This is a genomic window from Marinobacter salarius (assembly GCF_032922745.1).
In the GTDB taxonomy this organism is placed as follows: domain Bacteria; phylum Pseudomonadota; class Gammaproteobacteria; order Pseudomonadales; family Oleiphilaceae; genus Marinobacter.
Window position 1 is genome coordinate 864,129 of sequence record NZ_CP136693.1, and the last position, 461,373, is coordinate 1,325,501.

Below are 461,373 nucleotides of genomic sequence, written 5' to 3' on the forward strand. Positions count from 1 at the left end.
CACCGACCCACAAGCCAAGGCCCTGGGTTGATCTACTCGTGAGTATCATCATTCCCTCCGTCATTCTGATGAAGTTGAGCGGGGATGAATATTTGGGCAGTGTCATGGCCCTGGTCATCGGTCTCGCGTTCCCCCTTGGGTGGGGGCTGTTCGAGTTGGTGCGCTATCGCAAATACAACTTTATCGCGGTGCTCGGCATTGTCAGCGTCGGTTTGACCGGTGGTATCGGCCTGATGGAGCTGGATGCCGGCTGGCTGGCGATCAAGGAAGCGGCTGTTCCCGCCGTCATCGGTATTGCCGTGCTCGTTTCAACCCGTACACGATATCCGCTGGTTAGAACCCTGCTGTACAACCCGTCCGTGCTGAACGTGGACAAGATTCAGGCGGTGCTGAAAGAGAACGACAGTGAGGACGAGTTCGAGGCGCGCCTACTCAAGGCCAGCTATTTCTTCAGCCTGACCTTCCTGTTCTCCTCCATCATGAATTACGTGTTGGCCAAGTGGATTGTTACCAGCCCGTCTGGAACCCAGGCGTTCAATGAGGAATTGGGCAGAATGACCCTGGTGAGTTATCCCATGATCGCCATCCCCTCGATGATCATGATGATCGCCATTTTCTACTACCTTTGGCGCTCCATCCGACGACTGACCGGTTACACCCTCGAGGATGTTATGGCGCCACACCTTGCGTCCCAGCACGACAGCAAGTCCTCTGATACATCGACGGGTAATGGGGGTTGATTCCAGTCAGTCACGATTCAGTTAAGTTGCTGAATTAGAAATAAAAAAGGCGACCATCGGGTCGCCTTTTTCATGTGCCCGGATAAACCGGGTCCGATCACAAACCCGCCGCGATCACACGTCCAGGTTAGTCACCTCAAGCGCATTACTCTGGATGAACAAGCGCCGTGGCTCGACGTCATCGCCCATCAGGGTGGTGAAGATCTGGTCTGCCGCAATAGCATCCTCGATGGTGACCTTCATCATGCGACGAGTCTCCGGATCCATGGTGGTCTCCCACAACTGCTCCGGGTTCATCTCGCCCAGCCCCTTGTAGCGCTGGATGTTCAGGCCGCGCTGGGCTTCCTTCATCAGCCATTCCAGAGCGCCCTCGAATGACAGCACCGCTTGCTTGCGCTCGCCACGCTGGATATAGGCGCCGTCTTCGATCAAACCGTCCAGCGTTTCCCCCATTCTCGCGATGGCCGCGTAGGAAGACGACTCAAAGAACTCATGGCTGAACACGTGGTTGTGGGGAATCCCGTGCACATAAATCACCACCTTCGGCAGGTAGAGATTGCGTTCGGTGTCCTTTTCCACCGAGAAGGTGTACTTGGTACCGGTGCGGGTATCCAACTGAAGACCGTCACCCAGGCGAGCCACCCAACGAGCCACTTCCGCCTCTTCCTTCAGGTGTTCCGGCTTCAGCGTCACGTTGTCCAGCATTTGCTGGAGCACCTTGGCCGGATAGGCACGGGACAGACGATCAATCATCGCCATCACCGCCTGGTAATCCTTCACCATGGTTTCCAGAGCGGAATCCTTGATAGCCGGTGCGTCCGGATTGACATAGAGCTGGGCGCCTTCCAGGGCGGTCTGTGTCAGGTACGCTTCCTTGGCTTTCTCGTCTTTCAGGTACTGCTCCTGCTTGCCACGCTTGACCTTGTACAGCGGTGGCATGGCAATGAACACATGGCCACGCTCAATAATTTCACGCATCTGACGGAACAGGAAGGTGAGTAGCAGCGTACGGATGTGGGAACCGTCCACGTCCGCATCGGTCATGATAATCAGGGAGTGGTAGCGGAGTTTTTCCGGATTGAATTCCTCTCGCCCGATGCCGCAGCCCAGCGCAGTAATGAGCGTACCTACTTCCGCCGAGGACAACATCTTGTCGAAGCGGGCCTTCTCCACGTTCAGGATCTTACCCTTGAGTGGCAGGATGGCCTGTGTTTTACGGTCACGCCCCTGTTTGGCACTGCCGCCGGCTGAATCACCCTCCACAATGAACAGTTCGGAAAGAGCGGGGTCTTTTTCCTGACAGTCCGCCAACTTACCCGGCAGACCGGCAATATCCAGCGCCCCCTTGCGGCGCGTCATGTCACGGGCCTTGCGGGCCGCTTCACGGGCGCGAGCCGCTTCAATCATCTTGTTGACGATCAGTTTGGCCTCGTTGGGCTGCTCCTGCAGGAAGTCCGCAAAGGATTGATACAGCTCCTGCTCAACCGCCGTTTTGACCTCGGAAGAAACCAACTTGTCCTTGGTCTGGGACGAGAACTTGGGGTCAGGAACCTTCACGCTGATAATAGCCGTCAGACCTTCCCGAGCGTCATCACCGGACGTGCTGACCTTGGCCTTTTTGCCCAGGCCTTCGTGCTCAATATAGTTGTTGAGCGAACGGGTCAGGGCCGCACGGAACCCAGCGAGGTGGGTACCACCGTCGCGCTGCGGGATGTTGTTGGTAAACGTGTAGATATTTTCCTGGAAGGCATCGTTCCACTGCATGGCCACTTCCACCGCAATACCGTCTTCACGTTCCTTGATGAAATGAAACACGCGGTTGATCGGTGTCTTGTTGGAGTTCAGGTGCTCAACAAAGGCACGCAGGCCACCCTCGTATTCGAATACCTCTTCCTTGCCACTACGCTCATCCTGCAGGCGGATACGCACACCGCTGTTCAGGAACGCCAGCTCCCGCAGGCGCTTGGCCAAAATATCCCAGTGGAACTCAATGCTGGTAAACGTCTCCGGGGACGGAATGAAGTGAACCTTCGTACCACTGGCGTCGGTGTCGCCAACCACATCGAGCGGCGCCTTTGGTACGCCGTTGTTGTAGGTTTGCTCATAAACCTTGCCATCACGTCGGATAGTCAACGTAAGGGAAGAGGAGAGGGCATTCACCACCGACACCCCAACACCGTGAAGCCCGCCCGAGACCTTGTAGCTGTTGTCATCAAACTTACCACCGGCATGGAGAACCGTCATGATGACTTCAGCAGCGGAGACACCTTCTTCCTTGTGAAGGTCTACCGGAATACCACGGCCGTTATCCCTGACCGTAACCGATTCGTCCGGATGGATGATCACCCCGATTTCAGAACAGTGCCCAGCCAACGCCTCGTCAATGGAGTTGTCCACCAACTCAAAGACCATGTGATGCAGGCCGGTGCCATCGTCAGTGTCACCGATATACATACCGGGCCGCTTCCGAACGGCATCCAGTCCTTTCAATACCTTGATGCTTGAGGAGTTGTAGTTCGATTCACTCATTAGGGTACTCCTGAAGGGTGATTTCCCGGCGTGAGGCCATTGCCGCTGTTGTTTCAGAGCGATGAAAGTGGATCATCCGGGTTCCTGTTCTTCCGTCAATTTGCCATGTTCCACGTGGAACAATCTGTATTCCGGCATGGTGTGCCGCCATAATTCATCCGGCCTGGGTGCCTCTATCGATGTCACAAACACCTGACATCGTAATTCGTAGAGCTTTTGGGCAAGCATGGCCCTGTGGACGACATCCAGTTCTGCATTGATATCATCCAGCAGAAAGGTAACCTGCTTTCCCAGATCGCTTAGCACCATGCCCTGTGCGATCTTCATTAAAATAACCAGCGTCTTTTGCTGGCCCCGGGAGAAGGTTTCCGCGACCGGTCTCCCCTGGTATCGCAAGCGGATGTCAGCCCGATTGGGACCGTACAGGGTATGGCCCATTTTCTGTTCCTGCTCCCGGTGCGAACGCAGTACCTCGACCAGGGGTTGGCTGGCGTCCCAGCCCACGTAATAGTCCAGCTTGAGCCCCTCAACCCAGGGGGTGTCTATCTCACCGAGTAAACTGTAAAAAGCCTTGGTAAAGAGCCGAAAGGTTTCGTTCCGGGCTTGCGTCAGGCGCTCTGCCAACTCCGTGTACTGTGAATCCCAGACCTTCATCAGAGCGTCATCTATTCTACCATTTCTCAGGATCTGATTCCGCTGTGACGTCACTCTTTGACACTGCTGCCACAACGAAGCAAACGAAGGTTCCACGTGGAACACTGCCCAATCGAGAAACTGCCGGCGTTTTCCGGGCCCGCCGGCAACAATATCAAACACGCCTGGATCGATGACCGAAACGGGCAAATGCCGGGCAAGCGAAGACAGGTTACGAACCGCCTCGCCATCCACTCGAAGCATGGTTTCTTTAGCGGTCACATCCCTGGAGATACCTACACGATGGTTAAGCTCACCAACTGATGATTGTTCTCCTCCCGACATTCCCTGATCCAGACCACCAAACACCGTCAGTTTGTGTTCGCCGTGGCTGACCACCGCCTGATGTCGACCTACCCGGAATGAGCGGCCAAGCCCCAGGTAACCAATGGCTTCCAGAACGCTGGTTTTTCCACTACCGTTAGCGCCATACAACAAATTTATGGAAGGTGAGAAACTGACCGGCACAGGCGAGAGATTGCGGAAATGTTCCGATTGAAGTTTAACGAGCGCCATAGGTCACGATAGGTTATTAACCACCAGGAGACGGGGACAAAAAAGGCAGCGTGCCTTACCGACAACGCTGCCCCAGTGTACAAAACCTTGCGGGTGAACGCGATTAATGCAGCATATTCAACCGCTCGTCCATGAAGACATCCATTTCCGGCGCCAGTATGTGAACGTAACGGTCGAAATACAGGAACTGTTTCAACAGGAGCGCAAACTCCCTTGGAAAATGCAGCCCGTGGCCCTCGCCAATTCGTACCATATCCATCAGGATATTGTTCACGTCATCCTCGGCCTGCTCAGCCTGATAGGGAACTTCATCCGGCACCATAGTATCCATTTGCTGGTAAAGGCGCCGCAGATCGGCTGCCAGTTCAGCCACCTGAACCTTTTGATCGGTGATACCGATGCGAATCATCGCGTCTGCCATGCCTTCAAAATTGCCGACCATGACCGTTGAAATAAAATCACTGACGGCCTGCCAGGTATCCGGACGGATGCGTCCAACAATACCGAAATCAATAAAGCCAACCCGGCCGTCTTTCAGCACCATCAGATTACCCGCATGAACATCAGCATGAAAAAACTCACACTGGGTGAGACTGGAAAACCAGGTGTTCATTGCCGTAATCAGCGTGCGCTCCGGATCCCGCGCGTAACCCCGGATGCTTTCAAGATCCGTCAGAGGCACGCCGTAGAAGCGCTCCATGGTAAGAATGCGACGACTACTGCAGCTTTCGTAAACCCGTGGCACGGTGGCGTCTTCATTGTGGGAGTTATGGAGAAATTCCCGGAACACCTTAAGGTTGTTCGCTTCCTTGATGAAGTCGCATTCCTCCATCATGGTACGCTGGATTTCCTCCACGATCCCCGACAACGATGTCCAGGATAGTTTGGGCGCCAGGGTCTCCAGGATTTTCGCGGACAGGTACAGGAAATTGAGGTCCGTCAGCAGGATGGTTTCCACACCCGGCTTTTGCACCTTGATCACCACATCCTCACCGGTAACCAACTTCGCGGCATGAACCTGTGCAATCGATGCCGACGCCAAAGCCACTGGGTCAATGTCAGAGTAAACGTCTTCGATTGGTCGGCCCAGTTCATCCCGGATAATCTTCCGGATCACACTGAATGGCAGGCTTGGGGTACGGTCCAGACAGTATTGGAATTCCTCTACGTATTCCTTGGGGAAAAACGTGGGGGAGCTGGCAATAAACTGTCCGAGCTTGATGTAGGTGGCACCCAGGGATTCAAACGTCTGCCTGAGCAACCGCGGCGCGGGCGGTCGATCGCCCCGCACCCAATTTACTCCAGCGCGTCCCAACACTGATACGGTCTGACCGATTCGAAAGGCACCCTTGAGGCTGTTCGTCACCGTTCCCATGACTCTCTTCCTTACTGATCCGGTAAATATCTGGCGGCCACGACCAATCCGGCGGACCTACTACAGCCGCATCGGCATGACGACATAGAGGCAGCGACTGTCGTTTTCGGCCTCAATCAACGCACTGCTATTGGGATTGGCCAGGGTTATCTTGACCTGATCCTCATCCAGCGCATTCATCACATCCACCAGGTAGCCTACATTAAAGCCGATCTGAAGTGATTCGCCCTGATACTCGACTGGCAGCGCGTCTTCGGCCTGTTCCTGATCCGGGTTGTTGGCAAATACCTGCAACTCGTTGGGCGCTAGGTTCAGGCGTACGCCACGGATGTTTTCATGGGAAAGAATGCCGGCACGCTGAAGTGTGTTCTTGAGGGTAGCGCGATCCGCCAGGACAACTTTATCCCCACCCCGGGGAATCACCCGGTTATAGTCGGGGAACTTGCCTTCGATCAATTTCGAGGTAAAGGTATAGGACCCAACCGTTGCCCGCAGATGATTATCGCCAATCACCAGGGTCACCGGGGTTTCCACATCATCCAGCAAACGCGCCAGTTCCAGCACACCCTTACGCGGCACGATCACCTGGCGGGGTTCCGGGCAGCCGGTGGGCAAATCAAAATGCGCCATGGCCAATCGATGGCCATCGGTGGCCACGGTGCGAACGTGATCCTTGTCGACTTCCAGCAACAGCCCGTTCAGGTAATAGCGAACATCCTGTTGAGCCATTGCAAAGGCGGTGGCATCGAACATTCGGCTGAGTTCTTTCTGGGGCAGTTCCAGGCCGAAACTTTCCGCATCATCCTCAACGTTGGGAAAATGCTCCGCCGGCAAGGTCGACAGCGTAAAGTGGCTGGCGCCACAACGCAGGTGCAGGCGATCGCCCTCCAACGCCAACTCGATAGGCGCCTCATCACCCAACGCTCGGCAAATATCAGACAGTTTCCGCGCCGGAACTGTAATGCGGCCTGGCTGGTCAACGTGCACCGGTGACACCCGGCCCACCAGTTCCACTTCCATATTGGTACCAGTCAGCGTGAGGGTATTATCCTCAGCCACCAGCAACACGTTGGAGAGAACGGGCATGGTCTGTTTTCGCTCCACCACACCGGCAATGGACTGAAGGGGGGTGAGCAGAGATTCTCGGCTGATCGTCAGTTTCATGGCACTCAGCATTCTTTTATTGGAAGGTGAATGTGTATTGGCTGCCGCTAACCCGGTCAGGTTGTCAGTAGCCGCATAAAGTTCTGATAATCCTCTCGGATGCCAGGATCCGTTTCCTGCAGCTCTACAATCTTTTTGCAGGCATGCAATACCGTGGTGTGATCACGGCCACCAAACGCATCTCCAATTTCCGGCAGGCTGTGATTGGTCAATTCCTTGGCCAGGGACATGGCAACCTGTCTTGGCCGGGTCACAGTGCGGGTACGCCGTTTTGACAACAAATCGGCCACCTTGATCTTGTAGTACTCCGCCACCGTACGCTGGATATTATCGATGCTGACCTGCTTTTCATGCAGCGCCAACAGATCCTTGAGGCTTTCCCGGATAAACGGCGGGGTGATCTCCGAACCAGTGAAGTGAGCATTCGCTATCACCAGACGAAGCGCCCCTTCTAACTCTCGAACGTTTGAACGAATTTTCTGGGCAATGAAAAACGCCGCTTCGCTGCTGAGTTTAACATTCACCTGTTCGGCTTTTTTCATCAGGATAGCGACCCTGGTTTCCAACTCCGGCGGCTCTACCATCACGGTCAGGCCCCAGCCGAAACGGGATTTAAGGCGCTCTTCCATATCCACAATTTCTTTCGGAAAACGGTCACAGGTCACAATAACCTGTTGCCCACCTTCCAGTAACGCATTGAAAGTATGGAAGAATTCCTCCTGTGAGCGTTCCTTTCGGGCGAAAAACTGAATGTCGTCAATCAGTAGCGCGTCCACAGAGCGGTAATAGCGCTTGAACTCATTAATGGCGTTTAATTGGAGCGCCTTCACCATATCCGCCACAAAACGCTCGGAGCGAAGATAGGCCACCTTGGCTCTCGGGTTGCGCCGTACAATGTCATTACCAATGGCATGCATCAGGTGGGTCTTACCCAGACCCACACCACCGTACAAAAACAATGGGTTATAAGCTCCACCAGGGTTCTCCGCCACCTGCATCGAGGCCGCCCGGGCCAACTGGTTCGATTTACCCTCCACAAACGTGTCAAAGGTAAAGCCTTCGTTCAGGAAACTCTGGTGCTTGATGTCACCCTCAACCTGAACCGAACGTCGTTCGCTGGTACTCTTGGCCTTCACCGAAGGCGTGGTCACTGTGGCCGCAACGCCTTTCTCTTCTTCCGTTACCCGGCTACCCGCTTCCTCCTGTTCGGCGGCCACACCACTGACCGCGTTCTCGGAACGGACCACCAGGTCAGATGACCGTGGCGCGGAACCCACCTTCATATCAATCCGAGGTGCCTGGCCACCGTGCAGATCCTTCAGGACTTCTTCAATTCTTCTGAGGTATTTTTCGTTCACCCAGTCCATGACGAACCGATTGGGTGCGAACAGCATCAACTGACCCTCGCGGTGATCCGACTGCAAGGGTCTAAGCCAGGTGTTGAATTGCTGGGCGGGAAACTCGTCCCGGAGTACTTCCAGACACTGATGCCATATGTTGTTCGGCACGACAGTCTTGCCTCCGATGCCTCAGAAATTTCTCGTCACGGATCTCCATGACCCGACGAAAGAGATGACCAAGGATTCTAACCTGAGGGCCTCCCGAGTGAAAGAGCCAAACGCATTTAATAAACAGCCTGTGGAAATTTATTTTCTTTTATTTCAAATTTTTACAGACTTACCTACAGGCTTGTGTACAGAAATATCGTGCAGGAAAAGTTACCCACAGACCTGTGTGTACAGAGCACGCTAAACCCTGTGGACGACACCCCGATGTTCGGTGGATAAATCGCGATCTGAGCAAGCCTGCAACTTACCCACATTTCCTGCCTTGGATATACACAGGCCTCATCCCCACTTCTCAACTACTTTATGAACCATTCAATCCACTGTTTCTAAGCCAATTCCATCGGTTTTCCACAGAAAAAGGCCTGCCTAATAACAGTAATAATAATCCTTAAAGAGAATACAAAAAGACCTAATGAATTTATTACCTGGACTGTGAATCAGCAAAAATGGAAATAACCCAAGGCTGGTCTCGAATAACCATTGAATTCCACCGGCACATTGCATAGAATGCCGCTCCTGTTTTGGCTGTTCATTTTCCAGCCAACGATTGAATTTCCAACATCTGTAATGTGAGACCGACACCATGAAAAGAACGTTTCAACCAAGCGTACTGAAGCGTAAGCGCGTTCACGGTTTCCGTGCCCGCATGGCGACTGCCAACGGCCGTAAGGTCATTTCCCGTCGTCGCGCCAAGGGCCGTGCCCGTCTGTCTGCATAAGACATTGATCGCCTGATGAAGGCTTTGACCTTTCCAAAATCGTCCCGGCTGCTCAAGCCCTCCGATTACGGCAAAGTCTTCGACGATGTACAGCTCAGGGTTCCGCACCGAAATTTCCTGATCCTGGCCACACCCAATTCACTGGGGCACGCCAGGATCGGTTTGGTGTTTTCAAAGAAGAATCTCAAACTGGCGGTACAGCGCAACCGCGTTAAACGCCGGGTTCGGGAAACCTTCAGGCACGAAGAGGGTTACCCTGCCCTGGACATCGTGGTTCTTGGACGGCGAGGATTGACGGAGCTTGATAATGCCGCGCTCAATGCTACCCTGACAGAGCTTTGGGCACGCCTCAGGAAGAAAAACCGCCAGCTCCAGAAACCAACCACATCGGAACTTTCCGGTACCGGCAAAGGAACGGGTTAATGCGCAAACTGCTGCTCCTGCCCATCCGAGTCTACCAGTACGCGATCAGCCCGATGATGGCCAGTCATTGCCGTCACTACCCCACTTGTTCCCAATACGCTGTCGAAGCCATCACCGCCCACGGCGCCATTAGAGGCCTTTTTCTTTCGGTCAAACGTCTAATGAGGTGTCATCCATGGGCAAAAGGCGGGTATGATCCCGTTCCGGGCACTGACGTTCGCACTGAGATAGTACCTTCCATCTGCTGCGGGCCGGCCAGCCAAACCCATAACACTAACCAGACCAAACAGTAAGTTTATGGATATTCAACGCATTGTATTATTTGCCGGCCTTGCCATTGTCAGTTACATGATGGTGCTCGCCTGGAACGAAGACTATAACCAGCCGCAGACCCAACCCGCTACGGAACAGGCCAGTACCGGTACCCAGCCTGCATCGACAGATGACATGACTCTCCCTAGCGAGAGCACCAGTGGCCCGGATACCTCAAGCGAAGAATTCACCACTCCGGAAGGCGATGGCCAGACAATGTCCGCCTCGGAAACATCCTCGGTTTCTGCCAGTGATCAACTCATCACCGTGCGCACCGATGTCTACGAGCTCAAGATCGACCGCGTAGGCGGTAACATGATTGAGAGTTCTCTGTTACAGCACGACCGGTCCCTGGACAGCGAAGAATCACTGAGGGTGTTGACCAATACCAGCAAGCGCACCTACATCATGGAAAGCGGGCTGATTGGCCGCGATGGCATCGACAGCAAACGCAATGGCAGTGCTCCGGTTTACAACGCGTCGGCGTCAGAATACGAACTGCAGGAAGGCGAGAATACACTGACAGTCGATCTCACCTTCACCACCGACAACAATGTCGAAGTCACCAAACAGTATCTCTTTAGCCGAAACAGCTATGAGATCGATGTTCGTTATCAGATCAACAACCAGTCCGATAGCGTCTGGCAGGCAAACATGACCGGCAAGATTGTCCGTGATCAGGCGCCAGACCCAACCGCCCAGAATAGCCTGGGCATACGTGCCTTCCTGGGCATGGTGGTCAGTTCGCCAGAAGATCCTTACGAGAAATTCGATTTTGACGACCTCTCCGAGAACCCGATCAATCAGTCGGTGACCAATGGCTGGCTGGCCTTCCTTCAGCATTACTTCCTGGCCGCCTGGGTGCCCGAACGTGATCAACCGGCCCAGTTCCAGTCCACTCGTCGTGGTCCGCTCTATGTTATGGGATTTGTGTATCCCGCGACCGTCGTGGAGCCAGGTCAAACCAGTGAAGTAACCGCCAAGGCCTATGTGGGTCCCAAGATCATCGAGCGCCTTGAAAACGTTGCCCCGAACCTCGACCGGACGGTTGATTTCGGCTTCCTGTTCTTCATTGCCCTGCCGTTGTTCATTATTCTCGATTGGTTCCACGGGCTGGTTGGCAACTGGGGTGTGGCTATCATCCTGCTGACAGTCCTGGTCAAGGCGGTGTTCTTCAAACTGTCGGCGACCAGTTACCGGTCGATGGCAAGAATGCGAGCGGTGGCTCCCCAACTGACACGGTTGAAAGAACTGTATGGCGATGATCGCCAGCGCATGTCCCAGGAAATGATGGCGTTGTACAAACGGGAGAAGATAAACCCGTTGGGTGGCTGTCTGCCGATACTGGTACAGATGCCGGTCTTTATATCCCTGTACTGGGTGCTGTTTGAAAGTGTGCAGTTGAGACATGCCCCCTTCATGCTGTGGATCCAGGATCTGTCAGTCATGGACCCCTACTTCATTCTGCCGATCCTGATGGGTGCCAGCATGATGTTGCAGATGAGTCTGAACCCGACACCACCGGACCCGATGCAGGCGAAGATCATGAAGTTGATGCCGCTGATCTTTACCGTGTTCTTCCTCTGGTTCCCGGCAGGTCTGGTTCTGTACTGGTTGGTCAACAACATCCTGTCCATCAGCCAGCAGTGGTACATTACCCGCAAGATTGAAGCAGAAGTTGCGGCCAAGAAGAGCTGACCGGTCATCCAACGGTTCCAGTGATTGCGGAGGCTCCTTTTGGGAGCCTCTGTTGTTTCAGGGGGTTTAGGGGGCTCAGGGAGATAGTAACGATGTTTTATGCCACCGATACCATTGCAGCGATTGCCACGGCGCCGGGCCAGTCCGGGGTGGGTATTGTTCGGGTATCTGGCCCGCAGGCGACGGCCATTGCACGACAGATGCTGGGGTTCGAGCCCAGGCCGCGTTACGCCCATTATGGGTCGTTCCTCGACACTCGGGGGGAACTGATCGATGAAGGTATCGGGCTGTATTTTCCCAATCCCCATTCGTTTACCGGCGAAGATGTGTTTGAGCTCCAGGGCCACGGCGGCACCGTTATTCTGGACCTGCTGTTGAGAACGGTGTGCGAACTTGGCGCTCGCCTGGCCCGGCCCGGTGAATTTTCAGAACGGGCTTTCCTGAACGACAAACTGGACCTGACCCAGGCCGAAGCCATTGCTGACCTGATTGAAAGCAGTTCGGAGCAGGCAGCGCGCTGCGCGGTGCGTTCCCTGCAGGGTGTATTTTCCCGCAGAATCGACGCCCTGGTTGAAGCTGTTACCCACCTACGGATTTATGTCGAGGCTGCGATCGATTTCCCGGAAGAGGAAATCGATTTCCTGGCAGACGGCAAAGTGGCGAATGACCTGCAGGCCATTATTGAGGACCTGGATATTATCCTTGCGGAAGCCCAGCAGGGCACCATTCTAAGAGATGGTATGAAGGTGGTGATTGCCGGGCGTCCGAACGCTGGCAAGTCCAGCCTGCTCAATGCCCTGGCGGGACGGGAGGCTGCCATCGTGACCGCGGTTGAAGGCACCACCCGGGATGTATTGCGTGAACACATCCATATTGATGGCATGCCCCTGCACATCATCGATACCGCCGGCCTGCGGGACAGCCCTGACGAAGTGGAACAGATCGGGATTGCCAGGGCCTGGGACGAGATTCGTCAGGCCGACCGTATACTGTTGATGGTGGATGCGACGACCACACCGGAAACCGAACCTCATCAACTGTGGCCGGACTTCATCGACCAGTTACCGCCCGGCGCCCCTCTGACTGTCATCCGTAACAAGGTGGACCTGACTGGCGAACCCGCGGGCATCGAGCAACTGGACGCCAATGCCGCGCCGGTAGTGCGTATTGCGGCCAAATCAGCAGACGGTCTGGAAGAGCTGCGCGATCACCTGAAACAGTGCATGGGATTTGCCAGTACCACCGAGGGCGGCTTTATCGCCCGGCGTCGCCATCTGGATGCCCTTGAACGGTCCCGGGTTTCCCTGCTGCAAGGTGAGGACCAGTTACAGGGCTACGGAGCTGGTGAGCTGTTAGCAGAGGACCTTCGTGCCGCCCAGGATTCGCTTGGAGAGATCACTGGCGCAATGACGCCCGATGACTTGCTGGGAAAAATCTTCAGCAGTTTCTGCATCGGCAAATAAGCCTCGAAAGAAACGGTTTGAACGGGCCTTCTTCCATGTAAAACTAGGCGCTCAATCGACTGTTGAAAACGGCTGGTGAGTGTAGATGTATCGTCCGTATTCCTGTCTTCTGATTTTCGTCCTTCTCAGCGGGTGCGCAAGCGTTGACGGTGATCGTTTGTCCAAGGCGTCGTCGGATTTGCTGGAACGAACCGGGCAGGTGATGAAGAAAATTGTTAACCCGGGATCGTCGAATCCGTACCAAAGGGAGCAGCAGGCGCTGTTTGACCAGCCGTACATCGACCCACTGACGGAATACCTTGCTGAGCACCGCGACGATCCGTCCCGGGCTTCCATGCTGCAACAGGTAGAGCGCGAAAGGGATGCGCGTTGTGAGGCCGTGGCTGAAAAATACGCCAATGAGCCTGCGACCAACGCAATGCTTCAGCGCTATCAAGCCGGCTACAACTACTCATGCCCGGACCATGTTGCTGCCTTTTCGGAACGGGTTGAGCGGCAACCGCCGATACCGGAACCCAAGCCTCCTGCTGAGCCGGAGCCAGCCACGGTGGTGGTTGCCGATGACAACGGAGTTTCAGACCGGGCCCTGAGTGACTGCTACCTATTGACGGCCATTCGTAATTACAGCGAGGCCAGAAAAGCCTGCCAAGGCCCGGCAGACAACGGCGACGTGCGCTCGCAGGCGAATATGGCCACGATTTTCTATGCCTTCGAGGATTACGCCAGTGCACTGGTGTGGGCAGAAAAGGCCGCGCCGGCCTCTGGTGAGGCCGCATTCCTGCTGGGCCAGATGTACGCCACCGGCCATGGTATCGGGCAGGATATGGATCAAGCCGTTTATTGGTACACTGAGGCCGCAAAGCGGGGCCACAAGCAAGCCCAGGCAGCGCTGGACCGGCACCTTGAGGACCTCCCTGCCGGCGACACCTGACCCATTGTCCGAGGATAGCCTTAATGCCAGGGACTCTTCCCAGCCGCCTGAATAACCGGAAAAATCCGTCTTCACGCCAATCCATCATGTGGATGTTGGGTTTGTTGTTGCTGGTGTTTGTTGCTGGAATGTTTCTGTTGTCCAGCCTGAATCTCAGCTACTCACGGGATGCCCTCTCCGAGCTTCGCCGGCAGCAGATCAATGAGGTGGTAGGTGCGGGACTGTCGCGCATCAACGCCCGCCAATCTGCATTGGCGAGCTACACCATGACCCTGGCTAACATCGGCGAGAGTTTTCATGAAATGGTTGCGAGCGGGATGTCCGATAGCGCTTCCCAAGTGCTTCGGGAGAGCCTGGAACACGCCTTGAGGGCGCACTTACAGGATTTTGACGGAGCGGCGGGCGCCGGTCTCTGGTTTGAACCGGGCGTTTTTTCAGAAACAGGCTCCAGCTATATGCCCTACTTTCTACAGGGTAACGACAACACCCTGACGAGGCTGGATACCGAATCCCGCTTTGACCACTATCGCAACGCCCCCTGGTTCAATCGCACACTGGAGCAGGAGTGGACGGCCGACCCCGACAATTCCGGACACGTGTACTGGTCGCCGGTGTATTTCGACCTCAATACCGAAAGAGCGGTGCTGACGCTCGCTACTCCTATGTACGATCGCGAAGGCAACCTGCTGGGCTTGGCCACAACAGCCTGGGGTGCGGACCAGATCATTGATGTCGTCAGTCGCATCACTGTCACCCAACACAGTTTCGCCTTCCTGAATGACCGCAACAATCGCAACCTCTCGAGCCTCAGTCAGGGGGAAGACACTCGTGAGGATCAGGCCCTGATTGATGCCATCCTGGCGCTTGACCTTGGTGCCGATGTTGACGCAGCCCGTCTACCGGGCGAGGTCGGGAAATTGACCACCCGAGGCCTCTCAGTGGGCAACGAAGACTACGAACTCTACTTTGCGGCCACCGCTGGTGGCATGGTCTACGGCGCGGGTGTGCCGCGAAATGAGATCAATGCAGTACTGCTGCCGATGGAGCGCACCAACTACCGGATTCTCGTCGGTACCGTGTCGGCGATGCTGATCCTCAGCCTGTACCTGTTGTACCGAATTATCCAGCTGATTCGCGAATTGCAGGCGTCCTATACTGACGAGCTCACCGGTCTCCCCAACCGTGTTCGTCTGTTGCGGGATCTCCAGAACCGTCAAGCCGCCGCCTTGCTGATTATCAATCTGGACCGTTTCAACCAGATCAACAGCTTGTTCGGCACTGTCTGTGGCGACCATGTGCTCTTGGCGGTTGCCACACGATTGACCGCGTTCAGCCGCGATCACAACGGAGAGATTTTTCGGGTGTACCGTCTTCCCGGCGATGAGTTCGCTATCATGGCACCAGCAATGGAGCCGGAAGTGGCTCACCAACTTGCTGTTCAGGTCCGGCATCTGGTTACGGGCGACCGAGTGTATTGGCAGGAACAGCGCCTGACGGTGGATGTCAGTATTGGCATCGCGCTTTGCAAGAAACGGGAGCCGGAAGATGCCGCCGATCAGTTGGTCAGCCAGGCAAAAGTGGCGGTGCTTCAGGCACGTGAACAGGGCCGCCACCACCTGTTGTATGACCCGGCCGTGGGGGTTGAGGAAAACTACGAAAACAATCTGTACTGGGCCAATCGCCTGAAAGAAGCCATTGACCATGATCGCCTGGTGCCGTGGTTTCAGCCGATCCACGATAACCAGAGTGGCCGTATCTCCAAGTACGAGTGCCTGGTGAGAATGGTAGAACCGGATGGTAGCGTGATCAGTGCTGGCCGTTTTATGGACATCGCCAATAAACTGCGGCTGAACCGGCGTATTACCGAACTGATGATCGAGAAGTGTTTCGCCTGTTTTACCGGGCGCGACGAGGAATTTTCGATCAACCTCTCCTACGGCGACATCACCGAGCCGGAGACCGTCGCTCGAATTCTCTCCGCCATCGAAACTTCAGGCATTGGTGATCGCGTTATCTTCGAGATCCTGGAATCCGATGGTATTACCAATTACGACGATATCCGTGTGTTCATTGAACAGGTCAAACCCTATGGATGCCGTATTGCCATCGACGATTTCGGTACCGGCTACTCCAATTTTTCCCACCTGCTGAGCCTGAACGTGGACTTCATCAAGATTGATGGCAGCCTGATCCGTAATCTCCATCAGGATCACACCGCGTTTCTGGTGACCAGTGGCATTGTCCAGTTCGCCCGCAGTCTGAACATTCAAACGGTGGCGGAGTTTGTCCACAATGAGCCGGTTCAGGAAAGGGTACGGGAATTAGGGATAAACTTTTCCCAGGGCGAACACTTCAGCATGCCGATTCCGGCTCCCGGGTCTGCAGACTAGGCAGACACGCGTTCATTTCCTTACGAAAACACACACTTTTATTGTCAAACACCGCTAAAGCCTGGGTTAGGCTCTAATGGGCAAGTAATAACGCCACGTTGTGGCGATCATGAATGTTAAGGAGGTAAACCGTGCGGAATCTGCTATCCCTGCTGCTGGCTGCTCTGGTCGCAATGGTGAGTGTTTCTACAGCTCAGGCTTATGACAAGCTCTACCTGTATACGGAGAATTTTCCCCCTTACAACATGAGTGCCACTGGCCGCGCTTTTGAACACAAAGGCAACGCCATTGACGGTATCTGCACGGAAATGGTCAAGGCCATTCTGAACAACACCGATCTTGAATATGTGATCAAGCTTAGAAACTGGGACTATGGTTACAATCGGGCGCTGAACAAGAGCAACCACGGCATCTTCTGTACAACCTATACCGAAGAGCGTGCACCCCGATTCAAGTGGATTGGCCCGTTGTCCCGTAATCTGTGGACCGTTTTCGCGCCCCCGGGCACCGATCTGCAGATTGACCGGCTGGAAGACACCAAAGGCATGCTTTTCGGCGGCTACCGCAACGACGTAAAGACCGAGTATCTGATTGAGCATGGATATGAGGTGTCAGCACTGGACAGTGATGACCTCAATCCCAAGCGCCTGGAACTCGGCCAGATTGACCTCTGGCTCGCCGACCGCCTGGGCGGGCCTTATGTGGCGTCGCAGCAGAATGTGGATGGAATCGAGCCCGTTTTCTCTTTCAATGACACCGAGCTGTTTCTCGCCATCAACCCCGAAACCCCCGAAGCCACCATTGAAGCACTTAACGCCGGGCTCAAAAAGGTGCACGAATCCGGCATGTTTGAGGCCATTGAAACCAAATACGGGCTGTAAGCCAGCGTTGGTGGTGTATGAGCGAGGTCTGTGTTTCCAACCTCGCCATACCATCAGCCGCAATCAGTCAGTGAAGGCCATGTGCTCAGGGGCCAGTTGCATCAGATTCCGGCTCGGGCTCAGCATTCCGGTGGCGTGAGCCTGTGCCCGTGGCAACAGGCGTTCGTAGTAGAATTCCGCCGTCGCCAGTTTGGCGCGATAGAAGTCCTCGGAGTCGGCGCCTCCCTTGTCCAGTTTATCAGAGGCAACAGTAGCCATTCGTGCCCACATATAGGCCATGGTGACGTAACCGCTGTACATCAGGAAATCATGGGCTGCTGAACTCACGACGTCACGGTCCTTGCGGGCGGCCAGCATCAGGCGAACCGTCAGCACATTCCATTGCGCGGTCAGTTTGAGCAGCTCCACCGAGAAAGGTCGAACCCGCTTATCGGCCAGGCTCTTGCGGGCAAAGTTCGCCACTTTCAGAGTGAATTCCCTGACCGCGCCACCCCGGGTCATCAGCAACACCTTGCGGCCCAGCAGATCCAGCGCCTGGATACCCGTGGTGCCTTCATAGAGCGTGGCAATCCGGGTATCGCGCACGATCTGTTCCATACCGTGCTCGCGGATGTACCCATGCCCCCCGAATACCTGAACTCCATGGTTCGCGGCTTCGTTACCCAGTTCCGTCAGGAAACCTTTGAGGATGGGCGTCAGGAACCCCAGCTTGTCGTCGTAGGCATCGGCTTTTTTCTGATCGCCGGTGGTGTGGCCTTCCACCATATGGTCAGCGAGCCGCGCGGCGTAATACAGCATCGCCCGCCCGCCTTCGGCGATGGCTTTCTGGGTCAGCAGCATGCGGCGGACATCGGCATGGTGAATCAGGCTGTCGGCCTCCTGTTCCGGTTCCTTCTTTCCTGACAGGGCGCGCATGGAGCGGCGTTCTTTGGCGTACTCCAGCGCCCACTGATAGGACAGTTCCGCCGGGCCGACACCCTGGATGGCGGTGCCGATCCGCGCGGTGTTCATGAAGGTGAACATACAGTTCAATCCCTCGTTCTCCGGGCCGATCAGGAAACCGATGGCATCATCGAAGTTCATCACGCAGGTGGCTGAGGCCTTGATCCCCATTTTCTTTTCCAGGCTGCCACAGGTCACACCATTGGCTTCGCCGACACCACCATTCCCGTCGGGCAGGAACTTGGGCACGATGAACAGGCTGATGCCCCGAGTGCCTTTAGGCGCACCCGGCAAACGGGCCAGCACGATGTGGACGATGTTCTCGGTCAGGTCGTGGTCACCTGAGGAAATGAAGATCTTGGTACCGGAGAGCTTGAAGCTGCCGTTTTCCTGAGGGGCCGCCTTGGTTTTCACCTGTCCCAGATCGGTCCCGCACTGGGGTTCGGTCAGGCACATGGTGCCGCCCCAGCGGCCTTCGGTCAGCGGTACCAGATAGGTTTGTTTCTGGTCTTCGCTACCGTGCAGAAAGATGGTGTTCATGGCGCCCATCGACAGGCCCGGGTACATGGAGAAAGACCAGTTGGCGGTACCCATCATCTCCTGTTTGAACAGGCCCATGGAGGCCGGAAGCCCCTGCCCGCCATACTCCTCCGGTGCCGACAGACCCTGCCAGCCGCCCTGCGCGTACTGTTGATAGGCTTCACGGTAGCCCGCGGGGGTGATGACTTCGCCGTTATCCAGTTTGCAGCCTTCCTCGTCGCCGCTCTGGTAGAGCGGGCTCAATACTTCTTCGCAGAATTTGCCGCATTCGTTGAGTATCGCATCGACGATATCAGGAGTGGCATTCTCCCCGGTCTTCAAGCGAGTGTAGTGCCCTGGGTAGTCGAAAACCTCGTTGAGCAGGAACTTCATGTCGCGTAAGGGTGCCTTGTACACCGGCATAGCAAATACCTCTGTGGTTCTGTTTCCATTGCCCGATGTTTTACGGCATTGCCGGCGACCTGCCATTGACGGAAACCGCCATGCCCCCTGTCAAAAAGGACAATTGGCTGAAATGACGCGAGCATGCACGCCGACGTCCTCTAATGATCGATAACAACGTGATGGGCGTATTTGAAGGGCCGATCATCCATTCTGAATAGCCAGGGGAGTGTAAATATCATGCAAATATCGATTGGGACCAACAGGATCACTGGTTTGCCCCGCTGTCTCTGGTTATTGTTGGCGACAGTGTTGCTTGCCGGCTGTGCGGGGCCGGCGCTTGAGGACTACAGTGATCGCGGGCCGGTGTTGACGCCCCAGGAATTCTTTACCGGCGAACTTTCCGCCCGGGGTGTGGTCAAGGATTTCTCGGGCGAAGTGATTCGCACCTTCGATGCGGATATCTCCGCCAGTTGGGACAGCAACGGCGTCGGCACCCTGGATGAGGAGTTCCGCTTCGACGATGGCGAAGTCCAGACCCGGGTATGGACGCTGACACCCGACAACGGCGAATTGCACGCCGATGCCGGTGATGTGGTGGAGCCCGGCACCATGCGTTGGCAAGGCAATGCCATTAATATGAATTATGTCCTGCGGGTGTCCTATGGCGACGGCACCATTGACGTCCGCATGGATGACTGGATGTACCTGATTACACCGGACACCCTGATTAACCAGACCACCATGACGAAATGGGGGATTGAAGTCGGGGAGATCGTGCTGGTGATCAGCAAACGATAGCCCATGTCGAACCTTCAGCCGGTTGTAGGGGCACAATCAAGCAGACGGATAATGCAATTATGGTTAAGCAATGGTTGATCGCTCTGGTGCTCGTGGTTTTGGCCGCCGGGGGGGCATTCTCCTGGCAGCATCTGACCGGCGAGCAGGCGGCGGACGCCCAGCGGGAACGCCCTGCAAGCAAGGTAAATACGGTCACCCCCGAAATGGAGCTGGTCAGTGACACCGTCAGGGCGGTGGGTAGCCTTAAGGCCCGGGATCAGGTGGAACTGACCACCGAAGTTAGCGGTCGTGTCGTTGAAATGAACCTTGATGCTGGAAAACGGGTCCAGTCCGGTGACCTGTTGCTGCGGCTGGATGATCGTCAGGCCAGCGCCGATCTGCAGGTGGCGGAAGCCACCCTCTCCGACGCCCGTCGCCAGTTTGATCGCGCCCGGAAACTCCAGGCCAACAACAGCATATCCCAGTCCCAGGTGGATGAACTGCGCACCGCTGTTGATGTGGCGGAAGCCCAGCGCGAGGCGGCACGTACCCGCCTCGACAACCACCGTATTGAAGCGCCGTTTGCCGGGGTTATTGGCCTTTCCGATATCAGCCTGGGAACCTATCTCGGTGCAGGCACGTCGGTGGCCACCCTGGATTCCACCACCAAGATGGAACTGGGGTTCGCCATCCCCGAGCGTTTCCTGGGTCAGATTAACATTGGCCAGACCGTGCGGGGTACGTCTCCGGCCTATTCCGGGGAAACCTTTGGCGGTGAACTGGTGGAGCTGGGCACGCGAATTGATGAGCTGAGCCGAACACTGCCGGTCCGGGCGCTGATCGACAATCCCGATGGCAAACTCCGGCCTGGCCAGTTCATGTCGGCCACGCTGACACTCCGCGAACGAGAATCCCTGGTCATTCCCGAGCAGGCAGTAATGATTCGCGGTGACGAGAAGTATGTGTTCGTGGCCGAAGACGGTATCGCCCGACGGGTTTCGGTGACCCTGGGGTCCCGGATGCCTGGCCTGGTGGAAATCGTTGACGGACTGTCGCTGGATGAGCAGGTGATTGTAACGGGCCAGGACAGATTGAGCAGTGGCGACAGGATCAGTGTGGTGGAAGGGGAAAACGTGATTCCCGACAACCGCTTTGCCAACTCCCTGGAGTCCTGAACCGTGATCCTGTCTGATGTCTCCATCAAACGCCCTGTCTTTGCGACGGTTCTCAGTCTTCTTATTGTGGTTTTCGGGTTGGCGGCGCTGCTGGGGCTTCCGGTGCGGGAGTATCCGGACATTGACCCACCCGTGGTGTCCATTTCCACGGATTACATCGGCGCCGCCGCCGAAGTGGTGGACACCCAGATCACTCAGGTGGTTGAAGGGGCTATCAGTGGGATCGAAGGTATTCGCTCCATTGAGTCCTCCACCGAACAGGGCGAATCCCGAACCAGTATCGAATTTACCATTTCCCGCAATGTCGACATCGCCGCCAACGATGTGCGCGATGCCGTGTCCCGCATTGCCGATCAGCTGCCCGAAGAGGCTGAGGCGCCGGTCGTCCAGAAGGCCGACTCGGACGCTCGCCCGATGATGTGGGTGACCCTGCGCAGTGACATCTGGGACAGTGCGGAATTGAGCGATTTTGCCGAACGGGTGCTTGCCGACCGACTGTCGGTACTGGATGGCGTTGCCGACGTACGCATTGGTGGTGAGCGGCGCTACGCCATCCGGGTCTGGCTGGACCGTGAACGCCTGGCGGCACGGGATATCACCGTGGCCGAAGTCGAGCGTTCACTGCGAGCCAATAACGTTGAACTCCCCGCGGGTTCGGTGGACTCTTCCACCCGTAACTTCACGGTGCGTGCGGAAGGCCGGCTCACCAATGTGGAGCAGTTCCGTGATCTGGTGATTCGTCGCGACGGCAATGATCTTCTGCGCCTCGGCGAGGTGGCGAATGTCCAGATGGGGGTTGAGTCCGATGTCAGCCGACTGCGGGCCAACGGCAAGACTGCAATCGGCATGGGCATCATTCGTCAATCCAAGGCCAACACGGTGGCGGTGTCCGATGCCGTGCGTGCGGAGCTGGAGAAGATACGCGAGACCCTGCCCCCGGAAGTGACCATTGCCGAAAGCTACGACGAGTCGATATTCATCCGCGCGTCGATCAAGGAAGTGGTGTTTACGCTCGCCATTGCGGTGTCCCTGGTCATTCTGGTGATCTTCCTGTTCCTGCGGTCCTGGCGGGCCACCTTGATACCGGCGGTGACCATCCCGGTGGCGGTTATCGGCGCCTTTATCGGGCTGGGCTTCCTCGGTTTCTCCATCAACGTACTGACCTTGCTTGCAGTCATTCTGGCCATTGGTCTGGTGGTGGACGACGCCATCGTCATGCTGGAAAACATCCAGCGCCGGATCGATGAGGGCGAACCGCCACTGCTGGCGTCGTATCGCGGCGCCAAGCAGGTGGCCTTTGCCGTTATTGCCACCACGCTCACCCTGGTGGCGGTGTTCGTGCCGATTTCGTTTATGGGCGGCAACATCGGGCGACTGTTTGCCGAGTTTGGCTTCACTCTGGCGGCGGCGGTGGTGGTGTCCAGCCTGGTGGCACTTACCCTGGCGCCCATGCTGTGCTCGAAATGGTTGCGGCATAGCCCGGAATCGGCGGAAGGGCACCGTTTGTGGGCGGCCAGTGAGAAAGTGCTCAACGGTCTGACCCAAGGCTACGAGCGTATGCTCCGATTCGCCCTAAACCAGCCGGGGTTGTTGCTGGGCCTTGGGCTCGTCGGGCTTATCGTTGCCATCGTGATTTTTCCAAGATTGCCGCAGGAGTTGGCACCCACAGAAGACCGGGGCGTCATCATCATGCCGACCAGCGCCCCACGGGGTTCGACGGTCGAGTTCACCGATCATTATGTGCGTCAGGCGGAGCAGGAACTGTTGCCTTACCTGGAAGAGGGTGTCTCCAATCGGTTGCTGTCAATCGTTGGCTTCCGCGACGAAGAGGACAACGCGTTCATGATCATGGGCCTGGTGCCCTGGGAAGACCGTGAGATCAAACAACAACAGATCACCAGCGAGCTGCGAGGCAAGCTTAGCCAGGTCACAGGTATTCGCGCGATTGCGGTGAACCCACCGGGGCTTGGGCAGCGCGGCTTTGATCAACCAGTGGAATTCGTGGTGGCCGGGCCGGATTACGAAAGTGTGCAGGCCTGGAGCGAGGAAATCGTCGAGCGAGCGAAGGACAACCCGAACCTGCTGAACCTGGACACTGATTTCGAACTGACCCGCCCCGAACTGCGTGTGTCCATCGACCGGGAGCGCGCCGCGGACCTGGATGTCACCATCGAAGATGTGGGTCTGACGCTGCAGACCATGCTGGCATCACGGCAAGTCACCACCTACCTGGACCGCGGACGCGAATACGACGTCATCCTCCAGGCCGCGGACGCTGATCGGGCGACGCCGTCGGACCTGGGGCAGATCTTCCTGCGCCCCCGTGAGGGAGGCACTCTGATCCCTCTCCAGGCGCTGGTGTCGGTGGAGGAAATCGGTGCCAATCCCGACCTGAGACGCATCGACCGCTTGCCGGCGGTTGTCATCAGTGCCTCGCTGGCCGATGGCTATGATCTGGGGTCGGCACTGACGTATCTGAACAACCTGGCTGTGGATAACCTTCCGCCGGAGGCGAGGGTGAGCTACAAGGGACTATCGAGGGAATTTCAGGAATCGTCGTCGGCGATCTATGTCACCTTTGGCCTGGCATTCGTAATTGTCTTCCTGGTGTTGGCTGCCCAGTTCGAAAGCTGGATTCACCCGTTGATCATCATGCTGTCGGTACCATTGGCGGTTACCGGAGCCCTGCTGGGCCTGTGGTGGGCCGGCATCAGCCTGAATATCTACAGCCAGATTGGCATAATCATGTTGCTGGGGTTGATGGCGAAGAACGGCATATTGATTGTCGAGTTTGCCAACCAGCTCCGGGATAAGGGCTATGACGTGAAGGACGCGATTCTGGAAGGTGCCAGCCTGCGCTTCCGGCCGGTGTTGATGACCACCATATCCACGGTCTTCGGTGCCGTGCCTTTGGTGCTCGCAACGGGCGCGGGGGCGGAAAGCCGGGCGTCGATCGGTATCGTCATCCTCGGCGGGCTGGTGTTCGCCACCACCCTGACTCTGTTTATCATTCCGGTGCTCTACAACCTGTTGGCGCGGTTTGCCAAGTCCACCAACGCGATTGCACTGGAGCTTGAAAAACAGGCCAGCCGGTCCCCTGGTGGTCGCGGCATGGCGGCCGCCCCGCAATCGAAAGAGATGGATCAGTTCTGACGACCGCAGGTAGCACCAAACTGTGGATAATTTATTGGATAACCTTCGGATAAGCTTTGGTTAAAACAAAAATAATTATTATAAAACAAGAAATTAAGCAACATTATGGGGCGTTTTAGAGCACTTCTGAGATGTGGATAACTTTCTTGAAAAGTTTTCTGAGAAGGTGTCTACAAGCCGCTGATATCTGTCAGATTTCGGTTATCCACTATTCGTGAAACCCGGCGTGGAACCCTGTATATCGGGTAGGTAATGCTCGAGGTCTTTCGATTACCCCGCCTGTCTGGTTAAAATTTGCACATTCTGACTGCAATTTACCGGGTGAGGCGTTATACTCCCCGCCCTGATTTTCAGGCTGTTTCCTGAGACCGAGAAATTTTCTGAGTCCCCGTTTGCCGAGGTGATGTTGTGGATTATCCGACCCGTTTCGATGTCATAGTCATTGGTGGTGGCCATGCCGGCACTGAAGCCGCGCTGGCGGCTGCACGCATGGGTTCGCAGACCCTGCTGCTGACCCACAACATTGAGACCTTGGGCCAGATGTCCTGCAATCCCGCCATTGGCGGCATCGGCAAGAGCCATCTGGTCAAGGAAATCGATGCTCTCGGCGGTGCCATGGCCATGGCGACCGATAAGGCGGGCATCCAGTTCCGCGTGCTCAACTTGCGCAAGGGACCGGCGGTACGAGCCACCCGCGCCCAGGCGGACCGGGTGCTGTACAAGGCGGCGATCCGCGAAATCCTCGAGAACCAGCCCAACCTGACCCTGTTCCAGCAGGCTGCTGACGACCTGATTGTGGATGGTGAGCGCATTACCGGCGTGGTGACCCAGTCCGGCATTCGTTTTCGCGCGCCCACGGTGGTGCTGACCACCGGAACCTTCCTTGGCGGTGTTATCCACATCGGCATGCAGCAGCATTCCGGTGGCCGTGCCGGTGACGCACCGGCAAACGCGCTGGCACAGCGTTTACGAGAACTGCCGTTCAACGTCGGGCGCCTGAAAACCGGCACCCCACCCCGTATCGATGCCCGCAGCGTGAATTTCTCCGTGATGCAGGAGCAATGGGGTGATGACCCGGCGCCCGTGATGTCCTTCGTGGGTTCCCGTAACCAGCATCCTGAACAGGTATGTTGTTACGTTACCCGCACCACCGAACAAACCCACGACATCATTCGCAGTGGCTTTGACCGGTCGCCCATGTTTGCCGGTAACATCGAAGGCATCGGGCCTCGCTATTGCCCGTCCATCGAGGACAAGGTAAGCCGGTTTGCCGACAAGGACTCGCACCAGATTTTCGTGGAGCCGGAAGGGCTGACGACGAATGAGCTATACCCCAACGGCATCTCCACCAGTCTTCCGTTCGATATCCAGCTTGCCGCTGTGCGCACCATTCCAGGCTTCGAGAATGCCCACATTACGCGGCCCGGCTACGCCATCGAGTACGACTTCCTGAACCCACAGGATCTGCGCCACACCCTGGAAACCAAATTCATTCAGGGCCTGTACTTTGCGGGCCAGATCAATGGCACTACTGGTTATGAAGAAGCCGGTGCCCAGGGCCTTCTCGCGGGTATCAACGCGGCATTGCGTGCCCAGGACAAGGACGAATGGTACCCCCGCCGTGACGAAGCCTACCTCGGCGTTCTGGTGGACGACCTGATCACCATGGGTACCTCCGAGCCGTACCGCATGTTTACCAGCCGTGCTGAATACCGGCTGATCCTGCGGGAGGACAACGCCGACCTTCGCCTGACGGAAACCGGTCACAAGCTCGGGTTGGTGGATGACCAACGCTGGCAGGCCTTCAACAGCAAGCGTGAAGCCATCGCGACTGAACGTCAGCGCCTGGAAACCACGCGCATTCATCCGGGTACATCTGGCGGTGACGCCGCCAACAGCCACCTGCGCCAGCCCATGAACCGCGACCAGACACTCGCAGAGCTGCTGCGGCGCCCGGAAATCAACTATCGCCACATTGCTGACATGGCCGAAGGCCAAGCAGACGACCCTGCGGTGGCGGATCAGGTGGAAATCGAGATCAAGTACGAGGGTTATATCTCCCGCCAGGCGGACGAAATCGAGCGCCTGCGCCGGAATGAAAATACCCGTTTACCGGATGATATTGATTTTGATGCCATCGGCGGGCTGTCCAACGAGATCAAGCAGAAGCTCAAGGAAGTACGGCCGGAAACCGTGGCCCAGGCCTCACGCATCCAGGGCGTGACCCCGGCCGCCATTTCCCAGGTGCTGGTACATCTCAAGAAGCGCGACCTGCTGCGCAAGCAATCCGCCTGAGTGCGCCCATGAGCGACGCACTCTGGCAACGCCAGCTCACCCAGGGCCTGGGTGACCTCAACCTGGAACTGGACAGCGCCAGCCAGCAACAGCTGCTGGCGTTTCTGGCCCTGCTGAATAAGTGGAACCGGGCCTATAACCTGACGGCTGTGCGGGAGCCACGACAGATGGTGTCTCGCCAGTTGTTGGACAGCCTCAGTATCCTGCCGTTTGTAACCGCGGACCATCTGCTGGATGTTGGCGCAGGTGGTGGGTTGCCCGGCATCCCCCTGGCGATCACGTTGCCCGAAAGGCGTTTTACCCTGCTGGACAGCAACAGCAAGAAAACCCGCTTCCTGACCCAGTGTGTGCTGGAACTTGGCCTTGAGAATGTGGAGATCATTCACGGCCGGGCTGAAAGCTGTGATCCCGCACTCCGATACCGACAGATCAGCAGTCGTGCGTTTACGGCACTGGATAACCTCGTCAACTGGTGCGGGCATTTGCTTGCGGATGAGGGTGAGTTCCTTGCCATGAAAGGCCAGTTTCCGGATGATGAGGTGGCTGCCCTGCCAGCAGGTTGGCAGGTAACATCCCGACAGTCATTATCGGTACCTGGCTCGGACGGCGACCGGCACCTGCTGGTGATCGGTCGGGATTCCAGCCATCAGAATTTCACGACAGGAGGCGAGTCATGGCGCGTGTGATTGCAGTGACCAATCAAAAAGGCGGTGTGGGTAAAACCACCACCTGCGTCAACCTGGCTGCGTCGTTGGCCGCAACCAAGCGCCGCGTGTTGCTGGTGGATATGGACCCCCAGGGCAACGCCACCATGGGAAGTGGTGTGGATAAGAATGCCCTGGAGCGCTCCGGCTACGACATGCTCACCAAGCGGGCAACGGCAGCCGAGGTGATTTTCCGGGCCGAAGTCTCGGGGTTCGACATACTACCGGCCAACGGCGACCTGACCGCCGCCGAAGTGGAACTGATGAACGAAATCGGCCGCGAGCATCGCCTGCGTCTCGCGCTGAACAAGGTGCGGGAGAACTACGACTACATCCTCATCGATTGCCCGCCGTCCCTCAGCCTGCTGACCGTCAATGCGCTGTCAGCGGCGGATACGGTGCTGATTCCCATGCAGTGTGAATACTATGCCCTGGAGGGCCTGGCGGCCTTGATGAACACGGTTGAGCAGATCCAGGAAACCGTCAACCCGGATCTGCAGGTGGAAGGCATCCTGCGCACCATGTACGACCCCCGCAACAGCCTGACCCTGGATGTTTCCAGCCAGCTCAACGAGTTTTTCGGCGACAAGGTTTACCGTGCGGTGATCCCCCGAAACGTGAGGCTGGCGGAAGCCCCGAGCTATGGTATGCCGGCACTGAAATACGATCGCGCGTCCAAGGGCGCGGTGGCCTACCTGGCCCTGGCCGGTGAAATGGTACGCCGGCATGGATCGCAAAAGACATCTGCGGCCGTTGCCGTGTAAACTACCTCTCCTTTGCACACAGATATTTCATCGGGAAGAATGACAAATACCATGGCGGCGAAGAAACGAGGACTGGGTGAGCGCGGACTGGGCGCTCTGTTGCAGGGCTCCAGAGTCAACCTGGACCAGGAACTGAAGGATCACGATGGTGAGCTCCGGGAAGTTCCGATCGACCTGATCCAGCGTGGCCGGTTCCAGCCTCGCCGTGACATGGATCCGGCGGCCTTGCAGGAACTGGCTGACTCCATTCGTCAGCAGGGTGTGATGCAGCCCGTGGTAGTGCGTCCGATTGCCGAAGGCCGCTTTGAGCTGATCGCAGGCGAGCGCCGCTGGCGAGCCACCCAGATGGCCGAGCTGGACCGCATTCCTGCCATTATCCGTGACGTGCCGGATGACGCCGCCATCGCCATGGCGCTGATTGAGAATATCCAGCGCGAGAACCTCAATCCCATCGAAGAAGCCTTTGCGTTACAGCGTCTGCAGGACGAATTTGGCCTGACCCAGGCTCAGGTCGCTGAAGCGGTGGGTAAGTCCCGTACCACCATCACCAACCTGCTGCGACTGATCAGCCTGTCGGAAGACGTTCGTGTCATGCTGGAGCACGGTGATCTGGAAATGGGTCATGGCCGAGCCATGCTTACGCTTCAACCCGAGCAGCAGATGCAGGTTGCACGACAGGTGGTCGCGAAGTCCCTGTCGGTTCGGCAGACGGAAGCCCTGGTTCGCCGGGTGCAACAGGAATCGCCGAACCGCAAGAAAACCAAGGGTGAAGTGGATCCGAATATCCGCGCCCTGCAGGACGACCTGGCCGAACGACTCGGTGCTCGGGTGTCGATTGACCATGGCCAACGTGGCAAGGGCAAACTGGTGATTGAATACACCTCCCTCGACGAGTTGGATGGCATTCTGGGCCATATCAAGTAACGCCCTCGGCAAGATTCCCACAGTGCCACTGTTAACAATTTAGTGTTGGCAATCTGCGACCAACGACGGGGTACCAAAGGTCAGTTTTGACTAGGTACCACTACATATAGTGCTGCCCCTTCGTTTTGGTGTCTATTTGTGTCCCCATTTCCCCCAACGCCAGTTTTTCTGCGTGTTTCGGGGCGGAGCGACCGTTCCGGTTTTGTTGATTCGTGTAGATTGAACACATATAATCTGCGGCGCTTGTATCGGTGCGATTGTCTAATTAATAAACGGCACCGAACCAAAGCGGTGTGGCAACCGGGAAATACCATGACGAAGGCTGAACAGGGTGGGATACAGCGTCCGCCCATCGCACGATGGTTTGTAATAGAAAGTGTGGTATTGGTCGTCGTCAGTCTGGCATTCCTCTTTCAAAGCCAGGTGGCCGGTTATTCAGCACTGTGTGGGGGGCTTATTTTTCTTCTGCCCCACGGCTATTTTGCCTTCAAGGCTTTCCGCTACTCCGGCGCGCGGTCTGCCAGGCAGATCATGAGTTCTTTTTACCAGGGTGAGGCCGGCAAGCTCATCCTGTGCGCCATCCTGTTTACGATGGTGTTCAAATGGATTCCGTCGCTTGATATAGCGGCACTTTTTTTATCATTTGCGATCATGTTGGTCACCAATTGGTTGACTCCGCTCCTTGCGGGCCGCAGAACGCAGCGAAGCTAACAGGACCTGAGAGAACGTTATGGCAGGCAGCGCATCAGAGTATATCCAGCACCACCTCCAGAACCTTACCTACGGAAACCTTCCGGCCGGGTATGAGCGTGCGGACGGGTCGGTCACGTCAGAAGCGGGCTGGACGATGGCCCAGACAGCTCAGGAAGCCTCCGACATGGGGTTTTGGGCTGTTCACGTGGATTCCCTCGGATGGGCGGTTGGCCTCGGTGCCCTGTTTCTGATTCTGTTCCGCATCGCTGCCAAGCGCGCAACGTCTGATCAGCCGGGCGGCTTGCAGAACTTCGTCGAAATCATGGTTGAATTCGTCGACACCAGTGTGAAAGAGACCTTTCACGGGCGTAACAAAGTAATTGCACCGCTGGCACTGACCATTTTTTGCTGGGTGTTCCTGATGAACCTGATGGACCTGGTGCCGGTGGACTTCCTGCCGCAGCTCTTCCATCTCATGGGGCTGGAATACATGAAAGTGGTGCCGACCACCGACGTGAACGTCACACTGGGCATGTCACTTTCGGTCTTCTTCCTGATTTTCTATTACAGCATCAAGGTGAAAGGCATTGGTGGTTTTGTGGGAGAGCTGACGTTGCATCCGTTCTCCTCGGACAACCTCTTCCTCAAGGTACTGTTGATTCCGGTCAACCTGTTGCTGGAAGGTGTGAGCCTGCTGGCCAAGCCCATTTCACTGGCACTGCGTCTGTTCGGTAACCTCTACGCCGGCGAGCTGATCTTTATCCTGATTGCCCTGCTACCATTCTGGGCACAGTGGGCGCTGTCGGTACCCTGGGCTATTTTCCACATTCTGATCATTACGCTGCAGGCGTTCATCTTCATGATGTTGACGATCGTCTACCTGAGCATGGCTCACGAAGACAGTCATTGATCGGAACCATTAAACCGTAGTTTAAATACCAAAACCCTTAAACTGAAAACCTAACTGAAAACTGGGAGTTATCATGGAAACTGTAGTTGGAATGACCGCGATTGCCGTTGCACTGCTGATCGGCCTGGGTGCCCTGGGTACTGCTATCGGCTTTGGTATCCTCGGTGGCAAGTTCCTGGAAGGCGCTGCGCGTCAGCCGGAAATGACCCCGATGCTGCAGGTTAAAATGTTCATCGTTGCAGGCCTGCTGGACGCCGTAACCATGATCGGTGTTGGTATCGCTCTGTTCTTCACTTTCGCCAACCCGTTTGTCGGCCAGATCGCCGGTTAATCGAGTCGCCGCCGGGGACACTCCCGGTCTGATGATTCTTTACACAACAGGCGAGAGGTGAAGACGTGAACATTAATTTGACGATGATTGGTCAAGCCATCGCGTTCTTTATCTTTGTCGTGTTCTGCATGAAATATGTGTGGCCGCCGATTATGGCCGCACTGCAGGAGCGTCAAAAGAAGATCGCTGACGGACTGGCTGCCTCAGACCGCGCTGCGCGCGATCTGGAACTGGCTCAGGAAAAGTCAGCTCAGGAACTGCGTGAAGCCAAGCAGCAAGCGGCTGGCCTGATCGAACAGGCCAACAAGCGTGCGGCCCAGATTGTGGAAGCATCGAAAGACGATGCCCGCAAGGAAGGCCAGAAGCTGATTGAGCAGGCCAAGGCCGAAATTGAGCAGGAGCGCAATCAGGCTCGTGACGCGTTGCGTGCAGAAATTGCCGCCATCGCGGTTGCCGGTGCTGAGAAGATCCTGGAAACCTCTGTCGATGCCAACAAGCACAGTGAGATGCTGGACAAGCTGGCAGCAGAACTCTAAACGACGAGGTTTATCATGGCACAACTGAGAACGCTGGCCCGCCCTTACGCAAAGGCAGCATTTTCGGCCGCTCAGGACCAGAAGCAACTGGCTGAATGGTCTGAAGTGCTAACCGTTGCCGGGCAGATTACAGCCAACGAAGACATTCGACAGCTTCTCTCCAGTCCAGGCACCGAAGAGCAGAAGAAGGCAGAGATGATTCTGGAGTGCGTTGGAGACAACGTTACAGAGTCGGTTAGCAACTTCCTGATGATTCTGGCGGCCAATCGCCGGTTGAGTCTTCTGCCCGAGATTGCAGCGCTCTTCAATACGTACCGGGCTGACTTTGAGCGCACTGTTGATATAGACGTCACCTCTGCATATGAGTTGACGGACGAACAACAGCAGAAGCTCGCCCAGGCACTGTCGACCAAACTCGAGCGCCAAGTGTCACTCGCAGCGTCAATGGACAAGTCTTTGATCGGTGGTGTGATTGTACGCACCGGCGACATGGTGATTGACGCCTCTGTACGCGGAAAGCTGACCAAATTGGCCGACGCTCTGGGCTCCTGATTTCAGCACAAGGTTTGAGGATAAAGGCATGCAGCAACTGAATCCATCCGAGATCAGTGACATCATCAAGAAGAGAATCGAAAAGCTCGATATTTCTTCTGATGCAAAGAACGAAGGTACGATCCTCTCCGTTTCTGACGGTATCGTACTGATCCACGGTCTTGCCGACGTTATGTACGGCGAGATGATTGAATTTGCCAACGGTATATTCGGTATGGCCCTGAACCTGGAGCGTGACTCCGTGGGCGCGGTTGTACTGGGTGACTACGAAGGCCTGGCGGAAGGCCAGAAGGTTCGTTGTACCGGTCGCATCCTGGAAGTACCGGTTGGCCCCGAACTGATGGGTCGTGTCGTTGACGGTCTGGGTAATGCCATCGACGGTAAAGGCGAACTGGGTACATCCCAGACCTCACCGGTCGAGAAAGTGGCTCCCGGCGTTATCGCTCGTCAATCCGTTGACGAGCCGGTCCAGACCGGCCTGAAAGCTATCGATACCATGGTGCCAATCGGCCGGGGCCAGCGTGAGCTGATCATCGGTGACCGTCAGATTGGTAAGACCGCTGTCGCCATCGACGCGATCATTAACCAGAAAGACACTGGCATCAAGTGTATCTACGTGGCTATCGCCCAGAAGCAGTCTTCCATTGCCGCGGTTGTGCGCAAACTGGAAGAGCACGGTGCGATGGATCACACCATCGTGGTCGCCGCCGGTGCTGCCGACCCTGCAGCGATGCAGTTCCTGGCGCCCTACTCCGGCACGTCCATGGGTGAGTACTTCCGTGACCGCGGTGAAGACGCCCTGATCATCTATGATGATCTGTCCAAGCAGGCTGTGGCCTATCGCCAGATTTCCCTGCTGCTGCGTCGTCCGCCGGGCCGTGAAGCATACCCGGGTGACGTTTTCTACCTGCACTCCCGTCTGCTGGAGCGCGCGTCCCGGATCAACGCCGACGAAGTTGAAAAACTGACCAACGGCGAAGTGAAGGGCCAGACCGGTTCCCTGACGGCTCTGCCGATCATCGAGACCCAGGCCGGCGACGTTTCCGCGTTCGTACCGACCAACGTGATCTCGATCACCGACGGCCAGATCTTCCTGGAGACCAACCTGTTCAACTCCGGTATTCGCCCGGCGATGAACGCAGGCGTCTCGGTATCGCGGGTGGGTGGTTCCGCCCAGACCAAGATCATGAAGAAGCTTGGCGGCAACATCCGTCTGGCGCTGGCCCAGTATCGTGAACTGGCCGCTTTCGCACAGTTTGCTTCCGACCTTGACGAAGCGACCCGTAAGCAGCTTGAGCACGGTCAGCGGGTGACCGAACTGATGAAACAGAATCAGTACAGCCCGATGTCCGTGGCTGAAATGGGTACGGTTCTGTTCGCAGCCAACGAAGGCTTCCTGGACGACGTTGATGTCGACAATGTAGTGAAGTTCGAAGCACTGATGCTGGACTGGATGCGGTCCGAGCAGAAAGAACTTCTCGACAAGATCAACGAAAAAGGCGATTACAACGATGAAATCGCCGCGAGCCTGAAAGCTGCACTTGAGAAATTCAAGACCACTCAGAGCTGGTAACGAATGGGCCTGCAATGCGTTGCGGGCCGATTTTCGAGCAATGAGTGTCTAACTTGAGAGGGCAGTGAGTTATGGCCGCCGGAAAAGAAATACGTAACCAGATATCCAGCATCAAGAGCACGCAGAAGATCACCAGCGCCATGGAAATGGTCGCGGCGAGCAAGATGCGCAAGGCTCAGGAACGCATGAAGGCAACGCGCCCTTATGCGGAAAAGATGCGCCAGGTTATTGGGCATATTGCCAAGGCGAACGTTCAGTACAAGCACCCGTTCATGGTCGAGCGTGAAGTCAAGCGCGTGGGCTATGTGGTGGTGTCTACGGATCGTGGCCTGTGTGGTGGTCTGAACATCAACCTGTTCAAAGCGCTTGTCCGTGACATGCGAGCGTGGAAGGAGAAAGGAGTAGAGGCTGATCTGTGCGCCATCGGGCAGAAAGGTGCTTCTTTCTTCAAGAGCTACGGCGGCAACGTCGTTGCGGCTCTGACCCATCTGGGGGACAGCCCGAGCTCCGAAAAACTCATCGGCAACGTCAAAGTCATGCTGGACGCGTTCTCGGAAGGCAAGATCGACCGTCTTTACCTGGTCAGCAACGAGTTCGAAAACACCATGACCCAGACCCCGCAGGTGGAGCAGATTCTGCCGCTGCCTCCGGGGGAAGACGAGGAAGAGATCAAGAACCAGTGGGATTATCTCTACGAGCCCGATGCCAGGCAGATCCTCGATGGCCTTCTGCCACGTTACATTGAATCCCAGGTGTACCAGGGTGTGGTAGAAAATCTGGCATGTGAACAGGCCGCCCGAATGATCGCCATGAAGAGTGCAACTGACAACGCCGGTGGCATCATCGACGAGCTTCAGCTGGCTTACAACAAGGCGCGTCAGGCAGCCATCACCCAAGAGATTTCGGAGATTGTCAGCGGTGCGGCTTCGGTCTGATCCGCCAACAATCCAACTGGTTTTATTGACTATCTAGATAACGAGGAACCGAGCATGAGTAGCGGACACATCGTTCAGATCATTGGCGCGGTTATCGACGTGGAATTTCCACGTGACTCCGTACCCAACGTATATGACGCACTGCTGCTTGAAGGTGGCGATACAACTCTGGAAGTCCAGCAGCAGCTGGGTGACGGCATTGTTCGTACCATCGCCATGGGCAGCACTGAAGGCCTGAAGCGAGGCCTGAAAGCAGATAACACCGGTAAGGCCATTTCCGTACCGGTTGGCACCCAGACCCTGGGCCGTATCATGGATGTTCTGGGTCGTCCCATCGACGAAGCCGGCGAAATCGGCGAAGAAGAGCGTTGGGCGATTCACCGTAAGGCACCGGGATACGCAGATCAGTCTGCCTCTGCCGACCTGCTGGAAACCGGCATCAAGGTTATCGACCTGATCTGCCCGTTCGCCAAGGGTGGTAAGGTTGGCCTTTTCGGTGGTGCCGGTGTTGGTAAGACCGTCAACATGATGGAGCTGATCAACAACATCGCGAAAGAGCACTCCGGTCTCTCCGTATTCGCCGGTGTTGGTGAGCGGACTCGTGAAGGTAACGACTTCTACTACGAAATGAAGGACTCCAACGTCCTTGATAAGGTAGCGATGGTCTACGGCCAGATGAACGAGCCTCCCGGAAACCGTCTGCGTGTGGCCCTGACCGGTCTCACCATGGCTGAGAAGTTCCGTGACGAAGGTCGTGACGTACTGCTGTTCGTCGACAACATCTACCGTTACACGCTGGCCGGTACCGAAGTATCCGCACTGCTGGGCCGTATGCCGTCCGCGGTGGGTTACCAGCCGACACTGGCTCAGGAGATGGGTGAACTGCAGGAGCGAATTACCTCCACCAAGACAGGTTCCATCACGTCCATCCAGGCCGTATACGTGCCAGCGGATGACTTGACGGACCCGTCGCCAGCGACCACCTTCTCCCACCTTGACGCGACTGTGGTACTGAGCCGTGACATCGCTTCCAAGGGTATTTACCCGGCGATCGACCCGCTCGACTCCACTTCACGTCAGCTGGACCCGCTGGTGATTGGTAACGAGCACTACGAAGTGGCTCGTGGCGTGCAGACTAACCTGCAGCGCTACAAGGAACTGAAAGACATCATCGCGATTCTGGGTATGGACGAGCTGTCGGAAGAAGACAAGCTCACCGTTGCCCGGGCCCGTAAGATCGAACGTTTTCTGTCCCAGCCGTTCCACGTTGCTGAAGTCTTCACCGGCTCGCCCGGTAAGTATGTTTCCTTGAAGGAAACCATCAGCAGCTTTAAAGGCATTCTCAACGGCGACTATGATGATATGCCCGAGCAAGCATTCTACATGGTTGGTACCATCGAGGAAGCGGTCGAGAAAGCGAAGGAAATGAAGAGCAAGGCGAAGAAGTAATCTAAGCCTTATGCGCTTGTTTCCGGATCGATCAAAGAGGCAACAACATGGGTATGACCGTGCATTGTGACGTGGTAAGTGCCGAAACAAAGATCTATTCCGGATTGGTTGAAATGCTGATCGCAGCGGGCTCAGAAGGTGACCTGGGTATTGCCCCGGGTCATACGCCTCTGCTGACTCAGCTGAAACCGGGCCCCATCCGGATAATCAAGCAGGGCGGAGAGGAAGAAATCCTCTACGTGTCTGGTGGTTATCTGGAAATTCAGCCGAATCTGGTGACGCTGCTCGCGGACACTGCCGTCCGTGCCAAGGATGTGGACGAAGCAGCGGCGATCGAGGCTCAGCGTGAAGCTGAGAAGGCACTCGCCAACCAAAGTGGTGAATTTGAGTATTCCCGTGCCGCCGCCGAATTGGCCGAAGCTGTTGCCCAGCTTCGAACCATTCAGCAGCTGCGCAACAAGATGCGTTAAGCATTTCTGTTCGGGACTGCCGATCACCGAAACCGCATCCTGAGTGGCCCGGGAACAACGAAACGTTGTCGGGCAACCAAGGGTGCGGTTTTTTTGTATCCAGGCACTGAAACTGACCACCGACCCGGAGCGTGGTAATCGTATGACTCCCCTTCACGTTGTAATTCTGGCTGCCGGCCAGGGTTCGAGAATGAAATCGTCGCTACCGAAGGTTCTCCATCGAGTGGCTGGCAAGCCCATGCTCCATCACGTTATTGATACTGCCCGCCAGTTGGGCGCATCTGGTATCCACGGCGTTATTGGTCATGGTGCGGAACAGGTCCGGCAGATTACCCCGGCCGAGGATCTCATCTGGGCATTGCAGGAAGAGCAACTGGGTACAGGCCATGCGGTTGCCCAGGCTCTGCCGGCTTTGCCGGATGAGGCTCGGGTATTGATCCTTTATGGCGACGTGCCATTAACCAGAGTCGAAACACTTCAGGCACTGGTCTCTCAAGTAAGTGACCATTCACTCGCGTTACTAACCGTGAACCTGGAAACGCCGGACGGTTACGGGCGCATCCTGAGGGATGACAATGGCAAGGTGTGTGCCATTGTCGAACAGAAGGACGCCACCGAGGTCCAGCGGCAGATCCGCGAGGTGAATACCGGGATTCTGGCGGTCTCGGCGCGCCACCTGAAGGGCTGGTTGCCGCAGCTCTCCAACCGTAACGCCCAAGGCGAGTATTATCTTACGGACATCATTGCCATGGCCGCTGAGCGCGGTGTGGATATCGCCGTTGCCCAACCCGGCACGAAGTACGAAGTACAGGGTGTTAACAACCGCCTTCAACTTGCCGAGCTTGAGCGTTGGGTGCAGCGTCAGGAAGCGGACCGGTTAATGACCGAGGGCGCAACCCTGGCCGATCCCGCCCGACTTGATGTACGCGGTGAATTATCCGTGGGCCAGGATGTCCTGATCGATGTTAATGTGGTGTTTGAAGGCAAGGTCTCCCTGGCCGACGGCGTCAGCGTGGGGCCGGGTTGCGTGATTCGGGACAGCCGTATCGCGGCCGGCGCAAACATCGAAGCGCACTCCGTGATTGACGGTGCGGAGATCGGTGCAGGAGCCAATATCGGGCCCTTTGCCCGTATCAGGCCGGGTACGCGGCTGGCGGCCAACACCAAGGTGGGTAACTTTGTTGAAACCAAAAAAACCGATGTGGGCGAGGGCAGCAAGATCAATCACCTCAGTTATGTTGGCGATGCCTCACTTGGCCGTAACGTAAATGTGGGTGCAGGAACCATCACCTGTAATTATGATGGTGTGAATAAGTCGAGAACTGTTATTGGTGACAATGTTTTTGTGGGTTCCAACACTTCGCTAGTGGCACCAGTCAGCGTTGCCGCAGAGTCCACCATTGGCGCCGGCTCCACTATCACCCGGGATGTGGCGGAAAGCGAACTGGCGGTTGCCCGGGCCCGGCAACGCAATATCTCTGGCTGGGAACGGCCGACGAAAAAGTGATTTAAACGATTTATAACGGACAGGTGACAGCGACATGTGTGGCATTGTAGGTGCGGTATCAGAAAGGGATGTTCAGGGAATTCTTCTCGAAGGCCTGCGCCGACTGGAGTATCGGGGCTACGACTCCGCCGGCATGGCCGTGATTGACGGCAAGCAAGCCATTAATCGGGCCCGCGAAGTGGGCAAGGTAGCTGCCCTGGCTGATGCCATCACTGGTAATGGGCTTGAAGGGGCCGCCGGTATTGCCCATACCCGCTGGGCCACCCATGGTGAGCCCTCCCAGATTAATGCGCACCCGCACATGTCCGGTGAGCGACTGGCCATTGTTCACAACGGCATCATCGAGAATTATCAGGAGCTGCGGGAAGAGCTGAGAGCCGATGGGTTCGAGTTCACCTCCCAGACCGATACCGAAGTCGTTGCGCACCTCATCGAAAAGCAATTCCGCCTCAGCAACAGCCTCTATGAAGCGGTAAGCAGTGCAATTCAGCGCTTGCGCGGTGCCTTTGCCCTGGCGGTGATCCATGCTGACGAGCCTGACCACATGGTCGTTTGCCGCGAGGGCAGTCCGTTGGTAGTCGGTGTCGGGATTGGCGAGAATTTTATTGCCTCCGACCAGCTCGCATTGCTGCCAGTCACGGATCGTTTCATGTTCCTCGAGGAAGGGGACATTGCCGACATCCGCCGCGACCGCATCGAGATCCATGATCGCAACAAGCAGCCGGTTGAACGCGCAGTCACCCGTTTTGAACACAGCCAGGATGCCGCTGAAAAAGGCGAGTACCGCCACTTCATGCTCAAGGAAATCCATGAGCAGCCGAGGGTTATCCGTGCAACGACAGAAGGCCGGGTGACCAACACCCGTGTGCTGGAACAGGCTCTTGGAACCCAGGCCGGCAACCTGCTGGAAAACGTCCGCCATGTTCAGATCATTGCTTGTGGCACCAGTTATCATGCCGGTATGGTGGCGCGCTACTGGATCGAGGACCTGGCAGGCGTGCCCTGCTCCGTGGAAGTAGCTTCCGAGTTCCGCTACCGCAAACATGTGATTCAACCGGATACCCTGTTCCTGTGTATCTCCCAGTCCGGCGAAACCGCCGATACCCTGGCCGCCCTGCGCCAGGCAAAAAAGGCCGGCTTCCGCGCCGCCATGGCAATCTGCAACGTGCCCGGCAGTTCCCTGGTCCGTGAATCCGACCTGGTCATCATGACCCAGGCCGGCCCGGAAATCGGCGTCGCCTCCACCAAGGCTTTCACCACCCAGCTAACCGCGTTACTGATCTTCACCCTGGCACTGGCACGCCACAATGGCCTGGAAGAGTCGCGGGAAGCTGAGATTGTTGAAGCAATCCGCCTGCTTCCCGGACAGGTGGATCAGGTGCTGGCCCTGGATGGCGAGATCGCCGAATTGTCGAAATCCTTCATGGACAAGAATCACAGCCTGTTCCTGGGCCGTGGCGCCATGTTCCCGGTGGCCCTCGAAGGTGCGCTGAAACTCAAGGAAATTTCCTACATCCACGCCGAAGCCTATCCGGCTGGTGAACTCAAGCACGGTCCGCTAGCCCTGGTGGACAGCGAAATGCCGGTCGTCACCGTTGCGCCTAACAACGAGCTCCTGGAAAAGCTGAAATCCAACCTGGAAGAAGTCCGGGCTCGAGGTGGTGAACTGTTTGTGTTTGCTGACCAGGCTGCGGACGTGCGGCCCCAGGAAGGCATCCATGTGATGCCATTGCCGTCGGTGCATCCAATCACCTCTCCGATCGTTTACACCGTGCCGTTGCAGTTGCTGTCCTATCACGTGGCTGTGTTGAAAGGCACTGACGTGGATCAGCCCCGTAATCTGGCGAAAAGTGTGACGGTTGAGTAGCGGGCATATACGTAGGCCTGGAGATGTCAGAGGACATTAAAGTTTGACAAATTACATTAATGTTTGATTATTTACATTAAAGTTTGATCAAAGTAGGCCCCCTGCTATTCTCAATTCAGCAGGGGGCCTTTTTCATGACAGATACCAATAAACCGCTTGATCCGAAGCACGAAAAGCTACTCAAAACCCGGGGACGGGGAACGGGTAAAGACTACGAGCCGTTCATCAAGGTTCATGAACTCAGCAGCTCAGGTGAGAGTGTTCGAATCCGCAGTGCTTCGGTTGGTAGAGTTCATCACCTACTGTCTGGTATAGAGCTTTTCGCCTTCCTGGTCTTTGATCAGTTCGAACAAACGACTGATATACGAGAGCAATATCCCCTCCCGATAAACGATACTCTCGATATCTGTACACGTTTAGGAATTCGGCACCCCCAGATTCGTGGCTCGCTGACTGTGGTTTCCACCGACCTGTTGATTGACCTCTCGTCGAAGCAGCAGCTTGCGATTGCAGTGAAATCTTCTGCAGAGCTTTCCAAGTCGCGAGTTATAGAAAAACTGCAAATCGAAAAAACCTACTGGGAAACCCGTGGGGTGGAGTGGAAGATTTTCACTGAGAGGGAGGTGTCCGACGGAATGCGGGAGAATCTCCCGTGGATCCAGCCCTATCTAAGCCCCGATATAACTGACCACCAGCAACTGGGAGCCACAGAAGTCCAGGATCTGTTACACCGATTGAAAAGGCATCCAAAGACCAAGGTCACAAGGCTTTGCGCAAAGCTTGATGACCAATACGGATTGGACCCGGGGTTTCACCTCGGCGCGCTTCGACATGCGGTTGCACACCGGTTTATAAGGGCTCCATTAAATAAAGCGTTTCACAGCTGGACCTTCAGTGATCTGACACTCAGGGATACAGCGTTCGCCGGCGAGGTGAACCATGCTTCTTAACCGGGTGGTCAAAGACCCTGAGACTGGCAAACGCTACCGCGTGGTCCTGGAGCAACTCAGTGATTTGATGATGATTGATGTCGATAGCGAGAAGGCTTGGCCCTTTCCCGTGTCGGAACAAGAGTTTCAGGAACTTGGATACGCCTCCATTCCGGATCCCTACCCGTTGCCAAGTGTGAAGGAAGGAAGCGTTGGCGCCAAAAGGCGTGATGAAGCCTGGGACACGCTCAGTCCATTGCTGGCCCACCATCTGTCACTATTCGTCAAAAACGAACGAAATCGCCTGATCAAAGAGGCCCTGGCATCCACCGATACAACACGGCAATACATCATTCGACAGCTTCGCCGCTACTGGCAGAGGGGAATGGCACCGAATGCATTGGTGCCCGACTACCACAAATGCGGCAACCCAGACGGGAAGTGGAAAACAAGGTTGGTCCAAAACGAACAGTTTCACCAGGAGTTGGCGTTCCTGTAACGGAGGAAGTTGCAGAGCTGTTTCGGATGGCGCTTGATGGCTTTTACCTGACCAACGAAAAGGTGCCACTTACCGCGGCCAGGGACAAAGCAGTGGGGCTCTTCAAAGCTCGATACCCCTCTGCAACTGAAAAAAGCCTGCCCACCATGAGGCAGTTCAGATACTTCTATGAAACCAATTATCGCAAGAACGAGGTGGTAAGGAGGCGGACTCCAAGCCGTATCTATCAGAAAGATAAAAGGGCGCTGACCAGCACCTCGGCCAATCTGAACTTCGGCCCAGGGGCACGGTATGAAATAGACGCAACCATTGCAGACCTTTATCTGGTAGCAGAGAAAGACCCAAACGTAATCATTGGTCGCCCTGTGTTGTACTTCGTCAAAGACGTGTTTAGCCGAATGGTGGTAGGCATGTATGTAGGCCTGGAAAGCCCGTCGTGGGTGGCTGCGATGATGGCCCTAGGTAACGCCTTCAGTGACAAAGTAGCCTATTGTCGCGAATACGAAATCAATATTGGGGGAGAAGACTGGCCCAGTATGGGGGTTCCCGCTGGAATCATGGCTGACCGGGGCGAACTCTTGTACAAACAAGCCGATGTTCTGGTTAACAGGTTTGGTATCCAGCTAAGTAACTCACGAGCCTACCGGGGTGATGACAAAGCCATCTGCGAGCGATTTTTCGGCACCATTCAGAGTAAGTTCCGACCTTATGTCGGCGGAGTGGTCGAGCCGGTAAATGGAAAAAAACGTGCTGGCAAGCGCTATGAGCTGGATGCAGACCTGAATCTTTTGGAATTCACACAAATGTTGATCAATCTGGTCCTTTTCTACAACACCCAGCACGTCGTTGAAGGTTATGATTTTGCGCCTGACATGCCCACAGATTTGCCAGCGGTGCCTCGGGAACTATGGAACTGGGGAATTCAAAACCGTACCGGGAAGCTTCGCTCCTGTGACGAAGATCTGACTCGCATCAATCTCCTTCCCTATGAGAGTGGAACAGTGTCACAGGTAGGCATCACCTTCAAAGGGCTTGTTTACACGTGTCAGGAGGCGCTAGCCCAAGGCTGGTTCGATCGCATCCGCCAAAGCCGCCCTTCAAAAGTGGAAATCGCGTTTGACCCGCGACGCACCGATACTGTTTACCTTAGGCCTGACTCCTCATTCGAAAACTACTGGGTATGTGAGCTTTCGGACCGAAGCCGTCGATACAAAGGTATGAGTTTCGTTGAGGCCGCAGGAATACTGAAAGAGATGAATCGAACCAAAGCCACCGCCAAGCAAGACGAGGATTATCAGAAACCGGATTCCCTAGCCGCCATTGAGAACATTGTTGCCACTGCGAAGAAGCGGCAAGAAGCCAGCAAACCATCTGTTACGGATACTGAGCGACTTCGAGGGATAGGACAGAACCGCGTCAAAGAAAAAGAGTTGGAGCGAAACCGCAGCGGAATCAAATCCAACAAAAAACCGCAGCAGGCCCGTCCAGCTGATGTAGTGCCGTTCCGTTCTGACAAAACCGAATCAAGCGACAATATCGATTATCCGGATATGGATGCCTTCCTGGAGGACGATGATGATTAAACTGCCAATGGCACAGTATCGGGAAGCAGAAATCCGGGAATACGAATGGCAGCCTCTGATTAATGCCCTGCCACCCATTAACTCGCCGCAGGCTACAGCAAGGATGCTGGCTCGTTTTCCAATAGTAGATGACGCCGAAAAGGCATTGCCCGCCCATATCCGACGCCATGCAATGATGAGGATTCTGGACCAGTTCCTGTACCCAACGAGCTCTCATTGGCAAGCCCCCGATACAGTAGACGCCTGATAGCGTTACACTAAACGCAAATCTACAGGTGTTGGCAATGAGCGGAAAGCGTTACTCCGAGGAATTCAAGATTGAGGCGGTCAAACAGGTCACGGAGCGTGGCTACAAAGTGACCGATGTGTGTCGGAGGCTGGGGATTACCTCGGCCAGTCTGCACAAATGGATCAAGCTGTACGGTGATGCTGGCAGTCAACATCAACAGATCAGTGAGCAGCAGGATGAGCTGCGCAAACTGAGAGCGGAGTTGCGGCGGGTCAGTGAGGAGCGCGACATACTAAAAAAGGCCGCGGTGAGTTCAACCGGTCAATGCAAATATGCTTTGCAGCTTTTCAGCAGGTGTCAGGTAGTCGAGTGTTTTCCTCGGCCGCTCATTCAGTTTCCTCGCAAACGCATCTAACTGCTCCTGAGAATAACCCGAGATATCAGTCTTTTTGGGGAAATACTGGCGCAATAGCCGATTTGTGTTTTCGTTGCTACCTCGTTGCCATGGGCTCTGTGGGTCACAGAAATATACCTGCATGTCGGTTGCCAACGTAAATGCCTTGTGGTTACCCAGCTCACCCCCTCGGTCCCAGGTCAGGCTTTTCTTAAGTTCCTCTGGGAGGCGGCCAACCTCTCGACAAAGTGCCGAAACAACGCTCGCCGTGTCTTTGCCTGCAACGTGTACCAGCATGGTAAAACGAGACTGCCGTTCGACAAGCGTTGCAATGTGCGAGTTCTTGGAACCGGATATCAGGTCGCCTTCCCAATGGCCTGGTATGGCCCTGTCTTCAACGTCTTTTGGTCGGGCACGGATAGATACTGCATCCGAGATGCTGGTGCGAGATTCCTCCTCTTCAGAGCTTCTGTGCCGTGACCTGCGCATACCGCGTCTTGAGCGAAGATGCTTAACAAGCTCTTTCTTCAGAACACCTCTGGCCTGAATAAAAAGACTCCGGTAAATCGTTTCGTGGGACACATGCATCGACCTATCATCCGGGAACTGACGCTTTAACCAGCCTGCTACTTGTTCCGGAGACCAGTCAAGACGGAGCTTTGTGGCGACGGCAATCCGAAGTGCCTCATTCAGTGCAAGCGAGCATTTCTTAGGTCTCTTTGACTGAGCCCAGGCACGCTGATCTGCCAGGTTCGCTCGGTACTCGCTTCTCCCACCGTTACGATGCACCTCGCGACTGACGGTTGATGTGGACCGTTCGATCAGCTCAGCAATTTGGCTCAAACTCAGGCCAGCTGAGAGGCCTCGTGAGATCTCCTCTCGCTCGGCAGTGCTGAGCACCCTGGCGGATCTCGACCGTCCAGATGGTGCAATACCTCCGTGGATCGCAAGCATTCCAGTGATCGACCCTGCATGTTTTCCCAGGGCCCTCCCAATCTCACTGAGCGACTGGCCTTTTTTCCACCTATCCCATAGCTCCTGCTTCTGCTGTGGAGTTAGCCCTCTGACTTTTGAAACATACTGCTGCATCCTGAAAGCTCCGGTGAACACCAACGTGCATTATGTTGCACTGACCGGTTGAATCTACCGCAGCGTTCTTTGCCAAAGAGTCCAAGTAAAGTATCGCTTCATCAGGGCTCACCAGAGTGAATTTCAAGTCCGTGTGATGTGCCGAGTGCTGGGAGTCCACTTCAGTGGTTTTTATGCCTGGCTGCATGAACCGGAAAGCCCTCGCGCCAAGGCCAACCGTCGCTTGGTGGGATTGATTAAGCAGGCCTGGCTCGAAAGTGGTGGCGTTTACGGTTACCGAAATATCACCCTGGATCTCAAAGACCTCGGCGAGAGATGCAGCAAAAATCGGGTGTACCGATTGATGAAGACGGAAGGTATTCGTGCTCAGCGCGGCTACAAACGTCACAAAGGCTATTACGGCGGAGAGCCCGCTCATGTCGCGCCCAATCATCTGGATCGCGATTTTGAGGCTCAGAAGCCAAACGAGCGATGGGTGACTGATATTACCTACATTCGGACTCACGAGGGCTTCTTGTATCTCGCCACAGTTCTGGACCTGTTCTCCCGGCAAATTGTGGGCTGGTCTATGAAGCCACGGATGTCGACGGACCTGATTATGGACGCCTTGCTGATGGCTTCCTGGAGGCGCAGACCGAAACAGGAGGTCCTGATTCACTCAGACCAAGGCTCGCAGTACACCAGCCGTGAATGGAGAGACTTCCTGAAAGACCACCAATTGAAACCCAGCATGAGCCGTCGCGGAAACTGTCACGACAATGCGGTTGCCGAAAGCTTCTTCTCGTTGCTCAAGAGTGAACGAGTGAAACGGAAAATATACAAGGATCGGGAAACAGCCCGGCAGGATATCTTCGATTACATTGAGATGTTCTATAACCCGGTTCGCCGGCACGGAAATAACGGTGGGCTGTCCCCCGTGGACTTCGAAAAGCAGTATTTCACAAAGCTGTCAGGTGTCTAGGATATCGGGGGCTTGCCACTACTGAGGGCGATAGGAATCTCGATGTTTCTTCCTTTAACCTTCTACCTTGAACCTTCTCAGCGTAGTGATAAACGAGTTAAGAAGCCTCGAATTATCATCCTTTCGGTATACACAGGACAGGTCGATGGTGGCCTCCTTAGGGAGATCTGAAATCTCTCGATAGACGACGCCGGGAAGCGAAAGAGTCGAACCCGATTGGGACACTAAGCACACTCCGAAGCCACTTGCGACCAAAGCGACGCCTGTTACTACATCACCAACCTCCTGCGTTATTTCTGGGGTAAAGCCAGCCGCATAACAAAGGGACATGACTTTATCTACCAGGTTAGGGCGGCCGCTGGATGAGAAAAGCACCATCGGATGATCTGCCAAATCTCGGAATCTGATAACTGGTTGAGTAGCCAAGGGACTATTGGCATTTACAGCTAGCAGAAGTCGCTCCTGATTTACCAATTCTGTTGTTATATCGGGCAGCGGTTTAAGCATCCGGTTGAATCCGAGAGTAATTCGGTGCTGCCTCAGGGCCTGGATTTGCTCTTCCTTTTCCATCGTGTGCAGAACCACTTTTACCTCGGGATAGTCCTGTTTGAATTGCAGGAGAATCCGGGGAATAGTATCTAGAACGCCGGAACCGAAAACCGCTACGTCAAGCCGACCGAGACGCCCTTGGCTTGCTCGTTGGGTTTTCTCTGAGGCCTGCTGCACCAGTGAAAAGATATTGCGGGCCTCTTGGGCGAGTAGTTCACCAGCTTCGGTTAGCTCCATGCCTTTTGGAGTGCGGTTGAACAGTTGAACGTCAAGCTCTTCTTCCAGTTGATGGATCTGCCTGGTCAGTGGCGGTTGGGAGATATGTAACTGAGCCGCGGCGCGTCCGAGATTCCGTTCTTCAGCAACCGCTAAGAAATATCGCAGTTTTCTCAGGTCCATACTGATACACCCTCCCCTAGATTATATTTAAAAGGTATCACAAAGCCTTCTAAATGGTATTAGACGGTATGTTGTGGCGTTTCTAGACTCAAGTCAATTGGGAACAAATTGTTCCAGAGTAGTTTTCTATTCCCTGACAAAAAGAAAACGGGAGCTATATGCCGCGGCAAACCTCGACAGGACCCACCATTATCATCGTCGGCGCGACGGGCGCATTTGGGCAAATCATCGCTGGGAGTCTTCTGGCCAAAGGATTAGATGTGTTGGCGGTCGCCCGCGACGCGTATGCTCTTGCTTCGTTGGCAGAGAAGTTTCCTGGACTGCGTACATGTGCCGCAGATGTCAGTTCTGATAGCTCAATTAAGGAGATTCGTGGAGCCCTTGTAGGTCCTGTTAAGGCTGTTGTTCACGGCCCTGGGGTCGGTGTCGCTGGAGGTATTACGCAAGCGGACATAGGGATTTTGATCGAGGCGGTAAACATCAAGGTTGGGGGGCTTTTGCGCGTGGTTCGGGCGTCGGAGGACCGAATGTTGGAAGGGAGTCGCATCATTGCCATCGCCGGACATTACGGCCTGGAACCTACAGCCTATGCCGCATCTGCAGGTGTCGCCAATGCCGCGCTTTTCAATGTGGTTCGTCAGTTGAGCTTGGGTTACGGAGAACGGGGCATTACCGCCCATACAATCGCTCCGGGGCCTGCTGAAACGGAACGACTGCGGAACGTTGCTGCGGCCCGTGCAGAGCGAGATGGAATCACCACGGATGAGGTCCTGGAGCGCATGCGCTCAGAATCTTCCATCGCTGCATTCACCACTCCTGAGCAGGTCGCTTGGGGGGTCTCGATGTTGCTTCAAGATGAAGCCAGTGCCATGACCGGGTCGACCTTGATGCTGGACGCCGGTCGCCGCCACGGTCTTCCATAGGGGGATATCATGCCAGTTGCCAAGTTTTATTCATCGGGTTGTGCTTTGGAAACGGAGGTAGTCAAAACGTTTCTTGATAGGGCTTCGGACCTTTACGCCCACATCCTTGAATGCCCGAAAGATCGTGTTCGTGTGTATTTCTTCCCGATTGATTCTGAATCCGTTGCCATTGAAGGAACGGTGCCCGGGCCTGCGTCCTTTTTCTTCGAGTTCATTGTGCTAGAGGGGCGCTCGTTGGAGCAGCGGCAGCAGATTGCACGGAGTTTCTGTGACCTAGTCGCATCGGTTTTTAATGTCGATGCCCAAAAAGTAAGGGGGCATTGTATTCGCGTCCAACCAGAGGATTGGTGTATTGGCGGGCAGTTCGCCAGCGATCTCCGCAAGAAAGAAATTGAGGCGAGAAAGAATCAACCTAAACGTTGATGTCCCCCACAACAGGCCCGGGAGGTCCTGTTTTGCCAAGGATGGCGTTTTTTGTTGTGCCCAGAGGTACTGCCATGAACCAAACAATCCAAAACTCTTTTGTTCAGCCGCACCTGAAACTTACTGAAACCGCAGTGATCGACCTACTTAATGCGGCTATTGCACAAGCCGATCAATTGGGCTTTCAAGCTGCCGTATCGGTGTATGACTCGTCGGGGCTTTTGCTGGGATTTCTCCGTATGCCTGGAGCCTTTCTGGTGTCCTCCGAGCTTTCCCAGCGCAAGGCCCGATGTGCCGCAGGTCTGGGTATTGATCCTGAGACTGTCGAAATGGTTTTGTCTGAGGAGGCTGCCCGTGTGCGGGATGGCCTACGGCGCAGTGCTGATTTCACACTGATTAGGGGCGGATTGCCGTTGTACTGGGAGGGATCCCTGGTCGGTGGCATCGGTGTTTCCGGCGGTACGGAAAGCCAGGACTTGGATTGCGTGACCGGTGCAATCGAGAGCGTTAAGGGTTTCCATTCTAGTCTGCAATCGGAATAGAGAATTGGGTATGTCAACGTTGGTGCTGTCCGCTGTGACAATCGCGGTCTCTTTGCTAGCTTTTCGGGCCTACCGTCGGGAACGAGAGTCCCGGGCTCTGGTGAATGATTTGTTGGCGCATTTCGCTGCCGGAGATTCGGGGAAAGGTCAGGCATTGCCAGACATGGTCAGCCAGTTGGCGGAAATCCTTCAGGATAAAATCCGTTCGGCCGGGGCCATTCACACGCTGTCCCGGGAATTGACTGTGTCCACTGGAACCCTCGTATCGGGATTCACTACTGTGGTAGGTCACAGTCATCGTCAGTCCTGGCGGGCTCAGAAAGACATTGCCGCGTTTGAAGTAATTGCTGAACAGATCCAGCGGATCGCCGAATTGGCGGAAGGCAGTGTCGGGGCGATGTCCCGGGTGTGTGCCAACGCCGAAAGCGGCGAGCAAAAAGTCCTTCAGGTTCGGGACCGGGTCACCCACCTCAAGGCATCGGCTGAAAGATCAGAACGGCAGTTTCAGGAGGTTCAGGAGCAACTCAGTCACATTGGTGGTATCGTGACCCTTATTGAGACGATTTCAACTCAGACCAACCTTTTGGCCATGAACGCAACGATTGAAGCCGCCCGAGCTGGTGAGGCTGGGCGTGGTTTTGCCGTGGTTGCTATCGAGGCTCTGCGTGCTGCCTTGTTCGATTACCGACGCATTCGAAACGAGGTTTTCGCCGGTGTGGAGGCGGGCGAGTTTGCCCGCGTGCGCGAGGTGGGGCCCTTCGTGTTCGGCCTGCCTATCAAACCGTAGAAGAGGCTTGCGAAGCCCTGTTGTCCAGTACCTGACTCTTCCTGTAACGATCTGCCATACCGGTTTTCAGGGTAAGCGAATGGCTCGGCTAGCTCATACTATAAAGGTATGGAAAAGGCTATTTGATAGTATTGGAAGGTAATTTAATGGGCGATTAACTTTGGAGATAGAGGCAGCTTTTTCAGGACTGTCACACCACAAAAACAAAACCTCTTTATACGAGGAGAATGAAATGGTCGATAAAAACAACCTTCAGCCAACTGGCACAACACACCGAGCCCCGCGCAGCCTAGGGCCATCGTTTGCCATTGCACTAATCGCGCTATGTGGGCCCGTAGAAGCGATGACAATCGACAGTGGTAATCGCGACATACGTATGAGCTGGAATAATACGCTCAAATACAGTGCCGCCTGGCGAGTGGAAGATCAGGATCCAAACGTCGCTGACAACAGCATTGGCGTTCAGGCGAACACCAACGATGGCGATCTGAATTTCGATAAAGGTTTGATATCAAACCGACTGGACCTGCTGTCAGAGTTCAACTTTAACTACAAGCGTCGTTATGGTTTCCGACTGAGTGGCGCGGCTTGGTATGACTCCGTTTACAACACCGAACACGATAATCCAGGAGCTTTAGGCGGCGCCCTCTATAACCCACGATCCGTGGATACCGATGAGTTCACCGATGAGACAGAAGAACTTCACGGGCGGGACGCAGAGCTTCTCGATGCATTTGCTTTTGGTAACTTCTATCTCGGTCGGAAAAGTCTGAACGTTAAGGCTGGCCGGTTTACTCAGCTCTACGGAGAAAGCCTGTTCTTTGGATCTAACGGCGTGGCTGCCGGGCAGACCTCGTTGGATCTGGTTAAAGCATTGTCTGTACCTAACTCCCGGTTCCAGGAAATTCTGCGACCAATAAACCAGTTCTCCGCCCAGCTACAGCTAAGCCCTGAAGTCTCTGTAGGCGCTTATTACCAGTTTGAGTGGCGAAAAACCCGGTTGCCGGCTTCCGGGAGCTACTTCAGTTTCGCCGACTTTGCGGGTGAAGGTGGCGAGACAATCATTCTAGGCCCCGGACAATCAGTATTTCGAGGGAGTGATCAGGAGGCCAGCGACAGTGGCCAGTTTGGTGCCCAGATCAAAGTAAAAGTGGGCGACTACGACCTCGGCTTCTACGCGGCTCAATATCACGACAAGATGCCTCAGTTCTATGTTCGACCTGGCGTGAACGTCCAACCGGGTAGTATTGGCGATTACCTCCTCACCTATGCGGAGGATATTAAAATGGTAGGCGCCAGCGTGAGCACGCTTATTGGCGAGGCAAACGTCGCGGCAGAAGTTTCATTTCGTGACGATATGCCATTGGTTGCATCGGGAAACACCGTAATTTTGCCGGGCAATACGACTGCGGATAATAGTGACAATCCTGCCTATCCGGTTGGTAAAACCTTCCATGCCAATCTCTCGATGATCAATGTTTTTAACGAGAGTGCGCTCTGGGATGGTGCTTCTTTGTTGGCCGAAATGGCGTTCAACCGTCGGCTGAGTATTTCAGAAAACCCTGATCAGCTGGATCCCAGCGCCACCCGTGATGCGACCGCTATCCAGTTCCTTTTTACCCCAGAGTACTTCCAAGTTGCCCCTGGGCTAGATCTGAAAACGCCCATTGGTGCCAGCTATGGAGTTGATGGCCGTTCATCAGTCAACGGTGCGCTCTTTCCGTCTGAGCGCGGTGGAAACCTGAGCTTTGGTATTACGGCCGATTACCAGAGAACCTGGCAGGCCGGGCTGAGCTACACCCATTACTACGGAGCAGCTGGCTCGATTATCAAATACGACACAGCTGTGCCGGAGCTTTCCTACGAGAACTTTAACGGTGATCGAGATTTCATCTCTCTCTCTGTTCAACGCACATTCTGATGATCAGTTACGCGCAGGTGTAACGAGGAGCTTGTCATGAAAAAAAACAACATTGTAAAAGTCATTGCAGCAACCCTGGCGTTAGGTGCTACAAGCGCATATTCGGCAGTCTCTGCGGAAAAGGCGGAGAGTCTCAAGAATGAGCTAACTCCAGTCGGAGCAGAGCGTGCGGGCAATGAAGATGGAAGTATTCCCGAATGGACAGGGGGTATCACAGAACCGCTTACCGGGCGTCACATGGGCGATATTCCTGCAGAAATTTTTGAGGATGAGAAGCCGCTTTATAAAGTCACCAGATCAAACTTGGCCGAGTACGAACATTTGCTTTCCGAAGGCGTTAAAGCACTGCTGGACAAGTATCCGGATACCTTTTATCTGAATGTTTATCCGACTCATCGTACTGGAGCCCATCCACAGTCGGTTTATGAAAACGCCTACGCCAATGCAACACGTTGTGAAACGGTTGATGAAGGCTATTCCCTGGAAGGTTGTGCTGGCGGAACCCCCTTTCCAATCCCGCAACGCGGCGTTGAAGTCATGTGGAACTTCTTGTTGAGGACAGAGGCGCCATCGATCGAGTACACCTTCAGGAACATCGTCGGCAACTCCGATGGCTCTCACACCTTGGCAACCCGGAATGAGATCTCCTTTCAGTATCCGCAGTTCTATGAGGGCGTTACACCGGAAAGCTGGAGTGGTGAATACGCCATGTTCCGTTTCAACACACTGGCGCCCCCTTTTAAAGCGGGCGAATCTTTGGTGATCCGGGACAGCATTGATCAGGACCAGTCCAGGCAGGCCTGGCAATACTTGGTTGGACAGCGGCGGGTTCGGCAGGCACCAACCGTTTCCTACGATACGCCAGACTTCGTTTCTTCAGGGGCTAACTATTTCGATGAAGTCCAGGGTCTCTTTGGCGCGCTTGATCGCTTTGATTGGAAGCTTGTAGGTAAGCAAGAAATGCTTATCCCATACAACAACAATGGTTTCATTGGCGCGAGTCTTGAGGAGGCGTATCTGGATTATCACGCCAATCCGGAGGAGGTCCGCTGGGAGCGTCATCGTGTCTGGGAAGTCGAGGCCACTGTTCGTGAAGGTATGCGCCATGCCGTTCCCAAGAGAACTTACTTTCTTGATGAGGACACTTGGCTGATTTCATTGGTTGATGGTTACGACTCTGAGGGCAACCTCTGGCGAGCGTCGATGACAACACCTTTCGTCGTTCCAACGGTGCCGGCCACGATGCTTAAAACAACACTGGTATTTAACCTCCAAGCAAACACTCTGAGCATTATTCAGGCATTGCAGGAAGAGTACCTGGATGTTGTGCCAACCAAACCCGAAACCCACTTTACGGGCGACGCCGTTGCCGCTGAAGCCATGCGCTGAGTCAACGATGCAGGCGCCCGCATTTGGGCGCCTGAATCAATGCTGCGTATTGTCTGTAGTTGATATCAGGTGAAATAACAATGAAGACAATAAGTTCACTGATTGCGCGTGCCCGGTTATCGGTGTTGGCAGCACTGTTGCTGGCGGGCGCTCCTCTTCATCTCTCAGCACAGGATATCAAAGAGGTATTACCTGATCTGACAGAAATGCCTGCGATTCACGTCAAAAATGCTGAGCACTCTGTTCAGCTGGCTGTTGCCAGAGCAGGAGACAGATTGGTCTCTGTCGGAGAGCAGGGCATCGTCCTGCTGTCTGATGACAACGGGCAAAGCTGGAATCAGGCCCAACGTGTTCCGGTAAGCGTGACACTAACGGATGTAGAGTTCGTTTCTGATACAGAAGGCTGGGCCGTGGGTCACTCGGGCGTGGTGTTGCGCACGGACACTGCTGGACAGCAATGGGAAAAAACAATGACTGGCCAGGAGGTTGCGGCGACCATCCAGAAGGCGCTTCAGACGTTGCCAGAGACGGAGCCCGGAATCACTGCTTTGAAGCGAAACGCCAGCTATTTGACTGGAGACGAGCCGATTCTGGATGTCCATTTTTCGGAAACGGGGCGAGAGGGTTGGCTGCTGGGAGCTTATGGCATTGCTCTCCACAGCAGAGATGCCGGCCAAACCTGGGAATCTGCGTTTTCGGAAACAGCTAACCCGAACTCCTATCACCTCTATCAATACGTAACTGCTCCGGGAAACAAATCCTTCATCGTTGGGGAGCGAGGGCTGACTTCCGGTTCCGTTAGTGGATCTGACGGATTTGAGGCATTGCCCATTGATTATCAGGGCACTTTCTTTGGCGGTATCAGCTCTGCGAATGGACAGGTCATTCTCTTTGGGTTGCGGGGGACTGTGTGGATTGGTGACAGGGGAGTTTGGTCGAGGATTCCTTCAGGCTCCCAGGCATCATTCAGTGCCGGAGTTGTAACCCCCAAAGGAATCGTTCTTGGGGATGTGACAGGTCGTTTGTTTCTCAAATCTCCTGAGAGCGAACAGTTTCGAGAGATGGCTCAAGCCTCGGATGCTGCTATTACCGATCTGATATTAAGTTCTGGCGGTGATTTGGTGATGTCTACTGCCAGAGGACTCAAGCGTCTGGAACTTGATAACACGGAGCTCAAATAGACTCATGAATATGCCCGCCGACAAGGCTAGTACCGACATCATTTGTCGGCTTGAAGATTTTGACACTCGCTCTGGCACTGTTGTTGAGAGACTGCTTTTCAATAACCGGATGCTGGTTGTTTTAATGTGTCTGGCAATTACCGTGTTTCTGGCCTTTCAAGCCCGCGACCTCACTATGAATGCAGCTTTCCAGAAAATGATTCCAACGAATCATCCCTTCATAGTGAACTATCTGGAAAACCGCAGTGAGTTGGCCGGTAGTGAAAACTCTTTGCGAATCGCAGTTGAGGCGCCAGAGGGAACGATCTTTGAAAAGGACTACCTCGAAACTCTACGGAAACTGAGTGAGGAAGTCTTTCTCCTCCCCGGCGTCGATCGGCCGTATATGAAGCATCTGTGGGCGCCCGCCGTACGCTGGTCTGGTGTAACGGAAGTGGGGCTTGATGGGGGGCCTGTAATACCTTCTGCTTATAATGGAACGGCCGAAAGTATTGATCAGGTCCGCCAGAATGTTGAGCGCTCGGGCGAGATTGGACAGCTGGTCGCAGAGGACTACCGATCCTCAGTTATTTTCGTGCCCCTTCAGGAAACCAATGTGGTCACCGGGGAGACAATCGATTATCACGAGCTTGGCCAACAGTTAGAGGAGTTTAGAGATAGGTACGAGGCACAAGGAGTAAACATACATATCACCGGCTTCGCCAAGGTGACTGGCGACCTTATCAGCGGCATGAAACAGGTCCTGATCTTTCTCGCCCTGACGATCGCCATATGCACTTTGGTACTGTTTTTCTATACCCGATGCTTGCGCAGTACGTTTCTGGTCGTTGGCTGCTCTATGGTGGCAGTCGTGTGGCTGTTGGGCTTGCTCAGTGTCTTGGGCTTTGGTCTGGATCCCTACTCCATTCTGGTCCCCTTCCTCGTGTTCGCGATTGGCATGAGTCATGGCGCCCAAAAAATGAATGGCATCATGCAAGACATCGGTCGTGGCACGCACCGTCTGGTGGCAGCCAGGCATACCTTCAGGCGCCTGTTTATTGCGGGACTTACGGCGCTGGTATCTGATGCTGTTGGCTTCGCGGTTCTGATGGTTATTGATATCCCGGTTATCCAGGACCTGGCGGTTACCGCGAGTATTGGCGTAGCTGCACTTATATTTACGAACCTTATTCTTTTGCCGATCCTACTCTCCTATACCGGTGTGAATACGAATGCCGCGGCACGGAGCGTTCAGGCGGATCTTGCAAACCTGAACGACAAGGACCACTCCAAGCACCCAGTCTGGGCGTTCTTGGACAGGTTTACTGAGCGGAGAGTGGCCGGGGTGACCATATTGGTGTTCGTGTTGCTTGGAGGTATGGGGCTGTTCGTTGGATCCAAGGTGAAGATAGGCGACACCGGCGTGGGAGCGCCGGAATTTCGGGCCAATTCACAATACAACCTTGATAACAAGTTCATGGTTACCAACTATGCGGCCAGCAGTGATGTGTATGTTGTTATGGTCAAGACAGAACAGTATGCATGTGCTCATTACGACACTCTCAGGGTCGTCGATGCGCTTGAGCGTCAGCTGAAGCAGCTTCCAGGCGTTGAATCCACCCAGTCGCTGGCCGGGCTCGCCAAGGTCGCTAATGTTGGGATGAACGAGGGCAGCATGAAATGGTGGGGTATTCCGAAGTCTCAGGGCATGCTGAACGCCATCGTTACCCGGGCCCCGAGGGAGATGTTCAACCAGGAATGCGATTTGCTGACTGTGTTCGCATACCTCAAGGATCATAAGGCCGATACCCTGAATGGCGTGGTGGAGGTAACCGAAGCGTTCTCGAAGAATTACAGCACGGACAAAATCCAGTTTCTCAATGCAGCGGGTAATGCGGGAATAGAAGCGGCCACCAACATTGTGGTTGAAAAAGCCAATCTACAGATGCTGGTATTGGTCTACGCTGCGGTTATTCTGTTGGCACTTGTTACTTTCCGTTCCTGGCGCGCGGTGGTCTGCGCCGTCGTTCCCCTGATGATTACTTCGGCACTGTGTCAGGCGCTGATGGTATGGATGGATATCGGGATCAAAGTCGCTACGTTGCCGGTAATAGCCCTAGGTGTGGGCATTGGTGTCGATTATGCTTTGTATATCCTTTCGGTTACATTGGCAAGGCTCAAAGCAGGTGAGTCATTGTCTGAAGCCTACTTCGGCGCCCTACTGTTTACCGGCAAGGTGGTAATTCTCACGGGTGTAACCCTCGGTGTGGCGGTGCTTACCTGGGCGTTCTCTCCTATCAAGTTCCAGGCAGACATGGGATTCCTACTGGCCTTTATGTTTATCTGGAATATGTTGGGTGCATTGATACTGCTGCCCGCTCTTGCCCGCTTTTTGTTGGTGCCGAGAGTGAAAGCGATGACAAGCTGAAATTGCCAGTATACATTGGCTTTGTTTCGAAAGGCTGAAGGGAGGTCGGTCGACTATTAGAATAAAACAAGCCCCGCCGGGTCCGTGAGGAGACAGGGAAGGTGGCGAGGATGAATGCTTGAGTTCCCAGGGGATACCATGCCAGCGCAAAAACTCATGGAGCAGTTCAACCTCCGGTCCCACCTTCGGTTCAATATTGAAGAAGGCAACATCTGGCTGGATGAGAATCGCATGTTACTGCTACATGCGTCGGCATTGGGTGCCCTGCGAAAAGAACTGATTCAGTCGCTGGGCATACAGCGTGCGAAGGCGCTGCTATTAAGAATGGGGTTTGAATCTGGACAGCGAGACGCTGAATTAGCTAGGAAGCTTACCGGCTCTGGCGAACCGTACGATGTGTTCCAGATTGGACCACAGCTACATGCCTTTGAGGGGCTGGTCAAGGCTACCATCACCGAGGCGGAAATCGACTGGGAGCGCGGATCCTTTTTGGGAGCAGTCGATTGGCAGGGTTCATGGGAGGCGGAGTCTCACATCCAAGCGTTTGGCGTAGGCGATGAAGCCGCATGCTGGACGCTTGCCGGTTACGCATCAGGTTACGTAACACGGTTCTTTAACCGGTTTGTTGTTTTTCGGGAAGAACAGTGCTTGTGTTGCGGTGATGATAAATGTTCGATTGTCGGCAAGCCTGCTGAAGAGTGGGAAGATCAGGAATACGTCAAGCTGTTCAAGCCCGACAATATCGATCGCGAAATCCGAGAGCTCCAGGACGAAGTGTCGTCGCTACGAGAGACTTTATGCCACCAGCGCGGTAGAGGTGATCTTGTTGGCGAGTCCCAGGCGTTCAGGAACGCCTTCAACCTTCTGGAACGTGCTGCGGACAGCCCGATTAATGTGCTTCTGCTGGGTGAAACCGGTGTCGGGAAAGAAGTTTTTGCGCACTGGCTGCACAAGCACAGTAGCCGGGCTGAAAATCCTTTTGTTGCTGTTAATTGTTCCGCCATTCCCCATGATTTGATCGAATCAGAATTATTCGGGGTCCGAAAAGGGGCGTTTACTGGAGCGGAGGAATCACGCCGAGGCCGGTTCGAACGCGCTGACGGCGGAACCTTATTTCTAGACGAAGTTGGCGATCTGTCGCCATCCGCTCAAGTGAAGTTGCTACGGGCCATCCAGACTGGAGAAGTCGAACGGTTAGGCGACGACAAAACAATCAAAGTCGATGTACGACTTGTCGCCGCAACTAACGTTAACCTTCAGGAGGCCATCGCTTCGGGCAAGTTCCGATCTGATCTTTATTATCGCTTGTCGACTTACCCGGTAAAGATACCCCCGTTAAGAGATCGAAAATCCGACATTCCTTTGTTGGCCGACGCGATGATCGCGAAATACGCTCCGGTATACTCCAAGACGGTCAAAGGCCTTTCTGACAAGGCGGCTCATGGTCTTATGGAATATGACTGGCCAGGAAATGTTCGTGAGCTTGAAAACCTGATTGAGCGAGGTGTTCTCCTGGTTCCTAACGGCGGGTTTATAGAGTTTGAACATGTCTTCGGTTCCGGACTTGAGTCCCATGATGAGGTGGCCGTAGGTCAAGAAGGGATCGTCAGTAGTCAGGCCTCGGAACAGGAGGTGCGTCTCGCTGAGAATCTTCTGGAAAACGGATTTGATCTTGGGCGGCACGAACTGATGTTGATGGAAATGGCAGTTCATAAAGCAGGTGGCAATCTTACCCACGCAGCGAAGCTGCTTGGCGTATCCCGACGGCAGCTGGCCTACCGATTAAAAAAACAGCCCTGAGAAAGCCCCGGAGAGCTAGAGGCCCCGGGTGTTGGCTCGAAAGTCAGACAGGAGCTTTCTGGGCACATCTTGCGTTTAAATATTCCGTTCCTCCTGATCCTCCGCATTCTGCTTTTTTCTTTGGATTCACTCCAATCTGTAACAGGTGCTATTGCGTTGAGGCACCGAAATATTCCTATGTCTGAAAATGCCGGGTTTGGCAGACCTGTTGCCGCTTTTTGGGTTGATTCGACCGTAGAGTATTGGCCTAACCGCTCCGCACGGATCCGGCTGTTCAAATTTGTAAGGCAGACTTGCAAGTTGTTCGAGAACGTAAGGCAAGACAAACGCTCACCTTCCTGGAGTACGTAATAAATCCATAAAAAACAGTGCCTTGAATACTTGGCACGAGCGGTGCATTTGCAAGGTGGAAGGCACACTTTGTGTGATGGCCTGAGTCGGGGCCATTCAAGGCCCGACAGCAATAAACAAAAACAAGATGACATCAAAATTCCCCGCCCTGTACGTCAGGGCCCGTGATGTCACCAAACGAACTGGCCCAGTGCCAGAGGTTGAGGTGCAGCAAATGACAGAAGACAGTTATCCGGCAGATATCACGCCAGCCCAGTTGGATACCGAGCGCCGTTATGTCCGGATCACCGGCGAGCGCTCGGGTGGTTTCGTCGAGTTCGATTTTGCCATGGGCGAGCCAGAGCTATTTGTCGAAATGATCCTTTCACGACCCGCGTTTGAGGAATTCTGTGAAATGAACCAGGTGCAGACCATGGGTCCTGCTGAGGATTCAGGACCAGAAGACCGAATGGCGGACTTTGCCTGGAACCTTCGGGATGCCACCGGCAAGCGCTTCAAGTAGTGCCTGATCACTCTCATGACATCAAAACAGCGGAGGATAACAAAAAATGCAGATTGACCTGAGAACCGTCAATATTGAACCGGTCAGAAAGACCTTTGACCACCTGGCCCGCAGGTTCGGGGATAAACCAGCGTCGCGTTACCAGGAGGGTAGTTACGATATTCAGGCGGCGGAGAATCTCCACTATCGCCCGACCTGGGATCCTGAACAAGAGCTCTATGACCCCAATCTTTCCCGTATTCGGATGAAAGACTGGTATGACCTCAAAGACCCTAGGCAGTTCTACTACAGCACTTACACGCTTGCCCGCTCCCGTCAGCAGGAAAACATGGAGGCCAATTTTGCTTTCGTGGAAGCGCGGGGCCTTCAGGACATGCTTCCTGAGGATATCAAAGACAAGGCGCTGAACCTTCTGGTGCCGCTTCGTCACGCTGCCTGGGGGGCAAATCAGAACAACACCCTAGTTTGTGGCTATGGCTTTGGTGTCGTGTTCACTCAGCCTTGCATGTACCACGCGATGGATAATCTAGGTATTTCGCAGTACCTCTCACGCATTGGTTTGCTGCTGGGCGGTACAGATGCCCTGGAGCAGGGCAAGGACACCTGGATGAACGACAGCAACTGGCAATCGCTGCGTCGCTACGTCGAGGACACCATGGCAATCCGCGATCCGTTCGAGGTGTTTGTCGCGCAGAACGTGGTTCTGGATGGGTTGCTGTACCCGATCGTTTATGAGCGCCTAGTGGATAACTACCTCGCTTCACAGGGTGGTCAGGCCGTGGCCATGCTGACCCAGTTCATGACCAACTGGTTCACCGAATCGAAAAAGTGGACCACTGGGGTGCTGAAAGTTGCCGCCGCGGAATCCCCGGAGAATGCACAGGTTTTAACCGAGTGGGTCAACCATTGGAGCGACAGAGCTGTGTCCGCATTGCTTCCGATTGTTAATTCGGTTCTGGATGAGCGCGTGGATGAGATGGTGTCCGAAGAATTGGACGCCTTCCGAGTCCGCATCACCAAAACCGGTATCGCTTTGTAAGGAGAGGTCATGTCCACCGTTTTTATTGCGTTTCAAACCAACGAAGAGACACGCCCCATTATCGAGGCGATCGAACTGGATAACCCGAATGCAACAGTCCACCAGGAGCCCGCGATGGTGAAGATTGATGCACCGGATGAGCTGATCATCCGCCGGGAAACCATCGAAGATCAAATAGGGCGGGAGTACGACTTGCAGGAGTTGCAAGTAAACCTGATCACCATGTCTGGTCATCTTAATGAAGATGAAGACACGTTTACCCTGAGCTGGAAATAACGCCGAGGATAGAGTTATGGATACCCCAGTAAACAAGAAAAAATTGAGCCTCAAAGAGAAGTACAGCTACCTGACCCGGGATTTGGCCTGGGAACCGTCTTACCAAAGTAAAGAGGACCTGTTTCCCTATGCCACTTATGAAGGGATAAAAGTCCACGATTGGAGTAAATGGGAAGACCCGTTTCGTCTGACCATGGACGCCTACTGGAAGTACCAAGCCGAGAAAGAGCGTAAGTTTTACGCCATCATTGATGCCTTTGCTCAGAACAATGGTCACCTAAAGATTACCGATGCCCGGTATCTTTCGGCACTGAAAATTTTCCTACAGGCAATCAGCCCGGCTGAATATGCCTCTCATAAGGGCTTTGCGCGTGCTGGCCGCGAATTTCCGGGCGTTGGCCCTCAGGTTGCTTGCCAGATGCAGGCTATCGACGAGATCCGCCATGCGCAGACACAGGTCCATGCCATGTCGAACTACAACAAGTTCTACAGTGGCTTCCACGCATTTGCGGATCAGCGCGATCGCATCTGGTACACCTCGGTAGCACGGTCATTCTTCGACGATGCCATGTCTGCCGGGCCGTTTGAGTTCATGATCGCCATCGGCTTCTCGTTCGAGTACGTGCTCACCAACCTGTTGTTTGTCCCCTTCATGTCCGGTGCGGCCTACAACGGAGACATGTCGACTGTGACCTTCGGCTTTTCCGCCCAGTCGGATGAGGCCCGTCACATGACTCTCGGCCTGGAGTGTATCAAGTTCATGCTTGAGCAGGATCCGGACAACGTCGCCATTATTCAGAAGTGGATCGACAAGTGGTTCTGGCGGGGCTTCCGGGTTCTTGGTCTGGTAAGCACCATGATGGACTATATGCTGCCGAAGCGGGTCATGTCCTGGCGGGAAGCCTGGGACATCTATGGTGAAGAAAATGGCGGAGCCCTGTTCAACGATCTTGCCCGCTACGGCATCCGCCCGCCCAAAGGCTGGAAGGACGCCGGTGAGGCGGTTGATCACATGTCCCACCAGTTCATGCTGGCACTCTACCAGTGGAACTTTGGTACCGCTTTCCATACCTGGATTCCCAGTAATGAGGATATGGACTGGCTCTCCAAAAAGTACCCGGACACTTTTGACAAGTACTACCGTCCCCGTTGGGAACACATTAAGAAAATGGACGAGGCCGGGACCCCGTTCAACAACTTTGGTTTGGCGAAGTTGTGTCAAATCTGCCAGTTGCCAACGGTATTCACAGAGCCCGGAGACCCCACCACTTTGTGTCACCGGGAGACAGAATACAGAGGGGAAACCTACCAGTTCTGCTCCGATCACTGCTGTGACATTTTCAAAGAAGAGCCGGAGAAGTACATCCAGGCTTGGCTGCCAATGCCGGCCCTGTTCCAGGACCCGATCAATGGCGATCTGGAGGCCTGGATGAAGTGGGTCAGTCTGGAAAACGGTTCGGATAATGGCGATTACAAAGGATCGCATGACCAAACAAGTTTCCAGAAGTGGCGTGAGATGACGACTTCTAACTGAAACTGAGTGCTGGCCGGTCCGGGTATCTGGGGTGGCCAGCGGTGAGAACAAAAACAAGGAGCTGCAAAATGTCAGTTGTTTCCAGAAAAGAATATATCGGTGTTGCGCGTGATCGCGTCGAGAACTTTAACGGCAATCAGCTGGTTTATGTCGGCTGGGATAATCATCTGCTGTTTGCCTCTGCCTTCCTTTTATGTCCAACGCCAGAAACCGTGTTCCGTGACTTGGTTCAGAACAACCTGGCTCCGTTGCTGAGCGCTGATCCGGATGCCGAAAAAATTGACTGGGACTCGGTCACATGGCTCAAGGGCAATGAACCCTGGACACCGGACTGGGATGCCAGTCTTGCGGCCAATGGCGTTGGTCATAAGTCGCTGCTGCGTTTCAAAACGCCTTCGCTGAACACAGTCTGTGGTTAATATCCGGAGGGTGCCATGAGTTACGAGCTGACCATTGAACCATTAGGCCAAACCGTCGAGATCGAGGATGGCCAGACCATACTCGACGCCGCTCTACGAGCAGGCATCTACCTGCCCCATGCCTGCTGCCACGGACTGTGTGCGACCTGCAAAGTACAGGTGGTTGACGGTGAAGTGGAGCACGGAGAGGTCTCCGACTTTGCTCTGATGGACTTCGAGCGCGAAGAGCAGAAGTGTCTGGCCTGCTGTGCCACTGCCGAGAGTGATCTTGTGATTGAGGCAGAGATTGAAGAAGATCCGGATGCGCAGAATTTGCCGGTTAGAGATTACCAATGTGTGGTTTCTCGGATAGAGGACCTTACTCCTACCATTAAGGGCGTTTGGCTGAGGCCTGAGTCCGGTGAGGAGGTGGCATTCCAAGCGGGCCAGTATATCAACCTGGAATTGCCCGATGGAATCGGACATCGAGCGTTTTCAATTGCCAACGCCCCGTCTGAGTCTGGCGAGATTGAACTTAATGTAAGGATTGTTCAGGGCGGCAAGGGTACAACTTACATCCATGAAGAGCTCCAAGAAGGTGACGTGCTGACCTTGAGCGGGCCTTACGGAAGGTTCTTTGTGAAGAAATCTGCGCAGGTTCCAGTGATCTTCATGGCCGGTGGCTCTGGCCTTTCCAGCCCAAGGTCGATGATTCTTGATCTCCTGGATGAAGGGTTTGATCTACCCATCACCCTCGTTTACGGCCAGCGCTCGCAAGAGGAGCTCTATTACCACGATGAGTTTCTCGAATTGGCAAGGCAGCATGAGAATTTTACCTATGTGCCGGCCCTGTCCGACGAGCCTGAGGCCTCATCTTGGGAAGGGTTCCGCGGTTACGTGCACGACGCGGCCAGAGAGCACTTTGGCAACGATTTCAGCGGTAACAAAGCATATCTTTGTGGTCCGCCAAGAATGATCGATTCCTGTATCTCCGCATTAATGCAGGGGCGTCTGTTTGAGCGCGACATTTACACCGAGAAATTCATCTCCGCGGCGGATGCCCAGCAGGTTCGGAGCCCTTTATTCAAATCTATCTGAACACAAACATAATAATGAAGTTGGGAGCGGGTACTGCGAGCCGGAGACATAATGTCGATGAACTCAGTGCCCGTGGACATCGGGCCGACTCGTCATGGGGTCACGCGAGGCTGCACAATCTACGCTTGGGATCCGTCGGGAAGCCGATTTGAAACCTTTATGGGTGGATATCAGCCTTATCCCGATTACGAACCTCTGACGTGGACCTTCGATAATTTCGGCCAGGGGCTCGATTATCCTCAGCGGAAACTACACGAAACTTTCTTGACCGTGGTCAGCTGACGCCGAGGGCATCTTCCATACCGGAGAGGGTGTCGTACAATGCATACCTAAAAGGTAATAGCTGACTGTTTAAATGGTATTAGACGGTATAGATTCGGAATCCTACACTCAAAATAGGTTGGAATAACCCGCTATCAAGGACGCTGAAGACCAGCTCCTCTGAAACAGAACAAGCAGGAATCAATATGCGCCAGATAGATAACTTCATAAACGGCGAATTTGTCGCTTCTAGCGTTGGCAGGCGGTTTGAAAAGCGGTCCCCTGTCGACAACCGAGTCATAGCATCGATTGCGGAGGCCGGGCAGCCAGAGGTGGATCAGGCTGTAACTGCGGCAAAGCATGCACTGACAGGAGAGTGGGGCAAGTTGGCCACAAATGAACGGGTGGATCTGCTTTACCAGGTGGCCGATGAAATCACTCGTCGCTTCGACGATTTTGTCGACGCCGAGATGGCAGACACAGGGCAGCCCGAACATGTTATGAGCCACGTATTTATCCCGCGCGGCGCCGCAAACTTCAAGGTTTTCGCGGACATTATAAAGAATGTCCCGACTGAGAGTTTTCACATGGACACTCCGGACGGTCGTGGTGCCCTGAACTATGGTGTTCGCGTTCCCAAGGGGGTGATTGGCGTAGTGGCGCCCTGGAACGCCCCATTCCTGCTGATGACCTGGAAAGTGGGTCCCGCCCTGGCATGTGGAAATACCGTGGTGGTTAAGCCTTCGGAAGAATCTCCTCTGACTGCAACCCTGCTGGGTGAGGTAATGAACAAGGTAGGCATCCCCAAAGGCGTCTACAACGTCATTAACGGATTTGGTCCAGACTCCGCCGGGGAGTTTCTGACCCGCCACAAGGATGTTGATGCCATCACCTTCACCGGCGAAACACGAACCGGTTCGGCGATCATGAAGGCCGCATCGGATGGCATTCGGGACGTGTCGTTTGAGATGGGTGGTAAAAATGCCGGAATCGTGTTCGCCGACTGTGATTTTGATAAGGCAATTGACGGCATTTTCCGGTCGGCATTCCTCAATACCGGTCAGGTATGTCTTGGGACTGAGCGGGTCTATGTCGAGCGTCCAATTTTTGACCGTTTCGTAGCCGCCCTCAAAGATAAGGTTGAAAACGTCAAGTTTGGCCGACCCACCGACAATGGTGTGAATTACGGGCCGCTGATCAGTCAGGAGCATCGGCAGAAGGTTTTATCCTATTACGCCAAGGCCAAAGAAGATGGAGCCACGATTGTAACTGGTGGTGGTGTTCCGGAAATGCCAGGTGAGCTTGCCGAAGGTGCCTGGGTTCAACCGACGATCTGGACGGATCTTCAGGAGTCGTCCGCTGTAATTCAGGAAGAGATCTTCGGCCCTTGCTGTCATATCCGACCCTTTGACACCGAAGAGGAAGTCATCGAGTTAGCTAATGCTTCCGATTACGGACTATCCACCACGATCTGGACTGACAACCTCACACGCGCGCACCGCGTTGCGGCCAAAGTCGATGTTGGGATTACTTGGGTTAATAGCTGGTTCCTCCGGGATCTGAGAACCGCCTTTGGAGGTGCCAAAACTTCGGGCATCGGTCGTGAAGGTGGTGTGCACTCCCTGGAGTTCTACACCGAGATGCGCAACGTTTGCATCAAAATGTGAGGCTGACATGGACCAGAAAATAATTGATCAATACGGCGACGAGCTCTATCAGGCGTTTGTCGAACGCAGGACCATCGCGCCTTTCACTGAGCGAGATCCGGACATCAGTCTTGACGATGCCTACAAAATCCAGCTGCGATTCATCCAGCGACGTTTGGATGCAGGTGAAACGGTGGTTGGTAAGAAAATCGGTGTGACCAGCAAAGCCGTGCAGGATTTTTTGGGTGTGTTTCAACCGGATTTTGGGCAGTTGACCTCAAAAATGGTCTACCAGGAAGGTGATGTCATTGCTCTTGACGACTTGATTCAGCCAAAGGCCGAAGCAGAGCTGGCATTTGTGCTGAAAGAGGACTTGAAGGGGCCTGGGATCACAGCCATGGACGTGATCCGTGCGACCGATTATGTGGCTCCCTGCTTTGAAATCGTGGATTCACGTATTCGCGACTGGAAGATCAAGATCCAGGACACGGTAGCTGACAACGCCTCTTGTGGGGTCTACGTGATTAGTTCATGCAAAGTTGATCCCCGTGAAGTGGACATCACTCTCGCCGGTATGGTGCTGGAGAAAAATGGTGAGCTTTATTCGACCGGTGTAGGGGCCGCAGTTCAGGGTTCCCCTGCCAACGCTGTGGCATGGCTCGCCAACACTTTGGGCGAACTGGGGATTCCCTTCAAGGCCGGTGAAGTCATTTTATCAGGCTCTCAATCCAACCTGGTGCAGGTTACTGATGGGGATGAGTTGGTGTGCACGATTGGTGGTGTAGGAAGTTGCAAGGTCCGCTTTGAAGGGAGGAGCGCAGTATGAGCGTCACACTGACTCGGGAAGATATTGTGCGCCTTTGCGAGCGGGTAGAAGGGGCTCAGACCCGCGCTTACGCCATACCCAAACTGACCAACGAATATCCCGGTATGACTATTGAGGACGGATATGCCGTCCAATCAGAGTTGCGGCGGCGCTTTATTGAGAGCGGGCACACGCTGGTTGGCTGGAAAGCGGGTCTGACGTCCAAGGCAAAAATGGAACAGATGGGCGTGAACGTTCCATCCATTGGCTTCCTGACGGACCGGATGGCCCGACCCGAAAATTCGGTGGTATCTACCTCTGATCTGGTGCATCCGCGGGTGGAATGTGAAGTGGCCTTCGTGACCGGTAAGGACCTCGCTGGTCCTGGAATCACCGCACAGGATGTTCTTGATGCGACAGATTATGTGTTACCTGCGATTGAAATCATCGACTCGCGATTTTCCGGCTTCAAGTTCGACCTCGAAAGTGTGATTGCTGATAACGGATCGTCCGCCCGGTTTGTTGGCGGGGGCCGCCCGCGGTACCCGAAGGATCTCGACCTTCGCGCGCTGGGAGTGGTGATGGAAAAGAATGGTGAGATTGTCGGGATGGGTGCGTCAGCCGCTGTGCTCGGTCACCCGGCGGAAGCTGTCGCCATGCTGGTGAATATCCTCCACGACTTGGGGGAGACTCTCCCGGCAGGCAGCTTTGTCATGAGCGGCGGTATTACCGAAGCCATTGCCGTAGCACCGGGCGACCATGTCATTGCCCGTTACCAGGACCTCGGCAGTGTTTCCGTGCGGTTCGGCGAATAACAACAGGAGCAAGAAATGCCCATTATCGAGATGCATTTGATGGAAGGTCGCACAACTGAGCAGAAGTCCAGTGCCGCGAAAGCAATTACTGATGCCGTGACATCCAGCCTGGGTGTAAGGGCCGAATCCGTCCGAATTCTTATCACTGAACATGCTGGTGCCGAGTTTTATGTAGCAGGTGTCTCGCCAGCCCTTAAAGCTCAGCAGGCTGACCTGGCGGACATAACAAAAGCAGAGGATTAAACCATGCAAAAGATCAAATGTGCGCTGATCGGGTCCGGAAACATTGGTACCGACCTGATCTATAAAATCCAGCGCAGTGAGTACCTGGAACCGGTCTGGATGGTCGGTATTGATCCGGAATCCGAGGGCCTGGTGCGCGCCCGGGAAATGGGTCTGAAGACCACAGCTGAAGGCGTTGATGGGCTTTTACCCTATATCGAGGCGGATGGAATCCAGATTGCCTTTGATGCAACCAGTGCCTACGTGCACGCGGAGAATAGCCGTAAACTGAATGCACTTGGAGTGCTGATGATTGACCTTACGCCCGCGGCGATTGGCCCGCTATGCGTACCTCCTGTCAATCTCAAAGAACATACCGACAAGTATGAAATGAACGTGAACATGATCTCCTGTGCTGGTCAGGCGACGATACCCATTGTACGCGCAGTATCTAATGTCCAATCGGTGGATTATGCAGAGATTGTGGCCACCCTCTCCTCTCGTTCGATCGGTCCTGGCACTCGGGCCAATCTCGATGAATTTACTTACACCACGTCAGGTGCGCTGACCAAGGTGGGTGGTGCCAGACGGGGCAAGGCACTAGCAATTATCAATCCAGCTGACCCGCCCATGATCATGCGGAATACCATTTCCTGTCTCACCGATAACGAGCCGGATCAGGAAACGATTACTGCATCGGTGTTAGCGATGATCAAGGAAGTGCAGAAATACGTTCCAGGTTACCGGCTGGTAAACGGCCCAGTATTCGACGGTAAGCGCGTTACGGTCTTCATGGAGGTGGAAGGGCTGGGGGATTACCTGCCCAAATACGCCGGCAACCTCGACATCATGACCGCCGCTGCAACCCGGACGGCGGAAATGTTTGCCCAGGAAATTCTCGAAGGTACGTTCAATCCCCAGCCTGTGGAGGTAGCGTAATGACTGACTCAATGATCGCCGGCGAACTCGAAGGCCGGAAGGTAATTCTTCACGACATGTGTCTGCGCGACGGTATGCACGCCAAGCGCGAACAGATTTCCGTAGATCAAATGGTGACGGTTGCGACGTCTCTGGACGATGCGGGTGTTCCGTACGTTCAGGTGACCCACGGGGCTGGGCTTGGTGGCAATTCGCTGCAGCATGGGTTTGCCATGGCCAGCAATGAGGAATATATCAGCGCAGTGGCGTCCAGGATGAAGCAGGCCAAAGTGTCGGTCTTGCTTATTCCAGGACTGGGCACCATGGATGAACTCAAGTCGGCTCATAAGTCAGGCGCCCGCAGCGTTCATGTGGCGACCCACTGCACGGAGGCGGATACCTCACCCCAGCACATTGCTTGCGCCCGTGAGCTAGGAATGGACACCACCGGCTTTCTTATGATGGCGCATCTCAACGATGCTAAAGGACTCGCTGAGCAGGCCAAGCTGATGGAGTCCTACGGTGCCCACACCGTTTATATCACTGATTCGGCGGGCTACATGTTGCCCGCAGACGTAAAGGATCGCGTTCAAGCGCTTCGAGAGGTACTCAAACCGGAAACGGAAATTGGTTTCCATGGGCACCATAACCTGGGTATGGGTATAGCCAACTCCATCGCGGCGATTGACGCAGGTGCGTCCCGTATTGACGGATCAGTCGCTGGCCTTGGAGCCGGTGCGGGAAACACGCCGCTGGAAGTGTTCGCCGCCGTATGTGAGCGCATGGGCATTGAGACTGGAATCGATGTGTTCAAGCTGATGGATGTTGCGGAGGACGTCATCGTACCGATGATGGACCACATCGTACGTGTCGACCGGGAATCCCTAACTCTAGGTTACGCAGGGGTGTATTCCACTTTCCTGTTACCCGCAAAGCGGGCGGCTAAGCGTTACGGTGTGCCAGCGCGGGATATTCTGGTGGAACTGGGCCGACAGAAGATGATTGGTGGTCAGGAAGACATGATTGATGACACCGCCATGACGATGGCGAAAGAACGTGGCTTGTTGAAGGCCGAGGCCAGTTGAGACTGACCTGTTATTGGACGAAATTTAATCACGACAACAAAAAGAGGTGAACCATGGCTATCAGAGGTGTTTTAAGGCTTGGTGAGATCGGGATTCGAGTTCTCGATCTGGATGACGCACGAACTCATTATGTAGACCGCATGGGCCTGCATGAAGTGATGACCGATGAGACGAACCGACAGATCTACCTCAAGGCCTGGGACGAGCACGACCATCATTCAGTGGTGCTGCGTGAAGCAGACGAGGCTGGCCTGGATTACGTCGCATACAAGGTTTTTGACGATGCCACTCTGGACGACCTTGAACCAAAAATTGAAAAGTTTGGAATATCGGTTTCCCCTATCGAGGCGGGTGTTTATCCAAAAAGTGGCCGACGCCTTGAGTTTACTCTGCCGTCCGGCCACCGGATGCAGCTGTTTGCCGAGAAAGAACAGATTGGCAACACCTTGGGCACCCGAAATCCTGGTGTAATGCCTGATGAGGGCGTGATACGGGGATTCCGGATCAACCGCCTGGACCACTGTTTGCTCGGTGGACCCAATATTGACGAATGTGCGCGTCTGTTTCAGGAGGTCTTTGATTTTGATCTCGCCGAACGTATTGAGGACCAGGAAAGCGAGGCTTCCCTGGCGTTGTTCCTGAGTTGCTCTACAAAACCCCACGATGTGGCGTTTGTGATACAGCCGGAGCCTGGGCGATTCCACCATGTCTCGTTCCTGCTTGAATCGGCGACAGACGTCATTTACGCGGCAGACATGATCGGAAAATATCGGATACCTGTAGACGTCGGCCCCAACCGCCATGGTGTAACCCGCGGAAACACTATTTATTTCTTTGATCCATCGGGCAATCGCAACGAGGTCTTCTCAGGGGGGTATGTCCACTACCCTGACACTCCAACGTTAACCTGGGACACGTCAGAAATGGGTCCCGCCCAGTTCTCGCAGGACAATACGCCCCGGGAGAGTTTTCTGACGGTGATGACCTGATAACCCTCACCACCACAAAGCGGTAAGCCAACAATGACAAAAACAGGTGGAGGAATTTGGTATGTCCTATCGGATACATCTCGATGATCTGGATCTGGACTTCCCCTGTGACGCCCGGCAGAACGTGCTTGAGTGCATGATGGGGTCAGGAAAAAACGGTATCCCGGTTGGGTGTCGTGGTGGTGGCTGTGGAGTCTGCCAAGTTCAAGTGGTAGAGGGTGAATACGATGCTCGGCCGATGAGTAGAGCGCATATTGATGACGAAGCGCTTGCCCAGCGGCGGGTGCTCGCCTGTTGCATCCGGCCCCGGAGTGATCTGTCCTTAAAAGTGATTGGCAAGTTGGCACGGCCAATTCACCGCAGGTGCCAGAAGAGCCCAAAGCCAGACCAGTGACGTTGTCTCCAATCAAAGGTTGTGTCTGCATAAGTTGACGGGATTGGTCGACGAACTCTAACCATGGACGGTTCTCTTTTCTGCTAGCATTTCGTGTCTCCTATAATTGGGCTTCTGAAGAGGTGCCAGTGTCTTCGTTCTCTATTCTTATGATCGGTGCCGGGGGCATCGGTGGGTATTATGCAGCTAGGCTCGCCGAAGGTGGGCACAAGTTGGTGCTGACCGCTCGCGGTCGTCATCTTGAGGCCATAAGGGATTCTGGGTTGACGGTGGAGTATGAGGGAAGACAAATTCACTGTCCGGTGCCAGCATTAGATAATGCAACCTTGGTGCACCGCTACCACCCTGACGAATTTGATCTGGTCATTATTGCTTTGAAGTCGACGGTGACGGAGTCGGTCCTATCGGAACTGGGGGCGTGGCTGACTCAGGGTACTGTACCTGTTCTGTCTATGCAGAATGGTGTGGACAATGAACAGATGATTTCAGATGTGGTCGGTGAAAAGCGGGTCCTGGGTGGTTTGGCGGTCCGTATCGGTGGACACATAAGAGAGCCGGGAACGGTGTTCGCTGAGGGGGTTGCCCAGATTGTAATGGGGGCTTGGCCCAGGACGCCCGATCAGCCGGATTCGCGAACCGCGTTGCTGGCAAGGTGTGCGGATGCGTTCAATGAGGCTGATATCCCAACCACTGTGTCCGAAAACATTCGCTACGAGCTATGGCGAAAACTTGTTATCAACAACGGGGTAAATCCATTATCTGCATTGACAGGACTGGATACCCGCAGCCTCACCCACCATCCTGAGTTCGGAAAAATTGTATACGGAATGATGGCGGAAACCGTTGAGGCTTCAAGGGCGGATGGCGTGAACCTGACCCGCCAGGATCTCGAAGAAATGTTTGAACTCATAAGTAGTTTTAACGCCATCAAAACTTCCATGTTGGTGGATATGGAAAAAGGCCGGCCATTGGAGTTGGACAGTATTGCCGGTGCTGTTTTAAAGCGATGCAAGAGTTTGGGTGTTGAAGCGCCTTACACGTTTCTTGTGAAGGCTTTGCTTGCTAGGTTAGCTCAGGGTGAATAAAAAGCATCAAACTTTAATGTCTTTACTCAGGGCTGCCTAGATCCGCTGTAGGTTAAGAATTATCAAACTTTACAGCGACCGACCTCTGAAAGTGCGCGAAAATGAGGCCGGTTTTTATCAAACATTATTGTTCACTGACAGGAGAACCCACCGCCGAGGTATGGTTTTTCAGGCGCCCGTGGCCACGATTCTCCGCTGAGCCCAGGGATATTCCTTGACCGGCAAATGAATCACCGCCGACAGGGCTCCCACCCCAACGCCAACCCACCAGACCAGAGTGTAGTTGTTGTAGATATCGTATAGGGCCCCACCCAGCCACACTCCCAGGAAACCACCCAGTTGGTGGGAGAAGAACACCAGCCCATACAGCGTGCCCATGTATTTCAGGCCGTAAATATGCGCCACCAGGCCGGAGGTCAGTGGCACCGTGGCCAGCCAGAGTGAGCCCATTGAAACGGAAAACAGCACCACCGTCTCTGGCGTTATCGGCGTCATGATAAACGCCGCCGACACCAGAGTCCTCAGCAGATAGATGATGGCCAACAGGTATTTTCGGGAGTATCTGTTGCCCAGCCAGCCGGCGAACAAGGTTCCGCCAATGTTAAAAAAACCGATGAGTGCGATGGAAATGGCGCCCAGCCCGGATGCCGATGTCACCCCGAGGGTATAGAGCAGGCTGTCCGGCGCGATGGGGCCGCACATTTCGGTTATAAAAGCGGGGAAATGGGCCGTGATGAAGGCCAACTGGTAACCGCAGGAGAAAAAGCCGATAAAAATAAGCACGAAGGAAGGATCTTTAACCGCCCGTTTGATCACCACACCCATCGGCTCTTCACTGCCGGTCGGCTGCTGCGGTTTCGTCCCCCGCATCAGCAGCAAGGCCATCATGGACAGCAGGATAAAACCTGCGAAGACAATAAAAACCGACTGCCAGGGCATCTGGCTCAGCAAGGCATTGGCCACCGGCGGCCCGACGATCTGACCGGCAGAACCCGCCGCCGTCGCTATCCCAAGTGCCATGGATCGGTGCTTGTCAGGCGCTGCCCGCCCGACCACGGCCAGAATCACCCCAAAGCCGGTACCGGCAATGCCGAAACCAACCAGCATTTCCAGCAACTGGTGTTGGCCAGGGGTGATGGCAAACGCGGACAACACCAGTCCGGTCACATAAAACGCACCACCACCAAGAATTGCTTTGCGGTCCCCAAAGCGTTCAGCGAGAGCTCCGAAAATTGGCTGCCCTATACCCCAGAACAGATTCTGGATTGCAATTGCCAGGGAAAACGATTCACGCGGCCAGGCGAATTCCAGGGCAATCGGCAACTGGAACAGCCCGAAGGATGCGCGAACCGCGAAACTGACGAGAATGATAATGCAGCCCGCGACCAGGACCGGATTGATCATCCGGTCATAGGTACCGGTAAAGGCTTTATCCACAATATGAGCTCACTGTGCTTACTGGCTTGAACGGGGTGGCAGGTGGGGAAATAGTTCACGATAGCGTGGCAACATGCAACAGATAATCCGGCCGCCCCTGCCATTGCAGGAGCAAAATGACGCTTGCCGCCGTCCTGGTCTCCCAGATGCTGCGTTACTGTGGTGATCGCTTTTCGCCGGCTACCTGAACTGGCCATTGCTACCCGTTGGTCTGGCTAACAGAGCCAGCTCCTTCACTAGTCTGACCATGATCAGTGTCGCGAAAACGAGATATTTGCTATTGTGCGAAGCTGATTGGTTTAGACAAGAAGCCAGACATGTCAGCGGGAGAGACCGAGTCGCACAATCGTGGGCCCGGCGCCGAAGGAGCAACTGCCCCGGAAACTCTCAGGCAAAAGGACCGCTGACGTGAAGACTTTCCGAAGAGTTGCCGGCGACTGCGTCCGTCGGCACACCGAAGGAGCAAGCGGCCGGTTCCGATGGAACGGCGCGTGAATCTCTCAGGTCCAGAGACGGAAGGGGTGCTTTCTACCAGATGGTTTATTTATGCCGTGGAGAAAGGGAACCCTGGGCGCCCCTGGAGAGTATTATGAAGCGAATTGCAGTTATTGGCGGTGGTATTACCGGTATCACCACTGCTTACACCCTGGCCAAACGCGGCCTGGATGTTACGGTTTACGAAAAGCACCGTTATGCGGCGATGGAAACCTCTTTCGCCAATGGTGGCCAACTGTCCGCCTCCAACGCTGAGGTCTGGAACAACTGGCAGACCATCATCAAGGGCCTTAAGTGGATGTCCCGGAGGGATGCGCCGCTGCTGGTTAACCCCAAGCCTTCCTGGCACAAACTGAGCTGGTTCGCCGAGTTCATCGCCGCGATTCCCCAGTACGAACAGAACACCACGGAAACCGCACGCCTTGCGATTGCCGCCCGGGATCACCTGTTTGCCTGGGCGCAGAACGAAGGGATCGACTTTGATCTGAAGAAACAGGGCATCCTCCATATCTACCGTGACAAGGCCGGGTTCGACCATGCGGCGAATGTTTCCAGGTTGCTGGCTGCCGGCGGCCTGGAACGTCGGGCGGTCACTCCCGAGGAAATGCGGGCTATTGAACCCACGCTGGCGGGGACCTATTACGGCGGTTTCTACACCGAAAGCGATTCAACCGGTGATATCCATAAGTTCACCAATGGCTTGGCGGAGGCCATTCTTCGCCTCGGCGTCAAAACCTGTTATGAGCACTCGGTGACGGAACTGAGTGCGGATCAGTCCCACGCCTGGGTCACCTCGTTTGATGGTGAAGAGCAAACTCGTGACACCTTTGATGGTGTGGTGATCTGTGCGGGCGTGGGTAGCCGGGAACTGGCCGCCAAGCTGGGGGACCGAGTCAACATTTACCCGGTGAAGGGGTATTCCATCACCGTTGAGCTGGACGACCAAGCCTCCCAGGAAGCGGCACCGACGGTCAGTTTGCTGGACGATGCCACCAAGATAGTCACCAGCCGGCTGGGAGATGATCGGTTCCGGGTTGCGGGTACGGCGGAATTCAGCGGCTATAACCGTGATATCCGGGATGACCGAATCCGGCCGCTCACCCGATGGGTCGAGCAGTGTTTCCCTGGGGTTTGCACCCGCCGCGTCGTACCCTGGGCAGGGCTGCGCCCCATGCTGCCCAATATGATGCCGCGAGTCGGTCCGGGCCGGTTGCCCACCGTGTTCTATAACACGGGTCACGGTCATCTGGGCTGGACCCTGTCTGCAATCACTGCCGAGATGGTGGCGGATGCTGTTGCGTCCGCGGTGTCAGGCACAACAGCGAGTACAGCCGGCTAGTGTTGGGAGATCGTGCCGAACTAACGTCGTTCGGCAGGCAGGAGTTCCTGGCTTTTGGCCGCGAGTACGGAATCAGCTACCGCTTCCCCGGCGTCGACGGCCATGACGCCCCCGATGACGATTCAACCATCGCCCGGGGGTGGATTGATGAAACCCCGCTACCGTCGGGGTTTCGCTTCACTCATTCCGACCTGACGATCTCCCACAGCTACGAATCGGTGTCGCTGGGCCATGCGCCCCTGTTGATGGTGATCGTGCTCGAAGGACGCATCCGCCTGTCGGTTGGTGCGGTCGAGCGGGAGCTTGGGAGTGGCATGGCTGCCAGCCTGCAATTACGACCGGAATATGCACTGGCAGCCTATCAGCCTGCTGGTCAACGTTTGAAAACCATTGTGTTGGCTTTTGATCCCGGTGGCCCGTTGCCGGCGCAGACCGAACAGGGGTCACTGCGAGCCCTGCTCAGGGGGGTGCAGGACCCAGTGGTGCTGTGGGACGTTCCACCGGTTCTCATGACGGCTCTTGAGCAACCCCTTGGCGTCGGGCTGCCTGAGCTTCAGAAAACACTGGTGCTGGAAGGTCTGGCTCTGCAGTTGGTGGGTTATGGTCTTCCGGAGCCGGTGCCAGCGATTGAACGGAAAAGTCGCGCGTCCACCCAGGAACACCAGCGCCTGGAGGCCATTCGTCAGCTGATGGCATTTGCCCCGACGGACAATTACTCCCTGACGGATCTCGCCAGCCGTGCCGCAATGAGTCCCAGCAGTTTGCGTAGTAAATTCCGTGCGACCTACGGATTGTCGGTGTTCGGTTATCTGCGGAAGTGCCGGTTGAACCTGGCCTGGCATTACCTGGAGCAGGGATACTCCGTTCAGCAGGCTGCCCACCGGTCCGGCTATCGACATGCCACTAACTTTGCGACCGCGTTCCGGCGCCAGTTCGGTGTTTCTCCCAAAACCGTCGTTTGAATCACGGTATTTATCATTCCGCATATAAATTCTGGCACTTGGCATATCTAATGCTGGATCTAAAAGCGAATAATTCGCATTAAATTATCGTTAGACCCAAGTGAGGTTTTCATGTTCCGACATTCCCGTTTGTCATTTGCGGTTGCCATGGCCCTTGTCGGTGTCACCGGCGCGCCATTAGCCGTTGCCCAGGAACAGGGCGAACCGAAAATGCTGGATGCGCTAAACGTAACAGCGACCCGCAGCGCCACGAAAACCGATACCCCGGTGATTGAAACCCCGCAATCAGTATCTGTTGTCAGCCGCGAAGACTGGGAAGAAAAAGGCGCCCGTACGGTGCAGCGCGCCGCCAGCTATACCCCGGGTGTGGGTACGAACCAGGTGGGGTCTTCCAACCGCTACGATTATCTGATTCTCCGCGGTTTTTCCGATGGCAGTATCAATAACACCTATCTGGATGGCCTGCGGGTAATGAACGACGGTGGCTCCTACAGCTCCTTTGCCATTGATCCCTGGTTTCTTGAGCGTATTGAGATTGTTAAAGGCCCGACCTCCGTTCTCTACGGCCAGGGCTCCCCTGGTGGGATTGTTGCCCTGACCAGCAAGCGTCCGGAGTTCCGGGATGGGGGTGAAATCCGTGTCTCGCTCGGCAACAACGCCCAGCGCAGCTTTGCCTTTGATGTCACCGGTCCGGTGGATGATGAGCAACGGGTTGCCTATCGTGTGACCGGCATTGCTTCCGCTGCTGACGCGCAACAGGACCACGTGGAACTGGACCGTCGCGCCATTGCCCCGTCGCTGACCTGGGACATGACCGACGAGACCAGCGTGACTCTGCTGGCCTACCTTCAACGTGATCCGGAAGGTGGCTACCACAGCGGTTTGCCGTACGAGGGCACGGTGGAGTCCCGCGACGGCCAGAAAATCGACAACACCTTTTTTGAGGGCGAACCGGACTACGACCTTTTCCGGCGCGACATGACCATGGTGGGATACGATCTGGAGCATCGAATCAATCGTAACTGGTCCGCCTTGCAGAAAGCCCGTTACCTGGATTCGGACGTTGAGTTGAAACAGGTTTATGCCTACGGCTGGGCCTCGGCCACTGAGCTTAACCGCTACTACTCCGGTGGCGATGAGGATCTGCAGGCACTCACCGTTGATAACCAGATTCAGGGGGAATTGACGACTGGCGCGGTGGATCACACCGTATTGGTGGGGGTGGACTATCAGCAGCGTGAGAACGACGTGGTCTGGCCGTCGGGCGCCTTTCCGGCCATCGATGCCTTCAATCCTGAGTACGGGGCCGATCCCTCTGCCCTATACCCCCCGCAACGCAATCTCCGTAAGCAGAAACAGACCGGGGTCTATCTGCAGGACCAGCTGGCCACCGGTGGCTGGCGGTTGACGTTGGGTGGCCGTTACGACTGGGTGGAGATCGAGAACACCAATCGTGACACCGGTGTAGTGACAGAGCTGGACGAAACCCAGTTCAGTGGCCGTGCCGGGCTGCTCTACCTGTTCGACAACGGCATTGCACCCTACGTGTCCCACTCCACGTCGTTTTCGCCCAGCGCCTATACCGACGAGAACGGCGACCTGCTGGCCCCGAGTGAAGGCAAGCAGATAGAAACCGGGCTTAGGTACCAGCCGGTGGGAACCACGGACCTGTATACGCTCTCTCTGTTCCGCATCAACCAGGAGAATCTGGCCACCAAGCAGCCACAGGAGTCCTTCTACCGCAGCATCGGTGAAATTGAGTCCCAGGGTGTGGAGCTGGAAGCCAAGGCGCAGCTGACGGAGAACCTGAATGTCCAGGCCGGATATGCGTTCACGGACGTCACCTTTGAGAAGTCCGAGGCCTATCGCGAGGGCAATGCCGCCAGCCAGGTGCCGGAACACCAGCTGACCCTGTGGGCCGGTTACCGGTTCACGCAGGGAGTCCTTAACGGGGCAAACGCGGGATTGGGTGTCCGTCACAACGCGGACATCTACGCCGATGATGCCAACACCAAAAAGGTGCCGGACTACACCCTGGTGGATCTGGCCTTGGGCTACGATTTCAGCAAGCTCGGCCTGGAAGGCGTTTCTACCCGGCTGAACGTGAACAATCTGCTGGACAAGGAATACGTGGCGTCCTGCTACAACAGTCTGGACTTCTGTTACTTCGGGGCAGAACGTAACGTTACGGCGTCGGTTTCCTATCGGTTCTGATCGGCGGGTTTGGCCGACTCGGTAGCGTCGGGCAGATCCTCGGGGGATAACGATATGGTGGTCATGCCCTGCTGCAGTTTATTCAGCAGATGCAGCAGGCTGACCCCGTCGTCAAAACTGGTTCCATCCAGGGCTTGCTGGTAAAACTCCTGAATTGTGTCCTGCAGGTTGTTCCAGAATACCCGCCCTGTATCCGTCAGTATGACCAGTCGGGCACGACGATCCTGGGGGTCAGGAACACGCACCACATGCCCATCGCGCTCCATGCGTTTGAGTACGCCATCCAGGTTCTGGCGACTGACATAGAGGTACTCCTTGAGCTGATTGAACGATGTACCGTCTTCAAACCCGTCCCGTGACAGGGCTCCAAGCACCGCCCACTGAACGGCGCTGATGCCCATTTCATTCTGAACCTGTCGCTGGAGGATGTTTCCCGTCTGAAACAGACGGAAAAACAGCCGATTCGGAATGCCTTCGGATTCGTTAACGATCATCAGTGCTCCTGTATCTGCACCCCGAACCGTAGAGGAAAGAGGGCGCATCACTCCGGTAGGTACTCGCGTGTGATGATATTCTTCATGATCTGTGCAGTGCCGTCACCTATTTGCAGGCCCAGAACGTCGCGCAACCGCTGGGCGAAGGGTAAGTCCTCGCCGTAGCCGGTGTGACCATGAGCGAGCAGACACTGTTTCACCACATCAAACGCCAGTTTTGGCCCCCACCATTTATTCATCGCCGCTTCGGCATTGTGGGGCAGGTTGTTATCCTTTAGCCAGAGGGCATGGTAGCACTGAAGGCGGGCGGCATGAACGTAAGTCTGGTATTCCGACAATGGGTGAGTCAGGCCCTGAAAGGCCGACAGGTTCTGGCCAAAAGCGGTACGTTCTGTCAGCCACTGCCAGGTTTCATTCAGTGACTGCTGGGCAACCGCCAGACATTGCAGGCCGATCAGTGCGCGGCTGTAATCAAACCCCTGCATGACCTGTTTAAAGCCCTTGCCTTCGTCGCCCATCATGTTATGGGCAGGAACTTCCACGTTGTCGAAGAAGATGGAACCGCGGCCGATGGCGCGCTGGCCGTTGTCTTCAAAGCGCGTTGTGGAAATGCCCGGACTGTCCATCGGCACCAGAAACGCGCTGATGCCGGAGGCCCGTTGCTCAACACTACCGGTGCGGGCGAACACCACCGCGACGTCGGATTGGTCTGCCATGGAAATCGACGTCTTTTCGCCGTTGAGTACGTAGACATCGCCCTTCTTCTCCGCCTTCAGTCGCAGATTGGCGGCATCGGAACCGCCATGGGGTTCGGTCAGGGCGATACAGGCTACTTTCTGGCCGGAGGTCATACCGGCAAGCCACTCTGTTGCCAGGTCCGGCGCGGCGTGGCTGGCGATGATCTGGCCATTCAGTGAGGTGAGCAACGGGATATAGCCCACGTTGAAATCGCCTTTGGCAATTTCTTCGATGATCAGGCCACTGGTCACGCAGTCCAGGCCGCTGCCACCGAACGCTTCCGGTAACTCGCCGCCGAGCAGGCCCATGTCACCCATCTGCTGGATCACCGAGCGCTCGATTACGCCCTCCTGATCGCGTTTGCGGTAGCCCGGAGCCAAAACATCAGCACTGAACCGGGCAACGTTCTCACGGATGGCGTTTTGTTCTTCGTTGAATGCGAAATTCATGGTGTTCTCCGAGCGTTGTTTGCTGCCCGGTGGTTTCTCGCCACCGGGCGAGTCGGTTATTTCTGGTATTTACGGAAGTCCGGTTTGCGCTTTTCCTTGAAGGCGTTAACCCCTTCCTGGGATTCCTCGGTGTTGTAGTAGAGGCTCAGGGCCTGCATGCCGAGGGCGCCGATACCGGCAATATTGTCGCTGTCGGCGTTGAATGAACGCTTGGCAATCGTCAGCGCGGTCGGGCTCTTTCCGAGAATTTCGTCACACCAGCTGCGCACTTCGTCATCCAGTTGCTCGGGCGGGACCACAGCATTTACCAGCCCCCACTCCTGAGCCTGTTGCGCACTGTATTTACGGCACAGGTACCAAATTTCACGGGCGCGTTTCTCACCCACCACCCGTGAGAGGTAGGCGGTGCCGAACCCGGGGTCTACGGAGCCCACTTTCGGGCCCACCTGTCCGAAAATCGCCGTTTCCGAGGCAATGCTCAGGTCGCAGACCACATGAAGCACATGGCCGCCGCCAATGGCAAAGCCGTTGACCCGGGCGATAACTGGCTTGGGTACTTCCCGGATCAGGCGTTGCAGCTCTTCCACCGGCAGGCCGATCAGGCCGCGGCCGTCGTACTGTCCTTCATGGGCGCCTTGATCACCGCCGGTACAAAAGGCCTTGTCGCCGGCGCCGGTGAGCACGATAACGCCGATGTCTTTGTTCCAGCCGGCGGTATGGAAAGCGTCCAGCAGTTCCATACAGGTCTGGCCGCGGAAGGCGTTGTACCGGTCAGGACGGTTGATGGTAATGGTGGCAACGCCGTCGGTTTCGTCGTAGAGGATGTCTTCGTAAGTCATGATGCGTTCTCCAATGTTGTGCGATCAGTCGCTTAGCCGGCCATGGTCAGGCCGCCGGATACGCTGATCACCTGTCCGGTAATAAAGTTGGCGTCATCGCTGGCAAGCAGGGCGACGATGCCTGGGTAGTCGTCCGGCTGGGCCAGACGCTTCATGGGCACGGCGTTACGGAAGGCTTCCAGCAGCTTTTCCGGGTTGCTGGAGGTTTCCGCCACGCCCTTGAGAAGTGCGGTATCCGTCGGTCCCGGGCAAACCACATTCAGGCACACGTTCTTGGTTGCCAGTTCACGGGCAACGGTCTTGCTGAAACCCACCAGGCCAGCCTTGCAGGCGGCGTAGACAGATTCTCCGGAGGAGCCGACGCGGGCAGCATCCGAGGCGACGTTGATGACCTTACCGCCACCGGCGGCGACCATCTTGGGCAGCACCACATGGTGCATATTCAGTGCACCGGTGAGGTTGACCGCGATTAACTGGTCCCAGAGCTTGGGTTCGGTTTTCAGAAATGGCATGAAGCGGTCGAAGCCGGCGTTGTTCACCAGCACCGTTGGCACCCCCAAATCGCCTTCGATGGCCTCGACGGTGCTGATAATGGCGGCGTAATCGGTAATATCCGCTGCGTAGGCCTTGGCCTTGCCACCGGCTTCGTTGATCAGATCCACAGTGGCCTGGGCGGCGGCTTCATCGCGGTCGAGCACAGCCACCAGGCTGCCTTCCTCGGCAAAGCGCAGTGAGACCGCGCGACCGATACCGCCCCCACCACCGGTGATAATGACGGTTTTTCCGTTGAGACCTTTCATCGTTGTACTCCTGTTGCTGAGATAGATTGCCCGGGTCAGGCGCGCTTGGCCGGAGCGAGCCGGAGATCTTTCGCCTGCTCCCGGAGTTTGAACTTCTGGATCTTGCCGGACGCCGTGCGGGGCATGGCCTCGATCACTTCCAGGTATTCCGGCAGGTAATTCTTGGAGAGCTGGTGCCTGAGCAGATGGTCTTTGACGTCGTCCAGGGTCAGGCCATTGGTAGTCTCGTCCAGTGTGATATAGGCGCACAGACGTTCACCAAGTCGGTCGTCCGGGCAGCCCACCAGTGCAACGTCAGCGATACCGGGGATCTTGTAGAGCAGGTTCTCCACTTCCACCACCGGGATGTTTTCGCCGCCACGAATGACAACGTCTTTGGTCCGGCCAGTAATGCGGATATAGCCGTTTTCATCCATGCGAGCGAGATCGCCGGTGCCGAACCAGCCGCCTTCGTCCACGCCGTACAGCTCGGGGCGCTTGAGATAGCCGACAAACAGGCTGGCGCCTCGAACCATCAGATTGCCTTCCTCTCCGGTGGCCAGACTGTTGCCCTTAAAGTCGGTCACCTTGACGTCCATGTAGGGCAGTGTCTTGCCGTCTGACTGACTGGCACGCTCGGCGGGGTCTTCGGGGCAAGTCATGGTTACAGCGCCGTTTTCGGTCATGCCCCAGGCGGACACGATCCTGGCCTTCAGGTTCTGGCCGGCCTGTTCCACCAGCGCGCTGGGAATCGGGGCGCCTGCAGAGACAAAAATACGCAGCGAATCCAGCTCGCCTTCGTGTTTTGGCGCGGTTTTCACCAGATCGGCCAGAAACGGGGTTGCTGCCATGGTGAACGCCGGCTTCTCCGCCGCAATCACCTTGCAGACAAACTCGGCGTCCCAGATGTCCTGCAGGATCGCAGTAGTGCCCAGGTATACCGGCATCATGATGCCGTAGAGGAAACCGGTCTGGTGCGCCAGCGGTGACGCCATCAGCACCGTGTCGTCAGACGTCAGGTGCAAACGATCGGCGTACGGGCGGACGTTGGCGAACAGGGTGTTGGAGGTGTGCATAACCCCCTTGGGTTCGCCGGTGGTGCCTGAGGTGTACAGCACCTGAATGACATCATCGGCGGACGGCTTACGCTCCTCGAACACTGCTGCCGTGTCCACCTCCTGCTCCCAGGGCTTTTCGAGCAGCTGTTTTTCGAAACTGCGCTCGCCATCGCCGCCGATCACCAGCACGGTTTTCAGCTCAGGCAGATCACCGAGCAAGCCGTCGACCATGGCCTGGTAGTCGAAATTGCGGAACACCTTGGGGATGACCAGCAGCTTGGCTTCACCGTGCGCGAGCATGAAGCGGAGTTCGCGCTCACGGAAGATCGGCATCAGCGGGTTCAGCACAGCGCCTACACGCATGCAGGCCAGGTGCAGAGCGATGGTTTGCCACCAGTTGGGCAACTGGCACGCCACAACATCTCCTGGCTTGATGTCCATACCAACCAATCCAGCGGCAATGCGGGTGACGTTGTTGTTCAGTTCCCGGTAGGTCAGCGCCGTGCGGGTGTCTTCGCTGACACGGTAGCCAACAATGGCTTCGCGGTCCGGCGTGGCGGCGACGGCGTGGTCGAGATAGTCGGTAATGAGTGTGTCGTTCCAGGCACCGCTCTGAATCATGGCTGAGCGGCGTTCCGGTTGGGGAGTAATGCCTGTTTCCATTTGATTCACCTGTTGCATTGGTTTGTTGTTGTTGGCGGCCTGGTCAAAACGCAGGCCGTATCGTCTATTTCAAAATACGCCTGATCAAAATAATGTGTCAATATGTTGCCTTAAAAAAATAACAGGTCTAGACTCGTGTGTAGTTTTTGTCAGCCTATGAGTGCATAAAAGCTAGATTTTTAGTGGAGATCGTTATGATATACGGAAACATATTGCTGGAAAGGCGCGATCCCGTCGCATTGATTCGGCTCAACCGGCCGGAGGTGCACAACGCCCTGAATAACGCGCTGATGTCTGAGCTTTCAGATGCCCTCAAGGCACTGGAAGCCGACAGTGAGGTGCGTGCGATTGTGGTTACCGGTAATGACAACGCGTTTGCCGCAGGCGCGGATATCTCCGAGGCGCAAGCGCTGGATTTTTCCCGCGCGTACCGGAATGAATTTATTACCGCCAACTGGGAGCAGGTGACCCGCTGCCGCAAACCGGTTATTGCCGCAGTTGCCGGTGTTGCCGTAGGCGGTGGTTGTGAGCTGGCAATGATGTGCGACTTGCTGATCGCCGCTGATACGGCACGCTTTGGTCAACCTGAAGTGAAACTGGGCCTTCTGCCCGGCGCCGGCGGTAGCCAGCGCCTGACGCGAGCGGTGGGCAAAGCCAAGGCGATGGACTTGTGCCTGACCGGCCGAATGATGAGTGCTGATGAAGCTGAGCGCTGTGGCCTGGTGAGCCGGGTTGTGCCCGCTGATGGGCTTCTGGATGCCGCGATGGCCGTAGCCCGCGAAATCGCCGGCTATTCCCTTATGGCGACGATGGTGAACAAGGAGGCCGTGAACCAGGCATTTGAAACTACCCTGCGGGCAGGTATTGATTACGAACGCCGTTTGCTGTGGGCCAGCTTCTCAACAGACGACAGCAGTGAAGGCATGAACGCCTTTCTGGAGAAGCGCAAACCACAGTGGAAACACCGCTAACGGTGGTCGATCGGAGGACAGGTTATGAATATTCACTTTACCCCCGAAGAGCAGGCCTTCCGTGACGAAGTGCGGGCCTTTCTGAAACAGCAACTACCCGCGGATATCGCCAACAATGTCCGCCTCGGCCGGGCGCTGTCGAAACGGGATCATCAGCGCTGGCAGGCGATACTGAACAAGCAGGGCTGGTATGCGATCAACTGGCCCGAAGAATACGGTGGTACCGGCTGGACCGTGGTACAGAAACACATCTTTGAGGAAGAATGCGCTGCCTTTGGCGCGCCGCGGGTTATTTCCTTCGGCGTTAACATGGTGGCGCCGGTGATTATCCGGTTTGGCACGGAAGCTCAGAAGGCCTGGTACTTGCCGCGTATTCTCTCCGGCGAGGACTGGTGGTGCCAGGGCTACTCCGAGCCGGCTGCCGGTTCCGATCTGGCCGGCCTGAAAACCAGAGCCGAGCGTGAGGGCGACCACTATGTGGTCAACGGCCAGAAAACCTGGACCACGCTGGGGCAGCACGCCAACAAGATCTTCTGTCTGGTTCGAACCGACCCGTCGGCCAAGAAGCAGGAGGGCATTTCCTTCCTGCTGATCGACATGGACATCCCGGGCATCACGGTGCGACCAATCATCACTCTGGACGGCGAGCATGAAGTGAACGAGGTGTTCTTCGATGATGTCCGGGTGCCTGTGGAAAACCTGGTGGGTGAGGAAAACAAGGGTTGGACCTGTGCCAAGTACCTGTTAACTCACGAGCGTACCGGGCAGGCGGGCATCGGTTTGTCCAAGGCGGCGCTAACGCACCTGAAGGCCATTGCCGCGCAGGAAACCATAGGTGGCCAGCCGCTGGTGGACGATCCATTGTTCCGGGCGCGGATTGCCGAGCTGGAAATGCGCTTGCTGGCGGTGGAAATGAGCACGCTGCGGATTCTGGCCGCCAGCCGTGACGGTGGGGTGCCCGGGGCGGAAAGCTCGTTGTTGAAAATCCAGGGTTCGGAAATCCGCCAGGCCATCAGTGATCTGATGCGCAAGGCGCTTGGGCCCAATGCCCTGCCGTTTCTGGAGGAAGAGCTCAATCCCGGGTTTGATGACGAGCCCCTGTACCGCGATTACAGCGCTACGCCGGCAGGCCAGTACTTCAATTTGCGCAAACTGTCGATCTATGGCGGCTCAAACGAGATTCAGAAAAACATCATCGCCAAACTGGTTCTGGAGCTTTAGGAGGCATTATGGACTTCAACTTGAGCGACGAGCAGCAGATGTTGGCGGAAACCGTTCAGCGTCTGGTACGGGACATCTACACCTTTGAGCACAGGCTTGCCGGCTATCAGAGCGATGCCGGGGAAAGCCCGGAATTCTGGCAGCAAATGGCGGAACTGGGTATCACCTCGGTGCCGATAGCCGGCCGATACGAGGGGTTCGACGGGACCGGTGTGGAAAACATGCTGGTGATGAAGGAGCTGGGCCGTGGTCTGTGCCTGGAGCCCTTCCTCCATTCACAGATATACGCCGCCGGGCTGGTACAGCAATTGGGTTCTCCCGAGCAGCGCCAGCGATTGTTGCCCAAGGTGTCGGCCGGTGAATGTCGGCTGGCGGTCGCTGACGAGGAAGCAGGCACTCACTATCAACCTGATCAGGCTCGCTGCCGTGCGGTTGCCTGTGAGCGTGGCTGGCGCCTCAATGGCCGCAAGCGGGTGGTCATTGGCGGCGATTCCGCCCATTACCTGTTGGTGACCGCGCGAACCGAAGACGGACTAAGCCTGTTTATGGTCGATCCGGATGCCGAAGGAGTCAGGCGAATCGGGTATGCCTGTGTCGATGGCCCACGCGCCTGTGATCTGGTGCTGGACGATGTCTATATCGAGCCGGATGACCTGTTGGGGCAGCCCGGTAGAGCCTTGTCGGCCTTGCAGTATCAGCGCGGCAGGGCCCTGGCGGCCCAGTGCTCGGAAGCTCTGGGCAGTATGGAAGCGGCGTTTGGCCTGACCCTGGAGTATCTGAAATCCCGGCAGCAGTTTGGCAGCCCGATTGGTCGCTTTCAGGTGCTGCAGCACCGCATGGCGGATATGCGCGGCGAACTGGAGCTGGCGACGTCAATGGCGGTGCTGGCAGCCTGTGTTGCCGATGACCCGGACTCTGAAGACCGCAGTCGCAAGCTGGCGGCGGCAAAGTTCATAACCGCCAGAGCGTCACAAATGATGGCCGAGGCGGCCATCCAGCTCCACGGCGGTATAGGTATGACGTGGGAGTATGTGCTCGCTCACCATGCCAAGCGTCTGGTGATGTTGGCGCACCAGTTCGGGGACGACGATTTCCATCTCAGTCACTACTCGGCATTGCTGGAAACCCCAGCAGGGAATCAGCAGTCGGTTGCCGTTTAAAGGGCGAACGGGACACGCCCACCAAGACACACTAGCGGAGAAGACATCATGGCTAACAACGCAAGCTTTAACTGGGAAGATCCCCTGTTGCTGGATCAGCAACTGACCGAAGAAGAACGTATGGTGCGTGAGAGCGCGTACCAGTTTGCTCAGAATCAGCTCGCGCCGCGGGTTCTTGAGGCCTTTCGGCATGAGCAGACGGACCCGGAGATTTTCCGGGAAATGGGGGCAACCGGTCTGCTGGGCGCCACCATACCAACCGAGTACGGTGGTAGTGGTCTCAACAATGTGTGTTACGGCCTGATTGCCAGGGAAGTGGAGCGGGTGGACTCAGGGTACCGTTCGATGATGAGCGTGCAGTCGTCACTGGTGATGGTACCCATCTACGAGTTTGGCAACGAGGAAACCCGTCAGAAATACCTGCCAAAGCTGGCCAGCGGTGAATGGATCGGCTGTTTCGGGCTCACCGAGCCGAATCACGGTTCTGATCCCGGTGCGATGATCACCCGCGCCCGCAAGGTCGACGGCGGTTTTCGACTGACCGGTAACAAAATGTGGATAACCAACAGCCCGATTGCGGACGTGTTCGTGGTCTGGGGCAAGGATGATAACGGCGAGATTCGCGGCTTTGTACTGGAAAAAAACTGGGACGGCCTCAGTGCCCCCGCCATTCATGGCAAGGTGGGCCTGCGTGCGTTTATCACCGGTGAAATTGTGATGGATGAGGTGTTTGTTCCGGAAGAGAACGCGTTTCCGGAGGTGCGTGGACTGAAAGGCCCGTTTACCTGTCTGAATTCCGCCCGTTACGGCATTTCCTGGGGTGCAATGGGGGCTGCCGAGGATTGCTGGCACACGGCGCGTCAGTACGTGCTGGATCGCAAGCAGTTTGGGCGGCCTCTGGCTGCCAACCAATTGATCCAGAAGAAGCTGGCGGACATGCAGACTGACATTACCCTGGCGTTGCAGGGTTGTCTGCGCCTGGGGCGCATGAAGGATGACGGTACGGCGGCCGCGGAAATCACCTCGCTGATGAAGCGGAATTCCTGCGGCAAGGCACTGGATATTGCCCGCCTGGCCCGGGACATGCTGGGCGGCAACGGTATCAGTGACGAATTTGGTGTCGCCCGTCATCTGGTGAACCTGGAAGTGGTCAATACTTATGAAGGTACGCACGATGTGCACGCGCTGATACTGGGGCGTGCACAGACGGGGATCCAGGCCTTTTTCTGACGAACCGGGCAGCACGGAAAGGAGTTGATTGCGTTTTGCCCATTTTAGGACAGAACGCAGTCGCTCTCCGTCCTGTTTTTTAGTAATATTACGAAACTCTTTTGAGTGGTCGTCCGGCCACTCTTCCTTGTTTCATGTAAGACCAATTAGGCACTCACCCTGTACCTTTGGGGGATTACCGGTTACACAAATATCAAGGAAGATGCGGGCCTTCTGCCACACAATTCCAACAAACCGTTTACTCAGAAGATTCCCGCAATGCCCACAACCGTTCTTTCCGGCTTTACTCACAACTTCCTGGGTAATGCGCCCACCTGGTACAAACAGGTCATCCTGCTTTTCCTGATTGCCAACCCCCTGATTGTCTGGACCCTTGGCCCGGCCGTGGCCGGTTGGGCGTTGGTGGGAGAGTTTATTTTTACCCTGGCCATGGCGTTGAAGTGTTATCCACTGTTGCCGGGTGGGTTGCTGGCGATTGAAGCCCTGTTGGTGGGTATGACGTCAGCGGACGCGGTGTACCACGAGGTGTTGGTGAACTTCCCGGTCATCCTGCTGCTGATGTTCATGGTGGCTGGCATCTACTTCATGAAAGAGCTGCTGCTGGTGACCTTTACCCAGATTCTGGTGGGTGTGCGCTCAAAGTCCGCGTTGTCACTGCTGTTCTGTGCTGCTGCGGCCGTTCTATCCGCATTCCTGGACGCACTTACGGTCACGGCAGTCATCATCAGTGTCGCTGTCGGTTTTTACTCGGTGTACCACAAGGTAGCTTCCGGCAAGGGTTATCATCACTCTGATCACAACGCCAACAGCGACGAACACGTGATTGAGTTGCACCGGGAAGACCTGGACAAGTTCCGGGCCTTTCTGCGTAGCCTGCTGATGCACGGTGCTATTGGAACGGCCTTGGGGGGAGTGTCCACCATGGTGGGCGAGCCCCAGAACCTGCTGATCGCCAAGGTAGTAGGGTGGGACTTTGTCAGTTTCTTCCTGCGCATGGCGCCGGTGAGCCTGCCGGTGCTGGTGGCCGGCCTGACCACCTGCTGGCTGCTGGAAAAGCTGCGCTGGTTTGGGTATGGCGCCCGGTTGCCCAAGCCTGTCCGCCAGGTACTGGAAGAGTTTGCTGACAACGAGCGCACCAAGCGCACGAAAGCCGACCAGGCTGCCCTGTGGGTGCAGGCAATGGCGGCCCTGGTGCTGGTTGTTGGGCTGGCGTTTCACCTGGCAGAGGTAGGATTGATCGGTCTTCTGGTGATTATCCTGATCACCTCGTTCACTGGTGTTACCGATGAGCACCAGATCGGCAAGGCCTTCCAGGAGTCGCTGCCATTTACCTCGTTGTTGGTGGTGTTTTTCGCCATCGTCGCGGTGATTCACGAGCAACACCTGTTCAAGCCGATCATCGATTTTGTGCTCAGCCTGCCGCAGGACCAGCAGCCGGGCATGTTCTTTATTGCCAACGGGCTGTTGTCGATGATCAGCGACAATGTGTTTGTAGCCACCGTTTATATCAGTGAAATCAAACAGGCGCTGGACGCCGGCAGTATCGACTACGAGCATTTCCAGGAGCTGGCCATCGCCATCAATACCGGCACCAACCTGCCCAGTGTGGCTACCCCCAACGGCCAGGCCGCGTTTCTGTTCCTGCTGACATCCGCAATCGCCCCGCTGGTACGATTGTCTTACGGGCGGATGGTTGTGATGGCGTTTCCCTATACCATCGTAATGGGTGCGGTGGGCCTGTTTTGCGTCATCAATCTGGTTTGACCAAGCTGACATCGCCATACCAGGCGGTGGCAGATGCTCCGGTGTTGTCGGAATCCGACATGATGGCGACGCCCACCAGCTTCGGTGGCTCGCGGTCAAAGGCTTTGCGGTAGTCCGCAACGATATCCCGCTCCACCGTGACCCATTCGCCTGTGTTCGCCGTCCCGGAGTTCACAGCTACCATCATCGTGGTATCGGTGAACGGGTTGGCAACGATTTCGCCAACCGGCAGCCGGTTGGCCCATATGTAGTTCAGCGCATTGCCCGGCAGTTCCTCCCCGAACACCACTTCCACGGTCTTGCGTTTGGCGCGCTCGAAAAAGCCGGCTTCGTCCGGCTCGAACTCAAAGGCCACGTAGATTCGCGCAGGGTAGTCATCGCCCTCCTTTTTACGGGCGTTTCCCTGCTCATAGACGTTCGACACTTTCCACCGCCAGCGCAGGATCAGTGAATCCCCGGGTTCGACGGACACCCTGGCTATCAGCCCGGAGGCACTGTTGTCCGTGGTGGCCTTGACCACCTGCTCGCCGTTGTCGTCCGTCAACTGATAGCGACTGTGGCGGTCTATCTTCGGAAACTCCATCGGTTCCCAGCCATCTTCCAGGGACGTTATGGCCGAAAACGCGGTGATCAGAGAGTTTTCCGTGCTGTCAGCCTGGGCCGAAGCGGCCATCAATGAAAGTGCGAGGGCGGCCGTCAGGTATCTCGGTAGCGGTGTCATGGGGTGCTCCTATGGGTTTGTTTACTGACCGGTAACCGTCGAAAAAGTGCCTTGTTGTGATTTATCTTAGCCTATATAGTGTTTATATCCTTGGCTTAGTACCAGATATAGTGATCAAAGGCTGATCAATCACAGATCGCCCTCGTCACGATGATCGTGGTACCGGGAATCCGGTGAGACTCCGGAACTGACGCGCAGCGGTATTGGGGAACGAGCGTGGCATAAAGACACTGGCGAATGCCGGGAAGTCGCCACGCAAGGCCGAGCCAACAGGTTCACGCCCCTGAGTCCGAAGACCTGCCAGGGAATACAACTGCACCTTCGCGTATCAAGGTGAGCAGATCGGTTTTGCGTTGTCTCTGTTCAGAGCAATGCTCGCCCCTGCGTACGCGAAGGTCTTGGCATAAACGCGTACTCAGGAGAACCGACATGTCCACTGCTACCCTGGCCGAGCCCGGCCAATCTGCCTCAACCAGCACTGCCTCCCTACAGGTTATTAAACGTAATGGCGCCCTGGTTGGATTCGACGCCAGCAAAATCAGTGTTGCCGTGACCAAAGTGTTTCTTGCCGTCGAAGGCGATGAAGCGGCAGGCTCGGCCCGTATTCACGATTCCGTGGAACAGGTTACCCATCAGGTCATGCAGGCCATCAGCCGACGCTTGAAAGCCGGCGGCAAGGTGCACATTGAAGATATCCAGGACCAGGTGGAACTGGCGCTGATGCGGGCGGAGGAGCAGAAAGTGGCCCGCGCCTATGTACTCTACCGGGAGGCTCATGCCCAAGAGCGGGCCAGCCTGGCGCCGGTGGAGGCCCATCCCACGCTCACGGTGAAAAAAGCCAACGGTGAGGCCGCGCCGCTGGATCTGGGGCTGATGAAAGTCCAGGTGGAGCGTGCCAGCCAGGGATTGGAGGGCATCGATGGCGAATCACTGGTGGAAGGGGCGCTGCGGAACCTGTACGACGGTATCGCTGAGGAGGAGGTGCTGTCTGCGCTGATCATGACCGCCCGCGGCCGCATCGAGCAGGAACCGGACTACAGTGCCGTAACTGCTCGTCTGCTGCTGGAACAACTCAGGCTGGAAACCGCGGCCGCCTTGAGCCTGCCCCTAAGTTTGCCGCTGGCGGAAATATACCCGCAGGCCCTGAGCACCTTCATTGAGCAGGGTATCCACTACGAACTGCTCGACGAAGCCATGGCGGCGTTTGACCTGGAGCGGCTGGGTTCTGCCCTCAAGCCGGAGCGGGACCACCAGTTTGGTTTCCTCGGCCTGCAGACTCTCTACGACCGCTATTTCCTCAACTGGAAAGGTGACCGGCTGGAGTTGCCCCAGGTTTTCTTCATGCGCGTGTCCATGGGCCTGGCGTTGCAGGAAGATGACCCCAATGCCCGGGCCATTGAGTTCTACGACCTGTTGTCATCCTTCGACTACATGGCCTCCACGCCGACCCTGTTCAACAGTGGTACCCGACATTCCCAGCTTTCATCCTGCTACCTCACCACCGTTCAGGATGATCTGGAGGGTATCTATGGTGCCATCCGCGACAACGCCATGCTGTCCAAGTGGGCCGGCGGCCTGGGTAACGACTGGACGCCAGTCAGGGCTTTGGGCTCCCACATCAAGGGTACCAACGGCAGCAGCCAGGGTGTGGTGCCATTCCTGAAAGTGGTGAACGACACGGCGGTGGCGGTGAATCAGGGCGGCAAGCGCAAGGGCGCCGTGTGCGCTTACCTGGAAAGCTGGCACCTGGATATTGAGGAGTTCCTGGAGCTACGCAAGAACACCGGCGATGAGCGTCGTCGTACCCACGACATGAACACCGCCAACTGGGTACCGGACCTGCTGATCGAGCGCATGCGCAGTGATCAGGACTGGACCCTGTTCTCGCCAAACGACACTCCGGACTTGCATGACCTCTATGGCAACGCATTCCGGGAGCGGTACCAGGAATACGAGGCGATGGCGGCCATGGGCGAGATTACTCTGTTCAAGACGGTGTCCGCCAAACAGCTCTGGCGCAAGATGCTGACCGTGCTGTTCGAGACCGGTCATCCGTGGATCACCTTCAAGGACCCCTGCAACCTGCGCTCACCGCAGCAGCATCGGGGCGTGGTGCACAGCTCCAACCTGTGTACCGAGATCACCCTGAACACCAGTGCGGATGAAATCGCCGTGTGCAACCTGGGGTCCATCAACCTGGCGGCCCATGTCCACAACGGTGAGCTGGATGTCCAGCGCCTCGAACGCACGGTCAATACTGCGGTCCGCATGCTCGATAACGTGGTCGACATCAATTACTACGCAGTGCCCCAGGCGAAGAGTTCCAATTTCAAGCATCGGCCCGTTGGTCTCGGCCTGATGGGCTTTCAGGATGCGTTGTATCGGCTCAACCTGCCCTACACCAGCGCGGAAGCGGTGGAGTTTGCCGATGTGGCGATGGAGCAGATCAGTTATTTCGCGATCCGGGCCTCGGCTGCGCTGGCCGGTGAACGCGGTGCCTACGAGACCTACGAAGGCTCATTGTGGCATCAGGGTATTCTGCCCATTGACTCCATCAACCTGTTGAAAGAGGCCCGTCACGACGGCGACCTGAGCCTGAATGCCAGCAGCCGACTGGACTGGACGGCGGTGCGGGAACTCATCGCCCGCAATGGCATGCGTAACAGCAATGTGATGGCCATTGCGCCAACGGCGACCATCTCCAACATCGTCGGTGTCTCCCAATCCATCGAACCGGCGTACCAGAACCTGTTCGTGAAATCGAACCTCTCTGGCGAGTTCACGGTAGTCAATCCGTCGCTGGTCCGTGACCTGAAAGCAGAGGGCCTGTGGGACAACGTGATGGTCAACGACCTCAAGTACTTCGATGGCAGCGTGCAGCAGATTGATCGCATTCCGGCGGAACTGAAGGCCCGCTACGCCACCGCCTTTGAGATCGATGCCCGCTGGCTGGTGGAGGCGGCGGCCAGGCGCCAGAAATGGCTGGACCAGGCCCAGAGCCTGAACCTTTACATGGCGGAACCCAGCGGCAAAAAGCTGGATGAGTTGTACCAGCTGGCCTGGGAACGGGGACTGAAAACCACCTATTACCTGCGTTCGCTGGGGGCCACGGGTGCCGAGAAAACCGCGCCGGTAGCGGCACCGCAGCCACAGGTATGCAGCATTGATGAGCCGGACTGCGAAGCCTGCCAGTAAATCCGACCGCCACCAAGATTCTAGAGGTAAACAGATGCTTAACTGGGACGACGAACCAAACACCCAAACCTGCCCGGCTGCCCAGGAGGGTCCGGCCCCGGTCAATGTCGATGACAAGCGCGTTATCAACGGCGAAACCGATATCAATCAGTTGGCACCCTTCAAGTACCCCTGGGCCTGGGAATACTTCATGAATGCCAACAAAAACCACTGGACGCCGCTGGACGTGAACATGGCTCAGGACGTTCACGACTACCACCATCGCCTGTCCGCGCCGGAAAAGCACGTGTATGAGAACGTGCTGGCGTACCTCACTACCTCCGACATCCTGGCGATGCGCAACATCGGCCTGGCGGTGATGGAGAAAATGAGCGCTCCGGAATTGCAGATTTACCAGGCGCGGCAGGTGTACGAGGAAGCCATGCACACCTGGGCCTACCAGCACTGCATTGAAACCCTCAACCTGGACCAGAGCGAGATCTACAATCGCTATCGGGTGGTCCCAGCCATCAACGGCAAGATCCAGATGGCCAACCGCCGGCTGGATGCCGCCATGCGCTCTGACATGAACCTGCGCAACAAGGACGACCTGCAGGAGTTCATTATGTCCTACCTGTTCTTCGCAGCGGTCTTTGAGGGTGCCTGGTTCTACAACGGTTTCAGCCCCATCTTCGCCCTGCAGCGCCGGGGCCTGATGCGGGGCACCGGTGAGCAACTGCAGTACATCCTGCGGGACGAAGCCATGCACTTCTCGTTCGGGCTGAAAGTGGTGAACCAGATCCTGGAAGAGGAAAACATCACGCTGGACCCCAAAGCCGTGCGCGATATGTGGGACGAGTCCGAAGCCGCTGAAACCGCCTACGCCAACTACATCCTGCGGGACCCGATCCTGGGCTATTCCGCCGAGTACCACAGCGAGCAGTTCCGTTTTGTGGCCAATCGCCGGGCCAGAACCGTTGGCCTGGACGAACCGTTCCCGGGCGCGAAGAACGTCTCACCCTGGCTGGATGAGCAGGCCACCCTGCGCAAAGAGAAGAACTTTTTCGAAACCCGGGTCATCGAGTATCAGACCGGCGCGCAGTTGGAGTGGTAGCAACTTACTGACCTTCAGTTCGGCGGGCTGGCCGGCACTTACGTGCCGTTCAGAATCCAGCCTGCCGCTTTCTCCGCAATCATCAGTGTGGGGGAGTTGGTATTACCGCTGGTGATGGTCGGCATGACACCGGCATCCACCACGCGCAGGCCGGCGACGCCACGAACTCTGAGGTAAGGGTCGACGACTGCCATGTCGTCGTCTGCCCGCCCCATGCGGGTGGTTCCCACAGGGTGAAAAATCGTGGTGCCGATGTCTCCCGCCAACCGGGTAAGTTCCTCATCGGTCTGGTACTGAAGACCCGGCTTGAACTCTTCCGGCTCATACTTGGCCAATGCCTGTTGCTCTGCAATGCGGCGCGTTACCCGAAGGGAATCCGCCGCGACCTTACGGTCTTCCTCGGTGTTCAGATAGTTGGGGGCAATTGCGGGCTTGATTCTGGAGTCCCGGCTACGAATACGCACGGTACCGCGGCTCGTTGGGTTGAGGTTACAAACGCTGGCGGTAATGGCTGGAAAGTCATGCAAAGGCTGGCCAAATGCCTCCAGACTCAATGGCTGAACATGGTATTGGATGTTGGCGTGCTCATATTCTTCGGAACTGCGGGTAAACAGACAGAGTTGGGAGGGGGCCATGCTCATGGGGCCGGAGCGGGTAAGCAAATACTCCAACCCAATTCGTGCCTTGCCAACCAGTGAGTTAGCCATGGTGTTCAGGGTCTTCGCGCCCCGAACCTTGTAGACCGATCGAATCTGCAGGTGATCCTGAAGATTCTCGCCGACGCCGGGCAAGTCGGCAACAACCGGGATATCGTGCTCCCGAAGCAGATCCGCGGGGCCAATGCCCGACAACTGCAGCAACTGGGGGGATCCGATAGCGCCGGCTGAGAGGATGACCTCGCGACGTGCGTGGGCGGTAATTTCCCCCTCCCCCGGTCGTTCCACACGTACGCCGGTGCATCGGGGCTTTTCACCGGCCACCATGTCCAGCGCCATGACATGGGTGGAGTGCCACAGTGTCAGGTTAGGGCGCGTCTTGGCTGGCCGCAGGAACGCCTTTGAGGTATTCCAGCGCCAGCCGGAGCGCTGGTTGACTTCGAAGTAGTCAACGCCCTCGTTGTCGCCGCGGTTGAAGTCCCGGGTTCGGGGAATGCCAGCCTGAACGCAGGCGCTGGCAAAGTCCTCCAGAACGGTCCATTTCAGCCGTTGATGCTCGATCCGCCACTCACCGCCGTGGCCGTGGTAATGCCCGTGTTCGGGATCGGCGTCGCCCTCTTCGTCCAACCGGTAGTGATCTTCATGACGCATAAAGTCGGGCAGGCAGTTATCCCATGCCCACGCCTGCTCCCCGGTAACATCGGCCCAGTGATTGTAATCCCGGGCCTGGCCACGAATGTAAAGCATGCCATTGATGCTGGAGCAGCCACCCAGGGTTTTCCCCCTGGGGTAGATCAGTGATCGACCATTCAGGCCGGGGTCCGGCTCGGTGCGAAAGCGCCAGTCAGTGCGCGGATTGTCGATGCAATAAAGGTAGCCCACTGGAATATGGATCCAGTGGTAATTGTCACGACCACCCGCCTCGATCAGCAGCACCCGGTTGGCCGGGTCGGCGCTCAGACGGTTGGCCAGCAGGCAGCCGGCAGAGCCGGCTCCGACAACGATGTAATCAAACTCGTGCTGCCCGTGTGCATTGTTGTTATTGGACATGGTCTGTCTCCCGGACTGGTTTGCGTGTTACTTGGCGGTTGGCATCACGAATTCGGCACCGCCATCGATGGAGTCTGACCAGCGCTGCATAATGGATTTCTGCCGAGTGTAAAATTTTACGCCCTCTTCACCGTAGGCATGGGTGTCGCCAAACATCGAGCGTTTCCAGCCACCGAATCCGTGCCAGGCCATGGGAACCGGAATGGGCACGTTGATACCGACCATACCAATCTGAATGCGACGGCCAAACTCACGGGCGACGCTGCCGCTCTCAGTGAAACAGCTGACACCGTTGCCAAATTCATGATCATTGATCAAACGGATGGCGGTCGCAACATCGGGAACCCGCACACAGGCGAGCACTGGTCCGAAGATCTCTTCCCGGTAAATCGTCATCTCCGGAGTCACATGATCAAACAGCGTGCCACCCATCCAGAAACCTTCGTCGCAGCCTTCGCCCGTTGACGCTGCATCGAAGTCGCGGCCGTCGACCACCAGTTCAGCGCCTTCCGCAACACCCTTATCAATATAACCGGTAATGCGCTGGTGAGCGCCGGCACTGACAATCGGACCCATTTCGGCGTCCAGTTCCATGCCGTTCCTGACCTTTAGGCTGCGTGCCTTCTCTGCCAGCCTGGGGATCAGTTTGTCAGCGACATCACCGACCAGAACCGCCACGCTGATTGCCATGCAACGTTCGCCGGCACTTCCATACCCAGCGCCAATGAGCGCATCCACGGCTTTGTCCAGATCGGCATCGGGCATAACCACCATGTGGTTCTTGGCTCCGCCGAGGGCCTGAATGCGCTTGCCATGACGGGCGCCATTTTCATAGATCAGATTGGCAATCGGAGTGGAGCCGACAAAACTCAGTGCCATAACGTCCGGGTGCTCAATGAGCGCTTCCACCGCACCCTTGTCACCCTGCACCACATTGAACACGCCGTCGGGCAGACCAGCCTGTTTGAGCAGGTCAGCGAGCATCAGTGACGCACTGGGGTCGATCGGGCTGGGCTTGAGCACAAAGGTATTGCCGGCTGCGATCGCCACCGGGAACATCCACATGGGCACCATCACCGGGAAGTTGAACGGCGTAATACCAGCGACCACGCCCAGGGGCTGGCGGGTCGTCCAGTTATCGATACCGGTACTGACCTGCTCGGTATAGTCGCCTTTAAGAAGCTGGGGAATACCGCAGGCGAACTCCACGATATCAATCCCCCGGGCGACTTCCCCCTGAGCGTCGGTAAAGACCTTGCCATGTTCGCGAGTAATCGCTTCGGCCAGTTCGTCTTTGTGCTGGTTAAGCAGTTGCAGAAACCTGAACATGACACGTGCACGACGAATCGGCGGGGTGTCCGCCCAGCTTGGGAAGGCGGCAGACGCAGCGGCCACGGCCTGATCTACATCATCGCGGTTGGCAAGAGCAGTCTGGCCTGAGACCTTGCCGGTAGCGGGATTGAATACGTCCTGCGTTTGGCCGGAGCTGCCTTCTGAAATTTGCCCATTGATATAATGCTGGATCGTTGGATTGCTCATGGTTGCCTTTTCCTGTTTTTGATTCAGTTTGTTGTAAGTGTTCTGGAAGCCCTTAATCAGGGCATTCGTCGTTGTTGGATAAGGATTGAACAGATAATTTACGATCGCTCAGGCATCGAAGCAATTGAGTTATTCTAAATCATGATATAAGTATTGCTTATATTGTGACTCAGGAGGGGGAAACGGCTATGCAACACTTGCAGGGATTACGTGCCTTTGTGTCTGTGGCTCGTGAGGGAAGTGTTTCCAGGGCTGCCGAGCGACTGCATCTGACACAGCCGGCCGTGAGCCTGAAATTGAAACAGCTACAGGATGATCTTGGCCTCAGGCTTTTTCGGCGTAAGCCGCAGGGGTTGGTGCTGAGCGCTGATGGTCACAACCTGTTGCCGGTGGCAGAAAAGGCGTTGGCGGGAATAGCCGCATTTGAGCAAAGCGCCCAGGCATTGCACAGCACTGTTCGCGGACGCCTTAAGATAGGCACCATCGTGGATCCGGAATTTATCCGTCTGGGGTCGTTTCTACACCAATTGGTGGCTCGCGCGCCCCAACTTGAAACCGAGCTGCATCAGGGGATGAGTGGCCGGGTTCTGGAACAGGTCCGTAATGGCAGCCTGGACGTTGGTTTTTTTCTTGCCCCGCCAGGTCTGGGCGCTGGACAGTCATCGCCAGAGTTAATGTACAGAGAGCTGACCCGGTTTGACTATCACGTTATTGCACCGGCGGGATGGGCGTCACGGGTGGCGGACAGTCGCTGGTCGAGCCTCGCCGGGCTGCCCTGGATCGTGACGCCGCCGGATTCAGTGCACAATCGGTTATTGGCTGACGCAATGGAGCCTCACGGATTGGTTCCAAATGGCGTTGCACAGGTCGACCAGGAAGCCTGCATGCTGGACCTGGTCAGGGCGGGCGTCGGGCTCAGCCTGGCCCGGGATGCCCTGGCGATGGCAGAGCGACAGGAACGGGGGCTGGTCGTTGTGGAAGGCGTGCGTATCCCCTGTGCCCTGAGTTTTATCTGGCGCAAGGACCGGGAGGACGAGCTGGTGATTGCAGAGGCGCTGGAGGCTCTTGCCGGTGTGTGGTTGTTTGATACCCTCGATGCTGCCGAATCCGCCAAGGTTGGCGGTACGAGGCCTAATGATGAAAAGGTCGGTCCGTAAGTCAGGTAGCATTCATGGCTGGCGTCAGAAAGACCACGAGGCGAACAGGGCGCTGAAACTTTTTTGGAATAAACGCCAGGCTCAGCCGTCTCCCTGATGAAAGCCACCCGAAACGGGTAAATCAGGAGGACGTAACCATGAAAAAGCATGTACTGACATTCGCAATCTGTTCCATTCTTTCCACCGGCGTTTTCGCCGCAGAAGGGTCTGGCGCGGCCAATGCAAACGCGCAGGCTGAGAACAACATGAGTGCGGAAGCCAGCACCCGCAACGGTGTTTCCGCGAATGGTGGTGCCTCTGCAAGCGCAGAGGGCAGTGTCAACGGCGAAGCCGCTCGAGACGAAGCTGCCGACCAACGCCAGGCGGCCAGCGAAGAAGCCCGTGGAAGGGCCGATCAGGCAGTCAGCGCCGGCGTTGAAACCGGCGAGAAAGTGCGAGCAACCGCCGATGCCACAGCGGACACGGCTCGCGATGAAGTTGGTGAGAAGCGCGAACAGGCGCAAGAGCGCATGAATGAGACCCGAAATGCCGAGATTCGCGCTGAAACCAATCAGCAGATCGGAACGTCTGTATCTGACAGCGTCCGGAGTGAAGTGCAGAACACCGTCAAGGGGACCGTGAAAGGGTCCGGCAGTGGCGGCCTGCTATAACCACTCCTCCAGACTCGCCGGGCCATAGGGCCCGGCTTTCTTTTGGACGCCCAAGTGAAAGGAGCAGACATGCAGTTGATTCAACGTATTTTGACCTTGCCCCTGGCCATTGGCCTGGCGTCACCGGTATTAATGGTTCAGGCGCAGGAGAAAGCGTCAGCGAACGGTTACCTTGAAGGCGGTTACGAGCACGACAGCAACGTGACTGTGGATGAACTGAACACGTCCGCCGATGAGAGCGATCAGGCCTGGGTTTTCGACGCCGGTCTGGAAGGCATCCTGAAACCCACCGAGCGGTTAAACGTGACACTCGGCTATTCGCTCTCGGGCAGACGGTACCAGAACCTTGATGAATTCGATCAGAACATTCACCTGCTGTCGGCCGATGTCAGTTATGACTTCGACCCGGTCACCGTTGGCACCAGTTATTACTATTCCCACGCAACCCTGGGGGCAGATCCGTTCCTCGATTTCCGGCGTGCCAGTGTCTACCTGGGCAGCCTGCTCGCGGAGGACGTTTATCTGCGGGGCAGCCTGCAGGACAAGCGCAAGGAATTTGATGACAGTGATGCGCGGGATGCCGAGATAAAAGGCGCCAGTCTGGACGCATTCTTCTTTTTCAACCAGGCCCAGAGCCACTTTCTACTCGGCCTCGACGGTGATCGCGAAGATGCGGAGGCGGAAGCCTATGACAACGACCTGCTTCGCGTTCTGGTAGCGTTGGTGCATCGGTTTACCCTGGCAGGCGAGGAAAACCGCCTGCGGCTTGGCTGGCGTTACGAGGACAGGGAGTATGAAGAGGTGACCGTCACCAGTACCAGCCCGGTTCTGACGGACCCTCTGACCGGCGACCTTACCGAACGCTCAAGCAATGAGCGGGCGGACAAAGCCCGTATTCTGGAGGCCAGCTGGCGGATTGGACTCAATGAGGTGTTCAGTGTTGAGCCCAGTGTTTCCTGGGGCCAGTACACGTCGAACGTGGATTCCGCGGATTACGACAAGACGGTGGCGGGGGTGACGCTCAGGGCGGATTTCTGAAACCCGGCAGTCAGAAATCCAGAAAGCCGTGACCGAATTCGGTGTCCCGGCCAGGACGGCCAAGATCCTTCGCTGCATTGATCAGGGCACCAACGGCCTTGTCTTCCGAAAGTTCATTGCGTTGGCAGGCCAGCGCTGCGGCAACCACCGGCGACGCCAGCGAGGTGCCGCTGTCTGCAACCATGCCGGCATCAGGGTGTGCTACCGGAACGGTGACGCCGTTGCTGGCAAACATCACCTGTTCACCCCGATTGGCCCAGCGGTAGAGTTTCCCGGAACTATCAGCCGCCGTCACACCGATCACTTCCGTGTAGGCGGCCGGATATAATGGCGGGGCAGAGGGCCCTTGATTGCCTACCGCCGCAACCATCAGCACGCCGCGCTCCCTGAGGCGGCTCACCGCCGCGGCGAGAAGCTGGTTGTCCGGGCCGGTCAGGCTGATGTTGATAACCGACAAATCCTGACCGGCCAGCCAGTTCAGGCCTTCCAGTAAATGACCAAGTGTGGCGCCTGAGAGGGTGCGATCCCGGTCATAAAACACCGAGGCATTGAAGATCGTAGCCTGCGGCAGCCGGGCAGGCCATTGTCCAGGCCGGTTTCCCACCAGCAGGCTGGCGACGGCCGTGCCATGAATCGCCGGCTCAGTCAGTGTTCCATCCACTTCCGCCAATGCCAGAAAACGCTCCTGCACAACCTGTGCACTTTCAAATACCCGATGGTCTGTGGCAATCGACGTGTCCACCATTCCAACGCGAACCGGGGCGGTGCAGAGGCTACGCCACTGTGGCATTTTGGTCTCTGACAGGGGCTCTTTTGCACCCGTTTGCGGAGCATAGATATGGTTGCGGTCCAGTCGATCCGCGAGTTCTGGTAGGGCGTCCTGTAGGGCATTATGGGAATCCAGCTCGGCAGTGACCCGGAACCGCACCACGGTCATTCCCAGACCGGTCAGCTCGCGGCGCTCGAGAATTGTGATCCCGGGTCGGTCAAGGTGGGCGAGTTCCGCTGCGGTACCGGTCACCAGCCACTGACCTTCCACTGCCCGGAAACCGTCGTCCAGTTGGATATCATTGAACGCTTTCTGTCCCTGACGCGTGAGGATGGGAAGGACCGATGGTAACGCTTCGAGCTGTTCCATGAGCTCTGTGGCCTGTGTGTTGATCTGCTTCTCAAGGCGACGATCCATGGCCTGCTCCACCATGCGCTGTGTCTTCTGTTCAACCTGGCGGGTTATCGGATCTATCTGGCCGCTGGTTACGTCACCGACACCGATGGACAAGGCCGGTGCGGAAAGCGTGCAAAGAGCGATTGCAGGAAACAAGTGTCTCAAGAGAAAAGGTTTCATCGTGCCCGTCCGATTAAAGATGTGTGTTCTACGATACAACGGCCCGGTGGGAAAAAAATTCCTTCGTTCATGGAATAAATCGGTTTCCCGACCGTTTTACCGATAACACCTTTGGAAATGGAAGGCTATGAAAGAGGAAATCACCGAACTATTACCAAGGCTCCGACGATTCGCCTACTCGTTGACCGGCTCCCTGTCAGACGCCGACGACCTGCTACAGAATACGGTGGAGCGTTTGTTGACCCGGGACATGCCGGACGACGCCGATCTTACCAAGTGGGCATTCCGGGTTTGCCGTAATGTCTGGATAGACGAGTGTCGCGCGCGCAAGGTTCGGCGGGATGCCGCGGAGCATCCGGAGTTGACGGATGGCCAGGTGATCAATGGCGAGCACCAGACCACCAAAGAGATCGAGTGGCACCGGGTAGACGCTGCGATGGCAAGGCTGCCACAGGACCAACGCCAGATTATCTCCCTGGTGGCAATCCAGGGCATGCCCTACAAAATCGTGGCTGAGATTCTGGAAGTGCCCAAGGGTACGGTGATGAGCCGGCTGGCCCGAGCCAGGGCGGCATTAAGCGAGGCCCTGGCGCCTGTAACCATGAGGACCGATTCATGAAGATGACTGATGAAACCCTGTCGGCTTTCCTCGATAACGAACTGACCGACGCGGAGATGGAAGCGGTTCGGGACCAGATTGAGAAGGATCCAACGCTGGCAGATCGACTGGCCGAGATGGCGTCCGTGGATGCCGAACTACAGGCCCATTACGGCTCGATTGATGACCATCCCATGCCGGCTTCGATTATCCAAATGCTGGAGGAAAAGGCCTCCCGGAGCGCTGCGCCCGGGCGGGACAATGTGGTCACCTTTCCGTGGTGGCGCAGGCTGCCCGGCCACACGGGTAAAGCGATCGCCGCCGCTATCATCGCGGGGGTGGCGCTGACGCAATGGCTGACGGTAGCAACGGACGGCGATCCGATGTCGCCCGCGGTGGCGAACGTTCTGGATAGCCAGCCCAGTGGCGAGGTTTACCAGGTTAATGACCAGGCGAGCCTGGCGCCGAGACTGACGTTCCAGAGCCAGGCCGGCCAATGGTGCCGTCAGTTCCGCCTGGAGACGCAAACGTCCGCGTCGGAGCAAATTGCCTGTCGCACTGGTGAGGGTTCCTGGGAACAGGTGGCCACTGCCGAAGCGGAGCCTTCCCTGGCACCTGATGCATACCAGACAGCGAGCGGTGGCAGTGTGCTTGACGAGGAATTGGACCGGATGATGGCCACGCCCCCCGTTGGGCCGAACCAGGAGCGTGCGTTGCTTGAACAGCAGTGGCGGAGCGATTGACAGCCCTGCCTCCCAGCAGTTTACGGCTACGGCAGATGGAAACACGGAAGAATCCAGCTAGTATCAAGGTGTTTATCCTTCGCTGATCTTATGGGGCCGTAATGACCGAGTACTTTATCCAGGCGTTTATCTATCTGACCGCCGCTGTTGTCGCGGTGCCATTGGCGAAGCGCCTGGGTTTGGGGTCGGTATTGGGGTATCTGGTGGCGGGTGTCGTCATCGGGCCGGTGACGGGGCTGGTGGGCCAGGAAACCGCAACCATTCAGCATTTTGCCGAGTTTGGTGTGGTCATGATGCTGTTTCTGGTGGGCATGGAGCTGGACCCGAAATCCCTCTGGGCCATGCGGATTCGTTTGCTGGGCCTGGGCGGCCTGCAAGTGGTGCTCACCTCCGCTGCCGGAATGGCGATTGCCTGGTGGATGGGGCTGCAATGGCAGACCACCGTCGCCGTTGGCCTTATCTTCTCGTTGTCTTCTACCGCCATTGTGCTGCAGACCCTGAACGAGAAAGGACTTAGCAAAACCGAGGGGGGCCGGGGCGCTTTCTCGGTGCTGTTGTTCCAGGATATTGCGGTCATTCCCATGCTGGCGGTGATTCCCCTGCTGGCGATATCCGAACTGGCGGGCGTTGGGGCGACGGACCCCGGGCACCAGGGCGGTTTCAGCCTGGTGGCGCATCTGCCAGGCTGGGCTCACGCCCTGGTGGTGATCGGCTCTGTGACTACGGTGATCGTCGGCGGTCATTACCTGAGCCGGCCCCTGTTTCGTTACGTGGTTCAGTCCGGTATGCGGGAGGTTTTTACGGCCACCGCGTTAATGCTGGTGATCGGTATCGCCGCGCTGATGAGCATCGTCAATCTGTCGCCGGCGCTCGGGGCCTTCCTCGCCGGTGTGGTGCTGGCCAACAGCGAGTTCCGTCACGAACTCGTGGCCAACATTGAGCCCTTCAAAGGGCTACTGCTCGGATTGTTTTTCATCACGGTGGGTGCCGGTATCAACTTTGAGGTGCTGGCGGCGCAATGGGGCACAGTAATCACATTGGCGCTGGCGGTTATCCTGGTCAAGGCAGCAATTCTGCTGCTCCTGGCCTTGTTATTCGGGCTGCGGGGCCGTGATGGCTGGCTGTTCACCCTCGGGCTGGCCCAGGCCGGCGAATTCGGCTTCGTGCTGCTGACCTACAGCATGCAGAACAGTGTGATCCCGGCGGACATCGCCCAGCTTCTGGGATTGGTGGTGGCGCTGTCCATGTTCCTGACGCCTCTGTTGTTTATTGCCTACGACCGGCTGATCTTGCCGCGGTATCGTGAAGCCCGCAATGAGCAGCGGGAAGCCGATGTGATCGAGGAGCAGGCGCCAGTGATCGTGGCCGGGGTTGGACGATTTGGCCAGATTGTGTGCCGGTTGTTGCGGGCCAACAAGATTCCCATTGTCGCGCTGGATCTGGCCCTGGATCAGATTGAAAACCTGCGACGTATCAACATCAAAAGCTATTTCGGTGACGCCAGCCATACGGGTTTACTGGAAACGGCGGGCATCGCCCACGCGCGCATGCTCGTGGTTGCGATTGACGACCGGGATAGAGCCGTGGCCCTGGTCCGCCACGTCAAGCAACACTACCCCGGCGTCTGGCTACTGGCGCGTGCGTTCGACCGGGGCCATGGCTACGAACTTCGCCAGGCGGGCGCTGACGACGTCGTCAGCGAAACCTACCACTCCGCGGTGGAACTGGGCGGTCATGCGCTGACCGCATTCGGCGTTCACCCATTGCGGTCGCGACAGATGACCTGGGCGTTTATCAATAATGAAAAGTCCCACGAGGACGAACTGTTCGACGCCTGGAAGGAAATCGAGGAGGGTATCCGCTTCAGCCCCCGTTATGGTGAGCTGTTCATGAAGCTGGAGGACACCCTGAGTGACGTGATGCAGCAGGACTGGGAACCGCCCAGCCGTGAGGAGGTGCCCTTGTGGTCACCTCCCAAAACGGATGAGTGAAACGCGCCTGGGGAGCGTGACTCGTCTTGCCATTGCTTCACCCCTTGTTCTTTTATGCAAACAATATTCTCAAATATTTGGAATACATGTCCGTAATCGGACAGGTTAGTCTGAATTCACCGAAACACGAAGGAGAATTCAGACATGAAGGTACTGATTGTACTGGCCCACCCGGAAAGGCGGTCATTCAGTGGGGGTTTGGTGGATGTGGCTACGGAAACCCTGAATCTGGCGGGGCACGAGGTAGAAATAGACGATCTCTATGGGGAAGGTTTTGATCCGGTGGAGCGTTCGTCGTGGTATGGCAAGCGTCAGGATGAGTGCTATTTTGCTCCGCTGACGGAGCAGCGGGCTCACTATGATGCCAATGCATTACCTCAAGACGTGCAGCGTGAGATAGCCAGGCTGAATTGGGCCGATCTGGTGATTTTCCAGTTTCCGCTATGGTGGCATTCTCAACCCGCCATATTGAAGGGCTGGTTTGATCGTGTGTTGGTCTATGGCGGACTTTACTCGGGAAGCATGCGCTATGATCGTGGCTATTTTCGCGGTAAACAGGCGATGTGTTCCGTGACCACAGGTTCGCCGGAGCAGGCGTTCATGCCATTTGGCCGCGCCGGCAATATGGTGGAATGGCTGTGGCCGGTTCATTCTTCACTGTATTACGTGGGCTATGACGTGCTGGCACCGCACATAAGCTATGGGGTGCAGGGTGGCGGCATCCGCTATCAGGAGGAAGGCGCGTTCCGGGACCATCTGGAGGCACTGAAAGACCAGTGGGCGCACCGGTTGTCGGGGATTGAACAGGACGCGCCAATTCCCTTTACTGGCTGGAATGACTGGGACGATGCCGGAGTGCTCAAACACTCGAATCCGACGCGTTGGCGGTTGTGAGCAACGTTGTGATTTGCCCTGAGAAGACTATGCTTGAGCTAAGGCCCGGCAGAGGAGAGCATCGCCTTGGCACAACAACGGGACGTCACGGTCTTTTACGATGAACGGGTATTGGCCCATCACCCCGATACCAACATGGATTTCCTGCCCGGCCGCCTGGACAAACGGGTACGTTCCATTCTTTCAGGCCTCAATGTGCAGTGGAAGTACCCCGAGCATCCAGGCCGTATTACCGCGATCATGGACTTGCTTGCCCGTGATCCCATTCCCGGTGTCCGGATCGAGCCTGGTAAGGCGGCAACGCCGGATCAGTTGAGCCGGGTTCATACGACTTCGTTCCTGGACGACATATTCTCATTGCGGGACGAAAGTGCGTGGCTGGATGTGGATACCACAGCCGTTTCACCGGGCAGTGTTGAAGCTGCCGAAGTCGCTGCAGGCACGGCCATCGCAGCCGTGGAAGCGGTGGTTGAGGGCCGAACGAACAGCGCCTTCGCAATGGTCAGGCCGCCTGGTCACCATGCTGAGCCAGTACGCGCAAGGGGGTTCTGCCTCTTCAATAATGTTGCCGTTGCGGCTGCACACGCGCAGGCGGAGCTGGGCTGTGAACGGGTATTGATCGTCGACTGGGACGCCCACCATGGCAATGGTACCCAGGACATCTTCTGGGCGGATCCGGACACCATGTTTTTTGATATTCACCGGGCCGCACCATTTTACCCAGGCAGTGGCGCGTTAACCGACGTAGGCGCCGGCCTGGGCGAGGGCACCACCATTAACGTGCCCATGCCCGGTGGCGCGGGCGATGTCGCTTACCTGAAAGCGCTGCGGGAGATACTGGTACCCGCCGCAGACTACTTCAAACCGGACCTGGTACTGGTTTCCGCCGGCTTTGATGCCCATTGGTACGACCTGGCGCTCAATGTGTCCTACGAAGGCTTCTCAGCCATGACGGGCATTGTGCAGGAAATTGCGGACAAGCACTGTAACGGCCGGCTGGTCATGGTGCTGGAGGGCGGTTACAATACCGAATCATTGTCTCATGGCGTGCACGCAGTGCTTCGGGCACTGGCCGGTGGCACGTTGGCGGAACCAAGGGTCTGCGGCATGGAAGAAGTGGACACTGCCATCGATTTTCATAAGGGCGCCTTCGAGCCCGATAACACGGATTAGTCCTTCTCTGCAGCCTTCCCAAAAATAAAATAGCGGTTTCCTATCGAACGGCTAAAAACAATCAATTTGAATGTTTTTGATCAAATCAATACTTTAGCCAACTCAAGTTAGCCAATGCCTAAACTCAACCAACGGGAGATATCTACTATGGGTATGATTAACAGCGAAATTAAACCGTTCAACGCCACCGCCTTTAAAGGCGGCGAGTTCGTTGAAATTTCTGAAGCCGACGTAAAAGGGAAGTGGTCTGTCTTCTTCTTCTACCCGGCCGACTTCACTTTTGTATGCCCGACCGAGCTGGGCGACGTTGCCGACAAGTATGAAGAGCTGCAGAAGCTGGGTGTGGAAGTATTCTCCGTATCCACCGATACGCACTTTACCCACAAGGCGTGGCACAGCAGCTCCGAGACTATCGGCAAGATCAACTACTTCATGGTAGGCGACCAGACCGGCACCATCACCAACAACTTTGGTGTGATGCGTGAGGGCCAGGGCCTGGCAGACCGCGCTACTTTCCTGATCGACCCGGATGGTGTTATCCAGGCCATGGAAATCACTGCCGAAGGTATCGGCCGTGACGCTGACGACCTGCTGCGCAAGGTAAAAGCGGCTCAGTACGTTCGTAACAACCCCGGCGAAGTTTGCCCGGCCAAGTGGAAAGAAGGCGAAGCGACTCTGACTCCGTCACTGGACCTGGTTGGCAAGATCTAAGGTTTCGGTAACAGTGAAACCTGTAAAAGGCCCGCTCTGCGGGCCTTTTTTGGTGCGCCCGGCACGGGCGCACTCCTGGAGGTGGAAGTCCTCCCGTGAGCTGGCCACAGCGAACGAAGTGAAGCGCAACTGCGGAAGGGTGACCGACCGTGGAGAGGAAGCGTGGAGCGTAAACCGTGAGCCGATGAACAAGAATCGGATATGAGGCATTGCCGAGCAGGGTGAGCGGGCCAAAAGCCGCGAAGCTCTTGTGGCCAAGGCGAGGTGGTGTAAATCCGGCGGTTGTGCGGTGAAGGAGTGTGTTCTTACCCGGGGAGATCTCGCCTCATGCCTGAAAGGGCGACGTGGTAACACGGAGCGAGAAGTCAGCAGAGGCCATAGTAGCCGCTTATTCAGGGTGAAGGGCTGAACGAGAAGGAGCGTCAAACGCCTTGTCGATGAGTACTGTACAGCATCAGATGTCCGCGTCAGCGGAGCGGGTTGCAGGACGGGAAGGTGAAGCCTTGCCGGACGTGACCCGCGATGAAACAGGACTCCCGCGACAAGAATCGGAAGGCGCAGGGCGACACCTGCTGGAGCAGGCGTTCGCACGAGAGAACATGCAGCGGGCATGGAAGCGCGTGAAGGCCAACAAGGGATCTGCGGGTGTTGATGGACTGGACATTGCCCAGACCGCCGAACACCTGAGATGGACGTGGCCGGCGCTCCGGCAGCAACTGCTGGAGGGCTCCTATCGGCCACAGCCTGTCCGTCGGGTAGGCATCCCGAAGCCGGACGGCAGTGAACGGGAACTGGGTATCCCTACCGTCACCGACCGTCTGATTCAACAGGCACTGTTGCAAGCGCTGCAACCTCTGATTGATCCCACCTTCAGCGAACACAGCCATGGCTTCCGTCCGGGTCGTCGGGCCCAGGATGCGGTTCTGGCTGCGCAACGCTACGCCCAGCAGGGCTGCCACATCGTTGTGGACGTTGACCTGTCGAAGTTCTTCGACCGGGTTAATCACGACATCCTGATCGACCGCCTGAGGAAGCGCGTGAACGACCCCGGAGTCATCCGGCTGGTTCGTGCGTATCTGAATGCGGGCATCATGGACGGTGGCGTAGTTATAGAACGATACGAGGGCACGCCGCAAGGCGGGCCACTGTCGCCACTGCTGGCGAATGTTCTGCTGGATGAGGTGGATCGGGAACTGGAACGCCGGGGGCACTGCTTCGCTCGTTATGCCGACGACTGCAACGTCTACGTTCGCAGTCATAAAGCGGGAGAGCGGGTGATGCGGTTGCTACACCGTTGTTACGACAAATTGCACTTGGTGATCAACGCATCCAAAAGTGCAGTCACCAGCGTGTTCGGCCGTAAGTTCCTCGGTTATGCCCTATGGCAGACAAAGGATGGAGACGTCCGGCGCGCCGTATCAACAAAAGCGTTACAGGCGTTCAAGCTGAGGATCAGGCAACTGACCCGAGGGTCAGGTGGTCGCAGCATCTCACAAGTGGTGGAAAAGCTCCGCAGCTACCTGCTCGGATGGAAAGGGTACTTCAGACTGGCGCAAACGCCTCGCATCTGGCGATCGCTGGATGAGTGGATACGTCGTCGCCTGAGAGCCTTGCATCTTAAACAGTGGCGGCGGGGCAAGACCATCTACCGGGAGCTGTTGCGCTTGGGCGCAAGTCCCTGGGTGGCGGAATCCGTGGCGGCTCTGAGCCACCGCTGGTGGCATAACAGTCGCTCCGCCATTCACAATGTGCTGACGACTGCCTACTTCGACCGGTTGGGTGTGCCGCGCCTCTCGTGATACCTCAACTTCTCGAACCGCCCGGTGCGGACCCGCTTGCCGGGTGGTGTGGGAGGGGCGGAACCTGCTGGTTCCCCCCTATCCCGATTTGTGCGCCAGGCATGGCGCGTAGCGCCTTGACGGGCGCTGTTCCGGTACAGGTGGTGCTGGCCGGATGACTTGGGGGTGCAAGTCCCCTGTGGACCCGGCAAGGGGAACCACTAGCCGGACGGCAAGGGTGTCCATCGTGAGATGGAATCTGAAGGAAGCCGCAGGCAAAGCACTGGCCTGACGAACAGAAATCGCATATGAGGCGGTCACACCGGGTAAGGCGTCAACTATCGTCAAAGCCCTGTACTTGCACGGAAGGTGTGGACGTAAATGCGGCGGGCATAAGTGTGAAGGTCACGCGTCTTACCCTGGGAAGTCTGGTTCTCTGCCGCTGTGCTACTCACTTCGCGAGAGGTGGGGATGGGGAGCCAGAACTCAGCCGAGGCCATAGTAGGTGCGTCACCGCGTACGGAAGGGCCGAACATGGTTGGCCGTTAGTAGGCGATGAGTTCTCGTAGTGTGCTTATGAAGACAGAAGCGACCCGGATGGGGCAGGGCATTCAGGAAGGCGCTGGACGGTATCCGGCAGAGACTGAAGTCCGTGTCGAGGCAGACGCGGGGGCTCACTCGTGGACGAACGCGGAGCCGAACACGCTGATGGAACAGGTGCTTGAGCGCCCGAACCTGATGCGTGCGTATCAGCGGGTGGTATCCAATAAGGGTGCCGCCGGTGTCGATCAGATGCCGGTGATGGCCCTGAAGGGCCACCTGCAACAGCATTGGCCAACGCTGCGCGAGCGGCTGTTGGCCGGAGACTACCATCCTCAACCGGTCCGCCGGGTCAGTATCCCCAAGCCGCAAGGCGGGGAGCGGACACTGGGTATCCCAACGGTGCAGGACCGCCTGATCCAACAAGCCCTTCACCAGGTGCTGAGCCCGACGCTGGAACCGACCTTCTCGGATCACAGCTATGGGTTCCGCCCCGGTCGAAGTGCCCACCAGGCGGTCAAGGCGATGCAGCAACACATCAACGACGGCCACCGCTGGGTGGTCGATCTGGATCTGGCCCAGTTCTTTGACCGGGTCAACCACGATGTGCTGATGAGCCTGCTGGCTTGTCGCATAGCCGACCGGCGGATACTCACCCTGATCCGGCGTTACCTGCAAGCCGGCATGCTCGAAGGAGGACTGGTCAGCCCGAGACGGGAAGGCACGCCGCAAGGCGGCCCCCTGTCGCCCTTGCTCTCTAACGTGCTCCTGACCGAACTGGATCGGGAGCTGGAGCGGCGGGGACACCGGTTCTGCCGCTATGCGGACGACTGCAACATTTACGTCAGCAGCAAAAGATCCGGCGAACGGGTGATGGCCAGTATTACCCACTTCCTGGAAACGCGCTTGCGCCTGAAGGTGAATACGGTGAAAAGCGCCGTGGACCGCCCCTGGCGTCGGAGCTTTCTGGGTTACAGCGTGAGCTGGCATAAACGTCAGGTCCGGTTGAGAGTCGCGCCCAAAAGCCTGAAGGCCTTCATGGCCAAGCTTCGCCCCCTGCTGAAACGGTCACGGGGACAGTCGTTGACGACCACCATCCGGAACCTGAACCCGGTGCTGAGAGGCTGGGCAAATTACTATCGCCTGACCGCCTCGAAGCGTTCGGTCGAAGCCCTGGATGGCTGGATAAGACGGCGGCTTCGCCTGATCCTGTGGCAGCAGTGGAAGCGGACCCGCACGCGGGCCCGCAACCTGGTACGGCTAGGCTTGACTGAGATAAGGGCTTGGAGGAGCGCGACCAATGGTCGTGGACCCTGGTGGAACAGTGGCGCGACTCATATGAACGCGGCCCTGCCTAAGAGGGTATTCGACCGTCTGTCTCTGGTAAGCTTGCTGGATACGATGACTCGGCTTCAGAGCCGACCATGAACCGCCGTGGTACGGAACCGTATGCCCGGTGGTGTGAGAGGACGGGGGAGGTAACTCCCCCTCCTACTCGATTCTATCCAATTGATTTATCGAGTCGAATAGCAAAGGCCTATCAAATACTTTGGATCAATTAATTTGAGCTGTGGAAGGCCAGTCCGTATCGTTCTCCTATATTCGATTCACGACTCAAACCGAGTTCGCACATTCAGTTTTACGCTATTCAGAGGGGAAAAGAGAGCATGTTGGATGCCAGTATCAAGGAACAGTTGAACGCTTACATGGACAAGCTGCAGCAGCCGATCGAGCTGGTTGCCGCTTATGACGACAGCGAAAAGTCCCAGGAACTGAAGCAGTTGCTGGACGAGCTCGAGCCCATGTCTGACAAGATCAGCCTGCGCACGGAAGAGTCAGAGCAAGTACGTCGCCCGTCATTTGCCATTAATCGTGTTGGCAGCGACATCGGCGTGCGATTCGCCGGCATCCCCATGGGCCATGAATTTACCTCCCTTGTTCTGGCGCTGTTGCAGGTAGGTGGTCATCCGCCCAAGGCCAGCCAGGAAGTGATTGAACAGGTCAAAGACCTGGACGGCGACTTTGAGTTTGAAACCTACTTCTCGCTGTCGTGCCAGAACTGTCCGGACGTGGTCCAGGCGCTGAACCTGATGAGCGTCCTCAATCCAAGGATCAAGCATACGGCGATCGACGGTGCCCTGTTCCAGGATGAAGTGGAGCAGCGTGAAGTCATGGCAGTGCCCAGCGTTTATCTCAATGGCAAGCCGTTTGGCCAGGGCCGCATGACTCTGGAGCAGATTATCGCGAAGGTCGACACTGGTGCAGAGGCTCGTGACGCTGAGAAGCTCCAGCAAAAAGACCCGTTCGAGGTGCTGGTCATTGGAGGTGGCCCGGCGGGTTCTTCAGCCGCTATCTATGCGGCGCGCAAGGGTATCTCTACCGGTATCGCCGCAGAACGCTTCGGTGGCCAGGTGGCGGACACCATGGGCATCGAGAACCTGATCTCTGTGCCCTACACCGAGGGCCCCAAGCTGGTGGCGGCCATGGAGCAGCACGTCAAGGAATATGATGTAGACATCATGAACCTGCAGCGCGCTGAAAAACTGATCCCGGCGGCCCGTAAGGGTGGCTACCACGAAGTGCGTCTGGCCAATGGCGCCTCTTTGAAGAGCCGCACGCTGGTTCTGTCCACCGGCGCTCGCTGGCGCCAGATGGGTGTTCCGGGAGAAGAGGAATACCGCAATAAAGGTGTGGCCTATTGCCCGCACTGCGACGGCCCCTTGTTCAAGGGCAAGCGTGTGGCGGTGATCGGCGGCGGTAACTCCGGCGTGGAAGCGGCCATCGACCTGGCGGGTATTGTTGGCCACGTGACTCTGATTGAGTTCGGCGCTGCCATGCGCGCAGACGATGTGCTGCAGAAGAAACTGCGCAGCCTGAAGAACGTGGAAATCATTACCTCGGGCCAGACCACTGAGATTACCGGCGAGAACGGCAAGGTGAACGGCCTTCAGTATACCGACCGCACAACCGGAGAGAGCCACCATGTATCGTTGGAAGGTGTGTTCGTCCAGATTGGCCTGGTGCCGAACACCGAGTGGCTGAAAGGTGACATCGAGCTGAGCCAGCATGGCGAGATCATTGTCGACGACCGGGGCGAAACCTCCATCCCGGGCGTGTTTGCGGCCGGTGACGCTACCACCGTGCCCTACAAGCAGATCGTGATCTCTATGGGTGAAGGCTCCAAGGCCGCCCTGAGCGCGTTCGACTTCCTGATTCGAAACTCTGTTGATGAGAGCGAGAGTGACGAAGCTGCGGCCTGAAGCTCCGCCTGAAATTCGGAGTGAAAACAGGTTCACACACGGCTGACCCCTAACCAGTTCGTGTTTTTCCGCCCCGTTGTCCGGTTTCCGGATAGCGGGGCTTTTTTATGGGCGTTTCCTGGGAGTGGAGCGGTTAGGTTGTACAAGTCGATTACTTTCTGTACACTTTATTTTAATTGAACGTTCAATTAATAAAACGGACAGGAAGCGCGATGCCGATTGTTGGCGTGAAAGATACCCGAAAGCAGCAACTGATTGATGCCACCATGGCGTTTATTGCCGAGCTGGGGCTGCAGAACACCACCATCATCTCCATCAGCCGTCGTGCCGGCATGTCGTCCGGCATCATCAGCCACTATTTCGGTGGTAAGCAGGGGCTGATCGAAGCTGCGCTGCGTTATTTGCTGGACCAGTTGGGGAAGGAGCTGCGGGAGCGGATGGCCCGCACCGACGGGTCGCCTGAACAACGCCTTCAGTGCATCGTGGAAGCCAACTTTTCCGAGTTCCAGCGTACCGATCTGGCGGCAAAGACCTGGCTCAGCTTCTGGGCCCGCTCCATGCACGAGCCGGGTTTGCAGCGCCTGCAGCAGATCAACAACGCCAGGCTGTACAGTAATCTGCGTTACTCCTTCGCCCAGCGTTTGCCAAAACAGGCCGCCACCGAAGCCGCCCGCCAGCTGGCGTCGATGATCGACGGTTTCTGGCTGCGAAGTGCCCTGAGCACCGATCCCCAGGAAGGCTTCTCAGCGGCGGAAACGCTGTGTAAACGATTTGCATTGAACGCACTCGAATCCGCCCTTAATTAACCCCGAATTCACACGATCAGGTTTGAATCCCATGACTGAATTGCCCCGTTATCAGAATTTTATCAACGGCCAGCCCATGGCCAATGCCTCCGGTGAAACCTTCCCGGTTGTGAATCCGGCCACGGGCGAAGTGATCTATGAAATGGAAATCGCCGATGAAGCTGTCCAAAAGGCCGCGATAGACAGCGCCCAGGACGGCTTCAAGGTCTGGTCTGCGATGACCGGTGCCCAGCGTGGCCGTATTCTCCAGCGTGCCGTGGCGTTGCTGCGGGAGCGTAATGACGAACTGGCTGCCCTGGAAGTTCAGGACACCGGCAAACCCTGGCAGGAAGCCCAGGTCGTAGACGTGGTAACCGGTGCAGACACCCTGGAGTATTTTACGGGGCTGGCGCCCTCGGTAGAGGGCAACCAGCAGGACCTTGGCGGGGATTTCTATTACACCCGTCGTGAGCCGCTGGGCGTGTGCGCTGGTATCGGTGCGTGGAACTACCCGCTGCAGATTGCCTGCTGGAAGTCCGCCCCGGCCCTGGCTACCGGCAACAGCATGATCTTCAAGCCCTCGGAGGAAACACCAATGGGCGCCCTCAAGCTGGCGGAGATCTTTGTCGAAGCCGGCGTACCGGCCGGCGTGTTCAACGTGGTCCAGGGCGCGGGTGATGTCGGTGCCTGGCTAACCCACAGCCCCGATATCGCCAAGGTGTCGTTCACCGGGGAAGTTGGCACTGGCCGGAAGGTAATGACCGCTGCCGCTTCAACCCTGAAAGACGTCACCATGGAGCTGGGTGGTAAATCACCGCTGATTATTTTCGATGACGCGGATATCGATAACGCGGTGTCCGCCGCCATGCTGGGTAACTTCTATACCCAGGGAGAGGTCTGCACCAACGGGACGCGCGTGTTTGTGCATGAAGACATCTATTCGGAGTTCATGGACCGCCTGCTGGAGCGGACACTGAACAATATCCGTATGGGCGATCCCACCGATCCGGACACCAACTTCGGCGCGCTGATCTCACAGAAGCATCAGCAACTGGTGCTGGACTACATCGAGAAAGGCATTGCCGAGGGTGCAACCCTCAGTCACGGCGGCAAGGCCGCGAAGCCGGCCTCCGCGCCCGGGGGTTACTTTGTGGAGCCCACGATCTTCACCGACTGTACCGATGACATGACCATCTGCCGCGAGGAAATTTTCGGGCCGGTGATGTCGGTACTGACCTTCTCCGACGAGGAGGAAGTGATCGACCGTGCAAATAGCACGGATACGGGCCTGGCAGCCGGGGTATTCACCAGCGACATTCGTCGGGCCCACCGTGTCATTCATCGCATCCAGGCTGGCATCTGCTGGATCAACAGCTACGGAGCATCGCCTGCGGAAATGCCGGTGGGTGGCTACAAGCTCTCCGGTGTTGGCCGCGAGAACGGCCGAGTCACACTCGACCACTACACCCAACTGAAGGCGGTGTACGTGGGCATGGAAGACATAGACAGCCCTTTTTAAGCGGGTTGCCGGGAGTTGCGTATGAAAGAAGTGAACTACGATTACATCATTGTCGGCGCGGGGTCTGCAGGCTGTGTGCTGGCCAACCGGCTTACCGAGGATGGCCGCCACCGGGTGCTGCTGCTGGAAACCGGCGGCAGCGACAAGAGCATCTTTATCCAGATGCCCACGGCGCTGTCCATCCCCATGAACACCAAAAAATACGCCTGGCAGTTTGAGACCGAGCCGGAACCCTACCTGGATAACCGCCGCATGCACTGCCCCCGGGGCAAGGTGCTGGGCGGCTCTTCCTCCATCAACGGCATGGTATACGTACGTGGCCATGCCCGTGATTTCGACGAGTGGCAGGAGCAGGGCGCCGAGGGCTGGGACTATCGCCACTGCCTGCCCTATTTCAAGAAGGCGGAAACCTGGGCCTTTGGCGCTGATGACTACCGTGGTGACCAGGGCCCGCTGGGCGTGAATAACGGCAACAACATGCAGAACCCGCTCTACAAGGCCTTTGTGGATGCGGGCGTGGATGCCGGTTATTTCGCCACCGACGACTACAACGGCGAGCGCCAGGAAGGTTTCGGCGCCATGCACATGACCGTCAAGAATGGCCGCCGCTGGTCTACCGCCAACGCTTACCTGCGCCCCGCCATGGCGCGGGACAATCTGACAGTGGTCACCCATGCCCTGGTGCACAAGGTGTTGCTGGAGGGCAAACAGGCCACCGGTGTGCGCTACGAGAAAGACGGCAAGCTGGTGGACGTTACGGCGTCAGAGGAAGTGATCCTGTCCGCCGGGTCTATCGGTTCGCCTCATCTGTTGCAGCTTTCCGGCATTGGCAATCGCGGCGTACTGGAGCAGGCCGAAATCCCCGTCAATCACGAACTGCCCGGTGTCGGCGGTAACCTGCAGGATCATTTGGAGTTTTACTTCCAGTTCCGCTGCAAGCAGCCGGTCTCTCTCAATGGCAAGCTCGACTGGTGGAACAAGCTCAAGATCGGTGTTCGCTGGTTGCTTAAGAAAGACGGCCTGGGCGCCACCAATCACTTCGAGTCCTGCGGCTTTATCCGCTCCAAGGCGGGCGTCGAGTGGCCGGACCTGCAATATCATTTTTTGCCAGCGGCCATGCGCTATGACGGCAAAGAAGCCTTCGATGGCGACGGCTTTCAGTTGCACGTTGGCCACAACAAGCCGAAAAGCCGCGGCTCGGTATATGTGCAGTCAGACGATCCCCGTCAGCCGCCGCGCATCCTCTTCAACTACCTCAAACATGAGGATGATCGCGAGGGTTTCCGTGACTGCGTGCGCCTGACCCGTGAGATTGTCAGTCAGCCTGCCATGGACGCTTATCGGGGCTCGGAAATCCAGCCCGGTGTTGATGTGCAGAGCGACGAAGACATAGACGCCTTTGTCCGCCAGGCGGTGGAAAGCGCCTATCATCCATCCTGCACCTGCAAGATGGGTATGGATGACCAGGCAGTGGTAGGTCCCGACACACGGGTTCATGGCCTCACCGGCCTGCGGGTAGTGGACTCGTCCATTTTCCCCACCATTCCCAACGGCAATCTCAATGCCCCCACCATCATGGTGGCGGAGCGTGCCGCTGACCTTATTCGTGGCGTCGAGCCACTGAATCCGTCCGATGCCGCAGTGGCGATGGACGGGCAATGGCGTGATCGTCAACGCCCCGGAGGGGCCAGACGCGGGACCGCCTAGTACCGTTCCCGGCGGCGCAATGGCCGCCGGTTGTTATGCAAACCATCAGGACTTACCTATCGTCGCTGCGGCGCGATAACCGTGTCGTTCTGAGCGCGCGATAGTTAAGTGTTGACCCGTCAACGCGGGGGTTTGTGTCCGATTCGAATGAACACGTGCTTCAAAGTAGAGGAGGAACACCCATGTTGTCCCATATAATAAGTAACGCCAGAAACTGGAGGTGTGTATGACACTCTGGTTATCCACAGGCCTGATTTTCACTTTCGCGGCTATCGCGCTGATCCTTTTCAAATGGTGGGACCTGAAAGTCATCGGCGTGACGCCGGTACGTACCTTCACGTTTATCGCCATTCTGTTTACCTCGGGCCTGGATGTCGGCCTGATCATGTTTCCGCTGACGGAATTTGCCGGTTACGGCAACCTGACGGAAAGTCCTGAGTACGGCTTCGCTAACCCACTGGCGATTGAGTTCGGGTTCTGGGCCTTTCTGATCTGGGGGTTCTACTTCCTTACCTGCTTCTACTTCTGTGTGATCGAGCCGCGGGTCAAGTTTTTCGACATACCGCTGGTGCGAGTGGTCAACAATGTGGTGATCATCGGCACCTGTGCATTTACTGCGTTCCTGTTGCTGGTCAACCTGCCCTGGTATCTGCCGGAAATTGGTGACGGCGAAACCGTCGTGCCGACGTTCTACCTGATCGTCTTCGCGGCGATTGCGGCGGCGGTTTATTCCAGCAGTAAAATCAAATACGTGCGCATACTCAGCCTGGGTTCCAGTTGGCTGTTTATCGCGCTGATTGCGGTAATGTGGGGCCGTGCCTTCCTGACGGGCAACGGCAGTGTCGGCGACTTCTTTGGCACGGCAGGGTTGATTGGTGAGTACTTCACCAACCTGCATCACTTCATGTTGCCGTTGAACGACTACCACGAGTTTTACCTGTTCTGGTGGTTCTCCTGGAGCATCATGATCGGCCAGTTCACTGCGCGCTTTGTCAGTGGCCTGCGCACCTGGCAGTTGATGATCGCGATGCTGGTGTTTCCGTCCATTGCCATCGGTACCTGGTTCTCGGTGCTCTACCATTACCACGCTGAAGGCCTGAACATCGCCAGCTATATCAACATAGCCATGATCACGGTGGGTATCCTGATGGTGATCAACTCACTGGACTCACTGATCCGGCTCTACACAGACAATCTCAACCTGACCGCAAGCCGGCTGGGACAGTGGAAGTATTATTTCGGCAACCTGATTGTGATGTGTGGTTTGACGCTGCTGTTCCAGCTCGACTTCCTGCGCATTCAGTGGGTGGGCGCTCTGGTGATTGCGCTGTACTTCGGCTGCTTCGTGTACATTGTCACGAAACGTCGCGCTGAGGTGATGGGCATTGAAGGTTCGCCCAAAGAGAATACACTCGACTTCAGGAAGATTGAGTTAGCGAGCTAGATAGCATCACACACCATCAGGGGAAACCCGGGAGGGCTTTATGTTTCTCGCCGAGAAATCGACCGGACACATGATTGAGGTGTTGGACACCAAAATGCTGATCGACCCCAACGAATCGACCGTTAAGGGCAGTCTGCATTTTGGCGAAGAAGCCCAGGACCCGGAGTTTTTCGACAAGGCCGGCCTGAATTTCCCCTCCGGGGAATCCCTGCCGCAGTGCTGGACGGACCCGGATTACCGCAGGCGGTGATCCGGGTTAACCGCAGCCATCAAATGCCAGGTCGGGCTGCCCGCGATGTTTGAGGGAATGAGCCTGACAGAGATGGCGGGCCAGGCGGTCAGCCTGATTGCACTGGGCTTCTGCATTGTCGGCTTTGCCAGCAAGCGGGATGACCGTTTGATGGTGCTGCTGATCTCCGCGAATGTGGCCTTTGCCCTTCAGTTTGCCCTGTTCGGCAGTTGGACGGCGGCGGTGCTGAGTTTGCTGGTGATCGGCCGCATCGTGCTGGCCCGGCGATATCTGGGCAACTGGAAAGTCATGCTGGCGGTGCTCGCGGTAAACCTGCTGGCAGCGGCTCTGACCTGGCGGACTCCCGTCGATTTCTTCGCCATTGGCGCGGCCATGTTCGGTACCGTCGGTATGTTCATGCTGCGCGGCATTCCCATGCGGCTGACGCTGGCCGCTGCTGCGATCTGCTGGATGTTGAACAACCTGCTGATTGGCTCTGTCGGTGGCACGCTGGCAGAGGGTATGGTGGTGGTGACCAATTTCATCACCATCTTCCGCCTGGCGAGAATGAAGCGCCGTTATCCGGAGGCCTTCGCCAAACTGAACGAGCCGGACTCATAGCCGGCCGCGTTCAAAACCCTTCAGTACGTTCACCACATTCACGCCAATGGCATCCACATCGTAGCCTCCTTCCATGGTGAACAGGGTGGGCAGGTTCAGTTTCGCCAGCCGCTCCCCCATCGACAGGTAGTCTGCGGACGTCAGCTTGAAGAAGGAAATCGGATCGTCCTCGAAGGTGTCTACTCCCAGGGCGATCACCAGTGCTTCGGGCTGGTATTCCGTAATGCGCTGACACGCGGTTTCCAGCCCTTCGCGCCAGACCTTGAAGGGCGTGCCGGGTGGATACACCAAGTTCTGGTTATAGCCGTTGCCGTCGCCTTCGCCGGTTTCATCCTCAAACCCGAGAAAATGAGGGAACACCAGGTCTGGGTCGCCGTGCAGGCTGATGGTCAGGACGTCGCTGCGCTGGTAGAAAATGGCCTGGGTACCGTTGCCATGATGGAAGTCGACATCCAATATCGCCACGCGTTTGGCGCCCTGGTCTCGAAATGCCTGGGCGGAAATAGCCGCGTTATTGAAAAAGCAGTAGCCTCCGAACAGGTCGGCATGGGCGTGATGCCCGGGTGGGCGGCATAGTGCAAACGCGGCAGGGTCTCCGTTGGCCACCAGTGACTGTGCGGTCAGCGCTACGTTTGCTGAGGCGCAGGCAGCATCCCAGGTACCCTCGGTGATCGAGGTCTCGGCGGCAAAGCTGTAGTAGCCCAGGCGGCCGTCGATGTCTTTGGGTACCCTTTCCCGCATACCCCGGCCCGGCCAGACGGCGGGAATGGCCTCGCCGGGTTTGTTCTCGGCTTCCCAATCCTCCCAGCAGATTTGAAGGAAGTTCACGTAATCCGGGGTGTGCACGCGCAGAATCGGTTCCAGGCCGAAGTCTTCTGGCGGAAGGACGTCTCCCAGTTGTTCCTGTTTGACCCGGCTCAGTATGGTTTCCGCCCGGGAGGGCTTCTCGTGGGGCGCGATAAGCATGCCACCGTCCAGCTCAGTTGTGGCGGTACGGCGGTTGTGCAGTGGGGAAAAAACGGTCTTCATGGAAAACGATTCAGTGTTGGTTGCAAAGTGTCGTTCGCTGGCGGTCCCTGGCCGATATCTGACAGTATATTACCCATCTAACCAAACAACGAACCTGTTACAGGATGCCGTCATGAAAATCGCTGTCTTCTGTGGCTCCAGCCGGGGCAATGATGTAGGTTTTGCTGAAGCCGCCGAAGTGTTCGGACAGTACATGGCCAGCCAGGGTATGGATCTTGTGTTCGGCGGTGGCAAGGTGGGACTGATGGGGGTGGTGGCCGATGCGGTGCTTGCTGGCGGCGGTCAGGTGTACGGGGTGATCCCCGAGTCTTTACGTGATCGTGAGCTCGCCCACCAGGGGCTGACCCGGCTGGATGTGGTTGGCTCGATGCATGAGCGCAAAGCGCTGATGGCAGACATGGCCGATGCGTTCGTGGCTTTGCCCGGTGGGCCAGGCACCATGGATGAAATCTTCGAGGCCTGGACCTGGGGCCAGCTTGGGTACCACAGCAAGCCGTGTGCCTTCTACAACGTCGATGGCTACTACGATGATTTGCTGGCTTTCATCCGCAAGATGTCGGGCGCCGGCTTCCTGAAACCGGAGTACGCCGAGATGGTCATCGTGGCGGACCAGCCAGTGGATCTGGTAACGGCGCTGAAAAACTATCAGCCGCCGTCCCGCAAATGGTCGTGAAGCTGCTGTAGGCTCAGGTTTTCCGCCGCCAATGAGCGCGAAGATACGCAGAGTGCACCGCAGGCGGCCCCGAGTCGAAGGCAGGTTTGCAGGTTTTCACCGCGCAGGTAGCCGCACAGAAAGCCACTGAAGAATGCATCACCTGCTCCATTGGTATCCTGCACCTGGCGAACCTGAAAAGCCGGTTGTTCAACCCATTGCCCGTCTCGGCTCAACAGCGTGGCGCCGTCACTGCCGTGAGTGCATACTACCAATTCCTTACCATCGCCGATCATCCTTTCCATAAACCCGCGATAGTCCGGCAGGTTGTCACTGGACAGGAAAATCACGCTGGCGGACTCAATAAACGGCTGATGGTGGGGGTTACGGCCGTCGTAGTCGTGAAGGTCCGTCCAGATGGGCTTGTTGGCGTTTTTTGCCAGTGTCATCGCCGGCTTGGTGTAGCCCAGTATATTGATCACCACCAACGTACAGTCGGAGATTGCGGCGGCCACCGGTACCCAGTCAACGACAGCTGGATCAGCCGGTGGCTGTACAAACAGGGAAATCCGGCCACCGTGAGGGTCCATCAGGTTCACGTGCTGCTCTGTCGGCGTGTCGGTGATTTCTGCAAGCAGCTCGATGCCGGGTTTTGCCAGTGCGTGGCGCACCCGATCGGCTTCAGTATCCTTTCCCAGCAGGGTATGGAGGACAACCGGATGCCCCAAAGCTGCCAGATTCAGCGTTTTGCCGGCACCGGTGCTGCCGACGGCTTTGTAACTGTGCCTGGGCCACAGTGTTTGCGGTGTTGGCGTTGGCAGGGCATCCAACTGGACGATGGTATCCAGTGATGCACCACCGATAATCACGATGGAGTTTTTCATGGAGCTGGTCTCTGCAGGAAGATCCGTTCAGCTTACCGGGTGTAAAACTGGTCAGGCTCCTCCCCACGACTACGCCCCTGAACGATCAGCCAGCAGCGTGGTGCGATCTTTGGCCTCCCTTGCCGCCGCGATAAGCCTGACCGACTCATTGAGCTGATCAATAACTTGCATCGCTTCGTCATGGGTAAGCACCACTGAATTTGTGTGGCCGCAGCACCATTGCGATGCACCGCTATCCAAGATTTCCCTATGAGGCGATGAGATGAAACGAGTATTGGTATCGAACGGCAATCCGATGGAATCGATTGTTGGATTTTGTCGCGCTGTGAGAGTCGGCCCTTATATTTCTGTCGGCGGAACGGCACCTGTCGATTCGGAAGGAAAAACTGTCAGCATCGGAGACCCTGCCGCACAGGCTAGACGGTGCCTCGAAATCATCAAAGAAGCATTAGAAAACGCGGGATCTAGAATGGAGGATGTTGTCCGAACGCGAGTAATGCTTACCAATATTGAAGACTGGGAAAAGGTAATTGATGTACGCGCAGAGTATTTCAAAGACATCAAGCCAGTAGACACCATCGTGCAGGTGTCACGATTTGTGAATCCTGAGTGGTTGGTTGAATTTGAAGCAGATGCAGTTGTGTCGGACGGAACAGAGCCTGAAACAGTCGGGCCAAAGAAATGACCGGAGCAGATCGGTATAACAAACGCATGCAGTTGAATGCAGCAAAGCTGCGCTGATCATGCCCCTAAACAAATGCGTTAAATCAGTAGTGGTACCGGAGCTGGGCAATGAGCAAGGCGTCATCCGTGACCTTGTAAACGATGCGGTGTTCTTCGTTAATTCGTCGGGACCAGTAACCAGCGAGGCTGTGTTTGAGGGGTTCCGGTTTGCCCACTCCCTCGAATGGTTCTCGTTTGGTCTCCTTGATAAGCTTGTTGATTCGGTTCAGGATTTTTTTGTCGGTTTTCTGCCAGTACAGATAGTCTTCCCAAGCGTTCTCGGAGAAGATGAGTTTCATTCAAGAAGTTCCTTTTCCTGACCACCGCCTTGCTCCAGCTCGGCAACAGATTCCAGCAAACGTCGAGTGTTTTTGGGTGCGCGCAGAAGGTACGCGGTCTCTTGCAACGCTTCATAGTCCTCAAGAGATATCATCACCACGGATTGTGACTTGCTCCGGGTGATAACCACCGGAGAATGGTCTTCACAGACCTGCTCCATGGTTTTTGCTAGATTGGTTCTAGCGGCTGTGTAGCTGATGGCATCCATAAGGCTGATCCTGTACAGAATATTGTTCATGTTCAGGATACCGTACAACTAAGGATTTAACAATCGGCTGCACAGCGACCGGTTTTCCGCCGTTTCGCGACTCCAAACCGGCGCGTGAGCCGGACGCTATAAGTGTCAGTCATTGTCTCCATTTACGGTAGGCTCCTTTCCCTACTTTTCACTGCATGAAGGAAACACGAATGCTTATAGACCTCGAGTCGATCGAAGCAAAGCACATCCACCCGATCCTGACCCAGACCGTAATCCCGCGGCCGGTGGCGTGGGTGTTGTCGCAGAACCCTGGAGATGACTACAACCTGGCGCCCTATTCGTTCTTTACCGTGGTTACCGGTAAACCGCCGATCCTGATGGTATCTGTGGGCAAGAAACCCAGCGACAGCAGCTTCAAAGACACTCGAGTGAATATTGAGGCTCGTAAGCAGTTTGTGGTGCATATTGGGAGCCGCAGCCAGGCCCAGGCCATGACGGAGTCGTCCCGCCATCTGGACCACGGCCAGTCCGAACTGGACCGGCTGGATATGAAGCTAGTGCAGGAAGAAGGCTGGCCCATACCCCGGGTTGAGGGGTGCCTGGTGGCGTTATACTGCGAGTTGCGAGAGGTCATTGAAATGGGTGACACGCCGCAGTCGCTGGTGTTTGGCAATATCAAGAAGGTGTTTGTGGACGATCAGGTTGCCAGCATTAACGATCAGGGGCGTTACGTTATTGATGCCAAAGGCATCGACCCTATTTCGCGGCTGGGTGGCAGCGAGTACGGCACCCTGGGCGACATTCTCAACGTGCCGCGCCCGGACTGAGGCAGACTGCAGCAGGCTCAAACGAGCTGACAGAACTGACCGAAACGGCGCCGAATTCATCGCATGGGGCCAATTTCGGCGTTTTCCCTCCTGGGCTATTCTCATCCTGTTGGCGTGTGATCCGCGCTGAAATGTTGAGAAAACAACGGCAGATGCCGCCAGGGTGGTTATGAGCGAACAACATGTAGACGTACTGATTGTCGGCGCCGGCGTTTCCGGCATTGGCATGGCCTGTCACCTCAAACGAGAGTGCCCGGGCAAGTCTTTCACCATCATTGAACGCCGTGAGTCCCTTGGAGGCACCTGGGATCTGTTCCGCTACCCGGGTATCCGTTCCGATTCCGACATGTACACCTTTGGCTACAACTTCCGCCCCTGGACTGGGGGCAAGGTGTTGGCGGATGGCCCGTCGATCAAGCAGTACGTTCACGATACCGCCAGGGAAAACAACGTTGAACAGCATATCCAGTATGGCCTGGCGGTTGTTTCCGCTGAGTGGTCAGGCGCAGACAAGTGCTGGACACTGACGGCCCGCAAGGAAGCCACCGGCGAAACCGCTACCTTTACCGCCAGCTTTCTGGTGGGCTGTACAGGGTATTACAACTACGATGCCGGCTATAAGCCCGACTTCCCTGGCGAGGCCGATTTTGGCGGCCAGATTGTGCATCCGCAGCACTGGCCTGAGGACCTGGACTATACCGGCAAACGTGTGGTGGTGATTGGCAGTGGTGCCACGGCCATCACCCTGGTGCCAACGATGGCGGAGGAAACCGCGCACATAACCATGTTGCAGCGTTCGCCCACCTATCTGATGCCGCTGCCATCCCGGGACGCCGTGGCGCTGGGCCTTCAGAAGGTTCTGCCCGCCAATGTCGCCTATCGGCTGACCCGTGCCCGTAACGTCAGCATTGCACGGTTGCTGTTCAATCGTTCCCGCAAGAACCCCAAGGCCATGCGGCGGTTGTTCCTGGCCATGGTACGCCGGCAACTGGATGGCAAGGTCGATATGCGCCATTTCTCACCCAGCTACAACCCCTGGGATCAGCGCCTGTGTGTGGTGAAGGACGGTGATCTGTTTGAGTCTATCAAGGCGGGCAAGGCGTCGGTGGAGACGGACCATATCGAACGCTTTACCAAGAACGGTATTCTGCTGAAATCCGGCAAGGAACTGGAGGCCGACATCATCATTCCGGCGACGGGGCTGGATATCCAGATGCTGGGTGGCATGGACCTGGTGGTGGATGGTCATCCGGTCACGCTGCGGGACAAGGTGATCTACAAGAACGTAATGGTGGAGGGCGTACCCAACGCCGGCATGATTTTCGGGTACACCAACATCTCCTGGACCCTGAAAGCCGATATCGCGGCTGAATACCTGTGCCGCCTGTTCAATCATATGGACAGCAAGGGGCAGAGCGTCTGTATACCCCGTGACACCGGCGACAGTCGCGCCGGAGACACCATGATGGGCGGCCTGGATTCCGGTTATATCCGCCGGGCTGACGACAAGTTGCCAAGGCAGGGAACCCATGGCCCCTGGAAGGTCAGCCAGAACTATCTGGAGGATGTGAAAACTCTCAGGTTTGAGCCTATCGAGGATGGTTACCTGGAGTTCGATGGTCGCCGGCCGGTTCAGCAAACCAAACCGAAACGCGGTTTCATGAGGCCGTTGCGTTCAGCGCTGTTTGGCTCTTGAAGGTGTGACACAGCTCGATCATTGATGAATGCAACTACAAATCTGCCGCAAAATATGGCAGTCTCATTGCCCGTTTTTGAACAGGCAATGATGTATGTCCGGCCGTAAAAATAAGAAGAATATGCCGTTGTGGCATCCGGTTCTCTGGCCTTCGTGGCTTCTGGTCTTCACGCTTTATCTGCTTGCCCTGCTGCCAATGTCGGCCAAGCAGCGTTTTGGCCGGCGGCTGGGCTGTTTTCTGGAAGGCAAGCTGACGTCACGGGCCAAGGTGGCCAATACCAATATTGCGACCTGTTTTCCGGAGCTTGATGACGCCGCTCGTGAGCGATTGGTGCGGGATAACTTTGTGGCCTGTACCCGTGGTTTCCTGGAAAGTATTCACGCCTGGTGGCGGGATATGTCGGGTTTTTGCGAGGGCGCCGAGGTTCAGGGGCTGAAGCACCTGCGAGAAGCCCAGGCCAGAGGTAAAGGTGTGCTGTTAATCGGCGGGCACTACAGTATTTTCGACTTTGCGCTTCCTTTGATTGCCTGTCACTTGAAGAAACCGGGGTATATGTACCGCCCCAACAATAATCCGGTGATTGACCGGATGATTGAAAACGGTCGCCGGCGTCACTTCGGTATCCGCCCGTTCACCAAGCGTGAGTTGAGGCCGCTGGTGTCGTTCCTCAAAAAAGGCGGGGAAGTCTGGTTTGCCTGCGATCAGGACTTTGGCAAGAAAACCGAGCTGTTTGTGCCGTTTTTTGGCACCGAGGCCGGGTGTATTACCTCACCCAGCTACATTGCTCGAGTGTCCGGTGCCTCAGTCATCTGTGTGAGCCATCTGCGGATGCCTGATGGTCGTTACCGGGTGATATTCTCGCCAATCCAGGAGGGATTTGGTGTCTGCAAACAGAGTGATACGGAAACCTGGAGTCGCTACATCGAAGACACCGTTCGTGAACAGCCAGACCAGTACCTATGGCTGCACAAGCGCTTCAAAACCCGGCCCGAGGGGTGTGCCAAGGTCTATTGATGCCTCGGGCTGTTTTCAGGATTACTCGCGGCCCAGGTAGCGCCGGACAATGTCCTTCCAGCCTGATGATTCCGTGACCTCAAGAATCTGCTCGGACACCGGCCCACGCAATGGACTTTCGGACGGCAGGGCCAACCCATAGAGTTGCTGCTGGAAAATACCGGGCAGCAGGGTCAACCTCTTGTCCCCCAGTTGCAGGTTGCGGTATTGCAGCAGGGCCCTGTCGTAGACCACGGCATCGGTTTCACCATTGGCGACTGAGAGCATGGCGCTGGTCAGGTCTGGATAGAGTTGGTGCCGAATGCGCTGATCTTGCAGATACTGCTCGCTGGCGGTGTTAGCGATGGTGGCTACGTTGGCGCGGTTGAGGTCGTCGGGGCCCTGAATCTGATATTGCAGGTTGCTGACGGTGAGCGATGAGGTAATCGCTGCGGTAAAACTCGCCACCATGATCAACCCGGCAAACATCCACACTAACGCAACCATTCGGCCCGCCAGCGACACCGGAGCCTTGTCACCATAACCAACAGTGGTCATTGTCACAGCCGCCCACCAGAAGCTCGCTCCTATTCCCTGTACCGCGGTGCCACCAAACTGCTCCGGATTGCGCCGACGCTCAAACAGCCACAGCACAAATCCCACAGCCAGAAGCAAGCCACCCAGGGCGATAACCACGCTCATAAATTGCCAACTGATCAGCGCGCGAAGGCTGGCGAGGAGCCCCTGCTCCGGCGCCGGAGGTACGGCGATGGACAGGCCTGTCTGGTAGAAGGGGTGGGTGAAGTCGAATGCCGCTTCCCGTTCGGCGGTCATGGTGAGAGCTCCCACCGCCACGTCGACTTGTCCGCTTTCGACCTGCGTCAGTAGATCACTGAAGGAGAGAGGAACGAATGTGTATTCCCGGTTCAGGCCATCGGCAACCTGGCGCCACAGATCGATACTGATGCCTTCCCACTCGCCGCTGTCGGTTTCCATGACAAAGGGCGGGACAGTGGTGATGCCGACTTTGATCGGCTCCGGTTGTCCCGCCGCCTGACTGGTAAACAGCAGCAGGAGGGGCAGGGCAAGCCGTGAGATCCATCGTTTCATGGGTAAGTCCGTGTTGTCAGGAAGTTAGTCAAACGCTGAGCTGATCACATCACGGTAGTTCCGGATGCGCTGTACATAGTGTACCGGTTCGTAGCCACGGGCGTAGCCGTAGCGGGTACTCGGGTAATAGCGCTTGTCAGCTTTCAGCGGCAGGACTTCTTTCATATCGTCCCAGGAGTCGGGGTTTTTGCCCAGTTCGCGCGCAAGCTGGCGGGCATCCAACAGGTGACCACGGCCAATGTTGTAACTGGCCAGGGCAAGGAAGGTGCGGTCTGGCTCGGGAATGGTTTCGGGTAACCGGCGATGGCGATCCGCCAGGTAGCGGGCACCGCCATCAATGGCCGCCACGGGGTCCAGACGGTCCATTACGCCAAGGGATTCGGCGGTGTTCCGGGTCAGCATCATAATGCCGCGAACGCCGGTGGGTGATACGGCAGCCGGGTCCCAGTGGGACTCCTGATAGGACAGCGCCGCCAGCAAGTCAGCCGGCATGCCGGTTGTGGTTTCTGCTTCGGCGAAGCGGTCAATAAAGTCGGGAAGCCGCTCATCTATCCGGCGGTTGAGGGCGCGCAGGTCGACGAAATCGAATTCGCCGATGTACGCGTAATAGCGGCTCTCGATATAGCCGATGGCTTCGTCACCGTCGGTGCTGTTCATCCATTCCCGGGTGGTTCCCGCCAGATCGTCGGAACCGGCTGGCAGGTACCAGCCCAGGTTATTGCCCTGGGTGAGGTTCATGGCCACTTCCAGGTGGGGGAAGTGGCGGCGCATGACCTGAACGATGTTGGAGTCAGCGACGGTGCAGTCGATGTCCTGCTCAGCGACTTCAGAAAGCAGAACTTCGGTCGTTCTGCCGTCATCTTCGGTGAACGTGATACCTTCGTGTTCGCTGGCGAGCTTGTTCAGCGTTTCTACGTAGCTGGAATCGGCGGTGACCGCAATGCTGACCTCAGGCATGCTTTCCGGTTTTCTGGGCATGGGTCGCATGTCGCGATGACACACCAGTTGCTCGGTGATTTCGGTGTGCGCGGGCCCGCGTGTGAACCGTTCTGTCCGTGATGGCAGGTGGGTCAGCCCGGCGGCCGCCAGATGCGTGTTGCCAGCCTCCAGCGCCTGCAAGACCTCGGCGGTTGAATCGTGCATGGTCCAGTTGACGGTCCAGCCTTTGCTCTCGGCGAAGCGTGACACCAGGCTGAACTCTGGGCCAATGGGGTTCTGGTGGCGGTCGAGATAGTAGGTGGTGGCGCCGTTGCGAGTTGCCACCTCCAGTACGCCGGTCTCTTGCGGCGGCGCGAGTTGTTCGGCCGGTTTATGGGTGGATTCGGTTTCAGATTCGCCCTGGCTACAACCAGCCATGATGGCAATGAGCGGAAGCAGGGCTCCCTTCAGCGCATGAGTCATAAAGACCTCGTTTTTTGGATTTATAAAATTATAAGGGTTTCTACGTACTCTGTGTGGAAACGTATCACTTTGATTTTGAGCGGCCTGTGCAGGCCGGAGTTAACTGGCCTATGCTGGAGTGGTTCGATATTCCAAGGAGATGCGTAATGAAAGTCTGGACCAGAATCCCGATTCTTGCAGCCTTGCTGATTCTGCCACTGGCCGCGATCGGTGCCGATGGGGCTGATGGAATGGTAACGACGCAAAGTAATTACAGCGTTGCGATGACGGCGGACAAGCTGGTCTCGACCCTTAAAAGCAAGGGTATGACGGTGATGAACCGCATTAACCACACGGAGGGGGCCAGCAAGGCGGGGCTGGAACTACGCCCAACCGAGGTGGTGATTTTTGGCAACCCGAAGGTAGGAACGCCCCTGATGCAATGTGCCCAGAGTGTGGCGATTGATTTGCCGCAGAAAGCGCTGATCTGGGAAGACAGTGAGGGAACGGTCTGGTTAGGCTATAACGACCCGGAGTATCTGAAACAGCGTCATAGCATAGAAGGCTGTGATGAGGTGATCGAGAAAATAGACCGCGCGCTTGCGGGCTTTGCCAAAGCCGCTACCAACTGAGTCTCGCCGGGAGATTACCTCCTTTGACGTTTATGGCTTGAGATGGCTGGCGTCGAAGCGTTCAAGGCTGTGCATCAGGCTGGCTCTGGATAACTCTCCCATGTGGCTGTCCACAAGGTTCCCCTGGGCGTTGTAGAACAGGGTTGTTGGCAGGCCCTGGCTTCCGGTGGCGCGGCCAAAGCCCCCCTGGCGGTCGCTGAGCACCTGTTCCAGGTTGAGGTTTTGCTCGCTGAGAAACCGTTTGATGGTTTCGGGATGTTCGCCTTGGTTGGCAAACACGAAGCTGACTGCGGGATAGTCGCTCTGGGCTTTCTCAAGTACCGGCATTTCGCGAATACAGGGGGGGCACCAGGTAGCCCACAGGTTTACCACAGTGGGCTTGCCCTGGTTCAAGGATTTCAGACTAACCGGTTGCTCGTTCAGGTCGGTCAGGGCAACATCAGGAAAGCCTTGGATCTGGTTGTTGATTAGAGCGATGACACCGGTTGTAGAACCCCAAGTTATCAAGCCTGCGGCGACGGCGAATCCCAGTGGCCGACGGATTCTGGTGCTGCGCCAGAGCAGGTAGCCGGTGAACACCAGTGCTACAACTATGCCGAATACAAGGTCGAAGCCGCCATCACGAATGTCGATGATACCCAGCCAGTCGTCCTGATAGTGTTCAAAGTAGCGAACGACAAAGCCGATGCGGGCGCCCAACAGGGCTGCCAGGAAAATATCCGCCAGAGCACCGGATATCGGGAGGTTTTCTTTGCGGCCGGCCAATGACCCTACAAGCAGGGCAATGATAAAGGCCAGCATTAGCAACAGATGGCCTATGGAAAAGCCGAATGGACCCATGCCTACGCTGAGCAAAACGTCTCCCGTTGTTGAGTGGAGTTTGGTGATATTAGGCGCGTAGTGACCCGTGATAGGGGTGAGAGTTCCATCGTTTGTCAAAAGTTAGAGGGCATCTTACGGAGAAGCCGCTATGGCTATTTCAAGAGTCCTCTGCTACCGTGCCTGCATCCTGCCTCTAGGGATTTCCGCAATTCAAGGCTTCAAGCCCGTGCGAACCATCCATACGACCTGTCAGAGGACGTCACCCCGTTAACGGTGTGTGGCCGTAGTCGTCTTTTATTCCATGAATCTTCATGGCATCTGCCCGCATTCGCCGAGATCGGTGTTCGTGGAGGCAGACTAATCAAGAGTTGATCCACTATGAGTTTTTCTTCACTCGGTTTGTCCGAGCAACTGGTCCGTGCCACTGCCGACCAGGGTTACGAAACCCCATCACCCATCCAGGCCAAGGCCATTCCCGCCGTTTTATCCGGCAGGGACGTGATGGCGGCTGCCCAGACGGGTACCGGTAAAACCGCAGGGTTCACCCTGCCATTGCTGCAGCGCCTGGCGGAAAACCCCCGCACTGGCAAAGGCCCGCGTGTACTGATCCTGGCTCCTACCCGCGAGCTGGCGGCCCAGGTACACGACAGTGTGGCCCTTTACAGCCGATACATGCCCACCAAGTCCGCCGTGGTGTTTGGTGGCGTAAAAATCAATCCGCAGATGATGAAGCTGCGCAAGGGCCTGGACGTGCTGGTGGCCACACCCGGCCGTCTGATGGACCTGTATCAGCAGAATGCAGTTCGCTTCAACGAAGTGGAAATCCTGGTGCTGGACGAAGCCGACCGCATGCTGGACATGGGCTTTATCCGTGACATCCGCAAGATTCTTGCGCTGTTGCCCGCCAAGCGCCAGAACCTGTTGTTCTCCGCCACCTTCTCCAATGAAATCCGCACCCTGGCCGAAGGCCTTCTGGATAACCCGGTGCAGGTGGAAGTGGCAGCCCGAAACACTGCTGCGGAAAGCATCAAGCAGTCGGTCTATCCGGTTGATCAGAGCCAAAAAACCGCCTTGCTGAGCAAGCTCGTGCGAGACAATGGCTGGGAGCAGGTGCTGGTGTTCACCCGTACCAAACACGGTGCCAACCGCCTGACCCAGAAGCTGGAGCGTGACGGTATTACCGCTGCTGCGATCCATGGCAACAAGTCACAGGGGGCTCGTACCCGCGCCCTGGCTGATTTCAAACAGGGTGAAGTGCGTGTACTGGTCGCAACCGACATCGCAGCCCGTGGCCTGGACATCAAACAGCTGCCCCAGGTGGTGAACTTCGAATTGCCGAACGTGCCGGAAGACTACGTTCACCGCATTGGCCGTACTGGTCGTGCCGGTGAAAGCGGCCATGCACTGTCGCTGGTCAGCGCCGATGAGGGCAAGATGCTTGCCGGCATTGAAAGGCTGATCAAGAAGCAGTTGCCGCGCAAGTCTGTTGAAGGCTTCGAGCCCCAGAACAACCTGCCATTGAAGCCAAAAGCCAAGGCAGACCCCAGCCGGGCCCGTGGTCGCGGCGGTAACGGTGGTGGCAATGGTAAGCCCGGCGGAAATGGCCGTAGTTTTGGCGGCAAGCCGGGTGGTCGCAGTGGCGGCCGTAGCCAGAATGGCAACGGTGGTCAGGCAAGGCGCTCACCCCAGCGCGAAAACGCGTAGTCCTGCCTACTCCACAGAAAACGGGGCCCCAGGGCCCCGTTTTGGGTATTGGCTCAGGCTGACTTTTTGCCGTCCGGTGTCTTTTTCTCGAGGCCGGTGTCGGCGCCTTCCGGCACAAACACATCACGTACGGTCAGCGGCTTGCCGTCGGCATCCTGAACTTCAACCGGTAAAATGGCACGCCCGGTTTCGCGGTCCCTCAGGTCCAGCGGTGTTTGATCTGGCGCCGGATTCCATTTGTCGCCCCACTGGCGAAGGGCGATCACAATCGGGAACAGATCCCGGCCTTTTTCGGTCAGCCGGTACTCGAATCGTGAGCCGTGTTCGCCCACATCCACCTTCTTCAATACCTCGTTGTCCACCAGCCTCGCTAACCGGTCGCAGAGAATGTTGCGGGCAATACCCAGCTCTTGCTGGAAGTCCACAAAGCGGCGGGTGCCATACATCGCGTGCAGCACTACAAGCAGAGACCACCAGTCACCCACCTCGTTAAGGGCGCGGGCGACGGAGCAATTGGAGTCATCAAAACGTTTTCTGGCCATGTTTCGGAGTGTACCTAATAGGGTTGCATTTTAAAACCAGATTCAATATGGTTGCTTAAAGAAACCAGATTAGTAAGGTTGCGATCTACCATGAGCATGAATCTTGGCCCTTTGTTTGAACCCTTTGAACTCCACAACCTGACCCTGCGCAATCGCGTGGCGATGGCTCCGATGACCCGCAATTTCTCGCCGGGCAACGCCCCGAGCCAGGATGTGGTGGACTATTATCGCCGCCGCGCTGAAGGCGGTGTTGGTTTGCTGATTACCGAAGGCACTACAGTGAATCATCCTGGCGCCAACGGTTATCCGAATGTGCCGTTCTTTCATGGCGACACAGCTCTCGCCGGCTGGAAGGATGTGGTTGATGCGGTCCACGAGGCTGGCGGGGCCATTTTCCCGCAGTTGTGGCACGTGGGTGCCGTACGCAAGGAAGGCACCGAGCCGGACCCATCCGTACCCGGTTACAGCCCGTCCGGTCTGTTTTCACCGGGCAAACCCAACGGCAAGGCGATGAGCAAGGACGACATTGACGACGTCATCACGGCGTTTGCCGACGGTGCTCAGGATGCCAAAGCGTTGGGCTTTGACGGTGTGGAGATTCACGGCGCCCACGGTTATTTGCTGGATCAGTTCCTGTGGGAAGGCACCAACCAGCGTGATGACGAATACGGCGGCAGTATGGAGAACCGTCTGCGCTTCGTGGTTGAGATCGTTGAAGCTGTCCGCCATCGGGTAGGCCCGGACTTCCCCATCATGCTGCGTTTTTCCCAGTGGAAACAGCAGGATTATGAGGCGAAGCTGGTGAACACACCCGAGGAACTGGAGCAGTTTCTGAAACCGTTGGTGGATGCCGGTGTGGATATCTTTCACGCCTCCACGCGTCGCTTCTGGGAGCCCGAATTCGAAGGCTCTGACCTGAACCTGGCAGGGTGGACCCAGAAACTGTCTGGCAAGCCGACCATGTCCGTTGGCAGTGTGGGCCTGACGGAGGACTTCATCAGCGGTACTTTCGCCAGTAAGAAGGAAGCGGTGGAGCAATCTGGTATCGACGAGCTGGTTGAGCGCATGAACAACAGCGAGTTCGAATTGATCGCCGTTGGCCGTGCATTGCTGCAGGACCCGGAGTGGCTGGTGAAAGTGAAGGATGGCCGCATTGGCGAGGTGGAGCCCTTCGCGAAGAAGTCGCTGGCAAAGCTCTACTGATCAGACAAGGCGTTGACGATAGGCCCCGGCGAGACACCGGGGCTTTTTTGGTGCGCCCGGCACGGGCGCACTCCTGGAGGTGGAAGTCCTCCCGTGAGCTGGCCACAGCGAACGAAGTGAAGCGCAACTGCGGAAGGGTGACCGACCGTGGAGAGGAAGCGTGGAGCGTAAACCGTGAGCCGATGAACAAGAATCGGATATGAGGCATTGCCGAGCAGGGTGAGCGGGCCAAAAGCCGCGAAGCTCTTGTGGCCAAGGCGAGGTGGTGTAAATCCGGCGGTTGTGCGGTGAAGGAGTGTGTTCTTACCCGGGGAGATCTCGCCTCATGCCTGAAAGGGCGACGTGGTAACACGGAGCGAGAAGTCAGCAGAGGCCATAGTAGCCGCTTATTCAGGGTGAAGGGCTGAACGAGAAGGAGCGTCAAACGCCTTGTCGATGAGTACTGTACAGCATCAGATGTCCGCGTCAGCGGAGCGGGTTGCAGGACGGGAAGGTGAAGCCTTGCCGGACGTGACCCGCGATGAAACAGGACTCCCGCGACAAGAATCGGAAGGCGCAGGGCGACACCTGCTGGAGCAGGCGTTCGCACGAGAGAACATGCAGCGGGCATGGAAGCGCGTGAAGGCCAACAAGGGATCTGCGGGTGTTGATGGACTGGACATTGCCCAGACCGCCGAACACCTGAGATGGACGTGGCCGGCGCTCCGGCAGCAACTGCTGGAGGGCTCCTATCGGCCACAGCCTGTCCGTCGGGTAGGCATCCCGAAGCCGGACGGCAGTGAACGGGAACTGGGTATCCCTACCGTCACCGACCGTCTGATTCAACAGGCACTGTTGCAAGCGCTGCAACCTCTGATTGATCCCACCTTCAGCGAACACAGCCATGGCTTCCGTCCGGGTCGTCGGGCCCAGGATGCGGTTCTGGCTGCGCAACGCTACGCCCAGCAGGGCTGCCACATCGTTGTGGACGTTGACCTGTCGAAGTTCTTCGACCGGGTTAATCACGACATCCTGATCGACCGCCTGAGGAAGCGCGTGAACGACCCCGGAGTCATCCGGCTGGTTCGTGCGTATCTGAATGCGGGCATCATGGACGGTGGCGTAGTTATAGAACGATACGAGGGCACGCCGCAAGGCGGGCCACTGTCGCCACTGCTGGCGAATGTTCTGCTGGATGAGGTGGATCGGGAACTGGAACGCCGGGGGCACTGCTTCGCTCGTTATGCCGACGACTGCAACGTCTACGTTCGCAGTCATAAAGCGGGAGAGCGGGTGATGCGGTTGCTACACCGTTGTTACGACAAATTGCACTTGGTGATCAACGCATCCAAAAGTGCAGTCACCAGCGTGTTCGGCCGTAAGTTCCTCGGTTATGCCCTATGGCAGACAAAGGATGGAGACGTCCGGCGCGCCGTATCAACAAAAGCGTTACAGGCGTTCAAGCTGAGGATCAGGCAACTGACCCGAGGGTCAGGTGGTCGCAGCATCTCACAAGTGGTGGAAAAGCTCCGCAGCTACCTGCTCGGATGGAAAGGGTACTTCAGACTGGCGCAAACGCCTCGCATCTGGCGATCGCTGGATGAGTGGATACGTCGTCGCCTGAGAGCCCTGCATCTTAAACAGTGGCGGCGGGGCAAGACCATCTACCGGGAGCTGTTGCGCTTGGGCGCAAGTCCCTGGGTGGCGGAATCCGTGGCGGCTCTGAGCCACCGCTGGTGGCATAACAGTCGCTCCGCCATTCACAATGTGCTGACGACTGCCTACTTCGACCGGTTGGGTGTGCCGCGCCTCTCGTGATACCTCAACTTCTCGAACCGCCCGGTGCGGACCCGCTTGCCGGGTGGTGTGGGAGGGGCGGAACCTGCTGGTTCCCCCCTATCCCGATTGGTGCGCCAGGCATGGCGCGTAGCGCCTTGACGGCGCTGTTCCGGTGCAGGTGGTGCTGGCCGGATGACTTGGGGGTGCAAGTCCCCTATGGGCCCGGTAAGGGGAACCATTAGCCGGACGGCAAGGGTGTCCATCGCGAGGTGGAATCTGAAGGAAGCCGCAGGCAAAACACTGGCCCGACGAACAGGAATCGCATGAGGCGGTCACACCGGGTAAGGCGGCCACTATCGTCAAAGCCCGATACTTGCACGGAAGGTGCGGACGTAGATGCGGCGGGTATAAGTGTGAAGGTCACGCGTCTTACCCTGGGATCTCTGGTGGTCTGCCGCTGTGCTACTCACCTCGTGAGGGGTGGGGATGGGCCGCCAGAACTCAGCAGAGGCCATAGTAGGTGCGTTACCGCGTACTGAAGGGCTGAACCCACTATGAGTGGATAGTCGGATCTTATCTCTGATTAGAGCTTGCAGATGCCTCAAGCGAGGGCTCGCAACAAACGTGGACGAGGCGGAACCTCGAAGACAGTTGCAGTGCAAATCACTCTGACAGGCGGGAGATCAACGGAACGCAGCTCGCCCAGCAATGGGAGGTGGGAACCGCCGTGGTACGGAACCGTATGCCCGGTGGTGTGAGAGGACGGGGGAGGTGACTCCCCCTCCTACTCGATTCTGTCCGGGCTGTAATTTAACCTGTTGCCGAAACCCGTATGATTAATGCTCTTGTTTTCAACTAAAGGGATACACCATGAAGTCTGTAACTTCTCTTTCAGCCATTGTCCTGCTTGCGTTGACTCTGGTTGTGGCCGGCTGCGCCACGGTCGGCCAGGACTTTGCCACCCATAACGTTGACCAGATCGAGATCGGCGATACCACCCGCGCCGATATCCAGGAGATGTTTGGTGAGCCCTGGCGCACCGGTATCGAGGATGGCAAGCGCACCTGGACCTACGGCAAGTATCGTTGGTCTGCTTTCGGGGAAGCCGAAACAACGGACTTGGTGGTGCGATTCAATGAAGACGGCACGGTGTCTTCCTACGTCTACAACACCACCGAGTAACGACGAGGTTTCCGGAGGCTGGTGAATGGATGACCAGGGTGATCCGGCGGATATCGAGCAGCTACTGGACCGGATAGAAGCCAGGGCCGCCGGTCGTTCTCACGTATCCATCGGTGAAATGATGGATGCGGTGGGGCACCGAACCTTTGGGCCGCTGGTACTTCTGGTTGGCCTCATCCTGGTGACGCCTCTCAGTGGTGTGCCTGGAATACCAACCCTGATGGGCCTGCTTACGCTGCTGACGTTGGGGCAGGTTTTGTTGGGGCGAACCCATTTCTGGCTACCCAGCCTGTTGCTTCAGCGTCAGGTTCCGCGCCAGAAGCTTGTGCAGGGACTGCATATACTTCTCCCTGCCGCACGGCGGATTGATCGCCTGATACGCCCGAGATTCACGTTCCTCGTCAAGGGTCCTGGCCTCTACGCCATGGCGCTTGCGTGCATGGTGATTGCGATCGTGATGCCGGCGACGGAGCTCGTGCCATTCAGTGCCAGTATTGCTGGCGTGGCGCTGATGACATTCGGCCTTGCGATGATCTCGAAAGATGGTCTCCTTGCCGTGCTTGCCTGGGGTGTTTCGCTGGCGGGGCCGGTGATGTTGGTGCGAACCATCGGCAGCTGAATAAGGCCAGATTACGTAAAGTCGGGGGTTATGAACTAAATTGTCAGTAGAAGAACGCCTCATTCACAGGCGAAAGAGGAGAAACACCATGATACGTTTATTCTATCTGGTATCTTCGATTGACAGTGCAAAAGAAATCTCCGACGACCTTCACGAGCACGACGTCACTGACTGGCGCTTCCACATTGTCAGCAAGGACGAGGCCGGCCTCTACACTCACCAGTTACACACCGCGTCCATCCTGGACCGAACGGATCTGCCCAGGTACGTGGAGCGCGGCGCCATAGCCGGCTTTGTGCTGGCGCTGGCCTTCCTTGTACCGTTGGCCTTGCTGGAAGTTCTGAACATGCCGGCGGCCGCCTGGATCGCCCTGTTTATCTTTGTGGTGGTAGCGGGCGCCTGGGTTGGTGGCTTTGGTGGTATCCAGAGCGAAAACTACCGTATCGAGCCGTTCCACCATGATATTGAGGCAGGGAAGTACCTGATCATGGTGGACGCCCCGAAGGACCACATTCCCAAGGTCAAGGAACTGATGGCGAAGAACCACCCCGAGGCCAAGTTGCAGGGCAAGGATTCCAGCATTAACAATCCGTTTGCCGGCCGGCGTCGGCATAAGATCAAACAGGCCTGATGCGAGGCACTGTTCAAAACGGAATGGTTTCATGACAAAGAACGGTGTCATTCTCACCGGCGGTGGCGCGCGGGCGGCGTATCAGGTCGGCGTGCTTCGCGCTATCGCTGACATGTATCCGGACTGGAACCACCCGTTCAATGTCATTATCGGTACCTCGGCCGGGGCGATCAATGCCATGGCTCTTGCCGGTAACCGGGGGCTGTTTCGCCACAGTATTGATCATCTTGATAAAGTCTGGTCGGAACTGACCATGGACCGGGTATTCCGGGCGGATACCTTTAGCCTGATGCGCAGCTTCAGCGCCATCGCCCGCAAGATGATCAGTCGCCCCATTGAGAGCGGGCCGGTTTCCTTTCTGGATAATTCGCCACTGCGGGAATTGCTGGAGCGGGAGATCGACCTGCAGAGCATTCGGCAAACCATTCAGGAGGGCCACATCGACGCTGTGGGCCTGAATGCCTGCGGTTACGCGACTGGCCAGAATGTGTGTTTCTTTGAAGGGGCTGAAGGGCTGCAAGGCTGGTCGGTCGGACAGCGTGGCGGCACCCGCACAGAGCTGGCAGTGGACCACATCATGGCGTCTGCGGCTATTCCCACTCTGTTTGCGCCGGTGAAGATCAACCGCGAGTACTTTGGTGATGGCGTGACCCGCCAGATGGCCCACATCAGTCCGGCATTGCGACTGGGTGCACGCAAGGTGCTGGTGATCGGGGTTAGTGCCAACGCGATGTGCCCGTCCAGGCGCCCGGAAAAACCCGGTATGCCAACGCTGACCCAGGTACTGGCCCACGTGTTCAACGGCATGTTCCTGGATACGCTGGATTACGACATCGATCGCTCACGGTTGATCAACCAGTTGCTGGAACTGATCCCCGAGAAGAAACTGAAGGAATCCGGGCTGGACCTGAACCCGGTGGATATTCTGGAAATTTCCCCCTCCGAGCCCATCAACGAAATCGCCATGAAATACATTGACGCCATGCCGCTGGTGTTGCGACGGTTGACCGGTGCTTCGGACAACGCGCCTTTTTCCAGCGCCAATCTCGCCAGCTTCCTGCTGTTCGACAAACGCTTCTGTCGCGATTTGATTGAGCTGGGCTACCGGGACGGTCAGAGCCAGTCCCGGCAGATTGAGCGGTTTTTCGAGAAGGAGTCGGGGCCTGAAGACTCAGCCCCGTAACCCACCTACCAGCTTGTCGATGCTCTCCTTGGCATCACCGAACAGCATCCGGGTGTTGTCCTTGAAGAACAGCGGGTTCTCAACCCCGGAATACCCGGTGGCCATGCCCCGCTTGAGGACCACCACCTGGCGCGCCTTCCACACTTCCAGTACCGGCATGCCGGCAATCGGGCTGCCGGGATCTTCGGCGGCGGCCGGGTTTACGGTGTCGTTGGCACCGATGACCAGCACCACGTCGGTGCTAGGGAAATCATCGTTGATTTCGTCCATTTCCAGCACGATGTCATAAGGTACGTGGGCCTCAGCGAGCAGCACATTCATATGTCCGGGTAGGCGACCGGCCACCGGGTGAATGCCGAAACGCACGTTGACGCCGCGGTCCCGCAGGATTTTCGTCATCTCGCTGACGCCATTCTGTGCCTGGGCGACCGCCATACCGTATCCCGGCACGATGATCACTGACTCGGCATTGCGAAGCTCTTCGCAGACATCGTCAGCACTGGATTCGTAGACCGTCTGGTCGGGGTCTGCCGCGCTGGAACTGCTGGTAGTCTGCCCGAATCCGCCCAGGATCACGCTGATGAACGAGCGATTCATGGCTTTGCACATGATGTAGCTGAGGATGGCACCGCTGCTGCCTACCAGGGCACCCACCACAATCAGCAGGTCATTACCCAGCATGAACCCGATGGAGGCCGCGGCCCAACCGGAATAACTGTTCAGCATGGACACCACCACCGGCATGTCGGCGCCACCGATCGCCATGATCAGGTGAATGCCGAGCACCGAGGCAATGGCCGTCATGATGACGAGGGAAATCAGCCCCAGCGCCATGCTGTCGGTACCGAGGAACCAGGCGCCCAGCAATACGCAGGCAATGATGGCCACCAGGTTCATTAGGTGCCGGCCTGGCAGTGTCAGTGCCTTGCTGTCGATACGGCCATCCAGCTTGCCGCAGGCCACCAGCGACCCGGTGAAGGTCACGGCGCCGATAAAGATACCGACAAACACCTCCACCAGTTTGATGGTGTGTTCGGCACCCGTGGTGGCTACCAGGGGCTCGATATAGCCCGAGAAGCCCACCAATACCGCCGCCAGGCCCACGAAACTGTGCAGCAGGGCCACCAGTTGCGGCATCTGGGTCATTTCCACCTTGTTGGCGATGGGGATACCAATACCGGCGCCCAGCAGCACCGCAATCACGATCGCGATAACACCACCGTCCACGCTGGCCAGGGTGGCGCCAACAGCGATGATGATGCCGGCGACACCATAAAGGTTCCCGCGCCGGGCGGATTCCTGATGGCTAAGGCCACCCAGGCTGAGGATAAAACAGATACTTGCGACCACGTAGGCCACGCTCACCAATCCTGTGCTCATATCGGGCGCCTCCTACTTGCGAAACATTTTGAGCATGCGATGGGTGACCCGGAAGCCGCCCCCCACGTTGATGCTGGCAATCAGCACCGCGAAAAAGGCCATGATGCCGACGGCAAGGTTCTCCGCCTGGGCCAGGTGCAGGATGGCACCGATTACGATGATGCCACTGATGGCATTGGTTACGCTCATCAGGGGCGTGTGCAGGGAAGGGGTCACGTTCCAGATGACCTGCCAGCCGATAAAGCAGGACAGCACAAACACCGTGAAGTGCTGCAGGAAGCTTTCCGGCGCATGGGCACCAACCCCGTATAGCGCCAGGGCCGTGACCAGCAGCAGCGCGCCCTTGCCAAACTGGCTGCGGCGTTTGGCGTCTTGCCTCGCGGCCTCCTTGTCGGCAGCCGTGGGTTCTTCAGTGCCGGGCGCCGGCTTGGGGCTGACCGGCGCTTCCGGTTGAGGTGGTGGCCAGGTAACGTCGTTCTCTCGCACCACTGTCAGGCCACGGATCACATCGTCTTCCATGTTGACCTGGGGCTGGCCGTCTTTCTCCGGGGTTAGTTCAGTGATCAGGTGTACCAGGTTAGTGGCATAGAGATCGCTGGCCACCTTGGCCATACGGCTGGGCAGGTCGGTGTAGCCTATCAACGTCACGCCGTGATGGTGGGCCACCTTGCCGGGCTCTGTCAGCTCGCAGTTGCCCCCGCGTTCCGACGCCAGATCGACAATTACACTGCCGGGTTTCATGGATTTCACCATATCGGCGGTGATCAGCTTGGGCGCGGGCTTGCCGGGAATCAGGGCGGTGGTGATGATGATATCCACCTCTTCGGCCTGTTCCGCGAACAGCGCCATCTCCGCCTTGATGAACTCGTCGCTCATCTGCTTGGCGTAGCCGCCGCCACCGCTGCCGTCCTCGTCGTCGAAATCCAGCACCAGGAACTCGGCGCCCATGCTTTCAACCTGTTCTTTCACTTCCAGACGGGTATCAAACGCCCGCACAATGGCGCCCATGCTGTTTGCGGCGCCGATCGCAGCGAGGCCAGCGACGCCGGCCCCGATCACCATGATCTTTGCTGGCGGTACCTTGCCAGCCGCCGTCACCTGGCCGGTAAAGAACCGCCCGAAGTTGTTGGCCGCCTCAATCACCGCGCGGTAGCCGGCAATATTGGCCATGGCGCTCAAGGCATCCATCTTCTGGGCACGACTGATGCGAGGCAGGCTATCAATGGCGAAGGAGGTAATCTTTTTGGCCGCCAGCTTCTCCAGCAGTTCGGGATTCTGCGCTGGCCACAGGTAGCTGACCAGGAACGCCCCTTCCTTCATCAGGTCCACTTCGTGTTTCTTGAGCGAAGGGTTCTTCATCGGCGCGCGGACCTTGAGGATAAAATCCGCGTCCTGCCAAAGCGATTTGGTGTCCGCCGCAATGGTAGCGCCCACTTTTTCGTAGGCATCATCCGTGTAATTCGCGGCCTCACCCGCGCCGCCTTCGACCATCACCTCATAGCCAAGGCCTATCAGCTTATGCACCGAGGGCGGCGTTGCCGCGACCCGTCGTTCATCCTCGAAAATTTCCCTGGGGATACCGATCTTCATTGTAAGTGCGTCCTCCGGAATGACCGATTCACTGAAAGTCTCGGTTTTTACTTATAGGTAGACGCTAACAGATTTACAAAGGTTTTCCTAAAAACGAACAAAGCGAAAAAACGGAAAGGTAAAACGAAAAAAATAATAAGCCCGTTAGAGGTCCTTCTCTAACAGTGCCTGTACCTCACTTTCGGCCAGCCCATCCAGCATCGCCCCCCGAAACTGGCGGTTGATAAACCGCTCGGTTTCATGCTGGATCATTACCCGCTGCCCCGGTTTTCCAATGTAATCCATTGCCCTGAAAAGGATATAGCGAATGGTCATGCGGGAAATCTCATGAATCGTCTCCGTCGGCACAGCACTGACCAGCCGCCGCTCGATAATATCCTCCGCCATCTCGCGCGCGCTGGCATCCAACTGCGCCTCAAGCGCCCTGCGCAACAAAGCCGACGGCCCGTGAAGCTCCCGCACCGCCACCGTCGTTGCCGCCGGATTGGCCAGGAAGTAGTGGTAAACAAACGTCACCGTATCGTGGGACGCCTGCTCCGACGACTCCGCCATCCGCCGCAACTCCCGCACGCCGGCCTTCATGTCCTCGGCAATGTACCCAAGTACCTGCAGACCGAACTCGTCCAGATTCTTGAAGTGCCGATAAAAAGTATTGGGATTCAGTCCGGCCTCACGGGCCAGTTCCCGGAGACCGAGAGATGTCAGGCTGCGGCTCTGGGTAATCAACCTGAGCGCCGCCTGAATCAGCTTCAGTTTTCCACCGGTAATCATGTTCATTGAGCATGCACCTAAAGTATGCGGACGAGTTGGGGGAGGGGGTTCCCGAAACTGTGCGGAGCCATGGATGGCGGAGCTCAAGCGCCACATGGATGTGCTCGAGCGTGTTTCGGAAAAGCCTTCCCAATTGCCCCAGCCCCCGAAGTTTGATCTGGGGGACAGTTAGTTATCAAACGAGGCCAAACAGCCAGATCCTGATGTTTGGAAGTATACAACTGTCTACTCTGTTGGGTATACATGTGTCTACCGCCAATCATCATGGCGAAACAGACAACAACAGGCAAGGCCAGAAGGCCAGCGAACAGCGAGGTGGAAAACATGAGTCAGACAGCAAAAATCGCCATCATCGGCACCGGATTCTCCGGCCTGGGCATGGGGATCAAACTCAAAGAAGCCGGATACGACAACTTCGTCATCCTCGAACAAAGCGACGACGTCGGCGGCACCTGGCACGAAAACCACTACCCCGGCTGTGCCTGCGACGTCCAATCCGCCCTCTACTCCTTCTCGTTCGAACAAAACCCCAACTGGACCCGCATGTTCGCCCAGCAGAAAGAAATCCAGGCCTACCTGCGAAGCTGCGCCGAAAAATACGACCTCATGAAACACGTGCGCTTGAACACCCACGTGGCGGGTGCCCGCTTTGACGAGAAAACCCAAAGCTGGACCGTCGAAACCTGCGACAGCCCCAAGCTCTGGGCCTACATGCAGGACAAGGGCCTGAACCCCGGCGACAAACTCAACCGCAAAGACAAGGGCCTGCCCAAATTCAGCACCTTCAAGGCAGATGTTGTGGTTTCCGGCATGGGCGGCCTTAGCACCCCGGCATACCCCAACATCAAAGGCATCGACACCTTCACCGGCAAAAGCTTCCACTCCCAGGACTGGGACCATGACTACGACTTCAAGGGCAAGCGCGTAGCAGTGATTGGCACCGGCGCCTCAGCCATTCAGTTCGTACCGGAAGTGGCCAAAGACGCAGCTCACCTCGACCTCTACCAGCGGACTCCACCGTGGATCGTGCCCAAGCCTGATCGCGAGATCCGCCCGCTGGAAAGGATGATGTTCCGCAAGTTCCCGCAGACCCTGAACGCCTTTCGCCAGAGCATCTACTGGATGCTGGAAGCACGGGTACTGGGCTTTGTAGGCAATCCGCGAATCCTCAAAATCGGCGAATTACAGGCACGCCGCCATATCCGCAACCAGATCAAGGACAAGGAACTGCGCAGGAAAGTTACCCCGGACTTTCACTTCGGCTGCAAGCGGGTGCTGATTTCAAACAACTATTACCCGGCGCTGGCCCAGGATAACGTCGAGGTGCTGACCGACGGCATCCGCGAAGTGCGTGGCAATATGATCGTGGATAACAACGGCCATGAGAGGGAAGTGGACTGCATCATTTATGGCACCGGCTTCAAGGCCCAGGACCCGATACCCGCAGGCATGGTACATGGCCGTGGCGGCCAGGACCTGCTGGATGCATGGAAAGGCGGTGCCGAAGCCTACAAGGGTAGCGCCATTGCCGGCTTCCCCAACTTCTTCATGCTCATGGGCCCCAATACCGGCCTCGGCCACAGCTCCATGGTCTATATGATCGAAAGCCAGATCCAGTATGTGCTGGATGCCCTGAAGAAAATGGACAAGCACGGCTGGAAGAGCGTGGAAGTGAAGGAAAACGCCCAAAGCCAATACAACGCCTCTATTCACGCCAAGCTCGGCGACTCCGTGTGGCAGACCGGCTGTAAGAGCTGGTATGTGAACGAGAATGGAAAGAACACCACGCTATGGCCGGGCTTCACCTGGCAATTCCGCCAGCAGACGAAGCGGTTTGACGCGGGGCAGTATGTGTGTGAGCCAGAGGCTGTAGACGTCGAGCAGGCGGCTCCGGCGGTTTAGATTGCCTGGTTCGGTGTATACCCAATATGGGCTGAAAGTTACTCATATTGGGTATTTTGCACAATCAGGCATCGGAATCCTCGATTATCCTCGCCGTGGCCCGATAGGCACAGTTGCTGACCTTCATGGGACAATTGGACACCATTGTTTTTGCGGGACAGAGGGTTATTCAGGCTCTTGAGATCGTCGGGTACACCTTTAAAGGCAATAACCTGATTGAGCAGGCTGAGTTTGCCGTGGATGTTGAAGGCTTCAGTCACATAGTTTTGGAAAGCGGGACCTCCCGCCCTGGCGAGTATAGTGCCGGTGGGATTGCGCAGCCAGGATGCCTTTACCTCGATTTCAGCAGCCTCATTAACCTGCTCACGGTAGTCTTTCGGGGTGAGCTGTGAGAGTTCGATCGCCTGCAGATAGGCAGGCAGTACGGAATTGATGGTCATATTGGGTTTGAAAACCGCTCGCACCCACCAGCCCGGTGTCCAGGTATTGTCGCTTGAGGTGTCAAAGAATTGAGGGTGCCGATCAAGGGACTGGTACATGTAATACCCCATGGCAAACTCCCTTGCCATCGCAAGCGTGAAATCCCGTTCGGCCCTGGTCATTGGGGGTACTTCTGGTGCCAGATCATAGCCATGTCGCGCTAATATCTCGGAGAGCACGTCCAGATTCTCCGACATCAGCGCCAGGTAGACCATTTTGCCAATGATGGTATCCGCCCTGACCAACTGAGTGCGCACACGATCGAGGGTGCTCTCCAGCAGCCGAACGGCCGCTTCAGGATCTCCCCGGTCGGCCTCCCGAAGAGCTTCCAGCATCACCAGCCGGTGGCCACTGAGCAGGTAATGGAAACTGGGCATAGGTTCGTGGACCGATGGTTTGGCCAGCGACTGGAAACCGTCCATGGTCATGAAGGTGCGGTAGCGGTCGAGCACCGTTTTGTCAGCCTCGGAAAGCGCTGGAGCCTCATTCCAGGACGATAGCACCCGAACTCTACAGTTCTCATCAGTCCACCGGCAGAAAAAGGCGCCCTCGGGCCTGGCAAGAGCCTCGTAGTCTGGCCAGGGGGCCCGCTCCGTGGTGAACGGGTCGTCTGCTTCGAGTTGATCCTGTTCCCGGGAATAGGCAAGAAGACTCTCGCCAATATCGGAGGGTTCCCCATTCAGCGGCGCGTCAATGCCCAGCAGATAAAGATAGGCCTCGTTGGTCTTTTTCGCGGTCGTCTGCTCAACCAGTGCAGGGACTTCCGGGGATAGAGGTTCATCAAACTGGAGCAGTATCAGCGCGATGATCACCAAAGGCATGAAAAACATAGGTCGTTTCCTGATCCTTGGAAAGTCTGTTTAGTTTACCAAAGGCTTGATAGAAAACCTTGCCTGCATCATCGTTTGTAAAAGGGCGCAACGGAGAGCACACCATGACCAAACCAACCCTACCCGATGAATCCGGGATTCTGGAGGCGGAGCGGCGTATTCGACCATACCTGGGCGAAACGCCATTGCTACAGGTGCCTGATCTGGATGCCACCATGGGCCAGCCGCTGGGTTTGAAGTGTGAGAGCTTTCAGCGCACCGGCAGTTTCAAGGCTCGGGGTGCACTGAACTGGCTGCTGACCGCCAGTGCTGACGAACTCGAGGCTGGCCTGGTGACGGTGTCCGCCGGGAATCATGCAATCGGCCTGGCCTGGGCGGCGGCCATGCAGGATGTTCCGCTCACGGTGGTGATGCCGGAAGGTTCCAGCCCGTTGAAGATTCACCGCACCCGGGCGCTGGGCGCCGAAGTGATTGTGCACGGGAATATCCAGCAGGCGGTGGCGCTGTGCCATCAATTGCGGGATGACAAGGGGCGGACGCTGGTTCACCCTTACAATGATGTCCGCATCATGGCTGGACAGGGCACCGTTGGCCTGGAATTGCTGCGCCAGCAGTCGGATGTGGATCGGATACTGTGCCCCATCGGAGGCGGCGGTTTGATTTCCGGGCTGGGGCTGGCCATCAAGGCACAGCGGCCGGAAGTGGAGCTGATCGGCGTGGAGCCGGAGGGTGCGGCGACCATGTTTAACGCCTGGCACAAGCAGGATGCCAGCGCCAGCCTCGACTCGGTGGATACCTGGGCTGCCAGCCTGGCACCGGCGGTGGTGGGAAATTGTACCTATGCCGCCTCCCGCCAGGTGGTGGACCGGATTGTGACGGTTACCGAGGCAGGTATCAGGGAGGCGAGCAGACGCCTGCTGACCGAGGCCAAACTCTATGTGGAACCCGGTGCCAGCGTCGGCTTGGCGGCGGTACTGGAAAGCCAGGTTATGCCTGAATCAGAGAAGACTACAGTTCTGATTATTACCGGCGGCAACCTGGATCTGGAGCAGGTCGGTCAGTGTCTATGATCCTAGTTTAGTGAGCGCCATCGGTCTGGGAGAGCCTGGACACAATCTACGTAAGCTCAGTCTGCCACTCTCGGACCGGTAGGGTTGCAAGACTCTGTGTGCTCTAGACAAAGCTGTGCAATGTGATCCAGAAAATGGCTTTTATAAGGGTTGGTTTCCGGTAGCTTTGGCAGCCACCAGTTGTAGAGCAGAAGGTAGGTGTCAGACAGGGCACTTTGCACGGGGTCGTCGAGATTGGGTTTTGTCATCAAATGAGAGATAAGTGGAAACGGAAGGTATAGAAAGATACTCAGTACCAATACGAACGTTGCTGCAAAAATAAGCCCGTGTTTCTTTTTAGTGGTCATTGGAAATTCCTTTTTCAGTGGAGTTGGTTTTCACGAGAGCTTGAACCTTCAGAATCAATGCGAAGATTTATGGACCTTTCGATAGAAAAACCAGAAAACGAGAGCCGAAGTTACACCGAACAAAGCTCCGATCATTGCGAGCTTCTGAGCGTAAATTATCCAGCCCCATATAGTGGGAATCCCATCTACAGACGTCACCACGGCTTCGCCGAAGAAACGGCTTCGTCCGATTCCTGAATAATACGGGTCTTTTATGGGCCAGAATTTAAAGGCACTTGGAATAGTTGAACTCAAAAAACCGACAGTAAGCACTGGTATCAGGGTAAGCCTGCTTAGCCAACGGATAATCAATAAAGCCGGCAGGCTCAGAAACAGGAAATGCAGGCTTGTGAGCAATAGCGTCATGAGAAGCATTGAATGGAGAGGCCCGTCCATTCCTGAAGTACCGAGGACAAGTGCTAATGCAGTGACAATGACTGCAGGTGTGGCAACGCATGCGAGACTGGGTAAGATCACTGAGTTCATTCACCGATAGCTGATTTTGATGAGGGCGATTTTCGCGCGGGGGAATTGGGCCTTCTCAGTCCAGCTCGCGTAATCAGTCACGTCCGTTTGATTGAGTACCGTTCCTGCGTAGTTGCGTACCCAGCTTTCCTCAATCTTTTCTAAAAGGCACAGGTTGCCCTCGGCCTCTGTGAGGGGCTCGTAATCCAGTCGGGTGTTCGGAACTTCATTCGTATGGGGCCGTAAACTGGTTCGGGCTGGCACTTGATCGCGGTAGTACTCGGTTTGTTTGTGACCTACATGGATTAGGTCTTGATCTGCGGGTGCACTGATCCCCAACAGGTAGAAGAAGGCGCGATTCTTTTGGACCGGCTGCGCCTCAGCTAAAAGTACCTGGACTTTAGGGGTAGAGTCATCGAACCTAAGAGCAGTCAGCCATGTGGCCAAAATCGGCACTAGAATCAGGGGTAGGGATGGCATCGACACGATCCTTGTCTTTCAGCAAAACAGTGCATCTTCCATGACGCACATGAACTGGACTGAGTGTATCTGATTCGCTACCCGTCTGCATCGATCAGCTCACAAGCGTACCGCCATCCACTGCCAGGCATTGCCCGGTAATGTGTCGTCCGGCTTCAGACGCCAGCAACACCGCTGCACCTTTCAGATCTTCTTCGCCACCAAAGCGTTTCAGTGGAATGCGCTCAAGCATTTTGTCGCCTTGTGCATCCAACAGTCCCTGAGACATCTTGGACGGGAAGAAGCCTGGACAAAGCGCGTTCACATTGATGTTGTAATGACCCCATTCGGACGCCAGGGCGCGGGTGAAGTTCACCATGGCGCCCTTGCTGGTGTTGTAGGCGATGGTCTGCATGCCCTCCGGGTTGCCAGATAGCCCGGCAATGGAGGCGATATTGATCACCTTGCCGGTCTTGCGCGGGATCATGCAGCGCTTGCCGACGGTCTGGGTGAGGAAGAAGCTGGCGTTCACGTTCAGGTTCATCACCTTCATCCAGCCTTCAGGCGGGTAGTCTTCTGCCGGGGCGCCCCAGGTGGAACCGGCGTTGTTCACCAGAATGTCGATGTCGCCTAGCTGCTCGACCACCTGATCCACCACCTTGGGAATGCCTTCCAGATCGCCCAGGTCGGCGGCGATGGTCACCACCGTCACGCCCTGGCTTTCCAGGTGTTCTTTCGCCGCATCCAGCTCGTGCTGTTTGCGGGCGCTGATGGCGATTTTGGCGCCCAGTTCACCCAGCGCCTCGGCCATTTGCAGGCCAAGGCCACGGGAGCCGCCGGTGATGAAGGCGACTTTGCCGGACAGGTCCAGTAGTTGTTTTACGCTCATAGTCGATTCCTTGTTATCAGTCCGAAGGTTCAGGCGCTGGCGGCCAGCAGGCCGTCGCTGACTTGGGCCAGATGATGATCCGCGTCGCCGAACAGCAGGTTGATGGTGGTCAGCCGCTTGAACATGTGAGCGGCAAACATCTCGTCCGTCACGCCCATACCACCGTGCAGCTGCACACCTTCCTGTGCGACATAGCGGGCACCCTGGCCGACCAGGGTTTTTGCCATGGACAGGGCATTGCGGCGCTCGGCCCGGTCGTCGGAATCGGCGGTGTTGGCCGCCAGAATCGCCATGGATTTGGATTGTTCCGTCTGAATGAACATATCTGCCATGCGGTGCTGCAATACCTGGAATTTGCCGATAGGTACACCGAATTGCTTGCGGGTTTTGATGTAGTCCAGCGTGGTTTCGTTCATGGCTTCCATGGCCCCCACGGCTTCGGCACAGACCGCCGCAATGCCCAGATCGGTGGCTTTCTCAATGTGCGGGAACGCCTGGTCCAGCTCACCCAGAAGATTGTCGGCGCTGACGGCGACATTGGAGAAACTGATGTCTGCGATGCGGTAGCCGTCATGGGCGGCGTAGTCGTCAATTTTCACGCCTTTGGCATTGGCATCGACGATGAACAGGGACAGTCCGGTCTCATCATTGGTGTTGCCGCTGGTGCGCGCAGAGACGACCAGTTGGTCCGCCTGGCCGCCATGGATGACTGCGGTTTTCTGGCCGCTGACCATGAAGTGGTCGCCGTCCTTGCGGGCAGTGGTCTGTACCTGGCTCAGGTTGTAGCGCGCGCCGGGTTCGTAATGTGCAAAGGCCATCTTGCGCTCGCCGGAAGCGATCGCCGTCAGGTACTCGTCTTTTTGGGAGTCGTTGCCCACATCACGAATCAGCCCGCCGGCCAGAACGACCGTAGCCAGATAGGGCTCAACCACCAGGCCCCGACCGAAGTTTTCCATCACCACCATGGTGTCGACGGCGTTGCCATCCAGACCGCCAAAGGCTTCGGGGAAGGTGAACGCCAGCAGGCCCATATCCGCCAGGGCGGCCCAGGTGTTCGGGTCGGTGCCCTTGCCGGATTCGATGAAGGTGCTGCGCTTTTCAAAGCTGTACTCGTTGGTCACAAAGCGGCGCAACGAGTCGTTCAGCATTTGCTGTTCGTCGGTAAGATCGAAATTCATAAGACCGCCTCCTTTAAAGACCAAGCACGAGCTGGGCAATGATGTTGCGCTGGATCTCGTTGGACCCGCCAAAGATCGACAGCTTGCGCATGTTGAAGTAATCGCCGGCCGCCGGGGTAGCATCGATGGACCCGGCACGGGGGCCGTTGTAGTCCAGTTCCAGGGCGTCCGGAATGTGCGCAATGGCATCCTGTCCGGTGGCTTCCATCAGCAGTTCAAACAGCTTCTGGCCGATTTCGGTGCCACGGATTTTCAGGATGGACGCCTGCGGGCCGGGGCCGCGCTTGTCGGTCAGCACCCGAAGTACGGTCAGCTCCAGTGCACGCAGCTCGATATCCAGTTGCGCTAGACGATCGCGGAAACGAGTATTCTCGATCAGCGGGCGCTGGCCGTCCTGTTCCTCGTTGGCCACGACTTTCAGTCGCTTCATCAACGCTTTCCACTGCCCGACGTTCGCCAGACCGGTGCGCTCATGGCCCAGCAGAAACTTGGCGTAGGTCCAGCCCTGATTCTCTTCGCCGATCAGGTTCTCAGCGGGCACTTTCACGTTGTCGAAGTAGACTTCGTTAATCTCATGCTCGCCATCCAGCATGATGATGGGCTTCACATCAATGCCGGGGTCGTTCATGTCGATCAGCAGGAAGGAAATGCCTTGCTGCGGCTTGCCTTCGTTGCTGGTGCGTACCAGACAGAAGATCCAGTCGGCGTGCTGGCCCAATGTGGTCCAGGTTTTCTGGCCGTTGACGATGTAGTGATCGCCCTCGCGCTTGGCCGAGCAGCGTAGTGACGCGAGGTCGGAGCCGGAGCCCGGCTCGGAATAGCCCTGACACCACCAGTCTTCGCCGCTGAGAATGCCCGGCAGGAAGCGCTTCTTCTGCTCGTCGTTGCCGAAGGTCATGATCACCGGGGCGACCATGCGCAGGCCGAAGTCGAGCTGGCGCGGGGCACCGGCGAGGGCGCACTCTTCTTCAAAGATGATCTGCTCAATCGGGCTCCAGCCCGGGCCGCCGAATTCTTCCGGCCAGGTGGAGGCGCCCCAGCCTTTTTCATGCAGAATCTTCTGCCAGCGCTGGGTCATGTCTTTGTCGTGGCGCAGGCGTTTCTGGACGCGTTCGCGGATGTCGTCCGGGAGGTTGTCTTCCAGGAACTGGCGAACCTCGGCGCGGAAGGCCTCTTGTTCCGGGGTGTAATTCAGGTCCATGTTGCACCTCTTGTCTGATGGCTGAGGTAAATGGTTTTTTGGATTGTGAGTGGCCTGCGAGTTTTAATGCCTGGCCTTCTAACTCTGAGGCGGCGACGAATGGGTATCCCCTTTCAAAACACGCTCCTTCGGCCCATCCCTGGGGCGCTTGGACTCCGCCATCCATGGCTCCGTACAGTTTTGAAAGGGGATACCCATCCGACGCTTCGAGTGTGTTCGTGCCTATTCACACAAACTGCTTTGAGCTGTCATGGTCCATTGTGGAACCGCATCACCTGTTGGCCGCCGCACAAAATTATGGGCGGCTGTCGGGTAGGGGCATCCAAAACCGTGCGGAGCCATGGATGGCGGAGCTCGAGCGTCACATGGACGTGCCGAAGGAGCGAGTTTTGGATGCCCCTACCCGACAGGCGCTTCCCCCTTAGTCGAAGGCGAAAGAAGCCTTAGGCAACCTCAAACAACCCAGCAGCACCCATACCAGTACCGACGCACATAGTGACCACGACGTATTTTACGCCCCGGCGTTTGCCTTCGATCAGCGCGTGGCCGACCAGGCGGGAGCCGGTGGTGCCGTAGGGGTGGCCTACGGCGATGGCGCCACCGTTGACGTTCAGGCGGTCCATGGGGATGCCAAGTTTGCGCTGGCAGTACAGAACCTGCACGGCGAAGGCTTCGTTGAGTTCCCACAGACCGATGTCGTCGACGGACAGGCCGGCGCGTTTGAGCAGTTTGGGAACCGCGAAGACCGGGCCGATGCCCATTTCGTCGGGTTCGCAACCGGCAACCGCGAAACCACGGAAGATGCCCAGCGGAGTGGCGCCGCGCTGTTCGGCCACTTTGCTGTCCATCAGCACGCAGGCAGAGGCGCCGTCGGAGAACTGGCTGGCGTTGCCGGCGGTGACCACGCCGCCTTCCATTGCTGAGCGGATTTTACTGACGCCTTCCAGGTTGGTGCCCGGGCGGATGCCCTCGTCCTGGCTGATGGTGACTTCCTGGCTGCTGAGCTGGCCGGTGGCCTTGTCCGCCACGCCCATGGTGGTGGTGATGGGTACGATTTCGTCGTCGAACTTGCCGTCCTGGCGGGCCTGATCGGCCAGGTTCTGGCTGCGAACACCGTATTCGTCCATGTCTTCTTTCTTGATGTCGTAGCGCTTGGCCACGGTTTCGGCGGTGTCCAGCATGGACCAGTAGAGCTCAGGCTTATTCTTCGCCAGCCAGGGTTCCATGAAGTAGTTCTGGTTGACGTTGGCCTGCACGGTGGAGATGGATTCCACGCCGCCGGCGACCATGACCGGTACTTTATCCACAGCAATGTGGTGCGCTGCCATGGCGATGGCCTGCAGGCCAGATGAACAGAAGCGGTTGATGGTGGCGCCGCCAACGGTAACCGGCAGGCCAGCACGGATGGCACCCATGCGGGCCACGTCGTTACCGGTGGAGCCTTCTGGCAGGGCGCAGCCCATCAGCACGTCTTCGATCTCGTTGGGGTCGACCTTGGAGCGCTCGACCGCGTGCTGGATGGCGTGGCCCGCAAGGGTCGCGCCGTGGGTCATGTTCAGGCCGCCGCGCCAGGATTTGGCCAGGGGCGTGCGGGCGGTGGATACGATGACAACATCATTAGACATAACAATTCTCCTTCGTTCGAAGCGCCTGTTTATCGATAAAGGGCAGGCGCCCCGAGGGTATTGGTGGACCGGTTATTTAGCGTCGAAACCTTTGCCTTCTTCGGCACGCTTGGCCAGCAGGGCCGCCGGTTCCCAGAAACCAGGCTGGGTGTGGCGGTCTTTGGTGAAGGCCTGCATGGCGCGAACCACGTTGGGCAGCCCGACTTCCTCGGCGTAATGCATGGGGCCGCCGCGGAACACGGGGAAGCCGTAACCGGTCAGGTAGACCATGTCGATGTCAGAGGCGCGCTGAGCGATGCCCTCGTCCAGAATCTGGGCGCCTTCGTTCACCAGCGCATAAACGCAACGTTCAACGATTTCCTGATTGCTGATCTTGCGTGGTTTGATGCCCAGTTCAGCGCGGACTTCGTCCACCACTTTGTCCACTTCCGGGTCGTGCAGGGCGTTGCGGTTGCCCGGCTCGTAGCGGTAGAAACCGGCACCGGTCTTCTGGCCGTAGCGGCCCATTTCACAGATACGATCGGCCAGCACCATCTTCACCATGTCCGGGTTTTCTTCGTACTGGCGCTTGCGGATGGCCCAGCCGATGTCGCCGCCGGCCAGGTCGGCCATGCGCAGTGGGCCCATGGCAAAGCCGAACTTCTCGATGGCCTTGTCGATCTGCTGCACGCTGGCGCCTTCTTCCAGCATCAGCAGGGCTTCGCGCTGGTACTGGTTGATCATGCGGTTGCCGATAAAGCCGTCGCACACGCCGGAGACCACGGCGGTCTTCTTGATGGTCTTGGCGAGTTTCATGGCGGTGGCCAGTACGTCCTTGGCAGTTTTCTCGCCACGGACGACTTCCAGCAGCTTCATGATGTTGGCCGGACTGAAGAAGTGCAGGCCGATGACGTCTTCCGGGCGCTTGGTGAAGCTGGCGATCTTGTTCACATCCAGGGTGGAGGTGTTGGAGGCCAGGATCGCGCCCTGTTTGCACACTTCGTCCAGCTTTTCGAACACGGACTGTTTGACGCCCATTTCCTCGAACACGGCTTCGATCACCAGGTCGACACTGCTCAGGTCGTCATAGGTGAGGGATGGGGTCAACAGAGCCATCTTGGCCTTGGCGTCGTCTTCGCTCATGCGGCCTTTCTTGACCCGGCCTTCATAGACTTTCTGGATCGCTGCCACGCCCCGGTCGAGGCCTTCCTGCTTCATCTCGACCAGCGTCACCGGGATGCCAGCGTTCAGGAAGTTGATGCTGATGCCGGTGCCCATGGTGCCGCCGCCAATCACGCCGACGGATTTCACGTCACGGGTCGGGGTGTCAGAGGGCACATCCGCAATCTTGCTGGTCAGGCGCTCGGAGAAGAACGCGTGACGCAGGGCGCGGGATTCTGGCGTTTGCATCAGGTTGACGAACGCTTCGCGCTCCACTTCCATGCCCTTGTCGAACGGCATGGTGACGGCGGCTTTCACGGCTTCGACGCACTTCAGCGGGGCCGGGTAGTTCTTGGCCATGGCACCCACGGTGTTCTGGGTGAACATGAAGAAGCCTTCCGGGTTCGGGTGCTTGGCTTTCAGGTCGCGCACTTTTTTCAGTGGAAGGTTCTCGCTGACCACCTTGGTGGCGTAGGCAATGGCCGCGTCCAGCAATTCGCCGTCGACAATCTCATCGAACAGGGCGCTGCCCTTGAACTGTTTGGCAGGTACGACGCTGCCGGAGACGATCATATTTACAGCGTGCTCAGCTCCGATGACTCGTGGCAGGCGCTGAGTACCGCCGGCGCCTGGCAGCAGGCCCAATTTTACTTCCGGCAGGGCGATCTGCGCGTCCGGCTTGGCGATGCGGTAGTGGCAACCCAGCGCCAGTTCCAGACCGCCGCCCATGCAGGCGCCGCTGATGGCCGCAATCACCGGCTTGCGGCTGCTTTCCACGTAGTTGACTACCGTGTTCAGGTTGGGTTCGGCAAAGGCTTTGGGAGAGCCGAACTCGCTGATGTCGGCGCCGCCGGAGAAGGCACGGTCGGAGCCGATCAGTACCACGGCTTTCACTGCATCATCGGCTTCTGCCTGCTGGATACCGTTAACAATACCCCGGCGGAGTTCAAGGCCCAGGCCATTGACGGGCGGGTTGTCGAGTCGGATGACGGCGATGTTGCCGTTCACATCGTAATGGGCAGTACTCATGTAGCAGCTCCCTGATACTGGCATTGGATAGTAGGCGGTGTACGGAAGACCTGTTGAATTATCCATACACTGGTGTATTGTTTGTCCATACACTAATGTATGTTTTGGGCGGGGTCAACGCTTTCAACCATGGCTCCGCTGTTGATGTAGAATTCACACCCAACAGCCAGTAGCAGGACCAGATTCCACCATGACGGATGCCAAACCTCAGAAACGCCGCAGCCGCAAGACGCCGGAAAAAGCGCAGTTGACCCGCGACGACTGGCTGGATGCGGCCGCCGGCGAGGTTGCAGCCGGTGGTTTCAGCAACCTGAGGGTGCTGACCCTGGCAAAAAAGCTCGGTGTGACCCGTGGCAGTTTTTACTGGCACTTCAAGGACCACGAAGACCTGGTGGTGCGTTTCCTCAACCGCTGGCGGGACCGGCGTCTGCACGAGCTTCAGTACTGGAAACCCAAGGGTGGGGATGTCGAAACCGAATTGCGGCAAATTCTGGAACTGTTGCTCACGGATGCGTCCCGTAATATCCGTCGCCTGCAGGTGGAGCTGGCGGTGCGGGATTTTGCCCGCAGAAATGACTACGCGGCTGATCTGGTCACGCAGGTGGACGAAGCGCGCATCAACCAGAACTGCGAGCTATATGAACGGTTGAGCAGTGATCCCCAGCGCATTCGCGATCTGTCGCTGCTGATGTACGTGGCCACCATCGGCTCCCAGGTGGTGCTTACGGGGAAGAAGGGCGATGCTGAAACCATACGCCGGGTGGAAGACTTGATGGCGCGCGTGGCGTTGGGGCAGCGTGATGACGGTTAGATGGCTGGCCCTGATCCTGCTGGGGCTCTGTGCCGGTGCCGTTCATGCAGCCGGAGATGAATGTATGGACGGCGCCACCACTGAACTGGAACGGATGTATTGTCGCGTAGTGAGCGAAGGGCTTGGCGGGGGCTTGCCGTCCCCCACGGATTTCAAGCGCAACGATCCGCAGGTGCAGGCATTGCTTCTGCGGCGCCCTGCCGGGCGACTGGGCCTGGAAGTGCCTGAGCCGGGTGCTCCCGCGCAAGCCGACTCCAGCCCCGGATTGTCTGGCGCGGAACCGGAACCCGTTCGCGCCGGGCCTGAAGAAGACCCGCCGCAAAGCTGGTTGCTTTCGGATTGCCAACTGGAAGGCCAGCGCATTGCCTGTCCCCGGCAGCGCTATGATCTGGTCTCAAACCAACCCAACAGCCAGCTGGCGGAAGGGGCCCTGGCGGAGGATAACCGCCTTGGCCTGCGTCCGTTCGAGGGCAATCGCGATGATTCAGAGGCCGTGCGCCGATACCTCTCCAAGGCGTACGACCGCTACATCCCCGCGATGGTGGACATCGGCCTGGGCGCCAACACCATGAGCTTCACGGCGTTCCACAACGCCTTTCACACCATTGAGGATGGCGGCATCGACTTTGCCCGGCGCATGGAACAGACCTTCACCCTGCTCAAGCAGGACAAGAAGAATCTGGCGGTCAAGGCCCGTTATCACGATGAGCTTCCGCAGGACCTTTCCCTGTGCACGGTGATCAACCGCGAAATCGTGGTGTGCGACAACGTCGGTACCAACTGGGTCTACGTCAGCCCATCCAGGTAACGGCTCAGGCTGTGTCCAGGAAATCGTTGAGATACCCGGCGACGGCTTCGGGTTGCTCTTCCTGCAGGAAGTGACCTGCCTCCACCTCCTTCACTCGCAGGTCTGCGAAGCATTCCTCAACATGATTGAGGTACTCCGGAATGATCACCTTGTCCTTGTTGCCGTAAATATACAGGGCGGGCATGGGCCACGTATGGCCCGCCGTGGTGGCCCAGCGTTTGGCGTCTTCGTGGAAGGTGCGGTAGTAATTGGAGCTGGTACCCGGCGTTCCCGGAATCTGGAAGGTGCGCACGTATTCGTCGAATGCGTCCCGTGGAAACGGTTCGCGGTTCCAGGTGCGCAGGAAATGCCCCAGCCAGGCCTCTTCGGCGCCGGGAATCATCGCTTCAGGCAGGCCTGGCGTCTGCATGAAGTGCTGATACCAGTAGGCTGCACCGCTGCTGGCGCGGACCTTCTCGATCACTTCCTGGTTGCCCTTGAGGTTGTTGATGATGGCGATGTTCATGATCACCAACCTTTGCACCCGGTCGGGAATGGCCAGTGCGACTTCCTGGGCGACGATGCCGCCCCAGTCGTGGCCCACCAGCTGAAACTCATCAATACCGAGCTGGTCCAGCAGGCTGATCACATCCTGTGCCATTTCCTGCTTGCGGTAGTGTTCGATGTCCGGGCTGCGTTCACTGTCGCCCAACCCTCGCAGGTCGGGGGCGATGATGTGAAAACCCGCCTTCAGATACGCTGCCACGTGCTCCCAGCAGTAGGAGCTCTCCGGCCAGCCGTGGATCATCACCAGCGCCTTGCCACCGGGTGCCCCGCCTTCTCGCCAAGCGAAGCGTCCCCGGGGCGTTTGTCGCTGTTTTGGTTCAGACAGGTGCATGGCTGGGCTCCGTGAATGCGAATGGTACTGCTGCCAGACCATAAACGGACTGACGCAATCGCGCAATCAGAGGGTGTCCACCGGCCTGCCCAGATCCCGAAGCACCGTGTCTACAACCATGGGGCTCCATAGCAGGCGGTGGTGGCCCAGGCCACGGGTGCGGAGTACGTTGGCGTTTTCCCAGTTGTTGAAAACCCGTTCGCTTTCGTCTGGCGAGATGGAGGTGTCATCGTCATCAATGACCATCAGGCCTCGCTGGGTGAGGGTCCGTGACAGGGCTTCCAGGTCCAGTTGCTCCCAGACGGATTTGCCGAAACGCTCCTCCATCAATTGCAGATGCACCGCCAGAACGTCCTGACTCAGGCCGAGTTGACGGCCCAGGTTATCCATCACCGCCGTGAGGCTGACAGGGGGCGCCAGCATGACCAGATAATCAGGCTGAAGGCCGTCCGCGATTGCGCGGGCAGCGGCAATGCAGCCAATGGAATGGGCCAGCACCCCGTGGACCCGGCCGACGCTGGCCGCCACCCTGGCAACGACTTCGGCCATCTCGAACAGGTTGGTGCTCTCGCCCTGGGCACGGCCGTGGGCGGGGGCGTCGAACAGCACCACACGATAGCCGGCTTCCACCAGCGGGTTGACCCAGGCGCCGAACTGGATGCCGGCACCGGCCCAGCCGTGAACGCCCAGAATCACAGGCCCCTGGCCCCAGGAATACACCGGAATGGTCCGGGCGCCGTGCTGCAGCTGGGTATAGCTGTCAGCATTGTCCAGCAGGTATTCATAGCGGGATGGCATGGGCAGGCGCGAGGGCCTGAACGCCATGCGGTTAACCAGCCGGCCGGCTTTTTCAGGAGCCATTCGACCATAGAGTTGAAGTGCCAGGCGGATGGGCGAAAACCCCTTCGGGCCTTCAACCTTGTGGGTTGTCGGTCGCTCGAAGATCACTGATTGAGTGTTCAGTTGTGAGGTCATGGTGAAAGTCCTTCTTCCAGTGGTAGTGGATGACAGGTTCAGGTTAGGGCTTGCGGGTTGCCAGCAGGAGTGTCATATTTGACATATAAAGTGCTGAAAGGGCCATTTACATGTTCAACGTTGCCATTGTTGCCTTTCCCAACTGCCATGCCTCCGGTGTGCACGGCATCATGGATTTCTTCACCGTTGCCAACTTCTGCGGCCGCGCTCCGGCTGGCCGTAGCGAGCCCCTGTTTAATTGCCAGGTGGTGACGGTGGACGACCGGCCAGTCCGCGGGTACAGCGGTGCGGTGGTGACGCCAACCTGCAAGCGTGGGGATTTCGAGCCGGGCCTGATCGTGGTGGGCTCCTCGGTGGAAGCCGCCGTGGGCGCGGAACGGCTGGAGAAGACGCTCGCACCCTCAAGACCGCTTTACGGCTGGTTGCGGGAAGGCCTGGAGAGGGGCGCCGTGCTGGCGAGCGTCTGCACCGGCAGTTTCGTACTGGCGGAGGCGGGTTTGCTGGACGACCAGGTTGCCACCACCCACTGGCGGGCAGCGCCGCTGTTCCGTGCCCGCTATCCACACCTGCGCCTGGAGGAAGACCAGTTGCTGGTGGATAACGGCCGCATCATCTGTGCCGGCGGCGCCACGGCGTTTGTGGATCTGTGCAGTTACCTGGTGGAGCGCTTCTCGTCACCGGCGGTTGCCTTGGCCTGCAGCAAGATGCTGGTGCTGGACGGCCGCCGGGCGGAGCAAACGCCCTACATGGCCTTCTACAGCCAGAAGGCCCACCAGGATGACGCTATCCGCAAGGCACAGTCCTGGCTTGAACAGCACTACGCCGATGCACTGACCATCGACGAAGTGGCTGCCGTGGCGGGCCTTGGCACCCGCACCTTCAAGCGTCGTTTCAAGGAAGCCACTGGCGAAACCCCGATCGGCTACCTGCAGCATCTGCGGATCGAGGCGGCCAAGCACCTGCTGGAATCCAGCCGCGAACAGACTGCACGCATCATCTGGAGTGTGGGTTACGAAGATGCCAGTTCGTTCCGGAGGCTGTTTAAACGCACGGTAGGCTGTACCATGGAGCAATACCGCAAGCGTTTCAGCTATGTATCCCCAAAAGTAGCCTGATGCCCCGACCGAAGACAGGACTCCCATGCCCGGCAAAAACTCCACCCGCCTCAACAAATACATCAGCGAGAGTGGCATGTGTTCCCGGCGGGAGGCCGACCGCTATATCGAGAACGGCAACGTTGCCATTAATGGCAAGGCGGCCCAGGTGGGCGATCAGGTGCTGCCCGGTGACAAAGTCACGGTGAACGGTCAGTTGATCGAGCCGCGAGACGAAGAGGACCTGATCTTTATCGCCCTCAACAAGCCCGTGGGCGTGGTCAGCACCACCGACCCGGCGGAGCGCCGTAACATCGTCAACCATGTGGGTCACGGTGAGCGGATCTTCCCCATTGGCCGACTGGACAAGGACTCCCAGGGGCTGATTTTCCTCACCAGCAACGGTGATCTGGTGAACAAAATCCTGCGCGCGGGCAACAACCACGAGAAGGAATACCTGGTCACCGTCAACAAGCCGGTGACCGCAGAATTCGTGCAGGGTATGAGCGCCGGGGTACCGATACTGGGTACGGTCACCAAACGCTGCCAGGTCGAAAAGGTGTCCCGTTTCGTGTTCCGTATTACCCTGGTTCAGGGCCTGAACCGACAGATTCGTCGCATGTGCGAGTTCTTTGATTACGAGGTCACGAAGCTCGAGCGTGTGCGCATCATGAATATCAGCCTCAAAGGACTAGCAGTCGGAGAGTGGCGGGATCTGGGGCCGAAGGAGCTGGCCGGGTTGTTTGACATGATCCGCGATTCGTCCTCGGAAGTGAGCCCCGAAACCCGTAGCGAAACGAAAAAGCCGGCGAGCAAGCGGCCTGGCAAAAAGCCCGGGACATCGCCATCGGGACCTCGTGGAAAGGGCGCAAAGGCAGGACAGTCCGGTCGGCCAGGAAAGCCCGCTGGAAAACACGGCAAACCCTCGCGCCCGGGAAAACCCGGCAAGCCGGGAAAGCCAGGAAAGTCACGCAAACCCAGGCAAAGCAGCGTTAAGCGCTAGGATACGTTCACTTCCGTACGGCACGAAGGCGCCACTGTCGCTATGCTATACCGTTTTTACCCCTGACCGGATATTCTGAATGTTTGAAGCGTTTATCAGTACCTACATCAGCAGCACGATCCGCTTTATGTTCCTGTTGGCGCCGTTTTTCGTGGTCACCATGTTTCTGGCGCTCACCCGGGGGCTGCCGGCGTCTGAAAAGCGTTCGATCATCCGCCGTTCCACCGTATCCGCAATGATTCTGGGGTTGGTACTGTTCTTTGCCGGGCCACTGCTGTTCAGTGCCATTGGCATTACCCTGAACTCGTTCCGGATCGGTGCCGGCAGCCTGCTGTTCCTGACCGCCATCAGCCTGGTCACCAGTGGTACCCGCAACCACGCCACCGGGCTGCCGGATGAAGACCGCGATGACATTGCCGTGGTGCCACTGGCGATTCCGGTGATGATAGGCCCTGCGACCATCGGTGCCATCCTGGTTTACGGGGCCGAGCTGAACGCTGTGCCGGAAGTGGCCGGAGGGCTTCTGGGGCTGGTGTCGGGGCTGGTTATCCTGGCGGTTCTACTGCACTTGTCCGGATACCTGGAAAAGGCGCTGGGTAAGACCGGGCTGAACATACTCTCCAAGATCAGCGGCCTGATTCTGTCTGCCATGGCGGCGGAAATTGTTCTAACGGGCATCGCTGGATTTATTGCTTCCACGTCGGCCTCCTGATGTCTTTCGATACCGTAGCGCACAATCGCAGTCGCCAGCAGTTTGACGGAGTGTCCTCCGTGTGGCTGTTCGGTTATGGCTCGCTGATTTACAAGGTGGACTTCCCCTTCCTTGAGCAGCAGCCGGCGACGATTGAAGGCTGTGCCCGACGTTTCTGGCAGGGCTCCCATGACCATCGCGGTACCCCGGAGGCTCCCGGGCGTGTGGTCACGCTGATCAGTCAGCCTGACGCGTCGTGTAAGGGTATGGCCTATCGGGTATCGCCAGAAGTGTTTGAGCACCTGGATGTGCGTGAGAAAAACGGCTATTTGCGCTTCAGCACACCCATGAGGTTCGATGATGGCAGTAGTGCGGAAGGCCTTGTCTACATTGCCACCGAAGATAATGAGGCCTTCCTTGGCCCCGCACCTTCCCTCGATATTGCCCGCCAGATTGCCAGTTCGTCTGGTCCGAGCGGTCCTAACAGTGAATATTTGTTTAAGCTGGCCGAGGCATTGAGAGCCCTTGGTGATCACGATCCCCACGTGTTCGAGCTGGAATCCCACCTGCGTTGATTCTGTCGTGACGGTCAGCCGGCCACGGCAACTGTAAAGACTGTCCGCGCCTGCGTAAAAGAAGTGCAAAGCCGTCGCCGATCGCCTGACTTTCCCCGGAAGTTCCGTACTCTGAAGTCAGGGAGCAGCCACAGAGTTTTCGTGGATGCTAATCCGGGATCTGAAAAGATCGGGAGAAGAGCGATGAAAGCATTTCTGATTGGCAGTTGTTTCGTTGGCCTGATAATGGCCACCAGCCCGGCTGTGGCAGACTCTGACAGGCGGGAGAACCACAGGGCAGGGTTCCACCAGAAAGTGGACCACGACAGGGGCATACCCCACCACAAGAAGCTTCTGTCATCCCGGCACCGCGATGCGGATGCACACCACGGCCACCGGGATCGCAAGCATGGCTGGAAAAACAAGCCTCACAACCGACACAAACACGGTTGGAAGCATAAGAAGTACCACCAGAAAAGGCATGGTTACCAACACCACTGGAACAACGATCGCCACTATTATCGGGACGACCGTGGTACCGGTTTTCGATTCTATTACAACAACAGCACCTCCCCCATGGAGTATCAGCTACTGCAGGGTGCTCAGTTACTGATTGACGTAACCCGTTGATCATCGGGTTGAAGCCTCTCACCGGCGCCTGTGAACGGCGCCGGCTCTTTAGTCCAATCATTATCAGCGGGGATTCTGCCTCAAAAAAAAGACCGCTTCTAAACAAAAGCGGACCTTTTTCTAGGCCGCGTGAACCCGTTACCTCCCTCTCAAATTCACTGGAAGACCTGGCGCTATAAGAATATGGCGAAACACCAACGGGCGGAAACCTCTTACCAGCGGTGCAACTAAAGCAGGGATGTTTACACTCGCAAACAGCAACGCGCTGCTTTCCGATATCCAAGCGCTGGTGGCGATTTCCGCAGTGATGATTTCCGGCGGAGGGGACTAGACTGCCTTGCCCCAAGCGCCGGTGAGGTATGGAAAAGAAGGGTGTATTTTGCGCAGCTACTTTATACAAACCTAGTGATTCTGAGCATTGTTAGTATTTACTAAAGTCGTGAGCCAGTTGATTGGTTTTGAGCTATGATAAGTGTAAAGTGACGTGTAAAGTATGCTAAAGCAACGTTTTTGCTATCAAGAGGCTGAATGTCATGGCTCAAGGCTATCGTAGAGGAGAGGTAAAGAATGCTCCCCTAATTTACGTATTTGCTATGATTAGAATACAGGATATTAGATCCTATGCGCGATATATGTCAGATGTCCAAGAGAACCTTCGCGACAAATTACCAAACTATTATGAGCAAAAAAGCAGCGATAAAAATATTCAAATTAACCAAGACGGAACGGTTAATACAATAACTAACGATAGAGTGAATTTTTATTTTTCTGACCTAGAAAACAAAAAAGGAATCATGGTCAAAGATGACCGCATAGTCTTGCATAGCACTTCATATACTAGGTTTGACGATTTTAGAGGGTTTTTCGAGCCTATAATCGAAGAAGTAAAGAGAACCATGAAAATTGCATACTATAAGGGGTCAGGTATACGTTACGTTGATCATGTCAAGCCTATAGGGGATGTTCGCATAAATGATATAGTTTGTGACGAGAGATTCCTTCCTAAGGTATTCGTGGATGACCAGAGTGGCGGTGCTAATGAGCAAAGCCAGATTGAATTATACAATGCTACTAAATTCGGTAATTTGATAGTCAGAGGTACTTATCTAAAGAAACAGCCTCCTGTTCATCCTTCGATTTTGAACAGTTATTCCGTAATAGGTGGCGATGAGTCAGTTGAGGAGACTCTAGTAATAGATACTGACCATGTTGATTATGAAAATAACCAAAAATTAAAGGAATTTGATGTTTCAAAGGTATTTGACCATATCGATGAACTTCATGAGGTTTGCCATAAGGTGTTTGAGGAAACGGTTAATATAGAGGCATTGGAGTCTGCTAATGACAACTAAAACTAATGGTCACAGCCCTTTTTCGGATGCTCGTGTTGGTGGAGGTCTTTTGGCCCTAATGGCATTTGCAGGTGCGACTGTTGTTACATCATCTGACAGCATCAGCAATGTCATGAACTCGCCTTGTGAGCAATTTGAATGCTCTCGAGAGAGTTTTGTGGCCAAGCTTTTTGATGATGCCTTTGCAAACCAAGAGCATTCCTCTTCTGAAGATAATCTGGAGTATTTTGATTATTCGTTGGTCAGAAATAATTCTCATTTGATCGTCCCCGACGTTTTAAATCGGCTCCTATCTGAGTTTGATTTGTCCAAAAAACTCCTTTCGGAAATTCTGGGTGTAGCAAGGCCCACTCTATATAGCTGGTTAAAGGGAGGTGCGATCGCTGATGAAAACTATGAACGTTTGATTGTAATTTCTGATCTCGTAGAGTTACTAGATAACTCTCATAGGTCGTCCCTTCCCAAGTTATTTAAAATGTTTGTCCCTAACGCGGGCGGCAAGAAATTCGTAGAGCTTTTTGGTGAAGCAGTAAAAGCGGGCGACAAGCATCAATTTCTTGCATCCTATTCGGAAGTTAAAGATAAGCTTGATAAAAGGATTCGCATCGATAAGCGAATTTCGAATAATTCTGATCTAGAGGGTGCGACGAACCAAGTTTCATCTTTTAGCTAGCGGGTAGCCATCTGATGTCTAGAGCAGATGCGATAATTGCAAACGGCTGGCTCCAGTGGGCTACTGTGGATGCCGAGGTCCTGCAGCAATACTGTGGTGACTTAGAACTGAAGGAAGAGTTTTATGTGCTAGCTACTCAATCTTGCGATCTTGCCCATGGTGATTTTAATAACGAACCTCATGCCGAGTTTATCGGGTTTTCCCTGATTTCTCAGGTTCGGCCAGAGTTATCGAAGGCCAGTAACAGTAGAGCTTTAGATGTGGAGATGACCGTTTCCGCAGAAGTGAAATGTTTGGGTTTCCGCATGCGCGAGAGATTTTTCGTACGGCGAGAGCTGCTTGAGAATTTTTCTCCTACGCATCCTTTTCATCTAAGCGGGAACGTGTGCACTCAGTTGACGACCTGGCTTGCGGCAAGATATTACCGCCCTTCGTTCTCAGATGACTTTAATGATCACTGGAAGAAAGTGATTGGTAAGATCAAGGAGAAAGTTAAAAAGGCTTATGATCGATTTGGTGACGTTATCACTGGTGTTTTTCTTGGTGTAGCAGATGATAACGACGCTCAGGATTTTAGTGCGTCTTGGATCATCGTGTATAGTCAAGCGAGGCTGCCCGTTGGTCAAGGCGCTGACGACTTGATGGAGTTCTTTGAGTCTTGGGAAAGCATTTTGAGTAGTTATATGGATGATAATGGCTTTGATGGTGTTGTATCTATCCAATCGACCGCTGAGATTACTCTCAGTGAATTGGAGAATCATAAAAGAATTTTCTTGGATGATATGTGTTTTCGCGGTGATGGTGCTGGGGATGTTGAGCACCAAATGGATGGGCGCTAAAGACCAATTCATATCAGTAGTAGCGGATGAGTGGACTTACTCTGATACGTGTGACCCACCTTAGCCTCAAACTGAGTCCGTCGAACTCGGGCCTGAACGTTCGCTTTGCGACCAGCGCTCAATTTATGGAATCAATCTCCGGCCACTTGATGGTGTCATGACCAAAGGGAAATACCCGGCGGCCAAAACTCTTTACCTATGTCACCGTAAACTGGCCGCAAGTAGTCGGCCTCAGCTAATGCCCGAGTTCGATGTGCACTTTCCTCATGTGTCTCCGTAATTTCTTTTTGGACACCTTACAGCCGCAAACGCTGCACTTTACCATCTCGCGTTTCTTCAGTTTTTTCTGATCAGTTTTTTTAAGAGGCTGTATCTTGGGGGGTGGTATTTTGTATCCAAATTTATCGGCATCGTAGAGCCAAAAGAGATAATCCGGCTCATAGAAGGGCCAGATGGTGTCTTTTGCTCTGTCGAGCACGCATAGCTTTCCCAAGAGAAATCCGGCGTTGTTTTTGACTCGAACCTCGGTGGATTCGAGTTCGGCAGATTCCAAGACGATGTCTGTATAGTTTCGATTCGCCTCTACACACGTTCTTTTGACAATACCAATCTCTAGATTGCTGCCTTCAGCAAGCTCCAGTGATGTCTTATCGGTAACCAATGCTGGACCATCGAATTCTGACGTTTTATCTTCCGGATAAAAGCAACCGTGCTTGTACCAAGGCCATCCCAGCGGAGGGTCTAGCCAGACACTGCCGCCGTTGTGACGAATAAAGAAAACCTCATCTCCGCACTCTGGACATTTTGTGCTAAAGCAAGTGCTCTCGGTTGCGGTGTTGTATCCAGAGAAATCATTTACGCTAGAGCTGGAGCCGATACAGCCTCCGTCAAAATGCATCGGAATGCATCTGCCATTAGCGTATCTAAATTCAACTGGATTACCGCACTTGCTACAGATACTCATTGCGGGCCCTAAGCACAGATTTGAGGTGTCTTCGAGAAATTTGATGCAATTTCTGCGTGTTGTACCAGCACGTTAGCAGTGATCTCAAATAGATTCGAAAAATTGATTCGCTGATTACAGTGAAGTGGGAAGTAAGTTTCGAATATTTTGAGAGTTACCCGTGGAGGTGATCTTCCATGGCCAAGAGGGCGATAAGGGCTCAAAAGAGCTGAGGCGGTATTTAGCGGACTTACCCTGCTATGAATGGAACTCAAAAGCTGAAGATGGAGATCGGATCTGAATGTCCGCTTTGCGACCGTAGCTTCAGTTCCGTATCTTGGCCAATCAAACTTTGGAACGCCGCATTCAGTTTCGTGTGACCTACGAAGCTGAGGAGTAACCGCAGGATTAGGTCCATCAGATGGGCGCAGGTTACTCCTTGGTATCTCTATGGACTGAACGCGTCAACTATTCACCGGCTGAGGCTGCAATACCCGGCGACTCCGATGACGTGAACGCAACCCCACCATGATAAGTGGCACCACAATCATGGCACTGCCCACGGCGAACCAAAGGTCGGGCATTTCATTGAAACCTATCCATCCAATTAGTACCGCCCAGATCAGGCCGGTGTATTCGGCGCTGGTCACCTGGTTGGCATCCACCTGCTGGTAGGCCAGCAACACGGTGATGTTGTAGCCCAGAATAAACAGGGCAGATCCCAGGGCGCTGATGAGTATGGAGCTGTCCCAGGCGGCGCCTTCCCATAAGGCCAGTGCGCCGGCAGCCGGGATGATCAGCGCGTAATTCAGGAACAGCTTGTGAACGGTGGACTGCTGCTTCGGCAGTTTACGCACCATTACAGCGTTGATGGCCAGTGCAAAGGCGGAGGCCAGTGCGGCGATGGCCGCCCAGTTGAATTCTACTGGCCGCAGGATAACGACGATGCCGCCAAATCCGCTGAAGACGGCAAAGACGCTCAGCGGGGTCAGCTTTTCCCGGAACAGCATGACGGACAGCACCATGACCAGGATGGGAGCTGCGTAGAACACGGCGTTGGCGGTGGCCAGCGGCAGATTGCCGAGGGCAACAACCATGCACAGGATGCCAGCCAGGTGTATGTGGGCCCGCACGGCGTGGACCTTGATACCGGAAAACAGGTGTTTCCGGTTGAGTTGGCCGGCCAGGGGCAGTAGCAGCAACAGGGTGATGACGCAGCGCAGGAAGGCAAACTGGAATACGGGGGCGCCGGGTTCCAGCAGTTTGATGAACACATCGCTGATCAATGCCATGGCGTTGCCGATCACCAGCAGAAGGATTGCACTGTTTACGGTTTTGCCTGACATGATTTCGGCTCCTCTTGGTTGTGCTCCGACATCGGAGTTGTAGCCCTGCACACCACCCTTTCCAAAACACGCTCCTTCGGCACATCCATGTGACGCTTGGACTCCGCCATCCATGGCTCCGTACAGTTTTGGAAAGGGTGGTGTGCAGGGCTCCCTGAATCTTGTGGTGGTGAGTCTAGTGGTGTATTACTATCCGATAAAATGATCTTTAATCACTTATCATTAGAAATTTAGATAATGAAGCTTCCACCTCTCAAAGCCCTACCCGTCTTCGAAGCCGTTGCCCGGCTGAACAGCTTTTCGCTGGCGGCGGAGGAGCTGGCGGTCAGTCAGAGTGCGGTCAGTCACCAGATCAAGCAGTTGGAAACTTATCTCGGTGAGAAACTGTTCTGGCGCAGTGGCCGCACTCTGACGTTGACCGACGAAGGCCGGCAGTATCTGGATGGCGTGGGGTCGGCGTTGTTGCAGATTGAACGGGTGAGTGAGCAGTTGCTGGGCCATGAGGAGTCGCGGTTACGGTTGTCGGTGTTCAGTTCATTTGCGGTGCGCTGGCTGGTGCCGCGGTTGCCGGATTTGCAGCGGGAGTATCCGCAACTGGATCTTTCCCTGGAGATGAGCAGTGAGAACCCGGTGCTGTCCGACCGGGTGGCGGACTGTTTTATCACTATCAAGCCGTCTTCCGCGGCATTCAGTTATGAGTTGCTGTATACCGAGCGGCTGTTTCCGGTGTGCAGCCAGGATTACTGGCAGCGCATCCGTCGGGAACTGGGGCGGGATTCAGAGGTTGAGGGAAGGGATGAGCCAGAGTTGTCGCCAGAGGAGGTGTCACGGTTTCCTTTGCTTTCTACCCACAGCATTTTCGACAAGGCCGCCGGTGACTGGGAGGCCTGGTATCGGGCGGTGGATCAGAAGATTCCCGGTACGGCGCGGATACAGCACTTCAGCCACATGTTGCTGGCTCTGGAGGCGGCCCGTTTTCATCAGGGCATCGCACTGACCAACGATTACATGCTGAGCACACGGCAGGATTCCGGCGATTTTGTCCGTTTGCCCAGTCACTCGGTGATGACGGGCGACAAGTTCTATTTCGCCTGGAAAACCAGCCGTCGGCGGGAGCGTGGGCTGCAGGTGTTGCGTCGCTGGCTGGTGGATGAGGCTATCCGAGGCGGCTTGCGGGGCGAGTAACAAGCCCCGGCGGCCTATTTATCCGCTTTTTTCTTCAGCAGCCGATGCTGTATTTCACCGACGATACCGCGGCGGAATACCATCACGCAGACGACGAACACAGTCCCCAGGATCACTTGCACCCAGGAGCCGAATGCCGACAGTTCATGGCTCAGGGCGCCGACGGTAATCGCGCCCAGTACTGGCCCGAAGATGGTGCCAAGGCCTCCCACCAGTGTCATCAGGATGACTTCCCCGGAGGTTTGCCAATGCGCATTGGTCAGTGCGGCAAACTGGAATATCACGGCTTTTGTGGCACCGGCGGTTCCGGCGAGTGTGGCGGAAATGATAAACGCCAGTAGCTTGAAATGGTCGACGTCGTAACCGAGCGAGAGTGCTCTGGATTCGTTTTCCCGGATGGCCTGGAGGACCTCGCCAAAGGGGGAGTTGATGGTTCGGTGGATAATGGCGAAACCAATCATGAATACCGCAAACACAAAGTAGTACATGGCGATTTCGTTGTTGAGGCTGATGAAGCCGAAGAGTTCGCCACGGGGAATGCCCTGGAGACCGTTTTCACCTCCGGTGAACGGCATCTGAAGCGCCAGAAAGTAGATGATCTGCGCCAGCGCCAGGGTCACCATGGCAAAGTAGATGCCCTGTCGGCGGATGGCGAGGAAGCCGAATATCGTGCCGAGAATCAACGCAAACCCGGTGCCGGCAAGAATGCCGAATATCGGCCCGAATCCCCATTCTTTGGTGACATAGCCGGTAATGTACGCGGCACCGCCGAAGAAGGCGGCGTGCCCGAACGACAACAGACCAGCGTAGCCGAGCAGCAGGTTGAAGGCGCAGGCGAAGAGCGCGAAGCACAGAAGGTCCATCACAAAGACCGGGTAGGCATAGAAGGGCGCGCCAAGGCCGGCGACCAGCATGATGATAAACAGAACGCGGTTGATCATGGCCTTACTTCTCCTTACCGAATAAGCCCGCAGGGCGGAACAGCAGCACCAGCACCATCAGGAAGAAGATCACGGTGCTGGCCGCTGGCGGGTAGAACACTTTGGTAAGGCCCTCAATCAAGCCCAGCGCAAGCCCGGATAGAATGGCGCCCATAATCGAGCCCATGCCGCCGATCACCACCACGGCAAACACGACGATGATCAGATCCGCCCCCATTAACGGGCTGACCGAATAGATCGGCGCGGCCAGTACACCTGCCAGGCCGGCTAGGCCGGCCCCGAAGGCGAAGGTGAGGGTGATCATCAGTGGCACATTCAGGCCAAACGCCTGGGTCAGGTCCGGGTTCTCGACACCGGCGCGCAGCCGTGAACCCAGTTTGGTGTGTTCGATGACGTACCAGGTGGCAAAACAGACCACCAGGGAGAAAATGATGGCGAACAGTCGGTAGGTCGGGAAGTACATGAACCCGAGGTTTACCACGCCACTGAGACTTTCCGGTTGCCCCGGATAGGGTGTGCCGGAAACGTTGAAGTAGTTGGCAAACAGGCCCTGCAGGATCAGCGTGATACCGAACGTCAGCAGCAGGCCATAGATGTGGTCAAGGTCATAGAGACGCTTGAGCATGAAGCGTTCAATGGTCACACCCAGAATACCGACGATCAGGGGCGCCACCAGCAGTGACGCCCAGAATCCGATCTGAAGGCTGATACCGAACCACTGCTCCAGCAGAGAGTAGCCAATCAGTGCGATAAAGGCACCCAGCATGTACATGGCACCGTGGGCAAAGTTGATGATATTCAGCAGCCCGAATATCACCGCGAGCCCGAGGCTCAACATGGCGTAAAACACACCCACATTCAGCCCAAGCAGCGCCTGGGCCAGTATGACCTGCATCGACACGTTGGCTATCTCCCCTGAAGCAGTGGTTAATCGGCGTGGTTAGTTAACCAGCGAACACTTGGTGTCTTCCAGCGAGATATAGGCCTGATCCGCAGGGATCTTCGAGACTACCCGCAGCAGGTCCCATTCCTCACTGGCTTCGTCCGGCTTCTTCACTTCCACCAGATACATGTCGTGGAGCATGGAGCCGTTGGGCAGAATCTTGCCCCCTTTCACGAACATGTCGTTAAGGGTCATGTCGCCCAGTTCGGCACGAACGGTATCGCTGTCGTCAGAACCGGTGGCTTTGACTGCTTTCAGGTAATTGGTGACCGCCGAGTAAACGCCGGCATGAACCATGGTGGGCATGGCGTTGTGGCGTTCATAGAAGCGGCGGGACCAGGCTTCGGTCTCGTCGTTCTGGTTCCACACGAAGGCGGTGGTGAACTGCAGGCCCTGGGCAATGTCCAGCCCCATGCTGTGGACGTCGGTGATGAATACCAGCATGCCGGCCAGTTTCTGTCCGCCCTGTACGATGCGGAATTGGTTGGCCTGTTTGATGGCGTTCACCGTGTCCTGGCCGGCATTGGCCAGGCCAATGACATCGGCTCCGGAAGACTGGGCCTGGAGCAGGTAGGAGGAGAAATCGTTGGTGGACAGTGGCGCATTGACGTTACCGACCACCTCGCCACCGAGACTTTCCACCACGGCGCCGGTGTTGTCCCGCAAAGAGTGGCCGAAGGCGTAATCGGCGGTAATGAAGAACCAGCTTTCACCGCCGTTCTTGACCATCGCCGTAGCAGTACCAACCGGCAACGCGTGGGTGTCGTAGACGTAGTGAATACCGTAAGGCGTGCACTGTTCTTCTGTCAGTGCTGTGGTGCCGGCGCCGGTGTTCATGGTGATGATTTTCTTGTCGTTGGCCAGGCCCTGAACGGACAAGGCAACGGAGGAGTTGTCGAGGGCGGTGATCATGTCCACCTCTTCCGCATCGATCCATTCCCGGGCGGTACTGGCGCCGATATCCGGCTTGTTTTGGTGATCCGCGGAAATGATCTCAATGGGTTTGCCCATCACCGAACCGCCAAAATCCTCGACCGCCATTTTGGCGGCAGTCACCGCGCCCGGCCCTTCGAGGGCCTTGTAAACGCCGGACATGTCACTGAGGACACCGATTTTTACTTTGCCGTCGGTCAATTCGGCCGCTGCCGTGAGGGGCATTGCCAGGGTAGCCGCTGCCACGGCGCCTGCCAGTCCAGATTTCCAGTGCTTGAACATGGTGGGATTCCTTTTGTTATTAGATTCGGGTTCAGACACTCAGGTGCCTGTTCAACTGCTCTTTCTTGGCCTCGAGATCGGCCGCTTCTATCTGCTCAACCACTCGTCCGTGCTCAATCACATAGTGTCGGTCGGCCAGCGGAGCGGCAAAGCGGAAGTTCTGCTCAACCAGAATGATGGTGAATCCCCGGTCACGCAGTTTGCGGATGACATCATCCAGGGATTTGAGGATAACCGGCGCAAGCCCTTCGGTGATCTCGTCCAGTAACAGGAGATTGGCGCCGGTACGAAGGATGCGGGCAATGGCCAGCATCTGTTGCTCGCCCCCGGAGAGCTTGGAGCCCTGGCTTTTGCGGCGCTCTTCAAGATTCGGGAACATTTTGTAGATCTCGTCCGCGGACATCCCGCCATCGGCCACCACGGGGGGCAGCTCGAGGTTCTCGTCCACGTTGAGAGACGCAAAAATCCCCCGCTCCTCGGGGCAATACCCCAGCTTGCCAACGTGGGCAATGCGGTGGGTGGGCATGTTGATGATTTCGGTGCCGTGGATCTTGATGGAGCCGGTGCGTTTGCTGACCAGCCCCAGAATCGACTTGAGCGTGGTCGTGCGTCCGGACCCGTTGCGGCCAAGCAGGGTAATCACCTCGCCTTCCCGCAGAGTCAGATCGAGGCCATGGAGAATGTGGGATTCGCCGTACCAGGCGTGAAGATTCTCGATTTTGAGCATTTCCGGGCGTTGATCAGGCTGCATCGGTGGTTCCCATGTAGGCTTCCATGACGGCGGGGTTGGTCGATACCGTGTCGTAGTTGCCTTCAGCCAACACCTCCCCGCGGTTCAGGACGGTGATGGTGTCGGCCAGCGTGGACACCACATTGAGGTTGTGCTCAACCATCACGATGGTTCTGCCATCCACCACCTTGCGAATCAGCTCGGTGACCGTGCCTACGTCCTCTGAACTCATGCCCTGGGTGGGTTCATCAAGCAGCATGAGCCTGGGTTTGAGTGCAATGGTGGTGGCAATCTCCAGCGCCCGCTTCTGTCCGTAGGCGAGTTCCACCGCCTTGGTATCGGCAAAGGGCCCCAGGCCGACCTGTTCCAGGGTGGCCTGGGCTTCTTCATTCAGTTGATCAAGAATTCGTACCGGCCGCCAGAAGTGATAGGAAATGCCCAACTTGCGTTGCAGGGCGACCCGAACGTTTTCGCGGGCAGAGAGGTGGGGAAATACCGCCGAAATCTGAAAAGAGCGAATCAGCCCCTGCTGGGCAATACCCGCGGGGCGCGCGTTGGTAATGTCTTTGCCAGCGTAGATAATCTGCCCGGCGCTGGGCTTGAGGAATTTGGTCAACAGGTTGAAAAACGTCGTTTTTCCGGCCCCGTTCGGGCCTATCAACGCATGTATGGAGCCTGTCTTGACGTTGATGCTGACGTCACTGATGGCGGTAAAGCCTTTGAAATCCTTGGTCAGGTTCCTGGTTTCAAGGATGGTTGAGGATGGTTGTGTCTGCTCGCCTACAGCCTGCTCTTCCACGGAAAGACACCCCTTTCAATTCAGGTGAGCGGCGCTGATGCCGCGTGTTTTTATTCGTTGTTGTGACAGCTGGTTTTTTGAAAGGTCGCAAATACAGCTATTTGAACCGACATTCAGTAATAGTTGGCGAATGTGGATTCTGTCAAGAATGGGAGAGGGGAACAGTGGGGGAGACACGCCCCGTTCAGGGCGTGCCTTTAGTGGTTATTCCAGTGGTTATTCTTCGTCCCGTGGCGGGCGTTCGACCACTTTGCGCTTACCCTTGGCACACCGGGACAGGGCTTTCAGCCCGTCGGCTTCGAAGGCATCCACGCGGATGACATCGTAGAGTGCTTCCAGTGCCTCAAGAAGTTTGTCGCATTCGTCTTTCTGAACAACGCCCTGCTCGCAGGCCCAGTCCACCAGTTCCTTACGCTGGTGCCCCATCAGCAGGTCGATACCGCCCAGCTCGTCTTCATCCCGATTGCGCAGGGCTTCATGCAGGCGATCGCGCATGTCCTTGGTTTCATTGGCCAGCCGGTAGGCGTTCAGTACACGGCCCAAAGGGTCGTCCGGATCGGTATTGATGTAACTGCCACGGCTGATGCGCTGGCGTAGCGGCGTATCGTTCACAATGCTGGCGGCCACCTCCGTGCCCAGGGCGTCGTCCGGGCCGTTGAGGCCGGTGGCGCCCAGAGGGAACACCAGCATCCGCAGCGGCCAGCGCAACAGCGGAACCGGGAAGTTGATGATCAGCTCGCGCATGGATGTCTTGAGGTCGCGCAGACTGGTCTGAAGGCACCATTCCACCAGCGGCCGCTGGTCTTCCGGATAGCCTTCCTCGTGCCATTGCTTGATCACCGCCGTGGCGTAATACAGGTGTACAAGGCAGTCCGCCATCCGCCCGGACAGGCGCTGACGTGCCTTGAGGCCGCCACCAACCGTGAGCAGGGTAACGTCGGTCATCAGGGCAAACGCGGCCGAGAACCGGGCAAGCTGGCGATAGCTGGACTGGATGTTACCCTGGCGGGGCACGGTTTCCAGCAAGCCGCCGCTCAGTGCCAGCACTAACGAGCGTAACGCGTTGCGGGTGGTGTGGGCGATATGGCGGTAAAAGATGCCGTCGAACTTCTCGACCGCCGCCTTTTTATCGTCCATGCCCGCTGCTTCGATTTCTTCAACAATAAACGGGTGACAACGGATGGCACCCTGGCCGAACACCATCAGGCTGCGGGTCAGGATGTTTGCGCCTTCCACCGTGATACCGATGGGCACCGCCTGGTACGCCCTGGCCAGGAAGTTGCGGGGGCCGGTAATAACACCGCGGCCGGCAACCACGTCCATGGCATGGTTGATCACCGTGCGCATCAAGTCGGTATTGCGGTACTTGAGCACCGCTGACGGCACGGAGGGGCGTACACCCCGGTCCAGCATGCCGGATGTCAGTAATCGGGCGGCATCCATCATGTAGGTGTAGCCGGCGATGGGCTCCAGCGCTTCCTGAACCCCCTCAAACTGGCTGATGGAGCGGCCGAACTGTTCCCGGGTCAGGGCATAGGAGCCTGTGGCCATGCTGGCCACTTTGCCAGCGCCGGTGCCCAATGCGGGCAGGGAGATGGAACGGCCGATGGACAGGCATTCCAGCAGCATTTTCCAGCCTTTGCCCAACATGTCCTGGCCGCCAATCACCTGATCCATGGGGATAAACACGTCGTTGCCCCAGGTCGGACCGTTCATGAACACGGTATTCATTGGCAGGTGACGGGCGCCGGAGTGAACCCCTTCCAGGTCCTGTGGAACCATCACGCAGGTAACGCCGATGTCGTCGGAGTCGCCCAGTAGTTTGTCCGGGTCGTAGACCTTGATGGCCAGGCCAATCAGCGTCGCCACCGGTGCCAGTGTGATGTAGCGCTTGTTCCAGGTGACTTTCAGGCCCAGTACTTCCTCGCCATTCCACTGGCCCTTACAGACGATGCCCTTGTCCGGAATAGCTCCGGCGTCAGAACCGGCGACCGGCGACGTCAGCGCAAAGCAGGGGATTTCCTCGCCGCCGGCCAGCCGCGGCAGATAATGTTCTTTCTGGGCATCGGTGCCGTATTCCATCAGCAGCTCGCCCGGGCCAAGCGAGTTGGGCACCATGACGGTCACAGCGGCGGATACGCTGCGGGTGGAAATCTTCATCACGATCTCGGAGTGGGCGGTGTGGGAAAAGCCCTTGCCGCCCTGTTCCTTGGGAATCATCAACCCGAAGAAGCCATTCTCGCGAATGAACTTCCAGACCTTGTTGGGCAGGTCGTACTCTTCGTGGGTGATTTTCCAGTCATCCAGCATGCCGCACAGCTTCTCGACCGGCCCGTCGAGGAACGCCTGTTCTTCGCTGGAGAGGTGGGCCGGTTTGGCATCGAGCAGTTTCGACCACTTGGGTTGCCCGGAGAAAAGCTCGCCATCCCAGTCTACGGTACCTGAGCGCAGGGCCTCGGCCTCGGTATCCGAGAGCTTCGGGAGCCGGCCGCGCACCCAGTTCAGCAACGGAGCGCTGAACTTCTCGCGCCGCAAGTCACCTGGGAGCACCAGCACCAGGCTGAGAGCAAGCAGCCCGCCACCAAACAGTATACTGAGGATGTGCCAGCCATCCTGAAACAGCCCGACGACCGTTGCAATCACAAGCACGGTGGCGGCAGTGGTGCCACCGATGCCAAGATAGATCAGTACCAGCGCACTGATCAGTAGAAGCAGAACACTCATGGGCGGATCTCCATATCGAGAAGAAATTCAACCTGAATCGTTCTTACCTTCGGCCAAAGCCAGAGAGGTTGCAAGCGCTTGCGTTAGTGATCTTGACGCACCGGCGAGGATTCCGACATTGATCGTTATCTGAAGCGGTTCATACATAGCCGGCTGTAAAGACCAGGCCCAGCACAATCGGCATCACCACAAGGCTTCCGAGGTTACTCATAAGCACCAGTGAGGCTACTTTATGAGGTTCCTGTTGATACTGCTCCGCCAGCATGTAGTTCAACACAGCAGAGGGCATGGCGGCGAAGACCCACAAAGCAGCTATCTGCAGGCCCGGCAGATCCAGAATCGCTATCATTGGCCAGGCAAGAATCAACCCGGATGCAGGCGCGGAAATAGCGCCCAGAACCCCGAGTTTCCAGTCGCTGAAATCCACATCCAGCATGCGAACACCAAGCGTAAAGAGCATGAGCGGGATACACACTCCGCCTAGCATGTTCAGGGTTTCCAGCAGCCATTGTGGCATGGGTACGCCACCGAAGTTGACGGTAAGGCCGGCGATACTTGCCGCAATAACGGGTATGCGAAGCCGTCTGATGATCGACGTGTGCGGGTCCAGCATGTAGATGCCCACCGTAAAGTGCAGCAGCATTTCCACGACAAATAGGACAACGGCCGCGGGCAGGGCTGCCTCGCCGAACGCAAATACCAGTACGGGAATGCCCATGTTGCCGGAATTGTTGAACATCATCGGCGGCAGGAAGGTTTTAAGGTTCAGGTTCAGAATCCTGGCCAGCGGATAGAGGACGATGCCGGAACCCAGAACGACCACCGTTGCCGCCAGAGCCAGGCTGGTGTAATCCTGCAGCGGAGCCTGTTGATCAGCCAGAACCGCGAACACCAGCATGGGGACGAATAGCTCCATATTGAGGGTGTTCAGGCCTTTGATGTCTGGAGTGCGATATCGGCCGTAAAGGGCACCACAACCGGCGATCAGAAAGACCGGCAACATCGTGGACAGGATCTGGGCAAGCATTCAGGGGCTCCGAGGGTCGATCAGGGTAAGCAAATAACTCGTTAGGTTCGCAATTATACCGGGTTCCAGGCAAGTAAAACCTGTGGCCTTGCGACCAAAGATAACCCCTTCCATAAGCTGGGGAAGCAGCGCCCAACTTGCACGGATTGTAACGACTGCCACAGAATAACCTTGCCTAACTCACCATCCTAGCGGAGAGCCACTTGTGCCTGAGACCTTTGACCAGCCTGTTGAGCGGGAAAACACCTGTTCCGTAAAATTTGACGCCCGCAAAGCGGTATTCGGCAAAGATGACGTTATCCCCCTGTGGGTGGCGGATATGGACTTTCCAGCGCCGGAAGCGGTGACCAGGGCTCTGGAAGAACGGGCAAGGCACCCGGTATACGGTTATACACTGTTTCCGGAGAGCCTGTACCAGTCGGTGATTGACTGGTTTGAACATCGGCATGGCTGGGTCATTGAGCGGGAATGGTTAATGATGGCTCCGGGGGTGGTGCCTTCGCTGCACGCGGCGGCACTGGCGTTTGCCGGCGAAGGTGAAGGGGTGATAATACAGCCTCCGGTTTACCCGCCTTTCTTCAGTGCCATTCGGAAAACCGGTCGTGCGGTGATTGAAAACCCGCTGGAACAGGTGGATGGCCGTTATCAGATGAATCTCGAACACCTTGAGGCCTGTGCAGCGCGGGGCGATGCCAGAGTGTTGCTGCTGTGCTCGCCCCATAACCCGGTGGGAAGGGTGTGGAGCGAAAGCGAGCTCAGGGAGGTATTGGCCATTGCCAGGCGCCACAACCTGGTGGTGCTGTCGGATGAGATTCATTGCGACCTCACCTATCCGGACAAGCCTGCCCATCATGTACTGGCGAAACTGGCCGATGAGGAACAGGCCCTGATTACCACCGTAGCGCCCAGTAAATCCTTCAATATGCCCGGTCTGGGCTTGTCGGCGCTGGTGGTGAGGAATCCAGAGCATCGGAAGTTATTGAAAGACGTGTTCGACGCCATGCACATGAACCAGTGCAATCCCTTCAGTATCGCCGGCTTCGAGGCCGGGTATCGCCAGGGTGGCCCATGGCTGGACGAACTCATGATCTACCTGCAAGGCAATCGTGACAGGGTGATGGACTACATCCGCCAACACCTGCCTGACATCCGGGTAACGGAGCCGGAGGGCACCTACTTGTTGTGGCTGGACTGCCGGGGCCTGGGCATGAGCGACGCGGAACTGAAACGGTTCTTTGTGCAGGAAGCGGGTATTGGCATGAACCCGGGCATCACCTTTGGTGAGCCCGGCAGCGGGTTCATGCGTATGAATATTGGTTGCCCGCGCCGGGTTCTGGACACGGCCCTGGAGCAGATCCGGCAGGCGCTGAATAAATAACCGGATCAGTCGGCGTTTTCAGCGCCGTTACTGCAGGGATCGTCTACTGGCTGCCAGTGAGGCGGCTGGCTCATGGCTGGCATCTGGCCGTTGCTGGGGCGTATGGCGCGGTAAGTCTGCCCTTCGTGTATGGCCATCTGGCCCACGGTATAGCTGCCGCCAAAGCTCCATCGCCCGGGTTCTTTGCAGGCCTGTGGGCGCTCGTTGGGCGTTTTTACGGGCGTTTCGCCGGCGTCGGCCGGTGCCTGAGGTTGGTGGTTCACCCCACCTTCCGATTGGCGCTCAGCAACGTTGCTGTCATCACGACCGACCCCGCAATCAGGCACTGACGCCAGTCTTTCCCATTCGAAATCCGCACCGGGTGTTTTACCCTCGTGGAGTTCGCGGGACTGGTACCAGTCACCCTGGTGAAACACTGTCTGTCCCGGTGGGTAATAGCGGCTCGGTATCCAGGTATTTTCCTCAGGATCGCAGGGGGCAGCGACCGCTGGGGTGTTGAAAGCCGCCAGTATCAGTACGCCGGCCCATCTGAAGCGCCTTGTCATGCCATTGACCATGAATGCCTGCCTTGTCGATATTTGTTGTTGGGTGCTCAACGGTATTTGCGGCGAAGTTCGGTGGTTCGGGTGGCCAGGAACAGTCCGGCCAGAATCAGAAGGCCGCCAATGACATGGAACAGGCCCAGGCGTTCCCCGAGGAAAATGCCCGCCATCACCGACGCAAATACAGGGGTGAGGTACATGAAGATGGCCGCTTTTGCAGGACCAATCCGATGCACCCCATGATTCCAGAACGCGTAAGCCAGAATACCGGGGAAAATTGCAAAATACATCATGGGCAGCGCGGTTGATGCGTTCAGCTCGAATCCACCTGAGAAGAACAGTAGGTCCACCAGGAAAAACGGCAAGATCACCATAGTGCCGCAGGCGATCTGGACGGTCAGAAAGGTCAGTGGGGCCAATGGTACCGCCTGGCGGCGAAGCAGTACTGAGAACAAGCCCCAACTGGATACCGCCAGTACCATGATCAGATCACCGGGTTGCGCCCGCAAACCGGTCAGCACTGAGAGGTCTCCCCGCGCCACAACCGCCAGGATGCCCAGTACCGCCAGCCCGATGCCGAGAGCCTGAATGGGGCGTGTGCGATCTCCCAACAGCAACCAGGCCAGTAACGCCACCATGATGGGTATGGTGGCGTTAATCAGCGCGATGTTGGTGGCCGTGGTGGTCACCGCGGCAAAATAAAGCAGCGAGTTGAACGCCGCCACACTGAACGTGGCGAGTGCCAGTATCGACAGTGCGTGTTCGCGGATGACCCGGCGCTGGCGCCAGACCCCCGGCAGCCCGAAGGGCAGGAGTATCGTCAGGGCTATCACCCAGCGCCAGAACGACATGGACAGGGGAGGAATCTCGCCAACCACACTTTTGGCCACCACGGCGTTGCCCGCCCAGAACAACGGGGTCAGGACCAGGCCGGTGTAGGCCAGCCATAGTGGTTTAGAGGTTTCAGAAGACACGCCAGCTCCCGTCTGAATTTCTGGTTCCGTGATAGATTCCAGGAACCCGACAGGATACTACTCTCCAGGCACTTCTGCCTCCGTACCAACGTGGTAGGCGGCAAAACCGGCCATGACCACCTGATCCACCGCCATGCCGATAATTCGGCCGCTGCTGCGGGCGCGGATGGGATGCTGGGCGTTGGTGATGGGATCCGAAACATAACCCAGGATTTCACCTTCAGAAACCTTGGCCCCCAGCTTGGTTTCGCTGAACAGAATGCCGCCGTGTTCGGCCCGTATCCACTCGGAATCGTAATAGACGGGTTCCGGGTCTCCCCAGACGAACATCCTTGAGATCATGCCTTCCTTGTCCATCAGACTGGTCAGGCTGTTCACCCCGGCCTTGATCTGGTGCTCCTGGATTCGCAGTGATTCACCGGCCTCCATGGTGACGGACCGGATGCCGGCTTCGACAGCGGCGTGACGAAGCATGCCGGTGGTGCCGGTACTGTGGACGACTGCCATGCGGTCAAATCCACGGGTGAGTTCCGCCACTTCCGGGTTATTCATGTCCGCACGCAGTTGGGGCAGGTTGGTGCGCTTGAGAGACCCGGTGTGGATATCCACCAACATGTCGCAATGACGGATTACGTTCTCGAACAGCGAGTGGGCAATGCGGTCCGCCAGGCTGCCATCGGTGCTGCCGGGGAAGTGACGATTGAGGTCACGGCGGTCGGGCAGGTAGCGGCTGCCTTGCTGGAAACCCGGCAGGTTGACGATGGGAATGCCGATCACCCGGCCGGAGAGCTTGTCTGGCTCCAGGTCGTACATGGTGCGGCGGATGATCTCGATGCCGTTGAGTTCATCACCGTGAACGGCCCCGGTCAGGCATAGGTTAGGGCCGGGTTTGGAGCCATTGACCACCAGAACCGGTGTTGGTTGCGACAGGCCGGCAATCTGTATGGCAGGGGACCAGGCCAGGCGAGTTGAGGTTCCGGGCAGAACCTCGGCACCGAGCATTTTCAGGCTGGTGGCCTTTTCGGGTTCCGTCACCTCAGCAGACTCTTCCACGCCGTTTTCATCGGTCGCCGTTGCGGGGTCTGCGCCCTGGGCAGTGGGTTTGGGCTGATCCACCGTTGCGTCGGGCTTCGAAGGTTCGGGCTCCGAAGTCTTCGACTCCGCTGGTTCAGCGGGCTTTGGAGGCGGCGCCACCTCCTTTAAATCAACATTGGGGGCCACTTCTTCCACGGCTGGTTCTGCCGTGGAATCTGGTGTTTTATCCTGTGAGGCGAGCTCCTCATCGGATTTCTGAGTGGTGTCTGCTTTACCGCTATTCTTTTTCGGTTCAGACGAGCGCAAGGGTTCCGAATGCTCGACATCCTCAACACTCTCGTCCTCGGCAAGCTCCGCGACGAGCATCTCCGTGTTATCGGAGTCATCGGACTTGTTTGCGTAGACGGCAGGGATTGCGACCAGGCTGCCAGTCAGGGTAAACATCAGGCCAGCGCGAAACAGATGTGTCAGCCAGCGATACAGCATAATTCCTCTCGAGTCTTCAGCCAGTTTGAGGCTCGTTGTCCGATCTGTGAAAACGGTACAAGGATAGAGACCCCATTGTTTCATGAATACGGCTGTGACAAAGGTTTAATGCCACTTTCATGAACTCATTGTGTAATTCCGCAAAATGACCTATTCAAAGAGGTTACAGGATGCGGATTGCAGTTCTGTATCCGTTATACGTTCGATGGAGGATAAACTGTATGGATCTTTTGCGAGTTCTGGTTGCGATTTTGTTACCGCCGTTGGGCGTCTTTTTACAGGTGGGGATTGGCAAACACTTCTGGATCAACATCCTGTTGACGATTCTCGGTTACATTCCCGGTATCGTGCACGCCGTCTGGATCATCGCGAAAAAATAGGCCGCCCCTGAGCAGGAACCAAGTGTCTGTGAGGGGCGGGCTTCAAATGTCGGGAGTGGTGCGCCAGATGTCGCCTTCTCGCGCAGCCCGGCCATCTGCCTCCAGTTTTAGCAGGTGCGCCAGCGCGGAGCGGGCGGCGACGCCATGGATCGCCGCTGGAACATCGTCATAGGCCTTTGCGGTCAGATCTTTCAGGCTGGCCGGGGCGAGGCTTTTCAGCACCCTGACAACCTTGTGCTCCCGTGCCAGACGATGCGTGATGAGATAATCGATCACCGATTCGGGGCGTGCCATCAGGAAACCGTGGGCAGGCGCTATGTAACGCACGGACTCGGCCAGCAGGTCGTACAGCGACTCCAGGTAGGCCTTCATGTCACCGTCTGGCGGATTAATGACCACGGTGGAGCCCTGCATGATGTGGTCTCCGGAAAACAGCAGCTCTTGTTCCAGGAGCAGATAGCAAAGATGGTTGGAGGCATGCCCCGGGGTGTAAAGGGCTTTCAGGGTGCCAGCCTCGGTGACGATCAGGTCACCATTCACCGGCTCTACATCCGGCGAAAACGTCTGGTCCTGGGCCGGGCCTTCGGGAGCCAGCTGGCCGTAAACGCGACAGCCGGTTCTTGCCTTCAGTGCCACTGTTGCCGGCGAGTGGTCCTGGTGGGTATGAGTGACCACCACTTGATCAATCGCTCCACCAGTGAATTCCAGAATGCGCTCAATATGCGTTGCGTCGTCCGGGCCGGGGTCCAGTACCGTAAACCGTTTGTGGCCAAGCACATAGGTGTTGGTGCCGGGGCCGGTCATCATTCCCGGGTTTGGCGCTGTCAGGCGAACCACACCGGCCGCCACCTCCACCGGTTTCCCGGGAACAATGTCCGCGTGTGTAGAGCCTGCACCCTCCGGGTCCAGCTTGACCGCTTCGTCATAGGCGGGTGCCCCCGGCTCCAGCATCGTGGTCCTGTCTTTCTTGACCGCCGGCCACGGCTTGTTGGGATAGGGCTCCGGCGGATTAGCGTGGACATAGCGCATGAGGGCTTCCGTGGTGCCGAACTCCGCCAGTATCCGCAGCGTCCCAATGGTTGGTAATCCTAGCAGGCGGCGGCCACTGCGATGATCTTCCAGGGCTTCCGCCGGGCTCAGCCAGACGTGGTCAATGGTTTCATTGCCGTCATGACTTGCCCGTTGCCCTTCCGGTGCCACTGCAATGAAGAAGCGTGTATCAAAGCGCCGGGGAGGTCCCGGCGGTGTCACCCAGTGCCCGAGGTAGCCCAGACGGTCCAGGGGAATGGTGAGGTTATAGCGATGGCACAGTTCCGCCAGGGTTAACTCACCTTTAAACAGAGCTTCGCGGTCGCTGTGAATGGGATGGTCATGAGTCAGCGCAGCACCTTTTTCATCAACGGCTAACAGAATGCCCGCTTCCTCAAAACACTCCCGGACAGCCGCAAGCATGTAGTCGGCGCCACCTTCATCCATGGCCATTGTCTGGCTGATTTCAGTGTCAGCCCGCCCGATTGCGTGGGCCCGCCCATTATTTTCCTGATCGTCGACAGAACCACCGGGAAAGACAAAATAGCCCGGCATGAATACCGCGTCCCAGGTTCGTTGCAGCAGCAGGATCTTTGGACCTTCAGCAGTGTCTTTGGTCAAAACCAGCGTGGCAGCAGGGCGAATATCCATGGAGTGTCCGTTGTTTTCACATAGTGGTGCGCGCCAGATTCCTGGGCGGGGATCGGGATGGCCTTTTCAAAACTGTGCGGAGCCATGGATGGCGGAGCCCAAGCGTCACATGGATGTGCTTGAGCGTGTTTTGAAAAGGCCATCCCTATCCCTGCGACTCTAAAGCCAGACGCGCCGAAAATAACTCCCAAGATAACCAATGTGCGGTCTGCTGTCTCGGGGTGTCGGCATGGTTACAACCAAGTATCATTGGGTTTACAGAAAATTCCCCCACACAGGAACGCCGACTTGGCTCGCATCAAGCTCTCTTTCCCGGATAACGCCTTTTATTTTGAAACCAAGATGCCGGTTCGGATCACCGATATCAATGGAGCCAACCATCTGGGAAACGATGCGTTAATCTCCATGCTGTCTGAAGCCAGGGCACAATTCCTGGTGAACTATGGTGTCGAGGAAGCCGACAAAAACGGCGTGGGTATTATCGTGACCGACCTGGCAACGATGTACCAATCGGAATCGTTCTTTCCGGAGATGCTCCGCTTTGAAGTGGGGCTGATGGACTTCAACAAATACGGCGGGGATTTCGTATTCCGCGTAACCAAGGCGGAGAGCGGTCAACCCGTGGCCCTGGCCAAGTACGGTTTCGTGTTCTTCAATTACCAGCGCAAATCGGTTGTGCCGATGCCAGAGAGTTTCCGCGCACGCTTCGGCGATTAGTATTTAGTCCTGGAGTGCCAGCTTTCGGATGCCTTGCCGGTAGAACAGGTAGGCCATGACACCTGCCATCAGGTTGCCAACCAGCGCACCGCTCATCAGGCCGTTGATACCGCCGAGCTGTGAGCCGAGCCAAAGCAGTGGCAGAAAGCAGAGGAATAACCGCAGGACCGACACCAGCAGCGCCCGCATGGCAAGCCCCAGCGCATTGCACACCGACACCATCAGCATGCAGATGCCCAGGCCGGTATAGCTCAGCGGCACCCGAACCAGATAACTGCCCAACACATCGCTGACGGCGCGATCGCTGGTAAACAGCTCTGAGACCACTCCTGACGCTAAAAGCCAGATCAATCCAATGGCCAGTTGCCACACCACCACAAAACGAACCGCCAATCGCACGAGAACGCGAATCCGCGCAAGCTCACCGGCCCCAAGCATGCGGCCAATCATGGGCGGCATCGACATGGTCAGTGCCAGCACCACCACTATGGAGAAGAACTCGAGGCGAGTGCCCAGGCCCCAGGCCGCGACGGCGGCGGAGCCAAAACCAGCCACCATGGCGGTCGCGAACATGGCCGAGGCTGGCGGCATCAGCTGGCTGACCATAGCCGGCGCCATGATGCCATTCAGTTGTTTCAGTGCCTTGCCGAGGGCCAGCTGGGAAAGGTCGAAGCGTATCCAGCCAGAGCGCAGCAGTTTGGGGTAGATAAACAGGCAACCGATACCGAAGGCGGTCACGGTTGCCAGGGCAGCGCCTTGCAGGCCCCACCCGAAAACGAAGATGTACAACGGGTCCAGGGCGATGTTTGCCACGCTGGTGGCGACCATCATATAGCCAGGGAGTTTGGTGTCGCCGTGGGAGCGGCACACGCTGTAGCCAAAGTAGAGCATGGCGCCGGTCCAGGCGGAGAGTAGCCAGGGTATCCAGTAACTGCGGATCAGCGGCAGCAGGCTCTGTTCGGCACCCAGGCCAGCCATAATCTGGGTTTGCAGCAGCCAGAGGGCGATACACAGGATAATCACCAGAGTGGCGCCCACGGTGACGACGAGACCGCCCAGGCGTTCAGCACGGAGTTGGTCGCCGGCGCCTAGCGTTCTGGAGATGATGGCGGTGGTGGCGATGCCAAGGCCCACCTGCAGGCCGATGATGAGCTGCTGCATGGGCAGTGTGAAGCCCAGTGCCGCCAGTGGGTCGCGGCCGAGTTGGCCAATAAAGGCGCTGTCGACGAGTTGGAAGGTCATCAGTGACAGTACGCCGAAGAGCATGGGCCAGGTCATGGTGAACAACTGGCGCGGCAGGCTGGCTTGTGGGGTGGCGTTCGTCACGTTGGTGGCTTCTGTTCCAGGTGTTTTGCTTGGTGGGCGATTTTAGCAGTTATCGGTTTGTGAGTGGGTGCAAAGGCCGGGGCGCCTTCCCCAGACACGCCGTGAACCCATCCATGGGGGCTCGGCATTGCCATCCCTGGCAATGCACGGTCTGGGGAAGGCGCCCCGGCCTTCGCACATCAATTACGGAGTCGCTTTCAGTAAGTCGGAGTGCTGGGAATCAAAGCGCCGAAAGAGCGGCTTCGTAATTCGGTTCTTCCTTGATTTCACCAACCAACTCACTGTGCAGAACCTTGTTGTTCTCGTCCAGGACTACCACCGCGCGGGAGGTCAGGCCCGCAAGTGGGCCGTCCTGGATGGCAACACCGTAATCCTCCTGGAAACTGTAGTTTCGGAAGCTGGAAAGGGTAGTGACATTTTCCAGGCCTTCGGCACCACAGAATCGACCGGCAGCAAAGGGCAGGTCGGCGGAAACGACCAGCACCACAGTGTTGTCCAGGCTGCTGGCTTTTTCGTTGAACTTGCGGGTGGAGGTGGCGCAGGTGGGGGTGTCTACGCTGGGGACGATGTTCAGGACTTTGCGCTTACCAGCCCAGTTGTCCAGGGTGACGTCTTCCAGGCCCTGAGTCGTGAGGGTGAAGTTGGGGGCGGTGTCGCCGGTTTGCGGAAGGGTGCCGCTCACGGTGATTGGATTACCGCCGAGTGTGACGTTGCTCATTTGGAACTCCCTGATACTGGCTTAATGGATTTGTGTTTAACAGCTTACTCTGTGTAGTCCATTTTGGATGTTTTTTCATCCACGAGTCGAGTTACGTCGGTTTCAGGCGGGCTCAAATCCGGGAGCAGGGTGCCGCTGGACCAGCAGCAGGAAGCTGACCAGGGCTGCAATGGCGCAGGCAGCGATGATGCCCGCCATTACCACGGGGGTACCATCGTGGAAGTGCCCCACCAGCGCACCCACGGTTGCAGCAACCGCCATCTGGGTGAAGCCGAACAACGCCGACGCGGAGCCGGCCATGCTGGGGAAGTTGGCCAGGGCTCCGGCCATGGTCTGGGGTAGAATCATGCCCACGCCCACCATCAGCAGCGATTGGGGGAGAATAACGGCCCAGACGTTATAAATATGGGCCGTTGCCAGCGCGGCCATTAAAGAACCGCCGGCCACTGCCACAACCAGGCCACGGATCAGTATTTGATCCGGCGTCAACGATCGCCCCAGTCGAATGGCCGTGAGATTGCCGCCAATGTAGCCGGTGACGATGCAGGCAAAGAACAGGCCGAAGTATTGCGGTTTCACGCCCAGGAAATCAATCAGCACGAACGAAGAGCCCGACAGGAACGCAAACAGGCCGGCAAAGGTCAGGGAATTGGTCAGGGTGTAGCCCAGGAAGCTAATGTCCGAGGCAATTGCCCGGTAATTCTTCCACAGGCTGCTGATTCGCAGGGATTGCCGGTTTTCCGGGTGCATGGGTTCGGGAATACCGACGGCGACGACAATCGCCATCAACAGAGCGTAGCCACCCAGCGCCAGAAAAATTGACGACCACCCCAGGCTGACCACCATAAAACCGCCGAGAGTTGGTGCAACAGCGGGTGCCAGGGCCATGATGCTGGCCAGGATGGCCATGATCCTTGCGGCGTCCCGTGGGGAATAGATATCCCGTACCGCTGCCCGGCCCAGCACTGGACCGGCTGAGCCGCCAAGCGCTTGCAGGAAGCGGCACAGGATCAGTGTTTCAATATTGGTGGCAAGAGCACAAACAACGCTGGCGATCGCAAACAGCAGGAATCCGCCAATCATGATGGGCTTACGCCCGAAACGGTCCGCCAGCGGGCCGCAGACCAGCTGTGCCAGGGCAAAGCCGACCATGTAGATACTCAGGGTAAGCTGGACTTGTCCGGTATCGGCTGAAAGCGCCTCTCCCATGGCGGGCAAGGCAGGCAGATACATATCGATCGCCAGCGGCCCGAGGGCGACAGCGGCTGCCAATAGTATCGTTGTCCATACACTCGTTAGCGCAAGCATTAGGTGACCTGAAGTTATTCGATGACAAGCGAGCTGGGAGTGGTGATGGCCTTCCGAAACCGTGCGGAGCCATGGATGGCGGAGCCCGAGCGTACAGGGACGTATTTACAGCGTGTTTCGGAAGGCCATCACCACTCCCAGCGACCTACTCGGAGTCTGGTCAGTCTACGGATCAAGAGGGACAAGATAACGGCCGGCTATTTCATACGATATATGAGCAAATCAGATGAATTAGGTATTGAGGCCGTTGATGGTCGCTGCTACGCCGTTGACGTGGTTTCGAATCCAGCGGTGAGCGGGGTCGTTCTGGTTGCGTTTGTGCCACAGCATCAGCAATGTGAATGGCTTGTAGTCGAATGGTAGGGGCGTCCATGCAAACTGCTGCAGTAAGTCCTCACTCATGCGCTTGGGTGCTGTTGCGAGCATGTCAGTGCCTTGCAGGAAGGCTGGCAGGCCGGAAAAATTGGACACGGTTACGGCGGTTCTCCGGGTCAATCCCTGGGCGGCTAACGAACCTTCGAAAGCCGTTTTTTCACCGGTGCCAAACAGGATGGCGATGTGGTCCGCCTTCAGGTAATCCGCCAGGGACTCCGGGGCCTGGCGGATGGCGGGATCGTAGAAAACCACCATCTGATCCGCCATCAGGCCCCGCTGCATGATGTCGGTGGCTTCCGGTGCGTGAGGGGAAATAATCAAGTCACACAAGTCTTTACGCAACATGTCGGCGGTCGGAATGCCCGAGGGGACAACCTGCAAGCGGATGCCAGGCGCTTCTTGTCGGATCACGGACAACAGTCCGGGTAACAGCAGGTCGCGCTGATAGTCGTTGGCGGCGATGGTGAAGGTGAACTCGGCCGTGGCCGGGGCAAACGGCGGCCCGGAAGACAGGGAGTGCAGGTCGTCCAGTATCTGGCGAATGTGTGGGCCGGCCTGGAGCGCATAACGGGTGGGGACAATGCCTCGGCCGGATTTGACGAACAGGGCGTCGCCCAGGGCCTGCCGTAATCGGTCCAGAGTGTGACTGACCGCGGACTGGCTTACGCCCAGGCGCACGGCTGCCCTCGACACGCTGCCCTCATCCAGCACGGCGATGAAGGTGCTGAGGGAGCGAATGTCGAGGTTGAATGTATCAATGGGGTTCATGAATGGCAGTGTACCCGAGGTGTGGTGCGTTGCCCATTCCAGACTGATTTGGCGTTAGCGACTTGAGTAAACATTCAGAAAGCGATGCTGACTGGTTTACGATGGAGGAAAATAACGGACTGAAAAAGGAGCTCCCGATGAAGCCAATCCTGGCCTTCGATGTGTACGGAACCCTGGTGGACCCCATGGGTATGGCGCAACTGCTGGCTCCAGACGCGGGCGAGGCAGCGGAATCGGTGAGTGCCCAATGGCGGGAGAAGCAGCTGGAGTTTTCCTTTCGCAAGGGGCTGATGCGGATGTACGAGGATTTCGGGGCCTGTACCCGGCAGGCGCTGAGATATGCGATGGCCAGCCACGGTTTGAACCTTGGAGGAGAACGGGAAGATGAACTGATGGGGGCCTATCTGTCGCTGCCGGCTTTTGACGACTCGTTACCGGCATTGGAGTCCCTGAAAGGGGAATATCGGATGTTTGCGTTTTCCAACGGCACTTATCCGGCGTTGGAGAAGGTGCTGGGGCATAACCATTTGCTGGATCTGTTTGAGGGGCTGGTGTCGGTGGACGATATCAAGAGCTTCAAGCCGGACCCGGCGGTGTATGCCTATGCGCGGCGGGCGACGGGGGCAATAGATCGGCCTCTGTGCATGGTGTCGAGTAACGCATGGGATGTGATCGGGGCTCGAGCGGCGGGGTTGATGGCGATCTGGGTTCAGCGTGATCCCGGGAAGGTGTTTGAGGATTGGGGGATTGAGCCTAATGCCGTAGTTCGTAGTCTTTCTGAGTTGCCCGCGACTTTGGCTAACCTCTGATTTTGGTGGGGGCACGGCTCGGGAAGAGCTATCCAAAACACGCTCCTTCGGCACATCCATGTGGCGCTTGGGCTCCGCCATCCATGGCTCCGCACAGTTTTGGATAGCTCTTCCCGAGCCGCGCGTTCAACTCTGGTGATAGCCGTCCTTTAGTCCGATCTTTGCGCCAACCACTCCGCCATCTCCAGCCAGCTTTCCTTCGGCGCCTTGCTGCCGGCCAGGATGCCCATGTGGCCGCCGGGGGTAACCCGGAAGGTAACGTCTTTTGAACTGACGTGGTCTTCAATACGCTTGACCGCGACCGGTGTTGCCAGGGTGTCGGTGTCGCCGGCGATGGCAAGTAAGTTGGCGTTTACATTTTCCAGCCTGGCAACGTCCTCGCCGATCTGGATCTGGCCTTTAGAGAGTTCGTTGTCGATCCACAGGCGTACTACGGCGTCCTGCACGATTCCACCCGGGTAGGCGACCATGCGGTCGAGGAAGGCGGAGGTGGTGGCGTGGCTGGCGACGAAGTCGCGGTCGCCCAGGCGGACGATGAGTTCCCAGTAGCCCATCACGCTGCCGATGGGGTTGGTGAGTTTGAAGCCGATGGTGTTGGCCCAGCCCGGTGAGTGGAACCAGTGGGGTTTGACGTCGTGCAGGCGAAAGCCGGTGCGTTTGCGGACGAAGTCGGCGACGTCGGACACCCGTTGGTACATCAAACCCATCAGCCCGGATGCGTGGCTGTCGATGGGTGAGCCCAACACGATGGCGTTGCGGATGTGCTGGTCGCGGCTGAGGGCGGAGTAGAACAGCGTGAACATGCCCCCCAGGCTCCAGCCGTGCAGCGACAGCTCCTGTTCGCCGCTGTGTTTCCGCACCCGATCCAGGTACGCCGGTAGCAACTCCGCCACGTAGGTGTGAAGGTTATAGTGACTGTGCTGCCGCGTGGGCACGCCCCAGTCGATCAGGTACACCTCAAACCCCTTGGCCCGCAGGAACCGTACCAGGCTGCGTTGGGGGAACAGGTCGTAGATCAGCATGTTCACCGCCAGTGGCGGCACGATCACGATGGGCGTTTTGTGGGGCGTACGTTCCACATCGATCATTTCGCCATCCAGCTCAATAAAGTCCTCCGCCAGCGGAGGGTAGTAACGCAGGCTCACCAGACCATCGGTGTACAACGTCTCGAACGGCGTTTGCCCTGCCTGCACCAGGCTGGCGGCGCGGAATACGCGGTCGAAGGCGTTACCGGCGTATAGTGCGGTCTGGCGGGTTAACCCGGAGGCTTTTTCAAAAGCGGATTTCATCGGGTTGGGCATAGAGGTTTCCATAAAATGCATGTCGCTAACGGATTATGAATGAAAGCATGCGGCTGGCACGCAAATCTGATCGTGCGGGTATGAAAGCCCTTTCCCGGACCGTGCATTGCCATGGATGGCAATGCCGAGCCCCCATGGATGGGTTCACGGCGTGTCCGGGAAAGGGCTTTCATACCTGCACAGCCACCAGTGTTGGATAAGACTAGACTACCCGCATGGGCCAGAACTATGGCAAGAACGTCCACCACCAATGGCAAACCGGTCACTTCAGGCCACTGCCCAAAGCTGCCAACCATTGGTATCATTCAGCCATCGAAAAAAACCAACAACAGGACAACCATGCTCAGCTTCCTGCCAGCCCCCGTCATCGGCGTTATCAGTTCCATCCTCCTGGGGCTGAATACCCTGTTCTGGTGCCTGCTTCTCTATATTCCGGCCATACTCAAACTGATCATCCCCCACACCGGCTTCCGGGTACTGTGCACCAAAGTCATCATCTGGATTGCCGAAGCCTGGGTCGCCTGCAACACGGGCTGGATGAAACTCACCCAAGGCACGAAATGGACCGTCCACGGCGACGAAAAACTCAAACGGGAAAGCTGGTACCTGGTGTTGAGCAACCATCAAAGCTGGGTCGACATCTTTGCCATGCAGCGGGTGTTTAACCACCGTGCACCGTTCCTCAAGTTCTTCCTCAAGCAACAGCTGATCTGGGTGCCGGTTATTGGCCTGGCTTGGTGGGGCCTGGATTTCCCGTTCATGAAGCGCTACACCCGAGAGTACCTGATCAAGCACCCGGAAAAACGCGGTGAGGATCTTAAAGCGACGCGGGCAGCCTGTGAGAAGTTCCGCTACACCCCGGTGAGCGTGATGAATTTCGTGGAAGGCACTCGCTTTACCCAGGCCAAGCACGACAAGCAGAAATCAAAATACACCCACTTGCTGACGCCCAAAGCCGGTGGCGTGGCGTTCGTGCTGGATGCCATGGGCGACTCCATCGAAACCCTGGTGGATGTCACCATTGCCTATCCGGGGGGCGCTCCAACGTTCTGGGATTTCATGTGTGGAAGGGTCAGTGACGTGAAAATGGAGATCGACACCGTCACCATCCCGGAGCATCTCAAGGGTCGGGACTACGCGTCGGATGCAGAGCACCGGAAAAACGTGAAGAACTGGCTGGCAGAGCAGTGGCGAGCGAAGGACGAGCGCCTGTCTAGGATGCTTGAACCAGACTAAGTGTTGTCTTCGTCGTCCTCGACTTCATCCGGGTGTTCTTTCTTGTAACGCTCCCACTCTTCCCAGTCATGAGGCGTGCCAGCATGAGGGCGCTTCAAGTGCTTTGCGTGCTCCATCGCATTGTGGCGCAGGCTGTGGTCGCGCTCCTCTTCTTCCTCTTCGAAGCCGTACTTCTTCAGGAACTCGGTTGGGCTGATAGGCATCCGGATTCACCTCCGTCACGAATAAGTGCCCGTCTACTTAGTAAGATGGTGCTCCGGAGCCCAATTTTCAAGCGTCGGTGGTGTTCGCGGGCTCGCTGCTGTCAGCCGTTGTTTCCACCAGATTGAACAGGATCTGCTTTCTCTCGTCATCCACCCCCGCATAGGTCACGGTTACCGGCTCTTCCAGTTGGAACGTGCGACCGTTCTTGTTGTGAACGAGACGCAGAGTGACCGGATCGAAGCTGAACTTGCCCTCTAGGGTCTTACAGCTGACAAATCCTTCCAATCCGTTGGCATCGAGTCTTACAAAGAAGCCGGCAGGCGTGGTGCGGCTGATGACGCCGGCCATTGAGTCTTCCCCAAGGGTCTTCGCAAAATCACTCTTCAGCCAGTTTTCAAGGCTGTTGGCGGCCTGACGGGCGCGGATCTGGGCCTGTTGTAACTCCGCCAATTGCTCTTCGGTGAGTTCGTTCAGTGCATCCTGCCACAGGATCGATTTGATCAGGCGATGCACATGAAAGTCGCTGAACTTTCGGAGTGGCGAGGTGAACGTGGTGTAGGCGGCCAGCCCCATGCCCTGGTGGGGAGCCGGCGTGAACGACAGCTCGGCGCGGGCAAGCTGGCGGGAAACGATAGACTTGACCGGAACGTCTGCCTCCAGCCCTTCCGTCTTCTTCATCAGCTCACGAAAACCTTCGGCACTGGTGACATCAATGCCCGCCAAGTCCGGAGCATAACCCTCCAGCAGGGCGCGGACATTGTCAGCACGGTCGTCCCGCAAACCGGGATGCTGGATAAACAGCCCCTTGTCACGTTGGCCAAGGAAGTCCGCCGCGCAGCGGTTGGCAGCGATCATGCACTCTTCCACCAGGCGATGCGCTTCATTCTGCACGGAGGGCTCAATCAGTCGTACTCGGCGGTTTTCATCCAGGCGCAGACGGAATTCCGGTCGGTCGCCGTTGACCAGTGCATGCTCAGTCCGCCACTTACGCAGGGCGGTGGCGATCTGGTGGAGCTGGTCCAGGCTGTTGGACACGCTTTCGGGCAGTGCCTTGATGTCGTCGTCTTCGCGACCTTCGATCAGATTGGACACCAGTTCGTAGCTGAGTTTGCCATGGGAGCGAATCACGGCTTGATGAAAGCTGTAGTCGCCCAGGCTGCCGTCATTATTCACCTGTAGGTCACAGACCAGGGCCAGACGTTTGACATCAGGCATCAGTGAGCACAAGCGCGTGCTCAGGGTATCCGGCAGCATCGGCAGTGGCTCGCCAGGGAAATAGATGGCGGTGGCACGGCGGAAGGCTTCCTGCTCGGCGGGGCTACTCGGTTCGATCACCGCCGTTGGGTCCGCAATGGCGATGGAGAGCTTCCAGCCGGTAACATTGGGCTCGGCCAGCAGGGCATCGTCCATGTCCTGGGTGCCGGGGCTGTCGATGGTCACATAGGGCTGGTCAGTGCGGTCATCCCGGCCTTCGCTTTTTGTTTCAACGGTTGATTCATCCAGCGCACTGGCCTGTTTCTGCACGGCATCGGGCCAGGTGTCTGGCAGGTGAAAGCTGGCAACGGTAAGTGCGCGTTCGATGCCGGTATCACCGGCTTTGCCGAGGACTTTCAGGATCTTTGCCTGGCCTTTGCCATCTTTGATCGGATGTTTGTGAATCTGGCAGTAGATGTAGTCGTCGGGCTCGGCACCCTGGCGCTCTTTTGGCGGTATGAAAATCCAGCGGTTGATGCCGGGGGTTTCCGGCACCACGAAGTGGCCTTTACCTTTAACCAGATAGCGACCAACGAACGTGTCCAGACTGGTGTCCAGCAATTCATCAATCACGCCCTGGGTTTTGCCTTTATCGCCTTCTTCCTCAGTGATCTTAACGCGGTCACCGGGCAGCACTTTCTGCATTTCTTCCGGTGGCAGGAAGACATCCCGCCCCTCATCCAGCGCGACAAAGCCGAAACGCCCATTGGTGGCTTTGACGGTACCCGGGAAGACAACCTTGTTTTCCTCGATATTGGTTTTCAGCTGGCGCAACTGGCTGAGGGCGTCGGCATTGAGCATGAACAGAACCTGGCTGGATAAAATTTGAGTGTTGCTGCGGAGTATACCGGTTATGGCGGTATGAGTCAGACCATGTTACGCGGGGTTAATTTCCTGGCCCGACCCATCAGTGATAAGCACTTTATTCCGCCCCTGCTGTTTCACGCGGTAAAGCGCCTGATCAGCCTGGCGCAGAATGGTGTCAACGTCGTCACCGGGCTGGCAGAGATACCCGCCCACACTGACGGTCACGGGTGTACCGGTGCGAATGCTGTCCCTTTCGATCGTTTCACGTATCCGCGCGGCAATCTGGCACAGGGTGTCCTCATCACAAGGCGAGAGAACCACCACGAACTCGTCGCCGCCCCAACGCCCTGGATGGTCGTAGGGTCGCACGCCAGCTTTGAGCCATAGCGCGACACGGCAGAGAATGTCGTCACCGGCCTGATGGCCCAACTCGTCGTTGATGGCCTTGAAGTGGTCAATGTCCAGCCAGATCAGGCCGAAGCCCGTGTTTTGTCGTTTTGCCCGTTGTATTTCCTCATCCAGGGCTTCATCCAGGCCGCGACGGTTCTTCAGGCCGGTGAGGGCGTCGATGCGCGCCAGCCGGTTCAGTTCATCGGTGCGTTGTTCCACCTTCCGTTCCAGTTCACGGGTTGAGTTCCCGAGTGTGTCGGTCATTTTCTCGAAATGACCGGCCAGCCGGCCGATCTCGTTGTTCGGCTTCTCCAGGTGTGGAAGCGTAAAACTGCCGCTTCGAACGTTCTCAACGGCACTCTCAAGGCTGACGAGGGGTTTGAGGATGCGGGAACGGATGATCAGATGGAACAGAATCAGGGTGACCAGCAAACTGGTCAGGAATACGGCAACCAGAGGCCATAGGTAACTGCGGGGCAGGAGCGCTTCAAGATCCAGCAGGGTGATTTCGAACCAGCCGATGGCAGGCAGGAAGGCCACGCCCGCCAGGTGTTTTCGGCCGTCCACGGCCACGAAGCTGCTCTCCACAGCACCGGTGGCGCCGCCCCGGTTTTTCAGGAGTTGCAGCATGCCGAGCACCTTCTGCTTGTCTTCCGGGTTATCAAACAGCAGGTCGACGGTGCTTTTCTGGCCTTCGGGTTTGATGATGCTGGCAAAGTCGATGTAGTTGCGGTCGCGGTAGAGCTGTATCGCGCCGTTGTAGTCCACGAACAGGGTGGTGATACCCTCCTGGTCAATATCCACGATATCCTGCAGGAACGCGTCCAGGTCCAGGCCGGTACCGACCATGCCGACGATGCGATCTTCCTCATCCCGCATCAGCACGTCGATCCAGAGTTTGGTCACACCGAGTTCGGTATCAGGGTTTACGTTCAGATGAAAATTGCGGCCTTCCTCAATCAGTTGGAAGAACCAGGCATCTTCGGGTTTGTCGGGGTCCAGGATGTAGCGGAACTGATCATTCGCAAATTCGTTGTTGGTATTATTGTAGTAATAGCGGCGGGAATCACGGAGGGCGACGAAATAACTGTTGTCGCGGAAATTGCTCCGGAAACTTTCCATTTCGCGGATGGCGTCGCGCTGTAACGCCTTATCTTCCGGTGAGGTAACCCAGTTGACCAGAGTGGAAGAGTCGGCCATCTGGCGGGCAAGCCCGATTTCCCGTTCCAGGGATTGCAGCAGGCGGGCGCTGTCGTAGCGCACCTGAATTTCAGCAACCTGCTGCCCCCAGCGCTCAATGATGTCCTCGGAAAGCTCACGATACGCAAGCCAGGAGGCGACTGAGACGATGATCATCAGAGCCGCTGCCAGGCCGAGTAGTCGGGTTTTCAGGCTCAAAAAGCTTTCCTTATGCACAGTCTGGATCTATCAGGAAGGTATGATAGAGCAGGCATGGCAAAGTGTGTAGGAAAACTAGTTGTGTTCTGCGAAGACTTTGGTCTGGCCGCTGTCGTTGAACATCAACACCTGATAGCGATCCTTGCGATCCCCCACTTCCATGCCGGGGGAGCCGGCTGGCATGCCAGGCACCGACAGGCCCTTTGCTTTCGGGGCCTGGGCGATCAAGCGGTGAATGTCATTGGCAGGCACATGGCCCTCAATCACATAATCGCCGACGAACGCAGTGTGGCAGCTGGCGAGTGACGGTGTCAGGCCGGCGTCGATCTTTATCGGGTTCAGGTTATTGGTTTCAGTGACTTCCACCTTGAAACCGTTTTCCTTCAGGTGGTCCACCCAATCCGTGCAGCAGCCGCAGGTCGGTGACTTGTAGACATGGATGTCTTTCAGCCCGTCTTCGGCCTGTAACTGACCGTTCAAGCCGACGGTTGCGACGAGGCCAAGGGCCAACAGTTGTTTTTTCATGATGTTACCTCAATGATGATGGCTGTGATCGTGGTTTGGTTCTCCGCCGCCAGAGGGTGACAACCAGAACCACCAGACGATGGCGGCCATCAGGACCAGTCCTCCGGCATTGACCAGAAGTGCGTTCATTGGTTCCCCTCCTTGCCTGCGTTACTGGTGGTTTTGAACAGTCGCAGCCGGTTGGCGTTGGTAACGACCGTGACCGAGGACAGCGACATCGCGGCGCCGGCCAGTATCGGGCTCATCAGAATCCCCCACAGTGGGTAAAGCAGTCCGGCCGCGACGGGTATGCCCAACGAATTGTAGGCAAAGGCGCCGAACAGGTTCTGATGGATGTTGCGTACCGTGGCCCGGGATATCTCAATGGCGTCGGCAACGCCGTGGAGAGAGCCCCGCATCAGCGTAATACCGGCGCTTTCAATGGCGACATCGGTGCCGGTGCCAATGGCAAAGCCAACGTCCGCCGCTGCAAGGGCAGGCGCATCGTTGATGCCGTCGCCTACCATTGCCACGGTATAACCTTTGCCCCGCATCTCGCTGACGATGGTGGCCTTGTCTTCCGGCAGAACTTCAGCGCGGTAATCGTCGATCCCGGTTTTCTCGGCGATGGCCCTGGCGGTGCCGTCGATGTCGCCGGTCACCATCATCACCCGGATGCCGGCGTCGTGCAGTCGCCGTATGGCGGCTTCCGAATCCTGTTTCACCGCATCGGCAACGCCGACCACCCCCAGGGCTTGATTGCCCAGGGCCAGGAACAGTGGGGTTCCGGCCTCGGCGGTGATGGCATTGGCCTCCTCCTGCAGTTCGGCCAGATCAATGTTCTCGCTCTCCAGCCAGCGGCGGTTGCCCAGGCGCGCGGTTTGTCCATCCAGCTCGCCCTGCACGCCTTTGCCGTTGAGGGCTTCGAAGCGGGTGACATTGTCCGGCGTTGCCCCTTGGTCCTTCGCCTTCGCCATAATGGCTTCGGCCAACGGGTGCTCCGAGTGTTGTTCCAGACCGGCGGCCAGGGCCAGCAACCTGCCGGTATCGCCGTCGGTGGCATGGAAACGGGTTACGGCCGGGTGACCCTCGGTAATGGTGCCAGTCTTGTCCAGGATCACCAGATCCAGCTTGCCGGCCGTCTGCAGGGCGTCCCCCTGGCGAATCAGCGCGCCGTATTCGGCCGCCTTTCCGACGCCCACCATCACTGACATAGGCGTGGCAAGCCCAAGGGCACAGGGGCAGGCGATGATCAGAACTGTTGTCGCGGCCACCATCATGTGAACCACGGCCGGTTCCGGCCCGACGTTGTACCAGACCAGTGCCGATACCACGGCAATCAGCATCACGCTGGGTACGAAAATCGAGGAAATCCTGTCTGCCAGGCGGCCGATAGCGGGCTTGGAGCCCTGGGCCTTTTTCACCAAACGGATGATTTGTGCGAGGGCGGTTTCGCTGCCGACGCGGGTGGCCTTGTAGATAATGGAGCCATGGGTGTTGATGGTGCCGGCGGACACTTCGTCGCCCTCGCCCTTGCTGACAGGCATGGGCTCGCCGGTGAGCATGCTTTCATCAACGCGGGTGCTGCCTTCGGTAATCTCCCCGTCCACCGGGAGTTTTTCACCCGGACGAACGCGGATGTGATCACCCGCCCGAACCTGTTCCACCGGCAGATCCTGCTCCTCGCCATCACGGATTACGCGTGCGGTTTTGGCGCGCAGATCCAACAGCCGGCGCACGGCTTCCGAGGTCTTGCCCTTGGCGCGAAGCTCCAGTGCCTGCCCCAGATTGATCAGGCCGATAATCATCGCTGACGCCTCAAAATACACGTGCCGTGCCATTTCCGGCAGTGCATCCGGGATGCTGGCTACCGTCATGGAATAGACCCAGGCAGTGCCGGTCCCCAAGGCGATCAGCGTATCCATGTTGGCATTGTGGTGCCGGAACGCTTTCCACGCGCCGGAGAAAAAGTGACCACCGGTGACAGCCATGACGCCCAGGGTGACCACGCCAAGGGTCAGCCAGATCGGTTGGTTCTCGCTGGTCACCATCATGGTGCCAAAACCCATGCCCCAGATCATCAGACCGAGACCAAGGCCCAGACTGACAGCCATCTTCACCAGCAGGGTCTTGTACTGCTTACGATCCTCCTCCTGCTTGCGGTCGTCCGCCGCGTCAGGGTCTTCGATTTGGCTGGCTCCATAGCCGGAGCTTTCCACCGCCCTGATCAGAGCCTGCGGGTCAGCATGCCCGGTCGCCGTGGCAGTTCGGTCGGCCAGGTTCATGTGAGCGCCGGTGATGCCGTCCACCGATTTCAGGGCACTCTCAATCGTATTCACGCAGGAGGCACAGTTGGCGCCGGTAACGGCCAGTTGAATCTGGCCGTCGTTCAAATCGGTTTTCTCATTCATCGAGTCTTACTCCTTCCAACCGTCGTCCGGCAGGGATTCATCCCAATGTTCAATCAGCCTGCATATCGTGTGTCCGTCCGGCGTGCCGTCCGGCATATCCTGCCAGGCGGACAGCGCGGCGGTCATACGACTACGCAGTTGCTGTAACTCGGCAATCTCACGCTCCACTTCCACCAGCCGCTGCTGGAACACGTCCCGCACCATCGGGCAGGGCGAATGATGGTCATCTGCCTGCTCCAGAATCTGTCGTATTTCCGGCAGTGAAAATCCGAGTTGCCGGGCTTTGCGGGCAAATCGAAGGCGACGCAAATCCTCAGAATCGTACTGTTGATAATTGTTGTCGGGGTTCCGAGTAGGTTTTAGCAGTCCTTCCCGGGTGTAGAATCTAACCGTATCCGGATTTACACCAGCGCCTACAGCAATCTCTTTAACTTTCATAAGCCAGATCGCTACCAATCAAGTTGATCGAGTGGGTGGCTGAAACCTTCTTCCGAAACTGTGCGGAGCCATGGATGGCGTAGCCCAAGCGTACATGGATGTATTTACAGCGTGTTTCGGAAGAAGGTTTCAGCCATTCACGAATGGCACCCAAGTATGAGTGCTGTTGATACAAAGAATAGCTTAAAACCTATGAGCTACTCACAGGTCAAAGGTTTTTCAGGAAGAGTTTTTAGCGCGCAGGAAAGTGCCACAGGCTTTGCACTGGTCTGGGGCCATCAGCTTGGCCTGCCAGCCAATCTTTTGCCCACAGGCGGGACATGCAAGACGCAGTTGCAGAATGATAATGGGGGTAACTAAAGCGGCAATCAGAAGCCCCAGTGGCCCCCAGCTGTCGCCACTGGATAGCCCAAGCTGGCTGCTGAAGACCAGAACAATGACCAGCGAGAAGAACGCGAAAATGAAGTAACGCTTGTTCCAGGCTTCCCACCGTCGCAGAAGGACATCCTGTTCCGGCGTCAGATATTTAGAACTCATGAGGCCACACCTTGAAAATGAATACGGCAATAGTGGTGAATTGCGGCACTCATTTCAATCAGCTACCAACCGGCGTGTCGATTTCCAGCAAACCAGCACTCAGCGCCCGCTCCAGTTCACGTGCCGGAATCGGGCGGCTGATCAGGTAACCCTGAATCACATCGCAGCGGTGATTCTTGAGGAAGGTCAGCTGCTCATGGGTTTCCACGCCCTCCGCCACCACCTGAATGCCCAGATTGTGGGCCAGGTTAATCACCGCGCGGGTAATCACCGCATCGTCGTGGCGTTCGGTAACGTCGGTAATGAAGGAGCGGTCAATCTTCAGCAGGTCCACTGGAAAATCCCGTAGGTAACCCAGTGAAGAGTAACCCACACCGAAGTCATCAATGGCCAGGTGCACACCCAGCTTGTGGAGCTTGGTCAGCTGGTTCAGGTTGTGCTCGATATTCTGGATGAAGATCTCTTCGGTCAGCTCCACCTCCAGCCGGCTCGCGGGAACGCCATTGCTTTCCAACGCTTCCTGGATATGGTCGACAATACTTTCGTCATCCAGTTCGCGCCCAGAGAGATTCACCGCGATGCGCAGATTGGAGTAGGGACCTTTCTGCCATTTCGCCAGTTGCCGACAGGCGGCCATGACCACCCAGCGACCAATGTCGGTAATGCGGCCGCTTTCCTCCGCCAGGGGAATGAAGTCCACTGGTGGCAACAGGCCTCGGCGAGGATGCTGCCAGCGTATCAAAGCCTCCACGCTGTTTATGGACGAGTCGTTGAGATCCAGTTGCGGTTGGAAATAGAGCACGAACTCGTCGTTGGCCAGCGCGTGGTTAAGATCCTTGTCCAATTCCAGGCGCATGACCTCCCGGTCCTGCATGCCCTCGGTGTAGAACTGATAGGTGTTGCGGCCCTGTTCCTTGGCGCGGTAGAGCGCCACATCGGCATTGCGCAGCAAGGTATCGGCATCCAGGCCGCTTTGAGGATAGACAGCCACGCCCATAGTGGCAGTGATACTATGTTCCTCACCCTGCACGGCAAACGGCTCTTCAAAGCATTGCTTGATCTGGCCCAGCAGATTGATTACATCATCAATGTTTTCAACATGCTGCTGGCACACCATGAACTCATCGCCGCCGGAATAGGCCACCATCACTTTTTCGTCGCTCAGGGCATTCAGGCGTTCAGCGACTTTGATGAGCAGTTCGTCGCCGAATTGATGGCCGAGAGAATCGTTGAGCGTCTGGAACCGGTCCAGGTCGATCATCACCAGCGCTGCCTGGCGCATCTGACGGTCGGCGATGCTTAGGGTGTGCGCCAAGTCTTCCATGAAAAAACGACGATTGGCGAGGCCGGTCAGCGCATCTGTGGTTTCCAGGCGAGCGAGATCTTTTTGCACCGCCTGACGTTGGCTGATTTCCGCATCCAGCTCCCGGCGGGTTTTCAGCAGTGCATGGTTGCGCTTGAGAGTCAGCTGCACCAGGAGTGTGGTAAGGCTGGTCAGCAGGCCCATGAACAGCATGACGATGAAGGTCACAAATGGCCAGCGGCTGCGTTGTTCCTCGACCCACGAGATGGAGGGGGTTACCGCCAGTGTCCAATCGAGTGTTGGCAGGTCAACATCCAGGGTGCGGGAAAACCTGGAGTCTGTTTCCATTGAATCGTTAAGCACATAGGCGGGGTCGCCTTTTTCCCGGATTTCGATGTGGAAGGAGGTCAGGGCGCGGTTGGAAAGCATGTAATTAGCCAGGGTTTCCATCCGGAACACACCGGCAATAAAGCCGTTGTTGGCGTTGCCGGTGAATATGGGCGCGTAGATGACCATACCCTTGCCACCCTGCTTCAGGTTCACAATGCCGGAGATATCGAGGTTCCCCGTGGCTTGTGCCTCAAGCAGCGATGCCCGTCGTTCCGGGGAGAAGGCCACATTGAAACCAATGGCGTCTTCGTTACCTTCGATCGGCACCATCCAGCGGATGACATAATCGCGGTCAATCCACTCGATCGCCTGGTAGACGCCAAAATCTGACAGGTATCGGCGGGCGTCTTGCTCCCAGATCTCTTTTGGCGTGTCCGGCAAGGCTTCAAATCGTTTCGCCATGCGGCTGATGGAGTTTGCGTGAACACGGAATTCCCGCTCCAGCCGCTTTGCCATCGAAGTGGCTTCGCTGCCGAGATTGGACTGGATTTGGGTGTGGTCCTGTTTTTCGATGCCGTACTGCAAAACCAGGGCGATTCCCAGAAACACCAGGAAAATCAGTGCCGGAAACGCCGGGTTCAGCAGTCCCCTCACGAACAGGGTTAGCGCCGATGCAGGTTTGTCCACAAAATGCTCCGGTTGATGAGGTGAGTGACTAACATATCGGCCGTATTCATCTAATTATGAGGGATAAACGCTATGATCTGTTACCAATTGCTGAATCCTTCCCTTCAGTGAAATTCCGAAAGCGCCATCCGGCAACGGATGGTGAATCGCTTGCTGTTCTTCGGTTGTCGGGTTTGCCAGGTCAACGATTCGGGGAGGGACCGGCTTTTTGTTGGCATCCATCAGTATCTCAATCCTGGGTTTGAGTTTTTTACCCGGGTGCACGGTCACGATCAGGGCCACTTCCCCGCTATTGAGCTCCACCAGTGTTCCAGGTGGATAAATGCCCACCATGCGAATAAAGGCTTCTACCATGTCAGCATCGAACTGCCGGCCGCGATTGCGGTATAGAACGCGGATGGCGTCAGATGCCGGAATTCCGTCACGGTAGCAGCGGTCACTGGTCATGGCGTCGAATGCGTCAACGATGGAGACCAGCCTGGCAAAGCGGCTGATCTGCCATTCCTCCAGTTGCTGCGGATAGCCGCGGCCATCCAGGCGCTCATGGTGGTGACGGGTCACATCCAGGACAATTGGATCCAGCTTTGGGTCAGAACTCAATAGCTCATAGCCGAACGTTGTGTGTTTTTGCATGATCGCATATTCAGCCGTGCTCAGAGCGCCAGGTTTATTAAGAATTTCGTCAGGAACCTTAAGCTTGCCCAGATCGTGAAGCAGTCCGCACATACCGGCAATTTCCAGGTCCTCGTCGGGCAGACCCAGAAAGCGAGCGAAGGCTATGGTGAAAATGGCCACCCGCAAACAGTGTTCCGCGGTATAGGCGTCGCGGGACTTGATGCGGCTCATCCAGAACATTGCACTGGCGTTGGCTTTGATACTTTCCACGCATTCCCGGATAACGGGGCGGGCGTCTTGCAGATTCAGGTCATTGCCCCGTTCAAGGGCAAGGGTGATCTGTTCCACGAACGCCTGGGTTTTGCCCCACACCTGATTGGCGCGAGGTATTTCTTCCGCGAGGGAACGGGTTTCCGGAAGTGGGTTAGCCGTGCGCTGTTTGTGACTGGTGACCCTTGCGAGGGCCTCAGCCAACACCTGCTCGTCGCCTTCAACCAGCGCCCATTCGCAGTACTGACGGAGTATGCGAGCCTGGTGATCGTTCTCAAGAGTGAATCCCTGGAACAGTACGGGCACTTCGATCCAGGGTCGGTCCAGCTTGACGATGCGCATGCCGTAAGTCAGCAGATCGACGGTCAGACGGACGCGCTCAACTCTGGTTTGGGCGTCAGGGTCAAGCGATCCTGCCTGAGAACGGGCAATCGGTTTTCGTGAAGGAGGTGTGCTGGTTTTACGTCGGAACCACATGGCTCTGCCAGTCTTCTGATTGTCTGGCTAGATTATGGCAGAAGTGTTGCGGTCAGAACAGGATGGCGGGAATCCTGACTGTGGGCGACAGCTTAGCCTGGCGGCCGCGACACTGTGGGCACGCCAAGGCGGGGGATTTCCTGCTTGGGGCACCGGTCCATCACGACCGTTACACCGGCCTGTTCAGCTCTGTGAGCACCCGCTTCGTTGATAACGCCGATTTGCATCCAGATAACGGGAATGCCCAGCTCAATCGAGGAGTCGATGACGGGGTCGGTATGGCTCGGTGCGAGAAACAGATCCGCCATGTCCACCGCTACTGGAATGTCTGCCAGGTTGGCGTATGCGGTTTCCCCCAGCACCGTCCTGCCAGCCAGCCTTGGGTTCACCGGAATCACCCGGTAGCCTCGGCTCTGCAGATAGGCCATCACCTCATTGCTGGGGCGGTTGGGTTTATCGCTGGCCCCAACAAGCGCTATGGTGCCAACATCGCGCAGGATAGAGTAAATTGTTGTTGGTGTACTGATTGGCATAATGCGTTCAACGTTGGTAGCGGTTTTGCGGGAACATAATACTCAAAGCTCGGAGTTTATATCTAAAAGCTTGCATATATTACTATCCCTGTTCAAGATTTTGTCACCCTATCCCTTCCGGTAACTACTTAAAGGAACGAATTATGGCAACGCTGACAATGCTGGGAGTTGGCCACTCCGAAGCGCTCAAGCATTGGAACAATAATGCAATGGTGGAAGCGGGTGGTCGGAGATTATTGATTGACGCGGGCTATACGATTAAGTTTGCGCTTCAAGATCAGGGGTTGGGTCTGGCCGATGTACACGCGGTTTTTATTACTCATGCCCATGCCGACCATTGTTTTGGTCTGGAGCGATTAGGATACGAGTGCCGTTTTCAGCATGGTTTTCGTCCTACTCTTTATCTGCCGCCTGGAGTGTATGAGGAGCTGTGGGAGCATACATTGAAGGGTGTCATGGGGCAGGTTGGTGAGGGGCCTGCTGAGTTGGACGATTTCTTTGATGTGGTTTTGCTGGAAGACATGAGCTTTGAGTTTGAGGGCATCCAGTTTCAGCTGTTCCAGAATCAGCATACCCCGCAAAAGCCATCGTACGGCCTGTTTATCAACAACCACCTGATGTTCAGTGGCGATACACGGCCGATTCCTGATCTGGTCGAAAAATTCACTCCCCAGGTCATTCTTCACGATGCAACGCTGTCGGACTGGAATCCTGTTCATGCCTCGGTACGTGAACTCAGGGAAACCTATCCCTTTGAGGTGCGCCAACGCATGCATCTGATGAGTTACGAGGACAACTTTGAACAGCACCGGCTCGAAGTGGAAAGCGAGTTTGCCGGTTTCGTGAGGCAGGGACAGGAATTTGCGCTTTGACTGACGAATTGGTGTTTGCGCAGGTACTCCATTCGGATCTGAATGCCGGTCGCTTCCTTGTACTTGTGACGCACGATCAGCGTCTGTGTTACAGCCACTGGCGACCGTTTCAGCAGAAAGGGTTTCCAGCAGTGGCCGTTGGCCAAGGGTTCGAGGTGCGCCTGGGGAAGGATCGCCGGGACGGAGAGACCCTGGTGGTGCGCGAGGTGCTGACTCAATGCGCCCCTCCTGACATCACCGTGCGCAGCGATGGTCGTGAAGCACCAGCAGACGAACCGCGGCCTGTTGGGGAAGCCGAATTTCTGTCCGTCCTGGACGATTTTCATGGCGTCGTTGTCATCGCGAACAGAGTGCTGGATGGCTCTGAACAATCCGACATGAACGTGGCTGGATCGCTGGTATTGATCAACTGCCGGGTATTGGGAGACTTTCGTTGGATTCGTGCCAGGTTTGCCGGCAGCCTGTGGTGCCTGAACTGCAAATTCGACAATCATTTCAGTTTGAAGTCCGGGCACCTGAACGGCAGCGTACTGATGTTTGGTTGTGATTTCAGCGGTGCGGGAGGGGTTTCCTTCCGTGGGCTACAAGCCTGCTCGTTGCTGATGGAGTTTGGCACTCGTGGCAGTGATGACATGCTCTGGCTTAACGAGATGACGTTGACAGGATGCTTGGCACTCAACGGTACCTTTGATGCTCCGGTTCAACTGATGGCGATTCAGGATGATGCGCCTGTGAATACGTCGCCTTCTCTGGGGCAGGTTTTTATCGGCCGTCAAAGCTATCAGGCCGAACAGCTCAGCAAAAACAGCTTCAATGGCGGGTTGCATATCGCTGGTTACACGGTGTCTGGTGATATCGAGATTCATCGTACTCACCTGCAACACCTACGGCTTACCGACATAGAGACAAACACACTTCTGGTGCAAGATTGCGAGTTGGTTGCAGATTTGTGTATGGATCGGATTCAGGTGATGAATGAGGACGCCGGTATTGCCATCCGGGACACATTGGTTGGGCGTCGCCTGAAGATAACGGGGCGCCATTTGCGTGGGCGCTGCAGTTTGAACGGCTCCTCGGTGGGCCAGGCTTGGATAGTGGAACTGGAAGCGCCAGAGGAGGGTACGCCAAGTGTGGATCTGACACGTTTTCATGCTGACCAGGCGTGGTTTGATCCGATCTCGCTGATCTACGGGCCCACTCAACGACGTCGTGCCATGACCCCGCCCCCTTTTGGTTTGCTGACGCGGGCCGATGTCAGTAATCCGGGCGAGGATGATCGCCGCCACCTGGCAGAAGCCTACACGCAGTTCAAAAACTGGATGTCTGCCACAGGGCATTTGCGTGAAGAGGATCATGCATTTTTCCATATGCGGCACTATAAAGAGGCAAGTCGCTCACGCCGTTATTTGCTTGGTGGTATGTTTGGCTGGGGGATACGTCTTCGCAACATTCTGGCGGCAGCGTTGATGATATCCTTGATGTTTTCAGCCATGTTTGTGGCACTGGGCGTTGGGTCTGGTGAGGCGGTCATGCTGAGCCTCCAGAGTTTTATCAGCAGCTTTTATGGCAACTGGAGCAGCCCCACCCCTCCTGCTACCGGGATCATGTCAATACTGGTAACGCTAGAGTCGATGATCGGTGTGCTCTTCGTGACCGTACTTGTTGGTGCATACATCCGAAAACTGCTGAGATAACCTGATCATGTGGTATCTGTGTGGGTTGGGCAGCAACATCAGGCCCGAGACGAATTTGGCAATCGCCATTGACCGATTGCTGGCCGATTATGGCTCACTGTGGCTTTCGCCAGTGATTTCCACGTTTCCCGAGGGTATTGATACCGAGCGATCGTTTCTCAATGCACTGGTCATTGTATTTAGCCCGCAATCCCCGCTGCATCTTAAAAGCAGCTTTAACCATCTGGAGGAAACTCTCGGGCGTGATCGCTCTGATCCGCTCAGTAGCCGCAAGGACCGAACCATTGATATCGATATTCTCGAGCACAGTGACAACGGATTTTTTAGCGGGCAGCAGATTGGCGAGCGTTACTATCGGGACTTATTCAACGACAGGTTTGATGCGTCATTCCTGTCTACGATTACCGTGCGCGGCCATTCCCTGGGCAAGACGCCGACCACCATCTACCGGAATTTGTGCGCCAGTGATGAAATCGTTGTCCAGCAAGGCCAACAATTGAATAACCACGGCGTCAAATCCACCCTCGCAGGCCAGTAAGGTTTCCGACATCACCTGTTGTCTCTGGTTTTCGGTATGACGAGGCAGGAAACCAATGGGGCCCGGCATGATGGCATTCACCCTGACGGTCGGCGCCAGTAGCGCCGCGTAGCTGAGAGTGGCATTGGCAAGCGCCGCCTTTGATGCGCAATACGCTGCGTAGTGTGGGTTGGGTCGTTCAGTGAATATATCCGTTATGTTCACGATCAGAGACGGTCGCTGATGTTCCTGGGCAGCCATCTCCAGATGTTTCGAGAGCCCATCCATTAACTGTATTGCCGCCGTGCAGTTGATTTGAAACAGGCGCGCTGCTTGTATGACCCGCGCCTTTAGGTCCGGGGCGTCCGCTTCAAACTCTGAGGCGTTGTTTATCAACAAACTGATAGTGGCAGTTTGTTGCGCAACTTCGTCGATTGCGGCCTGAAGCGACACGGGATCACTGAGATCAACTGCGATTGCGGTCGCACCACGTCGGACAAGATCTTCAATATCGACGGTATGGGTGCGATAGAGGGCAACAACCTGAAAGCCTCGCTGAATCAGGGCGTCGCTTATATGGTAACCAAGTCTGCGCCCGGCACCGGTGACCACAGCAACTGGCTTAGTTGTCATGCGCTCAGTTCCGTTGATTCAGAAGTTGGAGGAATTCGGCCCGCGTAGCTTGTGACTTGCGAAATGCGCCGAGCATCACCGATGTTTTCATCCTCGAGTTTTGCTTCTCCACACCACGCATCATCATGCACATGTGTTGGGCTTCGATAACCACAGCAACGCCGTTGGCATCGGTTACGGATTCTACGGCTTCCGCAATCTCGCGGGTCAGATTTTCCTGGATCTGCAGGCGACGGGCGTACATATCGACAATGCGAGCAAACTTAGACAGGCCAAGCACCTTGCCCTGTGGCAGGTAGGCAATGTGGCACTTCCCGATAAACGGCAGCATATGGTGCTCACACATGCTGTACAGCTCTATGTCCTGAATCACCACCATTTCATCCATGGCGGACTCGAAAACCGCGTTATTGACCAATGTATCCAGGCTTTGCTTGTAACCCTGCGTCAGGAACTGCATAGCCTTGGCTGCCCGTATGGGGGTGTCCTGAAGTCCCTCGCGATCAGGGTTTTCGCCCATGCCTGCAATGATCTGCTGAAAATGGCTGGCCAGGTCGTCGAGCTTGTTGGTCATAGTCGCTTCCGGTTAAATGAGTCAGTTCAGGGCGAAAGCTTAAGGGAATTTGCCCGTGTCCTCCAGATTTACGACCACACAGGGTGAAAAGACCACCCCGGAACGCTCAGGTTCGCAAATTGTCGGACCAGATCTGGCGAGGGCGGTTGGTTTGATTTAAAGTTTCAATTTCAGGCTGGTTTCAGGAAACCGCAATGGAACAGGTAATACCGGGAGTTCGGGGTGCCGCCCCCGGCGCAGGGACTGCGACACTGGAATGGTGGCAACAGGAAGGTAAGTGGTTTTCCTACGGCGGCCACGCTATCTTCAGCAGAATGGCGGGCCAGGGTGATCCCGTGGTACTGCTGCATGGATTTCCAACGGCCAGCTGGGACTGGAGCCGGCTGTGGCCAATGCTGGTGCAACATCACACCTTATTCACCCTCGACATGCTGGGCTTCGGTTTTTCCGATAAGCCGGCACTTTACGACTACAGCATCGAAGATCAGGCTGACATGTTCGAAGGTTGGATCGCTGGCCTGGGACTGAAGAGCGTTAGTCTGTTCGCCCACGATTATGGCTGCAGCGTGGCCCAGGAACTGCTGGCCAGGGATCAGGAAGGGCTTTTGCCTTTCACCATCGCCCGGGTCGGCTTTCTTAACGGGGCCCTGTTTCCGGAAGTTCACAGCCCGTTTTTGATCCAGAAACTCCTGGGCAGTCCTCTCGGTGGCCTGATCAGTCGCGGGCTCACCCGTCGTACCTTCGAACGCAACTTCCGGCGCCTGTTCGGCCCGGAAAACCCGCCGTCGCGGAAAGATATGGATGATTTCTGGTACCTGTTGACCTACAACAATGGCCGGGGAATTCTGCACAATCTGATCCATTTCATGGAAGAGCGCCGTTGCCACCGTAATCGCTGGGTGGGTGCCCTGCAGGAAGCAGAACAGCCAATGAGGCTGATCTCAGGAATTGCGGACCCGGTGTCCGGTTCCGCCATGGCGAGGCGTTACCGGGAGTTGGTGCCGAACGCGGATGTGGTGAGTCTTCGCAATGTCGGTCACTATCCTCATTTTGAAACGGCCGGCGAGGTATATCGGGCGTGGCGGGACTTCTGCAAGCAGCAGGCGTAACCCTGCTGTGGTTACAGGTCGGTGGCCAACGTCGTGTGGTCAGCGTCCTCTGGTGAGCCTTCGTGCAGCCTTCGGGCGGCGCTGACCACTTGGTTGCGGCCTCTCGCTTTGGCTTCGTAAAGTGCCTGATCCGCGCGGTTCAACCAGACTGACCAGGTTTCACCCTTGCCCACTTCCGCCACACTCGCGCTGGCCGTGATCTGTATGCCTTCCACGAATGGGCGTGCACTGATGCTCGTCAGCAATTCCCGTGCGACTTTGTCAGCATCCTTCTGGCGGGTTTCCGGTAGTACCAGCATGAATTCCTCCCCGCCAATACGGAACAGGCGGTCGCTCTCTCTCAGTCGCCTGCTGATCCGCTGTGTCAGCTCCTGCAGAACCTTGTCACCGGCCAGATGGCCCCAACGATCATTAATCATCTTGAAGTAATCCAGGTCCAGCAGTATGAGACTGGACACTCGTTCATATCGCTCACGCATCTGGATCTGTCCATTGAGGATGTCGGCCAATTGCGAACGATTGAAACAACCAGTCAGGGGATCGGTGGTGGCGAGGCGCGTCAGTTCGACCTGCAGACGGCCCACCAGCCAGGCGAAGATCATCACGAACAGGCAGGTCAGACCGAGGGAAAAGGTGATGCGCCAGAAATCCGCTTCCGGAAACTTGATAAACGACACGACGGACATACTGACTAAAAACACGATATTACTGGCGGTGGCCTCCTTCAACGGAAGCAAGAAAAACAGCGCGGCGGCGGCCGGGTAAGCCCAGTAGAGCCCGGCGTGGCCATTGATCAGGGTGGAGTACACAGCGCAGACCACCGCCAATGTTGGGAACAGGCGCCCCTGGAGAAAATAGATGCCGCGGAACCGAAGGAACGCAATAACGGCCACTGCGTTCAGGCAAAACAGAACCAGAAGTAATGCCAACAAAACATTGCCCTTTTGCCATTGCACCATCACTAATGGAGCGACGGCAATAAAAGCCCAGAAATGCAGGTGATAAACGATCTGACGCTTGAAACCGAGTACTGCGAGGGTGGGGTTGGTGGCCAGGTTGTCTGTAGTGGCAAGAGGATTCACAGCATACTCCCGCTGTTTGTGGTGGGCCCGCACTCCTTGATCCAGGCTTTTTCAAAGTCTAGCACGACCTTCGCGGGAAGGTAGTTGGTTTTACACCTTTCAATGGGCGAGAATCGCGCTCTGGCTGCCGGGAGTCCAGTTCGCTAAACTGGCGGGCTCGGAACAAGGAGCCGTTATGAGCGCAGTACACACCCGTTCTCCCGCATTGACCATACGCGCCGGCCGCCGTGCTTTTGAGCGGTTGCGGGAGCAACCGTTCGCGGCGGGCGACGTGCACGTCATCCCGGGCGCGGCGGGTGGCCCCAAGGCGTTGGGTATTTCCGGCCTGGATAAAGCCATCTTTGGGGACTTTCTGCCCAGGGCGCCACAAGAGCGCTCGCTGATTGGCTCTTCCATTGGCAGTTGGCGATTTGCAGCGGTGGCCTCGACGGATGACCCCAAGGCGCAGCTGGCCCGGCTGGCGGACCTCTACACATCCCAGCGCTTCTCCAAAGGCGTCAGCATGGCGGAAGTCAGCCGCAAGAGTGTGTTGTTTCTGGAAGAACTACTGGGGGGCCATGAGAACCATATTCTCAATCATCCCTGGTACCGCCTGAACGTTGTTGTGGTTCGCAGCCGCGGCATGCTGGAGCACGATACCAGGGGGCGCCTCAGCCTGGGCCTGATGAATGCCATCAGTGCCAACATGGTCAGCCGCCGACATCTGGGCCGGTTCATGGAGCGGGGCATCATCCATGATGCGCGAGTGAAAGCGCCCCTGGCCAAACTGGTGGATTTCCCCAGCCATGAAGTGCCGTTGAGCCGCGATAATCTGATGCCAGCGCTACTCGCGTCTGCGTCCATACCCATGGTGATGTCCGGCGTCCGTAACATTCCTGGCGCCCCTGATGGGTTATATCGGGATGGCGGCCTGCTGGATTACCATCTTGACCTGCCGTACCAACAGCCTGGGGTGATCCTCTATCCCCACTTCACAGATAAGGTGGTTCCAGGCTGGTTCGACAAAACCCTGCCCTGGCGCCGAGGCGATGCCACCCGACTGCAGGATGTGCTGTTGGTGTCACCGTCCCCGGAATACCTGGAATCTCTGCCAAACAGGAAACTGCCAGACCGGAAGGACTTCGAGCGCTACATAGGAGACGACGCTGGCCGCGAGCGCGCCTGGCGCAAGGCGATTGCCGAAAGCGACCGGTTGGGCGATGAGTTCATGGAATTGGTGGAATCCGGCCGTCTGAAGGACGTCATGCGGCCTCTGGATGGGAAGCGCTGAGCGCAGGCAATAAGCTCCACTTTGACTATACTGCCCTTGAATACAAAAGAATAAAGCGGGGGCTGACCAATGACTGATGAGAAGCCGGAAATTCCCAGAACCACGCCGTGTTCAGTGCTGGTCGAGGGCGGCAAGAATTACTTCTGGTGCGCCTGTGGCCGCAGTAACAGCCAGCCATTCTGCGACGGCTCCCACAAGGGAACAGGATTTACGCCGGTTAAATACACGGCCGAAAAGAAAGAATGGGTGTGGTTCTGCGGCTGCAAGCACACTGGCAACCCGCCGTTGTGCGATGGCACCCACAAAACCCTGGATCAGGGTGCCTGAATACCGGGCTGGAGGCTTAGCCGGTAACCGCTGAAACCGTGTAGCGTGTCCTGCAGCGCCAGTACTCTTAGCGTAACAGAGACCTGGCGATCGTCGGCATCCAACAGCTTCAGGTCGATACGCTGTATTTGTCGCTCCTGGCGGGACGCCTGCAGGGTTCTGAGGAAGTTTTCCACGTAGGCCGGGTCGACCAATTGCTCGAATGGGGTACCTGCCAGGTCCGCCGGTGCCCTCTTCAGAAGGTCCACCACCTGGGGTGAAATGTATCCGGTCAGTGCCTTTTCATCCAGCTCACAGATCGTTGCGCCGGAAAGGGCGACCAGGTCCCGGCTGCGTTGTTCGCTGTCATTTAATGCCTGCCGCAGGATCGATTTTTCAACCTGCATGTTGTTCAGTTGTTGTTCATACCCGTGGGATACTTTTTCGACGTTGCGGTAGTGGCTTTGCCAGCGGCGGATGCGCAGGCACAGGAAAACCACCACCACCGTCGCCAGCACCGTGATCACCAGCCCTGCGAGCCAGATAAAACGGAACGAGCGGTGGGCAGGTTGCGCCAGGAATCCGGAATCCGGCAGTGTGGTTACCAGCCAGCGATACTCTCCAATTGCGACTTCAGAGCGCAATGACTTGGAACGGTCCGGACTTTCCGCGCGGGTAGCCTGGAACAGCGGGGTTTTGGTATGTCTATCCAGAGTATCCACGCGTAAATTGAGCGTGCCGGGCACCGAATCCTTGAATACGGTTGTGAGCCAAAGCTCAGCCGGGGTAGTGTGGTTGATGGTCCTGGTTGGCGAAACGCCGTCTGTGTAGAGCGGTGGAAGCTCGTCGTACCCACGTAAGCGGGCGACGAGTGTGTTGTGCTGCTTGCGGTATACCTGCTCGGCGAGTGAACGCGATTGCTCTTCGAGCGCCTGCGCCGTCAGGCCGGTAACAACAAGGCCGGCGAACAATACCAGCAGGGGCGCCCACAGGTGTGGCAACGCAATAACGTGTCCTGTCCCTGTCAATCGGGGGCTTTCCATAGGTTGATCCATAACCGGTGGCGAACGTGTGGGGGACTTCCTGTTCCTATACTTTAGACCACTGCTCGCGCCCTGAAAAACTTTACTCCGGAATCCTCTACTGTCATCTCTGGACCTGCCGTGCCGAACCGTACACCAGCAGGAATACGGCAAAACCCGTCACCACCACCGAGGGGCCGGCCGGTGTATCCAGGTGCCAAGACATCGTAAGCCCACCACTGACGGCGATAAAACCGAACAGCATGGCCAGGACCACCATATGTTCGGGGTTGCCGGCCAATCGTCTGGCGGTGGCAGCCGGAATGATCAGTAATGCGGTGATCAGCAGGACCCCGACAATCTTCATGGCCACTGCTATCACGATGGAAAACATCAGCATCAGCACCAGCCGCAGACGTTCAACCGGTATGCCCTCAACCCGCGCCAGTTCCTCGTGAATGGTGCTCATCAGCAGACCGCGCCAGAGCACAGTCAATAACGCCAGAATCAGGATGGCACCGCCGTATATCCACAACAGGTCGTTTCGGCTCATGGCCAGCAGGTCCCCAAACAACAGGCCCGTCAGATCCACTCGAATGTCGGGCATGAAGCTAAGTGTGACCAGGCCGATGGCCAGGGCACTATGGGCGAGGATGCCCAGCAGGGTATCGGTGGCCAGAGTCTTGCTGCGAGAGAACAGCACCAGGGCAATCGCCAGGACCACGCAGGTCACGATAACCCCCACATTCAGCGGAACACTGATCAAAAAACTCAGGGCAATGCCCAGCAATGCCGAGTGCGCCAGAGTGTCGCCGAAATAGGCCATCCGCCGCCACACCACGAAGCAGCCTAGCGGACCGGCGATCAGGGCGACACCGAGACCGCCAATCAGCGCCCGCCAGAAAAAGTCGCCGAGCACGGCATCAATGATGGGCATGGGAGCACTCCGCGTGGTCGTCGTGGTCAGCGGACACCACATCGCCATGAAGGTCGTGGCTGTGGTTGTGGTGGTGATGGTATACCGCGAGGCTTTCTGCCACCGGACGACCGAAGGTTTCGATAAAGGCGGGATCGTGGGAGATATCCGCCGGATACCCGCTGCAGCAGACATGCTGGTTCAGGCAGATAACCTTGTCAGTGGCAGCCATGACCAGGTGCAGATCATGGGAGATCATGATCACGCCGCAGTTCAGTTCGTCCCGCAGGCTACGGATCAGCTCATAGAGCGAGGCCTGGCCATTGATGTCCACGCCCTGGGCCGGTTCGTCCAGAACCAGTAGATCTGGCCTGCGAGCCAGCGCCCTCGCGAGCAGCAATCGCTGCTTTTCGCCACCGGACAATCGATGAACCGAGGCGTCGAGCAAATGTTCCACACCGGTCTTGGTCAGCGCTTCAACGCACTCCTGGTGTGATCGGCCACTGAGCAGCATGAACCGCTTTACGCTGAGTGGCAGTGTTGTCTCCAGTGTCAGGTGCTGGGGCACGTAACCGATGGTGAGCCTGGGGGCGATGGTCAGGGTGCCGTCCGAAACTGGCTGGATGCCCAGTATCGCCTTGATCAGTGTGGTCTTTCCGGCGCCATTGGGGCCGATAATGGTGATGATATCCCCGCGCTGAACCCGTAGGTCTACATGGTCCACCACGGGACGGTCATCGAAATTGACGGTTAGTTGGTGTAGCTCTACCAAGGCATCAGTCATGGGCAGTGTCCGATGCGCAGCCGGGGCAAGTGCCGGATACCTCGATGGTCATATTGTCCGGCTGGAAAGCCTCGTCCGCCGCAGCGTTCTTGACGGCATCGGACACGCCGGGCGCCGTCAGTTCCAGCACGTTGCCGCAACAACGGCAGATCAGGAACAACCCATGGTGGTTTTTATCCGTGTGAGTGCAGCCGACGAATGCGTTCAGTGACGCAATCCGGTGAACAAGGCCATGCTGCTGTAGAAAATCCAGTGCGCGGTACACCGTGGGGGGCGCGGCGTTATGACCATCTGTCGCCAGCACGGCAAGCACGTCGTAGGCGCCAAGTGGCTTGTGGGATTGCCAGATCAGTTCCAACACTCGCTCTCGGGTGGGTGTCAGGCGGGCATTGTGTTGCTGACAGATGGTTCGGGCCTCTGTCAGAGCCTGGGCGACACAGGCGTCATGATTGTGCGGTCGATAGGGAAGAGCGCTGGGTGACATGGGCACTGTCCTGTGGAATTTGCAACATTATAACATTAGCAAAAGACAGTGCCAGGTATGATGGGAGTGTTGATCGCCGGTGAGTGCTAGCGGGAAGCCTCCAGCGCTAATGACTCAAGGTAGCCGAGGTCGGGAATGAAGGCGGTTTCGCCTTCGACTTCAACCGCCATCAGGTCGGCGGGGCCGGTGTCGCCGTCAATCTTCTTCAACTGATCTTCGGTCAGGCGCGTCTGGCTGGGGATACCCTGGGTGACCAGCGCCATAAAGGGGACCGAGTTATGGTGATCACCGATGGTGTTCAGTATGACGATTCGGCCCCGATTGCCACCGGGCACGGTCAGCCTGCCGCCATTTGCGGCATCGTAGGAGATCACCGGCAAGTTCAGGCCTCGCCAATCAAGCTCGCCCACCAGCCACTCAGGCGAATGCGCAGCGGGGTCGGAGTTGGCGAAGTCCACCACTTCCGCAATCGACACGTTAGGCAGCAGCAATTGCTTCTCGCTCATCGGTATCATGACGCAGGGCAGGGTTTGGCTGTTATCGTTCATCACTCATATCCTCAGGCGGAATCCCTTTTTTGCCGGCCTTTGAGCAGGCAGGATTCTTCAATCGTTTTGACGAGTTCGCGGGCGAGCTGTTCCGGCGTACCACAGTATACGGAACATCCGGTTGCTGCCACGGAATCCGGCATGGAACTGTTACCGCAACTGCTGCTCTCCTGGACCCATATGCGGCTACCATAGGCTTTCAGCAGAGGCGCGGCAATGGCACCATCGTTGCCCATACCGGAAAAGATAATGGCATGGCATCGGGCACCGTAATGGTCGCCGATGTTCAGCAGTACCTGGTCAATGGAGGGGCCATAGGGGCCGGGCCAGGGCGTCTCCCTTTCCTTGAGCGCACCGCTGTCGTCCAAAGTCCACTCGTGCTCCACCGGCATCAGCACAACGTCGCCATTGTGAACACGATACCCTGTTTCAGCCCCTTTGAGCTGGTAGTGTGCGTGACGGCCCAGCACGCGAGTCAGCACGTCGGTGAAGTTGTTGTCGATGTGTTGGGCATAGATAAAACCCACTGGCAACCCCGATGGCAGGTTGTCCAGGAAGGTTTTCACCGCGGCCGGGCCGCCCAGTGACGCCCCTAGAATCCAGACCTCCTCAGCCGGCAGGTCTGCTGAGGCCGGCTGGATCCAGTGAGGCAGTTTGGGAGAGGTCTCCGATTGTGGTTGTTCGGTGGCCAACTCTTCAATAGCGGCCGCGGAATCCAGCTTTTCCAGATGCCCCAGGGACTGCTCCAGCTTGTCCAGCAAGCGGCGTTCCCAGCGGAAATACTCAGTGGTGCCCGGTTTTGGAGCAGGGTCGAGGCCAAACAGAACGGGTGCTTCGGTGTTCTCTAGCAGATGGTCAAACAGCACCGGGTGATCGGCTTCGTCTTCCAGAGTAATCAACCACAGGCTGGCATCCGGGAATTCAGAGTAGCCCTGCAGACGATCCGGGTCTCCGGAAAAGCAAACGTCCAGGCCAAACCTGGACGAGGCTTCCTGCAGGCGGTGGCGCTGAAGGACAATATCCGAGACGATACCGACCGCTGGCCGTCCTGGCTGGCCGGTCATCACTGATTCCTGGTCAGCCGCGTGATGGTGTCAAGCAGCTCGGTCTCCTGGAAAGGCTTGCCGAGGTATTCGTTGACACCAATGGCCAGCGCTCGCTCGCGGTGTTTTTCTCCGGTACGGGAGGTAATCATGCAGATTGGCGTGTCCCGCAGGTTGTCATCGTGGCGCACAAAGCTTGCAACCTCGAAGCCGTCCATCCGGGGCATTTCGATATCGAGCAGGATAATATCCGGCTTGTGGTCCTGCAGTTGGGCGACCGCATCCAGGCCGTCTTTGGCCGTGACCACCTCCATACCGTTACGCTCCAACAGGCGAGACGTTACCTTGCGCACTGTTACCGAGTCATCGACCACCATTACCACAGTAGACTGTTCCTCGTGGCGCGATGCTTCTTTCGCCTTTTCGAGGTTTGCCAGGCGCTGGCGCTCGGAGAGGATGTCGGAACGGATCATCGCCGGCAGGTCAAGGATCACCACCACGTTACCATCACCCAGGATGGTGGCACCGGACACACCCCGGACGGTACTGAACTGCGGCCCAAGCGACTTAACCACGATTTCGCGGCTACCCATCAGGCTATCCACCTGCAGGGCCATGGGCTGTTCGGCACCCCGCACCAGGATGACCGGCAGCGGCAGGGCCTGACCTTGAAGCTTGGGATGGTGATCACTGTTAAGCAGGCTGCCCAAATACTGCAGGCGGTACTGTTGGCCAGCGTATTCATACATTGGTGCATCGGGCTTGTAGTATTCCTCAAGCTCGTAAGTGCTCACCCGAACGATGCCTTCGATGGTATTCAATGGGATGGCGTAGAAATCCTCGCCGGTGGAGACCATCAGTGCCCGGTTGACCGATACTGTGAACGGTAATCGAACGGTAAAGACGGTGCCTTTGCCAACGGTGGAGTCGATGTCCAGGCTGCCGCCTAGCTGCTTGATCTCGCTGGCAACCACATCCATGCCCACGCCACGGCCGGAAATCTGGGTAACGGCCTGGGCGGTGGAGAAACCGGGTTGCAGGATGAACTGCAGGATTTCCCGCTCGCTCAGGTCCTCGTCCTTGGCCATCATGCCCTGGCGAATGGCCTTGTCGCGAATGACCTGAGCGGGGATGCCCGCACCATCGTCGATCATCCGCAATACCACATCGCCGCCTTCCCGGGTCAGCGACAGCGTCACTTCGCCAGTTTCCGGCTTGCCGGCCGTCTTACGGTCGGCCGGCTTTTCGATGCCGTGGTCCAGCGCGTTACGCAACATGTGCTCCAGCGGCGCGATCATGCGCTCGAGGATATTGCGGTCCATTTCCCCTTCCGGGTTGCGGACATCAAACTCGACTTTCTTGCTGAGCTCGCCGCTGATCTGGCGGACAATCCGGCGCAGTCTGGGCACCATGGAGGCAAACGGAATCATCCGGGTCTTCATCAGACCTTCCTGAAGCTCCGTGTTGATCCGCGATTGTTGCACCAGCAGCGTCTCGGTATCCCGTACCCGGTCAGACAGGGTTTCCCTCAGGTCCGCAAGGTCAGACGATGACTCCGTCAGGGCCCGTGACAACTGCTGGATGGCGGAATAGCGGTCCATCTCCAGCGGGTCGAAGTCGTCGCCGTAATCCGGGCCGTGCTCTTTCTCCGCGCGGAACAGAATCTGGGTTTCGGTCTCGATTTCCATCCGGCGCAGCTGCTCGCGCAGACGCTCGATGGTGGCGGCCATTTCGTCCAGGTTGTGGCTGAAATCGCTGGTCTGCTGCTCCAGTCGACCACGGGTAATACTGGTTTCACCGGCCAGGTTAACCAATTCGTCCAGCAGCGGCGCGGAGACCCGGATGGTTTCCTGAGGCGCGCGCTGGGCGGCAGCCGCTTTCGCGGGCGTCTTGGAAGGAACCTTGTTGGGTTTGGGCGCGGGTGCGACTGGTTTTTCCGGTTTGGCAGGCGCTTCCGCCGCCGGCTCCTGGGTTTTCGGCAATTCCTCTGTTTTTGCGTGCGGTTTGGTGGGCTCTGGAACAGCGCCTGTGTCTTCAAACCGCTGACGGATATCGCCCACCAGCGACACAATCGCGTCGTGGTCACTGGTAATGGCTTGCCAGGCCTCGTCGCCCGGGGTATTACCGCCCAGGTCGATCAGCCGCGTTTCCAGCGCGTGGGCCTTGTCGCCCAGCTCGACAAGCTGCGACAGCCGAGCGCCACCTTTCAGGGTGTGGAGGGCCCGCTGGGCTTCCTGATTAAAGTGATGGTTAGCCGCATCCTTACGCCAGTCGTCCAGTAACTGCTCCAACTGATCGAGGATCTCGCCGGCCTCTTCCAGGAAAATCTCCAGGACTTCGGCATCGACGGTTTCGCCCTCTGCAGAGGGTTCAGTCTGAGCGGCGGGCGCGGACAGCTCGTCACCGGAGACTTTGTGGGCGTCGTTCAGTGCTTCAACCAATACCACGTCCGAAGCGGGCTTGTTGCCCTCTTCCAGACTGGTGAGCATGGTTTTCAGAGTGCCATGCGCTTGTTCACTGAGTTCCAGCAGGATTGACTGATTGCTGGAACCGGCGATCAGAGGGTCCAGGGCATCAGACCAGGCCTCGGCCAGATCGGCAATCGGGTCGACATCGGACAGGCGAGCGCCGCCTTTGAGTGTATGCAGCTCCTGCTGCAACTGGGTAACGCCAGCCAGCTCTTCGGGCTCTTCGCGCCACTGGGCCAGGCATTCGCCGATTGCTTCGTGAATCTCCAGGCCCTCGTCGAGGAAGATGCCAACCAGGTCATCGTCGGAGGCCTCTGCAATAGCGTCTGTGACCGATGCCGGTTGTTCGTCGGCTGCGGGTGCCTCGTCGACAGTTTCCGGTTCTTCCGCAGGTTCTTCAAGTTCCGCGGATGGTTGTGGCTTGCCAGAGAGGATGGCTTCGACCTTGGCCACCAGTTCTGTTGCCGGCGGGCAGGGTTTCTGGGTGGCAACCTGTTCAACCATTTGTGCCAACCGGTCGTGGCAGGCAAATAGCAGGTCGTTCATGTCGTTGCTGGCGTCAAGCTGGCCTTCGGCGACCTTCTCGAACAAATCTTCAAGAACATGGGTCAGGTCGCCAATGGCATCGACGCCTGCCATGCGGGCACCGCCTTTGAGGGTGTGCACATCGCGTTGCAGCTCCGCCGCCACGTCGCGATTGTTGATGTCCTCACTCCAGGTATGTAACGCGCTGCCGGTGGAGTTGATCAGGTCGTAGGCTTCTTCCAGGAAGATGCCGATCAGTTCCGGATCCAGGTGAGACAGGTCGGTGGCATGTTCCTCTTCAGGTTCCTCCGCCGTGGTTTCTGGCTCTTCGGTCTCATCCTCTTCCAGTTCGGCCAGCGGAATCTCGTCATCGTCTTCCGGTTCAGCGTCCTGCTGTCTGACATCGGTCACTGGCCTGGAGCCCGTGGCGCTGTCCATGTAGGCATGGATTTCACTGATCAGGTCCGGCGCCGGGCGCGGTGGTTCCTGTTGCTCGAGAGCATCGACCATGCCAGCCAGTCGGTCATGAGAGCGGAATAACAGGTCGGAAAGCTCTCCGGTAACGGCAAGCCGTTGCTCGGTCAGTCCTTCAAACAGGTTCTCCAACTCATGGGAAAGATCACCCACCGGCTGAATATCTGCCAGGCGAGCACCGCCTTTGAGGGTATGCAGGTCCCGTTGTAAAAGGCGTAAAAGATCCAGGTTCTCAGTGCTGTCGCTCCAGCTTTGCAAGGCGTCGGCGGTGCTGTCGATCAGGTCACGGGCTTCTTCAAGGAAGATCTCCGCCAGTTCCTGATCCATATCTTCATCGGTTTCCGCCAGTGGTGGCATCTCACCACTGGGTTCCGCGGCATCTTCCGCCTCGGCCTCCAGGCTGCGATCGATCTCTTCCAGATCCCCGGTGAACTCCTGTTCAAACGCATCCGGGCCATTGTCTGCGGGCGTCTGGGGAGCCAATATTTCCAGGTTGGCAATCAGATCGGCGTTGGCCTCGGTCGCAAGCCCGGCCGCTACCTGATCCATCATGTTGATCAGGTGCTCATGGCCTGCGCGTACACTATCGAAGAAAGGTGAATCGGGAACGAAATCGGGGTTTGAAGCGCGCTCGTAAACCTGTTTAAGGGCACCCGACAGTTCGGCAACGTCGCCCAGCCCGGCGTCCTGTGCGCCTTCGGTGAGTTGGTGCAATTCCCTGCGCAGCGTTTCCAGGGCGGAGGTTGCTTCGGGGTTTTCCGCCCACTCGTCAAGAATCCGGTCGGCATCCAGCAGGATATCCAGGCCTTCATTCAGGAACAATTGAACCAGTTGTGGGCGGGCATTCTCTTCCGGATCGTCGGTCCGGGAGCCATCGCCACGAAGGGTGGCATTGCTGACCTGTTCCAGTTTTGCCAGGAAGGTTTCGGTGCCCGGTAGGTCAGCCTGGGGATTCTCCCGGATCTGGCCAAGGCCCTGAGTCAGGAAATGACAGGTATCGCCAATCAGGCTTATAACGTCGCGATCGGCACGTTTATTCCGTGCCCGGGCTTCCTTGACGAAGCGTTCCAGAGGCGTAATTACTGTCGCAATGGGTGCGATACCGGCGGTGTGCGCACTGCCCTTAAGGGTATGAAGCGCGCGTGACAGGTCGTCGGTATAGGCAACGCTCGCTTTGTTGCCCGCGGCGTAGAGGAAGTCCTGCAGGGTTTGCAGGTGGGTTTCGGTCTCGCTCTCGAAAATATCCAGCAGCACTGGATCGACGACGGCATCCTCTTCTGCAGCTGTCAATTCTGGCTCGGCTTCGCCGCTCACGGTTTCTGACTGTGGCTCAGACGGAGGCATGGTGCTGGTATCTGGAATTTCGCCGTTTGCCAGGGCATTGGCGCGTGCTTCCATGCTCGATGTGTCGCGGGAGGGGGACTGGCGTTTCTCGAAATCGTCAACCAACTCGGGCAGGGCTGCAGTAGCGTCGTCCAGCATCGCCGCGATGTCGTCATTCATGAAAATACTGCCGTCAATCACGCGGTTCAGCATGTTCTCGACAGACCAGGCCAGTTCGCCGACAACCAGCGCACCAACCATCCGACCGCTTCCTTTAAGAGTATGGAACGCGCGCCGGACTTCCGAGAGCGCCGTGCGGTCATCGTGCTGACGCAGGAGCATTGGAAGGTATTCGCGAATGGTGTCCAGCACCTCGCCGGCTTCTTCAATGAATATTTCGAGGATTTCATCGTCGATCAGGTCATCCCCGAACTCAGCCTCTGGTATGGACTGTTGCCCGGCATGGGCGGCTTCGCCGTCGCTGCCACCGTCGATTACGGGTAGCTCTTCATCCACTGCACCGGTTTCTTCCGATACGCTGTCGATGTCGGTTTTTCGCGTGGTAGACAGAGCTTCAGCGCGTTCAATCAGCTCGGCAACCTCGCCATCGGCCTGTCCGTCGCGGAAGTCGTTGATCAGCGAGGGAATTCGGCTGTTGACGTCATCAATCAAACCGAACATGTCGTCGGTGGGCCGGAGCGTTTGGTCGATCACCCGGTTGAGCAGGTTCTCCACGGACCAGGCCAGCTCACCGATGCTGGTTGCGCCCACGAGCCGGCCACTGCCCTTAAGAGTGTGGAACGCGCGGCGGACTTCAGTCAGTGCGTCGCGATCATCGTGGTTCTGACGCAGGCGAGGATAGAATTCGTTGATCGTTTCCAGAACTTCTTCGGCTTCCTCGATAAAAATGCCGAGGATTTCGTCATCCAACAGTTCTTTATCAGAGCTCTTGGATTCGGCTTCGACCGACTCGACGGGTACTTCCGCGTCAACAACCGGTACTTCGTCGGCGGTCGGATGTTTCCAGGTGGGCTCTTCGCCAACCGGAAAGCCGAGGGAGTTCAGGCTGGCCTCGGCAACCCCGAGCACACTCTCGTTGTCGCTTATGCCCTCGGCAAGCCGCTCCAGATAGTATTCAATACTGGTAATGGCGTCGGCCAGTGTATCGAGCTGTTTCCAGTCCGGAACCTGCTTGCCCCCCAACAGTACGTCGGTGATGTAACGTTCGGCCGAGGCGAGCATGTCGGCCACGCGATCAAGGGGAATCAGGCTCAGGCCACCACGGATGCTGTGCAGTAGGCCGGGAACGTGTTCAATTTCACCGGTTTCCCATTGGGAAGCGATGAAATTGACGATGGCCGTTTTCACCTGCTCCAGCGTATTGCGGGACTCCCGCAGCAGAGCGCTGCTGGCTTCACCCAGTTCGCGGGAACCAAGGTTGATGGTTTGGGTGTCGTCACCAGTGACATCCGATTCCGACTGTCGGTCGCCGTCGAGGCCAGCCAGGCTGGCTTCGACATAAAGCAGGGCACCGGCAATATCCATCAGGGTGCCGTCATCCACGGAATCGGACTGGTTGGCGAGCTTTTCCACCAGTTCGATCTGTTCGGTAATGACTTTCCGGGGTATCCCAAGGCCCAATACGGCCAGAGTATTGGCGACTTGGCGCAGGCCTGGAAGCAGTTCTTCCAGTTCATCGTTCTGGCGTAGCTCGGAGCGCACAAACAGATCGAGCTGGTCCTTGAGCTTGGCCAATTCCTCATTGAGGGCGCTGACCACCGAATGGATCGCGTCACGGCCAGGGCCAGAAACCCGGCTCTTGGCGGCGTCCACATCATCGTCGGAGGGCAAGGCCTGGTCGAGCTGGTAACTGTCGCGCAGTTCCTTTACGTGGGGCGTGTCGAGGTCGCGGGCACGAGCCACGTAGTAAAGCAGGTGTTTCAGCAGCGCTTCTGGAACGGCCTGTTGCAGGATATCAACATGTTCGTCAGTGAGGCGGCGGATTTCGGCGTCCAGCTCGCGCAGCAGAGACTTCACTGCGGTGTTGACGGGGTTCGCATGCTGCTGGAGAGTCTCCACGAATGCTCCGGCCGCTTTCCAGAGTTCGCCCCGGGGCGTTTTCTGGCACAGGCGGATCAGCCGCTGGATGACCTTCTGCATGTAGTCAAAGTGCGCGTCCAGGTCGGCCTCACGGACCACGCCAGCAAGGGCGAACTGATACATCTGGCGCAGTTTGCGGATATGTCCAAGTACCTTCGGATCTTGAAGACGCTGGGAAACATTGGCGGCAGCCGTTGCCCGCGAGGGCGACAGGTCAGGTTTGAACAGCGATGTATCGGACAGCAGAGACTCGCCCCGTGCAGCGCGGAGATCGTTCAGCAATGGCAGCAGCACCATCGGGAAATCGTCTTTGCTACTGGTCAGATGCTCCAGGTACTGGGGCAGTTGCAGGATGGCCTGCATAAGCACATCGACGGCATCGTCCACACTGGTGACGGTTTCATTCAGGACCGCCTGGGTCAGTTTCTCCATTTCCTCGGTCAGCAGGGCGGCGCCATAAAGCTCAACCATCTGCAGGGTACCGTGAACCTGGTGGAGATAGTTCAGGCAGAAGCGCAGGCGCGCAGTGTCGTCACGATTCTCGACATACGCTTCCAGTGCGTGCTGACCTTGGGTCAACGTATCCTGTATTTCGCCCCGAACCCAGTCCAGGGCGATGCTGTCATGGTGATTGCCCATAACCACTCCGGTTATTCTTCGTCAGTCTGGCGCTTGATCCACGCCAGCACATGTTCCGAGGGTACCCTCTGTAAGCCAGGGGGCTGCCAGTCGGTCAACTCCCCTTGGCCCAGGACCAGCAACCCCCCGGGCGCCAGCCGCTCTGCAAGTCTTTTCACGATTTCCCGCCGGCGCCAGCGCCGGAAATAAATCAGCAGATTCTGGCAGAAGATAATGTTCATTCCGTGCATCGGAGCGTGTTTCAAGTCCAGCACATTCAGCCGGGTAAAACACACCCGCTCCCGGATGCTTTCTACAATCTCGACGTTGTTCCGCTCCGCCGGCCGGAAATACCGGGCCTTCATCGCGTCATTCATTGCCATCAGCTTGCGGGCACTGAACAGGCCGGACTGGGCCTTGTCGATGGCCGGTTTGCTGATGTCAGAGCCAGTGACACCGAACAGCGGCTGAAGCGATAACCCTTCCATGCATTCGTTCAACAGCATGGCCAGCGTGTAAGGCTCCTCGCCGGTGGAACATCCGACACTCCAGACCTCCATAGGGCGCCGTTTCAGCGCCTCCCGGGGCCGGGTAAGCACGTAGTCAGACACCAGGCGAAAGGCATCTGAATCCCGGAAAAACCGGGTTTCCTGAACCGTCAGCCGATCCACCAGGGTGGACCACTCAATAACAGCGTCCGGGCCAGATACGATCATTTCGTAGTAGGCCTGATAGCTACTGCAACCAATCTCCCGCATGCGGATCCCGAGGTTGGTCTCGAGAAACGATTTGCGCCCGGAAGACAGGATGATGCCGGTACGATGCTCAAGCAGTGTCTGCCACTGGTTGAACTGCGCCTCATCCATGTCGGGAAGTCGGCGCAGTGACCAGATGCCTTTGGCGGGTGACAGATGGTTGCGTGTTTCAGCCATAAACTGTCAGCAGCCTCGGAGCGGTTGTCAGCTCACCACCGGTACGTCGCTGTCTTCCTCTTCTTCCTGGTCGGCCGACTCTTCCTCGGGCAGTGTGAAGCCCGCAACAGAGGACCGCAGTTCAGACGCCATCTCTGCCAGGTTACCGATAGACTTCGCGGTCGCGTTGGTACCGGAGGACGTCTGCGAGGTAATTTCCTGGATGACGTTCATGGTGTTGGAAATGTGCGCAGCAGAAGACGACTGCTGACGTGCTGCGTTGGAGATGTTCTGGATCAATTCCGCCAGAGACATGGATACGTTCTCGATTTCCTCGAGGGCGATACCCGCGTCCTGTGCCAGGCGGGCACCACGGACCACCTCGGCGGTGGTGTGTTCCATGGAGATAACGGCTTCGTTGGTATCCGACTGGATCGTCTTAACCAGCGCTTCAATCTGCTTGGTTGCCGCAGAGGAACGTTCCGCCAGTCGCTGAACTTCGTCCGCAACGACCGCGAAGCCCCGGCCTGCGTCACCGGCCATGGAGGCCTGGATCGCAGCGTTCAGGGACAGGATGTTGGTCTGGTCGGCGATGTCGTTGATCAGGGATACGATGTCACCGATTTCCTGGGAAGATTCACCCAGACGCTTGATCCGTTTAGAGGTTTCCTGAATCTGCTCACGGATGTTGTCCATGCCGCGGATGGTGTTCTGTACCACTTCCGCGCCTTTCTTCGCGATCGCAACCGACCGCTCCGCAACCGCAGAGGATTCAGCCGCGTTGGAGGATACCTGGTCGATGGACACCGCCATCTCGTTCACGGCGGCGGAGGCGCCGGCAATTTCCTGGGCCTGGTGCTCGGAAGCATCCGCCAGGTGCATCGCTGTGGCCTGGGTTTCCTGAGCCGCTGACGCTACCCGTACCGCAGTGCCACGAATCGCCTGTACCAGTCCGCGCATCTGGTCGATCGCGTAGTTGATGGAGTCGGCGATGGCGCCGGTAAAGTCCTCGGTAACCGTGGCCTCCGTGGTCAAGTCACCATCCGCCAGGTCGGCGAGTTCGTCCAGCAGTCGCAGGATCGCGTTCTGGTTCTGCTCGTTCTGCTCCTGGGTTGTTGCCAGGCGCTCCTGGGCTTCGCGGTAGAGCACCACGCCGATCATCACAACGATACCGACCATCGCGGCCAGGATGATGAAAGCCAGTGTCGGGCTGACGAAACGGGATCCGGCCTGGCCGGTGAATGTCTCGGACAGAACCGATAGTTCGTCCAGCAGAACCTGTGAGTTCTGGAAGATGTCGCTGGCCGCAGTACGCACCTTGAAGAGGTCGGGAGAGGCTTCAAGGATGGCGTCTACGTTCTGGGAAACGAATTCGAACAGTTCGCCAACGGCTTCCAGGCCGTAGATGGCATCTTCATCGTTCACCTGGGAGATGCCCATGGCCGGGTTGCCATTGACCTGGCCGTCAAGAACCCGGCCGAACAGGCTGGCGTCGCGGCCGAACCGGTCGGCGGCGATAACCGCGTCTTCGTCACCGGAGAGAACGTTGTTGACCGAGCGAACGATCCGCTCCGCCAGCAGTGACTGGCGCTGAGCGAGGGCGATCTGTTCGGCGGGCGCATCGTTGTCCAGCAGGATCTGAACGATGTCGTCGTATTCCACCTGCAGCTGCGGGATGGTTTCGTTCAGCGTCCGCGCTACTTCGTGGAGGCCGAGTACTGCGTCCTGGGTGGACAGGATGCTGTCGGCGTTGTCACGAACTGACTCCCAGGTCGCCTGCACGTTGCTGTTCTGTGCAACCTCGCTCGGGGGCAGGCCGGTTTCCGGATTACCGTCTACTACATAACCCCACAGCTGTTCGAACTCGTCACGGGAGCGCCGTAGTGCGTCGAACGCTGATGCCGTGCCACCGGCGGCTTCCGTCGCGTTCTTCGCGATTTCCTGGGACAGCACCCGCAGTTCGGCTGAGTGAGCGATGTATTCCTGATCGTTCTGGCTGTCCCGATTGATAATGAACAGCACCGCAACGAGCAGGACGGTCAATGCAATCAGCGCGGCAATCAGGCCGGCAACCAGTTTGTTGCCTCCCTGTCCCATACTGAGTCTTCCGGCTCTATTTTTCATTTTCTGGCTCCCGGCCTCTTCGTAATAGTGGCAAGTTTGTTTCTGCGGGCGTTGGGCAGGCGGGAAGATGTTCCTGCCAATGTCACCACCCTTACCATTGCGCTAAATCCAGGAAGCGTTCGTCGCCGAGAAGCTCGGCGGCGGAAAACACTTTCCAGACTTCCTCGTTACGCTCGTAGCCGCCATTCACAAACGGCTGAACGCTTGCAGGCACATCCTGTGGCGATGCCACGAAGCTGTCCACTGCGAAATACTGCATACCTGAGACGCTGTCGACCACCAGGCCACTGAATACGTCGCCCTGCTCGACAACCAGTACCCGGCGTTCGCGAGTGCTGCGTGAAGAACGGGGAACTTCAAAAAAACCGGCAAGGTCGACCAGTGGCAGGAGGCGGCCACGTACGTTGGCGGCACCCATCATAAACGGATGAACACCCGGTATATGGGTATAGCGGGGAACATGGAGAATTTCAGTGACTTCACCCATGGGCGCTACGTAACGCTCACCCGCCAGAACAAAGCCGATTCCGTTCCAGAGTTCAACGGCTTCCTGTTGTTCCGGCAGGCCGGCAGCCATGGCGCGGCTGCGTCGGGCGATATCCGTCAGAACGGCAAAAGGGGCGGCCTGGGCGGACATGCTTACTCCACGGTTGGGGATCAGGCAATCAGACTATTGATTGTTTTGATCAGATCGTCTTCAACGACGGGTTTTACGAGGTAACCCTTTGCACCCTGACGTGTTCCCCATACGCGGTCCGTTTCCTGGTCCTTGGTGGTGACAATCACCACCGGGATGGAAGCGGTTTCCGGGGCGCGGGTCAATTGACGAGTTGCCTGGAAGCCGTTCAGGCCGGGCATAACGACGTCCATCAGGACCAGATCTGGTGTTTCGGCGCGTGCCTTGGCAACGCCGTCGGCTCCGTTGTCGGCAGTCAGCACGTCGTGCTTGTGCTTTTCCAGAATGGTCGAGATTTTCTTAACCTCGGTCGGGGAATCATCAACAATCAGAATGCGGGCCATGGTGTCCTCAATAGTTCTTTGCTTCAGCAGCTTTATTGTTCCGCCTGGGGAACATACTGGCGAATCGTGTTTAGAAGCTCGTCCTTGCTGAACGGTTTGGTCAGATACTGGTCTGATCCGACAATCCGGCCTTTGGCCTTGTCGAACAGTCCATCTTTACTGGAGAGCATGATGACCGGCGTCTTTTTGAAAGAGGAATTGTTCTTGATCAGTGCGCAGGTCTGGTAGCCGTCCAGCCGGGGCATCATGATATCGACGAAAATGATATTGGGCTGGGAATCGGCAATTTTCGCCAGAGCGTCAAAGCCATCTGTTGCGGTAATGACTTCGCAACCGACTTTTTTAAGAAGGGTTTCGGCGGTGCGACGAATAGTCTTGCTGTCGTCGATCACCATAATCTTCAGATTCTCGAAGTTGTCATCCATTGTCCAACTGCCTTGCGCTCAGCGACTGTCGTTATTTTCAACCGGGATTTTTAACACAAACATTAACGATGTTCTATAAATCCTGCTTATTTATAGAGTATTGGGGGCCGGATAAAAAGTATAACTTTGTGACCAAATGTACTTCTGCCCGGAAAGTCACGTAATTGATACAGGATTTCTCCGGATGCATTCGCGGCTCGGGTACAATACCATCTGTGTCCACAGCATAGCACCTCTTCCCAGGATCGCTCTGCAGACCGGTTCGTGTTTTCAACCTTTTATCTGGCGAGGCATTATGACAGTCCGACTTGGTATCGTGATGGACCCCATCGAGAAGATCCATTTCAAGAAAGACAGCTCACTGGCGATGTTGCTGGCAGCGCAGAAGCGGGGCTGGGAAATCGAGTATATGGAGCTGCCGGACCTGTATTTGAAAGGTGGGCAGGCGAGGGCCCGAACCCGTGACCTGACCGTGCACATGGACCCGGAAGACTGGTTCGGTTTCGGTGGCGCCCAGGACCGGGCACTGGGGGACCTCGACGTTATCCTGATGCGGCAGGACCCACCGGTGGACCGGGAGTTCCTGATGGCGACGTTCATTCTGGAAATCGCCGAGCAACAGGGTGCCCTGGTGGTCAATCCGGCGTCCACGCTACGGGATTGTAACGAAAAGCTGTTTGCCGCCCAGTTTGAAGACTGCACGCCGCCGTTGCTCGTTACCCGTTCGGCCGAGCGACTGAAGGAATTCTACGCCGAGCATGGTGATGTCATCATGAAACCGGTTGATGGCATGGGCGGGCGCTCCATCTTCCGGATCAAGGAAAACGACGACAACCTTGGGGTTATTATTGAAACCCTGACCAACGATGGCGCCCACCAGGCCATGGCGCAGAAATACATACCCGAGATCAAACAGGGCGATAAACGCATCCTGCTGATCGATGGCGAGCCGGTCCCCTACGCGCTGGCGCGCATCCCCTCTCAGGGTGAGAATCGTGGGAACCTGGCCGCCGGAGGGCGGGGGGAAGGTCGTGAACTCACGGTACGTGATCGCGAAATCTGTGACCGTGTGGCGCCAGTGCTCAAGGAAAAAGGACTCATTTTTGTCGGCATCGACGTCATCGGTGACTACCTCACCGAAATCAATGTCACCAGTCCCACCTGCATCCGGGAACTGGATACCGCCTATGGCATTGATATTTCCAGTCAGTTGCTGGATGCCATAGAGCGCCGTCTGAAATAATGGCGTCCAGTCAGGTTTAACCGAGGGTAAATAGCAGGAATGGCAGTACAGGTCAGCGATTTCGATCGGTTTTCGTTCACGCTCTTCATGGCGCTGGCGCTCCACGCCATCGTGGTGCTGGGTATTACCTTTGCGCCCGAGCCTCCGCGCTCCTCGGCCCAGACCATGGAAATCACGCTCTCCCAGTTTGATGACGAGACCGACCCGGAGGAAGCCGATTTTCTGGCCCAGACCAGCCAGAAAGGCAGTGGTACCGAGGAAGAACCGGTGGAAATGACGACACCGCAGCCTTCCGACGTCAGCCAGCCGGAGGTCGCCGAAGTTCAGCCGGAACCTCCGTCCCGTGTTGAGCCCAGGCAAGAGCAGGAACAGCCGGTGGTGCAGACACAGGCTCAGAATGAACGCCAGGTGTCGGAGCCTTCAGCGGCGGAACCAGCATCGGATGAGCCGCTACCGGTGAAGGAAAAGAAAAGCCTGATGGAGCGCAGCCTGGAAATTGCCAGTCTGGAGGCGCGATTTGATCAGCAACGCAGAGCCTACGCCAAGAAACCCCGGGTCATGAGGGTTACCGCGGCCTCAACGTTGAAATCAACCAACGCGTGGTATGTTCAGAATTGGGTCAGCAAGGTAACCCGTGTCGGCAATATCAACTATCCTACCGAGGCCAGGCGAGCTGGAATCTATGGCACTCTGCGGATGCTGGTTTCCATGAAGAAGGATGGCACAATAAAGGAACTGGCTATACTCGAATCATCCGGCAGTAGCGTGCTTGATGATGCAGCAATACGCATCGTGAGAATGGCAGCGCCTTTCGCGCCTTTCCCGGATGACATGCGCGAGAATGTCGACGAACTGGAAATTATCCGCACCTGGGTATTCGAACGGCGGGGGCTGACATCGGGATGACAGCATCAAAACACTCTCCACACAGCCTGCGGCACCAGTTTCTGGTGGCGTCTCCTTATTTGCAGGACCCACGTTTCCACGGTGCAGTGATCTATCTGTGCGAGCATTCGGATGAAGGCGCCCTGGGGCTGACGGTGAACCACCCCCTGGACATCCATCTGGGGGAAATTCTGGAACAGCTGGACATGGAGGGTGGCGAGCTCGACGTGCCGGTATACGGAGGTGGACCGGTTCAGCCCGAGCGCGGGTTTGTGCTGCATTCCCCGGATGCGGGCTGGCAGAACACTGCGCAGGTGGCTGACGACGTCTTGCTGACCACCTCCCGTGACGTGCTGTCTGACATTGGTGCAGGCAGGGGGCCAAAGAATTACCTGGTGTGCCTGGGTTATGCGGGCTGGAATGAGGGGCAACTGGAAGAAGAGCTGTCCAGCAACGCCTGGCTGACCTGTCCCGCCACCGCCGATATCCTGTTCAGGACACCCTGGGAGGACCGGTATCAGGCCGTGCTGAAGCTCATTGGCATTGACCTCAACCAGCTCAGTGAGTTTGTGGGCCATGCCTGAGGCTGGAAACCGGCGGGTAATAGCGTTTGATTTCGGCACCCGCCGAATTGGTGTGGCCAGTGGTCAGGAAATGCTGGGCACGGGTAAGCCTCTGACCATGCTGCCGGCCCGTGATGGGGTTCCCGACTGGGAACAGATTGGTCGGCTGCTGAAAGAATGGCAGCCGGACCGTGTGCTGGTCGGCCTGCCCCTGAACATGGACGACACCGAAAATGACATGTGTGCACGGGCGCGGAAATTTGGCAAACGCCTGCACGGTCGCTTTCACGTCGAGGTTGAGATGGTGGACGAACGTCTCACCAGCTTTGAGGCCAAGGGCGATGTAATGGCGTCCGGTGGCAGCCGTGATTTCGGCCGCGATGGCGTCGATGACCGCGCCGCCGTGCTGATTCTGGAAACCTGGTTTCACCAGCAGGAGTCCCGTTCGTCCTGACCGGGCCCGGGCTGCTGACTATGGGGATTTAAATGACTGCATTGCTTGAAATCGACCGGCTGCTGGATGACCTGGAAGCTGGCCTGCGCAAAAAGCTGGAAGAGCGTGGCGTAACCTCCCCGGCGCTGATTGGCATTCGCACCGGCGGTGTCTGGCTGGCGGATGTCATGAGTAAGCGCCTGGGCCTGCAGGAACCCTGGGGGGAACTGGATATTTCCTTCTATCGCGACGACTTCAGCCGCATTGGACTGAACCCGAAAGTGAAGCCGTCCAGCCTGCCGTTCAGCACCGAAGACCGTGACATTATCCTGATCGATGACGTGATCATGAGCGGCCGTACCATTCGCGCGGCCATGAACGAAATCTTCGATTATGGCCGGCCGGCGAGTATCATCCTCGCCACGTTGGTGGATCTGGGCGCTCGGGAGTTGCCTGTTCAGCCAGATGTGACCGGGCGGGTGCTTGCCCTGCAGTCGCATCAGCGTGTCAAACTGCGGGGGCCGGACCCACTGCACATAGAACTCCAGGAAACAGGCCACTAATCAGCGAACGCAAAACATCAACAGGCGACCCATGACGGCAACCGATCCCTCACAAACCTCCCTGCAGCTGACCGCGGATGGCCAGTTACGCCATTTCCTGACCCTCGACGGTCTGAACCGCGCTCTGCTGACGGAAATCCTGGACACCGCGGATTCGTTTATCGAAGTGGGGGAGCGCAGCATCAAGAAGGTGCCACTGCTGCGGGGGCGCACCGTGGTCAACCTGTTCTTCGAGTCCAGTACCCGCACCCGCAGCACCTTCGAACTCGCTGCCAAACGGCTGTCGGCCGACGTGCTCAACCTGGACATCAACACGTCCGCAACGTCCAAGGGCGAATCCTTGTCGGACACACTGTTGAACCTGGAAGCCATGGCCAGCGACATGTTCGTGGTGCGCCATTCCCAGAGTGGTGCCCCCCATTTTATCGCCGAGAGCGTTACCCCTGGAGTTGCCATTATTAACGCGGGCGACGGCCGCCACGCCCACCCAACCCAGGCCATGCTGGACATGCTCACCATTCGCCAGCACAAGGGTGAATTCGAAGGCCTGAAGGTGGCGATTGTCGGTGATGTGCTGCACTCGAGGGTGGCCCGTTCCCAGATTCGTGCCCTGAATGAACTGGGCGCCGCTGAAGTGCGCGTCATTGCGCCCGCGACCCTGCTACCAAGGGACGTTGAGAGCCTGGGGTGCACCGTGGAATACGACATGGCCCGGGGTATGAAAGATCTGGACGTGGTGATCATGCTGCGCCTTCAGAGAGAGCGCATGGAGGGCGCACTGCTGCCCAGCGAACGGGAGTTTTACCGGCTCTACGGCCTGAACCAGGAGAAGTTGGCGCTGGCCCATCCTGAATGCATCGTCATGCACCCGGGGCCGATCAACCGAGGCGTGGAAATCGAGTCCGCGGTCGCCGACGGGCCACAATCCGTGATCCTGAATCAGGTCACCAACGGTATCGCCATTCGTATGGCGGTGATGTCCATGGCTATGGGAGGGCAGATGGCCGAGCGCAGTCGCAAACTGGCGGGGAGGGCCCAGGGATGAGCAGCCTTAAGATTATCGGTGGCCGCCTGGCCGACACCAACGCCGAAACCACCGTTCTGGTCCGCGACGGACGTATCTCCGCCCTGGGTGAAGCGGCCGGGAATGAACCTGCCGACCACGACTTTGATGCCACCGGCTGCCTCCTGACACCCGGATTTGTGGATCTGTGCTGCAACCTGCGGGAGCCGGGCAATGGCCAGAAAGGCAATATTGCCTCGGAAAGCCTTGCCGCCGCTCATGGCGGCTTCACAACCCTGTGTGCCTCGCCGGACACTTCGCCGGTCAACGACTCCGGCGCGGTGACCAATCTGATCCTGGACGTGGCCGCGAAGCGCTCTTCGGTTCGGTTATTGCCGGTTGGTGCAATAACCCGTGGCCTGGAAGGCGAACTGCTCAGTGACATGGCGGGCCTGGCCGGTGCTGGTTGTATTGCCCTGGGCAACGGTGCCCGCCCGGTGAAGAACGCCAGGGTGTTGCGCCGTTGTATGGCTTACGCCCGGACGTTTGGCCTGACGGTGATGTTCAGCCCCGAGAATCAGGCGTTGGCGGCGGACGGCTACGCCCACGATGGCCTGGTGGCTTCGCGGCTGGGCCTGCTGGGTATCCCGGAGGTGGCGGAAACCGCCGCGGTTATGGAAATGCTGTTGCTGGCGGAGGAAACCGGGGTTCGACTGCACCTTGGCCAACTCTCCTGCGCCCGCAGCGTGGAAATGCTGGCTGATGCCCGCAAGCGAGGCATTGCGGTGACCGCCGATGTGGCCATGCACCAGTTGATGTTCACCGAGGACGCCCTGTCGGGATTCGACAGCCGCTATCACGTGCGACCGCCACTGCGCTCTGAAAAGGACCGCCAGGCGTTGCTGGGCGGGGTGCGGGATGGCGTGATCGACGCCATCACCAGCCAGCACCAGCCCCACGATTCCGCTGCCAAACAGGCGCCTCTGGCGGCGACGGAGCCGGGGCTGTCCACCATCGAAAACACGCTGTCCATGGGGTTGTTGCTGGTCGAACGTGGCGAGCTGGACATGGCTAGCCTGATCCGCTCGCTGACTGGCGGCCCGGCTGAGGTGATTGGCCGTTCTGCCGAGCTCCGGCAGGGTGCGGTTGCAGACCTGTGTGTGTTTGACCCCGATGCCACCTGGGTTCCCAACGACAGCAGCCTCAGCTCCGTTGGACGTCATGTGCCGCTGCCAGGAAAGGCCCTCCCAGGCGTGGTTCGTCTGACCCTATGCGGCGGGCGGCAAGCCTGGCCCCAATCTGACCTGTAGCTCCCGCCTTCATATCGCTTCATATCAGCAAAGTGTGGCAGAGGTTGCGTAACCTCTGTCGAGCCCGTCACAGTTCCTCACCTTTTTGCCCGAGAGCCCTTGAAGACAGGCACCTGTGCCAACGTATTCTTACCATCGCCGACATAGTCTCGGCGAAGGATCGCGGTGACGTGTGCACATGCGGACGTGCCGTCGCCCAACAATAATAATTCAGGAGTCATCCCCGTGAAATCAGCCAACCTCCCGCGAAAGGCCACTGCGGTGGCAGCCCTGTGTGCCACTCTTGCGTTGTCGCCGTTCGTCCAGGCGGAATCAGACATCATGGAGCGAAGCTTCTGTGTGTTTGACCCGGTCGGTGCCAACGGCCCGCTGTTTGCCATTACCAAAACCTTCCAGCCGGTGGCCCTCAAGGAAGGTATCAAGCTGGACCTGCGTGCTTATACCGACGAGAAAGTCGCGGCCGAGGACTTCAAGGCCGGGCAGTGCGATGCGGTTTTGCTCACCGGTACCCGTGCCCGCGAATTCAACAAGTTTACCGGCACCCTGGAAGCTATGGGCGCTGTGCCCGGTGAAGAGGAAATGCGGCTGCTGTACAACACCCTCAGCCAGGAAAAGGCACGCCCGTTCCTGATTGACGGTGACTACGAAGTGGCTGGTGTATTCCCCGGTGGTGCGGTGTATCTCCATACCCGGGATCGGGCCATCGATTCGGTGGAAAAACTGCAGGGCAAGCGCATTGCCACGCTGGATTTCGATACCGCGTCCGTGCGTATGGTGCGCCACGTAGGGGCGTCTGTAGTGGGCTCCAACTCCGCCAATTTTGCTGGCAAATTCAACAACGGCAGTGTTGACCTGGCCTACGCTCCGGCGGTTGCTTATTCGCCCCTGGAACTCTACAAGGGCGTGAACCCGAACGGTGGCGTATTCAAGTACGCCCTGGCCTATATGAACTTCCAGGTGATCATCCACCGCGATCGCTTCCCGGACGACGCCGGCCAGATGGTGCGTGACCAGGCCATCAAGCGTATTAACGAGGCCTATGAAATCATTGCCGAAGCCGAAGCCGGTATCCCCGACGACATCTGGATGCATCCGCCACAAGAAGATGTGGCCGAATACGACAAGATGCTGCGCAAGGTGCGGTTGTCGTTGCTGGAGGATGGTGTCTACGACGAGCGTGCGATCAGTCTGATGAAGGCGATTCGCTGCCGGGTGGACGGTGCCCGTTCCGAGTGCGCCTCCTGAGCCGACAATGAAAGGGGCCCGGGTGGGCCCCGGTGATCGCCTTAACGGATGGAGTCTTTCAGTGCCTTGCCTGCCTTGAAGCCGACAGTTTTGCTGGCGGGTATCTTGATGGTTGCACCCGTTTGAGGATTACGGCCATCCCGAGCCTCACGGCTGCGAATGTTGAAAGTACCGAAGCCAATCAGAGTGGTGTCTTCGCCACGGGCCGCGGCGGCGGAGATCTGGTCGGTAAAAGCGGTAATGACTTCGCTGGCTTTGTCCCGGGACAGTCCGGTTTTATCCGCAACGGCGGCGGCAAGTTCAGGTTTGCGCATCAGGTACTCCTTTTTGTCGTTTTTGGTCACTGGCCGACAGATGCGACACCGTCGGCTGATCAAAGCTATAGCGGTTTGCGGGCCAATGTGCAAACCGGTAATTGGAATGCATTTGAAACGCCGTTTCCATTTGCGGGATGTGTCTCATAAAAACAGGGGGTTGTCGGCGATAATGCCGATTCGGTTACAAACCGTAACAGATTGTGAGTGCGGCTTTGGCCTGGTGACACTCCGGTTCTGAACAAACGCTCCGAACAACAAAAACGCAGAAGAGTAGAAGGTACAACGTTATGACGAGTATTCAGAAACCTGCCAGTCAGGCTCACCTGGGCAATACACGTTTCCGTGGCGCAATGGCCGCTGTACTTGCCAGTGTGGTTTTGAGTGGTTGTGGTGTCGTCAACAACATGATCTATAAAACCACCGGCGACGTGATGCAGGGCTTTTCCCGCAATCACACCGTGCCCTATCTACTGGAAAGTGACGACCTCGCCATGGGTTGCGCCATGAGTGAGGCTACCGCGCCCCTGCTGATGTCTTTTGGTCGGGTCACCAGTGAGCCTGACCAATTGGCGGTGATGCTGTACCTGTCGGCTGGCGGCTGTGCAGAGGAGCAGGCACGGGAACACGAACTGGATGGCCTGGCCGCCCTGCGTGCGATGGACGCGGAAGAAGCGGAAGACGCCATGATTCGCCAGAAGCGCGCGCTTTCCCTGGCCGCCAAACGCTATCATCGGGGCTGGAAACACCATAACGCCTTCTATGGCAAACCCGATGCGGGTGAGTGCCCTGATTTCGATGATGACCTGGGCGAGTTCATCTACATGGCGGGCTTGTTGTCTGGCTTGCAGGCCCTGAACGCTGAAATTCAGTCCACCTCGTCCATCGGCGTCCCCAAGAACATCGGCTCTACGGTTTCGCGCGCGACCAGTTGTCTGGAAAACGACAAATGGTGGGGGGCTCCCATGGCACTGCGTGCGACGGTCTGGTCAATGATTCCTGGCGCACTGCCAGAGGGCGAGGATCCTTTTGAGCGGCTGGAAATTGCCGACGCGCAGGGCGAGGAAGCCGGTGTCAGGATCAGCCACGTGTTCCACGCCATCGCGGCCCAGAACAAAGGTGATGAGGAACGCCTCCGTGATGTGATCCGTAGTCACGCACAGGCCATCGAGGAAACGCCGGCGAACGAGGAGTGGGTCTTCGTCGATGCGATGGCCACGGACATGATTGTGGCGATCTCCGATCGACTGTGGATGGAGAATACCGGGCACCGGACGCCCATAGGGCAACTGGGTACCTTCTGGGACGACGAGAAGGAAGCGGTGGAAACCATGGATCTGGACGATCTGCTGTAAATCAACGTTCCCAGAGTGAGCTGTTATGTCCCAGGGTGGTTTTCGACGTAATGGGTTGGAGTGGTTGTCCTCTCTGCCGGCCTGTCTGCTTTTGCTGTCAGTGGTGCTGTTCTCCACCAGTAGCGACATCCACAATCAAATGCTGCGTGGCGGCGAGCAATTGTGGAGCGGCTACTACAAGCTGAGAGTCGACCCGGTACAACCCACCTGTGACCCGAACGTGGACATCGACGCCGCTGTTCAGGAAGAGTTGGCGAAAGAGGGCTCCGACAATCCCATGGCGGCCCTGCTGGGAGAGTCGGAAAAAGACCCGGATGAGGTTCGCCTGGCCATTGAACGTTCGGTGGCGGACTGCCGCCAGAGCTATCAGAGTTACGATAACCTTAAGGACAAGCTTACTCCCGGCGTAAAAGCCTACCGGGCAGTAGAGCTGTTTGTGGCCGACCTGATCGCCTTCGGCCTGGAGTCCCAGCGCTACATACTGGTGATCCTGGTAATGCTGTGCGCGGTGACCGCCACCCTGACTCGCCACCATATTGCCATGCGGGCCATGGAAACTCGTCTGGACTACATGGTTTCCCACACCCTGCAGACCGTCGCCAATGCCATGCTTCTGGGGTCCAGCGTGATCTTCCGCCAGTCCAGTTTTGGCGCCGACACCACCATGTCGTCCGATGAACTGCTGCTCCATAACCTGTGGATTACCGGTTTCGCAGCGCTGACACTCACCAGCCTGTATCGGCTCGTCAGGGTGCCGGACGACCTGAGGGAAGGCGGTGATCTGAACAAGGCCTTCCTGGCGGTGCCTCTCTATACCGTCATGTGTCTTATATCGGGGACCTATTTTGCGCTGATTGGTCACGCCTCCGGTATCGGTATCTATCTGGGCAAAATGATGGAGCTGTCCGACATGTTCCTCAACGTCGGGCTGTACGTGTGGGTGGGCATGATGCTGAAGCAGACGCGCCTGGCCACCCTGGTGTTCAATGTCTTCCGGCCCTGGCGTATGCCGCCTGAAATGCTCGCTGTTGTAGCGGTGCTGGTGGCTGCTGTGCCCACTGCCTACACTGGTGCGTCCGGGATCTTTGTCATCGCGGCCGGCGCGGTTATTTACAGCGAACTACGCGCTGCCGGTGCCCGCCGTCATCTGGCGCTGGCGGCAACCGCCATGTCCGGGTCCATGGGTGTGGTCCTGCGGCCCTGCCTGCTGGTGGTGGTCATTGCCTACCTGAACCGGGAAGTCACCACGGACGAGTTGTTTGGCTGGGGTATATGGGTGTTCGTGCTCACCGCGACCATGTTCACGGTCGTTGCCCTCACGGTGAACCGTCAGAGCAAGTTCAACCTGGCTCCAGCGTCCACGGCCTTTCTACCCATGATGTCAGCGTTGAAACATCTGATCCCCTATGCGCTGGTAATCGCAGCGGTGGTTCTGTTGTACCGTTTTGCGCTGGATGTGCAGATGGATGAATTCTCCGCCCCTCGGTTGTTGCCGGTGATCATGCTGGCGATCCTGCTGTACGAGCATATCAGCCTGAAAAATCGCAAGGGTCGGGCCAGTGGCGAGATCAATCACCAGGGCCTGGAACGCAGCTTACGCTCGGCTACCAACGACACCACGGCAGAAATCGGCGCGCTGTTGCTGCTGCTGGGTCTGTCGGTCAGTATCGGCGGAGTGATCGAACGCTCCCATATCATGGGAACCTTTCCCCAGGCATTCGACAGTGCCTGGTCTGCCATGCTGTTGATGGTGCTGATCCTGGTGGTGTTGGGCATGATCATGGACGCTTTCGGCGCCGTTATCCTGGTGACCGCCACCGTGGCCACCATCGCCTACAGCAGTGGCATACATCCGATTCACTTCTGGATGGTAACCCTGGTCGCCTTCGAGCTGGGTTATCTAAGCCCGCCGGTGGCGCTGAACCACCTGCTGACGCGGCAGGTTGTCGGGGAAGCGGAAGTGCTGGCAGCACAGCAGGAAGAGGGCACCTTCTACCAGCGCCACGAGCGTATCATCATGCCACTGATTGCCATGGGCATTTCACTGGTACTGGTGGCCTTTGTGCCGTTGCTGTTCTACGCCTGAGTTTGAGGGATCAAACTGGCTCTGCAGCCCGGTGTTCGCCACGCAGAAGCGTAACGTCGGCCCTGGGTGGCGCACCGAACAGGCGGCTGTACTCGCGGCTGAAATGCGAAGGGCTTTCGTAACCCACCCGATAGCTTGCGGTGGCAGCCTCAAGCCCCTCGGTCAGCATCAGACGCCGGGCCTCATGCAGGCGCAGCTTCTTCTGGAACTGCAGTGGCGACATCCGGGTCACCTGCTTGAAACTGTGGTACAGGGTGGACTCGCTCATATTGGCCGCTTCCGCCAGTTCACTGATTCGTAGCGGTTCGGCGTAATGATCCTTCAACGTCGAGATAACCGTGGAAATGCGGTGAGCCTGGGAATCGGTGGCGGCAAACTTGCGCATCCGTGACCCCATTTCGCCAACCAGTGCGCGATAGATGATTTCCCGCCGAGCCAGGGGCGCCAGAATAGGAATATCACCTGGCGAATCCAGCAGGCTGAGCAGCCGGTAGAGCGCACTCTGCATCCGCTCATCCATCGACGACATGCACAGGCCACACTGTACTTCCGGGCAAGATTCGTTGGAGTGTAGCGGGGGAGCCTTGTCGCCCAGTTCGAGCACCAGCTCCGCTACTTCCTGGGGGTCTACCTTGAGCTTTACCGCCAGATAGGGGTGGTCCTCGGAGGCATCGATAATTCGTCCCAGTACTGGCAGATGCACCGAACTGGCCAAGTAGGTCAGTGGCTGGTAGGTGATCTCGCGGTCGCCCAGTTGGATGGTCTTGGTGCCCTGAATCACGAAACACAGTGAAGGTTCATAGACACTGGAACCACAGCTGGAAGGTTCGTCGCAGCGGATCAACTCCAGGCCATCAATGGCTGAACCCTGAATGCCCTGGTGTGTCGTCCATTGGCTGGCGACACGGGCGAGCTGTTGCTGCAGATTGAGCGTGAGATTTCCGGAAATCTCAGGAACGTTGGCAGTCATCGGTGGGTCTCCCTTTGGCTGCAGTATAATCCTTCATAACCTGAACTGTACGGGTTCTCAGGCATTTTCTGCAGGATCAGGCAATGACCACGCAGAAATTGGCAACCCGGCCTCTCCGGCATAAACCATGCCGGCAGAATCGGGCAAGCTTCCCGCAGTAACCCGATACCGCTTTACGCCTTCCACTGGATATTGTTGTGCTCCCGTTGGGTAAACATTACCCGATCCGATAAACCGGCGCTATGTCATCCATAGCCAGCATCTCGATTCAAGGTTATTGACCTCAAGCTAACTTGAGGAAATAAGCTTCGTGTCGAATTCGTTGTACCCCAAGCGACTTAACAAGCGATCCAACCGATTACTTGGCAAAAACGGGAACGCCCACAAGGCGAACCCGATAGCGGAGCGAGAAACCATGGAAAGTCTGACTGCAAAACCGTTCAGAGGGTCTGGCCGTTTACTGGGCCTGGCTGTAGCGATCACTGTTTTATTGACCGGCTGCGAGGCGCAAAGCGATGAAGCTGCAAGCATGCCGCCTCCGCCGGAGGTGGATGTGGCTGAAGTGGTCGTGGAACCGGTCACTCTCTGGGAATCATTCACAGGCCGTGTGGCATCGCCGGAAACGGTGGACTTGCGGCCCCGCGTCAGTGGCTACATCGACAAGGTGGCCTTTGAGGAAGGCGAACTGGTGCAGGCCGGCGAGCTGTTGTTCCAGATAGATCCACGTCCGTACGAAGCCCAAAAGCAGGCGGCGAGTGCCGAACTGGCGCTGGCCAACAGCCAGCTTGATCTGGCCAGAAGTGAAGCCGGCCGGGCCAAGACGCTGCTGGAAAGCCGGGCAATATCCCGTGAGGAATACGATCAGCGCAATACCGCGTTGATGAGCGCCCGGGCCCGTGTACAGGCTGCCCAGGCCGCGCTGGATACCGCCGAGCTGAACCTGCAGTACACCCGTGTAACTGCACCTGTCAGTGGACGGACTGGCAGGGCCCTGGTGACCCAGGGCAACCTGGCGAACGCCGACCAGAGCCTGCTCACCACGGTAGTTTCGGTAGACCCGGTGCACGTGTATTTCGAGGCCGATGAGCAATCGGCGTTTAGTAGCCAGCAGCTGCTTGCCAATGGTCAGCCCAGGGATGTGCGCATTTCACTGGGTGGCGAGGATGGCCGTCAGTACCAGGGCGAGCTGGATTTCGTCGACAATCACCTGAATCCGGGGACCGGCACCCTGCAGTACCGTGCCGTGCTCAACAACCCGGACGGTCTGATCAAGCCCGGCCAGTTTGCCCGTGTGGAAATGCCCGTGGCCGAGCTGGACCAGGCACTGCTGGTCAACCGCAAGGCGGTGCTGACCGATCAGGACCGTCGTTTCGTCTACGTGGTGGATGAACAGGATCGGGTTGCGCCCCGGCAGGTCACTACTGGCCGTCAGGTGGATGATCTCCAGGTGATCCGTGAAGGTCTCAACCATGGCGATCTTGTGATCATCAATGGTGTGCAGAAGGTGTTTGGCGCTGGTATGCAAGTCAAGCCGCAGCTGGTTGCCATGAAAGAATCCGACCAGGGAGAAGGCGCCGTTGCCGTCGCCCAGGAGCTGGCGCAATGAATATCTCCCGATTCTTTGTCGACCGGCCGATATTTGCGGCGGTGCTGTCCATCATCATCTTTGCCATCGGGTTGATTTCGATTCCGAACCTGCCGGTCAGCGAGTACCCGGAAGTGGTGCCTCCGTCGGTGGTCGTGCGCACCGTCTACCCCGGCGCCAACCCCAAGGAGATTGCCGAAACCGTGGCCACACCGCTGGAAGAAGCCATCAGTGGTGTCGAAGACATGATGTACTTCAAGTCCGTGGCGGGCTCGGACGGCGTTCTTCAGATGACCGTCACCTTCCGGCCAGGCACCGACGCCGAGGAGGCCACCGTACGGGTGCAAAACCGTGTCAGCCAGGCCCAGGCCCGGCTGCCGGAGGAGGTGCGGCGGCAGGGCGTGACCACCCAGAAGCAGTCGCCCACGTTCCTGATGGTGGTGCACCTGACATCACCGAGCGGCACCTACGATACGCTCTACCTGCGTAATTACGCGCGGTTGCATGTGCGCGACCGGCTGGCCCGGATCCAGGGTGTTGGCGACGCGCAGATATTCGGTGGCGGTGATTACGCCATGCGCGCCTGGCTGGACCCGGACCGTATTGCGGCCCGTGGCTTGACGGCGAGCGATGTCGTCCGCGCCATGCGTGAACAGAACGTACAGGTGTCTGCCGGCCAGATTGGCGCGGAACCGGTGCCGGACAGCGACTTCCTGACACTGATCAACGCCCGTGGCCGACTTGAAACCGTGGAAGAGTTTGGTGACATCGTGCTCAAGCGCGGTGACAGCGGCGAGATTCTGCGCCTGGAAGACGTGGCCCGGTTGGAAATGGGGGCCGGTGACTACACCCTGCGCTCGCAACTGGATGGCAAGGATGCGGTGGCCCTGGGTGTTTTCCAGGCGCCGGGCGCAAACGCCCTGGAGATCCGCGACGAAGTGATCGCCACCATGGATGAACTGTCTGCCCGCTTCCCGCAAGGGGTGGAGTATGAGGCGGTTTACGATACTACGATCTTCGTCAGCGATTCCATCAAGGCGGTCATTGCCACCCTTCTGGAGGCGGTGTTGCTGGTGGTACTGGTGGTCACGCTGTTCCTGCAGACCTGGCGGGCGTCGATTATCCCGTTGCTGGCGGTACCAGTGTCGGTCATTGGCACCTTCGGCGCACTATACCTGTTGGGCTACTCCATCAATACCCTGACGCTGTTCGGCCTGGTGCTCGCGATTGGCATCGTGGTGGACGACGCCATCGTGGTGGTGGAGAACGTCGAGCGTAACATCGAGGAAGGCCTGAAACCGCTGGCGGCGGCTCATCAGGCCATGAAGGAGGTCTCTGGCCCTATCATTGCGATCGGTCTGGTGCTGTGCGCCGTGTTCATTCCCATGGCGTTCCTCTCCGGGGTTACCGGCCAGTTCTACCGGCAGTTTGCGGTGACCATTGCCATTTCCACGGTAATTTCCACCATCAATTCGCTGACCCTGTCGCCGGCGCTGGCGGCGATGCTGCTGAAACCTCACAGCGCCCCCAAGGATCGGCTGCAGCGTGTGATCGACGCGTTGTTTGGTTGGCTGTTCCGGCCCTTTAACCGCTTCTTCAACGCCAGCGCCGAGAAGTATCAGGGTGGCGTGTCCAGCTCCCTGCGGCGGCGCGGTGCGGTGTTTGTGGTATACGCGCTGTTGCTGACAGGTACCGGGCTGATGTTCAAGGCGGTGCCGCCGGGCTTCATCCCCATCCAGGACAAGCTCTACCTGATGGCGGGCGTGAAACTGCCGGAAGGGGCCTCCCTGGAGCGTACCGATCAATTGCTCCAGAAAGTCACCGACATCGCCATGGAAACCGAAGGTGTGGCCAACGCCGTGGCATTTCCCGGCCTGAACGCACTGCAGTTCACCAACACCTCCAACACCGGTGTGGTGTTCTTTCCCCTGAAACCGTTTGACGAGCGCAGTCTCAGTGCCGGGGAGATCAACGCCCAGATCAACCAGAGAATCAGTGGGCTGAAAGAAGGCTTTGCCTTCTCCTTCATGCCACCGCCGATCCTGGGCTTGGGTAATGGCTCCGGCTATCAGTTGTTCATCGAGGACCGTGGGAATCTCGGTTACGGGGCCCTGCAGAACGCGGTGATCCAGTTCCAGGGGGCCATCAGCCAGACACCGGGCATGGGGTATCCCATCACCAGTTACCAGGCCAATGTGCCGCAACTGGATGCGGAAGTGGACCGGCTCAAGGCCAAGGCCCAGGGCGTGCCCCTGACTGAAGTGTTCGACACCCTGCAGACCTACCTGGGGTCCACCTATGTCAACGACTTCAACCGGTTTGGCCGTACCTGGCAGGTCATCGCCCAGGCAGACGCCCCCTACCGCGACAGCGTGGAGGACATTGCCCGCCTGCGCACCCGTAACGACCAGGGCGAGATGGTGCCGATCGGCTCGATGGTGAACATTCGCCAGAGCTTCGGACCGGACCCGGTATTGCGTTATAACGGCTACCCCGCAGCGGATATCGCCGGGGAGGCGGACCCAAGGGTGCTGTCATCGGCCCAGGCCATGGATACGCTGACAGCGCTGGCGGACCAGGTGCTGCCTGCCGGAATGGCGTTTGAATGGACTGACCTGAGCTATCAGCAGGCCACCCAGGGTAATGCCGCGCTGGTGGTGTTCCCGCTTGCCATCCTGCTGGTGTTCCTGGTTTTGGCAGCGCTTTATGAGAGCTGGACCCTGCCGTTGGCGGTGATCCTCATCGTGCCCATGTGCATGCTCTCGGCATTGATCGGCGTGTGGTTTAGCGACGGGGACAACAATATCTTTGTCCAGGTGGGTCTGGTGGTGTTGATTGGCCTGGCCTGCAAGAACGCCATCCTGATCGTGGAATTTGCCCGCGAGCTGGAGCTTCAGGGGCGGAGCATTGTGGAGGCGGCGCTGGAAGCCTGCCGGTTGCGGCTGCGGCCCATCATCATGACCTCCATCACCTTTACCGCAGCGGTTGTGCCCCTGGTGCTGGCCACCGGCGCGGGTGCCGAGGTGCGCGAGGCTCTGGGCACGGCCGTATTTGCCGGCATGATCGGGGTCACCCTGTTTGGCCTGTTCCTGACTCCGGTGTTCTACGTGGCGCTGCGCAAGCTCTCTGGAAGCCACCCGCTGAAGAGCCATCATACATCCACACTGTCTTCCGATGACGGCGATAGCGAAGACGCATTGCCAGGAGGTAGCCATGCTTAAAGTCATCACCATGACGGGGGCTCTGACCCTGTTAACAGGATGTGCCGTGGGCCCGGATTACCAGGCCCCGACGACACCGGAACCGAATGCGTTTTCGGAAGGGCGAACCATGGTTGCCGGTGGAACCGACCAGCAGCGTTTCTGGCAGGGATTTGATGATCCTTTGCTGGCACGCCTGATTGATGATGCCCTGGCCGCCAACCTCAGCCTGGAAGGCGCCGTCGCTCGCTATGAGCGCGCGGCCGCCCTGCTGTATGGCGCTGAGCGGGACCAATGGCCCAGCGTCACGGCCAGCGCCTCTGGCGCCGAACAGTACCTTGCGGATATTGAGCAATCTCCTCCCGGTGCCGGGCCAGAGCGGGTGCAGCGTTACCAGGCTGGCGTTGCCGCCAGTTGGGAGCTGGATCTGTTCGGGCGCCTTCGCCGTGCGACGGAGGCCCAAAGGGCGGAACTGGAGGCAGCCGGTGCCGATCTCGGTGCCGTTCAGGTAGCCATCGCGGGCCAGTTGGCCAGCAGCTATTTTGAGCTGCGAGGCCTTCAGCAGCAGTTTCAGGTCGCCCTGCAGAGTGTGGCTTTGCAGCAGCAGTCACTGGATATCGTGGAAGCCCGGGTAAAGGCCGGGCGTGGTACCGAGTTTGATCAGGTGCGTGCCCGTGCCCAACTGGAACGGACCCGGGCCGAATTGCCCACCCTGCAGGCGGGAATACGAGGGGCCATGCACCGCATTGCCGTGCTGACGGGCCAGCCGCCGATGGCGCTTGTCGATACGCTGTCACCTCGTGGAGCGCTGCCGGAAACCCTGCCGACGATTCCCGTGGATAGCCCGGGGGAAGTTCTGCGCCGCCGCCCGGATATCGCCGCTGCTGAGCGACGCCTGGCGGCCTCCACCGCCCGCATCGGGGTGGCCACCGCCGACCTGTTCCCTCGCTTTACCCTGAGCGGGCTAATCGGTTCCGTTGCCGGCGACACCAGCGATCTGTTCACCGGTCCGGCGGAAACCCGCCGCGTTGCCCTGGGCATTGACTGGACCTTCCTGGACCACGACAGGGTCAAGGCCCGTATCGAGGCGGCAGGGGCCGATAGCCGTGCGGCATTGGCCAGCTACCAGCAAACGGTGCTGGAGGCCCTGGAAGAGGCAGAAACGCGATTGGTGCGCTATCAGCGAGCGCAACAGCGGGAAGAGCGGCTGGAACAGGCGATGAATAATGCCGAGCACGCCGTGGAACTGGCCCGGGCTCGCTATGAAGAAGGGTTTATCGGCTATTTCGAGGTGCTGACGGCGGAACAGGAGTTCACCGCCACCCGGGATGCGGCCGTGCGTAGCCGCACAGCGGTTACCCTGGCGATGGTGGATGTCTACCGCTCGCTGGTAGGTGCTCCGGGGTAAGTGTAAGTATCCCGGCGATCCTGATCACTTCATCTCGAAGCCCTTGCCACGCAGGAAATCCCGCATGTGGGGGCGCAACTTGGATGTAAACAGTGGTTTCAGCTGTTGCGACCAGTTGGTGTCCTTGGTGCCCCCGGTGCGGGCCTGGTAATAGGTGTTCATAGTGGTGTCGAATTCCGCCACCAGGTCCGCATCGCGTTCGCCCTGGTAATAATCCTCTTTAAGGATGGACGCCAGTGGCAGTCTCGGTTTCACCTCCGGAGCCTGGTCCGGATACCCCAGGCACATACCGAACACCGGATATACATGCTCCGGCAGACGTAGTAATTCGCTGACTTCCGCTGGGTTGTTACGAATGCCCCCGATATAACACAGGCCCAGCCCCGCCGATTCCGCTGCGGTGGCAACGTTCTGGGCCACCAGGGCAGTATCGATGCTGGCCACCAGCAACTGCTCGGTCATCCCGCGGACCACCTCGGCACCTGCGCGCTCTGCGGCATCCGTGGCCCGTTTCATGTCCGCGCAGAACACCAGAAAATCCGAACTTTCCGCCACATAGCGTTGGCCACCACTCAACTCGGCCAGGGCCTCACGGTTCTTTGGATCGACCACGTGGATAATGGAGTAGGCCTGCACATGGCTGGACGTAGCGGCGCTCTGGCCGGCCCGAATCAGTTCCTCGAAGAGCTCGCGGGGAATCCTGCGGTTCTGGAACTTGCGGATTGAACGGTGTGATTTAAGAAGCTCAATGGTGGGATTCATAGCGTCCTTCAGCATGACAACGGAAAGGCTTATCCTGCCATTGGCGGGCGATGATGGCAAAAGCTCTGGCCAAGCCCCGTCGGCGCGAGCGGTGCCTGGTTCAGAGACTTGAGCGATACTTTCACGTCGTCCAGGAAGTTGCCGATGGTGCCTCCGGGCTGGCGGTCAGAGGTGCTTCACAATGGCGCCCCCGAGGTCTCTGATAGCGCCATTGCGTGCATCAAAAGACGCACCGGTTTGCGTTATATAAATCGCGATCACCAGAGGCGGGCGATGGGGTGGCCACAGCACGGCAGTAATTGAACGGGAGCCGTGGCCGCCGGCTCCAGAACGGTCTCCGATTTTCCAGTCCAGTGGTATCGCAGCCCGGAGCAAGTTGTCACTGACACGGTTGCCTTTGAGCCACGTAACCAGAGTATCCCGGGAACCTTCGGATAGCGCCTCACCAAGTACCAATTTGCGGAGGTTAGCGACCATCGCCTTAGGACTTGTGGTATCTCGCAGGTCACCCGGCGTGGCCTCATTGAGTGAGGTTTCCGTCCGGTCCAGCCGCGTAACGGTATCGCCCAGATCGCGTGCATACGCGGTAACGCCGTCGGGGCCATCAATGGCACCCAGTACCAGATTGGCGGCGGTGTTGTCGCTGGTGGCCATGGTCGCTTCACACAACTCCCGCAAACTCATGCCTGCCTCTTCCTCTGCACGTGTCTCAGTGACCGGTGAATAGGTCACCAGATCGTCCTTGCTGAAGATCACTCGCCGATCCAGATCAACAGTGCCGTTGTCCACCTTTGCCAGCAACGCCGCACAGGCCAGGGTTTTGAAGGTGCTTGTGATGGGGAAACGGTCATCGCCGTGATAGTCCCAGGATTCTCCACTCCCGGAATCATAGAGGGCGATGCCCACGCGTGCGTCCAGGCGCTGCTCCACGGTTTTCACCGACTCAAGCAACGGGTTGGCGTGGACCAGAGAAAGCGTGGAGGTCATCAACCAAAGGGCGAGCATTAACAGGGCGGAACGCATCTAATCTCCCACTGAGTAAGACAGAATTCGCGACAGGTGGCTGTAGGGCAGGCCAGTTTCCTTGTGCCAGTCGTTGAAGGCCTGCTGTGCCTGCATCAAGGCTTTTTTGCTGCCGGGGCTGGCATCCAGCCGTTCCTCCCGGTACAACCCGGCGGCCACATCCGACGACAGGATAAACCCATCCCAGCCTACCCGACGCAGGAAATACTGGGCGGTGTTGCCGCCAAGGCGGGCACCGTGGCGTTTGAACCACATCAGCAGGCCAACCTGATCATGCGAAGGCCACTGGCTCAGGAAGGCTCCAAAGCCACCGTGCTCACGGGCGCCATCCACAATCATCCGGGCGTTGTCAGGCACCGTGCGAATTTTCTGCATGTTGCGCACAATGCGTTCATCCTGTGCCAGATCCTCCAGCACTTCTGGCGGAACCTGCTGCCAGTACAGCGGCACGAACCCCTTGAAGGCATCTTCAAATCCCGGCCATTTGTTCTCGATCACTCGCCACACGAAACCGGCCTTGAAGACGCACCGTGTGACCTCGGACAGGTAGTGGTCGTCACCCATGGCTTCAAGCTCACCGGGCGCCGCAACCCGGGGCAATATGGCGCGTAGCTCGACTTCGCCGCCTTTGCGGGCGGCTGCCTGATTGTAAATTCTGGAGAAGGACATCGTAATTTCCGGAATCCGGTTGTCGGGTTGAAGGCGTGTGGTCCACTATAAGGTAAATGGGTTCAATGAAGGAGCCAAGCCATGCCACTTATCGGATGGGTTTTTGTCATAGTCGCGCTGGCCCTGGTGGTCGGCAGCCTCTTTGTGCTGCGGGACAGCGCCAACAGTATGAAGATCTCTGACGAAAAGATGAAAAAGATCCAGGAGCGCAAGGCCGAAGTAGAGGCTGAGGAAAGTGCGGAAGACCGGGAGCAGTGGTAATCCGCCGACTTCGTCATTGTACATTTTACGAAGATTCACATTGTTGTTGAAACGATAGAGCAGCACAGCCCGTAACTGTGATGGATTTCTCATTTCACGGCAGTTTGGCCACCGGCGAAACCGATCGTGAACGATCTTCATCCAGGAAAAGGGTTTCAGAATGACGGGATATTACGATTACACCCTGGTTGCCGCATCTTTTGTGGTTGCGGTACTGGCATCGTACAGCGCGCTCTACTTCGGCGCACAGCTTGCAACGCTCGAACAGGCAAAAGCCAGGCTATGGCTGGCGCTCGGGGCGCTGACGATGGGAACCGGGGTCTGGGTCATGCATTTCGTAGGCATGCAGGCCTATGTGATGCCGATGGAAATGAGCTACGACCTCACCATTACCCTGATTTCCTGGGTTGCCGCTGTGGGTGCTTCGGGACTGGCCCTGCATATCATCGGCAAGGACCGCGCGGGCGCGCTGCAGATCGTTATCGGCAGCCTGTTCATGGGCGGCGGCATTACGTCCATGCATTACGTCGGCATGGCGGCCATGGAGATGGAGCCGGGGATGCGCTACGACCCGGTTCTGTTCAGTGCTTCCGTTGTCATTGCGGTCGGGGCCTCGGGTGTGGCCATGTTTATTTGCCGCCGCTTGCAGTCAATACAAGGCCTGAAAGGAACCGCCCTCCAGCTCGGCGCCGCCCTGGCGATGGGTGTGGCTATCTGTGGTATGCACTACACTGGCATGGCTGCCATGATCTATCCTGAAAACGCCATGCCCGCCGCAGACAATCTGCTATCGGGTGATTGGCTGGGTGCCCCTCTGGCCCTGTTCAGTGGCGTATTAATCCTGATTGCTCTTTTTGCCTCCGCCAATGACGTCAAACAGCGCCGGAACGCTGAAATCCAGGCGCTGGAGGAATCCCGGCGTGTCGAGCGCAAAGCACTGTACGATTCGACCACGGGACTGCCTAACCGGGCCAGCCTGGCGAATCATATGGTCAGGGAACTGGCAAGGAGCGAAACCGACAAACACGCATTCGCAGTGCTCTACCTGGATGTTGCCAACCATCGGGAGATTCCCGACAACCAAGCTGAAGACGCAATAGCTGCCCTGGCCAGAAGTGTGAGGACAGCCATCGATGAAGGAACCTACCTGGCGCGCCATTCAACCAGTGCGTTTGTGTTGATTGTGACAAGCCCCGCAGACGACAAACACAGAGACATGTATCAGCGCCTTCGGAATCTTCCGACGGAAACAGACGGTGGCGTTACACTTGAACTTCGAGCCGGGCAGAGCGTGTTCCCCAACTCTGGGCGTAATAGCCGTATGCTGATGAAAAAAGCGATGGAAACCTCAGAGCTTCGAAAGCTGGGACTCGCCAGCCTGAACGAAGAGGTAAAATCCGCGGATTACTTTGAGGCGCGTTCAGCACTGCCGGAAACATGATGCTGGCGGGTCAACGACGCCAGTTCATTTCGCAGCGGATCCAGCAACCGGGCCCTGACGGTAGGATGCACTCGCGATTCTGGGTAGCAGATGACCAATCGAACGTGGGATATGTGTTCGTCCTTCGGGAAGACAATATTCTCAACGTACTGGCCCGATTGGCTGGCTTCCACCAAGTTGCGTTCCGGCTTGTCATCGGACCCAAGCCGGTCGCCCTCGGAGAAAAAATTAAGGCACCTGGAGACGTTGGCCGACACCTTGCGGGGGTTGAACCCCCATTGGGCCGGCAACGTTCGGCCCAGGCCACCCGCTGCGATGGTCACAACCAGGTCGACAACGATGTCACGCTTGGCGAGTTCACGTGCCACCTTGATCGCCTCGAAACCGCCCTGACTATAGCCGACGATGGCTATCCTGCGGTTGGCGCCAGCTGCTTCGCTTAAATCGTCCGCGATGGCTTTCGTGGGATGCAAATGGCTGTACATCGTTGTGTCGAGGTAGCCGGACTCCCTCATCATGCGAAGCAGGTGTTTCTGCATAAGGTCATGGCCCAGAAGGCCGTGAATCGCCGCCACCTTTGGTCCATCGAAACCTGGGTCAACTGCCGGGTAGTCCGGTGCCTGGGGAAAAGGAATGCGTATCATCGACTGCTTTTCTCTCTATTGGGCTATTGGGAGGAGCTTTGATCCACCAGCCGAATCGCAACACCGGCATGCTTCGCCCCGGCTTTAGTTTGGTGATGGGATTCGAAAAGACTTAACCATTGGCCTGCTTCCAGTACCAGCGTCCCCTGGCCCGAGAGGCTGCCATCACGGGTTGTGTATTCACTGGCATAGGTGAGCTGAAACGAACCAGGGGGCTTTTCCACCGGGCTGATCTCATATCCCATGGAGAGCGCCCGCGAAGCAACAAAGTTACTGTGTTCGGTTGTGACTGCTCCCACCCTTAGAACCCTCGACTCATCCAGAAACTCCGGCAACACATCGCCTGGGGCGCCGGTAGGGGTGGTGGCACGACACTCACAGTAGCGGATTTCGAGAAGCAAAGGCTTGCTGCCGAGGTAGTCTGAAGGTGTGGGCTGGCCGGCTAACGTCAGGGCAGGGAGGGTGAAAAATGCTAGCAAGCTGATATTGCGCAATGTCTTCCTTGGCATTTTGGGCTCCTAAAGATTGTTTACACCACTGGCTCTGACCAAACGGCATACTCATTGCCATTGGGATCCGAGAAATGAAAACGGCGACCGCCCGGAAATGAAAAAATGTCCTGCACGATGGCACCGCCCGAGGACGTCACTTTTTCAAGGGTGGCTTCCAGGTCGGTACTGTAGAGGACTACCAGGGCACTTCCGTTGCTGGTGGTGGCGACCTTATCCGATTTGAAGAAGCCACCGTCCAGCCCGGCATTCTCAATAGCAACGTATTCCGGCCCGTAGTCTACAAACGACCAGCCAAACGCGCTGGCAAAGAACCGTTTCGTGACGTCAAGGTCCCGTGAAGGGAGTTCAACATAGTTGATCTTTCCAGTTTCTTTCATGTCCCTAATCTCCCTCGACGACGGCTTCCCGTTCCCTTTCGTACTCATCGTACGATTTGTTGGAGCGCGCCATACACTCTTCGTACTGAGCCGGCGGAACCGTATTACATTCCTGTCGGTTGTTGTGCTGGATGTTGTCGTAAACGGCCTTGTTGCTGCATCCAGCTACCGAAAAAATGAAACATGCCATCAAAACTCTGTGCATGATTTTTACCGTCCCTAGAAGGTAGCTTTGATGCAGCTACCATTTTCAGTTGGCGGAAGGCAGGTTGCCTCCCAGCATGTTCTCAACCACCGCCGCATTGTAGAAGGCTTCAACCGTCTGGATCTTATCGTTGCGCACGCGGAACCAGACGGCCAGCCGCACATCCCCAATCGGCTCAAAGTGGGTCTGGTAATCCAGAACCGCGAATACGTGCTCCCCATCGGCACTGAGCTGCCGGAGGACAAGGTCTTTCTGGATGGCAGCCATCCCGAACTGATAGGACAACATGTCATCCGGACTGAGGAAATGCATGTTCGGCCCCACATATTCAAACCCATCGGCAACCAGCCACGCTTTTGCCTCATCAAAGCGATGAGCCCGGGTATCGGCGATGAACTGCTTCACGACGTCTTTTGGCTGCATGTACAGACTCCATTCCAAGACAGGACGATTTAGATGTCTGGATCTGCGTAGATTGCATTGTTCTACCATCCAGATCAAAGCATAGCGATGATTGTTATCGCCGTGGAGTCTTCAACCTTATTCAATCCCTGGCATACCGAGGTATTCCAGTAGCGATTTTATACGGTCGATCCAGGCCTGAACGGCCGGTTAAGGTTCGAGAGTTACTCTTCCCTGCCCATTGTGCCTGACGGCGAGGTGTGGCAGTTTCAGAGATGTTTGAAACCATTGCTATCGGATTCTCGTTTACTCCAACGTATAGCTACAACGTCAGACCGGATTCATTCTCATATCATCCATGCATAGCAGGCGAGGTTCAACAATGGCAGGCGTCGACCTGGGGCCAAAGGGCCAAGAGCTGAGGCAGCGATATATTGAAAGTCTTCCTGCGCGTCTGGAAGAGCTCCATGCGTCCTGGCATTGGCTGCAGCACGTCAGTTGGGACTCGAAATCGCTGACTACTATGGCGCAGTGTGCCCACAAGTTGTATGGCAGTGGTACGACCTTTCAGTTCCCGGACATCAGCCACTCAGCCCAGATTCTGGAAGATCACTTGCAGAAAGTGCTGAACAAACCGGATGTAACGGTGGATGAGCGACATACAATCGAGACGTCCCTCGACAATCTGGAGGGAGCCATTGAGAAAGCAATCCATACGGCCACACCCATCCAAGCGGTAACGACGGTTCGGGCGGCCACAAAAAGCCACCATCGCATTGCCGTCATTGAAGATGATCGTAATCAGTCGGATTTTCTGCAGAGTTGGCTGGAGCAGTTGGGCTATACAGTGGAGAGCTTCGAGACGCCAGAGACATACAGCCGGAAAGTGGACGACCACAATCATCACCTGATTCTGCTGGACATCAGTTTCCCCGAGGGCGCACTGGAAGGGATCGTTTGGCTCGAGCGACTGAAATACCGATGGGATGCGAGTATACCGGTGATCATGATGTCGGCTCGCAGCGATATGGTCGCGCGAATGCGTGCGCTTCGGGCCGGGGCGGATAGCTATCTCACCAAACCCCTGGATCTGGGAGTTCTGGAGAAGCAGATCGAGCAATTGCTGAATGCCAACGCGGGCTCAAGGCCGCGTGTGCTTTGGGTGGAAGACGACAGCGATTTACTCGCCTACTACGAAAATCTGCTGGCTGAGCAAGGCTATGAGGTTGAAAGTCTGTCTCAGCCGGTGCGAATCCTCGAGCGCATTGAACAATTCGAGCCGGACGCCATTGTGCTTGACCACGAGATGCCCGGGGTCCAGGGGTTGGAATTGGCACGGGTGCTACGTCAGGATGCCCGGTACATGACTATTCCCATTCTATTTGTGTCGGCCTCGCAAGCGGTCTCCGAGCAGATTGGGAAGTACAGTATGACGGGTAACGAATTTTTTCAGAAACCGCTGGACAACGAGCGGTTTCTGGCCGCGCTTCATCATCACCTCGCGCAGGCTCAGCTGATTTCAGCGCGTATCAACCTGGTGAGCCAGCGCAACGAACGCCAGGGACTGCAAAACCACGACTATTTCCTAACCGAACTGGCTACCTCGATTGCCTACCTGGAAATGGCGCCGGCCAGTCAGGGCTGTTTTCTGGTGCAGGCGGGCATTGACCGGGAAGAGTATCTGCGCGCTCAGCACGGAGCCCGCGCTATGGCGAGTCTCACTGCTCGCATGGAGCAGAACTTTGCCAACCAGTTGGGTGTGAGTGATTCCGGCTGTGCTTTGGGGGGCGGTAGTTTTCTGTTCAAGGTCATTATTCCCGTGGGTACAGAGGCCGGCGCGTACCTTGAGCATTTTCACCAGCGTTTGAACAGTCAGGAGTGGGCCCTGAGCGAGCCGCCCATCCCGATTACCCTCAGCATCGGTGTGTTGCCCCTTACCGAAGCGGTGAATGAAGACAAAGCGCTACTGGAAGTCGAGCAGGCCTGTAGCGAGGCGATGCAAGCGGGCGGTGGATGCCTGATGTGGCACCAGCCGCCGGAGCGCTCTGAGCACAGTAATTTGGATGATCGTATACGCGAACTGCTGGATGCCAAAGCCTTCAAGTTGCACTATCAGCCGATCGTGAATATGGATTCCGGAGATATACTGTTTGAGGCGCTCGTAAGATTGGTGGACGAGGACAACGCCGTGTATTTACCCGGTCAGTTCTTACCCCACTTGACTGAGGGCGGCCATGGATCTCTCTATGATCTGGATCGCTGGGTTGTAGAGCACGCATTGGAGGGGCTCTCAAAGCTCGAGGGCAAAGCCGTTGCAAGTCACTCGGTAGCCATCAAACTTGCCTCACCAATGACAGACGTGGCGAAGCTGATGTCATTTGTCAGCAGCGAGATGCGCAACGCGCGCATCAAGGGCAAGCGCCGAATCTACCTTGCCCTATCCAGCCCAACCGTGTTTAAAGATGTGGCGAAGGCCAGACAGGTGCTCAAGCTGCTTCATGATATGGACTGCGGACTGATTATCGAACACATCGATATCAGTCAGGCTTCCATTGATTTGCTGAAAGAACTGCAATCCGTCGATTTCGTGAAACTTGGATCAAAATATGGCTCGACTGCGGAACAGACACCGGAACTGGAAAAATTGATCCGCCAGCTTACCGCCATTTTTGGTTCCAGCTTGCCGATTGTGGCCACGGGCGTGGAGGATGCGAGGGCAGTGGCCTGGTTCTGGGAGAGAAACATTCGCTATTTCCAGGGGCATTTCATCCAGGCACCAGAAGTGGTTATGAATTTCGAGTTGTGAGGGGTGGGCACTGGCGGCGCGCAGAGCACGATTTTCCCACTCCTGAGTGAGGGGCTGAGTTTTCGCAGCCGTGGTACGTGACGGGCCTGATCAGGAAGAAAAAAAGCGCCGTACTCAAAGAGCAGGGCGCTTTCTTCCGCAGAGGCGGGCTTACACTTTCGGTCCGGCCTCCACAATGGCGTCGGAAACATCAAACTTCTTGAAGTTTTCCACGAACTGGCCAATCAGCTCAGCGGCCTTGGCGTCGTAGTCTTCCTTGCTGGCCCAGGTGTTGCGCGGGTTCAGCAGGTTGTTGTCCACGCCCGGTACGTCAACCGGCACGTCCACGTTCAGGGTGGGCAGGTGCTCGGTCTCGGTATCGTCCAGGTCGCCATTCTGAATGGCGGCGATGATGCCACGGGTGGTGGGGATGCTGAAACGCTCACCCACGCCGTAGGGGCCGCCGGTCCAGCCAGTGTTCACCAGGAAGACCTTGCTGCCAAACTCATCCATGCGCTTCATCAGCAGCTCGGCGTAGACGCCGGCCGGGCGCGGGAAAAAAGGCGCGCCGAAGCAGGTGGAGAAGGTGGCTTTCAGCTTGGAAGATGAGCCCATTTCGGTGGAGCCCACCAGCGCAGTGTAGCCACTCAGGAAGTGGTAGGCCGCGGCTTCCTTGCTGAGGATGGACACGGGCGGCAGCACGCCGGTCATGTCGCAGGTTAGGAAGACGATGTGTGACGGCTCGCCCGCGCGGTTCTCAATAACGCGTTTCTCAACATGCTCCAGCGGGTAGGCGCAGCGGGAGTTTTCGGTGAGGGAGACGTCGGTGTAGTCCGGTTCGCGGGTCTCCGGGTCGATGGTGACGTTCTCAACGATAGCACCGAAGCGGATGGCGTCCCAGATAATGGGTTCGTTTTTCTGGCTCAGGTCGATGCACTTGGCGTAGCAGCCGCCTTCAATGTTGAATACGGTGCCGGGGCCCCAGCCATGCTCGTCGTCGCCGATCAGGAAGCGATCAGGGTCGGCGGAGAGGGTGGTCTTGCCGGTGCCGGAGAGGCCAAAGAACAGGCAGGTTTCGCCGTCTTCGCCAACGTTGGCGGAGCAGTGCATGGGCAGCACGTCTTTTTCCGGCAGCAGGAAGTTCTGTACGGAGAACATCGCCTTTTTCATTTCGCCGGCGTAGTGCATGCCTGCCAGTAGTACCTTGCGCTTGGCAAAGTTGATGATCACGCAGCCGTTGCTGTTGGTGCCGTCGCGCTCGGGCACGCACTCAAAATTGGCGGCGTTGAGGATCTGCCACTCCTGCTTGTCGGCCGGGTTGAAGCTGTCAGGGCGAATAAACAGGTTCTGGCCGAAGAGGTTCTGCCAGGCGGTTTCGGTGGTCATGCGCACCGGCAGGTAGTGTTCCGGGTCGGAGCCAACGTGTACCTGGCTTACAAAGCTGTCTTTCTCGGCGATGTAGGCTTCAACGCGATCCCAGAGGGCATCAAACTTGTCCGCATCGAACGGGCGGTTGATGGGGCCCCAATGGATATCGTCAGAGGTACTGGGCTCTTCGACGATGTAGCGGTCTTTCGGGGACCGGCCTGTACGTTCACCGGTTTTGACCACCAGGGAACCATTTGCGGCCAGTTGGCCTTCGCGTCTTTCCAGTGCCAGCTCAACCAGTTGTGCTGCACTCAGATCATTATAAGTGTTACTCACTTCGACCTCGCCCTCGGGATGTGATCGTGATTACTCAGGCCGTCCCCCCTAAAAATTGACGGAAATCTGAGCAATCGGGTCAATTCAGGCGCGCTATTATGCCAGAGACGCCGGTAAAAAACGACTGCCCCGGAAACCGCTCTATGACTGGCTTCCGGGCCGTTCAGCCGGGTGTTCAGTGTAACGTATGGCCGGTGAAAAGGTGATCAATATCATTTCTATCGAAGCGATAGTGTTGATGACAGAACTGGCAGTCCATTTCGATGGAACCCTGCTCGTCGAGGATACTGTAGCACTCCTCCTTGCCGATGGATTCCAGGGCGCCCAGCGTTCGCTCCCGCGAGCAGCTGCAGCGGAAGGCGACGGGCTCGGCATCGAACAGGCGCACAGTTTCTTCGTTGAACAGGCGATGGAGCACGGTTTCGCTGTCCAGGGTCAGTAGTTCTTCGGCTTCGACGGTGCTGGCCAGGTGGTTAAGGCGATCCCACAGGTCGGAGTCCTGTTCGGTGTCGCCGGGCAGTTTCTGCAGCATCAGGCCGGCGCTACAGTTTTCATCGGCAAACAGGAAAAAGCTGGTGGGGATCTGCTCGGAGCGTTCGAAGTATTCTTCCAGGCAGCCGGCCAGGCTTTCCTCTTCCCGGGGCACCACGCCCTGGTAACGCTGGCCTTTGTCCGGGGAGATGGTGATGGCCATGCGGCCCTCGCCCAGCAGCGCGTTCAGGGAGTCCTCGGTCACGGCGTGTTCGTCGTAGCGGGCCAGGCCGCGGATGAAACGATCATGGCTGCACTCCGCCATCAGTGTGCGCAGCGGGCCGTCGCCCTGGGCTTGCAGGGATAGGGTGCCTTCAAACTTGAGGGTGCTGCTCATCAGCACGCTGGCCACCAGGGATTCCCCCAGCATGCGCCGCACGGACGCGGGGTAGGGAGCCTGGTTGCCAATTTCACTGTAGCTGTCGTTCAATTTCACCCAGGCTCCCCGGACCTGGCTGTCTTCAAAAATAAATCGCTGGAACTGGTCCCGGGATGCCATTGGTATTTCTCCTGAGCGTTAAAGTCGGAAACGGTAATCATTGGGGCGGGAAACAGGAATGCTAGAGCCCGTTCTGTTCCCGGAAGCGTTGTATATCCCGTCGGTCTTTCTTGGAAGGCCGTCTGGCCGGGGGTAGCTGCGCCGCCTGCATGGTTTTGCGCTGCCACGAGAGTTCTTCCCGGCGTTTCACGCTGTCGTCGGTTTCGTGATAGAGCTTCTGGGCTTCGGGGGCGCCCCGGCGCCGGTCACTGATGTCGTCCACCACCACAATGCATTCCTGCCAGCCCAGCCGCAGGGTCACTTTGGCGCCGGGCTCCACCAGTTTTCCGGGTTTGGTTCGCTGGCTGTTGTAGTGAACCTTGCCCCCTTCGATGGCTTGCTTGGCGAGGTTGCGGGTTTTGTAGAAACGTGCTGCCCACAGCCATTTGTCGAGTCTTACGCGGGTGTCGTCAGTGGTGGTTGCCGTCATGTCTCCTCACCTGAAGAGCGTATACGCATAGTATAGCTGGCTCACTGGCCGGATGGCAGGGGTTGGCGCTGACGCAGTGCCGGCAGGATCTCATCAAAATGATGAATCGAGGGAATGTCCGGGTGTCGGTCGCGGGCGGGCTGCCTGCTGTCTGGTGCCAGAATGGCAAGGCACTGGGCGATGCCAGCGGTGCGGGCGCTTTCCAGTACCGGGAAGCTGTCGTCCACCATTAATGTGGCGGCAGCCTGATAAGCTTCCAGCCCGGCGAGGTCCTGCCAGAAGGCGGGATCTTCCTTGGGTTTGCCCAGCTGGTGGCTCGAGATGATGTTGTCCACCCGGCTGTCCAGGCCGGTGCGCTGAAGCTTCAAACTGAGCGGGTCCGGATGGCAGTTGGTGACAATCACGGAGCGCAGCCCGGTATCACGGACGGCATCGAGAAAATCCGTCACATGCGGGCGGTAGCCAATGCGTTCTCCCACTTCGGCTTTGAGCCCGGTGATGTCCATATCCAGCCGGTCACTCCAGTAGTCGGTGCAGTACCAATTCAGGGAACCACGTTCGGCCATGATCATCGGGATGATGGTGTCGCGGGCTTCTTCCGGGCTGAGGTTGTTGTACTCGGCGTAACGCCTGGGCAGGTGCTCAAGCCAAAAATGGTTGTCGAAATGCAGGTCGAGCAGTGTTCCGTCCATATCCAGGAACACCGTCTCAAGGGAGTGCCAGTTCACCATAAACAAAAACAGCCTGAAGTTGGTTAAACGTCAGGCTGCCGAAGAATGCGCAAATTGGCAAGGCGGGTTTTTACGGATCAGTTACTGCTTTGTTCAATGGGCTGTTGTTTCCTGCCGGTGCGAGTACAACCGAGGCAGCGAACAAAGGTGGCTTTGGCCGGGCCAACAACCAGAACCTCGCCAGCTTCCGCTGCGTTACCGCCCAGTGCGGAGAACGGCAAGGACACCAGGTAAACCACGCTTCCCACGATGGTGGTGGCAAACAAGGCCGGGCGAACAAACAGCGCATCACCTGTCATTGCAAGCGCTGTAGGCTCTTCGTCAATGGCTTGGGCGTGGCCGACGGAGGAAAAAGCCAGCAGGCAAACCGCTACGGCTGTAATAACGATGTGGGAAATCTTACCGGTCATTTCTTGTTTCTCCTGAGCTTACCTTAGCTTGTCGGCATTTTGATCTGGCCGATGGTCGCCCTGCCTTGGATGGCTGACGATACATATACCGCACAGTGTAGCTTACGATTATGGATACTCTGTTAACTATGAATCATATTTGCGTATTTTCAAACGATTTTTCTGTTTCATTAGTTGTCTGGCCGCCGTTCAGCGCTGGCATTTTCCGCAGTAAACCGTCGAGCGCTGGTTCATCCGGATTTCCTTCAGCGGATGTCCGCATTCGTGGCAGAACTCACCATTACGGCCATACACCAGCAGCGACTGGGCAAAATAGCCCGGTTTGCCGTCGCTGTTCACAAAGTCCCGCAGGGTGGTTCCACCCATGAGAATGGCAGCGCTGAGGGTTTCGCGGATGGCTTCCGCCAGGCGGTTGTAGCGGTCCAGGCTGATGCGGCCGGCAGCGCGACGGGGATGGATGCCGGCCTTGAACAGGGCTTCGTTCGCATAGATGTTGCCCACACCCACCACCACATGGTTGTCCATGATGAAGGACTTCACTGGAGTCTTCTTGCCCCGCGAGAGTCGATAGAGCAGTCGCCCGTTGAATTCCGGTGCCAGGGGTTCTGGCCCCAGGCTGGCGAGCAGTGGATGCTGGTTCGGTGTTTCGGACCAGAGCCAGCAACCAAAGCGGCGGGGGTCGTTGAACCGCAGGCGGATCCCGCTGTCGAGTGTTAGTTCCACGTGATCATGAAGCAGGGGGTCGCTCTGGTCGGTGATCACCCGCAGGCTACCGGACATGCCCAGGTGTACAATCAATGTTCCGGCAACGTTGGCGGAGCTTACGCCAATCAGCAGGTATTTGGCCCGGCGGTCCACGGTGTGGATGACCGAGCCTTCGATCAGTTCCGCGAGATTGCCCGGCACGGGCCAGCGTAGGCGGCCGTCGCGCACGGTTACCTGGGTGATGGTCCGGTTTTCACAATGGGGGGCGATGCCGCGTCGGGTGGTTTCTACTTCGGGCAATTCGGGCAAGGGGGCTACTCCAGCGGCACGGGCGGTAACGGATAAGTGTAATCGGTAACAAATTCGCATCCAAATGCGGTTGTTCGGGCTAACAACTGTACGCTAAAGTGGCTCAATACGGTTGTCGGGCAGTGCCGGATCCTGATTTCGAACGAGGAAAACTCTATGTGGTACAACGGTCTTCTGGACCTTTCGGTGATGCAGCTGATTCTGGTTGCGCTGGGACTTACACACATCACAATTATCAGCGTTACCCTTTACCTGCATCGTCATTCTGCTCACAACTCGCTGGATCTACATCCGGTGCTGGCGCATTTTTTCCGCTTCTGGCTATGGCTGACCACGGCGCAGAATACCAAGCAGTGGACGGCGATCCACCGTAAACATCACGCCAAGTGCGAAACCGAGGAAGACCCTCACAGCCCGGTGATCCTGGGTGTTCGCAAGGTGCTGTTTGAAGGTGCAGAGCTGTACGACGAAGCCGGTACACCAGAAACCCTGGAGCGTTACGGCCAGCGCACTCCGGAAGACTGGGTCGAGAACAACGTCTATAGCCGCTATAAACTGCTGGGCATTCAACTGATGGCGGTGATTGATCTGCTGCTGTTCGGTGTGCACGGTATCTGGATCTGGGCGGTGCAGATGATGTGGATTCCGGTCTGGGCGGCCGGCGTGGTCAATGGCATCGGGCACTTTATGGGGTATCGCAATTTCGAGTGCAGTGATAATGCCCGCAATATCTCGCCCTGGGGCATCCTGATTGGTGGCGAAGAGCTGCACAATAATCACCACACCTATCCCAACTCCTCCAAGCTGTCTCGCCGCTGGTATGAAGTGGATATTGGTTGGGGTTACATCCGTCTGTTCCAGTTCTTCCGGCTGGCGAAACCCAAGGGCTTCAAGCCGATTGCGCATTATGTGCCCGGCAAGAAGGAAGTGGATGTGGAGACGGTTCAGGCCATTACCAACAGCCGGTTCGATATTATGCGTCAGTATCGCAAGCGGGTGATGGAGCCGGTGTTGCGTCAGCAGAAGGCGGTGATGGATGAGGAGATTCGTCCGCGTTATCGCAGTCTGAAGCGGTTGCTGTCCCGTGAGGTGACGTTGATCAAGCCGAAGGAGAAGGAGCACCTGGAAATTGCTCTGGAGAGCAATGCGGTGCTGCGGCAGATTTATGAGAAGAGTAATGAGTTGCAGGAGTTGTGGCGTCGCCGTGGTTTGAAGCCGCAGGAGAAGTTGCATGCGCTGATGGAGTGGTGCCGGGAGGCGGAGGCCAGCGGTATTCGCTACCTTGAGGACTTTGCGGCGCATTTGCGGGCTTATTCTCTTCGGCCTTCTCCCTAGTAGCCTGATTTTTCTGGCGGGTTGGTCTCCTCAATTGGTTGCTTTTGACGTATCCACTCTGAATAAACAGTAGGTCACCTGGCCTGCTGTTTTTTGTCTGTGCAGGGTCCAGTTGGCTGGCGCCGTAGGCGTTGGCATGTCGCTTTCGTGTTCTGCGTAGATCCAGCCGCCGGGTTTCACCCAACCATTGTCCGCGATCATCGGGAACAGTTTTTCCAGCCAGCCCTGTCTGAAGGGTGGGTCCATGAACAGGATGTCGACGGGTTTGGCCGGTGGCTGGGCCAGGTAGGTGTCGACGGTCTGGCAGGCCACTTCTCCGTTTTCCGATTTCAATAGGCGCAGGTTGCTTCTCAGGGCCTGGGCGAGTGCGGGCGTGTGATCGACGAAGGTGGTTGGGCCAGCGCCTCGGGAGAGGGCTTCCAGGCCCAGGGCGCCGGAGCCGGCGAAGAGGTCGAGGCAGCGGCTACCGGGCAGGTGGTGCGTCAGCCAGTTGAACAGGGTTTCGCGGGTGCGTGCCGGTGTGGGGCGTACGCCGCCGGCTTCGGGGAAGCGCAGTTTGCGGCTGCGCCAGTCGCCGCCGATGATGCGGAGTTCGCCGCCGTTGCTGGCTGGCCTGGGTTTCTGGGTGCGCGCCATGGGGATGAGGCCTCTCGAGCATGGTTTGGTACGCCTGCCGGTGCAGGTTGCGCCATGTTACGAAGGTTTATGGGGCGAGTCACCTACGGCCATCACTTAGGCCGGTCAGTCTGCTAGAATACCGCCTTTCTTGTATCCCGCGAATCGATGATCAATGGTATGACTATGACGGCAGAGTGGATTGCTATCGGCCTTCTGGCCCTTCTTGTCCTTGTGTTTGTTCTGGATGTGGCGGCAAACCGTCAGCGTGTACCCCGGCCAAAGCCGGTGCCCCAGAAGAAGCCGGAGGCTCCGGAAGGTGCTACCCCGAAATCCGGGCCGGAGGAGAAGGCGGAGCCCAAGCCCCAGCCCGATAGCGCGCTGGTTGCGGAAGCACCTGAAAAGCCAGTTGTTGAGGAAGCGCCCGCTGAAACCCCGACAACGCCGGAGCCGGAGCCTGAACCAGAGCCGGAAGCGCCTCAGGTCAGTGTTTTCGAGCGTATCCGCAAGGGGTTGGGTAAAACCCGTGCCAATCTGACCGGTGGTTTTGCAGACCTGTTTTCGGTCGGCAAGAAAGTGGACGAGGACCTGCTCGAGGAAATCGAGACCACGCTGCTGATGGCGGATGTGGGTGTGACCGCCACGTCGGAAATCATTGAGTCGCTGACCGAAAAACTGGAGCGCAACCAGCTCAAAGACGGCGAAGCTCTGCGCAAGGCTTTGAGGGATGAGCTCCATGGCCTGCTGGCGGATGTGACAAAGCCCCTGGAAATCGATGCGGGCAAGAAGCCCTACGTCATCCTGATGGTAGGTGTGAACGGTGTTGGTAAAACCACCACGATCGGCAAGCTCACCAAGCTGTTTCAGCGGGACGGCAAGTCGGTGATGCTGGCGGCGGGGGATACTTTCCGTGCCGCGGCGGTTGAGCAGTTGCAGGTGTGGGGCGAGCGTAACAACGTTCCCGTCGTGGCCCAGCATACCGGCGCCGACAGCGCATCCGTCATCTTTGATGCTGTTCAGTCCGCACAATCCCGTGGCGTGGACGTGGTGATTGCGGACACCGCCGGCCGCCTTCAGAACAAGGACAACCTGATGAGCGAGCTGGAGAAGGTTGTGCGGGTCATGAAGAAACTGGATGAGTCCGCGCCCCACGAAGTCATGCTGGTTCTGGACGCCGGCACTGGCCAGAATGCTTTGAGTCAGGCCCAGGTGTTCCAGCAGGCAGTGGGGGTCAGCGGCATTACCCTGACCAAGCTGGACGGCACGGCCAAGGGTGGTATTGTGTTCGCCATCGCCCGGCAGTTGCAGCTACCCATCCGTTACATTGGTGTGGGGGAGCAGGTGGATGATCTGCGCAGCTTCGATGCCCGCACCTTTGTGGATGCGCTGTTTGATGAAAGCTCGGATAAGTAACCTTCAATGATCGAGTTCCGCCAGGTCACCAAACGTTATGACAGCGACCATACCGCGTTGCGTCAGGTCAATTTCGGCCTGGAGCGTGGTGAGTTGGCGTTTCTTACGGGGCATTCCGGTGCTGGCAAAAGTACGCTGCTAAAGCTGATTATGGTGATGGAGCGCCCCAGCGCCGGCGAGGTGATTGTGGGCGGGCAGGTGCTCAATACCCTGCCGCGCCGTCAGGTGCCTTACATTCGCCGGCACATAGGTGTGGTGTTCCAGAATCACCAGTTATTGTTTGATCGCACTGTGTTCGACAACGTCGCCATGCCTTTGGAGGTGATGGGCACCCCGGCCCGGGATATCGGTCGCCGCGTACGGGCCGCTCTGGACAAGGTGGGGCTGTTGAGCAAGGAAAAGATGAACCCGATGCAGCTGTCGGGGGGTGAGCAGCAGCGGGTGGGCATTGCCCGAGCGGTGGTGAACAAACCCCCGGTGCTGCTGGCGGATGAGCCCACCGGTAACCTGGACCCGGAATTGTCGGCCGATATCATGCGGCTGTTCGCGGAATTCAGTCAGGTCGGGGTCACGGTGCTGATTGCTAGCCACGACATTGCACTGATCAACGATCTCGGTCGCCGTACGTTGACTCTCGATCATGGTCGGCTGGTGACAGGTGTTGGCGTCAAGGGGGGGCTTCATGGCTAACGACCCCCGACGGCAGCCTGCCCGAGGCGCCAAAAGTGCCCGTTCACCCTGGCGCCAGCAGGCCGAAAGTTACCTGAATCATCATCGTAAGGTGGCCCGGGACAGCGCGCAGCGTCTTTGGCACTCACCAGTGGCGAGCATGATGACCTGGACGGTGATGGGCGTGGCGCTGGCGCTGCCAGTGGCGCTCATGCTGTTGCTGGCCAGTCTGGAAGGCGTCAGTGCCGGCTGGGAAAGCTCGGCGAGGGTGACGGCCTATCTGAGTGACACCGTTTCTATTGAAGATGCCCGGTCATTGAAAGCCGAGGTGGCTGATGACAGCCGGGTGGCGGAAGTCGAGCTGATCGACCGTGAGACTGCGCTGGAAGAGTTCCGCGCTTCTTCCGGCCTTGAAGACGCCCTCGATTACCTGGACGGAAACCCGCTTCCCCATACTCTGCTGGTCACACCCAGTGAAGGTTCCCGCACCGCCGACGGCGTGGAAATGCTGCTGAAGGTTATTGAAGGGCTGGACGGTGTTGACCGGGTACAGGTGGATCTCGGCTGGTTGCAGCGTCTGAACGCCATGACCGACCTGTTGGGCCGTGCCGTCTGGGCGCTGGCGCTGTTGTTGGCGGCCGCCGTGGTGCTGGTGATTGGCAATACCGTTCGCCTTGCGATTGAAAATCGCCGCGACGAAATTCTGGTGGCAAAGTTGGTGGGTGGCACCGACGCTTTCGTGCGCCGGCCGTTCCTCTATACCGGGGCCTGGTTTGGCCTGGGCGGTGGCATTGTGGCTTTTATCCTGCTCCAGGTGTCGCTCTGGTGGCTCAGTGGCCCAGTGGAGCGCCTAGCCGGGTTGTACCGCAGTGAGTTTTCCCTGAGCGGGCTGAGCGTCGATGGCGCGCTGGCGTTGATAATTGCAGCCATGCTGTTAGGCTGGTTAGGCGCCTGGGTTGCCGTCAAGCGCCATCTGGATGACATTGAGCCGGGGGAAATTGCCGGCGGATGATCTCCGATCTCGGAAATACCGTATTGAAGCCAATGCAGGTTTCGGCGTAGCTTGAAGATAGAATTCGAAGGCAGCCAGATTTCCAGTTTGTTGATTTGAAACGATTTAGATGGAAATTTGGGTTATTTGCAGAGTGCTTGGCGGGCTGAATTAGAGTTGCTATATTTATCGGTCGTCATGTTCGGAGGATAAGACATGGGTACGAGTTTACAGATCATCGACAGACTGGTTCCGGGTGCCAACCTTGAGTCCTATATCCAGGCGGCTAGCCGCATTCCGGTGTTATCTGTCGAGGAAGAGCGCAAGCTCGCCGAGCGGCTGCATTACGATGGTGATGTGGAAGCTGCGCGTGAGTTGGTTCTTTCGCATCTGCGCTTCGTGATCCACATTGCCCGCAGCTACGCGGGTTATGGGCTGTCCCAGTCGGATTTGATCCAGGAAGGCAACGTAGGCCTGATGAAGGCGGTCAAGCGTTTCAATCCGGAATATGGTGTGCGTCTGGTATCCTTCGCAGTTCACTGGATCAAGGCCGAGATTCACGAGTTTATCCTGCGCAACTGGCGCATCGTGAAAGTGGCGACCACCAAGGCGCAGCGTAAGTTGTTCTTTAACCTGCGCAGCCAGAAGAAGCGTCTGGCGTGGTTGAGTCATGATGAGGTTAATGCCGTGGCCAGTGACCTTGGGGTTGAGCCCAAGGTTGTGCGGGAGATGGAAGGTCGCTTGGCTTCCCATGATACGGCGTTCGACGGCCCCCAGGACGATGACGACGACAATGCCTATCAGGCGCCGGCGTATTATCTGGAGGACAAACGCAGCAATCCGGCTACGCAGCTGGAGCAATCAGACTGGACAGACGATTCCAATGGTCGTCTGATGGCGGCGCTGGGGCAGTTGGATGAGCGTAGCCAGGATATCCTTCGTGAGCGCTGGTTGTCAGATAGCAAGTCGACGCTGCATGAGCTGGCTGACCGATACGGCGTTTCCGCTGAGCGTATTCGTCAGTTGGAGAAGAACGCCATGAAGAAGATCCGTCTGCATATGACGACGGAAGAAGAGGCTGCTTAACTCCTGGTTAATCCGGGGTTTGTCAGAACGCCACCACCCTTTGCGGGGTTGGTGGCGTTTTTGTTTGTATAATCCTTAAAACAAACACAAACCTTGGGGTGGTCGCGAGTGGGCAGGCTCTTCCAAAACACGCTGTGAATACGTCCGTGTACGCTCGGCTCCGCCATCCATGGCTCCGCACGGTTTTGGAAGAGCCTGCCCACTCGCTTCTCCAGCTTCGGAGTAAGGATAAGAACAAATGACTGAAAATCGGTTTCATATAGCCTTCCTTGGTGTTGGCCTCATGGGTGCGCCCATGGTTCGGAATTTGTTGGGTGCGGGTTATCCAATGACGTTGTGGAATCGGACGGGGAGTAAGTGCGAGCCTTTTGCCGATGAAGCTATCATTGCCGGTACACCGGAAGACGCGGTTCGAGATGCCGACATCGTCATCACCATGCTGGAGAACGGCGATGTAGTGGAAGACGTGATGGTGGCGCAAGGGGGTATCGCGGCGCTCAAGGCCGGGGCGGTCTATATTGATATGAGTTCGGTTCAGCCGTCGCTGGCGCGACGCCATGCGGCCTTGGCGCAGGAGCAGGGGGTCGGGTATGTGGATGCACCTGTGTCCGGCGGTACTGTCGGCGCTGAGCAGGCAACGCTGAGTATTATGGCAGGTGGCGCCGACGCGGACGTTGAGCGGGTGCGGCCGGTTTTTGAGGCTCTGGGGAAATGTACGCCCATTGGTCCGGTAGGGGCGGGGCAACTGGCGAAGCTAGCCAATCAGGCGATTGTGGGGATTACCATTGGTGCGGTGTCTGAGGCGTTGTTGCTGGCGGCGAAGGGTGGGGCTGATCCTGCCGCTGTTCGGGAGGCGCTGATGGGCGGTTTTGCGGGGAGTCGGATTCTGGAGTTGCACGGGCAGCGGATGATTGACCGAGACTTTTCACCCGGTGCACCGGCGCGGATTCAGTTAAAGGACCTGCGGATGATTCTGGATGAGGCCCGTTCCGAGGGGCTGACTCTGCCGCTGTCGCAGCAGGTGCATAATGAGTATCAGAGCCTGATCGCCAACGGGCACAGCGATGTGGATCACAGTGGTTTGCTGCTGGAATTGGAGCATCTCAATGGGGCATTGCTAGGCTCTTCGTCGGCCATCAAACGCAAAAGGTAGACTCGCAGCGAACCCCTGCATGCTGTATTACCGAGGTGGAATGCATGAGCAGGGCGTGGGCGAGATTAACTTTCGGAATGTTTTCGCAGTGATTGACCGTCTGGGCTATGGTGGTTGGGTGAGCATGGAATGTCGCCTTGCGGGCGATACGATGTTGAGACTAGGCTGGTTCCGGGGAATGCCGTGACCGTCGCCATTGGCGACACCCTCTTACAAGATCGTAACTGGCCGGCAACCGATGTTCTTCGTACCCTAGCTGTTAATGTAATCCGCTATCGGGAGGATAACCGGTGAAAGCACTGGTAATTGAAGACGATCAGGACGTGGCAAACTACCTTGTTAAAGGGCTGAGAGAGTCTGATTTTGTCGTGGATCACGCGGCGGATGGCAAGGAAGGCATGATGATGGCCGCCAGCGAAGACTACGACATTATGATTGTGGATCGCATGCTGCCCGGCATGGACGGTCTGTCAATCATCAAAACGGTACGTGCCACGGGTAATCAGGTACCTGTGTTGATTCTCAGTGCCCTGGGTGATGTCGACGACCGTGTGGAAGGCCTTCGAGGCGGGGGAGACGACTACCTGACCAAACCCTTTTCTTTCACCGAACTGTTGGCCCGCATAGAATCTCTGGCTCGCCGCAACCGTCAGTCTGCAGAAACCGAGACGGTGTTGAGGGTGGCGGATCTGGAAATGGATCTGCTCGCCAGAACCGTCAAGCGGGCCGGGCATAATATCGACGTACAGCCCCGGGAGTTCCGTCTGCTGGAATATCTCATGCGCAATGCCGGGCAGGTGGTTACTCGCACCATGTTGCTCGAAAAAGTATGGGACTATCATTTCGACCCCCAGACCAACGTGATTGACGTGCATATCAGCCGTCTGAGAGCGAAGATCGACAAGGAGTTCGAGACCCCTTTACTGCAGACCATTCGGGGTGCAGGGTACATGTTGCGTGAAACTGCTTAGCCAGCTCAGAACTTCATCGTTCCAGTTAGCCCTGTTGTACATGGTGGTGTTCGCCACCTCGGTTTTCCTGTTGCTTGCGTTTATCTACTGGCGCACAGCAGGGTTTATGACTGCGCAGACCGATGAGACCATCGAGGCTGAAATTGCCGGCCTCGCTGAGCAATACCGTGGCAGCGGTATCAATGGCCTTATTTCCATCATACGCGAGCGTGTTGCCCGCGACCCCAATGCCAAGTCCATCTATCTGTTGACGACAGATGACTTCGTCAAGCTTGCCGGTAACGTTGAAAACTGGCCCAAGGGCTCTCGCTCCGACAGCGGCTGGATCAATTTCACCCTGAATCCGTCAGTGGGCTGGACTGGCCCGGAGCGCCTCGCACGGGCGCGCATTTTTGAAGTGCAGGGCGGTCTGCGCCTTTTGGTGGGCCGCGACGTGGACGAGCTCACCAACCTGAAGCGGGTGATCGAAACCGCCATTAACTGGGGGATGGGCATTACCCTGGCACTGGCGCTGCTGGGCGGCTTTCTGATGAGTCGAAGTACCACCCGCCGCATTGAAGTTATCAATAACACTTCCCGGCGCATCATGAACGGCCATCTGTCACTACGCATACCAACTCGAGGAACCGACGACGACTTCGACCAGTTGGCAGAAAACCTGAACCAGATGCTGGACCGGATTGTGTACCTGATGGAAGGTATCCGGCATGTGTCCGACAGCATCGCCCACGATCTAAGAACCCCGCTGACCCGGCTGCGCAATCAGCTTGAAAACACCCTTATGTCGGTAGACAACGACGAGGCCCGGGAGCAGGCCGGCAAGGCCGTGGCAGAGGCGGACCAGTTGTTGGCCACCTTCAATGCCCTGCTTCGGATCGCGCGTTTGGAAACCCGTGGCAATACAGCGGACATGCAGCAGGTACCCCTGGGAGAGCTGGTTAGCGATGCGTGTGAGCTGTATGAAGCGTTGGCGGAAGACAAAGAGCAGCAGTTCGAGCAGTCCCTGGAAGATCATGTGGTGATCGAGGGCGATCGGGACCTGCTGTTCCAGATGGTCAGTAACCTGATTGATAACGCTATCAAGTACACCCCGGAACAAGGCGAGATCCGGGTAAACGTACGCAAGGACGGCAACGACGCGATTTTCGAGGTAGGGGACAGCGGCATCGGTATTCCCGATGACGAGAAAGACCAGGTGTTCCAGCGCTTCTACCGGGTTGGCAAGAGCCGGTCATTGCCCGGCAACGGCCTGGGGCTCAGCCTTGTCAGCGCGGTGGCGGAGATCCACCAGGGCGTTATCGCACTGAGTGATCATCACCCCGGGGAAGACTATCCGGGGCTGATGGTCACCATTCGGTTGCCCGCTTACTCGCCGAACCGGAAACGTCTGAAAGACACTCAGGCCATGCCCGCTGCGGAAGCCGGAGAGCAGAGCTCCCCGGGCGAACTCAGGGGTGTTTGATCAGTTGTTGGATACGCCGCGGAACTGATTCACGCGGCTGATCACTGGCTTCAGCAGCGTGTCTACCTGTGAGCGGCGACGATCGAATTTGGCCTGGATGCTGTCCCACTCACCTTCCAGGTGTTTCTGTTCCAGCATGATAAACGCCGCCAGGTTATGACGGTTCAGCTTGCCGGTGATGCCGTATTGGTCAAGCCGATAACCGATACTGTCGAGACCATTGAGGGCCGTGTTGAGAAGCTTTTTGGTGTTCATTCTGGTATCCCGTGCTTGGACGTTAAATCGGAAATTCAGTTAATTGAACGCTAACGCCTGCGTCTAGAGTGCGCAACCTAATCCGGCTCTGACCAAAACGTAATTCGGCCGCCACCACTGTGTAACCTGTTCTGTGGATAATAGTAACTGTAGCTAAGGAAGCCGGCGGAAACTTCGCTTGCTTCTCCCTCCAGCACAGCGCTAGCCTTACCCCGTTTTTACGGGGTTTTTTTATGTCTACACGGTGGTTTTTCTATGGCCAGAACCCGCTACATAACCGCGGAGGGCGAGCAGGCTCTTCGTGAGGAATTGCGTTTTCTCTGGAAGGAGAAGCGTCCGGAAGTGACGCAGGCGGTGCGGGAGGCAGCCGCTCAGGGCGACCGCTCAGAGAACGCCGAGTACATTTATGGCAAGAAGCAGTTGCGAGAAATTGACCGCCGCGTGCGTTTCCTGACCAAACGGCTAGACGAACTGGCGGTCGTGGATCGCCTTCCTGACGACCGGGGAAAGGTCTTCTTCGGCGCCTGGGTAACTATCGAAAGCGAAGAAGGCGACGAAAGCACCTACCGGCTGGTTGGTCCGGACGAATTCGATCTGCCCCGCGGCTACCTGAGCATCGACTCTCCCATGGCTCGTGCCCTTCTGGGCAAACGCATCGACGACGAGGTTAGCGTACGCACGCCGGATGGCTGGAATCACGTTGTGATCACCCATATTCATTATGAGCCGCTAACACCCGACAAGTGAGGAGTGTCACAAAACTGGCGACTGGCCGGGTTTTTTGTCGTTTTTGGCGATAGACTGATCAAAAATTGTCAGTCTGAGGTGTGTTTGTTCAAATAATGTTCAGGCTCGGCATGACGCAAAAGGCAGTCGTTATGGGCGGATTCGATACAAAAAGGACTATGGTCGGCACGATCATGCTGGTGGTGGCGCTGTCACCTCTGGTATTGGCTCAAACCGTCGAAGAATCCGTGGAGGGTGGTGCGTTCAACTACGAGGAGCGCTCCACGCTGGAAACCATTCCGTTTAACTCCATGGAAGAGGAGTCGCTGGCCAACACCGTCATCGAAGGTGGGCTGGAAGCACCGGCTGCCGGTGTGCCCGTGCAACCGCGAACGGACGAGGATTTCTACCTGGACCCGCTCGCCCTTCAGCCTCGTGATCCACGTACCGATCTCGGACGCAGTGAAATTCCGGTCGAATTTCGCTTCAGCAACCCCAAGTCCATTCCCGGGCAGACCCACGGCGATAATTACATCATCCGCCCGCCGACCAATCGGAACTACGGCGCGTTCAATACCACAACGACGGAACGATAGTTCGCCTGCCGCGCTGGTTCAGGCGGCGACGAAGCCTTCGGGATCTGTCCTGCCCAACACATCTTCGTAAAAGAACGTCAGCGCCTGCTTGGCCTGATTGAGGCGTGCCCGCGACACTTCCAGGCGTTCGCTCAGATAGGCCAGGAACAATTGCCGATCGCCAGGCTGCAGCGTTTCCGGATTCTTCAGGTCGTGGAAAAGCACGAACCGGGAAATCCAGTGGAGATAGGTTTGCTCGGCGCGTTGGTTAAGCTGATGTTTGCGGATGGCGCCAGTCACTCGACTGACAAGGCCGGGCTGAGACTGTTCCAGCGCCTCGGTGATATCCATGATGCGTCTTCCGTGTGAATTGTTGTTCTTATGATGCGCGCATCTTATGACAATCGTTTGACCGCCGCAAAACTTTTGCGAGGGAAGTTGAGCGGGAGCAGAACCGTCGGTGCGTCGGCTGCTCCCGATCAAGCTGGACTACGGGTTACTTCAGGGATTCCAGCTTATCGATGTACTTCTGCATGGCTTCCTCGGATGAGGTGCCCTTGACCTTCTCCCAGGCGTCGTACTTGGCGCGGCCGACAAAATCTATCATGCCCGGGCGTTTGCCACTGACATCACCTTCGGTGGCCTGCTTGTAGAGGGCATAGAATTCCAGCTTCAGTTCGTTGGAGGGTTTGAAGTCGCCCTCGGCGTTCTGGATGTAGTTGACGGCTTCGTCAAAGCGGGTTTTCAGGTCACTCATATGGCGGTTCCTTTTCTGGTGTTGAATCCGATATTCACGATGCGGAAGAGTATATCCAGAGACAGTGTGACCGTCATTGGCCGATCGTTCCAATCCTTCGACGAATGGGGTATTGTCCGCATCCTTCTTTTAAGATAAACGGAGATGCCCCATGGCCGCCGCCAACAAACTGGCAAGCATTGTTGCCAAGATCAATCAGTTGCCGGAATTTGCCCGGCCCAAGGCTTTGTCGCTGTTTTTCGGCAAGGCGGTTCCGTTCACTGGTACCACCGGCATTCGCATTGAAGCCCTAGATCAGGAACGTTGCGTGATCTCCCTGAAGAACAAACGCAGGGTCCAGAACCACATCAAGGGCGTACATGCCGTGGCCTCCCTGTTATTGGCGGAATCCGCTACGGGCTTTCTCCTCGGTCTGAACGTGCCGGATGACAAGGTGCCCGTGATCAAAACGGCGCATGCCGAATACACCCGCCGTGCCAAAGGTGATATGAAGGTGGAGGCGTACCTTACCGCTGAGCAGCGTGAGCGTATGCTGACCGAAGAGAAGGGCGAAACCTCGGTGCCGGTGACCATCCACGACAGCGAAGGCCAGCAGCCGATCGAGATTGAAATGATCTGGGCCTGGACGCCAAAGCGTCGCTAGTTGCGATAGGTCATTGTTGTGAAAGGCCCCGGGATGTCGAATGGTTGGCAATTCTTTGCCCGGGGTCGAAATATTGCCAGAAGCTGGCCAATTTTTGCTTGAGTACCCGATTTATCCTGTGTAGAGTTCTGTCTGTAGCGTGCCAGGATGGTGCGCACAATGGACTGTAACACCGCAACTGAGTTTGCACATGGACCACAGGGAGCAAGCGCATGTCTTCAAAAGACGGTTCCGTCGCGCCGAAAGAGCGCATCAATATCAAGTATGTCCCCGCCACCGGTGATCAGCAGGCTGAAACAGAACTGCCGCTGAAGATGTTTGTCGTTGGTGACTTCAAGGGGCAAGCCGAAGAAACTCCGATCGAAGACCGTAAGGCGATTTCCGTCGACAAGAACAACTTCCGTTCTGTGATGTCGGAAGCCGGTCTCACCCTCTCCACCACGGTCACCAACAAGCTGGACGAAGAAGCCGAAGAATTGCCGGTTAACCTCGAATTCCAGACGCTGGACGACTTTTCCCCGGATAGCATTTCCCGTCAGGTACCTGAGCTGAAGAAGCTGATTGAGCTTCGTGAAGCCCTGGTTGCCCTCAAGGGCCCGCTGGGTAACGTGCCATCGTTCCGATCCAAGCTGCAGGAACTGCTGGACAACGATGACGCCCGCGACAAACTCCTCCAGGAGCTTGAGCTGGCCACGGACGAAAGCGGCGAATAATCCGGACTCTTGATTCGAATTCTGCCATTGCTGGCAGGTTTCACTTTTCTATTAAAACGTACTGAAGGGATGTGGTATGTCTGATACTGCTGAGCAGCAATCTGCTGCCTCCGAAGCTGCTGCGGAAGGCTCACTGCTGGACCAGGTAATGGCCAACAGTCGCATGGCTCCCGCCGATGAAGGATATGATGTGGCGCGCCGCGGCGTGGCAACGTTTATCTCCAACTTGCTGAAAAGCGACGAAAAAGGCCAGCCGGTCAACAAGGCACTGGTCGACCAGATGGTGGTCGAGCTCGATCGCAAGATCAGTGCCCAGATGGATGAAATCCTGCACGCGCCCAAGCTGCAGGAGCTGGAGTCTTCCTGGCGTGGTCTGAAGCTGATGGTGGATCGCACGGATTTCCGCGAGAACATCAAGGTGGACATTCTTCACGCCACCAAAACCGAACTGCTGGAAGACTTCGAGTTCGCACCGGACGTTACCCAGACTGGTTTTTACCAGCACATCTACTCCACGGAATACGGCCAGTTTGGCGGTGAGCCTGTGGGTGCCGTGGTGGGTAACTACGCGTTCACACCCTCCACGCCAGACATGAAACTGCTGCAGTACGTGTCTTCTGTCGGAGCGATGGCCCACGCGCCGTTTCTGTCCTCTGTTGCGCCAACGTTCTTTGGCGTCGACAGTTATCAGGAACTGCCGGCTATCAAGGAACTGAAAGCCGTCTTCGAAGGCCCGAAATACGCCAAGTGGCGCTCCCTGCGTGAGTCGGAAGACGCCCGCTACCTGGGCCTGACATCACCGCGCTTCCTGCTTCGTGTGCCTTATGATCCCACGGAAAACCCGGTACGCAGCTTCAACTACAAGGAAGACGTGTCCGGCGACCACGAGCATTACCTGTGGGGCAATACCGCCTATCTGCTGGCGACACGCCTGACCGAAAGCTTCGCCAAGTACCGCTGGTGTCCGAACATCATCGGCCCGCAAAGCGGTGGTTCGGTGGAAGATCTGCCGGTTCACACGTTCGAATCCTTCGGCCAGCTGGAAGCCAAGATTCCGACCGAGGTGTTGATCACCGACCGTCGCGAATACGAAATGGCTGACGAAGGTTTCATCGCCCTGACCATGCGTAAGGGCAGTGACAACGCAGCGTTCTTCTCCGCCAACTCTGTGCAGAAACCGAAGCAGTTCCCGAACACCAAGGAAGGCAAGGAAGCGGAAACCAACTACAAGCTGGGTACGCAACTGCCTTACATGATGATCGTGAACCGCCTGGCGCACTACATCAAGGTGCTGCAGCGTGAGCAGATTGGTTCCTGGAAAGAGCGTCAGGATCTTGAGCGTGAGCTGAACACCTGGATTCGCCAGTACGTGGCCGACCAGGAAAACCCTCCGGCGGATGTTCGCAGCCGTCGACCGCTGCGTGCCGCCAAGGTGACCGTTTCCGATGTGGAAGGCGATCCGGGCTGGTACTCGGTATCCCTGGCGGTTCGTCCGCACTTCAAGTACATGGGTGCGAACTTCGAACTGTCACTCGTCGGCCGACTGGACAAGGACTAATCCGTGTTCAGGAACACCGGTGCAGACGGTGTTCAGGCTTCGGGCGGCAGCCTGTTCGAGCGTTTGGAACAGGCTGCCGAACCCGCCGGGCAAAGCATGGGGGAAGTAACCCATGTGGTGGATTCCATAAAACGCCACCTGGTTCGCCTGCTGAATGCCCATCCGGGCAACAGTGAGAGCGTGCCGGATCTGGGGTTGGTGGATTTCAACGACGCCACGCTCGGTACCCATGACCTGAGCATTCGTATTCGAAGCGCTATACGGCAGTGTATTGAGAAGTTTGAACCCAGGGTGAGCCGGGTGGATGTGATGGCAATGCCCCAGGGGCCGGATCCATTGCAGTTACGGTTTCAGGTGACGGTCTACCTGAAGGTGGGTTCGGAAGACGATAAAACGACCATTGATTTGTTATTGGATGACAAGCGCTACTACCGGGTGATGTGACATCACTGTTAGTAGCTATCGGACAAGGATGAGAGATCAGGTCAGGTGTGGCTCCCAAAAGTGTGCGGAGCCAAGGATGGCGGAGCCCAAGCGCCCCATGGATGGGCCGAAGGAGCGTCTTTTGGGAGCCACACCTGACCTGAGCTCGGTGCCAGAGGGGAACGGCGATACCTTTTCTTCTGGGAAAAAGAACTCGCTTCGCTCAGACACCTTTTTCCCGGCAGAAAAGGCATCCCCACCCCCCTCGATCGAACTTTGGTGTAGTAGTTCTATGAAGTTGAATCGGTTTTACAGGGACGAACTTAGCTTTCTGCGATTGCAGGGGCGGGAATTTGCGGATGCACATCCGCAACTGACTCGTTTCTTATCGGAGCAGAGCACCGATCCAGATGTCGAAAGACTACTGGAGGGCTTTGCGTTTCTGACGGGGAAGCTTCGAGAGAAGGTCGAGGACGAGTTTCCCGAGCTGACCCATTCGCTGCTGAACATGCTGTGGCCGAACTATCTGCGGCCGGTGCCCAGCTGCACCATCATGCGGTTTGATCCGCAGTTGCATGCCATCAGTGAACGCCAACGGGTGGATCGGCATACCGAGATCAAGAGCCGCCCGCTGGGCGACGCCACGCGTCAGACCCAGTGCCGGTTCCGTACCTGTCGGGCGGTGGACGTGTTTCCAGTCAGCGTGGCGGATGCTCACGCAGAGCACTCCCGGGAAGTGTCTTCTGTCACCGTCGACCTGGCGTTGCACACCGATCAGCCGTTGTCCTCCCTGGGGTTGGAGAATTTGCGTTTTTACCTGGGTGGCGAGAGCCATATTTCCGAGACGCTGTACCTGTGGCTGAACCATTACCTGCAACGTATGGAACTGGTGGTGGGCGATTCGGTGTTTTCCATTCCGGCCAGCCAATTGAAGCCCGTTGGGTTCGCTAACGACGAGGCGCTGTTGCCGTATCCGAAGAACGCCTATCCGGGCTATCGGATTCTGCAGGAGTTCCTGAGCTTTCCGGAAGCTTTCCGGTTTGTGGATATACAGGGCCTGAAAGCACGGCTGCCAGCGGTGCAGGCGGATGAGATCAGCCTGCGGTTCCATTTCAGCCGTATCCTGCCGCCGGATGCCAAGATTCGTGCGGAGAATTTCCAGCTTTACTGCACGCCGGCCATCAATCTGTTCACCCACGAAGCCGACCCGGTGGACCTGAATGGCCGCCAGACGGAGTACCGGATTGCGCCGTCCAGCCGGTCGCCGGAGCACTACGAAGTATTCAGCATTGAGCAGGTGGAGGGCTGGCTGGAAGGCCGGTCCGGGCGTGGGGAGCCGCGGTTGTACACCGCGTTTGAGAGTTTTCAGCATGAGGTGGAGCGGGATCGTGGTCGTACCGCCCTGTACTACCGGGTTAAGGCCCGGGAGAGCGTTCGTGGGGATGGCTTTGACCACTACATATCCTTCGTGCGCGGTGACGAGTCCGAGTGCCTGAACCGGCAGGAAGCGGTATCGCTGACTCTGACCTGCACCAACCGTCAGTTACCGCATCAGCTGGCGGTGGGGGAGATCTGCATGGCGACAGAAACCACGCCGGCGTTCGCCTCGTTCAGCAATATTACCCGGCCCACGCACACCCTGCGGCCGACACTGGATGGCAGCCTGTTGTGGACACTGATCTCCAACCTGTCGCTGAACTACCTGTCGCTGCTGGATGTGGACGCCTTGCGCACAGTACTGCGGGTTTATGATTTTCGCGCCCTGGTGGATCGCCAGGCGGAGCGGGTATCCCAGAAGCGCTTGGCCGGCATTCTGGACATCGAAACCACGCCGGTGGACCGGATGGTGCGGGGCTTGCCGGTGCGGGGTATCCGCTCGGTGATGCGGCTGGATCAGCAGTCGTTCGCCTCGGAAGGCGATTTGTACCTGTTTGGTACGGTACTCAGCCAGTTTTTCGCGCTTTACGCCAGTATTAACGCCTTTCACCAATTGGAAGTGGTGAATGCAGACAATCAGGAACGGTACACATGGACGTTACAACAAGGGCAGCAGCCTCTGATGTAGCCGAGTTGCAACCCGTTCTGGGCAATGCACGGCGCTACAGCTTTTTCCAACTGGTGGATCTGATCCATCGCCACCACGGTGATGATCTGGAACGATCCCAGGACGAGCAGCCACAGCGGGAGCGCATCCGCTTCTCCGCCTCGGCCGGGCTGGGTTTTCCCGGCAGTGATGTGGTATCGGCGGCGTCGCCGGAGCACGAGCACGCGCCCTATCAACTGGAAGTCAGTTTCCTGGGCTTGCACGGGTCCCAGTCGCCCCTGCCAGGCTATTACCTGGAGGATCTGGCCTGGGAAGCGGGGCAGAACCTGGGCATTCGTCGCCACTTCCTGGATTTCTTCAATCACCGGCTGGTGACGCTGTTTCATCGGGCGTGGCGCAAGTATCGCTATTACGTGCGGTTTCAGCCGGAGGCCTCTGACGGCTTCTCCGAGCATATTTTCTCCCTGGTAGGTCTCGGTGACCCGCAGGTCAGGGCGGCAACACCGGTTAACTGGTCGAAGATGCTGGCCTATGCCGGGATGATGGCGGGCCGTAGCCGTTCTCCGGAAGTGGTCAGCGGCATCATTGGTCATTGCTTTGATCTGGACGATGTCGGCATTGAGCAGTGGGTATTGCGTCGGGTGGAGATCCCGAAGGATCAGCAAACTCGGCTGGGGCAGGCCAACGCCGCCCTCGGTGAGGACACGCTGGTAGGATCGGGCATTCGCGATCGCAGCGGCAAATTCATCCTGCGCATCCGCAACCTCGACCGACAGCGATTTGCGGATTTTCTGCCCAACGGCGACGACCACGACCGGCTGGTGAAGCTGGTGGAGTTTGTCACCCGGGAACAGCTGGCTTACGACCTGGAACTGCAGATGCGCCCGAGGGATGTAAAGCCAATGCAGTTGGGCGCGGATGTGCGGCTGGGCTGGAACTCGTTTGTCACCCCGGAAAAAGCCCGGAAGCTGCCAGCGGTGCGGTTGCAGATTCGCCGCTGAATTCTATGGATTGCTTAGCAGGTTAATAAAGGAAACCGGATATGGAACATCAACCAACCCATAACCTGAAACTGGTGGTCAGTAACCCCACCCAGGTTGCCAGCGGCCTGGCCCGGGAACACGTGTTCGGGATCAGCGGCGGCTCAATCGGCAGTGCCGGCAGTGATACCTGGCAGCTGTCTTCACACCGCACCGGTGCTGTTGGCGGCCATGCAGAAGTTCGGTTTATGGACGGCGTGTTCTGCCTCATTGACCGCAGCGGCCGCACCTATATCAACAGCGGCACTCAGCCAGTCGGCCGGGGCCGCCGGGCACGCCTGAAGAGTGGTGACACTATCACCATTGGTCGCTATCAGCTCAAGGCAGAGGTGCTTAGTGGTCAGCGCCAGGACGGTACCCTGCCGGAAGAGGTTGAGGACGCCACTCTGGTCAATGTCGATGAGGGCGAGCTGATGCGCGCCGAGGAGCGCGAACTGGAAACCGTTGGCGATGAACCGCTGCACGGTTTGCAGCCGGCGCCGGGTGAAACCTTCAGCGACGATCCCCTGCAGGCCTGGTCAGACCCCCGTGGCGAAAGCCAGCACGCTGATGTGGCTGAAAGCCGTGACCGGGAGTCCCTGCTGGCGGACAAGTCAGAGTGGTACGCCAGCGAGGGCGCTGTAACCGACGAGTATCGCGAGAACCGTGACGTAGCCATGGGCTTGCCCATGCGAAAAGGAGAGGGTGACAGGATGTCAGAGACCACCAAGCCGGCCCGCCGCCGGGAGACCAGTGATCAGAGCCGCCAACACATCAGCGGTGCGCCGCTGTTGCGCGGCATGGACACCGACCTGGGCTTCGCCGACAGCGACGAAATGCGCCTGTTCCTGGAAGAGGCCGGGCAGACCCTGAAAGCCACCGTGGAAGGCCTGCTGGCCCTGCATCAGGGTGAGGACAGCCGCCATCAGGCTCTGCGCACCCGCTTGCAGCCCATTGAGGACAATCCGCTACGCCTGGGCGAAGACTACAACGAGACCGTGCAGACCCTGTTCGCCAGCCAGCGCAGCCCGGTTCATCTGTCCGCACCGGCAGCGGTCAGTGAGAGCCTGCAAAGCCTTCACCATCATCAGCTCGCTACCCAGACCGCCATTCGCGAGGGGCTGGATGCCATTCTTCACGCCTTCTCACCGGAGGCGTTGCTGCGCCGGTTCCATGGTTATCGCCGCGGGCTGAAAACCGACGAAGACGAGAGCAACTGGGCATGGGAGATGTACCAACACTATTACCGGGAACTGAGTTCCAGTCGTCAGCAGGGATTTGAACGCCTTTTTCAGGAGGTGTTTGAACAGGCTTACGATCAACAACTGCGTCAATTACAGAGGGAGAACCTGTCGTGAAGTACTGCAAATGGAGTTTGCTGGTCGCCATTCTCGTTTTGGTGGGGTGTAGCACCCCCTACAACGCTGTTACCAAGACCGCCAAGGTGATGTGGGATCCGGACATTCCTGTGGGTTACCCGGATGAGCTGCCAAGCCGCGTGGACCTGACCATGTTGGCGGAGCCGGACGTGAACCCCAACGAATCCCTGGCGCCGACACCCATCGCCTTCCAGATCATCCAGATGCGGGACAGCTCGCGCCTGATGGCGGCGGATTTCGACCAGTTGCTGGGCGAACTGGAGCCGTCCCTGGGTCGCAACTACGTCGACCACAGCGATTACACCCTGGTGCCGGGGCAGTTCAAGTTCATTGAGCCGTTCGAAATCGCCGAGGATACGCGCTTTATCGGTGTGATCGCTTTCTACGCTTATCCCAACCTGTCTCAGTGGAAGAAGGTGGTGAAGGTGGATCCCATCGGTGGTCGTTACCACCTGCTGGTCAATCTGCGCGAGCGTGAAGTCAAACTCAGAAGGTCGGATGAGTCCTGATGTCTGCAACGAATCGAGTCGTCTGGAGTGATGGGCTGTTCATCAAGCCCCAGCACTTCCAGCAGCAACAACGTTACCTGGAACACCAGATCAACGAACGAGCCCTGGCGATTTCTGATTACCTGTACGGTTTCAGCGATCTGGAGCTGAACGCCGAATACCTGAGCTTTGGCCGGGTAGGCCTGGTACGGGCCAGCGGCCTGTTTCCGGACGGCACCCGTTTCTGCCTGCCCCAGGACGACGTGATGCCGGAACCCCTGGAGATCACCGATGCCTCCGTGGCCAACCAGGTGGTGTATCTGGCCCTGCCGCTGGGCAGCGAGAGCCTGGCGGAAGTGGAATGGCCGGAAGCCGCCATCGCCGGCCGTTTCCGGGCCCAGAGCGAGGAAGTCCGGGACCTGCATTCCATTGACGGAGACTCCCACACCATCGACGTCGCCCGAGTGGCCCCGAAGCTGATGCTGGAACGGGATGATCGCAGTGCCTACGCGGCCCTGGCCATTGGCCGGATCCTGGAAAAGCGCCCGGACGGCAGCCTGGTGATGGACCCGAACTTCATCCCCACCATGCTCAGCGTGCGGGCGGCTCCCCGGCTTCAGCGTTTCGTCGGGGAAATGGCTGGGCTGATGCGCGAGCGGGCCAAGAACATTGCCGAGCGCGTGGGCGCCCCGGGGCAGGGCGGTGTCGCGGATGTGGCGGATTTCATGCTGTTGCAGATGCTTAATCGCGCTCATCCCCGTTTCCTGCATCTGGCGCGTTTGCGTCAGTTGCATCCGGAGCGGCTCTACGAGGCTTTGCTGGAGCTGTGCGGCGAACTGGTGACCTTTACCGATGAAAACCGCCTGCCCCAGGAATACACCGCGTACGATCACGACCTGCCGGAGGATTCCTTCACCCCGCTGATGCAGGTACTGAGGCAATCACTGAGCACGGTGCTGGAGCCGCGCGCGCTGGCTATCCAGCTGCAGCAACGCCAGTACGGCCTCACGGTGGCGCCGGTCCAGGATGCACAGTTGATCGGCCAGGCCGAGTTCATCCTGGCAGTGAAGGCGGACATGCCGCTGGACGATCTGCGCAAGCAGTTCACCCAGCAGTGCAAGGTGGCGTCGGTGGAGAAAATCCGCGATCTCATCAGCCTGCAATTGCCGGGGATTCCGCTGTCGGCCCTGCCGGTGGCGCCCCGTCAGTTGCCGTATCACGCCGGGTTCGTGTACTTCCGGTTGGACGACCAGAGCCAGGCCTGGCAGATGCTCGACAACGCCAGCGGCTTTGCGTTCCACGTGGCCGGCAGTTTCCCGGGAATGGAAATGCAGTTCTGGGCAATCAGGAGCTAAATCATGGCAGATGCACCGGTGATGGATTCACCCAATGGCAACACGGAAGCAGGTGGCAGTGCGTTTGATGACCTGATGTTCGCGGACAGTAACCGCGATGGTCGCGTGGGCGATCAGGGCTTCGGTAATGACCAGTTCCAGCTGCGGGGCCTGGAGGATAACCGGCTGATTGATGCCGCGACGCCCCTGCTGGGGCTGGTAATCCGGGTGCGCCGGCTGGCGGAGTTCCACGGTGTGGAAAACTTGTACCAACAGGTGGTCGACGAAGTGGCCGCCATTGACCGGGAACTGGTGGAGCAGGGCTACGAGCGGCCGACGGTGGTGGCCTATCGCTACGTACTCTGCGCCTTTATTGACGAAGCCGTGTTGGGTACCGACTGGGGTGCCCACAGCGTGTGGTCCCAGCATTCGCTGCTGTCCCGTTTCCACAACGAAACCTGGGGTGGCGAAAAGGTGTTCGCCATCACCGCCCGCATGGAGCAGGAACCGGAACGTTACCGCGACATGCTGGAGTTCATTTACCTGTGCCTGTGCCTGGGTTTCGAAGGCCGCTACAAGGTAATGACGAACGGCCGGGACGAGTACGAACAGATTATTCGTGGGCTGTATGAACAGATTCGCGGGTTGCGTCGCGACGAGGACCCGCAGCCGCTGACCCGCGCACTGGACAACGTAACACCGGCTCGCAACCGGCTACGGACAGGCCTGCCCCTCTGGGGCATTGGCGGACTGTTTGTGGCGGCCATGGCCGGGGTATACACGCTTTACAACATAGCGCTGAACGAACGCATCAGGGATGTGCTCAGCGTACTGGAACAACTCCCGAAATAAGGAGATCACTGTGATTCGGGTAGAACTGCCGGCGCTGATTGGGCGCCTCAACGAGATTTGTCGCCAGGGAATGGAAAGCTCGGCGGCCCTGTGCATCAGCCGCCAGGGTGCGGAAATCACTCCGGCCCACCTGCTGTTCAAGCTCCTGGAAACACCGTTTACGGACGTGCGCCAGATTTTGGAAAGCACCGGTATTGACCACCACACCCTACAGCCGGTGGTGGGGGACAGCCTGAACGGCGAGCCTCAGTCCGCCGAGCCGTACCCGTCGTTTTCGCCGCTGCTGATCGAGCTGCTGCAGGACGCCTGGCTGATTGCCTCCACTGAACTGGGCCACACCGACCTGCGCTCCGGTGCCATCATGCTGGCACTGCTGATGAACGCAGACCGCTACCTGATGCCCCAGGTCAGTCAGCGCCTGAAAGACATCAACCGCGAACAACTGCGCCGCCAGTTCGATTCCATGACCCGCGGCTCGGTCGAACAGCCTCGCGCTGAGGATGGCCCCAGTGCCGCCAATCAGGCGCAGGTGGACATGGACCCGCTCAAGCGCTACGCCACCGACTTCACCAAACTGGCCCGGGACAAGAAACTGGACCCAGTGGTGTGCCGCGACACCGAAATCGATCAGATGATCGACATCCTCTGCCGTCGTCGCAAGAACAACCCCATTGTTGTCGGCGATGCCGGCGTGGGCAAAAGTGCCGTTGTTGAAGGCCTGGCCCTGCGTATCGTCAATGGCGATGTGCCGGAACGCCTGACGGGCGTGGAACTGTGGACTCTGGACATGGGGGCACTGCAGGCCGGTGCGTCGGTGAAAGGCGAGTTCGAAAAACGCCTGAAAGGCGTGATTGAAGCGGTGAAAAGCTCCGCGACGCCCATCATCCTGTTTATCGACGAAGCCCATACCCTGATCGGCGCTGGCAACAGTGAAGGCGGCTCCGACGCCGCCAACCTGCTCAAGCCGGCCCTGGCCCGTGGCGAGCTGCGGACCATCGCCGCCACCACCTGGCGCGAGTACAAGAAGTACTTCGAGAAAGACCCGGCCCTGAGCCGTCGCTTCCAGCCCGTCGCGCTGGACGAGCCTACCCCGGCTCAAGCGGTTCATATCCTCCGTGGCTTGCGCACCGTTCTATGAAAAGGCCCATCAGGTCCTGATCGCCGAAAGCGCCCTGAAAGCAGCAGCCGACATGTCGGCCCGCTACCTGGCTGGCCGTCAGCTGCCGGATAAGGCCATCGACGTGCTCGACACCGCCTGCGCCCGGGTCAGCCTCAACCTCAGCACGCCTCCGCGCCGCCTCAGCCACGTGCGAAGTGAACTGCACCAGTTGGGCATGGAACAGGAATTGATGACCCGCGAACAGACACTCGGGCAGGCCATCGACCAACAGCGTGAAAACGAACTGGTGGAGCGCCTGGAAACCCTGCGTGAGGAAGCGGAAGAACTGGAACAGCGCTGGAACGACCAGCGGGAACTGGTGGCGCGTCTCGTCGACATTCGCGAGCAACTGCTGAGCGAGGACACTGCCGAGACTGACGCGGATGTATCAGCGGAAGACGCCACGCCGGAAACCAGCGAAGAGCGCCCTGACCTGAAAAGCGAAGCCGCCGCCATCGAACAGGAACTGGAAGAGCTGCAGGCCGACGAGCCACTGGTACACGCCCGTGTCGATGCCCGCCAGGTGGCTGAAGTCATCGCCGACTGGACCGGTATTCCGGTCAACCGCATGACCGCCGACGAACTGGAAAAGATCACCCGCCTGCCGGAGTATCTGCAATCGCATATCAAAGGCCAGGACACCGCCATTGGTGCACTGCACCAGCACCTGCTCACCGCCCGCGCCGACCTGCGTCGCCCGGGTCGCCCAATGGGCGCCTTCCTGCTGGCCGGCCCCAGTGGTGTGGGTAAAACCGAAACCGTGGTGCAACTGGCCGAACTGCTCTACGGCGGCCGCCAGTTCCTCACCACCATCAACATGTCCGAATACCAGGAGAAACACACCGTCTCCCGCCTGATCGGTTCACCCCCTGGCTACGTGGGCTTTGGCGAAGGCGGCATCCTCACCGAAGCCATCCGCCAGAAACCCTATTCGGTCGTGCTGCTCGACGAAGTCGAAAAAGCCCACCCGGAAGTCCTTAACCTGTTCTACCAGGCCTTCGACAAAGGCGAACTCGCCGACGGCGAAGGCCGCCTGATCGACTGCAAGAACGTAGTGTTCTTCCTCACCTCAAACCTGGGCTACCAGACCATCGTCAAACACGCGGGCGAGCCCGAAAAAATCGAAGAAGCGCTGTACCCGGAGTTGGCGGACTTCTTCAAACCGGCACTGCTGGCACGTATGGAAGTCGTGCCCTACCTGCCGCTGGGCGAGGAAACCCTCAACCGCATCGTTGGCGACAAACTCGACCGCCTGGCCACCCAGATCGGCGACCGGTACCACACCGACGTGGAACTGGAAGACGGCCTGGTGGAAGCCATCCGCAGCCGCGCCACACGCAGTGAAAACGGCGCGCGAATGCTGGAGTCGATTATTGAAGGTGAACTATTGCCGCCGGTATCGCTGGCGTTGCTGGAGAAACTGGCTGCTCGTGAGCCAGTCACCAAAGTGACGCTTGGTGCTCAAGACAACAAGTTCACGGGAACAGTCGCTTAGCGTGCAGGCACCCTGAATGGCAGCGCACTGTGGGGTTGAGCTTTCCAAAACCCTGCGGAGCCATGGATGGCGGAGCGGAGCCTACAGGGATGTATTCACGGCGTGTTTTGGAAAGCTCAACCCCACGGTGTGCGGGCGGCGAACGAGAGCGGAGCGTACAAGGATGTATTCACAGCGTGTTTTGGAAAGCCGAACCACAGGGTACGCGGTCGGCGAACAACCTACACAGGGAAGAAAAAGAATGGGACGGATGCAGACGGAGTTGCACACCGGCATAGACCTGGCGGTTGAACTGCTCCGGCAGGACAACCTGCCAACCCTGCTAAAAGTCGCCTCACGGCAACTCGAAAACACCTTCGGCCTCACCCGCTGCTGGTCACTCGAACTCGACCTCAGCGGCCGTACGCTCCACTGCGCGGCACTGGGCGAGCAGGGCGAATTCGATTGCGGTGACTTCAGCCACCCCTTTGCCCACCTGCTGCAACAGGGCAAACCCAGGGAATTGTCACGGGCCGCGAGCTACCGCCTGGATCATCCGGGCTTCCAGGCCCTGGTCGACGCCAGCAACCGGCCCCGCTCATTCTGGCTGGAACCCATCAAAGGCGAAGACGGCCGCACGCTCGGCATCCTCGTGCTGTGCAACGAAGAACCCGAATGGGACGGCATCACCGCCCAGCCACTGTACCGCGGTTTGTTGACCCTGCTGTCTCACCAATGGGTCAGCCAGCTCAAGACCAGCGACCAAGTCTGGCAGCGGCGCATGCTTAAGCGCTCCCTAGACCACCTCCACGACGCAGAAGCCGTACGCCAGCGCTGTGAAGAGTTGGCGACCACTCTGGTTGGCAACTCCAAAGGCATGACCGACCTTCGCGCCCAGATTGTCCGGGCCGCCGGCAGCCAGCTATCAGTTTTGGTGCAGGGAGAAACCGGCTGCGGCAAGGATCTCGTGGCCCAGGGCATTCACCGGTTTTCGGATCGGGCCGAAGGGCCCTTGGTGGTGGTCAATTGCGCCGCCATCCCGGACTCGTTGCTGGAAAGTGAACTTTTTGGCCATACCAAGGGTGCGTTTTCCGGTGCCGACCGGGCCAAGGAAGGTCTGCTGGCGCAAGCGGATGGTGGCACCCTGTTCCTGGACGAAATCGGCGACATGCCCATGGCTCTGCAGTCCAAACTGCTGCGGGTGCTGGAAAGCCGACGCTTTCGCCCACTCGGTGCTCAGCAGGAACAACACTCCGATTTTCGACTGGTCGCGGCCACCCATCAGCCACTGAGTGACTGCATCGAGGAAGGCCGATTCCGCCGTGACCTGTTCTACCGGCTCAGCCAGTTCCCGCTGCGGGTCAAGCCATTGCGGGAGCGCCCGGAAGATCTGGAGCCCTTGTGCCGGCATTTCATCCGTGAGTACACCGCCCGCGAGGGCGCCGGCCCACTGGGTATCAGTAGTCACGCCTTGGGCATGCTGGCGAGCTATAACTTTCCCGGTAATGCCCGGGAATTGAGGAACATTGTTGAGTTTGCCTGCCTGCAAACCCCGGTGGGTGACGATATCCAGCCGGAAGTACTGCGCCTGGATGACCTGTTTCCGAGCCAGGAAACCTGTATTGCCAGCGACATCCAGGCGGCTGCCGTCCCCGGTCTGCCCCAGGCGGATGAAGTGGACGACCTCCGGGCCGCGGCCCAGGCGTTCGAGGCGGCCATCATTCGTGAACGCCTGCGCCAGTACGGTGGCAACCGTGCTCAGGCAGCGGAAAGCCTGGGGCTGCCCAAACGCACCCTGGCCCATAAATGTCTGAAGTATCAGGTGACAGAAGCGTGAACCCTAGCATTCGAAGTAACAGCCTCCTTGCCATTGTGCTCTGTGCCCTTGGTACGACGATGTCTCTCGTCGTTAATGCGCAGGGCAATCCCCAGATGGCCGAGGCCATGGCGTGTACCGAAGAGAGCCAGCGCCTGGAACGGTTGGCGTGTTTTGACGAGGTGTTTGGTACCCCGTTTTCAGTGGCGGTTGAAGACGCCATCGTTGGTAACCAGCCCGAGCGCTGGCGCCAGGCTTTTGCCCAGGAACATCGCCGCCGCCCGGGTGACGGCCCGCTGTATCGCAATACCTCGGAGCTGGCAGGACATCTGCTGACGCTCAGTGCCCTTGGGGTCAAACCGCCGAGGCCGCTGCTGGCGGTGCAGTGTCACAACAACATCACCGAACTGACGTTGATGATGCCGGAGGCGGTGAAAGAGGAACGGGTCACCGTCGATTTTGGCCAGGGCCGTCAGATCTGGCGGGTCCGGGACGACGGTTTCGTGATCAGTGGGGGCCGGGGGCTGCCCGCCATCCGAACCGTGCGAAACATGGCGGGCGAGTCCGGAGTGACTGTGGCGTCGTCCAGTGGTGTCGTCGACGGGTTGATGTTCGACCTGAGCGGGTTTCGGGAAACCCTTGAGCCACTGCGGGAAGCGTGTGGCTGGTAGTGACATAGGTTGATCAAGAGTGATCAAGAACGTATAGCGCCATTTGCAAAGACAGGGATTGGACATGCAGGCAGTAGAGCAGCATCCATACGTTGAACAGGTGTTGAATAGGCTTTCCGGTGAGAGCGCCACAGGTGAGAACCTGATGGACGACCCCACCATGGAATACCTTGAGAACGAAATCATGAAAGTGGGCTCGCTGGCCCACACCGGTGTTGAATGGGGCAAGGTGGAGAGTGAATCGCTTCGCTTGCTGTCAGACACCAGTAAAGACCTCAAGGTGCTGGGATTTCTTCTGCTGTGCCTGCAGCGTGGCGGCAACGGTGAACGGTTTGCGCTGTCGCTGTATCTGTTGCACCGGGTACTGGAAAGTTGGTGGCACGATGCCTGGCCTTATCCGGGCGACAAGGGCAAACGCGCCCGCAAGATGCTGATGACCCAGATTCTGCAACGGGCCCTCAAGGAAGTGTCGGCACTGAGCTTCGACGGCGGCGTGGGTGATGGCCGGGAATTTTGCCTGACCACGCTCGCCAAGCTGCTGGAACAGGCGAGTGCACTGGAGCTGCCGGATGACGGCCTGGTCGACTTACGTCGGGCCGTGGAAAAACTGCCATCGCCTTCTGATACGCCCAGGCCGTCGGAAGCCACCGATAATACCGAAACCGCGGGTACGTCATCGGCCGGCTCCTCTTCGTCGCAAGCCAGCAGCACCTCTTCCGCGTCTCTGGGCAGCCTGACCTTGGACCCCGCCAACGAGCGGGCTACCCGCCAGAGCCTGCTTAAAGTGGCGGATATGCTGACCGAAACCACACCCGCCGACGCATTGGGCTATCAGCTCCGCCGTTACGCGATCTGGCAAACCATTACCTCGGTTCCTCCGGCTCGTGACGGCATCAAGAGCGACCTGGCGGCGGTAAGTGCCGACAGGGTGGCTGACTATCGCGAGAGCCTGTCCAAATCCCCGGATCTGGCACTTTGGCAACGTATTGAGCAAAGCCTGTCGGTCAGCCCATTCTGGCTGGAAGGTCATTGGTTGAGTGCGCAAGTGGCGTCTGCACTGGGGCACGAGACCTGTGCCGAGGCTATCCGCACCGCGGTCAAAGCCTTCGTTGAGCGGTTGCCAGAGTTGGCGGACATGACCTTTAACGACGGCACGCCTTTTCTGCCCAAAGCGGTAGCTGACTGGATGCTCAGTGGTCCGGCGAAGGGCGGCAGCGCTGGAAGCGCAAGTTCCTGGGAGCAGGCTTACGACGATGCCCGTGGAATCATGGACAAGAAAGGCCTGGCTCCGGCCATGAAGCTGCTGGAAGAAGGCCTGGACTCCGCCCGCGAGCCCCGTGACCGGTTCTACTGGCGGCTGATGAGTAGCCAGTTAATGAAAGACAGCGGCATGAAAAGTCTGGCGAAACAACAGGTGCAGGATCTGCGTGAGCAGACCCGCGGCATGAGCCTTGAAGACTGGGAGCCGGGCCTGGTGGCCCGGCTGGACAGACTTGCTTAACAACTGACGGATCAAATTGACAGGAATGGACACCATGTGGAGACAAGCCCTACTCATTGGACGACGGATACTGCCCTTTGTGCGCAGTGCGGCGCCGATTACCCTGGCGCTGGGTGTGGTGGTACTGCTGGCCGCAACCTGGTGGTTGGGCCCGCGCCTGGAAATCGGCGGTGAATACCCGTTGGCGGCCTGGCAGATGCGTGCTCTGGTGACGCTGGTGGTGGTACTGCTGGTGGCCATGGTCTGGGGCATGATGCTGGCGCGCAAGCTGCGTAAAGTGAACGTCGCCAAGGCGGAAGAGCAGAAGGAAGAGGAAGACCCCATCCTGCCGCTGGAACGACGCCAGCAGCGCCTGCTTGATCGCCGCCTGACGGAACTCAAGAGCAACCTGCCTGGCCGTAAAGGTGTTTATCGTTTGCCCTGGTACCTGGTGATGGGCCTGGAAGATGCCGGTAAAACCAGCCTGATTCAGCGTTCCGGGCAGACATACACGCTTACCAATGTCACCCGTAACCCGCGTACCGAGCGAAATCCTTTTGGTTTTGAATGGTGGGTCGGCGATAACGGCGTACTGATTGATCCGGACGGCGAACTGCTGAGCCAGAACGACGGCGAGGGCGCCACCAGCGATATCCAGCAGCGGCTGTGGACCCACTTCATCACCTGGCTGGAAAAGAATCGTCCCCAGCGCCCCCTGAATGGCGTTGTGCTGGCGGTTGATCTTGCTCGCCTGAGCACCGGCAACGAACAGCAGCGCCAGGCACAGGCCATCCTGCTCCGTACCCGCCTGCGGGAGTTGATGGAACAGTTGGGCTCCCAGTTGCCCGTGTACATCAGCTTTACCAAAATGGACCTGCTCTACGGTTTTGCACCGTTTGCCCGCACGCTCTCCAAGGCTGAGCGTGAAAACCCTCTGGGCTTTACCTTTCAGCTGGACGGTCAGTTGGATGCCGACGACTGGCTGAGCGAGTTTGACCAGAGCTTCAGTAAACTCGCGGAACAACTCGGTGAGCGGCTTCCGGATGTGCTGTCTGCAACGCGGGATGCCGAAGAGCGTGCAGCTGCCTACTCGTTTACCCGCCAGCTAGCCGGCCTGAAGCCTGTACTCGAGCAATTCCTGGCAGACCTGCTTTCTGCGGATGCCTTTTCAACACCGGCCCTGGTGCGAGGCACTTACTTCACCTCCGTGGTTCAGGAAGGTGTGCCGGAAGATGCGTTTGTCTCAGCCGCTGCCGCCAATTATGGGCTTGCCAGCCCGATACAGCCGGCTCAGCGTGGTGGACAATCTTCAAGCCTGTTCACCGAAAAACTGTTTCCCAACATCATCTATCGCGAAGCGGGCCTGGCCGGTGACAACCAGAAGGTGGTCGGTAGCCGGCGTCGCCGCATTGCTGTCGCGGCCGTCGTAGCCGTTGCCGCTGGCCTGGGTATGACCGCCGGATGGCAGCACTACTTCATCGAGAATGCCCAGGCCGCTGCCGCGGTCGAAGAGCGGGTGCGCAGCTTTATCGATAACTGGCACCCCATTGGCTACGAACCCGACACCACTGGCCGTAACCTGCTGGAGCCACTGGACCAGCTGCGGGAGGCCACGCTGGCGTTTGGCGATTACCGGGCTGAGCCTGCCGTTGTCGCAGACATGGGCCTGTACAAGGGGCACAAGGTTGGCCCGGAAGTGGAAGAGTCTTACTTGGATATGCTGGCCTACCAGTTTATGCCTGCACTGATGTTGGGTGTCATGGAGGAAATGAGCGATGCCCCGGACACCAGCTCGGAGCGCCTCGACCATTTGCGTGTGTTGCGGATGCTTTACGATGCCAGCGGGCGCCGCCGGGACATTGTCCACAGCTATATGAGTGACTACTGGCAGCGTGCCTATCCAGCGCAGAGAGATCTGCAACAGCGACTGCTCAGTCACCTGGACTACGCCATGCTGCACACCGACCTGAACCAGCGGGTGGAAGAGGGCGACAAAACCGCCGATATGGCCCTCGCTCCCTTCCGCAGCAGTGTCCAGTGGGCCCAGCATGAACTCGGACGCATTGCCACGCCCGAGCGTGTCTACCGGGACCTGGAGCAAGAAGCCGAGCAGAATTTCCAGTCGCCCCTGGATCTGGCGCGGGAATCCGGACCGGCGTTCAGCACCGTATTTGTTCGCCTGGACGAATTCGGTGAACCTCTTGAGGAGGGGAATACCGAACAGGAGGATCCTGTGGTGATCCCATCCCTGCTGACTCGTGAGGGCCTGGATTCCTGGTTCCTGCGCAAGTCCGGCTCGGTTACGGAGCTGGCACTGGTCGACGCCTGGGTGCTGGGCCGTCGGGACGATGTGAACTTCAGCAAGGCGGATGAAGCGCGCCTGCAGGCACAACTGCAATCCCTCTACGCTGAAAACTACGTGGCAAGTTGGCGCCGGGCCTTGAGCCGGCTGGATATCCAGAGCTTCAGCGACCTTAACCATGGTGTGCGTGTTCTGGAGAGCCTGACCAGCGGCCACGAACCGCTGAACCAGTTGCTGGCACAGGTCACCGCCAACACCCGCCTGATCCCCGGAGGCAGCGAAGAAGCCGAGGCAGCCCGCAAAGTGATGGAGCAGTCCGCTCACTTCCAGATGGTGCAGGAGATTGAACGACAGTTCACCGACCTGAACGCACTGATGGACAAGCAGGGTGACGACCCCAGTGATATGGAACAGGTGATGGAAGTCGTTCAGAACCTACACACCTATCTGCGTGGCATCCAGGAAGCGCCGGATCGTGGCAAGGCTGCACTTTCCGCCGCCCGTGCCCGGATGGGCCTGCAAGGCGCGGACCCGATCTTCACCCTGCAACGGGTGGCCTCGAATCAGCCGGCACCGCTGGACCGCATGCTTGAGAAGCTGGCCACGGAAAGCTGGCGTGTGGTGCTGGACCAGGCCGTGGCACAGCTGGAACGCCAGTGGTACCAGGAAGTCTACCAGCCGTTCCAGCAGAGCCTGGCCAGGCATTACCCGTTCAATCCGGGCGCCGGCCGCGACGCCGCACTGCAGGATTTCGAGCGCTTCTTTGCGCCTGACGGAGTGTTGGACCAGTTCTACAATGACAACCTGAAGCTGTTCTTGGAAGACCATCCAGAACACATTGCCGGTTCCAAACGCGCCAGCCTGGTTCGTCGTGATGTGCTGGCCTCGCTGGAGAAAGCCGAGAACATCCGCCGCGCCTTCTTCACCCGAAGCGGGTCACTGGATGTCGAGTTTGCCCTGGAGCCGTTGCACCTGTCTTCCAACAAGCGCCGTAGCGTCATGAATGTGGACGGACAGCTGGTGGAGTTCAGCCATGGCCCAAGCCAGAGTATTCCACTGGTGTGGCCCAACACCCTCCGGGATTCGGTCGAAAGCCGCGTCACTCTGGTGCCCACGGAAGTTAATCGGTCACCGCGCAGTGTTTCGGAAAACGGCCCCTGGGCGCTGTTCCGCCTTCTGGACGAAGCGGATATCACCGGTGTGAGCAGCAGCGCCGTGGACGTGCGGTTTGCGCTGGACGATGGCGAGATGCGGTATCGCCTGCATGCGGGCAGTAATACCAACCCGTTCACACAGTCACTGCTGGCGGGGTACCAGATACCACGCAGTCTGTATTAGACTACGCACCAGAGCCAATACGGAAACAGGACGGTTTCCGTATTGGCGGTTCAGGATTTTACTGCTTCAAGGATCGAAGACATGCCCCAGGCAACCGGACTGCAGTTCACGGCCACCCTTGGCCAACTCCCCAAAGACCTGTTCGTGGTCGCCCGTTTCGAATTGACCGAGCACCTTTCCAGGCTCTGCCATTGCAAGCTGGAACTGGCCAGTACCTCGCCCGACATTGCCCCCGAAGACGTGCTGGAACAGCCTGTGGAACTGGTGATGTGGCAGGACGGTATACCGCTGCGGCGCTTTACCGGCGTGATCAACGAATTTGTCCGGGGCGACTCCGGCCACCGCCGCACCCGTTACGACGTCATCGTCCAGCCACCCCTGTGGCGCCTCGACCTGATGCACAACAGCCGCATCTTCCAGACCCAGGCCACCGACGCCATCGTGCGCACCCTGCTGGAAGAGCGGGGCCTTATCGATACCGTATTTGATTTGAAACGATCCCCCGAAGAACGGGAATACTGCGTCCAGCACCGGGAAAGCGACCTGGCCTTTGTCGAACGGCTGGCCGCCGAAGAAGGCTGGCACTACCGTTATTACCACGGCGATGTGGACGGCAACGACCAACCCGCCCTGATCTTCGCCGACCACCACGGCGACGCCCCCAGGCTCGACCCGGTGGAATACAATGCCAAGGCCGGTGGCAGCACCCGCCAGAGTACCGTCTTCCAGTTCCGCTACCGGGAACGGGTCAGAGCCGCCTCCGTGGCCATGAAGGATTACACCTTCAAGAACCCCGCCTATGCCCTGATGCACGAACACCAGGCCGACAAGCTCGATGCCCAACGGGAAGACTACCAGCACTACGATTACCCCGGCCGCTTCAAACAGGACGCCAGCGGCCAGCCCTTTACCGAAAGCCGTCTCGATGCCCTCAGAAACGACGCCGCCATCGCCGATGGTCAGAGCAACCGCCCCGACTTCACCGTGGGCGCCAAAGTCGAACTCACCGACCACGACAACCCACGCCTGAACCGGGAATGGCTGTTCACCAGCATCACCCACACCGGAGAACAACCCCAGGCCCTGGAAGAGGATGGCAACAACGGCGCCACCACCTACCACAACGCCTTCAACGCCATCCCCGCAGATCGCACCTGGCGGCCACAGGTCGAACACCGCCCGTTGATGGACGGCCCCCAGATTGCCCTTGTCACCGGCCCCAAAGGCGAAGAGATCCACTGCGACGAACACGGACGCGTCAAAGTACGATTCCCGTGGGACCGCTACTCAAAGAACGACGAACACAGCAGCGCCTGGCTCAGAGTCAGCCAGGGCTGGGCGGGTGGCCAGTATGGTTTCATTGCCCTGCCGAGAATTTGCAACGAAGTCATCGTCAGCTTCCTGGACGGCGACCCGGACCAGCCGATCATTACCGGAAGAACCTACCACGCTACCAACACGCCGCCGTACGCGCTGCCGGAGCACAAGACCAGAACCACCCTCAAGACCCAGACCCACAAGGGTGAGGGCAGTAACGAACTGAGGTTTGAGGACGAAGCGGACAAGGAACAGATCTACGTCCATGCCCAGAAAGACCTGGACCTGCTGGCGGAGAATAACCGCACCGAAGTCATCAGGAATGACAGCCACCTGACCGTGGACAATCACCGCAAGGCCCACATCAAAGGCAATGACCACGCCACCGTGGATGGTGAGAAGCGGGAACACACCGGCAAGGATCACAGCTTCAACGTGAGCGGCACTCTGCATCTCAAAGCTGGCACCGCCTGGCTCAGCGATTCCGGCACCGAACTGCACATCAAGGCCGGCCAGAAAGCCGTTATCGAAGCCGGTGCGGAAATCACTCTCAAGGCCGGCGGTAGCTTCGTGAAGATTGACCCCAGTGGCGTTGCCATGGGTGGTGCCGCCATTAAGTTGAATGCTGGTGGGTCACCGGGCAAGGGCAGTGGGCAAAAGATTCAGGTGCCAGAAATGCCGGGGTTGGTGGAGAAGAGTGGTGGGGCTGTTGCGCCTGCTGAGATTGCAGATGTTGGCCAGCGGGCGAATGCCGAGCCCAAACCTGTGGTTGCGCACCGATTGAAACAGGCGCGAATGAATCGGGCAGCGGTGGTGGAACAGTGTCAGGAGCAGCCTGATGGTTCGTGTCCTCTCAGTAACTGCCCGTGTGGGAAAGCTCAGCAGGTGTAAGCGGAGAGTTTCATGGTCAATTCACCTAAAAAGTTCAATAAAACTCGTTATCTTGTTTTGGAATCTCAGCAAAAAAAGCCCTTGCTCCAGGAACTCTACGAAATCTCGGAAAGTCCTCAATGGCTCTACCTGTTTGCGGATACCGACTGGCAAGCCTATCTCAAGGATGGTCCGATTTTGTTGGAAGCCGGACAGGACAGTGCTGAGTACCGTTGGGCTCTTAAGGGGCTGAAGCAAGAACGTTTGACCGGTCTTATTCTGGAATCTACAAAGGAACTTGATGTAGTAGCCAACTGGTTGAGGGAGCGCTTGACTGTGCGTTTCGAGGGTCAAAGAGAAGGACTGCTTCGGTTTTACGACCCACTGATCTGGCATCAATTGAAACCACAAAGTAAGCCAGGGGCAGTTGTCATTGATCGGGCCATCTATTGGTATGAAGAGCTCGGTCAACAGCGGTGGCTAACGACTGAGAATCCAGAACCAATTGCCATGTCGTCAGCGCCGTCACTGGACGAGCAACAGTGGTTGGCATTGAATGCCACCAGCGCCTAAACATGAATTTATCGTTTTAAGCGAAAGGAATTACATGGATGTCTGAAACCACGTCTACCCAAACAGCAGGAAGCTGTGGCCCGGCCTGCGAGGGCGAATCGTTGATCATTGAGGTGATAGGAAAAGATCACCCTGAGGGGCATGCCTTCCGGATCTATGACGAAAGTGATAATGAGCAGCAGGAATGGTTAGAGAATCAGGGGCAGGTTGAGGATCTGGATGAGTCGATGCTGACTATCTGGCCATGGAAAGGACAGACAAACCGTAACATCTGGCTTGATATTGAGGCTCGGGAAGGCGCTCCCATCCGCGTTCCCCTGTTCAACGGTGTTGCCAGCACCCCGCGTCAGCTCGAGAGACAGTGGAACCGAATATGGCCAGTAGTTCCCCTGGCCATGATAAATGATCCGGACCCGGAACCCGGCCAGTCTGCCGGTAACGTTGTTCCGGTCAGGCCTGGTTTCATCTACATCTTCCGGAACGGCACACTCTGGCGCGAAATTGAGGTTCGCAATGGGGAAGCAGGTGCCCCGGAGTTCTGTGATGTCCGCCTCGCGGATTACCTGGAGCCGGGCTCGTCGGGCGTCACCGATGATCACCGTGACGTCGCAGGTAAACCCTTGCCCGGAATCTGGTTGCCTGTGTGTCACATGAATAACTCCGTCCTGGTCGAGTTTCAGATGGCCTTCTCGGAAGTGCAACTATCTGCTGAGCGTATTACTTATCTGGAACTAAACAATGCAGCCCGGCAGCAACGATGCCAGACACTGCGAGGCCCGGAACCCCCGGTTTCCCCGCTGGATTCTACCGAGCAGCAGATGACGGCGGGCGGTTTGGTTTCCCTTACACCCCTACCGCCAATGCGACTGAGGGAGTCGGAGCTGGAGCAACGTCTGCCTCGCCCTTGGAATCAGGTTTACAATCTCTCCGGTACCCATGCCAGTAACCTGTTCAGTCAGGCTAGGGAAGAATTGCAGGCTTTTGGCACCGGTGGGGCTTCTGCGGAAGAAGCCTGGGAAGCTGCGTACTATAGCGATGCCCCCCTCCGGGGAGCGCCTGCCGCCCGGGCTGATGCCCTGTTAGCAGGATCAGAACCCGATTCCATTAATACTGAACTCTGGCAAGCACTCGATACCTCGGAAGATGCCTTGTCATCTGCAAAGGAAAACCACTACGCAGGCGTAATCCTGGAGGACCGCCTCTTTTCTCTGCGTCATCGCCTTACCCAGGCACTGGAAGCGCATCGTCTGCTGACTGGCCTGCTGGAGGCGGTTGGTCAAAAACCTCATAGTGATAGCGCCCAGCTCGTATACCGACTTATGGGGCCGGAACGATTGGGAGGGCAGGACAACCCCTTGCATGTCCACTTGAATGAAATAGACTCTAGCCGATTCGGCCCTCTGCACACCCATCTGCTGACCGCACAACGCCAGCTTGCCCGGGAAGAACTCGCCGAAGCTCAGAAACAACTGGCAGGGCTGGTTCGGCAAACTGATAACCAGATTGCTATGGCGGATCTGTTCAGCCTCTCGAACGCTGACTATATCGAAGGTTTTTCCGTTACCCGAGACCTCTTCCTGGCGTTGGCGCTGGATCCCGACGGTATCGATCATCTGGCCCGCGCCGAGTCCACCAGCGAAGCGCAGGTACAGGATGCCAACGACCTGGTCCTAAAGATCGTTGAAGAGGGCAGCGACCAACCACTGCATCGCATGTTGTTCCCATCTGAGGAATCACAGGGGCCTGACGGCGTAGCTCATGGAAGCGCCGCAAAGGGAGAATGCGGTGATGGCCGATGCCGCCCGGCAGACTTGGAGAGATTACCCGACCAACCACCTAAAATGGATGAGGTGCAGACCCTGACGGCAGCGGCACTGGCCGGTCTGGCGAAGACCGATGCTATTGATCTGTCCTCTGAAGCGAAACGCTGGATGGCCGCCGTCGGCGCGACCCTCGACGGGATCGACAAGCATGTCCGCGCCCTGGCCAACCGGCTGAAATCCCAGGCCTACAGACTCGACAGCCGGCTATATGGTCCACTGTTGAGAATGGCAAAGGCTCGCGATCCCTCACTACTTGGTAGCGTGCAGTTGGTGGCCCGAAATGCGGTCCCCCAGGGTTGGATTATCCTCGGGTTACGTGACCCGGCCTCCGGCCTGGAGATGGGGCTAACCGAAGCCGACCGTGAATATGCCCACAAAATCAACGGCCACCGACGTTTCTACGGGGAATACCTGGACTCTGATGGCAACCCCTTGGCAAGTACCAGAAAATCCAATATTCCGGACCTCACCGGGACCGCCGAAGCCCGCGAAGTGAGAGTCTACGCTGCCCCCGAAACCTCGGAGGTGGTCCGGGCGCAGCGGGATATGAAACGGATGAAGCGTTGGGATGATTTTTTTAGCAGAATCAGGGTGCCTTATCTGGTATTGGTCCTTGAGGGGCATAATATTTGGAATGAATTCAGTCTTCTTAAAAAAGTCGAGGCTCAGAAAGGTCTAACTCGTGCAGGGTTCGGAGTTGTAAGCGCAGGATTAGACTTAATATTTGCAGGAACTATTGCTGTTGAGCGGCTGAGCATGGACCTTAAAATCTGGGGTCAAATTTCTTCCAAGTTGGGAGAGAAAGCGTTCCAAACCACCAGCCCCGTTTTCCAACGAGCATTGCCTTCACTTGCTCGGGCAATACCAGCAGTTGTTACAAAACGCATGCTCGGTGGCCTGATTACCGCTGGACTCACTATTACTGTCTCACTACTGGACATGGCCCACGAATGGGATACTGGCGACATTGACTCTGCAGCAGCCTATGGTGCTTCAGCGGTCGGTGGAGGCATGATGGTGATGGGAGGGCTGATGATGGCCAAGATGACCGAGGCTGGAATCGCACCGATTCTGTTGGGCCTGGGGCCTTGGGGTTGGGTTCTGGCTGGAGCCACGGTCGCTATTGGCGCCGGGTTGCTGGCCACAATGCTGAACGACCCGCCTCTAGTCGACTGGCTGAAGCGTAGCCCATTTGGCCCGGAACAAGACGATGCTTATCCCCATCTGGCGGACAATCCGGAAGAAACCTATTACCGACTGGTGAACTTGTTGGCAAAGCCACGCATTACGATTGAAACGGTCAATAACCTGCACGCTAAACTAGCAGGAGAAGGCTACGCCATCGATGCAGGGCAGGAGAGAAAGCTTGCAACCATCAACACCGTTGTACGGGTTGAAAATAATCTTGCCGCCATGCTGGACTCAGCCATCCTTACCATTGCCATGCGACCGGTAACGGTTACGCGTACTCCCACCCGCCGAGGACTGAGAACGCGACGGGAGATAGCCGAAGAATCACCGCAGGTGATACTTGAACAACCTATTCCCAGTGGTAAGGCCTGTTACCTTGCGCTGCCACCGCGGGAAACCTTTAAAACCACTTGGGGCCAAGAGGGCGTAAGAACCCGTGAGGTAGTGGTCCGTGCGCAATGGCAGGGTAGTGTGGAATTTGACGAAACCTGCCGTAACATGGTCTTTCCCGCCCCGGAACTGCACGACAACACCACCTTTGATCTGGTTGCTCACGGTGAGCCGGACTTCAGCGAGACTCGCCGGCGTTTCTGGGCGGATGAGCAGACTCATAAATCGGAGGAAACCACATGACGGCCATCCAGGAGGATTCCGGCTACGCTTCAACTGCGTATCGCAGCAATCGGAAAGCTCTGGAGCCAAGAGAACCCGACCAGCAAAGCGCCCTGTTCCATAAGACTTGGACCATGGGGCCGCCGTTACCGAAAGGTCCCCTCTCTGGAGTGTTTCCTCACAGCTTTCTGCAAACTTGGGGCCCAAAGGAAGTTAGAGAGGACGATGAGAACCTCCGTCGCTTCAAATCCGAGGCTGAGGCTGGGGGAGAGCCACTTGATCCAGTGGGCTGGATTAATGACGAAAGTATACGCTATGCCTCTCTGCCCAAGGTGAGTTGGGTGCTATTGTGGCTCCAGCATGGGGGGCGCCTCACATCCCTGTGGCTATTTCCATTTTTCATATTCGCTTGGTCGGTTTTGTGGTTTATGGAACCTGAGCGGGATTCTTTTTCACAATTCTTTTCAGATGGAATACTCCCGACACTACTATTCTTTTTCCTACCCTTACTTCTCTGCTGGGGCATTGGCAGATTCCTCGAGATCAAGTATCCAAAAGTTGTCTATCAGCAACCCAAGGGCCCTCTGTGGGAACTCAACCGCCGCACTGGCATGGTCACCCTCTTCAAGGACCCGGAGAAGGAAGGTCAGTCCGGCGAAATACGGGGCGAGGCCCCATTCCATGAATGGGACGGCTACCTACTCAGCCTGCCAGACCATCAGGGCAATATCTGGTATCGGCTGGTACTGGTCCACAAAACGCAGGAGTGGGCGCTGCCCATGAACCAACTATTAGCCGCCACGACCAATAGGGAAGACGTACTCGCATACTGGGATCTGGTCCGCCAGTACATGGACGTCACCAAACCATTACCAGATATTCCATTGTTTGAAGCCTACCGTTACCTCGACCCAACTACCCGTTCGCACGATGAGAAAAAGGGAAGAGATCCTTTATACTGGCGTAATATGAGCGAGCAGGACTACGAAGCGTTCAAACGTAAAAACCGCACCGCTCTGGCTGGCCACTCATGGTAGTCGGCAAAGCACGTTTCAGTGAAGAACCACTAATATCGTAATGGATAGTTACCCATGAAAGGACTCCTAATCCTCCTCTGCCTACTAACCACCCAAATCACCCAGGCCGGTACCTACCGCTGGGTCGATGAAAACGGCCAGACTCACTTCGGGGACCGGCCGCCGGTGAACGCAGCCTCGGATGAGGTAACACTGAAAGCCCCCGCACCGTCTTCCGATACCGATGCCCGTGCGCGCAAGCAGCGGATGAACGAATTCCTCGAGCAAACCGAGCAGGAGCGGGCAGAGCGCAATAAAGCAAAAGCACAGCAGGAGGCGAAAGCGGTGAAGCATGAGGCTATGTGTGAGTCGTTGCGTTCACGTTTGAAGTATATGAAAAGCGTATCGGGGATTTACCGGCTGAATAATGACGGCGAGCGAGTGTTTGTCGACGATGAGGAAAACAAGCGTATCCGTCAGGAGTTTCGTGCCAAGGTACAGAGTGAATGCGGCGCCTGATTGCGTTCTGGTTTGTTTTTGCTCTCGTTGCAGCGTTCAACGCCCATGCAGAACGACCGGAACTGGCGCTGGCTGGCGTCTATGAGGAGGGCGTTGCCCTCAATGATTACTGGGTAAGCGAGAAACTGGACGGTGTTCGGGCCTATTGGGATGGTGAGCGATTCTGGTCCCGGGGTGGCAACGAGTATCGGGCGCCGGACTGGTTTACCGAGGGCTTTCCTGATGTGCCCATGGACGGCGAACTTTGGATGGGACGAGGCCGATTTTCGGAGTTGTCCGGTGCGGTTCGACGGCTGGAGCCGGTAGATCCGAGCTGGCGCCAGATCCGGTTTATGGTGTTTGATCTTCCGGCGCTCGATCAGCCCTTTTCTGAACGTATTGCGGCTATGGAGGCGTTATTGCAGCCATCACTGTCGCCATTCCTGGCCATGGTCGTGCAACGTAAGGCCGCGGATCATGAGCGTTTGATGTCGGCGTTGGACAAGGTGGTGTCCGAGGGCGGCGAGGGTTTGATGCTGCGGCGCGGCGGCAGTCTTCATTCAGCGGGCCGCTCAGATGACCTATTGAAGGTGAAGCGTTATGACGATGCCGAGGCGGTCGTGGTGGAGCATCTTGCCGGCAGAGGAAAATACGAAGGCATGCTCGGATCGGTGCGGGTAAGACGGGATGATGGGCGACAGTTCCGCATCGGCACCGGGTTCAGTGATAAACAACGAGAGAGCCCACCGCCGATTGGAGCAACCATTACCTATAAATATTACGGCTTCACGTCGACGGGCCTTCCACGGTTTGCCAGTTTTCTTCGAGTTCGCGATGACGAACCCACGGCGCCTTGAGTTACCCCGCTGAATTACGAGGTCTTCACATGGCGCCCCGAACCTTGTGCTACAGTAAATCTAACCGTGGTTGTTCTACCTCTTTCCATGGTTGCTGAATAGCCGCATTGCAAGGACAGTTTTTCAAGCGGTGTTCAGTGAGCAGTGTGTATCGTTACCACAAGCCGAAATAGCAGTAAGGTTTACTGATAAGGAGGCAACAAATGGAAGCGAAATCCAGTCAGAACGAGTACGAGCAGGTCAGGCAAGATTTGCAGCAACTTCGCGAAGATCTCTCCAAGCTCACCAAAGCCGTTGCTGATGGGCAAAAGAGCAATATCAGTAGTCTTCGTGATGAAATTCGCCGGGAAAGCCGTGAGGCCTTTGATCAGGTCCGGCAACGCGGTGATGAGGCCTTCAACCGTGCCCGGGATGCGAGCAGTAAAGCGGTGCACGATGTTGAGCACAAAATCGAGGAGCGGCCGTTCCTGAGTGTTGTGCTCATGTTCCTCGCAGGCTTGTTGGTTGGCCGGTTGCTGGATCGCTGATCATGCCCGATTCCGCCTGGTTACAGGGCGTCTTGCGCAAGGCAGTCGCGGCCATCATTGGTTTTATGCTGGCCTTTGTGTTGCTGGTCGCCCTGTTGATTACCGGTTTTTACATGCTCGTCAATGCCGCCATGCTGGCTTTATCGCCCGTGATGGGGGAGGCCGGCGCCATGGCGGTGACGGGCATGTCCTGCCTGTTGTTGCTGGCGTTGTTTTTCTATCGAATGACTCGTCCGGCTACGTCCAAGAAAACCGCCAGTGCCGCCGGTGAGGGTGATGACCAGCCTTCCACGTCACCAATCGATGCCATCAGAGACCTTGTCCGCAACAATCCACTGGAAGCGGTGTTTGCGGCATTTACTCTTGGTGTGGTGGAGCAGGGTGATCCTCGCCTGAAGTCACTGCTGTTGCAGGGCGGCATGGTCCTGATGAAGGAAGCTGAGGCCGAGCAGGCTCGAGACAAAGACAAAACGGACTCACGGGAAAGTGGCACGGACGCGCCAGTCACATGATCGTCACCTGAGCGTAACCCCCCGCGCCGACAATAGCCGTGCAGTACCATTCATTGCACAGGGAGCTTGTTATGAAGTTACGCACGTTACTGGTTATGGCATTACTGATGTCTCTATTCTCTGCCGCCCATGCGGCACCGGATTGGCATGGCAAGGAGGATCGTTGGACTCCGCCAGGCCTTGAAAAATGGCACGACAAGTGGCCGGATCTGAAGGACAGACATCACCGGGGTAAACGCGAGGTCCATCTGGGGCCGCGCCCGTTCTGGCTGGTGGAAGACATGGATGAGGGGCGCCTGAAAGACCGGCTCCAGTCCTGCCGCGCCGACAAAATCCGTCCTACGGATTTCTCCATCGGCCATCGGGGTGCGCCGTTGCAGTTCCCGGAACACACGCTTGAATCCTATGTTGCGGCTGCCCAGATGGGTGCTGGCATCCTGGAGTGCGATGTTGCCTTTACCAAGGATCGGGAGCTGGTTTGCCGTCACGCACAGAATGATCTCCATACCACCACCAACATCGTGACGATTCCGGAACTGAACGCCAAGTGTACGCAGCCGTTTGTCCCGGCGGACCCGGCAAGTGGCACTGAGGCGCAGGCAGAATGCCGCACCAGCGATATCACGCTGGAGGAGTTCAAGTCACTGGAAGGCAAGATGGACGCCTTCAACCCCATGGCAACCACGCCGGAGGAGTACCTGGAAGGCACGGCAGACTGGCGCACGGAGCTTTACAGCAGTCGCGGCACCCTGTTGACCCATAAAGAGAGCATCGAACTCTTTAAACGACTGGGTGTGAAGTTCACGCCGGAACTGAAAACGCCGGTGGTTGAGATGCCCTATGAGGGCGACTACAGCCAGGAAGATTACGCCCGCCAGATGATTCAGGATTACGTTGAAGCCGGCGTGAACCCGAGGGATGTCTGGCCGCAGTCGTTCCTGCTGGATGATGTACTGTTCTGGGTCAATGAAACGCCGCGGTTTGGACGACAGGCTGTGTTTCTGGATCAGGAACCGCTGACACCGGAAAATTCCTCCCTGGCGTGGATGGAAACCCTGTCGGCGCAAGGCGTGAATATCCTGGCCCCCGCGCTGTGGAAGATGTTGACCCTGGATGGCCACCAACAGATCGTGCCGTCAGAATACGCTGAAAACGCCAGGGCGGCGGGCCTCGATATGATCGCCTGGACGGTCGAGCGTAGTGGTCCATTGGCCAATGGCGGTGGTTGGTATCACCAGACCATTACCGACGCCATCAATAACGACGGCGACGTGTTCAACGTGATTGATGTGCTGGCCCGGGATGTTGGGGTCATTGGTGTCTTCTCGGATTGGCCCGCCACCACCACCTTCTACGCCAACTGTATGGGATATGCTGGCAGAGGTCACTGACCGTAGATGCGCGCCTCAGTCATCCGTCTGAGGCGCGCAGATTTCGCATAGTTGGCAGATCTGGCCGCAGGCCTTCCGATGTTTGCAACAGGGTTGTGCCTCGAAAAGTTGTCATCCCGACATTAACCAACATGAAATGAAGGTGAACAGACCGTATTGCGCATTTAACCCACATCCCGCTAATTTGGAGGTAGCCTGAGTTGAGGTAATCGGTATGAAGCTTTACCGGTTGATCCAGCAGGAAATCAGTTATTTCCGAACTCAGAAGGATGGATGCGATATGAGCTATAAATCCGGTTTTGCCTATGTAACGGTTCTGGCCTCGGCCATGCTGGCCGCCCCGGTTGTATCAGCCCAGGACAACACCGATCGCGACAGCTCCGGTGTATATCTGAGCGGCAGTTATGGTGGCTACAAAGCCCATGGTGGCGAGTTTGATGATGAAAACGATCTGTTCGGCGTGGGGCTGGGCTACCAGTTCAACCAGTTCTTCGCCCTGGAAGCCGAGTACATTGATTTCGGCAACTTTGGCGACGATGACGTCGATGGCAAGTTGAAGGGTACTTCCCTTGGCCTGATCGGGCGGCTGCCTTTGACAGATACCTTTGGTGTTTATGCTAAGGCTGGCGCATTTGCTTCGTCGTTCGATGTAGACGCGTTTGACGAAAGTGAGACCTACGATGAGGTCAATCCATTTGTCGGTGCCGGTGTTGATTTCCGGGTCACCGAACAGTTGACGGCGTTTGCGGAATACAACCGCTACAACGTTGATATCGACGAAGACGACTTCAATGGCCAGGTCACCAATGACGGGCCGGACTTCGATACCGGTCGTGTTGGTATGCGTTTCCAGTTCTAACGTAAGTACCTGAAAAACCCGGGGCGGTTCTGGCCCCGGGCTTTTTATCAGCTTCTCTGCAATACCTACCGTATTACTGAACGTTTTCCAGCTCGCCAAACCGCTCTGCGAACAGCGCTGACGACAGGTAGCGCTCGGCGGAATCCGGCAGAACCACCACGATATTCTTGCCCTTGAATTCCGGCAGCTTTCCGATTCTGACCGCAGCCACAACCGCTGCACCACAGGAAATACCACAGAGGATGCCTTCCTCCTGCATCAACCGGTGCGCCATGTCCATGGCGTCCTGATTGCTGACTTTTTCCACCCGGTCCACCAGGTCCATGTCCAGGTTGCCCGGAATGAAGCCGGCGCCAATGCCCTGGATCTTGTGGGGTGCTGGTGTTTGGTCCTGACCGCCGCGGGCCTGAGTGATGATTGGCGAGTCTTCCGGCTCCACGGCAACGGTGGTGATGGCCTTGCCTTTGGTATTGCGGATGTAACGGGTTACGCCGGTCAGGGTGCCGCCGGTACCAACCCCGGAAACGAAGATGTCGATGGCACCGTCGGTATCGTTCCAGATTTCGGGCCCGGTGGTGTCCTCGTGGATGCGGGGGTTGGCCGGGTTCTCGAACTGCTGTGGCATGAAGCAGTTGTCCGGGTCTTCAGCAACGATCTCTTCGGCCTTGGCGATGGCGCCTTTCATGCCCTTCGCCGGCTCCGTAAGCACCAGTTCCGCCCCCATGGCCTTCAGTACTTTGCGGCGCTCAAGGCTCATGGATGACGGCATGGTCAGTTTCAGCTTGTAGCCTCTCGCAGCAGCGACGAAAGCCAGCGCGATGCCGGTGTTACCGCTGGTGGGCTCGACGATCGTCATGCCGGGTTTGAGAGCGCCACGCTTTTCCGCATCCCAGATCATGGCGGAACCGATCCGGCACTTCACGGAATAGGCCGGGTTGCGCCCTTCAATCTTGGCCCAGATGGTGGCCCCTTCGTTGACCCGATTAAGCTTGACCAGCGGGGTGTTGCCGATCGACAGCGAGTTGTCTTCGTAGATCTTAGCCATGGTGTCGTCTCCTTTGCGTTTTCCCTGTCGCAAAAGGATAGCATCAGCTAGCCCCGTCTGGCTGCCTGATCTTCAGTGGTCAGAGCTTCCAGGCGGTTGCGGCCGTTTTGCTTGGCGAGATACAGCGCCTTGTCTGCCAGCCGAAGGAATTCCGCCGGCACCGTGTCCTTGCCGGGTGTGCCAGTGGCCAATCCAATACTCACGGTAAAGCGGATCTGTTCGTCGTCGCAGCAGGTGGCTTGCCCCGCCAGACCCTCGCGGAATGCTTCCAGCCGCGAAACCAGCTCATCACGGTCGCTGAAGCTGGTGAACATCACAAACTCCTCACCGCCGAACCGGGTAAGGCGGTCTGTGTCACGCCGAAAGTGAGAGCGCATGGTATCTGCCAGCGCCACCAGACAACGGTCGCCCGCGTCGTGGCCGTAGGTGTCGTTGATTTCCTTGAAATGGTCCGCGTCCACCATCGCCACGGCAAAGCCGGCTCCGTGTCGTTGACACCAATGGAAGCTCTTGCTGAACTCACGGTCGAAATAGCTGCGATTGCCGATCTGGGTCAGGTCGTCTGTTACGCTGAGATGCGCAAGGCGGTCATTGGCCGCAGCGAGTTCATGATTCAGGCGCCCGAGTTTGCGGTTCCAATAGAACAGCAACCCCAAGAGCACCACGGCACCCATGATGAGCTGGAATACCAGGGTGTAGTCGACGGTCTGTTCCAGTTTGAGTCCTGCCCATTGTTGTTCAATGGTTTTAAGCTCCGCTTCCGTCAGGCTGGACACCAATTTTTGCATGATGTTGAAGAGTTCGGGCTGGTCATTTCGGGTGGCGACTCCCAGGGTCCAGTCTGCGGGAATTCGCCCGAGCACTTTCAGGTCCGCCAAACCCAGCTCCTGCATGTTGTAGCTGGCGGTGGACAGAGTGCCAAGGTACCCCGCCAGCTTCCGTTCCTGAACCATGAGCAGTCCGGTTTGTTCGCTGGGCACTTCCACCAGATTGAGGCCGGGATTGGTTGTCCTCAGCAGTTCCAGAAAAGCGTAGTCCTTAACCACGCCGACCGGTCGGTCCCCCATGTCGTCCAGTGTATTGATGTAGGGGGCTTCCACACGTCCCAGAAGCACGCTGGGAATCTGGATATAGGGTTTTGTGAAATTCAGGTATTCAAGCCGCTCCGGTGTTTCCATGGCCATGGAAAGCATGTCGCAGTGTCGGTTTTTGACTGCCTCTATGGACTCGGACCAGCTGTCTACGGGAAGAGGGGTGAATGTGATATTGGAACGATTCGCAAACAGGGCGAAGATGTCGGCGGAAATACCGAGGTGTTTATCGTTTTCGCTGAGGCCCTCCAGTGGCAGCCAGTCAGGGTCTACGCAGATGGTCAGTTGTCGGTTGCGGTCGGCCAGCCAGGCCTGTTCGGCATCGGAGAACGTTAACGGGCCGGTGGCCGGTGTCCGGTTACGACGGGCGGAAGCGCCAAGCCAGCGATTCTCGATAGTGCGCATTTCCGTTGGGCTGATGGCCTCCAATGCGGCGTCCATTATAGAGGCGAGCGGCTCAAGAGCGGGACGCACGCCAAAACGCAGGTCTTCTCCCGGCATGCCATCAAGGGTCATTTCGCCGGCAATAACCACTCCGGCAATGCGAAGCTCCCTCACCCAGTAGTTTCCGTTTGGCAGGGCTGCCAAGGCAACGTCGACGGAGCCCTCAGCCAGAGCCTGGAACATGGCCTGCTGGGAGGTGAAAGCGAACACATTGTCGCCCAATGCATCACGAAGGGGCCTCTCGTAGTCAGATGCCTGAACCAATAGCGACCTTCAGTCCCTGCAAGTCCGCTGGTGATTTGAATGCCAGATTCTTATCCAGAGTGAAGGCGACGTTGGGAATGATGTGGTAGGGCCGGGTGAACCGTATGAACGCTTCGCGCTCGTCGGTTTTCGAGATATTGGCCATGATATCGATGTCACGATCCATAAACCGGGGGTACAGTTCCGACCATTGTCCCGGCACCGGTACGATTTGCAGGCCGGTCAGATCCGATATCCGGTTCAGCACGTCAACGGACAGTCCTTGCAACGCGTCAGCGTCGTGAAAACTGAAGGGCGCATAGTCACTCATAAAGCCCACCCGTACCGGGCCGACCTCACTGATGTAGTGCTGATGGGCATCACTAAGGGTAAAACCCGACGATTCAGCAATGCTGGTCCCGCCGTATTCCTGCCACCGCTTGAACAGTTCCTCAATGCGCTCATCGGGAATGGCAGCCAGGCCGCTGCTGACCACGTCAAACAACTCATCGTTTGATTTCAGAACGCCAAGTCGAAAGTCTTCTTTCGACCATTCTCCCAACGGTGCGGGGCCAGCAATCTCCAAAAACCGGAAGCCGGCCTCGTTAGCGTAGTAGTTCAGGGTCAGTTCAGGACCGATGATGCCGTCCACCCAGCCAAAGGCCAGTGCCCGAACCAGGCCGGGAATGGAATCGTAGGTGACGAGCGACAAGCCCGCCGTTTCAAGTGCATCGCGGAAATAAGCGTCACGCACAACGCCAATACGGTAGTCACTGAGGGATCCCGGGGAATCAATGTCTTTGAGCGGGTTGGCTGGGTCATGCATCAGATGCATCTGACGAATGTGGTACGGCTCGGTAAACTGTATGGTTCTGGCGCGGCCGTCGTTGTATGAAATTCCTTCGATAACGTCGATGTCGCCGCGCTGGAATGCGCCGAACACTTCGGGCCAACTGCCTGCCCGAAACTCAATGTCCAATCCTGACTGGCTAGCCACCTCCCGGACTATATCGATAGAGAAGCCGGAGGCTGTGCGGCCCGCCATGGACGTGTAAGGTTTGTTGTCGGCCACAATGCCAACGGAGATGGGTTCTTTTACAGAGGGCCAGGCAGGCATCGATAGGAAGGTGAGCGCCAGTACACCGAAAATGCTAGCAAGCAGTGTGATCAGAGATGGCCTTTGCCAGGCAATTACAGCGCTCATCGGGTGATTCACAATTCTGTGGTGATTAACTAGTGAGTGTAGTCGTTGGCGGGTTATTTGCCCAATGACGAGGTGATTCGTGGCCTGCGATTGCTGGTGCGTGATGGTAGGATGTTGCCACCTCAGTACGTTATGGGAACGACCATGGGCCTTTTGTTTGAACAGATCGACAGCCAACCCTCATCATTGGGAGAGATCACGCTTCGCCGCCGTCGCATTCCGGCGCTGGGTGACCGGGATATCTATGAGGTGAAGCTGGGTGAAGAGTTTCTCATGTCCAGCATGTTTGTGGACGCGGAAGTAGCCCTGGCGGACCTGGGCCTGAACGCCGTCGAGGGCGAACAGCTGAAGGTGGTGGTAGGCGGCCTGGGGCTGGGCTACACCGCGGAAGCGGCCCTCAAACATGAGCGCGTGAGCGAGCTGCTGGTCGTGGATGCCCTAGACACCGTCATCCACTGGCACCAGCAGGAAAAGGTTCCGTTGGGTAAAGTGTTGAATGCCGACCCACGTTGTCGCTATGTGCTGGGCAGTTTCTTCGATCTGGCGGTATCGGAATCCGGTTTCGATACCGAAACCCCGGGCAGGGTGTTTGACGCCATCCTACTGGACATTGACCATTCCCCCAGGGCCCTCCTGAACGAGTCCAATGCCAGCTTCTACAATGCTGAAAGCTTAGGCAGAATGGCGGCTCACCTGCGCCCTGGCGGCGTTTTCGCCATGTGGTCCAACGACCCGCCGGACGAGCCGTTCATGGACGTGTTGCGAACTCTGTTCACGGATGTGGATGCGAAGGTGGTGTCGTTCTACAACCCGTTCCAGAATCGGGAGTCCACCAACACGGTGTTCCTGGCCAGAAAGCCTCTCAGTTAACGGAACGGCCGGTGTAACTCGAAAAATCCGGCCTTTGCGGTTGGTGCTGGTCATCCGTCATATAGGCGGATGTCAGGATGAACTCTGCGGTGGCCCGGTTGCAGGCGACGGGAATGTTCCACAATGCAGCAATGCGTAGCAGGGCCTTGATGTCCGGGTCGTGTGGCTGGGGTTCCAGCGGGTCCCAGAAGAACACCAGCAGGTCAATTTCCCCTTCCGCGATCTTGGCGCCAATTTGCTGGTCGCCTCCGAGCGGGCCACTGAGCAGGCAATGGATGTCGTCCCGGCCCAGGTTTTCCTTGAGCAACCGGCCAGTGGTGCCGGAGGCGTAGAGTCGGAGGGAGGCAAAGCGTGTCTGGTTGTCGGCGACCCAGTCCACCAGTTCTCTCTTTTTGTTGTCGTGGGCGACCAGAGCGACGGATTTAACGGCCATTTGCGGTAAAGTCTCCTTTTTGGGGTGTGTCCGGTATAGGGCTCCAGTGTTTCATATTCGTGATAAACGCGGAACAGGAAATAGGTGTTATGTCGACAGATCACGCCATCAACTGGGCAGAGACGCCCGCCGCCGTGTGGCGCCGCCACCGTCAGGGTCTGAGGGCCATTCGGCGGCTCGACCCGGTGGGTTGGGCCGACCTGACCGGCATCGAGCGACAGCAGGCTGCCCTGGCCCGTAACACCGAGCGCTTCCTGGCCGGTGAACCCTCAAACAATACGCTGCTCTGGGGAGCCCGGGGCACCGGCAAATCATCGCTGATCAAGGCGCTGCTTAACCGGTATCGGGAGCAGGGGCTACGGATGATCGAGGTGGACAAGGACGATCTGGTGAACCTGCCGGAGATCGTCGACGACATCGCTGAATTGCCTTGGCGGTTCGTGATCTTCTGCGATGATCTATCGTTTGAAGTAGGTGAGTCGGGTTACAAGGCGTTGAAAAGTGTGCTGGAAGGCTCGCTCGAGCTGCCGCCCGAAAACGTCAGGGTGTACGCCACCTCCAACCGCCGGCACCTGATGCCGGAATTCATGGACGATAACCTGAAAAGCGAGATGCGCGGCGGCGAACTCCATCCGGCGGAGGCCATCGAGGAGCAGGTATCCCTGGCGGACCGGTTTGGGCTGCAGTTGTCGTTCTATGGTTTTCCCCAGGATGTATACCTGCAGGCCATTGATGCCCTGTTTCCCCAGGTGAGTGATCGCGAGGCGTTGCATCTTGAGGCCATTCGCTTTGCCACCAGCCGGGGTGCCCGTAACGGCCGCACGGCGCAGCAGTTCTACCGCCAGTTTGCCGGCGACCCGGATGCCTTTGGCCAGTAGGCAACTGGTTACTGTCGCCGCGCCAGCCTGATGAACCGGTGGTGAATCATCCGCACGCCGATGAACACCAGGCCCAGCACAACCGGTATGGCAATGCCCAGAACCAGCGAGGTGTTGACGTCGAATCCGGCGTCATCGGCGGACTCCAGCGCCAGCTTCAGCAGTGCCAGCAGGTAGTAGCTGATGACCACCACGGAAAACCCTTCCACTGTGTGCTGCATCATCAACTGGATTTTTGAGCGCCGGTCCATGGAGCTCAACAACTGTTGGTTCTGGCTCTGGATGGCCAGCTCCACCCGTGTACGCACCATGTCCGAGGCCCGGTCCACTCTGCGCGACAGGTCCTCCAGGCGTTCCTTCACCGATTCGCAGGTTTCCACCGCCGGTGTCAGCCGCCGGGTCATGAACTCGGTGATGGTGAGGTGTCCCGACAGCTCATCTTCCCGCAGCTCTTCCAGGCGGGTCAGCACCAGCTGGTGATAGGCCCGTGTCGCCGAGAAGCGAAAGGTGGCATGGGCGCGGAAGGCTTCGATGCGGGCCGCAATGTTGGTCAGATCCGCCAATACCTCACGTTCGTCGATGTCCTGGTTGTCCGCCAGGGACTGGGTTATCACCGCCAGTTGCTGGTCCATGTCGTTCAGCGAGGGTGTCATCTCCCGTGCCAGTGGCAGCGACAGCAATGACATCAGGCGATAGGTTTCGATTTCCATCAGGCGTTGGGTCAGCCGGCCGAGCTGGCTGTCGGACATGTCCCGGTTGAGAACCATGAAGCGCCCAAACCCATCACTATGGAGCCTGAAGGTGCCCCACACCCGGGCCTTCCCTTCCCAGGGGCTGCTGCCCACCAGTCGTTCTCCCTCGAACCAGTGGCGGATTTGCGCCAGGTCGGTTTCCGGGCCGTTTGAGGCTTGCTGCAGGTCAATATGGAAGGCGGCCACAACGGTGCCGGTGAGCTTCTCGAGCCATCCCTTGGGCAGCGACGAGATGCCGGTATCCTGGAAGGGCTGATGGTCGTCCCCAATACCCAGATTAATAAACGTGTAGGAGGCAAACTCCATGTGCATTTCACGCCGGATACGCAGGGAGCCAAAGGTGGCCTCGTAGCAGCTGACGTCCTCCCGCGGCTCGGGTTGCCCCAGCATGATATGCAGGTCCTGCCAGTGGCGGAACTGGTCGGCCCGCTGCTCCGGGGTGGTTATCAGGGCGATGTGGGTAACCTGTGCCGGGCATGGCAGCACGTGGAACGGGCGGGAATGGAGCTCGTTGTAGAGCTCTGCCCGAAGAGGGTGCAGATCCAGCTGTGTGAGCGGCGGGTTCAAGGCTTGGTCCTTTGACGACGATTGAGGGGCCTACAACGGAACAATAAAGGCTCGCGGGTCGTTCCGAAAGACGACTTGTGGCTTACGACTCTGGTCGCGGGCGGGACGGCAAAAGCACTGTAAAACGCACGCCACCGGTATCATCGCTGGCCATCACCTGGCCGTTGTGGTGCTCGGCAATCAACCTGACGATCAACAGGCCCTGGCCCAGGTGTCCTTCCTGATGGCCGGTTCGCACGGACACGAAGGGGCTGAAAATGTCACTGGCGAGGTTCTCCGGCAGAGCGGAACCTTCATTGAACACGCTCAGTTCCAGTTGTCGGGCGTTCTGCGTCAGCCGTATTTCAATGTTTCCCTGCTCTGGTGTGAAATCCCGGGCATTGTCCACCAGTTTGTCCAGAAGCTGCACCAGCAATTCCGGGGAACCGTGGCATAGACAACCGTTGGCCGGTCCGATGTAGTGAATACGGTGGTCGGGGTCCAGTTCCTGATAGGCGAGGGTGGTCTGGGAGGCGACTTCGGCCAGGTCAAAGGTTTCCTTTTCGGCGTGGTCAAAGCTTTGCTCCAGCCGGGCTGCCTCGCTCATCCCTTGTAGTATCTGGCTGAGACGATCCGTGGCGGAGCGGGCTCGTTCGATGTAACTGGCCTGATCATCCGGGTCTGTGGTTTGCCCCAGATTCTCCAGGGAAGAACGTACCACCGCCACGGGGGTTTTCAGTTCGTGGGACAGGCGCCGGGAGAAGCTCTCCAGATAGTCCGTGTAGCCCTGAAGGCGGTCCACCATTTGGCTGAATTGCCGTGACAGGTCGCCCAGTTCGTCCTTCGCTTTTGCGGGTGGCAGGGTGCCCAATACGCGGCCGTCGTCGTCAATGCTGGCGCTGACCGCTCGCTGCAGCCGGGTAATGCGCCAGGACAGCCAACTGGCGTAACCCAGCAGAACCAGCATCAGGCCGATGATCAATAACACGCTGCGGGAAATGACCGAGCCAAGGGTGCTGCCGGACAGCGCCAGCAATTGGTCCAGTGATTCTTCCAGTACCAGCGTCCGGCCATCGCCCAATGATTGTTTCACCAGCATGTAGGTGTCGCCTTCCCGGTGACGAACCAGCCCCTGTGATGGCAGTTCCCCAGCGTCCATGCGATGGGTTTCCGCATTCAGTGGTGAAGGCTCGGGCTGGTAGAAGCTCACCAGTGCCCGCAGGCCGTTCAGGCTGATGCGTTCCAGGATCTGCAGTGGGCTGAGGCTGTCGAATTCAGCCTCGTCGGTTTCGGAGTCGCGTGTCTGACGAGCGATCACCCAGCCGTCCGGCTCCAGGACCCAGGTGCCCTGGCCCGGAGCAATCATGGCCGCAAGTCGGTTTTCGAGTTGTGGCATTCGGGTGACGATGTGCGCCGAGGTGGGACCGGCAGAGACACGTCCATCACCGGTGGCTACCGGCTTTTCCGTAGGCCATGTCACCTGAAAACCAAGGCGGGACGAGGGTGCCGGACGCGGCATTCTCAATTCAGCCTGGTAGCCGTTGCTGACCGCCTGCCAGTGGCCGCTGATGCGATAGTCGGTTGCCCCTTCGCGCTCCGGGTCAATCGCATTGATGGCCCCTGGCGCCTGTGTTCGGATCAGGCGCCGCGTCGTGTGCTTATCGCCGATAACCTGGAGTTGGATCTGGTCATGGGGTTGGCGGGGTTTGCCGGGGTTGAAGAAGTCAGCGGTTCTGCCGCTGACACGAATCAGGAGGTAGAGATGGGTTTGATCGACGGCTGCCTGCCAGGATAACTCGGGTCCGTCTTTGTCGATGGCTTGTTGTGTGCCTTGCCACTGCTGTCGGGATTCTTCCTCATCATATCCGGGCCAGTCGTCGCCGTAGCCATCCAGATTCGGGCTGCGGGACAGGAGGTCGGCGTAGATAACGTTGGTACCCGCAGCAACCGTTGGGGTCTCGGCAAGTTGTTCCGCTGCAAAACCGGCCGTGCGTCCGGCCTGGCTCTGCAATTGACGAGCGGCCTGGTCACGCAGGGCCTGGTCCAGCTCCAGCACGAACTGCAGGCCCGCCCAGGGAATCAGCAGCATCAGCAGGCTGGCAATGAAGAGTTGGCGCTTAAGGGTCAAAACTCAGGCCTCATGGGCGTTCCAGCGGTAACCCATGCCGTAGGCGGTGTGAATGCCATCGAAGGCGTCGTCGATCTGCAGGAACTTTCGGCGTATACGTTTGATGTGTGAGGTCACCGTATTGTCGTCCAGTACCGTGCTGGCGGCTTCCATCAGTTGGTCGCGGCTGCGAACGTGGCCCGGGTGCTGAACCAGGGAATGCAGCATCCAGAATTCGGTGACGGTCAGGTCGATGGGCTGGTCATTCCATTCTGCCGTCATGCGGTCCACGTTTAATGCCAGGCGGCCACGGTGCACCACTTCATCCGGTTGCTTCAGGGCCTCGGCCCAGGCATCTGCCCTGCGCAGCAGAGCGGTAACCCGGGCCAGCAGGTGGTCCATGCTCATATCCTTGGTGACATAGTCATCGGCACCCAGTCGCAGGCCGTGAACGGAATCGATGTCGCTGTCGCGGGCGGTCAGGAAGATGATTGGCAGGGTTTTGGACAGGCTGCGCAGGTCCTGACACAGCGTAAAGCCGCCTTCGGGTTCATCGCCCAGTCCCACGTCGATGATGGCCAGGTCCGGCAGGGCGGTGCGCAATACCTGGAAGGCACTGTTGCGGTCACCATAGGCAGACACCCGGTATCCCCGGCGCTCGAACGCGTCACGGTAGTTTTCCCGGATGGCGGGTTCATCTTCAATCAGCACGATGTGTCGCTTCATAGCCTGCAACCATTCCCCTGTTTGTACGGGTTCCTATTTAACCATGGCCTGTGGCCAGAACAAGGTAAAGCAGAGGGTTTGCCACAATTCATCATTTTTTCATCGCCGGATCGCCAGATTGTGGCACCGGATCGCCGCTTCCATGGGCTGAAATAGTCGCCAGTTGCCACCAGGCGTGCTTTTTCAACCACAGTGATACAAGGAAGCGAAACAATGCTGTTGACCAACCTGGGACCCTATTCATCAACCGCCCCGAATGGCGGGCGGCAGATTGCCGGTAGTATGACAGGGAGCAAGATCTCCCCTCGGCTGCGACGCTGGCTGGAGGGCATTTCCCTGTGGCTGGCAGTGCTGCTTTTCCTGTTTGTACACCCGGTGTACGCAGAGGCCTCCGAAACTGGACGCGAAGGCGCCGGTGAGTTTCATTTTGTCGATGATGCCGGCCAGCGACTGGGCTCGGCAACCCTGTTGAACACAGACTACAACGTAACTGTCAGCGGTCTTATCGCCGACACCCGCTTGCGCCAGAGCTTCCGTAATACCAGTCAGCAGTGGCGGGAAGGCGTGTTCGTGTTCCCGTTGCCGGAAAATGCGAACGTATACGGCATGACCATGACCGCTGGCGAGCGGGTGATTGTCGGCGAGATTCACGAAAAGCAGGAGGCCAAACGCCAGTACGCCAAGGCGAAGGAGGAAGGCCGTAAGGTCGCCCGTGTAGACCAGCAACGGCCCAACCTGTTCACCACCCGTATGGCGAATATCCCCCCGGGAGAAACCATCACGGTTGAACTCAACTACCAGCAGGCGGTGCGTTACCAGTCCGGCGAGTTCGAACTGCGCCTGCCCACCACGCTGACACCGCGCTACATGCCTGGCCAGGCACTGGACAACGAGCCGGCGCAGTGGTCGGGTGGTTGGGCGTCGCCCACCACGGCAGTGCCGGATGCCGACCAGATCAGCCCGTTCACGGTGCGGCCCGACGATGTGGGCCCGGATAGCCATCGCGCAACCATTGCCCTGGAAATCAACGCCGGCCTGCCGGTAAGCCGTGTGTCGAGCCCCAGTCATCGAGTGACCAGTACCTGGAACGGCAACACCGTGGAGGTGGCGCCGGAATCCCGGGCTGTGCTTATGGACCGTGATCTTATCGTGCGCTGGGCGCCTGCCCGGGGTATGGAGCCCGCAGCCGCCGTTTTCCAGGAGCAGTGGCAGGGTGAGGACTACCTGCTGGCGTTAGTGGTGCCCGGCGTCAATGGAAAACAGCGCCTGCCAAGGGAGCTGGTGTTCGTGATCGACACCTCTGGTTCCATGGCTGGCGAGTCCATCCGTCAGGCCCGGCAGGCGTTGTTGCGGGGGCTGGAGACACTCGATGCCGATGATCGTTTCAACGTTATCCAGTTCAACAGTCAGACCCACTCACTGTTTATGGAGGCGGTTCCCGCCAGTGGCGACAACCTTGCCCGGGCACGTCGTTACGTGAAAGGGCTGAACGCCGATGGTGGCACCGAGATGGCCTCGGCTCTGGATGCCGCGCTTGAGATGACCGGTGATGGTGGCGAGGAGTCCCGCGCCAGGGTCAGGCAGGTGGTGTTTATTACCGATGGAGCTGTCGGTAATGAAAGCGCGCTCTTCGGGAAAATTCGTGATGGGCTGGGCAGCAGTCGGCTGTTCACCGTAGGCATCGGTTCTGCCCCCAACATGCACTTCATGCGTGAAGCTGCGCGCTATGGCCGCGGTACCTACACCGCCATCAGTGACCTGTCGGACGTGGCCCGCCCGCTGGACGAGCTGTTCGGTAAGATGGAGGCGCCGGTGTTGACCGATATCGCAGTGAGTTGGCCGGGCCAGGCCGCTGCAACCGAAGCCTTCCCTGACCGAATTGGCGATCTGTTCAGGGGGGAGCCCATGGTGCAGGTTGTGCGCGGCCTGCCGGCTGAAGGCGCACTCGACGTTTCCGGGCGTCTTCCGGATGGCAGTCAATGGCAACAGTCGTTGAGCCTCGAACAGGCCGCCAACGGCAAGGGCCTGCATCGTCATTGGGCAAAACAGAAAATCGATAGCCTGATGGACAGTGGGCTGACCGGCCAGATTGATGATGACGCGCGCCAGCATGTGATCCGTTTGGGGCTGGAACATCAGTTGATGACAAAGTACACCAGCTTCCTGGCCCAGGACAAAACCCCGTCCAGACCGTCTCAGGAGGCGCTGGAAACCGACAGCGTGCCCACACTGCTGCCCGCCGGGAGCCAGGGCACGATGTTGCGATACCCCCAGACTGCAACCATGTCTCCACTGCTGATCGCCATTGGCCTGATTGGGCTGATGTTCTCGGCCGCGATCACGCTCCTGAAGCGGAGGGTATACCCATGAACCGATTGATTCTCCTGTTGGCGACGACGTTCGCGACTGTCCTGGCGGTCGGCCTGTGGATTCCGTTCAAGGCCCTGGTGGCGCAGGAGCTTCTGGAGCTGGCCTGGGCTGAAAGCCAGGCGCGGCAGCAGGAAACCCGGCCCTGGCCCTGGGCAGACACCTGGCCAGTGGCCCGCCTGATGGTGCCTGAAACCGGCCAGTCACTGATCGTGCTGGACGGCGCGCACGGTGAAAGCCTGGCCTTTGGGCCGGGGCAGGTGGTGGGCAACGACGGCCGGGCGGGCCCGGTAGTAATTGCGGGCCACCGCGATACGCATTTCCGGGGGCTACAGCATCTGGAAACCGGCAGCCGGGTAAAGTTGCAGGATCGCGATGGCGACTGGCGTTCATTCCGGGTGGACCGTATTCGCGTTGTCGATAGCCGGCACGAGCAAATCAATACCGCACAATTGCCCAGGGATTCGCTGTTGCTGGTGACTTGTTATCCCTTTGATGGCCTTGAGAACAACGGTCCGCTACGCTATGTGGTGGAGGCCACAGCCGAGTCCCTGGTGACGACCAATCAAGCCGATAACGCCCTGGCCCGGGAGGCTGTTGCCGGAACCTGATTTTGGCGTACACTTGTGCGCCAAAAATTGCATCAGGGTTGTCGTTAATGGGAATGCCAAGAAAGCTGCTGGCCTGGCTGATGGTGCCGGTCATCTGTCTGTTTGCACTGGTTCTGTATGTTGCCCGGCCATTTAATCCGAACAATAACCGCTTGCTGGCACGAACGATTGCCCGTGTCGGTCGTTTTCTCCTGGGCATGGAGCGCCCTCTGGAAGGGGCCGACAACATGCCGCAGGACCGGCCCACGGTCGTTATTGCCAATCACCAGCACAACGATGACCTGTTCGTGATGGGGGATTTGCTGCCTCCCCGCACCGTCACGGTAGGCAAATCATCGCTGATATGGATCCCGTTTTTTGGCCAGGTGTTCTGGCTCGGAGGCAACGTCATCCTCAACCGGGGACGCTCCCACAAGGCTGTTGCGGTGATGCAGGCGACCAGCGAAGCGATCAGCCGTGACCGCAAGAGCCTCTGGGTCTTTCCAGAGGGCACCCGCAGCCGCGGCCGGGGTCTGCAATCATTCAAGAAAGGGGCTTTTCACGCCGCCATTGCTTCCGGTGCGCCCATCACCATGGTCTGCGCCAGCCAGTATTATGATCGTACCCTGGGGTGGTCCGGCCGTCGCGAACCGGTGGCTATCCGGGTGCTTCCGCCGGTTGAAACCGCAGGGCTCACGGTTGCGGATATTCCCCAGTTGATGGCCCAGTGCCGCCAGCAAATGGAAACAGCCATCGCGGACCTCGAACCTACCGCCTGAACGTGTCCCACGAAACTGCCTGCCTCCCTGCGGAAGTGCTTGAAGCGCCGGGTAAAACAGGGCAGTCTTTCGGGGACTGTTTCGCTGCTCGGAGATGCATACTATGAATCTGATTCTGTTCCTGATTATTGGTGGTGTGGCGGGTTGGTTGGCCGGCCTGATCATGAAGGGCCGAGGCTTCGGCGTACTGGCTAACATCGGTATCGGTATTGTCGGGTCTGTTCTGGGCGGTTTCGTTTTTCGCCTGCTGGGCCTGGCTGCGCAAGGCGCCATTGGTGAACTGGTTACCGCCACAGTGGGTGCCGTGTTGCTGTTGGCCGTCGTCAGCGCGATCAAGAAGTCCTGATTATGATCGTACCTGTCTCTGCCGTTTTTGCAGCCGTTCTGGGGCTGCTGTTGCTGGTGTTGTCGGGGATGGTTTCCCGTTTCCGCCTGAAATATAAAAAGAGCCTGGGCGTCACCGACGACCGGGACTTCGAGGCGGCTGTCCGTGCCCAGGCGAATCTGGTGGAATACGCCCCCCTGGGGTTGGTGATGCTGGCGATTGCCGAGTTGAACGGGGTTTCCAGTGGGCTGGTGTACTGGGCAGGGATGGCCTTTGTGGTGGGGCGAGTGTTGCATGCCTTCGGCATGATCAATGGCCGGGGTGGCCCCCATATCGCCCGTATGGCAGGTATCCTGTTGACCTGGGTTAGCATCCTCGCCATTGCCGTATTGCTGCTCTGGAATGTGTTCCAGGTCTACGGCTGAGTCTCCCGCGGGGGCGACGCGGCCCCCGGATCTTTTATTTGTAAGGCCGGGCTCCTAGAGCGCCCGTGCCATTTCCATGGTGACGTATTCCAGTTCCAGCCGGCGGTTGGCGGCGTGGTCTTCCGGGCGCGCCAGGGGGCGATCGCTGCCCCAGCCGCTCACCAGAATCTGGCTTTCCCTGACGCCCTCGCGAATCAGTACTTTCGCCGCGCTGCTAGCCCGCAGGCGGGACAGGAAATGGTTGTATTCACTAACGCCGAAATTATCGGCATGGCCATGGATACGCACCGTAGCGCCCGGGTTGTGTCGCAGGTAAAGCGCGTGCTGGCGCAGGATGGCCAGGTCCTGCTCATCCAGGCGATGCTTGTTGAAACCGTAGTGGAACCGTAGCCGGTGTGGCTTGCGGGGTGTGTCGTCCGATGCCAGTGAGGGCATTGGCAAGCCTGATTCGATGGCCGCTCTGGCAAGTAGATCCGGGTTGTCCAGTATGAGTACAGTCATGGCAGTTTCCTTGGTTGCACGTCCTGTTTTTCTTGTTGTCCCGGCAACTATTAGCTGTGGCCGGGACAACGGCAATTGGCGATTGGTCGAAACCCATACTTCGTGCTCGTTTCGAGCATCGTGCGATTCGCCCCTTTGCGGCTGCCTTGATTGAATGTCATTTGTATGACCATCGTGTGACAACCGCAGAGTAGCCTGTTTGTGGTGCCGCGCACAGTTTGTTTTGCCCGTGGCCGGCTAAACCGCTTCAGAATTCATTACAACGCGAAAAACTGGCCATGCTGTGGTAAAAAGCACCTCTCAAGGGACAAATTATGATGAATTGTGACGGCCCATGCTGATTATCCCCGCCGAAAACACCGTGAACTGGAAGCGCCCACCCTGGGTCACCCTCGGGCTGATCACGACGTGCCTGCTGGTTTTTTTCTTTTATCAGGGCGACGACAACCGGCTGATTGAAGAAGCGGTTGAGCAGTATCTGGAATCGGATCTGAAGTCGCTGGAAGCCCCGGTATACGAGGACTACCTCGAGCGCCAGATCGAGTTCGAAGACAATCAGAATCGGGTCTACGACCTGCAGAACTTCCAGCAGCTGCAGGAAGAGGGAGGGGACTTGTGGGTTGCCTACAGCCTGCTGGCGGACCGTGAGTTTTACCAGTACATGCTGCAGAACCGGGACAGGCTCTGGGCGCCGGCCGAGCGCCGCCTGTGGCTGGAACAGCGTGGGGGTATTCAGACCCAACTAATGGATAGGCTCAGCGCCAATCAGCTAGGGCTGGTGCCCGCGGAATTTTCCCTCTACACGCTGATTACCTATCAGTTCCTCCACGGCGGTTGGGGCCACATTATTGGCAACCTGGTGTTCCTGTTCCTGCTGGGGTTTACCGTCGAGAAGGCCCTGGGGGCAGGGCGTTTCCTGCTGGCATACCTGTTGTGTGGCGCTCTGTCGGGTGTGGTGTTCACCGCGTTTTCCATGGGCAGTCACATACCCCTGGTGGGTGCATCCGGGTCCATCTCCGGGCTCATGGGCATGTACGTGGCCATCTACGGGTTGCAGAGAATCCGCTTCTTCTATTTCGTTGGTGTGTACTTCAATTATTTTCGCGCCCCGGCGTTGGCGATCCTGCCCGTGTGGTTGGGCAAGGAAATCTACGATTACTGGTTCGCCGGAGCCACGGGCATTGCCTACATGGCCCACGCGGGTGGCCTGGTGGCCGGCGCGGGTATGGTCTGGCTGCTGGGCAAGAGCTGGTTGCAGGTGAAGGAAGAGTTTTTCGAACCAGAGGAAGATGAGCAGGACGAGCGTTTCACCACCGGCTACAGTCAGGCCATGGCCAGCCTCGGCCGCATGGATTTCGACCTGGCCCGGCGCCAGTTCGAGGCGCTGAGAGAGCACTACCCGGACCGCACTATCCTGTTGGAGCACTTATATCAGCTGGCGAAACTGCGCCCGGACCTGCCGCAATACCGCGAGCGGACTCAGGAATTGATGAACGAGTCCCTTAGCCGGCGCCAGCCCGAGCGGATGGTCGAAATCTGGCAGGAGTACCTGGGCAAAGGCGAGGGCCATGCCCCGCTCGACGCAGAGGACCACAACCGGGTGTTGTTCACCTGCCTTCGTAATGACGACCTGAAAGCCGCGGAGAAAGCCTTCGAACGCCTGCGCAGTGCCGGTGATCAGCTCCTGGCCAGCGAAGCCTGCCGCTTGTTGGCCGAGGAGTTCGAAAAGCGCGAGATGACGCCCAAGGCTCGCCACTACAGGCAGTTGTTACAAGAAAGCTAGCTCACGGTTGGAAAAGCCTCCCCAACAATCGGCCTGACTCCCTTACTCCTGAACTGCGAAAGAAGCCTTCGGGCCTTTCAATGGCTCCCGGTTCTCAACCTGCTGCAGATACACATCCACCTGCTCGTGCAAAGGATGGTTCAGACAGCGTTTCTTGACGAAATTGAGGAACGCCGACGCTTTTTCCCACTGCCCCAGACCATTCGCCAGCGCCTGGGCGACCAGCAGATAGGCCGGTGCCAGTTCCTCGCTGTCCGGGAAACGCTTGTGGAAGTCCTGCAGTAACTTCAGTGCCGGTTTGAAATGCCCGCGCTGATACAGGCAACGGGCGCAGCGCACTGACAGCTCGGGGTCCTCCAGCCGGAACCCCGGCTCCACGGTTTCGATAGCTGCCAGTAACGCCGCGATACCCTCGCCGTCGTTCCGTTCCGCCAGCATGTTCAGCAATCGGGGGTGATACCGATACAGCTCCGGAATATCATTACGGGCGGTCAGCAGCTGATGCAACTGTCCCAACCGAAAGGCGTTCTGGGAATCCCGTTTCAGGGCTTCCTTGAGCATCGACTGGACCCGATCGTAGTTGCCGTCCTTCAGGTTCATGTCAATGTCGGCGTCAAACCGATGGGTGCGGTCGCGGTTCTGCATTTCGCCGGCGTTTTCGTCATCCTGCAGATCGCTGGCAAAGCCCAGCTCCTCCTGGTACTGGAACAGCAGGTAACCCAGCATGTGGAACAGGATCAGCGTAAAGGTGCTGTTGAGAAAGCCCGCCAGTGTGCGGGCAACACCCGGAGCGAAGTGGGTGAGGGCGAAATCCTGGGCCGCCCCGGACGCCAGGGTCAGCAGGATCAGGTAGCCATACAGCAGGAAATAGGGCGTGCCGATGCGCGAGATCAGCACCGCCAGGTTCATGGGGTTTACCGCGGCCATGACCGAGCGCTCCATGGCGAGCACCATAATGCTGGCGGGCAGGGCCAGTATCACGAAGGCCACGGCCAGGAACATCAACAGCGGCCCGCCAACCATGGCAGCGGCCGCTACCATGCCGCCCATAAGCGCAAACACCAGTAGCTGCAGGATCACAATGTCAAACCCGCTGCCGGTAAATGCCACTGCTACCGGAGGCGGTTTCATATGACCCTCGGCGGTGTGGCTGATAACGGCATAGGTATACTTCAGCAGTGCCAGGGCCAGCACCAGCGTGATGATCAGGCCGATGAGATTGCCGCTGACGACCAAGGGCACCAGCGTACAAATGGCAATAACCATCAGCGGATCGGTGTGGAACGGGTAGCGGAAGAAAGCACCGATCCGGTTCCAGAATGGCACGGCCTCCGTGGCGGCACCGAGATAGCGCATGGCACGGCTGCAGTGGGGGCACAAGGCGTGTTGTTTTCGAGTGTCCGCATCCGGCATGCAACGGGTGCAGTAGTGTATCTGGCAGTCACCGCAATGCCATTTTGCGGGTTCGCCGGGGTGGTAATGGCAGTCGTGTTTCACAATGGGCCCGGTTCTGGTACATCGAGGGTTTGAGGGGCAATGATGGCAGAAGGTCGGGTAGACTGTCACCGAATTTGCAGCGTACCAGTGTGGGTGGCATCGCATTAACGGAGGTTTCTTGGAGCAGGCGGCGGATCTGAAAGCAGTCGGGCCGGACAGCACGGGTCGCAACGACAACCGGTACACCTGGCGGGGCATTCTGTCCCTGGCCCTCAAACACAAGCCGCGGCTGGTGAGAGCGAACATGCTCGCCATACTGGCCACGGTGGTCAGCGTGCCTATTCCCCTGCTGTTGCCGGTACTGGTGGACGAAGTGTTGCTTGATGAGGCCGGCCCGGTGCTGCCCGTAATGCAGACGATGCTACCCGAAACATGGCACCTGCCGGTGGTTTACATCGGCCTGATGGTGGTAGCAGCGTTTCTGCTAAGGTCGTTGTCGCTCACCTTCAACGTGCTTCAGTCCCGTGAGTTCTCCAAGATTTCCAAGGATGTGGTGTTCCGTATCCGTTCCCGACTGCTGGGCCGGCTGCAGCGGGTGGCCATGTCGGAGTACGAAACCCGTGGCTCGGGCGGCATCACCAGTCATTTTATTACCGACCTGGATACCATCGACCAGTTTCTGGGTACCACCATCAGCCGTTTCCTGGTGGCGAGCCTGACCGTCACCGGAACCGCCATCGTGCTGATGTGGGTTCACTGGCAATTGGGACTGCTGATCCTGCTGTTCAATCCGCTGGTGATTTTCGCCACCATGCTCATTGGCAAACGGGTCAAGGAACTCAAACGCCAGGAGAATAGCGCCTACGAGGACTTCCAGGGTGACCTGACGGAAACTCTGGACGCAATCCACCAGCTCAGGGCGGCTAACCGGGAACAGCACTACCTGCGCCAGCTGATCAGCCGCGCCCGCACGGTTCGCGACCATGCCATACAGTTTGAATGGCGCAGCGACGCCGCCACCCGCGCCAGCTTTGCGCTGTTCCAGTTTGGTGTCGACACTTTCCGCGCGGCCGCGATGGTGACGGTCCTGTTCAGCGACCTGAGCATCGGCATGATGTTCGCCATCTTTGGTTACCTGTGGTTTATGCTCACGCCGGTACAGGAAATGCTGAATATGCAGTACGCCTGGTTCGCCGCCAATGCGGCGTTGGCGCGCATCAACCGCTTGCTGGAGCTGGAGGAGGAGCCCCGCTACCCGGCGCTGGAAAACCCCTTCAGGGATCGTCACACCGTTGGCCTGACGCTGAAGGACATCCACTTCAGCTACGGTGAGGAATCCGTGCTCAAGGGCATTGACCTCCATCTTGAACCGGGAGAGAAAGTCGCGGTTGTGGGCGCCAGTGGCGGCGGAAAATCCACTCTGGTGCAGGTCATTCTGGGTATGTACACACCGCAGCAGGGGCAGGTGCTGCTGGGTGGTGTGCCGGTCCAGCGCATCGGGCTCCCCTGTCTGCGGGAGAACGTGGCCACCGTGCTACAGCACCCGGCCCTGTTCAACGACACCGTGCGACAGAACCTCACCCTGGGCCGGGACAAGACCGACGCCGAACTGTGGCAGGCCCTGGCCATCGCCCAGCTGGACGGGACCGTGGCGGACATGCCTCAGCAACTGGATACCATGATTGGCCGTCAGGGGGTGCGTTTGTCCGGTGGCCAGCGCCAGCGGCTGGCCATTGCCCGCATGGTGTTGTCGGATCCCTCCGTGGTGATCCTTGATGAGGCCACCTCCGCCCTGGACGCCGAAACCGAGTTTCAACTGCATCAGGATCTGGAGGCTTTCCTGCGTCAACGCACCACCCTGATCATTGCCCATCGTCTGAGTGCCGTGAAACAGGCCGACCGTGTTTACGTTTTCGAGGACGGCTTCATCACCGAGGAAGGGCATCATGACGAGCTGATCGCCCGCCAGGGGCTCTACGCCCAGCTTTATGGGGATCGACAGGCCTGAGGGGGATAGGGGTATTCACCGCCGCAATACTGAACATTCACGGAACCGCAGTTGAAGTCTGGTCAATCGGTGCAATAGTTATAGGAGACTTTCAAAATCAGGGTCTTTGCATCAGTCTATTGCCATCCGCGGTCAGTACGCTGATGCAAAGGCTACTGCTAAGCCTTCCGAAATCTTCGGATCATCAAAAGGAGGCACCTCATGTCGAAACAAAGCCTGAGTAAAGACAGTCTCAATACCCTCTCCAGCCTGGAGGCTGGTGGCAAGACCTATCACTATTACAGCCTGCCCAAGGCTGCCGACACCCTTGGCAACATCGACAAGTTGCCGTTTTCCCTCAAGGTGTTGATGGAAAACCTGCTGCGCAACGAAGACGACGCCACCGTGGACCGGGGCCATATCGATGCGATGGTTCATTGGATGAAAGACCGTAAATCCGATACCGAAATCCAGTTTCGTCCTGCCCGTGTGCTGATGCAGGACTTCACCGGTGTCCCCGGTGTGGTGGATCTGGCGGCCATGCGAGAAGCGGTCAAGGCAGCCGGCAAGGACCCCGCAATGATCAATCCGCTGTCGCCGGTGGATCTGGTGATCGACCACTCGGTGATGGTGGACAAGTACGGTGACCCATCAGCCTTCAAGGACAACGTTACCATCGAGATGGAACGCAACCAGGAACGCTATGAGTTCCTGCGCTGGGGGCAACAGGCGTTCGACAATTTCCGCGTGGTGCCGCCGGGGACCGGTATCTGTCACCAGGTGAACCTGGAGTATCTGGGTAAGACCGTGTGGAGCAAGGACCAGGACGGAAAAACCATCGCCTACCCGGATACCCTGGTGGGCACAGACTCCCACACCACCATGATCAACGGCCTTGGCATCCTCGGCTGGGGTGTGGGTGGTATTGAAGCGGAAGCGGCCATGTTGGGCCAGCCCGTGTCCATGCTGATTCCGGAAGTGGTCGGTTTCAAGATTACCGGCAAGCTGCGCGAAGGCATTACTGCAACCGACCTCGTGCTGACCGTCACCGAAATGCTGCGCAAGAAAGGTGTCGTGGGTAAGTTCGTGGAATTCTACGGCGACGGCCTGAAAGATATGCCCGTTGCGGACCGTGCCACCATTGCCAACATGGCGCCGGAATATGGGGCTACCTGTGGCTTCTTCCCGGTGGACGAGCAAACCATCAAATACATGCAGCTGACCGGCCGCGAAGACGACCAGCTTGAGCTGGTGGAGGCCTATGCGAAAGCCCAGGGCCTCTGGCGCCAGCCCGGCCAGGAGCCGGTCTACACCGACACCCTGGAACTTGATATGGGTGACGTCGAAGCCAGCCTCGCCGGCCCCAAGCGCCCGCAGGACCGGGTTGCCTTGAAGAACATGAAGGCCTCGTTTGAACTGCTGATGGAGACCGCTGAAGGCCCGGCAGAATCCCGTGAAGACAAGCTGGAATCCGAAGGCGGGCAAACCGCCGTGGGTGTTCAGGAAAGCTACGAGCATGCCGCCAGTCAACCATTGGAAATGAACGGCGAAAAGACCCGGCTGGACCCTGGCGCGGTGGTCATCGCAGCAATTACTTCTTGCACCAATACGTCCAACCCCAGCGTGATGATGGCTGCGGGCCTGATTGCCCAGAAAGCGGTCGCAAGAGGGTTGGATACCAAGCCCTGGGTGAAAACCTCCCTGGCGCCGGGCTCCAAGGTGGTAACCGATTACCTGAAGGTGGGTGGATTCCAGGACGATCTCAACAAGCTTGGTTTCAACCTGGTGGGTTATGGTTGCACCACCTGCATTGGTAACTCCGGCCCGCTGCCGGATGCCGTTGAAAAGGCCATCGCCGATGGTGATCTTACCGTGGCCTCGGTGTTGTCCGGTAACCGTAACTTCGAGGGCCGGGTGCACCCACTGGTGAAAACCAACTGGTTGGCCTCACCACCGCTGGTAGTGGCTTATGCCCTGGCCGGCAACGTGCGCCTGGACCTTTCCAAGGATCCTCTGGGCGACGACAAAGACGGGAATCCGGTGTACCTGAAGGACCTGTGGCCAAGCCAGCAGGAGATCGCTGAAGCGGTCGAGAAGGTGAAAACCGACATGTTCCATAAGGAATATGCCGAAGTCTTCGACGGCGACGCGACCTGGAAGGCGATCAAGGTCCCCGAGAGCAAGGTGTACGAGTGGTCGGACAAGTCCACCTACATCCAGCACCCGCCGTTCTTCCAGGGTTTGAAGGAAGAGCCTGACGCTATCGACGATATCAAGGACGCGAACATTCTGGCGTTGTTGGGTGACTCCGTCACCACCGACCACATTTCACCGGCCGGGTCGTTCAAAGCCGACAGCCCGGCGGGGAAATACCTGCAGGAGCGGGGTGTGGAACCGAAAGATTTCAACTCCTACGGTTCGCGCCGGGGCAACCACGAGGTGATGATGCGTGGCACCTTCGCCAACGTGCGCATCCGGAATGAGATGTTGGACGGCGTTGAGGGTGGGTTCACCAAGCACATCCCCACCGGCGAGCAGATGCCCATATACGATGCCGCAATGAAGTATCAGGAAGAGGACACCCCCCTGGTGGTCATTGCCGGCAAGGAATACGGCACCGGCTCCAGCCGTGACTGGGCTGCGAAAGGTACTCGCTTGCTGGGTGTGAAGGCCGTGGTTGCCGAGTCCTACGAGCGTATCCACCGCTCCAACCTGATCGGTATGGGCGTGATGCCGCTGCAGTTCAAGGACGGGGTCGACCGCAAGAGCCTGAAGTTAACAGGCGAGGAAACCATCAGCATCAAGGGCCTGTCCGGTGACATCAAGCCGGGTCAGACACTTGAAATGACGGTGACTTATCCGGATGGCAAGACCGAGACCTGCGAGCTGCTGTCCCGGATCGACACCGCCAACGAAGCGGTCTATTACCGCCACGGCGGTATCCTGCACTATGTCGTGCGGGAGATGCTCAAGTCGGCGTGACTGTTTGGTCTGGCGTTGGCCTGGCAGGGCAACCTGCCGGGCCTCTCAATACTCAGTTACCCATTACCCCGCCACTGGCAGTTCCAGCCAGAACGTAGCCCCCTCGCCCGGAACGGATTCATAGTCCACCGTGCCCTTCATGCGCGCCATCAGCTCCCGTGTGATGGCCAGACCGAGCCCGGTTCCGCCACTGGCTCTTCGGTCCGACGAATCAGCTTGTGAGAACTTCTTAAAAATATGCTCCCGAAAATGCGGGGCGACGCCCTCACCATGGTCCCTGATACACAGCCGAACCGACTCTCCGCGCTGGCTGGCGAAAATGTCGACGGAGGACCCTGCCGGAGAAAACTTGATGGCGTTGGACAACAGGTTGGTGATGGCCTGGTTCAGGCGCTGACGATCCACATGAACTGTCACGGCTGGCAGTTCAGCCACCTGAAGATGAATGTCTCGCTGTTGGGCAAAGGTTGCGATGTTTTCAACACTCTCGTGAACAAGATCCTGCAGAACATGGTGTTCGCTACGGAAGGGCATTTTGCCGGCCACAAGCTTTTCCATATCGAGTAAGTCGTTGATCAGGAACGTAAGCTGCTGGCTGTTCCGATAGGCGATGTGCGCCAGTTCCGAGGCTTTCTCCGGCAGCTCGCCGACGGCATTGTTGGCCAGCAGCCCCAGGGAACCGGAAATCGAGGTCAATGGGGTGCGAAGCTCATGACTGACAGTGGAAATGAACTCATTCTTCAGGTGGTCGGCTTTCTTCCGCTCTGAAATGTCCTCGGTGATCAGCCAGACAACGGGTTCGTCGCCGTCATCGTCCAGTTGCAGCCCGTGGAGCATGACGGGAGCCAGTTCCTGCCCAGGCGTCATGAAGTAGCCTTCAAGGCCGCTGAGTCTGGTATGTTCCTGAAGTGTTTCCTGGACCCTGGGCCTGTTTGCCAGCGGCTCTCCATGGACATCAAGCGGTTGGTCGAAGAAATCCAGTGACTGGACGGAACTGCCAAACTGGTTTTCGAACGCTGGGTTTGCCCGGAGCAGTCGATTGGAGGTGACGCTGAACAGCCCGATGCCCATGGGTGCCAGTTCGAAGAGTCCCTACCACGCGACGGGTGTTGAGCAGCATTTCGATTTGATCTGGCGATAAGCCCTGCGCGGTCAGGTCGAGCCCGATCGCAGCCTCATTGCCGGCCAGTGGGTAGACATGGCGAATCACGAAATCCGGAGCCAGTCCAATGTTTCGGAGTTCTGGTGCCAGGCTTAAGATGACCGACGCCAGTTCCCGGAACCGTTGGTCGTCGATATCGGGTTGTATTGCGACGTTGGCGGCCAGCCCCCACACTGTCTGAATGTTCTGCAGTATGGTGCTTTGCAACTTGAGGCCTATCTCATCCGTCTTTTCCTGCCACTGCTGACGGACATGATTGCGGTGGCTGGAAGAACTGGACGCATCAAGGGAAGCCGCAACAATCATAACCAACAGCAGAGCGCCCAGCCTTGAAGCCCAGATCAAACGATGAAACACGTTAGAACGCGTTTTTGCTGCCACTATCGATTATCCATCACTCTCATCGGGTTTGATATCCAGCCAGAACGTCGAGCCGTATCCCTCGGTGGACTTGAATCCCACGTCGCCACCCATTTGAGACATGATCTCCCGGGTAATGGCCAGCCCGAGGCCCGTACCGCCCCGTCCACGGGTGTCCGAGCTGTCAGCCTGGGCGAACTTTTCGAATATCCTGGGTCGGAAGGTTTCCGGTATGCCTGTGCCATAGTCCGTAACTTCGATGCGAAAAAGACCGTCATGGAGGTGTGTCAGTATGACAACTTCGGCCTCCGGCGGGGAAAATTTGATGGCGTTGGACAGCAGGTTGTCGAGCGCCTGTCCCAGGCGAAGGGTATCAATAACGGCGTTGACCCAGGGATGGTGGTTTTCGAACCGAAGGGAAACCTGTTCGATCAACGGCATAGGTTGTGAGTCGGTCTACACTATCCTGAATGACGATGCCGATGTTTTGTTTGCGCATCTGCATGTCCATTTGACCGGATACCAGCTTCTCTATATCGAGAAGATCGTCAATCAGATGTCGCAATTGATCGCTATTGCGGGCCGCGATAGCCACCATGGCTTTGACCTTGTCAGGCAGGGGCCCAAAAACCCCGCCCGCGATCAACCCAAGGGAGCCTGATATAGAGGTCAGGGGTGTCCGCAATTCATGGCTGACGGTAGAGATGAACTCGTTCTTCATCCGGTCGACCTTACGGCGCTCTGATATGTCCTCAACCAGCGACCATACCAGTGGCTCGCTGCCGACACGCTCCACCAGAACGCCTTGGAGGAGGATCGGGAACCGGGAGCCATCCTTGCGGATAAACTCCTGTTCCATGGGGCCGAATCGCCCGTGTTCTTTCAAATCAGTGATGGCCTGCTGCGTCTGCTCTACGTAATCCTCGGGCGTTGCGCTCCAGTAGTTCAGTGCCAGGAACTCTGAATGAGAGTAACCGCTGTATTCCAGCAACGCGGTGTTAACGTCATGGTTTTGCCCGCTTCTGAAATCGGTCAGAAGGATGCCGATTGGCGATAGTTCGAAGAAGGTGCGTAGCAGTTGCTCTCGTTCCACGAGAGCAAGCTGTGAGCGTTTTTTTTCATCAATGTTGGCGACGAATCCGTGCCAGATGATGCTGCCGTCGGGGCGCCGTTCAGGCGTGGCGCGGCCTTCGACCCAGATCCAGTTTCGGTCCTGAGCTTTGGCTCGGAACTCGGACTCCCAAATCGCCAGCGATTCCTCAGAACGGTTGATAGAGGCCACTACATGATCGATGTCGTGGGGATGTATGGCGTTAAAGGCGGCACCGGCATCCTCTTTGACGGCTTCTGGGGAAATGCCGTAGAATGTCGCGTATGCCGTCGCTGCTGTAGAGAAACCTGGACCCGCCATCCGGGAGCACCTGGTACTGATAGAGCATTCCAGGCACGTTTTCCGATAGCTTTCGCAGCGTATCCTCATGGGAGTATTGCTGGAGAAGGGCTGCCATCCATTGCGCCAGCCACACGATAAACAGGCGGTCCAGATCCGTGAACGGTCTGGGCCTTGGCGATACCGATGAAAAATTAAGTGTGCCGAAGAGCTTGCCATCAAATTCTATCGGCGCTGCAATATAGCTTTCGAGGCCCATTTGGGCATAGCACGGTTGGTGGCGATATCGGGAGTCGCCCATGTGGCTGATCGCCAGATGGTCGCCTTTTTTGAGCATCAGTGTGCAGTAGGTTTGTTCCAACGGTAGTGACAGGTCCGCCTCAAGAGGAGAATCGTCAGGCGCTCTGAACCAGCGAACTGTGTAAACATCGCTGGTGATTTCGCTGACGATCCCGGTCTCCAATTCAAGATGGTGGCGGCCGAGATCCAGGGCCATGTCTATTTTTCGTTCCAGGGGGGCGGATGCGTCCACCGTCAGGTTGTTCAGTGCACTTAGAATCCGTGTCTTTTCGATTTGTTCCTGGCGGGATTTGTTCGCCTCGAAGTCATTGATTTCCTCATCAACACACCGAGCCAACTCCTCGAGAAGCGCACGCTGATCATGGTCGAGCGATCGTGGCCGGGTGTCTATGATGCAGAGAGTGCCCAGATTGTAACCTTCATGGCTACGGAGCTGCGCACCGGCGTAGAAGCGAATGTGTGGGGGCCCGGTAACGAGTGGGTTGTCGGCAAATCGGGGATCTTCAAGGGTGTCCTCGACAATAAACAGGCGATCGATAAGGATGGCGTGGCCGCAGAAGGACATATCCCTGGGTGTTTCCCTGGCATCCAGCCCCTGGCTGGATTTGAACCATTGCCGCTTGTCGTCGACCAGTGACACCAGGGCAATGGGGACTCCGAAGGCGAGCTTGGCCATTCGTGTAAAGCGGTCAAATCGCTCCTCCCGTGGTGTATCAAGCAGGTGGGTGCGCTTCAGAGCAAGAAGTCGTACTGCCTCATTGAATGGACTTTCGGGTGTTTTCATCGGTCCGTTTCCTTGTCAGCGTTGCTCAGCAGTGCGTCCCGCGATGCCGGGATATCGACCCAGAAATGCGCGCCCTTGTTATTGTAGTAGCCAACACCCGCGTTCATCAGTTTTGCCAATTCCGCACAAATGGCAAGCCCCAGCCCAGTGCCCTTTACCGAACGGGTGGTACCGGTTTCGGCCTGGGCGAATCGTTTGAACACGCTGTCGGCAAAGGAATCCGGTACGCCGGAGCCCTGGTCACTGACGGTGATTCGCACGCAGTCTGCCGAGTGAAGCCCGGCGCTTATCCTGACCACCCCCTCCTGGGGCGAGAATTTGATGGCGTTGCTGACGTAATTGTCCAGAATCTGCCTCAGCCGGTGTTTGTCGCAGAGCAGGGGCGGCAGATCTCCGCTGTCTGACACGAGCCGGACCTCGTGTTCGGCTGCCATGGTGTTGTTGTCCTCTACGGCGCCTTGCAATATCGGTTGGATGGCTTCATTTTGGATTCGCACCTTGAGACTGCCATCGGACAGTTTGTTGAAATCAAGCAAATCCGACACCAACAACTGCAGGCGCTCTCCATTTCTCAGTGCAAGGTGTGCCATTTCCTGGCTTTTGTCGTTGAGCTGCCCGGTTACGCCGGAAGTCAGCAGCTTCAATGCCCCGGTCAACGAGGTGAGCGGTGTGCGAAGCTCGTGACTGACGGAAGACATGAAGTAATCTTTGAGCCGGCCCAGGTTGTCCCTCTCTTCCAGCAGTTGGTTGAAGGCTCTGGACAGATTGCTGACCTCGGGAATGCCGGATTCTTTCAGCCGCATGGCGGAATCCGGGTTTTCGGCCATGCGCCGAATGCGCCCCGTCATTCGGTCAAGTGGTGACATGGTGGTTCTGACCAGCAGAAAACTCACGGCGGCGATGGCAAGGGTAATCAGCAGGCTGATGTTGAAAAACTGAATAAACGACTGCCGGGCTGGCGTGGTTGCCTGCTCATAAGGTACGGCACGAACGAATACCCATCCCAGCCGCTGCAGGTGCTTGGTCGCGTATATCAGCAGCTGGCCCTCCTGACCACTGACCTGTCCGAAGGTAATGCCGGATAACGCTGCGTCTGTCAGGGCGTCTGCGCCAGGGTCTGGCAGGGGTTCGATATTCTGCGAGCCCCTGCCGGAGTCAACGTACAGAAAGTTCTCCGTGTCGATGATCCTCTCGATACCCCGAGAACCACCGAAGCCCCTGTGGCGATTTTCCGGCAGCAGGCTGGTTTTGCCCAGGTCCAGGGTGCCACCAGCGAATCCAAGCAAGTCGCCATCGTCGGTTTCGATGGGTGCCAGAAACGACAGTAGGGGCCTGCCTGTCGTCCGTCCGATGATGGGTTTGCTGACGATGGGGCGTCGGGCTTCCAGGGCTTCCTGAAAGTGGGGGCGATCCAGGTAACAGGTTCCAATACGTTTTGGAACGTAAACATTTTCCGCTACAGCGCACCCTTCGTCATCGAAAATGAGAAGCGCCGCCGGGAACAGATCCTGGAGCGTCATCTGGCGAGCCAGCGCGGTAGAGAGATCAGTTTGGTCGGGAAGGCGGTCGTTGTCGGCCAACTGCGACGCAAACGCCGACAGGGAGTTCAATCGAAGCTGAAGTTTTTGGTCGACCTGCTCTGAGGTTCGTGCAGCTTCGAGAATCTGGCGTTGGGTGAGCAGGTCTTCGAAGTCCTGCACCAGGGCCTGGTAAGCGATCGCAATAATGGCCGAAACGGTTGCGAGGCTGCCGATGACGATGATGATAGCCACCCGGCTGCTAAGGGAAAGCGATTTGCGCGACCGCAATGAAGTTCCTCACTGTTGCGTTTTAGCGGATAATGTTCTGTGATGGACGAAGGTTAGCCTAATTCACCCGGTTATATTAGTAAAAATTCGAGGCGCTAGATCTCTTATGGGTAAAGATCCAACAACGGATATTGCGGATAAACTCGCCCACTTGCGCCTGAGTTTTCGTGGCAAGGCGGAGGGAGAACTCGATCAGTTGAGCGAAGTTGCTTCGAAGGTTACCGGGGGGGATCAGAAGCAGCGCCTGTTGCGTGAAGATGTGATGTCGGCCTACCAGCTACTTCATCGTCTGGCCGGTTCTGCGGGAACCTTCGGTTACACCAGGTTGGGGGCGGAGGCCCGTAGGCTGGAACAACGCCTTAAGCCATTGACTGAACGAGACGCCAGCAATGGCGATACCAAACTGGTGGTTCCCGCTGAGGAACATCAAAAAACTATAGATACGCTTGTGCAAGCTGGGCGATTGCGTGCTCTGCTGGATGAACCCGTGGTGCCTGCCATCCCTAGTGTCAGCAATTCTGAGTGGTTGAAGGGTAACCATGGCCTGCCAGTCTCTGATATTCATGTTGTTCTGTGCGGACTGTCAGAGGGGTCGCAGGTCTTTCTCGAGTACGCACTCTCAAACTACGGTTTTTCGGTATCGCGTCAGGAGGTCACCGCTCTGTCGTTCAGCCAGGCGCATGAGATGACAATGGTCCTGACCAGTGAAGACGGGCTTTCCGACGTATCCTCGGCGCTTAATTCGCTTTTCGGAAACGAGGAGTCACTGAAGCCTCCGCTGATTTGCGTGGGACGCAGCGACGACTTCCGCGACCGGTATGCCTTGGCCGATAAAGGGGCGGATGCACTGTTTCACGAGCCAATTGATATAACCATGCTGGCGGAAGGTATTGAGCGTCTGGTTAGCGAACAGAGCAGGACAGTCTCCGGGAAAATCCTGATCCTGGATGACGATGAAGACCTGGCGGAGCACTATCGGGCGGTTTTGGAGGCTGCTGGCTTTATCGTTCGCGCGATCAGTGATCCGGAAACGGTTCTGTCTGAACTCTCGGAATTCTTCCCGGACATAATGCTGCTGGATGTTCTTATGGGCGCGTATTCCGGGCCGACGGTGGCAAAGCTGATTCGCTTCGACCCGGAATGGGTAAGCCTGCCGATCATTTATCTTTCGTCTGAGCAGGATAAGCAGGTTCAGCTCGACGCTATGGCAAAAGGCGCTGATGAGTTCCTGACCAAGCCCATGTCCGACAGCCATCTGGTACGTGCCGCTCAGATTCGCTGCTATCGCGCCCGTCAACTTAACGAGTTGTTGATACGAGACAGCCTTACAGGCCTGCTGAAGCATTCGTTCATCAAACAGGAAGTAGAGAAGGAGCACGCCCGCTGCAAGCGACTGTCGCACTGCTCGGTCGTTGCTATGCTTGATCTGGATCATTTCAAAAAGGTGAATGATCAGCATGGCCACCGAACAGGTGACGTTGTCATCAAGGCGCTTGCCAGTCTGCTCAAGCGGCGCTTGCGCTCAACTGACCTGATCGGACGATACGGCGGGGAGGAATTTGTGGTGGTATTGCCAGAGTGTACAACGCAGGAAGGGCAGTCGGTTATGAACCAGATCTGCCATGCGTTTTCGGACCAGCTATTCACCAATAATGGTGTAAGCTTGTCGGTCACCCTCAGTGTGGGTATTGCATCGCTGAGTTCTTTTGGATCTGGCAGCGATGCGCTCAATGCAGCGGATCAGGCCCTTTACGAGCGAAAGGAAGCGGGCCGTAACGGAGTAACCATTTTTCATCAGGGATGAGGCGTAATGTAATGAAGGCACTGATTCTGGAAGATGACTCCCTGTTGGCCGATCTGCTGGAGACGGTGGTTGGTGGGCTTTATCCCGGGGTCGACATTTTTGTAACGGCGTCTGTCAGGGGTGCCCTGATGCATTGGTCAGAACACGGCTCCGACCTGATGATTATTGACTGGAATTTACCGGATGGTTCCGGCCTTGAGGTTATTCGGACGGTCCGCGAGAAAAACAGAGAGACGATCATTGTCATGGTCTCCGGTCGGGCTGACCGGGACTCTGTTCTGAAAGCCGCACGTCACGGCATCAATGGTTATATCAGCAAACCCTTTGATGTGGCGATGGTGCACGATAGGCTGACCGCACTGGTGGACCCGGCGGCCTTTGATCGGGAGTCGCAACCCGATCTGGAGCACTTGCTGCAGATCTCGGTAGAATCCGTTATTCAACTGCCTTCCGCCATTGATACCGCCCGGGTTATCGAGTTGATGGGACGGAAACAGGACCTCTCCCCATCGCAACTCGCGGAGCGATGGAATGACGAGGTTGCACTGACAACCCGTCTACTTGATGTGGCCAACAGCGCCTCGTTTCAGAAGACTGGTGAGCCGGTCCGCAGTTTGCGTGACGCGATTGCAACCATGGGTGTTGATATGGCCCTGCGGCACGCTATGGCCATGTCGCTGGATATCGGCGGCCAGTTGCGGGATTCTCGTTTGGCGGAAAAAGCGACAGCCATTCTCGAAACCGCCGAAAAGGTGGCCCAGGAAGCCGTGCGAATTGCACTGCGGACTGGAAGCGATCAATCCGAAGTGCATACGGCGGCCCTGCTCAGCCGGGTAGGCGAGCTGGCGGTGCTCAAGGTGATGCAGCAGTGCCTGGATCGCAAGGGTACGGTTTCCGATGAGCAGATTGAGGACGGATTAAAGGCCTGGGCTCAGGGTTATGGGAATCGTCTGAAAGTGCAATGGCACCTGCCCTTGCAGTTGCGGGAGCTGATTGGTGCCGTTCATTTTCTGCCGCGTGATGCCACGAGCGATTCAAAACTGGTTATGCGTGCCTCCGCCTTGATAGCGGATGGGCAGAATCAGGGCGAGGAATGTTTGCGCTTGCTGCGCAGACTGGGGGTGGATAACCATGAGAGAGGTACAGACGATGGCTAGCCCGGTCGGAGAGCTTCAGCGAATTCTTTATGTGGAGGACGATGCCGACATCAGGGCCGTGGCGGAGCTGGCACTGGAAACCGTTGGGGGGTTTTCAGTAAAGAGCTGCAGCTCCGGTCAGGAGGCGCTTGTTGAGGGTCCGGATTTTGACCCCGAACTGATCCTGCTGGATGTTATGATGCCGGGTATGGATGGCCCGACTACGTTTCAGGCGTTACGGGAAATTCCGGCATTGAGCGCGACACCTGTGGTGTTCATGACCGCTAAGGTGCAAACTGAAGAGGTGGCGTTCTACAGGGAATTGGGAGCGGTTGACGTGATACCCAAACCGTTCGACCCCATGACCCTTGCCGATCAGATACGTGAAATATGGACGTCCAAGGTGTGAACATGGTTGCGAAAGAATCGCCAGAGGAACTGAAACACAAGCTGAATCTGGAAACGTCCCGGATTAATTGGCATGACCTGCAGGTGTATTATGCCCGTGGTCATGTCGTGAAAGTGGTCCCGGAACTGGACCTGCTGGATGTGGCGGCAGAACTGTCAGCGGACAACAAGGCCCAGTTTGAGCGTTGGTTGGCCGATAACAAAGTGGGCGATGTCGCTCCGGATCTTGCCCGCCACTGGTATGACGAAAACACGGAACTCTGGGCAGTGGTGATTGCGCCCTGGGTGCTGGTGCAGGACAGGTCCGGGCATGTACTTCACTGAAACTCCTGGAATAAGGCCGTGAAACTGCATTACTTTCATGGGCGTGGCCCGCTACGGGCACTGGTTATGGTCCGGGAACAGCGCCGGGTTGAATTGTTCATCAAACCCGTCGGTGAGGACATCTGGGCGTTGGTGGCACTCAGTGGTTCGGTGGACGGCCAACCAGAGAAACATCGTTGCCAGGGCCCCTATCGTTCCATTTCCCAGGCGGAAGCGGTGTTGCGCAGTGTTGCGGGCGCGCTGATGGGGCAGGATTACCAGCCCCAACCCAACGACTATGTGGTCTGGTCGGTGATGGCCCAACGCCTGGCGCGCACCATTCGAACCGATCGCGATGCCAGTGCAGGCAAGTTTCATTTTGATCCCGATCAGTACGAACCTATCGGCTGATCTTTCCCACCCCAATACACTTTTTTCGAGGACTTCATGCTGACCGGCGCACTGCTGATCCTGGCACCGCTTTTCCTGGGGTTCGCCCTGGCACTTGAGAACCGCCATCTGATGACGGTCATTCATTACGGCGTTGAAGGGCTGGTGTATTTTATCCTGGCACTCTTGGGACTGAGCCTCGGGCAGATGGAAGGCGTTGGTGGCCAGTTGGCCAATATGGCATCCCAGGTTGCCGTGCTCGTGGTGGTACTGTTTGTGGCCAACATGGCGGGGCTGTGGCTGTTTCACCGTTGGCAGCCGATGGCAGCGCGGGAGGATCATGTGGACCAGCCTCGTGGCTATCGTCGCCTTTTCCTGGCGGGGTTGAAGCCACTGTTGGCGGTTGTAGTGGGTGGTTTGGCCGGTTTCTACTGGCTGCCGGATATGCCCATGGCCGAAGACGTGGCGACCTGGTCGCTAATGTTGCTGCTGTTTCTGATTGGCCTGCAACTGCGCAATGCCGGCCTGTCCCTTCGTCGGCTGCTGCTCAACCGACAGGGGTTGGGCATTGCGTTGGCGCTGGCCGGGAGCTCTCTGCTTGCCGGTTTTGCAATGGTGCCCTTGCTGGACGCCGCCTGGCATGAGTCGTTGGCACTGGCGTCCGGGTTTGGCTGGTATTCCCTGTCCGGTATTGTGATTGGCGATGCCCTGGGGCCGTCCTGGGGCGGTGTCGCCTTTCTCAATGATGTGGTCCGGGAGATTATTGCGCTTGCGATTATTCCGCTGTTAATTGGCCAGCGACCGGCCATGGCCATCGGCTATGGGGGGGCGACTGCCATGGACTTCACCCTGCCGGTGATCCGCAGCAGTGGCGGCCTGGACTGCGTGCCCGTGGCGATTGCGTCGGGGTTTATCCTGTCGTTCCTGTCTCCCATCCTGATGGCCGTGTTCCTGTCCATGGGAGGGTGATGTTTCAGAGCAGGAGCTTTCTGACGTCGATCTTGTAGTCTTCCGGGTCCACTGAACGCAGAATCCGGTCCTGGGCCCCGGGTTTGGCCAGGTCCAGGGTGTCAACGGTGATAGGCATGCGAAAACGGGTGTTATACATCACACGCAGCACCGGCAATCGCTGGTCCTCGTCATTGGTTTCGACGACAACACCGAGACGGCCGCTTTCCAGCAGCACCAGTGAGCCAATGGGATAGAGCCCCACACAACGAATAAACTCTTTCACCAGGGCGGCGTCCAGATGGCTGCCGCTCCACTCCAGCAGTTTCTTCAGGCCCTGGGTCGGTGTCATACCCCTGTGATAGACACGGTCTGAGGTAATGGCGTCGTACACATCGGTAATGGCTACCATACGACCGTACACGGAGATTTCCTCGCCCCTCAGGCCCTCGGGGTAGCCACTGCCGTCCAGGCGCTCATGGTGCTCTGCGGCGGTGACGATGGACAGCTCGCCGATACCCTCTGTTGCCTTGAGGATATCCCGCGAATGCCGCGCATGGGCTTTCATGACCTCAAACTCGTCTGGCGTCAGCCGTCCCGGCTTGTGGAGAATGTCGTCCGGCGTGAGAATTTTGCCGATGTCATGGAGCAGTGCGCCAACGATGGTCTGGTGCAGTGCGTCCGGAGGCAGCTTGCGGTAGTTTCCGAACAGGGACATCAGCACACTGAGATTGACCGAGTGCTCCAGCAGGTAGTTGTCCTTCTCACGGATGCGGCCCAGGCAACTGAGGGCATTGGCGTTGCGCAAGATAGAACTCTGTAGCTCGTCAGCCAATTGGTGAATGGGGGCTATGTCGATGGCCCCTTCAAGCTTCACGCTGTTCATCAGGTTGCCGACCAGCCCCTGAGCCTGGTTGTGCACCTGCTGGGCGAACACCATTTCCTCGGCCACGGCTACCCGTTTGAAAACGCCGGGAGTCTGTTCGCCGGCGCGCTGCAGCGCGGACTCGTTGCGGCGATCGACCTCGTGGGCTGGTTCCGAATCCTGGGAATCCAGGCCCTTGGAGACATCGATGTAGACGTAGTCCACCCCCATCCGGCGGATTTTTTCAACGGTGTCCTCTTTTTTGATCACGCCGCGACGGCGTTGGGTGTTGTGAGGAATCCAGTCGTTGTTCAGGTCGGTGATGTACATGCCGACCTTGAGCGCGGAGACGGGGATGCGTTTGATCATCGCGGCTGGAAGAACGTTCTCAGGCTGTTGTCATAGGTTGTAGCCAGTACGTTCTCCAGCGGTAGTTGTTTCACCTCGGCGATTTTCTCGGCAACAAATGGTATGTAGAAAGGTGCATTTTCCTTGCCGCGATAGGGAACCGGGGTCAGGAACGGTGAATCCGTCTCCAGCAGGATCTGCTCGATGGGTGCCATACGCACAATGTCACGCACGTTTTCGGCTTTGTTGAAGGTGGTGATGCCGTTAAAGCCCAGGCACCAGCCTTCGTCCAATGCGTATTGCGCCAGCCCCGGGCCTGACGTGAAACTGTGGATCACGCCGCGGCGCTTAAGAGTACCTTCGAACTCCTTCAGGATGTCGATGGTGTCGTCATCGGCCTCGCGGCTGTGGATGACCACGGGCCGGTCGGTGTCACAGGCGATCTGCAACTGGCGGCGGAACACGTCACGCTGAACGTCCCGGTCTGCGTTGTCGTAAAAGTAGTCCAGGCCAATTTCGCCCACTGCCACGATCTTGTCGTCGCCAGCGTGCGCGCGGATTTCCGCCTCGGCGGCATCGGAATACTGTTCGGCATCGTGGGGGTGTACCCCTTGCGTGCCATACACCCAGGGGGCTGTTTGGCTCAGTTCACGCACGGTAGCCAGATTGTCCGGTGACACAGCGATGGTGATCACACGTTCGATATTGACCCGCTGCGCTTCGGCCAGGGTTTCCGCCAGGGGGCGATCCTTGAGGTAATCCAGATGGCAGTGGGTTTCGATAATCGGTTGATCGAAAACGGGAATGTCGCGACGTTTCTTGCTCATTGGCGGTTACTTCACTCCATCGCAACCAAAGCGTTGGCTGCTATCCTGAGAACTTTGTCACAGTAGTTTATCAGCTTGTTCGATTGTTGACCTACATTGCTGTCATAGGGAGAAGTGCATGCACATCATTGTTGTTGGTGCCGGCGTGGTTGGCGTAACCACGGCGTATGAGCTGCAAAGCCGGGGCCATCAGGTAACCGTGCTGGAACGTCACAGCGCGGCTGGGAATGAAACCAGCAAAGGCAACGCCGCCCAGCGCTCCTACGGGGTGGTCTATCCATGGGCAGACCCATCCATGGTGTTGAAGGCCATCCCCTGGTTATTCAAGAAGGACGGCCCGCTGAAAATGTCGGTGCCGCCATCCATGGAAACCTTGCGGTTTATGTTCGCAACGCTGCGCTACGCCTGGTCGCCTGGCCTGTTTGGCCTGAACAAGCGCGCCATGATACGCCTTGGTATTCATAGCCGTGAACGCTTCCTGGCCCTTGAAAAGGAGCTTGATCTGCCGTTCGACGGCGGCCACCAGGGCCTGCTTCACCTTGCCAGCACCCCGGAAACCCTGGAAAACTACCGCGAAACCCAGCGGTTGCTCGACGAACTGGGTATCCCCTCCCGATTGCTCACTCCTGAACAGGTTCGCGAAGCAGAGCCCGGCATGATCGGGGATGGCCCACTCTACGGCGCCCTGAGCTATGACACGGATGGCACCGGTGATTGTCATCTGTTCTCCCGTGAACTGGCCAAGGCCTGCGAAACGAAGGGGGTGCAGTTCCGCTACAACACGGAAACCGAACATTTGGTGGCTGATGATCGGCGGGTAACGGGGGTGACCATCCGCAAGGACGATGGCACATCGGAAACCCTTGAGGCAGACGCTGTGGTTGTCAGTGCCGGTTGCTGGTCGGGGCATCTTACCCGTCCCCTGGGGCTTGAGTTGCCGATCTACCCGGTGAAGGGCTACAGCTTTACGGTGCCCTTGAAAGACCCTGGCCGCGCGCCGGTGTCGACCATCCACGATGACAACTACAAAGTGGTCTCGACCCGTCTGGGAGAGAGACTACGCGCCTCCGGCTTTGTGGAATTGGACGACTTCAACCGCGACATTCCGGAAGCCCGGCTGGCGACCATTCGAAAGTCCGTGGAATCCCGTTTTCCCGGTTGCGCCGATCTGGAGGCCGCCGAGACCTGGACCGGTTTTCGCCCCATGACTCCGGACGGTCCTGCCATCATCGGTCGAGGCCCCCGGGAGAACCTGTTCCTCAACACCGGGCACGGCACCTTTGGCTGGACCCTGTCAGCGGGCAGCGCTTCGGTGATTTCCCAGTTGATTGATGGGGAAGCGCCCTCGGTGTGTCTGGATGCATTCCGGCCCGGGCGATTTGCCGAATGACGTTACCTTCGGCGGCGGGTTCACACCACCGCGCTGATGCTTTTTACCGGCGCTGGCAGCGCTTGAACGATTGGCTGGCGCGGCATCGCGAGTTCTGGCAACCGACGCCATTCGCCGATCCGAGCCCGGCCTGGGCGGAGAACTGGCCGGTATTGGCGGACCGGGTTGCCCGGCTCTCCGACAGCGACTGTGAGCAATGGGACGATGATCCTGTCGCGCTGGCTGAATGGGTGGCCGGGGAGTTGCCATCTTTCCGGGACCTCGGAGAGCTGACCGACATTCAGCCGCTTGCCGTCGAATCCGCCGATCAGAACACCTTGCCCGAGGTGCGGGCAACGGATATGCCCGGGCGTAAGCGGCTTCAGGCCGGTGCATTTGCAAGCGCTATCCACCCCCTGAAGCAGGATGTGCTGGACTGGTGTTGCGGCAAGGGCCACCTGGCCAGAACCCTGGCACCCCTGTGCGGGGGTGACGTAACCGGGTTTGAATGGAACGCGACCCTGGTGGACGATGGCAACCTCCTGGCCGGAAAGTTCGGGGATGCGGTTACCCTGCAGTGCCAGGATGTCATGGCCGAGAACCTGACGATGCCGCCCGACGCTCACGGTGTTGCCCTTCACGCTTGTGGTGACCTTCATCGCAGGCTGATGCGTAAGGTGGCTGGCGAGGGCCTGCCAAGGGTGAGCGTTTCACCTTGCTGCTACCACCTGACGGAAGCGTTGGACTACCAGCCTCTTTCCAGGCGCGTCCGGGCTTCAAAAAATGGCTTGGAGCTGACCCGCAACGAGCTGCGACTGGCCGTCAGGGAAACCGTGACCGCACCGAAGCGTGTGCGTGAGCAAACCCGCAGGATCAGTCGTTGGCGTCTCGGGTTCGATGGTCTTCAACGGCAGCTTCGCGGCGTGGATGCCTACCTGCCGGTGCCGTCGCACCCGACGCGGCTGACGAACGGCGATTTTGCCACCTTCTGTCGCTGGGCAGCCGGCAATAGGGGGCTGGAACTACCCGGGGACACAGACTTTGGTGTCTGGGAACGTCATGGCGAGCGGCGACGGCAGGAAGTGCGCCGCCACGAGCTGGTGCGCCACCTGTTTCGGCGGCCACTGGAGCTTTGGGTGGTGCTGGATTATTCAATGTTTCTTGAGGAACAGGGGTATGACGTTCGGCTGGGGACCTTCTGCGAGCGCCAGCTGACGCCCCGCAATCTGCTGATCGACGCCGAAAAAAGGTCTGTGGACTGCTAAATGGCTCAGGGCTTTCGGTACACTACATTTTCCACGCAGCCGTCCCGAAAATACACGTAGGTCAGTTCATAAAGGGCGCCATAGTATTTCGTCTGGTATACCCAGGTTTCCTGGGGTGTGGGGTAGGTTTCCGGAGGTCGGCCAAAGGCTTTTAGGACATGCTCTTTGGTCATGCCTTTCACCACCTGTTCCCGCACCAGATAGCGCCGCAGGTCGGTGGAGTTAATAAAGCGGCAGGTGTCATCACTGGTCGCCTCCTGTGTGCTTTTTTCCGGTTCTTCCACTGTTTCATCACGCTTGGGTGACGGCGGGAGGTTCTGGCCAAAATTGCCGCCAATCCGGTTGTCACGGATGGTGATTTCCTCGGAGTCTTCCCCGCAGTGCTGGTCCGAAAAGCGAGTATCACCACCGGCATCGCACCGGTAAACCTGGGGCCACGCAGCAGCGGGTATACCCCATGTGAGAATAAAGACGAACAACATTCGCTTCACGGCATTCTCTCGCGAGCATGAAATTAAGGGCGCCTGCCCGCCAATTAAAAAAGGCGCCCGAAGGCGCCTTTTCGTTGAGCTGATCTGCACAGGATGTCTGTACAGGATCAACGTCGACGCTTAACGGCGAACCTGAATACGAGCCTCAACCCGACGGTTCTCCGCGCGGCCAGCAGCGGTCTCGTTACTGGCAACCGGCTCGGACTCACCGTAACCAACGGCATTCACACGGTCCTCACTGATGCCCAGGGCATCGGTCAGCCGGGTGGCAACTGCCTCGGCACGGCGCTGGGACAGGAAGCGGTTGTATTCCGCCTCGCCAATGCTGTCACTGTGACCGGCGACTTCCACGTTGGTTTCCGGATACTCGAGCATGAAGTTGGCGACGCGGCGAATCTCATTGTCGAAGGCATCGCCGATCACCGAACTGTTGGTCGGGAACTGTACGTTCAGCTCGATGGTTTCGACGGTTTCTGTCACGCCTTCACAACCCATGGCATCCACGTCTGCGCCTGCAGTCGTGCCGGGGCACTGGTCCGCGCTGTTCACCACGCCATCGTTGTCGCTGTCCAGTTCACAACCACGGCTGTTGACGCTGGCGCCCGCCGGTGTGTTGGGGCACTGGTCCACGCTGTTGGCGACACCGTCACCGTCGTTGTCACGCTCACAGCCATTGCTGTCAACGTTCACACCTGCAGGTGTTCCGGCGCACTGATCGCGGTTGTCCGGCACGCCATCGTTGTCGCTGTCTGCGGCTTTGCGTGGTGAGGGCTTTGAGTCCGCGACGGTGCGAGAGAAGGCAAAGCTCAGGCCAAGGGTTGCCTGGGTATCGAAGGTGCTTTCGTCAATGCCATGGAACTCGCGCAGGTCCGCGCGAATGGAAACGCTATCACTGACGTTGTAACGGAAGCCCGCCCCGACGTTGACGCGGGTTTCGTCGTGATTGGAACCGGCTGTCTGGTAGCTCAGCACATCGTCGCCGAAGTCCGCGTGGCCGGCACCGGCCGAGACATACGGATTCCAGGCTTCATCCTGGCCGGCAAAGTAATAGAGGCCGTCCAGTCGATATTCTTCAAAGTCGCTGCTGCCATTGACGTACTTACGATCGGCATCCGCCTTGGAATAGACGCCTTCCACGGCCCAGTTGGGGTGGAAGCGAAATTCCGCGCCAATGCCCAGGGTGCCGGTTTCACTGAGGTCGCGCTTGTCGTCAAACAGCTGGAAGCCGGCAAACGGGTTCAGGTAAATGGTTTGCTCGCGTTCGGCGAGTGCGGGGGTCGCAAGGGATGTCGTCAGGGCCGCAATGGCCAGTGGGCGCATGATATTCATGCAGAACCTCCTGTTCAATTATCGTTGTAAAAAGTACTCATGTCGTACTTTCGCATAAAGCATTGCTGCAGCGTACTTACGTGAAATTTAAGTCAGGGGATTCAAAAAAACAAAAAAAGAGGGCCAGTGTTACGTCCGCAATTGTACTCAGGCCCTTGATGACATGGCGGTAAAATACAGGTGGGCACTTTTCTTGCTGAAATTCAGGGTGTCACCGTTGTCGAAAGCGACTTCGAAGGACCGTTCGTCCTCCCCCGTCACTGAGCCCGGCCCGAAGATGGCATGGCTGAGACGGTTTCTTGCCCAGAGCGGTGTCGTCTCCTCGGCCGTTGCTTCCGTACTTGTCTGCAATGTGACGCCTTGAAGGTGCGCATAGCGAAGACCGGTCGACGTCAGTGGTACGGTGGCTGTCAGTGCGTCAGCGCTGTCGCAGGAACGCCCGTCCAGCCACTGGCCAAACTCTTGGGACAGTGGAAAGCACAACTCATCGACAAACCGGCTTGGGCCCTGGTCGCCGTCAAGGTGTCTTTTTTCTCCGAATGGCCGGGTGATCAGGTGTAGCTGCTCCCGGGTTCGGGTCATGGCCACATAGAGCAGACGGCGTTCACTTTCCAGGAAGGCCTTGGGGTCGTCCTGGGCTCGGGGGCTGTAGGGCAGGTACTTCTCCTGCAGTCCCGGCAGTATAACGGTCGACCATTCCAGGCCCTTGGTGCGGTGGATGGTGGAGAGCAAGGCGCCGCCATGGCGATTTTCACCCGCCTGTTTCTTCAGAGCCTTGAGGTGTTCCAGCGCGCCGTCAATGCTGACATCGAGTCCCGAGAGGTACAGCCGGAAGCCCCGGATGGTCTCGATGCGTTCGTCCGCGGTTTCATGGGTCAGTGCCAGGCTGCGAATGCCCTCGTAGAGTTCGGTTTCCTCCGCATAGCGGGATATCAGATCTGCCACTGAGCCTTTGAAGCGCTCCAGCTGTGCCAGTGTTTCCCCCAGCTTGCGGAGCTTTTTGGCCGCCATGGGGGCCAGTGCGTCAAAGTCCATGGCCAGCAGCCGCTCGTGCCAGCCCTCGCCGAACCCAGCCAGAAAGCGTGCCAGCTGTTCGAGCTCGGGCTCCTTGAGGCCCACATGGGGGAAGCGCAGCAATTGCCGGGCAATATCAAGCCGATCTTCATCAGGCAGATTGCGAATCCGGCCCGACACCACCATCAACAGGCTGGTGATGGCCTGAACCTCGCGACTGAACAGGGCTCCCTTCCCGGCGTCGATGCGGTAGGGCACTTGTCGCGCGAGCAATTTCAATTCGATAGGAACACTCTGGCTCCACACCCTGAACAGGATCGCCGTGTTGGCAAGCGCTTCGTCGTCCATGGGTTGCAGTAGTTTCAGGACGAGATCACTGTCGTTTTCCTGCTGGTGCAGGGTGATGCCGGTCTCAGGTGTGGTTGGATGGGAATGGCAGAGCACATCCTTGCGACCGGTGTTGTGACAGATCAGGTGATTGGCCAGCAGAGCCACCTGATGGCCATACCGAAAGGTATAGCTCAGGGTCTGCTCCAGTGGGCTTTCAAACTCTTCGCTGAAACGCCTGAGTATGAAATCGGGTCTGGCGCCCCGGAACTCGTAAATCGTCTGATCCGGATCGCCCACGACAGTCACCCGTGCCCGGTCACCGGCCACGTATCTGAGCAGTAGATGCTGGATTTCGTTGGTGTCCTGATACTCATCCACCAGTACCAGGTCCATTTTGTTGCCGACCAGGCGCTGTAAGGGCGGGTTCTGGTGAATGGCCATCACCGGTTCGTAGAGCATGTCGGCGTAGCTGATGCGGCTCTGGGATTTGCGCCACTGTTCAAAGCTGTGGAACAGGTCGATCAGGTAGCGGTGTTTGTCGGAATAGCCCAGTTCCTCAAAGACGATGTCCACCGGGGACAGGGTGGTTTTCACCAGGTCGATGAAGTTAACGGCGGTTTCGACAAAGTCTTTCTTGTTACGGCGGATCTCGTCGGCCAGGTCCTCGGGCGCCAATCGCCGCGTAAGCTGCCAGGCCTGATAGCTGATTTCCTGGTCGGTGAGGATCTTGTCGGAAAACCCGGGCAGGAAACCCTCCCGCACGAACCGCTTGTAAAGCCGTAGCCCCATGGCGTGGTAGGTGCGAATTTCAGGTGTCGCCAGGCCCAAGTTACGTGTTACGTCCTGAAGTTTGTGCTCGAAGTCCACCCGCGCAGCGCGGTTGAACATCAACACCAGCATACGGTTCGGATCATGTCCCTGTTCTAGCAGATAGCGGATGCGCCAGGCCAGAGTGGACGTTTTTCCACTGCCCGCCACGGCGGTGATTACCGCATGTTCAAAACCTGCGGTGATGATGGCCCTTTGCTCATCAGTGAGGTAATCGGGCAGATTGGAGGTTTCAGGTATTTGGGGTGGGGGCGACATGCTGTGTATTGTACCCGGCGACTGGTAGTGCTGATACTGGTGCCGCATAATCCTGATAACTTTTGCTTTTCTGCTCGTCGGGATTGACCGCATATTGGGTGCAGGAGGGTTTGGGGGTTCTCTTCCAAAACACGCTCAAGCACATCCATGTGGCGCTTGGGCTCCGCCATCCATGGCTCCGCACAGTTTTGGAAGAGAACCCCCAAACCCTCCCTCTGAATTAGGAGAATGATGTTATGGCTACAACTGCAGAACCGGTGAACGTGCTGGGTGAGAAGTTGGAAATTTGTGGTTCGGATCCGGAAACCGGGTTTTATCGGGATGGGTGCTGTAACACTGGGCCCGATGATTTGGGCGCCCATGTCGTTTGTGCAGTCGTCACAGATGATTTTCTGGAATATTCAAGTGCTCAGGGTAACGATCTGAGTACACCAAGACCTGAATTTGGTTTCCCCGGTTTGAAAGAAGGGGATTCCTGGTGCCTGTGTGCATCCCGCTGGCAGGAGGCGTTTGAGGCCGATAGTGCGCCGCGTGTGAAGTTGCGTGCGACGCATCGTTCAGCGTTGAAGTATTCAAAGCTGGAAGATCTTAAACGTCACTCCGTGGATTTGAGCTGAGTGGATGGCGGATCAAATCGGGCCTGATCTGGCCGGGTGGCAGGAGCTGCAAGCCGGGTTGCGGGCTGTCGGACATCGTCGGTTGGTGGTTCTGGAAGGTGAGCGCGCAGCCTCTCTTACGTGGCTGCGTGAACTTCTTCCAGTATTGTCGATAGCGCCAGGCGTCTGGACCGGGCCGGTTGAGGATCAGCCGGAATCCTCGCTGACCTCGATCAAACCGGTCGAGGGACGTCGCTGGCTGGGACAGGAACTGGCTTGCGTGGTCTGGGATGGCTGGCGGGGGAATCCACCGGACGGTTTTGCGGCGTTGTCTGGAACCCTCGCGGCCGGTGGTCTGTTTTTCTGGCTGATGCCGAAGCTTGAAGAATGGGGCGATTTCGACGATCCGGATTACCGGCGCACCGGATTGGACGGAGCCGGTCAGCATTCGTTTGCGGCTCGTCTGGCCGGAGTTGTGGCCGGTGATCCCGATAGTATTCGTATCACCCCGTCTGTTGACCCTCAGCCGCCATTGCCAACGGTTGAACCACCCCGCGATGCCTTCCGGGTAGGCGCCACCGATGACCAGCGTGCGCTTGTGGAAGAGGTTGTTCGAACGGGGCTGGGGCGGCGTCGGCGACCGCTGGTGGTGACGGCGGACCGGGGGCGGGGTAAGTCTGCGGCTCTGGGCCTGTCGGCGGTTCGTCTTCTGAATGAAGGGCGGCGGCGCGTGGTTGTGACGGCGCCCGGGCCGGATGCGGTGAAAACATTGTTTCACCACGCCCGCCTGGCCAGCGGGCAGGCCTCTGATCCTGACATGGGCACGGGCGATGTTGCGGTGGGCGATCAGGGGCGGCTGGAGTTCTGGCCCCTGGACCGGCTGCTTGCTGAAAAGCCGGAGGCGGAAGTGATCATGGTGGATGAAGCCGCCGCCGTACCGGCAGACCTGCTCAAGCGGATACTGCTGGGTTGGCCCAGGGTGATTTACGCTTCCACGGTGCACGGTTATGAAGGTTCCGGTAGAGGCTTTGCCATCCGTTTTCGCTCGGTGCTGGATGCCGAAACGCCTCACTGGCGCAACACATCGCTTACGGCGCCCATACGATGGTCTGCCTCTGACCCCCTGGAGCCGTTGACGCGTCGGATGTTTTTGCTGGATGCCCCGGCACCACCCGTCAGTGATGACGAAGTGAATATCGCCGTTGAACGCTGGAACCCGGGTACCGCAGAAGACAGTGAATTGGAGGAGGCCTTCGGTTTGCTGGTGGATGCCCACTACCGAACCTCACCCGGTGACTTGCGCCAGTGGATGGACGATCCGGCCGCGGTGAGTTGGCGCCTGACCCGGGGTGGTGTTCTGGTCGGCGTGCTATGGGCGACGGTGGAAGGGGGGCTGGACAGCGAGCTTGCAGAGCAGGTCATGTTGGGCAAGCGCCGCTTGCGGGGGCATCTCTTGCCCCAGTCCCTGGCGACCCACAGTGGATTTGCCGAAGCAGCCTGCCAGAGTCTGTTGCGCATCGTGCGGATTGCCGTGAGTGCCGAGGTTCGCGGTGAGGGGCTGGGGCAGACACTGGTGGCGGCTGCAAATGATTATGCGTGCAAGCAGGGGCTGGACGGTATCGGTACCAGTTTCGGCGGTAACGCCGGGTTGTTGTTGTTCTGGCAGCGGTGCGGGTTGGAGCCGGTTCGGCTCGGGCTGAAGCGCGAAGCCAGCAGCGGCGAGTATCCCCTGCAGTTGCTTGCCGGGGTGTCTGCGCAAGGTAAGGCGCTGACAGACCATTTGCGTGGCAGGTTGACGGAGCACTGGCTCACCCTCGTGCCGCGCAACTGGATAGACGCAGAGCCGGAGTTGATTCTGCGGATAACCTGCGGCCTTCCCGCTGACAGACCGCTCAATGAGGATGATTTCAGGGACCTGCACAGTTTTGCCCATGGCTATCGGGGCTTCGATCTGGCCTTGCCGGTACTGAGACGGCTGTCATTGCAGGCAGGCGTCGTCAACGGGATGGCCGGCGAACGTTTGCGCTCCCTCTGGGCCAGGGCGGTGCTACAGGGTTGGTCGTGGCCCGAGTTGCAGGCGAACGGTGAATGCGTGGGCCGGGAGGCAGGCGAAGCGGAATTGCGCTCTCTGGTGGGCGATATTTTGCAGAACCGGCCGGACTTGTGAACCGCTCGCTTTCATTGCCGCCGACGACTGACCAGAATATCCGCAAAAATAAATCAACAGAGACTGAATCACCATGGCCCAGGGAACCGGCACCATCCTCGTGAGATTTCTGGCCGTCCTGGTCGCAAGCGCGCTGATGACAGCGTGTGCGACGAGCACAGATCCATCCAACCTTGAGCAGCGCCGTGCGTCGGTGGCGGATACGCCGTTGATGGCGGCGGTCAGCAACGGAAACCTTGAACAAACCAAGTCGCTTGCAGCCTCTGGCATGTCCTTGAACACACTGACCGAGGCCGGCACACCGCTCTCGGCGGCGGTCAGGGCGGGCGAGGACCGAATTGTCTGGTTCCTGCTCAGCGAAGGTGCAGCGCCGGACCTGGCCACGGCAAGTGGTGTCACGCCACTGATGATCGCCTCAGGGGATGGCCATCGGCGGATCGTGCAACTGTTGTTGTCGGCCGGCGCCAGCGTAAATGCATCGGACGGCGAGGGTACAACGCCGGTGATCCGCGCCGCCCGTAACGGTCATCTTTCCGTGGTGAAAGTACTGTTGGCCGCCGGGGCGAACGTCAATGTGAATCAGGGTGGCCACTCGCTGCTGATGCACATTGTCGAAGGCGGGGATTTACTGACCGCCGAGATGCTGCTGGCGGCGGGTGCAGACGTCAACTATCGCGGTAGCGATGGGCGAACGGCTCTGGATCTGGCGCGTGCCAGCAACAACCGGGATATCGAGATGTTGCTGATCCAGGCCGGCGCCGAGCTATGATGCGGGCTTGCGGCCCGTTCAGCTCAGTGCCATGGGGTCGTTGCTGTCGTCCAGTTCCGGCTCGAAGTGTTCTTCAACCACTGTGTCGGGCACGTCGCTGACGCTCGGGAATGACCAGGTGGGCTTGTGATCCTTGTCGATCAGCCTGGCTCTGATACCCTCCCGCAAATCTGGCCGCTGGGTGCAGCGGGCGGCCATGGTGTATTCCATCCGGAAGACGTCCTTCAGTGACATTTGCTGTGCCTTCTTTAGCTGGGTCCAGACCAGCCAGGCGGTAACCGGGCAGCCGCCGCGCAGGTTTTTCACACAGCCTTGCCACCAGTCGCAGTCGATCTCCGCCGCCAGGAGATTTTCAACAATGGCCGGGAGTTCATCGCCTGCGCTGAGCCTGGCGATGTCCTGCTCATGGCGCGCCAGTTCACTGGCTGGCAGTGCCCGGTAGTCCGGATGCTCAAGTTGCTTGACGAGCCGGAACAGGCGGTTGTCATCAGCCGCTGATTCACCGGTCCAGCGCTCCTCCTTCAACCGCTCGATCAATGATTCCACCTGATCTGGCAGGATGGCCATATCGGCCAGGCCAACCCTCAACGCGTCAGAGACGTTCAGCCGCGCTCCGGTCAGCCCCATGAACAGACCGATGCGGCCTGGCAGCCGATTGAGGAACCAGCTTGCACCAACATCGGGAAACAGGCCTATGGTGATCTCGGGCATGGCCAATGTGACATCGGGCGTTACCAGGCGGTAGCGGCAGGCGGAGAAAATGCCAAGCCCACCGCCCATCACCACGCCGTGGCCAATGGCGATCACCGGCTTGGGGAAGCAGTGAATGGTATAGTCCAGGCGATACTCACTGGCAAAGAACTCGGCCGGTGCGTCCGGATCTTCGTCGCCGGACAGGGCGCCATAAAGTTCGCGGATATTACCGCCCGCGCAGAACGCACGTTCACCAGCGCCGCGGAAAATAACCAGGCTGATGTGGTCAGCGTCGGCCCACTGATCCAGTACGGCCTGGGTTTCGTGGATCATCGACGCGGACAGGGCGTTCAGAGTGGCCGGTGAATCCAGGGTGATCAGGCCGATGTTGCCTTCCCTGCACGCGATTTCCTGAACCTGAATGGGCATGTCGACTTCTCCGCATCGAATGGGGTGATTATTGATCCATCACATTTGAGCTTTTTTTTTGCTGTGCTATAAGTTCGGTCAGAGTTCGCACCGGCAGGATCCTGTCGGGCTATAAAACGATGAGAGGGTAAAACCAATGAGACTGAAATACCACACCCTGGCCGCCGTGTTCGTGTTGGGGGCTGCCGCTCCCGCCGTTACCATCGCCGCTGGTGATGCTGAGGCCGGTAAAGCCAAGGCCGCCGTGTGCGCAGCCTGCCATGGCAAGAATGGCATCGCGGCCATTCCGGGTTACCCCAACCTGGCAGGACAGAACGAACAATACCTCGTGTCTTCGCTCAAGGCGTACAAGAACAAGCAGCGCAACGGTGGCCAGGCCGCCATCATGCAGGGCCAGGCGGCGGGCCTCAGCGATGAGGACATTGCCAACCTGGCCGCTTATTACGCCAGCCTTCCGGCGGATGGTGGGGAATAATCCCCATCACCGTCAGGACGTGGCAGGCGTTGCTTCGCTGATAATCCGGTAACTGGGTTCGTAAGCGCCGGAACCGGGTAACTTCATCCGGTCCTGGGCAACGAACTCTTTCAACATCGCTTCCAGGGGTGCCAGTAGCTCCGGATCGCCGGAAATTTCAAATGGCCCCTTGGCTTGCACGTGGCGTATGCCGCTTTCCTTGACGTTGCCGGCGACGATGCCACTGAACGCCTTGCGCAGATTCGCGGCAATCAGGTGAACCGGCTGGTCACGGTGTAGCGCCAGCGCCCGCATGCTTTTATGGGTGGGCTCGAACGGCATCTGGAATACCGGGTCGATCTTCAGCATCCAGTTGAAATAGTAGGCGTCCTGCATGGCCCGGCGGAAGGTTTCCACGTCCTTCATGCCCTGTTTCATGGTGCGGGCAACTTTGTCCGGGTCGTCGATGATGATTTCGTACTTGCTGGCGGCTTCATCGCCCAGCGCGTTGCGAATGAACTGGTCGATCATCTCGAAGTATTCCGCGTTTTCCTGCTGGCCGGTAAAGACCACCGGGAAGGGCAGGTCGGCGTTGTCCGGGTGGAGCAGGATGCCGAGCAGATAGAGGATTTCCTCTGCGGTACCCACACCACCGGGGAACACAATCACGCCGTGGCCTGTCCGAACGAAGGCTTCGAGGCGTTTCTCGATATCCGGCATGATCACCAGCTCGTTGACGATCGGGTTTGGCGCTTCGGCACCGATGATGCCTGGTTCCGTCAGGCCAATGTAACGGCCGTTCTTCACCCGCTGTTTGGCATGGCCAATGGTGGCGCCTTTCATCGGGCCTTTCATGGCGCCGGGGCCGCAACCGGTGCAAATGCTCAATCCTCGCAAACCAAGCTGGTGGCCCACTTCCTTGCTGTACTGATATTCGCGCTCGTTGATGGAGTGGCCACCCCAGCACACCACCAGGTCCGGATGACGCCCTGCCTGTAGTACACGGGCGTTACGGAGGATGTGAAAGATCAGGTTGGTGATGCCTTCCGGGTCGTCCCGGCGAAGACCGACCGCGGACTGGGGGATTGAGTAGGAATAGATAATATCCCGCAATACCGAAAACAGGTGTTCGCGGATCGCGCGCAGCATTTGCCCGTCCACGAAGGCGTGGGCGGGTGCATTGACCAGCTCCAGTTTCAGACCCCGTGGCTGTGGCACCAGGCGAACGTCAAAATCCGCATGGGCTTCCATCAGGGTTTTACAGTCGTCGGTTTCAACACCGGTATTGAGCACGGCCAGGGCGCATTGCCGGAAAAGCCGATACAGCCCCCCTTCGCTTCGGTCCTTGAGCCGGTTGACTTCAAAGTTGGAGAGGATTTCCAGGCTGCCTTCTGGAGATACCAGGGCATTGATGGTGGATTCGGTCATGAACGCAAAAGCTCCTGAATGTTCTGCGGGCCCCTGGCGTCAGGGCGATGCCTTTTTATATGAGTATAGCGAGTATCGGGAATGCCTGATTTTGAGGCAAACGGCGAAACCGTTACACTAAGCGCTTTACTGTAATTACGCTACCCGACAGACGTCCGATTTATGAAACTCCTTATACGCCCCGCCGCTGAAGTGGCCATCAAGAGTAAACCCGTTCGCCGCCAACAGATGCGGCACCTGCGACAGAATATTCGCAAACTGCTGGCACGCCTGGACAGCGATATTCACGTTGAGGGCTCCTGGGACAGGGTTGATGTGGCCATCCCCGACGGGCGCGGTCTGGCGGGCCCGGTGATTGATGAATTGTGTCGTATTCCGGGTATTTCGACCATCCAGGAGATCGGTGTATTTCCCTGGGTAAGTATGGACGACGTGGCGGAGCAGGCAGTGGCAGCGTATGCGGACCGTATCCGTGGCAAAACATTTGCGGTTCGGGTTCGCCGCCATGGTAATCACGGGTTCCGCTCGATTGATTTGGAGCGTTTTGTCGGGGCCGCCCTTTTTGAAGTCTCCGAGCCCTACGGCGTAAACCTTCGCAATCCGGATATTGAAGTGCGTATTGAGGTCCATGAGGATCATTATCACATTGCACACCGCAAACACCGTGGTGCTGGCGGCTACCCATTGGGTGCAGTGGAAACGGTGATGACATTGGTTTCCGGTGGTTATGACTCCTCGGTGGCGGCCTACCTGATGATGCGTCGGGGGCTTCGCTCCCATTTCCTGTTTTTCAGCCTGGGCGGCCCCGCCCATGAAATTGGCGTGCGCCAGGTGGTGCATTACCTGTGGGATCGTTACGGCGCCTCCCACGGCGCCAAGTTCATTTCCGTGCCCTTCGAAGGGGTGGTTGCTGAAATTATGCGTTCAGTCAACCAGCGCCACTGGGGGGTGGTGCTCAAGCGCCAGATGCTGAAAGCTGCCTCTGACATTGCGGCCGCCAATAACGCCGCTGGCCTGGTGACCGGTGATGCCGTGGCACAGGTGTCCAGCCAGACCCTGTCAAACCTCAACGTGGTGGACCGGGCCAGTAACGAGGTGGTACTGCGGCCGCTGATTTCCATGGACAAGGAAACCATCATCAACATCGCCCGGGACATCGGTACCGAACCGTTTGCTCGTACCATGCCGGAATACTGTGGTGTGATTTCCCGTAAGCCGGCCACACGCGCCAAGCTGCATCGGGTGGAGGAAGATGAGGCCGCTATGGACGCCAGGGTGTTGGAACAGGCCATCGCCAGCCGTCAGGACACACCGGTCAACCGCCTTCTGGAAACCACCCGGACGCCAGAAGAGGTTGAGCTTGTGCATACACCGGCTGTGAACGATGTGATTATTGACGTACGTCACCCGTCTGAAGGGGAGCAGTCACCCCTGCAGCTCACCAGCAATCAGGTGGTGGAGATACCGTTCTACGAACTGAATGAGCGAATCCAGTTGATGCCGGACGACAAGCAGTACCTGCTGTACTGTGATCGCGGCACCATGAGCCGCATGCATGCCTGCAATCTGAAGGCCGAGGGCCACACCAACATCAAGGTGTATGCCCCGGCCCGTTGATAGCTACCCTTCCAGCCCCTTGAAGAATTGCTGCACGTTGGTGCTCAGGGCTTCCAGATCATAGCCGCCTTCCTGCACCACCAGTGTGGGCAGGCCGGTGCGACGGATATCGGAACCGAGGCGACAGAAGCCTTCCGAAGAAACCGATACTTTGGCCTGGGGGTCGTTGTGGTAGATGTCGAACCCCAGGGTAAGAATCAGAACGTCTGGCTGGAACAGTCGAATGGCCGCCAGTGCTTCGTCCAGTTTGGCGAAGAAATCTTCCTCCGAAGCGCCATGGGGCATCGGTAGGTTAATGTTGTAGCCAAATCCTTCCCCTTCCCCACGTTCATCTTCATAGCCACTGACGACCGGGTAGAAATTGGTGGGATCACCATGAATCGAAACATAGAGAACATCGCTGCGGTCGTAGAAGATTTCCTGGATGCCCTGGCCGTGGTGCATGTCGGTGTCCAGTATGGCAATCCTGGGATAACGGGGTTTCAAGTGTTCTGCAGCAATAGCGGCATTGTTGAGGTAACAGAAGCCGCCGGCGGAATCCTTTCGGGCGTGGTGGCCCGGCGGTCGACAAACCGCGTAGGCGTGGCGCTCGCCGGCAACCAGGGCGTCAGCAGCGCCGAGCGCTGTCTGGGCTGACCAGTAGGCGGCGTCCCAGGTGTTTGCCCCGATGGGGCAACTGCCATCGGCCTGGTAGCGGGCAGCTTCGGCAAGGATGCCCTTGAGGGCATTCGGTGACCGAACGAAGATGTTGGAAATCACTTCGTCACCCCAGTCTTCCATCTTTGACCAGCGCCGGTGTGCGGATTCCAGGAAGCGCAGATAGCCCAGGTCATGGACCTTGGAGATCGCTCCGGCACCCTGGTCTGCCGGCTGCAACACCGGAATGCCCATGGCCTTCAGCCCTTCCAGCATTTGTGCGGTGCGATCAGGAACTTCCTGGGGCTGTCGCATCTGGCCGCGGGTGAAGTAAGTTTTCGGAAGATGCTGATCCTGAGAGGGATGAAAAAACGCCTTCATGTTCCTGCCTCCTGATAATGACATGGTTCGAGTATAGGCCCCCGCCGGCGCTGGTCAAAACACCATAGTCTGACTTTACAGTGGCGGTTTCTGCATCCACTATGAGAGACATATCACACTGACGCAAACCCCAATTTATACATTCCGAGAACATTCTGAAAAGGAGCCGATATGATCGAGTCACCACTGCTTCCCAAGCTGACTGGCTACATCGGCGGTCGCTGGTCTGAGTCGCCGGACGGTAACACCTTCGATGTCTATAACCCGGCCACGGGGGAGGTGGTTGCCAGTGTGGCATCGATGTCCGAGAGCGAAGTGTACAAGGCAGTTGAAGCGGGCAAGTCTGCGCTTCGTTTAACCAGCCCGTATTCCATCGAAACCCGCCGTAAATGGCTGGAAGATATTCGTGATGCGCTCAAGGCCAATAAAGAGGAAGTGGGCCGTATCCTGTGCATGGAGCACGGCAAGCCGTTGAAGGAAGCCCAGGGTGAGGTCGATTACGCCGCCGGGTTCTTCGATTACTGCTCCAAACACATCCAGGCGCTGGACGCTCACACTCTCGCGGAAAAACCAAAAGACTGTACCTGGACCGTGCATTATCGCCCCATTGGCGTAGCTGGCCTGATTACCCCCTGGAACTTCCCCATCGGCATGATTGCCAAGAAGCTGTCTGCAGCCTTGGCGGCGGGTTGCCCGTCGGTGATCAAACCGGCCAGCGAGACGCCGTTGACCATGATTGCGCTGTTCGCGCTGATGGACAAACACGTCGACCTGCCAGACGGTATGGTCAACCTGGTTATGGGCAAAGCCAGTGTGATCGGCAAGGTGCTGTGCGAAAGCCCCGATGTGCCCATGCTCAGTTTCACCGGTTCCACGGAAGTGGGCCGCAAGCTGATACTGGATACGGCAGATCAGGTGAAGAAGCTGGCCCTGGAGTTGGGTGGCAACGCGCCCTTTATTGTCTTTGACGATGCGGATCTGGATGCCGCAGCCGATAACCTGATCGCCAACAAGTTCCGGGGCGGCGGCCAGACCTGTGTCTGCGCCAACCGGATTTTTGTGCACGAGAAAGTGGTGGATGAATTCGGTCAGAAACTTGCCGACCGGGTCAATCGCATGACCGTGGGTAATGGTTTGACGGAAGACGTTGACCTCGGCCCGCTGATCAACAAAGCCGGGTTCGACAAGGTCAAGCGCCACGTGGAAGACGCCCTTGAGCGGGGTGGTGAACTGGTGGCTGGCAAAAAACCGGCAGACCTGGGGGATGGCCACCTGTTCTTCCCGCCGACAGTCATTTCCGGGGTGACCCGGGACATGTGCTGCTCCCGCGAGGAAACCTTCGGGCCGCTGGTGCCCATGGCCACCTTCCGCACTGAGGACGAGGTTATCGATGCCGGTAACGACACCGAATTTGGCCTGGCGTCTTACGTGTTCACGGCCGACGCGGAACGCGCCCAGCGGGTGGCCGCCGGGCTGCGTTTTGGTCATTGCGGCTGGAATACCGGTACCGGCCCCACGCCGGAGGCGCCGTTCGGGGGCATGAAGGCGTCCGGCACTGGCCGCGAAGGCGGCCTGGAGGGCCTGTTCGAATTCGTCGAAGCCCAGACCGTCCCGCGCGGTTTCTAGGGTTCCGGCGTCAACAGGACCTTAACGGAATCATCCACCAGGGTGGAATCGAGGTAACCGATACTGCCCAGGGTGGATGACACCACGCTCTTCATGCTGTTCGCCGAGGATACCTCCCTCGGCGGATGGCCCTTCCCGGTCAGAACCTGCCGCGACCAGAACGACTTCAGCCAGGCGTCATTGCGCTCGGTGATCAGGTCATTGAACTCATCCCGCATGCTGTTGCCCGCTGGAAGCTGGAACGCGACCACGCGCTGGCCGTCAGGCATTCGTGAGCTGCGGTTCAGGTAGATGTCCTTCACCTGTTGCACGGTGATGGAATCCGGGCCACCGTGGTGGCCGATGATCACCAATTCCGCCCGGGAGACACTGCTCAACAGGCACAACGCGATGAGCAATGCGGGCACGGATACGCGTCGAATCGCCATGGTGTTCCTCCTGATCAAAATGCGGCATCAAGCCGGACGGTGTATACGTCGGTGCTGTCGAATCGGCCGCCGGGATTGCCGGCCAGGGCATCCAGCTGGTTGCCAATCAGGCCACCAGTGGTTTTGCCAAAGCCCCGGGCGTGGGTCCAGTCCACCTTCATGGCAACCGAGGTGGTCATGTCCCAACGGAAGCCCAGGCTGTAGGCCTGGCGACGTACGTCCAGTACCTCCAGTGGCGTGCCGTCGCGCTCGTAGTTGTCCTGGCTTTCGACCCAGGAGGCCGTTATATAGGGCGTGACTTCCTTAACCCGGTAGCCAAGGGTGACGTAGGCGGAGTCGGTGTCCTGGTAAAAACCGTCCACCTCAACTCGTGTCAGTTCCGACATCAACAGCCAACTGCCATCGTCGTAGGACAGGCCCAATCCCATGAACTCGGTTTTTTCTTCGTCACCAAGCGGTGGTGTTCCGCCGATGGTGGCTTCTGCATGGGCGTACACGCCACGGAAGGTCCAGAGGTAATTGGTCCAGTTGGCGGTCAGGCCGGTGATGTTGCGCAGTTCCACATTGACGGTCTGGCCAAGGGAGGCGGCATCATCGTCAAGGTGGCCGGCAAAGGCGCGTGTCTGAATGGATGAGCCAGAGAGGTTGATGGTGTAGGCCGCATCGGCGCCCAGATAGCTGCGAACCGGTACCGGGTCGTAGACCGCCTCGGGCGGGCGCGCCCAGGGCTGGCCATAGCCAATCTCCAGGGTTTCGGATTCCATAAACAGCGGCAGGCGCATTTTACCGGCCCGCAGTTCGGAGCCATTGCTGAATTGGTGTCGCAGGTAGCCCCATTCCAGTTCCGTGTCCCAGTCTTCGCTACCACGGGACACCAATTGCAATACCGCGTCGGTGTTGCGGCTCAGTGAAAAGGTGCTCTGCAGGCCGAACAGGCTGAGGGTTTCGAGGTCGGATTGTTCCGTTGCCTCGCCGTAGCCGGCGTCATTATTGGCGCGGGTATAGCCAGTGCTGAAAAAACCGTTAAGGTGAACCTTTTCCAGGCTCGACTCGGTCATCTGCTTCTGCATGGAATCGAGCCGTTGTTCCAGCTGGTCAATTCGCTGGCTGTCATCGGCCATGGTGGGAAACGACAGGGTGGCGGTCAGTGCAAGGGAAGTAAAGGTAACGCGGGTAGTGCTTCGGTATACGGAGTACATCGTACATCATCTCCTTTGATGTCTGGTCGCAAGATGCGGGCGCCTTCCTGGCTTCAGGGGACTTATGTCTTGCCCCTGCAAATTGTCTGGTGCGGGAAAACGGTGGCCAGCGGAGGAACAGAAGGTTCTTCCGGGCAACCCGCGGCGGCGAGTATACCCAAGTTGACGCCAGTTTCATAAAAAGTGTTCACATTTTCTGTATCGGTACCTTACATGTGTGCGGGTAATCCCAGCACACCCACATCCGGCAAACCCTCCTTTCTCCTGTTATAATTCCGCACCTGTTCATTTAACCAGTAGCGACCGGATCTCTATGGATGTCTCCCACATTATCGACGCCCTGAACGACGCCCAACGTGAGGCAGTGACGGCCCAGAATGACCACTTGCTGGTGCTGGCCGGTGCGGGCAGTGGCAAGACCCGGGTGCTGGTGCACCGGATCGCCTGGTTGATGCAGGTGGACAAGGTGCCGCCCACCGGCATCCTGGCGGTGACCTTCACCAACAAAGCGGCGAAGGAAATGCGCTACCGCATTGAGCAGATGATGAATATTCCGGCTCGGGGCCTCTGGTTTGGCACCTTTCACGGCATTGCCCACCGGTTGCTCCGGGCCCATTACCAGGACGCCGGCCTGCCAGAGAACTTTCAGGTGCTGGACAGCGACGACCAGTTGCGGCTGATCAAGCGCGTGATGCGTGAGCTGCAGATTGATGAAAGCCGCTGGCCGCCGAAGCAGGCCCAGTGGTTTATCAACGGCCAGAAAGACGAAGGGTTACGGGCGGAACACATCCAGGAAAATCCGGGCGATCATTTCACGGCCACAATGCTGACGGTTTACCGACAGTACGAGAAGCTCTGCAACCTAAGCGGCTTGGTGGATTTTGGCGAGCTGTTGCTACGCTCCCACGAACTCTGGCTGTACCGTCCGGAACTACTGAGCCATTACCAGAGCCGTTTCCAGCAGATCCTGGTGGACGAATTTCAGGACACCAATACCATCCAGTACGCCTGGCTGCAGATCCTGGCCGGGAACCGGGTGCCGCTAACGGTGGTGGGCGACGACGACCAGTCCATCTACGGCTGGCGGGGCGCGAAGATCGAAAACATCCAGCAGTACCAGCGGGACTTTCCCAACGCCCGGATGGTGCGATTGGAACAGAATTACCGCTCCACGCAACTGATCCTGAAAGCCGCCAACGCGGTGATTGCCAACAACCAGGGCCGGTTGGGCAAGGAACTCTGGACCGATGGCCCGGATGGCGAGCCCATCAGTTTGTATGCGGCCTTCAACGAGCAGGACGAAGCCAACTACATCGCCGACACCATTGGTAGCTGGGTCAACGAGGGTAACCTGCGCAGCGAGTCGGCCATTCTTTACCGCTCCAACGCCCAGTCCCGGGTGCTGGAAGAATCCCTGATCCGCCAGGGCATTCCCTACCGCGTTTATGGCGGCCTGCGATTCTACGACCGTCAGGAAATTCGCAACGCCATCGCTTATCTGCGTCTGGTGCACTATCGCCGGGACGATGCGGCGTTTGAGCGCGTGGTGAATATTCCCGCCCGTGGTATTGGCGCCAAGAGCCTGGCGGATATGCGCGCGTTCGCCACGGAGCGCAGTATCTCCTTGTGGGAGTCTGCCGAGCGTTTGTTGGAGGCTGGGCAGGTGAAGGGCCGCGCCAAAACCGGTCTGCAATCCTTCATGGGCATCATCGAACGCCTGACGGAGATGGTGGACGATGCCTCATTGCATGGTCTGATGAAGACAACACTGGAGTTGAGCGGCCTCAAGGATTACCACGCCAGTGAAAAGGGTGAGAAGGGGCAGGCGCGGGTGGAGAACCTGGAAGAACTGGTGAATGCCCTGTCGGATTATGAGGTGGAAGAGGGCGTTGATCCGCTGTCGGAATTCATCGCCCAGGCAGCGCTGGACGCCGGCGAGGCTCAGGCGGAAGCGAATGAGGACTGCGTGCAGCTTATGACCCTTCATTCCGCCAAGGGCCTGGAGTTTCCGCTGGTATTCCTGGCCGGTGTGGAGGAAGGCCTGTTTCCCCACAGTATGTCGTTGGAAGAACCGGGGCGGATGGAAGAAGAGCGGCGCCTGGCCTATGTGGGCATTACCCGGGCCATGCAAAAGCTGGTGCTTACTTACGCCGAATCCCGCCGTTTGTACGGACAGGAGAAATTCCACGCGCTGTCGCGCTTTGTTCGCGAGATTCCCGGGGACTGCATCCAGGAAGTACGGTTGCGCAATACGGTGAGCCGTCCGGCCATGATGGCCCGGCCCAATGAGGGCCTGTTCAGCCAGGAACCTGACGTTGGCACGGGTTTCAGCCTGGGCCAGCGGGTACGCCATCCAAAGTTTGGCGAGGGTATCGTGATGAACTCCGAGGGCTCTGGCCACCATACCCGGGTGCAGGTGAACTTTGATGAGGGGGCTAAGTGGCTGGTGTTGGCCTACGCGCCGTTGGAGGCATGCTGAGATCAGGAGTCAGCGTTGTTTGGCAAAGCGAACCTTGGAGCCAGATTTCAATAACTCGTCCATCACGACGAGAGATTTGGGAAATAGAATGGCTCAGCGTGTTCCGGAATTTCCCATTTTAACGGGGAGCGGTTGTTCCTTTCGCTTAGTAATCCATCAGCCTTTAACTGATGAAGTGCTCGTCGAGCGGTCCGGTCTTTCCCGTCACGACCGCCAGCCAGGCGCAACGCATGAGCCCGCTCGACAGAGCCCTGAATGAATGCCTGAAACAAAATAAGCGATGCTTCAGGCTTTAGGGGATCGGGACAAGCCACAATACGGCCGTCCCGTCGCGCGTTGACATAATTCTCGATGCGTTGCTGCATTCCTTTCAGATCAAGCAGGCTTCCGACGTAATCCACCTGATCAATTGCCGTATCGACCATGAATCGGGTGAAATCCGTTAAACCTGTTTCGCTCAGTGGACCTCGGCCATCGGCCGTGCCCTGCAGTGGATAATCAGCATGTGCAAGCTTGGCCTTGTAGTTGCTCGAGGACCGAGCTAAACCGCGGCTAAGGCACCATACACCAATCCCTTCAACACCGGCCGCCTGCAACGCCGCATCTGTCCAGAGACGAACAACCCGCCCGTTCCCATCAAGAAAGGGGTGGATCCATAGCAATCGATGATGTGCGGCCATTAGAGCGGTAATCCGCATTTCACCGACGTATCGCTGACTCTTGTACTCAGAACAGAACTGATCCACCAGTGTCTTCACGTATTGGTGATCTGGCGGGATGTGTCTACCGATGGAGACCGTACTGGTGCGGAATTCACCACCAACCACTCTCTGCTCGTTTCCGTCTTCGTCCTTGACGACCTTTAGTCTCTCGGGAAGATCTGCGTAAAAATGGCGGTGAATGGATCGGATGAACTCTGGCGACAAGACTTCATCCAAGTCCCGAGAAGCGGATCGAATCCAATCCTGAACTTTAATGTGCGCCACTGACTCCAACTGGTGATCTCGAGCTGTGGGATCACTGTCATAGTTACCACGCTGCGCCTCACGGATTTGGTGTGGCAGCGTTTGGTTCCCTTCGATCAGATTGGAGTAATAGGAGTTAATTACAGCCATGTGGCGACGGATGGTCTGGGCTGTCTCATGGTTGAGATGCCCCGCCAGCTTCGCTGATTCGCGATTTAGAATACTCACTCTATCCGGAAGGTCTCCGTAGGCCTTTACCCTTCCTGTGGGCGCGAAAGGAGCGGCATTCATCCAGGATGTCATAGAACGTCTCATCGTCAATTGATCTGTCCGGTTCGATGGCCGGTTCCTAGAATCTAAATGGTAAGTCAGAAAACTGCAATATCAACGTACTGCGATCATTTTCCCTAGATGAGGAGCCAAAAAATGGTTGTCAGTGTCCGGTTTTATGTCCGGTTCGTGTCTCATTCAACAGCTACAATAAAATTCGCTTGTGTTTAAAAGCTTGGGGAGCTCGGCTTGGTCGCAAAGCGAACATACAGACCGTGCGATAACGCCGATGTTTAGCGGCTTGGACTTCCCCTATGGCGCTCATTCTACGTCTTGACCCGATTGGCAGGGGTGTCGAATACTGACAGAGGACTTGCCTGTGAACTGAATTCCACCGAATTTAGGCGTTCTGGCGGTGACTGCTATCGCTTCCGGCTCTGATCACTGCGGGCTTAGTGTGTCAAATATTTTCGCGTAGGTAATCACTTGAAGAAGTGAGGTTTCAGCGTCCTGCTTTTTTTTGGTCATAATCTTGAACAAATTGGGACTCCAGCCGTGAATGTAAGCACCGTAATCGGCTGCTTCAAACTCTCCTCCAATGACCAGCATGAGAGAAAGGAATCCAGCAATCCCTGTTCGTGGCACACCAGCAGTACCTGCTCGAACAGGTCTTCGATTTCCTCCGCATGGCTGCTGACAAACTTGGCCAGGGTGGTGAAGTGGGGAACGGGTATCGCAGGACAGGGCCTTGAAGATGATGTTGGTCTCGCAGCACCACTGCATCTCGCGGCTGGAGGTGATGCCCTTGGAGTAGGCGAACAGGATGATCTTCAGCAGGATGGCCGGATCGTAGGCTAAACGGTCAGTATCTTCGTTGCGGTATTTGGGATGAAAAACCGACAGATCCAGCTTGTGCTCGATTAGGTAGTGAACCGCACGTTCAAAGGTGCCGGGTTGAAGCTGTTCCTGGTAGTTGATCACGACCGTGGCACTCTGGTCGTAGTTGTAATGCTTGAAGCGGGGCATGCCAACGACTCCTTGTCCGTTTGCCTGATCCTACCAAACCGAAGCGGGGATTTCGGGGTTTTTCTACAGCCTCAACGCTTTTGTCCAGAGGCAGCCTCGGCAAAGCGAAGCGGCGGCGCGCGACCTATCTTTATTTGTTATTTCCGAGCATTTACAAGATGGTTCCGCAGGTTTTGATTGGGTAGGCCTCAATGTCGCAGGCAAAACCATTAATTTTGATGTTTATCATAGGCTGCGCCCATGTAATCCTCTAGAATAGGTTTTTTAGATCTTAGGGGGACGAGTGTTTTTTGATCATAAGAGAGAGTTGATGTGAAGCCTAGGTACTCTGTAAGTCGAGGTTCCTTTATTAGGCTCCTGCCAGAAGGTAGAACCGAGCAGGTGATCCGAAGGATGATAGAAGCCATCGATTTGGGGCTCTATTCAGAAGGGCAGCAGCTTCCGAGTGAAGCAGAGCTTGCCACACAATTCGGAGTAGCCACGGTTACCCTCCGCGAGGCGCTGGGATATCTCCGTCAAGTTGGGGCTATAGAGACCCGACGTGGTCGGAACGGAGGCAGCTTCATTTGCCGGGTGGAAGAACTCCCCAACGAGTTGATGCTTGAGCTGCTGGACGAATGGAGTGTTATCGAACTGCGTGATTTCGGCGATGAACATATGGCAGTCGCAGGGATGGCCGCCAGGCTTGCTGCGAGAAGGGCCACGCCTGACAGCTATCGCAATATAGCTTTTTATATAGATTCTTTGGGGCAAGCTGAGAATCGACGCAAACGATGCCGTGCAGATGCTAGATTCCATATGGAGATAGCGGCCCACTCCCAATCGGTGCGCTTAACGCATGCTGAGATACGCCTTCAGTCTCAGCTGGGCGAATTACTTTGGCTACCCGCCGATCAGGCAGAAGACGTTGCCGCAATTCAGCGAGAGCATCAGGATATTCTTGAGGCAGTTCAACAAGGTGATGCCAATCTAGCGGGCGCTCGCGCAGAAGCGCATGTTATGAAAGGAATACAGCGACTGATTTCGCTGAAAATGTCGCTAATGAAACCTGAGGCACGGGTCATTGATGAAGTCTCCTGAAGCAAAAAACCAACGTCTGCAGTGTAGGCTCAATATCAATAACGCTATTGCTAGTGTTTTTGGAGATATTGAGCATGTGGCGCAAGAGTTTGAGCGACTTTGGAGCAAAAAGGTAGGACCTGGTCGATCGCCAGCTTCTGCAGATTTGAAACTCCTGCGAGTGGTCGCTGACAAACTATTAGTTGATAATAATCGCTGGATGCTGGGCACTGGTGTCGTTTTGGAACCGGGCGTCCTGTCGGATTGTGATATGTACTGCGAATGGCGGCATTTGGTAGGAGAGGGACGCCCCGCCCAGCTCGATTTGAATTTCAATCGGGGCAGCGATAGCTATTACAACTATAGGGAAATGCCCTGGTTCACTCGCCCCCGTGATTTGGGGACAACGACAATTGAGGGACCTTACATTGATTTGTATGGTCAGGACGCATATATCTTAACCTTTGCTCGCCCGTTGCACGTTGACGGTGACTTCATAGGAGTTGCTGGCGCAGATGTCGACTTGGGTCGATTCGAGCGAGCACTTACCCCCAGCTTGTTGGCCTTGGAACATCAGGCCATACTGCTCAACGAAGAAGGGAGAGTGGTGGCTAGTAATACATCCGATTGGCTTCCGGGCGAGCGAATGCGCGATTCTGCAGATTTTGAGACAGTCGTGACCTCGTTGGGCGAGCAATACACCCAATGGTCGTTACTAGAGTATACCTCTGTCGCTATGTGAGTCTTTTCGTACTATTCTCAGTCACCGCAGACAAACTTTCCGAAAACGCCAAATGAAATAATGAACGCTCTCCGGGCTACGACTGTTCAGGTATTTTGAGTTAAGCTTTTCCCTCGGTAGTGATCAACCATTGAGCGACCTTTCCGCCGTATTTCCAGTTTTTACGCACCCACATTGCGCCTGGTATGCCTTGGCGCAGACGGTAACCCGAAAAACCTGTTTTGATTGTGCCCTTACAGACAGCCTCAAGACTTTAAGTTGGACGTGCACACGCCGGTAACCGTAATGAAGCCGCGTGAGCGTGATCTCGCGGATCCTCATCGACAATGCCGATGAATCCCTTGCCACTTGGTATCGACAAGACGCCCGGGAAAACTGCAAGACCGCACACGCCTGGCGTTCGCTGACTCCGTATCGCTTTTGCAGGTCAGCCACCAGTTGGCATTTACGAGGCGGTCTCAAAGCTAATGGCATGGTCCGCTCCAACCTTCCATAATTTTGGGAGGCACACGAACCGAGTAGAGCCGTCATGTCAAACAACAAGAATGTCGTTACTTTCGGAATCGATCTGGCCAAATCGCTTTTCCATGTTTGCGGTCTGGATGCTAACGGGAAACCAGTTGTAAGTAAGAAGCTAAGGCGAACACAAATCGTGACGTTTCTTTGCCAACCAGCCACCCTGTATCGTGACGATGGAGGCCTGTGCGGGCGCTCACTGGCTGGGGTGCAAACTCAAAGGATTGGGCTTCCAGGTTCGAATTCTACCAGCGCAGTATGTGAAGCCCTTCGTCCAGAATCAGAAAAATGATGCCAACGACGCGCTGGCAATCGCTGAAGCCAGTCAGCGGCCATCGGTGAGACCGGCACCGATCAAGACCCAATCCCAGTTGCACCTTCAGACTCTTCATCGGGTTCGAGATCGTTTGGTGAATCAGCGAACCCGCTTGATCAATCAAATGCGTGGGTTCTTGTTGGAGGAAGGCATCATTCTGCGCACCGGTGTCGGCAACTTCAAAAATCAACTTCCAGTCGTGTTAAGCGATCCGTCTGAGGAAATTTCGCCGGCAATGACTGCTTTGATAAATGAACTCTGGGATGAGCTGCTTGGCCTGGAGAGGCGCCTGAAATCAATTAACTCCCAGATAGAAGCTTGGGCTTCCCAGGACCAGGCAGCCCGAAGACTTCAATCTGTACCCGGCATCGGAGCTTTGTCTGCGACTGCTATCATCGCGGCAATTGGTAACGCGGCTCGATTCAATAAAGCTCGTGATTTTTCGGCCTGGCCTGGCTTGGGTTAGTTCCAAGGCAGCATTCGACGGGAGGCAAAACCACACTCGGCGGAATCAGTAAATCTGGTAACCCCTATATTAGACGTTTGCTGATACATGGCGCTCGCAGTTGTACGCTGCACCTGAACAGAGAAAAAGATCTGCTTGGCGTCTGGATTACCGACCTCGAACGACGAATGCCTTTTAACAAGGTCGTTGTCGCTTTAGCCAACAAACTGGCTCGCATCGCTTGGGCAATTCTTACCCGGCCAGCCGCCACTTACGAACAGATGCAACCAACCAGACAAGCAAACTATTAAACCAATCCAACCCATTCAGAGTTTTGCGTTGGCATGAAAAGATGAACAAACAGTCGATCGGCATAGCGTAAATCCGGGACAAAAAAGCGGGCTCCGAGCCCTTACCAGCTATTTGGAAACGCTATGTGCGGATATTCATCGTGGCCTTGGCGCCAAAAGCGCCTGACTCATGAGAGGCCGGATACATTTTTGCGAACTGTCACTGATCATCGGTCGTGCCTTGCAAAAAGGGAGCGGATCATACATTTTTTGCCACCCCGTCCTGAAGCATGGCCTTATCCAGGCTCAGATCAGCCACCAGCTTCTTGAGGCGCTGATTTTCTTCTTCCAGCTGTTTGAGGCGTTTCAGCTCGGATGGCCCCAGGCCGCCGTACTTCTTACGCCAGTAAAAAGTGGCGTCGGAGACGCCCATCTTCCGACAGACTTCCGGGACCGGTGTACCCAATTCGGCTTGTTTCAAGGCGAAGGCTATCTGCTCTTCGGTGTAACGGGATCGCTTCATGGCATGATCTCCTGCTCAAGGCTCTATCATGCCGGATTTTCCAGTTTTAAATGGACCTAAATTCTGGGGTAGGGTCACCAGCCCTCTCGCTGGAGTTGGATGCTTTAAGCAACAGCTTTTGCCATTACCGTTTTGGGCAACGTCCAGAACTTCACCCCCAGAATTCTCAGATCCAGTTTTGTTACCAATTTGGTGCAGGTAACAACGGTTGTGTTACTTCATGTAGCAACCTGGAGCCGACTGCCATTGATGCCGCGCGGCAACTCCCTCTGAAAGTTTCCATGGAAGGCCAGCACATAAATTACTCTATAACATTGTATTTATTGTGATTTATCAAGATTCACCATGTAAAACCTTTTAAACCATATGTTATATGGCACGGGATGTGCAGATTTTTGGTTGGCATCCCTCACACTCCACCGAGAGTGAGGAAACAGATTCTTTAGTTACGTTACTGAAAACAACAACGAGGACTTACCGTGAAAATATTGCGAAACTCAATGCCGGAAAGCTGGTCATTGGTCTTTTCTGCTTTCGCCGCCGCCTATGGTGTGGGTTTGATTGCGCTGCTAGCTCTGCCGTTTCTTATTAGCGCAATCATCAGTGATCTAGGTCTCAATGAAGCTCAAGCTGGCTACTTAATGTCTGCTGAGTTCCTATTTATGATGCTTGCTTCTCTTGCTGTTGCCCCTTTCATGGGTCGGGCGCCTCGTCGAACTTTGGCTCTTTCAGGCGCTTTTGTAGCCATCCTGGCAAACATTGCTTCCGCCATGGTTGTTGATGTGACAACGTTGGCTGCCCTGCGTTGTGCGGCTGGTGCAGGGGCGGGCTTGGGATTAGCTTGTGGCAACGCTTGTGTGTCCAGCGCACGAGATCCGGACAATGTCGCCGGCCACATGAACATACTGTTTGTGGCTCTGATGATTGTGGTAATGATTGTTTTCGCCCGCACCATGGCTAGCGCCGGCCTCTCAGGGCTTTACTATTCCTTGGCCATCACTCAGGCAGTTATGGTCCTTTTCATCTTTAAGATGCCCCAACGGGCTACCACTACTGTGACACTCCAACAGGCCTCTTCTGCTAGACCGAACAGCACACTGCTCTCTCCCGTGGGGATACTTATGATGCTGGCTACTCTCCTTTTTTCCCTTCGTGACACTATGGGTTGGGCTTTCTCTGAGCAGGTAGGTATTCGTGTCGGCTACGACGGTGAAACATTGGGGCTGCTCTTTTCACTCCAAGCATTTGTTGGGCTAGGCGGTCCATTGTTGGTCGCGCTGATAGGTAACCGTTTTGGACTGAGCAAGCCAGTAATCATTGGCATCTTGCTGTGCGGCGCCTCGAGCTTGTTCTATGTGCTGGGTGAAAACTCCATCGCCATGTACACGACTGGCGTCATGATGATTGCTTTCACCTATTTCTACACGCTGGCGTACCTCACGTCCTTGGCTGCTTCGCTGGATCGTGAGGGCAGAGTGGTTGCAGCTTGCGGCAGCTTCCTGACCCTTGGCATTGCTGCGGGGCCCGGCGTCTCAGGAACCTTGATCGCAATCGGAGGATACGAGTTAACTGGCTGGGCTATAGCGGTCGCCGTGATTCTCACACTGTTGGCTGTAGCTGGTCCTTTGCGGAAAGCAGAAGAGCGCCGACAGGCCGAGCTTCTCGAGGTCAGTCGAGCGGCGAGCGCTGCCTGATGGAAGTTCCGCATCGGAGTCAAAATGGGCTCCGATGCGGGATTCAATGCTTGTGATTGACCCATATTATTTTTAATTTACAAAACATATAAAATCAGTTTTAATATGTTTTACGTCAGAAATTTCAAAGCAACTGCGTCCAGATGTCGGACGAGCAGGGATAACAAGAGGTGTTTATGTCCAAACTAAATGTTGAACCAGCCGACCAGGCCTCTTACTTGGATGTGTCCGATCCAAATTTCTCGATCCGCTCGGAAGAGGTTCAAGAAGCTCGGGAAAAGAATTGGTACGCGCGTACGCCATACGGCATTGCGGTTCTGCGATACGACGACGTTAACACCTTGGTCAGAGACCGTCGCCTGCGTCAGGGAAGCTACGCGTGGCCGGCACACAATGATGCCCATGGAAGCTTTTCCGATTGGTGGATGCGCATGCTTCTAAGCAAAGAGGGCGCTGACCACTCGCGGCTTCGTCGCCTGGCTAATCCTGCTTTCGCTCCGAAGCTCGTAAAGAAAATGACTCCCGATTTCCACGAGATCGCTGATGAACTCATCGCTGATTTCATTGAGGAGGGTGAATGCGACTTTGTTGCACAGTTCTCTGAGCCCTATGCAACCCAGGTCATCTGCCTACTTTTGGGGCTGCCTCGGAGCGAGTGGAAAAATTTGGCCGAGCTTGCCTCAGAGATGGGTCTGGCTCTTGGTGTTACGTTCAAGCGTGATGAAGCGCGAATTAACGATGCCACTGACAAGCTCTTCGAGTATGCAAAGACCGTGGTCGAAAACATTAAGAAAGAAGGTCTCGACGACGACTTCTTGAGCAGTTTGGTAAGAGCAAATCAGGACGATAGCGAAGCACTGAGTGATCAGGAGCTTCTGGACATGATCGTGCTTGCGATTTTCGGCGGTATCGACACGACTCGCAATCAGATTGCTCTGGCAATGGACATGTTCATTCAGCACCCGGACCAATGGAAACTACTTGGCGAGCAGCCGGATCTTGCCAGAGCGGCAGTAGAAGAAGTGATGCGTGTGCGTCCTACCGTAACCTGGGTCACCCGTGAGGCTCTGGAAGACTTTAATTATAAAGGTCTCGAAATTAAGCAGGGCACAACCGTGCATCTGTTCAGTCAATCAGCCGGCACTGATCCGAGAGCATTCGGCGATTCAGAGTTCGATATAACTGCAAAGCGTTGCCCCCACTTCGGTTTTGGTGCTGGCGCGCACCTTTGTATTGGGCATTTCATCGCCCGTGGGGATATGACGGTGGCCCTGAGCAAGCTAGCTCCACGCCTTCTTGATCCAGAGTATGCGGGGTCCCCCGAGTGGTTGCCGGACAGCGGCAATACCGGCCCACTTAGCCTCCCGATTCGCTTTCAGGTTGGGGGAGAAGCATGAAAATCCCATCGGTCGCGATTGTCGGTGCGGGGCCGTCCGGTTGTTACTTGGCGCAAGCCCTGCGGAAGCAGTGGACTGACGCTCGGATCGATATCATTGATCGCCTGCCGGTTCCCTATGGTTTAGTCCGTTACGGCGTAGCACCGGATCATGTAGGAACCAAAGCAGTGACTCGGCAATTTGAGCGGCTCTTCGAGCGTGACGGTATCGACTTTTACGGCAATGTAACGATAGGTCGAGACTTGAGCCTGGATGATCTGCGAAAGGCCTACGATGTTGTGGTTCTCGCCACGGGTTTATCTAAGGATCGTTTACTTGGAATTCCTGGTGATTCACTGCCGGGAATTTATGGAGCAGGGGCTGTAACCCGCAGATTTAATGATCATCCCGATGAAGATGAGCTGACGCTCGATCTCGGCCAGCGTACCGTGATAATCGGCCAGGGAAATGTCGGCATTGACGTGCTCAGGTTGCTGAGCAAACCCATAGAGGCCTTCGAGGGTTCTGAGCTCTCACAGGCAGCGTTCGATGCCTGCCGAAAATACCCTCTCCAACGTATTGATATTGTCGGTCGCTCCCAGGCAGCGGAAGCTAAATGTGACGCGGCCATGGTGCGGGAGCTGGGCCAGCTTGATGGCATCTCTTTTCACTTCGCTGAAATGCTGCCCGAACCCGGGGTCGCAGACTCCAAGGATGCCCGCCTTCGATTGGAGGCCTTCCACGAGTTGGCTGCCCGCAAATCCCTAGACAACGATTGTTGCGAAGTTCACTTCCACTTCGGTTGGACGCCCGAGCAGGTGTCCGGCGAATCACGTGTTGCCGCAGTTACCTTTCAGGGTGACAAAGGCTCGCTAAAGCTGCCTGCGGACAGCGTAATTACGGCCATCGGCTTTACCAATGAAGGCTCGGACACCTCCGAAGCTTGGGAACCCGATAAGGAAGGAAGAATCGATGTGGGCCTCTACTGCACCGGCTGGTTTCGCCGCGGACCCCGTGGAACCATTCCCGAAAATCGACAGGATGCCCGCGTCGTAGCCGCCACCATTATTGCGGACAGCGACAAGATTAAGTTTGGGCGAGCAGGATTCTCAGAGCTCCCGAGAGACGTCGTCGATAGGGCTACAGACTTTGTTGGTTGGAAACACATCCAGAAGGTCGAAACAGCAGAGGCGCCGGCGGACCGAAGCAGTCGGCGCATTTCTAACTTGGCGAGGCTGCTTCAGATCGCCAAAGACAATTCCATGGGAGAAAACTGATATGACCATCCATGTAATTTATGGCACCGAGACTGGAAATTCGGAAATGGTCGCCGATGACCTGGTTGAAGCTCTCGAAGGCGAAACAGAGGCTTTTGCTCACGATATGGCGGACTTCGACATCGCCGAGGTGGACGCCGACGATTTCGTGATCGTTATTAGCTCGACTTACGGTGAGGGTGAGCTGCCTAACTCCGCCCAACCTTTTTTTGACAAGTTGGAGCAGCAGGCTCCCGATCTCTCAGATCTGACGTTTGCCACTTTCGGGTTAGGTGACAGCTTCTACGAGACCTTCAATCAAGGCAGCCAGATTATTGCAGACAAGCTTCGTGAGCTGGGCGCCACCGAAATTGGCGAGCGAGGAGTTCATGACGCATCCAGCGGCGAACTCCCTGGCGACGTGGCTTTGGATTGGCTCAAGAGTGTGTTGGAAAGCCAGAGGATGGCCTCATGACCGTCCTTCGCCTGTGCATCCTCGAAAACGGCCTCGTACCCGAGCCTTTAAAGGAGAGCTTTGTCAGTTACCCCAAGATGATTCGTGACTGGCTTTCACCCCAGCTACCTGAGGCTGAGTTTTACACGGTATCAGTGGTGTCCGGGGACTCGCTTCCAGAACCAGCGGCCTTCGACGGTTATTTGCTTACGGGGTCCAAGCATAGCGTGCGCGAAGAAGCCGATTGGATGCAGGCGGAAATCGATTTCCTTCGCAGGGCTAAAGAGCTCGAGCGCCCATTGTTTGGCATTTGTTTCGGTCATCAACTCATGGCCGACGCCTTTGGTGGGCGTACCGAACAGGCTCCTCAGGGTTGGGGGTTAGGGACACAAAACTATGTCTCAGCCGGCCCGAACGTGGAGGGTGCTGGCGATGTACTCGCTTTTCATCAGGATCAAGTGAAGACATCGCCCGCACAGGTCGAAGTATTAGCGGGTACTGGTCACTGTCCTAACGGAGTATTTGCCTACCCTTTCCCGGCTCTTTCTGTTCAGTATCACCCTGAATTTACACCGGACTATGTAGAAGCCCTGCTGAACCTTTTTGGGGGCAAATTGTTCGAGGAGTCTAGGGCGCAGGATGCGCGCGAAGGGCTGAAAAAAGCCGCGCTTGCGAATAGCGAGGTTGCCGCATGGGCTGCGCGATTCTTTCGTAATCATGGCCCAGAAACAAACCGGTCTCGCAGTGGATCAGCTCAGGTTCATCAATCTGAGCCCCACAACACATCCTGGCGAGAAAACTCGCCTAAAACAAAAAACCCAAACGAATGCCAATGAGTCCCTCGGGCAAATTTGGCGACAGGAGCAAGAAATGACAATTCTTACAAGTACATCTCAAGTTTCTTCACAGGCTTCAATCGAGACTGCGCTTGACCGACACAGAGAGCTCAACAACAGATCTGCTGCTCATGAAGAGCTTAGTGCTCGAATTCGTGAATCTGGCGTCGAATTCATCTACTACCAGGTTGTCACTCTGTCTGGAAGAGTGGCGGCCAAAGTGGTGCCGGCCAAACATTTACTCCGCAATCTAGACAAAGGCATTCAATTCCACCGAACTGCCATTTCTGATCTGCAGTGTAATCGTGCCGGTGAGCTCTTGGGTGGCGGTGCGCAAGCTGCTGAGTTTACGGGCATGCCGGATGCAGACACCTTCCAGGTTCTGCCTTGGGATCACTCTATCGGCAGTTTCTTCTGTCGACTCTATGAGCCCGAACATCGGATTGAGAATGGCGGAAGTCTTCTCGCAACGGACCCCCGTGGTCTGCTTATCGAAACCCACCGGCAGTTTACCAAAGACACCGGTTTAACTCTTAAGACCGGCCTTGAGCCCGAGATGTCGTGGCTGGGCGAGAAGCTCACGGTTAAGGTTCGTGCGGGGGCTAGCCCTGCCTATCATTTGGGCAACCTTGAAATGATGCGCCCTATTTTTAAGCGAGTCATGGAATACGGCCAATCCATGGGTCTCGACATGATCGAGGGTGACTACGAAGACGCAGGCCAGCTTGAGCTCAACTGGATGTTCGATGACTGCCAGCTTACTGCCGATCGGATGATGACCTATCGCCTGATTTGTCGTCAGGTGGCTCAGGAATTCGGAGTTAAAGCCAGTTTCATGCCCAAGCCCACCACTGGGACAATGGGCAATGGGTGTCACCATAACTTTAGCCTGTGGCGCGGGGATCAAAATGTGCTCGCTGAATCTGGGCGCAGAGACCTGCACCTTACTGATACGGGGCTTCATGCGCTAGGCGGACTACTGGAACATGCTCCTGGTTCCATGTTGGTTATGGCATCCAATGTAAATTCCTATAAGCGTTATTGGGATACTGGACTGTTTGCACCCAACTGCATCAACTGGGGTATCGACAACAAAACTTGTACTGTCCGACTCTCTGCTAACGGTCGCTTGGAGTACAAAGTGCCCGATGCCAGTGTAAACCCCTATCTGTCACAGGTACTCATGCTCGCCGCTATGCGGGATGGCCTGGAGAAAAAGTTGGATCCGGGTACGCCTGACACCAGTGACAGCATCCCAGTCGAAGGACCGGAGACTCGCTATCTGCCCCGCACTCTCGGAGACGCCATCCGCGCATTTGAACAAGACAGCGTGATCCGCGGTGCCATGCCGGAAGCCATGTCCTCTCTCTACAGCGATCTTAAGAAGGACGAGTGGGCCCGTTACTGCGCCGTCGTTACTGATTGGGAGAAAACAATGTATGAGGACTACCTGCCATGAATCAAAGCGCGACTAATCGCTCTATGCGGGTCATTTGCGCCGACCTCCCAGCGCCGCCGCTTTTCTGGCGTGACGAGGAGGGCCAGCGGCACGGTTATGAGGCCGATGTCGCTAGGCTCCTCGGGAAAAAGCTGGGGATGGATACAGTCTTTGTCTATCGCCAGTGGGATGATTTCTACCCCGCACTGGAAAAGGCACAAGGAGATATTCTGCTCTGCGGTCAGGGTATTTCGGAGTATCGCAAGAGCCTTGCTGATTTCACAGCTCCATACGCAGTCTTTGACGAATCAGTGATGGTTTTGCGCGATTCGTCCATCAAAAGCGCTACTGATCTTTCAGGGCGTCGAGTCGGTGCCATTGATAAAAGTCTCAATATGGCTTTGGCCGAGACTTTCGGAGGCGCTGTCGTCGTGCCCTTCTCGGGAGAATCGGATGACGTAATGGGAGATATGGTAGCCGCACTACGGCGCGGTGACATCGACGCTTTCGTAGACGATGACGTGGCTTTGTTGCCGCTGTCGGAGGAATCAGATCTGGCTATCGCTTTCACCGTGGAAACTCGAAACGCATGGGGAATTGCCGTAAAGAAGGGAGAGTCTGAGTGGCTGAAAAAAGTCGATGCTGCACTGGCTGAGGCGAAGGTTAATGGCGAACTCAAAACTGTATGGCAAAACTGGATGCCTGCGCTTAGCTATCCTTTCGAGAATGCTGCGCAGAGCGCGGATACCTGCCCCAAGGCCGGAAAAAAGCCCAAAAGGGCCCTTGCGGTCATGCATTCGCCCACTGACGTACCCGGCATTTTGCCAGAGATTCTCTCTGAACTGGACATCGAGCTTCAGACGCAGGTGGTAACAGAGCCCCTTCCTGACCCTGAAACGCTTGAAATGGTGGTGGTTCTGGGCAGTCCTGAATCGGCCTACGATCAAAGACTACCCTGGCTGGAGCCCGAGCTCAATTGGTTGAAAGGTGTCGTAGAGGCTGATGTGCCAACTCTTGGTATTTGTTTTGGCAGTCAGTTGCTTGCCCGCGCTCTGGGAGGCACCGCGGTGCCCGCAGATGAGGCAGAGATCGGATGGACGCCGGTAGAGTCAAGAGATCCGCAGTGGTCCCATGAGGGACCATGGCTCAATTTCCATTTCGACACTTTCCGCCTACCAGAACACGTCACTTTGCTGGCAGAAACCAAGATGGCCCCTCAGGCATTTTGTTACCGCTCAGCATGGGGTGTTCAGTTCCATCCCGAAATTACGGCAGAAATGTTTGATACCTGGCTTGGTGATTGGAAACGCAGCGACGAGGGACAGCGCTTTCTAGAGAACGCGGGGGATTTGCCTGAGCGCTTGCGTGAAGAGATCTCCCGCCACCAGCCAAGCAACTACGCCAATTTCAAAAATTTAATGCGAAGCTTTCTGGAGGCCGTTATGGCGCCAGATAGGGAGAACAGCTGATATGAATGAGTTAACTGTTAAAGACTGGTCAGCCAAGGCAGAGAATCTCTCGATCATTGGAGAAGCCTTCATTGACGGGGGATACCAACCGGCACGTTCTGGACTCACCTTCGATAATTTTAGCCCCGTCGACGGACGCCTGCTAGCAAAAGTTGCGAGGTGCGACGCCGAGGACGCTAACCTCGCCGTTGAATCGGCACGCCGCACTTTTGAGGCTGGTACTTGGTCGCAAATGGCTCCGGCTAAGCGACAAGCCATTTTGATTCGATTTGCTGAATTGATAGAAGTCCATGCCCAGGAACTAGCACTGCTGGAAACCCTGGATATGGGTAAGCCAATCGGCGATGCGTTGACGGTGGATTTACCCGCAGGTGCACGTGCCGTTCGCTGGTCTGCCGAGGCTATTGACAAGGTTTACGGTGAGGTTGCTCCGACTCCTGCCGATCAATTGGGTTTGATTACACGCGAGCCGGTTGGGGTTGTGGCGGCAATCGTTCCTTGGAACTTCCCGCTGATGATGGCCTGCTGGAAACTTGGTCCAGCACTTGCCACCGGCAACTCCGTAGTGCTCAAGCCATCTGAAAAATCACCTTTGAGTGCATTGCGGCTAGCCGCATTAGCGGTGGAGGCGGGACTCCCTTCGGGCGTTCTTAATGTGCTGCCTGGCTTTGGTCCGGAGGTCGGAAGCGCTCTTTCACGACACATCGACGTCGACACTGTGGTATTCACCGGTTCCACCCGGGTAGGGCGCCAGCTAATGGTAGATGCTGGGGAGTCAAACATGAAACAGGTGTGGCTCGAAGGCGGCGGCAAGAGCCCGAACGTTGTATTTGCTGATGCGCCTGACTTAGATGAAGCAGCCGTCGCAGCCGCCGCTGCGTTTGCCTTCAATCAGGGCGAAGTATGCACCGCAGGCACTAGGCTGTTGGTAGAAAACAGCATTCGCGAGGAGTTTGTTACCAAGGTAATGAAAATCCTCGAAAACGAATGGAAACCGGGCAATCCGCTCGACCCAACCACAAACATTGGTCCCCTAGTTGATCGCGGGCAACTGGAGACCGTTCTTGGTTATATCGAATCTGGCAAATCGGATGGCGCTACGCTCCGCTTGGGAGGAGCCCCACTCCCCGAAATCGCTGGAGGCCTTTTGGTGCCGCCAACCGTTTTCGACAATGTCCGGCCAGAGATGCGGATCGCCCAAGAGGAAATCTTCGGCCCGGTGGTTTCTGTGATGGGCTTCGACAGCTTTGATGAAGCCATGACCATCGCCAACAACACCATTTATGGCCTGGCTGCCGCCGTATGGACCAGTGATTTATCAAAGGCACACCGTGCGGCACGAGCACTTCGGGCGGGAAGCGTCTGGGTTAATCAATATGACGGTGGCGATATGACCGCACCATTCGGTGGCTTTAAACAGTCGGGTAACGGGCGTGATAAGTCACTCCATGCTTTTGACAAATACACTCAGCTGAAAGCGACGTGGATCAAGCTGTAGGAGAAAACTGATGTCCATGAATAATCCCCACTTGTTTTGTCAAAAGGCATACATTGATGGTGCTTGGGTTGACGCCGATTCCGGCTTGACCATCGAGGTTAATAACCCTGCAACAGGAGAAATCCTTGGCACTGTGCCCAAAATGGGCGCTTCGGAAACCCGTCGTGCAATCGAAGCCGCGGATCGAGCTCTTCTGAAATGGAAGGCTCTGACAGCCAAAGAAAGGGCAACATCACTTCGTCGTTGGTTTGAGTTGATGGTGTCCAACCAAGAGGATCTTGCCCGTTTAATGACCCTTGAACAAGGCAAGCCGCTAGCGGAATCGCGAGGTGAAATTCTCTATGCGGCTTCGTTTATTGAGTGGTTTGCGGAGGAGGGTAAGCGCATTTATGGCGATACCATCCCGGGACATCAAGCAGATAAGCGACTGATGGTAATCAAGCAGCCTATTGGTGTTACCGCTGCAATCACACCCTGGAACTTTCCTGCTGCCATGATTACACGGAAAGCCGGGCCTGCGTTGGCTGCAGGATGCACCATTGTCATTAAGCCGGCATCGCAAACACCGTTCTCAGCCCTTGCAATGGCAGCATTGGCAGAGGAAGCCGGAATTCCCCCCGGTGTGTTGAGTGTCGTCACGGGCAGCGGCTCAGATATTGGCGCTGAATTAACAAACAACCCTGTCGTAAGGAAGCTGTCTTTTACCGGCTCCACTGAGATCGGAAAGCAGCTCATGGCCGAGTGTGCCAAGGATATCAAAAAAGTGTCTTTGGAGCTCGGCGGTAACGCACCTTTTATTGTCTTTTCAGACGCTGATCTAGACGCTGCAGTGGATGGAGCCTTGGCTTCTAAATACAGAAACGCCGGGCAGACCTGTGTCTGCGCTAATAGGCTTTACGTGCACGACGAAGTTTATGACCTTTTCACCGAGAAGCTTAAAACCGCAGTGGCAAAGTTAAAGGTCGGAGATGGAATGCACGAAGGGGTCACAACAGGGCCCCTTATAGATGAAAAAGCCGTTGCAAAAATGGAAGAGCACATAGAAGACGCTGTTTCTCTCGGTGCCAAAATCGTTTCCGGCGGTAGAAAAATGGAAGGTACGTTTTTCGAGCCGACGATACTAACGAATGTATCCGCAACTGCCAAAGTAGCTAAAGAGGAAACTTTTGGTCCGTTGGCTCCCATATTCCGATTTACCAGTGAAGAGGATGTCATCAATCAAGCCAATGATACGGAATTCGGGCTTGCTGCCTACTTTTATACGCGCGATATGAGCAGAGTATTCCGTGTAGGCGAGTCTTTGGAATACGGCATTGTTGGAATTAACACTGGGATCATCTCCACCGAGGTTGCGCCATTCGGAGGTATCAAGGCTTCTGGTGTTGGTCGTGAGGGCTCGAAGTATGGGATGGATGATTATCTAGAGATTAAATATCTCTGTCTGAGTATTTGATTGCAGGTTGCTTGATAATAATCCGGCTATCTATTTTAAAGATAGCCGGATAGTCAGGAAATAAATGATAACTTCCTTTCGTGCAGAATATTTAGGTTTTATTGATTAAGTTTTAAATATTTTCTTATAAAACCATTAACGACGTCTCATCTGAAGCTTAGATTTATAAATGAATGCTTCAATGAGCTAAATAGTGATAAAAATGCAGGAATAAACCATGAATGCCAATCATTTAGATCTAGCCAAAAAAGATGTCCAATATCAATTGCATCCGTATACCGATGCTAGGCTTCACCAGGAAGCAGGTCCATTGGTTATTGAAAGAGGCGAGGGCGTCTACGTCTTTGATAACAAGGGAAAGCGCTACATAGAGGCTATGTCAGGTTTATGGAGCGCGGCGCTGGGATTCAGCAACCAGCGCTTAATTGCAGCTGCAGAGCGGCAACTTCGAACTCTTCCTTTTTATCATCTGTTCACTCATAAGGCTCATGCTCCGAGTATTGAACTTTCAGAAAAGTTAATAGAGCTGGCACCTGTTCCGATGAGCAAGGTCTTTTTCACAAATTCAGGCTCGGAAGCAAACGATACAGTTATCAAATTGCTTTGGTATCGTAATAATGCGATCGGTAAGCCTGAAAAGAAAAAGTTCATCAGTCGTCGCAATGCCTATCACGGTGTAACTGTCGCGAGTGCTAGCCTTACCGGACTGCAGCCGAACCAGCGAGGTTTCGATTTACCTCTGCCTGGCTTTTATCACGTCAGCTGTCCACACCATTATCGTAATGCTCAGCCCGGAGAAACTGAAGAACAGTTCGCTGATCGGCTAGCAGAGGAGCTCGAGTGCGTAATTTCGCGGGAGGGAGCCGAGACCATTGCAGCTTTCTATGCTGAGCCAATGATGGGAGCCGGTGGCGTAATCGTACCCCCTCGAACCTATTGGGAGAAGGTTCAGCGGGTATGCCGCAAGCATGACATCCTGATCGTTGCTGATGAAGTTATATGCGGTTTCGGAAGGACCGGTCAAATGTTTGGTTCGCAAACATTCGATATAAAGCCCGACGTAATGGTTGTTTCGAAACAGCTCTCTTCATCGTATCAGCCAATCGCCGCGGTCCTCATAAACGATGACGTATATGAGGGCATTGCTGACCAGAGCCACTCGTTCGGTGTTCTCGGCCATGGTTACACCGGCACCGGCCACCCCGTTGCAGCAGCCGTTGCTCTTGAAAACCTTAAAATCATCGAAGAGGAAGGCCTGGTCCAGCATGCTGCAGAAATGGGTGAAGTGCTGCGCGGGGGGTTGGCAGAGTTCTCTGACCATCCACTCGTTGGTGAAGTCCGTGGTAAAGGGCTGATCGCCGCCGTGGAATTAGTCGCAGATAAAAACACGAAAGCACCGCTAGAGGCTGTTGGCAAGCTCGGAAAGCATCTGGCTGGACGCGCTCAACAGCACGGAATGATTACCAGAGCAATGGGCGACTCGATAGCTTTCTGTCCTCCTCTGATTTCAAGCAAGGAGGATATCCAGCTGGTGCTCGACATCTTCAGTCGGTCGCTTGACGACACTGCTCGCTGGGCCGGCTTGGCATGATCTTAGTCCCATAAGTTTGAGAGTTTCTGATTAGTGAAATAGGGACTTCTCGTAGAAACCGCCGAAGATAATCCCGATTATGCTTCAAAGGAGATAATCATGAAGACTGCTACTGCGTCTAATAACTCTGCTCAACCTGAGGTTAATGAGTTCCAGGGCTTCAAACTTGAGCCAAGTAATTATTCACCGCGCCTACTGAACCTTTTCTTCTCTAGGGAGTTGGTGAGTGAGTTCCTTGCAGCCGTGTCAGATTATCCGGTTCAGGCCCTGGAGTATAAATCTATGCTCCGCTTCCGGGTCGCTAAGATTCTTGATGACCTGTGTGGGAACACTCTACAGCCAGTGTTAATCGATTCAATGGTCGAACGCAACACCGGAGGGATGATCGTCACTCCTGAGGGCCTTGACGATGTTTCTCAGGCGGATGAAATGGTAAAGTTTGCCACTGCTGTCGCCCACCTGATTGGAAGGTCCAATTTTGATTCGATGAGCGGACAGTATTACGCTCGCTTCGTTGTTAAAAATGTCGATCAATCTGACAGCTATCTGCGTCAGCCTCATCGAGTGATGGAGCTGCACAACGACGGCACGTATGTCGAACAAGATACCGACTTTGTGCTTATGATGAAGATCGACGAGCAGAACATGGAAGGTGGCAACTCGCTGTTATTGCACATCGATGACTGGGAAGACCTCGATTACTTCTTTAGTCATCCTATGGCACGCCGCGAGATGCGTTGGGCCGTCCCGCCAAGCAAGAACGTGGCCAAAGATATCTATCACTCGATCTTTGATGTCGATCGGGAAGGACGCCCGATAATGGCCTACATCGACCAGTTCGTGCAACCTGCCAACCTTGAAGAGGGCAACTGGCTTTGCGAACTCTCAGAATCTCTAGAAACCAATCCTGGCATTCTTTCTGTACCCTATTCCGTTGGTAAGTTTTTGCTGATCAATAACCACTTTTGGTTGCATGGCCGGGATCGTTTTACCCCCCACCCGGACTTGCGTAGAGAGCTGATGCGCCAACGTGGTTACTTCACGCATGCCAAAACGCTCCACAATCCTTGGCAAAAGTGAGCTCACAATCAGAGCCAAGCATATTGTGCGGCTCCGAGATTTATTCTTCTCCCATTGGGGGGGCAGGCGACTAATTAGAAGACGAGGTCTGCAGTGTACGACTTTATTATTATCGGTGGGGGCATTATCGGTATGTCCACTGCCATGCAACTGATCCGCACCTACCCTAACCGCAAAATGTTATTGGTTGAGAAGGAACCCGGTCCTGCTCACCACCAGACTGGACATAACAGTGGCGTGATCCACGCGGGTGTCTATTACACCCCGGGCAGTCTCAAAGCGCGATTTTGTCTGGAAGGTAATCGAGCTACTAAAGACTTCTGTGATACCCATGACATCGCTTATGACGAGTGCGGTAAATTGCTTGTCGCCACCAATGACCTTGAAGTGGAGCGAATGAAAGCGCTTTGGAAGCGCACCGCAGCTAATGGCCTGCAGCGAGAATGGCTGTCTGCTCCTCAGCTAAAGGAGCGAGAGCCCAATATAAATGGAGTTGGGGGAATATTCGTACCATCCAGTGGAATTGTAAATTATGGAGAGATAACCGCTGCAATGGCTGGTGAGTTTCAACGCCTCGGTGGTGAGATTCTTTACTCTACCAAAGTGTTAGGTTTAGAGGAGCGTGCCACGGAGGCGGTAGTTAAGACGTCAAAAGGAGACTTTGCTTCTCGATATTTGATCTCATGTTCCGGACTGATGGCTGACCGCATTGTACGTATGCTAGGGCTCGATCCGGGTTTTACTATCTGTCCTTTTCGTGGTGAGTACTTTGTCTTACCAGAGAAGTACAACGGCATCGTGAATCATCTGATCTATCCAATTCCAGATCCTTCCATGCCATTTCTCGGAGTGCATTTGACTCGCATGATCGACGGAACTGTCACCGTGGGTCCCAATGCAGTCTTGGCGTTGAAGCGAGAAGGTTATCAAAAGTCGGATATCTCCTTCGCTGACATAATAGGCATGTTCACCAACCCCGGTATCCTAAAGGTTCTGAAGGATAATCTTAAGCCGGGCCTTCGCGAGATGAAGAACTCGCTGTTCAAGGACGGCTATTTGCGGGAAGTTCAAAAGTACTGTCCGATCCTCAAAAAGGAGGATCTCGGTGAGTACCCTGCGGGAGTCCGAGCCCAGGCAGTATCTAAGGACGGAAAACTTGTGGACGATTTCCTGTTTGTAAACACTAAGCGCACCGTCAACGTCTGTAATGCGCCATCACCTGCCGCTACTTCCGCGATTCCCATCGGCGCCTACATTGTTGAGACAGTAAAAGATCGAATAGCCTGACTGATCTAGAAACTAACCTAACGACTAGGAGTTTTAAAAAGCCATGTACATGCTTGATTTATTGTCTTGAAATATGAATTCAGTGTTCGCTTGCGTATTCCAGACCAAGGTTGCCACTGATTCCAGACGAAGTCTGCCACCCATTCCACGCGAAAGCTGCCACTAATTCCACGGCAAAGCTGCCACCCCAGCAGACTGCCTGAAGCTCCATCAAAATCGTCCGGCGCGGGATTACTTAACGGTACTCTGACCCTTTTCATCCGGAGATGGGCCAGATGCCAGCGAAGAGGTTATCCATGCGTAAAATCAAAGAAGTCCTTCGCCTCAAGTGGGAGCGAGGGCTGAGCAACCGCCAGATTGCGGCGGCCTGTGGCGTTAGCCGCCCCACCGTAAGCGACTACCTGCGCCGCACGGTTGAGGCCGGTCTGAGCTGGCCGTTGCCAGCGGATATGGATGAGGCCCACCTGGAGCGGTTGCTGTTCCCGCCGCCACCGGACCTGCCGGCACAGGCCAGAGGTATACCCGACTGGCAACACATCCGTGACGAACTCACGGGCAAGAACGTCACCCTGTTCCTGCTCTGGCAGGAGTACCGGCAAGCCAACCCGGACGGTTATCAGTACAGCTGGTTCTGCGAGCACTACCGGGCCTGGCGGGGCAAGCTGGACCTGGTGATGCGCCAGGACCATCGGGCCGGTGAGAAGCTGTTTGTGGACTACGCTGGCCAGACCGTGCCCGTCATTGACCGCACCACCGGAGAGATCCACGAGGCACAAGTCTTTGTCGCGGTGATGGGTGCATCCAATTACACCTACGCCGAAGCCACCTGGAGCCAGACATTGCCGGACTGGGTCGGCTCCCACATCCGGACCTTCGAGTTCCTGGGCGGAGTGCCGGAACTGGTGGTTCCGGACAACCTCCGCTCCGGCGTCAGCAAGGCCCATCGCTACGAGCCGGATCTCAACCCAACCTATCAGGACATGGCCGCCCATTATGGCGTGGCCGTTGTCCCGACAAGAGTTCGTAAGCCCCGTGACAAAGCCAAGGTGGAAGGCGGTGTATTGATCGTCGAGCGCTGGATCCTGGCAGCCCTGCGCCACCGTCAGCACTTCTCCCTAGGTCAACTCAACGCCACCATCCGTGAGCTACTGGAGAAGCTCAACAGCCGCCCCTTCCGCAAGTTGCCCGGCTGTCGGCGTGACCACTTCGAACAGCTGGATCAACCGGTTCTACAGCCGTTGCCGGCAGAGCCGTATGTCTACGCAGAGTGGAAGAAGGCTCGGGTGCATATCGACTACCACGTGGCCATCGACGGTCACTACTACTCAGTGCCCTACACACTGATCAAGAAAGAGGTGGAGGTTCGCATCACCCACAACACCATCGAATGCTTTTACCGGGGCAACCGTGTCGCCAGTCACCGGCGTTCCGATCAGAAAGGGCGACACACCACGATTGCTACCCATATGCCCGAGTCCCATCGCCAGGCGGGCGAGTGGTCGCCGGAACGGCTCATCGCCTGGGCGGCCAAAACCGGACCGGCGACGGAGAAGCTTATCCGCACCGCTCTGGGTGCCCGCAAACACCCTCAGCAGGCGTACCGCTCCTGTCTGGGCATTCTCCGGTTGGGGCAGAGCTACGGCGAGTCGCGGCTGGAGGCCGCCTGCCAGCGAGCCCTGATGCTGGGAAGCTGCCGCTACAAGAGCATTGAATCCATCCTCAAACACCGTCTGGATCAGCAGCCCCTGGAAGAGCAACAGGAACTGGCCTTGCCCGACACCCACGACAACATCCGTGGCCCCGCCTACTACCACTGAAGGATCTCTGACATGCTAAAACATCCCACACTGGACAAGCTCCACGCCCTCAAACTGACCGGCATGGCCGCCGCCCTGGCGGATCAGTCGGCCACCCCCGACATCACCGATCTGAGCTTCGAGGAACGCCTCGGGCTGCTGGTCGACCGGGAAATGACCGAGCGAGATAACCGGCGCATGACCAGCCGGTTGCGCCGGGCTAGGCTGCGACACACGGCCATCCTTGAAGACATCGATTACCGGAACTCACGGGGCCTGGATAAAGGGCTGGTGCAATCACTGGCCGGCTGCCAATGGGTAAAAGAGCACCTGAACGTGCTCATCACCGGTCCCACCGGGGTTGGCAAAACCTGGCTGGCCTGTGCACTGGCACACAAGGCCTGCCGGGAAGGCTACACCGCCCAGTACGTCCGCCTGACCCGACTGCTACGGGAGCTGACCATTGCCAAGGGCGATGGCCAGTACGCCAAACTCCTGACCAACCTCGCCAAAGTCGACGTCCTGATCCTAGACGACTGGGGGCTGATGAAACTGAGCGCGGAGAACCGGAGAGACTTGCTGGAGGTGCTGGAAGACCGACATGGCCGGCGTTCCACCATGGCCACTAGCCAATTACCTATCGAGGAATGGCATGGCGTAATCGGTGACGCCACTCTGGCAGACGCCATTCTGGACCGGCTCGTTCACAACGCCTACAAGATCAACCTGCGGGGCGAGTCCATGCGAAAACAAAAGGCAAAGTTGACGGCCACCGAGACTTCGGAGTAAGAAGAGAAACCCCGCGTCGCTACGCTCCGATGGGTGGCAGCCTTGCTCCGATCCGGGTGGCAGGCTTCACGTGGAATGGGTGGCAACCTTCAGCGGTTTACGCAGTTCGCTCAATACTCCGCATTAAGAAAGCAATTTTATTGAATCCTCCGTGGAGGTGAGTGAGCAGAGCCGCTCAATGGTGGCGGCGATGAAAGAGTTTTCCGAAGGGCAAATGGGTGGAGAGTGGGTGTCAGCTAATGATGAGAAGGCGGCTTAAGCAATGCGCCTCACCACCAGAATTAACTCGAGGAAATTTACCATGTTCAACCGACGGTCTTCTACAAAGCTCGCCGCCGAGATGGCCGAGCTAATCGACTCAATTAGCCATGGAGATGTGGTCGATCTTGGCGAATTAAAGGAAATCTCACGCCACCCCAGACTCATCGCATCGATTCGGTCTTCCCTAGACCAAAGCAGGAAAGACAAGGCAGCGCAACAAAGCGAACTGGACAATACTACCCATGAGCTGGAGAAACTCAAAAAAAATAATTCGGAAGAAAAACAACAATATGAACAGGCGATTCGGCAACTTGAGAACGAAAGAGACCAACTGCAAGTCGCCCTGGAAGAAGTTGAATTAATCAAGGTCGACTTTGAGTACGAAAAGCAGGTGTGGCAGATGATTCAGTCTACCCTGACTGAAGGGGTGTGGGATTTTGTGATCAAAAACGGTGTGCCAGAGGATCCGGGCAGCGAGATGATTTTCACAGATCAATTCAGGCTCCTGCTTGGTTACACTCGTGACGAACTGCCAGATGGCATGGAAAGCCAGGTAAGCGTTATCCACCCGGACGATTTACCCCGAGTTCTAAAAATCTTCGAGCGTGAGATACAAAACTCCACAGGCTCAGGAGACTATGTCGAGGAGTTCAGGATGCGGCATAAAACAAAAGGGTACTGCTGGTTTCGGGAGCGAGGTCGGGCCATACGTGATCACCATGGTAAGCTTATTCGTGCGATAGGCGCCGTCAGAAATATTGAGGACGAGAGGTCCGCGAAGGTTGCCCATACCCGCATGATAGAAAACAGCCGGGAGACGTACAGTCGTATTGCTGATGTCGTCGATGTGATCAGTGGTATAGCAACGCAAACCAACCTACTTGCGCTTAATGCTGCCATCGAGGCCGCTAGGGCTGGGGAGGCCGGGCGCGGCTTTTCCGTAGTTGCAGATGAAGTAAAGAAGCTTGCAGACGGGACTCAGGAGGCAACCAAGCGAATACAGGAAATGCTTGAAGCTCAGGATAATAGGGAGCAAACGGACGGGACCAGCATCGCAGAGGTGATCAGCGCGAGGGGCTAAAAATGATGTTGCCCTGGGAGTTCCGAGCAGAGCTTTTGTTAAGTGATTGTTTTGGAGCCAACTTCAACTGAACTTGCTCATGACCATGAGACACGCAGATAATAGTCAAACTGCAGAAATTGAGGCTTTCATCGCCAGTGGGACGGCGAGGTTATCCGATGGCGCAAACAACAAAAATCCTGTCATGGCGATTAGTCGTGCGTCGACAATCCGGCAAAAACGCCCCTGCTAGCAATAACCCGCGCGACGACTGAGGCTTAACTCATACCGGCCCGCCGAACAAGAGCTATTCTGCAGATGGAGCACACTGACTAGCCTTAGGCCAATCTACGTCAACTGTGAAAGCACCGGAGCTGAAAAAAAGTCCCTGCTGACTCGCATCCACCCCATTGCAAACGCGTCAAGATACGCTGGCTGAAGTTGGCCTCGCAGCTCAGAGGGCTTGGGCCGATGCTAAGAACCTAACTGCCGTCGTTTTCCAAATACCATAGCAAATCCCAATCATAACGGCTTCTTTCGTTGACAGCTGATACGGGACGAGCACTTCGAAAAAGGCATACTGCCAGGGTGGTTTTACCCTTCATCCTCCAGAACACGCGCGATTACATAGCGCGTACAGGTGGTATTTCAATACAATCTCACGTTTAACTGCCTTGCTGTCTCGCCCCCCGGCTTCTACCGAATGCATCTGACCGACATTTTACTCAAGGGTAGCTTAGGATGGTAATCACCCCATTTTTAACGGGGTTCAAAAGTAGACCTCAGGCCAGCGTGGCCAACTTCTGTTGAGGAGTAACTTACGACGATTCGAGATACAATAAAAAGGGACTGGCTCGGGAGCCAGTCCAAAGGAGGGAGACAATTAATTAAAAAAAGTATTAAATATTTCAGAAGGTTCTTGATACCGATACAGTCAGGGTATCATCGTTTCTGAGAATCCCACTGCTTGACTCGTCACTACCAGAGATATCATTGAATAGCCAATCTAGCGCAAGATCTAGGCCAATTAAGCTAGTGGAAACCCCGACAGAATAGTCCTCATAATCTTGTATATCGATATTTCCCCAGTAATCACCAAAACTGTGACCGGCATGTGCATGGAGGGAAACATTATGAATAATTTCATGAGTAAAATCTAAACCAAGATACTGCCCCGACTCTCCAGTATTAACATAGTCGTCAGCATAGTTATAGTATACGGAAAAACCTTTGAAAGAAACTCCAGAACTAAACTCTACATAGTCGATGTCCGCTGCTTCATATCCTGGATAGGTGTAGTAAAGAGCGGTTAAGTTGTAACCAATGCCATTTTCTAGTTCATTGGAATATCCGACATAATAGTCCACTTCAAGGTTGGCATCGTCACCGAAGTCTACATTACTTCCCCAAGCACCGAAATATATCCCATTATCGAAAGATGCATCTATACTTGCTTGCACAGCCGGATCACCAGCGGTCAGAGAAATCCCGTGATAGCGATAGTCCGAAACAAACGTTACCGTACTAGATAGATCTGCTGCATTAGCTAACGGTGCCAGTATAAAACTAATGAGAAACGCAGGAATTGTCTTTTTGTTCATTTTTTAATCCTTTCGGTTGGTTGTCTTGCTTTGATAGCCAAACTTTCTGGCTGAAGATTTTTATGATGTTCTCGTGATCTTTTTCCTATAAGCCCTCCTAATGGTTGGTACCCCAAAGTTAAGTTAAAAGGCCTATATGCTTAGATTTAATAAATTAAAATTCATTTTATCAAAAAGAGATTTTTAAAAGAGTCTTAAATTCGAGCGTTATTGGATATACCTCCGGGGGACTCGCTTGGTTACTCCCGTGAATAGGTGGTAGGCGATGGTGTCACAGTGTGCAGCAACTTCATTGGCATTAAGTCTTTGGCCCCAAAACTCTACTTCACTACCTACGCCCGTCGCTGGGAGGTCGGTAAGATCAACAGTAAGCATGTCCATTGAGACTCTTCCTACCAGCTTTGTGCGCTGACCATTAACAAGTACAGGGGTCCCATCCACTGCTTGCCTGGGATATCCGTCGGCGTAGCCCATAGCCACGGTGCCAATCCTGGAAAGACGGTTTGCGATGAACCGTCCGCCGTAGCCAACTCCCTCGCCTTTATGGACCCAGCGTGTTGCAATAATTCGGCTTTTAAGACTCATGGCTGGTCGCAGCTTTTGGCTGTGCTCATTCCCCGCTTTTAAGGGAGAAGCGCCATAAATCATTATCCCTGGCCGCTGCCAGTGCTTTCTTGTTGATGGATGGTCTAGAAGCGCTGCAGAATTTGCGATGCTCAACTCGATCTCTCGACTTGTCAGAGTAATTGGTAGTTTTGAGAGTTGAGCTTCGACAGAAACCCGATCGCTTAGCTCGTGATCGGCATTCGCTAAATGAGTCATGACCACTACGCTTTGTACCTGCTTCAAGGCCTTTAGAGTCGCATAGGCTTGTGCGGCTTCCTTAGGGTTGAAACCAAGGCGATGCATTCCGGTATCAACTTTTAACCAAACCGGGATAGGTTTTGGCAACCGACTTTGGGCCAGAGTTCCCAGCTGTTGTTCATTATGAATAACTGTCCAGAAACCCTCTTTTACTATCACATCTAGTTCGGAATCTTCGAAGAAACCTTCCATCAGAAGGACTGGATGACGAATACCGGAAGCTCGAAGGACCATTGCTTCTTCTATAGATGCAACCGCAAAGACCTCCGTATCTTGAGACAGGGATTCTGCAACCTCAACGAGGCCATGGCCGTATGCATCAGCCTTAACGACCGCAACGGTTTTTCCGTGAGAACTCATCGATGCCGCCAAACGAAAATTTCCGCGGATGTTCTCTAGGTTTATTTCAGCGACTGCAGGCCTGGCCATGGAGATATCCCGTTTATTCAGTTGCTAGGATTGCCATTATTTCGATATCGGCATTCTTAGGAAGGCCTTTTACCGCGAAAGCAGCTCGGGCCGGATAGGGCTCAACGAAGTAATCAGACATTACCTCATTAACCTCTGGAAAATGCTTCATATCCGTCAGCAGGATGGTCATGTTCACAATGTCATTAAGTGTGCCTCCGGCGGCCTCAGCAACAGCCTTGAGGTTTTCAAACACCTGTACGGCCTGGGCGCGAAAGGATTCGGTCACAAGTTCCATAGTAATTGGATCTATGGGAATTTGGCCGGACAGGTAGACCGATTGGCCCAGCCGCACGCCCTGGGAATAAGGGCCGATGGCTTTCGGTGCGTTTGGTGAGTAAACAATATCTTTCTGCATGAGTACTGAGTCCTTATTGACTGGTATCGGTTACTTCAAAAATCGGTCAATAGATAAACCTTCGTTATCAATGTCCGGTGTCTTGTTGTTAATTACGTCCGCAACCAGGCGTGCAGAGCCTTGGGACATAGTCCAACCAAGTGTTCCATGTCCCGTGTTCATGAAGAGGTTTGAGATTGGCGTTTTGCCAATGACCGGCACGCTGTCTGGTGTCATAGGACGAAGGCCGCACCAAAACGTCGAATTCGTTAAGTCTCCAGCATTTGGAAACAAATCATTGACAACAAACTCGGCTGGTTTTCGGCGCTTATCTTTTAGGCTTAGGTCAAAATGGGCAATTTCTGCGGTGCCGCCTACCCGAATTCGATCTTCAAACCGAGTCACCGCGACTTTGAAAGCCTCGTCCATAACCGTCGATTGAGGAGCGCACGTCTCGTCTAGCAACGGCAAAGTCAGTGAATAACCTTTAATGGGGTAGATCGGTAATCTAAAGCCCAGTGGGTTAAGTAATAAAGGTGAGTAGCTCCCCAGGGCGACAACATAAGCATCCGCTTTTAGATAACCTTCGGATGTTTCGACACCAGTTATCTTTCCAGAAGAGGTTTCCAACGACTGAACTTCAGTGTTTAGCAAAAAACGGACGCCAGCTTTCAGGCAATGGTCAGCTAATCCTTTGGTGAATTTATTGCAATCACCCGTGCCATCCTTTGGAAAGCGCAACCCTCCAACAAATTTCTCCGAAACATTTGCAAGCGCTGGCTCGTGATGAATACAGGACTCCCGATTGAGCACCTCATGTTCTACTCCACCTTCCTTCAATGATTCCAAGTCAGCGCCGATGGAAACCATCTTTTCATCATCGCGAAACAGTTCAATTGTTCCTTTATTTCGATGGTCAAAATCCAGCGGCACTTCTTGTGTCAGCTCGTCTAGACAAATGCGGCTATATTCAGAAATTCTCAGCATTCGCCCTTTGTTAATTCGATATGCCTCCTCAGTGCATTGCCCCAACATTTGGAGCATCCAATTCGCAGTTCGGGCATTGATAGCGCTCGAACTAACAAGAATTGGAGCCATATCCTGCATCATCCATTTCAACGCCTTCAGCGGAATACCTGGTGCAGCCCATGGATTCGTATAACCGTAGGAGAGCATTCCTGCATTACCGAAGCTGGTTTCGTCGGCTACAGAAGGGTTGCGGTCAACTACGGTCACCTCATGGCCCGAATTGGAGAGGTACCATGCGGTCGAAACACCGGCCACGCCGCCACCCAATACAAGAATCTTCATGTTGCGAGACTCCATAAACTGATCGCAGAATTTTGTATTTGTGCTGTTTCGCGCGCTAAATAAGATGGCCCTACGCAATTCGAGGAGTGATTGGGGCCAGTGAATTGCACACGCAAAGGGCCTTTACCCACGGTTTTCGTAAACGAAGCAAATGATTTTGAGCAGAGATTTATTCGCCAATGAATTCGAGATCGTAGTTCCTCGTTCTTTGCCGAAATAAGGACCTGCAGATCACCGCAATTCTGAATTTCTCCGGGTTTTTTCATCATTCAATAACCCCCTTATTAACAAGTACCTCGATTTCCGTACTCGTTAAGCCAATGACGGATTGGAGAACGCTCTTGGTGTTTTGGCCGAGGGTTGGAGGAGCATCACGGTATGAAACAGGCGTTAATCCAAGCCTTAATGGATTCCCGACACCCGGAACTTTGCCCATTTTTTCGTGGACCATAGTAATTTGCATTTGGCGAGCCCGGACCTGCGGATCAGCAAACACTTCCTCTAATGAGTTCACTGGGCCGCAGGGCACGTTGACCTCTTCGAGCAATTCAAGCCATTCCCAAGTTTTCCTCTTTATTGTTTCCTGCCGGAGCAGCAGGATAAGCTCCTTTCTATTTGCTACTCTTGCGCGGTTTGTTGAAAATTTTGGATCATCAGGCCAGTCGGACCGACCCATAACCTCACACATGCGGCGGAACTGGCTGTCGTTTCCAACAGTAACCACGATGTCTCCGTCTGCAGTCGGAAAATCCTGATAAGGAACGATATTCGGGTGGGCGTTACCCATTCTTTCGGGAGATTTTCCGGTGGTGAGATAGTTCATTGCCTGATTCGCCAGGCTGGCGACCTGAACGTCCAGCAACGCTGTTTCAACATGCTGACCTTCGCCAGTGCGATCGCGATGATTCAACGCGGACAGGACACCTATACATGCGTATAGTCCAGTCATGATGTCGGTGAGGGCCACACCTACTTTGATAGGGCCAGCACCAGGTTCATCGTCACCGCGCCCAGTAAGGCTCATAAGGCCGCCCATCGCTTGAATCAGAAAGTCATATCCTGATCTTTTGGCATAGGGCCCGGTCTGACCAAAACCAGTCACCGAACAATAAACGAGAGCGGGATTAATAGCAGCGAGGCTCTCGTAGTCGAGACCGTAGCGCTTCAAACCTTCGACTTTAAAATTCTCAATCACGACGTCGCATTTGGCGGCTAGTTCTCGAACGAGCTTTTGACCCTCAGGATGGGAAATGTCGACAGCCAAAGACTTCTTATTCCGGTTAGCTGTCAGATAATATGCGGACATGTCTGTTTCACCATCTTCAGATTTGAGGTAAGGTGGCCCCCAAGACCGCGTGTCGTCTCCTTTACCGGGTCTCTCGATCTTTATGACATCGGCTCCAAAGTCTCCTAAAATCTGGCTCGCCCATGGGCCAGCCAGAACTCGGGACAGGTCCAGTACTCGGATGTGGGAAAGTGCCCCGACCATGGTTTCTCCTTACGAAGTGAATGCCTGGATGCCGGTCTGTGCTCGACCGAGAATGAGGGCATGAATGTCGTGAGTACCCTCATAGGTATTCACCGCTTCCAGGTTCACCATGTGCCGAATAACGCCAAATTCGTCCGAAATACCGTTTCCGCCAAGCATGTCTCTGGCCGCCCGTGCTACTTCAAGGGCTTTACCGCAGGAATTCCGTTTCACAAGCGATGTAATTTCGTTCGGCGCATTCCCGCTATCCTTCATACGACCCAAGCGAAGACAGCCCTGCAGTCCCAGAGTGATTTCCGTCTGCATATCTGCGAGTTTTTTCTGGATCAACTGATTGGCAGCCAGAGGACGACCGAACTGTTTGCGATCCAGAGTATATTGGCGTGCAGCATGCCAGCAGAATTCGGCGGCGCCGAGAGCTCCCCAAGCTATTCCATACCTAGCGGAGTTGAGACAGGTAAATGGCCCCTTCAAACCGGTGACGCCGGGCAGTAGGTTCTCCTCTGGAACAAACACTTGGTCCATCACAATTTCCCCTGTGATAGACGCTCTTAACGCAACTTTTCCGTGAATAGCCGGCGCGCTCAGGCCTTCCATGCCTTTTTCCAGGATAAATCCTCGGATCAAACCGTCCTCGGTTTTCGCCCAGACTACAAATAAGTCGGCAATAGGGCTGTTCGTGATCCAGGTTTTGCTACCTGAAAGTGCATAGCCCCCATTCACTTTCCTTGCACGGGTGGCCATGCTTCCAGGATCTGAACCATGATCAGGCTCAGTCAACCCGAAGCATCCAATTAGCTCACCGCGAGCCAATTTCGGAAGGTATTTCTGCTTCTGCTCTTCGGTACCAAACTCGTTAATCGGCACCATGACCAGTGATGATTGCACGCTCATCATTGACCTGTAGCCAGAATCGACACTCTCAACTTCTCTCGCAATCAGCCCGTATGCAACATAGTTAAGGCCCGCACCGCCATAGGTCTCAGGAATTGTTACGCCAAGCAACCCGAGCTCACCCATCTCTCGAAAAATTTCCGGATCTGTTTTTTCGTGCCTAAAGGCTTCCAAAACCCGCGGCGAGAGCTGGTTTTGACAGTACTGGTTTGCTGTACGGCGAATCATTCGCTCTTCTTCACTCAACTGGTCATCGAGCAAAAGCGGGCTAGCCCAATCGAATCCTGCGCTGTTTTTGGTCATGGTTTTCCCCGATAATCTTCTAGGCACGGCACTAAATTGATAAAAATGCACATCTGGATGGTTAAAAATCATTCTAGGAGCTGTATGAAGCGATATACAAACGATATATTTGCACTCTTTTGTGATATTTCCGCACTATAGGGAATGTCATTAATCCCGATGAGGCTGAGATGAAACGAAAAATCCCGAGCACTGTTGCTCTTACTGGATTCGAGTGTGCTGCGCGACATCAAAGTTTTACCAAAGCAGCAGAAGAGTTATCGCTAACCCAAAGTGCTGTTCATAGGCAAATTGCAGGGCTCGAAGAGCTTTTGGGGGTCAAGCTATTTAAGAGAAGCAGGCAAGGGGTTCGTTTGACTGATGCTGGCGTTAACTACTATAAGCGGATCACGGTCAGGTTAGATGAGCTTGAGCGGGATACCTTAGATCTGATGGGCGATCACAGAGCCGATAATTCGATCGAACTTGCAGTTGTGCCAACATTCGGCGCTCGTTGGCTCATGCCGCGCTTTCAGAGCTTTCGTAAAGAGCAGCCTAACATCACCGTGAATCTAACGAACCGCACCCGACCGTTTTTATTTGCCGACACTCAGTTTGATGCTGCTATTTATTTTGGTGACGGTGACTGGCCAGGAACTGAAACCTATCATCTCATGCATGAGAATCCGACACCGGTTTGTAGTCCCGAGCTTATTAAGCCCTCGAAAACTCTGACTGTTGAAGATATTTCGAAGTACACTTTGCTTCAGCAAACAACTAGGCCATATGCGTGGAGAGAATGGTTCCTGAAAGCTGGCCTTAAGGTGGAGAGAGATCTCGCTGGGCCGAGATATGAACTATTCACCATGCTTGCTCAAGCAGCGATTCATCATATGGGTATTGCCCTCATTCCTCCATTTCTTATTCGTGAAGAATTGGAGTCTGAAAAGCTTGTAATGCCAATCCAGCATAGCTTTGAGAGTAAGTGGTCTTATCATTTTGTTCTCCCGAATAAAAATAGTGAAAATGCCCCAGTCTGCAAATTTCGGGACTGGTTAATAAAGGAAGTTAGGAGTTATAAAATAGGTGCTTCCTAGAAATTTCAGAAGGAGGAATAAAGCAAACAGGCATAGGATGCCGAGCGTCGCTCGATACTTTGGCAAAGGGAGAAGAATGCAGTTGCGAAACTTGAGCATTCGAGTGGACAGTGGACCGGTATCGCTATTGATAAGAGCTACCGCAAATAAATGGACGGCAGTCCATTGGCCCCGTTTTGCTTTTCCGTGACTTTCCCGAACCTCAGCATGTTCGTAACGAAGGTTCGCTTTTGTTTAAAAGCGGACCTACTGGGCGTCTCCAAACTAGGCCGGAAACCGCCCCCGGGTTTGATTGGCAATTCGAACGAGAACCAGCATCAACGGAACCTCAACCAGAACGCCAACCACCGTCGCCAGCGCCGCTCCCGATTGCAGACCGAACAGTGCAATGGCTGCTGCGACTGCCAACTCGAAAAAGTTGCTGGCGCCAATCATGGCCCCGGGCGCAGCGATGCAGTGACGGACGTTCCAGAGCCGTGCCCAGCCGTAAGCCAGGAAGAAAATCAGGAAAGTCTGCACAATCAGCGGCACGGCAATCAGCACGATATGCAGCGGGTTGTTCAGGATAACTTCGCCCTGGAACGCAAACAGCAGTACCAGGGTAACGATCAGCGCTGCCGGGGTGACCGGCCCCAGGCGTTTCATGAACACCCCGTCGTACCAGCCTTGCCCGCGCTTTGCGATCAGGGCGCGGCGAGTAAGGTAGCCGGCGGTCAGGGGAATGACAATGTACAGCACCACGGAGAGGATAACCGTGTTCCAGGGTACCTGAATGTCGGAAATGCCCAGCAGGAACACCACAACGGGCGCGAAGGCGAAGAGCATGATGATGTCGTTCAGGGACACCTGCACCAGGGTATAGGCGGCATCGCCTTTGGTGAGATAGCTCCAGACAAACACCATGGCGGTGCAAGGCGCTGCGCCCAGGAGGATTGCGCCGGCCAGGTACTCACTTGCCAACCCGGGGGCGATCAGCGGCTCGAACACCACCATCAGGAAAAACCAGGCGATAGCGAACATGGTGAACGGCTTGATCAGCCAGTTCACAATGGTGGTGATGGCCAGGCCTTTTGGCTCCTTGCGCACGCCCACCACTGCGCTGAAATCGATCTGGGCCATCATTGGGAAGATCATGGCCCAGATCAGAATGGCAATAGGGATCGACACCTGAGCGTATTCGAATCGGGACAGGGTTTCGGGAACCGTAGGTGCCAGTTGCCCAAGGGTCACGCCAGCGATGATCGCCAGCGCCACCCAGACCGACAGGTACTTCCCGAACAGATCCATGCCTCCGCCGGAGTCTTCGGTTGTGGTTTCTGCGTTGCTACTCATGACTTCTCTCTTACATGGACCGTTGATTGACGCGTTTTGAGGCTTCAGCGGCGCTTTCCACCCGCTCGGAATAGCGGTCCGTCAGAAAGCCGCTGCGGTCCCGTATCAGCAGGGTGAATTTCACCAGCTCCTCCATGACATCCACGATGCGGTTGTAATAGGGCGAGGGCTTCATACGGCTATTGTCGTCAAATTCCATGAACGCCTTGGGTACCGACGACTGGTTGGGAATTGTCACCATCCGCATCCAGCGCCCCAACACCCGCAACTGATTCACCGCATTGAACGACTGGGAACCACCACACACCTGCATCACCGCCAGGGTCTTGCCCTGGGTAGGGCGTACGCCGCCGATGGATAGGGGAATCCAGTCGATTTGGGTTTTCATAATGCCAGTCATAGCGCCGTGGCGTTCCGGCGAGCACCACACCATGCCTTCCGACCACTGGGCCAGTTCCCGCAATTCCTGAACTTTTGGGTGCGAGGCGTCTTCAGCATCGGCAAGGGGTAGACCGCGGGGGTCGAATACGCGGGTTTCCGAACCCATGGCCTCCAGCAGCCGGGCAGCTTCCTCAACAGCTAACCGGCTGAATGACCGCTCCCGCAGTGAGCCGTACAGCAACAGTATCCTTGGACGATGTGAAGAAGGCGGAGTTGCAAAAACCTGTTCCTCAGTTGGTTTGCGGAACTGGTCAGGGTCGATATTGGGGAGGTCACGGGTGCTCATTGTAATGAAAGGGTCCTTTACTCGTTAAAATCTTCCGGATATTATGCAATAAAATAGATATGCATGAAAACGAATATATGGGAATTTGCATATGAAACGCCGCGTTTTGTTCGTCTGTACCGCCAATAGTGCCCGGTCATTGATGGCGGAAGCCTTGCTAAGGGAACTGGCCGGTGACCAGTTTGAAGTGGCGAGTGCCGGAACCGAGCCTGACAAACCCCATCCGATGGCGCTGCAGGTGCTCTCAGAGTCGGGCTTTTCCGTCGATGGTTTGCAGAGTAAATCGCTGGCAGGCGTTGAAAGTGAGCATTGGGATTATGTGATTACCCTTTGTGAAAAAGCTGCCAACGAGTGTGGCAACGTCTGTCAGCCCGCCCAGCAAATCGCCTGGGACTTCCCGGACCCGGTGCCAAGCGGGCGCCATGCCACCTTCGCACTGACCCTCAAGGAAATCCGCGAGCGCATTGGCCTGTTTACTTTGGTACACAGAAAAGAAACCGGTATGAAGCCGGTGAGCTTTAACCCGGTAACGGTGTTCAAGGCGTTGGGTGACGAGCTTCGCCTGGCTGCGCTGATGCTGGTTCGGCAGGAAACGAAACTGTGTGTGTGTGAACTCACCGCCGCCCTCGATATTTCCCAGCCCAAGGCCAGCCGGCACCTGGCCACCCTGCGGGAGGCGGGCCTGCTGGATGCAGAGCGTCAGGGGCAATGGATGTACTATTCGCTGAATCCCCGGATGCCCCAGTGGCTGTCGCGGGTTCTGGATGAAACTGCCGATAGCAATCCCGCCCTGATCACTGAGGAACTCGAGCGCCTTTCTGTCATGCCAGACAGGCCGGTTGTGCGGTGTATTTAATGGATAACGCTTTCTGGAGCACATCATGAGCAAGATCAAAGTCGGAATAAATGGATTCGGTCGAATCGGTCGCCTGGCCCTGCGGGCAGCGTGGCAGTGGCCGGAGATGGAATTCGTAGCGATCAACGATCCGGGCGCCGATGCCGAGACGCTGGCACATCTGCTGAACTTCGACAGTATTCATGGCCGCTGGGACCACGAAGTGGGTGTGGACGGCGACAGTATCGTTATCGAGGGTAAATCGGTTCGCGTCACCCGCAATAAAACCATTGGGGAGACCGACTGGTCCGGCTGCGATCTGGTGATTGAAGCCAGCGGCAAAATGAAAAAGGTGGACGTGCTCCAGGCGTATCTCGATCAGGGCGTCAAGCGCGTGGTGGTGACCGCTCCGGTGAAAGAGGCTGGGGCCAAAAACATTGTGGTGGGCGTGAACGACGGCATTTTTGATCCGGCCAATGACCGCATTGTCACTGCTGCTTCCTGCACCACCAACTGCCTGGCGCCGGTGGTGAAGGTCATCCACGAGAAGCTGGGTATCAAGCATGGTTCCATCACGACGATCCATAGCCTGACCAACACTCAAACCATCATCGATGCGCCCCATAAGGACCTGCGGCGGGCCCGCGCCTGTGGCAGTTCACTGATTCCGACCAGCACCGGTTCCGCCACCGCGATTATCGAAATTTTTCCGGAGCTGAAGGGCCGTTTGGATGGCCATGCCGTGCGGGTGCCATTGACGAATGCCTCGCTGACCGACTGCGTATTCGAGGTGGAAACACCCACGGATCGCGATACCGTAAATCAGTTGTTAAAAGAGGCTGCTGAGGGCGATCTGAAAAACATTCTGGGCTACGAAGAGCGCCCGCTGGTGTCCATCGATTACCAAACCGACCCTCGCTCCTCCATTATTGATGCCCTCTCCACCATGGTGGTGAATGGTACCCAGGTGAAAATCTACGCCTGGTACGACAACGAATGGGGCTACGCCAACCGCACCGCAGAACTGGCGCGCCGGGTAGGTTCCGTCTGATATGACTGCTGCCATCCGACAGTACCTGGTCATCACCGGTAATTACTGGGCCTTCACCCTGACGGACGGGGCCTTGCGGATGCTGGTGGTGTTGCATTTCCATCAGCTCGGCTATTCACCGCTGGAAATTGCCCTGCTGTTCATTTTCTACGAGTTCTTCGGGGTGGTGACCAACCTGGTGGGTGGCTATTTGGGCGCTCGCATGGGGCTGAACCGCACCATGAATATCGGGCTGTTCCTTCAGATTGCCGCTCTTGCCATGCTGGCGGTGCCGGCGGCCATGCTGACGGTGCCTTGGGTGATGGCGGCGCAGGCCATCTCCGGTATCGCCAAAGACCTGAACAAGATGTCCGCCAAGAGCGGCATTAAGCTTCTGGTGCCAGATGAGCAGCAGGGCACTCTGTACAAATGGGTGGCCATCCTCACTGGATCGAAGAACACACTGAAGGGCGTGGGCTTTTTCCTCGGTGGTGTGCTGCTGATGGCTGCCGGGTTCCAGGGCGCGGTCGTTGTCATGGCGGTGGCCCTGAGTGTGGTGTGGCTGGCCAGCCTTTTCCTGTTGGGGCAGGACTTGGGCAAGAGCAAGGCAAAGCCGAAGTTTCGCGAAATTCTGTCCAAGAGCCGGGCCATCAACGTGCTGTCTGCTGCTCGAATGTTTCTGTTTGGCGCCCGGGATGTGTGGTTTGTAGTGGCTCTGCCGGTTTATCTGCACACCGTGTTTGGCTGGGATTTCTGGAAAGTGGGTGGCTTCATGGCCACCTGGGTGATTGGCTACGGCTTTATCCAGACCCTTGCGCCGCGTATTACCGGGAATATGGAAGGCCGGCAGCCCGCCATGATTTGGGCGGCGGCATTAGCGTTAATGCCAGCCGGTATTGCGGTTGGTCTTATGGTGGGCTGGTCGCCCCAGTTCGTGGTGATCGGCGGCCTGCTGCTATTCGGGGTACTGTTTGCCATCAACTCGTCGCTGCACAGTTACCTGATTGTCAGCTATGCGCGAGGGGATGGTGTCTCGCTGGATGTGGGTTTCTATTATATGTCGAATGCCGCCGGCCGCTTGCTGGGAACGATCCTGTCCGGCTGGGTTTATCAGGCCTACGGGCTGCAAGCCTGTTTGTGGATATCCGCGGGTCTGGTGGCAGCAGCGGCGATACTCTCGATGTTCTTACCGGAGAAGCGACCAGTTCCTGCCACCTGATCAGGTGGCCTGGTCGGGAACTTCCCGGATGCGGCCATGCTCGTCGATGGCAACATAAATGAAGAGACCTTCGGTTACCTTGCGCGGGGCCTTGGCGGTGCGGTCCAGGGTCCAGACTTCAATGTTGATTTTCATCGAGCTGCGCCCCACTTCCACCAACTCACCGTAACAGCCAACCTGGGATCCCACCCGCAACGGCGAAAGAAACTCCATCCTGTCCATGGCCACAGTGGCGTTGCGGCCCTGTGAAATTCGCCCCGCGAGCGTTGCCGCAGCAATGTCCATCTGTTTAACCAGCCAGCCGGCGAACACATCGCCGTTGGGGTTGGTGTCCGAGGGAAGGGGGATTACCTGGATTACCAGTTCGCCCCGGGGCGTGGGTTTGTCGTCATCAAGCGCCGTCATGGATTCAACCTTATCAGTTCGGAATTGTTTTAGTACCCCGCATGTTAGCGGCCTGCGCCGCGTCTGCAAGAAAAATTGAACGTCCTGTTCTATATTTCAGTGGCTGTAACAAAGTTGTCATAGAGTGCCTTTATTGTTCACACATCGGTGAAGCAAACCCGTAAATAAAGTCAACGTGACAAATGGAGACTCAACGTGATCAAACTTAGAACAGCCCTTTCAACTGTGGCACTGGCCGGTAGCATCGCCGCCGTGTCGACTCCTGCCATGGCGCGCGACACCATCAGCATCGTCGGTTCCTCTACTGTTTATCCGTTCGCGACGGTTGTGGCTGAGCGCTTTGGTTCTTCAACTGACTTCCCGACTCCGAAGCTTGAGTCAACCGGTTCTGGTGGCGGCCTGAAGTTGTTCTGCGCCGGTATCGGCACCCAGCATCCGGACATCACCAATGCGTCACGTCGCATGAAGACGTCTGAGTACGATCTTTGCCAGAAAAACGGTGTAAAAGACATCACCGAATTCCGCATCGGTTCTGACGGCATCGTGATTGCCAGCTCGCAGAAAGCCGATAACCTGGACATCACCCTTGAGCAGCTTTTCCTGGCCCTGGGCAAGCAGGTTCCTTCACCGGACGATGAGACCAAGCTGGTTGATAACCCCTACGAAAAGTGGAGCGACATTGACTCCAGCCTGCCAAACGTTGCCATTCGTGTGATGGGACCGCCTCCCACCTCCGGTACCCGTGATTCTTTCAACGAGCTGGCCCTGCAGGGCGGCTGTGAAGATCTGCCAGCGGTTGCCGACATGAGCGAAGACGACATGGAAGGCGTGTGTCAGAGCGTTCGTGAAGATGGCGCGTTCATCGAAGCCGGCGAGAACGATAACCTGATCGTTCAGAAGTTGATCGACGACAAAGGCCTTTACGGTGTGTTCGGTTACAGCTTCCTGGAAGAGAACGCTGACCGTCTGCAGGCTGCGACGCTGAACGGCAAGGTACCGACGGCTGAAGCCATTGCGGCAGACGAATACCCGGTTGCCCGTTCACTGTTCTTCTACGTCAAGAAAGCCCACGTTGGTGTGGTTCCGGGCATCGCGGAATACGCCGAGTTCTTTGCGAGCCCGAGCGCCATGGGCAAGAATGGCTACCTGAAGGACGTTGGCCTGATCGTTCCTCCGCGCGACGCGCTGATGAAGCTGCAGGACAAGGCATCTGACATGCCTAACCTGGCCAAGGAAGAACTGATGTAAGCCAGTCGACACCGTGTTGACTGACAAGGGTGCGGGTCTTTGAAAGGCTCGCGCCCTTTTGCACGTCTGGAAAGCGGCATGTGCGTCCTGTTTTCCGAATGATTACACTTGTGGTCCTTTTTAGCTTGTTACGGGAATTTTCATGCAACCGGCCAATCTGCTTTTACTGACCATCGTGCTGTCGATGGTTGCCTACGGCTTGGGCTATGCCCGATCGCGGTCACTGGCGATGCCGATGGGGGGCATTCGTCATCTCAAGTCCCTGCCCTTTTATTACGGGGCACGAGCGGCTTTGTGGTGCGGCATTCCCGCGCTGCTGGTGCTTGGGCTCTGGGCAGCGTTCCAGGGAAAAGTTATCCAGACCCTGGTTATTGGCTCCCTGCCACAGGAAATGTTGCCGGCGTCCGAGGGCGAGGCGAGTCTTCTGTTGAGCAAGATCAGCAACGTGGCCAGTGGTAGCCTGCCTCCGGGGTTTGCGGAAGCACCCATTGTTGAAGCTGCAGAGCGACTGAAGGCGCTGAGGGAACAGAGCCGGATGTTCATGACCACCCTGGTGGTGTCCGTCTCTGTGCTGGCGGGATTTTTGGGCTGGCTCCGGGTTCGCCCGGCACTGAACGCCCGGACACAAGTGGAGTCGATCCTGAAGTGGCTGTTTTTCGCCTGTGCCGCGCTGGCGATTCTGACCACCATCGGAATTATTTTCTCCGTGGCGTTTGAAACCTTCCGGTTCTTTCAGAAGATTCCGTTCACCGAGTTTATCTTCGGCTCCCAGTGGAGCCCGCAAACCGCATTACGAGCAGATCAGGTGGCAGCCCAGGGCGCCTTTGGCATGATCCCGCTGTTCACCGGCACGCTGCTGATTTCGGCGATTGCGATGCTGGTTGCGGTGCCGGTGGGATTGCTGTCGGCGATTTACCTCTCGGAGTACGCCAACAAGAAAGTACGCGGTGTGGTCAAGCCATTGCTTGAGATGCTGGCGGGTATCCCGACGGTGGTCTACGGCTTCTTTGCAGCACTTACCGTCGCGCCGTTCATCAGTAACTTCGCGGCCTCTCTGGGTATCGATGCGTCGTCCCAGAGTGCGCTCGCCGCTGGCGGGGTCATGGGCATCATGATCATTCCGTTTGTGTCTTCACTGTCGGACGACGTCATCAACGCGGTACCGCAAACCCTGCGTGACGGCTCCCTGGCTTTGGGCGCTACCCAGTCGGAAACCATGAAGAAGGTGATTTTCCCGGCGGCACTGCCGGGCATTATGGGCGGGGTGCTGCTGGCGGTCTCCCGGGCCATTGGTGAAACCATGATCGTGGTCATGGCCGCGGGCCTCGCAGCGAATCTGACGGCCAATCCGCTGGAAACCGTCACTACGGTTACCGTACAGATTGTCACCCTGCTGACCGGCGACCAGGAATTCGACAGCGCCAAGACCCTGGCGGCCTTCGCCCTCGGCGCGATGCTCTTCCTCGCTACCCTGTTGCTGAATGTGGTGGCCCTGAAAATCGTTCGCAAATATCGGGAACAGTATGACTGATCAACGTTCACAGGCGGAGCTCGTCCGCCAGTCACTCAAACGGCGTTACCGCAAGGAGCGCCGGTTCCGGGCCTACGGCATACTGGCGATTGCGATTGCGCTTTCCGCCCTGGTGGTGCTGTTCGTCGACATTATTGGTAAAGGCTACACCGGCTTCACCAAAACCACGATCACCATGGAAGTCGAGCTCGATGGTGAAATGATGTACCTGGACGACGCCACGGACAAAAAGCAGATCAAGATGGCTGATTTTGTGGAGCCATTGGTGCAGGCGATGATCAAACAGGTGCCTGGTGCAACGGAAGAGAACAGGGATGCTGTCCGTGATCTGCTTAACCCCTACGCGTCCAATGAGCTGCGTGACATGCTCGAGCAGAACCCCGAGTGGCTTGGAACCACCCAAACACTGACTGTTCTGGCTCACACCGACGTGGATGTCTACGTGAAGCATGCAGGTGACGACGCCTATTCGATCAAGCTCAGTGACCGGCAACAGCGCTGGGTGGATCAGCTGGTGGAAAATGAGGTTGTGCAGACGTCCTTCAACGATGTGTTCTTCAGCAGCGGCGATTCCCGTGATCCGTCCCGCGCCGGTATTCTTGGGGCGATCGTCGGGTCTTTGCTGACCATGCTGGTGACACTGGTGCTCTCGTTCCCCATCGGGGTTGCGGCTGCCATTTACCTGGAAGAGTTTGCACCCCAGAACAGGCTCACGGATTTCATTGAAGTGAACATCAATAACCTGGCTGCGGTGCCGTCGATTATCTTCGGTTTGCTGGGCCTGGCGGTGTTCATCAACCTGTTCGGTATGCCTAGATCGGTGCCGGTGGTGGGCGGTCTCGTACTGACGCTGATGACCCTGCCAACCATCATCATTTCCAGCCGGGCGGCCATTAAAAGCGTACCGCCGTCAATCCGGGAGGCTGCCGAAGGTATTGGTGCCTCCAAAATGCAGGTGGTGTTACACCATGTATTGCCGCTGGCCATGCCGGGAATGCTGACCGGTTCCATTATCGGCATGGCGCAGGCACTGGGCGAGACCGCCCCCCTGTTGCTGATCGGGATGGTGGCGTTCATCGTTGATGTTCCGGACGGCTTTTTCGATTCGGCGACGGTACTCCCGGTTCAGGTCTTCCTGTGGGCGGGCAGCCCGGAGCTCGCCTTTATAGAACGTGCGTCAGCAGCCATCATGGTATTGCTGGCATTCCTGGTTAGCATGAACGCACTGGCCATTTGGCTTCGCAAGCGCCTTGAGCGTCGGTGGTAAGGAGATAAGCGATGAATACGATGAACCCAACGATTACCAAAGAAGCCGATCATCAAGAGGTTGAGGCGGTTGCTCCGGTGCGGGAGCAGCCCGAAGAAACGATCATTGAGGAAGGCAAAACGGTGGGAGAGCCTTTTGCCGACAATGCCAAATTCAAGCTTCGCGATGTCAATGTTTCCTACGGTGATACCCGGGCGATCAAGAACATCAGCCTGGATGTGGCGAAGAACGAGGTCATTGCCTTTATTGGACCTTCAGGGTGCGGCAAGTCCACGTTCCTGAGGTGTCTCAACCGGATGAATGACAGCATCGAAATCTGCAAGGTGACGGGGTCACTTCAGTTGGACGATCAGGACATCTATGACCGTCGCCGCGACGTTGTCGAATTGCGTGCGCGGGTGGGCATGGTTTTCCAGAAGCCAAACCCGTTCCCCAAGTCCATTTATGACAATGTGGCCTATGGCCCCCGGATTCATGGCCTGGCCAATCGAAAATCCGATCTTGATGACATCGTCGAGAACAGCCTGCGCAAGGCGGGGCTGTGGGGCGAGGTCAAGGACCGTCTGGATGCGACAGCCACCGGAATGTCGGGTGGCCAGCAGCAGCGCCTGTGCATTGCGCGCGCTATTGCGGTGAGCCCGGAGGTTATTCTGATGGACGAGCCTTGCTCCGCACTGGACCCCATTGCAACCGCGAGGGTGGAAGAGCTGATGGCGGAAATGTCGGAGAGCTACACCATCGTAATCGTGACCCACTCGATGCAACAGGCAGCCCGTGTATCGAATCGAACGGCGTATTTCCACCTGGGGCATCTGGTGGAAGTAAACGAAACCAACAAGGTGTTTACGTCGCCCGAGCACGAACTCACCGAATCCTATATCACCGGCCGTTTCGGTTAACGCCGGTATTGTTGAACACTGGAGAACACAGTCATGCCAGATAAAAAGGACGATGTTTACGGCGATCACATTTCGCACAAGTTCAATGACGAACTGATGGCCCTGAAGAGCGAGTTTCTTGAGATGGGCGGCCTGGTGGAGTCCCAGGTCGACCGTGCGATTACCGCACTGGTGGACAACGATGGCCACCTGGCGGACGAGGTCCGTGCCACGGACAAGAAAGTCGATCAGATGGAAATCGACCTCGACGAGGAAGCAACCCTGATTATCGCCCGTCGCCAGCCCACCGCGCGTGATCTGCGGTTGGTGATTTCGGTGATCAAGATGGTGGCGGACCTGGAGCGGGTTGGTGACGAGGCGAAGAAAATCGCCAAGTTCGCCATCAAGCTGTCAGAGGAAGGTCAGGCGCCTCGTGGGTACGTGGAAGTGCGCCACATTGGCAATCATGTTCTTAGCATGTTGCACGATGCCCTGGACGCCTTTGCCCGTCTCGATTCCGAGCAGGCGCTGCGGATCATGAAGGAAGACAAGCGGGTAGACGAGGAATACCAGGCGGCCACGCGGACGTTGCTGACGTTCATGATGGAAGACACCCGCAACATTTCCCGCTGTATGTCGGTGATGTGGATTCTCCGTGCCCTGGAGCGGGTGGGGGATCACGCCTGCAACATTGCCGAGAATGTGATCTTCATGGTCAAGGGTGAGGATGTTCGGCATACGCCGGTGGAGGAAGCTGAGAAGGTCGTCGGGCGCTGAGTTCGTAGCCTTCTGGTGCGGGTGTTCCCGCAGGGCAGGAGGCACTGTTCAGGACACGCCCGTGAATACGTCCATGTAGGGCTCGGTCGCGCCATCCCTGGCGCTCCACGGTCCTGAACAGTGCCTCCCGCCCGGCTTTGTATATATCTCAGATATCGCCGGGGCTCAAGGCGATCAGCCTTGTTTCAATTTATCGGTATACGGCGGCCAACCGAGGGGCTTGCCGGCCAGCAGGTGCAGGTGGATGTGGAATACCGTCTGGCCTGAATTTTCGCCGCAGTTCATGACGACCCGATAGCCATCGTCGGCGAAGCCCATCTCCTTCGCCAGTTTGGCGGCAACCCAGTACAAGTGGCCCACCAACTCCCGGTCTCCTTCCTCAATATCGTTGATCGTTGCGATTTCCTTTTTCGGGATAATCAGCAGGTGCACCGGTGCCTGTGGGTTAATGTCCTTGAACGCCAGGCTGATGTCGTCTTCGTAAACGATGTCCGCCGGGATTTCCCGGTTCATGATCTTGGTGAAAATGGTTTCCGCCATGATGATTCCCTGTTGATGAGTTGAGGCTTGTGAAACGCTTTACAGTTGCTTCATCCCCGGCAGCCGATCCGCCAGTTGTCGGATCAGCGGGGGTAGTTCGTCGTCGATGCCCATAGCGTATTTGGCCACCCGGTTTCTGGCAAATGGCATTGCTTTCGCGGCGCCCAGGCCCAGATTGCGCAACAAGTGCAGAGGCGGCGTGCGGTTGCTGAACAGGTGATAGAACACGTCCATCGCCATCATCATACGGCGGTTGGCCGGGCGGCGTTGTTGCTCATACTTGGCCAGCCACGCCGGATCGGCCAGGTCGCAGCCAGCGCGTTTGGCCTCGCGGATGACGGTCTGCAGGCAGCGGGCGTCCTGGAAGCCCAGGTTGACGCCCTGGCCAGCCAGCGGGTTGATTGTGTGGGCAGCATCGCCCGCCAGCACGACACGATGGTTCACATAGGTTTTGGCGTGCTGGCGGGCAATCGGGAAGCTGGCTTTGGCTTCAATGTGCGTCAGCAGAGGTAATTCCGGCGGGAAGGCGTTCTGTATTTCTGCCATCAACGCACGGTCGTCCAGCGATTTCAGGCGCGCTAGTTGCTCCGGCGAGTCATACCAAACCAGAGAGGCCCAGCTTTCGCCATTGCCCGCGGAATGCAGCGGCAGGAAAGCTCGTGGGCCGGACGGGTAGAAGCCCTGCCAGGTGATGTCCTCAACCGCGCCCTGGTAGCGAACCGAAATGACCATTGCCTGTTGCTGGTACTGGTCCCGGGTTACGCCGATGCCCGCCAGTTCCCGGACGCCGGAGGCCGCGCCATCGGCGCCCACCACCAATTGGCACTCGAGTTCGGTGCCGTCCTCCAGGGTCACAGCAGCGTGGTTGTTGCCGTTTTCGAGGTGACTGACGGCGTTGTCGGGAAACAGGGAAACCGAGTGCAGAGCCGCGGCGCTGTTCCACAACGCCTGCTGGGTAATGCGATTCTCCACGATATGCCCCAGGTGTCGGGCGGACAGGTTGCTGGCGTCAAACACCACATCGGCGACCTTGCGGGGCAGCAGGTTGCTGAGTGGGTGGCGGGTCTCGTCCCATACTGCCAGGCGGGCGTAGGGTGTGGCACGCATGGCGAGCATGCTGGGCCAGACGTCAAGATCGTTGAGGTAGCGCTCACTGCCGGCGCTCAGGGCTGACACGCGGATGTCTGGAGGCAGCGAGGGATCGAATTCGGGGGCGGAGCCAAGGTCAACCAGGGCCACGCGGAAGCCACTGCGGCCAAGTCCGGTCGCGAGGGCAGCACCGACCATGCCGGCACCGACAATCACAATATCAAAGGCTTGAGTCATAACGGGTTCCTGTCTGGTACGCCCAGTTTACGCGATGGGCGCATCCAGACAAGCCGTCCGGATCAAGCCTGGGCCGGTTTTTGGTGTCAGTAACCGGCCAGGTTGGCGGTGGGGCTGCCGGTCAGGGACTCAGCCCTGCGGGCGCGGCCCTTGAGCCAGGCTGGCTTTTGCGCGCCTGGTTTTACAAATCCCTGCTCCAGCACCATCGGATGCACCAGTTCCAGGAAATCTGACGTTTTCATGTGGATGGATTCGGTGTGGCTGCCAGCGGCAAAGGCGAGTTCCGGCTGCCGGGTCAGAGCTTCTGCGCAATACACGGACATATCAAACAGGTTGCCGAATGGCGGCATGGCGCCCACTTCGCACTCGGGGAAGCGGTCCTGAAATTCCTGTTCGTCCGCAAGATCGACAAAATCGGTATCCAGGATGTGGGTCAGTCGGTCCCAACGGATACGCCAGGTAGCGGGCATGACCAGCATGGCCATTTTGCCATCCAGTTCAATAATGACGGTTTTCACCACCCGGTCGCCGGCGATTTTGACGTGATGGGCGAGTTGCTGGGCGGTAAACGCAGGGGGGTGAGACAGGCACATGTATTCCACGCCTGCCTGATCAAGGTATTCCTTCAACTGCTGTACCGGCATAGTGACAACCTCCTACCAGCAATGACAGCGGTACTGGAACCGGTGATATTCCTGAACCGGTTCCGGTGACTGGCGGTGACGCCGCTAATGCGACTGCACCGCCATTACTGGTCAGCTTAGTTGAGGCTGTACAGAATGCGAGTAACAGTGTGTGTTAATGAGATACCAATCACTCGGATTTGTAGACATGCACATCCCGCTGTGGGAACGGAATGGTAATGCCCTCGGCGTCGAACGCCTTCTTCACTTTCTCGTGCATGTCCCAGTAGTACGGCCAGAGGTCATCGGTGGCGACCCAGGCCCGGAACATCAGGTTAACGGAGTTGTCGCCAAGACTGCCCACGCAGATACGGGGTTCCGGATCCTTCAGTGAACGTTCGTCCTCGTCGAACAGGCGCTTCAGAATGGCCTTGGCCTTGTCGATGTCGTCGTCGTAGTGAATACCGAAAGTCATGTCACAGCGGCGCTTGTCGTAGATGCTGACGTTCACCAGGGTGGCGTTGGACAGGCTGCCGTTGGGAATGACGATGCGGCGGTTATCGAAGGTATTTACCACCGTGTAAAGAATCTGAATCTCCGCGACGGCACCCAGGTAGCCCTGAGCTTCGATGGTGTCACCGACTTTGAATGGCTTGAAGATCAGAATCAGTACGCCGCCGGCAAAGTTGGCCAGGCTACCCTGCAGCGCAAGGCCGATGGCAAGGCCAGCAGCACCAATAACAGCGATAAAGGACGTCGTAGCGATGCCGATCATCGACGCGACGGAGATCAGCAACATCACCTTGAGGATGGCGCTTATCAGCCCACACAGAAATTTGTTGAGTGTCGGGTCTTTTGCGCCCAGCTTTTTATCGAGAACCCCGATGCAACGATTGATCAGCCAGAGGCCGAGTACCAGCGTGATGATGGCCAGGACGACCTTTGGGGCGTAGGTCATGATCAACGAGAGTGCCTGGTCCCATAGCTCCGAGGCATTAATGTCGGTTCCCAGAAGATCTTCCATTCAGTGACTCCTTGTTCGGTAGTAGTGGCTTATTACTTTAAATATGACAGGGACAACGGCTGTTCAATTGATATTTGCCTGCGTTTTGTTATAGCAGAGGTTTGTGGCAAACGTACAACATGCGCGTCCAGTTTGGGTGGGAGCGTTGTACGTTGTAAATCAACGACTGGCCCACCCGATGATGGTTTCCGGCCCGCCCTTCACGACAATGCGGCCTTCCTTCTGGCTGAGCTGGTAGTCATACATGGGGTCGTAGTAGTCCTGCAACAGTGCCTCGATCCATTCATGGTGCGCACCGGTCTCACCGGTTCGGTGCTGGCGGTCGAGGGCATCCTCCATCATCTGCCGTAGTCGGCTATGGCGTTCACCGCCGAGGCGTTTCCGGATTCTGTCGAGGGCGCTGAGAAGGTAGTCGCGAAAGTTGAGCCAGCCTGCTTCTGTGCCGTCGCGTTCCACGTAGTCGGCCGTCATCTGGTCAACATAGTCTTCGCGGATGATTCGTACTCGCTCCTCGATCGGTTGATCCAGCACCATCAGGGGTGCTGCTGCCATTCGGTTTCTGAGGCTTTCCGGCAGGGCGCATCGGCCCACCAGTCTGCTTTCATCTTCCAAATACACCGTCCCGCCGACGTGATGATGGGCCTTGAGCATGGCCACGGCCAGGCGGTTTTCGAAATCAATCTGTGACGGTTGGGACGTTACCTGACGACCGAAGCTGGAGCCACGATGGTTTGCCAACCTTTCAAGGTCAACAGGATTGGGCAACTGATTCAGCACGCGGGTTTTGCCAGTCCCGGTGCGGCCGCTGAGAATAACGAACTCGGACGATGCAGTGAGGGCTTCCAGGCTGTCGATCAGGAACCGACGCATGGCCTTGTAGCCACCCTGGATGAGCGGAAACTCGATGCCAGAGTCTTTGATCCACTGCTGAGTCAACCGCGAACGCAGGCCGCCGCGGAAGCAGAACAGGTAGCCCTGCGGATTCGTGGCCGTAAATCGCTTCCAGGCTTCGATGCGTTGCGCCTTGAGGTCCCCGGAAACCAGTTGGTGGCCCAGTTCAATGGCCTTGTCCTGACCTTTTTCCTTGTAGCAGATGCCAACTCTGTGGCGTTCCTCGTCGTTCATCAGGGGCGCATTGATAGCACTTGGGAAGCTGCCCTTGCTGAACTCGATCGGTGCCCTTACGTCCATAAGCGGAACGTCGTTCAGGAACAGGGAGAGATAGTCGCTGGTATCGGGTCTGGACGGCATGGCAGGTTTGGGTTCGTACGGGAAATGAGGCAGCAGTATAACGAACATGCTGGTTTTTTGCTCGCCTGCGGGTGTGCCGCCGCGCCGCTGCCGCTACAATGCGTGCCTTGCCAGACCTGTGTTCCGGAGTAACCATGACCCCCGACATTCTAGATCAGCATCTTGGGAAAACCCTCAGCCGGGGGCAGGTTGCCGTAACGGCCCCGGCGGGTTGCCCCGACATCGTCCTCTACCTGTTCGACCCAGGGGTGCTGGAGGGCCCGCTGAGCCACGAAGAGGCGCAGGCGGTGGTTGCTGAGCCGGCGTACTGGTCGTTTTGCTGGGCCAGTGGACAGGTATTGGCGGCTTATATCCTGGCACATCCACACCTGGTAAAAGGCAAAAAGGTGTTGGATTTTGGGTCCGGTTCCGGGGTGGTGGCCATCGCTGCCGCAATGGCCGGGGCGAGGGAGGCCATCGCCTGTGATATTGACCAGGCTGCACTGGATGCGGCAGCGGCGAACGCCAGGTTAAATGGCGTGTCGGTGACCCTGAGCGCCGATTGGGCAACGCGGCCGAGTGATGTGGACGTTGTGACCGCGGCGGACGTGTTGTATGACCCGGAAAATCGCCCGCTGCTGTCCGAGTTCAGGCGAGCCGCGCCTTTGGTGATACTGGCGGATTCTCGCTTGCGGAACCTGGATGACGACCACTACCGGCAGCAGGACGTAATCGAAGGCCGCACCTGGCCAGACCTGAATGAGTTTGAGGAGTTTAATCGGGTGCGGGTGTACCTGGCAGGCCAGAGCTCGATGACCTGAGAGCGGGCGAAAAAAAAGGGCAACCTTTCGGTTACCCTTTTTCGGAACAGGTGTCGCGTCCCTGCGCTGTTGGCAACTACCTTGTTGCCGGTTTCCCTTGCCAGTCCCTGGTGCCGGCGTCCGAGCCGGCGATCCGAAGAGGTCTCCCTTAAGCGAGCCATCCCTGTGTCCCTGCTTCTCCCTGCATCCAATTGCCGGGGTGCATCCAGTGCGTCGTCCATTTCCCTGTCATCCTTGATGTAAACACTATACCAACCGCAGTTTTACAAACATGTGAACTGTGCACGCCAGAGCAGCTGTGCTGGTAGTGGTTTTGTTATAAGTTCTTTAATATCAGTTAATTGAGATATCGGCGGGTATTCCTGTCGGGGAAACCTACGCTATGTCGCAGCAAGATCTTACGAGTTTGTAGGATATATCTCACACAAGTCCGGGTTGATGTCTCAAGTCCGGTGGGTGGTGCTTTATTGACGGTTGTTGGCGTGAGCAATGGCTCGGTCGTTTTGCGTGTGAGGTCTTATAAATCCGGGACACGGCAGTAACCCGATAGCAATGCCTGCAGCGTCGGCGAGAATATCGGCAATGGCAAAGGTCCGGTAGGGTAGCTGGGCCTGGACAAGCTCAATGCCCAGCCCGAACGCCAGTAGGCCGATGGCAATCCACGGTTTCCCCAGGTTCGGCCAAGCCAGCCGGGCAACCACCGTCAATTCGAAGAATGCCAGCAGGTGATTGACCTTGTCGCTTGCTGCCGAGGGAATCGGGTAGGGCTGGCTGGTGGTTGCAAGGTAGATGATGGCGGCGGTCGAGAGAACCAGCACTGCCCGCCAAAAAGGCTGATACTCGAGCAGAATCAGAATGCGTTGCCTCAGGAATGCCATGGTCACCGTCGGGCTGTGGTGGAGTTTGCAACATGATATGCTTTGCGCCCCGTCACTGTCATTGAAGCTGAGGTGCTGCGAGGTATGTTGAAAGGTAATTTTTTCCGCGGCCTGGGTTACCTTGGAGAAGGATTCCGGCTGATACGAGAGCCTGGACTGAGATTGTTCGTCGTTATTCCCCTGGTTATTAATATTCTGTTATTCGGCCTCCTGTTCTACTTTCTGGCTGAACTCTTTGCAGCGATGATTGCCACAGCCATGAGCTGGTTACCGGATTGGGCGTGGCTACAAAGCCTCGACTGGTTGTTCTGGATTCTCTACGGCGCCGTCATCCTGTTGATGTTGGCTTACGGGTTCGTGATCCTGGCGAACCTCATCGGCTCGCCCTTCTACGGTTACCTGTCGGAGCTGACGGAAAAGCACCTGACCGGTCAGGAGGTCAGCACCGATGATGGCTGGAGCCAGATCATACGGGATATTCCCCGCTCTCTCTGGCGGGAGGTGCAGAAAATCCTCTACTACCTGCCCAGGGCCATTGGCCTTTTCATTATCGGTGTTATCCCGGTGGTCAATCTGGTGGCGGCCGTGCTGTGGTTCGTCTTCAATTGCTGGATGATGTCGCTGCAGTACGTGGACTACCCGGCGGACAACCATCGGGTCAGTTTCCCGGCCTTGCGGCGGCTGCTGGGTGACACTCGCCTGTCGGCCCTCGGGTTTGGCCTGCCGGTGGCATTGGCGGCCATGGTGCCGGTGCTGAACCTGGTGGTGGTGCCTGCCGCGGTTTGTGGTGCCACCGCCTATTGGGTGCGTGAGAACGGTCCCTCGAACACAGACGTATAAAGCAGTTACGGTGATTTAAATCTGTCGGAGGTTTCTTGGATACATCGGAATTTGTAATTGGTCAGCGCTGGGTCAGCCACAGCGATACCGCGCTCGGCCTTGGTATTGTCACGGACATCTCAGGCCGCCGTGTAACGTTGGGTTTCCCGGCGGCGGATGAGGAGCGCACCTACGCCATCGACAATGCTCCGCTGTCGAGGATCATCTACCAGATTGGCGAGGCTATCGAAACCTTCGATGGCGAACGTTACATCGTGAGGGCCGTGGAGGATATCGGCGGTGTGCTGATGTACCACGCCGATGACGGCGGAGAGAACCTGATCCAGGTTTCAGAGGTAAAACTCAGCAGTTCTGTGGACTTTTCCGCCCCCCACCAACGGCTGTTTGCCGGCCAGTTTGATCGCAATGGTGCGTTTCGCCTGCGGATGGCCACCGCGCAACACCTTGACCGGTTGCGTGCATCCTCGGCTCAGGGCCTGATCGGTGCGCGCACGCAGCACCTGCCACACCAGATTTACATTGCCCACGAAGTGGCAACACGTTACGCCCCCCGGGTTTTGCTGGCGGACGAAGTGGGGTTGGGCAAAACCATTGAGGCCGGCCTGATCCTTCACTATCAGCTGCACACCAGTCGCGCCCGTCGGGTACTTATCGTGGTGCCGGATTCGTTGATGCATCAGTGGTTGGTGGAAATGCTGCGGCGGTTCAACCTGCGATTCTCGATCATTGATCGCAGCCGGTATGAGGCCATGGAGGATCTGGAGGAGTTGTCGGAAGAGGATGACGACCTGACCGATGCCGATGAAAACCCGTTTGAGAGTGAACAGCTTGCACTGTGCAGCCTGGATTTCCTGATGACCAGCGAACAGGCCCAGGCGGATGCCATTGCCGCCGGTTGGGACCTGATGGTGGTGGATGAGGCCCATCACCTGGCCTGGAGCCCGGAGGTGGCGAGCCCTGAATATCGGCTGATTGAGCAGCTTTCAGAAGCCAGCAATGGCTTGTTGCTGTTGACCGCAACCCCGGAGCAGGTGGGGGTGGCCAGCCACTTCGCTCGCTTGCGGTTACTGGACCCGGCACGCTTTCACGATCTGGAGACTTTCCGGGAAGAGGAAAAGCAGTACGAAGTGATCAATGGCGTGGTTTCCCATATCCGAGAGCAAGGCATAACCGCAGTCTCCGACACGGATCGGAAAGCCCTCGAGGGCTGGCTGGGTGATGAGTTGGAAGGTTTGATGGCGTCCCAGGAGCCGGCACAGGCTGTGGTTGATGCATTGCTGGACCGGCATGGTACCGGTCGTGTGCTGTTCCGGAACACCCGCGCCGCCATCAAGGGTTTCCCTGAGCGCCACCCGCTACCGGTTTCGTTACCCTGCCCGGAACTCTATCAGCAGGAAGATACTTGCCAGGGTATTGCCGGGTTAACGCCCGAAACGGCCGTGGACGAAGAACAATGGCTGGCGGAAGATCCCCGTGTCGCCTGGCTGGAGAAGACCCTGACCGGCCTGAAGCCGGCCAAGGTGGTGGTGATCTGTGCCCACGCCTCGACTGCCATGGCTCTGGAGCACTACCTGCAACTGCGTGCCGGTATCCGCAGCGCCGCCTTCCATGAACACCTGAGCCTGATCGAGCGGGACCGCGCCGCAGCCTACTTCGCCGACACCGAACAGGGCGCCCAGGCGCTGATCTGCTCGGAAATCGGCAGTGAGGGGCGCAATTTCCAGTTTGCCCATCACCTGATCCTGTTCGATCTGCCCGCCAACCCGGACTTGCTGGAACAGCGCATCGGCCGGCTCGACCGAATTGGCCAGACCGACACCATCGACATCCATATCCCCTACTTGCAGGGAACGGCCCAGGAGGTCCAGTACCGCTGGTTTGAGGAAGGCTTGAACGCGTTCAATGAAAGTTGCTCCGTGGGTGTCGCTGTCCATGATCATGTGGCCGCGCAGTGGCGAGCCGTCATTGATGGTGCGACGGACGACCTGCCGGCGTTGGTTGATGCTTCGCGGGCCGAGGCCGAGCGCCTGCGTACCTTGCTGCGCAACGGTCGCGACGCGCTCATCGAGCTTAACTCCTGCCGTCCGGACGTGGCGGAGGCGTTGATCAGCCAGATCGAATCCGAGGAAGAATCCGCCCAGGTTCGTGACTATATGATCGAGGCCTGCGATATCCTCGGCGTTGAGGTCGAGGATCATTCCGAGCATGCCGACGTGCTGAGGCCGGGCGAGCAATACCAGGCCGGACACGTGACCGAGCTGCCGGAAGACGGCCTGACCGTTACCTGGAGTCGTCAGCAGGCTCTTGAGCGCGAAGACATGGCCTTCATGAGTTGGGAGCATCCGCTGGTGACCGGCATCATGGAATCGGTCACCAGTTCCGGGCTGGGTAAGGCGGCTTTGGCCAGTATGACGGTCAAGGCGCTGCCACCCGGCACTTTGTTGCTGGAGGCCCTGTATACCGTGCATTGCCCGGCGCCTGAATCGCTGCAGTTGTCCCGGTACCTGCCGGTCTCGCCGTTGAGGCTGCTGGTGGATGTGAACGGGCGTGACTTGTCGGCAACTCTGCCTCATGACCGGCTCAACGACATGTGCTCGAACATCCGCAGGCGCACCGCTCAGGCCATCGTGCCGCAGATTCGCCCGCAGGTGGAAACCATGGTCGATCATGCCGAACGCCTTTCCGAGCCGCACCTGGAGCCTTTGAGGGCGTCGGCCCTGGCCCAGGTCAGAAGCGTGTTCGGGGCAGAAATCCAGCGTCTTGAGGCGATGAAGAAGGTCAATCCGACCATTCGTGACGACGAAATCGACTTCTTCCGTAAACAGTTGCACGCCGCGGAGACGTTACTTGGGCAGGCCAGCCTGTCCCTGGAAGGCATTCGCGTGATTGTAACTGCCTGATGGTGAACCAGTTGCTGGTCAGGATTCATCTGATCAGGTAGGTTGAACGTAACAGAATGTAGTTTTTGACATTCAAAACCACGGACGACAGAGAGTATCCATGATGACTTTCATACTGTTTCTTGCTGCTGTTACCGGCCTTCTTGTTGTGATGCGCAAGGAATCCGGTGCCAAACCCGCTATCGGGGTGATGGTGGTAACAGGCGTGCTTTCGCTTTTCCTGGCGTCAGGATTGCTCGCGCTCATACTGTTTATCGGCGCCGCCGTCACCGCCGCTGCAGGTCTGCCGGGATTTCGCCGGAGCTGGCTGACCCCGCGGGTATTCGCCATGTTCAAGAAAGTGGCTCCCAAGGTGTCCGATACCGAAAAGGTGGCCCTGGAAGCGGGGACCGTCAGTTGGGATGGCGAGCTGTTTACCGGGCGCCCGGACTGGCACAGCCTGCTGATCAACCGCAACACGGGCCTGTCTGAGAAAGAGCAGGCTTTTGTGGACAACCAGTGCACCCAGGCCATTTCCATGTGTAACGCCTGGGACTTGGCCGTTGAACGTGCTGATCTGCCGGCGGATTTGTGGGAGTTCCTCAAGAAAGAGAAATTCTTCGGCATGATCATTCCCGAGGAATACGGCGGCCTGCACTTCTCCGCCAAGGCCCAGACAGCGGTGTTGCAGAAGCTGGCGGCCAACGAAATGCTGATGGTCACCGTGGGCGTGCCCAACTCCCTCGGCCCGGGTGAGCTGCTGGTCAAGTACGGCACCGACGAACAAAAGAATCACTATCTTCCCCGGCTGGCGGATGGGCGTGATATTCCCTGCTTCGGCCTGACCGGTCCCCGCGCTGGCTCGGATGCCACCTCACTGCCGGACACCGGTGTGGTCTGCAAGGGCGAGTTCGAGGGCAAAAAAGTGCTGGGTCTGCGCCTCAACTTCGAGAAGCGCTGGATTACCCTGGCGCCGGTTGCCACCGTGGTTGGTCTTGCCTTCCGCATGTTCGACCCCGACGGACTGCTTGGTGACACCAAGGACTACGGTATCACCTGTGCGCTGATTCCCCGTGATACCAAGGGCATGGAAATCGGCCGCCGGCATTGTCCCATCGGCACCCCGTTCATGAACGGCCCCATCAAGGGCACCGACGTGTTCATTCCGCTGGATTACATCATCGGTGGCCAGGAAATGGCCGGGCAGGGCTGGCGCATGCTGGTTGAGTGTCTGTCCGTCGGACGCTGCATCACCTTGCCATCCGGCGCGGCCGGAGCGGCTGCCTACTCAGTGGGCACCGCTGGCGGCTTCACCCGCATCCGTCGCCAGTTCAATACCCCGGTGGCAGACATGGAAGGCGTGCAGGAGCCTCTGGCCCGCATTGCTGCCAAGACCTACATCGCCCAGTCGGCAGTGAACCACACCGCGAACATGATCGACAAAGGCGAAAAACCGGCGGTACCGTCGGCGATTCTCAAGTACCACCTGACCGAATTCCAGCGCGGTGTCCTGACCGACGCTATGGATGTGCATGGTGGTAAGACGGTCACCCTTGGCCCCCGCAACTACCTGGGTATCGGCTTCAGTGGTGCGGCGGTTTCCATCACTGTGGAAGGCGCCAACATCATGACCCGCAGCCTGATGATCTTCGGTCAGGGTGCAATACGCTGTCATCCCTATGTACTGAAGGAACTGGCGGCCAAAGACAACGATGACATCGACGCGTTCGACGATGCCTTTTTCGGCCACGCTGGCCTGATCTTCGGCAACGCTGCTCGTGCGTTCACCCAGGCTCTGGGTATCGGCAAACCCGACGTGCCGTTTGACCACAATGCACGCAAATACGCTCAGGGTGTGGCCCGCTTTAGCGCCGCCTTCGGCCTGTGTGCCGACGCCGCGATGACCACGCTGGGGTCGGAACTGAAAATGCGTGAGCTGATTTCCGCCCGCCTTGGTGATGTGCTGGCCAATCTTTACCTGGCCTCCATGGTGCTCAAGAACTGGCATGAAACCCAGCCGGTTGACGGTGAGCGCGACCTGATGGAGTACAGCATGGCGCTGTTGCTGAACCGAGCGGAAACCGCCATGGAAGAATTCCTCCAGAACCTTCCTAACCGCCCGGTCGCTATGGCCTTGCGTGCCATCACCATGCCCCTCGGCCGTCGTTGGGACCAGCCCCGTGATGATCTGGCCCGCAAACTGGCAAAAGCCATCTCCACCGACAGCCCCGTGCGGGAGAAGCTGTTGGCCGGCGCCTGGACGACGGCTGGCGAAGGCAAGGGTGCGGTTGAGAATCCCATTGCTCAATACAACATATTGCTGAAGGATTACGACAAGGCCGAACAGCTTTATCGCAAAGTCACCAAGGCGTATGCCAAGGGCCAGTTGCCGATGGATGCACTGCATCCGGAAGAACGCTTCGAAGCCGCACTGGAAGCGGACATCTTCACCAAGGAAGAGGCCGAGTTCATGCGCGAGTACGAAGCCGTGGTCCTGGAAATGCTGACCGTCGACGACTTCCCGTTCGACGAGTTCGCCCGCAACAAGGACACGCTGATCGACCACAACCCGGCCTGACAGACGGTATAGGGGTTTGGATTGAGGGACGCCGGATGGCAACATCCGGCAGTCACCAAATCATGAGGTAATTTGGGAATGTGGCTATCAATCCTGGCGGTAAGCACCGGAGCCGTCATCGGCGCCAACCTGAGATGGGCCCTGGGCCTTTGGCTCAACAGCAGCTACCACGCCATTCCCTACGGCACCCTCGCCGCCAACCTCTCCGGCGGCTGGCTTGTTGGCCTGCTTATTGGCTATTTCGTTCATGGCACTTCGTTGGCACCGGAGTGGCGCCTGTTTGCCATTACCGGCCTTTGCGGCGCCCTGACCACCTTCTCCACCTTCTCCCTGGAAATGCTTTCCGCTATCCAGGAAGGCAAATGGAGCATGGCCCTGGCTGGAATTCTCGCCCATGTTGTTGGCTCTATCCTCATGACAGCGCTGGGAATTTACACCTTCGGTCTGGTCCGGGGATAATGGGTAACACTACGTACGCAATAAATTAAAAATACGCTTGGCAATCCGAAAAACAAAGAGTAAAGTTATTTTCGTAGGAAAGATTCAGTAAAGCTTTCATGAATAAGACGTACCTCCGCAGTTAGTAGTGACCGTCCTGTTTTTGATTCCGCGAATTCTGTATTTCCGTAAACGCTGATCAGGCATCACGACGATGGCCTGGCGGCAAGATAAAATGATTGATTTCAGGAAGTTTAAGTATGTCTACTACTACCGGCACTGTTAAGTTCTTCAACGAAGCAAAAGGCTTTGGCTTTATCACTCGTGAAGGCGGCCCGGACGTATTCGTTCACTACAGCGCAATTCAGGGCAGCGGCTTCAAGACCCTGGCAGAAGGCCAGCAGGTTGAGTTCACCGTTACCCAGGGCCAGAAAGGTCCTCAGGCGGAAAACGTTACTGCTATCTAACGGATAGTAGGGCACCGCCAAAAAGGCAGCCTCGGCTGCCTTTTTTTGTTGTGCGCCAGGCATGGCGCGTAGCGCCTTGACGGGCGCTGTTCCGGTACAGGTGGTGCTGGCCGGATGACTTGGGGGTGCAAGTCCCCTGTGGACCCGGCAAGGGGAACCACTAGCCGGACGGCAAGGGTGTCCATCGTGAGATGGAATCTGAAGGAAGCCGCAGGCAAAGCACTGGCCTGACGAACAGAAATCGCATATGAGGCGGTCACACCGGGTAAGGCGTCAACTATCGTCAAAGCCCTGTACTTGCACGGAAGGTGTGGACGTAAATGCGGCTGGCATAAGTGTGAAGGTCACGCGTCTTACCCTGGGAAGTCTGGTTCTCTGCCGCTGTGCTACTCACTTCGCGAGAGGTGGGGATGGGGAGCCAGAACTCAGCCGAGGTCATAGTAGGTGCGTTACCGCGTACTGAAGGACCGAACATGGTTGGCCGTTAGTAGACGGTGAGTTCTCGTGATGTGCTTATGAAGACAGAAGCGACCCGGATGGGTCAGGGCATTCAGGAAGGGGTTGGGCGGAACCCGGCAGGTACTGAGGCCCGTGTCGAGGCAGGCGCGGGGGCTCACCCGTGGACGAACGCGGAGCCGAACGCGCTGATGGAGCAGGTGCTTGAGCGCCCGAACCTGATGCGTGCGTATCAGCGGGTGGTGTCCAACAAAGGGGCGGCTGGCGTCGATCAGATGCCGGTAACAGCCCTGAAGGGCCACCTGCAACAGCATTGGCCAACACTGCGCGAGCGGCTGTTGGCCGGAGACTACCATCCTCAACCGGTACGCCGGGTCAGCATCCCCAAGCCGCAAGGCGGGGAACGGATACTGGGTATTCCGACGGTGCAGGATCGCCTGATCCAGCAAGCACTTCACCAAACACTGAGCCCGATGCTGGAGCCGACCTTCTCGGATCACAGCTATGGGTTCCGCCCCGGTCGAAGTGCCCACCAGGCGGTCAAGGCGATGCAGCAACACATCAACGACGGCCACCGCTGGGTGGTCGATCTGGATCTGGCCCAGTTCTTTGACCGGGTCAACCACGATGTGCTGATGAGCCTGCTGGCTTGTCGCATAGCCGACCGGCGGATACTCACCCTGATCCGGCGTTACCTGCAAGCCGGCATGCTCGAAGGAGGACTGGTCAGCCCGAGACGGGAAGGCACGCCGCAAGGCGGCCCCCTGTCGCCCTTGCTCTCTAACGTGCTCCTGACCGAACTGGATCGGGAGCTGGAGCGGCGGGGACACCGGTTCTGCCGCTATGCGGACGACTGCAACATTTACGTCAGCAGCAAAAGATCCGGCGAACGGGTGATGGCCAGTATTACCCACTTCCTGGAAACGCGCTTGCGCCTGAAGGTGAATACGGTGAAAAGCGCCGTGGACCGCCCCTGGCGTCGGAGCTTTCTGGGTTACAGCGTGAGCTGGCATAAACGTCAGGTCCGGTTGAGAGTCGCGCCCAAAAGCCTGAAGGCCTTCATGGCCAAGCTTCGCCCCCTGCTGAAACGGTCACGGGGACAGTCGTTGACGACCACCATCCGGAACCTGAACCCGGTGCTGAGAGGCTGGGCAAATTACTATCGCCTGACCGCCTCGAAGCGTTCGGTCGAAGCCCTGGATGGCTGGATAAGACGGCGGCTTCGCCTGATCCTGTGGCAGCAGTGGAAGCGGACCCGCACGCGGGCCCGCAACCTGGTACGGCTAGGCTTGACTGAGATAAGGGCTTGGAGGAGCGCGACCAATGGTCGTGGACCCTGGTGGAACAGTGGCGCGACTCATATGAACGCGGCCCTGCCTAAGAGGGTATTCGACCGTCTGTCTCTGGTAAGCTTGCTGGATACGATGACTCGGCTTCAGAGCCGACCATGAACCGCCGTGGTACGGAACCGTATGCCCGGTGGTGTGAGAGGACGGGGGAGGTAACTCCCCCTCCTACTCGATTGCCCGGCGAAGCCGGCAAACCCGGCCATCTGAAAGAAGGTGGCGTCACCCCGACTGAGGGGAAGACAATCCGACTGGCAAGGGCGTCACTGGCCAACGGTGGGGTCTGAAGGAAGCCATAGGAAGTTAACGGTACACAACGCAAGTGAACCTGTTTCGGCAGTCCAGGTGGGTCAGCGTGCAAAATAACGCGAAGCCCGATACTCAGTCAGACCTGGGCTGTGCTTGAGGGTGGCATCGTTAACAGGGAGCCGGTGCAGTAACCGGGGAAGCCTGACACCGAATCCGGCGACGCCGGAGGCTGTGGCGCAAGGCGAAAGCCGAGGCCGCAGTCGGTGCGAGGTGGCAGATGATGCCGTAGTAGTGAGGAAGTTCCGGCCTGAGAAGCCTGGTAACAGCGTGGAGGACAAAACCGGAACGACCGCTGACGGAGGTTCAGCGGACCGGCCAGGGTCAAAAGCTCTGGTCGGATGCGAAGGGCGGAAGTCATTAACGAGAGTGACGGACGACGAGCGAACAGGTGGACGCTGCGCTCACAAGCTGCCCGACGGGGCAGGGACGTGCATTGAGGTGCTGCGGGAACGTAGTGGCTTCGGTGTTCTCCGGGCAAGGGAGTAAAGCGATACCGTGGCGGCAGATTGCCAGAGTGCTAGTACCCGGACGGATTGCTTGAAACAGACCGGCAGCCAGACCGATCCTCGAAGCCGTCACCACAGAGATGAGCAGGCATGAGGAAATACTACAGTCTGTACGGGCAATTGCTGTCAAAACAGCGCCTGTATGAAGCCTTCAGACACATCAAACGCAACAAGGGCGCGGCCGGAATCGATGGGCAGAGCCTGAGTGCGTTTGAGGCGGATCTGGAGGTGGAGCTGTCGTGCCTGTTGCTCGAGCTGAAGGAAAAGCGCTATCGGGCGCAGCCAGTCAGACGCGTAGCCATCGCCAAGGATGACGGCGGTGAGCGTCTGCTGGGCATTCCGACGGTTCGGGACCGGGTGGTGCAACAGGCGTTGCGCAGCATCATCGAACCGATCTTCGAGCCGGACTTCCACCCGTCGAGCTACGGGTACCGTCCGGGACGCAGTGGTCACCATGCCATTGGCAAGGCGGAGCGGTTCATCCGCCGCTACCGTCGTGACTGGGTTGTGGATATGGACCTGTCGAAATGCTTCGACACGTTAAACCACGATCTGATCATCCGCCAGTTCCGCCAACGGATCACGGACGGCAGTGTTCTGTCACTGTTGCGCCAGTGTCTGGAAAGCGGGGTGATGGTGGGGTACCACCTTGAAGACACGGAGCTGGGAAGCCCGCAGGGCGGCGTGATCAGTCCGCTGATTGCGAACGTTCTATCTGGACGCCTTCGACCAGTTCATGAAGGCGCGGGGTCACCGGATCGTCCGCTATGCGGACGACATCCTGATCCTGTGCGGTTCACGAGCGGGCGCGGAGAATGCGTTACGGGTGGCCCAAAGCTACCTGGAAGGGAAGCTGAAGCTGACGGTTAACGCCACCAAAACCCACATCGCCCACAGCGATGAGGGGGTGAAGTTCCTGGGCGTGGTGATCCACATGAACTACACCCGCATCCAGGACAAGAAGGTGGTGAAGCTCAAGCAGACGCTGAAAGCGCTGACGAAGCGAAACCGGGGCATCGGGCTTGCGGCGATCATCCGCGAGCTGAACCCGGTGCTACGGGGCTTTGCCAGCTACTTCCGGGTGGCAAACTGCGCGCGGGTGCTGAAGCAGGTGATGAGCTGGTTAAGGCGGCGACTGCGCTGCATCCAGCTCAAGCAGTGGAAGAAGCCGAGCCGGCTGCATCGGAGGCTGAAACAGTTGGGCTACAAGCCCCCGTTCCGGCACATCAAGATGCAAAGCTGGCGCAATGCGGCGTCCCCACTGGCCAGTCTGGCCCTGCCCAACACCTACTTGCACAATGACCTGAAGTTGATGGATCTTACGAAGGTCAAAACCGGCATCACTGTTCCCGAGTTCGGGGTAAGTTAATGGCATGAGCCGTATACGTGGCCCGTATGTACGGTTCTGTGAGAGGGATGAGGCGGTGTCGCCTCACCCTACTCGATGTGAGTGGATTTTGTGATTCCCACCCCAATGCGACATCTTTTATCCCCTGCCGCCGGGCGATCGCCTAACTGTCAGTTTGCTCAGGGCCTGCTATGTTGAACACCCTCAAAGCTGTCTGGATCCTGTTTTGGGCTGCGCTGCTCACGCTGATCCTGTTCCTGCCCATTGTTGTCGCCGCTCTTGCCGGCCGTAGCGGCAACGCCGCCTTTCACGGCACCCAGGTATACGCCTGGTGCATGCTCAAACTCACCGGTATCCGGCTGAAAGTCAGCGGACGCGAGCACATCGACCCGGCCCAGCGCTACGTTATCCTCAGCAACCATGCGTCCTATTTTGATCCCCCGGCCCTGGTGCTGGCATTGGGACTGCAATACCGCTGGGTGATCAAGAAAGAGCTGCGTAAGGTGCCATTATTTGGCCTGGCGCTGGAAACCTCGCGTAACCTGTTCATCGATCGCTCCCGGGGCAGTGATGCCCTGGAAAGTATCAAACGCGGCGTCGCCCAGTTGCCCGAAGGTACCAGCATCCTGATGTTTCCCGAGGGCACCCGATCCCGGGATGGCAACTTGCTGTCCTTCAAGAAAGGCGGGTTTGTGATTGCCCGCGACGGTGAACTCCCCGTTCTCCCGGTGACGATCCGGGGCTCCCATGACAGACTCCCCAAGGGAACCGCGGTATTCTCGCCAGGTCTGATCGAGATTATTGTTCATCCGCCGGTAGCCACCGCCGGACGTGAGGTGAGGGAAGTTCAGGAAGAAGTGAAGGGCACCATAGAAGGTGCCCTCTGAAGGACAGATAACGATCAGTCGTTGAAAACGTCTTCGTAGAGCCGCAGGGTGCCCTCCCAAGAACGTTTGGCAGCCTGCTCGTCATAGGCGATGGGCATATTGAATTCCTCGGCGACCTTATCCGCTCCAGGATTGGTAAACGAGTGCATGACACCGGGAAAGCTGACCAGGGTTAGATCGGCTTCGGCATCCTGCATTTCTTTCACCAGGCCGGACACCTGATCCGAGGGCACCATCTTGTCTGCGCCACCGGTGTAGACGTGAATCCGCGGCTGGACCTTGCCGGCTTCGGCCTTGATGGGGCTGCCCAGCGCGCCGTGATAGCTGACCACGGCATCAAGATCCACACCCAGGCGTGCCATGTTCAGTACCACGGCACCGCCGAAGCAATAACCCTGGGCGGCAATCTTGCTGCCGTCGACACTGTCGTGCTTCGCGAGCAACTCCCTGGCGGCCATGAAGCGAGCCTTGACCTGATCAATATCCTTGGTCGCCTCCTTCATAAAGGCCTGCGCGTCTTCGGGGTGCTCGGCGAGTTTGCCCGAGCCATACATATCCAGCGCAAACGCCGTGTAGCCGGCGGCTGCCAGCTTTTCCGCCTGTTCACGGGCAAACTCATTGTGCCCCCACCATTCGTGAACCACCAGAACACCGGGGCGCTTGCCTTCTGCTTCGTCGTCGTAAGCCATGTAGCCGGTAAACGTTTCGCCGTTTACGGTGTATTCCACAGTTTCTGTCTGCATATCGGCTGTCACCTGTCCGCTTGCCAGAGTAAGGACTACTGCGAGTGAGAGCGGGGTTGCTGCCAGGGCGTGCCTGTATCTATTCATTGGTTCCTGCTCCATTTGGGTCGATTGCGTGGATTGCTTCGGGTTTTACGCCGAGGCCCATCAAACCGATGCATTCAATTGCTACTGCCGGTGTCAGACCTTTTTACTACACTTTACCCGATGAGACATCGTTTACCCGACGGATTCAAGGGGTCAGGCATGAAGATCGGCGTACCGAAGGAGATCAAGAATCACGAGTACCGGGTGGGAATGACACCGGCGGCGGTTCACGAGCTGTGTGACCACGGCCATAAGGTGTATGTTGAGAGAGATGCTGGCGCTGCCATCGGCTTCACGGACGATGATTATGTGAAGGCCGGGGCCGAGATTCTGGATAGCGGAACGGCTGTGTTCGAGGCAGCCGACATGATCGTCAAGGTCAAGGAGCCCCAGGCGGACGAACGGGTCTTGTTGCAGCCCGGCCAGACTCTCTTCACCTATTTGCACCTTGCGCCGGATCAGGCCCAGACCGATGACCTGGTAGCATCAGGGGCGACCTGTATTGCCTATGAAACGGTCACCGACAGCCACGGGCGACTGCCGTTACTGGCCCCTATGTCAGAAGTGGCGGGGCGAATGTCGATTCAGGCTGGTGCCCACTGCCTGGAAAAATCCCTTGGCGGTCGGGGTGTACTTCTTGGCGGTGTGCCGGGTGTGAGCCCAGCGAAGGTAACCGTGATTGGCGGTGGTGTGGTGGGGCAGAATGCGGTCGCCATGGCCATCGGCCTGGGGGCGCACGTAACGGTCCTGGACCGAAATATGGACGTATTGAGAAATCTCGACCATCTCTATGGCAATCGTATTAGCACGTTGTTCTCAACCGCAGCGACCCTGGAAGAGACGGTGACCGAGTCAGACCTGGTCATCGGTGGTGTGCTGATTCCAGGCGCGTCCGCACCCAAGCTGGTAACCCGTGACATGGTCAGCCGTATGCCAGAAGGCAGCGTGATCGTGGATGTGGCCATTGATCAGGGTGGCTGTACCGAAACCTCGAAACCCACCACGCACGACGCGCCCACCTACATCGTGGATGGGGTGGTGCATTATTGTGTCGCCAATATGCCGGGTGCGGTGGCAAGAACCTCCACTCTGGCACTGAATAATGTAACACTGCCGTTTATCGTCGCCCTGGCCAACAAGGGACCGGAAAGGGCGATGAAGGACGATCCGCATCTGCGCAATGGCCTCAATGTGTTCCAGGGCAAGGTCACCTTCCGCGAGGTGGCGGAGTCCACAGGCTATAAATTTGCAGATCCTGAAAACCTGCTCTGACATTAACATCATTCAAACAAGGAGATTTCATGAAACTGATCGGTTCCACCACCTCCCCTTATGTTCGTCGTATCAGGCTGCTACTGGATGATAGTGACTATGAATTCGTGAACCTCGACATCTATGGTCAGGGCAGGGATGAGCTCCGGCGCAACAACCCGGCGCTGAAGATTCCCATGCTGATCGACGACAATCAGGAGGTGTACGATTCCCGGGTAATTGCCCGCTACCTCAGCGAAAAGCAGGGCATGGTGCCGTTGACCTGGGACCAGGAAAACCAGCTGACGTTGATTGACGCCGCTAACGACTCTGCGGTGATCCTGCTGTTGTCGGCACGTTCAGGCATCGATACCAACGAAGACCTGATGTTGTTCAACCTCCAGCGTGAACGCATCATGATGACGTTCAGAACCCTGGCGGCCATGGTGGACGACGGTCAGTTCGCCCAATGGGACTACCCGGCGATTTGCCTCTACTGTCTGGTCGACTGGATCGATTTTCGGGATCTGGTGGATTTCACGGGCATTGAGAGCCTGCTGGGGTTCCGGGACCAGAATCGCGATCAGCCGCTTGTCGCCGATACCGACCCGAGAAAAGCGTAAGGTTTTGTCGGGAAGTGATTGGCAATAAAAGACAAGGTGGCTTTAACACTTGCGTTTCTAAGCTATAGTTGATGGTAGCGTGGCCTGATCTTTCCAGGCCCGTGAGGCGTATCCATTCAACCAATAACAAAATTACCTCAAGGGGGGTAAAGCCATGCTCCTGAATCACGCATTTGGTCTGTTCACCCATCCCGATGCCGAGTGGGCCGAAATCCGCAAGGAACACGCGCCTCCCCGGCGGCTCTATGTTGCCTATGTGCTGTTGCTTGGCGCGATAGCGCCGATCTGTGCCTACATCTCCACGGCCCATTTCGGTTGGACGGTGAGCGGTGAGCGTGTCATAAAGCTCACGGAAGTCAGTGCAATACAGCTAAGCATCCTGACCTATCTGGCCATGCTGGTGGGCGTGTTCGCCCTGGGGTTCGCCATCAACTGGATGGCCCGGACGTATGGCGCCCATGAAGAGACCGTTCCTTCTAACGGCATTGCGTTGGCGTCGTATTCCTGCACGCCGCTGTTCCTGGCCGGTTTTGCGTTGCTCTATCCGGTGCCCTGGTTCAATGCTCTGGTCTTCCTGGCGGCAGCCTGTTATGGCGCCTGGCTGATGTACGATGGCTTGCCGATTGTCATGGGTATCCCGAAGGGCCAAGCGGTGATGTACGCTGGTGCCCTGTTGACCGTCGCCCTGGTCATTCTGGTGTCAACCCGTGTGGGCTCCGTCATCCTCTGGAACTATGGCATGGGGCCGATTTTCGTCGAAGGGTAGCGGGTTTGCCCGGCCTGTCGTGATTTGCTATTCAGGATGTCGCCATATCCACAGGGTTGGCCGGATGCGTACTCGACAGCAGCGACAAACGTGATATCCGCTTCTCCCAGGGCGTCGCCAGTGGCGACCCCCTGCAGGATGGCGTGATCCTCTGGACTCGTGCCGTACCGGACGACGATGCCGGGCGGGACGTGGACATCGCCTGGGAAGTCTCTACCGACGCTGATTTCCGGAGCATGACTCATTCCGGTCGCTCGCGCGCCTCGGCTCAGCACGACTACACCTTCAAGGTGGATGTTCGGGGCCTGATGCCAGGTCAGCGCTATTACTATCGTTTCCGCACCGCCAGAAGCACCTCCCCGACCGGTATGACGCAGACCCTTCCAGAGGGTGCGGTGAGCCAGGTGAGGTTCGCGGTGGTGTCCTGCTCCAATTACCCCGCCGGCTACTTCAACGTGTATCGGGAAATCGCGGGCCTGGATAACCTGGATGCCGTGTTGCATCTGGGGGATTATCTCTATGAGTATGACAGCGACCCGGATAGCTATGGCGCGGCGCAGGCAGAAGCCATGGGCCGTACGTTCCCTGCGTCGAATAACCGTGAGCTCATTACTCTGGAGGATTACCGCCATCGCTACGCGATTTACCGGGGCGATGATCATTTGAGGGAGTTGCACCGCAAGGTGCCGTTCATCACGGTCTGGGATGACCACGAAGTAGCCAACGACACCTGGAGGAACGGGGCTGAGAACCACAACGCCGATGAGGGTGATTTCAGTGACCGTAAACTCGATGCCCTGCGGGCCTACTTTGAATGGATGCCGATCCGGCCGGTCACGGACGGAGACCAGGAAACCATCTCCCGCAGCTTCCGCTTTGGCGACCTGGTGGACCTGCACATGCTGGATACACGGATCATCGGCCGCGACGAGCAACTGGCTTACACTGATTACCTGACCCAGGATGGCATTGACGCGGCCCGGTTTGCTGCAGATGTAGGCGACCCGAACCGTACCATGCTGGGTGCGGAGCAGCGGCTTTGGCTTGAGAATGCGCTGGCAACTTCAACCGCCACCTGGCAGGTGCTGGGGCAGCAGGTGTTGATGGGACGGATGACGCTGCCCGCGGAGCTGCTGGCCGGCATCATCAACCCTGACCCATCTGTGTTGCCGCCCCTGTTCGCGGAGCTGGCTGGCCTCAAGGGTCGCTACCTGGCTGGAGATCCCTCGTTGACCGACGAGGAAATTGCCCGAATTGAAACCGTGCTGCCATACAACCTGGACGCCTGGGACGGCTACTACGTGGAACGAGAGGTGATCCTGGAAACGGCGAGGCAACTACAAAAGAACCTCGTGGTACTGGCCGGGGATACCCACAACGCCTGGGCCAGCAACCTGAAAACCGGCAATGGTGACCAGGTGGGTGTGGAGTTCGCCACGCCGGGGGTTTCTTCCCCCGGTCTTGAAGACTATCTCCAGTTGCCTGAAGCGACCATACCCGATGCCGAGGCGGCTATTGAGCTTCTGGTGGACGATCTCGACTACCTGAACGTGAACCAGCGGGGCTATATGCTGGTGACATTTACGCCCGACGAGGCGAGGGCGGACTGGCGCTTCGTCAGCACCGTCAAAGACCGTAACTACGAGATTGTCAGTGGTCGCAATGCTGCGCGGCAGACCTTGCCGGGGCCTGGCAACCGTTCACTGGTAACGCCCGGTTGACGGCATCTGTAAACCCGCTGCCGAATGATTCAGGCGGCGGGTTCGAATTGCCGTTGCAACCACAGTTTGATGTCGTTGGATTCGTACAGCCACTGATCCTTGCCGTCATCCTGCCGAATTCGCAGGCAGGGCACCTTGACGTGACCGCCGCCGGCTTCCAGCTCTGAGCGGCGTTCGCCGTCATGCTGTGCGTCACGGGTTTCGATGTTGAGGCCCAGGCGCGCAATTTCCTTGCGGACCTTGATGCAGAACGGGCAGGCCGTGAACTGGTAAAGCGCGAGGTCTTCGCAGGCACTGTCCACCTTTGCCTGTGCGTCAGGCGTGCGCGTGATGCCCTTGGGTGTGCTCAACTTCTCGCTGATCAGCATGAAGGGGGTCAGGATCAGCCGAAGGGTACGGAAAAAATAGCGGATGATGATTCTCATGGACTCGATACTGCTCCAGTCGATGGGGTGGATTTCGTTGCAGACCAAACCGGATAGGGAATGCCCGACAGCCTGTTCATGCAATAAGCGTGTGCCAGAAGCAGGCAAACGCCAGCCATCAGGACGGGCAGTTGTGCCGGATCAGGCATCAGGCCGAGTGATACGATAAGCGCAGTGGCTCCGGCCGGCGGATGCACGACACGGAATAGTACCATCAGGCAGCCGGTCAGGCCGAGGGATAAAGCCGAAGCGCCGACCCTTGGCAGATCGACTCCGTGTAAAAATGCGGAGGCCTGGTCCTGTAGACCAAAAATATGAAGACTGAACAGCCCCATCAACGCACCGATGAGGTGGCCGCAAAAGGTATTGCGCGGAGAGGCCGGTTCCGCGAGCGGAACGTGGAACAGTATAAACGCCGTGGCGCCAAGCGACGGGAATATGAAGGCTTCCTGAGTAACCAGTGCGATAAAGGAAACAAGCGCGATACTCAGTGTGCCGTTGATCAGGCTAAACCCCGCCATTACAGTTCGGCGGCTGTATCGGTTCGTCAGCTGTTCAAGATGAAACACCTTTAGCAGACCACTGGCTAACTGCCAGCGCAGTCGTTCGTTTCTGCGTCCCATTGCTCTCTCGTTAACCTGAATCATTTGCACCAAAAAGGTGCGTGATAGTAAGCCCTGACCCTGCACAAGGCAAATTGCTATTTCCGATAACCGTGAGCGACTGGCAAAGGTTCACTGATGCTTCTGAGCAGAAGGGCGTAAGGTATTGCCTGGGGCGTTGTATTGCTGTCGCCGGGCGTTTCTGACAGTCTTTTGTTAATGACAGAAACAAGGCCGGGCTAACCGGACATTCAGGAGAGCACAGTAATGACAGAAGACAAACGCCGCCGTTATTCCGCGCCCGTGGTCGACGGCCTGGGCAAGTCGGCAAGCCGCGCCATGTTGCGGGCCGTGGGGTTTACCGATGAAGACTTCCGCAAACCCCAGATTGGTATTGCCTCGACCTGGAGCAACCTGACGCCCTGCAATATGCACATCAACCAACTGGCGGAGGAATCCGCCGCTGGTGCCGATGAGGCCGGGGGCAAGAGCCTGACGTTCAACACCATCACGGTATCGGACGGCATCGCCAACGGCACCGAGGGTATGAAGTACTCCCTGGTGTCGCGGGAAGTCATTGCCGACTCCATTGAAACCGTGGCTGGTTGTGAAGGTTTTGATGGCCTGGTTGCCATCGGCGGCTGCGACAAGAACATGCCCGGCTGCATGATGGGCCTGGCGCGGCTGAACCGGCCGTCGGTATTTGTCTATGGCGGCACCATCATGCCCGGCGAGAATCACACCGACATCATCTCTGTGTTCGAGGCGGTGGGTGCCCATGCCCGAGGTGATCTGGACCTGATTGAGGTCAAACAGATCGAGGAAACCGCGATTCCGGGCCCAGGCTCCTGCGGCGGGATGTACACCGCCAACACCATGGCCTCGGCGATCGAAGCCATGGGCATGAGCCTGCCGGGCAGTTCTGCCCAGAACGCTATTTCCGAAACCAAGGCGGCAGACTGCAGGGCGGCGGGCGCGGCAGTGCTCAACCTGCTGGAGAAGGACCTGAAGCCATCGGACATCATGACCCGTGAGGCGTTCGAGAATGCCATCACCGTGGTGATTGCCCTGGGTGGCTCCACCAACGCGGTGCTGCACCTTATTGCCATGGCCAGTACCGTTGGCGTTGACTTGTCGCTGGATGACTTCGTGGAAATCGGCAAGCGGGTTCCTGTGCTGGCGGACCTGCGCCCCAGCGGTCACTACATGATGTCAGAACTGGTGGCCATTGGCGGTATCCAGCCGTTGATGAAGATGTTGCTCGACCGTGGCATGCTCCATGGCGACTGCATGACGGTCACCGGCCAGACACTGGCGGACAACCTGAAAGACGTGGCTCCGTACCCGGCAAGCCAGGACATCATTCATGCCTTTGATGACCCCATCAAGGCGGATAGTCATCTGCGTATCCTTTACGGCAACCTGGCGCCCACTGGTGCGGTGGCCAAGATCACCGGCAAGGAGGGCACTCATTTCACTGGTCGTGCACGGGTGTTCCAGTCTGAGGAAGAGGCCCAGGAGCGGATCATGGACGGCACTGTTGTGGCCGGGGATGTGTTGGTGATCCGGTTTGAGGGGCCCAAAGGCGGCCCGGGCATGCGGGAAATGCTGACGCCTACCTCGGCCATCATGGGCAAGGGCCTGGGCAGCGATGTGGCGTTGATTACCGATGGGCGTTTTTCCGGTGGCAGCCACGGTTTCGTGGTTGGTCATATTACACCGGAAGCCGCCGAAGGGGGCCCGATTGCGCTGGTGGAAAATGGTGACACCATCACCATTGATGCGGTGGCCAACCGTATTGAGCTGGATGTTTCGGAGCAGGAAATGGAGCGCCGCCGACAGGCATGGACGGCACCGGCTCCCAGGTTTACCCGCGGGGTGCTGGCCAAATACGCGCGCACCGTAAGCTCCGCCTCGGAAGGCGCAGTGACGGACAAGCCCTGAGCCAGGTGCTGTTTTGGCTGGTATAATAATAAGGTGATACCGGAATAACACATAATAAGGTTTGACCAATGATCCGAACGGCCATTGTCCTGGCGTTGACAGTCCTGTGCTTGATGAGTGTTTCACCCGCTATGGCAATTGAGAGGTCTGAGTTGCAACTGGCCTCTGTCAACGCAGCGGTGGCCTACGCCGACGGTGACGGCTTGGTCTATGGCAAGAATGCGGATCGGCGGGTGCCCATTGCCTCAATCACCAAGTTGATGACCGCGCTGGTGGTGATGGAGTCCGGCGAGCCCCTGACTGAATGGCTGGACTTCCGGGAACGCCACATCCCCGCCCCCGCCAACGCCTATACCCGTATTCGCGTGAGCTCCGAGCTCAGACGCTCTGACGTACTGCGTATTGCACTGATGTCGTCAGAGAATTTTGCGGCCCATACCCTGGCAAGACACCATCCCGGTGGGTATGACGCCTTTATCGAAGCGATGAATGCCAAGGCCGTTGAGTTGGGAATGCTGAAAACAACCTTCGTGGATCCCACTGGGTTGTCGGTTGACAATCGTTCCACCGCGGCGGATCTGGTTCGCCTGGTCAGGGCGGCCAGCCAATACCCACAGATACGGGAGTATTCCACCACCCGCTATTTCACCGCCCAGTTCCGCCAACCCAGATATCGACTGGCGTTCGGGAATACCAATGTCCTGGTTCATCGTGACAGTTGGGGCGTGGGGATCAGTAAAACGGGCTATCTGTCCGAAGCTGGCCGTTGCCTCGTTATGCTGTTTGAACTGGATGGCAAGCCGTTGGTAACGGTGCTGCTTGATTCTCTGGGCACCCGTTCACCGATGGGGGATGCGGGCCGGATCAAACGATGGCTGACCACCGGCGCCGGTGGCAGTGTTGCTGCGGCCGCGCGTGCGTATGAGCGGAAAAAGAACGCAGCTTATGCCGCTTCGGATGGCGCATCCGTGAGCGTGAACTGACCTCTGGCGAATCGGGAACGCAGCGTATGATTGAGATATTCACCACCGGCGGCACCATCGACAAGGTGTATTTCGATGCCAACAGCGAGTTTGAGATTGGCGATAGCCTGATTGCGGAGCTGTTGGCGGAGTCCAACATCCATGACGGCTATACCCTGAACGGTTTGCTGCGCAAGGACAGTCTGGAAATCACGGACAGGGAGCGGGAGATCATCAGAACAGCCGTCAGTCAGTGTAACGCTGAGCGCGTACTGATCACCCACGGTACCGATACCATGCCGGAAACCGCCAGAGAGCTGCTGTCGGTGAAAGGGAAAACTATTGTGTTGTTTGGTGCCATGCAACCGGCACGGATGCGCCGGAGCGACGCGGTTTTCAATATCGGCTATGCATGGGCAGCGGTCCAGCTATTGCCTCACGGGGTTTATATCGCCATGAACGGCGAGGTGTTCGAGGCCGGTTCCGTGCGCAAGAACCTGAAGGCCCAGCGCTTCGAGCGCACCTGATCAGCCCAGGCTGTTCACTTCCTCAGCGGTCAGTTCCCGGTAGTGTCCCGGCGCCAGTGAATCGTCGAGCACAAGGGTGCCGACACGCCATCGATGCAATCCCGTCACATGGTTGCCTACCGCCGCAAGCATTCTTTTGACCTGGTGGTAACGCCCTTCCGACAACGTCAGGTCAATTTCCCGGGCACTGAGCGAGTGGACATCGGCAGGTCTGGTGGGCCGTGACTCACCGTGCAGTAATACACCCTGTTGCAGTTGCGTGATGGCGAGGTCATTAATGGGTTCGGCGAGACTCACGCGGTAGGTCTTGGGGCATTCCACCCGCGGGGAGGTGATGCGGTGTGACCATTGGCCATCGGTGGTCAGCAGCAGGAGCCCGGTGGTGTCGGCGTCCAGCCGCCCGGCGATGTGGAGCCCGTGACGAACGTCTGCGGGCAGCAGGTCCAGCGCCGTGGGCTGCTGACTGTCGGTGGTGGCACTGATCACACCATCGGGCTTGTACAGCATCAGGTACCGCTCGCCAGGCAGTGACAGCGGCTGCTCATCGAGGGAAACCTGGGTGTCTGCGTCCACAGGGGAGGCGGGTTTGCGACAGGTCTGCCCATCCATCCGGACTCGGCCTGTACTGATGGCTTTTTTCGCATCGCGGCGCGACAGAGTGGTCGCATTGGCAACGAAATAATCCAGTCGCATGCTCAGGTACAGCCCTCTCCAGGCGGCGGGAGTGTCAGGCTGGCAAGGCACAGTACCTCGGCGGAGCCCGTCAGTCGCGACCAGAGCACGCCGAGAAGTTCTCCACCAATCGCCGGACGTTCCAGTTGTGAACTGGGCTCTGGCTCAAGACGGTCGCCATTGTACTTTGCGAGTATGAAGGTGAAGGGGTGCGCCCCGGGGATACCCAGGCGGATATCGGTCGCCGTGAGCCGATCGCCATCCATGTCGTAGTGCAGGAAACCACGCGTAAACCAGTCCAATCGCTGGCCCTCGGGTAATGACGTGGCGGCCTTTGCCAGGCTGGGTTCACGGGGGAAGTGTTCCACCGTAACGGGGCCGTTGCCATCCAGGAATCCGGTCACGATTTCCACCCGTTTTTCCTCACCCACAACGGTCACTCGCCACAGTACGGTATTGAAAGGCATCGGCTGAACCAGCCGTGGGGCATCTTCCAGGCCTTCCTCGGCGAGCGTGGGGCCAACCCGTTCCTGGATGATCTGTTGCGCCGTTGCACTCCACCCCAGATAAAGCGTTGAAAGAAGCAGGCCGGCCATGATGGCGCTGGTTTGTGGCCCGCGGATCAGGAACGCCGTGATGCCGACCAGTAGCGGCAGGGTATAAAGCGGGTCGATAATGAAAATGCTGCTGATGGCCACCGGTGGGCCGATAGGCCAGAACAACTGGGTTCCGTAGGTGGTAAAGGCATCAAGCAGGGGGTGCGTCATAAGCACAAGCGCGGTGAGGGCAAACCAACGCCCGTAGCCGAGATGGGGGCGCCACCGATGGAGTGCAAAGGCCAGCAATACGGACAGCGGCAGCAGGACAAACAGCGAGTGGCTGAATCCGCGGTGCTGGGTGAAGTTGGCGACCGCCGTGCCGTAATCAATGATGACGTCCAGATCGGGAAGGGTGCCGAGAACGGCACCGACCAGCAGGGCTGAACGGCCAAGGGTTTTTCCGGCAACGGCACCGGCCAGCGAGGCGCCCAGTGCCGCCTGGGTAATCGAATCCATCGGGATGACACCTTGTCAGTTAAGTCCGGCAGGTATTATGCGCGGAATCGGTTGTCGGATCACGCCCCAGATGGTCGGCAGATGGCTGTCAGGTATCGCTCCCGGAGGTTTCAGGTGTCAGGTCTACCCCCAAGGCATCGAGAACCGTGTCGCCGGGGTAGCCGTCGGCAACGAGGCCATTTTCTGACTGGTAGCCGCGAATAGCCGAGCGTGTGTTGGGGCCAAGGATACCGTCCGGTTTCCCGGTATCAAACCCCTGCTCGTTCAACGCTTCTTGAAGAGTAAGGATATTGTTCCGTGACAAGGCTGGCATGTCCTCCGGCGGCGGGGTCTGCAGTTTGCCGGCGCCAGCGATGCGGTCCGCCAGATGTCCGACCGCGATGGCGTAGAATTCGGAGCGGTTCCACCCCATGATCACATTAAAATTCTTGTAGGCCAGAAACGCAGGCCCACGGTGCCCTGCAGGGACCACCAGCGCGGCTTCGATGGGCTCGTTCGCCAGTTTGTTGCCGAAGGCGTCGGTTACGCCCAGGGTTCGCCATTGTTCCAGAGGCAGCTTGCGGCCGTCGGCCAGGCTGTAATCAAATTCCGCGGGCAGAAGAACCTCCCGCCCCCAGCGGTAGTCGCCATTCCAACCGAGATCCTGCAGAAAGTGGCCGGCTGACATCATCGCGTCCGGCAAGCTGTTCCACAGATCGCGCTTGCCATCGCCGTCGCCATCCACCGCATGGCGCAGGAAGACCGTTGGCATGAACTGCACATGCCCCATGGCACCGGCCCAGGAGCCTTCCATCTGTTCGGCGGGGATGGCGCCCTCGTCGACAATCCTGAGGGCTGCAATCAACTGTTCGGTGAAGAACTGGCTGCGACGTTCGTCACACGCGAGGGTGGCAAGTGAGCTGGGCACCGACATCTTGCCAAAGTAGGAACCGAAGTTGGTTTCCAGGCCCCAGAACGCCACAAGGTAGGGGGCGGGCACGCCCGTTTTGCGAGTGACGCGTTCAAGCAGTTCTTCGTGTTGGTCCAGTAGCTTCCGCCCCCGGCTTACCCGGTCGGAGTTGACCCGGCGGTTGAGATAGTCTGCGAAGGTGGTGGTGAATTCGGGCTGGCGGCGGTCGAGCTCAATCACACGCTCCAGATATTCGGCGCCGGCCAGCACTTCGCCTGCCGTTTGTGATGACACGCCAGCCTCAATGGCCTGCCTTTCCAGGCGTTCGATGCACTGAGGGAAACGGTTGGCCAGGTCGGCGTCAGCGGCCGCGGACGCACTGCTCAGGATGAGTAATCCGGTGAGTGAAAGGTGTCGAATTGTCCGTTGGCCCTTCGATGTCCCTGTGAATATGCTCGGCACGCTAAACCTCGGTCTGGGGTGGATGTTCCTGGGTCATGGTAGCCTGTTTTTGTGGTCCTGAAACACTGTTGTTGCCGGATTCCGGTGACAATTCTTTAACCTGGGTTTCATACCGCCCGGATGTGTCGTCTTTTTGTAGCCTCGCTATTCCCCGCCATCGGCTTGTTCTATAGTTTGCAGAACGATACGACAACTTTCTGAAAGACAAAAGGTCCGAAAATGGCAACGCTGAAGGCGCTGGTGGTGGATGACGCCAGCTTTGTGAGGGATCTGGTCAAGCGAACGGTGCGTCAGCGTTTTCCAGTGATTGACACCACGGATGCCCAGAACGGCCGCCGGGCGCAATCACTGATGTCGCGCACAACGTTTGATCTCATCCTCTGCGACTGGGAAATGCCGGAGATGTCGGGCCTGGAGCTGTTGCAGTGGATGCGCCAGCAGCCACAATATGAAAAAACACCCTTCATCATGATTACCAGCCGTGGTGACAAGGATCATGTGGTTGAAGCCGTCAAGGGGGGAGTCTCTGAGTATCTGGGGAAACCCTTCAGCCCCGAGGGGCTGAGCAATAAGATCATCAAGGTGATGGGGCGCCGCCTCAAGGACGCCATGGATCGCGGCGGGAAGTCCATGGGCGGGCCGGCGGAAGCATTTCGCGAGTCCGCCAGCCTGCTGACCCAGAAGCGGGAAGCTGCTTCTCCTGCGCCAGTCCGTGCCAGCAAGTCGTCCACGTCCTCCGCCTCTGGTTCGACGGTCAGACCGCCAATGAGCGTGGCGTCGGTACGTTTTTCAGACAGTACGCTTCGCTCAGTCGTCAAGGACATCACCCTCACGGAGGTGCGGGTGATCGCCAAGCGGGACCAGAAGTTTCCGGGCATTCTTGATCAGGCTGTGGTGGATATCGAAGTGGCCGAAGGGCAAGTGGCGCGGCTCAATGGGTACGTCCACCAGTTGCAGGCGGTGGACAAACGTCAGGACACGGATTTCGTGGGCGTGACGATACAGTTCGTGGACGAAGACCCGAAAAAGCTGGAAGACCTGTCCCGCTTTATCGCCCGCTTCCGCAGCGGCGGTTAGCTCACGGAAGCGATGCCAGTCAGGACGCGGTTTCAGGAAGCCTTTCCGCCAACCGTTCCCGGGGGAAGTGGCAGATGAATTCGCTGCCGTCGCCAATCCGGCTTCGTATTTCCAGATTGCCGTCGTGGTTGAGCAGTACGTGCTTGACGATTGCCAGCCCCAGGCCGGTGCCACCGGTTTCCTTGTGTCGGCTGGGATCGGCGCGATAGAAACGCTCGGTAAGTCGCGGAATATGGACCGGGTCGATACCGATACCGGTATCTTTCACCGACAGATGTCCGCCGTCGCGGTCCGTTTTCCAGATAACGGTGATGCTTCCGCCAGCGGGTGTGTACTTCACTGCGTTGAAAATCAGGTTGGAGAAGGCGCTGCGCAATTGGCTTTCGTCGCCCCTCAGCAGGTGGCGATCGCCAATACTGACGTTGAGCTCATGGCCCTGGTCTCCGCTGAGGGCCTTGGCGTCATGGCAGATCTGCTGGATCATTGCCTGTAGGTCCGTCACCGCATCGTTTATGGTCTGTTCGCCGGTTTCAATTCTGGACAGCAATATCAGGTCGGTAATCAGTGCTTCCATGCGCGAGGACTGCTGTGCCATGGTGTTGATGGCGCGCCGCCACTTTGGTGGCAGGTCGTCGGCATTGTCCACCAGGGTTTCCAGGTAGCCACTGATCACCGTTAGTGGTGTTCTCATTTCATGGGAGACGTTGCCAACGAAATCCCGTCGCATTTGTTCAAGCTGGAACAGGCGGGTCACGTCTTTGGCCACAATCAGACGGTCGTCGTCGCCAAACAGGCTGATCTGGATTTGCAGGTGAATATGCGGTTTTGCGGGGGAGTTCAGTTCCAGCGGTTCCCGATAATCGCGGGAGTCGAAATAGGCCTTGAACGCGGGATTGCGGATCAGGTTATGAATGAACTGTCCGTGGTCCGAGCTGCGGCGAAAACCCAGCAGATGCTCCGCCGAGCCGTTCCACCACTCCATGGCGCCCCGTGAGTCGGTCATGATCACGCCATCCCGCATGGCATTGGTGGATTCCTGAACCCGGTTGATCTGGGCGCGAAGTTTGTCCTGGGTGCGTAGATGGTTCTGGTGAAGCCTGTGGAGACCGTCGAATATGTCGCCCCAGAGACCAACGCTCTGAGGAGCTTCGTCACTGCCACTGGGATTGCCGAGCCAGTGGTAAAGACGTTTGGCTTGGGCCAGAGTCCACCACAGGTAAGCCAGCAGCCCCGCCGTCAGCCCGTAGAGCGGCTTGCCAAAGAAAAGCCCGACGGCCACGCAGGCAATCAGGGTTGCGATAATCCATCGCAGGTACTTTGACCAGTTGTGTTGCATTACGGCTGCCCCTGAATCAGTTCCGGACCCTTTTCGGGGTAAAGGGCACCGGTTGTGGTTATGCTGCTCTGGTAGAGAACCGGTAGCCGGTGCCACGCACTGTCTGGATCAGGTGATCATATTGGTCACCAAGGGCTTTGCGCAAACGACGTATGTGAACGTCGACCGTTCGCTCTTCAACATAAACGTTCCCACCCCACACCTGGTCAAGCAGTTGGGAGCGAGTATAAACCCGTTCCTGGTGTGTCATGAAGAACTGCAGTAACCGATATTCCGTGGGGCCGATGTTCAGCGCGCCGGTTTTCGTGGTGACCCGGTGGCCGACCGGGTCCAGAGTCAGGCCATCCACTTCGATTGGGGTTTCCACGCCGGGCGGCGTGGTGCGGCGCAATACGGCTTTTAGCCTGGCCACCAGCTCCCTCGGCGAGAAGGGCTTGGTGATGTAGTCATCCGCGCCCACTTCCAGGCCCTGGATCTTATTGTCTTCCTCGACCTTGGCCGTCAGCATGATGATGGGAATTTCAGCCGTTGCCTCTTCTTTTTTCAGACGCCTGGCCAGTTCCACACCGCTGGTGCCTGGCAGCATCCAGTCAAGGAGTATCAAGTCGGGCTGTTTGTCAACGATCAGGGCATGCGCTTCGCGGGCATCCGCTGCCTCAAGGTAGTCGTAGTCGGCCATTTCGAGGGCCACGGCGATCATTTCGCGGATGGGTGCCTCGTCATCGACGATCAGGACAGTTTTTCCAGTCATGAGCATTAACCTGTGTCATACCGAGTATTGTTGCTGCCTCATTACAACCGGGTAGTGTTACAAGTATATGACAGTAGCAGGCTGTGACTGGATTTGTTCGACTAACTGATGATCCGGTCAATCAACAAACCGGTGAAAACCGCAAAACCCGCCCAGTTATTGTTGAGAAAGGCCTTGAAGCACCCGTCGCGCTCGCGGAAGCGGGCCAGGTGCTGCTGGAATATAAACAGGCAAGCCATGGCGACGAGCCCGAGGTAATAGAAAACGCCGAGTTCAGCCTGCTGGCCCACCAGGATGAGGATCAGCACCACCAGGGCCTGGAGGATTGCTATAACTGCCCGGTCGGCCTCTCCGAACAGGATGGCGGTGGATTTGATGCCAATCCGGATGTCGTCATCACGATCCACCATGGCGTACAGGGTGTCGTAGGCAACGGTCCAGAGCACATTGGCCGTAAACAGCAACCAGGCCAGTTTTGTGACTTCACCGGCCTCGGCTGCCCAAGCCATGGGAATGGCCCAGGAGAAGGCGGCCCCAAGAAACAGTTGCGGCAGATGGGTGTAACGCTTCATGAACGGGTAGATGAACGCCAGTACTACGCCCCCGAACGAAAGATAAAGTGTCAGCGTGTTGGTGAACAGCACCACCATCAGGAAAGCGGTCACGCAGAAGCCTGCAAACAGGGCTACGGCTTCCCAGGCTTCGATGCGACCGGAGGTTAGGGGGCGGTCTTTGGTGCGTTTGACGTGGCGATCCACCTTGCGGTCGGCAAAATCGTTTATGGCGCAACCGGCGGCCCGCATCATGAATACGCCGAGGGTAAAGACGATAAAGTTGCCAATGCTGGGGAAACCGTCTGCGGCCAGCCACAGTGCCCAGTAGGTTGGCCATAGCAGGAGCAGGCTGCCGATGGGGCGATCGACGCGCAGCAGTCGGGCGTAGTCTGCAAGGCGGGCCTGGATGTGATCTGGCACGGCATTGGGCAGCATAGGTCTGGTCCGTCCGGGATGATGTTTCTGAGGCTGAGCGGGGATTATAGCCAGCGGTGAGGTTCGGTTAAAAGAGCCGCTGCGTCAGGGGCAGAGCGTGGGCAGGAAATACTCGCCGACCAAGAGGCTATGATGACCGCTGAAAAAACGGGAGCGGCGGGCCGCCATGGGTTGATGGCGGTTAGCCCGATGGCAAAGACCGGTCTCGAACGGCCCCCGTTGCCACTGTGGGTTGCTGAACAGATAGGCGCCGAGAGGGCGGCGTCCCAGGTTGCGCAGGCGGCGTCCACGCCCAGATAGGGTTGCCAATGGAATGATCGTACGGGCGAGCACCCAGGGGGTGTTGTCGCCGTTCAGGCAGACCTCGCGGATCCACGCATTCTGGCGCACCGGAATACCCAGGGTATGGGCCTCCTCCACAGTGGGGCGGGCAAAACCTTCCTGGAGGATATCCACGTGAAAGTGCTCGCGACATCGGAGTTGAAGCGCCCGGGTCAGTGAGCCCTCCAGCGTCAGCCAGTGGCTGAGCGGCCCGTGGATGGCCGGGTTCTTCAGCGCGGCTGCTGAAAAAGAGCGGTACCAGTCCGTAGCGGGGGTGGAGATGGCGTTTTCACCCTCAAACATGCTGGGTGCGTACCGGTCAAAGTCCCTTGACGGCATAAATTCCCGGGGCGTTGCGCCAGTAACCTTTGTAATCCATGCCGTAGCCAAACAGGAAACGGTCCTCAACTTCCAGGCCGGTAAAGTCTGCCTTCAGGTTTGGCTTTGCCTTGCGATCGTGTTGTTTGTCGACCAATACGGCCGTCAGAACCTCGCTGGCGCCATGGGCGAGGCAGTAATCTGCAATGGCGCAGAGTGTCGTACCCTCGTCAAGGATGTCGTCAACGATCAGTACCGTGCGGCCATTCATATTGGCTTCCGGCTGCAGTTTCCACTCCAGGATGCCACCGGTGGTTTCCTGGCGGTAGCGAGTGGCGTGAAGGTATTCCGCCTGCACGGGAAACGTCAGCCTTGGCAGTAGGTGGCCGGTGAGGATAAGGCCGCCATTCATCACACAGAACAACAGCGGGTTGGTGTCCTTGAGGCGCCCGGTGATCTCTTCTGCAAGAGACTGGATGGCAGCCTGTACCTGCTGTTCGCTCACCAGGCAGTCGGCTTCGGCCATTACCTGATTCAGTTCGGCGACGGTGTCGGTCATAGCACTGGGGTCCTATCGTAAAACGGCCGATTATACCGGAGGTGGCACGCTGAAGGGAGGGGCGTTTCCCGGTTCGCCTGATGGAAATTCTGGCGATTGGCAGAAAACCCGTTGAATAGCCGTCGGCGACGGCATTGGTCAATGCCGCAGCGGTGGGTATGATGGTTTCCCAGTGTGAATGGTGCCAACTCGGTGCATGAAAGACTTGCGCGCACAATTGTCTGACAATTATTATCGCGCCCCAACGAGTTTCGGAGGAATGACATGAAGAAGTGGCAGTGCGTTGTCTGTGGATTTATTTACGATGAGGCGGAAGGCTGGCCGGAAGACGGTATTGAGCCCGGAACCGCCTGGGAAGACGTACCGGAAGATTGGGAATGCCCGGACTGCGGCGTGGGTAAGGAAGACTTCGAGATGATTGAAATCGGCTGATACGCCGGTACCGCTGAACAGGTTTGGAGAGCAGTAATGAACGCAGACGCCCCTATCGTGATTGTGGGTACCGGATTGTCAGGCTATTCGCTGGCTAAGGAAATCCGTAAGCAGGACAAGGACATACCAATCGTCATGGTAACGGCGGACGATGGCTATAGTTACTCCAAGCCCATGCTTTCCACTGGCTTTACCAAGGGCAAAGAGGCCGATGAACTGGCGCAGGCGTCGGCGGAGGCAATGGTGGAGCAACTGAACCTTCAGCTGCGTACTTACACCACCGTGACCGGCATTGATCCGGATGCCCACGAACTTGTGCTGGGGGACGAACGGCTAGGATACAGCAAACTGGTGTTGGCCTGGGGTGCCGATGTGATTCGCCTGTCCATTGCCGGTGACGGCCATGAGCGTGTCTTTTCCATCAACGACCTGATGGATTACCGAGCCTTTCGCAAGGCTCTGAAAGGCAAAAAGCGGGTGGCCATCATGGGCGCGGGCTTGATCGGGTGTGAATTTGCCAACGACCTTCGTAACGGTGATGTCGACGTGGATGTGATTGCTCCCTCTGATGCCCTGATGCCGGGGTTGCTACCTCCGGCCGCTGCGGAAGCGGTACGTGATGGGCTGGAGGGGCTGGGGGTCCGTTTTCATCTGGAAACAGTGGTGGAGCATATTGCCAACAGCGGGAATGGCGTTCGTCTGACCCTGGCCAATGGCGAGGAGCTGGACTCTGACCTGGTCATTTCCGCGGTCGGGCTGCGACCACGCACAGAACTGGCCGCTGCGGCGGGCCTGGAGACGCAGCGTGGCATTGTGGTCAATCGCGCCCTGGAGACATCAGCGCCCGACATCTACGCGCTGGGGGATTGCGCCGAAGTTGACGGCCACGTGTTGCTGTATGTGCTGCCGCTGATGGCCTGCGCGCGCGCGTTAGCAAAGACGTTGGTGAGTGAGCCCACCGAAGTGAAGTACGGCACCATGCCGGTTATGGTCAAGACTCCCTGCTGTCCAACGGCGGTGTGTCCGCCACCGGTGAATGCGTCGGGCAACTGGGAAGTGAATGCAGACGGCCAGGATGTCCGCGCCCTGTTCAGGAGTGAGTCCGGCGAGGTTCTGGGTTTTGCGGTGACCGGCGGTTATGCGGTGGAGAAGCAGGCCCTGTCGAAGGAAGTGCCGCCGATTCATAGCTGATGGGCGAGATCAGGATTGCGAAAATCCCCAGCTTGCGGTAGAAATTCATTCGTGAGCTAACGATATTGACAGGAGCTGGCATGCTTGAAGTAACCAGAAAACTGGTGGATCTGCTGGATCTCTCCCCCATCGGTGATGACCATTTCCAGGGGGACAGTGAAGATCTCGGCTTTCCCAACGTGTTTGGCGGCCAGGTTCTGGGGCAGGCGCTGATGGCCGCCAGTCGCACGGTGGAAGGTCGCCTGCCACACTCGCTGCATGCCTACTTCCTGCGCCCTGGAAATCACAGTATGCCCATCGACTACGAGGTCCAGCGGGTTCGGGACGGTGGCAGTTTTTCCGTCAGACGCGTGATCGCACGTCAGGGTGGCAAGGAGATCCTGACCGGCTCCATGTCGTTTCAGGTGGCCGAGGACGGCTTCGAACATCAGCTCGACATGCCCTCGGCACCGGATCCGGAAGGACTTAAATCCGAGCAGGAGCGCGGCGAACTGCTGGCACCTCATGTGCCCGAACATCTCCGCGACACTCTGACCCGGGATCGACCCATCGAAATCCGGCCCGTAGACCCGGTCAATCCGTTGAAGCCTGAACCGCGTCCGCCCTACAAGCAGAGCTGGTTCCGTACTCAGGGGCACCTGCCGGATGACCCGGTGTTGCACTGTTGCCTGCTGACCTACGCGTCAGACTTCTCCTTCCTGGGCACGTCACTGAACCCCCATGGCGTGTCGTTTATGAACAAGAAGATGCAGATCGCAAGCCTGGATCATTCCATCTGGTTTCATCGTGAGTTCCGTATGGACGAGTGGTTGCTCTACGACAAGGACAGCCCCAGCGCATCTGGCGGGCGCGGCTTCAATCGCGGCAACTTTTTTGACCGCCAGGGCCGGCTGGTGGCGTCGACCACCCAGGAAGCCCTCATCCGTGAGCGAGGCTAGGTCAGCGGAGATAGTTAGCCAAGCTTGCGGCTTCTGCCATGATGTTTGTAGTCGCCCAGCCAGACGATGATGTCGTCGAACGACAGTGGTGGCGTCAGGATATAGCCCTGTATCATGTCGCAGCCCATCTTTTCCAGTAGTTCCATTGTCTCTGTACTCTCCACACCCTCGGCTACAACGGCGTAGCCCAGGCTGTGGCACATCTCGATCGTGGTCTGGACAATGACGCGGTCACCAGCCTGGGACGTAAGGTCGGTGACCAGCGAGTGGTCGATCTTGATTTCGCTGGCGGGCAACCGCTTGATATACGACAGCGATGAGTAGCCGGAACCGAAGTCATCAATGGACAGTGGGATACCGGTGGTGTGCAGGGAATTGAGGGCGCGTAGTGAGTTGACCGGGTCCTGCATCATTGATGTCTCGGTGACTTCCAGGATAATGGCCCCGCGATGAATGTGGTAGCTGCTCATCAGGCGCTGGACGTAGAGCGGGAAGTCTGGTTCCCGCAAATTGTTGGGGGAGATATTCACCGAGATATTGAGCGGGTAGCCCTTCTCCAGCAATCGCCCTCTCAGCTTCAGTGACTCTTCCAGTACCCAGCGTGTCAATGGCTTGATCAGCCCGGTTTGCTCGGCCAGGGCAATCAACTCGTCGGCGGGTATTGGCTTTTTCCTGTCGGGCCAGCGAATCAGTGCTTCGAGGCCGATCACCTCCCTGGTTCTCAGTGACAGTTTTGGCTGCAGGTACAGGGCCAGTTCACCGTGTTGAAGGGCATGTCGTAGTTCGGACACCAGAGTAAGGCGGTCAGCGCTGTAGGGGTCCCGCGAAGGCTGATAAGCGGCCAGCCCACGGTCTCGGGCGTCGTCCGAGCCCTGCGCAATAAAGGCGCGCCGGATCAGGGTGTTGGTGTCGGTGGCATGATCCGGATAGATCGCCGAACCAGTGTGAGGGGCCAGCGGTAACTGCATGCCCAGATAGTCCAGCGGTTCTCGGATCTCCTCAAGCGCACGGACAATGGCACGGGGTGTATTCGAGATAACATCTGCTTCCATGACAAATCCGAAGGTGGCCGACTCCAGTGACGCCAGGTAGAAGCTCTGTTGATCGGTAATCTCCACCGCACAGATACCGGGCAGTTCGCTGACGATGCTGTTAAAGCGCCGGGCGGCAAGCTCAAGCAGCCGGTCGGTATTGCGATGTCCAAGGGTTTTGGTGATGGCTGGAAGGTTGCTTAGGTGGATCACAGCAATGGAGAAGCGTTTGTCCGGCTCTCGATTGATCAGTTCGTTGATGGTCATTTCCAGGCAGGCGCGATTGGGCAATCCCGTTAACGGATTGTGCAGAGCTTGTTCGATCAGCCGCAGCTCTGCCGAACGCCTTGCCGCCATGGCGGTAATCTCTGCTTCGCGGGCACGAACCTTGTCTTCACGCTCCTGGTAGAGCCGGGCGGCCAGGGCAATGGTCAACAGGACGGCTTCGAGCGCGGAACCGATTTCGATGCCATAGGCCGTTACGAAGCTGTTGGGCACAAAACCGTACTTATTGGCGGCGGTGATGGCGCTGCCCAGGGTAAGCAGGCCCCAGGCAATGGTGTAGTAGCCAGCCTGGGGGTTGCCACGAATCCATTGCACGGGCCCCATGACGGTCAACAGCAGGCAACTGGGAATCGCCAGGGCAACCGTGAGCTTGCTGGCAATGCTGTAGTCGGTAATGAACGTCGTCACCGCCACCGCGATATTCACCAGCACCGTATACCATACAAGTTTGTCCATGCGCGGGCTGGTGGCGCGCAGGTTGAGGAAGGCGCGGGAGAATAACAGGGTGAATATCAATGCTATGGGCACGGTCAGCATCATTGCCTGGTTGTGCAGCCAGGGCGACTCTGGCCAGAGCAACTGATAGGTGCTGCCATTCAGGCTGCCAATAAACATCAGGTAGCTGAGGGTCGACAGCACGTACAACAGGTACATGCGCTCCCGCAGGGCCAGGAAGATGAACAGGTTGAAAACGATCACCATGATCAGGATGCCGTAATAGATCGCGTGCATCTGGTCTTCGATGGACGTGGCTTCAAAGTAGATTCGAGGGTCCCACAGCCTGACGGGGATCTGCATGGCGCCCTGAGTCCGAATCCGCAACAACACCTGGTAATCGTTTTGCGGATAGGTTTCGAAGGAAAACAGAAAGTTGCGGTGTTGAATCTGGCGCTGGGTAAAAGGTAAGCGATCGCCCGTTGATAGGCGTTGCCTGACGACACCATTCTCGATCAGGTAGAAGGTGATATCGTCGAGTTGCGGATAGCGTATCTCCAGTAGCTTGCGGTCACTGGATATGGCGGATATAGGAACGCGGAGCCACACGGTGTCGCGAATGTAGCCGAAGTTGGGGCTTTCGTCTTCCAGTGACTGCCACCGGTCGGAAGCAAGGGCTTCCCTGAGATCCATCTGTTCCGAAGGTGCCACCCGGATGTAGTCCATATCCGGTTCTGCAAAGCCGGGCGAAGCCGCGTTTGCCTGGGTTCCGAAAGCCATTATGACCAATGCGCCCGCCAGGGCGAACAACTGAGCAATATGGCGCACGTAGTACCGATCTTGTGGTGATTGTCTGGGCCAGTATGGCGTTAACTTCAGGGGTGCTCAAGACCGATATCGCCAGTTTCCGTGCGTACCTGTGTCAGGATTACAGTTGTTCAAGCCACTCCCGTACCCAGGGAATGGCTTCCATGTCCGGTTCGGTGGTTTCCAGGGCATCGATCCTTAGGGTGTCCCCCACTTTCCGGGCTGAAGTTTCGTATAAAGCCTCTTCCATCAGCTCAGCGGCGCCACAGAACGTGTCACCGTAGGAACTGTCACCAAGCACAATTACTCCAAACGGACGTGCCGGTTGTTGGGGCAGGTGCTCCCGCAATCTCAGATAGAACGGCAGCAGGTTGGGAGGGAGCTCTCCCTGGCCGGTGGTTGATGTACACACCAGCAGTGGTTCGTCGTTCCCGGTGATGTCCTCCAGGTCGGGTTCCTCAAGGATCGTGATCCGATGCCCTTCCGGTTCCAGGGTTTTCTTCAAGGTACGTGCCGTCAGCAGGGCGCCACCATAAACGCTGCCGACCAGAATCCGGATTGAAGCCATGAATGGTCCTGTTGATTCGTAACGACAACCGTCCCTTGACGGCTGTCTGCGTTGGGGCCCGATCATAGCCGGTGATGCGGTAACGCTCAAGATCCGGCTCCGGAAGGGCTGGTTTCCCTAGGGGAGGTTCGTACTCTGGGAGCAACGCGATTGCGCCCGTCTTCCTTGGCGCTGTATAGGTGGACGTCAGCCTGTTTCAGTAATTCATCCACTGAGCCGGTCTTGGCAATGGAGCAGATGCCGGCGCTGATGGTGACGGGCATGCGCTGGCCGGTAAAGGAGAACTCGGCACTGGCGACCTCGGAGCGTAGCCGTTCTGCGAGAGTGAGAGCCTGTAGCAGTGACGTGTCCGGCAACAGGATCAGGAACTCCTCTCCGCCCCAGCGTGCGGCCACATCCGTTTGGCGGATAACGGTTTGCATCAATTCCGAGAAGGCCCGCAGTACGTGGTCACCGGCGTCGTGTCCGTAGTCGTCGTTGATACGCTTGAAGAGATCCAGGTCGATGAGAACGATGGAGAAATGGTGGCCGGAACGCCGGTACCTTGAATACTCCTCGTTCAGCCGATGCTGCATGTCCCTGCGGTTGGACAGGCCCGTCAGTTCGTCAGTACGGGCTGCATGTTGGTGGGTACGGGCCATATCCATCAACTCATTGCGTGCCTTCAGGCGACTGGCTTCCAGCACGAAACAGAAGATGGATTCGAACGTCAGCGTGGCGAAAAAACGGATCTTGAAGTCTGTGCTGTATTCGGCGGTCACCAACGGTAGTTCAGGGAACTGGAAAACCACGACCGCCAGCAGGCAGCAGAATAACAATACCGCTGTGCCGGTTTTCAGATCGGTCAGGTAAAACAGCAGCGGCGGGAACACGTAGAACCAGAGTGGGCCGGTGTTGCTCTCGCCACCGGTGATGATCAGGTATCCGAACAGCAGGCCGACAATGGAGATCATGCCAGCCTTCTGATGGCGGCGGTTGCGGGAACGGGCAAAGGACAGCATGTTCATTGCCACCAGTCCCGCAAAGAACCAGAGCGAGAGGGCATGGTGGGTATGCGTTGCAAACCACGCCTTGGCGCCAATGCCCAGCAGGAAGAGGATGGCCATGGCTGACAGACCGGTCAGCAGGCGGGAGACGCGTTCCTCCTCGCCTTCGTCGGCTACTTGTTGGCTGGTATCGGGGAGTCTGGTCATGACACTTTTTGTTGTTGTCGATTTGTTGTTGGTGCTTTGTCCAGACTGCGTGAGCCGGGATAGTGAATCAGATTAGTCGAAGCGGGAAATCTGTACAGCGACTTTGGTCAAGCAATCACCATTATGACCGTTATGTTTCAATTTCATGGCAAAAAATTTATAGTTGCCGCCGTAAGTACTGTGAAACTGTAGCTTCCCGTATCCTCCCTGTTGCGAGACCTGACGTATTATGGCCGGCAAAAACGGATTCCTCGATACTCTCCTGACCAGCCCATCGACCGAGCGTTATCGCGTTGGCTTCAGCTTCCTGTTCCTGCTCTGCATATTTATAGCCGTGGGACAGATCAGCGACGGCATGCCCAACAACATGCTGCTGATGGCAGCTGCGGTCATCGGTGGCTACATGGCCATCAATATCGGCGCGAATGACGTCGCCAACAACGTCGGCCCGGCGGTGGGGTCCGGGGCGCTGTCGCTGGGTGGCGCGGTTCTGATCGCCGCCGTGTTTGAGGCCGGCGGTGCCATCATCGCCGGTGGTGACGTGGTTTCGACCATTAAAGGGGGCATTATTGCCGCTGAAAGGCTCGATGATGTCAGCGCCTTCGTGTGGCTGATGACAGCCGCACTTCTTGCCGGCGCCCTGTGGCTGAACCTGGCCACCTGGATGGGTGCTCCGGTGTCCACTACCCACTCCATTGTCGGGGGCGTTCTTGGGGCCGGAATTGCCGCCGGCGGCTGGGGCATTGCCGACTGGGCCGTCATGGCCAAAATTGTCGCCAGTTGGGTGATTTCCCCCGTAATGGGTGGCGTGCTGGCGGCGCTGTTCCTGTATGCCATCAAGAAGACCGTGCTGTATCGCAAGAACGTGGTGCCGGCGGCAAGAATCTTCGTGCCCTGGCTGGTGGCGATCATGGCCTGGGCCTTTGGCACCTATTTGATGGTGAAGGGGGTCAAGAAGGTCGTTGAAGTAGACTTCCTGGGGGCCTCTCTGGTTGGTCTGGGGCTCGCCGCAGTCATTTTCTTCCTGATGCGGGTTCTGGTCGGCCGCCGTGCCGCAACCATGGAAAACAGCTCTGCCGGAGTGAATACCCTGTTTACCTGGCCGCTTATATTTGCCGCGGCATTACTCAGTTTCGCCCATGGGGCGAACGATGTGGCCAATGCCATCGGCCCGCTGGCGGCCATTAACGATGCACTGTCGGCTGGTGCAGTGGTCACCGCAGCGTCCATTCCTTTGTGGGTAATGCTGGTTGGTGCCCTTGGTCTGGCCGTTGGTCTGATGCTGTTCGGCCCACGCCTGATCAAGACCGTGGGGACTGAGATCACTGAACTGGATAAAACCCGGGCGTTCTGTATCGCCCTGTCGGCGGCGCTTACCGTCATCATCGCCTCCCAGTTGGGGCTCCCGGTCAGTTCCACCCACATTGCCATCGGTGGTGTGTTTGGTGTTGGTTTCCTGAGGGAGTATCTGAAGTCAAACTACGCCACCCAGCTCCACAACATCATGGACAGCCATGAGGAAGAGGAGCGTGAGCGTCTGCGCCCGTTCCTGGAAGATTTCCGTAACGCCTCGGTTGAGCAGATGGAAAACCTGCTCCAACAGGCCAAGAAAAAGAAACAGGTACCGCTCTCCAAGAAGGAGCGCAAACGCCTTAAAAAGATCTACCGCGAGGAGATGGTCAAGCGTTCGCACCTGACTCGTATCGTTGCTGCCTGGATCATTACGGTGCCCGCGTCGGCCTGCATGGCGGCCGTTCTGTTCTTCACCCTGCGCGGGCTGATGCTGTAAGGGATTGTCGCGCTGGTTGTCAGGTGCCTGTTTGGCCCATACTATTCTTCAATACGGGAGGCGTTTGCCTCCCAATACGTTGCCACTCTGTCCGGGGATTGATTCATGAGTTCAGCAGAAGAAAGCCGTCAGGCGAAGGTCATTGACGAGCTCAGGGTATTTATCAAGAAGGTTCTCAGTGACCCCACAATTGCCGTTAAATCAGTGGAAATTGCCCGTAAATACCGCAATCAGCCCAACTCCAACGAACTTATAGCTCGGGAGATCAGCGCCAACACTACGATTCGTATTCCGGAGAGCTGGAGCCGGGCGGATCATATGTTTCTCGATATTCTGGACGAAGTTCTGGATGACGAGGAGGCGCTTTACTGATCTATTCTGGCCTGCATTGGTCGTAGCGCAGGTGAGCAGGGCGCGTCAGGCCTGACGCGCCCCTGGTTGGTGCTGCTTCAGTACGGCATCGGCCATCTGGTCCAGGATGGTGATCTCGTCCTGGATGCCCTCATCCGATGATAATTCCCTCTGTTCTTTCAATATGTCCGCAAGGATCTCTTTCGTGGTCAAGGGGTTGGCCAATACCACCCGGAATACGATGCAGGGGTGATGAAAGTAGCGCGCTGGTTCGAGCCGCGTCCGGGAGACAAAGGCTTTGCCACGTTCACGCTGAGTCTTCTGGATAAACTTGGTGATGCGGTTCAGGCAGGTGTTCAGACGTTCGGCCTGGAGTGAGTCCGCAATGGTCAGAGCCTGCTGCACTTTCTCCGGGCAGTAGCGGTAGGTCAGGATGTTGAGCTCTGGCTTGGTGATGAGCTCAAAGTCCGTTTCTGTGTTGATCATCTCCGCGAACGTGGCGGCCTTGTCGATACCCTGGTCGATGAGGATCTCGTAGCCTTCCCGCGCCAGGATTCTCAGCCCCGACTGGATCAGCATCGACATGCCCGGCCTTGAGCCTTCCAGGGTGGTGCTGCCCAGATCTCGCGAGCCCTTGCGGATAATATACTGCGCGTGGTGTTCAACGGCGCTTGCCAGTCCCGGGTCACGGAACACGACCAGGCCGGCCCCCATGGGGACGTAAAGCTGTTTGTGGGCATCGAAGGTGACCGAGTCGGCTTTCTCGATGCCTCTGAGCAGGTGCCGGTGTGAGCGGGAGAACAGGGTTGGCCCGCCCCAGGCAGCGTCCACGTGGAAGTGTGCGCTGAATTCCCGGGCGATGTCTGCCATGGCATCCAGAGGGTCTACGTTGCCGGTTTCAGTGGTGCCTGCAATGCCGCAAATGGCCATGACCCGGATTTTCTGGCGGTGCAGTTCCAGGCATTTTTCGCGCAGCGCATCGGTGTTGATCCGGTTGTCGTCATCGGTGTCAATCGGCACCAGGAAGTCCCGGCCGAGGCCGAGCACATCGGCGGCTTTGCGCAGCGAGTAGTGGCCACGGCGGGAAACCAGAATCGCGGCGCCTTCGCAGCCGTAATAACGTAACGCACGGAACAGTCCTTCCTGATGGATGCCCCGGAAACTTCCTTCGGCAGGAAAAGCGTTGTTGCGGGCTACCCAGAGTGCGGTCAGGTTCGCCACGGTGCCACCGGAGCACATGGCGCCGAGGGCGTAGCGGGGATCGTGCATCCACTTGCGGTAAAAGGCGCCGTCCTGTTCGTATACAAGGCGGTGGATCATGCCCAGTACCTGACGCTCCATGGGGGTGAAGGCCTTGGAGGTTTCGGTTTTAACCAGATTCTGGTTGAGGGCGATCATGATCTTGGACAGCGGCAGCATGAAGTAGGGAAGTGCCGATGTCATGTGACCGATAAAGCTCGGTGACGCCGTATGTACAGAGTTGGCGACCAGTTTGTCGAGCAGAAACTGGGCTTGCTCTGAGACGAAGATGGGCTTTTCAGGGATGGCGTAGTCCGAGAAGTCTTTCTCAACTTCGGATAGATCCCGTTCAACCGCAACGATGTGCTCCTGGAGGAAGCCGGCAAGGTTGCTGGATATGTTCTGGTCAATCCGGCTTAGTGTGGATTCAGGTGCCTCTGGCACGGTGAATACACGGTACATGGCCTCTACTGAAGCCTGGGCGGATTTTTTCTTTCCGGTCATAGGTGCCACACACGTTCAGTGGTCATTCGCAAAGCCTGTCCCGGGCGTTCCGTTCTCCCTGAGGGGGCGTAGTATACGGTGTCGTGAAACCATACGCTACAGCATGGGCCTGCATGGCGGGAGGGTCAAAGGATCTCTCGGTGTACATCCAGTATGGCCGCGTCGATGCGTTCCTGTATGGCTTTTTCGATCTGGTCCAGGCGTTGGGATATCTGTTGCGATGAGCCGCCGAGGGCGGCAATGGTCCAGGTGGCGCAGTCGAGGGCGTCCTGGTCGGCGGTTTCGGCGACGGCCAGGTCGGGTTCTTTGCCCCAGACGGCTTTCAGGGCGGTGAAGACCTTGCGTTTGGCTTTCAAGTCTTCGCAGCCGTAGAGTTGGAAGTGCAGGGTCAGGATGCCCACGTGGGGCGTGATCACTGGTTGCTGGGGGTTGTTTTGGTTCAGGAGCTTTTTCAGGGCTTCGGACATGGTTGCTTCCGGCTTTGGTGCTGGAACCGGTGAGAAAGGACTCTCCAAAACACGCTCCTTCGGCCCATCCTTGGGGCGCTTGGGCTCCGCCATCCATGGCTCCGCACAGTTTTGGAGAGTCCTTCCCCACCGGTTCGCCAACTATTCAGGTGGAGTCCCTTAAGTCTACCACCACGACAGACTGATGAAGGTCCAAATTAGCCTACTACAGGCGTCGCCCGTTTGATAATAGCCGCCGGGTCGGTGCCGGAGGGCAGGTTGCCGTAGTTCAGGCCGCCGTTGTGTTCCAGGCGGGAGGCGCAGAAGGCGTCGGCGACCGCAGGGTCGGAGTTTCTCAGCAGCAGTGACGACTGCATCAACAGGGCCAGGCGATCCACCAGGTTGCGGGCGCGGTATTCGAAGTCGCTGATGTCGGCGAAGTCGTTCTGCAACTGGGCCAGGAAGCGGTCGAAGCGGGCGTCGGCGCCGCGGGCTTCGGCGGCTTCGCTGAAGAAGGCGTCGAGGGTGTCTGGTTCTTTCTGCAGTGCGCGCAGGGTGTCCAGGCACTGGACGTTGCCGCTGCCTTCCCAGATGGCGTTGACCGGGGATTCCCGCAGCAGTCGGGGCATGATGCAGTCTTCCATCACGCCGCTGCCGCCGATGCATTCCATGGCTTCGTAGGCGTGGTTGGGGGTGCGTTTGCAGATCCAGTACTTGCCAACCGGTGTTGCCAGTCGTGCCAGCAGGCGCTCGTGCTCCAGATGTTGGCTGTCCAGGGATTTTGCGATTCGCATGGTGTAGGCCAGGGCGGCTTCGCTTTCCAGTGCAAGATCGGCGAGGACGTTCTGCATCAGCGGCTGTTCGCTGAGTCGCCCACCGAAGGCGCTGCGGTGGCGGCAATGGTGGGACGCCTGGGCCAGTGCCTGGCGCATGCCGGCGGAGCTGCCGATCATGCAGTCGAAGCGGGTCATGGCGACCATTTCAATGATCGTCGGTACACCTCTGCCTTCCTCGCCCACCATCCACGCCAGGGCGCCGCGCAGTTCGGCTTCGCTGGAGGCGTTGGCGACGTTGCCCATCTTGTTCTTCAGGCGCTGGATCTGCCAGGGGTTCTTGCTGCCGTCCGGCCGCCAGCGTGGCATCAGGAAGCAGGACAGGCCGCTTCTGGTCTGGGCAAGCACCAGGAAGGCGTCGCACATGGGGGCAGATACAAACCATTTGTGGCCGACCAGTTCATAGGCCTGCCCCGGGCCTTCTGCACCGATGGCGTAAGCACGAGTCGTGTTGGCCCGGACGTCGCTGCCACCCTGTTTTTCCGTCATTGCCATGCCGATGGTGACGGATTGTTTTTCGCTGTCCGGCAGGTTTCGGGGGTCGTAGTTATTGGCGAGGATTTTGTTTTCCCAGGCCGCGGCCAGTTCCGGTTGTTTGCGGATTGATGGAACGGCGGCAAAGGTCATGGTAATGGGGCAGCAGTGGGCGGCCTCAATTTGGGAGTGCATGTAGTACTTGGCCGTTCTCGCGACATGGGCACCTGCGCCGGGATTGGTCCACGGGCTGCTGTGGAGGCCGTTTTCCATCGCTGTGGACATCAGTTGGTGGTAGGCGGGGTGGAAGTCCACCTGATCCGTGCGATGGCCAAAGCGATCATGGGTATTGAACGCCGGTTTGTTCTCGTTGGCATGGAAGCCGAGCGCGATGGTGTCCGCCGCGCCGGCGAAAGCACCAAACTGCTTAAGGTCGCTGGTCGCTGCTGCGGCGCCCTCCCGGGCGACCGCCTCCTGCAGGGCCTTGTCCTGTTCGAAGAGGTTGTAATCCTCCAGAGCAGGTGGCTGATTGAAGACCTCGTGGGTAACCGCCAGGTAGCGGTCGTCACTGGAGGGAGTTGCGGTTTCCTGCTGCAGGGGCTGGCGGGCCTTCATGTTTATCTCCTGGTGCCAGTCAACCCCTGCATGCAAAAGCAAATGATGGAGTTAACCAGCGGATCGTGGTCGTTGGTCTCTGCCTGCTCCGTGGTGTCAGCCTGTGCCGGGGACAGAGGCCCCACAAGGCTTTCGGCAATGGCGCCTACAAGGCAGGTACTGCTTTGCCTGGCATCCTGATCCGGGAGGCAACCCTCTTTGATGCCGTCCCGGATGGCCTGCTCGAAAAGTTGAGCGTAGGCGCGGCGGAACTTCAGGCGTTCTTCCTCAACTTTCGGGTCTACCGGCTCCGCGATCAGCGACCAGGCCATCACCGGACCTCTCAGGGCTCTCTCCGCAAACTGGCGAAGGGCCACTTCCAGACGGGAAGCGGCATTGTCTTCGGCGGTCAGTGCCTCAGCGACTTTGTCGACTTCCCGTTGTGTCGCAATCCTGAAGATCTCTGCAAACAGATCTTCCTTGGACTCAAAGTGTCGGTAGATGGTTCCCGTAGCAACGCCGGCACACGCTGCGATGCGCGTTATCTGGGCGCTGCGGAAGCCGCCGTCGGCAACGCATCTGTATGTGCATTCGATAATGCGCTTACGGGCCTCAGCCTTGCGATTGCGCATCTTTTCCGTTTCCCGATAGGCCATGCGGGTTCCTTATAAGTAGTGAATCATTATTCATTCTTTGTGTCAATCAATAGAACAGTATAGCTTGGTTCATATTATTCTTTAAAAACAATATTGTGGAGTTGTTTACAAAAAAGTTACAAAAAAATCGTTGTCAGGAAATAGCGCTGCAACTGAAAGCGGATTATAAAGACGCCAAGGCAGGTAGTAAGACGCATCCGCCGAGATGGGGCGG

Annotated in this window: 406 protein-coding genes, 8 pseudogenes and 2 riboswitches (1 of these 416 cut by a window edge); of the genes and pseudogenes, 250 read left to right on the forward strand and 164 right to left on the reverse strand. The window is 57.2% G+C overall.

The annotated features are described in order from the left end of the window. A protein-coding gene (locus R1T46_RS03980; RefSeq protein WP_317307404.1) for a VC0807 family protein crosses the window boundary here: on the forward strand, positions 1-740 show its 3' portion. The gene continues 25 nt to the left of window position 1, outside the view; only the last 740 of its 765 coding nucleotides appear in the window; the start codon falls outside the window, past its left edge; its stop codon occupies positions 738-740. Between the two features lie 114 nt (positions 741-854). Here the strand turns inward: R1T46_RS03980 and gyrB are convergent, their stop codons facing one another. The 5 genes from gyrB to dnaA all read right to left on the reverse strand — a co-directional run bounded on the left by gyrB (position 855) and on the right by dnaA (position 8,525). Then, positions 855-3,269 carry a DNA topoisomerase (ATP-hydrolyzing) subunit B gene (gyrB, locus tag R1T46_RS03985; RefSeq protein ID WP_317307405.1) on the reverse strand — a complete coding sequence of 805 codons (2,415 nt, stop codon included), beginning with the start codon at positions 3,267-3,269 and terminating at the stop codon, positions 855-857. 72 nt (positions 3,270-3,341) lie between these two features. Further along, entirely contained in the window at positions 3,342-4,478 is a 1,137-nt protein-coding gene (gene recF, locus R1T46_RS03990; protein ID WP_317307406.1) for a DNA replication/repair protein RecF, read from the reverse strand. 103 nt (positions 4,479-4,581) lie between these two features. Then, the gene (locus R1T46_RS03995; protein WP_317307407.1) at positions 4,582-5,853 is read right to left on the reverse strand and encodes an AarF/ABC1/UbiB kinase family protein; all 1,272 of its coding nucleotides are present in this window, start codon (positions 5,851-5,853) and stop codon (positions 4,582-4,584) included. 60 nt (positions 5,854-5,913) lie between these two features. Further along, on the reverse strand, positions 5,914-7,017 hold the full coding sequence (dnaN, locus tag R1T46_RS04000; RefSeq protein WP_317307408.1) for a DNA polymerase III subunit beta: 1,104 nt from the start codon (positions 7,015-7,017) through the stop codon (positions 5,914-5,916). Between the two features lie 56 nt (positions 7,018-7,073). Then, the gene (gene dnaA / locus R1T46_RS04005) at positions 7,074-8,525 is read right to left on the reverse strand and encodes a chromosomal replication initiator protein DnaA (protein WP_036211752.1); all 1,452 of its coding nucleotides are present in this window, start codon (positions 8,523-8,525) and stop codon (positions 7,074-7,076) included. A 643-nt stretch (positions 8,526-9,168) separates the two neighbouring features. On the opposite strand from dnaA, the gene rpmH reads away from it, so the two are divergent. The 8 genes from rpmH to R1T46_RS04045 all read left to right on the forward strand — a co-directional run bounded on the left by rpmH (position 9,169) and on the right by R1T46_RS04045 (position 17,401). Continuing rightward, entirely contained in the window at positions 9,169-9,303 is a 135-nt protein-coding gene (gene rpmH, locus R1T46_RS04010) for a 50S ribosomal protein L34 (protein ID WP_008172542.1), read from the forward strand. Positions 9,304-9,318: 15 nt separating this feature from the next. Continuing rightward, entirely contained in the window at positions 9,319-9,726 is a 408-nt protein-coding gene (gene rnpA / locus R1T46_RS04015) for a ribonuclease P protein component (RefSeq protein ID WP_317307409.1), read from the forward strand. Beyond that, the gene (gene yidD / locus R1T46_RS04020; RefSeq protein ID WP_317307410.1) at positions 9,726-10,019 is read left to right on the forward strand and encodes a membrane protein insertion efficiency factor YidD; all 294 of its coding nucleotides are present in this window, start codon (positions 9,726-9,728) and stop codon (positions 10,017-10,019) included. Before rnpA ends, yidD begins: the two co-directional genes overlap by 1 nt. A 4-nt stretch (positions 10,020-10,023) precedes the next feature. Then, positions 10,024-11,736, forward strand: a complete 1,713-nt coding sequence (gene yidC, locus R1T46_RS04025) for a membrane protein insertase YidC (RefSeq protein WP_317307411.1) — start codon at positions 10,024-10,026, stop codon at positions 11,734-11,736. A 92-nt stretch (positions 11,737-11,828) separates the two neighbouring features. Next, positions 11,829-13,199 carry a tRNA uridine-5-carboxymethylaminomethyl(34) synthesis GTPase MnmE gene (gene mnmE, locus R1T46_RS04030; protein WP_317307412.1) on the forward strand — a complete coding sequence of 457 codons (1,371 nt, stop codon included), beginning with the start codon at positions 11,829-11,831 and terminating at the stop codon, positions 13,197-13,199. A 157-nt stretch (positions 13,200-13,356) separates the two neighbouring features. Then, positions 13,357-14,130 (forward strand): tetratricopeptide repeat protein, encoded by a 774-nt coding sequence (locus R1T46_RS04035; protein ID WP_317307413.1) that lies wholly within the window; start codon positions 13,357-13,359, stop codon positions 14,128-14,130. Between the two features lie 23 nt (positions 14,131-14,153). Beyond that, on the forward strand, positions 14,154-16,520 hold the full coding sequence (locus tag R1T46_RS04040) for an EAL domain-containing protein (protein ID WP_317307414.1): 2,367 nt from the start codon (positions 14,154-14,156) through the stop codon (positions 16,518-16,520). 131 nt (positions 16,521-16,651) lie between these two features. Further along, complete coding sequence (locus R1T46_RS04045; protein ID WP_286810731.1) at positions 16,652-17,401, forward strand: substrate-binding periplasmic protein; 750 nt, start codon at positions 16,652-16,654, stop codon at positions 17,399-17,401. 63 nt (positions 17,402-17,464) lie between these two features. Here the strand turns inward: R1T46_RS04045 and R1T46_RS04050 are convergent, their stop codons facing one another. After that, positions 17,465-19,285 carry an acyl-CoA dehydrogenase C-terminal domain-containing protein gene (locus tag R1T46_RS04050; RefSeq protein WP_317307415.1) on the reverse strand — a complete coding sequence of 607 codons (1,821 nt, stop codon included), beginning with the start codon at positions 19,283-19,285 and terminating at the stop codon, positions 17,465-17,467. A gap of 219 nt (positions 19,286-19,504) precedes the next feature. Here R1T46_RS04050 and R1T46_RS04055 point away from each other — a divergent pair, with 219 nt between their 5' ends. From R1T46_RS04055 to R1T46_RS04165, 23 genes and pseudogenes are all read left to right on the forward strand, one after another. Then, positions 19,505-20,065 carry a DUF3833 domain-containing protein gene (locus R1T46_RS04055; protein WP_317307416.1) on the forward strand — a complete coding sequence of 187 codons (561 nt, stop codon included), beginning with the start codon at positions 19,505-19,507 and terminating at the stop codon, positions 20,063-20,065. 59 nt (positions 20,066-20,124) lie between these two features. Then, positions 20,125-21,219: an efflux RND transporter periplasmic adaptor subunit gene (locus tag R1T46_RS04060; protein WP_317307417.1), complete on the forward strand. Its 1,095-nt coding sequence runs from the start codon at positions 20,125-20,127 to the stop codon at positions 21,217-21,219. A 3-nt stretch (positions 21,220-21,222) separates the two neighbouring features. Then, the gene (locus tag R1T46_RS04065) at positions 21,223-24,372 is read left to right on the forward strand and encodes an efflux RND transporter permease subunit (protein ID WP_317307418.1); all 3,150 of its coding nucleotides are present in this window, start codon (positions 21,223-21,225) and stop codon (positions 24,370-24,372) included. Positions 24,373-24,780: 408 nt separating this feature from the next. Beyond that, positions 24,781-26,667 carry a tRNA uridine-5-carboxymethylaminomethyl(34) synthesis enzyme MnmG gene (gene mnmG / locus R1T46_RS04070; protein WP_317307419.1) on the forward strand — a complete coding sequence of 629 codons (1,887 nt, stop codon included), beginning with the start codon at positions 24,781-24,783 and terminating at the stop codon, positions 26,665-26,667. 8 nt (positions 26,668-26,675) lie between these two features. After that, positions 26,676-27,353, forward strand: a complete 678-nt coding sequence (rsmG, locus tag R1T46_RS04075) for a 16S rRNA (guanine(527)-N(7))-methyltransferase RsmG (protein WP_317307420.1) — start codon at positions 26,676-26,678, stop codon at positions 27,351-27,353. Next, on the forward strand, positions 27,341-28,135 hold the full coding sequence (locus R1T46_RS04080) for a ParA family protein (RefSeq protein WP_317307421.1): 795 nt from the start codon (positions 27,341-27,343) through the stop codon (positions 28,133-28,135). Before rsmG ends, R1T46_RS04080 begins: the two co-directional genes overlap by 13 nt. A 51-nt stretch (positions 28,136-28,186) precedes the next feature. Further along, on the forward strand, positions 28,187-29,059 hold the full coding sequence (locus R1T46_RS04085) for a ParB/RepB/Spo0J family partition protein (RefSeq protein WP_292049162.1): 873 nt from the start codon (positions 28,187-28,189) through the stop codon (positions 29,057-29,059). Positions 29,060-29,371: 312 nt separating this feature from the next. Next, on the forward strand, positions 29,372-29,770 hold the full coding sequence (locus R1T46_RS04090) for a F0F1 ATP synthase subunit I (protein WP_317307422.1): 399 nt from the start codon (positions 29,372-29,374) through the stop codon (positions 29,768-29,770). 19 nt (positions 29,771-29,789) lie between these two features. Then, the gene (gene atpB / locus R1T46_RS04095; RefSeq protein ID WP_317307423.1) at positions 29,790-30,662 is read left to right on the forward strand and encodes a F0F1 ATP synthase subunit A; all 873 of its coding nucleotides are present in this window, start codon (positions 29,790-29,792) and stop codon (positions 30,660-30,662) included. Positions 30,663-30,735: 73 nt separating this feature from the next. After that, a complete protein-coding gene (gene atpE / locus R1T46_RS04100; protein WP_012138088.1) occupies positions 30,736-30,993 on the forward strand; it encodes a F0F1 ATP synthase subunit C in 258 nt (85 codons plus the stop codon). Positions 30,994-31,058: 65 nt separating this feature from the next. Then, positions 31,059-31,529, forward strand: coding sequence for a F0F1 ATP synthase subunit B (locus R1T46_RS04105; protein ID WP_036211711.1), 471 nt, complete (start codon positions 31,059-31,061; stop codon positions 31,527-31,529). 15 nt (positions 31,530-31,544) lie between these two features. Next, on the forward strand, positions 31,545-32,081 hold the full coding sequence (locus tag R1T46_RS04110) for a F0F1 ATP synthase subunit delta (protein WP_317307424.1): 537 nt from the start codon (positions 31,545-31,547) through the stop codon (positions 32,079-32,081). 28 nt (positions 32,082-32,109) lie between these two features. Then, positions 32,110-33,654, forward strand: a complete 1,545-nt coding sequence (atpA, locus tag R1T46_RS04115; protein ID WP_317307425.1) for a F0F1 ATP synthase subunit alpha — start codon at positions 32,110-32,112, stop codon at positions 33,652-33,654. 71 nt (positions 33,655-33,725) lie between these two features. Then, positions 33,726-34,589: a F0F1 ATP synthase subunit gamma gene (atpG, locus tag R1T46_RS04120; RefSeq protein ID WP_317307426.1), complete on the forward strand. Its 864-nt coding sequence runs from the start codon at positions 33,726-33,728 to the stop codon at positions 34,587-34,589. Between the two features lie 54 nt (positions 34,590-34,643). Continuing rightward, positions 34,644-36,038 carry a F0F1 ATP synthase subunit beta gene (gene atpD, locus R1T46_RS04125; RefSeq protein WP_317307427.1) on the forward strand — a complete coding sequence of 465 codons (1,395 nt, stop codon included), beginning with the start codon at positions 34,644-34,646 and terminating at the stop codon, positions 36,036-36,038. A 47-nt stretch (positions 36,039-36,085) separates the two neighbouring features. Beyond that, a complete protein-coding gene (locus tag R1T46_RS04130) occupies positions 36,086-36,508 on the forward strand; it encodes a F0F1 ATP synthase subunit epsilon (RefSeq protein WP_317307428.1) in 423 nt (140 codons plus the stop codon). 142 nt (positions 36,509-36,650) lie between these two features. Then, positions 36,651-38,015 (forward strand): bifunctional UDP-N-acetylglucosamine diphosphorylase/glucosamine-1-phosphate N-acetyltransferase GlmU, encoded by a 1,365-nt coding sequence (gene glmU, locus R1T46_RS04135; protein WP_317307429.1) that lies wholly within the window; start codon positions 36,651-36,653, stop codon positions 38,013-38,015. Between the two features lie 34 nt (positions 38,016-38,049). Further along, entirely contained in the window at positions 38,050-39,882 is a 1,833-nt protein-coding gene (gene glmS / locus R1T46_RS04140) for a glutamine--fructose-6-phosphate transaminase (isomerizing) (RefSeq protein WP_317307430.1), read from the forward strand. 134 nt (positions 39,883-40,016) lie between these two features. Further along, positions 40,017-40,832, forward strand: a complete 816-nt coding sequence (locus R1T46_RS04145) for a TnsA endonuclease N-terminal domain-containing protein (RefSeq protein WP_317307431.1) — start codon at positions 40,017-40,019, stop codon at positions 40,830-40,832. Beyond that, entirely contained in the window at positions 40,822-41,310 is a 489-nt protein-coding gene (locus R1T46_RS04150) for a hypothetical protein (protein WP_317307432.1), read from the forward strand. The genes R1T46_RS04145 and R1T46_RS04150 overlap by 11 nt, the downstream gene beginning before the upstream one ends. Next, positions 41,253-42,893, forward strand: coding sequence for a Mu transposase C-terminal domain-containing protein (locus R1T46_RS04155; protein WP_317307433.1), 1,641 nt, complete (start codon positions 41,253-41,255; stop codon positions 42,891-42,893). Before R1T46_RS04150 ends, R1T46_RS04155 begins: the two co-directional genes overlap by 58 nt. Then, complete coding sequence (locus tag R1T46_RS04160; protein WP_317307434.1) at positions 42,886-43,140, forward strand: hypothetical protein; 255 nt, start codon at positions 42,886-42,888, stop codon at positions 43,138-43,140. The genes R1T46_RS04155 and R1T46_RS04160 overlap by 8 nt, the downstream gene beginning before the upstream one ends. Positions 43,141-43,177: 37 nt before the next feature. Next, positions 43,178-43,423, forward strand: a pseudogene (locus R1T46_RS04165) (transposase); the annotation flags it as partial. Between the two features lie 12 nt (positions 43,424-43,435). Here R1T46_RS04165 and R1T46_RS04170 read toward each other — a convergent pair. Next, positions 43,436-44,605, reverse strand: coding sequence for an IS30 family transposase (locus R1T46_RS04170; protein ID WP_317307067.1), 1,170 nt, complete (start codon positions 44,603-44,605; stop codon positions 43,436-43,438). Between the two features lie 58 nt (positions 44,606-44,663). Between R1T46_RS04170 and R1T46_RS04175 the strand changes: the two are divergent. Continuing rightward, positions 44,664-45,566 (forward strand): annotated as a pseudogene (locus tag R1T46_RS04175) (IS3 family transposase); the annotation flags it as partial. 54 nt (positions 45,567-45,620) lie between these two features. Here the strand turns inward: R1T46_RS04175 and R1T46_RS04180 are convergent. Beyond that, positions 45,621-46,514, reverse strand: coding sequence for a LysR substrate-binding domain-containing protein (locus R1T46_RS04180; RefSeq protein WP_317307435.1), 894 nt, complete (start codon positions 46,512-46,514; stop codon positions 45,621-45,623). A gap of 158 nt (positions 46,515-46,672) precedes the next feature. Here R1T46_RS04180 and R1T46_RS04185 point away from each other — a divergent pair, with 158 nt between their 5' ends. From R1T46_RS04185 to R1T46_RS04305, 25 genes and pseudogenes are all read left to right on the forward strand, one after another. Beyond that, a complete protein-coding gene (locus R1T46_RS04185; RefSeq protein WP_317307436.1) occupies positions 46,673-47,437 on the forward strand; it encodes an SDR family NAD(P)-dependent oxidoreductase in 765 nt (254 codons plus the stop codon). 9 nt (positions 47,438-47,446) lie between these two features. Next, positions 47,447-47,860, forward strand: coding sequence for a tautomerase family protein (locus R1T46_RS04190; RefSeq protein WP_202346530.1), 414 nt, complete (start codon positions 47,447-47,449; stop codon positions 47,858-47,860). A gap of 74 nt (positions 47,861-47,934) precedes the next feature. Beyond that, complete coding sequence (locus R1T46_RS04195; RefSeq protein ID WP_317307437.1) at positions 47,935-48,402, forward strand: heme-binding protein; 468 nt, start codon at positions 47,935-47,937, stop codon at positions 48,400-48,402. A 10-nt stretch (positions 48,403-48,412) separates the two neighbouring features. Next, positions 48,413-49,189 carry a methyl-accepting chemotaxis protein gene (locus tag R1T46_RS04200; RefSeq protein ID WP_317307438.1) on the forward strand — a complete coding sequence of 259 codons (777 nt, stop codon included), beginning with the start codon at positions 48,413-48,415 and terminating at the stop codon, positions 49,187-49,189. Between the two features lie 232 nt (positions 49,190-49,421). Beyond that, the gene (locus R1T46_RS04205; protein ID WP_317307439.1) at positions 49,422-51,110 is read left to right on the forward strand and encodes a DUF1302 domain-containing protein; all 1,689 of its coding nucleotides are present in this window, start codon (positions 49,422-49,424) and stop codon (positions 51,108-51,110) included. A 36-nt stretch (positions 51,111-51,146) separates the two neighbouring features. Then, positions 51,147-52,499: a DUF1329 domain-containing protein gene (locus R1T46_RS04210; protein WP_317307440.1), complete on the forward strand. Its 1,353-nt coding sequence runs from the start codon at positions 51,147-51,149 to the stop codon at positions 52,497-52,499. An 80-nt stretch (positions 52,500-52,579) separates the two neighbouring features. Beyond that, entirely contained in the window at positions 52,580-53,680 is a 1,101-nt protein-coding gene (locus R1T46_RS04215; protein WP_317307441.1) for a YCF48-related protein, read from the forward strand. Positions 53,681-53,690: 10 nt separating this feature from the next. Beyond that, on the forward strand, positions 53,691-56,087 hold the full coding sequence (locus R1T46_RS04220; protein ID WP_317308258.1) for an efflux RND transporter permease subunit: 2,397 nt from the start codon (positions 53,691-53,693) through the stop codon (positions 56,085-56,087). Between the two features lie 138 nt (positions 56,088-56,225). Next, a complete protein-coding gene (locus R1T46_RS04225) occupies positions 56,226-57,887 on the forward strand; it encodes a sigma 54-interacting transcriptional regulator (RefSeq protein WP_317307442.1) in 1,662 nt (553 codons plus the stop codon). A 565-nt stretch (positions 57,888-58,452) separates the two neighbouring features. Further along, the gene (locus R1T46_RS04230) at positions 58,453-58,740 is read left to right on the forward strand and encodes a phenol hydroxylase subunit (RefSeq protein ID WP_317307443.1); all 288 of its coding nucleotides are present in this window, start codon (positions 58,453-58,455) and stop codon (positions 58,738-58,740) included. 46 nt (positions 58,741-58,786) lie between these two features. Next, complete coding sequence (locus tag R1T46_RS04235) at positions 58,787-59,779, forward strand: aromatic/alkene monooxygenase hydroxylase subunit beta (RefSeq protein ID WP_317307444.1); 993 nt, start codon at positions 58,787-58,789, stop codon at positions 59,777-59,779. Positions 59,780-59,788: 9 nt separating this feature from the next. Then, a complete protein-coding gene (locus R1T46_RS04240; protein WP_202348810.1) occupies positions 59,789-60,055 on the forward strand; it encodes an MmoB/DmpM family protein in 267 nt (88 codons plus the stop codon). A gap of 16 nt (positions 60,056-60,071) precedes the next feature. Next, complete coding sequence (locus tag R1T46_RS04245) at positions 60,072-61,589, forward strand: YHS domain-containing protein (protein ID WP_317307445.1); 1,518 nt, start codon at positions 60,072-60,074, stop codon at positions 61,587-61,589. A gap of 41 nt (positions 61,590-61,630) precedes the next feature. Further along, positions 61,631-62,008 carry a phenol hydroxylase subunit P4 gene (locus R1T46_RS04250; protein ID WP_317307446.1) on the forward strand — a complete coding sequence of 126 codons (378 nt, stop codon included), beginning with the start codon at positions 61,631-61,633 and terminating at the stop codon, positions 62,006-62,008. Positions 62,009-62,023: 15 nt separating this feature from the next. Further along, positions 62,024-63,085, forward strand: coding sequence for a phenol 2-monooxygenase domain-containing protein (locus R1T46_RS04255; protein WP_317307447.1), 1,062 nt, complete (start codon positions 62,024-62,026; stop codon positions 63,083-63,085). A gap of 18 nt (positions 63,086-63,103) precedes the next feature. Further along, positions 63,104-63,367: pseudogene (locus tag R1T46_RS04260) on the forward strand (catechol 2,3-dioxygenase); the annotation flags it as partial. 185 nt (positions 63,368-63,552) lie between these two features. Then, entirely contained in the window at positions 63,553-65,013 is a 1,461-nt protein-coding gene (locus tag R1T46_RS04265; protein ID WP_202348806.1) for a 2-hydroxymuconic semialdehyde dehydrogenase, read from the forward strand. Between the two features lie 7 nt (positions 65,014-65,020). Continuing rightward, a complete protein-coding gene (gene dmpE / locus R1T46_RS04270; protein ID WP_317307448.1) occupies positions 65,021-65,818 on the forward strand; it encodes a 2-oxopent-4-enoate hydratase in 798 nt (265 codons plus the stop codon). Then, entirely contained in the window at positions 65,815-66,612 is a 798-nt protein-coding gene (gene dmpH / locus R1T46_RS04275) for a 2-oxo-3-hexenedioate decarboxylase (RefSeq protein WP_317307449.1), read from the forward strand. The genes dmpE and dmpH overlap by 4 nt, the downstream gene beginning before the upstream one ends. Positions 66,613-66,627: 15 nt before the next feature. Continuing rightward, on the forward strand, positions 66,628-66,855 hold the full coding sequence (locus R1T46_RS04280) for a tautomerase family protein (RefSeq protein WP_317307450.1): 228 nt from the start codon (positions 66,628-66,630) through the stop codon (positions 66,853-66,855). 3 nt (positions 66,856-66,858) lie between these two features. Further along, complete coding sequence (locus tag R1T46_RS04285) at positions 66,859-67,773, forward strand: acetaldehyde dehydrogenase (acetylating) (RefSeq protein ID WP_317307451.1); 915 nt, start codon at positions 66,859-66,861, stop codon at positions 67,771-67,773. Then, the gene (dmpG, locus tag R1T46_RS04290) at positions 67,773-68,837 is read left to right on the forward strand and encodes a 4-hydroxy-2-oxovalerate aldolase (RefSeq protein ID WP_317307452.1); all 1,065 of its coding nucleotides are present in this window, start codon (positions 67,773-67,775) and stop codon (positions 68,835-68,837) included. The genes R1T46_RS04285 and dmpG overlap by 1 nt, the downstream gene beginning before the upstream one ends. 53 nt (positions 68,838-68,890) lie before the next feature. Continuing rightward, a complete protein-coding gene (locus R1T46_RS04295) occupies positions 68,891-69,826 on the forward strand; it encodes a catechol 2,3-dioxygenase (RefSeq protein ID WP_317307453.1) in 936 nt (311 codons plus the stop codon). 61 nt (positions 69,827-69,887) lie between these two features. Then, positions 69,888-70,220, forward strand: coding sequence for a 2Fe-2S iron-sulfur cluster binding domain-containing protein (locus R1T46_RS04300; RefSeq protein WP_317307454.1), 333 nt, complete (start codon positions 69,888-69,890; stop codon positions 70,218-70,220). 128 nt (positions 70,221-70,348) lie between these two features. Next, on the forward strand, positions 70,349-71,305 hold the full coding sequence (locus R1T46_RS04305; protein WP_317307455.1) for a 2-dehydropantoate 2-reductase: 957 nt from the start codon (positions 70,349-70,351) through the stop codon (positions 71,303-71,305). Positions 71,306-71,473: 168 nt separating this feature from the next. Here R1T46_RS04305 and R1T46_RS04310 read toward each other — a convergent pair whose 3' ends face one another. Continuing rightward, on the reverse strand, positions 71,474-72,742 hold the full coding sequence (locus R1T46_RS04310) for an MFS transporter (protein WP_317307456.1): 1,269 nt from the start codon (positions 72,740-72,742) through the stop codon (positions 71,474-71,476). 314 nt (positions 72,743-73,056) lie between these two features. After that, positions 73,057-73,155: riboswitch (glycine riboswitch) on the forward strand. A 176-nt stretch (positions 73,156-73,331) separates the two neighbouring features. Between R1T46_RS04310 and R1T46_RS04315 the strand changes: the two genes are divergently transcribed. The 3 genes from R1T46_RS04315 (at position 73,332) to R1T46_RS04325 (ending at position 77,752) form a co-directional block, all read left to right on the forward strand. Beyond that, complete coding sequence (locus R1T46_RS04315) at positions 73,332-74,576, forward strand: D-amino acid dehydrogenase (protein WP_288075243.1); 1,245 nt, start codon at positions 73,332-73,334, stop codon at positions 74,574-74,576. Then, positions 74,576-75,538 (forward strand): helix-turn-helix transcriptional regulator, encoded by a 963-nt coding sequence (locus R1T46_RS04320; protein ID WP_317307457.1) that lies wholly within the window; start codon positions 74,576-74,578, stop codon positions 75,536-75,538. The genes R1T46_RS04315 and R1T46_RS04320 overlap by 1 nt, the downstream gene beginning before the upstream one ends. 111 nt (positions 75,539-75,649) lie before the next feature. Further along, positions 75,650-77,752 carry a TonB-dependent siderophore receptor gene (locus R1T46_RS04325; RefSeq protein ID WP_127401999.1) on the forward strand — a complete coding sequence of 701 codons (2,103 nt, stop codon included), beginning with the start codon at positions 75,650-75,652 and terminating at the stop codon, positions 77,750-77,752. On the opposite strand, the gene R1T46_RS04330 is transcribed toward R1T46_RS04325, so the two are convergent. The 5 genes from R1T46_RS04330 to R1T46_RS04350 are packed head-to-tail and all read right to left on the reverse strand — an operon-like array spanning position 77,740 to position 82,772. Beyond that, the gene (locus R1T46_RS04330; protein WP_317307458.1) at positions 77,740-78,246 is read right to left on the reverse strand and encodes a MarR family transcriptional regulator; all 507 of its coding nucleotides are present in this window, start codon (positions 78,244-78,246) and stop codon (positions 77,740-77,742) included. The genes R1T46_RS04325 and R1T46_RS04330 overlap by 13 nt on opposite strands. 47 nt (positions 78,247-78,293) lie before the next feature. Beyond that, entirely contained in the window at positions 78,294-79,433 is a 1,140-nt protein-coding gene (aliB, locus tag R1T46_RS04335; RefSeq protein ID WP_317307459.1) for a cyclohexanecarboxyl-CoA dehydrogenase, read from the reverse strand. A 56-nt stretch (positions 79,434-79,489) separates the two neighbouring features. Then, a complete protein-coding gene (locus R1T46_RS04340) occupies positions 79,490-80,272 on the reverse strand; it encodes an enoyl-CoA hydratase-related protein (RefSeq protein ID WP_317307460.1) in 783 nt (260 codons plus the stop codon). Positions 80,273-80,304: 32 nt separating this feature from the next. Then, a complete protein-coding gene (locus tag R1T46_RS04345; protein ID WP_317307461.1) occupies positions 80,305-81,072 on the reverse strand; it encodes an SDR family NAD(P)-dependent oxidoreductase in 768 nt (255 codons plus the stop codon). Between the two features lie 35 nt (positions 81,073-81,107). Then, positions 81,108-82,772 carry an AMP-binding protein gene (locus tag R1T46_RS04350; RefSeq protein ID WP_317307462.1) on the reverse strand — a complete coding sequence of 555 codons (1,665 nt, stop codon included), beginning with the start codon at positions 82,770-82,772 and terminating at the stop codon, positions 81,108-81,110. A gap of 194 nt (positions 82,773-82,966) precedes the next feature. On the opposite strand from R1T46_RS04350, the gene R1T46_RS04355 reads away from it, so the two are divergent. From R1T46_RS04355 to nhaB, 5 genes are all read left to right on the forward strand, one after another. Continuing rightward, a complete protein-coding gene (locus R1T46_RS04355; protein WP_317307463.1) occupies positions 82,967-83,743 on the forward strand; it encodes an enoyl-CoA hydratase in 777 nt (258 codons plus the stop codon). Positions 83,744-83,767: 24 nt separating this feature from the next. Next, positions 83,768-84,964 carry an acyl-CoA dehydrogenase family protein gene (locus R1T46_RS04360; protein ID WP_317307464.1) on the forward strand — a complete coding sequence of 399 codons (1,197 nt, stop codon included), beginning with the start codon at positions 83,768-83,770 and terminating at the stop codon, positions 84,962-84,964. A gap of 8 nt (positions 84,965-84,972) precedes the next feature. Then, entirely contained in the window at positions 84,973-86,124 is a 1,152-nt protein-coding gene (locus R1T46_RS04365) for an acyl-CoA dehydrogenase family protein (RefSeq protein ID WP_317307465.1), read from the forward strand. Between the two features lie 48 nt (positions 86,125-86,172). Next, positions 86,173-87,354 carry an acyl-CoA dehydrogenase gene (locus R1T46_RS04370; RefSeq protein ID WP_317307466.1) on the forward strand — a complete coding sequence of 394 codons (1,182 nt, stop codon included), beginning with the start codon at positions 86,173-86,175 and terminating at the stop codon, positions 87,352-87,354. A 258-nt stretch (positions 87,355-87,612) separates the two neighbouring features. After that, a complete protein-coding gene (nhaB, locus tag R1T46_RS04375) occupies positions 87,613-89,118 on the forward strand; it encodes a sodium/proton antiporter NhaB (protein WP_288353156.1) in 1,506 nt (501 codons plus the stop codon). On the opposite strand, the gene R1T46_RS04380 is transcribed toward nhaB, so the two are convergent. Next, the gene (locus tag R1T46_RS04380) at positions 89,105-89,839 is read right to left on the reverse strand and encodes a DUF3047 domain-containing protein (protein ID WP_407070119.1); all 735 of its coding nucleotides are present in this window, start codon (positions 89,837-89,839) and stop codon (positions 89,105-89,107) included. The two genes, nhaB and R1T46_RS04380, sit on opposite strands and share 14 nt — an antisense overlap. Positions 89,840-89,964: 125 nt before the next feature. Further along, positions 89,965-90,159: riboswitch (cobalamin riboswitch) on the forward strand. Positions 90,160-90,268: 109 nt separating this feature from the next. On the opposite strand from R1T46_RS04380, the gene R1T46_RS04385 reads away from it, so the two are divergent. After that, positions 90,269-93,034, forward strand: coding sequence for a ribonucleoside-diphosphate reductase subunit alpha (locus R1T46_RS04385; RefSeq protein ID WP_317307467.1), 2,766 nt, complete (start codon positions 90,269-90,271; stop codon positions 93,032-93,034). Continuing rightward, positions 93,006-94,127: a ribonucleotide-diphosphate reductase subunit beta gene (locus R1T46_RS04390; protein ID WP_317307468.1), complete on the forward strand. Its 1,122-nt coding sequence runs from the start codon at positions 93,006-93,008 to the stop codon at positions 94,125-94,127. Before R1T46_RS04385 ends, R1T46_RS04390 begins: the two co-directional genes overlap by 29 nt. 38 nt (positions 94,128-94,165) lie before the next feature. Here R1T46_RS04390 and R1T46_RS04395 read toward each other — a convergent pair whose 3' ends face one another. Beyond that, complete coding sequence (locus tag R1T46_RS04395) at positions 94,166-95,833, reverse strand: GMC family oxidoreductase (protein ID WP_317307469.1); 1,668 nt, start codon at positions 95,831-95,833, stop codon at positions 94,166-94,168. A 27-nt stretch (positions 95,834-95,860) separates the two neighbouring features. Further along, on the reverse strand, positions 95,861-97,372 hold the full coding sequence (locus R1T46_RS04400; protein WP_317307470.1) for a CoA-acylating methylmalonate-semialdehyde dehydrogenase: 1,512 nt from the start codon (positions 97,370-97,372) through the stop codon (positions 95,861-95,863). Positions 97,373-97,560: 188 nt separating this feature from the next. Between R1T46_RS04400 and R1T46_RS04405 the strand changes: the two genes are divergently transcribed. The 3 genes from R1T46_RS04405 to R1T46_RS04415 all read left to right on the forward strand — a co-directional run bounded on the left by R1T46_RS04405 (position 97,561) and on the right by R1T46_RS04415 (position 100,217). Then, the gene (locus tag R1T46_RS04405; RefSeq protein ID WP_317307471.1) at positions 97,561-98,529 is read left to right on the forward strand and encodes a LysR family transcriptional regulator; all 969 of its coding nucleotides are present in this window, start codon (positions 97,561-97,563) and stop codon (positions 98,527-98,529) included. A 137-nt stretch (positions 98,530-98,666) separates the two neighbouring features. Beyond that, the gene (locus R1T46_RS04410) at positions 98,667-99,179 is read left to right on the forward strand and encodes a hypothetical protein (protein WP_317307472.1); all 513 of its coding nucleotides are present in this window, start codon (positions 98,667-98,669) and stop codon (positions 99,177-99,179) included. Between the two features lie 69 nt (positions 99,180-99,248). After that, complete coding sequence (locus R1T46_RS04415; RefSeq protein ID WP_317307473.1) at positions 99,249-100,217, forward strand: surface lipoprotein assembly modifier; 969 nt, start codon at positions 99,249-99,251, stop codon at positions 100,215-100,217. Positions 100,218-100,227: 10 nt separating this feature from the next. Here the strand turns inward: R1T46_RS04415 and R1T46_RS04420 are convergent, their stop codons facing one another. Continuing rightward, complete coding sequence (locus tag R1T46_RS04420; protein ID WP_317307474.1) at positions 100,228-101,562, reverse strand: S8 family serine peptidase; 1,335 nt, start codon at positions 101,560-101,562, stop codon at positions 100,228-100,230. A gap of 127 nt (positions 101,563-101,689) precedes the next feature. On the opposite strand from R1T46_RS04420, the gene R1T46_RS04425 reads away from it, so the two are divergent. The 15 genes from R1T46_RS04425 to R1T46_RS04495 all read left to right on the forward strand — a co-directional run bounded on the left by R1T46_RS04425 (position 101,690) and on the right by R1T46_RS04495 (position 119,555). Beyond that, positions 101,690-102,181: an RNA polymerase sigma factor gene (locus R1T46_RS04425; protein ID WP_041332886.1), complete on the forward strand. Its 492-nt coding sequence runs from the start codon at positions 101,690-101,692 to the stop codon at positions 102,179-102,181. Next, entirely contained in the window at positions 102,178-102,903 is a 726-nt protein-coding gene (locus R1T46_RS04430; protein WP_317307475.1) for a hypothetical protein, read from the forward strand. The genes R1T46_RS04425 and R1T46_RS04430 overlap by 4 nt, the downstream gene beginning before the upstream one ends. A 101-nt stretch (positions 102,904-103,004) precedes the next feature. Then, positions 103,005-104,894, forward strand: coding sequence for a monovalent cation:proton antiporter-2 (CPA2) family protein (locus R1T46_RS04435; RefSeq protein ID WP_317307476.1), 1,890 nt, complete (start codon positions 103,005-103,007; stop codon positions 104,892-104,894). 144 nt (positions 104,895-105,038) lie between these two features. Next, the gene (locus R1T46_RS04440; protein WP_036211652.1) at positions 105,039-105,788 is read left to right on the forward strand and encodes an NAD(P)H-dependent oxidoreductase; all 750 of its coding nucleotides are present in this window, start codon (positions 105,039-105,041) and stop codon (positions 105,786-105,788) included. 66 nt (positions 105,789-105,854) lie between these two features. Continuing rightward, a complete protein-coding gene (locus R1T46_RS04445; RefSeq protein WP_036211650.1) occupies positions 105,855-106,961 on the forward strand; it encodes a histone deacetylase in 1,107 nt (368 codons plus the stop codon). A 147-nt stretch (positions 106,962-107,108) separates the two neighbouring features. Beyond that, positions 107,109-107,672: an alkyl hydroperoxide reductase subunit C gene (gene ahpC, locus R1T46_RS04450; RefSeq protein ID WP_007153032.1), complete on the forward strand. Its 564-nt coding sequence runs from the start codon at positions 107,109-107,111 to the stop codon at positions 107,670-107,672. A gap of 431 nt (positions 107,673-108,103) precedes the next feature. Beyond that, positions 108,104-109,471: a group II intron reverse transcriptase/maturase gene (gene ltrA / locus R1T46_RS04455; RefSeq protein WP_317306471.1), complete on the forward strand. Its 1,368-nt coding sequence runs from the start codon at positions 108,104-108,106 to the stop codon at positions 109,469-109,471. Positions 109,472-110,026: 555 nt separating this feature from the next. After that, a complete protein-coding gene (ltrA, locus tag R1T46_RS04460) occupies positions 110,027-111,418 on the forward strand; it encodes a group II intron reverse transcriptase/maturase (protein WP_127401912.1) in 1,392 nt (463 codons plus the stop codon). Between the two features lie 239 nt (positions 111,419-111,657). Next, on the forward strand, positions 111,658-113,250 hold the full coding sequence (ahpF, locus tag R1T46_RS04465; RefSeq protein WP_036211647.1) for an alkyl hydroperoxide reductase subunit F: 1,593 nt from the start codon (positions 111,658-111,660) through the stop codon (positions 113,248-113,250). 212 nt (positions 113,251-113,462) lie between these two features. After that, positions 113,463-114,056, forward strand: a complete 594-nt coding sequence (gene betI / locus R1T46_RS04470; RefSeq protein WP_317307477.1) for a transcriptional regulator BetI — start codon at positions 113,463-113,465, stop codon at positions 114,054-114,056. A gap of 31 nt (positions 114,057-114,087) precedes the next feature. After that, positions 114,088-115,554, forward strand: a complete 1,467-nt coding sequence (gene betB, locus R1T46_RS04475) for a betaine-aldehyde dehydrogenase (protein ID WP_317307478.1) — start codon at positions 114,088-114,090, stop codon at positions 115,552-115,554. A 21-nt stretch (positions 115,555-115,575) separates the two neighbouring features. Continuing rightward, entirely contained in the window at positions 115,576-117,261 is a 1,686-nt protein-coding gene (betA, locus tag R1T46_RS04480; RefSeq protein ID WP_317307479.1) for a choline dehydrogenase, read from the forward strand. Between the two features lie 226 nt (positions 117,262-117,487). Then, on the forward strand, positions 117,488-118,705 hold the full coding sequence (locus R1T46_RS04485; RefSeq protein WP_041332893.1) for a choline transporter: 1,218 nt from the start codon (positions 117,488-117,490) through the stop codon (positions 118,703-118,705). Positions 118,706-118,745: 40 nt separating this feature from the next. Further along, complete coding sequence (locus R1T46_RS04490) at positions 118,746-118,955, forward strand: hypothetical protein (RefSeq protein ID WP_041332895.1); 210 nt, start codon at positions 118,746-118,748, stop codon at positions 118,953-118,955. Between the two features lie 45 nt (positions 118,956-119,000). Then, complete coding sequence (locus tag R1T46_RS04495) at positions 119,001-119,555, forward strand: YgjV family protein (protein ID WP_036211628.1); 555 nt, start codon at positions 119,001-119,003, stop codon at positions 119,553-119,555. Here the strand turns inward: R1T46_RS04495 and R1T46_RS04500 are convergent. Then, the gene (locus R1T46_RS04500; protein ID WP_286811864.1) at positions 119,550-120,584 is read right to left on the reverse strand and encodes a histone deacetylase family protein; all 1,035 of its coding nucleotides are present in this window, start codon (positions 120,582-120,584) and stop codon (positions 119,550-119,552) included. The two genes, R1T46_RS04495 and R1T46_RS04500, sit on opposite strands and share 6 nt — an antisense overlap. 112 nt (positions 120,585-120,696) lie before the next feature. Here R1T46_RS04500 and R1T46_RS04505 point away from each other — a divergent pair, with 112 nt between their 5' ends. Then, entirely contained in the window at positions 120,697-121,257 is a 561-nt protein-coding gene (locus tag R1T46_RS04505; protein WP_075194618.1) for a TIGR00730 family Rossman fold protein, read from the forward strand. Here R1T46_RS04505 and R1T46_RS04510 read toward each other — a convergent pair. Beyond that, entirely contained in the window at positions 121,230-122,120 is an 891-nt protein-coding gene (locus tag R1T46_RS04510) for a carbohydrate kinase family protein (protein ID WP_317307480.1), read from the reverse strand. The two genes, R1T46_RS04505 and R1T46_RS04510, sit on opposite strands and share 28 nt — an antisense overlap. Before the next feature lie 262 nt (positions 122,121-122,382). Here R1T46_RS04510 and R1T46_RS04515 point away from each other — a divergent pair, with 262 nt between their 5' ends. Next, positions 122,383-122,805 (forward strand): RidA family protein, encoded by a 423-nt coding sequence (locus R1T46_RS04515; RefSeq protein ID WP_286811867.1) that lies wholly within the window; start codon positions 122,383-122,385, stop codon positions 122,803-122,805. A gap of 82 nt (positions 122,806-122,887) precedes the next feature. Here the strand turns inward: R1T46_RS04515 and R1T46_RS04520 are convergent, their stop codons facing one another. Both R1T46_RS04520 and R1T46_RS04525 read right to left on the reverse strand, forming a co-directional pair. Then, a complete protein-coding gene (locus tag R1T46_RS04520) occupies positions 122,888-123,142 on the reverse strand; it encodes a Txe/YoeB family addiction module toxin (RefSeq protein ID WP_008938367.1) in 255 nt (84 codons plus the stop codon). Further along, on the reverse strand, positions 123,139-123,390 hold the full coding sequence (locus tag R1T46_RS04525) for a type II toxin-antitoxin system Phd/YefM family antitoxin (RefSeq protein WP_286811881.1): 252 nt from the start codon (positions 123,388-123,390) through the stop codon (positions 123,139-123,141). Before R1T46_RS04525 ends, R1T46_RS04520 begins: the two co-directional genes overlap by 4 nt. A gap of 200 nt (positions 123,391-123,590) precedes the next feature. Here R1T46_RS04525 and R1T46_RS04530 point away from each other — a divergent pair, with 200 nt between their 5' ends. The 3 genes from R1T46_RS04530 to R1T46_RS04540 all read left to right on the forward strand — a co-directional run bounded on the left by R1T46_RS04530 (position 123,591) and on the right by R1T46_RS04540 (position 126,919). After that, positions 123,591-124,208, forward strand: a complete 618-nt coding sequence (locus tag R1T46_RS04530) for a flavin reductase family protein (protein ID WP_317307481.1) — start codon at positions 123,591-123,593, stop codon at positions 124,206-124,208. Between the two features lie 169 nt (positions 124,209-124,377). Further along, positions 124,378-125,904, forward strand: a complete 1,527-nt coding sequence (locus R1T46_RS04535; RefSeq protein WP_317307482.1) for an NAD(P)/FAD-dependent oxidoreductase — start codon at positions 124,378-124,380, stop codon at positions 125,902-125,904. A 94-nt stretch (positions 125,905-125,998) separates the two neighbouring features. Continuing rightward, the gene (locus tag R1T46_RS04540) at positions 125,999-126,919 is read left to right on the forward strand and encodes a lysophospholipid acyltransferase family protein (RefSeq protein ID WP_085678304.1); all 921 of its coding nucleotides are present in this window, start codon (positions 125,999-126,001) and stop codon (positions 126,917-126,919) included. Positions 126,920-126,940: 21 nt separating this feature from the next. Here R1T46_RS04540 and R1T46_RS04545 read toward each other — a convergent pair whose 3' ends face one another. Further along, on the reverse strand, positions 126,941-128,008 hold the full coding sequence (locus R1T46_RS04545; protein WP_127401971.1) for a transporter substrate-binding domain-containing protein: 1,068 nt from the start codon (positions 128,006-128,008) through the stop codon (positions 126,941-126,943). Between the two features lie 24 nt (positions 128,009-128,032). Beyond that, positions 128,033-129,409 (reverse strand): membrane-bound lytic murein transglycosylase MltF, encoded by a 1,377-nt coding sequence (gene mltF / locus R1T46_RS04550; protein WP_317307483.1) that lies wholly within the window; start codon positions 129,407-129,409, stop codon positions 128,033-128,035. Between the two features lie 146 nt (positions 129,410-129,555). On the opposite strand from mltF, the gene R1T46_RS04555 reads away from it, so the two are divergent. Further along, entirely contained in the window at positions 129,556-130,020 is a 465-nt protein-coding gene (locus R1T46_RS04555; RefSeq protein ID WP_317307484.1) for a DUF302 domain-containing protein, read from the forward strand. A gap of 30 nt (positions 130,021-130,050) precedes the next feature. On the opposite strand, the gene R1T46_RS04560 is transcribed toward R1T46_RS04555, so the two are convergent. Then, the gene (locus tag R1T46_RS04560) at positions 130,051-130,875 is read right to left on the reverse strand and encodes a TlpA disulfide reductase family protein (RefSeq protein WP_317307485.1); all 825 of its coding nucleotides are present in this window, start codon (positions 130,873-130,875) and stop codon (positions 130,051-130,053) included. 345 nt (positions 130,876-131,220) lie between these two features. Between R1T46_RS04560 and R1T46_RS04565 the strand changes: the two genes are divergently transcribed. Then, entirely contained in the window at positions 131,221-132,546 is a 1,326-nt protein-coding gene (locus R1T46_RS04565; protein ID WP_036211594.1) for a DEAD/DEAH box helicase, read from the forward strand. Between the two features lie 53 nt (positions 132,547-132,599). On the opposite strand, the gene R1T46_RS04570 is transcribed toward R1T46_RS04565, so the two are convergent. Next, positions 132,600-133,088: a winged helix-turn-helix transcriptional regulator gene (locus tag R1T46_RS04570; RefSeq protein WP_126810962.1), complete on the reverse strand. Its 489-nt coding sequence runs from the start codon at positions 133,086-133,088 to the stop codon at positions 132,600-132,602. Positions 133,089-133,178: 90 nt separating this feature from the next. Between R1T46_RS04570 and R1T46_RS04575 the strand changes: the two genes are divergently transcribed. From R1T46_RS04575 to R1T46_RS04600, 6 genes are all read left to right on the forward strand, one after another. After that, the gene (locus tag R1T46_RS04575; protein ID WP_041332930.1) at positions 133,179-134,291 is read left to right on the forward strand and encodes an NADH:flavin oxidoreductase; all 1,113 of its coding nucleotides are present in this window, start codon (positions 133,179-133,181) and stop codon (positions 134,289-134,291) included. A 429-nt stretch (positions 134,292-134,720) separates the two neighbouring features. Next, entirely contained in the window at positions 134,721-136,088 is a 1,368-nt protein-coding gene (ltrA, locus tag R1T46_RS04580; RefSeq protein WP_317306471.1) for a group II intron reverse transcriptase/maturase, read from the forward strand. Positions 136,089-136,919: 831 nt separating this feature from the next. Next, on the forward strand, positions 136,920-137,231 hold the full coding sequence (gene bamE, locus R1T46_RS04585) for an outer membrane protein assembly factor BamE (protein ID WP_317307486.1): 312 nt from the start codon (positions 136,920-136,922) through the stop codon (positions 137,229-137,231). 25 nt (positions 137,232-137,256) lie between these two features. Continuing rightward, complete coding sequence (locus tag R1T46_RS04590; protein ID WP_317307487.1) at positions 137,257-137,850, forward strand: exopolysaccharide biosynthesis protein; 594 nt, start codon at positions 137,257-137,259, stop codon at positions 137,848-137,850. A gap of 88 nt (positions 137,851-137,938) precedes the next feature. Beyond that, positions 137,939-138,481 (forward strand): hypothetical protein, encoded by a 543-nt coding sequence (locus R1T46_RS04595; RefSeq protein WP_036211583.1) that lies wholly within the window; start codon positions 137,939-137,941, stop codon positions 138,479-138,481. A 31-nt stretch (positions 138,482-138,512) separates the two neighbouring features. Continuing rightward, positions 138,513-139,664 carry a patatin-like phospholipase family protein gene (locus R1T46_RS04600; protein ID WP_317307488.1) on the forward strand — a complete coding sequence of 384 codons (1,152 nt, stop codon included), beginning with the start codon at positions 138,513-138,515 and terminating at the stop codon, positions 139,662-139,664. Here the strand turns inward: R1T46_RS04600 and pntB are convergent. The 3 genes from pntB to R1T46_RS04615 all read right to left on the reverse strand — a co-directional run bounded on the left by pntB (position 139,653) and on the right by R1T46_RS04615 (position 143,411). After that, on the reverse strand, positions 139,653-141,044 hold the full coding sequence (gene pntB, locus R1T46_RS04605; protein WP_126810967.1) for a Re/Si-specific NAD(P)(+) transhydrogenase subunit beta: 1,392 nt from the start codon (positions 141,042-141,044) through the stop codon (positions 139,653-139,655). The two genes, R1T46_RS04600 and pntB, sit on opposite strands and share 12 nt — an antisense overlap. Before the next feature lie 12 nt (positions 141,045-141,056). Continuing rightward, positions 141,057-142,634, reverse strand: coding sequence for a Re/Si-specific NAD(P)(+) transhydrogenase subunit alpha (locus R1T46_RS04610; RefSeq protein WP_317307489.1), 1,578 nt, complete (start codon positions 142,632-142,634; stop codon positions 141,057-141,059). A 144-nt stretch (positions 142,635-142,778) separates the two neighbouring features. Further along, positions 142,779-143,411 carry a TetR family transcriptional regulator gene (locus tag R1T46_RS04615; protein ID WP_317307490.1) on the reverse strand — a complete coding sequence of 211 codons (633 nt, stop codon included), beginning with the start codon at positions 143,409-143,411 and terminating at the stop codon, positions 142,779-142,781. A 318-nt stretch (positions 143,412-143,729) separates the two neighbouring features. Here R1T46_RS04615 and R1T46_RS04620 point away from each other — a divergent pair, with 318 nt between their 5' ends. Beyond that, complete coding sequence (locus R1T46_RS04620) at positions 143,730-145,307, forward strand: NAD(P)/FAD-dependent oxidoreductase (protein WP_317307491.1); 1,578 nt, start codon at positions 143,730-143,732, stop codon at positions 145,305-145,307. A 38-nt stretch (positions 145,308-145,345) separates the two neighbouring features. On the opposite strand, the gene R1T46_RS04625 is transcribed toward R1T46_RS04620, so the two are convergent. Beyond that, positions 145,346-146,617, reverse strand: a complete 1,272-nt coding sequence (locus tag R1T46_RS04625) for a hypothetical protein (RefSeq protein WP_278366653.1) — start codon at positions 146,615-146,617, stop codon at positions 145,346-145,348. A 104-nt stretch (positions 146,618-146,721) separates the two neighbouring features. On the opposite strand from R1T46_RS04625, the gene R1T46_RS04630 reads away from it, so the two are divergent. Further along, positions 146,722-147,687, forward strand: a complete 966-nt coding sequence (locus R1T46_RS04630; RefSeq protein WP_317307492.1) for a threonine/serine dehydratase — start codon at positions 146,722-146,724, stop codon at positions 147,685-147,687. 56 nt (positions 147,688-147,743) lie between these two features. On the opposite strand, the gene R1T46_RS04635 is transcribed toward R1T46_RS04630, so the two are convergent. From R1T46_RS04635 to R1T46_RS04670, 8 genes are all read right to left on the reverse strand, one after another. Beyond that, positions 147,744-148,034, reverse strand: a complete 291-nt coding sequence (locus R1T46_RS04635) for a hypothetical protein (RefSeq protein WP_041332943.1) — start codon at positions 148,032-148,034, stop codon at positions 147,744-147,746. A gap of 54 nt (positions 148,035-148,088) precedes the next feature. Further along, a complete protein-coding gene (locus R1T46_RS04640) occupies positions 148,089-148,559 on the reverse strand; it encodes a hypothetical protein (RefSeq protein ID WP_317307493.1) in 471 nt (156 codons plus the stop codon). Beyond that, positions 148,560-149,018, reverse strand: coding sequence for a hypothetical protein (locus R1T46_RS04645; RefSeq protein ID WP_317307494.1), 459 nt, complete (start codon positions 149,016-149,018; stop codon positions 148,560-148,562). A gap of 94 nt (positions 149,019-149,112) precedes the next feature. Beyond that, positions 149,113-149,886 (reverse strand): SDR family oxidoreductase, encoded by a 774-nt coding sequence (locus R1T46_RS04650; protein WP_317307495.1) that lies wholly within the window; start codon positions 149,884-149,886, stop codon positions 149,113-149,115. Between the two features lie 29 nt (positions 149,887-149,915). Continuing rightward, complete coding sequence (locus R1T46_RS04655; protein WP_317307496.1) at positions 149,916-151,064, reverse strand: acyl-CoA dehydrogenase; 1,149 nt, start codon at positions 151,062-151,064, stop codon at positions 149,916-149,918. 13 nt (positions 151,065-151,077) lie between these two features. Next, positions 151,078-152,265 (reverse strand): acyl-CoA dehydrogenase family protein, encoded by a 1,188-nt coding sequence (locus tag R1T46_RS04660; protein ID WP_317307497.1) that lies wholly within the window; start codon positions 152,263-152,265, stop codon positions 151,078-151,080. Positions 152,266-152,708: 443 nt separating this feature from the next. Next, the gene (locus tag R1T46_RS04665) at positions 152,709-153,890 is read right to left on the reverse strand and encodes an acetyl-CoA C-acyltransferase (RefSeq protein ID WP_273622671.1); all 1,182 of its coding nucleotides are present in this window, start codon (positions 153,888-153,890) and stop codon (positions 152,709-152,711) included. A 72-nt stretch (positions 153,891-153,962) separates the two neighbouring features. Then, the gene (locus tag R1T46_RS04670; RefSeq protein ID WP_317307498.1) at positions 153,963-156,059 is read right to left on the reverse strand and encodes a 3-hydroxyacyl-CoA dehydrogenase NAD-binding domain-containing protein; all 2,097 of its coding nucleotides are present in this window, start codon (positions 156,057-156,059) and stop codon (positions 153,963-153,965) included. A gap of 190 nt (positions 156,060-156,249) precedes the next feature. Here R1T46_RS04670 and R1T46_RS04675 point away from each other — a divergent pair, with 190 nt between their 5' ends. Further along, entirely contained in the window at positions 156,250-156,870 is a 621-nt protein-coding gene (locus tag R1T46_RS04675) for a TetR/AcrR family transcriptional regulator (RefSeq protein WP_036211544.1), read from the forward strand. After that, positions 156,860-157,678, forward strand: a complete 819-nt coding sequence (locus tag R1T46_RS04680; RefSeq protein ID WP_317307499.1) for a hypothetical protein — start codon at positions 156,860-156,862, stop codon at positions 157,676-157,678. The genes R1T46_RS04675 and R1T46_RS04680 overlap by 11 nt, the downstream gene beginning before the upstream one ends. Positions 157,679-157,682: 4 nt before the next feature. Here R1T46_RS04680 and R1T46_RS04685 read toward each other — a convergent pair whose 3' ends face one another. Both R1T46_RS04685 and R1T46_RS04690 read right to left on the reverse strand, forming a co-directional pair. Beyond that, complete coding sequence (locus tag R1T46_RS04685) at positions 157,683-158,555, reverse strand: alpha/beta hydrolase (RefSeq protein WP_317307500.1); 873 nt, start codon at positions 158,553-158,555, stop codon at positions 157,683-157,685. Between the two features lie 66 nt (positions 158,556-158,621). Then, a complete protein-coding gene (locus R1T46_RS04690; protein ID WP_317307501.1) occupies positions 158,622-159,530 on the reverse strand; it encodes an alpha/beta hydrolase family protein in 909 nt (302 codons plus the stop codon). 110 nt (positions 159,531-159,640) lie between these two features. Here R1T46_RS04690 and R1T46_RS04695 point away from each other — a divergent pair, with 110 nt between their 5' ends. The 8 genes from R1T46_RS04695 (at position 159,641) to R1T46_RS04730 (ending at position 166,366) form a co-directional block, all read left to right on the forward strand. Further along, positions 159,641-160,645, forward strand: a complete 1,005-nt coding sequence (locus R1T46_RS04695; protein ID WP_317307502.1) for a GlxA family transcriptional regulator — start codon at positions 159,641-159,643, stop codon at positions 160,643-160,645. Positions 160,646-160,670: 25 nt separating this feature from the next. Next, positions 160,671-161,627, forward strand: a complete 957-nt coding sequence (gene rluF, locus R1T46_RS04700) for a 23S rRNA pseudouridine(2604) synthase RluF (RefSeq protein ID WP_126810976.1) — start codon at positions 160,671-160,673, stop codon at positions 161,625-161,627. A 79-nt stretch (positions 161,628-161,706) separates the two neighbouring features. Beyond that, positions 161,707-162,339, forward strand: coding sequence for a MarC family protein (locus R1T46_RS04705; protein ID WP_036211528.1), 633 nt, complete (start codon positions 161,707-161,709; stop codon positions 162,337-162,339). Next, complete coding sequence (locus R1T46_RS04710; RefSeq protein WP_317307503.1) at positions 162,339-162,893, forward strand: gamma-glutamylcyclotransferase; 555 nt, start codon at positions 162,339-162,341, stop codon at positions 162,891-162,893. Before R1T46_RS04705 ends, R1T46_RS04710 begins: the two co-directional genes overlap by 1 nt. A gap of 183 nt (positions 162,894-163,076) precedes the next feature. After that, on the forward strand, positions 163,077-163,502 hold the full coding sequence (locus R1T46_RS04715; RefSeq protein ID WP_317307504.1) for a hypothetical protein: 426 nt from the start codon (positions 163,077-163,079) through the stop codon (positions 163,500-163,502). Between the two features lie 533 nt (positions 163,503-164,035). After that, positions 164,036-164,854 carry a TIGR04255 family protein gene (locus R1T46_RS04720; protein WP_317307505.1) on the forward strand — a complete coding sequence of 273 codons (819 nt, stop codon included), beginning with the start codon at positions 164,036-164,038 and terminating at the stop codon, positions 164,852-164,854. Next, positions 164,844-165,527: a hypothetical protein gene (locus R1T46_RS04725; RefSeq protein WP_317307506.1), complete on the forward strand. Its 684-nt coding sequence runs from the start codon at positions 164,844-164,846 to the stop codon at positions 165,525-165,527. Before R1T46_RS04720 ends, R1T46_RS04725 begins: the two co-directional genes overlap by 11 nt. Positions 165,528-165,541: 14 nt before the next feature. Beyond that, positions 165,542-166,366: a hypothetical protein gene (locus R1T46_RS04730; protein WP_317307507.1), complete on the forward strand. Its 825-nt coding sequence runs from the start codon at positions 165,542-165,544 to the stop codon at positions 166,364-166,366. Between the two features lie 235 nt (positions 166,367-166,601). Here R1T46_RS04730 and R1T46_RS04735 read toward each other — a convergent pair whose 3' ends face one another. Further along, the gene (locus R1T46_RS04735) at positions 166,602-167,264 is read right to left on the reverse strand and encodes a hypothetical protein (RefSeq protein WP_317307508.1); all 663 of its coding nucleotides are present in this window, start codon (positions 167,262-167,264) and stop codon (positions 166,602-166,604) included. A gap of 509 nt (positions 167,265-167,773) precedes the next feature. Beyond that, entirely contained in the window at positions 167,774-168,655 is an 882-nt protein-coding gene (locus tag R1T46_RS04740) for a DMT family transporter (RefSeq protein WP_317307509.1), read from the reverse strand. A gap of 237 nt (positions 168,656-168,892) precedes the next feature. Here R1T46_RS04740 and R1T46_RS04745 point away from each other — a divergent pair, with 237 nt between their 5' ends. Continuing rightward, positions 168,893-169,840 (forward strand): LysR family transcriptional regulator, encoded by a 948-nt coding sequence (locus R1T46_RS04745; protein WP_075194667.1) that lies wholly within the window; start codon positions 168,893-168,895, stop codon positions 169,838-169,840. 14 nt (positions 169,841-169,854) lie between these two features. Here the strand turns inward: R1T46_RS04745 and R1T46_RS04750 are convergent, their stop codons facing one another. From R1T46_RS04750 to R1T46_RS04780, 7 genes are all read right to left on the reverse strand, one after another. After that, on the reverse strand, positions 169,855-170,781 hold the full coding sequence (locus R1T46_RS04750; protein ID WP_007155124.1) for a branched-chain amino acid ABC transporter permease: 927 nt from the start codon (positions 170,779-170,781) through the stop codon (positions 169,855-169,857). Between the two features lie 4 nt (positions 170,782-170,785). After that, complete coding sequence (locus R1T46_RS04755; protein ID WP_007155125.1) at positions 170,786-171,676, reverse strand: branched-chain amino acid ABC transporter permease; 891 nt, start codon at positions 171,674-171,676, stop codon at positions 170,786-170,788. A 45-nt stretch (positions 171,677-171,721) separates the two neighbouring features. Further along, positions 171,722-172,939 (reverse strand): ABC transporter substrate-binding protein, encoded by a 1,218-nt coding sequence (locus R1T46_RS04760; protein ID WP_036211487.1) that lies wholly within the window; start codon positions 172,937-172,939, stop codon positions 171,722-171,724. 31 nt (positions 172,940-172,970) lie between these two features. After that, entirely contained in the window at positions 172,971-173,690 is a 720-nt protein-coding gene (locus R1T46_RS04765) for an ABC transporter ATP-binding protein (protein WP_041332967.1), read from the reverse strand. Continuing rightward, the gene (locus R1T46_RS04770; RefSeq protein ID WP_007155128.1) at positions 173,680-174,468 is read right to left on the reverse strand and encodes an ABC transporter ATP-binding protein; all 789 of its coding nucleotides are present in this window, start codon (positions 174,466-174,468) and stop codon (positions 173,680-173,682) included. The genes R1T46_RS04765 and R1T46_RS04770 overlap by 11 nt, the downstream gene beginning before the upstream one ends. Positions 174,469-174,684: 216 nt before the next feature. Further along, positions 174,685-177,192, reverse strand: coding sequence for an acyl-CoA dehydrogenase (locus R1T46_RS04775; protein ID WP_041332969.1), 2,508 nt, complete (start codon positions 177,190-177,192; stop codon positions 174,685-174,687). 139 nt (positions 177,193-177,331) lie between these two features. Beyond that, on the reverse strand, positions 177,332-178,219 hold the full coding sequence (locus tag R1T46_RS04780) for an AEC family transporter (protein ID WP_036211478.1): 888 nt from the start codon (positions 178,217-178,219) through the stop codon (positions 177,332-177,334). 205 nt (positions 178,220-178,424) lie between these two features. Between R1T46_RS04780 and R1T46_RS04785 the strand changes: the two genes are divergently transcribed. Next, positions 178,425-179,597 carry a pyridoxal phosphate-dependent aminotransferase gene (locus tag R1T46_RS04785; protein WP_317307510.1) on the forward strand — a complete coding sequence of 391 codons (1,173 nt, stop codon included), beginning with the start codon at positions 178,425-178,427 and terminating at the stop codon, positions 179,595-179,597. A gap of 5 nt (positions 179,598-179,602) precedes the next feature. Here R1T46_RS04785 and R1T46_RS04790 read toward each other — a convergent pair whose 3' ends face one another. From R1T46_RS04790 to R1T46_RS04800, 3 genes are read right to left on the reverse strand one after another with little or no spacing between them, the layout of a single operon-like run. Next, positions 179,603-180,142 (reverse strand): carbohydrate-binding protein, encoded by a 540-nt coding sequence (locus tag R1T46_RS04790; RefSeq protein WP_317307511.1) that lies wholly within the window; start codon positions 180,140-180,142, stop codon positions 179,603-179,605. A 47-nt stretch (positions 180,143-180,189) separates the two neighbouring features. After that, positions 180,190-181,113: a DMT family transporter gene (locus R1T46_RS04795; protein WP_317307512.1), complete on the reverse strand. Its 924-nt coding sequence runs from the start codon at positions 181,111-181,113 to the stop codon at positions 180,190-180,192. 57 nt (positions 181,114-181,170) lie between these two features. Continuing rightward, positions 181,171-182,634 (reverse strand): succinylglutamate desuccinylase/aspartoacylase family protein, encoded by a 1,464-nt coding sequence (locus R1T46_RS04800; RefSeq protein WP_317307513.1) that lies wholly within the window; start codon positions 182,632-182,634, stop codon positions 181,171-181,173. 221 nt (positions 182,635-182,855) lie between these two features. Here R1T46_RS04800 and R1T46_RS04805 point away from each other — a divergent pair, with 221 nt between their 5' ends. After that, positions 182,856-183,014, forward strand: a complete 159-nt coding sequence (locus R1T46_RS04805; protein ID WP_007155136.1) for a YqaE/Pmp3 family membrane protein — start codon at positions 182,856-182,858, stop codon at positions 183,012-183,014. 42 nt (positions 183,015-183,056) lie between these two features. On the opposite strand, the gene R1T46_RS04810 is transcribed toward R1T46_RS04805, so the two are convergent. Next, positions 183,057-184,694, reverse strand: a complete 1,638-nt coding sequence (locus R1T46_RS04810) for an MBL fold metallo-hydrolase (protein ID WP_288352450.1) — start codon at positions 184,692-184,694, stop codon at positions 183,057-183,059. A 288-nt stretch (positions 184,695-184,982) separates the two neighbouring features. Between R1T46_RS04810 and R1T46_RS04815 the strand changes: the two genes are divergently transcribed. Then, entirely contained in the window at positions 184,983-185,411 is a 429-nt protein-coding gene (locus tag R1T46_RS04815) for a thioesterase family protein (protein ID WP_036211464.1), read from the forward strand. 3 nt (positions 185,412-185,414) lie between these two features. On the opposite strand, the gene R1T46_RS04820 is transcribed toward R1T46_RS04815, so the two are convergent. The 4 genes from R1T46_RS04820 to R1T46_RS04835 form a co-directional block, all read right to left on the reverse strand. Next, a complete protein-coding gene (locus R1T46_RS04820; protein WP_051947109.1) occupies positions 185,415-186,689 on the reverse strand; it encodes an MATE family efflux transporter in 1,275 nt (424 codons plus the stop codon). A gap of 268 nt (positions 186,690-186,957) precedes the next feature. After that, positions 186,958-187,455 (reverse strand): thiol peroxidase, encoded by a 498-nt coding sequence (tpx, locus tag R1T46_RS04825; RefSeq protein WP_213479723.1) that lies wholly within the window; start codon positions 187,453-187,455, stop codon positions 186,958-186,960. Between the two features lie 102 nt (positions 187,456-187,557). Further along, positions 187,558-188,763, reverse strand: a complete 1,206-nt coding sequence (locus R1T46_RS04830) for a Bcr/CflA family multidrug efflux MFS transporter (protein ID WP_317307514.1) — start codon at positions 188,761-188,763, stop codon at positions 187,558-187,560. A gap of 231 nt (positions 188,764-188,994) precedes the next feature. Next, positions 188,995-189,906, reverse strand: a complete 912-nt coding sequence (locus tag R1T46_RS04835) for a LysR family transcriptional regulator (protein WP_317307515.1) — start codon at positions 189,904-189,906, stop codon at positions 188,995-188,997. A 137-nt stretch (positions 189,907-190,043) separates the two neighbouring features. Between R1T46_RS04835 and R1T46_RS04840 the strand changes: the two genes are divergently transcribed. After that, positions 190,044-190,715, forward strand: coding sequence for a haloacid dehalogenase type II (locus tag R1T46_RS04840; RefSeq protein ID WP_317307516.1), 672 nt, complete (start codon positions 190,044-190,046; stop codon positions 190,713-190,715). A 149-nt stretch (positions 190,716-190,864) separates the two neighbouring features. On the opposite strand, the gene R1T46_RS04845 is transcribed toward R1T46_RS04840, so the two are convergent. Then, a complete protein-coding gene (locus R1T46_RS04845; protein WP_317307517.1) occupies positions 190,865-192,016 on the reverse strand; it encodes an alpha/beta fold hydrolase in 1,152 nt (383 codons plus the stop codon). A gap of 339 nt (positions 192,017-192,355) precedes the next feature. Between R1T46_RS04845 and R1T46_RS04850 the strand changes: the two genes are divergently transcribed. Continuing rightward, entirely contained in the window at positions 192,356-193,252 is an 897-nt protein-coding gene (locus tag R1T46_RS04850; protein WP_317308260.1) for an acyltransferase, read from the forward strand. Here the strand turns inward: R1T46_RS04850 and R1T46_RS04855 are convergent. The 10 genes from R1T46_RS04855 to R1T46_RS04900 all read right to left on the reverse strand — a co-directional run bounded on the left by R1T46_RS04855 (position 193,249) and on the right by R1T46_RS04900 (position 205,410). Continuing rightward, entirely contained in the window at positions 193,249-193,455 is a 207-nt protein-coding gene (locus R1T46_RS04855; RefSeq protein ID WP_317307518.1) for a hypothetical protein, read from the reverse strand. The genes R1T46_RS04850 and R1T46_RS04855 overlap by 4 nt on opposite strands. A gap of 67 nt (positions 193,456-193,522) precedes the next feature. Further along, positions 193,523-195,511: a VacB/RNase II family 3'-5' exoribonuclease gene (locus R1T46_RS04860; RefSeq protein ID WP_317307519.1), complete on the reverse strand. Its 1,989-nt coding sequence runs from the start codon at positions 195,509-195,511 to the stop codon at positions 193,523-193,525. Between the two features lie 75 nt (positions 195,512-195,586). Then, on the reverse strand, positions 195,587-197,305 hold the full coding sequence (locus R1T46_RS04865; RefSeq protein ID WP_317307520.1) for a diguanylate cyclase: 1,719 nt from the start codon (positions 197,303-197,305) through the stop codon (positions 195,587-195,589). A 75-nt stretch (positions 197,306-197,380) separates the two neighbouring features. Continuing rightward, positions 197,381-197,830, reverse strand: coding sequence for a DUF411 domain-containing protein (locus tag R1T46_RS04870; RefSeq protein WP_317307521.1), 450 nt, complete (start codon positions 197,828-197,830; stop codon positions 197,381-197,383). Positions 197,831-197,955: 125 nt separating this feature from the next. Then, a complete protein-coding gene (locus tag R1T46_RS04875) occupies positions 197,956-200,220 on the reverse strand; it encodes a heavy metal translocating P-type ATPase (RefSeq protein ID WP_317307522.1) in 2,265 nt (754 codons plus the stop codon). A 6-nt stretch (positions 200,221-200,226) separates the two neighbouring features. Then, positions 200,227-200,658: a MerR family transcriptional regulator gene (locus tag R1T46_RS04880; protein ID WP_199448358.1), complete on the reverse strand. Its 432-nt coding sequence runs from the start codon at positions 200,656-200,658 to the stop codon at positions 200,227-200,229. Between the two features lie 219 nt (positions 200,659-200,877). Continuing rightward, the gene (locus tag R1T46_RS04885; protein ID WP_317307523.1) at positions 200,878-201,195 is read right to left on the reverse strand and encodes a hypothetical protein; all 318 of its coding nucleotides are present in this window, start codon (positions 201,193-201,195) and stop codon (positions 200,878-200,880) included. Between the two features lie 58 nt (positions 201,196-201,253). Further along, positions 201,254-203,515, reverse strand: coding sequence for an EAL domain-containing protein (locus R1T46_RS04890; RefSeq protein ID WP_317307524.1), 2,262 nt, complete (start codon positions 203,513-203,515; stop codon positions 201,254-201,256). Positions 203,516-203,569: 54 nt separating this feature from the next. Further along, the gene (locus R1T46_RS04895; RefSeq protein WP_317307525.1) at positions 203,570-204,877 is read right to left on the reverse strand and encodes an HD-GYP domain-containing protein; all 1,308 of its coding nucleotides are present in this window, start codon (positions 204,875-204,877) and stop codon (positions 203,570-203,572) included. Positions 204,878-204,969: 92 nt separating this feature from the next. After that, entirely contained in the window at positions 204,970-205,410 is a 441-nt protein-coding gene (locus R1T46_RS04900) for a CoA-binding protein (RefSeq protein WP_317307526.1), read from the reverse strand. Between the two features lie 143 nt (positions 205,411-205,553). Here R1T46_RS04900 and R1T46_RS04905 point away from each other — a divergent pair, with 143 nt between their 5' ends. From R1T46_RS04905 to R1T46_RS21610, 3 genes and pseudogenes are all read left to right on the forward strand, one after another. Beyond that, the gene (locus tag R1T46_RS04905) at positions 205,554-206,282 is read left to right on the forward strand and encodes an MBL fold metallo-hydrolase (RefSeq protein WP_317307527.1); all 729 of its coding nucleotides are present in this window, start codon (positions 205,554-205,556) and stop codon (positions 206,280-206,282) included. Next, positions 206,279-207,976, forward strand: coding sequence for a hypothetical protein (locus R1T46_RS04910; protein ID WP_317307528.1), 1,698 nt, complete (start codon positions 206,279-206,281; stop codon positions 207,974-207,976). Before R1T46_RS04905 ends, R1T46_RS04910 begins: the two co-directional genes overlap by 4 nt. Positions 207,977-207,983: 7 nt before the next feature. Further along, positions 207,984-208,268 (forward strand): annotated as a pseudogene (locus R1T46_RS21610) (2-amino-4-hydroxy-6-hydroxymethyldihydropteridine diphosphokinase); the annotation flags it as partial. A gap of 93 nt (positions 208,269-208,361) precedes the next feature. Here the strand turns inward: R1T46_RS21610 and R1T46_RS04915 are convergent. Together R1T46_RS04915 and folE are read right to left on the reverse strand one after the other, a co-directional pair. Beyond that, complete coding sequence (locus R1T46_RS04915) at positions 208,362-209,126, reverse strand: SDR family NAD(P)-dependent oxidoreductase (RefSeq protein ID WP_317307529.1); 765 nt, start codon at positions 209,124-209,126, stop codon at positions 208,362-208,364. Between the two features lie 4 nt (positions 209,127-209,130). Beyond that, positions 209,131-209,700: a GTP cyclohydrolase I FolE gene (folE, locus tag R1T46_RS04920; RefSeq protein WP_317307530.1), complete on the reverse strand. Its 570-nt coding sequence runs from the start codon at positions 209,698-209,700 to the stop codon at positions 209,131-209,133. A 194-nt stretch (positions 209,701-209,894) separates the two neighbouring features. On the opposite strand from folE, the gene R1T46_RS04925 reads away from it, so the two are divergent. Then, on the forward strand, positions 209,895-210,809 hold the full coding sequence (locus tag R1T46_RS04925; RefSeq protein ID WP_317307531.1) for an alpha/beta hydrolase: 915 nt from the start codon (positions 209,895-209,897) through the stop codon (positions 210,807-210,809). A gap of 11 nt (positions 210,810-210,820) precedes the next feature. On the opposite strand, the gene R1T46_RS04930 is transcribed toward R1T46_RS04925, so the two are convergent. Then, positions 210,821-211,891 (reverse strand): GGDEF domain-containing protein, encoded by a 1,071-nt coding sequence (locus tag R1T46_RS04930; protein ID WP_317307532.1) that lies wholly within the window; start codon positions 211,889-211,891, stop codon positions 210,821-210,823. Between the two features lie 175 nt (positions 211,892-212,066). Between R1T46_RS04930 and R1T46_RS04935 the strand changes: the two genes are divergently transcribed. Then, on the forward strand, positions 212,067-213,161 hold the full coding sequence (locus tag R1T46_RS04935) for a patatin-like phospholipase family protein (protein ID WP_317307533.1): 1,095 nt from the start codon (positions 212,067-212,069) through the stop codon (positions 213,159-213,161). Positions 213,162-213,230: 69 nt separating this feature from the next. Then, positions 213,231-213,488, forward strand: coding sequence for a CDGSH iron-sulfur domain-containing protein (locus R1T46_RS04940; RefSeq protein ID WP_036211407.1), 258 nt, complete (start codon positions 213,231-213,233; stop codon positions 213,486-213,488). Here the strand turns inward: R1T46_RS04940 and R1T46_RS04945 are convergent. The 12 genes from R1T46_RS04945 to pilG all read right to left on the reverse strand — a co-directional run bounded on the left by R1T46_RS04945 (position 213,476) and on the right by pilG (position 230,252). Continuing rightward, a complete protein-coding gene (locus R1T46_RS04945) occupies positions 213,476-214,495 on the reverse strand; it encodes a PAS domain-containing protein (RefSeq protein WP_317307534.1) in 1,020 nt (339 codons plus the stop codon). The genes R1T46_RS04940 and R1T46_RS04945 overlap by 13 nt on opposite strands. Before the next feature lie 118 nt (positions 214,496-214,613). After that, positions 214,614-215,426: an iron chelate uptake ABC transporter family permease subunit gene (locus tag R1T46_RS04950; protein ID WP_317307535.1), complete on the reverse strand. Its 813-nt coding sequence runs from the start codon at positions 215,424-215,426 to the stop codon at positions 214,614-214,616. Continuing rightward, on the reverse strand, positions 215,413-216,189 hold the full coding sequence (gene znuC / locus R1T46_RS04955) for a zinc ABC transporter ATP-binding protein ZnuC (RefSeq protein ID WP_317307536.1): 777 nt from the start codon (positions 216,187-216,189) through the stop codon (positions 215,413-215,415). Before znuC ends, R1T46_RS04950 begins: the two co-directional genes overlap by 14 nt. Then, entirely contained in the window at positions 216,182-216,673 is a 492-nt protein-coding gene (locus tag R1T46_RS04960; protein ID WP_317307537.1) for a Fur family transcriptional regulator, read from the reverse strand. Before R1T46_RS04960 ends, znuC begins: the two co-directional genes overlap by 8 nt. 86 nt (positions 216,674-216,759) lie before the next feature. After that, positions 216,760-217,221, reverse strand: coding sequence for a chemotaxis protein CheW (locus R1T46_RS04965; RefSeq protein ID WP_317307538.1), 462 nt, complete (start codon positions 217,219-217,221; stop codon positions 216,760-216,762). Positions 217,222-217,232: 11 nt separating this feature from the next. Next, positions 217,233-218,285 carry a chemotaxis protein CheB gene (locus R1T46_RS04970; protein ID WP_317307539.1) on the reverse strand — a complete coding sequence of 351 codons (1,053 nt, stop codon included), beginning with the start codon at positions 218,283-218,285 and terminating at the stop codon, positions 217,233-217,235. Continuing rightward, positions 218,285-225,793 carry an Hpt domain-containing protein gene (locus R1T46_RS04975; protein ID WP_317307540.1) on the reverse strand — a complete coding sequence of 2,503 codons (7,509 nt, stop codon included), beginning with the start codon at positions 225,791-225,793 and terminating at the stop codon, positions 218,285-218,287. The genes R1T46_RS04970 and R1T46_RS04975 overlap by 1 nt, the downstream gene beginning before the upstream one ends. A gap of 11 nt (positions 225,794-225,804) precedes the next feature. Beyond that, entirely contained in the window at positions 225,805-226,704 is a 900-nt protein-coding gene (locus R1T46_RS04980) for a CheR family methyltransferase (RefSeq protein WP_317307541.1), read from the reverse strand. A 27-nt stretch (positions 226,705-226,731) separates the two neighbouring features. Continuing rightward, positions 226,732-228,807, reverse strand: coding sequence for a methyl-accepting chemotaxis protein (locus tag R1T46_RS04985; protein ID WP_317307542.1), 2,076 nt, complete (start codon positions 228,805-228,807; stop codon positions 226,732-226,734). A 91-nt stretch (positions 228,808-228,898) separates the two neighbouring features. After that, a complete protein-coding gene (locus R1T46_RS04990) occupies positions 228,899-229,444 on the reverse strand; it encodes a chemotaxis protein CheW (protein WP_317307543.1) in 546 nt (181 codons plus the stop codon). Positions 229,445-229,464: 20 nt separating this feature from the next. Then, positions 229,465-229,827, reverse strand: coding sequence for a twitching motility response regulator PilH (gene pilH, locus R1T46_RS04995; protein ID WP_286811011.1), 363 nt, complete (start codon positions 229,825-229,827; stop codon positions 229,465-229,467). 32 nt (positions 229,828-229,859) lie between these two features. Continuing rightward, a complete protein-coding gene (gene pilG, locus R1T46_RS05000) occupies positions 229,860-230,252 on the reverse strand; it encodes a twitching motility response regulator PilG (protein WP_007154228.1) in 393 nt (130 codons plus the stop codon). 295 nt (positions 230,253-230,547) lie between these two features. On the opposite strand from pilG, the gene gshB reads away from it, so the two are divergent. From gshB to R1T46_RS05040, 8 genes are all read left to right on the forward strand, one after another. Beyond that, complete coding sequence (gene gshB / locus R1T46_RS05005) at positions 230,548-231,495, forward strand: glutathione synthase (RefSeq protein ID WP_317307544.1); 948 nt, start codon at positions 230,548-230,550, stop codon at positions 231,493-231,495. Between the two features lie 39 nt (positions 231,496-231,534). Beyond that, positions 231,535-232,401 (forward strand): energy transducer TonB, encoded by an 867-nt coding sequence (locus R1T46_RS05010; RefSeq protein ID WP_317307545.1) that lies wholly within the window; start codon positions 231,535-231,537, stop codon positions 232,399-232,401. Further along, a complete protein-coding gene (locus tag R1T46_RS05015; RefSeq protein WP_317307546.1) occupies positions 232,398-232,964 on the forward strand; it encodes a YqgE/AlgH family protein in 567 nt (188 codons plus the stop codon). Before R1T46_RS05010 ends, R1T46_RS05015 begins: the two co-directional genes overlap by 4 nt. After that, positions 232,957-233,397 carry a Holliday junction resolvase RuvX gene (ruvX, locus tag R1T46_RS05020; RefSeq protein WP_317307547.1) on the forward strand — a complete coding sequence of 147 codons (441 nt, stop codon included), beginning with the start codon at positions 232,957-232,959 and terminating at the stop codon, positions 233,395-233,397. The genes R1T46_RS05015 and ruvX overlap by 8 nt, the downstream gene beginning before the upstream one ends. 32 nt (positions 233,398-233,429) lie before the next feature. Further along, positions 233,430-233,939 carry a bifunctional pyr operon transcriptional regulator/uracil phosphoribosyltransferase PyrR gene (pyrR, locus tag R1T46_RS05025; protein WP_036211374.1) on the forward strand — a complete coding sequence of 170 codons (510 nt, stop codon included), beginning with the start codon at positions 233,430-233,432 and terminating at the stop codon, positions 233,937-233,939. 31 nt (positions 233,940-233,970) lie between these two features. Further along, positions 233,971-234,984: an aspartate carbamoyltransferase catalytic subunit gene (locus R1T46_RS05030; protein WP_317307548.1), complete on the forward strand. Its 1,014-nt coding sequence runs from the start codon at positions 233,971-233,973 to the stop codon at positions 234,982-234,984. Next, positions 234,981-236,252 carry a dihydroorotase gene (locus tag R1T46_RS05035; protein WP_317307549.1) on the forward strand — a complete coding sequence of 424 codons (1,272 nt, stop codon included), beginning with the start codon at positions 234,981-234,983 and terminating at the stop codon, positions 236,250-236,252. Before R1T46_RS05030 ends, R1T46_RS05035 begins: the two co-directional genes overlap by 4 nt. 321 nt (positions 236,253-236,573) lie before the next feature. Next, complete coding sequence (locus R1T46_RS05040) at positions 236,574-237,497, forward strand: putative solute-binding protein (protein ID WP_317308261.1); 924 nt, start codon at positions 236,574-236,576, stop codon at positions 237,495-237,497. Positions 237,498-237,538: 41 nt separating this feature from the next. Here R1T46_RS05040 and R1T46_RS05045 read toward each other — a convergent pair whose 3' ends face one another. Further along, positions 237,539-237,811 (reverse strand): HU family DNA-binding protein, encoded by a 273-nt coding sequence (locus R1T46_RS05045; protein WP_007154237.1) that lies wholly within the window; start codon positions 237,809-237,811, stop codon positions 237,539-237,541. A 290-nt stretch (positions 237,812-238,101) separates the two neighbouring features. Here R1T46_RS05045 and R1T46_RS05050 point away from each other — a divergent pair, with 290 nt between their 5' ends. Beyond that, complete coding sequence (locus R1T46_RS05050; RefSeq protein WP_317307550.1) at positions 238,102-239,166, forward strand: hypothetical protein; 1,065 nt, start codon at positions 238,102-238,104, stop codon at positions 239,164-239,166. A gap of 25 nt (positions 239,167-239,191) precedes the next feature. Next, on the forward strand, positions 239,192-241,252 hold the full coding sequence (locus tag R1T46_RS05055; protein WP_317307551.1) for a TRAP transporter large permease subunit: 2,061 nt from the start codon (positions 239,192-239,194) through the stop codon (positions 241,250-241,252). 10 nt (positions 241,253-241,262) lie between these two features. Here the strand turns inward: R1T46_RS05055 and R1T46_RS05060 are convergent, their stop codons facing one another. After that, positions 241,263-242,222 (reverse strand): AraC family transcriptional regulator, encoded by a 960-nt coding sequence (locus R1T46_RS05060; protein ID WP_269400200.1) that lies wholly within the window; start codon positions 242,220-242,222, stop codon positions 241,263-241,265. A 415-nt stretch (positions 242,223-242,637) separates the two neighbouring features. Between R1T46_RS05060 and R1T46_RS05065 the strand changes: the two genes are divergently transcribed. From R1T46_RS05065 to R1T46_RS05075, 3 genes are read left to right on the forward strand one after another with little or no spacing between them, the layout of a single operon-like run. Further along, positions 242,638-243,828 carry an efflux RND transporter periplasmic adaptor subunit gene (locus tag R1T46_RS05065; RefSeq protein ID WP_085678521.1) on the forward strand — a complete coding sequence of 397 codons (1,191 nt, stop codon included), beginning with the start codon at positions 242,638-242,640 and terminating at the stop codon, positions 243,826-243,828. Then, positions 243,825-247,028 (forward strand): multidrug efflux RND transporter permease subunit, encoded by a 3,204-nt coding sequence (locus tag R1T46_RS05070; RefSeq protein ID WP_317307552.1) that lies wholly within the window; start codon positions 243,825-243,827, stop codon positions 247,026-247,028. Before R1T46_RS05065 ends, R1T46_RS05070 begins: the two co-directional genes overlap by 4 nt. Next, positions 247,021-248,415 (forward strand): efflux transporter outer membrane subunit, encoded by a 1,395-nt coding sequence (locus tag R1T46_RS05075; protein WP_317307553.1) that lies wholly within the window; start codon positions 247,021-247,023, stop codon positions 248,413-248,415. The genes R1T46_RS05070 and R1T46_RS05075 overlap by 8 nt, the downstream gene beginning before the upstream one ends. 24 nt (positions 248,416-248,439) lie before the next feature. Here the strand turns inward: R1T46_RS05075 and nfsA are convergent, their stop codons facing one another. The 3 genes from nfsA to R1T46_RS05090 all read right to left on the reverse strand — a co-directional run bounded on the left by nfsA (position 248,440) and on the right by R1T46_RS05090 (position 250,869). Further along, positions 248,440-249,177 (reverse strand): oxygen-insensitive NADPH nitroreductase, encoded by a 738-nt coding sequence (gene nfsA, locus R1T46_RS05080; RefSeq protein WP_317307554.1) that lies wholly within the window; start codon positions 249,175-249,177, stop codon positions 248,440-248,442. 165 nt (positions 249,178-249,342) lie between these two features. Beyond that, positions 249,343-250,200 (reverse strand): class A beta-lactamase, encoded by an 858-nt coding sequence (gene bla, locus R1T46_RS05085; RefSeq protein ID WP_317307555.1) that lies wholly within the window; start codon positions 250,198-250,200, stop codon positions 249,343-249,345. Continuing rightward, positions 250,201-250,869, reverse strand: coding sequence for a DNA-3-methyladenine glycosylase I (locus R1T46_RS05090; RefSeq protein WP_317307556.1), 669 nt, complete (start codon positions 250,867-250,869; stop codon positions 250,201-250,203). 81 nt (positions 250,870-250,950) lie between these two features. On the opposite strand from R1T46_RS05090, the gene R1T46_RS05095 reads away from it, so the two are divergent. Both R1T46_RS05095 and R1T46_RS05100 read left to right on the forward strand, forming a co-directional pair. After that, positions 250,951-251,130 carry a DUF2897 family protein gene (locus R1T46_RS05095; RefSeq protein WP_036211340.1) on the forward strand — a complete coding sequence of 60 codons (180 nt, stop codon included), beginning with the start codon at positions 250,951-250,953 and terminating at the stop codon, positions 251,128-251,130. Positions 251,131-251,290: 160 nt separating this feature from the next. Beyond that, positions 251,291-252,571 carry an MHYT domain-containing protein gene (locus R1T46_RS05100; RefSeq protein ID WP_317307557.1) on the forward strand — a complete coding sequence of 427 codons (1,281 nt, stop codon included), beginning with the start codon at positions 251,291-251,293 and terminating at the stop codon, positions 252,569-252,571. On the opposite strand, the gene R1T46_RS05105 is transcribed toward R1T46_RS05100, so the two are convergent. The 5 genes from R1T46_RS05105 to R1T46_RS05125 are packed head-to-tail and all read right to left on the reverse strand — an operon-like array spanning position 252,535 to position 254,732. Continuing rightward, a complete protein-coding gene (locus tag R1T46_RS05105) occupies positions 252,535-253,215 on the reverse strand; it encodes a hypothetical protein (RefSeq protein WP_317307558.1) in 681 nt (226 codons plus the stop codon). The two genes, R1T46_RS05100 and R1T46_RS05105, sit on opposite strands and share 37 nt — an antisense overlap. A gap of 23 nt (positions 253,216-253,238) precedes the next feature. Further along, a complete protein-coding gene (locus R1T46_RS05110; protein ID WP_317307559.1) occupies positions 253,239-253,724 on the reverse strand; it encodes a hypothetical protein in 486 nt (161 codons plus the stop codon). Positions 253,725-253,744: 20 nt separating this feature from the next. Beyond that, on the reverse strand, positions 253,745-254,104 hold the full coding sequence (locus R1T46_RS05115) for a VOC family protein (RefSeq protein ID WP_317307560.1): 360 nt from the start codon (positions 254,102-254,104) through the stop codon (positions 253,745-253,747). 4 nt (positions 254,105-254,108) lie between these two features. Continuing rightward, entirely contained in the window at positions 254,109-254,294 is a 186-nt protein-coding gene (locus R1T46_RS05120; protein ID WP_075194726.1) for a hypothetical protein, read from the reverse strand. A 60-nt stretch (positions 254,295-254,354) separates the two neighbouring features. Next, the gene (locus R1T46_RS05125; RefSeq protein WP_317307561.1) at positions 254,355-254,732 is read right to left on the reverse strand and encodes a nuclear transport factor 2 family protein; all 378 of its coding nucleotides are present in this window, start codon (positions 254,730-254,732) and stop codon (positions 254,355-254,357) included. Positions 254,733-255,093: 361 nt separating this feature from the next. Between R1T46_RS05125 and R1T46_RS05130 the strand changes: the two genes are divergently transcribed. After that, on the forward strand, positions 255,094-257,517 hold the full coding sequence (locus tag R1T46_RS05130; protein ID WP_317307562.1) for a response regulator: 2,424 nt from the start codon (positions 255,094-255,096) through the stop codon (positions 257,515-257,517). Between the two features lie 150 nt (positions 257,518-257,667). Here the strand turns inward: R1T46_RS05130 and R1T46_RS05135 are convergent, their stop codons facing one another. The 6 genes from R1T46_RS05135 to mutM form a co-directional block, all read right to left on the reverse strand. After that, positions 257,668-259,200 carry a phosphoenolpyruvate carboxykinase gene (locus R1T46_RS05135; RefSeq protein ID WP_317307563.1) on the reverse strand — a complete coding sequence of 511 codons (1,533 nt, stop codon included), beginning with the start codon at positions 259,198-259,200 and terminating at the stop codon, positions 257,668-257,670. 175 nt (positions 259,201-259,375) lie between these two features. Further along, positions 259,376-260,230, reverse strand: a complete 855-nt coding sequence (gene hslO, locus R1T46_RS05140) for an Hsp33 family molecular chaperone HslO (RefSeq protein WP_036211310.1) — start codon at positions 260,228-260,230, stop codon at positions 259,376-259,378. 61 nt (positions 260,231-260,291) lie between these two features. Further along, positions 260,292-260,699, reverse strand: a complete 408-nt coding sequence (gene hslR, locus R1T46_RS05145) for a ribosome-associated heat shock protein Hsp15 (protein WP_036211307.1) — start codon at positions 260,697-260,699, stop codon at positions 260,292-260,294. A gap of 41 nt (positions 260,700-260,740) precedes the next feature. Further along, complete coding sequence (yrfG, locus tag R1T46_RS05150) at positions 260,741-261,430, reverse strand: GMP/IMP nucleotidase (protein ID WP_036211304.1); 690 nt, start codon at positions 261,428-261,430, stop codon at positions 260,741-260,743. A gap of 77 nt (positions 261,431-261,507) precedes the next feature. After that, entirely contained in the window at positions 261,508-261,840 is a 333-nt protein-coding gene (locus R1T46_RS05155) for a hypothetical protein (RefSeq protein WP_286811038.1), read from the reverse strand. A gap of 189 nt (positions 261,841-262,029) precedes the next feature. After that, positions 262,030-262,854 carry a bifunctional DNA-formamidopyrimidine glycosylase/DNA-(apurinic or apyrimidinic site) lyase gene (mutM, locus tag R1T46_RS05160; RefSeq protein WP_317307564.1) on the reverse strand — a complete coding sequence of 275 codons (825 nt, stop codon included), beginning with the start codon at positions 262,852-262,854 and terminating at the stop codon, positions 262,030-262,032. 156 nt (positions 262,855-263,010) lie between these two features. Here mutM and R1T46_RS05165 point away from each other — a divergent pair, with 156 nt between their 5' ends. After that, positions 263,011-264,189, forward strand: a complete 1,179-nt coding sequence (locus tag R1T46_RS05165; RefSeq protein WP_317307565.1) for a fatty acid desaturase — start codon at positions 263,011-263,013, stop codon at positions 264,187-264,189. Between the two features lie 30 nt (positions 264,190-264,219). Here R1T46_RS05165 and rsmD read toward each other — a convergent pair whose 3' ends face one another. Next, the gene (gene rsmD, locus R1T46_RS05170) at positions 264,220-264,825 is read right to left on the reverse strand and encodes a 16S rRNA (guanine(966)-N(2))-methyltransferase RsmD (RefSeq protein WP_317307566.1); all 606 of its coding nucleotides are present in this window, start codon (positions 264,823-264,825) and stop codon (positions 264,220-264,222) included. A gap of 165 nt (positions 264,826-264,990) precedes the next feature. Between rsmD and ftsY the strand changes: the two genes are divergently transcribed. The 7 genes from ftsY (at position 264,991) to R1T46_RS05205 (ending at position 272,549) form a co-directional block, all read left to right on the forward strand. Continuing rightward, a complete protein-coding gene (gene ftsY / locus R1T46_RS05175; protein ID WP_317308262.1) occupies positions 264,991-266,217 on the forward strand; it encodes a signal recognition particle-docking protein FtsY in 1,227 nt (408 codons plus the stop codon). Between the two features lie 6 nt (positions 266,218-266,223). Beyond that, positions 266,224-266,907: a cell division ATP-binding protein FtsE gene (gene ftsE, locus R1T46_RS05180; RefSeq protein ID WP_286749442.1), complete on the forward strand. Its 684-nt coding sequence runs from the start codon at positions 266,224-266,226 to the stop codon at positions 266,905-266,907. Next, the gene (gene ftsX / locus R1T46_RS05185; protein ID WP_273622635.1) at positions 266,900-267,898 is read left to right on the forward strand and encodes a permease-like cell division protein FtsX; all 999 of its coding nucleotides are present in this window, start codon (positions 266,900-266,902) and stop codon (positions 267,896-267,898) included. Before ftsE ends, ftsX begins: the two co-directional genes overlap by 8 nt. 195 nt (positions 267,899-268,093) lie before the next feature. Next, positions 268,094-268,963 carry an RNA polymerase sigma factor RpoH gene (gene rpoH / locus R1T46_RS05190; protein WP_317307567.1) on the forward strand — a complete coding sequence of 290 codons (870 nt, stop codon included), beginning with the start codon at positions 268,094-268,096 and terminating at the stop codon, positions 268,961-268,963. A 238-nt stretch (positions 268,964-269,201) separates the two neighbouring features. Continuing rightward, positions 269,202-270,116, forward strand: coding sequence for an NAD(P)-dependent oxidoreductase (locus R1T46_RS05195; protein ID WP_317307568.1), 915 nt, complete (start codon positions 269,202-269,204; stop codon positions 270,114-270,116). A gap of 290 nt (positions 270,117-270,406) precedes the next feature. Beyond that, positions 270,407-271,087 carry a response regulator transcription factor gene (locus R1T46_RS05200; protein ID WP_292049979.1) on the forward strand — a complete coding sequence of 227 codons (681 nt, stop codon included), beginning with the start codon at positions 270,407-270,409 and terminating at the stop codon, positions 271,085-271,087. Then, a complete protein-coding gene (locus tag R1T46_RS05205; protein WP_317307569.1) occupies positions 271,074-272,549 on the forward strand; it encodes a HAMP domain-containing sensor histidine kinase in 1,476 nt (491 codons plus the stop codon). The genes R1T46_RS05200 and R1T46_RS05205 overlap by 14 nt, the downstream gene beginning before the upstream one ends. Here R1T46_RS05205 and R1T46_RS05210 read toward each other — a convergent pair whose 3' ends face one another. Next, complete coding sequence (locus tag R1T46_RS05210) at positions 272,550-272,804, reverse strand: hypothetical protein (RefSeq protein ID WP_317307570.1); 255 nt, start codon at positions 272,802-272,804, stop codon at positions 272,550-272,552. A 255-nt stretch (positions 272,805-273,059) separates the two neighbouring features. Between R1T46_RS05210 and greB the strand changes: the two genes are divergently transcribed. Next, complete coding sequence (greB, locus tag R1T46_RS05215; RefSeq protein WP_317307571.1) at positions 273,060-273,551, forward strand: transcription elongation factor GreB; 492 nt, start codon at positions 273,060-273,062, stop codon at positions 273,549-273,551. 158 nt (positions 273,552-273,709) lie between these two features. After that, positions 273,710-274,126: a hypothetical protein gene (locus R1T46_RS05220; RefSeq protein ID WP_317307572.1), complete on the forward strand. Its 417-nt coding sequence runs from the start codon at positions 273,710-273,712 to the stop codon at positions 274,124-274,126. An 18-nt stretch (positions 274,127-274,144) separates the two neighbouring features. On the opposite strand, the gene R1T46_RS05225 is transcribed toward R1T46_RS05220, so the two are convergent. Together R1T46_RS05225 and R1T46_RS05230 are read right to left on the reverse strand one after the other, a co-directional pair. Further along, positions 274,145-274,456: a site-specific integrase gene (locus R1T46_RS05225; protein ID WP_317307573.1), complete on the reverse strand. Its 312-nt coding sequence runs from the start codon at positions 274,454-274,456 to the stop codon at positions 274,145-274,147. Between the two features lie 145 nt (positions 274,457-274,601). Next, on the reverse strand, positions 274,602-274,862 hold the full coding sequence (locus R1T46_RS05230; RefSeq protein ID WP_317307574.1) for an acyl-CoA-binding protein: 261 nt from the start codon (positions 274,860-274,862) through the stop codon (positions 274,602-274,604). 151 nt (positions 274,863-275,013) lie between these two features. Here R1T46_RS05230 and R1T46_RS05235 point away from each other — a divergent pair, with 151 nt between their 5' ends. The 25 genes and pseudogenes from R1T46_RS05235 to R1T46_RS05355 all read left to right on the forward strand — a co-directional run bounded on the left by R1T46_RS05235 (position 275,014) and on the right by R1T46_RS05355 (position 307,601). Beyond that, the gene (locus R1T46_RS05235) at positions 275,014-275,505 is read left to right on the forward strand and encodes a DUF4442 domain-containing protein (protein ID WP_317307575.1); all 492 of its coding nucleotides are present in this window, start codon (positions 275,014-275,016) and stop codon (positions 275,503-275,505) included. Between the two features lie 212 nt (positions 275,506-275,717). Continuing rightward, positions 275,718-276,218, forward strand: coding sequence for a type VI secretion system contractile sheath small subunit (tssB, locus tag R1T46_RS05240; protein ID WP_036211254.1), 501 nt, complete (start codon positions 275,718-275,720; stop codon positions 276,216-276,218). 76 nt (positions 276,219-276,294) lie between these two features. Then, positions 276,295-277,776 (forward strand): type VI secretion system contractile sheath large subunit, encoded by a 1,482-nt coding sequence (gene tssC / locus R1T46_RS05245; RefSeq protein WP_317307576.1) that lies wholly within the window; start codon positions 276,295-276,297, stop codon positions 277,774-277,776. 3 nt (positions 277,777-277,779) lie between these two features. Beyond that, positions 277,780-278,220 carry a type VI secretion system baseplate subunit TssE gene (tssE, locus tag R1T46_RS05250; RefSeq protein ID WP_305936441.1) on the forward strand — a complete coding sequence of 147 codons (441 nt, stop codon included), beginning with the start codon at positions 277,780-277,782 and terminating at the stop codon, positions 278,218-278,220. Positions 278,221-278,491: 271 nt separating this feature from the next. After that, positions 278,492-280,264 carry a type VI secretion system baseplate subunit TssF gene (gene tssF / locus R1T46_RS05255; RefSeq protein WP_085678559.1) on the forward strand — a complete coding sequence of 591 codons (1,773 nt, stop codon included), beginning with the start codon at positions 278,492-278,494 and terminating at the stop codon, positions 280,262-280,264. Beyond that, the gene (tssG, locus tag R1T46_RS05260; protein WP_036211243.1) at positions 280,228-281,244 is read left to right on the forward strand and encodes a type VI secretion system baseplate subunit TssG; all 1,017 of its coding nucleotides are present in this window, start codon (positions 280,228-280,230) and stop codon (positions 281,242-281,244) included. The genes tssF and tssG overlap by 37 nt, the downstream gene beginning before the upstream one ends. A gap of 41 nt (positions 281,245-281,285) precedes the next feature. Further along, complete coding sequence (gene tagH / locus R1T46_RS05265) at positions 281,286-282,620, forward strand: type VI secretion system-associated FHA domain protein TagH (RefSeq protein ID WP_317307578.1); 1,335 nt, start codon at positions 281,286-281,288, stop codon at positions 282,618-282,620. After that, positions 282,617-283,150, forward strand: coding sequence for a type VI secretion system lipoprotein TssJ (gene tssJ, locus R1T46_RS05270; RefSeq protein WP_036211239.1), 534 nt, complete (start codon positions 282,617-282,619; stop codon positions 283,148-283,150). The genes tagH and tssJ overlap by 4 nt, the downstream gene beginning before the upstream one ends. After that, entirely contained in the window at positions 283,150-284,484 is a 1,335-nt protein-coding gene (tssK, locus tag R1T46_RS05275) for a type VI secretion system baseplate subunit TssK (protein ID WP_075195790.1), read from the forward strand. The genes tssJ and tssK overlap by 1 nt, the downstream gene beginning before the upstream one ends. Before the next feature lie 3 nt (positions 284,485-284,487). Next, positions 284,488-285,315, forward strand: coding sequence for a type IVB secretion system protein IcmH/DotU (gene icmH / locus R1T46_RS05280; RefSeq protein WP_317307579.1), 828 nt, complete (start codon positions 284,488-284,490; stop codon positions 285,313-285,315). Then, positions 285,281-287,969: pseudogene (gene tssH / locus R1T46_RS05285) on the forward strand (type VI secretion system ATPase TssH). Before icmH ends, tssH begins: the two are co-directional and overlap by 35 nt. Before the next feature lie 250 nt (positions 287,970-288,219). Then, complete coding sequence (locus R1T46_RS05290) at positions 288,220-289,785, forward strand: sigma 54-interacting transcriptional regulator (RefSeq protein WP_317308263.1); 1,566 nt, start codon at positions 288,220-288,222, stop codon at positions 289,783-289,785. Beyond that, positions 289,782-290,435: a type VI secretion system-associated protein VasI gene (gene vasI / locus R1T46_RS05295; RefSeq protein ID WP_317307580.1), complete on the forward strand. Its 654-nt coding sequence runs from the start codon at positions 289,782-289,784 to the stop codon at positions 290,433-290,435. The genes R1T46_RS05290 and vasI overlap by 4 nt, the downstream gene beginning before the upstream one ends. 64 nt (positions 290,436-290,499) lie before the next feature. After that, positions 290,500-291,936, forward strand: a complete 1,437-nt coding sequence (gene tssA / locus R1T46_RS05300) for a type VI secretion system protein TssA (RefSeq protein WP_317307581.1) — start codon at positions 290,500-290,502, stop codon at positions 291,934-291,936. A 34-nt stretch (positions 291,937-291,970) separates the two neighbouring features. Further along, a complete protein-coding gene (gene tssM / locus R1T46_RS05305) occupies positions 291,971-295,555 on the forward strand; it encodes a type VI secretion system membrane subunit TssM (protein WP_317307582.1) in 3,585 nt (1,194 codons plus the stop codon). A gap of 81 nt (positions 295,556-295,636) precedes the next feature. Next, positions 295,637-297,763, forward strand: a complete 2,127-nt coding sequence (locus tag R1T46_RS05310; protein ID WP_317307583.1) for a type VI secretion system Vgr family protein — start codon at positions 295,637-295,639, stop codon at positions 297,761-297,763. Positions 297,764-297,775: 12 nt separating this feature from the next. Then, positions 297,776-298,315, forward strand: coding sequence for a DUF4123 domain-containing protein (locus tag R1T46_RS05315; protein WP_317307584.1), 540 nt, complete (start codon positions 297,776-297,778; stop codon positions 298,313-298,315). 38 nt (positions 298,316-298,353) lie between these two features. Further along, positions 298,354-301,962 (forward strand): hypothetical protein, encoded by a 3,609-nt coding sequence (locus R1T46_RS05320; protein ID WP_317307585.1) that lies wholly within the window; start codon positions 298,354-298,356, stop codon positions 301,960-301,962. Further along, positions 301,959-302,978, forward strand: a complete 1,020-nt coding sequence (locus R1T46_RS05325; RefSeq protein ID WP_317307586.1) for a hypothetical protein — start codon at positions 301,959-301,961, stop codon at positions 302,976-302,978. The genes R1T46_RS05320 and R1T46_RS05325 overlap by 4 nt, the downstream gene beginning before the upstream one ends. A 54-nt stretch (positions 302,979-303,032) precedes the next feature. Beyond that, positions 303,033-303,476 (forward strand): DUF4124 domain-containing protein, encoded by a 444-nt coding sequence (locus tag R1T46_RS05330; protein ID WP_317307587.1) that lies wholly within the window; start codon positions 303,033-303,035, stop codon positions 303,474-303,476. Continuing rightward, the gene (locus R1T46_RS05335) at positions 303,464-304,312 is read left to right on the forward strand and encodes a DNA ligase (protein WP_317307588.1); all 849 of its coding nucleotides are present in this window, start codon (positions 303,464-303,466) and stop codon (positions 304,310-304,312) included. The genes R1T46_RS05330 and R1T46_RS05335 overlap by 13 nt, the downstream gene beginning before the upstream one ends. 203 nt (positions 304,313-304,515) lie before the next feature. Beyond that, on the forward strand, positions 304,516-304,839 hold the full coding sequence (locus R1T46_RS05340) for a YqjD family protein (RefSeq protein ID WP_036211199.1): 324 nt from the start codon (positions 304,516-304,518) through the stop codon (positions 304,837-304,839). Between the two features lie 2 nt (positions 304,840-304,841). Then, a complete protein-coding gene (locus R1T46_RS05345; protein WP_075195614.1) occupies positions 304,842-305,351 on the forward strand; it encodes a hypothetical protein in 510 nt (169 codons plus the stop codon). 71 nt (positions 305,352-305,422) lie between these two features. Further along, positions 305,423-306,742, forward strand: a complete 1,320-nt coding sequence (locus R1T46_RS05350) for a glycerophosphodiester phosphodiesterase family protein (protein WP_317307589.1) — start codon at positions 305,423-305,425, stop codon at positions 306,740-306,742. Positions 306,743-307,022: 280 nt separating this feature from the next. Further along, complete coding sequence (locus R1T46_RS05355; RefSeq protein WP_036211188.1) at positions 307,023-307,601, forward strand: porin family protein; 579 nt, start codon at positions 307,023-307,025, stop codon at positions 307,599-307,601. A 73-nt stretch (positions 307,602-307,674) separates the two neighbouring features. Here the strand turns inward: R1T46_RS05355 and cysK are convergent, their stop codons facing one another. Genes cysK through R1T46_RS05370 form a run of 3 tightly spaced genes read right to left on the reverse strand, consistent with a single transcriptional unit; the run spans position 307,675 to position 311,628 of the window. Beyond that, positions 307,675-308,646 carry a cysteine synthase A gene (gene cysK / locus R1T46_RS05360; protein ID WP_075195618.1) on the reverse strand — a complete coding sequence of 324 codons (972 nt, stop codon included), beginning with the start codon at positions 308,644-308,646 and terminating at the stop codon, positions 307,675-307,677. Positions 308,647-308,693: 47 nt separating this feature from the next. Next, complete coding sequence (locus tag R1T46_RS05365; protein ID WP_317307590.1) at positions 308,694-310,445, reverse strand: diguanylate cyclase; 1,752 nt, start codon at positions 310,443-310,445, stop codon at positions 308,694-308,696. Further along, positions 310,429-311,628: a transporter substrate-binding domain-containing protein gene (locus R1T46_RS05370; RefSeq protein ID WP_317307591.1), complete on the reverse strand. Its 1,200-nt coding sequence runs from the start codon at positions 311,626-311,628 to the stop codon at positions 310,429-310,431. The genes R1T46_RS05365 and R1T46_RS05370 overlap by 17 nt, the downstream gene beginning before the upstream one ends. A gap of 45 nt (positions 311,629-311,673) precedes the next feature. Between R1T46_RS05370 and R1T46_RS05375 the strand changes: the two genes are divergently transcribed. Continuing rightward, entirely contained in the window at positions 311,674-312,498 is an 825-nt protein-coding gene (locus R1T46_RS05375; RefSeq protein ID WP_317307592.1) for a spermidine synthase, read from the forward strand. Here R1T46_RS05375 and R1T46_RS05380 read toward each other — a convergent pair. Beyond that, the gene (locus R1T46_RS05380) at positions 312,491-312,931 is read right to left on the reverse strand and encodes a methylglyoxal synthase (RefSeq protein ID WP_007154894.1); all 441 of its coding nucleotides are present in this window, start codon (positions 312,929-312,931) and stop codon (positions 312,491-312,493) included. The two genes, R1T46_RS05375 and R1T46_RS05380, sit on opposite strands and share 8 nt — an antisense overlap. An 89-nt stretch (positions 312,932-313,020) precedes the next feature. Here R1T46_RS05380 and R1T46_RS05385 point away from each other — a divergent pair, with 89 nt between their 5' ends. Continuing rightward, the gene (locus R1T46_RS05385; RefSeq protein WP_036211178.1) at positions 313,021-313,809 is read left to right on the forward strand and encodes an ATP-binding protein; all 789 of its coding nucleotides are present in this window, start codon (positions 313,021-313,023) and stop codon (positions 313,807-313,809) included. A gap of 8 nt (positions 313,810-313,817) precedes the next feature. Here the strand turns inward: R1T46_RS05385 and R1T46_RS05390 are convergent, their stop codons facing one another. From R1T46_RS05390 to pdsR, 3 genes are all read right to left on the reverse strand, one after another. Continuing rightward, positions 313,818-315,128 (reverse strand): DUF3422 family protein, encoded by a 1,311-nt coding sequence (locus tag R1T46_RS05390; protein WP_036211175.1) that lies wholly within the window; start codon positions 315,126-315,128, stop codon positions 313,818-313,820. 82 nt (positions 315,129-315,210) lie between these two features. Beyond that, positions 315,211-317,235: an ATP-binding protein gene (locus R1T46_RS05395; RefSeq protein ID WP_228210012.1), complete on the reverse strand. Its 2,025-nt coding sequence runs from the start codon at positions 317,233-317,235 to the stop codon at positions 315,211-315,213. Positions 317,236-317,238: 3 nt separating this feature from the next. Beyond that, positions 317,239-317,940: a proteobacterial dedicated sortase system response regulator gene (gene pdsR / locus R1T46_RS05400; protein ID WP_036211169.1), complete on the reverse strand. Its 702-nt coding sequence runs from the start codon at positions 317,938-317,940 to the stop codon at positions 317,239-317,241. Positions 317,941-318,153: 213 nt separating this feature from the next. Between pdsR and R1T46_RS05405 the strand changes: the two genes are divergently transcribed. From R1T46_RS05405 to R1T46_RS05425, 5 genes are all read left to right on the forward strand, one after another. Further along, positions 318,154-320,310: a marine proteobacterial sortase target protein gene (locus tag R1T46_RS05405; RefSeq protein WP_317307593.1), complete on the forward strand. Its 2,157-nt coding sequence runs from the start codon at positions 318,154-318,156 to the stop codon at positions 320,308-320,310. Continuing rightward, positions 320,307-320,918 (forward strand): class GN sortase, encoded by a 612-nt coding sequence (locus tag R1T46_RS05410; protein WP_317307594.1) that lies wholly within the window; start codon positions 320,307-320,309, stop codon positions 320,916-320,918. Before R1T46_RS05405 ends, R1T46_RS05410 begins: the two co-directional genes overlap by 4 nt. Positions 320,919-320,965: 47 nt before the next feature. Next, a complete protein-coding gene (locus R1T46_RS05415) occupies positions 320,966-321,676 on the forward strand; it encodes a 1-acylglycerol-3-phosphate O-acyltransferase (protein WP_317307595.1) in 711 nt (236 codons plus the stop codon). Between the two features lie 103 nt (positions 321,677-321,779). Then, on the forward strand, positions 321,780-322,022 hold the full coding sequence (locus R1T46_RS05420) for a GlsB/YeaQ/YmgE family stress response membrane protein (protein WP_317307596.1): 243 nt from the start codon (positions 321,780-321,782) through the stop codon (positions 322,020-322,022). A 2-nt stretch (positions 322,023-322,024) separates the two neighbouring features. Continuing rightward, the gene (locus tag R1T46_RS05425; protein WP_317307597.1) at positions 322,025-322,426 is read left to right on the forward strand and encodes an MAPEG family protein; all 402 of its coding nucleotides are present in this window, start codon (positions 322,025-322,027) and stop codon (positions 322,424-322,426) included. Positions 322,427-322,480: 54 nt separating this feature from the next. Here the strand turns inward: R1T46_RS05425 and R1T46_RS05430 are convergent, their stop codons facing one another. Further along, positions 322,481-322,927 carry an OmpA family protein gene (locus R1T46_RS05430; RefSeq protein ID WP_317307598.1) on the reverse strand — a complete coding sequence of 149 codons (447 nt, stop codon included), beginning with the start codon at positions 322,925-322,927 and terminating at the stop codon, positions 322,481-322,483. A 334-nt stretch (positions 322,928-323,261) separates the two neighbouring features. Between R1T46_RS05430 and R1T46_RS05435 the strand changes: the two genes are divergently transcribed. Continuing rightward, the gene (locus R1T46_RS05435; RefSeq protein ID WP_317307599.1) at positions 323,262-324,710 is read left to right on the forward strand and encodes a rhomboid family intramembrane serine protease; all 1,449 of its coding nucleotides are present in this window, start codon (positions 323,262-323,264) and stop codon (positions 324,708-324,710) included. 42 nt (positions 324,711-324,752) lie between these two features. Here the strand turns inward: R1T46_RS05435 and R1T46_RS05440 are convergent, their stop codons facing one another. Beyond that, positions 324,753-326,207 (reverse strand): hypothetical protein, encoded by a 1,455-nt coding sequence (locus R1T46_RS05440; protein ID WP_036211148.1) that lies wholly within the window; start codon positions 326,205-326,207, stop codon positions 324,753-324,755. Positions 326,208-326,325: 118 nt separating this feature from the next. Between R1T46_RS05440 and R1T46_RS05445 the strand changes: the two genes are divergently transcribed. Continuing rightward, positions 326,326-328,155, forward strand: coding sequence for an ABC transporter ATP-binding protein (locus tag R1T46_RS05445; protein WP_317307600.1), 1,830 nt, complete (start codon positions 326,326-326,328; stop codon positions 328,153-328,155). A gap of 201 nt (positions 328,156-328,356) precedes the next feature. Then, positions 328,357-331,116: an aconitate hydratase AcnA gene (acnA, locus tag R1T46_RS05450; RefSeq protein ID WP_317307601.1), complete on the forward strand. Its 2,760-nt coding sequence runs from the start codon at positions 328,357-328,359 to the stop codon at positions 331,114-331,116. A gap of 63 nt (positions 331,117-331,179) precedes the next feature. On the opposite strand, the gene R1T46_RS05455 is transcribed toward acnA, so the two are convergent. The 6 genes from R1T46_RS05455 to R1T46_RS05480 are packed head-to-tail and all read right to left on the reverse strand — an operon-like array spanning position 331,180 to position 336,920. Beyond that, on the reverse strand, positions 331,180-332,187 hold the full coding sequence (locus R1T46_RS05455; protein WP_317307602.1) for a PAS domain-containing sensor histidine kinase: 1,008 nt from the start codon (positions 332,185-332,187) through the stop codon (positions 331,180-331,182). Further along, positions 332,072-332,659 carry a hypothetical protein gene (locus R1T46_RS05460; RefSeq protein WP_317307603.1) on the reverse strand — a complete coding sequence of 196 codons (588 nt, stop codon included), beginning with the start codon at positions 332,657-332,659 and terminating at the stop codon, positions 332,072-332,074. Before R1T46_RS05460 ends, R1T46_RS05455 begins: the two co-directional genes overlap by 116 nt. 6 nt (positions 332,660-332,665) lie before the next feature. Beyond that, entirely contained in the window at positions 332,666-333,079 is a 414-nt protein-coding gene (locus R1T46_RS05465; RefSeq protein WP_317307604.1) for a sensor histidine kinase, read from the reverse strand. Further along, positions 333,012-334,049 carry a PAS domain S-box protein gene (locus R1T46_RS05470; protein WP_317307605.1) on the reverse strand — a complete coding sequence of 346 codons (1,038 nt, stop codon included), beginning with the start codon at positions 334,047-334,049 and terminating at the stop codon, positions 333,012-333,014. Before R1T46_RS05470 ends, R1T46_RS05465 begins: the two co-directional genes overlap by 68 nt. Beyond that, positions 333,952-335,112, reverse strand: coding sequence for a GAF domain-containing protein (locus tag R1T46_RS05475; protein WP_317307606.1), 1,161 nt, complete (start codon positions 335,110-335,112; stop codon positions 333,952-333,954). Before R1T46_RS05475 ends, R1T46_RS05470 begins: the two co-directional genes overlap by 98 nt. Further along, positions 335,109-336,920 carry a sensor histidine kinase gene (locus tag R1T46_RS05480; RefSeq protein ID WP_317307607.1) on the reverse strand — a complete coding sequence of 604 codons (1,812 nt, stop codon included), beginning with the start codon at positions 336,918-336,920 and terminating at the stop codon, positions 335,109-335,111. Before R1T46_RS05480 ends, R1T46_RS05475 begins: the two co-directional genes overlap by 4 nt. Positions 336,921-337,026: 106 nt before the next feature. On the opposite strand from R1T46_RS05480, the gene R1T46_RS05485 reads away from it, so the two are divergent. Genes R1T46_RS05485 through R1T46_RS05510 form a run of 6 tightly spaced genes read left to right on the forward strand, consistent with a single transcriptional unit; the run spans position 337,027 to position 341,930 of the window. Continuing rightward, positions 337,027-338,724 (forward strand): diguanylate cyclase, encoded by a 1,698-nt coding sequence (locus R1T46_RS05485; RefSeq protein WP_317307608.1) that lies wholly within the window; start codon positions 337,027-337,029, stop codon positions 338,722-338,724. Positions 338,725-338,735: 11 nt separating this feature from the next. Further along, positions 338,736-339,881 carry a response regulator gene (locus R1T46_RS05490; RefSeq protein WP_317307609.1) on the forward strand — a complete coding sequence of 382 codons (1,146 nt, stop codon included), beginning with the start codon at positions 338,736-338,738 and terminating at the stop codon, positions 339,879-339,881. Continuing rightward, on the forward strand, positions 339,874-340,269 hold the full coding sequence (locus R1T46_RS05495; RefSeq protein ID WP_075195631.1) for a response regulator: 396 nt from the start codon (positions 339,874-339,876) through the stop codon (positions 340,267-340,269). The genes R1T46_RS05490 and R1T46_RS05495 overlap by 8 nt, the downstream gene beginning before the upstream one ends. A 2-nt stretch (positions 340,270-340,271) precedes the next feature. Beyond that, a complete protein-coding gene (locus R1T46_RS05500; protein ID WP_036211125.1) occupies positions 340,272-340,592 on the forward strand; it encodes a DUF2288 domain-containing protein in 321 nt (106 codons plus the stop codon). Between the two features lie 18 nt (positions 340,593-340,610). Continuing rightward, a complete protein-coding gene (locus R1T46_RS05505; protein ID WP_036211122.1) occupies positions 340,611-340,982 on the forward strand; it encodes a hypothetical protein in 372 nt (123 codons plus the stop codon). 36 nt (positions 340,983-341,018) lie between these two features. Continuing rightward, entirely contained in the window at positions 341,019-341,930 is a 912-nt protein-coding gene (locus tag R1T46_RS05510; protein WP_317307610.1) for a lysine exporter LysO family protein, read from the forward strand. A gap of 4 nt (positions 341,931-341,934) precedes the next feature. Here R1T46_RS05510 and R1T46_RS05515 read toward each other — a convergent pair whose 3' ends face one another. Together R1T46_RS05515 and R1T46_RS05520 are read right to left on the reverse strand one after the other, a co-directional pair. After that, positions 341,935-343,143, reverse strand: coding sequence for an HD-GYP domain-containing protein (locus R1T46_RS05515; RefSeq protein ID WP_317307611.1), 1,209 nt, complete (start codon positions 343,141-343,143; stop codon positions 341,935-341,937). Continuing rightward, positions 343,140-343,949, reverse strand: a complete 810-nt coding sequence (locus R1T46_RS05520; RefSeq protein ID WP_036211116.1) for a TatD family hydrolase — start codon at positions 343,947-343,949, stop codon at positions 343,140-343,142. Before R1T46_RS05520 ends, R1T46_RS05515 begins: the two co-directional genes overlap by 4 nt. Before the next feature lie 118 nt (positions 343,950-344,067). On the opposite strand from R1T46_RS05520, the gene R1T46_RS05525 reads away from it, so the two are divergent. After that, entirely contained in the window at positions 344,068-345,339 is a 1,272-nt protein-coding gene (locus R1T46_RS05525) for a D-amino acid dehydrogenase (RefSeq protein ID WP_317307612.1), read from the forward strand. Beyond that, entirely contained in the window at positions 345,336-346,583 is a 1,248-nt protein-coding gene (locus tag R1T46_RS05530) for a methyltransferase (protein ID WP_317307613.1), read from the forward strand. The genes R1T46_RS05525 and R1T46_RS05530 overlap by 4 nt, the downstream gene beginning before the upstream one ends. 5 nt (positions 346,584-346,588) lie before the next feature. Here the strand turns inward: R1T46_RS05530 and R1T46_RS05535 are convergent, their stop codons facing one another. The 3 genes from R1T46_RS05535 to R1T46_RS05545 form a co-directional block, all read right to left on the reverse strand. Further along, the gene (locus R1T46_RS05535; RefSeq protein WP_317308264.1) at positions 346,589-347,065 is read right to left on the reverse strand and encodes a hypothetical protein; all 477 of its coding nucleotides are present in this window, start codon (positions 347,063-347,065) and stop codon (positions 346,589-346,591) included. Between the two features lie 129 nt (positions 347,066-347,194). Next, complete coding sequence (locus tag R1T46_RS05540; protein WP_317307614.1) at positions 347,195-348,403, reverse strand: OmpA family protein; 1,209 nt, start codon at positions 348,401-348,403, stop codon at positions 347,195-347,197. A gap of 147 nt (positions 348,404-348,550) precedes the next feature. Beyond that, a complete protein-coding gene (locus R1T46_RS05545; RefSeq protein WP_036211103.1) occupies positions 348,551-350,881 on the reverse strand; it encodes an ATP-dependent helicase in 2,331 nt (776 codons plus the stop codon). Positions 350,882-351,069: 188 nt separating this feature from the next. On the opposite strand from R1T46_RS05545, the gene R1T46_RS05550 reads away from it, so the two are divergent. The 3 genes from R1T46_RS05550 to R1T46_RS05560 all read left to right on the forward strand — a co-directional run bounded on the left by R1T46_RS05550 (position 351,070) and on the right by R1T46_RS05560 (position 354,365). Continuing rightward, the gene (locus R1T46_RS05550; RefSeq protein ID WP_036211101.1) at positions 351,070-351,450 is read left to right on the forward strand and encodes a DUF2237 family protein; all 381 of its coding nucleotides are present in this window, start codon (positions 351,070-351,072) and stop codon (positions 351,448-351,450) included. A 4-nt stretch (positions 351,451-351,454) separates the two neighbouring features. Then, positions 351,455-353,596, forward strand: a complete 2,142-nt coding sequence (locus R1T46_RS05555) for a tRNA(Met) cytidine acetyltransferase TmcA (protein WP_317307615.1) — start codon at positions 351,455-351,457, stop codon at positions 353,594-353,596. 73 nt (positions 353,597-353,669) lie between these two features. Then, positions 353,670-354,365, forward strand: a complete 696-nt coding sequence (locus R1T46_RS05560; RefSeq protein ID WP_036211096.1) for an ankyrin repeat domain-containing protein — start codon at positions 353,670-353,672, stop codon at positions 354,363-354,365. Positions 354,366-354,383: 18 nt separating this feature from the next. On the opposite strand, the gene R1T46_RS05565 is transcribed toward R1T46_RS05560, so the two are convergent. Beyond that, positions 354,384-355,487: an enoyl-CoA hydratase/isomerase family protein gene (locus tag R1T46_RS05565; RefSeq protein ID WP_317307616.1), complete on the reverse strand. Its 1,104-nt coding sequence runs from the start codon at positions 355,485-355,487 to the stop codon at positions 354,384-354,386. 136 nt (positions 355,488-355,623) lie between these two features. Here R1T46_RS05565 and R1T46_RS05570 point away from each other — a divergent pair, with 136 nt between their 5' ends. Continuing rightward, positions 355,624-355,962 carry a c-type cytochrome gene (locus R1T46_RS05570; RefSeq protein ID WP_036211090.1) on the forward strand — a complete coding sequence of 113 codons (339 nt, stop codon included), beginning with the start codon at positions 355,624-355,626 and terminating at the stop codon, positions 355,960-355,962. Positions 355,963-355,974: 12 nt separating this feature from the next. Here the strand turns inward: R1T46_RS05570 and ppnN are convergent, their stop codons facing one another. Continuing rightward, complete coding sequence (gene ppnN, locus R1T46_RS05575; protein ID WP_036211087.1) at positions 355,975-357,369, reverse strand: nucleotide 5'-monophosphate nucleosidase PpnN; 1,395 nt, start codon at positions 357,367-357,369, stop codon at positions 355,975-355,977. A 162-nt stretch (positions 357,370-357,531) separates the two neighbouring features. On the opposite strand from ppnN, the gene thiI reads away from it, so the two are divergent. Beyond that, entirely contained in the window at positions 357,532-358,986 is a 1,455-nt protein-coding gene (gene thiI / locus R1T46_RS05580; RefSeq protein ID WP_317307617.1) for a tRNA uracil 4-sulfurtransferase ThiI, read from the forward strand. A 3-nt stretch (positions 358,987-358,989) separates the two neighbouring features. Here thiI and R1T46_RS05585 read toward each other — a convergent pair whose 3' ends face one another. Then, entirely contained in the window at positions 358,990-360,003 is a 1,014-nt protein-coding gene (locus R1T46_RS05585) for a histone deacetylase family protein (protein WP_286749805.1), read from the reverse strand. Between the two features lie 171 nt (positions 360,004-360,174). Between R1T46_RS05585 and R1T46_RS05590 the strand changes: the two genes are divergently transcribed. Beyond that, complete coding sequence (locus tag R1T46_RS05590) at positions 360,175-361,629, forward strand: NAD-dependent succinate-semialdehyde dehydrogenase (protein WP_286749804.1); 1,455 nt, start codon at positions 360,175-360,177, stop codon at positions 361,627-361,629. Here R1T46_RS05590 and R1T46_RS05595 read toward each other — a convergent pair. After that, complete coding sequence (locus tag R1T46_RS05595; protein WP_081899327.1) at positions 361,626-362,057, reverse strand: phosphate ABC transporter substrate-binding protein; 432 nt, start codon at positions 362,055-362,057, stop codon at positions 361,626-361,628. The two genes, R1T46_RS05590 and R1T46_RS05595, sit on opposite strands and share 4 nt — an antisense overlap. Positions 362,058-362,071: 14 nt before the next feature. Further along, positions 362,072-363,256 (reverse strand): hypothetical protein, encoded by a 1,185-nt coding sequence (locus tag R1T46_RS05600; protein WP_317307618.1) that lies wholly within the window; start codon positions 363,254-363,256, stop codon positions 362,072-362,074. Between the two features lie 313 nt (positions 363,257-363,569). Between R1T46_RS05600 and uvrD the strand changes: the two genes are divergently transcribed. Next, on the forward strand, positions 363,570-365,735 hold the full coding sequence (gene uvrD, locus R1T46_RS05605) for a DNA helicase II (RefSeq protein ID WP_126811240.1): 2,166 nt from the start codon (positions 363,570-363,572) through the stop codon (positions 365,733-365,735). A 62-nt stretch (positions 365,736-365,797) separates the two neighbouring features. Here the strand turns inward: uvrD and R1T46_RS05610 are convergent, their stop codons facing one another. Together R1T46_RS05610 and R1T46_RS05615 are read right to left on the reverse strand one after the other, a co-directional pair. Beyond that, on the reverse strand, positions 365,798-367,003 hold the full coding sequence (locus R1T46_RS05610; RefSeq protein WP_126811242.1) for a Fic family protein: 1,206 nt from the start codon (positions 367,001-367,003) through the stop codon (positions 365,798-365,800). Between the two features lie 578 nt (positions 367,004-367,581). Continuing rightward, positions 367,582-367,996 (reverse strand): annotated as a pseudogene (locus R1T46_RS05615) (transposase); the annotation flags it as partial. A 381-nt stretch (positions 367,997-368,377) separates the two neighbouring features. Between R1T46_RS05615 and R1T46_RS05620 the strand changes: the two are divergent. From R1T46_RS05620 to R1T46_RS21615, 4 genes and pseudogenes are all read left to right on the forward strand, one after another. Then, positions 368,378-369,076 (forward strand): FadR/GntR family transcriptional regulator, encoded by a 699-nt coding sequence (locus R1T46_RS05620; RefSeq protein WP_410797518.1) that lies wholly within the window; start codon positions 368,378-368,380, stop codon positions 369,074-369,076. Next, positions 369,063-369,797 carry a cache domain-containing protein gene (locus tag R1T46_RS05625; RefSeq protein WP_317307620.1) on the forward strand — a complete coding sequence of 245 codons (735 nt, stop codon included), beginning with the start codon at positions 369,063-369,065 and terminating at the stop codon, positions 369,795-369,797. Before R1T46_RS05620 ends, R1T46_RS05625 begins: the two co-directional genes overlap by 14 nt. Positions 369,798-370,489: 692 nt before the next feature. Continuing rightward, positions 370,490-371,095, forward strand: coding sequence for an IS110 family transposase (locus R1T46_RS05630; protein ID WP_348120839.1), 606 nt, complete (start codon positions 370,490-370,492; stop codon positions 371,093-371,095). Continuing rightward, positions 371,080-371,200: pseudogene (locus tag R1T46_RS21615) on the forward strand (transposase); the annotation flags it as partial. The gene R1T46_RS05630 and the pseudogene R1T46_RS21615, both read left to right, overlap by 16 nt. 432 nt (positions 371,201-371,632) lie before the next feature. Here R1T46_RS21615 and R1T46_RS05635 read toward each other — a convergent pair. After that, a pseudogene (locus tag R1T46_RS05635) lies at positions 371,633-371,887 on the reverse strand (transposase); the annotation flags it as partial. A gap of 479 nt (positions 371,888-372,366) precedes the next feature. Here R1T46_RS05635 and R1T46_RS05640 point away from each other — a divergent pair. The 15 genes from R1T46_RS05640 to R1T46_RS05710 all read left to right on the forward strand — a co-directional run bounded on the left by R1T46_RS05640 (position 372,367) and on the right by R1T46_RS05710 (position 391,246). Continuing rightward, positions 372,367-373,581, forward strand: a complete 1,215-nt coding sequence (locus tag R1T46_RS05640) for an MFS transporter (protein WP_317307621.1) — start codon at positions 372,367-372,369, stop codon at positions 373,579-373,581. Between the two features lie 176 nt (positions 373,582-373,757). Further along, on the forward strand, positions 373,758-374,978 hold the full coding sequence (locus R1T46_RS05645) for a cytochrome P450 (protein WP_317307622.1): 1,221 nt from the start codon (positions 373,758-373,760) through the stop codon (positions 374,976-374,978). Next, positions 374,975-376,234, forward strand: a complete 1,260-nt coding sequence (locus R1T46_RS05650) for an FAD-dependent oxidoreductase (RefSeq protein ID WP_317307623.1) — start codon at positions 374,975-374,977, stop codon at positions 376,232-376,234. The genes R1T46_RS05645 and R1T46_RS05650 overlap by 4 nt, the downstream gene beginning before the upstream one ends. Position 376,235: 1 nt before the next feature. Next, positions 376,236-376,688, forward strand: coding sequence for a flavodoxin domain-containing protein (locus tag R1T46_RS05655; protein ID WP_317307624.1), 453 nt, complete (start codon positions 376,236-376,238; stop codon positions 376,686-376,688). Further along, entirely contained in the window at positions 376,685-377,503 is an 819-nt protein-coding gene (locus R1T46_RS05660; protein WP_317307625.1) for a type 1 glutamine amidotransferase, read from the forward strand. Before R1T46_RS05655 ends, R1T46_RS05660 begins: the two co-directional genes overlap by 4 nt. A 34-nt stretch (positions 377,504-377,537) precedes the next feature. Further along, positions 377,538-378,962: a glutamine synthetase gene (locus tag R1T46_RS05665; protein ID WP_317307626.1), complete on the forward strand. Its 1,425-nt coding sequence runs from the start codon at positions 377,538-377,540 to the stop codon at positions 378,960-378,962. After that, entirely contained in the window at positions 378,959-380,410 is a 1,452-nt protein-coding gene (locus tag R1T46_RS05670; RefSeq protein WP_317307627.1) for a transporter substrate-binding domain-containing protein, read from the forward strand. Before R1T46_RS05665 ends, R1T46_RS05670 begins: the two co-directional genes overlap by 4 nt. 1 nt (position 380,411) lies before the next feature. Further along, a complete protein-coding gene (locus R1T46_RS05675; protein WP_317307628.1) occupies positions 380,412-381,908 on the forward strand; it encodes an aldehyde dehydrogenase in 1,497 nt (498 codons plus the stop codon). A 10-nt stretch (positions 381,909-381,918) separates the two neighbouring features. Then, entirely contained in the window at positions 381,919-383,361 is a 1,443-nt protein-coding gene (gabD, locus tag R1T46_RS05680) for an NADP-dependent succinate-semialdehyde dehydrogenase (protein WP_317307629.1), read from the forward strand. Between the two features lie 217 nt (positions 383,362-383,578). Beyond that, positions 383,579-384,952: an aspartate aminotransferase family protein gene (locus R1T46_RS05685; protein WP_317307630.1), complete on the forward strand. Its 1,374-nt coding sequence runs from the start codon at positions 383,579-383,581 to the stop codon at positions 384,950-384,952. A 99-nt stretch (positions 384,953-385,051) separates the two neighbouring features. After that, complete coding sequence (gene glaH, locus R1T46_RS05690) at positions 385,052-386,032, forward strand: glutarate dioxygenase GlaH (RefSeq protein ID WP_317307631.1); 981 nt, start codon at positions 385,052-385,054, stop codon at positions 386,030-386,032. A 93-nt stretch (positions 386,033-386,125) separates the two neighbouring features. Next, a complete protein-coding gene (gene lhgO / locus R1T46_RS05695; RefSeq protein ID WP_317307632.1) occupies positions 386,126-387,319 on the forward strand; it encodes an L-2-hydroxyglutarate oxidase in 1,194 nt (397 codons plus the stop codon). A gap of 275 nt (positions 387,320-387,594) precedes the next feature. Next, complete coding sequence (istA, locus tag R1T46_RS05700; RefSeq protein WP_317305993.1) at positions 387,595-389,136, forward strand: IS21 family transposase; 1,542 nt, start codon at positions 387,595-387,597, stop codon at positions 389,134-389,136. A 12-nt stretch (positions 389,137-389,148) separates the two neighbouring features. Next, positions 389,149-389,904: an IS21-like element ISSpu5 family helper ATPase IstB gene (gene istB, locus R1T46_RS05705; protein ID WP_317305994.1), complete on the forward strand. Its 756-nt coding sequence runs from the start codon at positions 389,149-389,151 to the stop codon at positions 389,902-389,904. Between the two features lie 301 nt (positions 389,905-390,205). Then, positions 390,206-391,246 (forward strand): methyl-accepting chemotaxis protein, encoded by a 1,041-nt coding sequence (locus R1T46_RS05710; RefSeq protein WP_317307633.1) that lies wholly within the window; start codon positions 390,206-390,208, stop codon positions 391,244-391,246. An 887-nt stretch (positions 391,247-392,133) separates the two neighbouring features. Here R1T46_RS05710 and R1T46_RS05715 read toward each other — a convergent pair. The 6 genes from R1T46_RS05715 to R1T46_RS05740 form a co-directional block, all read right to left on the reverse strand. Further along, a complete protein-coding gene (locus R1T46_RS05715; RefSeq protein ID WP_317307634.1) occupies positions 392,134-392,826 on the reverse strand; it encodes a TorF family putative porin in 693 nt (230 codons plus the stop codon). Between the two features lie 207 nt (positions 392,827-393,033). Then, positions 393,034-394,119: an alanine racemase gene (alr, locus tag R1T46_RS05720; protein WP_317307635.1), complete on the reverse strand. Its 1,086-nt coding sequence runs from the start codon at positions 394,117-394,119 to the stop codon at positions 393,034-393,036. A gap of 13 nt (positions 394,120-394,132) precedes the next feature. Next, complete coding sequence (locus R1T46_RS05725; protein ID WP_317307636.1) at positions 394,133-394,516, reverse strand: RidA family protein; 384 nt, start codon at positions 394,514-394,516, stop codon at positions 394,133-394,135. Positions 394,517-394,546: 30 nt separating this feature from the next. After that, complete coding sequence (locus tag R1T46_RS05730) at positions 394,547-395,806, reverse strand: D-amino acid dehydrogenase (protein WP_317307637.1); 1,260 nt, start codon at positions 395,804-395,806, stop codon at positions 394,547-394,549. Between the two features lie 265 nt (positions 395,807-396,071). Beyond that, positions 396,072-397,295, reverse strand: coding sequence for a CaiB/BaiF CoA-transferase family protein (locus tag R1T46_RS05735; RefSeq protein ID WP_317307638.1), 1,224 nt, complete (start codon positions 397,293-397,295; stop codon positions 396,072-396,074). Between the two features lie 9 nt (positions 397,296-397,304). Further along, positions 397,305-398,492, reverse strand: a complete 1,188-nt coding sequence (locus tag R1T46_RS05740; protein ID WP_317307639.1) for an acyl-CoA dehydrogenase — start codon at positions 398,490-398,492, stop codon at positions 397,305-397,307. Positions 398,493-398,662: 170 nt separating this feature from the next. On the opposite strand from R1T46_RS05740, the gene R1T46_RS05745 reads away from it, so the two are divergent. Beyond that, the gene (locus R1T46_RS05745; protein WP_317307640.1) at positions 398,663-399,568 is read left to right on the forward strand and encodes a LysR family transcriptional regulator; all 906 of its coding nucleotides are present in this window, start codon (positions 398,663-398,665) and stop codon (positions 399,566-399,568) included. 264 nt (positions 399,569-399,832) lie between these two features. Here R1T46_RS05745 and arsB read toward each other — a convergent pair whose 3' ends face one another. Next, positions 399,833-400,900 carry an ACR3 family arsenite efflux transporter gene (gene arsB, locus R1T46_RS05750; protein WP_036210679.1) on the reverse strand — a complete coding sequence of 356 codons (1,068 nt, stop codon included), beginning with the start codon at positions 400,898-400,900 and terminating at the stop codon, positions 399,833-399,835. A 10-nt stretch (positions 400,901-400,910) separates the two neighbouring features. Continuing rightward, a complete protein-coding gene (gene arsH, locus R1T46_RS05755; protein WP_036210682.1) occupies positions 400,911-401,627 on the reverse strand; it encodes an arsenical resistance protein ArsH in 717 nt (238 codons plus the stop codon). Between the two features lie 91 nt (positions 401,628-401,718). Here arsH and R1T46_RS05760 point away from each other — a divergent pair, with 91 nt between their 5' ends. From R1T46_RS05760 to arsJ, 3 genes are read left to right on the forward strand one after another with little or no spacing between them, the layout of a single operon-like run. Then, a complete protein-coding gene (locus R1T46_RS05760; RefSeq protein WP_036210685.1) occupies positions 401,719-402,483 on the forward strand; it encodes a metalloregulator ArsR/SmtB family transcription factor in 765 nt (254 codons plus the stop codon). Positions 402,484-402,508: 25 nt separating this feature from the next. Further along, entirely contained in the window at positions 402,509-403,513 is a 1,005-nt protein-coding gene (locus R1T46_RS05765) for an ArsJ-associated glyceraldehyde-3-phosphate dehydrogenase (RefSeq protein WP_036210688.1), read from the forward strand. A gap of 1 nt (position 403,514) precedes the next feature. Next, the gene (gene arsJ / locus R1T46_RS05770; protein WP_317307641.1) at positions 403,515-404,711 is read left to right on the forward strand and encodes an organoarsenical effux MFS transporter ArsJ; all 1,197 of its coding nucleotides are present in this window, start codon (positions 403,515-403,517) and stop codon (positions 404,709-404,711) included. On the opposite strand, the gene R1T46_RS05775 is transcribed toward arsJ, so the two are convergent. After that, a complete protein-coding gene (locus R1T46_RS05775; RefSeq protein ID WP_036210694.1) occupies positions 404,712-405,116 on the reverse strand; it encodes an acyl-CoA thioesterase in 405 nt (134 codons plus the stop codon). 195 nt (positions 405,117-405,311) lie between these two features. Here R1T46_RS05775 and R1T46_RS05780 point away from each other — a divergent pair, with 195 nt between their 5' ends. From R1T46_RS05780 to phoU, 5 genes are all read left to right on the forward strand, one after another. Beyond that, positions 405,312-406,364 carry a substrate-binding domain-containing protein gene (locus R1T46_RS05780; protein ID WP_036210697.1) on the forward strand — a complete coding sequence of 351 codons (1,053 nt, stop codon included), beginning with the start codon at positions 405,312-405,314 and terminating at the stop codon, positions 406,362-406,364. Positions 406,365-406,506: 142 nt separating this feature from the next. Next, a complete protein-coding gene (gene pstC, locus R1T46_RS05785; RefSeq protein WP_036210700.1) occupies positions 406,507-407,895 on the forward strand; it encodes a phosphate ABC transporter permease subunit PstC in 1,389 nt (462 codons plus the stop codon). Continuing rightward, positions 407,888-409,162: a phosphate ABC transporter permease PstA gene (gene pstA, locus R1T46_RS05790; RefSeq protein WP_036210703.1), complete on the forward strand. Its 1,275-nt coding sequence runs from the start codon at positions 407,888-407,890 to the stop codon at positions 409,160-409,162. The genes pstC and pstA overlap by 8 nt, the downstream gene beginning before the upstream one ends. Before the next feature lie 11 nt (positions 409,163-409,173). After that, a complete protein-coding gene (pstB, locus tag R1T46_RS05795; RefSeq protein ID WP_036210707.1) occupies positions 409,174-410,061 on the forward strand; it encodes a phosphate ABC transporter ATP-binding protein PstB in 888 nt (295 codons plus the stop codon). A gap of 33 nt (positions 410,062-410,094) precedes the next feature. After that, positions 410,095-410,817, forward strand: coding sequence for a phosphate signaling complex protein PhoU (phoU, locus tag R1T46_RS05800; protein ID WP_292049618.1), 723 nt, complete (start codon positions 410,095-410,097; stop codon positions 410,815-410,817). A gap of 174 nt (positions 410,818-410,991) precedes the next feature. On the opposite strand, the gene R1T46_RS05805 is transcribed toward phoU, so the two are convergent. The 5 genes from R1T46_RS05805 to mnmH all read right to left on the reverse strand — a co-directional run bounded on the left by R1T46_RS05805 (position 410,992) and on the right by mnmH (position 415,581). Further along, entirely contained in the window at positions 410,992-411,357 is a 366-nt protein-coding gene (locus R1T46_RS05805) for a histidine triad nucleotide-binding protein (RefSeq protein ID WP_036210713.1), read from the reverse strand. 39 nt (positions 411,358-411,396) lie between these two features. Then, positions 411,397-412,683 carry an FAD-dependent monooxygenase gene (locus R1T46_RS05810; RefSeq protein ID WP_317307642.1) on the reverse strand — a complete coding sequence of 429 codons (1,287 nt, stop codon included), beginning with the start codon at positions 412,681-412,683 and terminating at the stop codon, positions 411,397-411,399. Positions 412,684-412,769: 86 nt separating this feature from the next. Next, complete coding sequence (locus tag R1T46_RS05815) at positions 412,770-413,327, reverse strand: aminoacyl-tRNA deacylase (protein ID WP_036210719.1); 558 nt, start codon at positions 413,325-413,327, stop codon at positions 412,770-412,772. 169 nt (positions 413,328-413,496) lie between these two features. Next, positions 413,497-414,330: a mechanosensitive ion channel family protein gene (locus R1T46_RS05820; RefSeq protein ID WP_036210722.1), complete on the reverse strand. Its 834-nt coding sequence runs from the start codon at positions 414,328-414,330 to the stop codon at positions 413,497-413,499. A 159-nt stretch (positions 414,331-414,489) separates the two neighbouring features. Next, entirely contained in the window at positions 414,490-415,581 is a 1,092-nt protein-coding gene (mnmH, locus tag R1T46_RS05825) for a tRNA 2-selenouridine(34) synthase MnmH (RefSeq protein WP_126813109.1), read from the reverse strand. Positions 415,582-415,715: 134 nt separating this feature from the next. Here mnmH and R1T46_RS05830 point away from each other — a divergent pair, with 134 nt between their 5' ends. Then, the gene (locus tag R1T46_RS05830; RefSeq protein ID WP_126811323.1) at positions 415,716-416,381 is read left to right on the forward strand and encodes a class I SAM-dependent methyltransferase; all 666 of its coding nucleotides are present in this window, start codon (positions 415,716-415,718) and stop codon (positions 416,379-416,381) included. A 464-nt stretch (positions 416,382-416,845) separates the two neighbouring features. Here the strand turns inward: R1T46_RS05830 and R1T46_RS05835 are convergent, their stop codons facing one another. Beyond that, entirely contained in the window at positions 416,846-417,259 is a 414-nt protein-coding gene (locus R1T46_RS05835; protein WP_317307644.1) for a VanZ family protein, read from the reverse strand. Positions 417,260-417,343: 84 nt separating this feature from the next. Between R1T46_RS05835 and cysZ the strand changes: the two genes are divergently transcribed. The 9 genes from cysZ (at position 417,344) to R1T46_RS05880 (ending at position 429,313) form a co-directional block, all read left to right on the forward strand. After that, positions 417,344-418,099, forward strand: coding sequence for a sulfate transporter CysZ (gene cysZ, locus R1T46_RS05840; protein ID WP_317307645.1), 756 nt, complete (start codon positions 417,344-417,346; stop codon positions 418,097-418,099). A 35-nt stretch (positions 418,100-418,134) separates the two neighbouring features. Further along, positions 418,135-420,999, forward strand: a complete 2,865-nt coding sequence (gene rapA / locus R1T46_RS05845) for an RNA polymerase-associated protein RapA (RefSeq protein WP_317307646.1) — start codon at positions 418,135-418,137, stop codon at positions 420,997-420,999. A gap of 103 nt (positions 421,000-421,102) precedes the next feature. Further along, positions 421,103-423,556, forward strand: coding sequence for an acyl-CoA dehydrogenase (locus R1T46_RS05850; RefSeq protein ID WP_317308265.1), 2,454 nt, complete (start codon positions 421,103-421,105; stop codon positions 423,554-423,556). A gap of 78 nt (positions 423,557-423,634) precedes the next feature. Next, positions 423,635-424,015, forward strand: coding sequence for a fluoride efflux transporter CrcB (gene crcB, locus R1T46_RS05855; protein ID WP_317307647.1), 381 nt, complete (start codon positions 423,635-423,637; stop codon positions 424,013-424,015). A gap of 239 nt (positions 424,016-424,254) precedes the next feature. Next, positions 424,255-424,461, forward strand: coding sequence for a cold-shock protein (locus tag R1T46_RS05860; RefSeq protein ID WP_007154967.1), 207 nt, complete (start codon positions 424,255-424,257; stop codon positions 424,459-424,461). Positions 424,462-424,976: 515 nt separating this feature from the next. After that, positions 424,977-426,368, forward strand: coding sequence for a group II intron reverse transcriptase/maturase (gene ltrA / locus R1T46_RS05865; protein ID WP_410797373.1), 1,392 nt, complete (start codon positions 424,977-424,979; stop codon positions 426,366-426,368). 800 nt (positions 426,369-427,168) lie between these two features. Next, on the forward strand, positions 427,169-427,948 hold the full coding sequence (locus R1T46_RS05870; protein ID WP_317306951.1) for a reverse transcriptase domain-containing protein: 780 nt from the start codon (positions 427,169-427,171) through the stop codon (positions 427,946-427,948). Beyond that, the gene (locus R1T46_RS05875; protein ID WP_317308266.1) at positions 427,836-428,447 is read left to right on the forward strand and encodes a group II intron maturase-specific domain-containing protein; all 612 of its coding nucleotides are present in this window, start codon (positions 427,836-427,838) and stop codon (positions 428,445-428,447) included. The genes R1T46_RS05870 and R1T46_RS05875 overlap by 113 nt, the downstream gene beginning before the upstream one ends. Positions 428,448-428,617: 170 nt before the next feature. Continuing rightward, positions 428,618-429,313, forward strand: a complete 696-nt coding sequence (locus R1T46_RS05880) for a lysophospholipid acyltransferase family protein (RefSeq protein ID WP_317307648.1) — start codon at positions 428,618-428,620, stop codon at positions 429,311-429,313. Positions 429,314-429,327: 14 nt separating this feature from the next. Here the strand turns inward: R1T46_RS05880 and R1T46_RS05885 are convergent, their stop codons facing one another. Next, positions 429,328-430,143: a dienelactone hydrolase family protein gene (locus tag R1T46_RS05885; protein WP_317307649.1), complete on the reverse strand. Its 816-nt coding sequence runs from the start codon at positions 430,141-430,143 to the stop codon at positions 429,328-429,330. A gap of 159 nt (positions 430,144-430,302) precedes the next feature. Here R1T46_RS05885 and ald point away from each other — a divergent pair, with 159 nt between their 5' ends. The 4 genes from ald (at position 430,303) to R1T46_RS05905 (ending at position 434,504) form a co-directional block, all read left to right on the forward strand. Further along, a complete protein-coding gene (gene ald, locus R1T46_RS05890) occupies positions 430,303-431,415 on the forward strand; it encodes an alanine dehydrogenase (protein WP_317307650.1) in 1,113 nt (370 codons plus the stop codon). A gap of 29 nt (positions 431,416-431,444) precedes the next feature. Beyond that, on the forward strand, positions 431,445-432,017 hold the full coding sequence (locus tag R1T46_RS05895; RefSeq protein WP_317307651.1) for a glutathione S-transferase family protein: 573 nt from the start codon (positions 431,445-431,447) through the stop codon (positions 432,015-432,017). 154 nt (positions 432,018-432,171) lie between these two features. Then, entirely contained in the window at positions 432,172-432,783 is a 612-nt protein-coding gene (locus R1T46_RS05900) for a Yip1 family protein (protein WP_317307652.1), read from the forward strand. Between the two features lie 56 nt (positions 432,784-432,839). Then, the gene (locus tag R1T46_RS05905) at positions 432,840-434,504 is read left to right on the forward strand and encodes an alkaline phosphatase D family protein (RefSeq protein WP_317307653.1); all 1,665 of its coding nucleotides are present in this window, start codon (positions 432,840-432,842) and stop codon (positions 434,502-434,504) included. A gap of 29 nt (positions 434,505-434,533) precedes the next feature. Here R1T46_RS05905 and R1T46_RS05910 read toward each other — a convergent pair whose 3' ends face one another. Next, positions 434,534-434,929 carry a glutaredoxin gene (locus R1T46_RS05910; RefSeq protein ID WP_317307654.1) on the reverse strand — a complete coding sequence of 132 codons (396 nt, stop codon included), beginning with the start codon at positions 434,927-434,929 and terminating at the stop codon, positions 434,534-434,536. Continuing rightward, the gene (locus R1T46_RS05915) at positions 434,926-435,552 is read right to left on the reverse strand and encodes an HPP family protein (RefSeq protein ID WP_007154975.1); all 627 of its coding nucleotides are present in this window, start codon (positions 435,550-435,552) and stop codon (positions 434,926-434,928) included. The genes R1T46_RS05910 and R1T46_RS05915 overlap by 4 nt, the downstream gene beginning before the upstream one ends. A gap of 246 nt (positions 435,553-435,798) precedes the next feature. On the opposite strand from R1T46_RS05915, the gene ilvD reads away from it, so the two are divergent. The 3 genes from ilvD to R1T46_RS05930 all read left to right on the forward strand — a co-directional run bounded on the left by ilvD (position 435,799) and on the right by R1T46_RS05930 (position 438,964). Continuing rightward, positions 435,799-437,475, forward strand: a complete 1,677-nt coding sequence (ilvD, locus tag R1T46_RS05920) for a dihydroxy-acid dehydratase (RefSeq protein ID WP_041332496.1) — start codon at positions 435,799-435,801, stop codon at positions 437,473-437,475. Between the two features lie 113 nt (positions 437,476-437,588). After that, on the forward strand, positions 437,589-438,458 hold the full coding sequence (gene pbpG, locus R1T46_RS05925; RefSeq protein ID WP_317308267.1) for a D-alanyl-D-alanine endopeptidase: 870 nt from the start codon (positions 437,589-437,591) through the stop codon (positions 438,456-438,458). A gap of 26 nt (positions 438,459-438,484) precedes the next feature. Then, positions 438,485-438,964 carry an asparaginase domain-containing protein gene (locus R1T46_RS05930; RefSeq protein WP_317307655.1) on the forward strand — a complete coding sequence of 160 codons (480 nt, stop codon included), beginning with the start codon at positions 438,485-438,487 and terminating at the stop codon, positions 438,962-438,964. On the opposite strand, the gene R1T46_RS05935 is transcribed toward R1T46_RS05930, so the two are convergent. From R1T46_RS05935 to R1T46_RS05945, 3 genes are all read right to left on the reverse strand, one after another. Next, on the reverse strand, positions 438,965-439,657 hold the full coding sequence (locus tag R1T46_RS05935) for a pseudouridine synthase (RefSeq protein ID WP_317307656.1): 693 nt from the start codon (positions 439,655-439,657) through the stop codon (positions 438,965-438,967). It abuts the gene before it with no gap. 2 nt (positions 439,658-439,659) lie between these two features. Continuing rightward, positions 439,660-440,691 (reverse strand): metal-dependent hydrolase, encoded by a 1,032-nt coding sequence (locus R1T46_RS05940; RefSeq protein WP_317307657.1) that lies wholly within the window; start codon positions 440,689-440,691, stop codon positions 439,660-439,662. An 88-nt stretch (positions 440,692-440,779) separates the two neighbouring features. Next, a complete protein-coding gene (locus tag R1T46_RS05945) occupies positions 440,780-441,934 on the reverse strand; it encodes a lytic murein transglycosylase (protein WP_317308268.1) in 1,155 nt (384 codons plus the stop codon). Positions 441,935-442,261: 327 nt separating this feature from the next. Between R1T46_RS05945 and R1T46_RS05950 the strand changes: the two genes are divergently transcribed. Beyond that, entirely contained in the window at positions 442,262-443,119 is an 858-nt protein-coding gene (locus tag R1T46_RS05950) for a response regulator (RefSeq protein ID WP_317307658.1), read from the forward strand. A gap of 19 nt (positions 443,120-443,138) precedes the next feature. Here R1T46_RS05950 and phoR read toward each other — a convergent pair whose 3' ends face one another. The 5 genes from phoR to R1T46_RS05975 form a co-directional block, all read right to left on the reverse strand. Continuing rightward, a complete protein-coding gene (gene phoR, locus R1T46_RS05955; protein ID WP_317307659.1) occupies positions 443,139-444,455 on the reverse strand; it encodes a phosphate regulon sensor histidine kinase PhoR in 1,317 nt (438 codons plus the stop codon). A 58-nt stretch (positions 444,456-444,513) separates the two neighbouring features. Further along, complete coding sequence (gene phoB / locus R1T46_RS05960) at positions 444,514-445,206, reverse strand: phosphate regulon transcriptional regulator PhoB (RefSeq protein ID WP_317307660.1); 693 nt, start codon at positions 445,204-445,206, stop codon at positions 444,514-444,516. Between the two features lie 101 nt (positions 445,207-445,307). Then, positions 445,308-446,195 (reverse strand): 4-hydroxybenzoate octaprenyltransferase, encoded by an 888-nt coding sequence (ubiA, locus tag R1T46_RS05965; protein ID WP_317307661.1) that lies wholly within the window; start codon positions 446,193-446,195, stop codon positions 445,308-445,310. A gap of 84 nt (positions 446,196-446,279) precedes the next feature. Continuing rightward, positions 446,280-446,819 (reverse strand): chorismate--pyruvate lyase family protein, encoded by a 540-nt coding sequence (locus tag R1T46_RS05970; RefSeq protein WP_036210785.1) that lies wholly within the window; start codon positions 446,817-446,819, stop codon positions 446,280-446,282. 16 nt (positions 446,820-446,835) lie between these two features. Beyond that, complete coding sequence (locus R1T46_RS05975; protein ID WP_036210787.1) at positions 446,836-447,393, reverse strand: hypoxanthine-guanine phosphoribosyltransferase; 558 nt, start codon at positions 447,391-447,393, stop codon at positions 446,836-446,838. Positions 447,394-447,657: 264 nt separating this feature from the next. Between R1T46_RS05975 and R1T46_RS05980 the strand changes: the two genes are divergently transcribed. The 3 genes from R1T46_RS05980 to tesB all read left to right on the forward strand — a co-directional run bounded on the left by R1T46_RS05980 (position 447,658) and on the right by tesB (position 449,954). Further along, positions 447,658-447,825 carry a rubredoxin gene (locus tag R1T46_RS05980; protein ID WP_007154989.1) on the forward strand — a complete coding sequence of 56 codons (168 nt, stop codon included), beginning with the start codon at positions 447,658-447,660 and terminating at the stop codon, positions 447,823-447,825. Positions 447,826-447,861: 36 nt separating this feature from the next. After that, complete coding sequence (locus R1T46_RS05985; protein WP_317307662.1) at positions 447,862-449,016, forward strand: NAD(P)/FAD-dependent oxidoreductase; 1,155 nt, start codon at positions 447,862-447,864, stop codon at positions 449,014-449,016. 80 nt (positions 449,017-449,096) lie between these two features. Beyond that, complete coding sequence (gene tesB, locus R1T46_RS05990; RefSeq protein ID WP_317307663.1) at positions 449,097-449,954, forward strand: acyl-CoA thioesterase II; 858 nt, start codon at positions 449,097-449,099, stop codon at positions 449,952-449,954. 14 nt (positions 449,955-449,968) lie between these two features. Here the strand turns inward: tesB and R1T46_RS05995 are convergent, their stop codons facing one another. The 3 genes from R1T46_RS05995 to R1T46_RS06005 form a co-directional block, all read right to left on the reverse strand. Continuing rightward, complete coding sequence (locus R1T46_RS05995) at positions 449,969-452,533, reverse strand: EAL domain-containing protein (RefSeq protein WP_317307664.1); 2,565 nt, start codon at positions 452,531-452,533, stop codon at positions 449,969-449,971. A gap of 100 nt (positions 452,534-452,633) precedes the next feature. Next, on the reverse strand, positions 452,634-453,080 hold the full coding sequence (locus R1T46_RS06000) for a flavodoxin (protein WP_317307665.1): 447 nt from the start codon (positions 453,078-453,080) through the stop codon (positions 452,634-452,636). A gap of 86 nt (positions 453,081-453,166) precedes the next feature. Next, positions 453,167-454,273 carry a GGDEF domain-containing protein gene (locus tag R1T46_RS06005; RefSeq protein WP_317307666.1) on the reverse strand — a complete coding sequence of 369 codons (1,107 nt, stop codon included), beginning with the start codon at positions 454,271-454,273 and terminating at the stop codon, positions 453,167-453,169. A 229-nt stretch (positions 454,274-454,502) separates the two neighbouring features. On the opposite strand from R1T46_RS06005, the gene R1T46_RS06010 reads away from it, so the two are divergent. Beyond that, entirely contained in the window at positions 454,503-456,062 is a 1,560-nt protein-coding gene (locus R1T46_RS06010; protein ID WP_075194201.1) for an inorganic phosphate transporter, read from the forward strand. A gap of 105 nt (positions 456,063-456,167) precedes the next feature. After that, positions 456,168-456,434, forward strand: coding sequence for a hypothetical protein (locus R1T46_RS06015; protein WP_292049573.1), 267 nt, complete (start codon positions 456,168-456,170; stop codon positions 456,432-456,434). A 45-nt stretch (positions 456,435-456,479) separates the two neighbouring features. On the opposite strand, the gene panP is transcribed toward R1T46_RS06015, so the two are convergent. From panP to R1T46_RS06035, 4 genes are all read right to left on the reverse strand, one after another. Then, entirely contained in the window at positions 456,480-458,156 is a 1,677-nt protein-coding gene (gene panP / locus R1T46_RS06020; RefSeq protein WP_317307667.1) for a pyridoxal-dependent aspartate 1-decarboxylase PanP, read from the reverse strand. Positions 458,157-458,281: 125 nt separating this feature from the next. After that, positions 458,282-458,716, reverse strand: a complete 435-nt coding sequence (locus tag R1T46_RS06025) for a DUF503 domain-containing protein (RefSeq protein WP_317307668.1) — start codon at positions 458,714-458,716, stop codon at positions 458,282-458,284. Positions 458,717-458,820: 104 nt separating this feature from the next. Beyond that, complete coding sequence (locus tag R1T46_RS06030) at positions 458,821-460,524, reverse strand: acyl-CoA dehydrogenase family protein (RefSeq protein WP_126811378.1); 1,704 nt, start codon at positions 460,522-460,524, stop codon at positions 458,821-458,823. Between the two features lie 2 nt (positions 460,525-460,526). After that, the gene (locus R1T46_RS06035) at positions 460,527-461,159 is read right to left on the reverse strand and encodes a TetR/AcrR family transcriptional regulator (RefSeq protein WP_317307669.1); all 633 of its coding nucleotides are present in this window, start codon (positions 461,157-461,159) and stop codon (positions 460,527-460,529) included. Between the last annotated feature and the right edge of the window lie 214 nt (positions 461,160-461,373).

What these genes read in the sequence shown, in the direction of transcription:
- R1T46_RS04540 (WP_085678304.1), top strand. Translation starts at nt 125,999, where the DNA reads ATGTCCGGCCGTAAAAATAAGAAGAATATGCCGTTGTGGCATCCGGTT.
- R1T46_RS04645 (WP_317307494.1), bottom strand. Translation starts at nt 149,018, where the DNA reads ATGCCATCCCTACCCCTGATTCTAGTGCCGATTTTGGCCACATGGCTG.
- R1T46_RS05985 (WP_317307662.1), top strand. Translation starts at nt 447,862, where the DNA reads ATGAACGCAGACGCCCCTATCGTGATTGTGGGTACCGGATTGTCAGGC.
- R1T46_RS05500 (WP_036211125.1), top strand. Translation starts at nt 340,272, where the DNA reads ATGGTTGCGAAAGAATCGCCAGAGGAACTGAAACACAAGCTGAATCTG.
- R1T46_RS04505 (WP_075194618.1), top strand. Translation starts at nt 120,697, where the DNA reads ATGAAAATCGCTGTCTTCTGTGGCTCCAGCCGGGGCAATGATGTAGGT.
- R1T46_RS04590 (WP_317307487.1), top strand. Translation starts at nt 137,257, where the DNA reads ATGGATGACCAGGGTGATCCGGCGGATATCGAGCAGCTACTGGACCGG.
- R1T46_RS04145 (WP_317307431.1), top strand. Translation starts at nt 40,017, where the DNA reads ATGACAGATACCAATAAACCGCTTGATCCGAAGCACGAAAAGCTACTC.
- R1T46_RS04570 (WP_126810962.1), bottom strand. Translation starts at nt 133,088, where the DNA reads ATGGCCAGAAAACGTTTTGATGACTCCAATTGCTCCGTCGCCCGCGCC.
- R1T46_RS05075 (WP_317307553.1), top strand. Translation starts at nt 247,021, where the DNA reads ATGCTTAAAGTCATCACCATGACGGGGGCTCTGACCCTGTTAACAGGA.
- R1T46_RS04295 (WP_317307453.1), top strand. Translation starts at nt 68,891, where the DNA reads ATGGCTATCAGAGGTGTTTTAAGGCTTGGTGAGATCGGGATTCGAGTT.
- R1T46_RS05935 (WP_317307656.1), bottom strand. Translation starts at nt 439,657, where the DNA reads ATGCGACTGGATTATTTCGTTGCCAATGCGACCACTCTGTCGCGCCGC.
- cysZ (WP_317307645.1), top strand. Translation starts at nt 417,344, where the DNA reads ATGTTGAAAGGTAATTTTTTCCGCGGCCTGGGTTACCTTGGAGAAGGA.
- R1T46_RS03995 (WP_317307407.1), bottom strand. Translation starts at nt 5,853, where the DNA reads ATGGGAACGGTGACGAACAGCCTCAAGGGTGCCTTTCGAATCGGTCAG.
- betI (WP_317307477.1), top strand. Translation starts at nt 113,463, where the DNA reads ATGCCGATTGTTGGCGTGAAAGATACCCGAAAGCAGCAACTGATTGAT.
- R1T46_RS04740 (WP_317307509.1), bottom strand. Translation starts at nt 168,655, where the DNA reads ATGTCAGGCAAAACCGTAAACAGTGCAATCCTTCTGCTGGTGATCGGC.
- R1T46_RS05195 (WP_317307568.1), top strand. Translation starts at nt 269,202, where the DNA reads ATGACTGAAAATCGGTTTCATATAGCCTTCCTTGGTGTTGGCCTCATG.
- R1T46_RS05325 (WP_317307586.1), top strand. Translation starts at nt 301,959, where the DNA reads ATGACGGCCATCCAGGAGGATTCCGGCTACGCTTCAACTGCGTATCGC.
- pstC (WP_036210700.1), top strand. Translation starts at nt 406,507, where the DNA reads ATGCAACCGGCCAATCTGCTTTTACTGACCATCGTGCTGTCGATGGTT.
- dmpE (WP_317307448.1), top strand. Translation starts at nt 65,021, where the DNA reads ATGGACCAGAAAATAATTGATCAATACGGCGACGAGCTCTATCAGGCG.
- ltrA (WP_127401912.1), top strand. Translation starts at nt 110,027, where the DNA reads ATGAAGACAGAAGCGACCCGGATGGGGCAGGGCATTCAGGAAGGCGCT.
- ahpF (WP_036211647.1), top strand. Translation starts at nt 111,658, where the DNA reads ATGTTGGATGCCAGTATCAAGGAACAGTTGAACGCTTACATGGACAAG.
- rsmG (WP_317307420.1), top strand. Translation starts at nt 26,676, where the DNA reads ATGAGCGACGCACTCTGGCAACGCCAGCTCACCCAGGGCCTGGGTGAC.
- R1T46_RS05385 (WP_036211178.1), top strand. Translation starts at nt 313,021, where the DNA reads ATGTCGACAGATCACGCCATCAACTGGGCAGAGACGCCCGCCGCCGTG.
- R1T46_RS04750 (WP_007155124.1), bottom strand. Translation starts at nt 170,781, where the DNA reads ATGATCAACCGCGTTCTGTTTATCATCATGCTGGTCGCCGGCCTTGGC.
- pdsR (WP_036211169.1), bottom strand. Translation starts at nt 317,940, where the DNA reads ATGAAGCGACACATCGTGCTGATTGAAGATGAACCCGCCATCCGGGAA.
- R1T46_RS05730 (WP_317307637.1), bottom strand. Translation starts at nt 395,806, where the DNA reads ATGAAGATTCTTGTATTGGGTGGCGGCGTGGCCGGTGTTTCGACCGCA.
- R1T46_RS04710 (WP_317307503.1), top strand. Translation starts at nt 162,339, where the DNA reads ATGTCTTTCGATACCGTAGCGCACAATCGCAGTCGCCAGCAGTTTGAC.
- betA (WP_317307479.1), top strand. Translation starts at nt 115,576, where the DNA reads ATGAAAGAAGTGAACTACGATTACATCATTGTCGGCGCGGGGTCTGCA.
- R1T46_RS06010 (WP_075194201.1), top strand. Translation starts at nt 454,503, where the DNA reads ATGGCCGGCAAAAACGGATTCCTCGATACTCTCCTGACCAGCCCATCG.
- R1T46_RS04730 (WP_317307507.1), top strand. Translation starts at nt 165,542, where the DNA reads ATGTCTAGAGCAGATGCGATAATTGCAAACGGCTGGCTCCAGTGGGCT.
- R1T46_RS05115 (WP_317307560.1), bottom strand. Translation starts at nt 254,104, where the DNA reads ATGAAAGAAACTGGAAAGATCAACTATGTTGAACTCCCTTCACGGGAC.
- R1T46_RS04760 (WP_036211487.1), bottom strand. Translation starts at nt 172,939, where the DNA reads ATGTTCAAGCACTGGAAATCTGGACTGGCAGGCGCCGTGGCAGCGGCT.
- R1T46_RS05380 (WP_007154894.1), bottom strand. Translation starts at nt 312,931, where the DNA reads ATGGCCGTTAAATCCGTCGCTCTGGTCGCCCACGACAACAAAAAGAGA.
- R1T46_RS04680 (WP_317307499.1), top strand. Translation starts at nt 156,860, where the DNA reads ATGACGGTTAGATGGCTGGCCCTGATCCTGCTGGGGCTCTGTGCCGGT.
- R1T46_RS04510 (WP_317307480.1), bottom strand. Translation starts at nt 122,120, where the DNA reads ATGAAAAACTCCATCGTGATTATCGGTGGTGCATCACTGGATACCATC.
- panP (WP_317307667.1), bottom strand. Translation starts at nt 458,156, where the DNA reads ATGACCGGAAAGAAAAAATCCGCCCAGGCTTCAGTAGAGGCCATGTAC.
- mltF (WP_317307483.1), bottom strand. Translation starts at nt 129,409, where the DNA reads ATGACTCATGCGCTGAAGGGAGCCCTGCTTCCGCTCATTGCCATCATG.
- R1T46_RS05525 (WP_317307612.1), top strand. Translation starts at nt 344,068, where the DNA reads ATGCACATCATTGTTGTTGGTGCCGGCGTGGTTGGCGTAACCACGGCG.
- R1T46_RS04405 (WP_317307471.1), top strand. Translation starts at nt 97,561, where the DNA reads ATGCAACACTTGCAGGGATTACGTGCCTTTGTGTCTGTGGCTCGTGAG.
- R1T46_RS04415 (WP_317307473.1), top strand. Translation starts at nt 99,249, where the DNA reads ATGCAGTTGATTCAACGTATTTTGACCTTGCCCCTGGCCATTGGCCTG.
- R1T46_RS04400 (WP_317307470.1), bottom strand. Translation starts at nt 97,372, where the DNA reads ATGAGCAATCCAACGATCCAGCATTATATCAATGGGCAAATTTCAGAA.
- R1T46_RS05095 (WP_036211340.1), top strand. Translation starts at nt 250,951, where the DNA reads ATGCCACTTATCGGATGGGTTTTTGTCATAGTCGCGCTGGCCCTGGTG.
- atpB (WP_317307423.1), top strand. Translation starts at nt 29,790, where the DNA reads ATGGCAGGCAGCGCATCAGAGTATATCCAGCACCACCTCCAGAACCTT.
- R1T46_RS05220 (WP_317307572.1), top strand. Translation starts at nt 273,710, where the DNA reads ATGGTCGGCACGATCATGCTGGTGGTGGCGCTGTCACCTCTGGTATTG.
- pbpG (WP_317308267.1), top strand. Translation starts at nt 437,589, where the DNA reads ATGAGTGTTTCACCCGCTATGGCAATTGAGAGGTCTGAGTTGCAACTG.
- R1T46_RS05915 (WP_007154975.1), bottom strand. Translation starts at nt 435,552, where the DNA reads ATGGGACGCAGAAACGAACGACTGCGCTGGCAGTTAGCCAGTGGTCTG.
- R1T46_RS05805 (WP_036210713.1), bottom strand. Translation starts at nt 411,357, where the DNA reads ATGGCGGAAACCATTTTCACCAAGATCATGAACCGGGAAATCCCGGCG.
- pilH (WP_286811011.1), bottom strand. Translation starts at nt 229,827, where the DNA reads ATGGCCCGCATTCTGATTGTTGATGATTCCCCGACCGAGGTTAAGAAA.
- ftsX (WP_273622635.1), top strand. Translation starts at nt 266,900, where the DNA reads ATGGCTAACGACCCCCGACGGCAGCCTGCCCGAGGCGCCAAAAGTGCC.
- R1T46_RS04345 (WP_317307461.1), bottom strand. Translation starts at nt 81,072, where the DNA reads ATGAAAGGTCTCAACGGAAAAACCGTCATTATCACCGGTGGTGGGGGC.
- R1T46_RS05430 (WP_317307598.1), bottom strand. Translation starts at nt 322,927, where the DNA reads ATGACTGTACTCATACTGGACAACCCGGATCTACTTGCCAGAGCGGCC.
- R1T46_RS04805 (WP_007155136.1), top strand. Translation starts at nt 182,856, where the DNA reads ATGGATCTTTTGCGAGTTCTGGTTGCGATTTTGTTACCGCCGTTGGGC.
- betB (WP_317307478.1), top strand. Translation starts at nt 114,088, where the DNA reads ATGACTGAATTGCCCCGTTATCAGAATTTTATCAACGGCCAGCCCATG.
- R1T46_RS04485 (WP_041332893.1), top strand. Translation starts at nt 117,488, where the DNA reads ATGACACTCTGGTTATCCACAGGCCTGATTTTCACTTTCGCGGCTATC.
- atpG (WP_317307426.1), top strand. Translation starts at nt 33,726, where the DNA reads ATGGCCGCCGGAAAAGAAATACGTAACCAGATATCCAGCATCAAGAGC.
- R1T46_RS05835 (WP_317307644.1), bottom strand. Translation starts at nt 417,259, where the DNA reads ATGGCATTCCTGAGGCAACGCATTCTGATTCTGCTCGAGTATCAGCCT.
- R1T46_RS05660 (WP_317307625.1), top strand. Translation starts at nt 376,685, where the DNA reads ATGACCGTCCTTCGCCTGTGCATCCTCGAAAACGGCCTCGTACCCGAG.
- R1T46_RS06000 (WP_317307665.1), bottom strand. Translation starts at nt 453,080, where the DNA reads ATGGCTTCAATCCGGATTCTGGTCGGCAGCGTTTATGGTGGCGCCCTG.
- R1T46_RS05515 (WP_317307611.1), bottom strand. Translation starts at nt 343,143, where the DNA reads ATGATCAAACGCATCCCCGTCTCCGCGCTCAAGGTCGGCATGTACATC.
- R1T46_RS05040 (WP_317308261.1), top strand. Translation starts at nt 236,574, where the DNA reads ATGGAGCGAAGCTTCTGTGTGTTTGACCCGGTCGGTGCCAACGGCCCG.
- R1T46_RS05885 (WP_317307649.1), bottom strand. Translation starts at nt 430,143, where the DNA reads ATGAATAGATACAGGCACGCCCTGGCAGCAACCCCGCTCTCACTCGCA.
- R1T46_RS04060 (WP_317307417.1), top strand. Translation starts at nt 20,125, where the DNA reads ATGGTTAAGCAATGGTTGATCGCTCTGGTGCTCGTGGTTTTGGCCGCC.
- R1T46_RS04435 (WP_317307476.1), top strand. Translation starts at nt 103,005, where the DNA reads ATGACCGAGTACTTTATCCAGGCGTTTATCTATCTGACCGCCGCTGTT.
- R1T46_RS04040 (WP_317307414.1), top strand. Translation starts at nt 14,154, where the DNA reads ATGCCAGGGACTCTTCCCAGCCGCCTGAATAACCGGAAAAATCCGTCT.
- R1T46_RS04685 (WP_317307500.1), bottom strand. Translation starts at nt 158,555, where the DNA reads ATGCACCTGTCTGAACCAAAACAGCGACAAACGCCCCGGGGACGCTTC.
- R1T46_RS06025 (WP_317307668.1), bottom strand. Translation starts at nt 458,716, where the DNA reads ATGGCGGAGCCCAAGCGCCCCAAGGATGGGCCGAAGGAGCGTGTTTTG.
- R1T46_RS05950 (WP_317307658.1), top strand. Translation starts at nt 442,262, where the DNA reads ATGGCAACGCTGAAGGCGCTGGTGGTGGATGACGCCAGCTTTGTGAGG.
- R1T46_RS04765 (WP_041332967.1), bottom strand. Translation starts at nt 173,690, where the DNA reads ATGCAGCCTGATCAACGCCCGGAAATGCTCAAAATCGAGAATCTTCAC.
- R1T46_RS05820 (WP_036210722.1), bottom strand. Translation starts at nt 414,330, where the DNA reads ATGGAAGATCTTCTGGGAACCGACATTAATGCCTCGGAGCTATGGGAC.
- R1T46_RS04780 (WP_036211478.1), bottom strand. Translation starts at nt 178,219, where the DNA reads ATGCTTGCCCAGATCCTGTCCACGATGTTGCCGGTCTTTCTGATCGCC.
- R1T46_RS05980 (WP_007154989.1), top strand. Translation starts at nt 447,658, where the DNA reads ATGAAGAAGTGGCAGTGCGTTGTCTGTGGATTTATTTACGATGAGGCG.
- rpmH (WP_008172542.1), top strand. Translation starts at nt 9,169, where the DNA reads ATGAAAAGAACGTTTCAACCAAGCGTACTGAAGCGTAAGCGCGTTCAC.
- R1T46_RS04690 (WP_317307501.1), bottom strand. Translation starts at nt 159,530, where the DNA reads ATGACCTCACAACTGAACACTCAATCAGTGATCTTCGAGCGACCGACA.
- R1T46_RS05900 (WP_317307652.1), top strand. Translation starts at nt 432,172, where the DNA reads ATGCTCCTGAATCACGCATTTGGTCTGTTCACCCATCCCGATGCCGAG.
- mnmH (WP_126813109.1), bottom strand. Translation starts at nt 415,581, where the DNA reads ATGCCGTCCAGACCCGATACCAGCGACTATCTCTCCCTGTTCCTGAAC.
- pyrR (WP_036211374.1), top strand. Translation starts at nt 233,430, where the DNA reads ATGACTGCATTGCTTGAAATCGACCGGCTGCTGGATGACCTGGAAGCT.
- R1T46_RS05410 (WP_317307594.1), top strand. Translation starts at nt 320,307, where the DNA reads ATGAACCGATTGATTCTCCTGTTGGCGACGACGTTCGCGACTGTCCTG.
- R1T46_RS04875 (WP_317307522.1), bottom strand. Translation starts at nt 200,220, where the DNA reads ATGAATGAGAAAACCGATTTGAACGACGGCCAGATTCAACTGGCCGTT.
- R1T46_RS05050 (WP_317307550.1), top strand. Translation starts at nt 238,102, where the DNA reads ATGACGAGTATTCAGAAACCTGCCAGTCAGGCTCACCTGGGCAATACA.
- R1T46_RS04745 (WP_075194667.1), top strand. Translation starts at nt 168,893, where the DNA reads ATGAAGCTTCCACCTCTCAAAGCCCTACCCGTCTTCGAAGCCGTTGCC.
- R1T46_RS04660 (WP_317307497.1), bottom strand. Translation starts at nt 152,265, where the DNA reads ATGGACCTGAATTACACCCCGGAACAAGAGGCCTTCCGCGCCGAGGTT.
- R1T46_RS04240 (WP_202348810.1), top strand. Translation starts at nt 59,789, where the DNA reads ATGTCCACCGTTTTTATTGCGTTTCAAACCAACGAAGAGACACGCCCC.
- R1T46_RS04615 (WP_317307490.1), bottom strand. Translation starts at nt 143,411, where the DNA reads ATGAACATGATTACCGGTGGAAAACTGAAGCTGATTCAGGCGGCGCTC.
- R1T46_RS04110 (WP_317307424.1), top strand. Translation starts at nt 31,545, where the DNA reads ATGGCACAACTGAGAACGCTGGCCCGCCCTTACGCAAAGGCAGCATTT.
- glaH (WP_317307631.1), top strand. Translation starts at nt 385,052, where the DNA reads ATGAAGACTGCTACTGCGTCTAATAACTCTGCTCAACCTGAGGTTAAT.
- R1T46_RS05035 (WP_317307549.1), top strand. Translation starts at nt 234,981, where the DNA reads ATGAGCAGCCTTAAGATTATCGGTGGCCGCCTGGCCGACACCAACGCC.
- R1T46_RS04280 (WP_317307450.1), top strand. Translation starts at nt 66,628, where the DNA reads ATGCCCATTATCGAGATGCATTTGATGGAAGGTCGCACAACTGAGCAG.
- glmS (WP_317307430.1), top strand. Translation starts at nt 38,050, where the DNA reads ATGTGTGGCATTGTAGGTGCGGTATCAGAAAGGGATGTTCAGGGAATT.
- R1T46_RS04495 (WP_036211628.1), top strand. Translation starts at nt 119,001, where the DNA reads ATGTTTGAGGGAATGAGCCTGACAGAGATGGCGGGCCAGGCGGTCAGC.
- cysK (WP_075195618.1), bottom strand. Translation starts at nt 308,646, where the DNA reads ATGGCTAAGATCTACGAAGACAACTCGCTGTCGATCGGCAACACCCCG.
- R1T46_RS05320 (WP_317307585.1), top strand. Translation starts at nt 298,354, where the DNA reads ATGTCTGAAACCACGTCTACCCAAACAGCAGGAAGCTGTGGCCCGGCC.
- R1T46_RS05830 (WP_126811323.1), top strand. Translation starts at nt 415,716, where the DNA reads ATGACCCCCGACATTCTAGATCAGCATCTTGGGAAAACCCTCAGCCGG.
- R1T46_RS05815 (WP_036210719.1), bottom strand. Translation starts at nt 413,327, where the DNA reads ATGCCGGTACAGCAGTTGAAGGAATACCTTGATCAGGCAGGCGTGGAA.
- R1T46_RS05930 (WP_317307655.1), top strand. Translation starts at nt 438,485, where the DNA reads ATGATTGAGATATTCACCACCGGCGGCACCATCGACAAGGTGTATTTC.
- R1T46_RS04725 (WP_317307506.1), top strand. Translation starts at nt 164,844, where the DNA reads ATGACAACTAAAACTAATGGTCACAGCCCTTTTTCGGATGCTCGTGTT.
- R1T46_RS05290 (WP_317308263.1), top strand. Translation starts at nt 288,220, where the DNA reads ATGCAGACGGAGTTGCACACCGGCATAGACCTGGCGGTTGAACTGCTC.
- R1T46_RS04980 (WP_317307541.1), bottom strand. Translation starts at nt 226,704, where the DNA reads ATGGCTGAAACACGCAACCATCTGTCACCCGCCAAAGGCATCTGGTCA.
- R1T46_RS05165 (WP_317307565.1), top strand. Translation starts at nt 263,011, where the DNA reads ATGTGGTACAACGGTCTTCTGGACCTTTCGGTGATGCAGCTGATTCTG.
- R1T46_RS05670 (WP_317307627.1), top strand. Translation starts at nt 378,959, where the DNA reads ATGAATCAAAGCGCGACTAATCGCTCTATGCGGGTCATTTGCGCCGAC.
- R1T46_RS04050 (WP_317307415.1), bottom strand. Translation starts at nt 19,285, where the DNA reads ATGCCGGTGTACAAGGCACCCTTACGCGACATGAAGTTCCTGCTCAAC.
- R1T46_RS05810 (WP_317307642.1), bottom strand. Translation starts at nt 412,683, where the DNA reads ATGACTCAAGCCTTTGATATTGTGATTGTCGGTGCCGGCATGGTCGGT.
- R1T46_RS05975 (WP_036210787.1), bottom strand. Translation starts at nt 447,393, where the DNA reads ATGACCGACACCGTCGCCGAACTGAATCAGGTAATGGCCGAAGCCGAC.
- R1T46_RS05105 (WP_317307558.1), bottom strand. Translation starts at nt 253,215, where the DNA reads ATGATACGCATTCCTTTTCCCCAGGCACCGGACTACCCGGCAGTTGAC.
- R1T46_RS05860 (WP_007154967.1), top strand. Translation starts at nt 424,255, where the DNA reads ATGTCTACTACTACCGGCACTGTTAAGTTCTTCAACGAAGCAAAAGGC.
- R1T46_RS04650 (WP_317307495.1), bottom strand. Translation starts at nt 149,886, where the DNA reads ATGAGCGTAAAACAACTACTGGACCTGTCCGGCAAAGTCGCCTTCATC.
- R1T46_RS04575 (WP_041332930.1), top strand. Translation starts at nt 133,179, where the DNA reads ATGAGCATGAATCTTGGCCCTTTGTTTGAACCCTTTGAACTCCACAAC.
- R1T46_RS04385 (WP_317307467.1), top strand. Translation starts at nt 90,269, where the DNA reads ATGTCCACTGCTACCCTGGCCGAGCCCGGCCAATCTGCCTCAACCAGC.
- R1T46_RS04055 (WP_317307416.1), top strand. Translation starts at nt 19,505, where the DNA reads ATGCAAATATCGATTGGGACCAACAGGATCACTGGTTTGCCCCGCTGT.
- R1T46_RS04190 (WP_202346530.1), top strand. Translation starts at nt 47,447, where the DNA reads ATGCCAGTTGCCAAGTTTTATTCATCGGGTTGTGCTTTGGAAACGGAG.
- R1T46_RS05015 (WP_317307546.1), top strand. Translation starts at nt 232,398, where the DNA reads ATGACAGCATCAAAACACTCTCCACACAGCCTGCGGCACCAGTTTCTG.
- R1T46_RS04330 (WP_317307458.1), bottom strand. Translation starts at nt 78,246, where the DNA reads ATGATCGTTAACGAATCCGAAGGCATTCCGAATCGGCTGTTTTTCCGT.
- R1T46_RS04315 (WP_288075243.1), top strand. Translation starts at nt 73,332, where the DNA reads ATGAAGCGAATTGCAGTTATTGGCGGTGGTATTACCGGTATCACCACT.
- R1T46_RS04395 (WP_317307469.1), bottom strand. Translation starts at nt 95,833, where the DNA reads ATGTCCAATAACAACAATGCACACGGGCAGCACGAGTTTGATTACATC.
- R1T46_RS04520 (WP_008938367.1), bottom strand. Translation starts at nt 123,142, where the DNA reads ATGAAACTCATCTTCTCCGAGAACGCTTGGGAAGACTATCTGTACTGG.
- R1T46_RS05425 (WP_317307597.1), top strand. Translation starts at nt 322,025, where the DNA reads ATGATCGTACCTGTCTCTGCCGTTTTTGCAGCCGTTCTGGGGCTGCTG.
- R1T46_RS04130 (WP_317307428.1), top strand. Translation starts at nt 36,086, where the DNA reads ATGGGTATGACCGTGCATTGTGACGTGGTAAGTGCCGAAACAAAGATC.
- znuC (WP_317307536.1), bottom strand. Translation starts at nt 216,189, where the DNA reads ATGACTGATGCCTTGGTAGAGCTACACCAACTAACCGTCAATTTCGAT.
- aliB (WP_317307459.1), bottom strand. Translation starts at nt 79,433, where the DNA reads ATGAATTTCGCATTCAACGAAGAACAAAACGCCATCCGTGAGAACGTT.
- R1T46_RS06015 (WP_292049573.1), top strand. Translation starts at nt 456,168, where the DNA reads ATGAGTTCAGCAGAAGAAAGCCGTCAGGCGAAGGTCATTGACGAGCTC.
- R1T46_RS04230 (WP_317307443.1), top strand. Translation starts at nt 58,453, where the DNA reads ATGACAGAAGACAGTTATCCGGCAGATATCACGCCAGCCCAGTTGGAT.
- R1T46_RS04885 (WP_317307523.1), bottom strand. Translation starts at nt 201,195, where the DNA reads ATGAGTTCTAAATATCTGACGCCGGAACAGGATGTCCTTCTGCGACGG.
- arsJ (WP_317307641.1), top strand. Translation starts at nt 403,515, where the DNA reads ATGACTGCTGCCATCCGACAGTACCTGGTCATCACCGGTAATTACTGG.
- R1T46_RS04090 (WP_317307422.1), top strand. Translation starts at nt 29,372, where the DNA reads ATGACGAAGGCTGAACAGGGTGGGATACAGCGTCCGCCCATCGCACGA.
- rpoH (WP_317307567.1), top strand. Translation starts at nt 268,094, where the DNA reads ATGGGTACGAGTTTACAGATCATCGACAGACTGGTTCCGGGTGCCAAC.
- R1T46_RS04810 (WP_288352450.1), bottom strand. Translation starts at nt 184,694, where the DNA reads ATGGATATTCGCCCTGCTGCCACGCTGGTTTTGACCAAAGACACTGCT.
- R1T46_RS04665 (WP_273622671.1), bottom strand. Translation starts at nt 153,890, where the DNA reads ATGTCTAATGATGTTGTCATCGTATCCACCGCCCGCACGCCCCTGGCC.
- tpx (WP_213479723.1), bottom strand. Translation starts at nt 187,455, where the DNA reads ATGAGCAACGTCACACTCGGCGGTAATCCAATCACCGTGAGCGGCACC.
- R1T46_RS05225 (WP_317307573.1), bottom strand. Translation starts at nt 274,456, where the DNA reads ATGGATATCACCGAGGCGCTGGAACAGTCTCAGCCCGGCCTTGTCAGT.
- nfsA (WP_317307554.1), bottom strand. Translation starts at nt 249,177, where the DNA reads ATGAATCCCACCATTGAGCTTCTTAAATCACACCGTTCAATCCGCAAG.
- R1T46_RS04340 (WP_317307460.1), bottom strand. Translation starts at nt 80,272, where the DNA reads ATGACTTACGAAGACATCCTCTACGACGAAACCGACGGCGTTGCCACC.
- R1T46_RS05560 (WP_036211096.1), top strand. Translation starts at nt 353,670, where the DNA reads ATGGCCCAGGGAACCGGCACCATCCTCGTGAGATTTCTGGCCGTCCTG.
- R1T46_RS05340 (WP_036211199.1), top strand. Translation starts at nt 304,516, where the DNA reads ATGGAAGCGAAATCCAGTCAGAACGAGTACGAGCAGGTCAGGCAAGAT.
- glmU (WP_317307429.1), top strand. Translation starts at nt 36,651, where the DNA reads ATGACTCCCCTTCACGTTGTAATTCTGGCTGCCGGCCAGGGTTCGAGA.
- tssB (WP_036211254.1), top strand. Translation starts at nt 275,718, where the DNA reads ATGTCTTCAAAAGACGGTTCCGTCGCGCCGAAAGAGCGCATCAATATC.
- ahpC (WP_007153032.1), top strand. Translation starts at nt 107,109, where the DNA reads ATGGGTATGATTAACAGCGAAATTAAACCGTTCAACGCCACCGCCTTT.
- yidC (WP_317307411.1), top strand. Translation starts at nt 10,024, where the DNA reads ATGGATATTCAACGCATTGTATTATTTGCCGGCCTTGCCATTGTCAGT.
- R1T46_RS05125 (WP_317307561.1), bottom strand. Translation starts at nt 254,732, where the DNA reads ATGCAGCCAAAAGACGTCGTGAAGCAGTTCATCGCCGATACCCGGGCT.
- greB (WP_317307571.1), top strand. Translation starts at nt 273,060, where the DNA reads ATGGCCAGAACCCGCTACATAACCGCGGAGGGCGAGCAGGCTCTTCGT.
- R1T46_RS05110 (WP_317307559.1), bottom strand. Translation starts at nt 253,724, where the DNA reads ATGCCAAGGAAGACATTGCGCAATATCAGCTTGCTAGCATTTTTCACC.
- dmpH (WP_317307449.1), top strand. Translation starts at nt 65,815, where the DNA reads ATGAGCGTCACACTGACTCGGGAAGATATTGTGCGCCTTTGCGAGCGG.
- R1T46_RS04255 (WP_317307447.1), top strand. Translation starts at nt 62,024, where the DNA reads ATGAGTTACGAGCTGACCATTGAACCATTAGGCCAAACCGTCGAGATC.
- ppnN (WP_036211087.1), bottom strand. Translation starts at nt 357,369, where the DNA reads ATGACCGAATCCACCATCAATGCCCTGGTATCTCCAGAAGGCAGCCTG.
- R1T46_RS04845 (WP_317307517.1), bottom strand. Translation starts at nt 192,016, where the DNA reads ATGCCCAACCCGATGAAATCCGCTTTTGAAAAAGCCTCCGGGTTAACC.
- bamE (WP_317307486.1), top strand. Translation starts at nt 136,920, where the DNA reads ATGAAGTCTGTAACTTCTCTTTCAGCCATTGTCCTGCTTGCGTTGACT.
- R1T46_RS05610 (WP_126811242.1), bottom strand. Translation starts at nt 367,003, where the DNA reads ATGACATCCTGGATGAATGCCGCTCCTTTCGCGCCCACAGGAAGGGTA.
- R1T46_RS05735 (WP_317307638.1), bottom strand. Translation starts at nt 397,295, where the DNA reads ATGGTCGGGGCACTTTCCCACATCCGAGTACTGGACCTGTCCCGAGTT.
- ubiA (WP_317307661.1), bottom strand. Translation starts at nt 446,195, where the DNA reads ATGCTGCCCAATGCCGTGCCAGATCACATCCAGGCCCGCCTTGCAGAC.
- atpA (WP_317307425.1), top strand. Translation starts at nt 32,110, where the DNA reads ATGCAGCAACTGAATCCATCCGAGATCAGTGACATCATCAAGAAGAGA.
- R1T46_RS04895 (WP_317307525.1), bottom strand. Translation starts at nt 204,877, where the DNA reads ATGTGGTTCCGACGTAAAACCAGCACACCTCCTTCACGAAAACCGATT.
- R1T46_RS05765 (WP_036210688.1), top strand. Translation starts at nt 402,509, where the DNA reads ATGAGCAAGATCAAAGTCGGAATAAATGGATTCGGTCGAATCGGTCGC.
- R1T46_RS04790 (WP_317307511.1), bottom strand. Translation starts at nt 180,142, where the DNA reads ATGACAAGGCGCTTCAGATGGGCCGGCGTACTGATACTGGCGGCTTTC.
- R1T46_RS05530 (WP_317307613.1), top strand. Translation starts at nt 345,336, where the DNA reads ATGACGTTACCTTCGGCGGCGGGTTCACACCACCGCGCTGATGCTTTT.
- R1T46_RS04925 (WP_317307531.1), top strand. Translation starts at nt 209,895, where the DNA reads ATGGAACAGGTAATACCGGGAGTTCGGGGTGCCGCCCCCGGCGCAGGG.
- R1T46_RS05495 (WP_075195631.1), top strand. Translation starts at nt 339,874, where the DNA reads ATGGCTAGCCCGGTCGGAGAGCTTCAGCGAATTCTTTATGTGGAGGAC.
- R1T46_RS04225 (WP_317307442.1), top strand. Translation starts at nt 56,226, where the DNA reads ATGCCAGCGCAAAAACTCATGGAGCAGTTCAACCTCCGGTCCCACCTT.
- pntB (WP_126810967.1), bottom strand. Translation starts at nt 141,044, where the DNA reads ATGAGCACAGGATTGGTGAGCGTGGCCTACGTGGTCGCAAGTATCTGT.
- R1T46_RS05760 (WP_036210685.1), top strand. Translation starts at nt 401,719, where the DNA reads ATGAAACGCCGCGTTTTGTTCGTCTGTACCGCCAATAGTGCCCGGTCA.
- R1T46_RS05045 (WP_007154237.1), bottom strand. Translation starts at nt 237,811, where the DNA reads ATGCGCAAACCTGAACTTGCCGCCGCCGTTGCGGATAAAACCGGACTG.
- dnaN (WP_317307408.1), bottom strand. Translation starts at nt 7,017, where the DNA reads ATGAAACTGACGATCAGCCGAGAATCTCTGCTCACCCCCCTTCAGTCC.
- R1T46_RS05545 (WP_036211103.1), bottom strand. Translation starts at nt 350,881, where the DNA reads ATGCGGCACCAGTATCAGCACTACCAGTCGCCGGGTACAATACACAGC.
- R1T46_RS04535 (WP_317307482.1), top strand. Translation starts at nt 124,378, where the DNA reads ATGAGCGAACAACATGTAGACGTACTGATTGTCGGCGCCGGCGTTTCC.
- R1T46_RS05725 (WP_317307636.1), bottom strand. Translation starts at nt 394,516, where the DNA reads ATGCAGAAAGATATTGTTTACTCACCAAACGCACCGAAAGCCATCGGC.
- gshB (WP_317307544.1), top strand. Translation starts at nt 230,548, where the DNA reads ATGACAGTCCGACTTGGTATCGTGATGGACCCCATCGAGAAGATCCAT.
- R1T46_RS05685 (WP_317307630.1), top strand. Translation starts at nt 383,579, where the DNA reads ATGAATGCCAATCATTTAGATCTAGCCAAAAAAGATGTCCAATATCAA.
- tssC (WP_317307576.1), top strand. Translation starts at nt 276,295, where the DNA reads ATGTCTGATACTGCTGAGCAGCAATCTGCTGCCTCCGAAGCTGCTGCG.
- phoB (WP_317307660.1), bottom strand. Translation starts at nt 445,206, where the DNA reads ATGACTGGAAAAACTGTCCTGATCGTCGATGACGAGGCACCCATCCGC.
- R1T46_RS05330 (WP_317307587.1), top strand. Translation starts at nt 303,033, where the DNA reads ATGAAAGGACTCCTAATCCTCCTCTGCCTACTAACCACCCAAATCACC.
- R1T46_RS05520 (WP_036211116.1), bottom strand. Translation starts at nt 343,949, where the DNA reads ATGAGCAAGAAACGTCGCGACATTCCCGTTTTCGATCAACCGATTATC.
- ftsE (WP_286749442.1), top strand. Translation starts at nt 266,224, where the DNA reads ATGATCGAGTTCCGCCAGGTCACCAAACGTTATGACAGCGACCATACC.
- R1T46_RS04990 (WP_317307543.1), bottom strand. Translation starts at nt 229,444, where the DNA reads ATGTCCGCCCAGGCCGCCCCTTTTGCCGTTCTGACGGATATCGCCCGA.
- R1T46_RS04620 (WP_317307491.1), top strand. Translation starts at nt 143,730, where the DNA reads ATGAGTCAGACAGCAAAAATCGCCATCATCGGCACCGGATTCTCCGGC.
- R1T46_RS04775 (WP_041332969.1), bottom strand. Translation starts at nt 177,192, where the DNA reads ATGAGTGTTCTGCTTCTACTGATCAGTGCGCTGGTACTGATCTATCTT.
- istA (WP_317305993.1), top strand. Translation starts at nt 387,595, where the DNA reads ATGCCAGCGAAGAGGTTATCCATGCGTAAAATCAAAGAAGTCCTTCGC.
- R1T46_RS04915 (WP_317307529.1), bottom strand. Translation starts at nt 209,126, where the DNA reads ATGACAACTAAGCCAGTTGCTGTGGTCACCGGTGCCGGGCGCAGACTT.
- R1T46_RS04525 (WP_286811881.1), bottom strand. Translation starts at nt 123,390, where the DNA reads ATGGATGCCATCAGCTACACAGCCGCTAGAACCAATCTAGCAAAAACC.
- R1T46_RS05355 (WP_036211188.1), top strand. Translation starts at nt 307,023, where the DNA reads ATGAGCTATAAATCCGGTTTTGCCTATGTAACGGTTCTGGCCTCGGCC.
- dmpG (WP_317307452.1), top strand. Translation starts at nt 67,773, where the DNA reads ATGACTGACTCAATGATCGCCGGCGAACTCGAAGGCCGGAAGGTAATT.
- R1T46_RS04265 (WP_202348806.1), top strand. Translation starts at nt 63,553, where the DNA reads ATGCGCCAGATAGATAACTTCATAAACGGCGAATTTGTCGCTTCTAGC.
- R1T46_RS05210 (WP_317307570.1), bottom strand. Translation starts at nt 272,804, where the DNA reads ATGAACACCAAAAAGCTTCTCAACACGGCCCTCAATGGTCTCGACAGT.
- R1T46_RS04705 (WP_036211528.1), top strand. Translation starts at nt 161,707, where the DNA reads ATGTTTGAAGCGTTTATCAGTACCTACATCAGCAGCACGATCCGCTTT.
- R1T46_RS04695 (WP_317307502.1), top strand. Translation starts at nt 159,641, where the DNA reads ATGTTCAACGTTGCCATTGTTGCCTTTCCCAACTGCCATGCCTCCGGT.
- gyrB (WP_317307405.1), bottom strand. Translation starts at nt 3,269, where the DNA reads ATGAGTGAATCGAACTACAACTCCTCAAGCATCAAGGTATTGAAAGGA.
- tssG (WP_036211243.1), top strand. Translation starts at nt 280,228, where the DNA reads ATGGACGTTACAACAAGGGCAGCAGCCTCTGATGTAGCCGAGTTGCAA.
- R1T46_RS04085 (WP_292049162.1), top strand. Translation starts at nt 28,187, where the DNA reads ATGGCGGCGAAGAAACGAGGACTGGGTGAGCGCGGACTGGGCGCTCTG.
- R1T46_RS04300 (WP_317307454.1), top strand. Translation starts at nt 69,888, where the DNA reads ATGTCCTATCGGATACATCTCGATGATCTGGATCTGGACTTCCCCTGT.
- R1T46_RS05070 (WP_317307552.1), top strand. Translation starts at nt 243,825, where the DNA reads ATGAATATCTCCCGATTCTTTGTCGACCGGCCGATATTTGCGGCGGTG.
- R1T46_RS05675 (WP_317307628.1), top strand. Translation starts at nt 380,412, where the DNA reads ATGAATGAGTTAACTGTTAAAGACTGGTCAGCCAAGGCAGAGAATCTC.
- R1T46_RS04715 (WP_317307504.1), top strand. Translation starts at nt 163,077, where the DNA reads ATGAAAGCATTTCTGATTGGCAGTTGTTTCGTTGGCCTGATAATGGCC.
- R1T46_RS05655 (WP_317307624.1), top strand. Translation starts at nt 376,236, where the DNA reads ATGACCATCCATGTAATTTATGGCACCGAGACTGGAAATTCGGAAATG.
- pilG (WP_007154228.1), bottom strand. Translation starts at nt 230,252, where the DNA reads ATGGATGACAACTTCGAGAATCTGAAGATTATGGTGATCGACGACAGC.
- R1T46_RS05510 (WP_317307610.1), top strand. Translation starts at nt 341,019, where the DNA reads ATGCTGACCGGCGCACTGCTGATCCTGGCACCGCTTTTCCTGGGGTTC.
- R1T46_RS04935 (WP_317307533.1), top strand. Translation starts at nt 212,067, where the DNA reads ATGAGCGCAGTACACACCCGTTCTCCCGCATTGACCATACGCGCCGGC.
- uvrD (WP_126811240.1), top strand. Translation starts at nt 363,570, where the DNA reads ATGGATGTCTCCCACATTATCGACGCCCTGAACGACGCCCAACGTGAG.
- R1T46_RS05710 (WP_317307633.1), top strand. Translation starts at nt 390,206, where the DNA reads ATGTTCAACCGACGGTCTTCTACAAAGCTCGCCGCCGAGATGGCCGAG.
- R1T46_RS04350 (WP_317307462.1), bottom strand. Translation starts at nt 82,772, where the DNA reads ATGGAAACAGGCATTACTCCCCAACCGGAACGCCGCTCAGCCATGATT.
- acnA (WP_317307601.1), top strand. Translation starts at nt 328,357, where the DNA reads ATGTCGAAACAAAGCCTGAGTAAAGACAGTCTCAATACCCTCTCCAGC.
- R1T46_RS04850 (WP_317308260.1), top strand. Translation starts at nt 192,356, where the DNA reads ATGCTCAGCTTCCTGCCAGCCCCCGTCATCGGCGTTATCAGTTCCATC.
- tssK (WP_075195790.1), top strand. Translation starts at nt 283,150, where the DNA reads ATGTCTGCAACGAATCGAGTCGTCTGGAGTGATGGGCTGTTCATCAAG.
- R1T46_RS05465 (WP_317307604.1), bottom strand. Translation starts at nt 333,079, where the DNA reads ATGCCGTTGATCGAACAGGTTTCCCTTCGGTTCGAAAACCACCATCCC.
- ftsY (WP_317308262.1), top strand. Translation starts at nt 264,991, where the DNA reads ATGACGGCAGAGTGGATTGCTATCGGCCTTCTGGCCCTTCTTGTCCTT.
- R1T46_RS04490 (WP_041332895.1), top strand. Translation starts at nt 118,746, where the DNA reads ATGTTTCTCGCCGAGAAATCGACCGGACACATGATTGAGGTGTTGGAC.
- R1T46_RS04545 (WP_127401971.1), bottom strand. Translation starts at nt 128,008, where the DNA reads ATGAAACGATGGATCTCACGGCTTGCCCTGCCCCTCCTGCTGCTGTTT.
- ruvX (WP_317307547.1), top strand. Translation starts at nt 232,957, where the DNA reads ATGCCTGAGGCTGGAAACCGGCGGGTAATAGCGTTTGATTTCGGCACC.
- rsmD (WP_317307566.1), bottom strand. Translation starts at nt 264,825, where the DNA reads ATGGCGCGCACCCAGAAACCCAGGCCAGCCAGCAACGGCGGCGAACTC.
- R1T46_RS04970 (WP_317307539.1), bottom strand. Translation starts at nt 218,285, where the DNA reads ATGACCGGCCAGCCAGGACGGCCAGCGGTCGGTATCGTCTCGGATATT.
- R1T46_RS04235 (WP_317307444.1), top strand. Translation starts at nt 58,787, where the DNA reads ATGCAGATTGACCTGAGAACCGTCAATATTGAACCGGTCAGAAAGACC.
- R1T46_RS05630 (WP_348120839.1), top strand. Translation starts at nt 370,490, where the DNA reads ATGGAGGCCTGTGCGGGCGCTCACTGGCTGGGGTGCAAACTCAAAGGA.
- R1T46_RS05645 (WP_317307622.1), top strand. Translation starts at nt 373,758, where the DNA reads ATGTCCAAACTAAATGTTGAACCAGCCGACCAGGCCTCTTACTTGGAT.
- R1T46_RS05970 (WP_036210785.1), bottom strand. Translation starts at nt 446,819, where the DNA reads ATGTTTGAGGGTGAAAACGCCATCTCCACCCCCGCTACGGACTGGTAC.
- phoU (WP_292049618.1), top strand. Translation starts at nt 410,095, where the DNA reads ATGCCAGATAAAAAGGACGATGTTTACGGCGATCACATTTCGCACAAG.
- R1T46_RS04975 (WP_317307540.1), bottom strand. Translation starts at nt 225,793, where the DNA reads ATGGGCAATCACCATGACAGCATCGCCCTGGACTGGGTTCGGGGCGAA.
- R1T46_RS06005 (WP_317307666.1), bottom strand. Translation starts at nt 454,273, where the DNA reads ATGACCAGACTCCCCGATACCAGCCAACAAGTAGCCGACGAAGGCGAG.
- pstB (WP_036210707.1), top strand. Translation starts at nt 409,174, where the DNA reads ATGAATACGATGAACCCAACGATTACCAAAGAAGCCGATCATCAAGAG.
- arsB (WP_036210679.1), bottom strand. Translation starts at nt 400,900, where the DNA reads ATGAGTAGCAACGCAGAAACCACAACCGAAGACTCCGGCGGAGGCATG.
- R1T46_RS05565 (WP_317307616.1), bottom strand. Translation starts at nt 355,487, where the DNA reads ATGCCCATTCAGGTTCAGGAAATCGCGTGCAGGGAAGGCAACATCGGC.
- R1T46_RS05745 (WP_317307640.1), top strand. Translation starts at nt 398,663, where the DNA reads ATGAAACGAAAAATCCCGAGCACTGTTGCTCTTACTGGATTCGAGTGT.
- R1T46_RS05350 (WP_317307589.1), top strand. Translation starts at nt 305,423, where the DNA reads ATGAAGTTACGCACGTTACTGGTTATGGCATTACTGATGTCTCTATTC.
- R1T46_RS05880 (WP_317307648.1), top strand. Translation starts at nt 428,618, where the DNA reads ATGTTGAACACCCTCAAAGCTGTCTGGATCCTGTTTTGGGCTGCGCTG.
- R1T46_RS04940 (WP_036211407.1), top strand. Translation starts at nt 213,231, where the DNA reads ATGACTGATGAGAAGCCGGAAATTCCCAGAACCACGCCGTGTTCAGTG.
- R1T46_RS04965 (WP_317307538.1), bottom strand. Translation starts at nt 217,221, where the DNA reads ATGAACGATAACAGCCAAACCCTGCCCTGCGTCATGATACCGATGAGC.
- R1T46_RS05910 (WP_317307654.1), bottom strand. Translation starts at nt 434,929, where the DNA reads ATGAGAATCATCATCCGCTATTTTTTCCGTACCCTTCGGCTGATCCTG.
- ltrA (WP_410797373.1), top strand. Translation starts at nt 424,977, where the DNA reads ATGAAGACAGAAGCGACCCGGATGGGTCAGGGCATTCAGGAAGGGGTT.
- R1T46_RS04215 (WP_317307441.1), top strand. Translation starts at nt 52,580, where the DNA reads ATGAAGACAATAAGTTCACTGATTGCGCGTGCCCGGTTATCGGTGTTG.
- nhaB (WP_288353156.1), top strand. Translation starts at nt 87,613, where the DNA reads ATGCCCACAACCGTTCTTTCCGGCTTTACTCACAACTTCCTGGGTAAT.
- R1T46_RS04205 (WP_317307439.1), top strand. Translation starts at nt 49,422, where the DNA reads ATGGTCGATAAAAACAACCTTCAGCCAACTGGCACAACACACCGAGCC.
- R1T46_RS05585 (WP_286749805.1), bottom strand. Translation starts at nt 360,003, where the DNA reads ATGAAGGCGTTTTTTCATCCCTCTCAGGATCAGCATCTTCCGAAAACT.
- gabD (WP_317307629.1), top strand. Translation starts at nt 381,919, where the DNA reads ATGTCCATGAATAATCCCCACTTGTTTTGTCAAAAGGCATACATTGAT.
- R1T46_RS05650 (WP_317307623.1), top strand. Translation starts at nt 374,975, where the DNA reads ATGAAAATCCCATCGGTCGCGATTGTCGGTGCGGGGCCGTCCGGTTGT.
- hslR (WP_036211307.1), bottom strand. Translation starts at nt 260,699, where the DNA reads ATGACGGCAACCACCACTGACGACACCCGCGTAAGACTCGACAAATGG.
- R1T46_RS04285 (WP_317307451.1), top strand. Translation starts at nt 66,859, where the DNA reads ATGCAAAAGATCAAATGTGCGCTGATCGGGTCCGGAAACATTGGTACC.
- R1T46_RS04985 (WP_317307542.1), bottom strand. Translation starts at nt 228,807, where the DNA reads ATGAAAAATAGAGCCGGAAGACTCAGTATGGGACAGGGAGGCAACAAA.
- R1T46_RS05335 (WP_317307588.1), top strand. Translation starts at nt 303,464, where the DNA reads ATGCGGCGCCTGATTGCGTTCTGGTTTGTTTTTGCTCTCGTTGCAGCG.
- R1T46_RS05060 (WP_269400200.1), bottom strand. Translation starts at nt 242,222, where the DNA reads ATGACTGCCAACGTTCCTGAGATTTCCGGAAATCTCACGCTCAATCTG.
- R1T46_RS04905 (WP_317307527.1), top strand. Translation starts at nt 205,554, where the DNA reads ATGGCAACGCTGACAATGCTGGGAGTTGGCCACTCCGAAGCGCTCAAG.
- hslO (WP_036211310.1), bottom strand. Translation starts at nt 260,230, where the DNA reads ATGGCATCCCGGGACCAGTTCCAGCGATTTATTTTTGAAGACAGCCAG.
- tagH (WP_317307578.1), top strand. Translation starts at nt 281,286, where the DNA reads ATGGAACATCAACCAACCCATAACCTGAAACTGGTGGTCAGTAACCCC.
- R1T46_RS05775 (WP_036210694.1), bottom strand. Translation starts at nt 405,116, where the DNA reads ATGACGGCGCTTGATGACGACAAACCCACGCCCCGGGGCGAACTGGTA.
- R1T46_RS05455 (WP_317307602.1), bottom strand. Translation starts at nt 332,187, where the DNA reads ATGGGCATCGGGCTGTTCAGCGTCACCTCCAATCGACTGCTCCGGGCA.
- R1T46_RS04200 (WP_317307438.1), top strand. Translation starts at nt 48,413, where the DNA reads ATGTCAACGTTGGTGCTGTCCGCTGTGACAATCGCGGTCTCTTTGCTA.
- R1T46_RS05420 (WP_317307596.1), top strand. Translation starts at nt 321,780, where the DNA reads ATGAATCTGATTCTGTTCCTGATTATTGGTGGTGTGGCGGGTTGGTTG.
- R1T46_RS05665 (WP_317307626.1), top strand. Translation starts at nt 377,538, where the DNA reads ATGACAATTCTTACAAGTACATCTCAAGTTTCTTCACAGGCTTCAATC.
- R1T46_RS05535 (WP_317308264.1), bottom strand. Translation starts at nt 347,065, where the DNA reads ATGTTGTTCGTCTTTATTCTCACATGGGGTATACCCGCTGCTGCGTGG.
- rluF (WP_126810976.1), top strand. Translation starts at nt 160,671, where the DNA reads ATGCCCGGCAAAAACTCCACCCGCCTCAACAAATACATCAGCGAGAGT.
- R1T46_RS05595 (WP_081899327.1), bottom strand. Translation starts at nt 362,057, where the DNA reads ATGGCGATTCGACGCGTATCCGTGCCCGCATTGCTCATCGCGTTGTGC.
- R1T46_RS04950 (WP_317307535.1), bottom strand. Translation starts at nt 215,426, where the DNA reads ATGCCCATCATTGATGCCGTGCTCGGCGACTTTTTCTGGCGGGCGCTG.
- ald (WP_317307650.1), top strand. Translation starts at nt 430,303, where the DNA reads ATGAAGATCGGCGTACCGAAGGAGATCAAGAATCACGAGTACCGGGTG.
- R1T46_RS04675 (WP_036211544.1), top strand. Translation starts at nt 156,250, where the DNA reads ATGACGGATGCCAAACCTCAGAAACGCCGCAGCCGCAAGACGCCGGAA.
- crcB (WP_317307647.1), top strand. Translation starts at nt 423,635, where the DNA reads ATGTGGCTATCAATCCTGGCGGTAAGCACCGGAGCCGTCATCGGCGCC.
- R1T46_RS05065 (WP_085678521.1), top strand. Translation starts at nt 242,638, where the DNA reads ATGGAAAGTCTGACTGCAAAACCGTTCAGAGGGTCTGGCCGTTTACTG.
- R1T46_RS04355 (WP_317307463.1), top strand. Translation starts at nt 82,967, where the DNA reads ATGATATACGGAAACATATTGCTGGAAAGGCGCGATCCCGTCGCATTG.
- tesB (WP_317307663.1), top strand. Translation starts at nt 449,097, where the DNA reads ATGCTTGAAGTAACCAGAAAACTGGTGGATCTGCTGGATCTCTCCCCC.
- R1T46_RS04640 (WP_317307493.1), bottom strand. Translation starts at nt 148,559, where the DNA reads ATGAACTCAGTGATCTTACCCAGTCTCGCATGCGTTGCCACACCTGCA.
- R1T46_RS04555 (WP_317307484.1), top strand. Translation starts at nt 129,556, where the DNA reads ATGAAAGTCTGGACCAGAATCCCGATTCTTGCAGCCTTGCTGATTCTG.
- R1T46_RS04610 (WP_317307489.1), bottom strand. Translation starts at nt 142,634, where the DNA reads ATGAAGATCGGTATCCCCAGGGAAATTTTCGAGGATGAACGACGGGTC.
- R1T46_RS04195 (WP_317307437.1), top strand. Translation starts at nt 47,935, where the DNA reads ATGAACCAAACAATCCAAAACTCTTTTGTTCAGCCGCACCTGAAACTT.
- R1T46_RS04565 (WP_036211594.1), top strand. Translation starts at nt 131,221, where the DNA reads ATGAGTTTTTCTTCACTCGGTTTGTCCGAGCAACTGGTCCGTGCCACT.
- R1T46_RS04860 (WP_317307519.1), bottom strand. Translation starts at nt 195,511, where the DNA reads ATGCTCAATGCCGACGCCCTCAGCCAGTTGCGCCAGCTGAAAACCAAT.
- R1T46_RS04880 (WP_199448358.1), bottom strand. Translation starts at nt 200,658, where the DNA reads ATGAAAGTTAAAGAGATTGCTGTAGGCGCTGGTGTAAATCCGGATACG.
- rnpA (WP_317307409.1), top strand. Translation starts at nt 9,319, where the DNA reads ATGAAGGCTTTGACCTTTCCAAAATCGTCCCGGCTGCTCAAGCCCTCC.
- R1T46_RS05010 (WP_317307545.1), top strand. Translation starts at nt 231,535, where the DNA reads ATGGCAGTACAGGTCAGCGATTTCGATCGGTTTTCGTTCACGCTCTTC.
- R1T46_RS04755 (WP_007155125.1), bottom strand. Translation starts at nt 171,676, where the DNA reads ATGCAGGTCATACTGGCCCAGGCGCTGCTTGGGCTGAATGTGGGTGTG.
- R1T46_RS05550 (WP_036211101.1), top strand. Translation starts at nt 351,070, where the DNA reads ATGGCTACAACTGCAGAACCGGTGAACGTGCTGGGTGAGAAGTTGGAA.
- R1T46_RS05120 (WP_075194726.1), bottom strand. Translation starts at nt 254,294, where the DNA reads ATGGCATGTTTCATTTTTTCGGTAGCTGGATGCAGCAACAAGGCCGTT.
- R1T46_RS05470 (WP_317307605.1), bottom strand. Translation starts at nt 334,049, where the DNA reads ATGGCGGGTCCAGGTTTCTCTACAGCAGCGACGGCATACGCGACATTC.
- thiI (WP_317307617.1), top strand. Translation starts at nt 357,532, where the DNA reads ATGAAACTCCTTATACGCCCCGCCGCTGAAGTGGCCATCAAGAGTAAA.
- R1T46_RS05405 (WP_317307593.1), top strand. Translation starts at nt 318,154, where the DNA reads ATGCTGTTGACCAACCTGGGACCCTATTCATCAACCGCCCCGAATGGC.
- R1T46_RS04325 (WP_127401999.1), top strand. Translation starts at nt 75,650, where the DNA reads ATGTTCCGACATTCCCGTTTGTCATTTGCGGTTGCCATGGCCCTTGTC.
- R1T46_RS05940 (WP_317307657.1), bottom strand. Translation starts at nt 440,691, where the DNA reads ATGGATTCGATTACCCAGGCGGCACTGGGCGCCTCGCTGGCCGGTGCC.
- R1T46_RS05230 (WP_317307574.1), bottom strand. Translation starts at nt 274,862, where the DNA reads ATGAGTGACCTGAAAACCCGCTTTGACGAAGCCGTCAACTACATCCAG.
- R1T46_RS04185 (WP_317307436.1), top strand. Translation starts at nt 46,673, where the DNA reads ATGCCGCGGCAAACCTCGACAGGACCCACCATTATCATCGTCGGCGCG.
- R1T46_RS04820 (WP_051947109.1), bottom strand. Translation starts at nt 186,689, where the DNA reads ATGACCTGGCCCATGCTCTTCGGCGTACTGTCACTGATGACCTTCCAA.
- R1T46_RS04420 (WP_317307474.1), bottom strand. Translation starts at nt 101,562, where the DNA reads ATGAAACCTTTTCTCTTGAGACACTTGTTTCCTGCAATCGCTCTTTGC.
- istB (WP_317305994.1), top strand. Translation starts at nt 389,149, where the DNA reads ATGCTAAAACATCCCACACTGGACAAGCTCCACGCCCTCAAACTGACC.
- R1T46_RS05415 (WP_317307595.1), top strand. Translation starts at nt 320,966, where the DNA reads ATGGGAATGCCAAGAAAGCTGCTGGCCTGGCTGATGGTGCCGGTCATC.
- R1T46_RS04900 (WP_317307526.1), bottom strand. Translation starts at nt 205,410, where the DNA reads ATGCCAATCAGTACACCAACAACAATTTACTCTATCCTGCGCGATGTT.
- R1T46_RS04595 (WP_036211583.1), top strand. Translation starts at nt 137,939, where the DNA reads ATGATACGTTTATTCTATCTGGTATCTTCGATTGACAGTGCAAAAGAA.
- R1T46_RS05345 (WP_075195614.1), top strand. Translation starts at nt 304,842, where the DNA reads ATGCCCGATTCCGCCTGGTTACAGGGCGTCTTGCGCAAGGCAGTCGCG.
- R1T46_RS05435 (WP_317307599.1), top strand. Translation starts at nt 323,262, where the DNA reads ATGCTGATTATCCCCGCCGAAAACACCGTGAACTGGAAGCGCCCACCC.
- R1T46_RS05155 (WP_286811038.1), bottom strand. Translation starts at nt 261,840, where the DNA reads ATGACCGGTAAGATTTCCCACATCGTTATTACAGCCGTAGCGGTTTGC.
- R1T46_RS05485 (WP_317307608.1), top strand. Translation starts at nt 337,027, where the DNA reads ATGGGTAAAGATCCAACAACGGATATTGCGGATAAACTCGCCCACTTG.
- pstA (WP_036210703.1), top strand. Translation starts at nt 407,888, where the DNA reads ATGACTGATCAACGTTCACAGGCGGAGCTCGTCCGCCAGTCACTCAAA.
- R1T46_RS04870 (WP_317307521.1), bottom strand. Translation starts at nt 197,830, where the DNA reads ATGAAAAAACAACTGTTGGCCCTTGGCCTCGTCGCAACCGTCGGCTTG.
- yidD (WP_317307410.1), top strand. Translation starts at nt 9,726, where the DNA reads ATGCGCAAACTGCTGCTCCTGCCCATCCGAGTCTACCAGTACGCGATC.
- R1T46_RS04365 (WP_317307465.1), top strand. Translation starts at nt 84,973, where the DNA reads ATGGACTTCAACTTGAGCGACGAGCAGCAGATGTTGGCGGAAACCGTT.
- R1T46_RS05850 (WP_317308265.1), top strand. Translation starts at nt 421,103, where the DNA reads ATGACTTTCATACTGTTTCTTGCTGCTGTTACCGGCCTTCTTGTTGTG.
- R1T46_RS05370 (WP_317307591.1), bottom strand. Translation starts at nt 311,628, where the DNA reads ATGAGCGCTGTAATTGCCTGGCAAAGGCCATCTCTGATCACACTGCTT.
- R1T46_RS05315 (WP_317307584.1), top strand. Translation starts at nt 297,776, where the DNA reads ATGGTCAATTCACCTAAAAAGTTCAATAAAACTCGTTATCTTGTTTTG.
- tssA (WP_317307581.1), top strand. Translation starts at nt 290,500, where the DNA reads ATGCAGGCAGTAGAGCAGCATCCATACGTTGAACAGGTGTTGAATAGG.
- R1T46_RS05540 (WP_317307614.1), bottom strand. Translation starts at nt 348,403, where the DNA reads ATGAATATCATGCGCCCACTGGCCATTGCGGCCCTGACGACATCCCTT.
- R1T46_RS04515 (WP_286811867.1), top strand. Translation starts at nt 122,383, where the DNA reads ATGAAACGAGTATTGGTATCGAACGGCAATCCGATGGAATCGATTGTT.
- R1T46_RS05490 (WP_317307609.1), top strand. Translation starts at nt 338,736, where the DNA reads ATGAAGGCACTGATTCTGGAAGATGACTCCCTGTTGGCCGATCTGCTG.
- R1T46_RS05715 (WP_317307634.1), bottom strand. Translation starts at nt 392,826, where the DNA reads ATGAACAAAAAGACAATTCCTGCGTTTCTCATTAGTTTTATACTGGCA.
- R1T46_RS04800 (WP_317307513.1), bottom strand. Translation starts at nt 182,634, where the DNA reads ATGCTGTATCGCTGGCTGACACATCTGTTTCGCGCTGGCCTGATGTTT.
- R1T46_RS04080 (WP_317307421.1), top strand. Translation starts at nt 27,341, where the DNA reads ATGGCGCGTGTGATTGCAGTGACCAATCAAAAAGGCGGTGTGGGTAAA.
- R1T46_RS04380 (WP_407070119.1), bottom strand. Translation starts at nt 89,839, where the DNA reads ATGACACCGCTACCGAGATACCTGACGGCCGCCCTCGCACTTTCATTG.
- R1T46_RS05625 (WP_317307620.1), top strand. Translation starts at nt 369,063, where the DNA reads ATGAAGTCTCCTGAAGCAAAAAACCAACGTCTGCAGTGTAGGCTCAAT.
- ilvD (WP_041332496.1), top strand. Translation starts at nt 435,799, where the DNA reads ATGACAGAAGACAAACGCCGCCGTTATTCCGCGCCCGTGGTCGACGGC.
- R1T46_RS04630 (WP_317307492.1), top strand. Translation starts at nt 146,722, where the DNA reads ATGACCAAACCAACCCTACCCGATGAATCCGGGATTCTGGAGGCGGAG.
- R1T46_RS04600 (WP_317307488.1), top strand. Translation starts at nt 138,513, where the DNA reads ATGACAAAGAACGGTGTCATTCTCACCGGCGGTGGCGCGCGGGCGGCG.
- R1T46_RS04840 (WP_317307516.1), top strand. Translation starts at nt 190,044, where the DNA reads ATGAAGCCAATCCTGGCCTTCGATGTGTACGGAACCCTGGTGGACCCC.
- R1T46_RS04410 (WP_317307472.1), top strand. Translation starts at nt 98,667, where the DNA reads ATGAAAAAGCATGTACTGACATTCGCAATCTGTTCCATTCTTTCCACC.
- R1T46_RS04720 (WP_317307505.1), top strand. Translation starts at nt 164,036, where the DNA reads ATGGCTCAAGGCTATCGTAGAGGAGAGGTAAAGAATGCTCCCCTAATT.
- R1T46_RS05590 (WP_286749804.1), top strand. Translation starts at nt 360,175, where the DNA reads ATGATCGAGTCACCACTGCTTCCCAAGCTGACTGGCTACATCGGCGGT.
- arsH (WP_036210682.1), bottom strand. Translation starts at nt 401,627, where the DNA reads ATGAGCACCCGTGACCTCCCCAATATCGACCCTGACCAGTTCCGCAAA.
- R1T46_RS05310 (WP_317307583.1), top strand. Translation starts at nt 295,637, where the DNA reads ATGCCCCAGGCAACCGGACTGCAGTTCACGGCCACCCTTGGCCAACTC.
- R1T46_RS04855 (WP_317307518.1), bottom strand. Translation starts at nt 193,455, where the DNA reads ATGCCTATCAGCCCAACCGAGTTCCTGAAGAAGTACGGCTTCGAAGAG.
- R1T46_RS05895 (WP_317307651.1), top strand. Translation starts at nt 431,445, where the DNA reads ATGAAACTGATCGGTTCCACCACCTCCCCTTATGTTCGTCGTATCAGG.
- R1T46_RS04530 (WP_317307481.1), top strand. Translation starts at nt 123,591, where the DNA reads ATGCTTATAGACCTCGAGTCGATCGAAGCAAAGCACATCCACCCGATC.
- tssF (WP_085678559.1), top strand. Translation starts at nt 278,492, where the DNA reads ATGAAGTTGAATCGGTTTTACAGGGACGAACTTAGCTTTCTGCGATTG.
- atpD (WP_317307427.1), top strand. Translation starts at nt 34,644, where the DNA reads ATGAGTAGCGGACACATCGTTCAGATCATTGGCGCGGTTATCGACGTG.
- R1T46_RS04170 (WP_317307067.1), bottom strand. Translation starts at nt 44,605, where the DNA reads ATGCAGCAGTATGTTTCAAAAGTCAGAGGGCTAACTCCACAGCAGAAG.
- R1T46_RS04635 (WP_041332943.1), bottom strand. Translation starts at nt 148,034, where the DNA reads ATGACCACTAAAAAGAAACACGGGCTTATTTTTGCAGCAACGTTCGTA.
- R1T46_RS05030 (WP_317307548.1), top strand. Translation starts at nt 233,971, where the DNA reads ATGACGGCAACCGATCCCTCACAAACCTCCCTGCAGCTGACCGCGGAT.
- R1T46_RS04210 (WP_317307440.1), top strand. Translation starts at nt 51,147, where the DNA reads ATGAAAAAAAACAACATTGTAAAAGTCATTGCAGCAACCCTGGCGTTA.
- R1T46_RS04150 (WP_317307432.1), top strand. Translation starts at nt 40,822, where the DNA reads ATGCTTCTTAACCGGGTGGTCAAAGACCCTGAGACTGGCAAACGCTAC.
- R1T46_RS05475 (WP_317307606.1), bottom strand. Translation starts at nt 335,112, where the DNA reads ATGAAAACACCCGAAAGTCCATTCAATGAGGCAGTACGACTTCTTGCT.
- R1T46_RS04360 (WP_317307464.1), top strand. Translation starts at nt 83,768, where the DNA reads ATGAATATTCACTTTACCCCCGAAGAGCAGGCCTTCCGTGACGAAGTG.
- R1T46_RS04390 (WP_317307468.1), top strand. Translation starts at nt 93,006, where the DNA reads ATGAGCCGGACTGCGAAGCCTGCCAGTAAATCCGACCGCCACCAAGAT.
- folE (WP_317307530.1), bottom strand. Translation starts at nt 209,700, where the DNA reads ATGACCAACAAGCTCGACGACCTGGCCAGCCATTTTCAGCAGATCATT.
- R1T46_RS04735 (WP_317307508.1), bottom strand. Translation starts at nt 167,264, where the DNA reads ATGCATTTTGACGGAGGCTGTATCGGCTCCAGCTCTAGCGTAAATGAT.
- mnmE (WP_317307412.1), top strand. Translation starts at nt 11,829, where the DNA reads ATGTTTTATGCCACCGATACCATTGCAGCGATTGCCACGGCGCCGGGC.
- R1T46_RS04960 (WP_317307537.1), bottom strand. Translation starts at nt 216,673, where the DNA reads ATGTCACCCAGCGCTCTTCCCTATCGACCGCACAATCATGACGCCTGT.
- R1T46_RS05130 (WP_317307562.1), top strand. Translation starts at nt 255,094, where the DNA reads ATGGCAGGCGTCGACCTGGGGCCAAAGGGCCAAGAGCTGAGGCAGCGA.
- R1T46_RS04180 (WP_317307435.1), bottom strand. Translation starts at nt 46,514, where the DNA reads ATGGACCTGAGAAAACTGCGATATTTCTTAGCGGTTGCTGAAGAACGG.
- R1T46_RS05740 (WP_317307639.1), bottom strand. Translation starts at nt 398,492, where the DNA reads ATGACCAAAAACAGCGCAGGATTCGATTGGGCTAGCCCGCTTTTGCTC.
- R1T46_RS04245 (WP_317307445.1), top strand. Translation starts at nt 60,072, where the DNA reads ATGGATACCCCAGTAAACAAGAAAAAATTGAGCCTCAAAGAGAAGTAC.
- R1T46_RS05100 (WP_317307557.1), top strand. Translation starts at nt 251,291, where the DNA reads ATGACGGGATATTACGATTACACCCTGGTTGCCGCATCTTTTGTGGTT.
- R1T46_RS04220 (WP_317308258.1), top strand. Translation starts at nt 53,691, where the DNA reads ATGCCCGCCGACAAGGCTAGTACCGACATCATTTGTCGGCTTGAAGAT.
- R1T46_RS04425 (WP_041332886.1), top strand. Translation starts at nt 101,690, where the DNA reads ATGAAAGAGGAAATCACCGAACTATTACCAAGGCTCCGACGATTCGCC.
- R1T46_RS04670 (WP_317307498.1), bottom strand. Translation starts at nt 156,059, where the DNA reads ATGAGTACTGCCCATTACGATGTGAACGGCAACATCGCCGTCATCCGA.
- R1T46_RS04440 (WP_036211652.1), top strand. Translation starts at nt 105,039, where the DNA reads ATGAAGGTACTGATTGTACTGGCCCACCCGGAAAGGCGGTCATTCAGT.
- R1T46_RS04370 (WP_317307466.1), top strand. Translation starts at nt 86,173, where the DNA reads ATGGCTAACAACGCAAGCTTTAACTGGGAAGATCCCCTGTTGCTGGAT.
- atpE (WP_012138088.1), top strand. Translation starts at nt 30,736, where the DNA reads ATGGAAACTGTAGTTGGAATGACCGCGATTGCCGTTGCACTGCTGATC.
- R1T46_RS04835 (WP_317307515.1), bottom strand. Translation starts at nt 189,906, where the DNA reads ATGAACCCCATTGATACATTCAACCTCGACATTCGCTCCCTCAGCACC.
- R1T46_RS05570 (WP_036211090.1), top strand. Translation starts at nt 355,624, where the DNA reads ATGAGACTGAAATACCACACCCTGGCCGCCGTGTTCGTGTTGGGGGCT.
- R1T46_RS04625 (WP_278366653.1), bottom strand. Translation starts at nt 146,617, where the DNA reads ATGTTTTTCATGCCTTTGGTGATCATCGCGCTGATACTGCTCCAGTTT.
- R1T46_RS05055 (WP_317307551.1), top strand. Translation starts at nt 239,192, where the DNA reads ATGTCCCAGGGTGGTTTTCGACGTAATGGGTTGGAGTGGTTGTCCTCT.
- tssM (WP_317307582.1), top strand. Translation starts at nt 291,971, where the DNA reads ATGTGGAGACAAGCCCTACTCATTGGACGACGGATACTGCCCTTTGTG.
- phoR (WP_317307659.1), bottom strand. Translation starts at nt 444,455, where the DNA reads ATGCAACACAACTGGTCAAAGTACCTGCGATGGATTATCGCAACCCTG.
- R1T46_RS05600 (WP_317307618.1), bottom strand. Translation starts at nt 363,256, where the DNA reads ATGTACTCCGTATACCGAAGCACTACCCGCGTTACCTTTACTTCCCTT.
- R1T46_RS04160 (WP_317307434.1), top strand. Translation starts at nt 42,886, where the DNA reads ATGATTAAACTGCCAATGGCACAGTATCGGGAAGCAGAAATCCGGGAA.
- R1T46_RS04430 (WP_317307475.1), top strand. Translation starts at nt 102,178, where the DNA reads ATGAAGATGACTGATGAAACCCTGTCGGCTTTCCTCGATAACGAACTG.
- bla (WP_317307555.1), bottom strand. Translation starts at nt 250,200, where the DNA reads ATGCGTTCCGCCCTGTTAATGCTCGCCCTTTGGTTGATGACCTCCACG.
- R1T46_RS05090 (WP_317307556.1), bottom strand. Translation starts at nt 250,869, where the DNA reads ATGTCCTTCTCCAGAATTTACAATCAGGCAGCCGCCCGCAAAGGCGGC.
- R1T46_RS05555 (WP_317307615.1), top strand. Translation starts at nt 351,455, where the DNA reads ATGGCGGATCAAATCGGGCCTGATCTGGCCGGGTGGCAGGAGCTGCAA.
- recF (WP_317307406.1), bottom strand. Translation starts at nt 4,478, where the DNA reads ATGGCGCTCGTTAAACTTCAATCGGAACATTTCCGCAATCTCTCGCCT.
- alr (WP_317307635.1), bottom strand. Translation starts at nt 394,119, where the DNA reads ATGGCCAGGCCTGCAGTCGCTGAAATAAACCTAGAGAACATCCGCGGA.
- R1T46_RS06035 (WP_317307669.1), bottom strand. Translation starts at nt 461,159, where the DNA reads ATGGCCTATCGGGAAACGGAAAAGATGCGCAATCGCAAGGCTGAGGCC.
- R1T46_RS04655 (WP_317307496.1), bottom strand. Translation starts at nt 151,064, where the DNA reads ATGAATTTCGATCTTACCGACGAACAGCAAATGCTGAACGACTCGTTG.
- R1T46_RS05235 (WP_317307575.1), top strand. Translation starts at nt 275,014, where the DNA reads ATGGCCGCCGCCAACAAACTGGCAAGCATTGTTGCCAAGATCAATCAG.
- R1T46_RS04500 (WP_286811864.1), bottom strand. Translation starts at nt 120,584, where the DNA reads ATGAAGACCGTTTTTTCCCCACTGCACAACCGCCGTACCGCCACAACT.
- icmH (WP_317307579.1), top strand. Translation starts at nt 284,488, where the DNA reads ATGGCAGATGCACCGGTGATGGATTCACCCAATGGCAACACGGAAGCA.
- R1T46_RS05870 (WP_317306951.1), top strand. Translation starts at nt 427,169, where the DNA reads ATGAGGAAATACTACAGTCTGTACGGGCAATTGCTGTCAAAACAGCGC.
- R1T46_RS06030 (WP_126811378.1), bottom strand. Translation starts at nt 460,524, where the DNA reads ATGAAGGCCCGCCAGCCCCTGCAGCAGGAAACCGCAACTCCCTCCAGT.
- R1T46_RS04830 (WP_317307514.1), bottom strand. Translation starts at nt 188,763, where the DNA reads ATGCTTGCGCTAACGAGTGTATGGACAACGATACTATTGGCAGCCGCT.
- yrfG (WP_036211304.1), bottom strand. Translation starts at nt 261,430, where the DNA reads ATGGTGAACTGGCACTCCCTTGAGACGGTGTTCCTGGATATGGACGGA.